This window comes from Pseudoalteromonas luteoviolacea (genome assembly GCF_000814765.1).
Taxonomy (GTDB): Bacteria; Pseudomonadota; Gammaproteobacteria; order Enterobacterales; family Alteromonadaceae; genus Pseudoalteromonas; species Pseudoalteromonas luteoviolacea_H.
The window spans coordinates 829185-1290557 of record NZ_JWIC01000007.1 but is presented as its reverse complement, the minus strand read 5'-3'; the positions used below and the strand labels follow the sequence as shown (position 1 = coordinate 1290557).

General features: G+C 41.3%; 361 protein-coding genes, 4 pseudogenes and 1 riboswitch (2 of these 366 running past the window's edge). Of the genes and pseudogenes, 154 read left to right on the top strand and 211 right to left on the bottom strand.

What is annotated here, in order from left to right:
* On the bottom strand, nucleotides 1–378 hold the 5' portion of the coding sequence (locus JF50_RS19695; RefSeq protein ID WP_039610280.1) for a DUF4440 domain-containing protein. The gene continues 21 nt to the left of window position 1, outside the view; the window shows 378 of its 399 coding nt (coding positions 1–378); the start codon lies at nucleotides 376–378; its stop codon lies beyond the left edge, outside the window.
* Between the two features lie 138 nt (nucleotides 379–516).
* On the opposite strand from JF50_RS19695, the gene JF50_RS19690 reads away from it, so the two are divergent.
* Nucleotides 517–1590: a ketoacyl-ACP synthase III gene (locus JF50_RS19690; RefSeq protein WP_039610279.1), complete on the top strand. Its 1074-nt coding sequence runs from the start codon at nucleotides 517–519 to the stop codon at nucleotides 1588–1590.
* A 274-nt stretch (nucleotides 1591–1864) separates the two neighbouring features.
* Nucleotides 1865–3340 carry an aminoacyl-histidine dipeptidase gene (locus JF50_RS19685; RefSeq protein ID WP_039610967.1) on the top strand — a complete coding sequence of 492 codons (1476 nt, stop codon included), beginning with the start codon at nucleotides 1865–1867 and terminating at the stop codon, nucleotides 3338–3340.
* Between the two features lie 45 nt (nucleotides 3341–3385).
* Here the strand turns inward: JF50_RS19685 and JF50_RS19680 are convergent, their stop codons facing one another.
* Complete coding sequence (locus JF50_RS19680; protein WP_039610278.1) at nucleotides 3386–4750, bottom strand: leucyl aminopeptidase family protein; 1365 nt, start codon at nucleotides 4748–4750, stop codon at nucleotides 3386–3388.
* 170 nt (nucleotides 4751–4920) lie between these two features.
* Nucleotides 4921–5286, bottom strand: a complete 366-nt coding sequence (locus tag JF50_RS19675; RefSeq protein ID WP_039610277.1) for a hypothetical protein — start codon at nucleotides 5284–5286, stop codon at nucleotides 4921–4923.
* A gap of 438 nt (nucleotides 5287–5724) precedes the next feature.
* On the opposite strand from JF50_RS19675, the gene JF50_RS19670 reads away from it, so the two are divergent.
* Together JF50_RS19670 and JF50_RS19665 are read left to right on the top strand one after the other, a co-directional pair.
* Nucleotides 5725–8346: a TonB-dependent receptor plug domain-containing protein gene (locus tag JF50_RS19670; protein WP_039610276.1), complete on the top strand. Its 2622-nt coding sequence runs from the start codon at nucleotides 5725–5727 to the stop codon at nucleotides 8344–8346.
* A gap of 89 nt (nucleotides 8347–8435) precedes the next feature.
* Nucleotides 8436–9875, top strand: coding sequence for a tetratricopeptide repeat-containing sulfotransferase family protein (locus JF50_RS19665; protein ID WP_039610275.1), 1440 nt, complete (start codon nucleotides 8436–8438; stop codon nucleotides 9873–9875).
* 15 nt (nucleotides 9876–9890) lie between these two features.
* Here JF50_RS19665 and JF50_RS19660 read toward each other — a convergent pair whose 3' ends face one another.
* A complete protein-coding gene (locus JF50_RS19660) occupies nucleotides 9891–10796 on the bottom strand; it encodes an alpha/beta fold hydrolase (protein ID WP_039610274.1) in 906 nt (301 codons plus the stop codon).
* 121 nt (nucleotides 10797–10917) lie between these two features.
* Between JF50_RS19660 and rlmF the strand changes: the two genes are divergently transcribed.
* Nucleotides 10918–11784: a 23S rRNA (adenine(1618)-N(6))-methyltransferase RlmF gene (gene rlmF, locus JF50_RS19655; RefSeq protein ID WP_039610942.1), complete on the top strand. Its 867-nt coding sequence runs from the start codon at nucleotides 10918–10920 to the stop codon at nucleotides 11782–11784.
* A 25-nt stretch (nucleotides 11785–11809) separates the two neighbouring features.
* Here rlmF and JF50_RS19650 read toward each other — a convergent pair whose 3' ends face one another.
* From JF50_RS19650 to JF50_RS19625, 6 genes are all read right to left on the bottom strand, one after another.
* Nucleotides 11810–14236, bottom strand: a complete 2427-nt coding sequence (locus JF50_RS19650; protein WP_039610941.1) for a PAS domain S-box protein — start codon at nucleotides 14234–14236, stop codon at nucleotides 11810–11812.
* 107 nt (nucleotides 14237–14343) lie between these two features.
* Nucleotides 14344–15684 carry an ATP-binding protein gene (locus tag JF50_RS19645; RefSeq protein WP_052262340.1) on the bottom strand — a complete coding sequence of 447 codons (1341 nt, stop codon included), beginning with the start codon at nucleotides 15682–15684 and terminating at the stop codon, nucleotides 14344–14346.
* Nucleotides 15685–15736: 52 nt separating this feature from the next.
* Nucleotides 15737–16318 (bottom strand): thymidine kinase, encoded by a 582-nt coding sequence (locus JF50_RS19640; RefSeq protein WP_039610273.1) that lies wholly within the window; start codon nucleotides 16316–16318, stop codon nucleotides 15737–15739.
* Between the two features lie 63 nt (nucleotides 16319–16381).
* On the bottom strand, nucleotides 16382–17176 hold the full coding sequence (locus JF50_RS19635; RefSeq protein WP_160290489.1) for a substrate-binding periplasmic protein: 795 nt from the start codon (nucleotides 17174–17176) through the stop codon (nucleotides 16382–16384).
* Nucleotides 17177–17352: 176 nt separating this feature from the next.
* Nucleotides 17353–17961, bottom strand: a complete 609-nt coding sequence (locus JF50_RS19630; RefSeq protein WP_039610272.1) for a superoxide dismutase — start codon at nucleotides 17959–17961, stop codon at nucleotides 17353–17355.
* Nucleotides 17962–17979: 18 nt separating this feature from the next.
* A complete protein-coding gene (locus tag JF50_RS19625) occupies nucleotides 17980–18486 on the bottom strand; it encodes a hypothetical protein (protein ID WP_052262338.1) in 507 nt (168 codons plus the stop codon).
* Between the two features lie 297 nt (nucleotides 18487–18783).
* Between JF50_RS19625 and bfr (JF50_RS19620) the strand changes: the two genes are divergently transcribed.
* Both bfr (JF50_RS19620) and bfr (JF50_RS19615) read left to right on the top strand, forming a co-directional pair.
* Nucleotides 18784–19254 (top strand): bacterioferritin, encoded by a 471-nt coding sequence (gene bfr / locus JF50_RS19620; RefSeq protein ID WP_039610271.1) that lies wholly within the window; start codon nucleotides 18784–18786, stop codon nucleotides 19252–19254.
* A gap of 12 nt (nucleotides 19255–19266) precedes the next feature.
* Nucleotides 19267–19731 carry a bacterioferritin gene (gene bfr / locus JF50_RS19615; RefSeq protein WP_039610940.1) on the top strand — a complete coding sequence of 155 codons (465 nt, stop codon included), beginning with the start codon at nucleotides 19267–19269 and terminating at the stop codon, nucleotides 19729–19731.
* A gap of 55 nt (nucleotides 19732–19786) precedes the next feature.
* Here the strand turns inward: bfr (JF50_RS19615) and JF50_RS19610 are convergent, their stop codons facing one another.
* From JF50_RS19610 to JF50_RS19580, 7 genes are all read right to left on the bottom strand, one after another.
* The gene (locus tag JF50_RS19610) at nucleotides 19787–19981 is read right to left on the bottom strand and encodes a (2Fe-2S)-binding protein (protein ID WP_023397915.1); all 195 of its coding nucleotides are present in this window, start codon (nucleotides 19979–19981) and stop codon (nucleotides 19787–19789) included.
* Between the two features lie 505 nt (nucleotides 19982–20486).
* Complete coding sequence (locus tag JF50_RS19605) at nucleotides 20487–23264, bottom strand: response regulator (protein WP_235423450.1); 2778 nt, start codon at nucleotides 23262–23264, stop codon at nucleotides 20487–20489.
* 58 nt (nucleotides 23265–23322) lie between these two features.
* Complete coding sequence (locus JF50_RS19600; RefSeq protein WP_039610270.1) at nucleotides 23323–24213, bottom strand: cation diffusion facilitator family transporter; 891 nt, start codon at nucleotides 24211–24213, stop codon at nucleotides 23323–23325.
* Between the two features lie 147 nt (nucleotides 24214–24360).
* A complete protein-coding gene (locus JF50_RS19595) occupies nucleotides 24361–24774 on the bottom strand; it encodes a hypothetical protein (RefSeq protein WP_152614599.1) in 414 nt (137 codons plus the stop codon).
* 8 nt (nucleotides 24775–24782) lie between these two features.
* A complete protein-coding gene (locus tag JF50_RS19590) occupies nucleotides 24783–25532 on the bottom strand; it encodes a hypothetical protein (protein ID WP_039610938.1) in 750 nt (249 codons plus the stop codon).
* Between the two features lie 54 nt (nucleotides 25533–25586).
* Nucleotides 25587–26576: a WD40 repeat domain-containing protein gene (locus JF50_RS19585; protein WP_039610937.1), complete on the bottom strand. Its 990-nt coding sequence runs from the start codon at nucleotides 26574–26576 to the stop codon at nucleotides 25587–25589.
* A gap of 147 nt (nucleotides 26577–26723) precedes the next feature.
* Nucleotides 26724–27722: a WD40 repeat domain-containing protein gene (locus JF50_RS19580; RefSeq protein WP_039610268.1), complete on the bottom strand. Its 999-nt coding sequence runs from the start codon at nucleotides 27720–27722 to the stop codon at nucleotides 26724–26726.
* 268 nt (nucleotides 27723–27990) lie between these two features.
* Between JF50_RS19580 and JF50_RS19575 the strand changes: the two genes are divergently transcribed.
* Nucleotides 27991–28227 (top strand): hypothetical protein, encoded by a 237-nt coding sequence (locus JF50_RS19575; protein WP_152614556.1) that lies wholly within the window; start codon nucleotides 27991–27993, stop codon nucleotides 28225–28227.
* A gap of 290 nt (nucleotides 28228–28517) precedes the next feature.
* The gene (locus JF50_RS19570; protein ID WP_039610266.1) at nucleotides 28518–29882 is read left to right on the top strand and encodes a hypothetical protein; all 1365 of its coding nucleotides are present in this window, start codon (nucleotides 28518–28520) and stop codon (nucleotides 29880–29882) included.
* 262 nt (nucleotides 29883–30144) lie between these two features.
* On the opposite strand, the gene JF50_RS19565 is transcribed toward JF50_RS19570, so the two are convergent.
* The 3 genes from JF50_RS19565 to JF50_RS19555 form a co-directional block, all read right to left on the bottom strand.
* Complete coding sequence (locus JF50_RS19565; protein ID WP_039610936.1) at nucleotides 30145–31635, bottom strand: trehalase family glycosidase; 1491 nt, start codon at nucleotides 31633–31635, stop codon at nucleotides 30145–30147.
* A 14-nt stretch (nucleotides 31636–31649) separates the two neighbouring features.
* Complete coding sequence (locus tag JF50_RS19560) at nucleotides 31650–32891, bottom strand: MFS transporter (protein ID WP_039610265.1); 1242 nt, start codon at nucleotides 32889–32891, stop codon at nucleotides 31650–31652.
* A gap of 148 nt (nucleotides 32892–33039) precedes the next feature.
* Nucleotides 33040–34047: a LacI family DNA-binding transcriptional regulator gene (locus JF50_RS19555; protein ID WP_039610264.1), complete on the bottom strand. Its 1008-nt coding sequence runs from the start codon at nucleotides 34045–34047 to the stop codon at nucleotides 33040–33042.
* A 478-nt stretch (nucleotides 34048–34525) separates the two neighbouring features.
* Here JF50_RS19555 and JF50_RS19550 point away from each other — a divergent pair, with 478 nt between their 5' ends.
* Together JF50_RS19550 and JF50_RS19545 are read left to right on the top strand one after the other, a co-directional pair.
* Nucleotides 34526–36745: a TonB-dependent receptor gene (locus JF50_RS19550; protein ID WP_052262533.1), complete on the top strand. Its 2220-nt coding sequence runs from the start codon at nucleotides 34526–34528 to the stop codon at nucleotides 36743–36745.
* A 257-nt stretch (nucleotides 36746–37002) separates the two neighbouring features.
* Nucleotides 37003–37194, top strand: coding sequence for a hypothetical protein (locus tag JF50_RS19545; RefSeq protein WP_039610262.1), 192 nt, complete (start codon nucleotides 37003–37005; stop codon nucleotides 37192–37194).
* A gap of 46 nt (nucleotides 37195–37240) precedes the next feature.
* On the opposite strand, the gene JF50_RS19540 is transcribed toward JF50_RS19545, so the two are convergent.
* The 8 genes from JF50_RS19540 to JF50_RS19505 all read right to left on the bottom strand — a co-directional run bounded on the left by JF50_RS19540 (nucleotide 37241) and on the right by JF50_RS19505 (nucleotide 46469).
* Entirely contained in the window at nucleotides 37241–38935 is a 1695-nt protein-coding gene (locus JF50_RS19540; protein WP_039610261.1) for a hemolysin D, read from the bottom strand.
* 145 nt (nucleotides 38936–39080) lie between these two features.
* Nucleotides 39081–39773 (bottom strand): aspartate/glutamate racemase family protein, encoded by a 693-nt coding sequence (locus tag JF50_RS19535; protein WP_039610260.1) that lies wholly within the window; start codon nucleotides 39771–39773, stop codon nucleotides 39081–39083.
* Nucleotides 39774–39973: 200 nt separating this feature from the next.
* On the bottom strand, nucleotides 39974–40567 hold the full coding sequence (locus tag JF50_RS19530) for a hypothetical protein (RefSeq protein ID WP_039610259.1): 594 nt from the start codon (nucleotides 40565–40567) through the stop codon (nucleotides 39974–39976).
* Nucleotides 40568–40780: 213 nt separating this feature from the next.
* Nucleotides 40781–41392, bottom strand: a complete 612-nt coding sequence (locus JF50_RS19525) for an outer membrane beta-barrel protein (RefSeq protein WP_039610258.1) — start codon at nucleotides 41390–41392, stop codon at nucleotides 40781–40783.
* Nucleotides 41393–41877: 485 nt separating this feature from the next.
* Nucleotides 41878–42897, bottom strand: a complete 1020-nt coding sequence (gene ltaE, locus JF50_RS19520) for a low-specificity L-threonine aldolase (RefSeq protein ID WP_039610257.1) — start codon at nucleotides 42895–42897, stop codon at nucleotides 41878–41880.
* 118 nt (nucleotides 42898–43015) lie between these two features.
* Nucleotides 43016–43507, bottom strand: a complete 492-nt coding sequence (locus JF50_RS26375; protein WP_080760257.1) for a cupin domain-containing protein — start codon at nucleotides 43505–43507, stop codon at nucleotides 43016–43018.
* 40 nt (nucleotides 43508–43547) lie between these two features.
* Nucleotides 43548–44057, bottom strand: coding sequence for a DUF2938 domain-containing protein (locus tag JF50_RS19510; protein WP_200890417.1), 510 nt, complete (start codon nucleotides 44055–44057; stop codon nucleotides 43548–43550).
* 162 nt (nucleotides 44058–44219) lie between these two features.
* Nucleotides 44220–46469 (bottom strand): response regulator, encoded by a 2250-nt coding sequence (locus tag JF50_RS19505; RefSeq protein ID WP_052262336.1) that lies wholly within the window; start codon nucleotides 46467–46469, stop codon nucleotides 44220–44222.
* Between the two features lie 305 nt (nucleotides 46470–46774).
* Here JF50_RS19505 and JF50_RS19500 point away from each other — a divergent pair, with 305 nt between their 5' ends.
* From JF50_RS19500 to JF50_RS19490, 3 genes are all read left to right on the top strand, one after another.
* Entirely contained in the window at nucleotides 46775–47209 is a 435-nt protein-coding gene (locus JF50_RS19500) for a hypothetical protein (RefSeq protein WP_039610256.1), read from the top strand.
* Between the two features lie 99 nt (nucleotides 47210–47308).
* The gene (locus JF50_RS26370; RefSeq protein WP_052262335.1) at nucleotides 47309–47767 is read left to right on the top strand and encodes a BLUF domain-containing protein; all 459 of its coding nucleotides are present in this window, start codon (nucleotides 47309–47311) and stop codon (nucleotides 47765–47767) included.
* Nucleotides 47768–47930: 163 nt separating this feature from the next.
* Nucleotides 47931–49349 carry an EAL domain-containing protein gene (locus JF50_RS19490; RefSeq protein WP_039610255.1) on the top strand — a complete coding sequence of 473 codons (1419 nt, stop codon included), beginning with the start codon at nucleotides 47931–47933 and terminating at the stop codon, nucleotides 49347–49349.
* Between the two features lie 71 nt (nucleotides 49350–49420).
* Here the strand turns inward: JF50_RS19490 and JF50_RS19485 are convergent, their stop codons facing one another.
* Together JF50_RS19485 and JF50_RS19480 are read right to left on the bottom strand one after the other, a co-directional pair.
* A complete protein-coding gene (locus JF50_RS19485; RefSeq protein WP_039610935.1) occupies nucleotides 49421–50536 on the bottom strand; it encodes a hypothetical protein in 1116 nt (371 codons plus the stop codon).
* Nucleotides 50537–50986: 450 nt separating this feature from the next.
* A complete protein-coding gene (locus tag JF50_RS19480) occupies nucleotides 50987–53785 on the bottom strand; it encodes an SEL1-like repeat protein (RefSeq protein WP_039610252.1) in 2799 nt (932 codons plus the stop codon).
* Nucleotides 53786–53983: 198 nt separating this feature from the next.
* On the opposite strand from JF50_RS19480, the gene dgt reads away from it, so the two are divergent.
* A complete protein-coding gene (gene dgt / locus JF50_RS19475; RefSeq protein WP_039610956.1) occupies nucleotides 53984–55429 on the top strand; it encodes a dGTPase in 1446 nt (481 codons plus the stop codon).
* Nucleotides 55430–55521: 92 nt separating this feature from the next.
* Here the strand turns inward: dgt and JF50_RS19470 are convergent, their stop codons facing one another.
* Nucleotides 55522–56418, bottom strand: a complete 897-nt coding sequence (locus JF50_RS19470; RefSeq protein ID WP_039610251.1) for a LysR substrate-binding domain-containing protein — start codon at nucleotides 56416–56418, stop codon at nucleotides 55522–55524.
* A gap of 110 nt (nucleotides 56419–56528) precedes the next feature.
* On the opposite strand from JF50_RS19470, the gene JF50_RS19465 reads away from it, so the two are divergent.
* Both JF50_RS19465 and JF50_RS19460 read left to right on the top strand, forming a co-directional pair.
* The gene (locus tag JF50_RS19465; protein WP_039610934.1) at nucleotides 56529–56834 is read left to right on the top strand and encodes a hypothetical protein; all 306 of its coding nucleotides are present in this window, start codon (nucleotides 56529–56531) and stop codon (nucleotides 56832–56834) included.
* Between the two features lie 347 nt (nucleotides 56835–57181).
* Nucleotides 57182–59050, top strand: coding sequence for an amidohydrolase (locus JF50_RS19460; protein ID WP_039610933.1), 1869 nt, complete (start codon nucleotides 57182–57184; stop codon nucleotides 59048–59050).
* Nucleotides 59051–59093: 43 nt separating this feature from the next.
* Here the strand turns inward: JF50_RS19460 and JF50_RS19455 are convergent, their stop codons facing one another.
* Nucleotides 59094–59462, bottom strand: a complete 369-nt coding sequence (locus JF50_RS19455) for a hypothetical protein (RefSeq protein ID WP_039610249.1) — start codon at nucleotides 59460–59462, stop codon at nucleotides 59094–59096.
* A 344-nt stretch (nucleotides 59463–59806) separates the two neighbouring features.
* On the opposite strand from JF50_RS19455, the gene JF50_RS19450 reads away from it, so the two are divergent.
* Entirely contained in the window at nucleotides 59807–60088 is a 282-nt protein-coding gene (locus tag JF50_RS19450; protein WP_039610248.1) for a GIY-YIG nuclease family protein, read from the top strand.
* 290 nt (nucleotides 60089–60378) lie between these two features.
* Here JF50_RS19450 and JF50_RS19440 read toward each other — a convergent pair.
* Both JF50_RS19440 and JF50_RS27700 read right to left on the bottom strand, forming a co-directional pair.
* A pseudogene (locus JF50_RS19440) lies at nucleotides 60379–61191 on the bottom strand (IS110 family transposase); the annotation flags it as partial.
* A gap of 18 nt (nucleotides 61192–61209) precedes the next feature.
* Nucleotides 61210–61392, bottom strand: coding sequence for a hypothetical protein (locus JF50_RS27700; protein ID WP_235423476.1), 183 nt, complete (start codon nucleotides 61390–61392; stop codon nucleotides 61210–61212).
* Nucleotides 61393–61595: 203 nt separating this feature from the next.
* Between JF50_RS27700 and JF50_RS27250 the strand changes: the two genes are divergently transcribed.
* Entirely contained in the window at nucleotides 61596–61772 is a 177-nt protein-coding gene (locus JF50_RS27250; protein ID WP_160290488.1) for a helix-turn-helix domain-containing protein, read from the top strand.
* The gene (locus JF50_RS19435; RefSeq protein WP_039610931.1) at nucleotides 61753–63798 is read left to right on the top strand and encodes a DNA phosphorothioation-associated putative methyltransferase; all 2046 of its coding nucleotides are present in this window, start codon (nucleotides 61753–61755) and stop codon (nucleotides 63796–63798) included. The genes JF50_RS27250 and JF50_RS19435 overlap by 20 nt, the downstream gene beginning before the upstream one ends.
* Before the next feature lie 462 nt (nucleotides 63799–64260).
* On the opposite strand, the gene JF50_RS19425 is transcribed toward JF50_RS19435, so the two are convergent.
* Together JF50_RS19425 and dndA are read right to left on the bottom strand one after the other, a co-directional pair.
* Entirely contained in the window at nucleotides 64261–65043 is a 783-nt protein-coding gene (locus JF50_RS19425) for a restriction endonuclease (RefSeq protein WP_039610247.1), read from the bottom strand.
* Entirely contained in the window at nucleotides 65040–66167 is a 1128-nt protein-coding gene (gene dndA / locus JF50_RS19420) for a cysteine desulfurase DndA (RefSeq protein ID WP_039610246.1), read from the bottom strand. Before dndA ends, JF50_RS19425 begins: the two co-directional genes overlap by 4 nt.
* 134 nt (nucleotides 66168–66301) lie before the next feature.
* Here dndA and dndB point away from each other — a divergent pair, with 134 nt between their 5' ends.
* Genes dndB through dndE form a run of 4 tightly spaced genes read left to right on the top strand, consistent with a single transcriptional unit; the run spans nucleotide 66302 to nucleotide 71337 of the window.
* Complete coding sequence (gene dndB, locus JF50_RS19415) at nucleotides 66302–67390, top strand: DNA sulfur modification protein DndB (protein ID WP_039610245.1); 1089 nt, start codon at nucleotides 66302–66304, stop codon at nucleotides 67388–67390.
* On the top strand, nucleotides 67383–69038 hold the full coding sequence (gene dndC / locus JF50_RS19410) for a DNA phosphorothioation system sulfurtransferase DndC (protein WP_039610244.1): 1656 nt from the start codon (nucleotides 67383–67385) through the stop codon (nucleotides 69036–69038). Before dndB ends, dndC begins: the two co-directional genes overlap by 8 nt.
* Nucleotides 69038–71002, top strand: coding sequence for a DNA sulfur modification protein DndD (gene dndD / locus JF50_RS19405; protein ID WP_039610243.1), 1965 nt, complete (start codon nucleotides 69038–69040; stop codon nucleotides 71000–71002). Before dndC ends, dndD begins: the two co-directional genes overlap by 1 nt.
* The gene (gene dndE / locus JF50_RS19400) at nucleotides 71002–71337 is read left to right on the top strand and encodes a DNA sulfur modification protein DndE (RefSeq protein ID WP_039610242.1); all 336 of its coding nucleotides are present in this window, start codon (nucleotides 71002–71004) and stop codon (nucleotides 71335–71337) included. The genes dndD and dndE overlap by 1 nt, the downstream gene beginning before the upstream one ends.
* A 74-nt stretch (nucleotides 71338–71411) precedes the next feature.
* Here the strand turns inward: dndE and JF50_RS26365 are convergent, their stop codons facing one another.
* From JF50_RS26365 to JF50_RS19370, 8 genes are all read right to left on the bottom strand, one after another.
* Nucleotides 71412–72671: a potassium channel family protein gene (locus tag JF50_RS26365; protein WP_052262332.1), complete on the bottom strand. Its 1260-nt coding sequence runs from the start codon at nucleotides 72669–72671 to the stop codon at nucleotides 71412–71414.
* Complete coding sequence (locus tag JF50_RS19390; RefSeq protein WP_052262513.1) at nucleotides 72672–73748, bottom strand: ParB/RepB/Spo0J family partition protein; 1077 nt, start codon at nucleotides 73746–73748, stop codon at nucleotides 72672–72674.
* A 215-nt stretch (nucleotides 73749–73963) separates the two neighbouring features.
* Nucleotides 73964–75955 carry a helicase HerA domain-containing protein gene (locus JF50_RS27940; RefSeq protein ID WP_419177520.1) on the bottom strand — a complete coding sequence of 664 codons (1992 nt, stop codon included), beginning with the start codon at nucleotides 75953–75955 and terminating at the stop codon, nucleotides 73964–73966.
* On the bottom strand, nucleotides 75870–78440 hold the full coding sequence (dptH, locus tag JF50_RS27935; protein ID WP_419177519.1) for a DNA phosphorothioation-dependent restriction protein DptH: 2571 nt from the start codon (nucleotides 78438–78440) through the stop codon (nucleotides 75870–75872). Before dptH ends, JF50_RS27940 begins: the two co-directional genes overlap by 86 nt.
* Nucleotides 78441–78696: 256 nt before the next feature.
* Entirely contained in the window at nucleotides 78697–78861 is a 165-nt protein-coding gene (locus JF50_RS27930) for a hypothetical protein (RefSeq protein WP_419177518.1), read from the bottom strand.
* Nucleotides 78842–80185 carry a DNA phosphorothioation-dependent restriction protein DptG gene (gene dptG, locus JF50_RS19380; protein WP_039610929.1) on the bottom strand — a complete coding sequence of 448 codons (1344 nt, stop codon included), beginning with the start codon at nucleotides 80183–80185 and terminating at the stop codon, nucleotides 78842–78844. The genes JF50_RS27930 and dptG overlap by 20 nt, the downstream gene beginning before the upstream one ends.
* Before the next feature lies 1 nt (nucleotide 80186).
* Complete coding sequence (gene dptF, locus JF50_RS19375) at nucleotides 80187–81779, bottom strand: DNA phosphorothioation-dependent restriction protein DptF (protein ID WP_039610928.1); 1593 nt, start codon at nucleotides 81777–81779, stop codon at nucleotides 80187–80189.
* 928 nt (nucleotides 81780–82707) lie between these two features.
* Nucleotides 82708–84210, bottom strand: a complete 1503-nt coding sequence (locus JF50_RS19370) for a calcium-binding protein (protein ID WP_039610241.1) — start codon at nucleotides 84208–84210, stop codon at nucleotides 82708–82710.
* Between the two features lie 418 nt (nucleotides 84211–84628).
* On the opposite strand from JF50_RS19370, the gene JF50_RS19365 reads away from it, so the two are divergent.
* Complete coding sequence (locus JF50_RS19365) at nucleotides 84629–85573, top strand: sensor histidine kinase (protein ID WP_052262330.1); 945 nt, start codon at nucleotides 84629–84631, stop codon at nucleotides 85571–85573.
* Nucleotides 85573–86130 carry a heme NO-binding domain-containing protein gene (locus JF50_RS19360; RefSeq protein WP_039610240.1) on the top strand — a complete coding sequence of 186 codons (558 nt, stop codon included), beginning with the start codon at nucleotides 85573–85575 and terminating at the stop codon, nucleotides 86128–86130. The genes JF50_RS19365 and JF50_RS19360 overlap by 1 nt, the downstream gene beginning before the upstream one ends.
* A gap of 13 nt (nucleotides 86131–86143) precedes the next feature.
* On the opposite strand, the gene JF50_RS26985 is transcribed toward JF50_RS19360, so the two are convergent.
* Both JF50_RS26985 and JF50_RS19350 read right to left on the bottom strand, forming a co-directional pair.
* Nucleotides 86144–86539, bottom strand: a complete 396-nt coding sequence (locus JF50_RS26985; protein WP_152614598.1) for a hypothetical protein — start codon at nucleotides 86537–86539, stop codon at nucleotides 86144–86146.
* 1385 nt (nucleotides 86540–87924) lie between these two features.
* Nucleotides 87925–88488: a hypothetical protein gene (locus JF50_RS19350; RefSeq protein WP_039610237.1), complete on the bottom strand. Its 564-nt coding sequence runs from the start codon at nucleotides 88486–88488 to the stop codon at nucleotides 87925–87927.
* 241 nt (nucleotides 88489–88729) lie between these two features.
* Between JF50_RS19350 and JF50_RS19345 the strand changes: the two genes are divergently transcribed.
* Nucleotides 88730–89128 (top strand): helix-turn-helix domain-containing protein, encoded by a 399-nt coding sequence (locus JF50_RS19345; RefSeq protein ID WP_039610236.1) that lies wholly within the window; start codon nucleotides 88730–88732, stop codon nucleotides 89126–89128.
* 638 nt (nucleotides 89129–89766) lie between these two features.
* On the opposite strand, the gene JF50_RS19340 is transcribed toward JF50_RS19345, so the two are convergent.
* From JF50_RS19340 to JF50_RS19300, 10 genes are all read right to left on the bottom strand, one after another.
* Nucleotides 89767–92862 carry an efflux RND transporter permease subunit gene (locus JF50_RS19340; RefSeq protein ID WP_039610927.1) on the bottom strand — a complete coding sequence of 1032 codons (3096 nt, stop codon included), beginning with the start codon at nucleotides 92860–92862 and terminating at the stop codon, nucleotides 89767–89769.
* The gene (locus JF50_RS19335; protein ID WP_039610926.1) at nucleotides 92859–93926 is read right to left on the bottom strand and encodes an efflux RND transporter periplasmic adaptor subunit; all 1068 of its coding nucleotides are present in this window, start codon (nucleotides 93924–93926) and stop codon (nucleotides 92859–92861) included. Before JF50_RS19335 ends, JF50_RS19340 begins: the two co-directional genes overlap by 4 nt.
* Nucleotides 93927–94160: 234 nt before the next feature.
* Nucleotides 94161–95015, bottom strand: coding sequence for a formyltransferase family protein (locus tag JF50_RS19330; protein WP_039610235.1), 855 nt, complete (start codon nucleotides 95013–95015; stop codon nucleotides 94161–94163).
* Entirely contained in the window at nucleotides 95015–96130 is a 1116-nt protein-coding gene (locus tag JF50_RS19325) for an acyl-CoA dehydrogenase family protein (RefSeq protein WP_052262328.1), read from the bottom strand. The genes JF50_RS19330 and JF50_RS19325 overlap by 1 nt, the downstream gene beginning before the upstream one ends.
* A complete protein-coding gene (locus tag JF50_RS19320; protein ID WP_052262327.1) occupies nucleotides 96127–96573 on the bottom strand; it encodes a type II toxin-antitoxin system RatA family toxin in 447 nt (148 codons plus the stop codon). Before JF50_RS19320 ends, JF50_RS19325 begins: the two co-directional genes overlap by 4 nt.
* A 9-nt stretch (nucleotides 96574–96582) precedes the next feature.
* A complete protein-coding gene (locus JF50_RS27450; RefSeq protein ID WP_039610234.1) occupies nucleotides 96583–97806 on the bottom strand; it encodes an aspartate aminotransferase family protein in 1224 nt (407 codons plus the stop codon).
* Between the two features lies 1 nt (nucleotide 97807).
* Nucleotides 97808–98821, bottom strand: coding sequence for an SDR family oxidoreductase (locus tag JF50_RS19310; RefSeq protein ID WP_039610233.1), 1014 nt, complete (start codon nucleotides 98819–98821; stop codon nucleotides 97808–97810).
* A 303-nt stretch (nucleotides 98822–99124) separates the two neighbouring features.
* Nucleotides 99125–100159, bottom strand: a complete 1035-nt coding sequence (locus JF50_RS27695; protein ID WP_235423475.1) for a hypothetical protein — start codon at nucleotides 100157–100159, stop codon at nucleotides 99125–99127.
* 173 nt (nucleotides 100160–100332) lie between these two features.
* Entirely contained in the window at nucleotides 100333–101010 is a 678-nt protein-coding gene (locus JF50_RS27690) for a hypothetical protein (RefSeq protein WP_235423474.1), read from the bottom strand.
* Nucleotides 101011–101084: 74 nt separating this feature from the next.
* The gene (locus tag JF50_RS19300; protein WP_039610925.1) at nucleotides 101085–102131 is read right to left on the bottom strand and encodes a tetratricopeptide repeat protein; all 1047 of its coding nucleotides are present in this window, start codon (nucleotides 102129–102131) and stop codon (nucleotides 101085–101087) included.
* 668 nt (nucleotides 102132–102799) lie between these two features.
* On the opposite strand from JF50_RS19300, the gene nudB reads away from it, so the two are divergent.
* Complete coding sequence (gene nudB / locus JF50_RS19295; RefSeq protein WP_052262510.1) at nucleotides 102800–103228, top strand: dihydroneopterin triphosphate diphosphatase; 429 nt, start codon at nucleotides 102800–102802, stop codon at nucleotides 103226–103228.
* Nucleotides 103229–103258: 30 nt separating this feature from the next.
* On the opposite strand, the gene JF50_RS19290 is transcribed toward nudB, so the two are convergent.
* Nucleotides 103259–103879, bottom strand: a complete 621-nt coding sequence (locus JF50_RS19290; protein WP_039610227.1) for a class I SAM-dependent methyltransferase — start codon at nucleotides 103877–103879, stop codon at nucleotides 103259–103261.
* A gap of 149 nt (nucleotides 103880–104028) precedes the next feature.
* Here JF50_RS19290 and JF50_RS19285 point away from each other — a divergent pair, with 149 nt between their 5' ends.
* Nucleotides 104029–104982, top strand: a complete 954-nt coding sequence (locus JF50_RS19285) for a slipin family protein (protein WP_039610226.1) — start codon at nucleotides 104029–104031, stop codon at nucleotides 104980–104982.
* 3 nt (nucleotides 104983–104985) lie between these two features.
* Nucleotides 104986–105441, top strand: coding sequence for an NfeD family protein (locus JF50_RS19280; protein WP_039610225.1), 456 nt, complete (start codon nucleotides 104986–104988; stop codon nucleotides 105439–105441).
* Nucleotides 105442–105672: 231 nt separating this feature from the next.
* Here JF50_RS19280 and JF50_RS19275 read toward each other — a convergent pair whose 3' ends face one another.
* The gene (locus JF50_RS19275) at nucleotides 105673–106008 is read right to left on the bottom strand and encodes a helix-turn-helix transcriptional regulator (RefSeq protein WP_080760252.1); all 336 of its coding nucleotides are present in this window, start codon (nucleotides 106006–106008) and stop codon (nucleotides 105673–105675) included.
* Nucleotides 106009–106173: 165 nt separating this feature from the next.
* Between JF50_RS19275 and JF50_RS19270 the strand changes: the two genes are divergently transcribed.
* From JF50_RS19270 to JF50_RS27245, 3 genes are all read left to right on the top strand, one after another.
* On the top strand, nucleotides 106174–106494 hold the full coding sequence (locus tag JF50_RS19270) for a helix-turn-helix domain-containing protein (RefSeq protein ID WP_039610224.1): 321 nt from the start codon (nucleotides 106174–106176) through the stop codon (nucleotides 106492–106494).
* Nucleotides 106495–106621: 127 nt separating this feature from the next.
* Nucleotides 106622–107227, top strand: coding sequence for a hypothetical protein (locus tag JF50_RS19265; protein WP_039610223.1), 606 nt, complete (start codon nucleotides 106622–106624; stop codon nucleotides 107225–107227).
* A 145-nt stretch (nucleotides 107228–107372) separates the two neighbouring features.
* Nucleotides 107373–107513, top strand: coding sequence for a hypothetical protein (locus JF50_RS27245; RefSeq protein ID WP_160290486.1), 141 nt, complete (start codon nucleotides 107373–107375; stop codon nucleotides 107511–107513).
* A gap of 39 nt (nucleotides 107514–107552) precedes the next feature.
* On the opposite strand, the gene JF50_RS19260 is transcribed toward JF50_RS27245, so the two are convergent.
* The 4 genes from JF50_RS19260 to JF50_RS19245 form a co-directional block, all read right to left on the bottom strand.
* Nucleotides 107553–108473 (bottom strand): SDR family NAD(P)-dependent oxidoreductase, encoded by a 921-nt coding sequence (locus JF50_RS19260; RefSeq protein ID WP_235423443.1) that lies wholly within the window; start codon nucleotides 108471–108473, stop codon nucleotides 107553–107555.
* 118 nt (nucleotides 108474–108591) lie between these two features.
* Complete coding sequence (locus JF50_RS19255; RefSeq protein WP_039610221.1) at nucleotides 108592–109446, bottom strand: AraC family transcriptional regulator; 855 nt, start codon at nucleotides 109444–109446, stop codon at nucleotides 108592–108594.
* 21 nt (nucleotides 109447–109467) lie between these two features.
* A complete protein-coding gene (locus tag JF50_RS19250; RefSeq protein WP_039610220.1) occupies nucleotides 109468–109965 on the bottom strand; it encodes an SRPBCC family protein in 498 nt (165 codons plus the stop codon).
* A 159-nt stretch (nucleotides 109966–110124) separates the two neighbouring features.
* On the bottom strand, nucleotides 110125–111231 hold the full coding sequence (locus JF50_RS19245; RefSeq protein WP_052262508.1) for an SGNH/GDSL hydrolase family protein: 1107 nt from the start codon (nucleotides 111229–111231) through the stop codon (nucleotides 110125–110127).
* Nucleotides 111232–111472: 241 nt separating this feature from the next.
* On the opposite strand from JF50_RS19245, the gene JF50_RS27860 reads away from it, so the two are divergent.
* The 4 genes from JF50_RS27860 to JF50_RS19230 all read left to right on the top strand — a co-directional run bounded on the left by JF50_RS27860 (nucleotide 111473) and on the right by JF50_RS19230 (nucleotide 115646).
* Nucleotides 111473–111685, top strand: coding sequence for a response regulator (locus tag JF50_RS27860; RefSeq protein ID WP_327077606.1), 213 nt, complete (start codon nucleotides 111473–111475; stop codon nucleotides 111683–111685).
* A 14-nt stretch (nucleotides 111686–111699) separates the two neighbouring features.
* Nucleotides 111700–112167: a response regulator transcription factor gene (locus tag JF50_RS19240; protein ID WP_327077605.1), complete on the top strand. Its 468-nt coding sequence runs from the start codon at nucleotides 111700–111702 to the stop codon at nucleotides 112165–112167.
* Nucleotides 112154–113491 (top strand): sensor histidine kinase, encoded by a 1338-nt coding sequence (locus tag JF50_RS19235; RefSeq protein WP_039610218.1) that lies wholly within the window; start codon nucleotides 112154–112156, stop codon nucleotides 113489–113491. Before JF50_RS19240 ends, JF50_RS19235 begins: the two co-directional genes overlap by 14 nt.
* A gap of 139 nt (nucleotides 113492–113630) precedes the next feature.
* Nucleotides 113631–115646 (top strand): TonB-dependent receptor domain-containing protein, encoded by a 2016-nt coding sequence (locus JF50_RS19230; RefSeq protein ID WP_039610217.1) that lies wholly within the window; start codon nucleotides 113631–113633, stop codon nucleotides 115644–115646.
* Between the two features lie 70 nt (nucleotides 115647–115716).
* Here the strand turns inward: JF50_RS19230 and JF50_RS19225 are convergent.
* Nucleotides 115717–117656: pseudogene (locus JF50_RS19225) on the bottom strand (RecQ family ATP-dependent DNA helicase).
* 288 nt (nucleotides 117657–117944) lie between these two features.
* Between JF50_RS19225 and JF50_RS19220 the strand changes: the two are divergent.
* The 5 genes from JF50_RS19220 to JF50_RS19200 all read left to right on the top strand — a co-directional run bounded on the left by JF50_RS19220 (nucleotide 117945) and on the right by JF50_RS19200 (nucleotide 126208).
* Nucleotides 117945–118370: a GNAT family N-acetyltransferase gene (locus tag JF50_RS19220; protein ID WP_039610215.1), complete on the top strand. Its 426-nt coding sequence runs from the start codon at nucleotides 117945–117947 to the stop codon at nucleotides 118368–118370.
* Nucleotides 118371–118472: 102 nt separating this feature from the next.
* Entirely contained in the window at nucleotides 118473–119108 is a 636-nt protein-coding gene (locus tag JF50_RS26360) for a hypothetical protein (RefSeq protein WP_052262326.1), read from the top strand.
* Between the two features lie 480 nt (nucleotides 119109–119588).
* On the top strand, nucleotides 119589–120566 hold the full coding sequence (locus JF50_RS19210; RefSeq protein ID WP_039610214.1) for a GGDEF domain-containing protein: 978 nt from the start codon (nucleotides 119589–119591) through the stop codon (nucleotides 120564–120566).
* Nucleotides 120567–121162: 596 nt separating this feature from the next.
* Nucleotides 121163–124396: a two-component regulator propeller domain-containing protein gene (locus JF50_RS19205; protein ID WP_152614552.1), complete on the top strand. Its 3234-nt coding sequence runs from the start codon at nucleotides 121163–121165 to the stop codon at nucleotides 124394–124396.
* Nucleotides 124397–124546: 150 nt separating this feature from the next.
* On the top strand, nucleotides 124547–126208 hold the full coding sequence (locus JF50_RS19200; protein WP_235423473.1) for a tannase/feruloyl esterase family alpha/beta hydrolase: 1662 nt from the start codon (nucleotides 124547–124549) through the stop codon (nucleotides 126206–126208).
* A 104-nt stretch (nucleotides 126209–126312) separates the two neighbouring features.
* Here the strand turns inward: JF50_RS19200 and JF50_RS19195 are convergent, their stop codons facing one another.
* From JF50_RS19195 to JF50_RS19175, 4 genes are all read right to left on the bottom strand, one after another.
* On the bottom strand, nucleotides 126313–126705 hold the full coding sequence (locus tag JF50_RS19195) for a hypothetical protein (protein WP_039610212.1): 393 nt from the start codon (nucleotides 126703–126705) through the stop codon (nucleotides 126313–126315).
* Nucleotides 126706–127025: 320 nt separating this feature from the next.
* Nucleotides 127026–127430 carry a DUF4177 domain-containing protein gene (locus JF50_RS27445; protein ID WP_039610211.1) on the bottom strand — a complete coding sequence of 135 codons (405 nt, stop codon included), beginning with the start codon at nucleotides 127428–127430 and terminating at the stop codon, nucleotides 127026–127028.
* A 334-nt stretch (nucleotides 127431–127764) separates the two neighbouring features.
* A complete protein-coding gene (locus tag JF50_RS19180) occupies nucleotides 127765–128142 on the bottom strand; it encodes a DoxX-like family protein (RefSeq protein WP_039610209.1) in 378 nt (125 codons plus the stop codon).
* Nucleotides 128143–128724: 582 nt separating this feature from the next.
* Nucleotides 128725–130797: a S9 family peptidase gene (locus JF50_RS19175; protein WP_052262506.1), complete on the bottom strand. Its 2073-nt coding sequence runs from the start codon at nucleotides 130795–130797 to the stop codon at nucleotides 128725–128727.
* A gap of 139 nt (nucleotides 130798–130936) precedes the next feature.
* On the opposite strand from JF50_RS19175, the gene JF50_RS19170 reads away from it, so the two are divergent.
* Together JF50_RS19170 and JF50_RS19165 are read left to right on the top strand one after the other, a co-directional pair.
* Nucleotides 130937–131452 carry a DUF2975 domain-containing protein gene (locus JF50_RS19170; protein ID WP_039610208.1) on the top strand — a complete coding sequence of 172 codons (516 nt, stop codon included), beginning with the start codon at nucleotides 130937–130939 and terminating at the stop codon, nucleotides 131450–131452.
* Nucleotides 131453–131454: 2 nt separating this feature from the next.
* On the top strand, nucleotides 131455–131664 hold the full coding sequence (locus tag JF50_RS19165) for a helix-turn-helix domain-containing protein (protein ID WP_039610207.1): 210 nt from the start codon (nucleotides 131455–131457) through the stop codon (nucleotides 131662–131664).
* A gap of 200 nt (nucleotides 131665–131864) precedes the next feature.
* Here the strand turns inward: JF50_RS19165 and JF50_RS19160 are convergent, their stop codons facing one another.
* The 8 genes from JF50_RS19160 to JF50_RS19135 form a co-directional block, all read right to left on the bottom strand.
* The gene (locus JF50_RS19160; protein WP_235423472.1) at nucleotides 131865–132665 is read right to left on the bottom strand and encodes an alpha/beta hydrolase; all 801 of its coding nucleotides are present in this window, start codon (nucleotides 132663–132665) and stop codon (nucleotides 131865–131867) included.
* Between the two features lie 538 nt (nucleotides 132666–133203).
* Complete coding sequence (locus JF50_RS26350) at nucleotides 133204–135096, bottom strand: acyltransferase family protein (protein ID WP_152614551.1); 1893 nt, start codon at nucleotides 135094–135096, stop codon at nucleotides 133204–133206.
* A 634-nt stretch (nucleotides 135097–135730) separates the two neighbouring features.
* Nucleotides 135731–136006: a hypothetical protein gene (locus JF50_RS26345; RefSeq protein WP_052262322.1), complete on the bottom strand. Its 276-nt coding sequence runs from the start codon at nucleotides 136004–136006 to the stop codon at nucleotides 135731–135733.
* A 222-nt stretch (nucleotides 136007–136228) separates the two neighbouring features.
* On the bottom strand, nucleotides 136229–136642 hold the full coding sequence (locus JF50_RS27440) for an alpha/beta fold hydrolase (RefSeq protein WP_200890427.1): 414 nt from the start codon (nucleotides 136640–136642) through the stop codon (nucleotides 136229–136231).
* The gene (locus tag JF50_RS27925; protein ID WP_419177517.1) at nucleotides 136548–136787 is read right to left on the bottom strand and encodes an alpha/beta fold hydrolase; all 240 of its coding nucleotides are present in this window, start codon (nucleotides 136785–136787) and stop codon (nucleotides 136548–136550) included. Before JF50_RS27925 ends, JF50_RS27440 begins: the two co-directional genes overlap by 95 nt.
* Nucleotides 136768–137004: an alpha/beta fold hydrolase gene (locus tag JF50_RS27435; protein WP_200890426.1), complete on the bottom strand. Its 237-nt coding sequence runs from the start codon at nucleotides 137002–137004 to the stop codon at nucleotides 136768–136770. Before JF50_RS27435 ends, JF50_RS27925 begins: the two co-directional genes overlap by 20 nt.
* A 383-nt stretch (nucleotides 137005–137387) precedes the next feature.
* A complete protein-coding gene (locus JF50_RS19140; protein ID WP_039610923.1) occupies nucleotides 137388–138230 on the bottom strand; it encodes a hypothetical protein in 843 nt (280 codons plus the stop codon).
* A gap of 345 nt (nucleotides 138231–138575) precedes the next feature.
* Nucleotides 138576–139532 (bottom strand): nucleoside hydrolase, encoded by a 957-nt coding sequence (locus JF50_RS19135; RefSeq protein WP_039610922.1) that lies wholly within the window; start codon nucleotides 139530–139532, stop codon nucleotides 138576–138578.
* A 570-nt stretch (nucleotides 139533–140102) separates the two neighbouring features.
* A riboswitch (cyclic di-GMP riboswitch) is annotated at nucleotides 140103–140185 on the top strand.
* A gap of 231 nt (nucleotides 140186–140416) precedes the next feature.
* Here JF50_RS19135 and JF50_RS19130 point away from each other — a divergent pair.
* The 3 genes from JF50_RS19130 to JF50_RS19120 are packed head-to-tail and all read left to right on the top strand — an operon-like array spanning nucleotide 140417 to nucleotide 146652.
* Nucleotides 140417–142213: a cellulose binding domain-containing protein gene (locus tag JF50_RS19130; protein ID WP_039610921.1), complete on the top strand. Its 1797-nt coding sequence runs from the start codon at nucleotides 140417–140419 to the stop codon at nucleotides 142211–142213.
* Nucleotides 142214–142225: 12 nt separating this feature from the next.
* The gene (locus JF50_RS19125; RefSeq protein ID WP_039610920.1) at nucleotides 142226–145396 is read left to right on the top strand and encodes a DUF1592 domain-containing protein; all 3171 of its coding nucleotides are present in this window, start codon (nucleotides 142226–142228) and stop codon (nucleotides 145394–145396) included.
* A gap of 29 nt (nucleotides 145397–145425) precedes the next feature.
* The gene (locus tag JF50_RS19120; RefSeq protein WP_052262505.1) at nucleotides 145426–146652 is read left to right on the top strand and encodes a DUF1552 domain-containing protein; all 1227 of its coding nucleotides are present in this window, start codon (nucleotides 145426–145428) and stop codon (nucleotides 146650–146652) included.
* A gap of 75 nt (nucleotides 146653–146727) precedes the next feature.
* Here the strand turns inward: JF50_RS19120 and JF50_RS19115 are convergent, their stop codons facing one another.
* From JF50_RS19115 to JF50_RS19020, 17 genes are all read right to left on the bottom strand, one after another.
* On the bottom strand, nucleotides 146728–147243 hold the full coding sequence (locus JF50_RS19115; protein WP_052262503.1) for a demethoxyubiquinone hydroxylase family protein: 516 nt from the start codon (nucleotides 147241–147243) through the stop codon (nucleotides 146728–146730).
* A gap of 1301 nt (nucleotides 147244–148544) precedes the next feature.
* Nucleotides 148545–149288: a methyltransferase domain-containing protein gene (locus tag JF50_RS26340; protein WP_052262499.1), complete on the bottom strand. Its 744-nt coding sequence runs from the start codon at nucleotides 149286–149288 to the stop codon at nucleotides 148545–148547.
* Nucleotides 149289–151076: 1788 nt separating this feature from the next.
* The gene (locus JF50_RS26335) at nucleotides 151077–151574 is read right to left on the bottom strand and encodes a lipocalin-like domain-containing protein (RefSeq protein ID WP_052262496.1); all 498 of its coding nucleotides are present in this window, start codon (nucleotides 151572–151574) and stop codon (nucleotides 151077–151079) included.
* 767 nt (nucleotides 151575–152341) lie between these two features.
* Nucleotides 152342–152920: a pyridoxine/pyridoxamine 5'-phosphate oxidase gene (locus tag JF50_RS19085; protein WP_039610917.1), complete on the bottom strand. Its 579-nt coding sequence runs from the start codon at nucleotides 152918–152920 to the stop codon at nucleotides 152342–152344.
* 60 nt (nucleotides 152921–152980) lie between these two features.
* Entirely contained in the window at nucleotides 152981–153298 is a 318-nt protein-coding gene (locus JF50_RS19080; RefSeq protein WP_235423471.1) for a GNAT family N-acetyltransferase, read from the bottom strand.
* Nucleotides 153299–153751: 453 nt separating this feature from the next.
* Nucleotides 153752–154135 carry a hypothetical protein gene (locus tag JF50_RS19075; RefSeq protein ID WP_039610916.1) on the bottom strand — a complete coding sequence of 128 codons (384 nt, stop codon included), beginning with the start codon at nucleotides 154133–154135 and terminating at the stop codon, nucleotides 153752–153754.
* A 462-nt stretch (nucleotides 154136–154597) separates the two neighbouring features.
* Nucleotides 154598–155041 (bottom strand): hypothetical protein, encoded by a 444-nt coding sequence (locus JF50_RS19070; RefSeq protein ID WP_039610915.1) that lies wholly within the window; start codon nucleotides 155039–155041, stop codon nucleotides 154598–154600.
* A gap of 114 nt (nucleotides 155042–155155) precedes the next feature.
* The gene (locus tag JF50_RS19065) at nucleotides 155156–155530 is read right to left on the bottom strand and encodes a hypothetical protein (protein WP_039610914.1); all 375 of its coding nucleotides are present in this window, start codon (nucleotides 155528–155530) and stop codon (nucleotides 155156–155158) included.
* Nucleotides 155531–155590: 60 nt separating this feature from the next.
* Nucleotides 155591–156319 (bottom strand): hypothetical protein, encoded by a 729-nt coding sequence (locus JF50_RS19060; RefSeq protein WP_152614597.1) that lies wholly within the window; start codon nucleotides 156317–156319, stop codon nucleotides 155591–155593.
* 792 nt (nucleotides 156320–157111) lie between these two features.
* Complete coding sequence (locus JF50_RS19055; RefSeq protein ID WP_039610912.1) at nucleotides 157112–157621, bottom strand: hypothetical protein; 510 nt, start codon at nucleotides 157619–157621, stop codon at nucleotides 157112–157114.
* Between the two features lie 350 nt (nucleotides 157622–157971).
* On the bottom strand, nucleotides 157972–158553 hold the full coding sequence (locus JF50_RS26330; protein WP_052262494.1) for a hypothetical protein: 582 nt from the start codon (nucleotides 158551–158553) through the stop codon (nucleotides 157972–157974).
* Nucleotides 158554–158688: 135 nt separating this feature from the next.
* On the bottom strand, nucleotides 158689–159063 hold the full coding sequence (locus tag JF50_RS19045) for a hypothetical protein (protein WP_039610911.1): 375 nt from the start codon (nucleotides 159061–159063) through the stop codon (nucleotides 158689–158691).
* Nucleotides 159064–159424: 361 nt separating this feature from the next.
* Nucleotides 159425–159745: a DUF7677 family protein gene (locus JF50_RS19040; RefSeq protein ID WP_039610910.1), complete on the bottom strand. Its 321-nt coding sequence runs from the start codon at nucleotides 159743–159745 to the stop codon at nucleotides 159425–159427.
* Between the two features lie 129 nt (nucleotides 159746–159874).
* A complete protein-coding gene (locus JF50_RS19035) occupies nucleotides 159875–160279 on the bottom strand; it encodes a hypothetical protein (protein ID WP_039610909.1) in 405 nt (134 codons plus the stop codon).
* A 374-nt stretch (nucleotides 160280–160653) separates the two neighbouring features.
* Nucleotides 160654–161004: a hypothetical protein gene (locus tag JF50_RS19030; RefSeq protein WP_039610908.1), complete on the bottom strand. Its 351-nt coding sequence runs from the start codon at nucleotides 161002–161004 to the stop codon at nucleotides 160654–160656.
* A 232-nt stretch (nucleotides 161005–161236) separates the two neighbouring features.
* Complete coding sequence (locus JF50_RS19025) at nucleotides 161237–161875, bottom strand: DJ-1/PfpI family protein (protein ID WP_039610907.1); 639 nt, start codon at nucleotides 161873–161875, stop codon at nucleotides 161237–161239.
* 72 nt (nucleotides 161876–161947) lie between these two features.
* A complete protein-coding gene (locus tag JF50_RS19020; RefSeq protein WP_039610906.1) occupies nucleotides 161948–162526 on the bottom strand; it encodes a hypothetical protein in 579 nt (192 codons plus the stop codon).
* A gap of 647 nt (nucleotides 162527–163173) precedes the next feature.
* On the opposite strand from JF50_RS19020, the gene JF50_RS19015 reads away from it, so the two are divergent.
* The 5 genes from JF50_RS19015 (at nucleotide 163174) to JF50_RS18995 (ending at nucleotide 170022) form a co-directional block, all read left to right on the top strand.
* On the top strand, nucleotides 163174–165756 hold the full coding sequence (locus tag JF50_RS19015; RefSeq protein WP_039610905.1) for a M1 family metallopeptidase: 2583 nt from the start codon (nucleotides 163174–163176) through the stop codon (nucleotides 165754–165756).
* 316 nt (nucleotides 165757–166072) lie between these two features.
* Complete coding sequence (locus JF50_RS19010) at nucleotides 166073–166975, top strand: formylglycine-generating enzyme family protein (protein ID WP_080760301.1); 903 nt, start codon at nucleotides 166073–166075, stop codon at nucleotides 166973–166975.
* 112 nt (nucleotides 166976–167087) lie between these two features.
* Entirely contained in the window at nucleotides 167088–167990 is a 903-nt protein-coding gene (locus JF50_RS19005; RefSeq protein WP_039610904.1) for a formylglycine-generating enzyme family protein, read from the top strand.
* 183 nt (nucleotides 167991–168173) lie between these two features.
* On the top strand, nucleotides 168174–169001 hold the full coding sequence (locus tag JF50_RS19000; RefSeq protein ID WP_080760300.1) for a formylglycine-generating enzyme family protein: 828 nt from the start codon (nucleotides 168174–168176) through the stop codon (nucleotides 168999–169001).
* 112 nt (nucleotides 169002–169113) lie between these two features.
* Entirely contained in the window at nucleotides 169114–170022 is a 909-nt protein-coding gene (locus JF50_RS18995) for a formylglycine-generating enzyme family protein (protein ID WP_080760299.1), read from the top strand.
* 24 nt (nucleotides 170023–170046) lie between these two features.
* Here JF50_RS18995 and JF50_RS18990 read toward each other — a convergent pair whose 3' ends face one another.
* Both JF50_RS18990 and JF50_RS18985 read right to left on the bottom strand, forming a co-directional pair.
* Nucleotides 170047–172854 carry a hypothetical protein gene (locus JF50_RS18990; protein ID WP_052262491.1) on the bottom strand — a complete coding sequence of 936 codons (2808 nt, stop codon included), beginning with the start codon at nucleotides 172852–172854 and terminating at the stop codon, nucleotides 170047–170049.
* Between the two features lie 218 nt (nucleotides 172855–173072).
* Entirely contained in the window at nucleotides 173073–173708 is a 636-nt protein-coding gene (locus JF50_RS18985) for an ABC transporter substrate-binding protein (protein WP_039610903.1), read from the bottom strand.
* Between the two features lie 387 nt (nucleotides 173709–174095).
* Between JF50_RS18985 and JF50_RS18980 the strand changes: the two genes are divergently transcribed.
* Entirely contained in the window at nucleotides 174096–174470 is a 375-nt protein-coding gene (locus tag JF50_RS18980; RefSeq protein WP_327077604.1) for an acyloxyacyl hydrolase, read from the top strand.
* 36 nt (nucleotides 174471–174506) lie between these two features.
* Here JF50_RS18980 and JF50_RS18975 read toward each other — a convergent pair whose 3' ends face one another.
* From JF50_RS18975 to JF50_RS18960, 4 genes are read right to left on the bottom strand one after another with little or no spacing between them, the layout of a single operon-like run.
* Nucleotides 174507–175514, bottom strand: a complete 1008-nt coding sequence (locus JF50_RS18975) for a zinc-binding dehydrogenase (RefSeq protein ID WP_039610902.1) — start codon at nucleotides 175512–175514, stop codon at nucleotides 174507–174509.
* Between the two features lie 38 nt (nucleotides 175515–175552).
* Nucleotides 175553–176971, bottom strand: a complete 1419-nt coding sequence (locus JF50_RS18970; RefSeq protein ID WP_039610901.1) for a TolC family protein — start codon at nucleotides 176969–176971, stop codon at nucleotides 175553–175555.
* Nucleotides 176972–176973: 2 nt separating this feature from the next.
* On the bottom strand, nucleotides 176974–180102 hold the full coding sequence (locus JF50_RS18965; protein WP_039610900.1) for an efflux RND transporter permease subunit: 3129 nt from the start codon (nucleotides 180100–180102) through the stop codon (nucleotides 176974–176976).
* A gap of 9 nt (nucleotides 180103–180111) precedes the next feature.
* The gene (locus JF50_RS18960) at nucleotides 180112–181281 is read right to left on the bottom strand and encodes an efflux RND transporter periplasmic adaptor subunit (RefSeq protein WP_039610899.1); all 1170 of its coding nucleotides are present in this window, start codon (nucleotides 181279–181281) and stop codon (nucleotides 180112–180114) included.
* A 124-nt stretch (nucleotides 181282–181405) separates the two neighbouring features.
* Between JF50_RS18960 and JF50_RS18955 the strand changes: the two genes are divergently transcribed.
* The gene (locus JF50_RS18955; protein WP_039611097.1) at nucleotides 181406–182353 is read left to right on the top strand and encodes a LysR family transcriptional regulator; all 948 of its coding nucleotides are present in this window, start codon (nucleotides 181406–181408) and stop codon (nucleotides 182351–182353) included.
* Nucleotides 182354–182419: 66 nt separating this feature from the next.
* On the opposite strand, the gene JF50_RS18950 is transcribed toward JF50_RS18955, so the two are convergent.
* Nucleotides 182420–184480, bottom strand: a complete 2061-nt coding sequence (locus tag JF50_RS18950) for a winged helix-turn-helix domain-containing protein (protein WP_039610898.1) — start codon at nucleotides 184478–184480, stop codon at nucleotides 182420–182422.
* A gap of 172 nt (nucleotides 184481–184652) precedes the next feature.
* On the opposite strand from JF50_RS18950, the gene JF50_RS18945 reads away from it, so the two are divergent.
* Nucleotides 184653–185912 (top strand): alpha/beta hydrolase-fold protein, encoded by a 1260-nt coding sequence (locus tag JF50_RS18945; RefSeq protein ID WP_039610897.1) that lies wholly within the window; start codon nucleotides 184653–184655, stop codon nucleotides 185910–185912.
* A gap of 77 nt (nucleotides 185913–185989) precedes the next feature.
* On the opposite strand, the gene JF50_RS27240 is transcribed toward JF50_RS18945, so the two are convergent.
* Nucleotides 185990–186163, bottom strand: coding sequence for a hypothetical protein (locus tag JF50_RS27240; protein WP_155401385.1), 174 nt, complete (start codon nucleotides 186161–186163; stop codon nucleotides 185990–185992).
* A gap of 176 nt (nucleotides 186164–186339) precedes the next feature.
* Between JF50_RS27240 and JF50_RS18940 the strand changes: the two genes are divergently transcribed.
* Nucleotides 186340–187530: a DUF418 domain-containing protein gene (locus tag JF50_RS18940; RefSeq protein WP_039610896.1), complete on the top strand. Its 1191-nt coding sequence runs from the start codon at nucleotides 186340–186342 to the stop codon at nucleotides 187528–187530.
* Between the two features lie 51 nt (nucleotides 187531–187581).
* Here the strand turns inward: JF50_RS18940 and JF50_RS18935 are convergent, their stop codons facing one another.
* From JF50_RS18935 to JF50_RS18920, 4 genes are all read right to left on the bottom strand, one after another.
* Nucleotides 187582–190353: an Ig-like domain-containing protein gene (locus tag JF50_RS18935; RefSeq protein WP_039610895.1), complete on the bottom strand. Its 2772-nt coding sequence runs from the start codon at nucleotides 190351–190353 to the stop codon at nucleotides 187582–187584.
* Nucleotides 190354–190459: 106 nt separating this feature from the next.
* Entirely contained in the window at nucleotides 190460–193102 is a 2643-nt protein-coding gene (locus tag JF50_RS18930) for a glycosyl hydrolase family 18 protein (RefSeq protein ID WP_039610894.1), read from the bottom strand.
* A 24-nt stretch (nucleotides 193103–193126) separates the two neighbouring features.
* A complete protein-coding gene (locus tag JF50_RS18925; RefSeq protein WP_039610893.1) occupies nucleotides 193127–194737 on the bottom strand; it encodes a lytic polysaccharide monooxygenase in 1611 nt (536 codons plus the stop codon).
* A 66-nt stretch (nucleotides 194738–194803) separates the two neighbouring features.
* Nucleotides 194804–197974 carry a glycosyl hydrolase family 18 protein gene (locus tag JF50_RS18920; RefSeq protein ID WP_039610892.1) on the bottom strand — a complete coding sequence of 1057 codons (3171 nt, stop codon included), beginning with the start codon at nucleotides 197972–197974 and terminating at the stop codon, nucleotides 194804–194806.
* Nucleotides 197975–198635: 661 nt separating this feature from the next.
* Here JF50_RS18920 and JF50_RS18915 point away from each other — a divergent pair.
* Complete coding sequence (locus JF50_RS18915; protein WP_039610891.1) at nucleotides 198636–199103, top strand: DM13 domain-containing protein; 468 nt, start codon at nucleotides 198636–198638, stop codon at nucleotides 199101–199103.
* A gap of 56 nt (nucleotides 199104–199159) precedes the next feature.
* Here JF50_RS18915 and JF50_RS18910 read toward each other — a convergent pair whose 3' ends face one another.
* The 4 genes from JF50_RS18910 to ahpC form a co-directional block, all read right to left on the bottom strand.
* Nucleotides 199160–200260: a hypothetical protein gene (locus tag JF50_RS18910; protein ID WP_039610890.1), complete on the bottom strand. Its 1101-nt coding sequence runs from the start codon at nucleotides 200258–200260 to the stop codon at nucleotides 199160–199162.
* 9 nt (nucleotides 200261–200269) lie between these two features.
* Entirely contained in the window at nucleotides 200270–202114 is a 1845-nt protein-coding gene (locus tag JF50_RS18905) for a motility associated factor glycosyltransferase family protein (protein WP_039610889.1), read from the bottom strand.
* 253 nt (nucleotides 202115–202367) lie between these two features.
* Entirely contained in the window at nucleotides 202368–203936 is a 1569-nt protein-coding gene (gene ahpF / locus JF50_RS18900; RefSeq protein ID WP_039610888.1) for an alkyl hydroperoxide reductase subunit F, read from the bottom strand.
* A 107-nt stretch (nucleotides 203937–204043) separates the two neighbouring features.
* The gene (gene ahpC, locus JF50_RS18895) at nucleotides 204044–204613 is read right to left on the bottom strand and encodes an alkyl hydroperoxide reductase subunit C (RefSeq protein ID WP_039610887.1); all 570 of its coding nucleotides are present in this window, start codon (nucleotides 204611–204613) and stop codon (nucleotides 204044–204046) included.
* Between the two features lie 241 nt (nucleotides 204614–204854).
* On the opposite strand from ahpC, the gene JF50_RS18890 reads away from it, so the two are divergent.
* The 5 genes from JF50_RS18890 to JF50_RS18870 all read left to right on the top strand — a co-directional run bounded on the left by JF50_RS18890 (nucleotide 204855) and on the right by JF50_RS18870 (nucleotide 209618).
* Entirely contained in the window at nucleotides 204855–205277 is a 423-nt protein-coding gene (locus JF50_RS18890; RefSeq protein ID WP_039610886.1) for a DUF3429 domain-containing protein, read from the top strand.
* Between the two features lie 292 nt (nucleotides 205278–205569).
* Nucleotides 205570–206412 (top strand): GGDEF domain-containing protein, encoded by an 843-nt coding sequence (locus JF50_RS18885; RefSeq protein WP_052262489.1) that lies wholly within the window; start codon nucleotides 205570–205572, stop codon nucleotides 206410–206412.
* A 236-nt stretch (nucleotides 206413–206648) separates the two neighbouring features.
* Complete coding sequence (locus tag JF50_RS18880) at nucleotides 206649–207734, top strand: methyl-accepting chemotaxis protein (RefSeq protein ID WP_039610885.1); 1086 nt, start codon at nucleotides 206649–206651, stop codon at nucleotides 207732–207734.
* A gap of 101 nt (nucleotides 207735–207835) precedes the next feature.
* Complete coding sequence (locus tag JF50_RS18875; protein ID WP_039610884.1) at nucleotides 207836–208621, top strand: Rossmann-like fold-containing protein; 786 nt, start codon at nucleotides 207836–207838, stop codon at nucleotides 208619–208621.
* A gap of 145 nt (nucleotides 208622–208766) precedes the next feature.
* Nucleotides 208767–209618, top strand: a complete 852-nt coding sequence (locus JF50_RS18870; RefSeq protein ID WP_039610883.1) for an EamA family transporter — start codon at nucleotides 208767–208769, stop codon at nucleotides 209616–209618.
* A 30-nt stretch (nucleotides 209619–209648) separates the two neighbouring features.
* Here JF50_RS18870 and JF50_RS18865 read toward each other — a convergent pair whose 3' ends face one another.
* On the bottom strand, nucleotides 209649–212123 hold the full coding sequence (locus tag JF50_RS18865; protein WP_160290498.1) for a S9 family peptidase: 2475 nt from the start codon (nucleotides 212121–212123) through the stop codon (nucleotides 209649–209651).
* 213 nt (nucleotides 212124–212336) lie between these two features.
* Between JF50_RS18865 and JF50_RS18860 the strand changes: the two genes are divergently transcribed.
* The 5 genes from JF50_RS18860 to JF50_RS18840 all read left to right on the top strand — a co-directional run bounded on the left by JF50_RS18860 (nucleotide 212337) and on the right by JF50_RS18840 (nucleotide 220899).
* Nucleotides 212337–213350, top strand: coding sequence for a LacI family DNA-binding transcriptional regulator (locus tag JF50_RS18860; RefSeq protein WP_039610882.1), 1014 nt, complete (start codon nucleotides 212337–212339; stop codon nucleotides 213348–213350).
* Complete coding sequence (locus tag JF50_RS18855) at nucleotides 213351–214586, top strand: glycosyltransferase family 4 protein (protein WP_039610881.1); 1236 nt, start codon at nucleotides 213351–213353, stop codon at nucleotides 214584–214586.
* Nucleotides 214587–214867: 281 nt separating this feature from the next.
* The gene (locus JF50_RS18850; protein ID WP_039611094.1) at nucleotides 214868–216094 is read left to right on the top strand and encodes a threonine/serine ThrE exporter family protein; all 1227 of its coding nucleotides are present in this window, start codon (nucleotides 214868–214870) and stop codon (nucleotides 216092–216094) included.
* Between the two features lie 579 nt (nucleotides 216095–216673).
* Nucleotides 216674–219241: a TonB-dependent receptor gene (locus JF50_RS18845; protein WP_039610880.1), complete on the top strand. Its 2568-nt coding sequence runs from the start codon at nucleotides 216674–216676 to the stop codon at nucleotides 219239–219241.
* A gap of 308 nt (nucleotides 219242–219549) precedes the next feature.
* Nucleotides 219550–220899 (top strand): TonB family protein, encoded by a 1350-nt coding sequence (locus tag JF50_RS18840; protein ID WP_039610879.1) that lies wholly within the window; start codon nucleotides 219550–219552, stop codon nucleotides 220897–220899.
* 554 nt (nucleotides 220900–221453) lie between these two features.
* Here the strand turns inward: JF50_RS18840 and JF50_RS18835 are convergent.
* Nucleotides 221454–222044 (bottom strand): hypothetical protein, encoded by a 591-nt coding sequence (locus JF50_RS18835; RefSeq protein ID WP_039610878.1) that lies wholly within the window; start codon nucleotides 222042–222044, stop codon nucleotides 221454–221456.
* A gap of 80 nt (nucleotides 222045–222124) precedes the next feature.
* Entirely contained in the window at nucleotides 222125–224188 is a 2064-nt protein-coding gene (locus JF50_RS18830) for a winged helix-turn-helix domain-containing protein (RefSeq protein WP_039610877.1), read from the bottom strand.
* A 205-nt stretch (nucleotides 224189–224393) separates the two neighbouring features.
* On the opposite strand from JF50_RS18830, the gene JF50_RS18825 reads away from it, so the two are divergent.
* Both JF50_RS18825 and JF50_RS18820 read left to right on the top strand, forming a co-directional pair.
* On the top strand, nucleotides 224394–227030 hold the full coding sequence (locus JF50_RS18825; protein WP_152614596.1) for a TonB-dependent receptor: 2637 nt from the start codon (nucleotides 224394–224396) through the stop codon (nucleotides 227028–227030).
* Between the two features lie 358 nt (nucleotides 227031–227388).
* Entirely contained in the window at nucleotides 227389–229455 is a 2067-nt protein-coding gene (locus JF50_RS18820; protein WP_080760296.1) for a S9 family peptidase, read from the top strand.
* 264 nt (nucleotides 229456–229719) lie between these two features.
* On the opposite strand, the gene JF50_RS26325 is transcribed toward JF50_RS18820, so the two are convergent.
* A complete protein-coding gene (locus tag JF50_RS26325; RefSeq protein ID WP_052262485.1) occupies nucleotides 229720–230979 on the bottom strand; it encodes an adenylate/guanylate cyclase domain-containing protein in 1260 nt (419 codons plus the stop codon).
* Nucleotides 230980–231164: 185 nt separating this feature from the next.
* Between JF50_RS26325 and JF50_RS26320 the strand changes: the two genes are divergently transcribed.
* Nucleotides 231165–233042, top strand: a complete 1878-nt coding sequence (locus JF50_RS26320; protein WP_052262482.1) for a winged helix-turn-helix domain-containing protein — start codon at nucleotides 231165–231167, stop codon at nucleotides 233040–233042.
* Nucleotides 233043–233046: 4 nt separating this feature from the next.
* Here the strand turns inward: JF50_RS26320 and JF50_RS26315 are convergent, their stop codons facing one another.
* Together JF50_RS26315 and JF50_RS18800 are read right to left on the bottom strand one after the other, a co-directional pair.
* The gene (locus JF50_RS26315; protein ID WP_052262480.1) at nucleotides 233047–234711 is read right to left on the bottom strand and encodes a formylglycine-generating enzyme family protein; all 1665 of its coding nucleotides are present in this window, start codon (nucleotides 234709–234711) and stop codon (nucleotides 233047–233049) included.
* A gap of 247 nt (nucleotides 234712–234958) precedes the next feature.
* Nucleotides 234959–237535, bottom strand: coding sequence for a serine hydrolase (locus tag JF50_RS18800; RefSeq protein ID WP_039610875.1), 2577 nt, complete (start codon nucleotides 237533–237535; stop codon nucleotides 234959–234961).
* Nucleotides 237536–237810: 275 nt separating this feature from the next.
* Between JF50_RS18800 and JF50_RS18795 the strand changes: the two genes are divergently transcribed.
* The gene (locus JF50_RS18795; RefSeq protein ID WP_052262478.1) at nucleotides 237811–238332 is read left to right on the top strand and encodes a YdcF family protein; all 522 of its coding nucleotides are present in this window, start codon (nucleotides 237811–237813) and stop codon (nucleotides 238330–238332) included.
* A gap of 182 nt (nucleotides 238333–238514) precedes the next feature.
* Nucleotides 238515–239024, top strand: a complete 510-nt coding sequence (locus tag JF50_RS18790) for a hypothetical protein (RefSeq protein ID WP_152614595.1) — start codon at nucleotides 238515–238517, stop codon at nucleotides 239022–239024.
* A 426-nt stretch (nucleotides 239025–239450) separates the two neighbouring features.
* Here JF50_RS18790 and JF50_RS18785 read toward each other — a convergent pair whose 3' ends face one another.
* Nucleotides 239451–240896: a serine hydrolase domain-containing protein gene (locus JF50_RS18785; RefSeq protein WP_039610873.1), complete on the bottom strand. Its 1446-nt coding sequence runs from the start codon at nucleotides 240894–240896 to the stop codon at nucleotides 239451–239453.
* A gap of 267 nt (nucleotides 240897–241163) precedes the next feature.
* On the opposite strand from JF50_RS18785, the gene JF50_RS18780 reads away from it, so the two are divergent.
* On the top strand, nucleotides 241164–243206 hold the full coding sequence (locus JF50_RS18780; RefSeq protein ID WP_039610872.1) for a DUF1800 domain-containing protein: 2043 nt from the start codon (nucleotides 241164–241166) through the stop codon (nucleotides 243204–243206).
* An 11-nt stretch (nucleotides 243207–243217) separates the two neighbouring features.
* Nucleotides 243218–244570: a DUF1501 domain-containing protein gene (locus JF50_RS18775; protein WP_039610871.1), complete on the top strand. Its 1353-nt coding sequence runs from the start codon at nucleotides 243218–243220 to the stop codon at nucleotides 244568–244570.
* A gap of 94 nt (nucleotides 244571–244664) precedes the next feature.
* On the opposite strand, the gene JF50_RS18770 is transcribed toward JF50_RS18775, so the two are convergent.
* The 3 genes from JF50_RS18770 to JF50_RS18760 form a co-directional block, all read right to left on the bottom strand.
* A complete protein-coding gene (locus JF50_RS18770) occupies nucleotides 244665–245570 on the bottom strand; it encodes a histone deacetylase (protein ID WP_039610870.1) in 906 nt (301 codons plus the stop codon).
* A 171-nt stretch (nucleotides 245571–245741) separates the two neighbouring features.
* Complete coding sequence (locus JF50_RS18765) at nucleotides 245742–246203, bottom strand: hypothetical protein (protein ID WP_152614594.1); 462 nt, start codon at nucleotides 246201–246203, stop codon at nucleotides 245742–245744.
* Nucleotides 246204–246432: 229 nt separating this feature from the next.
* On the bottom strand, nucleotides 246433–247035 hold the full coding sequence (locus JF50_RS18760) for a LysE family translocator (RefSeq protein ID WP_039610868.1): 603 nt from the start codon (nucleotides 247033–247035) through the stop codon (nucleotides 246433–246435).
* A gap of 99 nt (nucleotides 247036–247134) precedes the next feature.
* On the opposite strand from JF50_RS18760, the gene JF50_RS18755 reads away from it, so the two are divergent.
* Nucleotides 247135–248016, top strand: coding sequence for a LysR family transcriptional regulator (locus JF50_RS18755; protein ID WP_052262477.1), 882 nt, complete (start codon nucleotides 247135–247137; stop codon nucleotides 248014–248016).
* Here JF50_RS18755 and JF50_RS18750 read toward each other — a convergent pair.
* On the bottom strand, nucleotides 248013–249533 hold the full coding sequence (locus tag JF50_RS18750) for an aldehyde dehydrogenase family protein (protein WP_039610866.1): 1521 nt from the start codon (nucleotides 249531–249533) through the stop codon (nucleotides 248013–248015). The two genes, JF50_RS18755 and JF50_RS18750, sit on opposite strands and share 4 nt — an antisense overlap.
* A gap of 153 nt (nucleotides 249534–249686) precedes the next feature.
* Between JF50_RS18750 and JF50_RS18745 the strand changes: the two genes are divergently transcribed.
* Nucleotides 249687–250598, top strand: a complete 912-nt coding sequence (locus tag JF50_RS18745; protein ID WP_039610865.1) for a helix-turn-helix domain-containing protein — start codon at nucleotides 249687–249689, stop codon at nucleotides 250596–250598.
* Here JF50_RS18745 and JF50_RS18740 read toward each other — a convergent pair.
* Complete coding sequence (locus JF50_RS18740; RefSeq protein WP_039610864.1) at nucleotides 250595–251050, bottom strand: flavodoxin family protein; 456 nt, start codon at nucleotides 251048–251050, stop codon at nucleotides 250595–250597. The genes JF50_RS18745 and JF50_RS18740 overlap by 4 nt on opposite strands.
* A gap of 83 nt (nucleotides 251051–251133) precedes the next feature.
* Here JF50_RS18740 and soxR point away from each other — a divergent pair, with 83 nt between their 5' ends.
* Both soxR and JF50_RS18730 read left to right on the top strand, forming a co-directional pair.
* On the top strand, nucleotides 251134–251634 hold the full coding sequence (gene soxR / locus JF50_RS18735) for a redox-sensitive transcriptional activator SoxR (RefSeq protein WP_039610863.1): 501 nt from the start codon (nucleotides 251134–251136) through the stop codon (nucleotides 251632–251634).
* Between the two features lie 15 nt (nucleotides 251635–251649).
* Entirely contained in the window at nucleotides 251650–253431 is a 1782-nt protein-coding gene (locus JF50_RS18730) for a DUF885 domain-containing protein (protein ID WP_039610862.1), read from the top strand.
* Between the two features lie 161 nt (nucleotides 253432–253592).
* Here the strand turns inward: JF50_RS18730 and JF50_RS18725 are convergent, their stop codons facing one another.
* The 3 genes from JF50_RS18725 to JF50_RS18715 all read right to left on the bottom strand — a co-directional run bounded on the left by JF50_RS18725 (nucleotide 253593) and on the right by JF50_RS18715 (nucleotide 257520).
* Nucleotides 253593–255014 carry a S41 family peptidase gene (locus JF50_RS18725; protein ID WP_039610861.1) on the bottom strand — a complete coding sequence of 474 codons (1422 nt, stop codon included), beginning with the start codon at nucleotides 255012–255014 and terminating at the stop codon, nucleotides 253593–253595.
* A gap of 248 nt (nucleotides 255015–255262) precedes the next feature.
* Nucleotides 255263–255700 (bottom strand): hypothetical protein, encoded by a 438-nt coding sequence (locus JF50_RS18720; protein ID WP_039610860.1) that lies wholly within the window; start codon nucleotides 255698–255700, stop codon nucleotides 255263–255265.
* An 11-nt stretch (nucleotides 255701–255711) separates the two neighbouring features.
* Nucleotides 255712–257520 carry a S8 family serine peptidase gene (locus JF50_RS18715; protein WP_039610859.1) on the bottom strand — a complete coding sequence of 603 codons (1809 nt, stop codon included), beginning with the start codon at nucleotides 257518–257520 and terminating at the stop codon, nucleotides 255712–255714.
* A gap of 295 nt (nucleotides 257521–257815) precedes the next feature.
* Between JF50_RS18715 and JF50_RS18710 the strand changes: the two genes are divergently transcribed.
* Nucleotides 257816–259285, top strand: coding sequence for an alpha/beta hydrolase (locus JF50_RS18710; RefSeq protein ID WP_039610858.1), 1470 nt, complete (start codon nucleotides 257816–257818; stop codon nucleotides 259283–259285).
* Between the two features lie 110 nt (nucleotides 259286–259395).
* Here JF50_RS18710 and JF50_RS18705 read toward each other — a convergent pair whose 3' ends face one another.
* On the bottom strand, nucleotides 259396–259812 hold the full coding sequence (locus JF50_RS18705; RefSeq protein WP_039610857.1) for an MAPEG family protein: 417 nt from the start codon (nucleotides 259810–259812) through the stop codon (nucleotides 259396–259398).
* A gap of 95 nt (nucleotides 259813–259907) precedes the next feature.
* Between JF50_RS18705 and JF50_RS18700 the strand changes: the two genes are divergently transcribed.
* Complete coding sequence (locus tag JF50_RS18700; RefSeq protein ID WP_039610856.1) at nucleotides 259908–260879, top strand: GlxA family transcriptional regulator; 972 nt, start codon at nucleotides 259908–259910, stop codon at nucleotides 260877–260879.
* Between the two features lie 93 nt (nucleotides 260880–260972).
* Nucleotides 260973–262142, top strand: coding sequence for a DUF1624 domain-containing protein (locus JF50_RS18695; protein ID WP_052262476.1), 1170 nt, complete (start codon nucleotides 260973–260975; stop codon nucleotides 262140–262142).
* Nucleotide 262143: 1 nt separating this feature from the next.
* Here JF50_RS18695 and JF50_RS18690 read toward each other — a convergent pair whose 3' ends face one another.
* Both JF50_RS18690 and JF50_RS18685 read right to left on the bottom strand, forming a co-directional pair.
* Nucleotides 262144–262611, bottom strand: a complete 468-nt coding sequence (locus JF50_RS18690; RefSeq protein ID WP_152614593.1) for a hypothetical protein — start codon at nucleotides 262609–262611, stop codon at nucleotides 262144–262146.
* Between the two features lie 41 nt (nucleotides 262612–262652).
* On the bottom strand, nucleotides 262653–263453 hold the full coding sequence (locus JF50_RS18685) for a PhzF family phenazine biosynthesis protein (RefSeq protein WP_039610854.1): 801 nt from the start codon (nucleotides 263451–263453) through the stop codon (nucleotides 262653–262655).
* A 179-nt stretch (nucleotides 263454–263632) separates the two neighbouring features.
* Between JF50_RS18685 and JF50_RS18680 the strand changes: the two genes are divergently transcribed.
* The 5 genes from JF50_RS18680 to JF50_RS18660 all read left to right on the top strand — a co-directional run bounded on the left by JF50_RS18680 (nucleotide 263633) and on the right by JF50_RS18660 (nucleotide 267934).
* Nucleotides 263633–265723 carry a T6SS phospholipase effector Tle1-like catalytic domain-containing protein gene (locus tag JF50_RS18680; RefSeq protein ID WP_052262474.1) on the top strand — a complete coding sequence of 697 codons (2091 nt, stop codon included), beginning with the start codon at nucleotides 263633–263635 and terminating at the stop codon, nucleotides 265721–265723.
* The gene (locus JF50_RS18675) at nucleotides 265708–266232 is read left to right on the top strand and encodes a hypothetical protein (protein ID WP_039610853.1); all 525 of its coding nucleotides are present in this window, start codon (nucleotides 265708–265710) and stop codon (nucleotides 266230–266232) included. The genes JF50_RS18680 and JF50_RS18675 overlap by 16 nt, the downstream gene beginning before the upstream one ends.
* Before the next feature lie 104 nt (nucleotides 266233–266336).
* Entirely contained in the window at nucleotides 266337–266588 is a 252-nt protein-coding gene (locus JF50_RS26310) for a hypothetical protein (RefSeq protein WP_052262472.1), read from the top strand.
* 266 nt (nucleotides 266589–266854) lie between these two features.
* The gene (locus JF50_RS18665; RefSeq protein WP_152614592.1) at nucleotides 266855–267334 is read left to right on the top strand and encodes a DUF2931 domain-containing protein; all 480 of its coding nucleotides are present in this window, start codon (nucleotides 266855–266857) and stop codon (nucleotides 267332–267334) included.
* 288 nt (nucleotides 267335–267622) lie between these two features.
* Entirely contained in the window at nucleotides 267623–267934 is a 312-nt protein-coding gene (locus JF50_RS18660) for a hypothetical protein (protein WP_039610851.1), read from the top strand.
* 123 nt (nucleotides 267935–268057) lie between these two features.
* Here JF50_RS18660 and JF50_RS18655 read toward each other — a convergent pair whose 3' ends face one another.
* From JF50_RS18655 to JF50_RS26290, 7 genes are all read right to left on the bottom strand, one after another.
* A complete protein-coding gene (locus tag JF50_RS18655; RefSeq protein WP_023398163.1) occupies nucleotides 268058–268267 on the bottom strand; it encodes a cold-shock protein in 210 nt (69 codons plus the stop codon).
* 252 nt (nucleotides 268268–268519) lie between these two features.
* On the bottom strand, nucleotides 268520–268765 hold the full coding sequence (locus JF50_RS26300; RefSeq protein WP_052262469.1) for a GNAT family N-acetyltransferase: 246 nt from the start codon (nucleotides 268763–268765) through the stop codon (nucleotides 268520–268522).
* The gene (locus tag JF50_RS26295) at nucleotides 268759–268941 is read right to left on the bottom strand and encodes a hypothetical protein (RefSeq protein ID WP_052262467.1); all 183 of its coding nucleotides are present in this window, start codon (nucleotides 268939–268941) and stop codon (nucleotides 268759–268761) included. Before JF50_RS26295 ends, JF50_RS26300 begins: the two co-directional genes overlap by 7 nt.
* 51 nt (nucleotides 268942–268992) lie before the next feature.
* A complete protein-coding gene (locus JF50_RS18645) occupies nucleotides 268993–269655 on the bottom strand; it encodes a C39 family peptidase (RefSeq protein WP_039610850.1) in 663 nt (220 codons plus the stop codon).
* Between the two features lie 276 nt (nucleotides 269656–269931).
* The gene (locus tag JF50_RS18640) at nucleotides 269932–271560 is read right to left on the bottom strand and encodes a methyl-accepting chemotaxis protein (protein ID WP_039610849.1); all 1629 of its coding nucleotides are present in this window, start codon (nucleotides 271558–271560) and stop codon (nucleotides 269932–269934) included.
* A 552-nt stretch (nucleotides 271561–272112) separates the two neighbouring features.
* On the bottom strand, nucleotides 272113–272466 hold the full coding sequence (locus JF50_RS18635; RefSeq protein WP_039610848.1) for a DUF5329 family protein: 354 nt from the start codon (nucleotides 272464–272466) through the stop codon (nucleotides 272113–272115).
* A gap of 158 nt (nucleotides 272467–272624) precedes the next feature.
* Complete coding sequence (locus JF50_RS26290) at nucleotides 272625–273833, bottom strand: hypothetical protein (protein ID WP_052262466.1); 1209 nt, start codon at nucleotides 273831–273833, stop codon at nucleotides 272625–272627.
* Between the two features lie 529 nt (nucleotides 273834–274362).
* Between JF50_RS26290 and JF50_RS18625 the strand changes: the two genes are divergently transcribed.
* Nucleotides 274363–276060, top strand: a complete 1698-nt coding sequence (locus JF50_RS18625; protein ID WP_039610847.1) for a serine hydrolase domain-containing protein — start codon at nucleotides 274363–274365, stop codon at nucleotides 276058–276060.
* Between the two features lie 61 nt (nucleotides 276061–276121).
* Here JF50_RS18625 and JF50_RS18620 read toward each other — a convergent pair whose 3' ends face one another.
* Both JF50_RS18620 and JF50_RS18615 read right to left on the bottom strand, forming a co-directional pair.
* Nucleotides 276122–278653: an ABC transporter permease gene (locus JF50_RS18620; RefSeq protein ID WP_039610846.1), complete on the bottom strand. Its 2532-nt coding sequence runs from the start codon at nucleotides 278651–278653 to the stop codon at nucleotides 276122–276124.
* Nucleotides 278650–279300 carry an ABC transporter ATP-binding protein gene (locus JF50_RS18615; protein ID WP_039610845.1) on the bottom strand — a complete coding sequence of 217 codons (651 nt, stop codon included), beginning with the start codon at nucleotides 279298–279300 and terminating at the stop codon, nucleotides 278650–278652. The genes JF50_RS18620 and JF50_RS18615 overlap by 4 nt, the downstream gene beginning before the upstream one ends.
* 346 nt (nucleotides 279301–279646) lie before the next feature.
* On the opposite strand from JF50_RS18615, the gene JF50_RS18610 reads away from it, so the two are divergent.
* Nucleotides 279647–280012: a DUF805 domain-containing protein gene (locus JF50_RS18610; protein ID WP_039610844.1), complete on the top strand. Its 366-nt coding sequence runs from the start codon at nucleotides 279647–279649 to the stop codon at nucleotides 280010–280012.
* A gap of 512 nt (nucleotides 280013–280524) precedes the next feature.
* Here the strand turns inward: JF50_RS18610 and JF50_RS18605 are convergent.
* Nucleotides 280525–280890, bottom strand: coding sequence for an outer membrane protein assembly factor BamE (locus tag JF50_RS18605; RefSeq protein ID WP_039610843.1), 366 nt, complete (start codon nucleotides 280888–280890; stop codon nucleotides 280525–280527).
* Nucleotides 280891–281358: 468 nt separating this feature from the next.
* Here JF50_RS18605 and JF50_RS18600 point away from each other — a divergent pair, with 468 nt between their 5' ends.
* The 3 genes from JF50_RS18600 (at nucleotide 281359) to JF50_RS18590 (ending at nucleotide 285130) form a co-directional block, all read left to right on the top strand.
* Nucleotides 281359–282321 carry a hypothetical protein gene (locus JF50_RS18600; protein WP_052262464.1) on the top strand — a complete coding sequence of 321 codons (963 nt, stop codon included), beginning with the start codon at nucleotides 281359–281361 and terminating at the stop codon, nucleotides 282319–282321.
* Between the two features lie 128 nt (nucleotides 282322–282449).
* Nucleotides 282450–283838 (top strand): ATP-dependent RNA helicase DbpA, encoded by a 1389-nt coding sequence (gene dbpA, locus JF50_RS18595; RefSeq protein WP_039611085.1) that lies wholly within the window; start codon nucleotides 282450–282452, stop codon nucleotides 283836–283838.
* Between the two features lie 248 nt (nucleotides 283839–284086).
* Nucleotides 284087–285130, top strand: coding sequence for a helix-turn-helix domain-containing protein (locus JF50_RS18590; protein WP_039610842.1), 1044 nt, complete (start codon nucleotides 284087–284089; stop codon nucleotides 285128–285130).
* A gap of 5 nt (nucleotides 285131–285135) precedes the next feature.
* On the opposite strand, the gene JF50_RS18585 is transcribed toward JF50_RS18590, so the two are convergent.
* Complete coding sequence (locus JF50_RS18585) at nucleotides 285136–286032, bottom strand: response regulator (RefSeq protein ID WP_039610841.1); 897 nt, start codon at nucleotides 286030–286032, stop codon at nucleotides 285136–285138.
* 220 nt (nucleotides 286033–286252) lie between these two features.
* Between JF50_RS18585 and JF50_RS18580 the strand changes: the two genes are divergently transcribed.
* On the top strand, nucleotides 286253–286921 hold the full coding sequence (locus JF50_RS18580) for a chromosome partitioning protein ParA (RefSeq protein ID WP_235423470.1): 669 nt from the start codon (nucleotides 286253–286255) through the stop codon (nucleotides 286919–286921).
* A 49-nt stretch (nucleotides 286922–286970) separates the two neighbouring features.
* Here the strand turns inward: JF50_RS18580 and JF50_RS18575 are convergent, their stop codons facing one another.
* The 4 genes from JF50_RS18575 to JF50_RS18560 all read right to left on the bottom strand — a co-directional run bounded on the left by JF50_RS18575 (nucleotide 286971) and on the right by JF50_RS18560 (nucleotide 293786).
* The gene (locus tag JF50_RS18575) at nucleotides 286971–290093 is read right to left on the bottom strand and encodes an efflux RND transporter permease subunit (protein WP_039610839.1); all 3123 of its coding nucleotides are present in this window, start codon (nucleotides 290091–290093) and stop codon (nucleotides 286971–286973) included.
* Nucleotides 290094–290098: 5 nt separating this feature from the next.
* Complete coding sequence (locus JF50_RS18570) at nucleotides 290099–291178, bottom strand: efflux RND transporter periplasmic adaptor subunit (RefSeq protein WP_039610838.1); 1080 nt, start codon at nucleotides 291176–291178, stop codon at nucleotides 290099–290101.
* A 198-nt stretch (nucleotides 291179–291376) separates the two neighbouring features.
* On the bottom strand, nucleotides 291377–292582 hold the full coding sequence (locus JF50_RS18565; RefSeq protein ID WP_152614591.1) for an alkaline phosphatase family protein: 1206 nt from the start codon (nucleotides 292580–292582) through the stop codon (nucleotides 291377–291379).
* 163 nt (nucleotides 292583–292745) lie between these two features.
* Nucleotides 292746–293786 carry a S66 family peptidase gene (locus JF50_RS18560; RefSeq protein ID WP_039610836.1) on the bottom strand — a complete coding sequence of 347 codons (1041 nt, stop codon included), beginning with the start codon at nucleotides 293784–293786 and terminating at the stop codon, nucleotides 292746–292748.
* A 303-nt stretch (nucleotides 293787–294089) separates the two neighbouring features.
* Between JF50_RS18560 and JF50_RS18555 the strand changes: the two genes are divergently transcribed.
* Complete coding sequence (locus JF50_RS18555) at nucleotides 294090–297536, top strand: PKD domain-containing protein (RefSeq protein ID WP_039610835.1); 3447 nt, start codon at nucleotides 294090–294092, stop codon at nucleotides 297534–297536.
* Nucleotides 297537–297643: 107 nt separating this feature from the next.
* Entirely contained in the window at nucleotides 297644–298273 is a 630-nt protein-coding gene (locus JF50_RS18550) for a hypothetical protein (protein ID WP_039610834.1), read from the top strand.
* 42 nt (nucleotides 298274–298315) lie between these two features.
* On the opposite strand, the gene JF50_RS18545 is transcribed toward JF50_RS18550, so the two are convergent.
* Nucleotides 298316–298942 carry a LysE family translocator gene (locus JF50_RS18545; RefSeq protein ID WP_039610833.1) on the bottom strand — a complete coding sequence of 209 codons (627 nt, stop codon included), beginning with the start codon at nucleotides 298940–298942 and terminating at the stop codon, nucleotides 298316–298318.
* Nucleotides 298943–299207: 265 nt separating this feature from the next.
* Here JF50_RS18545 and JF50_RS18540 point away from each other — a divergent pair, with 265 nt between their 5' ends.
* The 10 genes from JF50_RS18540 to JF50_RS18495 all read left to right on the top strand — a co-directional run bounded on the left by JF50_RS18540 (nucleotide 299208) and on the right by JF50_RS18495 (nucleotide 310578).
* The gene (locus JF50_RS18540; protein WP_039610832.1) at nucleotides 299208–299741 is read left to right on the top strand and encodes a hypothetical protein; all 534 of its coding nucleotides are present in this window, start codon (nucleotides 299208–299210) and stop codon (nucleotides 299739–299741) included.
* Nucleotides 299742–299788: 47 nt separating this feature from the next.
* Complete coding sequence (locus JF50_RS18535; protein ID WP_039610831.1) at nucleotides 299789–300082, top strand: energy transducer TonB; 294 nt, start codon at nucleotides 299789–299791, stop codon at nucleotides 300080–300082.
* Between the two features lie 355 nt (nucleotides 300083–300437).
* Nucleotides 300438–301427, top strand: a complete 990-nt coding sequence (locus JF50_RS18530) for a hypothetical protein (protein ID WP_152614590.1) — start codon at nucleotides 300438–300440, stop codon at nucleotides 301425–301427.
* Nucleotides 301428–301635: 208 nt separating this feature from the next.
* Nucleotides 301636–301953, top strand: coding sequence for an antibiotic biosynthesis monooxygenase family protein (locus JF50_RS18525; RefSeq protein WP_039610829.1), 318 nt, complete (start codon nucleotides 301636–301638; stop codon nucleotides 301951–301953).
* Between the two features lie 19 nt (nucleotides 301954–301972).
* Nucleotides 301973–302665 carry a helix-turn-helix transcriptional regulator gene (locus JF50_RS18520; protein WP_039610828.1) on the top strand — a complete coding sequence of 231 codons (693 nt, stop codon included), beginning with the start codon at nucleotides 301973–301975 and terminating at the stop codon, nucleotides 302663–302665.
* 278 nt (nucleotides 302666–302943) lie between these two features.
* On the top strand, nucleotides 302944–305415 hold the full coding sequence (locus JF50_RS18515) for a TonB-dependent receptor (RefSeq protein WP_039610827.1): 2472 nt from the start codon (nucleotides 302944–302946) through the stop codon (nucleotides 305413–305415).
* A 214-nt stretch (nucleotides 305416–305629) separates the two neighbouring features.
* On the top strand, nucleotides 305630–306259 hold the full coding sequence (locus JF50_RS18510; RefSeq protein ID WP_039610826.1) for a hypothetical protein: 630 nt from the start codon (nucleotides 305630–305632) through the stop codon (nucleotides 306257–306259).
* 45 nt (nucleotides 306260–306304) lie between these two features.
* On the top strand, nucleotides 306305–306886 hold the full coding sequence (locus JF50_RS18505) for a hypothetical protein (RefSeq protein ID WP_039610825.1): 582 nt from the start codon (nucleotides 306305–306307) through the stop codon (nucleotides 306884–306886).
* Nucleotides 306887–307171: 285 nt separating this feature from the next.
* Entirely contained in the window at nucleotides 307172–309388 is a 2217-nt protein-coding gene (locus tag JF50_RS18500; RefSeq protein WP_235423469.1) for a DUF6351 family protein, read from the top strand.
* Between the two features lie 428 nt (nucleotides 309389–309816).
* Nucleotides 309817–310578 carry a hypothetical protein gene (locus tag JF50_RS18495; protein ID WP_039610824.1) on the top strand — a complete coding sequence of 254 codons (762 nt, stop codon included), beginning with the start codon at nucleotides 309817–309819 and terminating at the stop codon, nucleotides 310576–310578.
* A 451-nt stretch (nucleotides 310579–311029) separates the two neighbouring features.
* Here the strand turns inward: JF50_RS18495 and JF50_RS27685 are convergent, their stop codons facing one another.
* The 13 genes from JF50_RS27685 to JF50_RS18425 form a co-directional block, all read right to left on the bottom strand.
* Entirely contained in the window at nucleotides 311030–315721 is a 4692-nt protein-coding gene (locus JF50_RS27685) for a hypothetical protein (protein ID WP_052262460.1), read from the bottom strand.
* A 22-nt stretch (nucleotides 315722–315743) separates the two neighbouring features.
* Nucleotides 315744–316055: a hypothetical protein gene (locus tag JF50_RS18480; protein WP_039610823.1), complete on the bottom strand. Its 312-nt coding sequence runs from the start codon at nucleotides 316053–316055 to the stop codon at nucleotides 315744–315746.
* 81 nt (nucleotides 316056–316136) lie between these two features.
* The gene (locus JF50_RS18475; RefSeq protein WP_039610822.1) at nucleotides 316137–317801 is read right to left on the bottom strand and encodes an O-antigen ligase family protein; all 1665 of its coding nucleotides are present in this window, start codon (nucleotides 317799–317801) and stop codon (nucleotides 316137–316139) included.
* 547 nt (nucleotides 317802–318348) lie between these two features.
* On the bottom strand, nucleotides 318349–335148 hold the full coding sequence (locus JF50_RS18470) for a tandem-95 repeat protein (protein WP_039610821.1): 16800 nt from the start codon (nucleotides 335146–335148) through the stop codon (nucleotides 318349–318351).
* Entirely contained in the window at nucleotides 335145–336332 is a 1188-nt protein-coding gene (locus JF50_RS18465; RefSeq protein ID WP_052262458.1) for a TIGR03032 family protein, read from the bottom strand. Before JF50_RS18465 ends, JF50_RS18470 begins: the two co-directional genes overlap by 4 nt.
* 53 nt (nucleotides 336333–336385) lie before the next feature.
* Nucleotides 336386–337519 (bottom strand): S8 family peptidase, encoded by a 1134-nt coding sequence (locus tag JF50_RS18460; RefSeq protein WP_039610820.1) that lies wholly within the window; start codon nucleotides 337517–337519, stop codon nucleotides 336386–336388.
* 14 nt (nucleotides 337520–337533) lie between these two features.
* A complete protein-coding gene (locus tag JF50_RS18455; RefSeq protein WP_039610819.1) occupies nucleotides 337534–338082 on the bottom strand; it encodes a phage tail protein in 549 nt (182 codons plus the stop codon).
* A gap of 11 nt (nucleotides 338083–338093) precedes the next feature.
* On the bottom strand, nucleotides 338094–338621 hold the full coding sequence (locus JF50_RS18450) for a phage tail protein (RefSeq protein ID WP_039610818.1): 528 nt from the start codon (nucleotides 338619–338621) through the stop codon (nucleotides 338094–338096).
* Between the two features lie 15 nt (nucleotides 338622–338636).
* Nucleotides 338637–339185: a phage tail protein gene (locus tag JF50_RS18445; RefSeq protein WP_039610817.1), complete on the bottom strand. Its 549-nt coding sequence runs from the start codon at nucleotides 339183–339185 to the stop codon at nucleotides 338637–338639.
* Nucleotides 339186–339225: 40 nt separating this feature from the next.
* Nucleotides 339226–339519 (bottom strand): DUF6916 family protein, encoded by a 294-nt coding sequence (locus JF50_RS18440; RefSeq protein WP_039610816.1) that lies wholly within the window; start codon nucleotides 339517–339519, stop codon nucleotides 339226–339228.
* A 58-nt stretch (nucleotides 339520–339577) separates the two neighbouring features.
* Nucleotides 339578–340090: a GNAT family N-acetyltransferase gene (locus tag JF50_RS18435; RefSeq protein ID WP_200890424.1), complete on the bottom strand. Its 513-nt coding sequence runs from the start codon at nucleotides 340088–340090 to the stop codon at nucleotides 339578–339580.
* A 42-nt stretch (nucleotides 340091–340132) separates the two neighbouring features.
* The gene (locus tag JF50_RS18430; protein WP_039610815.1) at nucleotides 340133–340747 is read right to left on the bottom strand and encodes an aspartyl/asparaginyl beta-hydroxylase domain-containing protein; all 615 of its coding nucleotides are present in this window, start codon (nucleotides 340745–340747) and stop codon (nucleotides 340133–340135) included.
* Nucleotides 340748–340751: 4 nt separating this feature from the next.
* Nucleotides 340752–341459 (bottom strand): hypothetical protein, encoded by a 708-nt coding sequence (locus tag JF50_RS18425; protein ID WP_039610814.1) that lies wholly within the window; start codon nucleotides 341457–341459, stop codon nucleotides 340752–340754.
* Nucleotides 341460–341956: 497 nt separating this feature from the next.
* Between JF50_RS18425 and JF50_RS18420 the strand changes: the two genes are divergently transcribed.
* From JF50_RS18420 to JF50_RS18395, 6 genes are all read left to right on the top strand, one after another.
* A complete protein-coding gene (locus JF50_RS18420; protein WP_080760292.1) occupies nucleotides 341957–345871 on the top strand; it encodes a TOMM system kinase/cyclase fusion protein in 3915 nt (1304 codons plus the stop codon).
* Nucleotides 345872–345899: 28 nt separating this feature from the next.
* Nucleotides 345900–347312 carry a hypothetical protein gene (locus tag JF50_RS18415; protein WP_039610813.1) on the top strand — a complete coding sequence of 471 codons (1413 nt, stop codon included), beginning with the start codon at nucleotides 345900–345902 and terminating at the stop codon, nucleotides 347310–347312.
* 9 nt (nucleotides 347313–347321) lie between these two features.
* Complete coding sequence (locus JF50_RS18410; RefSeq protein WP_039610812.1) at nucleotides 347322–348041, top strand: hypothetical protein; 720 nt, start codon at nucleotides 347322–347324, stop codon at nucleotides 348039–348041.
* A gap of 454 nt (nucleotides 348042–348495) precedes the next feature.
* Nucleotides 348496–348816 (top strand): hypothetical protein, encoded by a 321-nt coding sequence (locus tag JF50_RS18405; protein ID WP_039610811.1) that lies wholly within the window; start codon nucleotides 348496–348498, stop codon nucleotides 348814–348816.
* Between the two features lie 29 nt (nucleotides 348817–348845).
* Nucleotides 348846–349808: a hypothetical protein gene (locus JF50_RS18400; protein ID WP_152614589.1), complete on the top strand. Its 963-nt coding sequence runs from the start codon at nucleotides 348846–348848 to the stop codon at nucleotides 349806–349808.
* Complete coding sequence (locus tag JF50_RS18395; RefSeq protein ID WP_039610809.1) at nucleotides 349805–351382, top strand: hypothetical protein; 1578 nt, start codon at nucleotides 349805–349807, stop codon at nucleotides 351380–351382. Before JF50_RS18400 ends, JF50_RS18395 begins: the two co-directional genes overlap by 4 nt.
* Before the next feature lie 540 nt (nucleotides 351383–351922).
* On the opposite strand, the gene JF50_RS18385 is transcribed toward JF50_RS18395, so the two are convergent.
* Both JF50_RS18385 and JF50_RS18380 read right to left on the bottom strand, forming a co-directional pair.
* Nucleotides 351923–352267 carry a hypothetical protein gene (locus tag JF50_RS18385; protein ID WP_039610807.1) on the bottom strand — a complete coding sequence of 115 codons (345 nt, stop codon included), beginning with the start codon at nucleotides 352265–352267 and terminating at the stop codon, nucleotides 351923–351925.
* On the bottom strand, nucleotides 352268–353014 hold the full coding sequence (locus JF50_RS18380; protein ID WP_039610806.1) for a hypothetical protein: 747 nt from the start codon (nucleotides 353012–353014) through the stop codon (nucleotides 352268–352270). It lies immediately after the preceding gene.
* A 536-nt stretch (nucleotides 353015–353550) separates the two neighbouring features.
* Here JF50_RS18380 and JF50_RS18375 point away from each other — a divergent pair.
* Both JF50_RS18375 and JF50_RS18370 read left to right on the top strand, forming a co-directional pair.
* A complete protein-coding gene (locus JF50_RS18375) occupies nucleotides 353551–356631 on the top strand; it encodes a hypothetical protein (RefSeq protein WP_152614588.1) in 3081 nt (1026 codons plus the stop codon).
* Between the two features lie 170 nt (nucleotides 356632–356801).
* Nucleotides 356802–357407 carry an outer membrane beta-barrel protein gene (locus tag JF50_RS18370; RefSeq protein ID WP_039610804.1) on the top strand — a complete coding sequence of 202 codons (606 nt, stop codon included), beginning with the start codon at nucleotides 356802–356804 and terminating at the stop codon, nucleotides 357405–357407.
* On the opposite strand, the gene JF50_RS18365 is transcribed toward JF50_RS18370, so the two are convergent.
* On the bottom strand, nucleotides 357390–358286 hold the full coding sequence (locus JF50_RS18365) for a LysR family transcriptional regulator (protein WP_039610803.1): 897 nt from the start codon (nucleotides 358284–358286) through the stop codon (nucleotides 357390–357392). The genes JF50_RS18370 and JF50_RS18365 overlap by 18 nt on opposite strands.
* Nucleotides 358287–358390: 104 nt before the next feature.
* On the opposite strand from JF50_RS18365, the gene JF50_RS18360 reads away from it, so the two are divergent.
* From JF50_RS18360 to JF50_RS18350, 3 genes are all read left to right on the top strand, one after another.
* Nucleotides 358391–359611 carry an MFS transporter gene (locus JF50_RS18360; RefSeq protein ID WP_080760305.1) on the top strand — a complete coding sequence of 407 codons (1221 nt, stop codon included), beginning with the start codon at nucleotides 358391–358393 and terminating at the stop codon, nucleotides 359609–359611.
* Nucleotides 359529–360104, top strand: coding sequence for a GNAT family N-acetyltransferase (locus tag JF50_RS26280; protein ID WP_080760291.1), 576 nt, complete (start codon nucleotides 359529–359531; stop codon nucleotides 360102–360104). The genes JF50_RS18360 and JF50_RS26280 overlap by 83 nt, the downstream gene beginning before the upstream one ends.
* 144 nt (nucleotides 360105–360248) lie before the next feature.
* On the top strand, nucleotides 360249–362201 hold the full coding sequence (locus JF50_RS18350; protein WP_039610802.1) for a methyl-accepting chemotaxis protein: 1953 nt from the start codon (nucleotides 360249–360251) through the stop codon (nucleotides 362199–362201).
* 16 nt (nucleotides 362202–362217) lie between these two features.
* Here JF50_RS18350 and JF50_RS18345 read toward each other — a convergent pair whose 3' ends face one another.
* From JF50_RS18345 to JF50_RS18330, 4 genes are all read right to left on the bottom strand, one after another.
* Nucleotides 362218–363285, bottom strand: a complete 1068-nt coding sequence (locus tag JF50_RS18345; RefSeq protein ID WP_039610801.1) for a hypothetical protein — start codon at nucleotides 363283–363285, stop codon at nucleotides 362218–362220.
* A gap of 5 nt (nucleotides 363286–363290) precedes the next feature.
* Nucleotides 363291–364358 (bottom strand): hypothetical protein, encoded by a 1068-nt coding sequence (locus JF50_RS18340; protein WP_052262454.1) that lies wholly within the window; start codon nucleotides 364356–364358, stop codon nucleotides 363291–363293.
* A 300-nt stretch (nucleotides 364359–364658) separates the two neighbouring features.
* Nucleotides 364659–365702 (bottom strand): GGDEF domain-containing protein, encoded by a 1044-nt coding sequence (locus JF50_RS18335; RefSeq protein WP_039610799.1) that lies wholly within the window; start codon nucleotides 365700–365702, stop codon nucleotides 364659–364661.
* A gap of 250 nt (nucleotides 365703–365952) precedes the next feature.
* Nucleotides 365953–366723, bottom strand: coding sequence for a helix-turn-helix domain-containing protein (locus JF50_RS18330; RefSeq protein WP_039610798.1), 771 nt, complete (start codon nucleotides 366721–366723; stop codon nucleotides 365953–365955).
* Between the two features lie 115 nt (nucleotides 366724–366838).
* On the opposite strand from JF50_RS18330, the gene JF50_RS18325 reads away from it, so the two are divergent.
* From JF50_RS18325 to yiaA, 3 genes are read left to right on the top strand one after another with little or no spacing between them, the layout of a single operon-like run.
* Nucleotides 366839–367177 carry a hypothetical protein gene (locus JF50_RS18325; RefSeq protein ID WP_052262452.1) on the top strand — a complete coding sequence of 113 codons (339 nt, stop codon included), beginning with the start codon at nucleotides 366839–366841 and terminating at the stop codon, nucleotides 367175–367177.
* A 10-nt stretch (nucleotides 367178–367187) separates the two neighbouring features.
* Nucleotides 367188–367997 (top strand): DUF2145 domain-containing protein, encoded by an 810-nt coding sequence (locus JF50_RS18320; RefSeq protein WP_052262450.1) that lies wholly within the window; start codon nucleotides 367188–367190, stop codon nucleotides 367995–367997.
* Nucleotides 367998–367999: 2 nt separating this feature from the next.
* Nucleotides 368000–368440, top strand: a complete 441-nt coding sequence (gene yiaA, locus JF50_RS18315; protein WP_039610797.1) for an inner membrane protein YiaA — start codon at nucleotides 368000–368002, stop codon at nucleotides 368438–368440.
* Nucleotides 368441–368461: 21 nt separating this feature from the next.
* On the opposite strand, the gene JF50_RS26275 is transcribed toward yiaA, so the two are convergent.
* Both JF50_RS26275 and JF50_RS18305 read right to left on the bottom strand, forming a co-directional pair.
* Nucleotides 368462–368899, bottom strand: coding sequence for a GNAT family N-acetyltransferase (locus tag JF50_RS26275; protein ID WP_052262445.1), 438 nt, complete (start codon nucleotides 368897–368899; stop codon nucleotides 368462–368464).
* 282 nt (nucleotides 368900–369181) lie between these two features.
* Nucleotides 369182–370168, bottom strand: coding sequence for a helix-turn-helix domain-containing protein (locus tag JF50_RS18305; protein ID WP_039610796.1), 987 nt, complete (start codon nucleotides 370166–370168; stop codon nucleotides 369182–369184).
* Nucleotides 370169–370281: 113 nt separating this feature from the next.
* Between JF50_RS18305 and JF50_RS18300 the strand changes: the two genes are divergently transcribed.
* Entirely contained in the window at nucleotides 370282–371478 is a 1197-nt protein-coding gene (locus tag JF50_RS18300) for a serine hydrolase domain-containing protein (protein WP_160290497.1), read from the top strand.
* Nucleotides 371479–371581: 103 nt separating this feature from the next.
* Nucleotides 371582–372298 carry an SIMPL domain-containing protein gene (locus tag JF50_RS18295; protein ID WP_039610794.1) on the top strand — a complete coding sequence of 239 codons (717 nt, stop codon included), beginning with the start codon at nucleotides 371582–371584 and terminating at the stop codon, nucleotides 372296–372298.
* Nucleotides 372299–372314: 16 nt separating this feature from the next.
* On the opposite strand, the gene JF50_RS18290 is transcribed toward JF50_RS18295, so the two are convergent.
* Nucleotides 372315–373265 carry a LysR family transcriptional regulator gene (locus JF50_RS18290; RefSeq protein WP_039610793.1) on the bottom strand — a complete coding sequence of 317 codons (951 nt, stop codon included), beginning with the start codon at nucleotides 373263–373265 and terminating at the stop codon, nucleotides 372315–372317.
* Nucleotides 373266–373413: 148 nt separating this feature from the next.
* On the opposite strand from JF50_RS18290, the gene JF50_RS18285 reads away from it, so the two are divergent.
* Together JF50_RS18285 and JF50_RS18280 are read left to right on the top strand one after the other, a co-directional pair.
* A complete protein-coding gene (locus tag JF50_RS18285; RefSeq protein ID WP_039610792.1) occupies nucleotides 373414–374610 on the top strand; it encodes an MFS transporter in 1197 nt (398 codons plus the stop codon).
* 18 nt (nucleotides 374611–374628) lie between these two features.
* Nucleotides 374629–375162, top strand: coding sequence for a hypothetical protein (locus JF50_RS18280; RefSeq protein WP_039610791.1), 534 nt, complete (start codon nucleotides 374629–374631; stop codon nucleotides 375160–375162).
* Nucleotides 375163–375233: 71 nt separating this feature from the next.
* Here JF50_RS18280 and JF50_RS18275 read toward each other — a convergent pair whose 3' ends face one another.
* Nucleotides 375234–375713 carry a nuclear transport factor 2 family protein gene (locus JF50_RS18275; RefSeq protein ID WP_039610790.1) on the bottom strand — a complete coding sequence of 160 codons (480 nt, stop codon included), beginning with the start codon at nucleotides 375711–375713 and terminating at the stop codon, nucleotides 375234–375236.
* 133 nt (nucleotides 375714–375846) lie between these two features.
* Here JF50_RS18275 and JF50_RS18270 point away from each other — a divergent pair, with 133 nt between their 5' ends.
* Complete coding sequence (locus JF50_RS18270; protein WP_080760288.1) at nucleotides 375847–376245, top strand: winged helix-turn-helix transcriptional regulator; 399 nt, start codon at nucleotides 375847–375849, stop codon at nucleotides 376243–376245.
* Between the two features lie 21 nt (nucleotides 376246–376266).
* On the opposite strand, the gene JF50_RS18265 is transcribed toward JF50_RS18270, so the two are convergent.
* From JF50_RS18265 to JF50_RS18255, 3 genes are all read right to left on the bottom strand, one after another.
* Nucleotides 376267–377328, bottom strand: a complete 1062-nt coding sequence (locus tag JF50_RS18265; protein ID WP_080760287.1) for a Kelch repeat-containing protein — start codon at nucleotides 377326–377328, stop codon at nucleotides 376267–376269.
* A 111-nt stretch (nucleotides 377329–377439) separates the two neighbouring features.
* Nucleotides 377440–377892, bottom strand: a complete 453-nt coding sequence (locus JF50_RS18260; protein WP_039610789.1) for a hypothetical protein — start codon at nucleotides 377890–377892, stop codon at nucleotides 377440–377442.
* A 21-nt stretch (nucleotides 377893–377913) separates the two neighbouring features.
* Nucleotides 377914–378300: a thiol-disulfide oxidoreductase DCC family protein gene (locus JF50_RS18255; RefSeq protein WP_039610788.1), complete on the bottom strand. Its 387-nt coding sequence runs from the start codon at nucleotides 378298–378300 to the stop codon at nucleotides 377914–377916.
* A gap of 601 nt (nucleotides 378301–378901) precedes the next feature.
* Here JF50_RS18255 and arsH point away from each other — a divergent pair.
* Nucleotides 378902–379642 carry an arsenical resistance protein ArsH gene (arsH, locus tag JF50_RS18250; RefSeq protein ID WP_080760286.1) on the top strand — a complete coding sequence of 247 codons (741 nt, stop codon included), beginning with the start codon at nucleotides 378902–378904 and terminating at the stop codon, nucleotides 379640–379642.
* Nucleotides 379643–379688: 46 nt separating this feature from the next.
* Nucleotides 379689–380249, top strand: coding sequence for an RNA polymerase sigma factor SigZ (gene sigZ, locus JF50_RS18245; RefSeq protein WP_039610787.1), 561 nt, complete (start codon nucleotides 379689–379691; stop codon nucleotides 380247–380249).
* Between the two features lie 89 nt (nucleotides 380250–380338).
* Here sigZ and JF50_RS18240 read toward each other — a convergent pair whose 3' ends face one another.
* From JF50_RS18240 to JF50_RS18230, 3 genes are all read right to left on the bottom strand, one after another.
* Nucleotides 380339–381607, bottom strand: a complete 1269-nt coding sequence (locus JF50_RS18240) for an N-acetylmuramoyl-L-alanine amidase (protein WP_327077603.1) — start codon at nucleotides 381605–381607, stop codon at nucleotides 380339–380341.
* A gap of 385 nt (nucleotides 381608–381992) precedes the next feature.
* Nucleotides 381993–382415, bottom strand: a complete 423-nt coding sequence (locus tag JF50_RS26270; protein ID WP_052262441.1) for an energy transducer TonB — start codon at nucleotides 382413–382415, stop codon at nucleotides 381993–381995.
* A 37-nt stretch (nucleotides 382416–382452) separates the two neighbouring features.
* Nucleotides 382453–383166, bottom strand: coding sequence for a class I SAM-dependent methyltransferase (locus tag JF50_RS18230; protein WP_039610785.1), 714 nt, complete (start codon nucleotides 383164–383166; stop codon nucleotides 382453–382455).
* Nucleotides 383167–383383: 217 nt separating this feature from the next.
* On the opposite strand from JF50_RS18230, the gene JF50_RS18225 reads away from it, so the two are divergent.
* From JF50_RS18225 to JF50_RS18195, 7 genes are all read left to right on the top strand, one after another.
* Complete coding sequence (locus JF50_RS18225; RefSeq protein WP_039610784.1) at nucleotides 383384–384661, top strand: dicarboxylate/amino acid:cation symporter; 1278 nt, start codon at nucleotides 383384–383386, stop codon at nucleotides 384659–384661.
* A gap of 180 nt (nucleotides 384662–384841) precedes the next feature.
* Nucleotides 384842–385330 (top strand): MarR family winged helix-turn-helix transcriptional regulator, encoded by a 489-nt coding sequence (locus JF50_RS18220; protein WP_039610783.1) that lies wholly within the window; start codon nucleotides 384842–384844, stop codon nucleotides 385328–385330.
* A gap of 32 nt (nucleotides 385331–385362) precedes the next feature.
* Nucleotides 385363–386331: an MBL fold metallo-hydrolase gene (locus JF50_RS18215; protein WP_039610782.1), complete on the top strand. Its 969-nt coding sequence runs from the start codon at nucleotides 385363–385365 to the stop codon at nucleotides 386329–386331.
* Nucleotides 386332–386721: 390 nt separating this feature from the next.
* The gene (locus JF50_RS18210; protein ID WP_039610781.1) at nucleotides 386722–388059 is read left to right on the top strand and encodes an ATP-binding protein; all 1338 of its coding nucleotides are present in this window, start codon (nucleotides 386722–386724) and stop codon (nucleotides 388057–388059) included.
* A complete protein-coding gene (locus tag JF50_RS26265) occupies nucleotides 388049–388528 on the top strand; it encodes a hypothetical protein (RefSeq protein WP_052262438.1) in 480 nt (159 codons plus the stop codon). Before JF50_RS18210 ends, JF50_RS26265 begins: the two co-directional genes overlap by 11 nt.
* Nucleotides 388528–389466: a tetratricopeptide repeat protein gene (locus JF50_RS18200; protein ID WP_039610780.1), complete on the top strand. Its 939-nt coding sequence runs from the start codon at nucleotides 388528–388530 to the stop codon at nucleotides 389464–389466. Before JF50_RS26265 ends, JF50_RS18200 begins: the two co-directional genes overlap by 1 nt.
* Nucleotides 389467–389541: 75 nt before the next feature.
* Nucleotides 389542–389916: a hypothetical protein gene (locus JF50_RS18195; protein ID WP_039610779.1), complete on the top strand. Its 375-nt coding sequence runs from the start codon at nucleotides 389542–389544 to the stop codon at nucleotides 389914–389916.
* Between the two features lie 244 nt (nucleotides 389917–390160).
* On the opposite strand, the gene JF50_RS18190 is transcribed toward JF50_RS18195, so the two are convergent.
* The 11 genes from JF50_RS18190 to JF50_RS26260 all read right to left on the bottom strand — a co-directional run bounded on the left by JF50_RS18190 (nucleotide 390161) and on the right by JF50_RS26260 (nucleotide 404835).
* Nucleotides 390161–390382: a hypothetical protein gene (locus JF50_RS18190; RefSeq protein WP_039610778.1), complete on the bottom strand. Its 222-nt coding sequence runs from the start codon at nucleotides 390380–390382 to the stop codon at nucleotides 390161–390163.
* A gap of 105 nt (nucleotides 390383–390487) precedes the next feature.
* Entirely contained in the window at nucleotides 390488–396616 is a 6129-nt protein-coding gene (locus JF50_RS18185; protein WP_080760285.1) for a DNA repair ATPase, read from the bottom strand.
* An 87-nt stretch (nucleotides 396617–396703) separates the two neighbouring features.
* The gene (locus JF50_RS18180) at nucleotides 396704–398803 is read right to left on the bottom strand and encodes an SPFH domain-containing protein (RefSeq protein WP_039610777.1); all 2100 of its coding nucleotides are present in this window, start codon (nucleotides 398801–398803) and stop codon (nucleotides 396704–396706) included.
* Nucleotides 398804–398945: 142 nt separating this feature from the next.
* On the bottom strand, nucleotides 398946–399554 hold the full coding sequence (locus tag JF50_RS18175) for an OB-fold-containig protein (protein ID WP_039610776.1): 609 nt from the start codon (nucleotides 399552–399554) through the stop codon (nucleotides 398946–398948).
* Between the two features lie 60 nt (nucleotides 399555–399614).
* Nucleotides 399615–399935 (bottom strand): hypothetical protein, encoded by a 321-nt coding sequence (locus tag JF50_RS18170; RefSeq protein WP_039610775.1) that lies wholly within the window; start codon nucleotides 399933–399935, stop codon nucleotides 399615–399617.
* Nucleotides 399936–399940: 5 nt separating this feature from the next.
* Entirely contained in the window at nucleotides 399941–400633 is a 693-nt protein-coding gene (locus JF50_RS18165) for a PspA/IM30 family protein (RefSeq protein WP_039610774.1), read from the bottom strand.
* Between the two features lie 15 nt (nucleotides 400634–400648).
* Complete coding sequence (locus JF50_RS18160; protein WP_039610773.1) at nucleotides 400649–401059, bottom strand: YjfI family protein; 411 nt, start codon at nucleotides 401057–401059, stop codon at nucleotides 400649–400651.
* 360 nt (nucleotides 401060–401419) lie between these two features.
* Complete coding sequence (locus JF50_RS18155; RefSeq protein WP_039610772.1) at nucleotides 401420–402004, bottom strand: GNAT family N-acetyltransferase; 585 nt, start codon at nucleotides 402002–402004, stop codon at nucleotides 401420–401422.
* Between the two features lie 85 nt (nucleotides 402005–402089).
* Nucleotides 402090–402836: a hypothetical protein gene (locus JF50_RS18150; RefSeq protein ID WP_039610771.1), complete on the bottom strand. Its 747-nt coding sequence runs from the start codon at nucleotides 402834–402836 to the stop codon at nucleotides 402090–402092.
* 275 nt (nucleotides 402837–403111) lie between these two features.
* Nucleotides 403112–403351: a hypothetical protein gene (locus JF50_RS18145; RefSeq protein WP_039610770.1), complete on the bottom strand. Its 240-nt coding sequence runs from the start codon at nucleotides 403349–403351 to the stop codon at nucleotides 403112–403114.
* 170 nt (nucleotides 403352–403521) lie between these two features.
* Nucleotides 403522–404835, bottom strand: coding sequence for a M43 family zinc metalloprotease (locus tag JF50_RS26260; protein WP_052262437.1), 1314 nt, complete (start codon nucleotides 404833–404835; stop codon nucleotides 403522–403524).
* A gap of 398 nt (nucleotides 404836–405233) precedes the next feature.
* Here JF50_RS26260 and JF50_RS18135 point away from each other — a divergent pair, with 398 nt between their 5' ends.
* A complete protein-coding gene (locus tag JF50_RS18135; protein ID WP_039610769.1) occupies nucleotides 405234–405545 on the top strand; it encodes a hypothetical protein in 312 nt (103 codons plus the stop codon).
* Nucleotides 405546–405781: 236 nt separating this feature from the next.
* A complete protein-coding gene (locus tag JF50_RS18130) occupies nucleotides 405782–406204 on the top strand; it encodes a hypothetical protein (RefSeq protein ID WP_039610768.1) in 423 nt (140 codons plus the stop codon).
* Between the two features lie 71 nt (nucleotides 406205–406275).
* On the opposite strand, the gene JF50_RS18125 is transcribed toward JF50_RS18130, so the two are convergent.
* Nucleotides 406276–406722 (bottom strand): DUF1353 domain-containing protein, encoded by a 447-nt coding sequence (locus tag JF50_RS18125; RefSeq protein WP_039610767.1) that lies wholly within the window; start codon nucleotides 406720–406722, stop codon nucleotides 406276–406278.
* A 494-nt stretch (nucleotides 406723–407216) separates the two neighbouring features.
* Here JF50_RS18125 and JF50_RS18120 point away from each other — a divergent pair, with 494 nt between their 5' ends.
* The 3 genes from JF50_RS18120 (at nucleotide 407217) to JF50_RS18110 (ending at nucleotide 411417) form a co-directional block, all read left to right on the top strand.
* Nucleotides 407217–407774 carry a hypothetical protein gene (locus tag JF50_RS18120; protein ID WP_039610766.1) on the top strand — a complete coding sequence of 186 codons (558 nt, stop codon included), beginning with the start codon at nucleotides 407217–407219 and terminating at the stop codon, nucleotides 407772–407774.
* Between the two features lie 152 nt (nucleotides 407775–407926).
* Entirely contained in the window at nucleotides 407927–409582 is a 1656-nt protein-coding gene (locus JF50_RS18115; RefSeq protein WP_039610765.1) for an alpha/beta hydrolase, read from the top strand.
* A gap of 419 nt (nucleotides 409583–410001) precedes the next feature.
* Complete coding sequence (locus tag JF50_RS18110) at nucleotides 410002–411417, top strand: PQQ-dependent sugar dehydrogenase (RefSeq protein ID WP_052262553.1); 1416 nt, start codon at nucleotides 410002–410004, stop codon at nucleotides 411415–411417.
* Nucleotides 411418–411520: 103 nt separating this feature from the next.
* Here JF50_RS18110 and JF50_RS18105 read toward each other — a convergent pair whose 3' ends face one another.
* The 3 genes from JF50_RS18105 to JF50_RS18095 form a co-directional block, all read right to left on the bottom strand.
* A complete protein-coding gene (locus JF50_RS18105; RefSeq protein ID WP_039610763.1) occupies nucleotides 411521–413356 on the bottom strand; it encodes a methyl-accepting chemotaxis protein in 1836 nt (611 codons plus the stop codon).
* Between the two features lie 136 nt (nucleotides 413357–413492).
* Nucleotides 413493–413972 (bottom strand): MaoC/PaaZ C-terminal domain-containing protein, encoded by a 480-nt coding sequence (locus JF50_RS18100; RefSeq protein ID WP_052262435.1) that lies wholly within the window; start codon nucleotides 413970–413972, stop codon nucleotides 413493–413495.
* Between the two features lie 3 nt (nucleotides 413973–413975).
* The gene (locus JF50_RS18095; protein WP_052262432.1) at nucleotides 413976–414749 is read right to left on the bottom strand and encodes an enoyl-ACP reductase FabI; all 774 of its coding nucleotides are present in this window, start codon (nucleotides 414747–414749) and stop codon (nucleotides 413976–413978) included.
* A gap of 492 nt (nucleotides 414750–415241) precedes the next feature.
* On the opposite strand from JF50_RS18095, the gene JF50_RS18090 reads away from it, so the two are divergent.
* The gene (locus JF50_RS18090) at nucleotides 415242–415940 is read left to right on the top strand and encodes a hypothetical protein (protein ID WP_039610762.1); all 699 of its coding nucleotides are present in this window, start codon (nucleotides 415242–415244) and stop codon (nucleotides 415938–415940) included.
* A 46-nt stretch (nucleotides 415941–415986) separates the two neighbouring features.
* On the opposite strand, the gene JF50_RS18085 is transcribed toward JF50_RS18090, so the two are convergent.
* Entirely contained in the window at nucleotides 415987–416823 is an 837-nt protein-coding gene (locus JF50_RS18085; protein WP_063369508.1) for a mechanosensitive ion channel family protein, read from the bottom strand.
* Between the two features lie 370 nt (nucleotides 416824–417193).
* Between JF50_RS18085 and JF50_RS18080 the strand changes: the two genes are divergently transcribed.
* Nucleotides 417194–419248, top strand: a complete 2055-nt coding sequence (locus tag JF50_RS18080) for a c-type cytochrome (RefSeq protein WP_039610761.1) — start codon at nucleotides 417194–417196, stop codon at nucleotides 419246–419248.
* Between the two features lie 40 nt (nucleotides 419249–419288).
* Here the strand turns inward: JF50_RS18080 and JF50_RS18075 are convergent, their stop codons facing one another.
* The gene (locus JF50_RS18075) at nucleotides 419289–420092 is read right to left on the bottom strand and encodes a helix-turn-helix domain-containing protein (RefSeq protein WP_039610760.1); all 804 of its coding nucleotides are present in this window, start codon (nucleotides 420090–420092) and stop codon (nucleotides 419289–419291) included.
* 146 nt (nucleotides 420093–420238) lie between these two features.
* Here JF50_RS18075 and JF50_RS18070 point away from each other — a divergent pair, with 146 nt between their 5' ends.
* Both JF50_RS18070 and JF50_RS18065 read left to right on the top strand, forming a co-directional pair.
* On the top strand, nucleotides 420239–420997 hold the full coding sequence (locus JF50_RS18070) for an HAD family hydrolase (RefSeq protein ID WP_039610759.1): 759 nt from the start codon (nucleotides 420239–420241) through the stop codon (nucleotides 420995–420997).
* Between the two features lie 241 nt (nucleotides 420998–421238).
* Nucleotides 421239–421697 (top strand): hypothetical protein, encoded by a 459-nt coding sequence (locus tag JF50_RS18065; protein WP_039610758.1) that lies wholly within the window; start codon nucleotides 421239–421241, stop codon nucleotides 421695–421697.
* Nucleotides 421698–421732: 35 nt separating this feature from the next.
* On the opposite strand, the gene JF50_RS18060 is transcribed toward JF50_RS18065, so the two are convergent.
* The 14 genes and pseudogenes from JF50_RS18060 to JF50_RS27230 all read right to left on the bottom strand — a co-directional run bounded on the left by JF50_RS18060 (nucleotide 421733) and on the right by JF50_RS27230 (nucleotide 431911).
* Entirely contained in the window at nucleotides 421733–422596 is an 864-nt protein-coding gene (locus JF50_RS18060) for a trypsin-like serine protease (RefSeq protein ID WP_052262429.1), read from the bottom strand.
* 119 nt (nucleotides 422597–422715) lie between these two features.
* A pseudogene (locus JF50_RS18055) lies at nucleotides 422716–423668 on the bottom strand (IS3 family transposase); the annotation flags it as partial.
* 893 nt (nucleotides 423669–424561) lie between these two features.
* Nucleotides 424562–424975: a hypothetical protein gene (locus tag JF50_RS18045; RefSeq protein WP_039610756.1), complete on the bottom strand. Its 414-nt coding sequence runs from the start codon at nucleotides 424973–424975 to the stop codon at nucleotides 424562–424564.
* Nucleotides 424976–425272: 297 nt separating this feature from the next.
* Complete coding sequence (locus JF50_RS18040; protein ID WP_039610755.1) at nucleotides 425273–425734, bottom strand: hypothetical protein; 462 nt, start codon at nucleotides 425732–425734, stop codon at nucleotides 425273–425275.
* Entirely contained in the window at nucleotides 425731–426021 is a 291-nt protein-coding gene (locus JF50_RS27235) for a hypothetical protein (protein WP_160290496.1), read from the bottom strand. Before JF50_RS27235 ends, JF50_RS18040 begins: the two co-directional genes overlap by 4 nt.
* Before the next feature lie 180 nt (nucleotides 426022–426201).
* Nucleotides 426202–426675 (bottom strand): hypothetical protein, encoded by a 474-nt coding sequence (locus tag JF50_RS18030; protein WP_039610753.1) that lies wholly within the window; start codon nucleotides 426673–426675, stop codon nucleotides 426202–426204.
* A 212-nt stretch (nucleotides 426676–426887) separates the two neighbouring features.
* Nucleotides 426888–427403 (bottom strand): hypothetical protein, encoded by a 516-nt coding sequence (locus JF50_RS18025; RefSeq protein ID WP_039610752.1) that lies wholly within the window; start codon nucleotides 427401–427403, stop codon nucleotides 426888–426890.
* A gap of 94 nt (nucleotides 427404–427497) precedes the next feature.
* Complete coding sequence (locus JF50_RS18020; protein WP_039610751.1) at nucleotides 427498–427770, bottom strand: hypothetical protein; 273 nt, start codon at nucleotides 427768–427770, stop codon at nucleotides 427498–427500.
* 273 nt (nucleotides 427771–428043) lie between these two features.
* Complete coding sequence (locus JF50_RS18015) at nucleotides 428044–428259, bottom strand: hypothetical protein (protein WP_039610750.1); 216 nt, start codon at nucleotides 428257–428259, stop codon at nucleotides 428044–428046.
* Nucleotides 428260–428479: 220 nt separating this feature from the next.
* Entirely contained in the window at nucleotides 428480–428887 is a 408-nt protein-coding gene (locus JF50_RS18010; RefSeq protein ID WP_039610749.1) for a hypothetical protein, read from the bottom strand.
* A complete protein-coding gene (locus tag JF50_RS18005) occupies nucleotides 428884–429243 on the bottom strand; it encodes a hypothetical protein (RefSeq protein WP_052262427.1) in 360 nt (119 codons plus the stop codon). The genes JF50_RS18010 and JF50_RS18005 overlap by 4 nt, the downstream gene beginning before the upstream one ends.
* An 82-nt stretch (nucleotides 429244–429325) precedes the next feature.
* A complete protein-coding gene (locus tag JF50_RS18000; protein WP_052262425.1) occupies nucleotides 429326–430648 on the bottom strand; it encodes an RHS repeat domain-containing protein in 1323 nt (440 codons plus the stop codon).
* 52 nt (nucleotides 430649–430700) lie between these two features.
* Nucleotides 430701–431495 (bottom strand): siderophore-interacting protein, encoded by a 795-nt coding sequence (locus tag JF50_RS17995; protein WP_039610748.1) that lies wholly within the window; start codon nucleotides 431493–431495, stop codon nucleotides 430701–430703.
* 272 nt (nucleotides 431496–431767) lie between these two features.
* Nucleotides 431768–431911, bottom strand: a complete 144-nt coding sequence (locus JF50_RS27230; RefSeq protein ID WP_160290495.1) for a hypothetical protein — start codon at nucleotides 431909–431911, stop codon at nucleotides 431768–431770.
* Between the two features lie 224 nt (nucleotides 431912–432135).
* Between JF50_RS27230 and JF50_RS17990 the strand changes: the two genes are divergently transcribed.
* The 4 genes from JF50_RS17990 to JF50_RS17975 all read left to right on the top strand — a co-directional run bounded on the left by JF50_RS17990 (nucleotide 432136) and on the right by JF50_RS17975 (nucleotide 437944).
* Nucleotides 432136–432861: a TetR/AcrR family transcriptional regulator gene (locus JF50_RS17990; RefSeq protein ID WP_039610747.1), complete on the top strand. Its 726-nt coding sequence runs from the start codon at nucleotides 432136–432138 to the stop codon at nucleotides 432859–432861.
* A gap of 18 nt (nucleotides 432862–432879) precedes the next feature.
* The gene (locus JF50_RS17985; protein WP_039610746.1) at nucleotides 432880–433992 is read left to right on the top strand and encodes an efflux RND transporter periplasmic adaptor subunit; all 1113 of its coding nucleotides are present in this window, start codon (nucleotides 432880–432882) and stop codon (nucleotides 433990–433992) included.
* Nucleotides 433992–437090 (top strand): efflux RND transporter permease subunit, encoded by a 3099-nt coding sequence (locus JF50_RS17980; RefSeq protein WP_039610745.1) that lies wholly within the window; start codon nucleotides 433992–433994, stop codon nucleotides 437088–437090. The genes JF50_RS17985 and JF50_RS17980 overlap by 1 nt, the downstream gene beginning before the upstream one ends.
* A gap of 152 nt (nucleotides 437091–437242) precedes the next feature.
* Nucleotides 437243–437944, top strand: coding sequence for a hypothetical protein (locus JF50_RS17975; RefSeq protein WP_039610744.1), 702 nt, complete (start codon nucleotides 437243–437245; stop codon nucleotides 437942–437944).
* A gap of 137 nt (nucleotides 437945–438081) precedes the next feature.
* Here JF50_RS17975 and JF50_RS17970 read toward each other — a convergent pair whose 3' ends face one another.
* Nucleotides 438082–440571, bottom strand: a complete 2490-nt coding sequence (locus JF50_RS17970) for a TonB-dependent receptor (protein WP_039610743.1) — start codon at nucleotides 440569–440571, stop codon at nucleotides 438082–438084.
* A gap of 391 nt (nucleotides 440572–440962) precedes the next feature.
* On the opposite strand from JF50_RS17970, the gene JF50_RS17965 reads away from it, so the two are divergent.
* Nucleotides 440963–443113, top strand: a complete 2151-nt coding sequence (locus JF50_RS17965) for a M3 family metallopeptidase (RefSeq protein ID WP_039610742.1) — start codon at nucleotides 440963–440965, stop codon at nucleotides 443111–443113.
* A gap of 122 nt (nucleotides 443114–443235) precedes the next feature.
* On the opposite strand, the pseudogene JF50_RS27920 reads toward JF50_RS17965, so the two are convergent.
* Nucleotides 443236–443403 (bottom strand): annotated as a pseudogene (locus JF50_RS27920) (tyrosine-type recombinase/integrase); the annotation flags it as partial.
* 963 nt (nucleotides 443404–444366) lie between these two features.
* Here JF50_RS27920 and JF50_RS27915 point away from each other — a divergent pair.
* The 6 genes from JF50_RS27915 to JF50_RS17925 all read left to right on the top strand — a co-directional run bounded on the left by JF50_RS27915 (nucleotide 444367) and on the right by JF50_RS17925 (nucleotide 448422).
* Complete coding sequence (locus JF50_RS27915) at nucleotides 444367–444612, top strand: toll/interleukin-1 receptor domain-containing protein (protein ID WP_080760283.1); 246 nt, start codon at nucleotides 444367–444369, stop codon at nucleotides 444610–444612.
* Nucleotides 444603–444911: a toll/interleukin-1 receptor domain-containing protein gene (locus tag JF50_RS27910; RefSeq protein ID WP_080760282.1), complete on the top strand. Its 309-nt coding sequence runs from the start codon at nucleotides 444603–444605 to the stop codon at nucleotides 444909–444911. Before JF50_RS27915 ends, JF50_RS27910 begins: the two co-directional genes overlap by 10 nt.
* A gap of 256 nt (nucleotides 444912–445167) precedes the next feature.
* Entirely contained in the window at nucleotides 445168–445512 is a 345-nt protein-coding gene (locus tag JF50_RS17940) for a hypothetical protein (RefSeq protein WP_039610737.1), read from the top strand.
* 353 nt (nucleotides 445513–445865) lie between these two features.
* Complete coding sequence (locus JF50_RS17935) at nucleotides 445866–446858, top strand: transposase (protein WP_200890423.1); 993 nt, start codon at nucleotides 445866–445868, stop codon at nucleotides 446856–446858.
* Between the two features lie 483 nt (nucleotides 446859–447341).
* Nucleotides 447342–447914, top strand: a complete 573-nt coding sequence (locus JF50_RS17930) for a hypothetical protein (protein WP_039610736.1) — start codon at nucleotides 447342–447344, stop codon at nucleotides 447912–447914.
* 283 nt (nucleotides 447915–448197) lie between these two features.
* Nucleotides 448198–448422, top strand: a complete 225-nt coding sequence (locus JF50_RS17925; protein ID WP_039610735.1) for an SH3 domain-containing protein — start codon at nucleotides 448198–448200, stop codon at nucleotides 448420–448422.
* Nucleotides 448423–448984: 562 nt separating this feature from the next.
* Here JF50_RS17925 and JF50_RS17920 read toward each other — a convergent pair.
* From JF50_RS17920 to JF50_RS17900, 5 genes are all read right to left on the bottom strand, one after another.
* Nucleotides 448985–449806, bottom strand: a complete 822-nt coding sequence (locus JF50_RS17920; RefSeq protein ID WP_080760281.1) for a substrate-binding periplasmic protein — start codon at nucleotides 449804–449806, stop codon at nucleotides 448985–448987.
* A 6-nt stretch (nucleotides 449807–449812) separates the two neighbouring features.
* Nucleotides 449813–452419, bottom strand: a complete 2607-nt coding sequence (locus JF50_RS17915; protein WP_052262422.1) for a TonB-dependent receptor plug domain-containing protein — start codon at nucleotides 452417–452419, stop codon at nucleotides 449813–449815.
* Nucleotides 452420–452597: 178 nt separating this feature from the next.
* The gene (locus JF50_RS17910; protein WP_039610734.1) at nucleotides 452598–454790 is read right to left on the bottom strand and encodes an immune inhibitor A domain-containing protein; all 2193 of its coding nucleotides are present in this window, start codon (nucleotides 454788–454790) and stop codon (nucleotides 452598–452600) included.
* Nucleotides 454791–455362: 572 nt separating this feature from the next.
* A complete protein-coding gene (locus JF50_RS17905; RefSeq protein WP_039610733.1) occupies nucleotides 455363–456847 on the bottom strand; it encodes a flavin monoamine oxidase family protein in 1485 nt (494 codons plus the stop codon).
* Nucleotides 456848–457067: 220 nt separating this feature from the next.
* On the bottom strand, nucleotides 457068–457955 hold the full coding sequence (locus tag JF50_RS17900) for a hypothetical protein (protein ID WP_039610732.1): 888 nt from the start codon (nucleotides 457953–457955) through the stop codon (nucleotides 457068–457070).
* 340 nt (nucleotides 457956–458295) lie between these two features.
* Between JF50_RS17900 and JF50_RS17895 the strand changes: the two genes are divergently transcribed.
* The gene (locus tag JF50_RS17895; RefSeq protein ID WP_039610731.1) at nucleotides 458296–459186 is read left to right on the top strand and encodes a hypothetical protein; all 891 of its coding nucleotides are present in this window, start codon (nucleotides 458296–458298) and stop codon (nucleotides 459184–459186) included.
* A 140-nt stretch (nucleotides 459187–459326) separates the two neighbouring features.
* Here the strand turns inward: JF50_RS17895 and JF50_RS17890 are convergent, their stop codons facing one another.
* Nucleotides 459327–460244 carry a formylglycine-generating enzyme family protein gene (locus JF50_RS17890; RefSeq protein ID WP_039610730.1) on the bottom strand — a complete coding sequence of 306 codons (918 nt, stop codon included), beginning with the start codon at nucleotides 460242–460244 and terminating at the stop codon, nucleotides 459327–459329.
* A 624-nt stretch (nucleotides 460245–460868) separates the two neighbouring features.
* Here JF50_RS17890 and JF50_RS17885 point away from each other — a divergent pair.
* On the top strand, nucleotides 460869–461373 hold the beginning of the coding sequence (locus JF50_RS17885) for an ExeM/NucH family extracellular endonuclease (protein ID WP_039610729.1). 7484 nt of this gene lie beyond the right edge of the window; 505 of the gene's 7989 nt are visible here — the first part of the coding sequence; it begins with the start codon at nucleotides 460869–460871; its stop codon lies off the right edge, out of view.

The window sequence follows — 461373 nt, the reverse complement described above, 5'->3', positions numbered from 1 at the left end:
CTCTGGGCTGGGAGTACCTTGATGAAAGAGTAACTGCCACCCTGCTCCGTTGTTACGCCATAAAGACATTCTGAGAGAAAACTGTAAGTTAGAATAAGCATTACGTCGATAGGCCGCATGATAAGTAAGCTGTGCTATCGTCTCACTTAACATTTGTCCCCTAAAGTCTTGATTATAAAACTGCGGTACTTTTTCGCTTGGCAACCGCGACAGTACATGCCGTTTATCAAACAATAACCCATTGGCAGAAATTTCGTAAAAATCATCATCCAATAACAAAGATAAGCGCTCTTTAGATTCTCTCACATGTGGTTCAAGTAAGCGTCGCTCTAAGGATATGAGTTCATCAAGTAGTTCTTGAGTGATTTTCTGAGTCATAAACAGCTGATATCTGACCTGTTTCTCATACAATTCTAGTCAAATGTACCAATTCAACAAGGTATTCTTTGTGTACAAATCAATAGTTTGTTATAAATATGCAATTAACCGAGTGGTCGGATTTGATTAAGAGACACTATGATATATGCAAAAATTACAGGTTGGGGTAAAGCATTACCACCAGCTTCTATCAGCAATGATGAAATGAGCACCATTGTTGATACCACTGACGAATGGATAACAACGCGTACTGGGATCCGTGCTCGTCGCGTTAGTCACGTAAGCACAGCTGAATTGGCCACCATCGCCAGTAAACAGGCCCTAGCCTGCGCAGATGTGAGTGGTGAGGATATTGATTTAGTGTTGCTTGCTACCTGCACACCTTCAACTATGGTTGCCAATACAGCCTCTCTGGTACAAAAAAACATTGGCGCTACCGGTGCTGCAGCCTGCGATACCAATGCCGCTTGCTCTGGGTTTCTTTATGCTTTACAAAATGCAACTGCACAGATCCAGTCTGGTATGATCAAAAAAGCAGTCGTTGTCGCTGCGGAGCGCATGACTTGGTATATCAACTGGGCTAAAAGAGACAGTGCAGTGTTGTTTGGTGATGGCGCTGGTGCAGTTGTACTGGAAGCGAGCTCAGAACCAAGCGGTTTACTGGGTACAAAAACAGGGTGTGATACTGAAGATAGAGATATTTTACACATAGCCAACTACGGAACAGACTTAAATAAATATGAGGCAGTTGGCCCATCTGACCTATTGTTTGAAGGACGTGAAATCTTCAAGCGCGCAGTAACCGGTATGAGCTTGGCGTGCGATGACGTTATGGATAAAGCGAAGCTCAACCTTGATGACATTGACGCCCTTATTCCTCATCAGGCTAATCTTCGTATTATCCAAGCAATACAGAAAAAGTTAGATATCGAAGACGAAAAAGTGATTGTCAACATCGACAAGTATGGCAACACATCAGCTGCAACAATTGCAATCGCGCTATGTGAAGCTGTCGAACAGGGGATGATCAAGCCACATGCTAACATTATGTCTGCCGCTTTTGGAGCCGGGCTAACTTGGGCTGCAAGTTATATAAAGTGGGGCGAACGCATTACACCTCTCGCGACTTCAGATTATACATTTACGCCTTGTGAACAATCAGGACTTGAACTCGTTCAAGATGCCGTCACCGCTTGTAAAAATAACTCCTAATCACTGTGAGCAGTAGCGTCAGCTACTGCTCGAAATACTCCATCATACCTGATAGTATTAGCGCTTCAGCACTCGAAAGACCACTACGTCTTTAAACACTCTGCTTTGTTACATTGACTACTTTAAATAATGCTTAATTCCTTATTTTGACGCTGTATAATCGTCTTACATTTAGAATTACTTTTGATTATTTCAATTAGAGTAGTAAATAGACAACTGGTGTTTGCTACACAATCAAAATTACTGACAACAAGCTAGTTATTAGGGGAATATGGTGTTTAAACCTCATTCAGAGATTAGCCAACTCGAACCACAAATCGTTTGGCAATTTTTCGACCAAATTTGTTCCATCCCACATCCATCTAAACATGAAGAAGCACTTGCTCAATTTATTGTTAACTGGGCGAATTCAAGAGATTTAGCCACGCGTCGTGATAAAACCGGTAATGTCTTTATCAAAAAGCCTGCAACCGAAGGCATGGAAAATAGAAAGCCTGTCGTTTTGCAAGCACACATTGATATGGTGCCTCAAAAAAATGATGATACAGCGCATAACTTCGAAACCGATCCAATTAGACCATTTATAGACGGTGACTGGGTAACCGCAGACGGAACTACGCTAGGCGCAGACAACGGTATTGGTATGGCTTCTTGTCTTGCGGTACTTGCTTCAGATGACGTTGCACATGGACCACTGGAGGTCATTTTAACAATTGACGAAGAAGCGGGTATGACTGGCGCATTTGGTTTAGAAGCGGGCTGGCTAGAGGGTGAGATTTTACTCAACACCGACTCTGAACAAGAAGGCGAGATCTACATGGGCTGTGCAGGCGGCATTGATGCTGGCCTAACACTTGATATCGAGAGACAAGAAAAATCAGCCCAGCAGACTTATTTAGAAATTTCTTTGAAAGGCCTAAAAGGAGGTCACTCTGGCGTAGATATTCATACCGGACGTGCCAACGCAAATAAGCTGTTAGCTCGCACATTGAAACATCACCTTACAGATATTGAGTTCCAAATTGTTGAATTCAAAGGTGGCTCTTTAAGAAACGCAATCCCACGTGAAGCCTACACAACCATTGCCATTCAAGACGCAGACATCAATAAAGTCTCTACCTATATTGAGCAAGTACAATCTCTCATGCGCCAAGAGTTGTCAGCTATTGAGACGGGCCTCACTTTCAATGTTAGTCAAACAGAGAGTGCGCTAAATCCACTGACATTAACCAGCACTCAGCAACTGTTATCCCTATTAAATGCATGCCCTAATGGCGTCGTTCGAATGAGTGATGATATTCAAGGCGTCGTAGAAACCTCATTAAACTTGGGTGTGATTACAACACAAGCAGACAGCATAGAAATATTATGCCTGATCCGCTCTTTGATTGACTCAGGTAGAAAAGATGTTGAAGGTACTTTGTCTTCATTGGCAGAGCTTGCCGGTGCAAAAGTTGAGTTTTCTGGTGCTTACCCTGGTTGGAAACCTGAGCCTGAATCAGAACTAATTCATATCTTCAGAGACATGTACGAAGGCATTTATGGTAAAAAGCCAGATATCATGGTGATACATGCAGGGCTTGAATGTGGTTTATTTAAAGAACCATATCCTGAGATGGACATGATATCGTTCGGCCCGACCATTAAGTTTCCTCATTCTCCTGATGAGAAAGTACATATTGAATCTGTCGGCTTGTACTGGCAACAAATGAAAGCATTACTTTCAAACATACCAGTTAAAACGGCTTAAATAATAAAAAAACGGCTCATATGAGCCGTTTTTTATGTATATTAATTAGGAGAAGCGTTTTTGTAAGTATGCAAATGTAGCTCTAAGGCCCAAGCCTTCACCACCCACAGGTCTCCCTGGCAAATGGCGAACATTCCACGCCATCACATCAAAGTGTAGCCACGGCGTATTTTCAGGCTCAACAAACTCTTTTAGGTACAGCGCAGCTGTAATAGAGCCTCCGAATGGCGTCGAACCACAGTTTGAAATATCTGCTATATCGCTTTTGAAAAGACCTTTATATTGATCAAACAGAGGCAGTTGCCATACTGGATCATTATGCTCCAAGCCTTCAGCAATGATGTCATTGGCGATTTTCTGATCTGTACTATAAAAACCAGGTAACTCAGTACCTAAAGCAATACGACATGCCCCTGTTAAAGTAGCAAAGTCAATCAATAGATCAGGGTTTTCAGTTTGCGCTTCAGCCAATGCATCACATAATACCAAGCGCCCTTCTGCATCCGTATTATCGATCTCTACGGTGATCCCTTTACGAGTCACAATGACGTCACCAGGTCTAAACGCGTTTTTCGAAACGGCATTTTCAACCGCAGGCACTAATACACGTAATCTAACAGGTAGGTTTGCCGACATGATCATATGTGCAAGACCAAGTACATGAGCAGCGCCACCCATGTCTTTTTTCATATTGCGCATGCCTGCAGCAGGTTTCAGGTCTAATCCGCCCGAATCAAAACACACACCTTTACCAACTAAAGTTAATTTTGGCGCGTTTTCATCACCCCAAGTTAAATCCAACAAACGAGGCTTGTTATCACTGGCGCGGCCAACCATATGAATAGTTGGGTAGTTGTGCTCAAGTAACTCATCTCCAATCAACTGTTTAAATTCAGCACCAAATTGCTCAGTTAATTCAATGAACGTTTCCGCTAAATGTTGAGGCATCATGTCAGCCGCTGGCGTATTTACCAAATCGCGAACCAAGTATATGCCAGTTGTAATATCAGAAACTTTTTTACAAAGTTGCTCATTGGAAATGGCTAATTTAGCTTGAATAGGTGCCGCTTTTTTATAAGCGTTATATTTATATGCACCAAGAATATAACCCGTTGCAGCTCTTTCAATTAGATCTTCACTGCCAACAAATTGATATAGACCTTTTGGAAGTTGCTTAGCAAGGTCTCCAGCGAGCCATTGATCATCAAGCGACTCAACAACACAGACAACACTTGATAACTCACCGCTAGTCAAATCAGGTATCAGCAATACATTCTGACCTTCTTGGCGAGTCGCCAATACAAAGCTTTTTGACGGTTCTGCGTGGTCTGATAGCCAACGATCAAGGTTTGCTTCTGTGGTAAGATGAATTGGTGTTCCTTCTTGGGAATGAACGAGTAAAGTACTCATACGTGCCTCTTATTCTAAGTTGTATTGCCTCAAGGATAACAATAACTGACACACAATTCACCGTTATAAGGGTAAGTTTTTTCTATATTTTCGTAAACACAATATCAATTAAACGTAATAGAAAAAGCGCCACAAAACACGAAACCTCTTAATAAGCTTTTAAATGGCTATTACTTCTTTTTGTCTGCTTTTTTAATTGCAAAAGAGCTAGGTAACACTTCTACACCAAACTTATTCCCTAGCGCGATGATTAAAGGGATGGTGATTGGCGCAAATGGTAAAATGGCGAACACGCCTAGGCCTAATCCTTTTAAAACATCTACGAACTGCTTATTAGCAACTTTGAGTTCTGATCTCGTTGCGTTCCCTAACGTGTATCTTTTATAGATATCAAGCATCTCTTCCGTTTCTTGCTTTTCTTGCGCTAGGGCTCCTTTCAAAGCAATCAGGGTACGTTTGATCCTTAACCTTTGTCTTTTTCTACTTATTCGTGCCACCCGTATAGGTGCTTTATGCACGACCTTTATCAATCGCATTGACAACCAAAATCAGCTTATTTTCTGACATTCTAGCAAACTTCTATATAAAAATCGTGCGGATATTTGGTCCAAACCAAAGTGGCATTTAAACCTCGATCGCACTCACACAAATTAATAAATGTCACAGTGTTAAATAAATGGTTAATACAATCCCAAAATTATCAATAAAACCAATTTAAAATAGCGTTCCTTTGCAATTAACAACCCATCCCAGTACCTTTTATATTAACAAAAAACAGTTAAAACCATCACAAAAAGTCTAAAAAAACGTTTTATTTAAAAATAAATACAATTAAATCAAACAAAAGATTGAACTTAACAAATTGACTGCTACATTTATACACGTGTTAATTGGTTGATTAAAACTATGTGAAAACACAATATTGCATATTGCAATTTAGTATACAAAAAATTTAGAAAAACTGGGGAAACAGGATGAAACTACAGAGATGCAAGCTAAGAAAGGCTATTCAGTATGCTATTTCTACGACTGCAGCAACAACCGCGCTTTTAGCATTTGGTGTTCAAGCGGATGCCAGAGAAGAAGGCGCCAATAAAGATATAGAGAAGATCGCCGTCGTTGGTTCGAGGGCAGCACCAAGGTCAATTGGGGAATCACCGGTACCGATTGATATTATTGGTGGTGATGAATTAAGTAAGGCTGGTGGCGATGACATGCTTGAGCTTCTTAAAGGATCAGTACCTTCGCTCAATGTCCATGCAAACCCGATCAGTGATGCTGCAAGTCTTGTGAGACCTGCTAACTTACGCGGCTTGCCTGCTGATTCGACATTAATTCTACTTAACGGAAAACGTCGTCACCGCTCTTCTGTTATTGCATTTTTAGGTGGTGGTATCAATGATGGTGCACAAGGACCAGATATTTCTGTTATCCCAAGTGTCGCCCTTAAGCAGGTCGAAGTGCTTCGTGACGGTGCTGCTGCACAATATGGCTCTGATGCAATAGCAGGTGTTTTGAACTTTGTACTTAAAGATGCTTCAGAAGGCGGCAGTTTTTCTGTTAAACAGGGCGAGTATTATGAAGGGGATGGTGATACAACAACATTTGAAGGTAACATTGGCCTACCATTCACTGATCAAGGCTTTGTAAATTTAAGTTTTCAATATAAAGAGGCAGACCCAACAAGCCGAAGTGTTCAAAGACCTGATGCACAAGCATATATAGATGCCAGCGTAGAAGGAGTGAGAGATCCAGCACAGATTTGGGGTGCACCAGAGATAAAAGACGATATTACGCTGTTTGGTAATGTTGGACTTGAATTAAGTAATAGTTCTGAATTTTATATGTTTGGTAACTATTCCGAGCGTGATGTAAAAGGTGGGTTCTATTATCGTAATCCACAAACCCGTCCGCAAGTCTACTCTGGTGATGGCGGTAATACTCTGCTTGTTGCTGATTTAGATGGCGTTGGCACAGGTATCGAGTGCCCAACTGTAAACCTCATAGGTGCGGATGAAAAACGCATACAAAATGTTTCAAACATCGTCGCATACCAGCAAATTGCAGCTGACACAGAACTAGGCAGAAATTGCTTTGCATTCAATGAGATTCTGCCAGGTGGCTTCACTCCTAACTTTGGCGGTAACATCACGGATACATCACTGACCATCGGCACAAAAGGTGAGTTTACTGAAGGCTTTATGGAAGGCGGCTTCTATGATGTCAGTGGCTCTGTCGGACGAAATGAATCTCGTTACTTCATCACCAATACGGTGAATGCTTCACTAGGTGCGGAAACACCGATGGAGTTTAGCCCAGGTAAATATATTCAGTTAGAGAAAAACTTTAATTTGGATGTATCAAAAGGCTTCGACTTTGATCTGGCTTATGAAGTAAATGTCGCAGCTGGCCTTGAATGGCATGAAGAAACCTTTGAAGTTATTGCCGGAGATGAAGCATCTTTCATTGCAGGTCCTCTTACACAACAAAACTTCGGTATTGGTTCTAATGGTTTCCCAGGCTTCCAGCCTTCTGCCGCTGGCGAATTTACTCGACGTAACTATGCCGCATATGTAGATGTTGAAACCCCATTCACAGATGACTTTTTAATGGGGTGGGCGCTAAGATATGAGGACTATGACTCGTTCGGTTCGACGACTAACTTCAAAATTGTGGGTCAATATCAGTTAACTGATGATTTATCAGTGCGTGGCTCTGTTAGCACAGGTTTCCGTGCGCCGACAGTGGGTCAGGCAAATGTTAGTAACGTTCAAACAAACCTAAGCAGCGGCGTTCTCGTTGACTCAGCCCTTCTTCCACCAACAAACCCAGTTTCGGAAATTCTAGGTGGTACTGAGCTACAACCTGAAGAGTCTGAAAGTTACACATTGGGTTTTGTATATCAAACGGGCGATTTGTTCTTAACCATCGATTACTACAACATCCAAGTTGAAGACAGACTCAGTCAATCAAATAAAATTGACTTAACACCTGCACAAAAAGAAGCATTAAAAGCTGACGGCGTGCCAAATGTTGACAGTATAGCTCAGGTATCTTTCTTTACTAATGACTTTGATACCACAACACAAGGTGTGGACGTTGTGGCTAACTATTCAATGGACTTGATAGGTGGCTTCGCGACCTTTAGCATGGCGTATAACTGGAATGAAACTGAAGTTGATAAGTTCTCGACGATTACGGGGGATTTCAAGGTAGAACGCTTAGAAAAAGACTTGCCACAGCATCGCGCTACATACACGTGGACGCAACAGTGGGAAGATTTCTCTGGCTTTATTCGCTACAACTACTTTGGTGAATACCAAGGTGTTCACGTTGACTATGATGCTACAGCAATCATGGCCGATCCCAGCTTCACTTTTGATGCCGAGCTAACGTATTACGCGACAGAGAATATCAGCTTAACGGTAGGTGCAAATAACATCTTTGACCAAGATGCAGAGAAAGTCATTGACTTTCTTGAAGAGGGCAACAATGAACTTACGCCTTCAAACACATGGGGGGGTATCTACTATGAAACCTCTCCATTTGGTATTAATGGTGGTTTCTACTATGTCAAAGCAACTTATACGTTCTAAACTTTATCTGTAACCCAGAAGCAAAAGAGGAATTAGCGATGGCTATTTCCTCTTTTTATTTTTATCATTAAAATAAACTGCTTAAGAACATGTTACTTTTAGACCGTGCAACTGAATTACTATTAGAAAATAGGCTTAGAGAAGCTGAATTTATGTTTAAGCAAGTGCTTAAACAAAACCCAAAAAATGGCAAAGCCCTATTCGGACTTGGCCGAATATGCATGCGCTTAGAGCAATATGATAATGCCATCTATTATCTCAAAAGAGCGTGCGAACACCTGCCTAAAATGCTTGATCCCCTCTATGCATTAGCCGATGCTTTTATCGCAGTAGGGTCTCCTGTCGATGCAAAAACCGTGCTTGAATACGCGCTTAGCGTTGCACGACATAATGCACAAATCCATTACCACCTTGGGCAATTCTATTTAGACCATGGGTTTATAGATAATGCCTATCAAGTGTTTAAAAAAGGGCTAGACTGTCCTGTCTCTGGTGTTTCGGTGTTCATGATTTTTGAACTCATGCAACTTGCGCGCCCGGACGAAATTCCAGTTTTAATGGAGCGCCTTAAAGAGTTTGAGAATAAATTCGAGCATCCCACATTTCATATTGTTGCATACCATGCCTATGCAACAGCCCATCAAGCACTTGGCGAGAACAAAGAAGCATTCGAGTATTATAAAAAAGCCAACGAATTGCAGCTCACTCAATGTACATTTAGAACCGCTGATATGTTGCCTTTTTTCAGCCGTTTACTGGATACCTGCGATGATGATTTCTTCTCAAAACCAATTGATAAGGTCAAGTCAACCTTTACTCCCGTGTTCATTGTTGGCTTGCCAAGAACCGGCTCTACTCTATTAGAGCAGATCCTTACTCAACACTCTCAGGTTGGAACCATTGGCGAGAGCATTGTGCTGAGTGACAAAATCGTCCCTTACCTTGAAATGCGTACGGAGCGTAATTTCCCTGAATGTATCTATGACCCCTCAACATCAATGTTAGACTACTGTCGCAGCGTCTATGTTGATGAAATAAAAAAACATCGCGTGCAAGAAGAAGCCGTGATCAATAAATTACCCTCTAACTTTCAAAATGTTGGCTTAATATACAAATTATTTCCTAATGCCCGAGTAATACATTTAACGCGTGAATTTAAAGCCAATGCATGGTCTGTCTATAGTAACCATTTCGCTGAGAATGAACCTTATTTCTGCTCGCTTACTGAATTTGAACTCTATGCAGACATTGAACAACAGGTGATGTCTCATTTTGCAACCCGAATAAAAAGAAATATATATGAGGTAAGCTACGAAAAGTTAATTGAAGAACCTGAGCGCACCATTCAAAAAATTCTTAATTTTATCTATTTAAAATATGAACCAGAGTGTATGGAGTTTTATAAAAGCCGAGCAAAGGTATCGACGTTAAGTAAAACTCAAGTCAGGCAGCCTATTCACACTCGTTCTTTGAGTCGATGGCAAATTTTTGAAGCTCAAATTGAAAAAGAATTAGACAAACCAACGTAACAACAAAGGCTTATCTCACCCCTTATAATAGTCAAACCAATATAGTACATCTTGAAACTGGTCGTTGATGGCATTGGGGTGAGTTAACATATCAATATGACCGTAATTATGTTTATGGCCATATTTTTTACCATAAATTTTGAGTTCTTGGATCCCGATACCTGACTCCTTCATAAACATTGTAATGTCGATCGGCTGAGCCAACGCTTTGTCACTCACGCCTGCAATATGCAGCGTTGGCGGCAATGTGATGTTCTCTAAAGCAGCGCCATAATCAAAAGCATCGTCACTATCAACCCAAGGGCTTATCTGAGCCCATTGCGCACTTTGCCTATGTGATTTAGCAGTCTCACTATCAGATCCCCACCGCAGTTTTTTGGCAGGTAAAAAACCATACTTTTTGGTATAATAGTAAGCCAACCAATACCATAGTATATTGGCTTTTAATAACTTCTCTGGATGGTTGTTATATAAACTTCGTTTAGAACCAAAGTAGGCACACGCACGCACATGCTCAATTTCACTTGGAAAGCGGGCAAACACACTATTCATAATCACCCCACCCCAAGAGTGCGCAACCCAATATTCAGGCCTTCTACCTAATCGTGAAGAAATAAAATCTAATGCTGTTGGTATATCCTCTAAGATGGACTCTGTTTGTCCATAATCATGATTTTTGTCTATAGCAGGCTCGCTATCACCTCGTCCCCGTAAATCCAAAACAAAACATCTATACCCCTGCTTTGCTAAATAAGGCGCAAAACCTTTATTGGAGTGAGTGTAGAAAATTTTACCATTTTCAATTGCACCATGAAGACATAAAACAATAGGTCCTTGTTTATCTGGGTTATGAATATATCTAAGGTGTAATGACGCATTGCCCTGTGATAAAGGTACTTGTATTGATTCTTGTTTTATCATGATATATCCATACTTTTTACTCATCGTACCAGTAGATATATTTAAAAGTAAACCCATTAGTGGAGACATTGAAAATAAGGTATAATTTCAGGCAGTAATTTTGTGATATACATTTTCAATCATGCACCCTAGAAACAAACATGCCAACGGCTATGATCTGTCAGACTTATCAGAGGCCACCCCGGAATTGACTCAGTTCATAATCGACAAACCAAATCATCAAAGTACCATTGACTTCTCTGATGCTCGTGCAGTGCTATTACTTAATAAAGCTTTGTTGTTTAGGCATTACGGGATTAAATTTTGGGATCTGCCGCAACAGTTTTTATGTCCACCTATTCCTGGAAGGGCAGACTATATCCATGCTCTAGCCGACTTGCTTGCAGAGGACAATGACGGCATCATACCTACAGGAAAAAAAATAAAGTGCTTGGATATCGGAACAGGCGCCAATCTCATTTACCCAATACTTGGCAGTGCAGAGTATAAATGGCAGTTTATTGGCAGTGATATAAACCCTATTGCGGTGAAAGTGGCTGACAATATAGCAAAAGCAAACAAGCTTCCAGTAAAAATAAAGCAACAAACCGATAGCAATGCGATATTTAAAGGTATCATCACAAAAGACAGCTATTTCGATATCACAATGTGTAACCCCCCATTTCATGCTAGTGAAAAAGAAGCGCAGCAGGGTACACAGAGAAAGTGGAAAAATTTAGGTATCAGCAAAACAGCCAAACAACTCAATTTTGGCGGTCATGCACCAGAGCTTTGGTGTGAAGGCGGCGAGCTATCATTCATAACGAGTATGATAAAAGAGAGCGCGCAGTTTGGTAAACAAGTAGGCTGGTTCACGAGTTTAGTGTCTAAAAAAGATAATTTACCTGCGCTAACAAAGTGTTTAAAACAACACAATGTCAAACGTCATAAAGTCATAAAAATGCTTCAGGGTAACAAACAAAGCCGCTTTATCGCATGGCAGTTTTAATTAACTGCCCCACTTTTCATCTCCCTTATAATCTCGAGCAAAATTTGTTTAAAACACCAAACAACGCTCGCATATCAATTGGCTTGCCGATGTGGGAAACAAACCCTTGAGACAAATACCGTCGGACATCACTCGACATGACGTTAGCGGTAAGGGCGATTACGGGTAAGTTAGGTTGGTGTGCATTTATTACTTGCTGTGCTTCAATGCCATCCATTTCAGGCATATGAATGTCCATTAAAACCAAGTCGAATTGGCGAGAGCGACAAGCATCAACCGCCAAGATGCCATTTTCAACCACCATTAATTCTGCTTGTGTATCTTTTAACATCATTTCAACAAGCATCTGATTTATTTTGTTATCTTCTGCAATGAGTATTTTTTTACCCGCTAAGTCTGGGGGAGATAATGATTTCTTAGGGGGTGTTCTCGACGCTTGAGTATTTTTATCAATTGGTAAGATAACGCGGATATGTGTGCCTTTTCCTTGCTCGCTGCTGAGTTCAATACTGCCTTGCATAAGCTTAACTAAACTCGCTGTAATGGACATACCAAGCCCTGTACCGCCATACTTTCTGGTTGTTGACGTATCCGCTTGCGCAAAGCGATCAAAGATACAATTTTGAGCCTCCGCGTTCATGCCAATACCAGTATCACAAACCTCAACAATCACAGCTGCTTTTTCATTCAGTACCGTTTCAGCTAAGTGTATGTTTACAGATCCACTCTCCGTAAACTTTACGGCATTTGAAGCAAGGTTCAGTAATATCTGTTTGACTCTAACCAAATCCCCAAGCCACTGGTCCTTAAATTGCTTATCAATAATGATGGCAAACTCGAGCCCTTTATTACTGATCAATGCATCTAAATCGTATTTTACAGAATCCAATATATCCGCAAATGAAATGGGCGCATTCTCAAGCTCAAGTTTATTGGATTCTATTTTTGAGTAATCCAAAATATCATTGATAATTGTAAGCAAACTTTGAGCTGAAAAAGCGGCGTTAGCCAGCGTCTTTCTGTTATCTGAGTCCAACTCTGCACTTTGCAATAACTGAAGCCCACCTAAAATAGCATTCATAGGTGTTCGGATTTCATGACTCATGTTTGCCAAAAAATCGCTTTTAGCTTTCACTGAATTTTCTGCAGCTAGCTTAGCTGCAGCAAGTTTCTCAATAACGGCAACCTTGTCTGTTACATCATAATTTACACCAATGACTTTAATTGGCACACCCAATTTATCTTTAATGATTTCGGCACTGGCTTTCATAGTCCTTATATCACCATTTGGGTGCACAACTCTAAACTCCGGATCATAAACGCCTTCACCTTGTACAGCTGAAGCCAGTTTAGAACGTACAAATTCGAGATCATCAGGGTGTACACTATTTTCCCAAGCTTCATACACACCAGAAAACTGCCCTGCCGTTACACCATATAGCTTAAACATCCAATCATCCCAAATAAGCTCATTGGAAATTAAATCCCATTCCCAAACGCCAATCTCAGCTGAGTCATTCGCAAGCTGCATCCTAATAGCAAAAGAATCGGCTTCATCTTTCGCTTTCTGAATTTGTGCTTCGACTTCCTTTTGGCGCGTAGTGTCTTGAACCACAGACCAGATAAAATCTATTTCATCGCTATCTGTAATTTTGATACCTGATAATAAGACTGGAAATACCTTGCCAGATTTATGAATATACTCCTTTGCATAAGGTCCATATCGCCCTCTCATTTTCAAGTCTTCAAGCTGTTTATACTCCTGCTGTTCATATTTTTTCGGCGTCAATTGCCAATAGTCCATTTGATTCAGCTCTTCGACAGAATACCCCGTAATGTTACCGAACTCCTGATTGACATAATCAAAGCTACCATCTTGCATAAAATTAATGGCAATGCCGACGGGTGCCAAATTAACAAAGTGCTCAAATTTTTCTTTCTCTCTCTGATATGCCTTCTGATAGTGCTTAATATCCGAATGCGCTTCATCAAGTTTTTGTTGGGCTTGCACTATTTCTGTGATGTCTCTTCCGATTGCGAGAATAAGTTCCTCACCGTGAAATTGCACGGATGTTAAAGATACTAAACAAGGAAAAGTCGAACCATCGGGGCGGCAATGGGTCCATTGGAATAGCTGAGCTCCCTCCTGCTGCGTTTTCTCAATATATTGCTTCGCTAACTGTTCAGATGATTGACCACATGGCTGATGCTTTGGTGAGATGTCAGCAGGAGTCAGTTGCAAAAACGCTTCCTTACTATTGATCCCATGCATTTCAATCGCCGCAGTATTGCACTCAACGAATGTCCCAGACTGAAGATCAACAATAGAAAGCGCATCACCGGACACATCGAATAGCTTTTTGTATTTATCTCGTTCAAAGGTAACTTGCTCAAGCTCAGATCGTAATCTTTTCAGTTCATTCTCTAAATTTGCACATCTTGTCCGAGACATAGCAGCTCCATATGCGCTTCAGTCTAAAATTATTTCACCAATTGGAATAAATATAGGAGTAAACCCTGATTATTTGAATTAAGCAGGTTGTGCTTATTCCCCAGCACTTAGTCAAAAGACGAATCAACTTCAGCGGCAGGAAGTTGAATTTCAAACTGGCTGCCAATACCAAGCTTTGACGCCACAATAATATCCCCTCCTTGGTTTTTAGCCATCATTAAGGCAATCGTCAGCCCCAAGCCAACATTGGAGCCAACAGGCTTAGTGGTGTAAAAAGGGTCAAATATTCGTGTTAGTTTATCTGGCTCGATCCCGCAGCCTGTGTCTTCGAACACAATACGTACAATCCCTGCATTTTTGCTGGCTGTTATTTTGACATCACTTATCTCCGATCCCGACTCTTTTGCGTTGAGGTATAAAGCTTCAAAAACTTTCAGCAGCTGCTCTCTACAACACATAACCTGAACACTTTTATCATGAGTGCTTTCATATATCTTTTGGTCGGTTATCTCACTACAAAACGTCGTGAGTATCTCATTTAAATCATATTCCCTAGGCTGTTCATCAGATACACCATTAAACACCGACAGCGCCGCAACTATGCGTTCAATTCTATTTAAATCAATTGCATTGTCTTCGAGCAATTCACCTATATCAGTAAAGTCACTGACTAGCTGATTTTCTCCAAAGCCCTCAACTTTTTCGAATAAAGAATCAATATAATCCTTTAAAACCGCAAAGTTACATTTCAATGCTCCCAGTGGGTTATTGATCTCGTGAGCCATACCTGCGGCTAAATAGCCTACAGACGCCATTTTTTCAGATTGTACTAATGTTGCCTGCTGTCTAATAATCTTGTCTTTCGCTTCTCTAAGAGAACGGTTAGACGCAACCAGTTCAGCCGTTCGCTTCTCTACCTTTTCTTCTAGAGTTTCATTTAGCTCTTTTAATTCACGCGCTAATTCTGATTGCTTTTTGATATCACGAAAAGCCCGCAAGGCGCTTGTCATCGTGATATATAAACGGGACTTTGTCAGATCTACTTTATTTTTGTAGTCATTAATATCATATTTGAGCATCACTTCGTGTTCTGGAATCGTACTGGGTTGCCCTGTTCTCAAAATAATGCGCACATCATGATTATTAAGCTCTTGCCTAATTTGGCGAACACATTCAAGGCCCGCGTTGTCTGTTTCCATAATTACATCGAGTAGAACAACACATATTTCAGGATCAGATTGCATATGCTTCATTGCTTCAGCTTTAGAGTATGCATGTAAAAATGACAGCTCTCTGCCTTCGTAGGTAAATTTTGATAAAGCCATGATCGTCACATCATGTATTTCAGGCTCATCGTCGACGACGAGTACTTTCCATGGAGGAAGCTGAGATGTCTGAGTTGTTTGCGCAGACTCGCTTGCAAGAAAAGAAAAAGTTGAGTTAGGCATGGCTACCAATTGTCTGTATTGATAGCCTTAAGCATGGCAAAAAAAGTTAAAATTACAACCTATTAAGTTCTGTTTTATAATGCTTTCTACAAACCGAGACGTAGCGATCATTACCGCCAATTTCGACCTGATCGCCGTCAGCAATAGCATTACCCTGCTCATCTAAACGCAATACGTGGTTCGCCTTTCGACCACAGTGACATACTGTTTTTAGTTCTATTAGCTTATCTGCCCAAGCCAATAAATATTGAGCCCCTTCAAATAACTCACCTCTAAAATCTGTTCTCAACCCATAACACAGTACCGGGATACCTAAAGAGTCAACAACATCGGTTAATTCAGAAACTTGCTCTTTAGATAAAAACTGGCTTTCGTCCACCAAGATACAATCTAATTTTTGCATTTGGTGTTCATTATTTACAAGCTCAAATACATTCGTCGTCGGCTCAAATGTACTTGCATCAGCTTCTAGACCAATTCGAGATGCAACTTTGCCAACACCTGAACGATTGTCTATGGCAGCCGTTAGAATAAAAGGCGTCATGCCTCGCTCACGGTAATTAAATGCCGATTGCAATAAAGTCGTAGATTTACCCGCATTCATTGCTGAGTAATAGAAATAAAGTTGTGCCATAGGTGTAAAATGAAAGTTTCGAGTGTGCGTAAGTCTACAGAAACTTACCTATTCTGACCATAATCAATATCTTGGAATTTTATGATTAACCGGGTTGTTGACATAATCTAAATAGTACTCATGCAATGGCATTACTCCTAACTCTTGCCAAAGTGTCTGGGCAACATCAGGACTTTGCAGTAAAAACGCCTTCGACAAAGCCAAATATCCATAACTAATATCAATAGGAGGGAATACAGGTTCAAGTGCGTCGCTATATGGAAAGCCAGACACTTGCTCGTTATAAACTTGGCATAACCCTAACGCCCCATCAACTAATCCTTTCAACACAAGCTGATAAGCATCATCTTGTGAATCAGTTTGAATGACACGATACAAATCCTGATGCAAAGCGTGTAAGACAGCATACCCACGAGGTACAGCCAAACTGATCGGATAGTTATTATTCGCCACGTCTTGAGCAAGGCCTTGCTGCCCGACCAAACACGTTCCCAACATGCTTATAGCGAGACTTTCGTCAACGTCACCTTGGGCATTTATCGGAAAATTGAGAAAGGATGCTCTTTCAGAGCGATACGAAGCGACGACAGCATCTACTTTATTTTTTTGGATATCATGTAGGCACCTTCGCCAAGGTTTGCGCACAAAGTTAAAACGCACATTTTGAACTTTGCTCTCAAGCCCTCGTAAAATCTCTATCGTGGCACCTGGTCGATGACTCGGTACTTCAAACCCACTACCAAGAAAAAAGGGAGGGATATTTTTGTCTTCGTAGCACAAAGTGATAAAGGTTGTAGCATATGATGATGAAGACCACAATAATACAATTAAAAGCGCTAACAGACGCATATAGCTCACAGCTCATTTTAAGGTTTAAGCATTGCAGTTGCATGCCTGATGCTACTAATACTATAGCTTACCCTGTTCTGTATGTCGTTTAATAAAATGATTTCTTGATGTCTTTAGGTATCTGGAGAGGCAAATAAAAAGTGCCTTGTATGTAGCTTATACCAGGCACTGAAAAATCGCTTGCGTTATTTAGCGTCTAAGTAACGCTTCTCAACTTCAACCCAGTTAATGACATTATAAAATGCAGCAATGTATTCCGGACGGCGGTTTTGATATTTAAGATAATAAGCATGCTCCCAAACATCTAGACCTAAAATTGGAGTCTGGTTGCTCATAAGTGGACTATCTTGATTTAAAGAGCTTGTTACTTTTAACTCGCCGTCAGCATCAACAACTAACCAAGCCCAACCACTACCAAAACGACTGACAGCCGCAGCAGTAAACTGCTCTTTGAATACATCAAAACTGCCAAACGTATCTGAAATTGCTTTAGAAAGTACCCCTTCATGCAAGTCACCACCATCTGGCGACATAATGGTCCAGAATAAACTGTGGTTATGATGACCACCAACATGGTCTCTCACTGCACCTTTTAGGTTTTCAGGCAGAGATTCAATGTTAACAAGCAAGTCTTCAACACCACGCTCAGCGAACTCAGTGCCTTCTAAAGCTGCATTGGCTTTATTAACATAAGTCTGATGGTGCAGTGTATGGTGGATTTCCATTGTTCTTGTATCAATATGTGGCTCTAGAGCGTCATATGCGTACGGTAGTTGTGGCAATGTAAAAGCCATGATTTTTCCTCATTTACTTTAATGGACGATATGTGGACGGTTAAAACCACCTTCCATTGCTATGTTAACTTGTTCAATTAACTCAGGAAGGTGAGGATGACAGGACGCAAAATTGATTAACTCCTGCCGCGTTTTATGTAAGTGATGACAAGCAATTTCAACGATTTCTATAGACGCGTTTTCTACTAAGTTGAGGATCACCGTATGAACTTCGATCAGCTGTTGGCAAGCTCGCTCAGGCTTAGACAATGCTAAAAAGCAATCAGCTAAATTATGAGCTGCGACCACCAGTGCAGGACAGCAATGTTCAATTGCAGTTAATTGCTCATCGCTTGCCTCGCTTTTTAAAAAGCGCTCAAGTAAATGACCAGCCAGATTTAAAGCACTTTGATATTTATCTCTGGCCGAATCAAATTGACCGTGCTGGAATGCATCGTTACCAGTTTTAATAGCGTATTGCCACGGGGCAAGGGCGTACTCCAATGGAGTATCAACTGAAGTTTCTGGTTGCTCAATTAGGGCCATTACGCTCCCCTTAGGTTGCTTTACACCAGACAACTATAAACAAAACCAACACCTTAATGCAAATTGTTTTTATTTGCATTATTACCATAATTTACGAGTGGTTATTTTATCTAATACCATCCATATCAAACCCAAACATAGATACTGCTTAAATAACAACCTCAGTTAAAAGCATAAAAGACAACGATAATGAGAATAAGAATCAATTGTTAAACCTATGATTTTAAAGGGTTTTTATTGACAAATAAGTTCTCATATATAGAATACCCCCTAAAGTCAGAGTTTGAGGAACATCCTATGAAGGGTAAACAAAAAATCATCGATGCATTTAATGCACTACTGGCAAATGAACTTGCTGCAATTGACCAGTATTTCATCCACTCTCGTATGTACGAAGACATGGGTCTTGATAAATTATATGAGCGCTTGAATCATGAGATGGAAGAAGAAACAACGCATGCAGATTGGCTAATTAAACGCATTCTATTCCTAGAGGGCGTACCAAATATGACCAAGCGTCGCGACTTATTAATTGGTCAAGACGTCAAATCGATGATGGAAAACGACCTAACACTTGAACTTGAAGTAGTCGCATGCGTTAAAGATGCAATCAAAGCATGTGAAGAAGAGCAAGATTACCAATCACGCGCTGTACTAGAAAAGCTACTTTTTGACACAGAAGAAGACCACGTATATTGGTTAGAGCAACAAATTGGTCTAATTGATAAGATCGGTATTCAAAACTACCTACAATCGCAACTTGCATAGGAAGGCTAATACATGAAAGGTAATAGAGAAGTTATTATCGCACTCAATAAAGTTCTAGCAAACGAACTTGTAGGTATCAATCAGTATTTTTTACATGCTCGCATGTTTAAAGACTTCGGCTTTATGAAGCTGGATAAAGCAGACTATAAAGTGTCGATCCAAAAAATGAAAAATGCGGACAGACTTATCGAGCGTATTTTATTTTTGGAAGGCCTACCTAACCTACAAGACCTAGGTCGTTTAAACATTGGTGAGAACGTACCTGAAATGATTGCTGCCAACCATGCTTTTGAAGAAGTCTCTTTAAAAGATTTGCAAGCTGCTATCGCTTTGTGTGAAGAAAAGCAAGACTATATCAGCCGTGAAGCTTTAGACAACATCCAAAGCGAGCAAGAAGAGCAAATAGACTGGCTTGAAACTCAGCAACAGTTACTAAAAACAATGGGGAAAGAAAACTACTTACAATCACAAATGTAAGTTACTCCCATTAAAAAAGGCGCTTAATTCAGCGCCTTTTTCGTTATTCAATTCTTTATGCAACTTGTTCAGTCACATCAACAATATCAATCAGCTTTTCATTCAATATCTTTTTAGTACAGTTACAACATTTACCGCATTGGGTGCCAACACCTAGCTCTTTGCTAAGATCTCTCATAGAACGAGCACCGTCATCTATCGTCTGCGCTATTTTTTTGTCTGTTATTCCGTGGCAGATACAAATATACATGAATGAAAACCAATCTCAATTACATCAACTGAGGCTAAGTTTAATCTAAACAAAAATAGTTATCAACTCACTTACGCATAAAAATGAGAATAGTTACTAATAGCATTGATCAATAAAGAGTTTTATTTCACTTTTTATAATGGTTCAAGCCTTCAGCTGTAAAATGACAGTGCAAATTTCAATCAACCTATGGCGCCTAGCCTAATTTTTATCTATTTACTGGGTTCAAATCCACATGTTTATTTAATTCTGAAAAAGATCAAGACTGTTTCATGTGCATCGAAGTAATGTGTTGGACAGATTGAAAGCGAAATGATGATACTATTTCACTGACTTGTATGAGCGACATAAAATATACATGCCTGCTACTTATCACTGACACGCCCTCATTATTACAGCCTTTGATTTCCTTCCCAAAAACAGAAATTTCAAGCTTTGAAACAAATAATGAATTAACCAAATGTAAAAAACAGAACTCTGAAAACGATAAAAATTAAGAGTCTAGCTATTTCTGCAAGTGTTGTACTTGCCACTTAATCAAACATTGATAGAGCTCCGATGACTCAATAGGCTTCGCAACAAAGTCATCCATGCCGACTTGCAGGCACTTTGCCCTATCTTCACTGAACGCGTTAGCAGTGATCGCGATAATATATGGCGTGCCGTATTCATCAGGCTGAGAGCGTATGGCGCGTGTGCACTCAAACCCATCCATATTCGGCATTTGACAGTCCATAAGTACCACATCATATTTTTGAACGCTTAGAGCATCTAGCGCCTCTATGCCGTCCTGCGCCTTGACGATTTCCCCTCCCGTTTTTGCCAGCATTTGCATTGCAACTATCTGGTTTATTGGATTATCTTCAACCAATAATAAGCGCACACCGTCTAAGTTTGGAATACCAACGCTGTCTTGAACAGACCGTTCTATTCGCCCGCCTCGTTTTGCAGGGATCACGACTGAAAACTCACTGCCCTGATGCTCTTGAGAGGTAAACGTCAGCTCTCCTTCCATCAGTGAGACCAAGCGCTTGCAAATTGTCAAACCAAGTCCTGTGCCACCATATTTGCGTGTTGTAGACAAATCCGCTTGTGTAAATTCGTCAAACAAATCTTTTTGCGCTGCCTCTGAAATGCCCACACCAGTATCTTTGATGCTGCAAGTAAGCCGCTCATTGTGATAGCTCACTTCAAAACGAATAAAGCCCTCTTCAGTAAACTTACCTGCATTACTCAATAGATTATTAATCACCTGTCCGACACGTAAGTCATCAATGATAAGTACTTCAGGGACGGTGTCTGATAGTACATAGGTAAACTCGACATTTGACTTTTTGATTGACTGTTCAAATGATGTAGAGATATCCCTGACAAACTTCTTAATATCAGTGTCTTGTTGAGATAGATGCAAAGCCCCGGCTTCAATTTTCGAGTAATCCAAAATGTCATTTAGAATGAGTAACAGTTTATGGGCTGACTGATAAATAATATCTAACTGCTCTTTTGCTTTAACGTCTTGCTCAGACTGGATCAGCGCTTCGGACATTCCAATAATGCCATTGAGCGGTGTCCTTATCTCATGGCTCATATTAGCCAAAAATTGACTTTTTGCGGAGCTTGCGCGATTGGCACTTTCAAGTGCAGTGATCAATTCCTCGGTTTTTTGCCGCACTTCCAACTCGAGCGTTTTATTAAAATCTTGTAGCTTACGATTAAGCTGTGCATTTTCTTCATTCGCTGTATTTAACTTAGTGAAACTCATCGAGAGTTTAAACGCCAACTGTGAAAACTGCTGCTGTAAAATAATCACCTCTAAGCAACTGCCATCTGTCGTATTATTGACGTCAGACAGTTTTTTGCTGGGGTCAAAGGAGTTTATACTATGACTTAAATCCACAATGGGTTTAGTGAAAACACGCGTCATTCTATTCACCAAAAAGCTGCTGATAGCAATGATAAACAAAGCCAAAATAAATGACTGGATCCACGCTGAAGCGACCGCCAAGTTAACGTGTTTTCGCTCTATTAAGCTAATTACACGCCACTGAAATATGTCTGATTGCATACTTTGCTTATAGTACACATCTCGATTGTTACTGATATAGATTTGATCGGTTGTCTCTGTGAGTTCATCTAATTGCTTATCTGCAATGTTATCTAAAATATTGAAATCAGATTTTAAAGAGCTATAAACGATGTTATTTTCATGATCAACAATCAGTAAGTGCCCTTTTTGCGCCAGCACCCTAGGAATAAATTGTTCAAAAGACTCAAAGTAGAGTGAGCTCTCGACAATGCCTTGGAACTCCCCTTCTTCGTATAGCGGAGCAGATACCGCCACCACTGGATCATTACCAAACCCTCTACCTTGAAATATTCCAGACACGTAACCGTTAGGATAGTAAGGTGCTTGAAGAAAGTATTCACGATCAGCCACCGAAGGCACTTCACCCACTAAACTCACTTTCAAGGCTTTAGGATAAAAGTGTGTGACCATCGCGCTGTGATCAGCCACAATCGCTGTTCGAAAGTTAGGGTAAGTCTCTACCAGCCGTCTAATTACCTGCTGTTTTTCAACGCCTGATTGAATATCCTGCGCAGCCACCATAATGGCTCTACGATAGCTTTCGAGGTAATCATCTATTTGTTTTAATGCACTGCCAGATGCGTCTTGCAGTTGAGCGGTGACTTCGTACTCAATTCGCTTGTAATGGCTATTTGTAAGCACTATCGTCGTGATCAGTACCACCAATATAATCAATTGACTGATCATGTAGTTGAGAATTTGATACAAAGCTTTTGCTTGCCAAACACGTTTGAACAAAAAAAGTGATATCAAGTCGACAATTGCAAGGTAAACCGCCGCATTAATCAGGTACTTGGCAAGTGCGGTGAAAATAACCAGTAAAGTCAATCCAAGCACAAACTTACCGACAATAAATAAAATGGGCACACCAAAGAGCACCCAGTAACCAAGCCCTCTAATAAACAGCGGTTTGTTGGCACGAATACAAAAGATTTGCAGCCACGCTATTTCGAATAAAAATACAAGAGAAGCCCAGCAATGCCCCCATCGGTATAACAGGAACAGTGCGCCAATGCCCACCGCAATGATTGCATAACGCCAGCCTAAAGCAAGTAAGCACAAAATGACAAACAGCTGCCCAAACAAAAACTCGGAGCTATCTAAAAACCAGATAGGCAGTAGGTTTGCGATCCCGCCAACCACTCCTAAAAAAAGTGCAATAATTACCTTGGGTAACTTAACGAATTGATTCAGCAATACCAGCTCCTCTTTATATTCTATTAAAAAATAAAGGAAAGCTGGTTATTTGCCAAGTTTAATGGTGGGGACAATCGTGACTTTCTATTTGAAGCACACACTTTTCTACTGAAAATAGCTGTTTTAAGCGGGCTTCAACTTGATAACGACATGCATCATCATGCATTTCAATAGTACAATGGTGCTTTAATACAATATGCGCACCGACAATTAATTCATCGTCTGTGTTAGATACCGTCACATTGTGCACGCTTTCAACATGCTCTGTATCCACAATCGCCTGCTCAAGCTTATTCACATTAGGTAACGCGCTATCTTTGCTTAGTAGCCCGGTCAAGCAAGATTTAATCACTTTAAAACCCGTGAATAACACAAAACTCGAAATTAACATACTTGAAAGAACGTCAATAATATTCCAGCCAGTTAAATGAATGAGAATACCTGCGATAAAGGTAGAAATTGTGGATAATAAATCAAAGAAGGAATGTAAAAATACGGCATACACATTGATGCTGTCTTTACGGCCTTTGTATAACACCCAAGCAGCTACCCCATGAAATAAAAATCCAACACCAGCAATGGTAGACATTACAAATGTATTCACTTCATGAATGTGACCTTGAGAGTGCAATTCAATGCGCTCCGTCGCTTCTAATAGAATAATAACAGCGATAGAGACATATAATACGCCGTTAATGAGTCCACCAGTGTATTCTGCTTTTTTGTAGCCTTCGTTAAAGTTTTTTGCCAGTTTTACAGCAATGCTTGATGCTATCAATGCGATAAGCAAAGAACTGTTATGTACAAATAAGTGCCCGGCGTCAGCCAGCACGGCTAAGGAATTGGCAAAGTATGCACCAATAACCTGGATAACCATAAACGTGCAAGTTAATGCAAGCGCAATAAGTAGGCGCTTCCGAGAAGCCTCATGAGTTGTAAGATCGGTCATTCGAAACTTGAGAAACCTTTGTAACTATAAATTAGAGGGTGCCTTATGATAAAGGACGATAATTGTAACTCTATTTCATTTCAGACGCATCAAAAATCACAATATTTAGCAAATAAATAGACTATTTTTTTCATCTAAAAGCATGATCTAACTTGCTGTTTGTCGTGATTGGTTCAGCCCATGGCTTGCAGCGTACAAACCTTGCTCGAAGTAACGCAGTTGTTCGTGACTGAATATGCATTGTGTGTAACGCATGACTTCAATGGGGACCTGCGAATTATCAAAACAATTTGCGGGCCGTCCAGGATAAAAGCGCACACCATTATTAAATGTCACAATGTCCCTTACGCCGCAGCTCGCACCAATGCAATCGGCAAGTTTACTTGCACGTATTTTTGATGCATTCAATGGATTTAAGAAAAACTGTGAACTCCCCTCTTTGCTTGCGTGCCACATTTCACCACTTATATTGGCCTCAATGTCCCCTTCATGATGTATGCACACACATGTAAAAATGCCAAACGGTGACAGTACCACCCCATCAATATCTAATTCTTGCAAGAGCGGGCTCATACTACGTGGAACAATAATATACTTTTTTTATCTAGTTTGCTGCTAAGCGCATCGTAAGTACGTCTAAAACCTCTTTTTTTGGTTTTATATGACGCACAGGAGGTATGATTAAAAGCGCGTTTTCCAAGCTCAATTAAAACATAACCGCATAAAACAATGCTTAGCCAAAACCCAAATCGTGCAAAGTGCTCAGGTTCTTGATTAATATCTAAGGAGGGAGAATGACGAGTTTTATATTGAGCTGGATCGATTGTATTCACAGAAGCAACTGATTCAGACATAACAGGCGTCGTCGTAACAATCCGAGTTCGCCTATTATGTTCATTTTGTCGATTCTTTTTGGCCAACTGGGCTTCAAAAGCTTGCCTTTGTTTGGCAACTTGCTCCGCGCATTTAACCGCACTTTGAAAGTTCTGCTCACCGTGATGACATATAATGGGCTTTTGAAAAAAGGCCTGCCATTGTTGGTATACCTTGGGGTCTTTAAACTGACTGATTCCATATACTGGCTGACGTGCATGTATTTCAGCAGATGTGCGCTCAATGTCTGAAGGCGATTGGCAATAATGCGCTACCCGCTCTAGCAATCGTGTGATACGAGCTTGCTCTGAGCCTGTCAAATTGCTGTTGTTTTGCAGAAACACCAGCTCCGAGGCATACCTATCACACTGATTTACATCAAGCTGTGTTGACATTGACGCCACACAACCAGAATAAATTAGTAAAAACAAAATCCATCTGTTCATTTTACCGTACCTAAATTACATAAATTTAAACGTCAACCCAGTGGGAGATTTAAGTCACTTTCTGTTGGCCAACATATTTAATGCCCACTCTTCCAACAATCCATCGCTACTTAAAGTCACCAGCTTTTCTTTAGTCGGTGCATACATATCAACAATCGTCGCACCTGAACTCACCGTATTAATCTGCCATGTACCTAACTCATTACCACTTTGCGTATCCCATATTGTCAGCTGAGATTTAGATGAAGAGGTTGCCAATAGACGGCTTTTCTCAATAAATAACGCCTTGCGAAATACCTTAAAACGCGCCATGTACTTAAGTTCACTTTTATCTGCTCCATCAATGAGCGATGCAATAACCTGATTGTCTAACGCATCCGATACAAAAAACTCAGAGAAGTCTTTTCGCACCGCTAAGCTCGTAACTCGGTGGTTAAACTCTTTGGTAAAGACTGGCTCTGGTGAACCAAATTGCCAAAGTGCTAATTTTCCGTCTTGCGCAGCAGTTAAAAACAACTCCCCTTTATCATCCCATTCAACATGCATGACTGGTCGGCTATGGGGGGCAAACTGATTATTCACCTGAGTATGCAGATGAGCCATATTAACCGTGCCATCTGACATGGCCACGATTATTTTATCCATAAAAGGTGACAAAGAGACCGAGGTGATATGCGCATACCCACTTACCCCTGTAAAGCTCACTTTAGTCACTAGCTTTTCTGTTGACAAAGACCAAAATTGAAGCTGATTATCACCGACAACAATCAACATGTTATTATCTTTTGACAACACAACATCCCGAGATAATTCAGGCATTTTATCCTTCGGAACCGAAAACAACTCGGTCATCGATTTGCTATCCCAGACTGTTAGAGTATTTGTGCTATCTATAGTAACTAACTTACTGCCATCTTGTGAAAAATGGCCGATAAGCACGCCCTTATCTCCAAGTTGACTGATGGTGCCTTTACTCAATAAGATTTCATCCTCACAACCTGTTAAAAACAGCATTAAAAGAAATGGGATTAGTCTAAACAACATGGCTCTAGCTCTCTAAGTTAAAGGGCAATAAATAATCTGTGCAAATAGTATAGCCTTTTACTTTTTTGTACAGTGTATTGTCTGCTCTCTTTGATACAGCCCAGTGAGCAGCAAGATTTGTAGGCAAAATAAGCAAAGTCTACGCCACTACCTAGTCAAATTTTTTAAGATATTGATATCCCAATATTCAATAATCCCATCGCTATTCAATGTGACCAGTTTACGCTCTCTATTGATGTGCATATCAACGATCAATGCCGTAGAAGTTGCCGCTTGAATGCCATAAGCGTCAATTTCTTGCCCCGTATTTACATCCCACAATGTCCACCAAGACTTACTAGACCCAGTTGCTAAGTATTGACCATCAGGACTAAATGCAGCAGCGCGAAACCACCTGAATCGCTCGCGATAAGCAAGCTTAATTAACGCCCGCTCTGATGAGAAAGGCCTGAGGATTATTTGCTCATTGAGCGCATCAGATGCAAAAAGTAGATTTTGCGATAAATTATAGGCGACACTCGTCACACGTTTTGACAGTCGGTGCTCGAATGTTGGCTGCAATGTGCTCGCATTTAAAATATTCACTACACCATCATGTCCTGCACTGAGTATGAGTTGTCGCTGCGTACCTAATTCGAGAAAGCTCACTCTGGCATCATGATACTTAATTCGCTTAGTCAGTTTATTTTCAAAGTCAATCACACTGATGGTGCCATCAGTCATCCCCACTAACAGCTGCATTGGGTTTGCGTAAATGGCTATCTTTGACGTTTTAGCAAATTCTGACTCTCCTGAAACATCGAATTGGCCTAACCTCACCTTGTCGACGAGATCCCAGACCACCACATACGTTGTGAAGCTTGCGGCTAACAGCCGATTGTCTTGTGATATTGCAATATCTGTTACCTTGGTCTCGTTCAATTTAAACTGAGCCAAAACACCACTGCCATCGGTCTTTGCAATGTTCAATGTGCCTTGAGCCACGAAAGCAACTAGGTCGGCATGTGATGAAAACACACCAAGATCTATTGGCACTTCACTGACTTGATGGAAAGCCTGCTTTGGATTTTCACTCACGCCATCACACCCAAGCAACAGAGTCACCAGAACAGCGGTTGATAAGATATGGATGATACTTTTATACATAGGCGTTCTCCCAATACTGCTCATTCCTTGTTTCGCCTCAAAACAGCTATATTCTAAACTTTAAGTTTTAGTCTCTTACCTATATTATCGGACATAAATCTTATTTATTTAGAAAATATAAACGACAGGGCAATCTAAAAGTACTATAATTAAAAAGTCGTAGCGAGGAGTTCACTCGGCAGAGCATGATTGCACGTTATTGCCGTGGAGCTAACGAACCGAGGTAATTATGTGTAGCGCACCCAGAGCGAGAGTGTCAAAGGGTAAAGTGGTCGATTATCAAGACGCGATGAACCAAAACTTAAGCCCAAAAAAACGCTCCGAATTTGCCAAAAAAGCCAATGCTGCCTATGAAAAACGCCACCCTAATGAGGAGTATAAAATGGCCTACAAAAATGAAAAGAAAAACCAAAAAACAAAATCGCTAGTACACAAAATAGAAATAATTCTGGTTCTTATCGTTTTTATCGCCATTGCCGTTAGAGTCATATTTTTATCAGAATAAGTGTGATCAGGCTCTCCGCCTTCACCTCTTCTTTCACGCGTTCCTTGCAAACACATCACATCGATAACTTATAAATCGACTCACTTTTAAGTAGTCAAAGTTAATTGCCTTAATCGACATACTCATAGATCCACTTTTAGGGACTAATTTTCAAATTAGTGCCAATTGCGCCTTGCACAACAGCAACGTTATAGTATAACATAATCTCAAATTGTTATTTTATAACATTATAAAAGCAGGCGTATTTACCCATTTCCTGCAACTTAAATACTCTAATAATTGAAAGAAATATGAAACACACACACAAATTACTCTCCGTTGCAGTTGCAACAGCATTGCTAGCAGCTTGTGGTGACACAGAAACAACTATTATTGAACATGCTCCAGTCGTAGAACCTGTTGAGCAAGACAAAGGCCATGACGACCACGCGCATGATGGACATGACCATGATCACGACTCAGTTGGTGAGGCTGGTCGTTTATTGGTAACTTCTCCAGAGTCAAACTCTGTACATGTTCTAGATATTGAGCACAAAGAAGTCGCAGGTGAACTTGCTTCTAGTAACTATGCAAGCAGAGTATATGCAACTGAAAACAGCCGCTACGCTATTTTAGTTCAATCCGAGCAAGGTCGTGTCGAATTTGTAGACGGTGGTATTTGGCAAGAGGATCATGGCGACCACATGCATCCTTATGAAGAAGCACCTACATTAAGCGATGTTGCTTTTGACCATGTAAAACCTGCGCACGTTACTAACGGCGAGCACAGCACTGCGATTTTCTTCGATGGCAGTGGCGATGATGCTGTTAATGCAGAAGTCGTTGTTTTCTCTGAAGCTTATCTTGGCGGTGATAAAGACAAAGTCGCTGAAATTCACTACGAAACAAACATGCACGGCGCAGCTCAGTCTCGCGGCGAGTACACATTCAGTACAATTCGCGATCCACAAACTGAGTCTACACTGCCTACACAAATTGGTGTTTATCACAAACATGACGGCCACTTTGACCAAGAAAAAGTATTCGATGTCACTTGTCCAGCGCTGCATGGTAGTGCGCAAAACCACGAGCATGTGTCTTTTGCCTGTGGTGACGGTGTTGTCGTTATCGCTGAAGAAAATGGAGAGTTTGTCGCTTCTAAAATTGCAAACCCAGAAAGCTTTGTTGAAAACCAGCGCATCGGTTACTTAATTGGACATGAAAGTAGCCACCAATTTATTGGTGTTGCAGGTACTGAGCTTGTCGTTGTTGATGCTGAACATGGCGAAATCGAAAAGATTGAATGGTCAGTCACAGAAAGCCACAGATTTGCTGGTGGTAACTTCAATTATGACGGCTCTCATGCAGCTGTATTAGACACAGCCGGTGTCTTAACAATTTTCGAACAACACGCCGAAGGTGATGAGCATCATTGGGAAATTGCACACTCAGTTAAAGTACATGAGCATGAGTTGTCAGCAATCCCTGAAGGTACTGTATTTAGCATTGCATTCTCTGGCGCTGAAAACATTGCTTACGTAACGGATTCAACTGCACAGCATGTCATTGGCTATGACCTTGAAACAGCTGAAGTAAAAGTTGAAATTGAGCTAGATTTTACACCAGAACGTTTAGTTTGGTTAGGTATTGAAAAAGGAGGCGAACACGCACACTAATACTCCCGAGTATAACGTGTATGTCTCTTGATTGTGAGCCAAAGCGCCTTTTTTAAGGCGCTTTTTTCTTTTCAATCCCTAATCAGACTCAGAGTTTAACCTGCCTTAATTTTTCCTCAAAAAGATTAAAAGTGCTACTACATTGCAGCCATTCTAGTAAGTGTTGTGAAATGGTAGAGGGGTCAAGGGAGTGCATAGCACTTGATAAAACAACCCTCAGAGGAAAGCACATAAAACGGCCAACCTCTAAGAGTAGATAAAACTACTTATCTGGGAACAACTTGTACAACCGACAAGCGACGCCGTTTGTCCAACCAAAGCCTTGTTGTACGATATATTCGCCCCCTTGTGCTTTTTTGTTCAACTCGATGACATTGTATTTTTCTAACAGGCATTGGTTGATGGCAAAATTCGACTCAAGTGTATGAAGCCACCTTGTGCCAATCAGCTTTGCTTCCTGTTCAAAACCATAATTTAAAAGCCCTTTAACACCAAACCACTGTAATGGTGCCCAACCATTTGGACTGTCCCATTGCTGAAGAGTCTCAGTGAGCGTCGTGACAAGTCCACCTACTTTGCAAAACTCAGACATAATTTTCTTCGACATACGCAACGCATGGCCATCATCTTTTACCAAGTTGAAAAATAATGCCGTGGCGCCAGCCATCGTCTGCACTTCTCGCTGACACTTGTTAGCGATATCATAATCAACATACCAGCTTGCCTGCTCATCCCACATATACTGTTCTATTAGATCAGCGCGCGATTTTGATCTTTTATCCAATTTTTTATATTCAGCATGATAGCTTAAAGCAAGATAGCATCGAGCTAATTGTAACTCTAAAAAATATATCAAAGCATTTAAGTCGATCGGCACCATTTCTGTTGTAGCAATGGTTTTTAAATCACTTGGATCTCTCAACCAGCGACTACTAAAGTCCCAACCAGACTCACAAGCCGCACGTATATTTCGATAAAATGAAAGTTTCTGCTGTGCCGTTAGGTGTTTTGCGTCTTCCAAATCCTCTCGGTAAGATTCAGGCCTAGGCAACGCTTCATTATCCCAATAACGATTCAGCAAACCACCACAAGGCATCATCACAACACGAGCGTGCGTGTTATTTTTTGCAGAAAGCTCCCCTTGCCCTTTCATCCAAAAATCATATTCGCGGCGTAATGCAGTCGTTACTTTTTTCAGCCACTGTTTGTCAGAACTTTTTTTATCCCATAGCAAATCGACCATTAAAGCCGTCACCGGAGGCTGAGAGCGCGTCGCATAATAGCTACGATTTCCATTTGGTACGTGACCTAATGAGCCTATCAAACTGCAAAAGTTATCGAGCATATGCTCAACAAGCGCTTCTCGGCCAGAGTCCATCAAACCAAGCGCTGTAAAATAGCTATCCCAATAATAGATTTCATTAAACCGACCACCTGGAACAACATACGGCTTGGGCAAGCTTAGTAAAGAGCTCGTATTTTGATCGCAAACCTGCCTTGTTAGCCTGCCCCAAAGCTGCTCGATATAGTCTTGTACAGAGCTAACATCATCTAATGCATCCAGCTCAGGTGCCTGTGCAAACTCAAAATGAACGTCTACAAACTCAGCCAAATCTTTAGGCTGCAACTCCTCATAAAAGTCACAAACGGCTTGCCATGATTGCTTTGGGATCGCATCAGCAAACGTTTTGCTATCATTGAAAATCCCCGACAATTGAACGTCCTTAAATAAGCGGCTGTGCTCAAACTTCATTCTTCTTCCTCGACTTAAACTGCTGACGAGCACGCTACTTGTTGAGCACGCTTTTTAAATAAAAATAAGGTAATCGTGATGATAGCCATTGGAATTAATGACATATAGAAGGCATGTTGACCGCTCATATACTCAAATACAAAGCCTGTAATTAATGAACCAGTCGTACCACCGAGTGCTGAAAAGACCACAATTAAGCCTGTCATCGCAGCATGGCGATGCTTCTCAAGACTACTCAGCATAATTGAGTTAATCACTGGATAAATTGGTGCCATCAATAGTCCAAGTAATGGCATTAAATACGCGGCTACAGGCGCATCAAATACACTTGTGATTTGGTTTTGTGGCAAGTCTTTGGTCATAGGTAAAGTCAATAAAACCAGAATAGCCATACCTAAAAGGCATAGGTTCAAAAATAAGTACCAATCTACTTTTTTCAAAATTTGACCTGCTGCCAAACGGCCAATGGCCAAACTGGCCGCAAAAATACTGCTCAGCTGCACACTGACATCAACGGGTAGGTTGAGTACTTGATTATTAAAGGTAGGTAGCCAAGTGCCGACACCTTGCTCAATCAACACATATAAAAATGCACTGATCACAAACACCAACACCAGAGGCTGGTAAGTTAATCGCAACATGTCTAAGAAGTCATTTTTAGCACTGCCAGATTCAAGTGCTTGCTCTGCCGGCTTTTCGATTTTGGCAAACCAAACCAAACACATTGTGGCAATAGATAGTGCACTAAGCAGGTAATATACGTTCAACCAATTATGTGAGGTAATATCTTCACTCAAAAAGGCGGCAAATACCCAGTACCCACTGAGCACCCCCACCATGAATACACCTTCAATGGTATTTAATAAACTAGAATGAGATTTTGTTGAGTCAGTGACTTGACCGATTAGGGCATAAACGGAGACTTTAACAATCGCAAATGCACAGCCAACAGCAGCAAATAACGCTTTAAGCGCCCAAAAGCTACCTGCGATTGGCGTGATCATGCACATCACAGTAACCAGAGATAAGCCACCTAATAATGCCAGCTTGTAGCCTACCCGAGGAATAAATGAAGCGACTAAAAAAGACACAATCGCTATCGGTAAATCTTTAAACCCTTCTAGCGATGCGGCTTGCGCTTTGGAAACGCCAAAAGTATTGATAGCTTGCAAAATCACAGTGCCAACGCTATTGAGCAAGATTGCAAATAAAAAGTAACAGGCTCCCATAGCCAAAATAGTTCGCATATTGTGCATTGAAAGACTCGTAAATACTGTAAGTTTAATTCAGTCTAGCGCTCATGCGCGAACAATGCAATCGTTTGCATTTTAAAATTTAATAATAGCTGTTAATCATTTTAAGCCGCTTTTATCTTGATTTTCACACTTAATTGGCACCAACACGCTAACTTGATTGGCGTTCAACGAGTTTAATAGCCAACTGGCTGGATACCACCTGCTCACCGTCAAGTTGCGCCAATAGCTTGTTTACCAAAAGCTCGCCTGCTTGTTTAGTATCCTGCCTAATTGTGGTCAAAGAGGGAAAGCTAACATCTGCCATCGCGATATCATCAAAACCGACAATATGTACGTCGTTTGGAATGCTGACATATCGTTCTTTTAGTGCTTTCATCGCGCCTAAAGCGACCATATCACTACAGGCAAAAATACCATCAAAATCAAGCCCATCACTACGTAACTTAAGGTTTATCGCGTCGTAAGCCGCTTGACTGGTGATATCAATTTTCAATAATTGGCACTCCTCTTCAATGCCTTTGCTTGCTATCGCTGCACAAAAGCCGCTGTACCGTTCACCAATTTCAGCATGCTCAGGTTCTCCCAAAAACAAAGGTGCTTTACAGCCTCTCGAAATCAAATGATCTGCCGCTAGTTTACCTCCGAGGTAATTATCACTGCCTACTATCACATAATCCGCCTCCGTTTTGGGGTCACCCCACACCACCAAAGGCATACCGGCTTTGGATGCGCTTTCTATCAGCGCCTGCTGTTTGCCTTGACCTACAACAATGACACCGTCAGCACGACGTCCATCTATAAAGTAACCATGCCAATCATCGCCCGCCATAAACGAGTTTGATAACAGTAACTCATAGCCTTGTCGGTTCACTGCAAGGTTGATATCACTCACCACTTTAAGTAAAAATGGATCATCAATCGATTGCTCCGTTTCCGAATCAAGGTTTATTAAAACCGCGATAACCTTTGTTTTTTGTAACCGTAACCGACTTGCAGCGGCGTTTAAGCTAAAATTATGTTCTTTAGCTAACTGCTGGATCCGCTCACGCGTTTCTTGTTTAATTAATGGATTGTCATTGAGCGCCCGCGACGCCGTCGAGGTTGACACTCCAGCCAACTTAGCCAGATCAGCCAGTTTTAATTTTTTTTGGTGCATAGCTTATTCACTACTTCATAAAGCACTTTGCAATGCTTGAGCATGACTCAATGGGCTTTAATACCCTGTAACCTTCATGCTTCTAGATTAAACTAACCGAGAAGTTTCATCTACAGTGAACAACTCTTCTCCTCAGATATTTTCATTTAAGACACACTTTTTATTAACCTATTGTTTTTATTATCTCCGCCTTAACGCCACAGGTTATAAAAAAGCATGGACATGCAGCATTAGGTAAACTGTAAGTAAAAAAATATCGCAGCCCTATTGCAAACGTTTGCATAAAGATCTATTTTAAAATAACGCCCAGTAGAAACCAATTAAAAATATACTGAATGAATCATTAATTTCGTTTAGGTATGCGGCGAAAAGCGATGCCAACGCGTAAGTTGGCCATTATGACAACACATATGACACAACCAAGGGAGCAGCTCCTGTGAACCTAGGCAAGAAGTATTCTGCACTTGCAGCAGCGGTTATGGCCGCAATTACATATTCAAATGTAGCCAACGCTGAGCAACAAAATAAAGCCAAAGACAAGGTAGAAACCATTGTTATTTCTGGTACCCCTGGCGGTATGGGGATCCGTAAAGTGGATGCCGCATACGCCGTTACCAACGTGGATGAATCTTTAATTGAGCGACTTGCGCCAAAAAGTACAGCTGACTTATTCAAAGCCATACCAGGGGTTTGGGTAGAAAGCTCGGGTGGCGAATCAGGAGCCAATATTAATGTACGCGGGTTCACATCAAGTGGTGATGCACCTTTTTTAACTGTCAGTCTGGATGGTTCGCCGGTTTACCCTGCTCCAACGCTATCATTTTTAGAAAATTCGTCTATTTTCCGTATCGATGAAACCATTTCAATGATGGAAGGACTTAGGGGCGGCCCAAACCCTGTATTGTCAAATGGACAACCGGGGTTAACAACCAACTTCCGACTTAAACGTGGTCAAGCAGATACGGAAGGCACCTTTAAATACACCACCTCAGACTATGGCTTACAACGTATCGATGGTGTGATAAGTGGAGAAGTGAGCGAAGACCTATATTATATGGTAGGCGGCTATATCAAACGCTCATCGGGGATCCGTGACGCAGGTTTTACCTCTGAAAAAGGTCATCAATTCACCATAAAACTAACCAAAGAATTAGAGAATGGTGAAATCAACGTTTACACTCGCCAAACTGACGACACCGGCGCATGGTATCTACCTACGCCACTGAATGAGGCGGGTATCGATGCAAAATACACTCAACTAGGTACACTGAACCGCCAAGCGACTATTTCTGCTGGTAATGGTAAAGTGGACATTGATTTAGCTGAAGGTCGAGGCTGGGACGGACATGTCTCTGGTGGTAGCATCTCATTGGAGCTTGGTAATGACTGGCACTTTATCGACCGCTTTAGTTTAACTCAAGGTAAAGCAAATACTTATGGTCTTGTGCCTGCAGGCAATGCCATGAACTTATCCGAAGTTGCTGATAACGGCGTAAGCGCAACAGGCGTGGCAACGGGTAAAGAGTATGGTGCCGACACACGTGTTCAGGACTATGGCCGTTGGGTGGTACTTAAAGATATCGAAGCCTTCACCAACGACTTAGCGCTCAGCAAAGATTTTGGCGAAATTAACAGCGCCTTTGGTATTTACACCGCAACTACCTCAGCGAAAGATTGGTGGAGCCTAGGCAACACCGCCTACCATGTCTTAGAGCAAGGCGGCGAAATGCTGACAGGCATCGCCTGTAATGACTCGCTTGAAGGCTGTGGATTTAACTACGACATCAACAGTAACGGTGATGCCACAACACTTGCTTTTTATACCACACATAGCTACGCCGCTACTGACAATTTAACGATTGACTTAGGCCTTCGTAATGAGCGCCACCAGGTTGACTACACCGTTGATGAAGGCCTTGATGGCGTGATCACAAAATCGGTTGACTACAGCGCGCGCAAAACCTCATGGACAATCGGCACTGATTACAAACTAGATGAGCAAAGTGGTGTGTTTGTCCGTTTCAATAAAGGCTTTAAGATGCCTTATTTTGACGATTTCAGAGATAACTTTGATGACTATTCTGCTGGTGATGAACTGATCAAAGAAGTTGCACAAAGTGAAGTCGGCTACAAGTTTATGGGTGAAAACATGGACTTCTTTGCAACACTTTTTGCAAATGAAGTAAAGGGTGAGTCATTCTCTATTCGTCCAGATTTACCTGCACAGCGTTTTACCACTGAGGCACATGGTATTGAAATAGATTTTAATTACAATCATGACTCAGGTTTCAGTGTCAATCTAAATGGTACCTTGCAAAACAGCGAAGTAGCACAAAGTCCAGACGCAACACTTACGGGTAACAAGTCACAACGTATCCCTGATTGGCAATTACGTATCACACCAAGTTATGAATTTGAACTTGGTGACATGTTCGCGACAGTTTACGGCACGATTTCTGCTGTTGACTCACGTTATAGCGATATTCAAAACACACCCAGTGCCGTTTTAGATGGCTATGAAAAAATCGATATCGGATTAACCCTTGAACCAATGGAACAAGTACAGGTACAAGTCGCTATTGATAACCTGACTGACGAGCAAGGTTTAACTGAGGGGGACCCACGTAACCCTGCAGCAGCGAACGGACGCTATATTTTGCCGCGTAGTGTTAAGTTAAGTGTTGCTTATAGCTTCTAATCCCAAATTTCGCCCATCATTCGGTGGGCATACCTAAAACTAACGACCAAAGCCCAATGAGGATCACCTTTATATTGGGCTTTTTTCTTACATTAACTACACTTTAAAATACTTAATGCGCTTTTTTACATAATGTAATCATTCAGCTTGTAACAAAGTGACAAATAGTACTCTTTGCAAATTTTAATGATTTTCACTTGTTAGCAATACAATAAAGCTGCTCAATACTATGCTTCGCAAGTGCTGGAGTGAACTTTATGAATATTGAAGAAATTCAAAAAGGTGAATGGTTAGAATATCAAGACCATCCAGTCGAAGTTTTAATTGTAGATAGACGTAACCACGTCGTGACCGTGTGGGATGAACGCAGTCAAAGGAAGATAGATTTACATGCTGATTTACTCAAAGAAGATCCACAGTGCCACTGTGACTCATTTCTCTATTACTGAATAAATGCCCAAAGCGTAACTCCAGCTTTGGGCTCATCCTAACTAATTATTGTTGAACCAATAACCATTGCGCATTTTCATGACTTGCATCACCTTTACGAGATAAATGCACTTGCCCAGACTCAATATCAGCCCAAACATATTGCTGCCAAAAATTATTTTTCAAATTTACACGCGTGCCGTACGGCTCAATATGAAAAGATGCCTTATTGGGCGACGTCCAAAGTTTAGTATCACCTGTGAAGTTGTTTTTATAGCTTAAAAACAGTTCAGCGTTATTCCTTGTTCTAAAATAAGAATCACCGCCCTCACCTTTGACCAAAATAAAATCGATTGGCGTTGCATGTTCAACGTATAGAAGCGCATTTTTTTGCTCGCCACTTTGTGAACCAATGGCTTTACCGTTACTCGCATTATGGAGATGCACAACATCACCCGTGTCTGCTTTAAGCTGGTTTGGTTGCCAATCTGACGGTGGTGTTTTCCATGTCAGTGATTTCCACTTCCAATTGTATGGCATGTTAATTAAGGGGTCGTTGACATCATTGTAACCAGCTTCGGCTTCAATATTATATAAGCAGTGTCTACGCTCTTCCTCTAATTGTGCAACTCGATCAAGTTGACTTGTCGTGCCCACTTTAAGTTCAGTCATACAATTGATTAAAGACTTACCCTTCCCTTGCTCACCCGGGGCCAAAACATATGTATGGTCACGCTTTGCTTCATCTTCATACCAATTGAGCATGGCCTGCTCTTCAAATGACAACCAGTTATCCACCAGCTGCTGTGCTTCTTGCTGAGCTTTTGTTCTTCGCTCTTCTTGCGGTAGTGACATAGTGCGAATAAACGCCGCCCATAAATCTTTACTGGCTTCCAAAGACACCAAAGCAACGGGCTTTATATTACTGGGCTTATAAGCTTGCCAGCCACTTTGGCCTCTTGACTCAGGCTTCCATATCACGTCACCACTTTGGTAATTAATCGCTTCTTTGGTGTCATGGGTATGTTGCTCTGCGCCTTCTGAGCAAAGGTATGCCTTAACTTGCCAAATTTTTTCATAATTATCGACTGCTAGACGCACCGTGTGCTCAGGGCTAAATGAATCCTGGAATAAATGAACTGCTCGACCAAATAAAAAGTAGTTGTGGTCAACTTCAACAGCTTTGGCATAGCCGCCCCCATCCCAGACTTTAATCTTTTTAGACTCAGCAGTTGCGGCATTTACAAAGTGATTAATGAACCGAATTTGCGCACGTTTTGCTGCGTTGACACCACCAATACCACCTATATCGTCATAGCGACGCATAAAATGATCTTGCTGTAAATCTGCGGGCTCTTGCGCAACGGCATTAAAACAGTTTGGCCCTGTTGGATCTGCACTGGCATTTGTCACATTAAATCCGGCAATATCAACCCATCGTTCGCCAACAATTGCAGCAAAAATGGCATCATACCCTGACCAGTAAGTCCCATCATCATTGGTGTTAGATAAGATCCTTTCAACTTCGTGCTGAGCGACATTTAGCTCAATAGATTTCGCTAAGCCATTATTCCAATTTAACCTTGGATCTTGGCTATCGCTGACTCGTGTATCTTGCCCCATCAGCTCTAATGCAGAGGTGCGTGTTAGCCACTCATGCCCAATTGGCATCACGCCAGCCCCGCCCAATTGAGTGAATGACATAGCTGAAGAACTCGTGACCATTGCAGCCACTGCACATGAAAGATATTTTAATTTCATAATTACTCCTTTTAAAACGAGTAAATTTTTACACAAAATTAAAATAAAAGCTCTAATTTTTGAATTGTTTATGATTGAATATACAAAAGAACATATAAAACATTCTAAAAACCATCAAAGTAAAAATATAAAACAATGAAATTCATCATGTTAAAGAGGCTGACACCGCACTACCCGCATGCAATATAGCCGTATCAAACAGCGGGATATCTGTGTCATTTTCGTTAACAAGTAATGCAATCTCTGTACATCCCAAAATAACTGCTTCAGCCCCCTGTGCCTGCAGTTTTGCAATGATTTCTACATACGCTTGCTTAGATTCAGGCTGTATAATTCCAACACACAGTTCATTATAAATCACATCATGAATTACGTTTTGGTCTTCTTCATCAGGCACAATCACTTCAATATCAAATTTGTTTTTAAGTCTGTCTTTATAAAATGACTCTGACATCGTAAATTGTGTACCAAGTAGTCCAACTTTTCGTTTGCCATCTCGTTTTAATTGCTCTCCAGTTGGATCTGCGATATGAATGAGAGGAATGCCTACGCCGGCTTGTACCTCTTCAAAAATCAAATGCATGGTATTTGTACAAATGAGTATGAAGTCAGCGCCAGCGCGTTCAATGTCCTGGGCATCTTGGGTGAGCATGTTAGCCATTGTGCTCCATTCATTTGCCTGCTGAAGCTCAGCGATGGGCGCAAAGTCGACACTTTTCATCACTATTTTAGCCGAATGCAGCCCACCCAAAGCATCTTTAACACCCTGATTTATATACTTATAATAATTAGAAGTTGATTCCCAACTCATGCCACCAAGCAAACCAATTGTTTTCATTTTTTATTCCTTTTGAAATGTATGTTTTAAGCGACGTTGCAACCATGAGTAAAACAGTATTACTATAAACATACACTTGATAAAATACACCGCAATCGATAATAAAAAATATAAGTCGATCTTTAGCATTTACTCATTATTTTGTTTTCCATACTAAGCCTCGACCCCATAAAACAGATTCAAGTAGTTACTTTATTTGGCTAAAATGCGTAGCGGTACGTTATACCTAGTTGATCAATCCCCTGACTATCAAAATAACTCAGCACAATGCTTGAGTCGCCCATGTGAGCTTGCACGCCCAATTCAGCCCACGCACCCTCATTATTTTTTGCCCCTTTAGGCTCAAAGTACTCATAGCCTAGCCGAGCATACCCCGAAACATATTCATTAAAGCGGTGTTCGTATTCGGTAAAAAAGCGATAAAAATCCCCTTCCAGTGTGTAATGTTTCAAATGCCAGTCCATTTCACCAAGTCCTGCACCAAATGAGAATCGGCCATCACTTGTTTCATATAGAATATAACCGAGCTCAAAATAATTTTCGTCTATGTCTATATCTAGTTGTCTTGGGCCACTTTCTATCGTATCTCCTTGACGTTTTACCGAGAAACTGGTGTAGAGCCCATTCTCAAATTCATAGCCAAAACCCAGCTTAATACCATCTGGCTCTACTTTTGATTTATCTCCAAAATCACTTTGTACATATCCAAACTCAATGAATGTTTTGCTCAAATCAGCCGCTTGTACGTTTAACCCTGAAACCGATAACATCATCATACATAACATTTTTTTCATTACTTTATTCCTTCATTTAACGCTTGGGAAAATGGTATAGAAGATACAGAAAAGGGTCTGTATCAAAGTGTCTCAATCGTTATCAAGCTATATAATTAAGCTGCTAGGTCAAAATTTATGACTCAATCATGAGTACCCAATTAATGGAGAAGGAATAAAGAAATGGGCTGATATGATGTGTACCAACCCAGAGGAGAAATCTAAGATAAATCGTTAGAATGAATAGCGGTATACAAAAGCAACTTGCTCAATGCGCTTGCCTTCTGAGAATTCCCAAGAAAAACTCGATGCGCCCCAATGTGCGCGAATACCCACTTCGGTCCAAAGTCCATTTTCACTGCTCGCTTCCTTGCCATCTAAAGATTCATATCCAAGCTTGGCAAACGCCGAAAAATACTGATTAAATCGATAGTCATACCCCGTATATAAACGATACAGGTCAGCATCACTACTGCTATCTTCAATTTCAAGCTCAAGCTCTCCGGCAAATGCCCCAACAGAAAGTCGCCCGTTCTCGGTTTCATGAGCTACATAGCCTAGCTCCAACACATTTTCGTTGAGGTCAATGTCTCGGTCAAAAAACGCGATTAGAAACGTATCTTTATGCCTTTTAGTATGTATACCAGCATATATGCCATTCTCGAATTCATAGCTTAAGCTAACTTGATGACCAACCAAGTCTAGATCTGTTTTATTATCAAAATACATGTCATCTTTAAAATCTGATTTTGAATAGCCTAGTTCAATATAAGTGTTACTCAGATCCGCAGCTTGGGCATTAATACTACATGCTGCGACTGCAGCCATTAATAATTGTTTTTTCATGTAAAGTGACTCCTTAAAGTATTGGTATTCATGCTAAACCTCTTTATTGAGAAAAACCGTTTCAAACTGTCTAAAGGCACATCAAAAATAAGCCAATTATTAAAAAAAATCGGACCATTCATTTACATTCATTTACAAATACCACTTCAAAAAGCTAACTAAGAAGACGAAGAAAACAAATTATAAGTATAAAAATCATCAACTTAAAACCGTACGATCACGTTAACTTAAAATTCCAATACAGTCTCAATGACCATTACGTAAATATAAAAAACAGTCTTCAGCGATTGATGTCACTATTTACTTTTACTAATTTAGAATTCAATTTTTAGTTTGCATACACGCCCAAAAACACATGCTAATATTTACCAGAAAGGTAATATTGCCGTTTATCGGTTGAGTAATTCATCGAGAATAGCGAGTGCAGGGCTTATATTGTTAGATACATAAGCCCTAAAGATGAAGCTTTGATAGCAAGTGACAGGTTAATCAATTTTAAAATATGATTTAGCTGTCTCTATAAACACATCAATTTTGTCTTTATTTATGCCTAAATGCGTAACTAAACGCATCCCTTGATACCCTGGTCTTAAGTTGATGCCTTTGCTAAACATGACCTCAGCAAACGCTTGCATATCGATACTCTCATCGACATTTAAAAACACTAAGTTTGTTTGAACATCATATGATGAACTATCAAACCCGGGAAGTTCATTAAGGCGCTGTGCCAAGTAGCGCGCATTATCATGGTCTTCAGCCAACCTATCAACGTTATTTTTCAGTGCATATATGCCTGCAGCAGCTAAAATACCAGCTTGTCGCATACCACCACCGAGCATTTTTCTGAGTCGCCGTGCTTTTTCTATAAACTCACGATCGCCCATTAACAACGATCCAACGGGTGCACCTAACCCTTTCGATAAACATACTGTCATTGAATCAAAATATTGGCTGATCTCTTTTACATCCACTCCTAGTGCAATCGCTGCGTTATACACCCGCGCACCATCAAGGTGTTGCTTAAGCGCATACTTTTTAGTAAATGCCCTCGCTTCTTTTAAGTAATCTAAACCTAAGACCTTACCACCTATGGTGTTTTCTAGACTTAACATTTTAGTTCTCGCAAAATGAAAGTCATTGGGCTTGATAGCAGCTGCGACTTTATCTAAACAAATACGTCCATCAGGCAGGTTCTCAATCGGTTGGGGCTGCACAGAACCAAGCACAGCAGCCCCACCAGCTTCATACTTATAGTTATGTGCATTTTGGCCACAAATATATTCATCTCCCCTCTCACAATGTGCAAGGATCGCTAGTAAGTTAGCCTGCGTACCCGAACTAACAAATAGAGACGCCTCAAATCCATGTTTTACCGAGCTATATTGCTCTAGTTCATTCACTGTGGGGTCATCACCATACACGTCATCACCCACCATCGCATTACTCATTAAACGCCTCATATCTTTACAAGGCAATGTCACCGTATCCGAGCGAAAATCAATCATAAAGCTTCCCTATTAAGTCCGTTATACTTGCACTATCGACTGTAGAATATATCATTTTAAACCTACTATGAAACCACACAAATCAATGTACTAGCCTTACTACACAGGAGCGAATCAACTAAGGTAACGGACGGCTATCTTCAACAATGCCAAACGCTTTATTTAACCTTGGACATGTGAAGCTCTGCTCAGTGGCTTCAAAATTAAAATCTTCAGCAGAATTCAAAACCTCCCCTTCCATCTGTATCATTTTTTCAATACCCGGAGGCGTATATAAAATCAATACCTTAACTCGCTCATCGGTCTCATTTCGAAATCCTCGCAGTGTATCTGGCGGGCAAAAAACAAATGTGCCAGGGGTTGCATCATACCGATCAGAGCCATCAAATATAGTCAGCGTGCCACTCAATACCAAAAAGGACTCCTGTTCATTGGCATGAGTATGAAATGGCCCACCTTGTCCAGGCTCAATAATTGACTCAATTAGAGAAAACTGACCATCCGTCTGTTCACCATTGATAACTTCACGGTATAAGTTGCCAGCCGATTTTACGTAACACCCGCTATTTGGGCCATTTACTAGTATCTTATTCTCTGCTTTATCCATCATTCATTCCTTTACCTTAAATACATTAGGGAAAAATTAAAAATTACGTATAAAATATCGAGATACATAACAGTGTTAGATACAAGCCAACACCAAAAGAAGTATGCGCCCCAAGACTCTTTAACCTCGCTATATTGGCTCTTGGCACTTTGCTTGCTGCGATGCCCATACCAAAACATGGCTGCATCACAAAAAAAGGAAAACATACCGTTAATGTGCCAAAGAATATCGCGAGCCATGGGTTTAATAATGAGCTACTGACCATGTGCGTGAGAAATATGAAAGAAAGTGCAAACAATACACCTATCAGATAATGGGCAATCCAGCCGACCACTCCCTCAAGGTTTTTAGGCTTAGCACTCATGATATTGCGATGGAATATCTCGCCTTGCAAGCAGTGTAATACCCAGCGACCAACTAAACCGTAATTTAATGATTGAACACCAAAAATACGCTTTAAGCATTCACTCCATATATCCATAAACACGGTAGCCCCAAGGCCTGCAATGATAGATAGTCCTATCATTTGAAGCATCCCCTCTTCCAAATACATACAAATCTCCTCATCCTCAATATTGTTAATAAGACATTTAGAAGGAAGAAGACTATGCCACTTAAAGTCGACTTTAAGTCAAGAGGAAAAATAGAAAATGGATGACCCAATCATTTTTAAAGAAAGGAGCAATTAGAAAAAACAGACTGTTAAATAAGAAAACTAATATACTTTAGTCGGAGTCAAAAATCGCAACAGAGCGCGAGTCAAGTGTTCTAACAAAATTGGCTTTGTGATGTAGTCATTCATGCCCGCTTCAATACAAGCTTCTCTGTCTCCTTTCATTGCATTTGCCGTTAATGCCAATATTGGAATGTTTAAAAAGGTCTGCCCACCTTCACCGCGGCGAATACGTCGAGTTGCTTCAAATCCATCCATACAAGGCATTTGACAGTCCATTAATACCAGTTGATATTGGTGTTTAGCTGCTAATAGTTTATCCAATGCCTCCTGTCCGTTATTTGCAAGCTCTGTTTTTAGTCCTAACGAATCAAGCATTTTTTTAGCAACTAGCTGATTAACTGGATTATCCTCAACAAGTAGCACGACCTGTTGTTCAAACGCCTTTGAAGAGACATTTTCATTTATCGAAGGTGCTTGTTCAGTGCCTTTAATAGACATCATAAACCCTTCAAATTCACTTTGTGAGAATGGTTTATTAAACCGTCGGTAAAACCCACATTCACTAAAATAATGGCTACTCTCCGTATCTTTTAAAAGCGTCAAAATCACGGCTTTCGCATTAGGCTGGAGATTCATTTTTTTAAGCCACTGTTCCGACTTTTTACCGTTCATATAGCGGCTTAAAATAACCAGATCTGTTTGCGTATTTATAAAAGATTCAGCCGCTTTTAATTCACTCGCAATATTAACCGTTGATGCATGCCGACAGACTATGCCCTTGAGTGCATTCGCAGCTGAAACATTGCTTTCAATGATTAACACTGAATTGAATTGAGTACTTAGCTGTCTATGTTCAACATCCACAGGCTCCAGCATGATTTCAAAACTAAAAATACTCCCAACGCCCAACTCGCTGCGCAAAGATGCATTCCCTTCCATCAATTTACACAGGGTTTTGACAATAGCTAAACCAAGCCCTGTACCACCAAACCGCCTTGTTGTGGTTGAATCCACTTGTGAAAATGACTGAAATAATTTTTTCTGCTTTTCTAATTCAATTCCTATACCTGTATCTTTCACATGGCCAATCAACTTCACTTTTTCTTTTTCATTGTGATTTTCAGTGCTCAGGGTAACAACCACTTCTCCTTTGTGTGTAAACTTCAATGCATTGCCAATTAAATTACCAAGTACCTGCTTAAAACGGACCGGATCTCCTTTTACATAACGCGTCTTCAAATTGACTGTATCTAATACTAGCTCTAGTCCTTTCCCATGAGCGGCATGTGCATGCGTTTGTATTAGCGATGCGCTTTCAGTGATCAGGTCAAATTCTGTTTTTTCAATTTCTAGCCGGCCCGCTTCTATCTTCGAAAAATCTAGAATATCATTAATCACCACCATCAACGCGTCTGCACTGGACTTTGCTGTCATTACGTAATTATGCTGGATCTCGTTGAGGCCTTCTTTCTCAACAAGATCTAACATACCGATCACCCCATTCATAGGGGTGCGGATCTCATGGCTCATATTGGCTAAAAATTCTGATTTATGTCGAGAGGCTTCTTCCGCTCGTTTTTTCGCAATCGCTAATTCATGATTCGTATTGAGTAATGCTTGCTGCGCTTGTTTAATCGCAAAGTTATGTAACTCACCCACCATGATGGCAAAACCGAAGTTAAACACCAGTTGCGCGACCATAATGGTAATAAAAAATAACTGAATATAAATACTGGTATCTGTCATGATACTGGTTGCGCCATCATTGATTGGGGCGCTGATCCTAAAAAAACCCGCCGTGTTTAAACACCCTAAACCCAAAACAACCAGTGCACCCGAGACTTCAAAGCGATTTCTTCTATGTTCAAGCATAAAAACCACCATCCATATGGATGTGCACAAAATCGTGAACACAGCGAGCTTTAATCGATACTCGTAAGAGTCGAACCAAAACGTAAAAGCCGTTAACAACACTAAGAATCCGGCTACATATGCAACCAATATTCGCCAGGGAGGACGCTTATCTACGGCATAATACAAACCGATTAACATCATGATTAAGGACAGCTGACCACATAAATTAGACGCAATATGTTTAAAAAAATAAGGTAGCGCATTTTGGGCTGCAAAAAGGCCGAAGTTAGCTACGAGCAACCAAGGCCCTATTGCCCAAAAAGCCGTGGCTTTAATATTACGATTTGCCATCCATAGAAAGGTAAGTGCAGTTGCCGATGCAACAATGCCAACTGCACACATCAACAATATTGTTTGTGTCGATAGCGCCAGCATCAGCCCTCGCTTGAATATAGTGAAGTATCAATTCGATTACTAAAAAAGTAGGAGAGAGCAGCATCAAAGTAAAGAAATATATCTAGAAACTTCAATAAATTATTGCATCTAATCTAATTTGACTGCCCTGCGATTATTTTTCTCAGTATAGAGAATCGACCTATTGATACAATTAAATATAAAGTTACAAATCCACAAATGAAAATTTAATTTTTAAGTGGTAACTTAGCGACGTCATTAAATATATCAGCAATTAAATATTTTAATGGCATAAATTAATTAAAAATTAAAAAGGAAGTTTTAGAATGAAAATTACAAAAGTGGCCTTAATTTTAGCAGCGCTATCGGCAACATCAGCAGTATATGCAGACTCAGGTTTAGGTGTGAACATTACCGAGAAACCTCGCCCAGGTGTACCTCAAGCACGATGGACCTACATTGATATCACAGATAGCTATGGTCAACATAACAATGCAAAATTCAACTACAGCATTTCTAACTACACAATCAATTTTGATTGGGTAACGAATGACGGTGCGGTAGGTGGCTGTAGTATTTACTATGACGTAAACAAAGACAGCTCTACCGCTTGGAATGATCAAGTTGCAAAGCGTCGCTACGATACAACCAAATTAATCTTGTCAAACCTTAAGCAAGGCGATCAATTATTTGTACAGTCTGCATTTGGTCAAAACTCAGCACCTTGTGAAGTAACTGTATCTCACAAGATTGGACTATAATTCGTCCAGTAAAATTGAGGGAACATTTCCCTCAATTTTTTGCCTACCATAAATCAGCCTTGTTTTCGTGCGAACCAATATATTTGCGACTATCTTTGTATGTATCGCAATAACCTCAATCGTACTATGGAATTAATTGAGCTCATTTATATCAGCACCGTCACAACGCCACTGAGCGATGCAGAGTTAGAAACACTAAGAAGACAATGTGCTGCAGCAAATCAAATAAGCAGTATATCTGGCATGCTGCTCTACGATAGACATCACTTCATGCAAGTCATTGAGGGAGATAAATCTAAGGTAGAACAGTTGTTTGAGCATATAAAGCAAGATAAAAGGCACAAAGAAGTCGAGGCGCTAATTTGTAATCCCATTGGGAAGCGTAACTTTAGAAAATGGGCTATGGGCTTAATTGACCTAGACAAAGAGCCCTCTTACCGCAAGGTTAAAGAGACTAGACCTCATCGTCGCCTGCCGTTAAGTTATAAGCTGCTAAAGTCATTTCGTAATCATGAGTTTGAAATTGAAGAACATATCAAGCGCTCTTTTGGCGCTTAGCACCGCTTTAATGTTGCACACTTATCACTAATCATAGACATCTAGTCACGTGGTAGTGTAATGGACTGTAATATAAAAAGCCGATAAACACTGAAAAACACATAATTCGTCCATTTTTGTGTATTTAAATCTGAAATGCACATTTCTCAACTATTTATCTTTTATGGACAATTTATATTTAAGCATCGCAATCGTTATTGCTGCAATTAGTTTAATCGCACTGATAAAAACAAACCAACTGCGTAAAAAGGATTTGAAAATCTTAAATGAGCTGAAAAAAGCAAAAGAAGCGCTGAGCAAGTCTGTTTTGTATCATGGCACTAGCGACATACCTAATTACCTGTTTTTCATGCAAAAACTAATGAAAGTAGACAGGAAATTTTCTCAATTCCATGTTTCTCTCATTAAACTTGGAAAAACGCCAGTTTTTGACTCCATTGAAAGTAACCAAGACACCTTATCTCAATTGTTTAAAGAAGTCGGTAAAGCCTGTCAGCCGTTTGCACTTGCACTGCATGATTCTGATTATATGGTGATGGCATTTGTTACGCATGACACAGGATCAGACCAACAAGAAGCTGAAGCGAAGCAAAAAGAAATCCTCGAGAAATTGCCAAAGCAAGTGTGGGTAAATAACACGCAAGTACCCATTGATTACGCAATATCATCTATGAGCCTTACCGGACAATCGTCTTTATATGGCATAGACAAAGTGCAAAGAAGACTAACTTTTTCAATGAAGTATGCTTTGGAATCTCAAACAGGGACATTCTTTCATAATGAAAAGCTCTATCAGGCAGAGATGTATCGAAAGCATGTATTGCTGAAACTCATGAATAGTATCTCATTCAACCCTGATGACTTTTATCTTGTTTTCCAACCGATATTCAAATCATCTGACATTGACAACCCAAAGCGCTATGAGGCCCTGATACGTTGGAGAAATACTAAAAACCTCGGCCCCAAAGCCTTTATGCCAATGATTGAGGATAAACCGGAGCTACATAGCGAGCTCACCAAAATTGTGATCAACCAAATTTACTCCATGTTGAAGATCAAACTGGATGCACACGAAAAGCTTAAACCCATTCACATGAATATATCCGCTAAGTTACTGGAGGATGAAAGCCTACTTGCTTATTTGAAAAAAGTGATTAGGGACACGCCATCTATCGCTGCATTCATCACTTTTGAACTCACCGAAGGCAGCGATCTAACGCTAAGTGATAATGCAATTAACACGTTAAGAAAAATGTCTAACTTAGGCTTTAGTTTTGCTATTGACGATTTTGGTAAGGGTGAGAATGGCAATGAACTTCTAAATAGCCGTTATTTCAATGCTGTCAAAATTGACAAAACGTTCATTACACATGTTCAAGACAAGGCAGCACAAGCGCCGAGATTAGACTTAGTGATCAAAACTGCACAGCAGAGTAAAAAAACGGTGATAGTTGAAGGCGTTGAGAATAGGTTTCAATATGAGTACATGAAACGCTACCCGAACATCTACATTCAAGGTTACTTCGCATCTGTACCGCTGACAATGAATGAATTTTTATCACAAGAACAAGATGCAGCTTAATTCGTTTTTCTAAAAAATGTGCTTAGTCGGTTTTTCATTATGTTGGAAAAACCGGCTAACTTGAACACTCATTATCTAGACTTAAGCCAAAATAAACTACCTTCTACTGAACACCAGGCTGTTAGTCCACCTTTATTAATATACTCATTTACACAATCAGACTTTTCATCAGCACCCAGTTCAGCGCTAGAGCCACTCATAGACACGATATCAGGAAATAAGCCTTTCACTTTTTCTTTTAAAGCATTCGTTTTTGGATTGCTACCGTGCTGAGCATACTCATTGAGAAGAATCGTTGCACTATCCATTAACTTGTTTTCACTATATACATTAGATTTATACTTGTTTAAAAGTGCTGTCAAACAATGCCATTTACCTTGTTTAATGTAGCAGTTATAAAGTTGATAGCGATTTTCATAATAGTCATTAGGCGCAAGATTAAGCAGCTCTTCTAGTTCCTTCTGGGCTAAATCATAATGCTCTAAATTAAAATGTATTTGTGCTTTACGCGCCTTCAATATGAAATAGGGCTGTATCTCACTGAGATTTTCTAGTTCATTCCCATATTGTTCAATAAAATGCGTTGTAATGAGCTCCCGTTCGAGCACACTAATAAGTTCATCAATAAACTTCAGTGTGGATGCGTTGTTTTTGCTCAATATGTCATTAAGGTGACTTTCGATTTGTTTACGATCAAATCCAGACAGTGAGTTAACTTCATCGGCTTGCGATATACATTGCTCAGAAAACCGTAACTCATAGGCTGTTTTGCTTATACATGGTTCAAGACTTTGATACGCAGAGATAAGATCAGTTGTAAAGTCTTGCTCATTTGAGGGAAAGGCTCTAAACGCATTTAGATACCCTTGAAACCCCTCTAACACAGTTTGCAGTGTCTTTAATTGAGTATCTTGTTCGACAGTTAAATCTGCCTGTTTGATAAAAGAAAGTGAGCAAAGCATACCAGAGCAATAATTTGGTAAAGGCATGCCACTTAGCAAAGCATTCTTAAGGTGAGGCTGAGTGAGGATACATTCTTCTGGTAACGAAAAGTCTCCTTGTATGATTTTATCCATACAAAGATTATAAAATGCCATTATAGCTTTTAATTCTAATTCGTCTTCCGGTACTTTTTCTGCAAAGAGGTGCGGGATCCAAACACTTGGCAAAACTGTTTGTGGCGTCAAACCTAACCCTGTTATATACCCTTCAATGAAAAATGGATCAGGCTGTTCTTCCGATAAAAAAGACAGCTCATCTATAACTTTCTTAATGCTTCGTAATCCTTAAAAGCCACTTAACTTTATGTTTATATTAATATCATACATGAGTAACCGCATTATTTATACATAAAAATAACGTACTGTTTCCACGACTTATCAAGTATAGAATATAAACTCATATAAAAGTGCAATAAAAAGGACTATCTTTACTTAAGCAAGAACTCCCATATCGAGTACTGGCCTTGTATAAAGCTGAGAGCCATTAACAAAGATAGTTGTTATATTTAATATTATTACTTTGTGAGATTATTCTTTTTTACCTACTTTATGATTAAACGAAGGAACCTGCAAAAAATAACAGTAAGATATACATTTTCTTTTTCGCCAGTACACAAACAAAATGATATAACCTCATTAAGGCTCTATATCAAACTGTTTAATGATAGATTCCGCTTTTTCATGACCGCCTGAAGCCGCAGCTCTGAGTAACTTTTTTGCTTCTGATGTGTATACATCGCTATTTTGCTTCTTCAGTAGTAAGGCTAACTTATACATGCCTTCAGGCTCCTCTTCCCTCGCAGCTAACTGCAACCACTTAAGCGCTTGACGGACTGACTCTTCACTCGTCTCTAGTCTTGTATAATAATCACCAAGTAAGATGTAACTTTGTACAAACTGTCTATCAGCTGCCCGCAGTAACCACGTTAAGCCATCTTTATCTTTGTCCAATGCTAATTTTAAAGCCCCTAGATTATGCATTGCGTCAGGTAACCCCAAATTTGCAGAGCGTTCGAAAAAGCTAAGTGCCAGTTTAGTATTCACAGCCACATGCAAACCATCACGGTATATCACGCCCAATGAGTTAAGTGCGATGCCATCATTTTGTTCGGCCGCCTCAATAAAATACTGTCGAGCCTTAATAAAGTCATTGTCAACATTTATACCATGATAAAAGTGTTCACCAATAAAAGATGCAACATTAAAGTCTTTAGCTTTAGCCAACTGAGAGATGGCCTCTAACGCTTTGCCTTCATTTTTTTCAACGCCTTTTCCAGACCAGTAAAATTCAGCCACTTTGTTTAAAGCATCAACTTTGCCTAGCGTGACCGCAGTGCGGTACCAATCCAGTGCCAACTGCATATTTTTAGGGTGTAACACACCAGACTCATACCAATTGGCAATTTTGTATGCAGCTGCGGAATTGCCTGACTTGACCGCATCTGTGAGCAATAGCAACGCATCTTCAATCGCATTGCCTGGGATTTTATTGGTTTGGATCAGTTCGGCTTGTTTTACGATACAAAGTTGACACCCGTCAACTGCGCCTTGGCCAAGCAATTTAAATGCAAGAAGCGCATCGCCCGATTGTTCTATCACGCAATTACTGTAGCGTATAACCGCATGCACAGCGCCTTGCTCATGTGCCCGTGAAAACAATGTGCATGCCTTGTGTAACGATTCACTCGTACGTTCGGCCAAATACACATCACCAAGATTGATCATTGCAATGATATGATTTTGTTCGACCGCTTGCTGATATAACGCCACCGCTCTCGCCTTATCCTTTTTTACGCTCACGCCGTTGAGATAGAATGTGGCCAGATTATTCTTGCCCAGCGCCGAGCCGGCCTCAGCGGCTTGAATGTATAAAGAAGTGGCTTTTTCTAGATCTTGCTCAACCAACTCACCTTGTTCGTATAAAAAGCCCAAATGCGCAAATGCACTACCAGCTCCCAACACACCTGCTTGTAAGTAATATGATTTTGAAACATCGAAATTCACCAGCTCGCCAAAGTCTCCGTTTTGGTAAGTTCTACCAAGCTCCTCTATGGCAGAGACATCATTACGACTTGCAAACGACTTTAACAACTCAACAATTGGCAGATCCTGTTCTCGATTTACACGCATCCCTCTGACTAAATTAATTAAGCAATTCTGCTGTCCTAATTTTGCCCCTTCGAAATAATAAGACTTTGCCAGCGCCCAACTCTCAGCCAATGCTACATCGGCAGCATGACAATAACTAGGCGCATGCCCCGCCTTGGCCGACTGCAAGTAATACTCAAGCGCTAGTTGGTTATTTTGCGCTTTCCCATCACCATACAGATATGCATTAGCTAAATTAAATGCGGAAAATTGGTTTCCCAAATTCGCAGCTTGCTCAAATAGAGTCAGTGCTTTATCGCGGTCTTTTTCTATCCCAGTACCCGAATTATACATAGATCCCAGATTATGTATCGATTGTGCATCTTGATTTTGTGCGCCTTGCTTGTATAGCAAAATGGCTTGATCATAGTTTTGCACGACGCCATTGCCTACTTCATACAGACGACCTAAGTTCCCATAGCTTAATGTACTGCCATACTCAATCGCTTGCTCAAAATACGTCTTTGCTAATGCATAATTAACGGCAACACCATCTCCATTGTTGTACATCATCCCTAAATTATTTAACGCATCACTAGAGCCATGCTCGGCGGCAATTGTGTACCAATTTAGTGCTTGAGCGGTATCAGGTAAATGCCTGTGATATAAATACCCAAGTTCAAAAGCACACTCTTGGTAACCACGGGCATAACTCACTTGAAAGTAATCCTTAGCTTTCTCTAAATCACCTAACTTTTTTGACTCCCGGTAAACAACGCCTAAGCCGCACAGTGCTTTTATATCTCCTTGGTAAGCGGCATTGGCAAAAAGTTGCTGTGCAGTTTCGTACCCCTTCTCTTCTCTCCAGTGTCTGATAAAAATGTAACCAAGCTCAGTCGCAGCCGATGGCTCACCCAACTCAATTGCACGCGCATACAGAGTCATTGATTTTTTTAGATCAGCTTTCACACCATTGCCACCGAAGCGATACCATTTTGCTAAAAATAAAATTGCTGGTGTATAGTCTCGCTCAGTCGCTTTAGTCGCCCACTCTAGTGCACTGCCTTGTACATAGTCTTGACCATGACCTTTTAAGAGGTTTTTTGCGATCTGTAATTGGGCTGGTCCATATTCATACTCAGCTAACTCATTGAGTATTTCAAACTCATAATCAAAGTCCTGTAACCGATATGCCTCTTGCGACAGCAAGAAGTAGCTTTGCGCTACTAAAGCGTCGTTGGACACATCATTTGGTTTATGAAAAAGCAAGTGAGGTTCGACGGTGTTTTGGCTGACCTTACAGCCAAATAAAAAAGTGATAAGAACAGCTAATACTAAGAATTTCATACAAAAATCTAATCATGATGATGCTAAGGCCAAGACTGCCAGCATGGGTAAACACTTGCAAGTCGTCACAATTAATATTAGTCAAGGTTAATCTATTTGGCATCTAACTACGCTTTCTTATCTACAAAAGGTCATAAGTTTGCATCGTTAAACAATCTGTTTACAATGAAGTTCTCTCAGTGGGTAGCGAGTAACAAAATGGATTTTAATAAAAGAATAAATGCGATGCGTGCTTATAAGGAGCAGCAAGACCTCTCTATCAGCATAGAAAGCGATAGAGGACGTATCATTAATTGTGCAGCACTAAGACGTCTGCAGCAAAAAACTCAGGTCTTTCCGCTTGAACGAAACGCTGCTGTGCGATCCCGCCTCACTCACTCCCTTGAAGTACAGCAAAACGGCCGATTTATTGCTCAGTCTATCGTTAAAGTATTAAACACAAATAAAGAGATACAATGCAGTTTAACAACAGAAGTCGCTAATGCCTTAGTAAGCTTGGTTGAGATGGCTTGCCTAATGCATGACATAGGTAACCCAGCCTTTGGTCACTTTGGCGAAGCCGCAATCAATGATTGGTTTGAGCGATATTTTACCGCCCACTCAACGTACGACTACGTAAAAACCCCGACTAATCAACAGTCAGCATTGATCCTAGATATTTGCAGCTTTGAGGGTAACGCCCAAGCTATTCGTATTGTAACCACTTTGGCTAATTTGAATTTAACTTACGCTCAAATTGCTGCTATTTTGAAATACACGCGCTGTGGTACTACAGCTAAGCCAAGTGGCAATTCAAACAACTACTTAAATAAAAAGGTGGGATATTATTTTAGTGAACAATCCATTGTAAAACAGCTGTGCGACAAATTAGAAATGCCTTTAGGTCATAGACATTTAGCAGCGTATATCATGGAAGCAGCTGACGACATCGCCTATTGCTTAGCAGATATCGAAGACGCTGTAGTTAAAAATTTTCTCAGTGTTGAGCAAGTGATTATACTTTTACAACAAGAGTATCGTCGTCAACTAAGAGACATGCAATTGAGCTGCCATGAAGACCTGATAGATCAAGCGTGCAGCAAAGCCCTAAACAGAGCGAATCAAAACCCAGCCAATTTAAGTACTGAGTTTTTCATATATTTACGAGTCGAGCTCATTCACCCGTTAGTAAAACATGCGACAAAGCGTTTTATTGACAATATAGAAGAAATCTTTGAGGGCAGCTTTAATCAAGCATTATTAGAAGATAACAGCCATCAACATGCGATTACTCGCTCATTGAAGCAAGTCGCTTTAAAGCATGTTTTTTGTCACCCTGAAGTAGAAGAGTTAGAGCTACAAGGTTATAAAATCACCTCGGGGATTTTAAATGAATACCGCCGCTTACTGGATGTCTCTGAAGCTGCTTTTAAACGTATTATTGAACACAGTCATGATTACCCCGTTGAAGTCAGGCTGCTTAAGCGCATACCCGGTCAGTATATTTCTGTTTACCAAAAAGCCATTGCAAAGCTGCACTTAGAACAACAAACACAACCTATTTATGAGTTTTATTACCGCTGCAGACTGCTTCAAGATTATGTCAGTGGCATGACTGATCAGCTTGCCTATGACACATATCGCACGTTATTGGTTGCAGATTAAATAAACGAACATTTTGGGCTAAGACCTCATCACACTTGGGTTGCGGGCCAAGCCCGCAACGACGTAGGTACGATAGTGCTACTTGTTTAAACCTAGCTTTTATTGAGTGTCATACCGTTCAACTCAGAAACAATCCACTCTCTAAAAGCTTGAACTTTTGGCCAAACAAAATGGCTTTCAGGCGCAACTAAGTGGTAACTATATTCACACAACCAAGCAAACTCAGGGTGTATTTCCAACTGACCCAGCTCAACAGACTGCGCAACCATACGTTTACGCAATAAAGAAAACCCCTGCCCCGCAACGGTCGCTTGCTGCACGAGCGCCGCATTGTCAATTTTAAGGTTGCTTAAAGTGTGGCCCTTTAGACCAAGCTGGGTACTTAAATTCTGCCAAGCAACTTCATTGTCACGCCCTTCATCATAAATGAAGTTAAGTTGAGTCAATTGGGGTCGTAAAGGCTTACGCGGATTGATTACTCCAGGTCGATACGCAATAACCAGCTCATCTTGGGCTATTAATTCACTTTTTAGCCCTGGGTAGTCACCCAAACCAAACCGGATCCCAATGTCTATGTCTTCCCGATTAAAGTCAGCAAGCTGCTCAGTCGGATCGATACGAAGTTGATAGCTAGGCAGCGCATTATTAAAACTTGTCAATCTTGGTAATAACCAACAGGTTGCAAACGAAGGTAATACCGATAAGTTAATTGTATTGGGGTTAGGATCTGATTTTAGAGCAGATAAGCCGCTTTCAATTTGCCCAAACGCGGTATGAAGATAAGGTAGCAACGCTTGTCCCTGCTGCGTTAATGACACTTTTCTGGTTTGCCGCTCAAACAGAGTACAACCTAACTGCTGCTCTAATATTCGGATTTGCTGGCTCACCGCAGCCTGAGTGACAAACAACGCTTCTGCGGCTTGTTTAAAACTGCCTAACTGCGCTGCTGTTTTAAAGTACCAGAGCCCTTTTAATGGTGGTGTTTTCATCACTTTATACTTAAGAAAATCTTAACTATGGATCATAAATTCTCGTTTGTCAGTTTTATGAATGCGCTCGATACTTAATGAGAATATCAGAGACAAAGGGAGTCTTTATCGTGAAATACGCAATTATCCTAGCATTTCCGCTGGTGACATTTACGTCGGCAGCCACTCAGTTAAATACAGAAAAGATATTTACTGACGCAGGTTACCCCTATAAAAACTTAATTATGAAAGCTGAAAAAGTGGAGTTACTTTATTCTCAAGAGCAAAATAAAACCACCTGTCGTATTAAGGTATACGACGAAGGGAACCTGCATGAAAGTAAGCAAATAGAAGTCGCATCTGATGAATTTGGCAAGCAGCCGATAAAAAGCTGCTTGAAAAGGGATCGCGCCAAGCACATCTTGAGTTTGCTTTAGACTGTCAGCCATAACACTGTGCATCAGAAGCTTTTAAGTTTCTATAAACTAAAGGCTTCTGGTTTTTTAATTAACATTCAATGGCTCAAGCCACACTATCGACTTGTGACTGACGATTATAGATTTATTCAACGTGCCTGATTATGACAGTTCCATATCTTTCAGCCTTTGTGTGTTGAACTCTCACCAGTATTAAGGCGTTTTCTCAGATAACACGACTCCCCTACCTAGCGTTAATATTTCCAGAATAATGATGTAAGACAGTGTAATACTTTTGTGCTGAGGTTTGGCTGTATGCTTTTTTGGCAATGCTAGAAAACTCACAATCAAGCAAAAGGAAGATAACAATGAGCCATCACGACTGCCACGAGTGCGCCCAATGTGCATGCCATAACCCACTTTGGACAGCATTTGAAAACCAACAAAGTTTAGACAAAATAAAAGAACAAATCAGCCAGTCACTTGTTGACAAAACTGAGCAAGATAACAAAGCCTTTAAAAAGCGAGTGATGTATTCAGGTGGGTACATCCGCCCAATGATTGGAGGCTCAACGGAACAAGTTGAAGCCATTGGCTTTGCCGAAGGTAAAGTGGTCGCTGTAGGTGATATCGACTCGGTCAGCACACACATGCATGCTCTTGGCATGCAGCCAGAAGACCATATAAAACTCCAAGGCCAGCAGACTTTGCTGCCAGGATTAATTGAACCTCATGTTCATATTGTGCCGACAGCTATGACTATGAGCTGGCCAAACTTAGGTCCCTATGACGGACAACATTTAAAACAGGATTACAGCCCAGATACGATTATTGATTCGGCCAAAAAAGCGCAAAGTCAATTAACCAATAAAGATGAATGGCTTTTGGGAACTGACGTTGACCCATCACTTATGCCATTTATTAATGATCAGCTCGATGTCATCGACATAACAAGATTGAGCGATGAGTTTCCAGACAGGCCTGTCTTTTGGTTGGCAGCATCGCTGCATACCGCCTACATCAATCAGGCTGCACTAGACATAATCTTAAATAACGTTGACGACAAGGATGATCAAGATAGGCTAAAAAGCCAAATTAAAGAACAAGGTGCGCTGCAAGAACTTGATCAAATGCAACTTGGTTTCAATGCGATACCGCTGATACAAAAAGAGCAAGTGATCCGTGATTTAAAAAAGAACATCGACTGTATATTTAAAACAGCAAATGAACGCGGTGTTACCATGATGTTTGAAGCGGGCATGCAAAAGGCTATGGAAGCAGCTCTTGAGCTTTATCAGGCACTTAACCCACAGTGGGCACGTGTCGGCTACGCCAAACTATGTACAGATGAAAGCCAAGCCAATACTTTACCTGACCATAAACCAGTCAAGGAACGTGACTTAGATATGCCATTTAAAGCCGCTGTAAAACTCGTTTCAGACGGCTCTAATCAGGGGCTGACAGGCTATCAAAGTGAACAGTACAGCTGTAACCCTAAGAATAACTACGGTATATTTAATTTTAATACACTTCCAGCAACATCCAGTGACACTCATACGCAAGGCACCTCAAAGCCTAATTTTCAAACGATGGTGAATACCGTCATCAATAAAGGCTGGCCAATGCTCATTCATGCCAATGGCAATCATGCCATTGATATTACTCTGGATGTTTACGAAAACGCCCTTCAAGGTCAATCGGGGCTAAGCTCGCGCCATCGGATAGAACACTGCTCACTGTTGAGTGACCTTAGCGCACAACGTATGCAGCAACTTGGGATCTCGCCTAGCTTTTTAATCGGCCATGTTGGCTACTGGGGTTATGCATTTGAGCAGGTTATTTTTAAACAAAAAGCTCAGTTATTAGATCGCTGCCAAACCATGCTAGGCCTTGATGCACGGATCACATTACACAGTGATTTATCCGTGAGCCCACTTGGACCGCTACGCATGATGGAACAAGCAGTAACCCGAGTTATGGAGAAATCACCTGAAAAGACTGTACTTAATGAAGCTGAGTGTATAACTAGAGCCCAAGCGCTTCGTGCTATTACCTTTGATGCTGCATGGCAATGCCATGTTGATAAATGGCTTGGCAGTTTAGATACAGGGAAATTAGCCGACTATGTGATTTTAGAGCAAGATCCCATGACTATTGAAGACCCGAGTAAAATTAGAGACATCAGCGTTGAGCAAACTTGGGTTGGCGGCAGACTAAGATACCCAAGACAAGATTGAATTTAATAAATTTACTGTAGCAAAACACTTCTCGCTGCGTGGCTCATCCTTTTGAAACACGCAGCGCCTTTCGTTTATGCCAAACTAGACACACAGCTAAGCTAAACACACCACTGATATACGTAATTATTAGTGGAGTCTGAGCCCCCACATCCTCGGCATACATAAATGCATTAGACAACACCCATGCTGCAATAGCACCAACAAGTAACCATAGCGCAGCACAGACCAATTGAAACTTAGGCGCCGATGCATAACCACTCAGCACCACACAAACTGCCGCCACTGACCCAATTGTTGGCTTTTTCCAAATACCGACCACTTCCGCGAAGATACCCGCCACAGTTGCCGAGACAATAAAAGCAGTTATCACAATAAAAATAGAAAGACCAAAACGCAGGATTAAATTCATAGCATGCTCGCACGATATTTTTGTTAGCGCCTACCTAAACATATGTTATGTCATTAAAAATATAAATTTTCGATGTTTTTATAACTATAGCCTTAAATCTAAGCGTGCGCATATGGTAAGTAATCAAACATAAATTGCGGGGCAAGCCCGCAACGACGAAGGTAAGTAAAACGCTGCTTGTTTAAACTTTCTAAACACAACTAAACATGCAGCAACTCACTAAAACCAATAACACTAACCCAAACCCCGTCACCCTGAACTCGTTTTCACGCCCACTTTTGATTCAAATAGAAAGAAATTTATACACACAAACGAGTATGCTCATCATTTTCAAGGAGTGAAATATGCAACCAAGTGTATACATACTTGCATCGAAACCATATGGAACCATTTATATTGGCGTGACAAAAGATTTAAAAGCGCGGGTATATCAGCATAAAAATAATTTAACCAAAAGCTTTACGAGCCAATACAATGTGCATCATTTGGTTTATTTTGAATGCCACGATTCAATCACCACAGCCATCGCACGCGAAAAGCAACTTAAAAACTGGAAAAGAGCATGGAAAATCCAATTGATAGAATCGTTTAACCCTAAGTGGCAAGACCTATATCACAAAATATAACCGACTGGATTTGCCTTTCTACTCATTAAAACCAACAGCACCAAATCCAATCCCGTCACCCTGAACTCGTATATGGACTCCACTTGTTTGACAACATGTTTTTTAAAATTAAAGATGCTTGCGTATATGCGGTTTCTTTTGAGAGCGCTACTCTCTAACCTTTGATTTATTCGCACCTTCTGTCCTAAACGCTTCGTTAGTGTATTATCACTTCCAGTTCAGACAGGTTTTCAGAAGGTTGGTCTTACCGTTTTAATTACATTGTTGTCGAACTCTTTTTAAAATGTTTTTTAAATCATAACTGGCTGGTAATTCGTACCTTGTTTTAACATTGCCCAAGCCGTTCTGATATTTTTATTCACCAGCGCAATACAAGCTCGCTTCACTCCTGAACGAGCAACTAACCTTAAGAGCCATTGCTGCTTCAATGTCTTGGGTTTCTCCGGCAGATTAGAAATGTATGACAATGCCCCCAAAAATAAACAGGATTTTAGCTGTTTATCTCCAGCGCCTTTATCAATTCCCAGCATCACGGTTTTTCCTCCACTGCTAAATTGTTTTGGGGTAACGCCTAAATATACTGAAGCACATCGCCCATTTTTAAAGTGCTTCGTTTGACTCAAGCTGGCAATTAGCCCCGCTGCGCCTAAAACTCCCACACCTTCAAGCGCAATAACACGTTGGCATTGTTCATTTTGAGAAACAAGCAGTTCTAGGTTTTTAGTGACTTTATTCAGAGATTGCTCTATTTGCTGGTATTGAGCTTTTAAGACACTGAGTAATGGCAATAATACCTCTGGTAAATTATTGCGCTCTGTTAAAACCTCTTTCAATGCTTTTTTGGAGCGAGGAATAGTGATGCCATATTCATAAAATAAGGCCCTAATATGATTACTGAGTTGTGTAAGTTGTTTATCCAGAAACTTACGACTCACAGTGAGCGTTTGGAGAATTTGCTGTTCTATGTTTTTTACTGGAGAAAAGGGCATATTTGGTTGTATAGCAGCAATCGCAATCCCGATAGCATCATTGGCATCTGTTTTTTGTTTGCTTATATAAGGCTTAACATGTTTCGGAGGCATCCCTCTCACTTCATGACCATAGGATTGAGCAACCCGCCCCTAATAATGAAAACTGCCACATCCCTCCATTGCCACAATGCTAGGAGGAGAGTTAGCGAGTATCTGGCGAACTTTAGATGGAGACTGTGCTTTATTAAAAATAATTTCGCCATGTTTAGAGACTTTTGCGACTTGGATAATATTTTTTGCAAGATCGAGCGCAATCACGTTACGATTATTCATATATGGACTCCTTTGTTTTGGTCGACACCACATTACACTGTATGTGAGGTGTGGTGGAGTCCATATCTCGCTTCAGGACCCCCCCTCAAACATGGATTGCGGGGCAAGCCCGCAACGACGATTGGCTGCTTTTGCCTATACCACTCGCATAAATACATAAATTGGCGTAAGTTAACCTTAAACATAATCAAAAAACGTTTTTCATGGACAAAAACCAAAACAAAGGCCATTGGCTTACCACCAAACAAGCTCAAAAACACTTAAAAGTCAGTGGTTGTGAGCTCATGCATAAACGCGAACATGGCGAACTAGTCTTCGAAAAACGAGGTCGAGCGTATTTCTATTATTTTGAGCAAGTCGATGAGTCTATCCTTTCCTGAATACAAAAAAGCAATAAAAAGCTTAAAGCTAGGCAAACACTTACCTAATGCAATCTACATTCACCGCTCTGCTTTACAACAAGCCCTCACGCCTGAATTGAATGCACTCATAAACAATGCATCAAATGTGTTTGCGGAAGGTAATACATGGAACATCGTCAAACTACTAAAAAGAGACTTTAAGCTCACTCTACTCAACTACCCAGATTTTGATACCTACGCTTACCCAGCACTCAACAAAAGTATCACCATTGATTTAACAGAACACACAGCCAAAATAACCGATTACACCCAATCAGATAACCCACCAATATTGCATCGTAAAGAAGCGTTTGTGCTACCTAATTACCCACACTTTACGGAGTTTAAAGCCATCACATTAGAAGGCGAGCAAATCGGCCTATATCAAAACACCAAAACAATCGGTTTTAAACAACAATGGACTCGATTGATACAACGTAAAGGCTACAAACTAAATCAATATGGTCGACTCGAACAAGTCGAAATAACTAAACCTGCAGCAATCACTGAGCCACAACAAACAGCTCAAATTCAGCGGCACCTAACCGCGATAAATCGCGACAGGCTCTCAGCCCCCTTTCAAAAGCTTGCAAAGTATGGATATTTAAATGGTGATTACTCAATTCACGACTATGGATGCGGTTTTTCAGATGATTACAATGAATGCATTAGCCACGGGCTAAACATAAACGCATGGGACCCAGTACACAAACCCGATGGCAAAAAAGTGCAGAGCGACATTGTAAATCTTGGCTTTGTGCTTAATGTCATTGAAGATTATGACGAACGAGAGCAAACGCTTAAACAAGCCTATTCATTATGCGATAAGTTACTTGTCGTTTCTGTAATGCTTATTAACTCAAGTATATTCGAGCAATTTAAACCTTATAAAGACGGTGTGATCACCAAACGTAACACCTTTCAAAAGTACTACAGTCAAGCACAAATCAGAGAGTTTATTGAACACACCCTCAATGTAAACACCATACCATTTGGCCAAGGGGTCATCGCCGTGTTTAAATGCCCAGCTTTGCTAGAGCAACATCACATTGAGCTGCAATTTAATAACCACGAATGGCAACATATTACAAAACGCCCTATTGCTAAAAAGCTACCCGAACGAATCAAGCAAAGCGTATTTGAAAAGCACACTGAACTGTTTGAATCCTTTTGGCAGCATTGCCTACATTATGGCCGTATACCTGCTAACGACGAGTTTGAACAAAGCGAGCAAATAAGAGCGGTGATCGGCAGCCATAACAAAGCGTTTGAACTAGTACAAAGCCAATTTGAATATGCTGAATTTGAAGCTGCTCAACACAAACGACAGCAAGACCTTTTGGTATACTTTGCCCTAAGCCTATTTGGCAAGCGCCAAACAAAAAGCCATTTACCCAATAGGCTACAACGTGACATAAAAATGCATTTTGAGAGCTTAAACCAAGCCCTTGAGCAAGCAAAAGTACTACTCTTTTCAATTTCATCGCCAGCCAACATAGCCAATGCATGCTCTCAAGTTTTTGAACAACTCAACATTGGTGAGTTTAACCATAGCCAAAGTTATACACTACCCAAACACTACCTAAACAAATTACCAGCAATCTTACGAGTGTATATTGGCTGTGCCGCACAACTTTATGGAGACATCGACGACATTGACCTAATAAAAATACATATGCGCTCAGGCAAAGTAACGCTATTAAAATATGATGATTACAGCAAAAAACTCCCGCTACTCACCGAGCGTATAAAAGTAAAACTCGCCGAGCAAGGCATAGACTACTTTTACTACGGTAACGAATACCCGCTACAACCGCTTTACAACAAACTGGACTTTATTGAGCCGGATATAAACGAATACAAAGCACAGCAACGATTTGATAAGCGACTCTCTGATATGCTCAAGGGCGTACCAAAAGCAGAATGGCCCAATTGGGATATTCTACAAAAGGTGTTTGAGTATTGGGAGGTGAAACTTAAGGGAGACAAGTTTATAAAAAACTAAAAAATTTGACCAAGGTCCATTTTCCCTGTTCTCTTTAAGTATCTCTCAGGAAAACCTAACACATTAGTAAAAATGGCATAATGAAAGCCTGAATCATAATTATATGTACAGTTAATAAATTCAGAATTCAGGACCTCAGTCCTATTCCAGTTCGACCTTTCGAATTGACAGTTTCTAAATATAACTTTTTCAAAACAACTCCCCAGTAAATCAGTCCTGAGAAATGAACAACTTACGAAATGTGAATCAGTAACTTTTAGGTCTTTAAGTTTTTTTCGTTCAAAATTGCAGTTTGTAAATCTACAATCATTAAATTCAGCTCTCATCATTCCCTGTAATAAAGTGAAATCTATATCCGCAAACTCAACACTTTGAAACTTTTTATCAGTGAGTACTGATAGATCTGACATATTAATTTTGTTATATAAATTCAAAACTCATTCCCTTTCATAATAACTATTTTTACACCAAATCTAGCTCGAAATCATAGATTGGAATGTGGCTAGTAGATACTCCAATACCACGTTCAATCATAATCTCTGCAAGCGTTTCACCATCAATTAAAACTATTGGTACACAACCACGTTTAAAGGCGCTATCTTGTGCTTCTTTAGTAAAGCTGCTTGTAGTTATAAATATGCCTTGTTGAAACTCGCCTTGTATTGCACCTCTAAACATATCAATATCAGGTCGAGAAACTTTGTTTGTTTTTTTGTAGCGCTTACATTGAGCTGCTACATGGAGCATTGAAATACCTACTTCTAATTGACCATAGACGTCAATACCACCATCGCGACCACGTTGAGTAACTTCCATACTTTCAAAACCATAACGTTCTAAAAAGCGCCTACAGAAAAATTCAAACTCTTCAGGTTCAAGTGAATAAAGATGATCAACTATACGTTGTATCGTATCTTGCTTTAATTTGTTAGCTAATTGGTGTACCAGCTCCAAACTGTTGGTCATCTTAACTTGCTCTTCTTTATTATCAGCTGAAGAAGCGCTCAATAATGAAAATTCACCAACTTCATTTTTAGTGAACAGTTTAATTTGTGACTCATTGTTCCAAGAAGTGCTATCACTATGTCGCTCCATTTGAACACGTAGCACAGAAAGCGGGTCTTTTGCTCCAAATTTATACAATGAGTGTTCCATAATTTTACTGTAAACGACCTTGTAAGTTGCAGGTTCACCAATCAGTGATAAAGCTTTTACTGCGGCTTCTGCAATTGTTACTTTACTCATATCTGTATCTGCTTAATTTTTTCTACTATTTCATTAATTGGTAAGGATTCTGTCATATATCCCCATGATATACGCACTGCACCTGTGATCCTATCTTCATCAAGCCCCATAGCTGTTAATACATGTGAAGGAGTATAACTTGAAGATGTGCATGCAGATCCATTTGAAACTGCCGCAATCCCTTTTAAGCTAACCATTAACGACTCTGAATTCACGCCTGAAACAGAAAAGTTTAAAACATAAGGAGAAGTATTCTCGCCGTTATAGTGTGCACCAACTTTATCTAATTCAACCATGAGCGATTGCTTTAGTAAACTCGCATAAGTTTGCCATTTATCAGCATTTTTAATCGCCAATTCACAAGCTAAACCAAACCCTGCAATCAAAGGTACAGGTAAAGTACCGGGTCGAAGGCCTTTCTCTTGACCGCCACCAAATTGAATTGGTTTTAATGGTGGTTTTATAAAACCGCGCTTACGCATAATTAGTGCACCAATACCTTTAGGGGCATAAACTTTATGACCGCTAGCGCTTATTAAATCGACACGGTCATTTTTTAAACACTCACTCAGCTTACCAAAGCTTTGCGCCGCATCTACATGCAAGTACGCATCATTAAACTTAAGCGCCTCACAAATATCGTTCATTGGCTGAATGCAACCTGTTTCATTATTTACATGCATAATTGAGACAAGCACAGTATCGTCTCTTAACAATGCGTTAAGCTGTTTAGGGTCAACCAAACCACTTTCGCCTACATCTAAGTAACTTACTTCAAAGCCATTATTTTCTAGATGCTCAATTGGCTCCAAAACAGCTTTATGCTCTATTCGTGTGGTAATAATATGTTTTTTATTTTCTTGCTCCGCAAAGTCTTTTATACCTAAAATTGCAATATTATTACTCTCTGTAGCACCACTAGTAAAAATGACTTCTGATTTATCAGCAGCAACAACTTCAGCAACCTGCTTTCTTGCCGTTTCTACGTGTTTCTTAGCTAGTGCGCCAAATTCATGAGTCCGGCTACCAGCATTGCCATACTCTTCAACCATCAATCTGTACACTAAATCAGCAACTTCTTTCGAGACTGGTGAAGTTGCGTTCATATCTAGATAGGCAGTCATTTTCTCTCCAAAAAAATTATAAATATTCACAGACAATTTAATCACTATACTGTAGAATTTGCGCCAACCTGTTCGTACGAACAAAAGCAATAAACTACGAACTACGCAACAAAGGCATAACACAAAAAGTAGCAATGAGCCAAATCGTATCGGGTACTTCCTTTCCTGCAATCAGGGGAACCCAAGCAAAAACAGAATATTACATCGTTATGTGCCCACTAAAAAGGTTAAATAAGATATTTACCTTTGATGAAAGCAAATTACCTGTAGATCAACGAGCACAGCGTATCATTAACGAAGAACGCATACCTGATATAGCTAACTATATTTTAGATAACAGAGATAATTACGTCTTTTCTGCGCTTACCGCATGTATTAGCGGTGCAAGTGAGTTTGTACCAATTGGTGAAAGTAAACACGAACAAAAAATTGGTACTCTTTTAATAGATGAAGACGCTGAGCTATTTATCACAGACGGGCAACACCGTAACGCCGCAATTTTAGAGGCCATAAAGGCAGATCCATCGCTTGCTGATGAATCTATTTCAGTGGTGTTCTTTAGTAATAAAACACTCGAAGAGCGCCAACGCATTTTTAAAGACTTAAATCTTTACCCGGTTAAAACAGACTCCTCACTAAGTATCACTTACGATGATAAGCCTGACGCCATACTTTCAAAAACTGTCGTGTTTAGAAGTGAACAGTTCACAAAGCTTGTTCATATGGAAAAAAGTAATCTAGGTGTACGTTCTAAAAAGCTAGTTAGTCACAGCGCAATTAATAAAGCCACCAAGTACCTACTCGGAACCATAAATCAGAAAAACTATGAGTCACTCATACCTACAGCAACTGAATTTTGGCACGAAGTGCTAAACAATATGCCTGCATGGCAGCTGGTATGTGAAGACAAAGCATCTGGTGGTGATTTACGTGACGAATCAATTCACGCACACGCTGTTACACTTCATGCTTTAGGAATGCTTGGTGCATATTTACTTAAACACGATCCGCAATGGCAAAAAACCCTCAAAGGCTTGAGTGATATTAATTGGTCGCGTAGCAATAATGCTTGGCGCGGACGCTGCGTAAACAACAATGCTATGACCAATAACCGCAAAGCTGCTGAACTTACTTGTATTAAAATTAAAGAATTTTTAAACGTAACACTTACGAATAAAGAACAAAGTGCTGAACAAGCATTCCAAGGGGCAAATAATGACTGATAGTGTAGTACAGTCACATTCTGCTTTTGCTGGCGGGCTAAAAGAAGCCATTGAGCAAAGTATCGATCATATTAAAGTGCTCTACATGAGCGATAGTATTCCATGGGTATTAGGTTACAGTGGCGGTAAAGACTCAACAGCCATTTTGCAGTTGGTTTGGTATGCCCTGCAAGAGCTCAAAAAAGAAGGCAAAGCAAACAAAAAAGTACATGTAATTAGTACCGATACGTTGGTTGAAAACCCAATTGTTGCTTTATGGGTTGAAAAATCACTCGACAGAATGAAAGAGTCAGCCGATGAGCAACAACTACCTATCGTGCCACATCGCCTAACACCAGAAATTAAAGATCGCTTTTGGGTTAACTTAATTGGTAAAGGTTACCCTGCCCCGCGTATGAAGTTTCGTTGGTGTACTGATCGTTTAAAAATATCGCCATCAAATACCTTTATTCAAAACCTTGCGAATAAAAATGGTGAAGCTATTTTAATACTCGGTACACGTAAAGCAGAAAGCACTGCCCGTGCTGCTGTAATGGAGAAATTTGAGAGCTCAACCACCAACACCCGTAAAGCGCTTGGTCTAACCGAGAATGGTTCACTAGAGCGAGTTTGGGTATATACGCCTATTTCAACATGGAGTAATGATGATGTTTGGGTTTACTTAAACAGCATTAAAAATCCATGGAACTTCCCTAATCACGATTTAATGGGCATGTACCAAGGCGCAACAGAAGGTGGCGAATGCCCGCTGGTAGTAGACAAGTCAACGCAGAGTTGTGGCGATAGCCGGTTTGGTTGTTACGTGTGTACTATGGTAACTGAAGACAAATCAATGAACGCCATGATCTCAAACGATGAAGAAAAAGAGTGGATGTACCCGCTTGTTTCACTTCGTAATGAACTTGAGATAAATGATGCAGTGCGAGAGAAAAAGCTCGAAAAGCTGCGCCGAGATCGCAACAACCGGGACTTCCGCCGCATGAATGGTACGCTTACCGTGCACGTATCTAAACATGGTGCAGACGTAGTACACGGCCCTTATATTCAAACATTCCGTGAACACATGCTGAAAAAAGTGCTTGAAGCACAAGTAGCTGTGCAGCACATGGGACCGCCTGAAGTCAAAAACTTAGAGCTACTCCCAATTGAAGAGTTAGAAGCGATTCGAAAAATTTGGCTTGAAGATAAACACGAAATTGAAGACAACTTGCCAAAAATATATGAGCAAGTAATTAAAAAGCCATATCCAGGTAAACGCCGCGCGCACCACCCTATTTTAAACAATGACACCTTAAGTAAATTACAAACTTATTGTGAGCAACATGGCGATAAAGAAGGCTTACTTTACCAGCAAATTCGCGCCACCTTGAGCGTTGCAAATAAATACCGCAACCAACTTCGCCGAGCAAAACTAGGCGATGAGCTCAATGATGTGTTAGACAAAGGTGCGTTCAACAGCATGTTTGAAGCAAAAGAATTTGCCCTAGAGCGCGAACGTCATCGTTTACACATTAAGCTCACAAACGATCAAAGCCTCACAGCAAAAGAACAAGAAGAGATTAAAGACAAGATCCACATGATCACTAAGTGTATTAAAGAACAAGGTTATAGCTCCCTACCAGAAATTGAAGTTGTGGAGGTAAAATAATGTTATTGCAGTCTCTTACCTTACATAACTTTGGTATTTACAAAGGCACACACTCGGTTGATTTAACCGTTTCAAACGACAAGCCTGTAATTCTTTTTGGCGGGCTAAATGGTGGCGGTAAAACCACGTTTTTAGATGCATTACAGCTAGTACTTTATGGTAAGCATGCAAAATGCTCTAACCGAGGTAATCTCGCCTATGGTACATACCTAGCCAGTACACTTAACCGTTACGTCTCTAAAACTGAACAAGTATCATTAGAGCTGACATTTAGCCACACCACAGACACAGAAGCACAAACATTTACTGTACGCCGCGAGTGGAAGATAGCAAAGCAAGTTGAAAACTCAAAAGACAAAGTCACAGTAAGCTGTAATGGTGAACACGACCAATACATCGGCGAGCACTGGGATGAATTTGTAAACGAGTTTATACCTATGTCATTGTCCGACTTATTCTTTTTCGACGGTGAAAAAATAGAAAACCTCGCGCACCCAGAGCGCAGTAATGAACTAATAAAAACAGGCATTGAAAACCTACTAGGGTTAGATTTACTCAGCCAATTACACCTAGATTTAAATAATATTGAGCGCAAACGCAAAGCAGAAAACCTAGATACAAGCGTAATTGAAAAGGTTGAAACCTGCGAAGCCGATATTGAAGCAAACAACGATATTATTGAAGCGCTAAGCGTTGAAATTGCTAAGCTGAAAAACCAGCAAGGCAAAATAAATGTTGATATCAACAAAGCAAGGCAAAAAGTCCGAGACTCAGGCGCACACCTCATTGAAGAACGTGACCAAATTCGTTTTGAATTGGGTGCTATTGCTCAGAAGTTAAAAGACAGCCTACAACAACGCGTTAAGCTAGATGCCGGCATAGGGCCGCTTGGCTTAATTAAACCGCTACTTAAGCAAACACACAAACAAGCTGTACTTGAAGAGCAAGCAAGCGAAGCCAGCGCGCTTAATAAAGCCATTGAAAGCTACGAGGCGACGCTACTCAAATCGCTTGAAGGGCAAACACTGCCAGAAGCAGCGCGCACTGCGCTTGAAAACTCTATGGCAAGCATGGCAACAGAGCGCCAAGCTCTTGCTAATGTTGAAAGCTATGTCGGTTTACCAAGTAACTTATTTAATGGGCTTGAAGCAAAGCTTGAGCTTGACCAACAAGAGCGTGAAGCGCTTATTAAAGAGCGCGAAATACTACTTGAGAAAAAGGCCCTGTTTGAAAAAAAAGAAGAATCAATTCCAGATTACGAAACGGTAAAACATGTACTGAGTGAATTGGCACAGTTTGAAGCTGAATTTAAAAACGCACAAACGCTAATTAAAGCCAAATCAGCTGAGCTTGAACAAGCACAAGCAAAACACGCAGTGCTAAACCAGCGTTACACCAACCTGCTTACACAACAAAGTAAAGACACTTTTGAGCAAAAACGTTCGCTACAAGTGGTTGACCATATTGGTAAGTTAAAAGAGACCATGCAAGGTTTTGCTAAAAGCTTAATAAAAGAAAATATCGAACTACTGCAAGATAAAATTACTGAAAAATTTATTGCCCTTACCCGTAAAGAGCAGCTAATCAGTGGCGTGCATATTTGCTCTACAAGCTTTTCACTTACACTACTAGCACAAACCGGTGAAGAGCTCTCTCCTAGCAGACTTTCAGCAGGTGAACGCCAGCTACTTGCGATTGCTATTTTATGGGGGCTTTCAGAAGCGTCGGGTAAAGAGCTACCAACTGTTATCGACACCCCGCTTGGGCGGCTAGACGGTAAACACCGTACCCGCTTAATTGAAGGTTACTTCCCGTTTGCAGCAAATCAAGTTTTACTGCTTTCGACAGATGAAGAAATCATGAGCGATTACTACAGCAAGCTTAAACCCGCAATTAGCCGCGAATACCACATTCGCTACAACGAACAAGCCACCACCTCGACCATTTCAGAAGGGTATTTTTAATGTTACACACAATCGACACCATCAAACTTTCTGAAAAACAAAAGCAACAGCTTATTCGCTTAAAAAGCAAAACAGGGATTGAAAATTGGAATGTACTGTGCCGCTGGGCACTCTGCATGTCTCTAGCTGAAGAGTCAGTGCCGCCATTTGAAGAAGTCCCTAGCGACAGCAATGTTGAAATGACGTGGAAGGTATTTGCTGGCGAATACGGTGATCTTTATTTAGCGGTGTTAAGAGAAGCTTATCAAAAACAAAGTGCACAACTAGAAGGTGTGCACTTTGGTGATTTTGTTAAGTTGCATTTGAGTAGAGGTGTGGTCTACTTAAGTCAATAATATGCACTGTTAGCCTGCTCAAATTAAAACAAGAAGACCAAGCTTGGCGAACTTTTTAATTTGAGCTATGAGATTCATCGCGAATACTTCTTTATCAACGTACCTAAAAACAAGCTTGTTAAAACCAGACCCAAAAGGGCTTGAAGTGCAGAAAGAAACCTACTTTCACCAGCTACAGGTGAAAAGTCACCATACCCGAGTGTTGTAAAAGTAACGACACTATAATACAAATGAGTCCAATAACCTGGAGTAGCTGCCGGTTTTCCTTCTTGTTCTGTGCAATGTAAAGTTACATCTCCATTACATATGAACTCAGCTAACCCTGATGGAGCATTAACGCCAGTTTTCATGTAAATCAGTGCAAAGCCAAATATAACTATAATACCCCAACCAAAAACACGCCTAGGAGATTCTCCATATCTAGCCAATGCCCACAAAATAAACATCCAAATGCGCTTAAAGCTTAAACTAAGCCCTTTTTGCACGTGTTTACTTTCTTGAACATATATTTCGGAAGCTTCATCACTCATACCCGCTTCTTGGTATTGAACCCTACATTTACGGTACACACTTTTTAAAATTTCTTCTACATTTGCAATCCTGTGTTCTTCCTCTCCGTTAGATTGACTGCTACTAAACAACCGGTAAGTCTTATTCCATAATTGTTTAATCAAACACTTTCTATTGAATTCATTCTCTAAAAACTGAATTGCTGCTTTATATTCTTCTGCCGCAACATCGTGTGAATATTGTGATGTAAATATCTCAGCCTTCTTACAATGGTATTTGTAAGTGTCTGCTCGATGCTGTTCACTATTAAGTTTACATGCACTCAGCACAGCATCTAAAGCTCTTAACTTATCTGTATTTGGTTGCCTGGTATGGTCTCTATAATTAAAGTTCTTAATTGCATATTCAAATGCTTTATCTAATTTGCGCTTATTTGCTTCTAAAGCAGCTTCATATAACATATTTGCATCAGAAGTATTTAAATCGTTCAATTCTTTATCTAATAGCTGGTTTGCAACAGAAAAATCATAAGATGTAGTCTTAACTGGAACATTTTGTTTTTTAACGTGAGAAGGGCTTACAATGCTCCAATAGTAATTCTTGCCAATTACGATCACAGCTGAATGGTTGTTCTTTAACCACCCCTCGAAGTTATCGATTTCTAAATTCAGCCACGTTTCAATATCGTCGTTATCTTCCTCTCCAATAAGGTCGTTGTCATTTGTATATGAACGAATGAAGTCAGATCCACTTACTCGCTTTGTGGGGCTAGTATTTATTTCACGCTTCAACTCTTCTAAGGCCGCTCCATACCAATCTTTCACCTAAAGCTCCTCCAATAAATCTTTTATTGCAGTAACTACTTTAGTTAACTCTTCAGCTTCTTCATCTGCCAAATCTACACTGTCTAATCGGTTAAGAAACCTAATAAACTCTGTGATCTTAGTAATATTTAAGTTTGATGAATTATCAATACTCGTAGTAGCTCTAATCCTCTCCTCAGCTTGTTCGTTAGTGATATCACTGAGCAATACCCCTTTTTCTATTTGACTGCTTACAGACTCATTAACAATAGTTTTACAAAAACTGCGAGCCTCTGTAGGGTTATTGATTTCAGCACTTGTCGCATCATTTAATTTAACAATATGCCGGTACAAGATTCTTCTTTTTGATTTCGATGCGAATTGTTTGCCATCTTTCCAACCGAACCACTCCCTAGCATATTTATTAGATACAAATTCTAGCAACAACGCATAATGCTTTGGCTGTATATATTCACCATATTTTGAGTCACTTGCCATTTGAAGGTATGCAAGGTAACCATTCCTTCTCCTATTGGCTTCGATTCCAGATATACCTAATAGTTTACCAACTTCGTTAGCTGGCTTTCCTAGTTTAAACAAATCATCTACTAACTTCGCGCGCTGTACGCCCGTCCACTGCTTAGGACCAGAAACGTGTCTTATTCCCATCAGAGTTTTAAACTGTTCATCTATTTTTTCAGAACTAATCGCATCAATTAATACGACGCTTAAAGATGACATTTTATCAAGTAATGAGTCTGATAAGACTATGTAAACCATCAATGTGATCTCTATAAAGACTTTTAAAGCCGCTGTTCTTCTGTTGCCTTCAATAACAACATACTTATTTTCAGAACCTTTCAATTTCCTAACAACTATTCTATCAACATCTAGAAAACCATTAACTAATATAGATTCCATTAAGTCATTTAGTTGTTCTTTGGAAAGCTTTTTTTCTAACTCATTCTGAAGACTCTCAACTTGATCATCAGAAGTTACAGGCTCAATACCTTTATAGGCTAACCTATAATTATTCGGATCGAGCATTAGCTGATCGAGGGAAACTCTAATATCCTCTAATTCAACTCCAACGTTCATTATTTTTTCCTCGTTTGATTAGAACTAAACTAGTTCCCAAAAAGCCTTATCTTTGATATTTCTAATACTTTTTTTACCATCAATATACAGACTGGTGTGTTTCTCAAGTTCGCGAATATACTTCATGAGTCTTTCTTGTTCTTGCTTATCATCCACATTAAAAATACTCTTAATATCTTGGTTTTTAATCTGTGCTACTCGGTGAACTATCCAGCTTAAGATATAGATGAATAATCGTTTTCACCGGTTTTAAAGTGGGTAATATCTTGTGTTGATAGAATGACACCTACACCATATTCACGGCCTTCTTTTAATATTTTGCGAAGGCTGGCAAAGTTTTGTGACATAAAATTATCGGCTTCATCAACTAGCACTAATTTGGTCACTTGCCTAAAATCCCCCAGAACTTCTGGCTTACCTTGTTTTTGCATTTGCGAATAAAACAAGTCTAGTGTGAGTGCAACAACAAGATTTTGGATGCTTGTATCGTAACCAGCCAGCTCAATAACCGTTACGCCATCAACTAAGTCGTACAAACTTTTAACTTTATTAGCACAAGGTTCAAATACTTCAAAAGAAACTAAACTATCTAATGCGGCATATAGCGAGTCTTGTTCGACCTTTTCTTGCTCAAGATAAAGGTCCCAAAGATCACTTAAAGTCGGTGCGGGTATATTCCACGTAGTTTTATCAGAACGATCAATTCCAACATTTTGGTAAGCTTCTAAAATCAGATTTTTAAGCTTTGTTTGCTGTTTAGGTCCTAACCCAAAAGCCTTTGTCATTGTTGTAGCAAAAGCACTAGCTGTATGCACTGGCAGCTTTGGCTTATTCCCAAACAAGCTCAAAGGGTTGTATGGTAAGCAATCTAAGTTAAATGATTTGCCGTTAGTAGCATTTAAAAACTTATCATCAACATAGTCAGATTTGTAATCGAAAATCAAAATACCAATTGGTTTACCATCTACATTATTATGCTGGTTACGATAAAGCTGAGTTACTACCGATTTTGTACACTGGGTTTTACCAGTACCCATCGTGCCGATAATACCCGAGTTAGTATTCATAAACTTAGCGGTGTTTGTGGGCTCCCAGTATACAGGTGTGTTTTGGGATAATACATGACCTACTAATACTTTTAAGTGTTCATTGCTTTGTAGTTCTTCACTGCTACTTTTATTTTCAGTTTCTCCATTTTGACTGGTATTTGGCTCCTTCAAGTCAACAGTAGCCTGTTTTTCAACCTGTTGTTTTGTGGCAGAATCAGCCACTTTATGTATCTCGCTTAATAAATTAACTGTAGTTTTTTCATTAAGAATGTACCGCTCATCTATATGGTGGAGTTTTGCTGGTGTGAGTTCAGCAAATAATGTTTGCATAGGTGTTTTGACCCAGTGGCTTAAACAAGCTGCAGGCACTTCAATTTTTAAGATATTACTTTCAAGAGTAAACTTAGCTTGGGCGAAATAAGAATCTTCTACATTTACAAACAATAACCCAGCTGGGTAATCGGTTAACTCTGCAAGTTGATAATCACCTTGTAACCAATATGCGCTGTTGTCTTCAATCACATCAAAGTAATCATTTTCATACACGTTATACAATTTGTATTTATCAATTTGCATCAGCACTTGGCGCATAAATAAGCCACGGTATAAGTGCCCTGCTAATGTTTGTTGACCAAGTAAAGATTCAAAGTAGCTTTTTAATTCTTGTGCTTGTTTAACACCTTTACTGTGGGTTTGGCGTTTACCTGTTTTTACCTCTACAGGTAATAGAATAATTTGTTGGTCTTTAAAGCCAACAAACAAGATGTCGTCAGAGATCACGCCTTTTTTAAAGCCCTGCGCCAAACGTGACAAGTCACTATCAGCCATATTTAAGCCAAGGTTGCCTGCCACACGAATTACTTCTGCAATTGAAAGAGGCACCCAAGTAATATCACTTTTAGCGAGTAAACAATTTACATATTTGTAGGCACAAATAATGCCGCGTTTTTCTTTACGCTCGTTGTCATTGGCTGTAACTAGGTTAAGTAACCATTCGCCATTAAAGGCATTGAACTCTTCAATAATACCGCCATCATCACTTTCAAGTACCTTGTTATACAAACCAGTTTGCTTAGTTACGGTGATCGCGTCGTAATTCACTGAGTTTGTGTAATTGTCTGAGTAATGAATAAGCACCATGTTCTTTTTGGTTTTCAAAAAACTCTAAGGTGACTTTCGGGTCAATAATGGTTGTCCAAATAGAGTTTTCGTAAGAGCGCTCAAGTAGCGTTTTAAACTCTTCGGTCACCACAAGCGCTTGTGAACGTGATGGGTTGTATTCTTCGTGTTGGCTGCGCGCAGGTTTAACTAGCCCACTGTATTTAGCAACAAGTTCAAGCTGCGGCGCTTCGCTAGTATCAATACCATGTAAACCAAATGCGGTGTAGTAACGGCCATTTTTGTTGGTTGCTGCTTCGCCTGGCATCAAACCATGACACGCAACACCCGTTTTTTGCTTTAACACGTCAACATCAGTTGCTTGCACACGCTCATTATTTTTGAAAAAGCTCATATGCGCATAGGCTTGTGCTTTTTCACCTTTGTCGTGCGTAAACTTGCTATAGGTTAAACGTGTACGTAGCAAATCAATAATGCTATCAGCTTGTGTTTTAGCTGATCCTTTATTGAGTTCGCACAGGTCTTTTAGCTCGTCATAACTTGCTGTGTCTGCAAATTTATCAAACCAACAGTAGCTTTCGGCTTCGTCGTACAAATTCACATGTATGTTTGTGACTTTGTCCTTTTTCAATTTGATGTAGTCAATTAACCCTAAGAACACTTCTTTATTTTGTTGATTGTTAACTGAGTTAATAATCAAGGTAGTTTTATTACCAGCTACAAACAGGTGTTTAAAGGCTGCTGTGAACTTGTTTACCTTGTCTTTTACTAAACTACGTACAAAGTCATAACTGCTTTCTTGTTGCGGAATAAGCTTTGACCAAAAAACATTTTCTTTCTCAGAATGGTTGTATGAGAAATCATTTTTCGCGTCATACACAAACGGCATTAAACCTTGCACAGTTAAGCGGTTAATTGTGACTGGCGGTAGTTTTTTAAAACTGCCAATGTTCTTCTTATCTTCCGCTAACACACTTGCTAGATTGGCGTTATAAGCTAAAACAAGTGGGTGTAAAGGTGTAATATATTCCTGCTCAGAAAATTCAGCAAAACCAATATTCACCAAGGTTTTTTGAGCCTTACTTAATGGCGCATTAAAAGGTATTTGATTAATCTCTTGTTGGTAAGCCGCTACAATTTTAGTGATGATTTGTCGTAATTCAGCTCCCCAACCAGCCAGGCTAATAAGCGTTTTAGTTTTATGTAAGTAATCAAATAAATCGCGATACGCTAAAAATAACTCGTTATATACGCCTTCTATGTCATGCAGTAGTGTTTGCCCATTAGTCTGCTTACTTAAAGTTGACTTATCAACAAGCTGTGCTTCATATTGCAGTAAGGTTAAACGCTTTGCTTTGGGCGCTATTTCTTTACCATCTATTTGAACTTTATTTTTGCTGCGATTAAATTGCCCGTAGTAATCATCTTCAAATATATGGTTGAAGCGGCCTTGATCCAGCAGCAGTGGTAATGATAAAGAGTCCGTTGATACTTCGCCTTCAACATTAAAGGTCAGTTTTGTTTCTTTACCCTCTACCGTAAAACATACTTCGTCTGACTCACTGGCAAGTTTTTTAAAATCAACCGTGGCAAACTCTTGGTTATTCAAACACTCTTCGTTTCTTTGTACGGTAGCAGCATTACCCTCTTCAGCTATTTGCAGGGAGTTATCGTCTGTTTGTAAAGTGATGTACTGCTTTTTCTTATCAGGTTCAACTAAAAAGTTATGTTTGAAACCTTCTTCGAAAAAGTCATTTTTTCGCAGTACTAAAATTTTAAACTTGTGGGTTTCTTTGGGTTTATCAGTTTTAACTTGTACTGCAATATATCTTGCTTGCCCGTTAAAGCTGCCTGTTACAATTGCACGGCTACGCACACCGCCTAAATTTTTAATTGTGACTACTGCTTTTTGCTCGTAGTTATCATGCTGCACCGAACAATAACTGTCTTTTAGTTTTTGTTTGATAAAGCTTAAATCTAACTCAAAGGCGTGTTGATCAGCTTCTAAAAATAACAGTATATGGTTTTCTCTAAGACCTGCACCGCTCTCTGTTTTGGTTTTTGTTACATACTCCAAATGCGGGGCTTTAATACTCTCAAGCTCTAATAGCTCAGTACGGTTTTTATCTTGCTCAGCTAAACATTCGCCTAGATCTAGCGTTGTTTTATATCGTTCAACATCGTCTTTTGGGAAATGTTCTTTAACGAACTTTTCGCCTAAGTCTTCCGCAGCGAGTTTATCTTCTAGCTCATTAGGGAAATGATGGGTAATAAAATCGAGCTTATCGCTTAACTTACTATTTAACTCTAGGCGTTCTCTAATCGCGTCTTTATCATCCCAAGTTCCCTTAATAAGCTGCTCATCTCGAAGTCTACCTGTTTCTTCAAAACGTAAATCCCCGTCGGCAATCGCATAATAAAGCTTTTCAAAGCCAAACATGGTGGCTTCATCTTCGAGTATTTCTTCAAAGCTAAAATCAAGTAAGCATTCTGAAATTTGTGCAAGGTCGCCTTTTTTGGTCAATTAACCCATGTAAAAGCTGCTTTATTTGTTGTGGATGCCAAACAGCACCTTGTTGCGCAACGTCTTCGGTTGAATTTTTAAGTGTATCAAGTAACGAATTATGTATAACAAGTAAAGCCGTGCCTTTAGTTTCGCCCTCAAGGGCTGAAACTTCATCACGTAAATGTGCAATGTAGTTTTCGGTAAAGTTTTCACCTTCATATAACAGGAATTAGCTCAACATCACCATACTTTAATGTAGGTAAGTTGATACCTTTTACATTAATGTGTGTTTGTGATTCTTTGGTAAACGCTTGATAAAGTTTGTACCCTTTCCCTGCATCAGGCATGTGAACTGGTATCTGAAACCTACTTTTATTTCATTCGTCGCCCATTGATTAAAATGCGCAACTAAAAACTCTTCAAACTGTTTTTCTAACATACACTGCATCCCCGCTATCACTCATTCTTTCTACATTGCCCATGCGCTCATAAAAATCTATTAAGGTTTGTTGGCTTTGTTTATCAAAAAATACGCCTCTTGCTTCGAACTCTTTTACAAGCTCGTGAAAACGTAACTTTTCATGTGTGCCTATAGCTAGGTTTGTAAGTAACACAATTAAATCTTGATTAAAGGTGAGTACTTGCCCTGCTTTACCTCTTTTTTGAATGAAAGGGTTTAATATTTGATTAACCATGCCTTTTACAGGTGTTTCGTTATATTGCGCTAATCGCCCTGTTTTTCGATCAAACTGGGCATAAGTAACTTTTAACAAAGCTCTAATAGCATCTTCAATGCTATCTTGGTTTTGCCAAATTTGTTCTTTGTTAAAACGTTTCGCAGCGACACGCTGCTGTACAAACTCATTACCGAATTGGTTAAGCTTTGCCAACGTGCTTTGTTGTTCATCGCTGTTCTGCTCATTTAACTCTGTATAAAGCTGCCAAAGCGGTCGAATATTATTATTTTTATCATTTGGCTGTAGCGCTTCATTCATAAACAAATATGGAAATAAAAAGTGTATATATTCGTGGAGTTGCTTATAACCAAATGCCTTTACTTGTGTTCGTTCTTCACTTGCTCTTTCGTTATCTAATATAAAAAAGCAAGGCTTACTTTTAGGCTCACCGTTAGTCCAGTCTTTTATATTCAGTGCCATTTGCGAAATATATAAAAAACCGTATAGTCTGATCATCGCATTAAAGTTATTAATCAAATAATTAGGGTGGTCGTTTAAGAAGGTTAAGTCTTTTTTAAAGTAACCAGTTAAAAACGGTAGGTAGGTGGGCAGTTCTTTATACTTTGATTCAGCTTTTTTACCAGTTACATAAAAGCTATCAAACTCGTTTTTAATTTCTTGCTCTAAAAAGTTTAATTCACTCTCAGGGGACTTTGTAAGGCTAAAGCCATTTAATAGACCAGCAAACATCGCTCCCATTTTTTTATCATTTTCACTAATTTCTTTATCTACAGCTTTAAAAATCAGTAGTTCGGGTGACACTTTATAAAGCTGGTCGTTCACAAAGTACATTTTCTCAAGCACTGACCATAGCTCAACTTCATCTACTTTTTCTGTTATCCGCGTTTCACATAACTCTTTAAAGCTATCTACGTTTTCTTTAACTAGCGCCTTGTCGTAAAGCAGGTGAACAAAAAGACCAAGAATTGTGTCCCAGCAAAACTTATAGTGTTTGTCTTTTGTTCTTAAAGGTAAAAATGAACCAAATCCATTTTTCTCTGGTGGTGTTAGTGTTTCTTTTAACATATTAAATGCCACTCACTTCAAATTCATCTTCATCAACTTTTTTAATACCAATGCTAGTATTGCCCTTCAAAATTTTGAGTGTGTTAACTTTATTAGCGACTTTGGAGATGTCTTCAATGAGTTCATCTAACAACACAACTGTGTTTTTGTCGTGTTTATTTGGTCGATAGCCGTCTTCTATTCGTTGTATAAGTTCGAGTAAATTAAGAGTCACAGGAATTGTGAGAGACTCACCTTGTACATTTAGACACGCTGTAAAACTGGCAGAGCTTTTGGGCGGATGGTTGATGATGTTTTTATGGTCTGCTTTCACTTCAAGCTCAGCAACTAGCTGATAACCGTTCAGTTCTTTTATTAAGTATTGCCCTTTATCTAGTTGCGGAGCATTGCGGTTGTTGTACTTTCTAATTGCAGAGCGGAGTAACTCGTTATAGAAAGGTTTTAACTGCTTTCGTTGTTTACCACTATTATCAAAATCTCTATGTAACTGATAAATTTGTACGTATTGCTCAATTAGGCTTTGACTATAATCTTGAACAAACTTTGCATGATAATTATTACTAAACTCAGCTCCTTTAAGTACATAGAAAAGCCGTAAATATGAAAACGCGTTTGATAATGGCTCAATACCAAATTGCGAAAGTGAATCACAATACTCATCAAAAGCTTGGTCTGTGAGCCCTAAGTCTTTTTCTATAACAAATGAGTCGATATTCTTAGTGCGGTTGTGTGCGGGGTCGAAATCTACCAGTTTATTTGCCAGTTCGTTATCACCACCAGCAAATAGGTTATCAAATAAATATTTTGGCCCCGTAATTAACAAGAAAGTAAAATCTAGTAAAGCACGTGCAGTTAAAAACTGGTCACGCATTAAACGAGCTTTAAAAAGAAGCTCAATTATATTGCTTTGGACTGCGGGTAAGCTTAATAACTTATAGTTGGCTTGAATACGACGACTTTCTTTATCTTTGTTTTCAAGAATATCTTTGTCTACAAGCTGGTGGATTAAGCTGTCATTCGCAGTTAAACGCTGCAAAAACTTCTGCGCAAACTCAGCTGTGTAGCCAGTTTCGTCAATGTAAAACTTTGGATAATCTTCAAAGCTAATAAAGGTTATATTACCTACTATTTTAACACCTTCATACAAATAAGATTTTATTGCCTGTTTGAAAGCAACATTTTCACCTTCTTCGGCGTAGTTACCAAGCATGCCCGTATTAATACCGACCACAAGTGGGTAGGTGCCTTCATCAAAGTCAGCAAATACTTTATCCAATGTTTGAATAGCATTTTGACTTGGTTCAAAACTGTGTGTCGCGTCTAAATGAAATTTTATACGAGCATCAAATTTCTTTTTAAACTTGGTAAGTAACTCAGATTTACCATCACCACTACTACCACAAAAAAAGAAGATTTCTTTGGACCCTGAAGCCATACTTGAAAGTTGCTTTTGGACATCAGCTTCAATCGGCATTTCAATGAAGAGCTCTTTTTTAATTCTGCGATGATGATTCATTTCACCTTCACTACGTTCTGTAGAGACAGCATAAGGTGATGCCATTGACATGACACTAAGGGCTTCTTTTAGGCGCATAAAAATCCTGTTATCACACGGTCGTTCGTCCTTAACCGCGTTACGTAAATACTTATTGCCAGAGATTTAATATAAAACTCTGATTATTGACGTATTAAACACGAATTTTTTACTCATTTGTAGTGCTTCAGCTCAAGTTTTGAGCACTTAACTTCCCTTAAATCAATTTGTTTGCGCAATACGAAGCCAATAAACAATTAAAAAACTTTTAAAGGTAGCAATAACAATTAAAAATTTACATTACATAGGATTACACCTTATATAGTTCCCTCCGAGCAGCTTAAATACAATTTATATCTGCAAGCACTCCACTTCATCATTGTAAAGCCATTCTTTTAATCAACCTCAATGATTAGCGCTTTGGGTAAGCAGAAAATGGATCCTGACGTTCATCAGGATGACGCAGTTTGGGTTCTGTTTAAATCTAAACGTTCGTCATTGTGGGCTTGCCCCGCAATCTATTCATTTAAACAATCTGAATGATTGGCCCTTTGAATGAGCAGAAAATGGTTCCTGACGCTCGTCAGGATGAAGGGGTTGAAACCTGCTTTCTATTTAAACGCCCGCCATTGTGGGCTTGCCCCGCAATCCATTCTTTTAAACAATCTCAATAGTCAGCGCTTTGAGTGAGTAGAAAATGGATCCTGACGTTCGTCAGGATGACGCAGATGAAACTCAGCTTCAATCTAAACACCCGTCATTGTGGGCTTGCCACGCAATCCATTCTTTTAAACAATCTCAATAGTCAGCGCTTTGGGTGAGCAAAAAATGGATCCTGACCTTAGTCAGGATGACGAAAGTTAATACACCACTGCACGCACTCAACTAAGATCCAGAACCCAATCCCTAATACCAAAGCCACACTCACCCACCATCAAAAAAGCCCACAAATGTGGGCTTGGGTTGATAACCTAATTACCAGATCAGGTTAGTCACATGAAATTGTATTGCCGTCTTTGTTATAGCATTGCTGGCTTTGGCCGATTTGCCATACACAGTTATAAGCCACATTGTCTTCCATACAGTGAGTATATGTACCATACATGCCATTGCCTGGATTGAACGACACTTTCCACTCGTAATATGACCAAGGCGTGGTCGCGCGGTTATCTAACCAGCGGTAAAACACCGACGATGACACTATGTCATACAAGGCATGGGGCTTTTGGTTTTCTTTATAACTACGCCAACCGTTTTTAAAACCTGAGTGCGAGTTATCCATTTCTACTACGGCATCAGCGGCATCAAAATATGGATTATCAAAGTTACTGCGCTTATCCACTTTTGACAGCAAGCCTTGATAGTCATCTACCCAAGTCGTGCCTTCGCATTTGTCCAGGAAGACCATACCTTTGTCATTGCCCTGACCACATGACCCTTGTGGAGCACTGTCGCCAGTCCAAATGTAATCGCCGTTTTTACCGCCTTCAATTTTGGCATCATATCCCGTTGAAAGCGCGATGATCACATCGTTTCCTTTACCCCCTTCTTGATCAGAAAACTCGCCGTTGGTCACGAGGATATCGTCGCCGTCATTACCCCAGGCTTTGTGCCAACGCTTGTTGTTTGAATTGCCGTCGCCATCTTCAAACAACGCATCATCGCCGTCGCCACCATGCAAGCGGTCTTCACGGCCTTCGTTACCCGCAAGGTAATCGTCGCCGTCATCACCATGTAAAGTATCGCTGCCTCTGCCGCCGCTTAGCACGTCATGGCCGTTGCCGCCATACAGCTTATCTGCGCCGTCTTTACTGTGGTCACAGTGCGGTGCATCGTAAATATCACCGCCATTGGCGTTTTCAAGCACACACCCGCCGCCAATGTAATCATTATCATTGCCGCCGTACAGTCTATCTTCGCCTTGACCGCCCATGATGAGGTCGCCGCCATTGTCACCTAAAATCGTATCGTTGTTGTACGAGCCCAATAATTTGTCATGGCCACTCCCACCGCGGATAGAGTCATTACCATAACCGCCATCCACTTCATCATCGCCATTGTCACCTAAAATGGTGTCGTTACCGCTGTTCCCAAAAATCGTATCGTTATTATTTCCACCGCGAATATAGTCATTCTGACGACCAGTAGTGATGTGATCGTTACCATCGCCGCCATACACCTTTTGAATGACATTGACATCCTTGCCGTTGTAGGTGTCATTGCCACTGTTGAGTACGGCATAAACCTCATCAATTTGGCTCAAATAAAAATTATCGCAACTGCTACTGTTACCCACTCTTCGAGTAACCTTTAAGTTGTCACCAGACACACTCAGCGTGAACTTCTCGCTGCTATTCGTGCCATTAATTTTTAGTGTATCGCCGTCAATGTAAGCGATTGCGCCATCACTTAAGCCGCCGCAGCCCGCCATCGCATAATTTGACAAACCCAATGCCAAAGCTGCGCAGAGTGTACTTTTTTTAAACATCATTTTATTTCCTCAATATGATTGATATAGAGGCATTTTTATTCCTTTACCTGCCTACTCTTGAGGAAGCTAAAAAGCAAATAAGTAAGAAAAGTGAAGGCCGCAACTCCCAGCCCTTTTTGGCGTAAACGGCATGTATTTTGGCAGCATCTGCCAGTACCAACTTGCAAAACAGCTTTGCTTTTCGCAAATTGAGACTCACGGCTTTTATATCGTGAAATTTTGCATTTTGAGAATTAATTACGCCTTTTTAGGTCTTTGCAAAATGCAAAAAACGCATTTACATTCGCCGTCAAACTGAGGCTGGCTATTCCTTACTTGCTGTTTTTTATAGGTAAAAAATACAAAGTTGATATTGAGAGCTAAATTGGAGCTATTCTTGCTTCGTTGCTTATAAATGTAACAACTAGATTGGATTTGCATGACAACACTAGAAGCAAGTAAAACCATCGCGCTGCTTGAAAAAAAGCTGCAACGTGCGCTAGCAGGTAAAGCACATGCTGAAGATTTACTCGAGTCCAGAGCTCGCAGCTTGTACAAAGCCAATGAAGAGCTTTGTGAAGCACTTGAAGCCCTTAAAAAGCAGGAGGTGCAACTAATTCAGCAAGAAAAAATGGCGTCATTAGGCCAGCTATCTGCGGGCGTTGCACATGAACTCAACACCCCTACCGGCTATGCTAAGTCTAATATTGAGACGCTAAAAATGTATCTCATCACGTTACTGGCGTATCAGGAAGATCTTGAAAAAATGGCACCAAACGAGCAAGCAATGTTAGCGCTCAAATCCAGTTACGACGTCGCCATTATTCAAGACGACATTCCCGATTTAATGGATGAGTCTTTGTGTGGCTTGAATAAGATCGCATCTATCGTTACTGAGTTGCGTAACTACACACACATCGACAACGAGGAGATGGTACCTGAAGATCTTAACCTAGTCCTTGACCAAGCCATCAATCTAGCACAGAGCAGCTTTAAACATCACGCGACCTTGAACACCCAACTAGGCAAATTACCCAAGCTTGTATGTAGCGGTAACAAGCTGTGCCAAGTGTTTTTAAACTTATTGATCAATGCTGGTCAAGCAATTGAGAAGCTAGGCAAAATTGACATCAGCAGCAGCTTTGATGAGCGCAATATTTACATCACTATCGCCGATGACGGCATGGGGATCTCAGCACAAAATCTACGCAATATATTTGACCCATTTTTTACCACTAAGCCAGTCGGAAAAGGCACAGGGTTGGGCCTCTCGATTTCTTATAAAATCATTCAGCAACACAAAGGTAAAATCGCCGTTGAAAGTACAGAGGGTAAGGGTACGCGCTTTACCATTAGTCTGCCATTCAAACCGGAGTTTGCATAATGAAAGGTCATATTTTTATGTTACTTGAAGAATTTGTCACTGAAGTTGCCGGTGAAGAAGTATTATACGACGCTTTTGAAGCCTGCTCGTTTGATACTAACACCGCATTTGTGCGGACAGAAAACTACCCTGACGAACATCTTATTGAATTGGTCGATATCGTCATCAATAAAATAGGCATTACGCTCGCACAAGCGCATTTTAGCTTTGGTAAATGGCTTTACCCAAGGCTGTCAGGGTTACTGCCTAAGCATTTCACTGATTACGCACACCCCGCGTATGTATTACAACAATTGGATGACTTACATCATATCGAACTCAAAAAGCTTTACCCAGATGCACTGCCGCCAAAATTCCAATACAACACGTTGTCCTTATTTGAAGCGCAGCTTATTTATACTTCGTCACGTAGAATGTTCGATCTGGTTGAAGGCGTATTGGCTGGTATGGCCGAATACTATGGCGTACAAATCACCGTTACTAAACAGCTAAATTGGCAAGAAAACCCAAACAGTGCAAAGTATTTAATTACTTACGCTAACGGCGTTGAACTGTGAAATGACAAAGCGCCTATTGGGCTGCACGTCTGCTCGCACGCTGTTTGAAGTCAGCGTAAAGCTGCGATGCAATAAACGAAAATATGATGATCGGATACGCTAATTGGCTAATACACGCAACCAACCTATGCCAAGGTCTAAACACTTCAATATCTAAATACCCTCTCAATACAAGTTGTATCAAGGTCGTCGTGGAGATTGGCAACAATACATACACTATCGCGCGCGAATATCGAGAAAAGCTACACCCTCTAAGAGAATGCAATGCCACAACAGAAACGATAAAAATCCCAATAGAAAACAACCTAGAAAAATAGAATAGGCGTCGTCTAACAACATAATCCAAATCTAAAGCAACAAGCGAATATTGCAATATATGATCAATTAGCTGCATAACAAATAAGGTCACAATGGTGATATGCCAAGAGACCAAATCCCTATCGGCCGGGTTATCTAGCTTATGTCTTCTATCGCAAAAAAACCATAACCACGCCGACGCGTTACGTACAATGTATATAAAAAGGCAATAAACAAAGAGGCTTGTAAGCCCTTGTACAAAACACCCGACACTATCAAAAAATCTACAATTTGATCCATCTTTAAACACTTTAAATGTAAGTAACTACTTTAAAAGTAATTTCGTTAAACACAGAAAATCTGGCTCAGTTGCATTGTTATCTTGTCAAAAATCAAAGCAACCGCCCTCTTTCATCAATAGCGTAAGTACAACTGCACGGGCCCGTTCACTCAAGCGCCCTAAAAACTCTGTCGTTTTAATGAATATACTTACATCAATTTCTTTCTATATGATTGATATATCTCTTTAACTGGGTATGACAACACAAAGACCGAGAGCACAAAACACTGAACGATGGCTAGCCAATGATATAACGGCACTAACGCTTCAATCTCTAAGTATCCACGTAAGATCAGTTGTACAAAAAAGATCGAAGCAACGGGGATAGAGATGTAAAAAACGACTCTCGTGGCAGGTGAATAAGGACACCTTCTCAATAAATGCACAGCATAAATAGAGACTATAAACACCAAAGTACAGCTGAGCTTTAAGAAATAGAAAATCTTTCTTCTCAATAAGTAATCAAGATCCGCCGCAATAATCGTGTTCGAAACCTGTTCATCTATGAGTATATGAATAAAAAGACAAAAGAATGTAATCCAAAAAGACACAAAACACTGTTCTTGCTCTGTTTTTATCTCAAATCGTTTATCATAAATTCGAACAACTCGTTGGCCTTTGGCGGTAACTACGAAATATATGAAAACCAGCACTAAACTAATTTGCAATCCCCTGAAAGCAATCGTGTTCAATAATTCTGTTTCGGTTAGTAGCGACACTAAAGTACTCTCAACTGTTCACTGGGCTGATAGAAAATGCGCACACTCAATAAAGCAAGTTTTTCGCATAATTTTGCACTTCCCTTATCAATATATATTGAATTGCAACACATATTGGTTTGACGTTATCCAATGCTCATAACGATGAAGAGCAATTTTCAGCCACGTCAAAAACATCCCTATAATGTAAAAACTTGCACAAAATACACTAACCCTTTCTATGATACAACTGCGTATTTCAACCAGATAAAAAGAATATTAAATTCCAACAGAAGGAAATATTAAATTCAATAATAACCGGAGTAATTAAGGTTATGTATATTCTGATATGTATATCGTAGCTCAAGACGAGTCAAAAAAATTACCATTTCAACTATGCTTAACAGACGAAGAGACTGAGTGTGGTGCGTTTATGAAAATGTGCGCTTATGTATGCTACTAACCTGCTTTTCGTAACATCCATAACTGACGAATTGGAAAAGCCATGAGCGCAGCCATAAGTAGTACATAATGCAACACACCATAAAATCGATATACTGGAATGAACGTATTAATGTCCAAATATCCCCTCAAAAAGAGTTCTATAAAGCTAATCGTCATCGTGGGTATGATGACATAAATACAATTTCTAGCGGTCTTTGAAAATGGGCAGTCGCGAAGAGTATGCAAGGCATAAATGCACACAATACTTATAAAGCTAAAACACATTTTCAAAAAATAAAAAAGTCTTCGCCTTACAGTTTGATCAATATCAGCATCGAGCACAGCGTCGTTCACAGGCTGATCTGTAAAGTGCAGAATAGAAATAACGCAGAAGGTGATGCTCCAAGAAACAAACTGTTTATCAAAGTCACTCTTTAGTTGATGGTTTTTATCATAAAGTCTCGCAAAACCATTACGATTCACTTCATACAGAAAATACAGCAATGTAAAGAATAATAATATTTTAAACCCTTCATGCGCAATAATATTTAATAACACAGGGTCAGTTGAATACGTCAAACATGAGCTCTCTATAATTATGCACTTCAACTTTTAACATATTAATCATATCGAAATAATTGACTTTATTGCAACACCATTGTGTATTGATTAAGCCTTATTTAGATTTAAGCTTGGTTTATTTACCTTACTGTTTATTAGCCTATGTTACGGATTAATTTTAAAACAAGCTTATGCTTAACAAGCTTGGAAAAATGTGACAAAGTAACAAAACTAACGCGCACAAGTTTAAGGGCTATACATGCTAGATATCGGCCAAGTCACTAAAAAAACGGGCATCAATGCGTCCGCATTGAGATATTACGAATCAAAAGGGCTCATAAAGCCTGCTGGCAGGCAAGGATTGAGAAGATATTATACCCATGACATCATTGATCAGCTTTCTATTATATCTCTAGGTCAATTAGCTGGCTTTTCATTAGATGAAATTGCTTCATTTTTTAACGGTAAAAGTATTGAAATTGACAGACAGATGTTAATTAAAAAATCTGAGGATATTGCAAATAAGATCATACAATTAGAAGCAGTCAAAGCAGAGTTAGTTAAAGTAGCTAACTGCCCGAACTCAAATCATTTAGATTGTTATAACTTCAATAAACTAATGAAAAATGCTTTTGACGCACCTAAACCTGAAAAATAAGCACAGGCACGATTAGTCAGTCTAAAGCTAAATAATTACCATCAGGTTTATGGTGATAGTATAGACAGCTGAAGGTGAACTCCTGTTTTGCACAAAGCATCCTAAAAATAGCATCACTTGGTCTTTAATAAGCAAATTGCAATGGATAGAAAACCCATGATGTTTACCATTTTAAACCTTTCACTCTACTGAATACTTTGACCAAAAAATGTGTTGTAGTAAGCCGTTATAGGATTTGTACAGAAACACTCAACCCCATCTACTATTATTCATAAGTCCCCACTTAAACTTATTGCGACAGTCTCATTACCTAATAATAAAACTCAATATGAACTGTCATCAACACGCTTCAATATGTAGAAGCAGAAAGAATACAAATCGTTCACTTTTCAAAAACTGACAGATTAGTATAAAACTGTGATGTTCTATTTTTTCTAGAAGGAGATACATGGAAGCGACAAATTAAAAAGTCACATCCATGTGACTCTGCTTGCTTGGAAGGTATTAAAAGCCGCAATGCTTTAATACCCTAAGCATAGCCATAAAATATGCAAACAAAATGGAGACAACGAAACACGCTAACAGAATAAAACAGTGTATGACCATCCAATAAAATGGCCATACTTAATCTAAATGCTCTAGGTTTTTAGATTTTTTAATTTAGTCATCAGCGCTGGCGTACGTTTCCTTTGCATTAACCAATAACAACTTGGCACAAAGAAAAATGATAATACGGTTGTTAGTACCGTACCGCCCGCAATCGCAATGGCAAATGGCGGCCAAAAACTCCCCCCCGCCAAAATGAGAGGTAAAAACCCACCCACTGTAGTGATGGTGGTCGATGTGATATGTCGAGCACATGTCATAACCCCAGTGACAATCTCATCTACGGTCTTGGCTTCATTCGCTCTGAGCTCAGATAAAATTACAATGGCCGCATTAATGGCGAGTCCCATTAGACCGAGCAGACCGATTATTACCGTAAAACCAAACGGATGACCTGCGATATACACACTTAAAATGCCTAACATGGCCGACTGAAACGCCGTGATAAGTATCAGCCCCGTTGTTGTAAACGAGTTAAATGTAAGAACTAATACCGTGATCAATAGCACAAAAATAACGCCAACTTTGCCTAACAAACTGCCCACAGCTTGGTCTCGCTGCTGAGACTCGCCACCAATTTCCAAGCGGTAACCTACGGGCAATGTAAATTGCTCTTTCTCTAATTGAACTTGCAAATCTTTCAGCACTTTAGCTGGTAAAACATCAGTCTGTAAAAATGCTTCAACAACATTCAGCCGCTCACCATTACGTCGGTGGATGGTGCTTTGCTCTGGCACAATACGACTGGTCGCAAAAGCCGATAACAACAATGGCTGACTGCCCATGACTTCAACGTTAGCAAGCCCATCAAGCCCGTCACGATATTGATCATCAAACCTTAAATTAACCGGTACTGTCTCTGTATCTTCTAAAACACTGGCCACCGTCACGCCTTGTGACTGCGCTTGAAGCTGAGCAGCAACACGCTGTGCCTGTGCACCTGCGTGAGTAAGTTGTGATTCATGGGCTAACAGCTCGACTTTTGCAGCGCCTGATTGCAGCGTTGTGCGCGTATGCGTTACCTCTGGATGCGCTATAACGGTTTGCTTTATGCGCTGACCTAATTCAGCCAAATTATCTAAATCTGGCCCAAATATTCGAATTTCAATCGGCGCATTAAAAGGGGGTCCCTGCTCTAGCTTTCTAACCAGAGTTTGTGCTTCTGGGAAGGCGCGATCAAGTTCGCCCTGCAAGGTTCTAATTAACGTATTTGCACGCTCGAAGTCGGTTACTTTGACCATGGCTTGTGCATAATTTCGCGCCCCCTTATCTCTTTGCATTAGGTTGTAATAAAAGATGGGGATATTTCGCCCTACCATCCAGTCCAAGCGCTCAATACCCTCGTGCTTTAAAATGTGGGCATCCATACGTTTAACAAGCGCTTTTGTGGCGTGAATACTGGCGTTGTCTGATAAACGCACTTCAATATGAAACATGTCTCGGTCTGCTGGCGGGAAAAACTGCTCTGTTAATTGCCCAGCAGAAATAAAACCAAGTACTGGCAGTACCATGACACATAGTGCAGTGACTAAAGGTCTTTTTAAAGAACGACTAAGGAGCTGCTCAAATACATTGCTCAGTCTTTTCAGTCTGATCCCTTGCGACAAAAAACCAGTCGCTGTGTGATTGTCTGATTGAACATATTTGCCCGCAAAGACAGCAATAAGCGTATGTGAAATAAGGTATGACCCGACTAATGCAAAAATAACACTCAATGCAATGCCCCCCACAAACTCACCAGAAGGCCCTGGCATGAGTACGATGGGCATAAACGCCAAAATGGTCGTTAAGGTTGAGCTCAATAACGGCAGCCAAAAATGATTGACCGCTTTTGTAACTGCTTTGAGTACCGCCATGCCTTGCTGACGGTAACGTTGAATTGCATCGGTAATAACGATGGCATTATCAACCATAATACCCAGTGCAACGACCAAGCCCGTTACTGATATCTGATGGATGGGCAAACCATAGATATTCATGCACGCAAGCGTAAACATCACGGTGAGTGGCAGCGCTAAGCCTACGATAATTGCGGCTCTTAATCCTAATGTGACAAACAACACACCCAGAATAAGCGCAAAGCCCAGTAAAATATTATCGAGTAAGCCGCCTAGCCTGTCTTCGGTATACCCTTTTTGATCAAACAAACTGAGCAATTGAATATTGTTAGGTAACGTGAGTTTAAACGCCTCTAACAACTCATCTATCTGTTCAGAGAATTTATCGATGCGTACATCGGGTAGCATTCGAATACCTAAGTAAGCACCAGGCAACCCATCAACCCATGCAATTTCTTGCTGGGGCTCGACCAACATACGCTCTACTTTAGCGATGTCACTTAGTTGGATCTGACCATAACGGTCATCACTTTGGATAGGAATTGCTTTAATGCGTGTAATCGACTTAAACTCGCCACTGAGCTCCACCTGCATTTGAATTTGGGGATTGCTGATCATCCCAGCAGAGACCTTGGCATCCGCATTTTTAACCGCGTGTGCGACTTGCTCAAACGATAGGCCTGCTAACTTCAATTTAGCCGGATCTAACGTGACTCTGACCTCTTCATTCGCTACCCCAAATAAATGGACAACCTCCACACCACTTTGATTACGCAACTGATTACGTAATTCTTTGGTATAGCGATTGACCGCTATCTGTTTGGCTTGCTGTAAAGACTGCGACTCACTCTCATCGGGTTCAATGGTCAACGCCACTATTTTTGTATACGCATACCCTCTGTCATCTTCAAGCAGCGGCGACGATGCATCTTCTGGCAATTCTATTTGCACATCTGCCAGCAAGTCACGCATTCTAGACCACACAGGCGTGCTGTCTGTGACGTCATCTTCCAGCTCAATACTCAACACACTGATCCCAGCACGAGACATGGCAATGAGGTTTTTAATTTCTGACTGTTGCTTTAATTTTTGCTCTATTTTCTCGGTAACCTGCGCTTCAACACGCGCAGCTGATGCCCCTGGTAAATAAGTGGTTACAAAAGCAAAACGATTTATGATCCGTGGGTCTTCAGTACGAGGCAAGCTGCTTAAAGCAGCAAAACCAGATACGAGAAGCAGCGCAATCAACAGAACTTGAAAACGCGCATTATTCAACAAAAATGGAATCATTGTTGCTCACCTCGGGTAGCAACAGATTGCACAATATCGACTTTTATATTGGCGGCGACCTTATGAGTGCCATTTGCCAAAATCTCAGTGCCATTCACAAAATCGCCATCAATGTAAGCATATTGACCATCGCTATGCAGCACTTCAACAGCCGTAGGTTGCAAGCGTCCTTGTTCAATTTGATATATTTGCCATGTGCCTCGAGTACCGTTCGTAAGCGCACTGATTGGGACCCAGTATCCGTTTTTCTGTTGCTTTTTGGCGATGGTCATGACCGCCATTTGACCAGAAAAAACCAGTGCATCTTCAGGTAGAGAAAATCGCAACTGTACCGTGCGAGAGACGGGGTCTAGATTGGTGCCATCAGAGCGCTTTTGAGCCTGATAAACAGTGCCACCAACCGTAATAGGCATGGTTTTTTGAATATCAGATAACAGGCCTTGAGGCACACCAATGCGTACCTCTGAGTTGCTTTGCTCAAGCACTCTCAACGCGACTTTACCAGGGCCAACCACTTCGCCAATTGACACTTCACGCGCCGCAATGACACCGTCAAATGGGGCTTTTAAGTTTGCTTTTTCTAGCCTAACGTCCATGCCTTGTAACTTCACATTTAATACTTGAAGCTCGGCTTTTAAGACCGATATTTGCGAACGATTTTGATCCAGTTGCTGCTGGGCTGAATAATTAGACTTACTTAACTTCAAAAGGCGCTCACTGTCTTGCTCAGCAAGTGTCAATTGTGCTTTTACCTTGTCTAGGTTTGCAAGTAATTCGAGCTTTTCGATGGCTAGGAGCTGGGTATCTTGTTTCGCTAGTAATTGGCCTTTTTTAACCGCATCACCTTGGTCGGCATAAAGAGACTCTAATACGCCATTAAATTCAAAGCCAATTTCTGCTTCTTGGTGTTTGACAACTTGACCAGTTACTTGACGAAATTGATAAAAACCCGTTGCTTGTTGAACGCTATAAGCTGCTACAGGCAAGCCTTTACTTTGCACATCATCTGTAGCCGACGCCCAATGTGCGTTCACCAACAACATTAAGCTCCATAAAACTCTCATAATAGATCCTTGCGAATTTCTTTACTTTTTATACTTGCCGAGTCAGCCTTGAGTTTAGTGCATTGTGTCAAAAGCATGTCAAACTCCAGTATAAAGCTTTTAAATACTAAAAGCGGGTTATAAACCCGCTCAAAAAATATGTGGCACAACCCAAATTAGAATAAATAGACTAAACCAACCTTCATTGTACCCCTGTTTGATTTTTATACTAGATGTACTGATGATATTTCATTATTAATTTATCTTAGATATTTGTTTATCCACGAGCTGTGTATCTTTGTTCCCTAATGCGCGAAGTACCCAACACCAATTAATGAGCGGCAGCGTCTCATTTAACTCGCGCAGCTGTGCTTTTTGCGGATAAGAATAATAGCTGCTCTGTTGTGCTTGAACTGATGCATTGACCTGTTGGTTTTGCAAAATTTCAAGCACTTGCGTATACAAAGCTGGAAAATGGTTACTCACTTTCCTATCAATTTCCAATAAGCACTTTGCATTACTCACCTTAATCGCACTTTGAGCAATGACAGGTCCCGCGTCAATTTCTTTATTTTCAACCCAGTGTGCTGAGATGCCATAATTTTGCTCATTATAAAGATAGCTAAACATAATTGGGAATAGCCCTCGGCATTTTGGCAAATAGGCCGGATGAAAATTCACCACACCTTGGCTAGGAACTTCTATGACTTCATCATGTAAAATTTGATCAAAATAATAAATGCTCAATAAGTCGATTTGCTTATCTTTTAGCAACTGAACGACAGAGACATCATTGATGTCTTTCACTTTGATATACGCAATACCCAGTTCGTTGCAGCGCTGTTCAATGCTCGGCAGCACATCCATACCTAAGAGTTTTAATAGCGGCCGGATAACAGATAAAAATACCATTTTTACAAATAAGTACTCTGTAAAACCATATCCTCTAAAACGCATATTTCTATAAGCTTGCGCTATAAAACCGCCATTTTTCTTTGAATAAGGATCACTGGTGATAACCAACTTGATCTCATTCTTGTGTGCCTCTAAAACCTGCAAGATAGCGGGTTGTGTCGCCAAATTTTCAATATTGCACAGCGCTACACGCATTACACCATCTCCAATTCTTGTCCATCAAAATAATTATTTAGCGGCGCATACATTGCGTGCTTAGCTGGTGGGTGGAAATTAAATGCATGGATGACCTGCGCAATCGTTGCGAAATAGCCATTGTTAATGTAATTAATACCGCCAACCAAACTCAAGGTACTTTGAGTCACCTCTGCAAGCACATCCTGCAAGTGATAACGCACACTCAACACTTGTGCCAGCGTGTCTTGAGTTTGGTTGTCCATATCTCCAGCGATGGCTTTAAGTGACAACGCGCATGCTTCCAGTTGAACATGCACATGTGCTTTATCTGCACCTTGTAACCTACCCAATTCACAAGCCCGCTCTACAAGACCACACACCATGCCCAAATATGACGCACAAGTAATGAGTTCAAACCACACAAAACCCGCCACATGAGACTGATATGCAGACTTTTCATCGACATTAACCAACATTGAGCTAGGTACGAAGACGTTTTCTAGTACCACAGCCTCACTTTGGCTTGCTTGCAAAAACGGCGCTTGCCAGAATTTTTCTACGGTAATGCCCTCACACGCTTTGTGGATCATGGCAACGGCAAAATAAGGCTCGCCATCCTTAGGTTCTACTTGAACGCTTGCTGTCAATAAATCCATGCAATGGGCTAAACTACATGGTTTCTTCACACCTGATATGACGTAGCCTTTATCCACTTCTTTAGCGATAATCGAGCTCTTTAAAATACTTTTGCCAATTTGTCCTTCACTAAATGCAGAAGAAACAAGTAAATTTGAGCGAGAGATCCCCTCTAACATCAGTGACTCAAGCCCATTTCCGACTTTTGCCATTTCTTGCAAGGTTGCAATAGAAAACTGATGCATGCCAACGGCGATTGCCAATGAAGGGGAAGCGGCACCAATGGCCATTTGCAACTGCACAGCCTGCCAAGCATTCAGGCCTCTGCCTCCATATTTTTGCTTAACTAAGGTCGAAGCGCCACCGGTATCTCGAAAGATATTGATCGCTTGGCTCTGTTCACTTTCAAGTGCATCAAAAGGCGTTTCAGTAAGATATTGCGCTAACTCTGGCAAGGTGCCGCGCAGCAAATGCTGCGCTTTTTGAAATGTGCTCATGCAACAGCCTCTTGCTGAGGGACGAATAATTCATTTAACATCTGTTCGACATTTTGCTTAATCGCAGACTCAGCGATTGGCTCTAAAATATCGGCAAGTGTCGGGATCCCCATACAAAAGCGTGCGTCAAATGTGACCGTACATTCAGTGTCTGACACAGCCTCAATCGCCCAAAATCCCTCGAAAATATCCGCATCACCTTCGATTTGCGTAAATTCAATTTTAAGCGCGTCTTTATTAAATAGGTCACGCTCACGCCAAGACATCTTGCCATCATGAAAATGGACTAACCACGTTGACTCTGACTCACGCTCATTAATTTCAGTCACATCAACCGAAATCACAGCCTGACAATGACTTTCGAACGATTTAAAATCGGCAATTTTAGTGAATGCCTGTTCTGCTGAAGCATTCACAGTTTGGGTATATTTTACGTCTCTCATGGTATTTCCTTAAATCTTGTCTATTGCGTTTTCAAACGCGGTATATAACTGTGCTAGCTGGTCATCAGTTAAAAAGGCGCACGGTGTTAAGCGCACAGTGGATGCGTTACTGAGTGAATGACTGGTTAGGATTTGTTGATTTAACAATGACAGCGTCAGCTGACCTGCTCGCGCAGGTGTGCCAACGTCAATACCGATCAACAGTCCCTCGCCACGGATGATAATTTGCTGAGATGCAGTTTCATTGTGTGCTTTGACAATCTCATTTAATTTGCAAACAATCTCTTTACCTAAATAGGCTGAGCGCTCAGCTATGTTTTGTGATGTTAAAACGTCAATGGTTGCTTCAGCGGCACTCAGTGCAATGGGTGAACCACCAAAGGTGCTCGAATGCAGCATGAAATCCTTATTTAAAGGGGCAAAAGCCGCTTCGGTTGCAACTACCGCAGCGCACGGTATCACGCCACCACTGAGCCCTTTGCCGACTAACATCACATCAGGCACAATATTATGTTTATCGATCGCCCACATGGTGCCTGTACGCGCCAGCCCTGACTGGATCTCATCACAGATAAAGAGTCCCTTTGATTGTTCGCATAATTGCTTGGCAGTATGCAAAAATTCATAGCTCAAGGCGTAAACACCGCCCTCACCTTGTACAGGCTCAGTGATGAACGCGACAGGCGCTTTGTACTTGGTAAATGCGGCTTTTAAGGCCTCAACATTATCACGCTCAACAAACTCCACATTGTCAAACAAAGGCGCAAATGGCGTACGGAATTCATCACGATGTGTCACCGATAAAGCACCTAATGACTTGCCATGATAACTGCCCGTGACCGCAATAATATGTTTACAGCCATTGGCTCTGGCAAGCTTCAAACCAAGCTCTGTCGACTCCGCGCCAGAATTAGTAAAAAAGGCATATTGAATTGCATCGGGGCATATATCTATCAGCTTTTTACTGGCAGTCGCTAAATTAGGGCTCACCAGAGTGCGCGAACTCATAGGCATGATGTCCAATTGAGACTTTACCGCAGCAACCACCTGAGGATGTTTATGACCTAAAATAAATACCCCAAAACCACCAAAATCTAAGTAGGTTTTCCCATTTTCATCGACGATTTCGGCACCGTGTGCACTGTGTTCAATGGGCAAATTCATCATGCTAGACAACCGCGCTTTTGAACGATTACTGTGGGCTTTGAGTAGTTCGAGTGTTTCCTCTCTCACGTTACTGCGCTCCTGAAAGCTCAGCAATCAAAGGGTGCTGATGATCGTAGGCAACCAAGTTTTTAGCTAACGTATGACGTACATCAAACTGATAGCATTCGCCTGCAACTTCAGCGAGTTGGGGAACATCAGATTGAAACCCTTCTGACATATCAAGATATTTTAAATAAATAGAAGTTTCTTCAAACATGCGTTTAAACCGCTTTGGTAGCGCAGGCATAAACACAGGCTTAACCAGCCTCTCAAATGTGGTCGGGCTCATCAATTTAGGGGCTTTAAAACGCACATCGTAACGTGATGTGATATCATCATCTTCGCCAAGTGTAAGCAAATCGCCTAACGTTTTAGCCAAAGTGCCCGCTGTTAACCAAAACTCTCCCGATAGTTTTTTATCCACTATCGTCAAAATACATTTAGCGACAATATCACGCGGGATCACATCAACCAGCGTGTTTGCATCTCCAGGTACGATCGGGATAACTTCCTTCGTCGCTAGTTTAAGCATATTATGCAAACCCTGCTTTTTTGGCATCAAACCAAGGGTACTGTCACCAATAATGACAGAGGGACGTACAACGGTAATGTTGTCACTTAGGCAGGCTTCTGCTTCGCGCTTACTTTGCTCATAATTATTAAAATCATGACCATTTCGACCTTTCACAAATGCGGTACTTATATGGATCAATGGCACATCTAAACGTTCAGACAATTCAATAGCATGTTTGAGCCCTGCCACATTAATGCCGGCCAGTACGTCTGGATCGGCTGTGAAGTCGGTCAATGCTGCACTGTGCACTATGCAATCAATACCTTTGAGTTGAGCAACTTGCTCATCATTTAAGCCAAAGTTGGCTTTACGGATATCACCCTGAATTTGCTGACTTACCCCTTGAGGTAACTCACTAAAAGATCGTTGATTTACTAGAATAACAATCTCATCATTTGGTGATAACAGCTCTATCATTGAGAGCCCCACGACACCGGTCGCGCCAGTCAATAAAAATCTACGAGACATAATTACTCCTTAATCATTTTGTGTGTAAAAAGCACGCTATATACTGCAAAGTCCCCTTTACAGGTAATAATGATAATGATTTTCAATTTCAGATCAAACAAATAATTCACTAAATTTTAACTTGTGAGATTCGTTTATATTGATCGCACAATGTAAATGCGGACTACCTGCTCGCTTTATTGAGGTGTATCAAGGAAATGTGCACGAAATATTGATATGAAAATTATGTAGGTAAAAGTTACAAAGTGGACCTAGTGTCAAACACCCAGTCCACGTATGATTGTGAGCTATTCTGTTAAGTCACTACTTATTAACAGTTAAAGTGTAATCCCCTGCGCCAGAGTATGAATACACAACTATGCGGTAATATCCGCTTGCAGCTGTATAGGAGATAGATTCAACCGACGTCGGCGTTTCTGAAATAGACACTTGAGTCCATCGTCCACCTTGCCAACGCTCTAACTTCAAATCAAAGTCCGCATTGTTCGGACCGGTTAAATCGAGCTTAATCGTCCCACCAGAGTATTGGAACCAACTGCCATTAGGTTGGATCTGTTGCCCTTTATCACTGAGTGTTCCTCGATATGTATCTCCTTTAGGTGGCTCGACAACGTTTGACTCAAGATTAAACGAAATCGTCTGAGCAGGCGCTGAGATACTTGAAATAGCCAACCCAGAATCCGCACCATTCCACCACAGAGAGTTAGTCCCTTTCGATGACAAACTGTTTGGATATAAGTTGCTAAACTCGCCATTAGCTACAAATAAATCTGTACCGTCACCTCTATTGCGATTATTTTCGGGGTCACGATTTCCGTCTGCATGTTCCATCTGAATATAAGGGAACCATTCATTGGAGTTACTACCGCGCGTATCAACGTGCCAAATTGCAAGGCCTTGACTTGGCTGTTCCGTGTTTTGACCTGACTGATGAATTGCCTCAATATAAAAGGCTTCATTTCGATTGCTTGGGTTAGTCCACTTGTATGAAGTGTGGCTACCTGACGTATGAGTGAGTGTCCCTGTTGGCGCATTTGCATCAATGGCAGGGTTTAGCTCAGTCACTGTATCCCAACCGGCAATGGCTCTAAAGTGCGCAACAGGTGGAGTCGGTCTAAATTTATTGGTTGTACCAATCGCACCGAACCCCATCACACCGTAACTTGCTACCGATCCGTGAGAGCTGCCGTCATAGTCATATAAATCAGGCCAATTTGTGATCAGGTGTCCCGATTCGTGAACAAATGTACCAATTGATAAACTGGCTCTCATATCTGTAATTTGATACCTGTCCGTACACACGCCATCTGCACAAAAGCGCGGGCTTAATCTCGCCATGTGAGGCCACAACCCTTTAGACCAAGCACTGTCTGAGTTGCCTGCATAGAAAATATTTAAGCCACGTATTTGACTACTACCATTTGTAGAAAGCGTGGAAAAATCAAACCCCTGTTGATACTCCAGCCAATCTAGCGCCTCTTTTATTAACTCTTGTGAACGTACAGTGGAGCTCAGACTAGAATCCGCATAGTAAGACTTATTTTTTTGGCCGTGTAATAAGCTGTCACCGTATTGGTATAATCCAGTTTATTATCTGATACTTCTAAAAAGTAACCGCGTACAGACTGTGCATTACCAAATTCAGTATAATTTCTATCATTTAGAAACCGCTCTACCTGTGACTTTGTTATACTGCCTCTCTCATCTGGAAAGTCGATGATAATGGTCAGTCCTTTGATATTACCAGCAACCTGCGTACTCATATCAGCAGTTTGAGTATGCACAAGCAAAGGGCTTTCCAAAGCAGGCAGAAGTTCATTTTGCTTTTGCACCACTAAGTTTTGAATTGCTTCGGTAGATAACCCACTGGCTTGTTCAGCATTAATCTGTGACGTGCTCAGCGCCATGTCAGACTGTTGAGAGACCAAAATACCAGATGAGACAAAATCAGTGCCTGATTTATTAACCGACGCGTAAACCATACCGCCTTTGCTTTTATCAAATATGACTAACCTACCATCACGGGTTCTTTGTTCTGCATAGTACGTATTTCCCTGCAAAAATATCGAAATGACTTCGCCATTAGGCTGAGTGAATTGGTATTCCTCATTTTGATATGGAATTGCCGCCAGTGAAAGCGTGGGGATCATAAGCGACGAGACAGCCGCCAGAGATTTTACTAACTTCATTATAGTTTCCTTTACATGTTTTCCGATTTAGGAAACTAGATTATTGACCTTTTTTTAACCAATTTCAAACTATATTAACGATTAGAAAAGTATTTTTTTGCAATTATTCTGGTCGTACAGAGCTTTTCGAGCTTAATTCTGATGCCATTTGGTTCACTCATCCCCTTGATATCTGGTGTTTTAGTTAACTGTTCATCAAGCTTGCTTTGCAACACTGCGTTTTTGAAAAGACCCGAATAGTGTGAAAGTGATGGGCCTAACTCACTCTTTAGCAATATTGGTATTGATTCAACTAACGCATTGACCCTGTCATCGTCTAAAAGCGCATGTTTGTTAACGTGATCATTGAGATAGCTTTGCCACATATAAAACAACCTAAAAGCCTGTTGTCCACTGTGCTTAACTTCCAGTGCGACTGACGATTGATACCGTTCAAAGCTTGGCCAATCACCCAAAAATATCTGTGTATTTAATAAATTAAGCCCCGTTCCCGCAGCATAACCCGCCTGCCCTACTTCAGAATGAAAGCGAAAGGCCCGAATATACATCAGTTGCGCATGACGGTATTTTTCTTGGTCAAAATAGATGTTGCCTAGGTTGTTTTTGATATTTGCGACAACCTCTCTGTCTTCGGCCAACATTAAAGACTCTTTTAATATATTTTGCGCTTTCTTTGGTTGACCACTATATCGATACACAACAGCCATATTGTTTGCGACTCTTGCAAACTCTTTCGGATCAGCGGCATACGAAATAGCACATTCATTTAATGTTTCAGCATACGCATAATCGAAGATTCGGCGATGGTAAATTGCCACAGCTGTGGCAATATCAAGCTCTGCGCCTTCCACAGTATCACGCCAGCTTTCTCCTTCAAGGATCGACACAATATGCTGTACTACGTCAGCATCATTGACTCTCACGCCAGACTCTAATCCGACCAAATATAGCTCGAGTAAACCTCTGCTAGGTTTTTTGGGTAACCGTAAACGCACAGATCGAAAAACCTGCGCAGCTTGTTGTGGGTTTTTACTATTCAGTTCTTTTAATTTATTGAGGGTCATGAACATTTCGCTCGGCGACATCACAACAACCACAGATAACCAAAATGCGATAAACATAGTGTCTGTATTTTTTCATGTTCTAGTTTAAGCATGGTATAGAACATACTGAAAACCAAGCTAGACCACAGAATTTCTGCGCTGGCTCACAGCCTGCCTTGCAAGCATCTAGTGCGCTTAAATTGGCCCCTACGACACCAAGTTAAAACACAATTATTTAACAAAATAAAATAATTAATACAAACATAAATATCCCCAATAAAATTTAACCCTTATTTTTCATTACCATACAAACACAGTTAAGTACCCAATAAATGTACCAACTGTAACAATCTTACTTTGAGTATTTTTATAGCACTGTAAATAATAGATTTTTTCAACCCATATGAAAAAACGCATAAAAATACAACAAAAAAGAACAAAAAACACAAAATGTACACATTTACAATTTTTTACCCCAAAATGGTTTACATTTTAAAAACATCCATGTAGGATGAAGTTGTTCCTTTGGAGACACCACCTTTTTAAGTGACTCCTAGAACTCCCGAGAAGTAGAGCTTACTGATAAGGATATTGGTTTATTGGGTATTTCCTTGGCAAAGATTATTGCTATTGGAGATTGGGCAGGCGTTTGCCTGCCTTTTTTTTATTGTTTTATAACCTTAACTCCCCCTTCCTGCGTATCAATTTGTTATAATAATTTGGTACACATCCTCATGGAAAATATAATGTTACGCCAACCCATTTCTGTACTCGTCGTTATATACAATCAAAATAAACAATTTTTAATTCTACAAAGAAAAGATGACCCTGATTTTTGGCAATCTGTAACTGGCGGGGTCGACCGTGGAGAGCAGCCGTTAACAACGGCTTATCGGGAACTTAAGGAAGAAACGGGTATTGATGCACACACCCTAGGACTAAACATTAAATCACACGACGTCATCAATCATTATGAGATTAGGCCACAATGGCGCTATCGCTACGAAAGTAACGCGCTCATTAATTGTGAACATGTCTTCAGCGTGTGCGTCCCCAATGATATCCAAGTTACCTTGTGTGATGAAGAGCACACTGACTATGTTTGGCTGGACCAACAACAGGCCGCAGATAAAGTATGGTCAGCGAGTAACCAAAAAGAGATACTCGCGATATAGTTTTATACTAATGCTATATATATCATGCAGCTATGTCGGCTTAAATAATAACGTTTGCCAAGTTGTATGGGCTCTGCCTTGTGCATCTGGCTCAAGATCAGTCAAAAGCTCTAGAGTGAGATCAGCACTGTCGGCCATGGCAATGAGTACTTCAGCATTGATATTACTTAGGCCACGCTGAGTTAAATGCACGCGATCTTCGCAATGACGGAGCTTTACAATTAACAAGCCTTGCGGCTTCAGTAAGTGCCTAATTGTGATCAGCGCTTGAACACAAGCGCTGTCGTCCAAATAATTAAAAACAGAACTCACCAAAATTACATCAAAAGATTCGTATCGTTTTTTTACCTCATAAAGACAAGGTAACTCATCTCGTAACCAAGTGATAGGAAGCTCCCTAGTATAAGCTTGCCCTAATCTGTTGAGCGAGCTAACAGGTTCCACAGCGACCACTTCAGCTTCTTGGTTTTGCTCGACGATAAACTTAGCGTCTCGTCCAGCCCCCGCACCAATATCCAAAAACTGTACTGTTTGCTTTCGTAAATATGGAATTAAATGGGTCAACCAATTGGCATGTAATGACTCAAAGTTGTCTGACTGATATAGCTTTGCTAGCTTTAATGCATTTTGCTCATAGTACTGCGCACTCATTTCTCTGTGCCTCGTAAAGTTAAAACTACTCTTAGTATCTATGTTAGGTAAACTGTATAACAAAAAAATGACAACAAGCCTGTCCAATTTAACTCTAGTCAACATCATGCTATTGTTATAGCAATTGCATAAAAAAGGAGTATTTTCTTATGGATCCAGTTACCACAATACTGAACTTTTTGTTCACCATCGAAGCAGTATTGCTGATTTTCGTCATTTTTATCTTAAAAGGTTCAATCAAGTTTGTACCGCAAAATCGCGCTTGGATCATTGAGCGTTTTGGTAAATACCAATCTACTAAAGAAGCTGGTTTAAACTTTATCATCCCCTTTATCGATCAAGTCGCTGCCGATAGAAGCTTAAAAGAACAAGCGACTGATGTGCCTTCTCAATCAGCGATCACCCGCGATAACATCTCGCTTGTGGTAGACGGAGTACTTTATTTCAGAGTCCTTGATCCATACAAAGCAACATACGGCGTCGATGATTATGTGTTTGCGGTAACACAATTAGCGCAAACGACCATGCGTAGTGAGCTGGGTAAAATGGAGTTGGACAAAACGTTTGAAGAACGTGACATGCTCAATACCAATATAGTAACGGCCATCAATGCGGCCTCTGAACCTTGGGGTATTCAAGTCCTGCGTTATGAAATCAAAGATATTGTGCCACCAAATTCAGTGATGGAAGCCATGGAAGCGCAAATGAAAGCAGAGCGTGTTAAGCGCGCACAAATTTTAGAGTCTGAAGGTGACCGTCAAGCCGAAATCAATGTTGCTGAGGGTAAAAAGCAAGCCCAAGTACTCGCCGCTGAAGCTGAAAAAGCCGAGCAAATTCTCAAAGCGGAAGGTGAAGCCAAAGCCATTATTGCCGTCGCAGAAGCACAAGCTGATGCACTTAAAAAAGTCGGTGAGGCCGCCAATACTGAAGAAGGTCAAAAAGCCATACAACTTGATTTAGCCACTAAGGCAATCTCTGCGAAAGAAGCCATCGCAAAAGAGTCTTCCGTTGTCTTACTTCCTGACAACGGCACTGATGCGAGCTCTCTTGTCGCTCAGGGAATGTCTATAATTAACACATTAAATAGCAAGAGAAATGGGTAAGTTATGGCGTTTATAACTGACAATCTACCCCAAGCACTGATCATCTTTGGCCTAGTTGCACTTTGCATTGAAGTCATTATCTTGGGGTTTGCAACCTTTGTACTGTTTTTCTTAGGTTTATCCCTCATCACCAGCGGTATATTTATGTACTTTGGGCTTGTTGAGCCCAGTTTATTAAATGCCGCATGGATAAATGGTGTGCTGACAGCCTTACTTGCTGGTGTGTTATGGAAACCACTCAAAGCAATGCAGTTACAACAAGATAGCAAAAAAGTAGACAGTGACTTTGCAGATATTAGTTTTACGCTGGAGCAAGACCTGAACAATGAAAGCCCCGTCTTTTATCAATATTCAGGTATTCAATGGCAATTGAAAAGTAAAACAGAAATCGAAAAAGGCGTGCAAGTGAAGGTCGTCGAAAAGTCCGTCGGCGTACTCTGGGTCGCACCTGCTGAATAATACGACTTTACAGAGTCACGCTAAACACACCGCCCACTTAATGTGGGCGTTTTTATTTCACAGCAAAACGCTCAATCGCCAGCAAGGCGTTGTATTGAAACGGTGGGTTATTTAACTTCCGGCAAATAAATAATGCTGAGCAACTTGCCAAGCCATAACACAAGTTATATACAGAACTTGTTTTTTATAATGGATTTGCACAGTGCTATTTAAACAAGATTGAATATATCTCTAACTGGCTTTAGGTAAACTCATAATCCCGGATAAATCACACTCAACATAAAAGTCACAGCCAAAAACGAGAATAAGCTCATAGGCTAAATCTAACGTCATAATCGTTTTGCCACTCTCAAAATTACTGATGGTCGCCTGATCAACACCCAGAATATTACCCAGCTGCCTTTGCGTTAATTTTTTGCTTTTTCTTAATCGGCGAATTGATTTTTGCATATTCATTTTAAACTGCGACACACGTAGCTGCCTTGCCGGCCTATTATGTATGAAGCTTCTCTTCGTCGTACAGTCAGTCGTCGTATAATTGGATTCAATAGCGTATTCAAAGGTCATGATGATTTCCTTCCAAACCTTATAAAATAATGAGTACACACAATTTAACAGAACCCGTGTTCCAGAATCTGGACAACTTAATTACAATTACCACCACCAACATTTGTTGATAAAACAAACACAAGAAGTTAACATGCATTTAATTTTTAATCTGGTGTTTAGGTTATGGATGAAATTGACCCGTTTAAATTCGGGGAAAAGCTGAGGCACTTTGTAAGGAAAGAACTCATTGCAAAACAAGGCTCTGTTTCAAAAGGTTGCAAAAAAGCGGGTGTGTCACGCAGTACAATGAATAACTACCTAAATGGGACGTCTGAGTTTCCTCAAAGCGTGTTAACTAAATTACACAATGGGTGTAAGATAGATGTGTACGGTTTTTTGGCCTCCATGGCTGGAGTTGCTGGAAAATACAATAACGCTTGTATCGAAAAAGAACCCCAATTAGAGGCCTCTGATGAAAAAAATGAAGATAAAACAAAAGATTAATAATAATCAACTTAAACAGGTATTTGCTGGATATACTTCAGCTAAAGGTTCAGGACCTAGGCAACAAAGCGTAGACATTGACTATCCGCCAGTAACGATTACCCAAAATGAATTCCAAGGAGGTTGAGTGAAACCATTTACCAAGCTATTGCTTATCTTTATCGCGGTTGGTTTTGCCATTTACAGCATGAACATGCCTATTTATGAAGGAAGTATATTTATAGTCTGTTTGGCTTTTGCTTTTTATAAAACAACCCACTTGCCAAAAATGAATATATTTATTCTATACTTGATAGTATTCACGCTAATTGAGATTATAACAATTGCAGCGCTGGATAACTTTGTATATGGAAAATATACTGGCTTTACAGAAAACACTTGGTATTTTTCTTCTTCATTAATATTAAATCTATGTATCTGTTTATACTGTAGGAGGTCAGCAGTTTATTTTTTAAGAGAAGAGCCAAAGCTATTTGATATGGCAAACAGCTTATTTTATGTGTTTATGCTTTACCTTTTTGTAGACTTATACGCATTAGGTGAAAACTTCATACGTAATTTGGATAGGCTCGGGTTCCCTGAAGAGGAAGTTCGCCATCTTTGGGAAGTCACACATATGTATTACAATCTAGAAATTTATAATTCAATATTGCTGAGTTTGGCTGGCATTTGTTTGTTCGCCAGTGTGTATGCCCACCGCTCAGAAGAAGCACTCTCAGTTGAAAAAGAGTGAAGCTCACTAAAAAACACGATTAGCATTTATTTTTATTATCTAGCTAATGAGTATGTTAATAGAGAATAGCTTCACATTAAGCCTACCAAATAATCCACTACCAAGGCGCAGTTTTTGCGCCTTAAAAAACGCATAAAGGACTGATATGCAAAACACAAAACTAAAGCAACAAAAACAGCCAATTAAAGATAAAAAGCTACTCACACAGATCTTTGCAGGCAGTAATACAAGTAAAGGCTCTGACCCTAGACAGCAACGCATTGGCGGATACTTCCCAACTAAATAATCATCTACACATCGCCCACTCATTGGGGACATTTATATTTTATTTAACACCGAAGCGCTCAATCGCCAGCAGCGCATTGTCTTGAAACTGGGGGTTATCTAAATCTGCAAACACATGATGCTGGGCACTGAGCGCGCCAGTTAGTCCTTTTTTACTGGCGTAAAATCGGCCTGACTCTAAATTTGCATCAAATATCGCCGTTAAGTACCGCGCTGCGCCTGTCTCAACTCGGTGCACTTTGCCAAGCCACAACATGACTTGCATCATGCCTTTCATGGCATACTGTTTGATAAACGGGAGTGTGTTAAACCCTTCAGTGCCTTTGGTCGCACCTGGACTCATAGTCACAAACTTAATATGAGGATGACGCCTCGCCATTGCTGACATCCACAGCGCGCCCATGTATTTGATTGGGCCATAATGTGCTGTTGCATCTTGGTTTTTTGCAAACGCAGAGCCATCACAGATACTTATAAACTCCGCAACAGATGAGGTGCTTAAGCTCGGTCTGGGCATGCCCATTTCCGGTACTCCTCTGGCAGCTTCAGAGCCTGCATAAACGGCAACTTGTGTCAGCTTGCCACACTTCAAAAGCCTCTCTGTCAGCACACTGTGACCGAGTAAGTTCACCGCGAAGATCTCTGTCACGCCAGCGCTATTAATTGCTGAAAAACGCTTTCCCCCTGTGCCACCAGCGTTCATGATGAGCGCATCAACACTTTGCGGTAAATCATGTACAGCACGCTCAACAGAAGCGATGTTACTGACGTCTATTTCGAGCACCTCAAAAATATTCCGCCCTGTGATTTGCTCAAGTGCTTGTTGCGCAGCAGCGGCTTTGTGTTTATTTCGACAGCCTAAATAAACCACTTCGACCTCTGGGCGTGCTGCAAGCTGCAAAGCCGCTTCTTTCCCTAAACCTGCGTTTGCACCTGTAATTAAAACACGCTTAATCATCATAACCCCTTTTCATTTAAGAACGTCAAAACTCAATGAGGTTAGATTAAATGAAGCGCGAAATGCACTTTTGATATTTTTTGCGGTCTTTAAAATTCAGGCATAAAAAAAGCCTGATAAATCAGGCTTTGGGTTTTATTGGAATATTCAAGTAAATCTTATTGTTTGGATCTGCATCATTGAAATTTGCTGGCAACAATTCAAAATCAGGCTTATTGGCATACTCATACTTACTTTTAGGTAACCAACTACCCCAAATGTAGCGCAGGGTTTCTTCTAGTTTTGCGATCGGTCCTATGTGGGTAAAACGCGCATAGGTTTGCGCCGCTAGCTCGCGGGTTATCAAGCCTTCAGGGACATCGTCAAAGTTTTCAACTTGTGCAGAGCAAATATAAACAAACCGAGTTACCTCTTCCGACTCTTCATAATTTTCATAAATGCCAAAAAAGTCACTGCCGACACGATTAGGAATTTTATCCCGATAGGGTCTAAACCCTGACCATAGCTTGGGTAGGCTTAGGTCTCCATCATCATACTGAGTGGCGATACCGACGATTTTCATCGCGGGTTGCTCAATGATCTCAGGCTCCATGCTCAAGTTGTTTTGTAAAAAAGCGAGATCTTCTTGGCTTACCGGCTTTTTATACAACAACCTAAATGGCTCATTTATTTTGCGATACTGGGCAGGCGTCATATCAAATAACGCCTTAAACGCACGGGTAAATGCCTCTTGTGACTCAAATTGGCACTCTATCGCCAAATCTAAAATGCCGACATCGTCTGTGAGTAATCGTTTTGCAGCAAGCGTTAAACGCCTTTTACGTAAATACTCTTTTGGTGTATCTCCAACCAAAGCTTTAAACACCCTACTGTAATGATAAGTTGAATAATGAGCGGATGTCGCAATTTCATGTACACTTATCTTGTCATATAGATGCGCTTCTATGTACTCAATACTTTTAAAAAAACGGTCCATCTCATACCTCGTTAATAATAATTACGCTTGTGCCGTATTTACTTTGAGCACATGTGACTCAGCATACGCTTTAAGGCCTTTGAGTAGTTTGCCAAACGCCACCGGAAATACCAGCCTTAACAACGGATAAAATGGATAAGCAAATAATTTAAGCGCAGGAGAAGCAACCCAAATTACCTCAGCTTGGTTTGGATTAAGTGCACGCACAGACATGGATACATGGTTTTGCTTAATTGGCACAATTTTAGGGTTGTTTACGGGCAACACATCAAATGCCAACTGCTTTTTTTGCTCATTAAAGTCGGTGATAACTTCTTTGACTTTCGCGCCATTGGGATCGGCGTTTAAATCACAAATGCGCCCTTCCATCGGTGCACCTGTTTTACTATTGCCGCGGCCCATTGCCACAGAGTTAGGAATAGGTACCATCCATAAGTGGGCTTTATCAAACTCATGGGCAATCAAATGCCAAACTTGCTCTGCGGATTTATTAATGATGATTTTTTTAGTTACTTTCATAAATACACCTGTGTGTGTTGCGTTGATAGGTGTACTTTAAAAAATAACGACTGCGTTTTTTTGATATTTCTTGCTGTATAAACTCACTTGAATAACTAAAACAAAAAACCTATCTGCTATACAACAGATAGGCTTATGTAAAATTGTTTTAAATTGTCTTTAATTTAACAAGTCATTCGAATTGATAAACGCAGACAGTTTATTCGCGATATCCGTGTGCTCTGCTTTGGTCGGATGCCAAATACACCCCTCTAATGGTGATGAGAAGGTATGTGAGTACAACTTATCAACCCCTTGCTCTTCAAGCTTGGTTTTTGCCTCTAATGTCGCAGGTATGATGAAGTCATAGGGATAAGCCGGTCTTGGCATAAATATAATGGGTGCATTCGGGTAGCGATAACGTACCGTATTGACGAACTCGACCATGGTAGAGATCCAGTCGGCTTTGACTTCTTCAATGGTTGTCCATGGTTCATGAGGCTGGGGATCTGTGCTGAAGTCGTTCGTGCCCACCTCAATCACAACCAAATCTGGATGTGTATCTTCATACGCTTTATTATCGCCAAATACCGCAGAGGCTTTGTCTAAATAAGTACGAAGATCATGGTGTGGGTCGTTACCGCTCCAATTACGAATTAAGCCCAGCCCTGAGTAAGACACTTGTGTGAAGCTGGCTTCAAGCATGGATGCGGTCAAATAAGGAAAAGCCACTCTGGCATTGCTGCTATCTACAATCTCCTGCCAAGTACACTGGCGTTTAGTGGATTCACTGCCAAAACCGGCACTAATTGAGTCTCCAACAAATAAAATATGGGGTTGCTGCTGCCAAATACCCTCTAAGCGGCCATCCGTTGAAAAGCTCAGTATTTTGGTATTGTTACCATAGTTTTCCCAGCGCTTGACGATTTCAATCTCGACCATTTTGGCTTCCTGCTGTGTAAAAACAACATGCTCTTCAAAATTGCCATTTGCATTGGTCACAATTTTTTTATGCAGCTGACCGTTCACCAACACATCAAACTGATCGCCATAACCAGCGAGTGTCACCTTCAGTGATTTGCCTACTAACTTGGTTTTAAGCTGCGTGCCTGGCCAGTTAAACTCAACCTGTCCTTTACTGTAATGCTTGCTGACTCGCCCTTCATAAACAATGGCATGGTGCGTCGCTTGATAGCTTTTTGCAAACGCGGTGCTAGACAACAGCGCACTACTGCAACTGAGAAAAGCCACTAACAGTGATAACTTAATAGATATTAACCTTAACATGTGTCATTCCTTAATTTAGTTTGTATCCGAGACCGTATTTCAACATCACATATCGATATGCAATGCACACAGTGCCCGCCAAATTAGTCACGCATTAAGTACCACCCTCAAATACAGCCCATTTCATTTGAAAAAAACTCATACAGCAAACATCTGTTCACAATTCGACCTAGTCACTATTGTATGCACAAGTGCAATAATCTTAAAATACAATCATTCTCATTTTAGAAGACACAGATCTGTGAACAACCGTATTTTAGTCGTAGAAGACGACATTACTCTCAACCAGCAAGTTTGCGCCCTACTTAATAACAGAGGCTATCAGGTCGACTGTCTTCATGATGGAGAACAAGGACTTAGTCAAGCACTCGCGGTGGATTACGACCTCATTATCCTAGATATTCGCTTGCCGAGCATGGAAGGCTATGAAATTTTGGCCCAGTTAAGAAAATAAAACACACACCAGTCTTGATTTTATCCGCCTGTGGTGCTGAGCAAGAACGCATAAAAGGCTTAAGCTTAGGAGCGGATGACTATTTATCTAAACCCTTTAACCTTGATGAACTGGTATTGCGCATTGAAGCGATTTTAAGACGTGTTCATGCGAGCCACACACAAGCGCAAACGCCCTTTGAGATTACGCTGTCTGACTTACATTTGGACAGACAAAAACAGCTCGCTGCCTATAACACAGAGCCGCTAGACATTACTGCCATTCAATTTAAATTGCTATGGCAGTTAGCACACAACCATAAAGAGACACTCAGTAAAGCGTTTTTATATCAAAGCGTGCTTGAACGTCAATTCAGCCGATATGACCGCAGTTTAGACATGCACCTCAGCCGCTTACGTAAAAAGCTCGTTGCAGTTGGGCTCAGCCCCGAGTCAATCACCACAGTGCATGGCAAAGGGTATCGTTTGCATGTTCAATCTTAGAGCTTCTTACTTTTTACGCCTATGTGCGTTAGTCATTGCAGGCTCTATTTTACTCTTTGCCGTGATTGACTACTTGGTCAACCACACTGAGTTTAGGATGAGCCAAATTAAAGTCGCGCATCAGCAAGAGCTCATCGCACTGGGCAAGCAAGCCGAGCAATTATATTTGTCAGGAGACATGGCTGCACTCAGTAAATATGTAAAAAACATAGAGCGAGACCATGATACTTGGGCGGCGGTGGTACAGCGCGAACTGACGCCACTGGCAGGCACGCAGCTTCAGCAGTACTACCTAGACGAGTTTACCCTTGGTCGGGATGTACGATGGAAAATCCACTTATACTTTGCCCGTAACCCTGTCATGGACATTCCGTTTGCAGATGACAAAACCCACTTTTTGATCCAGTTACCCAGTCATATGCGCCCGGGTAATTATTGGCAAATTGCTTATATTTTGCTGCAATTTTGTGTGCCATTTTTAGTTTTAACGGGCATTTGCTGGCTGTTATATCGCGCCATTATGAAGCCACTCAAACAACTAGAGCAAAGTACCCGCGCCTTTGCAGATGGTGACTTAGACAGCCGAATTGGTGACAAAATCTCGAGTCGCGATGCCGAATTTAAGCAAATTGCAGCCACTTTTGACAAAATGGCTAACTGTACCGCCAACACCATTCGTGCACAAAGGCAGTTCATTGCGGATTTTTCTCATGAAATACGCACCCCCATAGCCCGTATTGAAACTGCGCTGGAGTGCCATAAATCAGGATTAGATCAGCAAGATATGCTCAGTCGTGTAACCAAAAACACCCATACCATGCGAGAACTTGCCGAAAACACCTTAACACTCACTTGGCTCGAAAATGAGCGCTTCTGCCCACATACAGATACAGAAAACACCCCTTTTGATTTGGTCGACTTAATTGACTGTATTGCGGAAGAGGTGAAGTTCGAAGCCCCTCATTTACAAATTAACCTCGAATTACCCGACTCCAAAACGCTGAATAGTGATGCCAGAGTCCTTGGCCAAGTCATTGAAAATGTAATGAGAAATGCTAGCCGTTTTGCCAAGAGCAGCATTTTCGTGAAGCTCGACAACACCACCATGCAAATCATTGATGATGGACCTGGTGTGTCAGACAATGAACTGACAGATATTTTCAAACCCTTCTATCGCAGCCATGGCTATTCACATACGCAGCCAGAAAGCGATTCATTCGGTTTGGGGCTTGCGCTTTGCAAACGCCAAATGGAGCGACTCAACGGGCAAATATATGCGAAAAACAATTCAGATTCAGGACTGTGTATCGTCATAAAGCTCTAACGCTGGTTTTTTAGTCCCAATTACATGCCAATTGTCACTGTAAATGTAACAGTTGTAAAAGTGCTTTGTTTTGGGACAGAACCATGAATAATACACGCGTATTGATAACTATTTTCATTTAAGATAAAGGAACACACCAATGCAGTTTGGTTTTTCTCGCACATCTATCGCCCTTGCTGTCGCTGCAGCAACTTTCGCGTCTCCCGCTACTTTGGCAGACAATCAACAGCAAAAGATTGAAATCATCGAAGTTCATGGAAAAGTCTCTGACGCCGATATGATCATTGACCAAACTGATCTAACCCAGTTACAAGCCAACGACTTATCTGACATTTTTAGATCTTTACCACAAGTGTCTGTGGGTGGCTCAAACCCAGTCGCACAGAAAATTTACGTGCGTGGTCTTGAAGACACCATGCTGAATGTCAGTATTGATGGCGCATTACAAGCAGGCTACTTATTCCACCACCAAGGTCGTTTATCTATTGAGCCTGAGCTTTTGAAGCAAGTTGATGTTGTCGCTGGTGCGGGTGATGCAACTTCGGGGTCAGGTGCACTTGGTGGTGCACTGAGATTTAAAACCAAAAGTGCTTCGGACTTACTTGCCCCAGACGAGCAATTTGGCGCGTTATTCAAGTTAGGCTATTACGGCAATAGCGAAGGCTTTAAAGCAAGCTCAACACTATATGGCCGTGTAACTGAAGATATAGATGCACTTGTGTCACTGATCAAACGCGACACTGAAAACATGGAAGATGGTAATGGCGACGAGATCCCTTACTCACAATCAGAGCAAGAAGTCGGGTTTGCAAAAATCAGTGGTGACTTAACCAGCACTCAATCGTTTAGCTTAAGCCATGACGTGCGCCATGATGACGGCACGCGTTTACTTCGCGCACACTGGCACCCAAGTCGTAAGAACTTTGCCCTGCCGCAAGAAAGTGAGCGCACTACAAGTACATTAAACTACTTCTATGCGCCACAAGATGACCTTATTGATGTTGCTTTCTCTGCATATCAAACGAAGAACTCTATCACGCATGCTCATCCTGAAGGTGAAAATAGAGCCGGTGTTGTTGTCCAAAACACCTATTTTGCAGAGTATGACTCACAAGGGTTTGATCTAAAAAATACGGCGCTATTTGAAACGCACAAAATTGTTGCAGGCTTCGACTACCGAAGTGATGAGGCGATTTTGGAAGATATCGGTTCTAATTACGAGCTATCAGGGGTAGAAGAAGGCAAAGTACTGGGTTTATATATCCAAGATTATTTCCAAGTGACGGATCAATTCCAGATCAGCACCGGTGTCAGATACGACAAATATGAGCTAACAGACGATAACGGGTTTGACTTTGACTCAAGTGGCTTTAGTCCTAACCTGAATCTAACTTATGAGCTAACGCCTGAGTTATCAGTCAACACAGGGTATGCTAAAGCTGTTCGTGGTCAAAAAGTAAAAGAGTTATTTGTACTTGGCTACTATGACAACGATGAAAACCTACGTAAAGAAGTGGCTGAAAACATCGAAGTGGGCTTCAAATATCTTGGTGATAACCTCGTTGTCCAAGCTGATGTGTATATGTCGACCATTGATGATGCCGTGTCTACTGCGAAAAACATCGAAAGCCAACCTGCAAACTTCCTAAGCAATGTCGGCGATTTAGAAAACAGAGGCTTAAACATCAATGCGCGTTACAGCTTCGACCGTGTGTCTGTGTCTTTGGCGTTCAACAGCAGCCGCCCTGAATGGAAAACGCACGTTAACCCAGCACTGGCGGGCTCCGCGATTTCGGATCAAGATTGGTCAATCGGTACCTCTGTCGGTGACACTCTGACACTTGGTGCAGACTACTCACTCACAGACTCGATAGAGCTGGCTTGGCAAGCACGCTTAGTGAAGCGACTGGATGATTCAGGGACCTATGTTTGGGATAACACAGAGCTGCCTGAAAAAGTAGGTTACGGTGTCCATGATTTAAAAGCGACTTGGTACATCACGAACGACGAAAATGTGAAGCTAGATATCGCCATTAAGAACGTCTTTGATAAGTTCTACTACGACCACGCAACTTACGCAGCCATCGGCCCAATTGACACGGGTGTTGCAGAGCCTGGCCGTGATATTCGTGCCACCATCACATGGCAACTATAATAAAATTCTAGTCAGCTGAACAAAGAGGCCTTGTAGGCCTCTTTTTTCTTGCTAGGCGATTGCAACCAGATTAAACCAACCCAAGCTGAGAAAGCTTACTCTCAACCTGTTTATATCTCAAAGCACTACAACTACCAAAACCAGCTCTCTGCCTAAACTTATTGGCCGTCGACATCGGTGTTGTCATGCCTGTTAAAAAGCGCACCAGTACTGCGGCTGTCGCTTCAATGCCTGCTTGGTTGAGGTAGTTTTTTAACCCGTTGATGTCATCTCTTAATTGCTGATCATCTGGAAAAAGCGGCTCTTGACTAAATTGCAGTTGCGCAGAGCTTCCACGACAAACACTACAATGCCCACAGCTTTGCGGCACTTGCTGATCGTCAAAGTATCTGGCGAGGTTATTAGACAAGCAGTTTTGTAACTCAAAAAAGCGCAGCATGGCGGCTATGCGCTTTACTTCCCCAAGCTCCTTATCAGAAAAATAATCACTTAACTTGTTAGCGAGCTCAGGGGCGTTCAAAGCCGTCTCATCTACTTGGTAGACTTGCATCATGCGCTTAGATTCAAGCAAGATCATGCCTTGCTCATGTAGATAATCCAATGCTGCTACCACGCGGCCCCGTTCTAGACCTTGATTGACCAAAGCGGCCATATCAACCGTTCCCCACACTTTTTTAAAGTCGGTGTTTGACACGAGCTGCTGAATAAACGCTTGGCGATTTGCGTCGAAGGAGCTCAGCACTTTGTTTTCTGGGTGCAGCCATTTAAAACGAAAATCAGCATAGAATGCGTATTTGGCTTCCAGCACACCAAACAGTTCCAGTTGTACAAGTGCCGTTTTTAGTGCAAGCAGACGAATGTTTGTCGCCTTAGATACACTCAGCTCTTGCATTTCCCAAAGCCCTTGCGACATTGACGAGCGAATTTCATCAAGCAATGATTCAATATTGCCAAGCTCTGGCGTGTCTGCATACACAAAATTCTCAAGGGTTGACACCCCGTCTAAATTTGCCAGCGTAATACATTTTGACGGCTGCCCGTCTCGCCCAGCACGGCCAATTTCTTGGCTGTAGTTTTCAATAGACTTTGGTAAGTCATAATGAATAACAAAGCGAATGTCTGACTTGTCAATCCCCATACCAAATGCGATGGTGGCCACGATGATACGTTTTTCATTGTGCATAAATTGCTGTTGGATCTGCTGCCTTACGTCATCTTTTAATCCTGCATGGTAGGCAACCGCGTCTTGCCCTGCCGCTTGCAGCTGTTTTGCAACATCTTCTGCCGTTTGCTGCAACGTGACATAAATAATGCCGCTGTCCTGTGTCTGGCTTAAAAACGATAAAATCGTCGGCAGCTTCTCACTCTCGGTGCAGCCCTGAATACTCAAATCTAAATTGGCGCGATAAAACCCAGTTTGTACAATATGCTGCTCATCTATGGCGAATCGATGCGCCATATCTCGTTTTACTTTTTTGTTGCGGTTGCTGTTAATAGCAGGACCAAAGGAATATTCAGCTCATTGCGAATTTGCGGTAACTTCAAATAATCCGGTCTAAAGTTATGACCCCACTCTGAAATACAGTGCGCCTCATCGACCACCAGCATAGAAATGGGCACTTGCTTGATAAAGCCACGAAAGCGCTCATTTTTAAAACGCTCAACAGACACCATCAAAATTTTGATGTGACCATCTCTCACACCTTGCATCACACTTTGTGATTGCTCATAGGTTTGCGTCGAATCTAAACTTGCAGCTGGTATCCCCTTTTTATTTAAAAACTCGATTTGATCTTGCATCAAAGCAAGCAGTGGAGAAACCACTAACGTGAGATTGGGCAAATGCAAAGCAGTTAGCTGATAGCACAAGGATTTTCCCGAGCCCGTTGGAAATATCGCCAAGCTAGACTGGCCACCAATTAATTGCTCAATGGTTTGTGCTTGCCCAGCCCTAAAAGCGCTAAATCCAAAATATTGGTCTAGCGTCTGGTGTATATCTGCTTGATGCATAAAGTGTCTCGTTGTGATGTGTGAGCATAAGCGTTGGCCATCTTATTTAGCCAAACAGCAGGTCAAATGCTAATTCACGCCCATAAAAATTATGTATTTTATGATACCAGCTATTAGGGCACCTTTGCTTCACATATGACGAATTTCATTTATTTTGCACTACGTGCAAACAATGAGTGCTATCTATCGCTTTCTATTTGAACAGTACTGTTCCAATCGCCTATTATTTTGTGCGCAAAACATCCAAACACGTATTATTAAAGCCCATGTTTTTATAAGGAGTATTTAATGGCACATGTGCGCCAAGCAACCATCACTGACGCCGATAAAATTCATACACTATCGAGCTTTTTAGGCTACTCAAACACGACCTATGACGAAGCTCAGCAACGGCTGGCCTATTTACTTGAATCAACCAATGATGATGTTTGGGTATGTGAGGTAAATGGACACATTGCTGGGTGGCTTCACGGGTTTAAAGCGCACCGACTAGCCTCTGCTATGTTTTATGAAATAGGCGGTTTAGTCGTTGACCCAAAAGTCAGAAAGCAAGGTGTTGGCAGACGACTTGTTGAACAAGCTTATCAGTATGCTCAAACGCTAAATGTGGAGCTTAGAGTTAGGTGCAACTGCAAACGTGTGGAAACCCATGAATTTTACAACCGACTTGGCTTTACCCAAGCAAAACAGCAGAGTGTATTTAGCAAACGTTAGTACCCTGTTTGATCAAATAAATGCTCGTGTAATGTAGTGAAAGATACATTTTTATCAATGCACATTAAACTGTCGGTATGAAAAGCACAGGGAGCCAATGAAATGTCTTTGCCAAATCAACAACCTCACTACAGAACAATCACTAGTAGATTAAAGCCACTCGCGATATCTACCAGCTTTTTATTGCTATTTGGTTGTACTACAACCAGTTTAACGAGCGAGTCAAACGCACTGGAAACGGCAAAGAATGACTGCATTGGTACAATAGAGCAGCATACCGGGCTTAAGCTCCTACCAAATGAAAAGCTCCCACCTGGCGTGGTTATGCCGCAGCAACAAGGTGGCTTATGTAAAGGGCAGGTGTTTGTTACGACAAAAGAGATCACCATCTGGCGTGCATGGAACAGTGAGTACAGTGGTTCTAAACTTGGAAAGTGGTGGACCTTCGACAAACCTCGAGGCTCTATCTCTCAATATCGACGAGACAATGTGATCTGCCCGAGTTACTCCCCTTTAGATATGCTCGTCAGTTGTAAAGTTAAAGTCGGTACGCAAGTCGTCGTTGGCCCCGGGCAAAGTGCTAAATGCAGTGATTACTTTAGTTACCCAGCATCAAAAACAAATCAGATATACTTAGCGGATGCTGGAAATACCACATTAGTTTGCCAATCTTATGATGGCCGATTTTCATGGCGAGAAGCGCCGCAAAAAGTGGTCAAATCCGCGGAGTCTCTGTAGCTGAAACCACACATAACTCGCAGTCTTACCTTAGACGGCTGAGCTAACTTTTACCGGATAAAGCAGATGCTTAGCCTTGGTAAACTTAAGCCTCTGACTTTATCGATGATAACTGAAAAGCGCTGCGCTTTGTGAAGCTAAAGTACAGCGCTTGATCCCTACATGTCATACTAACTCCACATACAAAATTGATAACGCTATCCTTTGGTGGCAAATTTTGACTGGACAATTATCAAACAATCAAAAGGAATTAAAAATGAAAACGCTAGTAACTGTAAGTGCAGCACTTCTGATGTCATTCATGGCAGCACCTAGCTTTGATGCGCAAGCAGCAGAGCAGTACAAACAAATCATCGTATGACTGCCTTCAAAAAAGGGACACTGTTGATGATTTAAAATTGTGATTTACACTTATACCTGTAGATATTTTATTTTTTTGAAGGTATTCCTATCCTTAAGTTAAAAGAACGCTTTGGCGCCTTGACTAAAGCACAGCCAATTCTCATTAATCGATATCCAACTTATGCTGCTTACCTACTTATCGTAACGGCTGCGTTTTTGCTGTATTACCCTATTCATTACGCCATAGATCATAGTTATGGGCTAGCCATCGCGGTTGTTATTGTCATTGTTGCATTGCTTTTTACCTCAGTCAGACTATTACAAGGGCGGCTTAGTGTATTAAAGTGCCTAGTTTTAAGCGCAGTATTGGGTAGTACACTCATATACTTTTCATTCCAGTCCCCCATCATTGCTGTCATTTGGTTACCCGCTTTCTTAGTTGGCGTTTTTATGGTGTTCCCTTTCAAAATGGCCTGTTTAACAACTTCATGCTGCTGGGCTGTCATTACCTACCTGAACTTTATCAGTTTGCATATGGAAATTGCCTTGAGATCTGCCATGTCGTCAGGGCTTGTTTTGCTCCTGACAGCCGTGATTGTAAGAACCTATAACGAAGCAATTCATGCCGCAGAAAGCGTCGCAACACAAGACCCACTAACAGGTGCACTTAACCGACGCACGCTGATAGAAAATATTGAACTCGAGTCAGAGCGTGTCACCAGATATGGACAAACATGCTCTATCATCATGATTGACTTAGATAACTTTAAAACATTAAACGATAAGCTGGGGCATGGTATTGGAGATGAAATGCTCGTTAACTTCGTCAAGCTGATTAGCCAATATACACGTAAAAATGACAAGTTATTTCGACTCGGCGGTGATGAGTTTATGCTTCTGATCCCAGGCATGGATGCCGAGACAGCAAAAAGCTTTATTGCACGTATTCAAAACTTGGTGCCGTCTCAATTATCAGTCGAAAGTGTTGCGTTGGGAATGAGCTTTGGCGTCTGTGAGATTACAGCCAATGCTGCAATTGAGCAGCTGTTAGAACTGGCGGATCAAGCCCTCTATGAAAACAAAGCCCAGAGAAAATCCCAGCAAAAAGAAGAGTGAGGCAATTAATCTAGCGTTGAGTTTTCATTCGTTGAGTTGTGTTATTTAAAATAACTAACAAAGTAGAGAAACATGCCTACAGGCTCTGCCTAAGTAAAACAAGTGGTTGCTGACAAATCAAATATATGTGTCTCTTTGAACAATGCTGATGTTAGCACCCACTTACAAAAGAAAGCTTAAGAATCAATATATTAATATCAATAACCTTATCAGATCCAGTGTTCACATCGACCATTACGGGTAAAGTACTACCATGCTCATAGAACGACCTACCCATTAATTCAATTTCTAAGCATCGGCGACGCCATAGTGAACCAACTGCCTCTTACTTTTTATCAATACTTTCTAATTCCCTTATCCATCGAATGTGATAACATAATCTTGCTTTCAAAGGATTGCCATGTATCTGAATTAGCTATACTAAAATTCAAATTGTAGATTGGCCTTAACAGTAAAAATAGGCTAAAAATGTATCAGAATACATAATAAAAAAATAAACTTATCACTCATTAATGGCTATATAAAAACTCTCTTTAGGAAGTATATTTTTGTATCGACACATCATTTGCTTACTATGCGCGATAACAGCATGTTTTGTGGCTTCACACAATGCTTCACCGCATAATACTGTTTACAAATTGAGTGCAGAAAAATACCAAACGGCTACCTGGATCGATACATCAAAACTCACCTTGCCCCAAGGTAGCCCAGTGCTTAAAAAGTCTAATCAAATAGACTTAGACAAGCCTGATGCCATCAAGTGGACAGAGATAGGCCTCTTTACCAGACAACCATCTCACTTTGTTGAAACTTCATTTATTGCTTCTTTTGACGCTGTCGACAATAGCACCAGCGCCCCACGTTGGACACAAGTCAAACCCGCTCAATATGAACTGAATTCATTGTCAGATATACGACACTTTTCTACTCGACAAGGTTTACCGACTGGCGCGGTGTATAAAACTGTTCAAGACAAGGCAGGTATGTTGTGGTTGGCGACCAATGGTGAAGGGCTCTGTCAGTATATTGGTGATCATTTCAGGTGTTTCAATGATAGCCATGGTTTAAACAACAACAGAGTATGGGATATTGAAACCTCAGCGTCAGAGCAATTAATACTGGCAACTGACAACGGGCTTAATACTTTCGATGGGCAACAGTTTCATACCTTAAAAATTGATGACAAGCCTTTTTCTGGCAAAGTAGACCATGTCGCAACGATTGGTGAAACGCTCTTTTTCTCCAGCAATAACGCCTTATATCGCTTGAAAAGTAATACCCTTGAGCAAATCTCCCCTCGTACACCCTTTAAATTAATTAATGACTTAGAAGTTGACGGAGATACCCTGTGGATTGCCGCAAACTCCGGCCTATTTCAGTTATCCAAAGATAAATTAGCAGAATTTAAATTCCACAATGCGTGTTTAGGTGCCATAAATACAGTAACAAGCACACCAAGTGATGTGTATTTTGCGCTGCGTTCAGGCAATGTCTGCCATATTAATAAATCAACACTGTCTACGGCACGTTTGAGCGGAATAAACACACCCAATATCACCACGATGTATTTTGATACCGAGCAAAATACGCTCTGGCTGGGTGACGACAGCCAAGGTGTATTTAAGGTCAGTCACCACTATGCGCAAAATTTCAATAAACAAAACGGACTGAGTGACAAACACATACGCAATATTATGAAAGACACTCAGGGCAATATTTGGGTATCCACATACGGTGGTGGTGTAAATCGAATAAAAGACACAGGCTTTAAGTTACTGACGAGACGCGGCGGATTGCTCAATGAACGTGTCAGTGCATTAGCCAACATTCATGATCGGCTGTGGTTAGGTCAATATGGTACCGGCATACAAATACTCGATAATAAAACATGGCTTGAACCCGCTGCCCCCATTTACAATCGTTACATACACAGTATTGCACAAGATCAACACGGTCGAGTTTGGTTGGGCAGTCGCCAAGGGGTAACTGTTTTAGGCAAACAAAATAGTGTGCATATTTGGCGTGAACAAGGACTCTCGGCTGATATTATTCATCAAATCGTGCCCGCTCCAGACAACTGTCTATATATGGCAACACATAACGGGCTCTATCGTAGCTGTGGCAATCAATTACAGCTATTAGACGTGTCTAAGCGCAAATATATAATCGATGTTTTTATTGATAACTCTGAGCGCGTTTGGTTTGTTACAAACGGAGACGGTACATTTTATGTGGACAATGACACTGTGTATCGGTTTACTGAGTCAGGTGGGTTGCCCAGTAATTGGGCATACAGCATCGAACAAAGTGAAAACAATACTTTATTTCTCGGCACCAGAACAGGCGTTTTGGCATTAACACAAGTGAAAAATCAGTGGCTTGGACGCCATATCAGTACTCAAGAAGGGCTCAGTAGTAACATCGTGCTTGGGCTAAAGTATCACCAAGGTTATCTGTGGATAGGCACAGAGCGAGGTAATAACCGTCTTCTCACACAATCACTCTTCGATCCAGCCAGTCCGCTCAAATTAGACGCTTTTGTGTATGACAATGGTTATTTGGCGGTTGATGCCACCCTCAATACAGCAACCATGCTTGATGACACCTTCTACTGGGGCTCGGGCAGCGGTCTCACTTACTTCAAACCTGAGCACCTAGATATTACTCCGAGTCTCAACACACAATTACTTGAAATCGTATCCTTAGATAAGGACGGAAAATACAATTACCCCACGACCGATTCAAAAAATAGCCCTACTCAGTTTTCCCCAGACACGTTGCAAATTTTATTTAAGTTCACGCACAATGACTGGTCTTCACCAGAGCGAGCCTTGTACCAAACTCGCCTTCTCGGTAGCAGCGAAATCTGGAGCGAGCCGTCCACATCAAGCGAAATCACTTATAATCACTTGTCTCCTGGCGAATATGAGTTTCAGGTGAGAACCCGTTCACAAGGAAAGGTTGGAGATCCTGTTAGCTACTCCTTCCAATTGTTAGCCCCTTGGTGGCAAACAAAATGGGCGTATGCGTTAATGTTAACCCTCTTATTCATGCTTATGTATCAGGCTATGAAGTGGCGATTTAAGATTTTAGCGACGCAACAAAGAATCGAAGATCGTGCAGCGTTTTCAGAAGCATTACTAGCTCGAAAAAAGCAACTGCTTGCTGAAGTGTCTCATGAGATCCGCACTCCTTTAAGTGTATTGAAAATGTCCATAGAGGGTCTGGAATACAACTTATTAGACGACAGTGAAAAAACCTACGAGCTACTGCACAGACGTATTGGAGATATTAATCAGCTCGTTACGGACATCGAGCAACTGGCCATGACTGAACTTGAAGAGCGAGCTCTTAACTGTAAAGATATGGCGGTTAAGCCTTGGCTCACAGCATGGTGCCAAGATGCGCAAGCAAGAGTAGCACAGAGACCCAATACACAGTTTAATTTCAATATAAAAGTACCAATAACGACAAAAATTCATGCCGATATCGATCGTTTAACACAGGTGCTCTCTAATTTGCTATCAAATAGTCTTCGCTATACTGCGCCGCCTACAACAATCGAGTTAAATGCCTATTTAAAACTTGGGCAACTGGTAATATCAATTCAAGACAGTGCGCCTAGCGTATCAAATTCTGAGCTCACGACGATATTTCAACGAATGTATCAAAGTGAAAAAAATAAATCTCTCTACAAAGGGGGAACTGGGCTTGGGCTCGCTATTTGCCAAGATTTAGTTACCCGCCATGGTGGCAGTATTTCCGCTGCTCATAGTGAATTGGGTGGCGTTAATATCACCATCACATTGAGTATTTCGAGCCTGAAATAAAAACAACTCAACTCGTCATATAAGTGCCTCTGCGTACGCAAATTAACAAGTAATAAACCCGTCCCCTATTGAGTTTCTAAACCGAATACAAGACAATACCCGCAATTGATAATAATTATCAATTGCGATACCAAAAGGAGATAAATGGGTATGTCGATAAAAACTATCATGAAAGGTAAATCGATTTGGTTACTGGGCCTAACGAGTCTATGTGGCTTTTCAAATTTCACAATGGCAACACCTGCAGATCAGCAACTCAGTGCTGAAGAGCGCGCATGTATGTCACTTAGGTTTGATGACTTCTCTAAACTCGAGCGTGGAGAAGCCGCTACAAATGTAATTGAATCCAGTTTTATCAAAGGCTACACAATGAATGCCACGGAATCAGAGTGGGCATATAAACACAGTAGGCTCATGGGGGCGCCTATTCCTAAATCGCAAACAAGTTTGCCTGATCATTGCCTCGTGCGCGGCTATGTTACACCAACAATACGTTTTGAGTTACGCCTGCCCTCCCGAGCACTTTGGAATCAAAAGTATTTACTTAATGCGTGTATGGGCTTTTGCGGTGATGTTAGTCCCTACCCTCCTATGGCTGGCATTGTTAGACACTACGCCACGATGAGTCATGACGGTGGCCATACCGCATATGGATTTGATGGTAAATGGGCACGAAACAACGAACAGCTCAAAATAGACTTTGCGTATCGTGCAAACCATGTTGTCGCCGTTGCCGCCAAAGCAATTATTGAAAAGTTTTACCATTCACAGCCTCAATATTCATTTATCACTGGTTGCTCCAAAGGTGGTCACGCCGGTGTAATGGCAGCCAAACGATACCCTAATGATTTCGATGGCGTGATTGCCAGAGGGCCTACCGTCAATTATACAGACGTAAACCTTGTTAACTGTATGGATAATGCACGTGCGGTGCTCAACGACAGAAATGAACCCATTTTATCTTCGAGTGAGATCCCAATGATAGCCGGCGCGGTGATGGCAGCATGTGATCATAAAGATGGCGTGATAGACGGTGTAATCAACGACCCCAGACTCTGTGATTTTGACCCACAAACTCTGGCTTGCGATCCTGGGCAAGTCACCAACTGTTTATCTAGCCAACAGGTCAATGCTGTAAAGGCCCTTTACGCCCCATCTAAAAACGCCCAAGGAGAAGTAATTTATGGTGGATTACCCTATGGTTCAGAGCCTGAGTGGGTTGGCTGGGTCACACCACTGCTCGAACAGTTGAAGCCTTTCGCCTATTACGCTGCTACCGAGTACCTCAAATATATCGCGTACCCAGAAGCGCTTGATGTGGACTACGATTGGCGGGACTTTTCTTACCAAGATGAAAAGCAGAACTTACAGGAAGTGAGCCAGTTAATTGATGCAGACGACCCCGATTTGCGCGAGTTCAAAAAAAGTGGGGGTAAAATGATCGTGTTACATGGCTGGGCTGATGCAGCGATCCCCGCCTATGCAACAATTGATTGGTATGAAAATGTCGATGCTTTTATGCAGAGCCATGATCACGAAGTCAGAGACTTTGCGCGACTCTTTTTATTACCTGGTGTTATCCACTGTGGTATAGATGGACCAGGCAATGCCACTTTCGATGCCATCAGCGCTTTGGAAGCTTGGATAATTGGTGGTGTTGCTCCAGATAGCCTGCTTACGCAAAAGGAAAATACACAGGGTGCTGTGATCAGGGCGCAACCAGTCTATCCTTACCCACTGCAAGCGATTTATGATGGTAAAGGCGACCCAACAAAAGCTTCGAGTTATAGACCTGGCTTTCTAGCACCTTAATTAAACTAGGAGCAATGATGCATCTGTATCCTTGCTCCTGTCTTTACCTACTTTTATATAGGCTGGGACACACGGTAGTATGCGATTCTAATTCAATGTGTTGATTAAATGCTTTGCTCAGTATTATCGGTATTGGGCTTAGCTCGAAGTAGTTTAATAAATATAATCAACATGATTGCCGCAAATAAGTTAAACCCAATATGTGTATGTTCATGAGTCAGTGCAAAGGAAAATGAAATAGGGCTTTCAAATGACCAGGCAAAACCCGAAGTTTCGATACGTATGACTTGTACCAAGAAATAAAGCAAACCAATCCATAACGCCCAACGCTGGTTTTTAAGCGTATATATCCCGGACACAATAGGCAAAATCGACACAGCCAGTAAAAAAGCTAATAGCAAATTCAGTTCCATAGACGTAAAAATCAAGTACCCAGTCAAACCCAATCCAACTACCCCTGATGTAACCAATGCCCAACCCGCTATTTTTTGAATCATACTACCTCTCAAGATTGATTTTCTGTCGTTAATACTATTCGCTCTGTTTGTTTTGTTTAGACCAATAAACCTAAAACAAGTCACCTGTTGAGCGTATCGCGCTCATACTATTAGTAATTAAACAATATTGCACGCTCTTTGTACTTGGTGCGGTAAGAACCCGGTATGCTCTCATTGGGTGCTGATGCAAGCCTGAGTCTCCTTGAGCGCTATAATCTTTATTGCAATAAAGGTCTTACGGTATGCTGTTTGACTTTCTAATGTCATTGAAATAATTTAATCAAACTCACTTTAACTACACATACCGTTTTTTGAGGTGGTTATTCAACTAACTCGCGCTCTAAAATTGCAATCATTTTTTCAGACTGCCCCATATTGGATGAAGCTGGTAAAACCATTTGCTTTAAACGCCACCCATCCTTGCCTTCTGCATTTAATGCCTCGTCAATGTCTGGTGTGCCCTGTTTAAAAATCCCAAATTTAAACGGCAGTTCTAACGTTTTATATTCATATTTTGTCATTGTCTTTGGCTCCTCGTGGTCCAACTCGCTAATACTCAGATCTAATGCCGATGCAATCGCTTTTTTTGACTGTAACGACGCAGTGCCTTCTGATTCTATTCTTTGCACCGTTCTTAGATTAAGCCCAGATGCAATTGCTAACTCATCTTGAGACCACGCTTTATCTTGTCTTGCACTGAGCACTAATTCAGCATTTATTTTCATATTTGTTGTGACCGTTCATTCTTTGAGATTTTATTATGTGGAAAGCGCTCGTATGCTGTTACGCAAGTTTGCCGATTGTTTTACGTCACTTATACGACAGCACTATATGCACCCGTGTACATTAAACTCTAACTACATGAAAAGTATACTTATAATTATTAACTTTCATATTGTTGGCAATCAGAAATTTGGCTGGGAAAACGCCAGTTTTCTAGCACAACACACGTTTAAGTCACTTGTGCTATGAGCAAACGACTTTGCTCTACACTGCCAAACTCTCAATAAATTAGATAAAACACGCTATTTTGACAACGGGCCGAAAGTCAAAAGTCGGCTAGGACTTTTTATGTTCGGCGCTTTCTTTGAGTAAGATATAGCTCAAAGCAATCAGTGGTATATTGGTCGTAACCGGGTTAAATGCTTCAATTAACAACTGAGGCTGTAATACATACACAGCTATGAGTAAACCTATTAAACCAAGTATATTTAACACATTGATGAGTTTATGCTTATAAAGAAAGAAAAACATCAAACCAAATAATACCTCTGCTACTCCAGCAGCACGGGTAATCATAATTGATACTTCTTCTGAAAAGCCTGCACTAGAAACCATTAGGCGCTCCAATGGTGCAACATGAACTAACTTTGGAAAAATACCATGGTACAGCCAAGCGAAACAGATAACATATCGAGCAATTTGAGTTGTGGACAAAACGAAACCTCTAGTAAAAACGAATTAGAATATGAATGCAGTGAAACTTTTAATTAGCTGATATATAAAATAAGAATGACTTTTTAATCATCATTAAAAACCTTTGTAATAAAAGTCGACAGTTCAACACAATTGCCCCATATAACCCTGATGCCCAAACCGCCTTTTACCCTAAGTTTAATTCATTAAATAACCAAACTGTAATGAACTTAAATTCTATCAGTTTAGATTTTTTCCCAAGCCTTTCGATTGCTAACCAAATCGACTAGTTAGAAGCAAGGTCACTATATAGGCCAATATCACTCCGGCTTTATTACCAACCTATTAGTTAAAAAGCACATAGTTACAAGAGTGATTGTTAGCTTTTTCAATTAAAGACCTTGCAATAGCAATTAATAGAACATGCTATATGTACTTATTATCACGCACTTTATGTTCTGTTGCTGTCGTCGAGTATAGTATTAGCTCGACGGGCTAACAGTGAGCACAAAGTACGCTTCCTTTATTTTGCTCTCTGCGGGCTCAATTTTGAATAAAAAAAGCGCACTATCCAGTGCGCATTACACAGTGAGAGATAAGTCATTACAACTTACTTACGTCTACCTTTAATGAAGTTAAGTGTTCTCTCACCTTTGGGTTAACCTTAGATGATTGCATGCCTCCTAAGTGCTTCGCAAAAAAGGCCTCCATCGCAATAATTGACGCTAACTTATTATCTTGTGACCTAAAACCATGTCCTTCATCTTTCGCTAGGATATACTCAACAGCTCTGTCAGTTTCAAATAGCTTTTTAGCAATCGTATCTGATTGATATTGTGGGATCCTCGGGTCATTTGCACCTTGAATTAACATGATTGGCGCCTTTATTTTGTCAACAAAATTAATGGGAGATCGTGACTCCATATCCGCTCTGTCCGCCTCAATTAAAGGGTCTCCAACACCCGCAAAAACAGTGCCCATATAAGGCCTAAAATGCGCAGGGAAAGACTCAACCATCGCCGTAAGGCTAGAAGGCCCAACATATGAAATCACTGCACTGTATATATCGGGTGTAAAAGTCGCGCCAGCTAAAGCGGCATACCCACCGTAAGAAGCGCCCATGATCCCTACACGCTGTTTATCCGCAATACCCATTTCAACAAGGTAATTAACGCCATCGGTTAAGTCTTGCTGCATAGCGCCAGTCCCCCAATTTTTATTACCTAGTTCGATAAACTGTTTACCAAACCCTGTCGAGCTTCTAAAGTTTGGTTGCAAAACAGCATAACCACGGTTTGCAAAAAAGTGAGCGACAGGCACAAAATAATTACTTGAATACCCCCATTCGTCTCTAGCCCATGGGCCTCCGTGTGGCAGGATAATCGTAGGCAAATTTTGCTTTATTTGTTTTGGTAAAGTTAGATATGCTTGGATTTGAACACCATCTGCGGCCGTGTAAGTTATCGAACTTCTATCCCCCAATAAATCGGGGTTAAAACTTGGTGCTTGGTTCAACAAATCAGTCAATGTGCCCGAGTTGCTGTTATACACAAACTTTTCGTCAGGCCTATCAGCATATGATACTTTGAGATACCACTGCCCTTTATCATGCTCAATCTTTTCGACTAACAAATCATAGTCGCCACTAAGCTGTGCTTCTATTTTTCGCATTGTTGTGGCTGTGCTATTGCTCAAAGCATAATTGCGCAAGCGACCACCATAATACGAAACAATCATCGGCTTACCCACTTTATCAAATATAACTTGATATAAATCAGATTGATTTTCGGGATCTTTATGTGCGGTTTTTAGTTTGTGAGTCGTTAAGTCTAGCTCCAATAACTCCTCTTTATCCCGGCCCTGAATACTGCCAGAAATAAAGGCCTTATTACTGTCACTGTCGTAACTGATCACACTGACATTTTCGCCCACTTCAGATTGAAACACTTCTTGCCAACCATCACCAAAACGTTTGTATACTGTGACAGAGTTGTCGGAGTTTAATTTAGCGGCAACCGCAGCATAGCCATCATCATCCAATTGGGCAGTAAAAAATGAAATATCATTATCTTGCATCAAGGTGATTGCTTGTGTGTTGATATCAATATGGAACAGATCCAATTGGCTGCTACTGTGATTAGCCAAAACCGCTATTTTATTAGAGTCATTCTTTACCTGCTCGACAAACATGTAATCAACATCATCTCTGTGAGTTAACCGATTAATAACAGGTGCTAACTTCGCTTGCTTTGGAGAAAAACGTAAAGTAAAAATTTGGTCGTTCTCATTTCCCTCAAAATCTTTGTTAAACAGTATTTCATTACTATTTGCCGACCAGACAAACCCGTCGACCCCGTCAGCAAAATCAGTGAGTGCAACTGCATTCTCTAATTGATCGCCCTGACGTAATACAAAAATATTTTGACCGCCGTTATTCATTTGCATAAAGGCTATCCACTTTCCATCGTTTGATAGAGATACCTTATTGATCTGATCTTGGCTGAATAAACTTTCGAGCTCTACCAACTCTGTGACTTGCTGAGCTTGTATCGCCTTGGTGCTGTCCAGCGTATTGGTAAATTGGCACCCTGTTAATAAAATACTTGAGCCGATAGCGGCACTGATAACGACCGATTTAAATGCAGATAGGTTCTTATTCATTATTTGGTTCTCCATTTGATTCTCCTTGGTAACTTGGAAACATCATTACATGAAATAAAATTATTGTAAAACGATAAATTTTTATTTTTTTTCAGAAATAAATTTATGTGTGATATAGTTCATCACAAGAAGCAGGGCTGAATACGGATTACTCATGTCGCAAACAATAGAAACAATTCAAAGAAAGAGCGGTACGATCCGCCTAGTGGTCATCGCCATAACCGCATTGGTTATTGTGTTTAATCTTTACCAACTTGTGTTCAACAACCAAATTAATTATTTTGATAACGCACTGTTCAATATCTTATGGACGTCTGATCAGGTAAACCAGTGGGTGTTACTTTTAGCCAGCGCACCAATACTGCTGTTTGTCGTCGCTGCCATTTATTGGGTTTGTAAGCTGTTGTCATTATTTGAAAAAGGGATGTTTTTCTCTCATCAGTGCTTTCGCTGTTTCATCAACTTTATCTTCCTTAAGATTGCATCAACTGTTTACTACATCGCACTGACATTAGGTGTGGGGTTTTGGCATAAGGCTATTTTTGGTGATGCTGAAGTGGTCTTAACCATCGACTTTGATGAGCTGATCACACTGGGTTTGCTGGCAATTGTTGCCTACTTGCTAAAAGCAGCAAAAGAGATCGAAGATGAAAATAAGGAGTTTATTTAGTCATGGAGATCATCGTTAACCTTGACGTTGTTATGGCTATGCGAAAAGTCTCATCAAAGGAGCTCGCAAAAGCCATCGGTATCACAGAAGCCAACTTATCCCTGCTTAAAAGAGGTAAAGTAAAGGGGGTTCGTTTCGAAACTCTAGCGCAAATTTGTAATTACTTGGATTGTCAGCCAGGAGATATTTTGGCTTTTAAAAATGACGTGTAACCTAGCTCGTTAAAAATGTTCATGGGTTAAAATTCGGCCAAAGCTATCTGATAGTTTAGCCGAAATAAAAATCAATATAATCAAAGTGATATTAGAGTATTGGCATGCTCATTGTATGCACTCATTGAGCATCAGCAGTCAACCACGTATTACATTCGGAAACCCCCCAACATCGCAGCACCTGCTATCATACACGCACTCTACATGCCTTGCTGTTGTTGATATTGATAAAGCCCTGTCAGCGCATTAAACAGCCCCGCCGCCATTGTAAAGTCATGGGAGTCGTCATTAAACTCGTTTAGCCTGAGCTCTAAATCAAGATTGCGATTCCTCAAAATTGCTTGTGATAGAGAATTATAAACTTCACGCATTTCTCCACCTTCACTCCCAATATTCATGTATAAGTAATTTTTAATAGGCTGCTTAGAAGTCACATACATTTTCGTCGCCTTAGATGTTTCCCGGGCTCCCCACCAAACTGCAGGGCTAAAGGCTAAATGACTTTGAAAAAGCTTTGGTCTGGAATGAAAGCTATGAACAACTAATAAGCCAGCAATTGAGTGACCTGCTACAACGTTAAAATTGTTAGTTCGATAAGTCTTATTGACCTGTGGAATGAGCTCCTTTTCAATAAAATCTAAAAATTTATCACCGCCCCCACCCGCTCCCACAGGCCCTCGCGGATCTTTATTAACAGTTGGCGCGAAATCTCTAAGACGATCGCGACTCGTAATACCGACAACAATGTGCTCATTCGCTCCGTTAGACTGGTACAACCTAGTTAGCATGCCGTCAACTAGCTCACCATTGAGTTCACCATCAAGTAGGTACAATACTGGGTATGTCTTTGTTGTGTCGGCTGCATAAGATGCAGGTAATGCAATAGTGATATGTGGAGGCTCAGCTAAATTTTGGGGTTTAGGAAGTTGTAAGACTTTAAAATTAGATGCATCAACAATGGTTGAAACAAGGAATAGAAATGCATAGACAAGAGTTTTCAAAATACAAAATCCCTTTTGAAGTGTTCGTTGATAGCAATTTTTAACTACCTATGAATATATCACTCAAAGAGCGAGTTCACCAAAATGATAATTAAAAAATATAGGTAGATTTTATAACATTCGAATATATTAAAAACAAGCTCTAAAACGACTCAAAGATTTTTATTTTAGTATGTGTTACTTTTAACTTTACATTAAATTGGCAGGTTCACGCATCATTGAAATATACACTTCAGAATAATGACTTTTAATTTCTACATAATTTATTAAATTATTTTTACAAGTCCTCATCAAAAATATAGACCTTTTAAAACTCATTATAAAACATTAAAAGCCTTTAAAATTTACCAAATTATTAATATCGCGCTCTTTTATAATCAGTATTACAGTTACATAGCCTAAACATTGCAAAAGTGACACTAGTCGTAAGCTACTTTTACTCAAAGCAATAAAATGAAAATATTACATGAGTAACCCTCTGACCCGAAAAGTTCAAGTCAGCGGCGCAAAAACGCCAACTGACTTTTCTATCTTATTTTTATAAAAGACTCTTCGTGATATGACTACTGACGTAGTCCGTTGCGGCATTAGATAGATGTTGAGAGTCACTATAGAATGACCACTCGCCATTATGTAAAGTACATGCTTCTTGGCAGAAAATGTCAGACGGCTCGATGACTAGCACATCTTTATTTTGATTATATCTCTCAAAGAAAGAGCTAGCTTGATTTAGCTGACTAATATTAGTGACCTCAAGTCGATTTAAGTGATTAATAAAAGTTTCTTTACTACTTGTAATGGAGGGCTGTAATGATAAAGTACCATTCACTTGAGGGTGCGCACCAAAAATTATAACCTTATCGGCAATCTTCAAGAAATGCTCAACAGTGTTATCTAGCAGTCCCGACCACTTTGAATAACCGTTAGCGCCGTCGTCGAAATTTAACACCGACGAGCCATAACTGCTCCATGCTTGTGATAATACAACATACTTATACTTTTTCTCTACATTGTACAAATCAACACGTAGATCATTGCATGATATATCTGAGAATTTATCTATAAAATCGGCGCCTTTGAGTAGTACACACCCACCTCTAGTAACCGTGTCCACATCATCATCCGCAAGATTAAGCGCCAACTTCATTGGTAATATGTAGTGTTGCAAAACTGAATCGCCAACAAATAATACGCTTGATTCTTTAGAATCTGAGACCTTAAATCCACGCTCAAAGTTTTCATGGAATGTTTGTGAATGTGCAGCACTGATCTCTAGGGCAAACGGGTTTAGATACTTGAATCTAGCTTCAAACCCATTGGTTTTCGCAATAAATAGGCCTACGACAGCAAACATAGGGATTAGTGCAGCCATTGAAGCAATTTTGATAGTAGACGCTTTAGACTCAGTTGAGTGAACCATCCTTCTACAAGGCTTCTCTACATATTTGTATGTCAACCAAGCTGCAACTGTTGAAATAAGCGTAACAACTGAAAACATTTCTAGTGAAGACAATTGTAAATTGAAAAAGTAAATAAATGATATTAAAGGTTGATGATACAAATACAATGGATATGAAATTAACCCTACAAAAACCATCCACTTGTGAGATAAGAGTTTAGTAACCAAGCCATTGTTAGGAAAAGATATAATCAACGCCGTACCAATACAGGGCCATAGAGCATTAACACCTGGAAATTTAGAGGTTTCATCAAGAATCAACATTGGAACGGCGATCAAAAAGAGGCCTGTATAACTTAAAACTTGCTTTACATTCTCACTGAAATTAAACCCTTTATTTTTTAATATCAACAATGCTGTGATAACACCAACTAACAATTCAAATGCTCTGTAATGCAGAAGGAAGTAGCCTTTGGTTTGACCTTCAGCAACAGAGTTAATCGATAGGCCTAAGGAAATAAAAAATAAAATACTAGCGACGGGTATGATTAGTTTCTTTGCAAACTTATAAGTAAGCAACAAAATAACAGGCCAAATTATGTAAAATTGCTCTTCAACACCTAGAGACCACATATGAATTAATGGCTGATAAGCTTCATCTTTAGCAAAATAGTTCACTCCTTGAGCAAAGAGGATATTTGCGCCACCAAAAGATGAAAAGAAAATTTCTTTTCCTAAATTATCAAATGTCTTATTGTTGTAGTTTATAAACCCAAATACAAGCACAACAAATAGTGTTATAAATAACGCGGGTAACAACCTTGCAGCTCGTCTTTTATAAAATCGACCAAAGCTAAAATCGTTATTTTTCATTTCGTTGTATATTAATGTTGTAATCAAGTATCCACTTATTACAAAAAACACATCAACACCAACGTAGCCTCCAGAGAGTGCTGTGATTCCCGAATGGAAAGCAACAACTGACATTACTGCTATAGCTCTTAAACCGTCTATATCACTTCTATATTTCAAAATTATTATCCCGATTTTCTACCATAAAACCTAACGCCTTAATAATCGTCACATAAATACTATTCTAATCACTGCATAGAGTTGGTTAGAACCTAAAATATTTAAATCTGTTATATATGTGGAATCACTAACCGACAAAGTTAGATCAAGCTTCAAACGACTACTTTGGCATGCGACATCCAATTTGCCCATGCACTTTAACTGATTAACGATTACCTGCAAACACCTTAGTTTAAGTTTTACAATTAACTAAAGACTAGGCCAATCCAAAGTGACTCGCCCTCCAAACCAATACTAATTTTTTACCACAAAAATAATAAACAATAAAATAGGATTAGATCCTTATACATTCACCAGCAATAGACCTCCTAATTGTCTTGTCATTTTTACTGATAACTCGGCATACCTTGGCTTCAATCATCACTTCTGTCTGTTGGCGATTAAAGCTACGGCTTTTTAACGTGTCACCCACAAGTTGCTTAAAACGATAAACACCCGTTTCAGCCAGTGAGCGTTATGGTAACCAGACTTTCTTTCCATTATTTTAACCCAAATTGATGCATTAATACTATGGCGCTGTTTCTCGGATGCCCGTTCTACCAATATTGGGCGTTTTCCCCTGGCGGGATTCAAGCTACAGTACCTTAGCTGCAATTTCAACATAGCAATCTCGTGAATCATAAGCACCATCACTGGTCAATCTGTCCGCATTTGGGCACAGTGATCGCAGTAGATCACCTAACACTTCACCATCAGATACATTTAGCAACGATAATTCTGTACCGACAATGTTATGACTACTTACGCCAAGTTCCGAGAATAGCCATATTGCCACGTTGTATAAATGCGCGATTAGAGGGAAGCAGGCCCATTTTTGATTTCCTTTGCCATGATGGTTTTTTGATTGCATTATTTTTTCAATCTGTGTGACTCTATTGCTTTAAGTAATCCATTAACTATGATTAGGAAAAACGCTGACGATAAGTAGCTAAAAATGCTAAATCAATGATCTTTGTAATAAATGTTCCCCCCCACCTTACTCATCATATTAAAGTGGACACCTAACGGGTAACCAATCAAAAATTATATTCACTTTTGTAACTAGTACTCTCAATTTTAAAGTGAAATATAGCTAGAGATCACATCGTCTTTTTAACATGAACTGTTGCAGTATTTTACCCACAACTTCAGGTGATTCTTGATGAGAAGCATGCTCTGTAAATGGGATATTAGCAAAATCAGCATCCTTTAACTTGTTTTGTAAAGTAGCGGCCTCATCTAACGAGAATAAGAAATCATGATCTCCTCGCATGATAAGAGTGGGACATTGAATTTGCTCTACCGCACTATTTGGGTACCCAGACTCACTTGTATCTAGCCAAACCGCTTTGACTGTATCAACCAATTTATGAAAGTGTGGTTGTGGATTAGATAATTGATAATTGGCGACATCATCTGCAAACTTCTCCAACCAAAACTCTACAGTTAAGCCTTTTAGCACCTCTATTGATGGGATCCCCTGGCTCCAAACGCCACTGTGACCCAAGCGTTATCAGACGACTTACTTTTTCTGGATATTGAACGGCAATTCGATAGGCAACAATGCCGCCATCGCTAAACCCAAACAGTGAAAATTGAGATATTTTTAGGAAAGATAATATGGTTAAAACATCATTTTGGATATAGCTCATAACTCAGTTTGACACTACCCAGTGTTGATTTACCATGTCCTCGCAAATCAATGTAAATTAGACAGTATTCATCAGCGAGATATGTATGTATCGGCGTCAGGTCTTTCATCGAACCTAGTCCACCATGAAGTAACACAAGAGGTTTACCTCTTAGGTTACCTGACACTTGATAATAAATAGAGGCATCGTCAATTTCGATATAACCACAGGTGTTCATTAATTCTCCCTACATCTTTGGCTGAATGAATTTTAAAATTCCTTTTGACTTTCACAGAGGTTCAGTAATGAATAAATCGAAAATACTATAACGTATTTATGCTTAACAAGAGAACCAACTTTGTATAAATGAACAGTTAAAGTTGAGAGAGATCAAATTCACACTTAACAGTTTAAAATGTCCCAAACTCCACGTCATACCCTATCATAAATAGATACACATACAGGGGAAAGTAAAATGACATTAGCGCTTAAACACTGTAAATTTAACGTATTTCCAACAGAAATATATAAAACACATTAAAAAAGCCACTAATACAGAGACTAAACTTTGCAGAGGTGGCTTTCATTAAAAATAACAGGTTAAATTAAAACCACATTATCTTAATCTATATTAACCTTTTTAATGTTAATAGATACATCACCTTTACTAGTAGTATCATCACCAATTAAAAACAGTTCGATCTCACCTTGAGTTTCGATATATCCAGGAGAAAAACCATTAACAGATTTAATTTCTTTTTCACCCTGATCATTTATATAACTCATACCTACAGAGCGATACTTATCACCTTTATCATTATAAGTCATATTATTTTCAATAATACTTACTGAGTAGGTTATATTAGGCTCAACGGCATGAGTCAATACTTCACCAGCATGTGTTCCCAAAGCATTTAATTGGGCATTCAAAGTCACCAAATCACCTTTGATTTTTGAAATACCACTTACTTGAACACGTACATCACTGATGGTTACACTTGAGTCGGTCGTAAATGGCGTAAACGCGATTTTACCTTCTCTAATGAAGCTTTTGGCAAAGCCCTCACTTTCGTTGAAACACTTAGAAAAAGTAGGTCTGGCCAAGCTGCCTGAGCTCGTGCTTGTGCGGTTATCACCTCTGAATGTATCGCTGTATACAAAGTATTTATACAATGATACACCTGCCAAACCTGGCGTAGAACCAGCACCTGAATAGTCTGTATCTATTTCAAAACATACAGATTCAACTGTATCAAAGTGCTTAGAAATATCTACATATGCTTTAGAAAAATCAGATAAATAACCAAGATTTTTATTCGCATCATCCAGGCCATTTTTATCAGTTTCAGAATAGCTTAATGGGAAAGGTGATTTAACAACAGGCGTTAAATTATATGTAGAAATTGAAGCTTGAGCTGAAACAGAAAAAATGAATGCAGAAGTGAAAAGTGCTTTATTAAGCATGTGTCGTCCTTTTTAATATATAAACGCATAGCCCCTCTATGCTGGAGCCGAATTATATATATATATAAACTCATGTCAAACAAAAGATCAAAAATAACAGAAGCATAAATAAGAAATAAAAGTGGTTAAATAACCAAGAAGAAATAAAAAGAAAAGAAAATTAAAAACCCTTAATCAATAAAAAATTAACAATTTAGATTAACTCATCGTCATTAACAATATTTAAAATTAATGCGCACATAATAAAAAACTGAGCCACTCTTATTTCTATGCTTTTCGTCTTTTTTGATCAATTTTAGAAAGTAACAGATAATGTGCGCACTTTATCTGGCGTAATGAAAAACCTTAATTATCACACATAGTATCGAAGTAACGTTGATTGAATGCTAGAGGTTCAACATTAATTGCAATGGTTTGTTTTGGTCTAGTCGCCCACTCATCAATAGGAAAAACTCTATCTGAACTTTTAAACAACGTATGACCTTTCGCAGGCCCTTCGGTTATAACCCTTATATGTCCTTGCTTAGTTGTAAAAATTTCTGGTGCAACCAAGTACATCATTGCTGAGGAATCATGAACATAAAATCCATCTAAACCTAGATCATCACTATAGAATTTCGCGTAAAAGCGCGTAATGTCATAAATAAATTGTCCATACTTTGCACTGCTAGTTCGCATTTTCTCTAAATACGCATTCGACATAAAGGTTTGCTGCGTAACATCTAACCCAACAATAGTGACAGGCCAATCTGCATTAATAACAATATCAGCAGCCAGAGGATCACCATACACATTCGCTTCTGCAAATGGTGTCAGATTTCCAGTGTGGCCGTTGTGCCCAAAAGCACCTCCCATTATGATGACTTCTTTCACTAATTGACCAATTTCAGGCGCTTTTTTAATTGCCATGGCCAAGTTTGTCAGCCTACCTACCGCAACTAATGTAATTTCACCTGGTTGCTGCTTAATTGTTTCGATAAGGTAATCATGTGCAATAAGAGGAGATATCTGCGTGTTTATCACTTTAGGTATTTCGATGTTGCCTAACCCATTCTCACCATGTACGAGGGTAGCAGGTTCTGTTTTCACTTGATCTAGCGGAATGTTGACCCCTTTAGCGACCTCAGCAGATATATCAAACTGTTGTTTTAGATAAAGTGCATTATGCGTTGTGTTTTCTATACTTGCATTGCCAAAAGTAGTGGTGATGCCTACCACTTCAATATCTTTACACGCATGAGCGAATAGCAGTGCCATCGCGTCATCAATACCCGGATCTGTATCAAATATTATTTTTTTCATTTTCACTTCCTGCATTTTTGGAACGATACAAATTAAACATAATACATGACGAGTATGCATTTAACTAATATTTGATCACTTTTAAAACACTAAGTGGTACGACTGATTCCTCTATTGCAACTTAAGCATCGGTAAATTTGAGGCAATAGGCGCCCCTGAAAAAATATATAGCTACCTCAGCTAAACTTTGAAACCAATCCATGCTCGATGAGTTGACCTTGGGATTGAATATTATGTGAAAGTAAGGCAATTTAAGGAGATTTAACGTTAATTATCTAAAAGCATGCACAATGCTGACTATGGATAATAAGTAGCTTTGTTTCCCTCTGATAACAATACTGAATGAATGTATCTATCCGCTTTATTCGCATGCACAATCGCCCCTCATTTCAAATTGTGCACTCACATTGTCATTTTATAGCAAGGCACTAATTTATATGAATTTATTAGATAAAAACTGAGTATTTTGTATGACTTTACAGAGCATCTTAAGTTGAAATGTGCAAATATTGTGAAAGTTGCAGTTGGAGCTTTGCGGTTCTGGCGGTTTTAAGCTAAGTTCCCTAAACAGGCTTAAAATAGCAAACCTTTTGAAAGAAAGGGACGCAAAGCTTCCGGTCTAAGGTGGAAACTAAGATAGCGGGGTTGCTGAATGCCAATGCTTAAAATGGTGACAATGTGCATACTGTTGTTTTGTATGCGCATTGCTTAGCCTATCGGTATTCACGTCTTTGACATGTCATGTCATACCTCCAACCTTTGGTCTTTCCTCATACCCGACTTTTGCATCAGCTATTGCAGCCTGTGAGTTCTGGTCGAATGCCTGTTCAATGAAGAACAGCAGGGAAATAACATGTCAATTGGCAATGTTTCGGGGAATTTTCATGAGACAACATAGATACAACGACAAGCAGCACCGATTTTTAAAAATCGGCCTCTGTTTAATGGTTTTGGGGCACCCAATACACAGCTTGGCCGCACAATGCGAGTTCAATGTAAAAAATGAATGGCAAAGCGGCTATACCGCTGAGGTCACCGTGTATAACAATACTGACTCGATTATAAACGGTTGGGAAGTAGGGCTTGAGTTCAGCCAAGGCGAGTCAATCAACAATGCATGGCGCGCCCAATTGAGTGGCAATAGTCCATATCAATTTAGCAACCTCAATTGGAATAGCACGATTCATCCAGGTTCATCCAAAGCCTTTGGTTTTAATGTCAAAAAGAGCAATGGGCAAGCCGTTATGACACCAAGATTATTTGGTATTTGTGAAGCGGGCTCACAAGATAATGATATTAAGGTTGTGACATCAGCGTCTAACAACCAAGGCACAGTACCCGCAACGATCAACTTTACTAGCGAGGCGACTAATTTACCGTCTGATAATGTAAGCTATCAGTGGGATTTTGGTGATGGAAAAATCTCCAATGAAATAAACCCGCAGCATACCTTTGAGCAAGCTGGCGCTTACTCTGTTTTATTGACTATCAATGATGGCACAAACGATTACCTTGCAGCCCCTATACAAGTCACCATTAGTGAAGCTCAGCCTGAATCTGCACAGTGTACATTTGAAGTCGAGCAAGAGTGGATTTCAGGATTTCGTGGCAAAGTCACCATTACCAATACTGAAGATGTCGCCATCTCCGACTGGAAAGTACTCATGGCATTTGCCGACAACACCAAGTTGACGGGCGTATGGCATGCTAGGCACAGTGGCAACAACCCTTATGAAATCATCAATGAAAATTACAATCGCACCATTAACCCAGGCCAGAGTTTAGATTTTGGTTTCAATGCACAAAAAGCGCAGGAAAATGACGCCCCAACAACACCTTCCCTTGGTGGTTTATGTTCGTTAGACGGTGGCATTAATCACGCGCCATCTGCGATTGCATCAGCTTCTATCACATCAGGTGACTACCCACTAACGATAAGTTTTAAAGGCGATGAATCTTCTGATTTAGACGGTGATGCACTCACATTTAGCTGGGACTTTGGCAACGGACAGACTTCGAGCGAGCCAAACCCTACTTATATTTATGAAGAAGAAGGCACATTTAGCGTCACGTTAACGGTCAACGACGGCGTAATAAGTACAGTCAGCGACCCAGTCACTATTCAAGTTTCAGAACCTGAGGCGCCGCCCATCAGCACGCCATTTGTATTAGACCCTCAAAGCGCTCATCTTTACTTTGTATCGACCAAAAAACAGCACCTTGTTGAATCACACACATTTAACAATATCAGTGGCAGTATTACACCTGAAGGGGTAGCAAGATTGGCCATTGACTTGAGCAGTGTAAATACCGCTAACGACACCCGTGATGGCAGAATGAAAGAATTTTTATTCGATACCGAGTCATTCCCAACCGCCGAAGCCCTACTCTCAATTGACTATACCGCGTTAGTAGCACTTCCCATTGGAAGCACAGAAAAGCAATCTATCTCAGCCACACTCAACCTCACAGGCGTTATTAAAGAAGTGAACGCTGAGGTTGTTATTCGACGTCTTGCAAACAATAAAATTATGGTACAAAGCCTAACGCCAATTGTGCTAGACGCCACAGACTTTGGTCTAGAGTCTGGTATTGAAACACTCAGAACATTGGCAAACTTATCGGTGATCAGTTATGCCGTGCCTGTGAGCTTTAACCTTGTTTTTGAAGCGCAGCAATAGGAGGGAAAGAAGATGAAACGCAATACTTTAACACGCTTTTTTACCTTGACTGATACTTGGTCTTATACGCCTAAAATCGCTAAATTCGCTGCCTGTTTAAGCCTACTGACCAGTGCCTCTTTTGTTCAAGCTGCACAGTGTTCCTTCACTATTCCAGACAATTGGAACAATGGATTTAAAACAGAAATTGTCATTGATAATCAGTCAGAACAGGACCTTAATAACTGGTCCATCGAGCTTACATGGGATCAAGGTATTTCACTGCAAAACAGCTGGAATGGTGATTTCGACTGCCATGATTCAGGCTGTACCATTTCGTCACAAAGCCATACTATACAAGCCAATCAGTCATTTGGTTTAGGCTTTGTCGCCAATAAAAATGGCTTAACTGGTGATGTCACCATGACCTTAAGTGGTGATATTTGCACGAATTCAGAGCCCACTACACCACCGGATGATGTAACTGAAACGGGTTTATGGCAACTCGATAGCACAACATCTTCACTGAGTTATGTTTCAGTAAAAAAAGATCACGTTGCAGAGTTAAATCAATTTGTAACACAAAATAGTGATTCGCCCGCTCTGTCTGGCAGTATCGATAACGATGGTAACGTTAAACTGGCAGTCGATCTAAGTTCCGTTTCGACTGGTGTGGATATCAGAAACAGTCGAATTTTGGACTTACTGTTTGAAACGGACTTACTGCCGGTTGCTTACTTCAGCGCCCAAATTGACAATGCACTATTAAGTGACATGGAGATTGGCCAACCTATTATTCAGAATGTTTCTGGTGAAATGAGCTTACACGGCATTAATCAGCAGATGAGTCTTGATGTGTTGGTGGTCAAACTTTCCACCGGCAAAGTCAACGTCAGTACGCTTTCGCCCATCATCATTGACAGTAAAAGCTTTGAAATGGACTACGGCATAGAAGCTTTGCGTATTGTTGCCAACCTCTCAAGTATTGGTGAATCTGTACCTGTCTATTTCAACCTGACTTATTTGACTGCCGAGCAAAACAGTTTTGAGCCAGTTGCTATGGCAGAAAAACCCGCAGCTCCCACAGAGCTCAGTGCAAGTGTGCTGTCCATCGATGCCAAAGCACAATTGAATTGGCGTGATAACAGCAATAACGAAACCAATTATCTGGTGCGCTTTAAAAGCTTGGATGGGCGTTGGCAAACGGCTGCTGAGCTGGCATCAAACTCAAGCTTTTATGAATCTGGGTTACCTGAGTCAGGCGAGTTCGATTACAAGGTCATTGCACTCAACAATTCAGTGCCTTCAGAGTCAAGTAATATTGAGCGCATCATTGTCACCCAAACCGATCCCATTGCCCGAGGTAGGCAGCTATATCAAACGGGTTGTGCAGGTTGTCACGGTTCAGAAGCAGGCGGCTTAGGGTCATTCCCAGCACTTGATACTGAACGAGATATACAAACCATGATTGATACCATTGTCGCCACCATGCCCTATGGCACACCAAGTGCGTGTGATGAGCAATGTGCAACAGACATCGCGGCGTATCTGCAAACACTTTGGCCTGCACCTTTGACTTGTGATATCGGCGTTGCGCCTGTGGCATATGGGGCAAGACAGTTGAAGATTTTAACTCAAACAGAGTACCAAAATACGGTCGAAGACTTACTAGGTGTGAATTTTAAAGTCTCTGATGGCCTATCTCCCGATTCTCAAATTGGTTTTTTCATCAACAATACCCATGCCAGCGTGCAGCCTTCTAACTACAGCAACTACCTGTTAGTGGCCGAAGAGCTTTCACAGTGGGCCGCTGAGAACAACTTTTCACCTGCGTTAAACTGTGATGCTGTAAACGAAGATTGCGCAAATCGCTTAGTTGATGAACTGGCGCCACAAATATTCCGCCGTCCATTAACACAAGATGAGTCACAAAATTATAGATTGATAGCCACTGGCTTTTTTAACAATGGAGATGTTGAAGCAGGTATGAAGCTCGCTTTAGAGGGGCTATTGTCTTCACCTCAGTTTATATATCGTCATGAATTAGGTGAAGCCAATCCTGATAACTCAGAGTTGGACGCGGATGCCTTCGAGTTGACTTCGTGGGAAATGGCCACTTTCTTATCTTATACATTTACCGGCTCAACACCCGATCAACAGCTTTGGCAAGCAGCCGCTCGTGATGAACTACGTGATGAAGCCAATATCGTAGCGCATGCAAACCGCCTTGCTGAGAGCTCAAAGTCTGTACTTGGTGACTTTGTGGGCAGTTGGCTTGGCACAGGTAATTTAGAAGTGGCCACCAAAGATCAAACCGTCTACCCAGGTTTTGCACAATTAGTCCCAGCCATGAAGGCAGAGATGAACGAAACGTTCTCATATATCATGACTCAACCTGATGAGCGCTTCAGCTCGTTATATACTGCAAACTTCACCTTCGTCAATCAATTACTTGCTGAGCACTACAACATTGCAGGAGTCACTGGCGAAGAGTTGCAAAAGGTCGATACTACTGACCGTGGTGGTATATTAGCCAATGGTGCATTTATGGCACGTTGGGCTGAGGTTGCTGAGTCCCACCCTATTTTGCGCTCTGTACGTGTGCGCCGTCGTATGTTGTGCCAAGACCAACCCGATCCGCCAGCAGGCACCTTTGAAGCCAGAGAACAAAGGCTGGCTGAACTGTCTGATATGCTGCAAGACCCTGCGACTACAAACAAACTTAAGTATCACAGCTTAACTGAAGGCCAACCTTGCTCTGCTTGTCACGAAAAGTATATCAATCCGATGGGATTCGGCATGGAGGATTTTGACGCTGTGGGCAAAATCAGAAGTGCGGACAACAATGGTAATACCATAGATGCATCCGGTACCCTCTTCGCCCCTGAAAAATACACAGAAGTCAGTGAATCTATCCAATTTAATGGTGCTAAACAATTAGGTACCGTGATCGCAGATCTATCCTCCGCTCAAAGCTGCTTACCACAGCAAATGTTCCGCTACGTAATGGGTGTTGGCCATGATTCACTCGATCCAACCAACGAAGAAGATAGACGCCTATCTGAAACAGAAAAAGTCGGTTACATGTGCGAAATAGACACATTGACAGATGCCATGATGCAAAACAGCCCAAGAGCCATGTTAGAGAAGTTTGGTTCCTTGAAATCTGTGCGTTATCGCAAAGCTTGGTCCAGAAATGAATAGTGCGGGTCACAATACAGAAGGTTAATAAAATGAAAGATGAACATTTAAATAACATAATGATGTCACGCCGTAGGCTATTGAAAGTGTTTATGGCCTCTGGGATTTCTACAGCCCTGATCCGCACTTCACCATTAGTATCTGGTCTGTTATATGCGAGAGATGCAGATGCGCAAAGCGCTGGGCTACCAAATAAAACGGTATCGATATACATACCAGGCGGGTCCATATCTTCACTTTGGAACCCAACAGGTAGCGGTGAAAGTATGCAACTGGGCGTGATGTCCGCAGGCTATGAACCCGTCAAAACCGAATGTAACTTCATGGTCAATATGTCACATTCCAACGCGGGTCATGGCCGTATGCCAATTTTACTAGCGCAAAATTGGGGCAGTGACAGCTATGATGTGACCATGGGTAATGCGCTTGGTCCTAACTTGCCGTTTCGCTATCTCAACTTAGGTGTGCATAGTAATGGTCAAGGACAGTTAACCAAAGACAATCGCAATCACTTGCCGTTCCAAGAAAACCCATTCACCGTATTCAAAATGGTGTTTGGCAGTGCACAAGGCAGCAACAGTAAAACGCCTATCATGAATGCGCATATGTCAGCAGCCAATGCAATCAAAAATAGGCTCGCGGGTTACGAAGTGCAAAGAATGAATGACCACCTTGATGCGATTTCAGATACGCAGCGCAGACTAGATGACCTTTACGGTGGCGTGTCTTGCGGCATAGCACCGGACAATACCGAGTTTCCTTTAACCTTTGATACCTTCAGTCAACAAGCACGTTTGCAAGCAGATATTGCCGTAGCGGCTCTGCAGTGTAACCTGACCAGCTCTGTTTCATTGGCACTTGGTAATCACCAAGCGGAATTCCGTATTCCAGAATTGAATTTCCAAGGACACTACCACAATGCAATTCATGGCGGCAGCAACGGCCAACCAAACTACCCGTACTACACCGAAATGCGCAGCCACTTAGGTAGTTTAAGTGCGTATTTGATCCAAAAGCTAAAAGCGGCAGGCATACTGGATAGTACCGTCGTACTAGAGACATCAGACATGGGACACGCAGATAAACATTCTGCCAACCCATGTTCGTACATTATTGCAGGTGGCGGCGCGCGTATAAACCGTGGTGTAGTCAGTAGTATGGGTTCAGGTTATAACCAACATGATGTACTACATACAGCTGCTAAAGCGTGTGGCGTCGATCTTGGATTTGGTAAGGAGATCCCTGGGATCATTGTTTAAGAAAAAAGTACTTTTTAAGCCCCTTTTATTAGGGGCTTATCATTACTTTACGAGCGCAGGCATTGCAAAATCGACCTACAACTTGGTAGATAACCAAATCGCAAATCTCGTGGAATATTTGACAACCGATTGAATTGGACGATATATCATGGCGTTGGAGCCGTTCAATAAACCCAAATGTTGATGCTGCTCCTCATCTGCTTTGATACTTACCACAGCCTTGTACGCACTTGAATCATGCTGTTCAAGAAAATCTAACTGCCAGTCTAAATGATGCAAAACCGTTGTCTCTACAGCTTCTGTACATACCCAAATCGCCTTGCGTCCTAAAAGTGCAGTTATGAAACCTAAAACATAGCCTCCTAAGGACCAAAGCCATAGTGCATAACAGTGCCTAACTTGATTGGACACGAGCCATGAGTTAAAGGTATCGAAGTGCTCCTTTTCATGCGCAAGCATTTCATCAAGCTGAGCAACGATATCTTTATAAAAATAACGTGCGATAAACCTTTGTGATTTATAAATACTAATGGCGCCACGCTCACCAGCATGATCAACCCGTATAATTCTTTCGACTTCTTTTTTTGGCATATCACATATCTCTATAAACCTTTACAGTTCACGGTCCTAATAAGTTGCTTGTTAGACAACACTGTAAACGAGATAAGACTCTACAGATATATAAAACTCAACGCTTTACAAGGTCATTCTTTTACTTGCGCACAAATATTTATACCTAATCAAACAATGCAAAAACGCCACAACTTCATCCGCTAGTTGAAGAGTAAAGAAAAAGGCAACCTTAAATCACTACCTAATTGAATCCAAGCACAGTCGATACAAGCACAAATGCCCAGAAAACATGGCCTACAATCAAGACTCTCAAGCCATCAGGATCTATGTTTTTCGAAAATTGTCGACAAATAATATACCCTGCACCACATATTAAAAACTCCAGCAGCACTTTAACTAGAGCACGAAATATTAGCCGAACGACAATTATTATTAATTCACCAGCGGCTTCTAAGGCCATATGTACAAATCACTCCCTCAGCTCAAAAAACAAATGATATTTCTAAATTTTTGCTTAGCTTGACATTGAAATTACGTCAGTATGCCAAGAACTAATTACTTTAGAGTCCTCTTCGGTGTGTATCTTTGACTGCCCACCTGTTTGAAAAAAGTTGAAACAACATGCCTAAACGTTTCAGCGGTATTTTAGTAAAATATACCTATCAGGCCTACTTACTGTGCAATTAGTTTATATTGCACTTTTGGGCAAAAATTTTTGATATCCCGCGTATAAACCAACCCTAGTTCGTCCTCGTCTATATAGAGATCTTGCAATATACCTTACGCAATAAGTCCTATAATTATGTCGTCGGTTTTATCTGTATAAATCCATAATTTAACATAATTTAACATAATTACTAATATTGAAGAGCCAATCATTATAGGTACCTAAACTGTATCTGATCCTCTGATTACTTAGAAGGACCCAAGTCACAATAGCTGAATACACTGCACTACCTGCAAACTCATTTTTTGCTCTCATAAAGATGAGCAAAAGAGATCATATCTTTTTTCGATACACTTACGAGCGTCTACTTTTTAACCCTCACTTTTCCTTCGACATAACACCTCAAGATTGAGCGTCGAATAACATGAGATGTTTTTAGCCAGTGTCATTTTTACCGTACAAGCTAGGTGTCATTTAATGCATACTTTATTGCCTTGTCAGCGATATACCATAATACCCATTTAAAGCGTGTCACAACACTTCCTCTAAACATACAGCCCAACTCAAATTACACAATAAAAGCAGGTTAAATTTTCAAAAACCAGCCATTATTGCGTCCTTGATTTAATATATTTGCCAAAGACTACTGGGGTTACATTTTGCGCTTTTTGAATCGATAAGCAAACCGGTCTTGTAAACCTTCAAAGTCGCCCCACGGTTTTGTATGGTCATCTTGCTTGTTTCTTAACACTGCCGTTTCTCCATCAAACACAAAACCTGCTTTCTCCATTTCAGCTTTAACAAAGTTCTCACCTATCCGATGCAGATCACCTATATTGGCTAAACCTGAGTTCGGCTTAGCCGCATTGTCTAATATAATTAAACTACCCCCTGGTTTTAACGCAGTTCTTAAACTAGTTAATAACTCATCGCTCATTTCATTATTCAGATACATATCATGCAAAACAAAGAAAATAATGACCGCGTCCAATGAATTTGATTGAATTTTATGCTCAGCGAGGACCTTGCCATGTTCATTTAATGAATGTTCTCTCAATGAGATAACATTTGGCAGTCTGTTATTCTCTAGTCGCTCTTTTTTATATATAAAGTGTGCATACACTTTACCAGAGTTACCAACTAGCAATGATAATAGTTCAGTGGTATACCCACCTCCAGCCCCCAGCTCTAGCACTTTATCACCAGGCTTAATTTGAGTAAAAGGAAGGATGTCTAATGGTTTTCTCTTATCATCATAAACGAAGTCACTTTTTAACCGTTTAGGGTTATTCACCACTGAACCGTAAATATCATCAGCATACCCATTAAAAGGTAGTGACATGCTTAATATAAAAAATGAAAACAAATGAGAGAGTTTCAGCTTACTAAATTGCATTTATTATTCCTTATTTTTGATTTGGTAAGACAGTTCTTAGCACTGATGCTATTGGCAGATATAACTTGAAAGGCTCGAAAATGGCCACCGACTTTTTCTACCATAACTTTGTTATATGTAAACTTTACCTTTAATGCAATATTTACTTTAACGGAAAACTCAACATTCCATATGAAACCTCAAACGCAACGCCTGATAGATATCTATGAGAGCACTATGACTATTATCAGCTTAGTTTTAAACACCAACATGTAACTTCCACACTCAGCCATTTAAATACTCATAACCCAGTAACAATATCGTTAGCCAAGCTTAGTAGGAGAAGAAAACACTTTTTTTTCCATTACTTTTAACTTAGGTTATTCGGTTTACGATAACATGCAGTCAACCAGAAAACCGTGACTAAAATAACACCTAAGGCTGCATAAGTTATTATTGACTCTATCATTAACCTACCAGTAGCGTCAGTGAAGTTAGGAATAAATATACATATAATTGATGGCATTAGGCTAACAATTAAATAGTACCTCAGCCTAGTTAGTCTGATTCGGCTTAACAAAAGGTGTATTGGTAGCACGTAGAATACCATTGCAAATGTACTTACTATGCCACCAAGTACAGATACAAAAAGTAGATGTTCTAAAAGTAAATTAGAGTCAGCCAAGAGCCAAAAATATACAAAAGACAATCCCCACCCTGTAAGAATGGCATTTCTTAAACCTTTAAGTAGTGTGTTCAAAACGGTAAACCTGATGTCTCAATAAGCAGCTTGAAATATTGGGCTAAAATGAAAGGGCACGATTCAAGCCAGCTTCAATAATAAAAAAGCCCGACGCTAGCTGGTTGATGTTTTTCAGTAGAATTGAGCGGAGTGAATTTCAGCAAGCATACCTCCTGTTTCTTATTTGGTTTCAAAGAGCTATTTAGTTAAAAAATATCGATATCACAAAAACAAAAACAAGAAAGAATCGTATTCGACGAAACCACTTAAACTTAACCCACTCATGCTCTTCAATAAGGCTAGTATAACGATTTCCTTTTGAAACTGCTTCACGAATTTCATTTAGACCTATATTTGTTATACCACTTTCCTTATTGGCCTCAGCCAGTCTTGCAGCCAAACTCATATAAAAATATGTCTCGACAAACCCCATTATCAAAAAACATATAATAACACCAATTGTTAAAAGCATACTTAGAAAGCCCTAATATCTTATCAACAGGTGACAAATGCTTGGCTAGATCGAGTAACGCACTAACCGAGCCAAATTTCAGCCTTTTGGCACTTAACTACCCTCTTATACTCTGTTTTCTGTAAAACCTCATATTCGCAACCCAATTATGTCGCATTGAAAACACTTAAATTGAACTTTCTTTAATAAGCACTGATTTAGCCCCTTTAAGATATTCATGGGCCGATGCAATCGCCAAAACCCTTTGCAAAGAAAAAACCGATATGATTGCAAGCGTCTTCATTAGGTTGCTTGAATTAGCCTCTGTTTTGAGCCTCACTGTCAATTTGGGACCTAAAGCTAATCCCGATCGTTCTACTCTATTATCGATACGGTCACTTTTCTGGATTACTTGGTTCTAGCTTACGACCTTTCACTGGAAGAAAGTTGAAAAAATCATAACAAAAACTCAAAAGTCACAATATACATAACCTCATCAGACCGCCACATCGAGATGGTGCCTAACGTTACCAGCACGTGCTTTTTTTTCGCCCCCTCGAAATGAATCTGTTATGCGCCTCGCATCATGATGATTTATTTACTTCGCTTTTAGTGCTTATTTAATACGTTTGAAAGTTGCACGTAAGTACCCATCTTGCTCCCCTAAACCGAGCTCAATGAGCGGGTAGTTTCCTTCTTGAATCATAGTGTCACCCATGATTGTTATTTTGAATGGAATGGATACTCCCTCATAATTTGGAAAGCTAGAGTATTCAATATGCTCAGTCAAAATGTTATTTTCGTAGCTGTATCGCCCTAGCGAACCACCAAAATTGTCAAACGCTATCGCTTTTTGTTCTTTCGTGAGTGAATACGAACTAAACCTAGGTCGATTAGTACCAATACTTGAAAACGCAAAATGGCTATCAGTAAATATTTTTTTCATTTCGCGGTTTGTACCATCAAAGGTGGTGTATTTTTGTTCGCCTATAGTGAGTGTTTCTAGTTCTAATTGCCACTCACCTTCAAGCGTATCGGTTTGTGTGCTGTTGTTTGAAGTTTGACACCCGCCAAGCATCCCTAGCGACAGTAATAATGTAAATAAAATTCTCATTGCTTATATATCCATATGGTATTTTAAATTGAGGTACACTCAGTGTGTAATTGTCTAAAGACATAATGACTCACACTCGATGTAAGCCTTGCATTTTCGAGGATGAGCTAAAAACCATAACTTAATTCGTTAAATAACTAAAAAAAGGCTTGTATCAATAAACATAACACACTTTCTATTGGCTAAGTTACTTATAAAGAACTATTCCAGATGGCTTATATTGAAAAATCTTCTCGTACACCGCCACTTTTTTGGGTCGTATTTCCTGAGCAAAAACTGCCTTTTAACAGCTTAATAGGCAACGTAAGCCTAACCGGAATAAAAATGTACAGGCAGATACACCAGCAAGATATTGTTCGTGCCTTAATTTCGGCATTTGTCAGCTATGTCGCTGACACATCCCCACCAAACAAGCACTTTATTATTTTTAATATCAATATAAGTCCTTGAGACTCTGTCTCACTATGAAAGAATTTAAATAAGGCGACTCTCTTTGTTTGAGAGTTTGGCAAAGTCACTACAATAGCAATCAGCGTATGGGCCCGTCTTTTGCTACCCTCTTTTCCCGTAAACCGATTTCCTGCTAACGCATACTGATTTTTGTTTTCTTTGAGCCACTCTTTTGGTTCTCTGGGTCGTGTAATTTTACAAATCCAGAAATACGAAAATAACGACAGCAATTTTTAATACGCGCTTCCTAGTTAGCTAACGCCGCTATATATGCGGCTAAGTAGTAATCGTTAATTTAACAGTTTTGTACTGCATTTCTATGGCTGAAGGAGCTGCTTTTCCCAACAACCATCGGTGCGCGTATATAACTCCCGCAAATGAAGTCTGCTTTCTCGAAACGTAAGAAACTCAATCGAAATGGGCTTAACGATATACCCACCCCAATTTTGGGGCCTCGGAATAGGGGCACCATCAAACTGCATAGAAGCTTTCTTCAAACGTGTTGCTAACAAGCTCTCTGATTCTAACAATGCGCTTTGGTCAAAAGCGGTCGTAGTTAATTGAGCGCTTCTAGTTCTTGCTTCCCAGAAAGCATCCGCTTGTGCTTCAGAAATTTCTTCTGCATGACCAATGACACGGACCTGATAGCCCACATGATCCCACCAGATAGTCACGGCTGATTTGGCGTTATGCAAAATTTGTTTACCTTTTGCTGAGTCTAAATACGAGCAAAAGACAAACCCTTCATCACTGACTGATTTTAGATCAACGAACCTGCCTGATGGAAAACCACTTTTGTCTATGGTTGAAACGCACACTGCATTTTTTTGATTTAATGGACTACCAACCTGCGATTCTTGCCACCAAACTTTAAATTTATCGATAGGACAACCCATCAACCTCACTCTCCTTATGTATTACGCCGGACATGGTCAGAGTTTGATTACTCCGTCTTGTTAGCAAGGCCCATTTATTCGAATCATTTCATTAGCATACACTGGCTCGCCATTATAATCAGTAAGAAACTCATCAGACACTGCAAAGCCATATGCCCTGTAAAGAGCCTTTGCAGGTTCATTTGTCTTTGCGACAAAAAGAGAGGCCTTACCGTTTATCTTTAACAAAAGAAATTCAAGTATTTGCTTTCCAATGCCTTTCCCTCTTGCATCAGGACATACAAATAGCGCTCTAATCTCTGACCCAAATATTGCGCCATAGCCACGTACCTCTCCATCATCAAAAACATATATTTTTGATTCTTTTATCGCAGACAACCTCTTTTCATCATTTTCTAGAGGTAAGAGCTTAAAACCCTTTTTTCAAAACGAAGTTCGTCTAGCTTAGATCTTGAATAAATCTGAAAAATTCTTTGGTAATCTTTCTCGCTGAATTCGCGAATACTCATGTGGTACTCCTCACCGTTAACGAGACAAGTTATATTTTTCATCATGTGAAGCTTAATAGTCAAAGGCCAACAACTTTCTTTAATCAAAATCGGGGACTTCCCCATTTGTAAGATCTCGATTCTTCTATAGAACGTTGTCGCCCACACATTTTTTAGAATTATCTAAAGGTGCTCAAAACCTAGGTCGCTGTAATTAACCTAAGGTTTTTAAACTAAATGCATAATCTAGGTTGTCATGCTCCCGCTTTAAGAGGTGCATAGCTAAAATTAAAAACAAAGACGTTTAAACCAAAGACTTGTTATCTATGCCGAAAATGAACTGTTATACGCCCCTTTTACAATACATTACTGCTTTGTGCGCCGCTTTACTCACGGTTAGCATTCTGATAGAAATGAACATCGATGGCATATATAAAAACAGCGCAGCGCCTGCAAAACCATTTTTAGCTTCTGGCGCAAAGGTCATAATCACCATTGACGTGTTGACTAGAAAAAATGACAAAACTATCCGTTTAATAAAACCATCCGCTTTAACAAAGAACTTATAGTATTGAATGAAGAGGTAACTACCCGACAAAAATATCAAGCTGAATACAAAAGCCTTGTCGTAATAGCCATGAACTGAGGTATAGAAGATAAGCCCCGGTATCATTACCGGAGATAAACTCGCAAAGGCTAACTTTTGCCTGAGTATTTTATTTGTCATTGAACCTCCTAGCTGTCATCATTCATCGCACCGGTAAAATTTGACCAGTGACTACGTGTGTAAGATCATAATTGCCAATAATAGATGTGTGGCTTAGAGATTCCCAAAAGAAAAGCTATTCCAACAGGCTTTTTCCTTTTATAGCCGAGTAACCGATCCTTTAATTCTCTCGTCTACGAGGTTTAGTCATATAATTTCGCCCACCACTTTGGCGTTTGATGAAACCAGTATGACGATTGTGGGCCAGTGTATTATCTCTTAATTTGACCGTTTTAATTACGACCTAATTTCTTACTTCTAATCGACATAATCCCCCCTATAACGCTTAATTAGCTATAAGACGTCTTCCTCAAACTATCCAAAAATTTATTTTCACAACACTCAATTATGAACCTAACTCTCTATTTATAGGTAAAACAGGTCAAAAAGACAAGCTTATCTGATTACACCTATATTGCCACTTTAGTATGTGTAAATAATATACACAGATAACAATACCAACAAAAATAATGCCGCCAGAAAAGATTTTATTGGCCTTAAATTGTTTTCAATTTCTATCGGCTCATTTTCATACTGTATTAATATTTGATGGTACATACTGATTTGCATAAAAACAAAAAGAATAACAATGGTTAAAAACTGAAGGTAAACAGAGGATATTTGACCGCCAAAGTCACTAGGGTCAAACATTCGAGTGACACAAGCCAAAAAAGCTGCTGAGATACAGTTTATCGAATTCGAATAACGCTCAAAGTATTTCGCTATTTTATACTCTTTATATGGTACCGATGCCACATCAAGTTTACGCATACATGCAATACAACGATAATTAAACGCAGCAGCTTTGTCTTCTTTATATACCGAAAACTCACTACAAATTGAGTTTGTACATTTATAGTGCTTCAAATTCCCCCCCGAACACATGATACGGTCTTCCAGACTTCTTCACCAAACATATATTGAATGCCCTTCGAGCTGAGTAGTATAGCTCTCAGCCCCCCTGATTCAGCAACTCATTTTTTATATATGCAAAAACATCGCACAGACGAAAACAAAGCCGCTAAACACAGCATAAGCCATGAATTTACCTATACTGGTTTGATGCTTTTTTTCCAATACCGTTAAGTCTAAATTTTTATAACGTTTATATATCGTTAATGCAGCTAAAAAATATAAAAGCAATGCTACTACCTCGTAGTACTTTGGACTAAAAAGTAGGTTATTTATTTCGATAAATAGAGTGCCCAAAAAAACTTCACCAAGTATTAAAACTGATAAAAAATTAATGAGCACAAAAAAAGACAACGATATTACAGCAGAAAAAACGGCATTAGATCGTGTTTCGCCTTTGTCAATTTCCCGGAGTGCCAGAGATAAAAATAGTGATTTCAACATTGATACGCCTAATGCCCACATTGAAAGCTACATTAAAAATAGCTCAATAACATGCGCTTATTACTTGGTGGTTGCGACCCAACCTTGCAAGTGAGTAGTTACCATTGATTTAATTTTATCAAGCCGAATATAATCGTCTTCTGATACAGAGATCTTTGTGTACATGCCCATTATATCTATAAAAAACGAACAGCTTGTTTCTACGCCATCTGGATTTTGATAACAACTACCAACCCACAGCCCTTCATAACTTCCCATAGCTTTAAAACCTGTTGTTGGCTTAACTGTTACCAGATCCCAAAAACCTGTGAGTTTTTTCCCTTCATATTCTCGAAATACACGATACAGACCAAGCTCCTCTCTGTACTCTACGAAGCCATTCTCAAAGTCTCCAGATAGTGATAATGGTTCAAACCTTTTATCCCAGCCCCAGAGCTTAGCTATCTTTTGCTCTGAACCGTCAGATAAAGAAATATGTATATTCCGAAAGTAGCGATTATCTTTACCACCTTTGAGCTTAAACTCTGGTATATACGCTTTTGCGTGCTCCCCAGTAAACCAAATGAAAATGTCAGGGCCCTCCGTATCAAAACCTTTTAATTGTGGCTGACTTGGCAAAGTGCCTGGCACGACAAAACGATGGGGAATTTTAAAGCTATGATTCTTTGTTTTGTATGTAATCAAATCATCTGGTTTAGGGGCATTGTAAGCTGACAGCGCAAATAATACTGAGACTACCGCAACGACCAAAGCAAAAAAACCTAACAACCACCTAATCAACTTTCTCACTTTAACTAAATACCCTCAGTCCAAATCATCGTCAAAAGTGATTATCTCAAATATTGCGGATCAAGCGCAAAGAAATTTGTTTTTTTGGCTGGCGATATAAGCCTGAACCTTTTTACCCATGGCAAACCTACTTAATATTTCAGGCACATTATTTTTATCATTACTCCCCCTAAAACTCAATTCATAACGAAAAATGGATGTACATGACTTCGCTAAGGTCATAGTTGTATGAGGTGTAAAAGCAGTCAGTTGGACTATGTTTTAAGGGACTTTTAGCATCTCGATTATTGTCCGGAATTAGTTGACCACAACATTTGCAGCGGCAAATAAACAGTTGCAATGAAGTCTCAAACTTTTCTGTTTATGGGCAAAATTAAGGTAATAAGAATATATAATAAGAGCACTCACGCCAAGGATTTTGCAGCCTATTGAGCAGCTTGTTACACGACTTTTCCACATTGATGTACAACGTGTTATTACGCTCTTTTTCACCCCCTACTTTTGAAATTGCTTTTGATACAAGTTCATCTGTAACTACTGTAAACTATCAATCAAAAGCCCCCCAGTATTCAAGTAAATCGCCCCTTGTTACCCAACATCATCATATAACGTCCCCACAACGGGCTAATCATGATTGGCTTTAACTGGTGAGGCATAAACTAACTCAAATTTGATTGTCCCATTTGTTAGGCAAGTTTATGTCATTTAGCTTAAAAAGCGCACCTAACAGTCATGGATTAACCGGCTAACATGAACGACGAAACATCCTTTGAATCAATTGCCATACCACTATTATTTAAGGTGCTTTTCGAAGCACAGATAAAAGTCTTTCTGTTTTTGGTATGAAGGGGATTTTATGTCTATCGGTTCTCGTATTTTTTGGAAAACCTTTAAGACTTCAACTTCAAACTTTTTTAGTTCACTTGACTTAACGTCATACATTCCAATATTTGAACATTTTTCAAAAGCAATCTCTCTCTTGGGGTTGCCAACATTGGGTAGATTTAGCTCGTGCATCCACCTGGCGAGATATTCGTTATTTGACTCGAAGCATTCCACATACTTTTCAATCCCACACAATTCCTTAGCAACTTCAAGCTTAAAATATGTTAACGCTATACACGTGTTAGGCATAGATGAATTTGGGGGCTCACACGCCCTAGTAAATTTTTTGCAGTCAGCTCCCATTTGATCACACGCATAATCAGCATATTTCTTGTTTGATATATCGACAGGCTCAATTTCAGAACCACCAAAACAGCAAGTTGAAATGATAAGAGGTATTACTGATAAATATTTCATAAAGTCACTTAACGCCACGCAAGGCTACACACAATACCTAGCGAGACTGTGTGAGGGAAAGTACAAACCAAGCTTTTTACGCCCACTTTTGAGCGCCTTGTTAACACGGTATACTTCCTAACACTGTAGACCCTTTAAGTGTTTTTATACTTGAAAACTTAGCAATAACACAAAGGTCGTCTATCAAAATTGATATGTTGTCACTTTAGCCCTACGTAAACTCTAACCTCACAATGCGATTATAACTTGATGGTTCAATAAACCAGCAATCATCAATTGATGATAGGCTCAACTTACTTAGCGAGGGGAACTAAGCCAAGCTTTATCAACCCCGTCTCTTTGTTATCATATTATGCTTTATTTTTTTCTTGATACGCTTTGAACTTGATGAGTTCATTTTCAGAGTTAAACAAATAAGTTAAGACTACGCCCTTGGATCGGTAATAAAAATAAATGTACCGCCCATCTGGATTTTGGTTAATATTATCTGGTTCCCCTAAACATCCTTTTATAAACAAGTTAGTTTGCCCTTTTTTAAAGTCACTAACCGATTGGGGGCAGTCATCCATAGCTGAACGTTTATCCATTTGTTTTATTTCAAAACTTGCTGACCCTAAACCAACCTCTTTAAATGTGAGTAGATATTGGGATGTGTTCTTCGATTTTTTTATAACCCACATTTCCCGCCAAGACCGTGCGCCAGCTTTTCCTGTTGGTTGTTGAATAACAAATTTTAAAAGCTCTGAGTCATTGATGGTAGTGCCAACTATTTTTTCTAAGCCAACTTTTGCGTCTAAAATTAATTGTGTATTTGCAAGAGTACCTTCTTTTGCTACTCCCGGCTTAATGTTAGAAACAGGTGCGAGCCCCTCAGGAGATTTGCACCCTGTCAATATAATGAAGCTCAATGAAAACGCGATAACATATTTCAATTTAAATCCTTAGTAATGAAAAAATATTGATACAACGTAACGCATTCTCAGCTGTCATACAATGGTAAGCTAAAGTAGCGGCGAAGGAGCGCAGGCATGCTGTTTTATGTTTTCAAGTTAATGCGTTTGTTAACGCTATACGTATAGTAGATAAGATGCACACTGGTGAATAAGCCCAACCCAGCCAATAATAAATGCAGCATCTTCAAGTAAGCCAACCCGCTTAAACTCTTCAGCATTGCCCAGAAAAAGCTCTCCGAATGACTTTGAATAGGTAATTAAGGCAAGCCATGCACCACCATAGAGAGCAGAAAATACACTCTCCGGGTTAGCGCCTTCCAGAACCATAAGTGCAAATAAATAGAGAAAGGAGAAAAACAACGCCAAGTATTTTCCTAACCTCCATTTCTGAAAATGGTCTCTAAACGATAACTCATACTCACGACTAGAGTAAAATTCAGCAATTATCATTGGCGCCAAAAATGCAATTAATAGGATAAAAATGTCCATCGGCTCTCACGTAAAACTAATACTTCGCTTAACCCGCGAAAAAAACAGACTAAAGTGGACGATGAATGAGCCCATGCCAGCTGTTTTGTAACATTTAGCGAAATCGACAAATACATTACTGTTACAAAAAGTGCTTCTTAACACAAATAAAAACCATGACTGCATTAATCAAATTAAAAGTCCAGGTCAATAAAAGCAGTCAAATGCCAAGGTTAGAACAATAAACGATAAAAGCCTACAAAGCACAATTTTACTCAAAACTAAATTTATACATCACACCGTAGAAGTTGACTAATAATACAGAGCAAAGCGAAACTGATCCAACTGGTGTATATCCGCTTTTTAGTGCTTTGTTACAACCCTATATTGTGCCTTTTAATTGAGGGGGTCTATGTAGTTCAATTTCCCAGTCTTCATAAGGTGGAGAGACTTCAAATGTAGATATACAATAAGATTTTATATAGTCTGTGGCTCTTTTTTGCGCATATGTGAAATTTACCACATTGCCTTGCGGATCCATTTCAAGCACATTTGCAAAAATTGCAAATGCCATCTCTATAGCACTCGGATCTTCGCCATAAAGATTCAAATAATCAACATCTTTCAGCATGTAGTGTGTACCGCTTGCCATAAAGTATGCAAACGTCCTTAATGCGCCTCTAAAATCATTACTTACTTTCATTACTCGCTACTTTCTCAAACATTATAACGCTTCGCTCATCTGGCACAAAATAGCAGGCTAAAACTCATGGTATGGGAGCGCATGCCCACTGTTTTGTGTCCATAATTTAATGACCTTGATAGAATTAAATCACAGCAATGCAAACCCCATGGGGGCAAGGGGCTTATTAAATTTATATAAATTAACGTAAATAATAACTGGCTTTTTTTGACCTTCGTATGTCAGTTGATAACGGTCTAATAAGCCACCGCCGAATGGCATTGATTTATCTTCAAATTCGCAACAGCTACCAAGTCTTGTTACTTTAACTTTTTCACCGTTTGGGCCCATTAGCCCTTCAAAATATTCTATGTGTGCACCCGCACTTTTAGTACCACGTAAAAAGCCGCCTAATTCTATAGGCTTGCTCTCTGTATAACCATATTCGGGATCATTTGATGTTAAAAGAAAACTATCCTCTGAAAGCGCTACTTTAGATGTGCTGCTACATCCAACAATGAATAAGGCGAGAACGATTACTAAAACTTGCTTCATTGCAAATACTCACTTTTTATGTCTATCGCCTTTGTTAAAAGGCAAAATTTGGTTGGTAAAAACGTTAAGCGCAGCGACGTCAGTCGACCGAAGTTCGCTCGCCTCTAGATAGCTTGTTATATTTTTATACAAATAGCCTATTCAGACCAAATAAAGCTATAAAACACTCAATAATACAGAAACAACTAATATGATAAAAGCTTTACAACTAATTATATCTTTTACTAGACGAGCTATGCTCATCAAAAAAACGCACGTAAATCAGAATTTTTTTACTAATTTTATGCACACGCTTTACGTTTAACTCTTTCAACACCCTATAAATACTTTATCGAAATTTCGAACAAATTCTCAGCTTTTATATAGTTATTAACTTATTTAAATGGCAATCGAAATACTAGACTTAACTCCTGAGACTTAGAGTCACATGCGATACGACGTGATTCATTAAAAGTCAATTTATACTGTATTTTTAGAATCATTTCTTTGACGACTTGTAGAGGTATATCTTCAGGGTATACTTCTACAATTTTTATTTTGCTAACTTTAGAATGCCCTATGTCCGCTTGGAAAGTGACATACCCATTTCTATCTGACGAAGCGTAATATTTATCAAAAATTGGTTTTGCTTGTTTGACAACATAGACATTCACATCGTCACTACATGGCCTACAAGCCAAAGAATCAGGGCTAAAAAATATCAAAAGTACGAATGTTATTCTCAACTTTCACCTTCAACATCATGCTCTAATATGAAGCGAAAAAACATGGCTAAACTTTGCAAAAATCAACTTCAAGCTTGCTTATATTGATGTACCTATAAATTCAGCCGGAAGAAAAGCACCTAGGTAAAAACTAAATTAGAGGCAGTAAATTAAAGTGTTCGGTAACACAACGCTGAAGCCTCCACATGGTAGTTTAAATACTCTATCCATCGAAAAGTATAAATGCCACACATTAAAAATGACTCTTAGCCGCTATGGTATGTGAATTCTCCAATTCTGCTGATTGAATAGTTGTATCAATGAGCGCTTCAAAAATTTCCAACTGCCCAGCCGGAATCAATTGATTTTGTATGGCCCTTCGTTTGCGTGAGTCAAACAATCGCTCTGCCAACCAGCCAATTAAATACATCAGTGAAAGACAACCGCCCGCAGTAGCTATGTTACCTTGTACAACCAAGGGTAGGTCCTGAACATCTCCTCCCAAACTTTGCAGAGCACGCTTGGCATCTGGGTTCGTCGTTAACGGCTTACCTTTAAGCAGGCCAAGTTCATGAAGGATGAATGAACCCGCACAAATCGACCCAATTAGCTGATTATTCGGGTCAAGGTTTAACGCTGACATAAATTCACAATCTTTCATGGCGGCGGGTATACCGCGTTTACCGCTGGTAATAAGGACTACATCTTGACTCGTAACCTCAGACACATGTCCGTCAGTCTTAACTTTTATACCGAGATGAGAATAATGCTCAGGCTGGGTTCCCAGAATACTAACCGTCCAACTATCAGATGTTCGCCCAAGCAAGTCATACATAAGAAAAAAATCTACATCGGTAAAATCATCAAACAAAACAACGCCAACTTTATACATCAAACTCAATTCCTTTCGCTGACCTACAACACTCTCTAAACCTGCTCGTACAGCAAGGCGCTTTCCCTTGCATTACGTTGTTCGTTTAGCAGACATTGCTCTTCTATTTAATTCGCTAACCAAGGCACTTACAGAAGACTTCATTTGTGGTTCAAACAACAACTCAGACTCAGTCGCATCGTTATTTCTTATTTGAACCCGTATTAATCCCCGGTTTGTCATAACATGTTTCACCTTGACGATATCTTTTAACTCTACCCTTTGTTGTTTATTATTTTTTATGAATAGCAAAGCGTCACCGTCATCATAAACCGCATCGGATATGTTCCAATAAGCCAACTTAAAAAAAGCAAACCCAAAAACCACCACAAAAACAGGTGTAATTATTAACTGCACAGTCTCATCGAACAGGAGTGATGAAAAAAAAATAGCTGGAGGCAATGCAAAGAACATACTAAAAATGCGAAAAATAGCTTTATGATATATTGCAGAAAGTTGCTTATTTTGGGTAGCTGACTCTGACTTTTCTTTCTCTAAAATTAACCTATCGATTTTCTTTGCAATTTTGGGGTACTGCTCTCGGTCTACAGCCTTGGCAGACAAATACAGGTCATCAAGAGAATATGTTGTAAAATCAATTTTTCGAGTCATATGCCCACACTTTGATTTATATGTACCACCGCTCTCAAGCGAAAACTTTTATATTAAAAGCAGATACTTACACTAAAAAAACTTTACATAATTAGTCTAAAATTAGCAATTAACGTAAGCTTATACTGAGTAAAATTAACAGCAGGAGCAAGCGCTCCCTCACGTCAAACACCATCATTGTGTCTAAACCCACCTCAAAATGCAAAAGCCCATTCTTTATCACAAGTCACTTTCCATCTCACTCATACCCACTATGAAAGCGCATAAATTAATCACACCTGGGGGAGTAATTAATTATTTACTCTAATAAATAAATGAGAGCAGATTAACAAAACAAAGTAGACGAAAAGTAAAATGGATAGACACTTTTTTGGGGCATTAACCCAGCTCAGTCGATGACAGACTATTGGTGCAAATCAAAGTGCACACGAGTACACATACTTCGAAAAACCCTGTTACATAATAACTGAATTTCCACCTGCACTTCCTGCTATTCCCAAAGCCAAACATAGTCAATATAAAACAATAACTTAAAAATAATTCCAGTTTAAAATATAACTCTACTTTAAATCTTAACGAAAGAATTGACTTTTAACTTTGTCCCGCTTGTGTAGATAATTGGGCATAACAACAAAAAAGGACAATTAATGTTTAAACCCACTCTCTTATCTACGGCTATTTTTCTTTCTTTTACTGCTTCAGCCAATATGAGCGACGACTACCGCTTAGCCAAGGTTGCCAAGCCAATACAACAACATGTTAGTTTGGATGTAGACCCTGCTAAAGAGCGTTTTTCTGGACAGACCGTCATTGATATTCAAGTCTTAGAAGACACGAAATTTATTGAATTAAATGGGCTCGATTACGCAATTGAATTTGCCAAACTACTCGGTGATAAGCAGTGCGACCTCAAAGAAACGATGTTAAAGACGGGTAAAGTGAAGCTCGCTTGTGAGACACTTATCCCAAAAGGGGAATACACCCTAAAAATTGCGTTCGATGCGCCTTATAATCGTCAAAGCGTTGGCCTTTATAAATCAATAGATAGAGGCGTACCATACCTCTTTACACAATTTCAAATGAGTGACGCAAGGCGCGCCTTCCCTGTGTTTGATGAGCCAGAATTCAAAATTCCTTTTCAGCTCACCATTACCGCGCCATCATCGCAAAAAGTTTATGCGAATACCCCCGTTATTAAGACCCGTTCAAGGGATGGGAAAACAACGCACTACTTTGACAAAACGCCCCCTCTGTCATCTTATCTAGTCGCACTGGCTGTGGGGCCTTTTGAAGAAGTGCCCGTTGAAAAAATGTCAGTGCCGGGCAATATTGTGACGCCGCATGGAAAAATAGGTATAGCTCACTCTGCTGTTAAAGAAACACCCAAAATCCTTCAAGCACTAGAGCAATACTTTGATATTCCTTATGCTTACAAAAAGCTAGATCAAGTCGCTCTACCAGAGTTTCCTTATGGTGCGATGGAAAATGCAGGATTAATTACCTACCGCGAAGAAATTCTACTTATTGATCCCCTTACTCAACCTCGTAGTGAGTTCGATACACACCTATACGTCATTGCGCATGAACTCGCGCATCAATGGTACGGTAACTTAGTAACCTTGAAGTGGTGGAATGACATGTGGCTAAACGAAGCATTCGCCACTTGGATTGGTGGAAAAATGGTCACCAAATTATACCCTGAGCTAGAACGAGATTTATTGTTGCCACAACACAGCGCCATGTTGAGAGATGCCTTGGTCACTACAAAACCGATTCGTAAGCCCATAAACAGTTCAGATGATATTATGGATGGACTCGGCCTTGCTTACTCTAAAGGCAGTGCTGTGCTAACCATGGTGGAAGAATGGATAGGCCATAAAGTATTCCAGCAGGGTATGCGAAATTACATCAAAAAATATGCCTATAAAAATGCAGAAGCAAAAGATTTATGGTCTGAACTTGAGGCAGTTTCTAAAAAAGATGTACCGGGGGTTTTAGATTCTTTTGTCTCACAATCTTCCTTTCCCTTAATCGATTTTACTCAGTCAGGTAAAACACTCACTTTGAGTCAGACTCGGTTTTTACCTAAAGGTCAACAAGCCAAAGCGCAACTTTGGAAAGTGCCCGTCTCTATCAAGTACGGAGATAACAAAGGGAATGTTGCCACTAAAAGGATACTGTTAACTCAGCAAACTCAATCAGTTACTCTCGATTTTGAGCCTACCTGGGTTTACCCTAATGACAACGCCATTGGCTACTACTTATGGTCCATGCCAGAAGCACAATATCAAGCGGTGCTGGCACAGGCAGATAAAGCTTTAAACACACGTGAAAAGCTCTCTTTGATAGAAACAGCCAAGCAACTGATGGATGCAGAGAAAGTGAATGCCTACACCCTGCTCGCGTCTCTAAACACATTCACTAATGATCCCCATCCAAAAGTTGCTGCCAATGCATTAAAAGGGATCGTCAGTAATATGCGTACCTTTGAGACAGAGAAAAATCAATCTCAGTGGCAAGCTTTAGTTTCTCAAAAAGTATCTGATGTCATCGAACGATATGGCTTCGAAAGACAAACTGGAGAAGCTGACACCGTTTCCGAGTTAAGAGCGATAGTATTCAAACTGGCTGCTTTTGAAGTACAAGACCCAAACATCATCGCTGAAGCACAAAAGCAAACAACGCAGTTCTTTAAAGACCCCAGTAAAGTAGACCCTTATCTAACCAACACGTACCTTGAAATAGCGGCTTACTTTGGCGATCAGGCACTACTCAACCAATTTAAATCAACCATTGAACAGACAGCCGTGCCCAGTGTCCGTGTTAAATTATTATCTGCTCTTGGTTACTTTAATCAAAAGGATCTTCAGTCCCAAGTACAAAGCTACTTGTTAACTGATAAATTAACAGTATCAGATACGCCTTCAGTACTGCTAGGGTTAAGTTATCGACCAGAACGAAAAGCAAAAATGAACCAGTGGATTTTTGAAAACTTTGAGCAAATTACACAACGAGTTCCGCCATATGTGGTTGCTTATCTCCCTTATATTTCAACGCCAAAATGCCAAATGAAAGGTTTTAACGATATTAAGTCATTCTATGAATCGAAAGTAGAGGCATTCCCAGGGATTGGCAAAAGCTTACCCACAGCAGAGCTGAGATTAAACTCTTGCGTATCTTTACAAAAAAGAGAACTCGCCTCTGCTGAGCGGTTCTTAAAACAACTATAAACATCATGTTGAGTAATAGGGAACTTACCCTATTACTCAATTCTGCTGATACAGCATGTTACTTTGTGGGGGAGTTACAACAGCGTCAGACTCGAGAAACAAATCTCTTTTGGGTTAAGCCTTATAACTTGGCCAAAGATAAAAACACTGAACAGATGGAAAAATCACGATATTGAGCATTTAAAATTACCTCCCTATACACCCCCCCAATAAAACCTCACGCCTGAACCTCATACTTTATAACGATTCACTTTCTCCTTTACCCTGCCCCTGATATGCTAGCGCATAAATTAATCATACTAAGGATAAGTAATTAATGATTAAAAAAATCTTCGACAAAACCGCTTCTAATTTACAACCTTATCGGACTAAACAACTCATACTCGTACCTTTCGCAAGCATATTGCTGAGTGGCTGTGAAGACCTTGGCCAGCGCATCGACAAAATCACGGGGGAGCAAGACAAACAAGTTCAAGCCTTGATTGCGCGTACCAAAGCACAAATGATTTTTGTTGAAGGCGGCAGCTTCATGATGGGAGATGGCGGCGCGCCCGATGGATTGCCATGGACCCGATTTACTGATAACAAGCCTGCTCACAAGGTCACATTAACCAGCTACTCTATGGGTGCTTATGAAGTCAGTTATGGGGACTTTGATTTATACACTGCGGTACATAATCTCCCAAAAACAGTCTGGGACGAATGGGACAAAAACGAAATTTGGCGAGGGCCCGAATATCCAGCGGGCGTGAGCTGGTATGGCGCAAAAAACTACTGTCTGTGGTTAGCTAAGCTTACAAATTTACCCTTTGATTTACCCACTGAAGCACAGTGGGAATTTGCCGCACGTAATCGAGGTGAAAACCTATTTTTTGCAACGGATAATGGAGAGATTAATGAAGGTCGAAATTACGAATTGAATACCGACGACCCTGAGCCTTCAGGTACTTACCCTGCTAGCCCGCTTGGCTTTTATGATTTAAGCGGAAACCTCAATGAATGGGTAAATGATTGGTGGGAAGAGGATTATTACCAAAACTCTCCTGAACATAACCCCAGAGGACCAAGCACAGGCGAGAAAAAAGTCATGCGTGGTGGGATGTTTTTAGAATCCCCCGGAGCAAGTAATGTATATATTCGACAAGAGTCTGATGAGCTCGATATTGCATATCGCGCAACTGGGTTTAGATGTGCCTTGAATCAATCGCAACCTCTTTAATTTAAAAACAAGTAAGCTTTTAAACCTAATACTTTATAACGATTCACTTTCTCCTTTACCCTGTCCCTGATATGCTAGCGCACAAATTAATCATACTAAGGATAGGTAATTAATGATTAAAAAAGTCTTCGACAAAACCGCTTCAGATTTACTGCCCTATCGGACTAAACAACTCATACTCGTTCCTCTGGCGAGCATATTGCTCAGTGGCTGTGATGAGATTGCTCAGCGCATAGACAAAATCACGGGAGAGCAAGACAAACAAGTTCAAGCTTTGATTGCGCGCACCAAAGCACAAATGATTTTTGTTGAGGGCGGCAGCTTCATGATGGGAGATGGCGGTGGGCCCGACGATTTGCCTTGGACCATCGCGACTGATAACAAACCTGCACACAAGGTCACATTAACCAGCTACTCGATGGGTGCTTATGAAGTCAGTTATGGGGACTTTGATTTATACACTGCGGTACATAACCTCCCTAAAACAGTCTGGGAAGAATGGGAGCGGGATGAATTTTGGCGAGGGCCCGAATATCCAGCGGGCGTGAGCTGGTATGGCGCAAAGAACTACTGTCTGTGGTTAGCTAAGCTTACAAATTTACCCTTTGATTTACCGACTGAAGCACAGTGGGAGTTTGCCGCTCGCAACCGAGGCGAAAACCTGTTTTTTGCAACGGATAATGGAGAGATTAATGAAGGTCGAAATTACGAATTGAATACCGACGACCCTGAGCCTTCAGGTACTTACCCTGCTAGCCCGCTTGGCTTTTATGATTTAAGCGGAAACCTAAATGAATGGGTAAATGATTGGTGGGAAGAGGATTATTACCAAAACTCTCCTGAACATAACCCCAAAGGACCAAGCACAGGCGAGAAAAAAGTCATGCGTGGTGGGATGTTTTTAGAATCCCCCGGAGCAAGTAATGTATATATTCGACAAGAGTCTGATGAGCTCGATATTGCATATCGCGCAACTGGGTTTAGATGTGCCTTACATCAATCACAACCTCTTTAATTTAAAAACGACTAAACCTTTAAACCTCATACTTTATAACGATTCACTTTCTCCTATACCCTGTCCCTGATATGCTAGCGCATAAATTAATCATACTAAGGATAAGTAATTAATGATTAAAAAAGTCTTCGACAAAACCGCTTTTAATTTACAGCCCTATCGTACTTCGTTCCTCTGGCCAGCATGTTACTGGGTGGCTGTGAAGACCTTGGACAGCGCATCGACAAAATCACGGGAGAACAAGACAAACAAGTTCAAGCCTTGATTGCGCGCACCAAAGCCCAAATGATTTTTGTTGAAGGCGGCAGCTTCATGATGGGAGATGGCGGCGCACCCGATGGATTGCCATGGACCCGATTTACTGATAACAAGCCTGCTCACAAGGTCACATTAAGTAGTTACTCTATGGGTGCTTATGAAGTCAATTATGGGGACTTTGATTTATACACGGCGGTGAATGATTTACCTAAAACCATGTGGGATAAAAAGTGGAAACGAGAGGCTATTTGGCGCGCGCCAGAATATCCAGCTGGGGTAAACTGGTATGGCGCAAAGAACTACTGCCTTTGGTTAGCTAAGCTTACAAATTTACCATTTGATTTACCCACTGAAGCACAGTGGGAATTTGCTGCACGTAATCGAGGCGAGAACTTGTTTTTTGCCACCAATAACGGGCTGTTAGAGCTCGGTGTAAATTTTGCACCTTCAATCAGCTCAAAAAGCTCTGCCATTAGCGGTACATACCCACCCAACCCACTTGGCTTTTATGACTTAAGTGGCAATATGATTGAGTGGGTTAACGATTGGTGGGCTGAAGATTATTACCAACACTCTCCCGAACATAACCCCAAAGGGCCAAGCATTGGTAATCAAAAAATCATGCGAGGCGGAACATTTATGGAGTCCCCCCGCGGAAATAATGTCTATTCAAGACAAAAAGCTGCGGAGCTTAATTTAAGTTACAGAGATCTTGGTTTTAGGTGCGCCCTAAATCAATCGCAACCTCTTTAACTTAAAAACGATTAAACCTTTAAACCTCATACTTTATAACGATTCACTTTCTCCTTTACCCTGTCCCTGATATGCTAGCGCATAAATTAATCATACTAAGGATAAGTAATTAATGATTAAAAACGGCTTTGAAAAAACCGCTTCAGGTTTACTGCCCTATCGGACTAAACAACTCATACTCGTTCCTCTGGCCAGCATGTTACTGGGTGGCTGTGAAGACCTTGGCCAGCGCATCGACAAAATCACGGGAGAACAAGACAAACAAGTTCAAGCCTTGATTGCGCGCACCAAAGCCCAAATGATTTTTGTTGAAGGCGGCAGCTTCATGATGGGAGATGGCGGTGGACCCGACGATTTGCCTTGGACCATCGCGACTGATAACAAGCCCGCTCACAAGGTCACATTAACCAGCTACTCGATGGGCGCATACGAAGTCAGTTATGGGGACTTTGATTTATACACTGCGGTGCATAATCTACCAAAAGCAGTATGGGACGAATGGGATAGAAAAGAAATCTGGCGAGGCCCCGAATACCCGGCAGGCGTGAGCTGGTATGGCGCAAAGAACTACTGCTTGTGGTTGGCTAAGCTTACAAATTTACCCTTTGATTTACCCACTGAAGCACAGTGGGAGTTTGCTGCACGTAACCGAGGGGAGAATATGCCTTTTGCCACTGATACAGGATTACTAGACCTTGGTGTTAACTTTTCACCTTCGGTTAGCGATGAAAGCTCTACAATCAGCGGGACGTACCCACCGAACCCGCTAGGCTTCTATGATTTAAGTGGCAATATGATCGAGTGGGTTAATGACTGGTGGGCAGAGGACTACTATCAAAACTCTCCCGAACACAATCCAAAAGGGCCTAGCACTGGCAGTCAAAAAGTTATGCGGGGCGGCATGTTTATTGAATCACCAAATGGGAGTAATGTATACACACGTCAAGAGACTGAAAAGCTAGATATTGCCTATCGCGTCACAGGGTTTAGGTGTGCTCTGAATAAATCACTACCGCTTTGAATAATCAGCACACCTTTCAAATGATTATGCTGTCGCGCTAAATGGCTCTATATGCAACATGGCGGTCTCAACGGAGCCAGCTTTTGCACTGAGTGGCAGCTGGCGCTGCCATGCATCAAACTGATTCTGTTGGGAGAAATCTAAAATACTATTCAGTTGGTCTAGCCCCTCTTGCTTCGAACAATTTGTCCCCCCTTCCCCCATATGCTGCAGTACCTCGTCTAGTTCATGCCTGCACAATATATGCTTTAATATAACCAAGATGGCATTTTCTCTCTGTTCGTTAAACCCAGTCCAACTATACGAGTCCGTGTCCAAGTAGTTAGTAAAGTTGGTACTTGCCAAAGCACTCAACAATCCGCCTTTTGCCTCAGGGGCTGTATATTTTAGCAATTCAGGTTGAGAAATTATTTGATCAGCGAGCCTTTTACTCTGAAGGTTTTGAGTGATTTTTTTACGTAAGACCATATCAATGTCTTTACCCGAACCATACATAAACTCTATTGTATTTTTTCCAGTATAAATCTGCAGCATAACCGCCTTGTACAACACCTTAAACGCCAAGGGCTGTATAAAGGTCAAATAATCATAATCTTCATTTTTCAGCTGGTGATATACAAATTGTACTAATGTTAGCAGCTCATCCACGCCTACTTCACAGACAAGCTCTCCACCTGCGCCAACGCCCCATACGAGACTTGCTTTTGCTTTAATCTTAAACTTGCCATCTTCATAGCCAATATAAAAGCCCCATTGGGCGCCTGCGCCTAAAGAGCCTTGCGCTTTGCCACCTATCTTTGCAAGATCACAAAATGCTGGACGCTTTTTCTTTTCTGGATTGTCCCACTGTAAGGCGCCTGCCAATTCACACCCGCCGGATACACCAACAAAAGCTTCTGCACCGCCTTTGACTGGCTCAAACATGCGGTCAGCTTTACGCATTTGCTTTTTCTCCTGCTCACTTAAACCGTTCACCATCATTTTTCCTTGCTTGAGCGAGCAGCCCAAATTCACTGATGCTTGTAATTTTGCCCCAGCATAGCCAAACACGGATACGGTTGCACCTAGCCTCATCGCCCCCAAATTAATTTCGCGCTCTTGGGTGGAGTTTTTGAGCGGCATCATAAATGTCATTTCATATCCGCGCTTACTGGGTAAATAGCCACTGAGCTCCGCTTTTGCCTCCCCCACGGCAAAGTCTGATTTAAAATCGCCTTGCAAAGCAAAAACGCCATCTTTGGGATTAAATGCTGCGGCAATACTGGCACCATGTGTATAGCGCATCAACCTTGCTTCTGCGCTCGCATCAAAGTAATCGCTTTTTTCAAACCCTTTTATACTGAGGTTTTTGTTTAACTCTTTAGCCCAATCGCCCCACACTGCGGTGTAGTCATCGAGTAGCTTGTGATCAAACTTAAAACTGGTCTTTAACTTACTTAAGTCATTCTTTAGGGCTTGAGCGAGTTTACTTTTATCAAGCTCTCCTTTGTCATTGCTAAAACGTCGGCCATCGCGAATATCGGTTTTAATTTTATATTTGCGAGTGTGGTTCGCGACTTTATCACTGCGTACATAGGTATATTTATTACCTTTATAACCTATCACTTCTGTGATGCTATTTGCGCTTGGCCCGCTCACTAAAGGCTTTAATGCACTATTGAGCTCATCTTTGGCTTTAACCAAACTTTCGCTTGGTCCTTGACCAACAACATCTTGACTCTGCCCAGCGATACACTGCTTTAAGTTTTCAATTAAGGGGTTCAGCTCGGCTCTTTGCGCATCTAAAATATCCGCCAGTGACTGGGTGACGGCAACAAAACTATGATCCGCGGGGATATAAATAATATCTACAATTTGTTGCTGCTCATTTGACTCAACAACCGAAAATTGAATGCGATGACTTGCGCCATCCGCATTGGCGGTAAGCTGGTACTTTCCTTCAATAAGCGGCAAAGCAAGCGTGTACTCATACCCCGTATCAGGCTGATACTCACCATCAATGCGTTCTAACTCTGCGTGCATAGTTCCGGATGTTGGCCCTTGCCAACTAACTTCAACAGAATGACTGTTATAAAACTGACCTTTAACAAGTACATCATAGCCAGTATGTACTTTTATGGTGTCACCGGGTTTAGGTGGTTTTTTAGCGGTAATTTGTGGGTAGTTAAAGCCATATACTCGGCCAGTGTCGAGTGTCCCTGTGTACAGGTCCACCACACTTTCAACGGTTTCACCGGGTCGCATCACATGGTGCGCAAAACGCTTTTTAGTTTGCGCACTTTGCTTTAAAACCAAGGTTTGCGCGTCTTTTGGCTGACTTATGATCACCGAGGGGGCAATGGTATCTGCATTTTTCGGCTGATTTTCAATGTGCTCTTTTGGCAGTGCGCCAGCAGCGACCGCCGCTGCATCTGATTTAAACATCGCGCTTGTCGGCTTGGCCGGCGCACATGTTACAGCTTGGGTTGATACGCTCACGGGCGGTTTTTTAATAAACGCATACGTATCCGCTGATTGACTTTGTAACGCGGTACTAATTCGCTGTGTGCTGTTTTTGTTAACACAATACAACTGTTTATCTGCGTGCAAATCATATCCGGTATGCCAGTATCTTGCTGAACTTACCGGTACACGTATGTAGTTTGAATAGTGTGGCTTAAGCCCAGTTAAAATATCACTGGGTACACCCCGCATGGGTAATTCACAATAAGGGTTTGGCGGCAAAGGTTCGGCGCACAATACTGGGTTGTCTTGCGCTGGTAAAAAGGGGGAGGAATGTTGTTTGTCTTGTTCGATTTGCCCCAAAAAGTGCTGTTGTTTTAACAACGTCATGAAAATGCTTCCTTGTAAATTTGCTGCCAAAAAACCTGTATGGCTTGGCAGTGTAAAGTACAAAAAAACCTTTTCATAGAGAGGCAACGAGGGCAAAAACACCTACAATTTGCCCCTTTGCAATAATTGTTTAAACCCACGCTACCCTACTACTTAATTCGTAAGGCCTACACACCTTGTTGCGCAGGTTTGTTAACCTTTAAGGTGCAACAATCTTTTTAAATATTATTTGCTTGCGCTTGTCTTAGCTCATTATTTAACTGCTCAAAACCAATTTCACTGATTTTTAATACCAAGCTTTGACGCTTAACACTTAACTGCGAAACATGGCGAGAGATCACATCATATACGCGCCACTGACCTTGTGTATCTTGTTTAAACTTAAAGATCAGTTGCGAGTGTTCGCGATTGGGCTTATTTATATCAATGGCCGCCTCTGCAAACTTTTGGCCTTGATTAGTTTGTAAAGACTGCAATGACACATCAGCGCCTTTATAATCCACCAGCACTTGGGCATACATATTTACCAATTGTGACTCAATCAGCCTTGTAAACTCAGCCGTTTGTTGTCTATCTAAACCGCGAACATGCTTACCTAGTAATTTTAAAGAAGAAAACTCCAAATCTAAATGCGGCGCAAGCTGTGCATTAACGACTCGCATGGCAAACGCATCTCGCTCGTTGGCAGGCAACAGAGCCAGTTGCTCAGTGGCTTGTTTAAACTGTAAGCTCAAATCTTTTGCTAATACATCTAGCTGACTCGCAGGTTGATTATCATCCTGACTGTGTGCAGGTAAGCTTAAACTGATTACCAATACTGCCATCAAGGCAAGTGACGAAAACCAAGTGCGCATTGTGTTGCTCTCTTTTGTTGTTAAGGTGCGATTAAGGTAAGTGTACACCTCCTTTATAGTTAAATAAGTCAACAAAACAGCAATTAATTGATGCCAATAATGCACAAATTAAAAATTAATCGAAAAACCAAACACTTACATTAATGATGCCAAATCGACACCAATAAATTGCTTTTTAGTTTCTATTTAGACATAAAAATAACGCGCACAATGATGCAAATTCTCTATTGAAGCACGTGTTATGAAACACTTATCAGGCCTACTTTTATCTTTGGTTGTGTCGGGCTCAGCCTTGGCTAGCTCGCCTCATGGTTACGGAATACATTATATTCATGGAGAAGGTGATGTACGGGGCGTAAAGCTTGCTTATCAGTACCATACAAAATCATGGCTGCCCGCAATTGGCATCATGTTGATATGTATTTTGAGTCAAGCGTCAACTTTTGGCGTTTCGGTGACAGCGGCAAGTACGATCAAAACTTTGTCTTAGCCGTATCTCCGGTGATCAGATACCCGGTCATGACACTCTATAACAGACCTTTGTCTATCGAGTTTGGTATTGGCTTGGCACTACTTGAAGATACTGAGTTTGCAGGAAAAAACGTGAGTACCCATTACCAATTTGAAGATCGGTTAGGGCTCGTTTACAAATTGGGAGAGGCCAATATCGCGATGCGATATATTCATTATTCTAATGCCGGCTTTAAAAGCCCAAACCCGGGATTGGACTTTTTATCTCTTTCTTATTCATCCAAGTTTTAAAGATAAAAAAAGCCACAACCTAGGTTGTGGCTTTTTTTATGCGTGTTCGATTTTAATCACTGGCCGCTTTTGACACGACGCGGTGAGCAAGCAAGATAAAGTATCTTTCACGGCCTGCGCACTAAACTCAATGAGCTCTATGTCAGGCACTTTGATCTGACCTGATTTCACATCGGCTAGGAGCTTTTGCCCCATAAAGCATAAGTGCTGTTGTGCACAGAGGTTATTTGCTAACCAAGCACCACCAATTGACACGACACCAATGTTTGGCGACTTCTCAAACAACAGCTCTTGAGGAATTTCACTAAACCCGTTCAAACAGGCTATGCGGCCACAAAAACGTAAATGTTCTAAGTCTGTCACAAACGAGTCACCGCCAGAGGTGTTTAAAATGCAGTCGAACCCCTCAGGACCAATCTCACGCTTAATTTGGTCGCACACGTTTTCTGACTCACAATCAAAAGCAAAATCAGCCCCTAACTTACGCAGTCGTTTATGATGCTCTTTTTGTGCAAAAGCAAAGACTTGTGCGCCCTTTTGCTTTGCGTATTGTATAGCGAAATGCGATACGGCACCCTGTGCGCTATTGATGGCGAGAGAGTCGCCCTCTTGCAACTTTAACTTCTCAATGGCGAGTAACGCAGCCATGCCAGCATTCGGTAAGATCACCGCCACTTCAGGGCTAATATCGGCTGGCAACTCAGAGACTGCGTGATTAGGTACCACGGCAAACTCTTTTAACATGCCTTTTTGTGCCAAGTTAGCATTAAACAACACTCGGGTGCCCGCTTTTGGAAATACCCCTTTACCAGCTTGAATCACTGTACCAACGGCATCCAACCCTAAAATATGCGGATATTCCCATTGGCTAAACCCATCTCTTGCCATTTTTGCATCTAAGTGATTGAGCGCGACATATTCAATGGCCACGAGCAATTCATTGCTTGTAGGCTCAGGCATGGCGTGTTCACTCATGACTAAGTCAAAGTCAAGTCCGTGCGAACGTAATTCAAGGGCTTTCATCTTAGTGTGTTCAATAGACATAGTATGTTGTATCTCCAAAAGTGGCGCTGTTGCACGTATTAAATACTTGCAACCAGAGCCTTAGACCATTGTCCGTTTAGTTCACCATATACACTTACCGACGAGCTAAGTAGCATATTTCTCATGGCCATTTGCGATTGTTGCGCTATTAAAACATCTTGACGCGCATCCAACAACTCAAGATAACCCAATTGCCCTTCTTTATATCCTGCGGTTGCTTGCTGATAAGCACTTTCGGCTGCAATCACTTGCTCATGTGCATAATTTAGTTGCTCTTTAGCTTGTGACAAGACACGTAATGAATACTCTGCCTGTGCCAAAACATGGGTTAAGGTTTGGCGGTAGTCATAGTAGCTCGCTTCGCTCAGCGCCGCTTGTCTATCTATCTGTGCCAACAACTGAGGGTAACTAAACAAGGACCAGCTCAACGTGGGGGCTACCTGCCAGCTAGATTGGGTATCATTAAAATTAACCCCAGTTGGGTTGAGCACCCCAGCAAATGCCGAAAAACTAATGTCTGGATATAGCGCTCGCTCTGCACTTTGCGACAGGTAGCTTTGCTGTTTAAGCTTGGCAATTGCACTTTGTACATCACCACGTTGCAGCAATGCATCCGATGCCGAGTTTACGTTAATGGCAATCGCTAACGCTTCATAACGCGCTTGCTCTAATGCATGCAGACCTAGTTTATCAGTCGACTTGTTGCTCAACACGGCCAATGTCTGCTCTACTCGAGCCAGCTCTGTGGCAATGTGCGGTAAGCGTTGCTTGTGCTCAAAATATTGCGACTTGGTTCGGTTAAGCTCCAGCTCTGTTGCCACGCCTTCTTTGACACGGATCTCAATGATGGCTATCGACTCTTCAAGTGCTGTAAGTTGCGCTTGAGTCAAGGTCTGAGTTTGCTTGAGCGCCTGCCATTGCAGGTAACTCTGGATGGTCGTTGTGACTAGCTCTCCTGCCAGAGCTTGATACTGGCCTTGCTGAGCCTCTGCTGCGGATGTAGCTGCATCCGCCAACTTGGCAATACGACCCGATAAATCCACATCCCATGTTAATGCACCGCCACTATTTAGTGATTCATTAATTGGGCCTTGCATGCCATTAGTAAGTACTGTGGTACCGCGCTGCTCGGCAAGATTAATATTACCTTGTGGTAGGCGAGCGCGCTGAGCTTCACTTAACCCCGCCATTGCAGCGCGCAAACGCGCTGCAGAGGCTTTGAGGTTTTGGTTGGCAGACATCACATCCACCACCAGCTGATTTAAATGCGTGTCCTCAAGTTGCTGCCACCAATTGGCTTCATCCGAACGCGCTACTGTGTTGAGTACCGCTGTGCCGTCGACTTGTGAGTTAAATGCCTGCTGACTTGCAGCCACATCTTGCTCGTAGGAGGTGCTTGTACATCCTACTATTGCAGCAACAGCCAAACTTAAAATAGACAGTTTAATAATGCGCATGTTTACTGCTCCTTTGGCGTTACTAGACGATAAAATACAGGTGTAAATAGTAAGCCAAACACGGTTACCCCTATCATGCCGAAAAATACTGCGTTACCCATGGCTTGACGCATTTCTGCACCCGCGCCTGATGCCAATACCAGCGGGATAACACCTGCGGTAAACGCGATTGAGGTCATCAAAATTGGGCGTAATCTTAGTCGGCATGCTTCAATTATGGCCTCTAAATGTGTCGCGCCTTGTACGTGCTTGTCTCTGGCAAACTCTACCATCAAGATGGCGTTTTTCGATGCCAGTGCCACTAATACAATCAAGGCAATTTGCGTAAAGATATTGTTGTCACCACCTAGCATATACACACCAGCAAGTGCCGAGAATATCGTCATAGGTACGATTAAAATAATCGCCAGTGGTAAACGCAAACTCTCGTACTGCGCCGCAAGTACCATGAAGACTAAAACCACAACCAATGGGAATACATACACCATGGTATTACCTGCCAAAATCTGCTGGTACGTGACTTCAGTCCACTCGTACGCCATGCCTTCCGGCAGAGTGTTTGCCAATACTTTTTCAATGGCTTGCTGTGCTTGATCTGAGCTGTAACCCGGCGCTGGGCTGCCGTTTAGCTCTGCTGTCACATAACCGTTATAGTGCATCACACGATCAGGGCCTGTGGTTGCCTCAACGGTAACAACTGAACCTAATGGCACCATGTTGCCCGCGGCATTACGCACTTTGAGGTTATTAATTTGTTCTTTTTTCGCTCTAAACTCAGCATCTGCTTGCGCTTTCACTTGGTAAGTACGGCCAAATAAGTTGAAGTCATTGACATAAACAGAGCCTAAATATACTTGTAAAGCATCAAATACTTCCTGCAATGGAATACCTTGAATAAGTGCCTGCTCGCGGTCGATATTAATGTCCATTTGCGGCACTTGTACTCTAAAGCTGGAGTAAAGGCCGGTCAGCGCTGGATCTTGCTGCGCCGCACCTATGGTCGATTGTAGCGCTGCAAACAATGCTTCAAACCCTTGGTTGCCTCTGTCTTGAATTTGCAGTTTAAAACCACCCGTTGTGCCCAAGCCTAAAATTGGCGGCGGTGGGAATACCGCAACAAATGCCTCATCAATGGCTGCAAAGCGCATATTCAGCTGCATCGCAATTGCCTGCGCTGACAAGCTTGGGTCATTTCTGTCTGCAAAGTCATCCAGTGGCGTAAACACAATGCCGCTGTTAGTGCTATTGGTAAACCCGTTTACAGATAAACCTGGGAATGCAACCGTGTGTGCAACACCCGGCACTTGTAGAGCAATTTCTTGCATCTGTTTAATGACTTCTTCAGTGCGGTCTAAGCTTGCTGCATCTGGTAATTGCGCAACGGCGACCAGGTATTGCTTGTCCTGCTGCGGAATAAAGCCGCCCGGTACAGACTGGAACAAACCAATGGTTGAGCCAACAAGTGTAAGATAAACCACACCGACAACTACACTCATACGGATTAGCTTTTTAACGATCGCTTCGTAGCCTTTTGCACCTTTATCAAATAAGCGATTGAATGGCTCAAATAACCATGCGCCAAATAGCTTATCAAGCAGGCGTGTTAACCTGTCTTTTGGTGCATCGTGCGATTTTAACAAAATAGCGGATAGCGCAGGTGACAGCGTCAGTGAGTTAAATGCTGAGATCAGCGTCGAAATCGTGATTGTAAGCGCAAATTGCTTGTAGAATTGACCCGATAAGCCCGTAATAAATGCCGTTGGAATGAATACCGCACACAGTACAAATGCAATCGCGACAATTGGGCCAGTCACTTCCGTCATGGCAATTTTAGTGGCTTCGTATGGACTGTGGCCATCTGCAATATTACGCTCTACGTTTTCCACAACCACGATGGCATCATCCACAACAATACCGATTGCGAGTACTAGACCAAATAAAGATAAGGTATTTATTGAGACACCTAACATTTGCATCACAGCAAACGTACCAATCAGCGATACCGGCACCGCAATCAATGGAATAATAGAGGCGCGCCATGTTTGCAAGAACACCACAACCACTACAACTACCAATAGAATTGCTTCCATCAAGGTCATGATAACTGCGTCAATTGAACCGCGGACAAAAACAGTTGGGTCGTAAGCGATTTCATAAGTCATCCCCGCTGGGAATGTTTTCTCAAGACGTGCCATGGTTTCACGCACATCATCAGACAGTTCAATGGCGTTAGTGCCCGGACGCTGGAAAATCGGCATTGCAAGGGCTGGCTGGTTATCTAACATTGCACGCAGTGCATAGTTTTCTTGTCCAAGTTCAACTCGAGCAATGTCTTTTAAGCGAGTCAGTGCGCCATTGTCGCCTACTTTAATGATCACACTTTCAAACTCTTCAATGCTCTCTAAACGGCCTTTTACATTTAACAAAATTTGGAATTGGTTTTCTTCAGGTGTTGGCTGTGCACCCAATGAACCTGCTGCAACTTGTTGGTTTTGCGTACGCAGTGCATTGACCACATCTGACGCCGTTAAGTTACGTGCAGCCAAAGCGTCTGGGTCTAGCCAAACACGCATTGAATACTTTGCACCACCAAATAGCTGCAAATCACCCACACCCGGTAAGCGTTTAAGCTCATCTTTGATGTATAAGTCAGCGTAGTTTGCCATGTAAGCAGTGTCTTGCTCACCATTGGGTGATACCAAGTGCACAACCAATGCAAGGTTGGGTGATGACTTTTGAGCTGTAACACCTAAGCGCTGTACCTCTTGCGGCAAACGCGGTAATGCATTGTTCACACGGTTTTGCACCTGTACCTGCGCTTGATCAAGGTCAGTACCTAGCGCAAATGTGACAGTCAACGTTAAACGCCCATCACTGGTGGCTTGCGAGCCGTGATACAACATATTCTCAAGACCATTGAGCTCTTGCTCAAGTGGCGTTGCCACAGTCTCTGCAATGACTTTTGGGTTAGCACCCGGGTATGTCGCGTTAACAACAACCGTAGGCGGCACAACTTCTGGGTATTCACTGACCGGCAGTTGAAACAATGAGATAGCACCTGTGATGATAAAAATCATCGACAGCATGGCCGCAAAAATGGGCCTATTGATAAAAAAGTGGGAAAATTTCATAACGCTCTCTTAGTTTGCCGCACTGAGTAATAAAGAAGAGTCAGACTGCTTTAAAACAAACTGAGTATTTTCAAAGGCTAAACTGACAGAATTCGGGGTAATTGGCATACCTGGACCGACACGCGCAGGACCATTAACAGCAATGCGATCGCCCTCTTCTAAGCCCGATTTAATGGCACGAAACGCACCGTAGCGCTCGCCAAGCTCAACCAATCTGTACTGCAAGACATTGTTTTCATCGATGGTCAGGACAAAACGGTTTTTAAGATCTGTACCAATTGCACGCTCAGGCACAATGGCCATTTGCTGTGCATTTTGCGCACCGATTGAAACGCGAGCAAATGCGCCCGGCTTTAAGTGATGCTGCTGTGCATCAAATACTGCACGCACTCGCAATGTGCCAGTGTTGGGATTAATTTCGTTATCGATAAAATCAAGTTTACCTGCTACTTGCTTGGTCTCGCCCAAGCGCTGAAGCTGTACTGTGATCTGATCTTGTACAGATACACCAGCAAATTGGCGGCTCCATGTGCGCTCATCCACATCAAAATAGGCGTAAATTTCATCGTCAGAAACAATCGTCGTCAGCTCAGTTTCACCCGCTTTAACATAGTTACCTGTAGTGACGACTGCACGAGAAATAGTGCCGCTGATAGGCGCGGATACTTGGCTGAACTCTAAATCTAACTGCGCGTTTTGCAGACGTGCCTCAATGGCATTTTTGTTTGCAATCGCACTGCGAAGGGTTGCACTACGCTGTTCTGCTTCTTCTGTTGAAATAGCATTTTGTGCAACCAAACGATTTGCACGCGCGGCTTCACCTCGCGCTTGCTCTAAGCTTGCCTCAGCACTTTTTAACTGAGCGTTTAAAGTATCAATCTGAGCTTGGAAAGGTCTTGGGTCAAGGCTAAATAATAACTGACCTTTGTTGACGCGTTCACCCTCGGTGAATGCCATACGTTCTATTTGACCGGATACACGCGGTTTAAGTAAAACGCGTTCAGGCGCTTCTAAACGCGTGGTAAATGTGTGCCAAGATTGAACTTGTTCAAGCTCAACGCTTGCTACGTCAATAGTTAAAGGAGGCGGCTGTTGTCCTTGCTGTGCATTGGATTGACCACATCCACTTAAAACAAGGGCAAGGGCCACAGCACTGAGTGTAAAACCTAACTTTTTCATTTGTTGCTCCGCAGAAAATTAATATGCGGACATCGTACGCCTGTTATTAATGACGAAAAACAGTGGTTTTTTAAAAACATTAATGCCAGAATGGCACCAATGAACATTTATAGTGATGCCAAATATGGATACAACCAGTCGATTGATCATGTTATTAGAGGTCGTTGAGCAAGGCTCTTTTTCAAAAGCAGCCGAAGTCAGAAACATAGATCGCTCAGTTATATCTAAACAAATCAGTAAATTAGAAGAGGAGCTTGGTGTACGTCTACTCAACCGGACTACCCGTTCATTTTCATTAACTGCCGCTGGCGCTGAAATGGTTAAAAAAGCTGCTGAGCTGAGAGTACTGCTGCAAGACACTGTGCAAATGGCTGAGAACTATCACCAAGAGGCCCGTGGTTTATTGCGTATCACCTCATCAAGTTACATCGGTAAGTACTACCTGCTGCCGGTGATCAATGATTTCCAAAAACGTTTTCCGCAAGTCACCATAGAGTTAAGATTAGATGACCGCGTCATCGATATGGTATCCGAAGGCTTTGATCTGGCGTTTCGCGTTGGTGAACCGAGAGACTCCTCATTGATCGCACGTAAAGTGGCGCGTAACCGTATGTTGATTTTAGCCACGCCACAGTTTATCGAGACCTATGGTGAGCCAAAAGAAATGTCTGATCTGGCTGAGCTACCTGCTGCTGCATACTCAAGTAACCACATCCGTTTTGAGTCCATCAGCTACATCGATGAAAAAGGCAAACCTCAAGAGCAGCCTATTACACCCGTGTTCAAATCTAACGATGGTGAAGCATTGCTTGAAAAGGTGCTCTCGCATACTGCGTTTTGTACCGCGCCTGCCTTTTTCTTTGCCGATCATATCGATCACGCGCAGTTAGTGCCAATGCTGACACATGTCAACTTACCTGACTATAGCGCCATGTATGCCGTTTATCCGCACCGCGATTTACCGGTTAGAACACGGTTATTTTTAGATGCAGCACGGCATTATATTGGCGAGGCAGTGCCTCGTTGGGAGCATAATATCCCGGGTCTAGATAAGATGTATCTGCCGAAATAAGCTCAATTGATTTATCACAAGTTCACCTTAAAAAGGCTCACTTGTGATAAATCAATATAAATCATACTATTCAATCAATACAATTTCTTTTTTCTGAGAGATGCGCTTTACAAACAACAACTGAGTGTCATTGATATCTGAAATCGACGTAATACCGTTATCGACTTGCTTAAGCACTTGGTAAGTATGTTCTTTTAAATTATAACGCCACAACATATTGCTTTTTGTCAGCCCAAATAAACGACCATCTCGCTCAACAAAGCCGGCCTTATGCGTATGCTGATTTAATAGCGCCAAAGCCACCACCTGGCCCTGATTTAAATGCCAAAATTGACCATTTGAATCTTGATAAACCAGCTCATGAGGCTTCAATAGCACTGCATCTTGTATTGCCACTTTAAGCAAGTTCTCTATTTCCCCCTCTTCATTTCGAGTTGATAGGTGTACTATTGCCTCTTCCTCATAAGCGAACAAAGTATGAGTAGGCAGGTTCGACTGATATACCCCTACGAACCTTTGCTCAGATAACAAGCTTTTATAATTTCCAGTTAAGTCATAGAGATACAGCCCTTGGTTAGTCGCAACATATAACTTATTTTCATCAGCGTGCCACTCCACAGACAATGGATATTCCGCACCATTAAATTGTGTCAATCGCCTTGGCTCTCCTCCACTTGACAACCAAACTTGCTTTCTTCCTGAACGCTCAGAGATAAATGAGAGGTGTGCCGTGTTTTGACTCCATTTCCCTTGTGCTTCTCGCCTTGTAGAGCGAACACTGGGTTTTGACTCACCCAGCACTTGGCCATCAACATAAGGCATAGTAATTAAGTCCGAATCGTAAGTACCGTAAGTGCCCACAATCGCATTGGTGTGTGGGTGGAAATTAATGCTGTAAATATCCTGATAAAGGGGTAAGGTGATAGGCTTTACACTGCCATCAAAGTCCAGTTCAAACAAGGATTTACCACTACCATAAAGCAGCCTTTGAGAGTCAGGGTCAAAATTAGGATAAATACGTGAACTGCCATCAAATGACGCGGGAAAATCAATGATATTTTGCGCAACAAGCTCACCAGAGGGTTTTAGCAAACTCAATACTTGCCCACCTTCTTTGTTAAACCCTATCACGGCCAATAATTGATGAGTGGATGAATACCTTAATACATACAAATGTAAGTTTTTATCTTCAAAGAGCGTGGCGACTGGATGGTTATTTATATTGTGCAACGCAACACGTAACTGATTGTTTTGCAAATCAAGTGTGGCAAATGAATCTGCAGTTAACCACTGAGGGTGATACATTTTGGTCGACTTACATGCTTTTAGTACATGAGGTGTTTGCGGACTTTTCAAAGCTTCAGCAAAATTGATTGCCACCAAATCCCAGCAGTTTTTTACAGTATGATCGTATTCAATGGGCTGGTGCTCACATGCTCGGTTTTGCAAAAAGCCCAGCTTTTCTCCATCTGGTGAAAACGTGAACCCCGTGAATTTAGCACCGCTCAATGTCAGCTTCATTGATTGCTCACTTGCAAGATTTTTAGCCCACAGCTCACTCTCGCAATGCGCCAGGTGACGGTAAAATACCAAGTATTTACCATCAGGTGAAAATATCCCCGCGCCTTCTTGTACATCACTGGCAGTCAAAGAAGTCAGTTGAGTAAACTCGAGCGTCTCACTCTGCGGCTTTGCAAAATAAAACACACCCATCAAGCTGATAATAAACAATACAATTACCAAAAAAAGTACAGGCTTTGTGGCTTTCTTTGCATGTGTATGCGCCTTTATTACTGGCTTGGTTTGTTGTTCGCTCCATAAAACGGCGGCTTCTAAGCTATAGCCTTGCTTTGAGTGCGTTTTAATGATGGCCTGCGCTTTACCGTCATCGCCAAGTGCCTTTCGCAGTTCAGCAATAGCACGCTGTAGTGAATTAGGTGACACAACGACGCTTTTCCAAACCTCGTTAATCATCTCATCATGACTGACCACTTGCCCCTGTCTTTTGGCCAAGCAATATAAAACCGCAATCACTTTAGGCGGCAAGATCTGCGGTTGGTTTTTATGGGTGATTTGATTTCTCGCGGTATCAATAACTCGCTCGTTTATTATTATTTTTTGTCGCACGTATTTTAGCCTAGCTTTTCTTATCAGTGCTCACATATACCCATATGTACAACACAAATAAGTAATAATTTCATGAAGATATCAAGAAAATTTCAGGTCGATTTCATGTTTTCCTTGCTCAGTTTGTCACACTGTAGCCTCACATATCACAATAATAATTCAGGAGCGTAACATGCAATTTGTATGGTACATATTATTTTTCATCGCGACTTTTTGTACACAAGCTAGCGTAAACCCAATCACAGTAGCACCACTTATCGTTGGCAAAACGCTCAGTATTTCCTCCAAATATATAAAGGATGCGCCAAACTTTGATGTGTATTTACCCTCGGACTATCACACCACATCTGAAAAGCGTACCTACCCATTGGTTGTTACGCTAGATGGTTGGCTAGTCTCTGAGGTAACAAATGGTATTTTAAGCCACCTCGGCGACACCGCTTCCATGCCGCAAGCCATTATCGTGTCGGTTCACTCTCATAATAGGTTTGCATGGGGACCTGAATTGTATGTAAGTAACAGCGGTTGGCAGGGGGAAAAGTCAGACCGCTTAGAAGGCTTTTCACAGGGGCGCTCGCAGGACATGATTAACTACTTGCAACAAGAGCTTTTTCCATTTTTAAAAAGTCGGTACCGCATCAATGATTTCCGTATTTTCATCGGTGCATCGCCCACTGCGGCATTTGGTTTGCATACCTTAAATGCAGCACCTAATCTATTCAACGCGCATTTCCTATTTGCTGCAACCGATGTACTGGGATTGGGCTATACACCTGATACCACCATGATTGATGCAATCGCTAAAAGCTTCGAAAAGACCCCCGACAGAACCGGTTTTCTCTATGTCGCGTCAGCAAAGCGTGAAGCTGAGAGAAACCCGGTCAGATATACGCTTGCCAAACAGCTTCGAGAAGCGCTCGCCCCTTATTCAAAAACATTTAAGTTAAAAGTCGAACACATAGATGATTATGGTCACTACCCCATGATAGTGCCCGGCTTATTAAACGCCATTGGCTTTGTATTTCCGCGTAAAGACTGGGATATAGGTATTAAATTCATCGAGTTCACAAATAACGGGAATCAAACACTGACAGATATCCTCGCCCATTATCAAATGCTTAGCAAACAAGTGGGATTTGATGTCTACCCCAATTTAAACCTAAACAATAATGCAGCCTGTATTCGTGCTATTGCTCAGCGTTTACGAGCTCAAGGTCGCTATAATGAAGCTGATGCGTTATTTAATTATTGGATATCACACTCGCCAAGCTCTGCGTCAGCTGTCGCTGGACTCGCCGTCAGCAAAGAGCTGCAAGGTGAAGAAAAAGAGGCTCTGACACTCTATCGTAAAGCGTTAACGCTAACTGAGCCTGAAAATACCAGAAGAAAGGAATGGTTGACAGGTAAAATAGAATCACTGACAAAAAAGTAAATTCTGCCCCTCATATAATGAGTTTGTAACCCATGAGGACCTGTTCCATCAGGTCCTATTTACTGACATTTAAGCGCTTAATTACACTTATAGCCATTAATTGAAACAGGGCAAGAATAGTTCGGATCAGAAATTGGCCCACATCCCATCGCAGAAATACCACCTGCTATTTGGCGTGTTTTTTCTTGATTTAATGAAGCCATTGTCTGAGAAAGGTTTTTTACGCTCTTTTTGTTCATTTTTAATTTCATTGTTATTTCCTTTACGTTGATGAGCCAAGATTGGCAAAACCAGTGTGTCGCTAATTAGTACAAACAGGCACTAGACAATCGTCTAATAAACAAACAAGTTCACAAAAACGTCATATAGTCATACTCTTCTTTTATTGAGATAACATAACAATTACCAATTGATAAAGGATGCTATCATGGTCATGCCACACACACCTATGCCAAGTTATGGTCGGATACCGCTCCTAGACACTATTCGCGGGTTTGCCTTATGCGGCATCATATTTGCTAATTTAATGAGCTTTTTTGGGTTTTATTCATTAAATTATGCACAAATAAGTCAACTCCCTTTTGCTGACAGAGCCACGTTATTTGTCATTGATTGGCTGGTGGAGGGTAAATTTTATACCGTGTTCGCCATATTGTTTGGCGCAGGATTTGCGCTATTACATGAACAAAAGCAAGGCGCTGATTTTGCTTCGTATTGGCGCAAGAGAATGGGTATTTTATTGATCATCGGCCTCATCCACATGTTTTTTATCTGGCATGGCGATATTCTTGTTTTGTATAGCCTTTTAGGTATGGCATTGCCTTGGTTTATACGTTTCTCTGCATCGCGCTTGCTTTTTATCGCCCTCACCCTCCTGTTTATACCTTTACTTATTCACCTCATGGCCATAATCAGCAAAGATGCCAGCTTTTGGTCAGCTCTAAAACTGATTGCGCTAAGCTTAAAATCAAATCTCGGTTATGAACATACCAGCTTGCTGAGCATGCGCACCTCAACCGAATTTATGGACGTGTTTGTTGCAAACATTTATAGCGCTATCCCAAGACCTATGTCTTATCTTATTACGGGAAGGCCCTTTCAAGTTCTAGGACAATTTTTACTTGGGATTTATTTTGTCAAAACGTTTATGAAACAGGGTCGTCTCAACATCGTTATTTCGTGGCAGGCAATTGCTTTTTTAGCGCTTACAGGGCTTTTACTGAATTTAGTGTACGCCGCAGTCAAAGCCATGACAGGCAGCCCGTTTTCTCTTAACTTAATGGGTCTTATGCAAGGTGTGTGTTACCACCTAGGCTGCCTATTCTTGGCATTAACGTACCTTGCTTGCATCGTCAAGTTAGTCGATAAATGCCACAACAAAGTTGTACTTGGGCTTAATACATTAGGGCGTATGTCACTGACCATGTATTTAATGCAAACCACGCTCTGCGTCATGCTGTTTTATGGGTATGGCTTAGCACTGATGAATACGTTGCCATTTTATTTGATTGGTGTATTTGGTGCTGTCATTTTAGCTGCGCAAATATCTTTTGGGCTATGGTGGCTTAATCAATTTCGACAAGGCCCGGTAGAGATGATGTGGCGAAAGGCGTTGTAAATATGTAAAAAAGGGCCAGTAAGCCGGCCCTTTGGTCGATTCAAGAGGAGATTATTTACACTCGCCTAGGTGTTTCCAGACTGCCCAACGGCTAGAATATTGCGCTGGGTTTTGATTACGAGTCCACCACTTCGCTTGGTATAGCTGTCCATCAAGGCTGGCTTGCTTACCTGACGTATATACGCTGCTCGCCTGCCATGCTGGCACATCACAGCTCGGTTTACTGCCATTCACTTTAAAACGGTTAGTCGAAGATTGTGTGCTCAGGCCTTGTGCATCCGTTGCAATGGCAAAGACGCTGTAACTCCCCGCCGATGTAGCCTTAAAGTTTGCACTGTATGGTGCCACACGAGATACTGCCACTTGCTTGCCATTCACAAAGTAAGCGATTTGCTTTAAATCGTTGTCTTTGTCACTGGCCACAACTGAAAGCGCAACTTGCTCACCAACATTAAATGTACTGCCATTCGCAGGGCTTGTTAAGCGTACGCTTGGTGCCTCTGGTGTTGGCTGTGGCTCAGCATTTGTCACCGTTATGGTGCGACGAACAGCCGCTGATTGTGCATCGTCATTATCATAAGCAACCGCTGATAGTTGATAAGTACCTACTTCAAGTGGTTGATAGTTAAATGCATAAGGCGCACGCGTTAGCTCGGTAAGCGCTTGACCATTGACACTCACTGCAACTTTAGCAATCTCACCATCACTGTCATTGGCAGCAAACCTCACTGACACAGATTCACCTAATTCAATCGATACATTATTTGATGGTGAGGTGAGTGATAAGCTTGGTGCTTGATTTGGCTTATCAGCCACACCACCACACTCTAGTCCCTTTTTCCATACGCCCCAAGATCCTGAATTGCTCGCTGGGTTTTGGTCTCTGTTCCACCATTTCGCTTCGTATTCAAATCCATCATAGGCAACTTTATTACCCTGAGTATAGACTTTGCCACCTTGCCAAGGTACTGTTTGACATTGACTAGGGTCGATCAGACTAAATGACACCGGTGCAGAATCTGTTGATAGACCATCGTTATCAGTCACTTTTGCTGTTACCGTATATACCCCTGTTTTATCTGTGCTAAATTGCGTCTCAAACGGCGCTTTCAAATCGGTATTGTACAATGCCCCATTGACAAAGAACTCTACCTTCTCAACTGCACCATACTCATCTTTAGCATCAGCTTTAAACGTAACGTCACTGCCAACCAGATAGCGTCCGTTACTTTCTGGGCTGGTAATAGAGATGGTCGGCGCTTTATTCTCAGTACAAGCAAAAACGCCTACCGCTTTAAACGCTTCTCCCACAGCCTTCGTATCGTAGCCCAAGTCAGCCGCAGCATCTGTAACGCCACAAGCAAGCGATTCGAACTTACCATTGTAAACCCAAAAGTTTTTATTGGCATGAAGCATCACTTCATAAGCTTTTTTAACGCCCCAACCTTCACTATTTGCGAGCAAATAAAAAGCGCGATTGAATACACCCGAACTGTGGTGAACACCCATACCTATTTCAAACTTGCTGGCATGACCGATAGATCGGCCATCTCGCTCTGGATTTTCCATATAACGAAGCGCCGTTCTATTTTTAAATATGCTCGCGCCAATCAACCAATCGACCTCACAAGTGCCATCTGGTTTTTGGTTCATAAAGCACTCAAGTGCTTCAGAGGTCATATCTGAAAATGATTCATTCACGCCACCAGACATATTGCTATACACCAATTTAGAGTTTTGATGCGTCACACCATGACCGATTTCATGGGCAACAACCCCTAAAGACGTAAATGGATAAACGCCGTAGTTATCTAAGTCACCATCACCAAAAGTGACCTCTTTACCATTCCAAAACGCGTTCAAATAATCTTTACGATAATGGATTCGCATAACAAGGTCGCCCGATAATGCACGGCTATCGAACCAATCATTAAACATGTCTATGGTTGCTTGACCATAAAACATCGCGTCGTTGAGTGGTGAATAAGCACCATTTACATGCTTATGAGTATTTTCGTGACATGGAAATTGATACGTTTGCGTATTGGTTGTGCCATGCTCCATGTCAATCACACGTATATCTGTATGAGACATTTCACAATTTCCATTACCGAGCTCCTTTGCGTGGAACTTTGGCATATCATCACCATAATAATGCTTGCCAATTTTCTCATTACCGCCCGGGCCCATACCAATTTTCGAGTGATTAAGTGTTTCAATACGCGACAGCACTTCACCTGTATGTGCATCAATTGCAAACTCTGGGCGCATTGGTGCATGCTCAGTTTCAGCAAACAAGGTCACTAAATAAGCGAGTTTTGCCTTGCCTTGATGAGGGTAAATAACCAGCTCAACCTGCTCATCTGATGTTGCAAGCAGCTCAGCAATTTGCTCTTTTGCAAACTCAATGGCTTGCTTATCCGAAATACTTGCTTTAACCGTATCAAGCGAGATATTTGGAACCACAGAGCCACTGATTGAGGTAATTTCTCCCTCAGGTTGAAACCAAACACTTAAAAAATTTTGTTCATTATGGTGAGTGACAATTTCACCGCCGTACACCCGCACACCTTTGAAGTATTGGCTGCGGCGCATGTGGCGTCCGTCTTGCGTTTTTTGGTGGGTAATAAACTCTAAATCTTGCTGCTCGTCACTTGAGGCCGCTCTAAAAAAGCTTTGATGTTGTGACAACTGCGATTTGATATTTGCCTTCAATTGTTCATTGTTGTGCAGGCTTACAGGCTCGCTGGCCAATGCCGCGAACGTTGAAAAAACACCAACACTTGCCGCGACCAGTAGCGCTATTTTTTTTGCTTTTAACATGGATATTTACTCTGTACTTGTTGTTATAGTAAGAAGGTGCATCCATGCACCAGAATGAACTCAGTTTGAATGAGCTCGATTCGAACGAGCTCAGTTAATTAATCTGTTATAGCTTGCGCCATACTGAGCTGCTGCCCGGAGTTTGGCCACGAGTCCACCAGCGAGCTTGGTAGGTCTCACCATTGTGAACCACTTTGTCACCACCGGTATAAACTAGGTCACTGCGCCAATCGCGTACTTTGCCATCATCAGGAATGATCTCGGCCCATACACCGCCATTGCTTGGCACCGCACCACGGGTCCACCAACGTGCTTTATATTGAACGCCTTTGTACCAAACCGTGTTCCCACCGGTGTAAACCTTGTTTGCATCCCACGTTGTCTTGCCATCATCTGGCGTTGGCTCTGGATCCGTTTCCACATTCTTAATCGTCACATTAAACTGACGCGTCACGCTGTGCTCGCCATCAGATACCACAACGGTGCCTGTGAGTGTCTCAGTTTGTGTTACTTCACCCGCTTTGACCGTGACAGTGCTGCCTGTGCCCACAATGGTGTTACCCGGTAGTTGCCATGCAAAGCTCAGTGCTTTTCCTTCAGGATCGGTTGCTGAAACGCTGATAGACTTACTGGTGTTTTCATCGAGTGATATCGCTGAAATTGTCCCAACTACAGGCGCTTTGTTCTCTACAACAGGTGCTTTAACAATGACTTTTACTGTGCGATTAACCGTGTTTGCACCATCACTGACAGCCAAATTGACAGTGAACACAGAATCACTTGTGACACTTGGTGCAGTCACAATAACGCTGTTATTTTCACTTTGTAGATTTAAGGCCGCATCACCTTGCCAAGAAAAAGTAAGTGCTTTTCCTTCAGGATCGATAGCTTGAGCCGTTAAAACATGAATATCACCCGCATTTAACGTAATCTGGCTCGTCAGTGTCACAACAGGTGCTTTATTGACCGGTGTTGGGTTAGTTACTTTACCTGCAAGACCTTCGTGCATTGCATTTAGGATGTCGCCATTGTCTGCATCGATTTCCCACGCAAATAGACCCGCTAAATTATGCTCACGTACATAGCGACCTTTTGCGCGCACAGAGCGAGGGCTGTCATAGGTAACCAAGGTGCCTTTTTGGCGATTCCAGACATATGCTGCTTCAGCTTGCTCATCGTACCCTACTTCAAAACCATTAATACCTTGCTCATCATGACCAATCATGTGTGCTTTTAGTCCCTTGTAGTCGATAACGCCAGCTTCCCAAACACCTTGCGACGTCGAACCGCGTAATTTACCATTTGCTGGTGCAGTCATTGGGTTATCAGCAATTTGCGCATTTTGTGGATATACGCCTTCCCAACCACGGCCATACATTGCCGTACCTACGACTAACTTTTCACTTGGCACACCTTGGGCTAAGAGCAATTTAATGGCATTGTCTAGCGTATATGCAGGGCCTTTTCGCGCTTCGCCTTTATCATCAACACCCGTGCCATTACACTCATCTGTAGACATATGCGAGCCACAGTAAATCGCAGTCTGGTGACCTGTTACATTGTTCCAGCCACCTGCAAAGTCATATGTCATGGCAAAAATGTAATCCATGTATTGTGCAGCTTGCTGATAATCAACATCTTCAATTTTGTCGTAGCCAGTACCGATCGCTGAAGTCAGTTCAAACTCACGACCCATCTCAACTTCAAGTTCATCAAGCATCTCGCGAAGCTCTTTCATAAGAATGATATAAACTTCGCCATCTTTGTCTGAACCTAAATCAGGATTTGCACCGTCACCACCTGGGAACTCCCAGTCAATATCAATGCCGTCGTAGAATTTCCATGTCTTGAGGAATTCACGCATTGAATTCACAAAAGTGTCACGGTTTGCTTTCACATCAAAGTCAAAGAACGGATCTGAAAGTGTCCAACCGCCCACAGAAGGGAGAATTTTCAGATCAGGGTTACGCTGCTTCAATGCCATTAGCTGTGCATATGTACCACGAATTGGATCTTTAGAACTGATCCCCGGTAACGCTTTTTGCACCGCAGCCCAAGGGTCATGGATCACCACTTCGTAGTCTTTTGAACTACCACAGGCCAACTTAAGTGCTCTCAAGCTATTGCCGTTTTCGATTTCCGCCAGCGAGTCATTTGGACCACATACTGGGATAAATCCATAAAGTAAGTGGGTTAAGTTATCCGCAGGAATTTGCGTCACATCGAACTTACGGCCATAAATACCCCATTCAACAAAATAAGCACCGACAACCGTGTTTGGATCTGTGTCGAACTTTTTATTGTTTGGATTCACATTCAGTTTAAGTGGCTCTAAGTGACCACCGTCTGTATCGGCGATCACAATTGGCTTTGAAGCAGACATTGAACAGCCTGATGCATCACACAATGCGATTCTTAATTCATGACGGCCAGACTTGTGATATGGAAAACGAATTGTGCCACCGGTTGTGCCCTCAGCGAGGGTACCTTCATTCACCACTTCATTGTCAAAATACACTTTATAGCTGTTGCCGCCTTTACCTGACCATGCATTCCATTCAATTTGAATATCCACCACGTCTTTGGCTTGGATCAGTTGCTTATATGACCCACGGCCATAAATATTCACATCAACAAACGAGTAATTTTGTGGTTTCCAGTTAATGCTAGGTGTTGATGGCGCAGCCACAACAGCGGCACTTGCAAGCGCCGCACCGACAGCTGCAGCAGTAGTTAAATATTTAAACATTTTTGAATTACCTCTATGATATTTTTATAGTTTTTTCCAAACGGAATGTTGGTCTGGTTGCTGATTACGCGTCCACCAGCGAGCTTGATAACGCACACCGTTAAAAGTCACGATTTCACCACCACGATAGGCTTTGCTTGACTGCCATAATGTGTTACCTGCATCTGAATCATCACCACTTGGGACTAGCTCCCACGCATGACTCGACGTTGGTAGTTGGCCGCGCACCCACCATTTAGCACGGTAAGTTTTGCCTTGATAAACCACGGTATCACCAGCTGTGTAGATTTTGCTGGGTACCCATGTATCGCCTGTCGGCTTATCAGGTGTGCCCGGATCGGTCTCGATGTTTTTAACATTCACAATCAGTGGGACTGTTTTGCTCAGACTGCCATCTGACACGGTCACTTTGCCGTCAAAGCGCGTATCCTCTTCCACCTGTGGCGCAGTAATCGTGATGGTTGAGCCAGCACCGGTGAAGCTCAATGCACTTGGTAGTTGCCAGTCAAAATTGAGGGTTGGCTGCTCGTCATCAAATGCATGGACATGCAAGTGCTTGCTCTGCTTCTCATCAATGGTGATGGGGGCTGGCGTGTGCACTGTTGGTGCGGTATTTTTCGGCTTTGAGATCACCGATAAGTTATAGCTATATGACTTGTCCGATAAAAAGACTTGGTTGCTCGAAACCGCCTCAGGATTAAACTCAATATTACCCGAGCTGTCTTTCACACCGATGCGCACAATGTCAGCAAATTGTGTATTAAGATTTAAAGCAAACTGACTTTGCCAGTGTGTTTCATTGGCTGAAGTGACATCGAAACGCTCTTGAATAAGCTCATTACCATTACCGTTGAATACTCTGACCCATACCGTGTCTCCAGCACTTGCCTCTTGACCTTGCTTGACAAAATAATCGACTGGGAACCAAGTATCTGGCGTCGGTGTTGGCTCAGTACCGCGTACAATGGTCACATCACTACAGTTATAGAAGCCTTCACCCACCACATCATCACGCTGCCAGCGGCTATATAAAATCGCATCACCTGAAAACTTTTCTGGGATCGCCACTTCCATCTCGTAATAGCGCTTGCCATCTGGTGCCATGAAAAATGCAATATTGCCATGCTCTTGCACCAACTCTAAGTCATTCCAAGCAAGTGGTTTTTGCTTAAAATCAGTACCCGGCTTGGTTAAATAAAACTGCCAAAAACTTGGATTATGTGGTGTCGTTGCACGGTAGCGAATTTTCACTTTGCCATTGGCGTTCGGTTTTATCTCCGTAGCTTGCCACTGCGTTGAGGGAATATTCATTCCCGCTTTTTGGCTATCACCTGCGCCACACAAGGTGCCATCTGGGATATTTGCTTCAACAGCGGCTTGGTTGCGAAAATCTGCTGTATTTGCTGCAAACTCATGCTTTTGAATAAATTGCACGTGTTCTGACTTAAGATATGCAGCACGGCATGCGGCATTGGGAATTTTTGAACCATCTTTTGGCCACCAAAATCCACCTTGCTCCTGACAGATTGCTTGCCTCGCTTTGGGAAAGTCCATATAGCCATGCGCGTTCACTTTACCAATGACGCCCACACCTATGGCTACGCCCAGCGCGCATAAGGTTACTTGTTGTCTCATAGTTTTCTCATTTATTGATTGTAAGAGTGATCCGCAGATCACTCCGGTTGGGAATAAAAGTGGCCGTTACAGGCTACATACTTTCTGCCATGCGCCACCGTTGCTTGGTGTGCCATTTGTCCACCACTTGGCTTTGTAAACAGCGCCGTTGTGGATCATCATGTCGCCGCCGACAGCATGACTTGGATCACCTGCCCAGTTGGTGCGAGGCCAATTAGGGTACGTATTGATATTTTCAATTTTCACGCCCTCACACTGCTGCCCATTTGGTGGGTTTTTATCGCCGTCACCTGGGGTTGGTACGTGTTTTTTAGCAACTGGCAGTTCAGGATATTCAGAGGCAAATGCGTATTGCTTACCGTCTTTTTCAACGACAAAGTTCACAGGACCTGTGATAGGCATGTAATACATAACCTGTGCATTCACAGTCTCACCCGGTGCAAAAGACTCAAGCTGACCGCCCCACTCATTTTTGAACGTGATAGAAAAGCGATGGAATTCATTTTCAAAACCGCCGATGTTATTACCAGCAGAATTGGACGCATCATGCTCTACACGCATGCCCAATTTTTTGCGCGCATTCCAATTTGACTTGAAAATAGCGGAGGTAGATGTGGGTACATTGAATGTGATCGTTGCACCCGTCAGGTCAATCTCAGAATTATTAGTAAAGGCAAAGGTTGGACGAATTGGATAGTTTTGGTCACCCACAGGGAAGTCTTTCGCTTCAAATGCAATATCAACCGCTTCGGTGGGTACTGCAAATGCACTATCACCAACATGATTGTCATAGGCAACACCACTTTGGTTAAATGTGTTGTATGCCAGCGCTGTCATTGTTGAGCCCATAAAGTACTCGCCCTTATCAGCGTGATAATCAAAGTCACCAGCAAGCTCCCAGAACATCACGCCGCCCAGACCCTTATCAACGACATAGTCTAATTTGGTTTTCATAGACTCTGTGTCTTCCATCGATAGGAATACTTTTTTCTCGGCGTTATACAGCCATGGCGCAACAGCAACGTCATCGTAATGGCGCACATAGTCACCGCGCAAAACATCATCTGCATCCGATTCAGGGGTTAAGCCATAAACTTCTAAGTAACTTGGGTTGATCCCATGCTCAAGGTTTTTCGCATGCCAAAGTGGGTTTGAACCGGCAGCCACTTCTTGACCGTTTTCAATGTCATGCCACAGGTTATCAATACCAATTGCGCCGTTGCCGCATTTGTTCTTCTCACCAATACCTGTGCCTTTTGGACAATCGCTTTGGTTTGGCAAAGGTGCGCGACCCCATAAGCCATTTTCACCACCGCGTACGTCTTTAAAACCACGGGTGTAATATGGAATACCAATGTTGATACGCCCAGCTGGTAATGCACCGCGGAAATAGTTCACCGCCCAGTCTGTATTCAAATAACCGATACCACCGAACTCTTTAGTGCCGTAGACATTCCACACCTTAAGTTCTGTGTCTTTGCCCGTATCGTAAAGCGGCGCATTGTGACCAACATGATCGTTCCACGCACCGTGCAAGTCGTACGACATGATATTTACGAAGTCTAGATACTGTGCTGTTTGGAAGGTTTCCATGCCACGCAATAAATAGCCTGATGACGGAGACGCAATGGTCAACATATAGTGTTTATCGTCTTGCTCACCTGCTTTATCAAGCGCTTCACGTAATTCTTTCATCAGCACTTGATAAGATTTATTTAACCCCGCACGTCTTGCATTACTCACAGGAAAATCTTCTGGGTGACCGGAGTCTTTCATTGATGATGGGTATTCGTAATCAACGTCTAAGCCATCAAAACCATAGGTTCTTAAGAACTCAACCGAGCTTTTCACAAATTGAGCAATACCAGCATGGTTAACGCTGCCATCAGCATTCGTGGTCATCGTATAGAAACCACCGTTATTCACGCGTTTACCCGTTTCGTCGAAATAGCCACCAGTTTCAGCCCAGCCACCAACCGAGATCATGGTTTTCACGTGTGGATATTGCTTTTTGTATTTATTCAACAGGTTGAAATGCCCTTTGTAAGGCAAGCTAGGATCCATTTCAGCACCAGCAATACCAGGCCAAGTCATATTGGTTGCCGCATTACCGTCTGCATTCGGGTTACCAATACTGATCTCATTTTTATCATTGACGTGTGCAAACGCGTAATTAATGTGTGTAATTTTGTCCCATGGAATGTCTTTAACAAGGTAGCTTGGCTGATCGTTTTTGCCGTGGCGCCAACTTGTGAAGTAGCCAATCACACGTCTTGGATGGTCCGCGCCCATTTCTTCACGTCCTTCACTGTCATAAATATCACAGTAAGACGGCGTTACACCCGGCGTTTGGTATAAACCCGCTGGGCGACAATCGTCATGTGAGCTTTGACCATCATCTTTCGCTTTCACCGTAAAGGTTCGGCTTATTTTTTCTGATTCTAGACCGTGTTCATCTTTCGCGACTAAGACGAATGTCTGCGGACCTTTTGCAGTAGCCGTCCATGTATATTCGAACTCATTTTGTGATGTGCTCACTACTTCGATGCCATTCACAGAGAGTGATTGAGTCAAACTATCTGACTCTTTATCATTTGCAATCAAAGTGAATACTATCTGACTACCGACTTCTAGTTCACTTGGCAATTGTGCAGCTAAGCGTGCGATCGGTGCTGTATTTTGATCTTTTGGCGGCAACGCTTCAACCGTCACTTTTCGACTGACAGATTTTGCAGTAGCACCATCATCATCTAACGCAACACCGTGAAATTCATGCTTGCCCTGTTTCGCTTGCCAAGAAAAGCTATAGGGTGCCTGACTCAATACTTTTACCAGTGCGTCGTTGTGGTATACCGCAACATGCTTCACTTCACCATCACTGTCGCTCGCAGAGAAATCAATAATGACTTGCTCATTTTCAGCCACAGTAATATCCGCGATTGGTTTAAGCAATTTAATTGAAGGCGCTTGGTTAACAGGCTCTGCGCTACTGCACTCGCCTAACTTCGTCCACTCTTGCCATTGGCCAGATTTTAGTTTTGGTGAAGAACGGTTCCACCAATTTGCTTTATATGCAACGTTATCTTGTTGCACCTGATTGCCACCAACATAAATTTTACCTGCTTCCCAATTGGCTAGATTGTCACAATTTACCTCGGCAAAAGCCGACGCACTGATCAAACCCATTGTTATGGCGCTGAGCTTAAGCACCTTATTTGAGGATTTTGACACGCTCATTTGATTATTTCCTAATTTGTATGATTTTTGTTTATAAAATTACATTCGGTAACATATTTACCCAATGTAATACTGAGCAGCGGCGATTGTACCGATCCAAAAACACACCACAAGGGATTAGCAAAAATTAAAAACAACCAACCAAAGAACCAGAAAAAAGGTGGTTTTAGACAAAATTATGAGTTACGTAACATATTGATATTGATTGTTTTGTTGATAAATAAACAACAAACAATTCGCAATAAATGTTAACCAAATTAACATCAATTTTGTTTACTTTTATTTACAATACGATGAGGACAAACCAGAAGATAAACCATTTTTATTATTAAAAAAATTAAATCTAATACCTTTATCTGTACCATAAGTAACCTAATCGGTACGTTGAGATTTTATGAATAGAAATAAAAAAAGAAATAATTATAGTTAACATAAGAATATTTTAGTATTTTCAGACAATTATTAAGACACCATACTTTTACACATGAAAATTTAATTAAGACACCAAATGTCAATCATCATTTATCATTACAAAATACACTTTTTTGGGAATATTTTTTCCTTAACAATTAAGTTAACACAAATAAAACATACAACTGTTTGACTCCTAGAGTGGTCAAGCTAAGGTTAAGTTACATTCATTTACTAGAGCATATAGAAGATGCGATTTTTGTTTAAAGTTTTGTTTACTGTGTTTATTTTTTGTGCCGGGTTTGCACTGGGAGTTTACTCTTTACCCATCATGATGGCTCCGCCCGCCCCCACACAGACTGCGCTCTCTACTGTGGCTAATCAGGCAAAATTCACTGCGATGTTTAATAAAAACCTAAAAGGCTCAGACTTTTTGCATTTTGGTGAAGGCAGTGTATTTATCGGGGAGCAAAGTATCGGGTTTGAAGGCAGGCTAGCACCAGGACCTGATTACCGCCTCTATCTCTCGCCAACATTCGTAGAAGATGAAGCCGAGTTTGAGCAACATAAAAACAATATGCAATTTGTCAGTATGGTTTCGAGCTTTAACGGTTTTATTGTTGATGTGCCAAACGGCATTGACATAGAAAAGTTTACAACGGTTGTCGTGTGGTGTGAAACTTTTGGCGAATTCATCACAGCAGGTAAATATCAGTAGCCTAATGACTAAATGACAAGATTTAGGGGCTAAATTAGCCCCTATTATTAGATAATTTAGTAACTACCTAAATGAGAGTCACAGCCCTCATTCCAATATGCATCTATTCCTTTATAGTAGCCTCTCACTTGACCTGCGTAGTCCTTACCCTTTTTAGTGCTGCCATAAAATTCGAACCTGGACTCATAGATTTTTTCTAAGACTATTCTTTCCTTTTTGTTCTCATAATAATGTTGCAGCGTTAAATGAAGACGACCATAGTCATCACCACCTTTCCAAGTTGGCTTGAAAGCTCCTTTACCTGCAAAATTAATATTTTTGTACATGCTGTCGTATCGAGAATTCGATGCGATGACCATACGCTTACCCGCTTTCACACACACCTTATAGTACTCTTGGAACTGGCTATGGATATCAGGTCGATGCTCTAGGTACAAAACACCTAAATGCATTCGGTTGAAGTCGACTGGATTGAGCTCATTGGTTGGAAATGGTACGAAGTCATCAGGTCTTGCCCCTGTTGAATCATCTGCACCGAATGAGTCACCTGCGCCGTATGAATCACCAGCGCCGTATGAATCGCCTGCGCCGTATGAATCGCCTGCGCCGTATGAATCGCCTGCGCCGTATGAATCACCTGCACCGTATGAATCACCTGCACCGTATGAATCACCTGCGCCGTATGAATCACCTGCACCGTATGAATCGCCAGCGCCGTATGAATCGCCTGCGCCGTATGAATCACCTGCGCCGTATGAATCACCTGCACCGTATGAATCGCCTGCGCCGTATGAATCGCCTGCGCCGTATGAATCACCTGCGCCGTATGAATCACCTGCGCCGTATGAATCACCTGCGCCGTATGAATCACCTGCACCGTATGAATCGCCTGCACCGTATGAATCACCTGCACCGTATGAATCGCCAGCGCCGTATGAATCGCCTGCGCCGTAAGAATCGCCTGCGCCGTATGAATCACCTGCGCCGTATGAATCACCTGCGTAAAACTGGCCATTCAATTCTTGATTTTGAAATCCAGTGCCTACTTGAGCAGGCCTTTCATCCGAGCTAAAGTGCTCAACCGTTTGCGCCACAGTCTTTCCCGAGTGGACTGCGATTAAAGCAATTGGTAGAACTGCTTTTAAATTGAACTTCATTAGTTTCCCTTAATTTACGTTGCTTTGGAGTGATAACTTAGCAATGACTACGTCACACATAGAGTCGAGCTCATTGCGTACAATCCGTTCATACTCAGGCCATTTATCTTTCGATAAGTGATTAATATGACTAGAAATTGTCGCAACTGTATACTTCAAAGATCCGCTAAGTAGTAGCTTGCTAACTTTATCGTTTTGATTACTATGTAATTGAAAAATAAATTGATTAACCACTTCCAATATAGATTCTATGGAAGTAGACGTAGTGAGCTTTTGATGAAGATTTTGTACTTGTTCCATACAATTATTTATGGCTTTCCAATTTGCCGTATGTACAAATTTATACGCTTCATTATAAGTGATAACCTTATGCAAAATTTCATCTTTTGCAACAGGTTGAAATAACAGGTCTTCGAATTGTACTGCGGTAGTACCTTGAATGAACGCCCCATCACTTGCATTGAGCACATTCAATTCTGGATTGATTTTAAGTAGGCGCTCTTGTGCAATGCGTGCTTCATTAAAGACACGAGACGTGAAAACATATTCACGAAAATTGCCGGCTACTTTTAGCTCGGCATTAAAACGCGCCAATGATAGATCACTGCTCTTATCGAAATAACCCGATAACTTACTGTGGTGCTCATTCGGATCTGCGTAACCATAATCACACCCTAACAAAACCAAATTTCTTATACCCATACGCTGAAACGCAGTCGCAGCCATGTTCGTCACCGTTGGGTTACAGTGGTACAAAGGTTGTACAGGGTGATCAGTATTAGCGTAAATCTCAGCTCCCACATCATTCCCTTTTGCAAATACAATTTTATGCTTAAAGCGCTCAATGAGTTTCGGGTATACCGTACTTAATGTCACCAACACCGTGTTTTCTAATCTTGGATCACTAAGTTCAGACTCTTTTAAGTAATAAGTTTCTAATACTCGCTCCATTTCAATGTGAAAATCAGGAATGATGCCGACTTTCAGTAAGGTGCTCAGTGAAGTACCACATGACACAACAATCACTTGGTCTTTGATAGTCTGTAAATGTGCAATATTCTGGTCCAAAGAAGGGCCAGTGCCCACAATAACTGCTGACGCTTTTTGATGTGCTTTTAAAATATTGGTGTAACTTTTAACACCTTCATTTTGATTATTGATCAAGCCATGTTTAAGCCCAACTAACTCATCTTCTAAAAACCCCCACATACTCGCGAAGTTATTTCGCCATTGCTTAAATTGTTCAAAAATCTGATCAAATGTTGGCGTGCTGTAATGCCGATATACACTGATATCAACAATAAGATGACTCCCCAATTTAACCATCAATTGCCTAAAAGCCTGATTAAATGCTTCGAAGCTATCAAGGCTCAAAATGGTGAATGAACCCTGCCTTTTTTCACACTCGTGCTTTATTTGTGCTAAGTCAACATGCTTACTTGCCATCGCAAATTGCACAGCGTTTGGCTCAATAATCACAACATCCGTATATCGTATCGCATTGAGCAACTTGCTAATGTGTAGACCAGAACCAACTCCAAGTACAACAAGTGTGCCTCTTTGCGGTTTTGATGCAGGCTGGCAGCCCAGCTTTTTTGCTGCGACGTTTAGATTGTTGATACAAATTTGATGGGCATAGTCCCTTCCCTCTATTGTCGTAAAATTCATGCGTAAATGAGAGGGGTGTTTTAAAAACAAGGAGGCTTGCGCTTCGCAGCATTTTCTCACTTCTGAGCCATAAAAATCTTGCTGAAAAGCATTCACTTCTTTTTCACTCAAGTCATGGATTTGTTTGAGAAGATAAGGGGGGAGGTGTTCTTCTAAGAATAGATAATTTTTCCTGACTATATCCATATTTCAATAATATTCCTGCGTATCCAACCGCAGATCATTTCATAGCACTATTTTTTCGTCAATCAGAATTAACTACCATAAATGTAAAAATAGAGATATACGATTAATATAAATCAATTACCAATTAAATATTCGCTGTAACTTAGTAATGGTAGTCGTAAAAAAAGCCACGCAATTGCGTGGCTGGAGAAAACATTGCATGGGTATATTGCAATGAATAAAGTCAGCCGAGCTCCTCGGCTTATAAGGGAAACTATGCAGCGGCGGATGCCCCCTCTTCACGGATCAAATACTCAAACGCCCCTAAACTGGCAGTTGCTCCACTCCCCATCGCAATCACAATTTGCTTAAAAGGAGTTGTGGTCACGTCACCCGCGGCAAAAACACCTTGCATATTAGTAGACCCTTTGTTGTCTATTTCTATTTCACCAAATTTATTTAAATTTATATCACTATTACTGAGCCACTCTGAATTAGGGACCAACCCAATCTGAACAAAAATACCTGACACATTAATTAACTGTTCTTCACCCGTTATACGATCAAGGTATTTTAGGGCATTGACTTTATTTTTATCGCCAATTATTTCCGTTGTTTGTGCATCCGTGTGAATCACAATATTTGGCAAGCTTTTCGCTTTATCAATTAAAACTTGATCCGCTTTTAATTCGCTTGCAAACTCCAATACAGTGACATGCTCAACAATGTTCGCTAAATCAATAGCCGCTTCAATACCTGAGTTGCCACCACCGATAACAGCGACTGGTTTACCTTTAAATAAAGGCCCATCACAGTGTGGACAATACGCCACGCCACGACCTTTATATTCTTGTTCACCGGGCACATTTACATTGCGCCATCTAGCGCCAGTTGAAATCACAACTGACTTTGCTTGCAGTTTTGCGCCATTTTCTAATTCAATATCCAAGTATTCGTTGCGCTCGATGTTTGCGACTCGATTACTGTCCATCACATCGACCTCGTATTGCTTGACGTGCTGCTCCAACTGGGCCACGAGTTTCGGACCCTCAGTCTCTTTTACTGAAATAAAATTCTCTATACTCATAGTATCCGCGACTTGACCACCAAAACGCTCCGCGACAACACCGGTATTTAACCCCTTTCTCGCTGCATACACTGCAGCCGACGCACCCGCGGGGCCGCCACCGACAACTAACACGTCAAACGGTGCTTTTTTATTGAGTTTGTCCTTCGCCTTTTGGGCTGAGTTGCTGTCTAGCTTTTTCAATATATCCGCCAAACCAATCGCGCCTTGGCTAAATAGATCCCCGTTGAGGTACACGCTCGGTACGGCCATGATGTTGCGCTCTTCTACTTCTTGTTGAAATAACGCGCCATCTATCATTGTTGCGGTAATATTGGCATTACTTGCGGCCAAAACGTTTAGCGCCTGCACAACTTGAGGGCAAGTTTGACAACTTAAAGATACATATACTTCAAAGTTTAATGGCTTATCGATTGCTTTAACGACTGCGAGCTCATCACCTGCCAATTTAGTATCATGACCACCACTATGTAAAAGCGCTAAGATCAAACTCGTAAACTCGTGCCCCATAGGCACACCGGCAAAGTTTATCTCTGTATTCGTCTGTTGCGATCTGACTTGCAATGATGGTCTTCTTGCATTGATATCGTAATTTTCTGCAACCGATATATGAGGGCTTAACAAAGCAAGGTCTTGAGCGAGCGAGTTCAACTCATTGGACTTACTGCTGCTATCGAGCGCGACTCTTAACTCTACCGGTGATTTAATATTTTTAAAGTGCTCAGTGAGCTGCTGTTTAATTTGCGCATCTAACATTTTTATAATTCCTCATTGAAACGCAAAGCTCTTGCTTGCTTGATAAAAGATATACAAATTCAAGTCATACCTACCAGCACACGCTGGCAGGTATTAACTAGGCACGATTAGATTTTGCCTACTAGGTCTAAAGATGGTGCGAGTGTCTCTTCACCTGGTTGCCAAGATGCTGGGCATACTTCACCATCATGTGTTGCGATATATTGTGCAGCTTGTACTTTACGTAGTAGCTCGTTTGCACTTCGACCAATACCTAAATCGTGAGTTTCAACCACTTTGATTTCACCTTCTGGGTTAATAACAAAGGTTCCACGCAGTGCTAGACCTTCCTCTTCAATCATCACACCGAAGTTACGTGTGATTTTGCCTGTTGGGTCACCAATCATTGGGAATTCAATTTTTTTGATTGTGTCTGAAGCATCGTGCCATGCTTTGTGAGTAAAGTGTGTATCAGTAGAAACTGAGTAAACTTCAACACCCATCTCTTGAAGCTGTGCATAATGATCAGCTAAGTCACCTAGCTCTGTCGGGCAGACAAACGTAAAATCAGCTGGGTAGAAGAAAACGATACTCCATTTACCTAATAAATCTTGTTCTGAAACTTCTACAAAGTCACCCTTGTGGTAAGCAGTTGCGTTGAAAGGTAAAAGTTTTGTGTTAATCAATGAAGTGCTCATGGCTATCCTCTTTATCAGTGTGTATTTAGTGTTGGCGATAGTCCTCGCCTTGCTTGATTACAAAGATAATGGCTTAGAGGTTTTAAATAAAATTGATTAAAACTATTATTGCTATCGATTAATCCGATTAAATAAACTCAATGACATTGTAAACCTTAGGTATAATCAACTCGTAACAATGTGAAGCGGTTTATCCGCTCCGTTAATTTTATCTATAAACTAATACTAACTAAGAGTCTTTATGCACCCGTACTTCAATCACATCCAGTTAGGCTACTTTGGCTTTGTGCCTTTTTTACTTTGTATCGCATCAACATTGATGTTAGGCAGCTCAGAAACACTGGTAAAAACATTCACTTTTTATAGCATGGGTATTTTGGCATTTATGGCGGGTACACTGTGGCGAGCGGGCGAGCAAGCTAAAGTGCACGCGATATTAGCTGTGCTGGTTGTTATTCCTTTTCCTTTTTTAGCTTTGGTCTCTTTAACCGGGCAGTTAACCTACCTTGCTGCAAGCTACTGGTTAGTATTGTGGTTTGAAAAGAGTATGCCCAAATGGCAAGAAACACATAAAGATTACAGACAAATGCGCTTTGTTCTGACCTCCGTTGTGTTCGTTTCACATCTGTTTATGATCTCTCAAGCCATTGAATTAACTAGATAGAATAATCACTTTAAACGATTAATAAGCCGACACAATAAGTATTCCTTTACTGCAACGTAAAAGCACTGTCCGTTTCGCAGAAGATCAATTAACATATTCGAATAGTGTTTAGGTGTCGGCAAGCTTATTCCCTTATTTTAGTTAGCATAATTTATAACTTCGAACGTTTTTTATTGAATAATTTACAACCAACTGATTCAAATATCTGAATCAATGCGGTAAATTAGTTCTCAATCAAGCAGAGCGATAATAAAACTGCTATAAGTTAAAGGGGAGCGTTGGGAGTGCAAATATGATTCAAAAGCTGCTTTACGGGTTCATTGGGATATTCGTGGTCTCATTTTACCTGTGGATGAAGGAACAGCCTGGAGATCTGTTAGACTCTATTGAAGAACTTTTTTGGTTCGCCATCGCGTCGGTGATGATTGTGTATTCTGCTCCACACCTCAAAAACAACATTTTGATATGTGCATGGTCGATATACTGCGTCGGATTACTTCTTGACTTACTTGACGACTTTATTGCCGTAGATATTTTCCCTGTGATTGCATTAGATACGTCTTTAAAACAGTTTGGCTTTTTACTGATCTGCTACTCCCTTTACACCATGATCGTCAGACAAAGAGAATCAATATCTTTACTTAACAATGAAATCCAACAACGCAAACGGCTAGAAGAGAAGTTAAAATTTGATGCAACCCATGACGAATTGACCCAAATAGGTAACCGCAGAGCATGCTTCACCCAATTTCCCTCACTCTGCAAAAAGTATACAACCCTCTTTTATTTTGACTTAGATGACTTCAAATGTGCCAATGATAAATTTGGCCATAGTTGTGGTGATTTAATTTTGAAAAAAGTCGCCCAGTCACTGAGCGAGTTATTTGGAGAAGAAAACTGCTTTAGAATTGGTGGTGATGAATTTGTTGCTTTTGGCACCTTTGATACGGAAAATGACGAACAATTGCGAAAGAAATTGCTTGAAGAAGTATTCGAATATGGCGTTGGGATCAGTATTGGGTTTACGCCAACAGATACAGATGTGGCGCCTGATAAGCTTTTACACTTGGCTGATGCGTCTATGTACAGTAATAAGAGTTTAAAGTCTGTACGATCAAAGCCGAGAGTGAGCTAGCTACTGAAAATACCCTGCTTTTTCATTAAAAACTTTTCCAATATAAAACCCTTTGAATTATCATTGAAAAAGGTACCTTCTATAAAATTATTTATGGCAAGCTTTAATCGTGCTTAGTCGTCACTAATACAAACGCAAAAACGACGCTAGATTTTGGCCAAGTTGAAACCATAAACACAGTAAAAAGTACTCACAATCAATAATCAGCGCACTCATATTACAAAGGGGATTGACTAGTGCTCAACAATCTATTTTCAAGCTCAGAACTGAAATCCGAACTCTTACAGGTCAAAACAGAATTAGCGCAGCAACGACAAGAAAATGAGCGTTTAGCTGCTGACAATAATAGACTTCAGTCACAGCTTATTGAGGCGCAGCAACAATTAAATGACAATACGGACAATCAATTACTTCAATGCGCTTTGTCTGGTATGAGCCAAATTGAAGGGATCAGAGAAACCGTGCTGCAAAGCTTTCAGAATATCGAGCAAGACAGTGCTGCAATTTCTCAAGTCAATCAATCTTTTGAAACCTCAGAACAGTCTTTATCAAACATTTTATCCGGGATGGGTCAGCTATCAGAGAATATGTCTAGCATGACTGATAACATATCTGGACTGTCACATATGGCCGACAACATACATACATTTGTCGCGACTATCTCTAAGATTTCGGATCAAACTAACCTGCTTGCACTCAATGCTGCGATTGAAGCTGCGCGAGCGGGCGAAGCTGGTAGAGGGTTTAGCGTGGTTGCGGATGAGGTAAGAGCCTTGGCTAACAACACCAGTGCTTCCGCCAATGAGGTATCTGAATTAGTGACTAAAATCATTGATACAACACAGTTGACAGTGAAAGATGTCTCGGTCATTCAAGAATCGAACAAGACTCTATCAAATAGTATAGAGCACCTAAATGACGAATATGGGCATATCGTAGCCAGTTGCGGTTCGATGAAAACAACCATTTCAAACGCAACTAAACAAACTTTTATTCAAACGGTTAAACTTGACCATGTGGTTTGGAAGAGCGAAGTATATGCCGTCATCATGGGCAGCAGTAAAAAAACAGTATCGGACTTTGCAGATCATACATCTTGCCGACTAGGTAAATGGTTTTCAGGGGATGGAGCGAAACTATATTCTGATAACTCGGCCTACAGACGCCTAGAAAGCCCCCATAAAGACGTTCATAAATCGGGCGTCGAAGCGATTAGAAGGTTTCAGACAGGCGATAAACAAGGCGCAGTTCAACAGCTCAATAAAATGGAGCAAGCCAGTGTTGAAGTGATGCACCTGCTTGATGAACTTAGAAACGCATGACCCAAATCTAACAGATTGTCAGCAAAAGTTGCCGACATCTAGCGACTTTGGTATCTAAATTTTGATATAATTCTACACTTTTAATCAGTCAGTATTTATTCATGCAGTTAGATCCAAAGTGGCGTATTTTAACAGTGGGAGATGGCGATTTAAGCTTCTCCTACTCAATAAAAAAGTATTTGAACCCGACACTCATTGTTGCGAGTATTTATGACAGTGAGACTGTGCTAAGAGAAAAATACCAAAATCATGCACTTGATAAGCTGCGAGATCTAAATACCCAAGTTATAACTGAGTTTGATGCCACAGATCCAGCCTCATGGGGTCAATTAAATGAGCAAAAATTTGATGTGGTCATTTTCCAGTTTCCACTTATACCTGCATTCTCTTCCCATGATGAGTTTAAACAAAATAATTTGAGCATTAACACGCTTAATAGACGTCTGCTACGTCACTTTTTAAATTACTCTCAATCCATCGCATTAGACACCGCGGGGCCAATGCTCAGCGTCATAACTTCGAAAGACGTAAAACCTTATTGCGAATGGAACCTAGAGGAAACTTTACATCAAGGCCTTAATCTTGAGTATTTGGGTCAAATGCCATTCGATATCGGGCGCTTTCCTGAATATAAGATCCGTAATGTTGACAGAGACAAGCACGTCAAGGACACACGCGGGATCAGTTACTTTTGGTCTCCCAAATCTATTGCAAGCATACCGTTATTAAAACCTCATTATCTTATGCCTTCACATTGCCCTATGTGCCGCGTTGGCCCATTCTTAACTGAGCAGGACAAACAAGCCCACTTAAACTCAAAAAAGCACAAGCAAATGTCAAAACATGAACATGCATGGCAGACATACTTAGCTCAAAACAAAACATAAAAAAAACAAAAAAGGTAAAAAATACACATAAAATACACATAAAGAGTCAATTTAAGGCTTTATATAGAATAATGTATACAAAAGTATTGAGAGATTAAATGTAACGCTTTAGACTAGCGCCCTTTTTGTAATTACAGGCTCAATTATGCAACTTTTAGGCAAACGCTTTTTATATGCAATTGCATGTTTACTACTGGCCATGGTAACTATCCAATCAGGGGCATCAATTGCAAAGCAATTGTTCCCCCATGTTGGGCCTGAAGGCACCACAGCCTATCGCCTAGGTTTTTCAGCCCTGATACTGTGCCTTATCTTTAAACCATGGCGAAAATTACCAACAAACTGGCGACCAGTTATTCTCTATGGTTTATCTCTAGGTGTCATGAATTTAACTTTTTATTTTGCCATTGCTCGTATTCCCCTAGGGATCGGCGTTGCGTTGGAGTTTACCGGTCCACTCGCGGTTGCGCTTTTTGCGTCGAAAAGAAAACGGGATTACCTCTGGGTATTGCTGGCCATTGTCGGGATTTTCTTATTGCTGCCTGATATGAATGAAGTAGACGGATTAGACCCAGTTGGCGTAATACTCGCCTTAACGGCAGGCGCTTGTTGGGCTGGATACATTGTGTTTGGAAAAAAAACCGGCAGTCAAGGCTCTGGTGGTATGGCTGTTGCTCTGGGAATGAGCGTAGCCGCCATCACGATTGTCCCATACGGAGTAATATCACAGGGCAGCGCATTACTAGACTGGTCTCTTATACCGCTAGGCATTGCTATCGCCTTGCTTTCGAGTGCTTTACCTTACACTTTAGAAATGATTGCACTGAAAAATATGCCCGCACAAGGGTTCAGTATTATGATGAGCCTTGAACCTGCTATCGCAGCGCTCGCTGGGCTACTTATACTGGGAGAACTACTCACATTTTGGCAGTGGGCAGCCATACTATTGGTCATTACTGCATCTGTAGGTAGCTCTATCACCACCAAAGAAGCCTAGTTTAAAGGCCCACAAAAGGGGCCTTTCTATCTATCCCCAAGGAGAGGGATATTCGGGCTGTGTCTCTTCAGCGACTGGCTCAAAGCGCAAGTGCTCAGGCACCAACTCGTCAGTCTCAATCTCTGGCAACGGGTCAAAATGCAACTTTAACCAATGTTGTTGCTCATAAAGCATATGAAGTAAATCTTGCTTATTGCTAAAAGAATGATCACTATGAGGAAGTAAAACTAATCTTGCGGTTTTTCCCAAGTCATTCAGAGCACTAAACATACGTTCAGACTGAATAGGAAAACGACCTTCCATGCGGTCTTGATAGCCATGCACTAACAGTACTGAACTACGAATATTATGCGCTGAAAACAATGGAGAGTTGAGCAAATATTTTGATTTGTCCATCCACATACTATGCTCATCACCACCAAATAAAAATGGCGCAAGTGTTAGGTTATACAGTCCACTACGTGCGATACCGGTCACAAACAATTCTGTTTGAGTCAGCAACTTCAGTACATTAGTGGCAGCGAGCCCCTGCCCACCGATTGCAATTTTATCTTTATCCGCAATGCCTTGCGATACCAAAGTGTCTACAATCACCTTGGCAGCATCTCGCAGGTACTTATCAAATTGCTCACCTTGGTGAAGATCACTTAGCACAGGCATATTTTTAACATTGAGCACAGCATACCCTTCATGTACAAAAGGCACGCCATTCATCGCATTTAATTCTGGAAATAAATACGGGGATTTTTCACGCTGGCTGCTCGTTTTCACTGCGTCATGATTCAACCAAATCACAACAGGAATACGGCCTAAACTCGGGTCAAAGCGGTTGGGTAGATAAAAGTCCCCTTGTATTTTTTTTCCACCACCGACGACAAATTGCATTTCCTCTTTTCGGATCCCCTGCATACTGGGATACGGATGCGGGTATTTTGTAAGTTGCTCAACCACATCAAATGTTAGGTTTCTTGAAAAATAATTTGTTGGATTGTCTTTAGACTCTTTACGGGTAACGAATTGCATTCCATCATTCGACAAGAGGGCTATCACTTGCTCAAAATAAGGAGCACTAGATTGCCATATCAAGGTAAGCAGATTGCCTCGCGTATCGAAACGAGCTAAAAATGGTACATCTACACCCTCGTTGTGTTTATTGCCCTTAATAAAGAGGTATCTGCCCCCTGCCACTTTTGCGACAGGTACACCCAAGTCATTCTTTGTCATCACCAATTCGCGACGCTCATTGGCCACCATATCGTCAAATAAATTCAACTTGATTTGCACGCGCTCTGGCGTCAGTGGAGAAAAGGCACGGTATTCTTTTTTTCCATTCCCTAAGTCGATCACTATCAAGGCAAGTTGATTGTCGCCCCAAATTATCTCTGACACACGGCCATCAACCTCAGCATACAATCTGGGTTCACGTCTAAATGGTGCAGAAATACTGTATAAACTGTCACTTTCAGAGGCTATGTCAGATTGAGCCCATACCAAAGTCGCTCCTTTATCAGCACGCCACTGGAAACGGCTTTTCACCGTAGGGTCCGAAATTGCCTGCGCAAGTAGAGCTTGCTCTGACAGCGTCTGTTGCGGCCGATAGACCTCATACAAGGGTGCCCCTCTCATCCCCCAAATCTGCCACACACTGTAATTTTGTTGCTCAAAGTCTTGCTCTGTCATTTGCGACAGATTTTGTACATCCATCATAGCTACAAGTAAATTTGTTGCGTCCGGGGAGGATTTAAATTCACTGAAGTAAGCAGGCTGACCAATTGGTACTTCTTTTCCTTTGAGCGGCACTTTATATAACTGGCCGAGCGCCAGCTCCATAAACTGAGTATGCTTTTTTGTACTGAATACGTTGTCTTGTTCAGGCGCAGGTTGCGCCATTGAGTTCACCACTAAGGGCCCGTTCGATTCTGTAGCTGGCTGCTTTGGACTAGACTGGACTTTCAAAGAATTTACTCGCACATTAGCAATTAACCCTGAGCCATCTGCCAGCCACTCATAAGGTTTTGCCACTACAAACCCGTTCAATGGAAAGTTTGATAAGCCCACAGGCTTTCTCTGCTTTATATCATACACCCACAAATGCGCGCTTGTTTTAGTTTCAAGAACAAACGAGAGATAACGGCCATTTGCACTCCATGCGGGGTATACAATCTGGCCTTGAGGTATATTTGTGACGCGAATTAAAGCACCTGTATCAATGTGCTTAAAAGACAGCCCTGAATATCTTGGCGCATCGCTGTGTAAGCTCGTTATAGGATTATACTGCACACCCAGCAACGTGTTTACTGGTGTGTTGTGCCCAGTGTGTTCAGCAAGCTCAAGGAGTGCCATCCAGCTCCCTTTTGCATTTACAAGCGCTTCGGGAACACTATGTTGTTGTATTAATTCTGCAATTTCAGGCGATGGTTGCTTATAACTAGATGCATCTGCATAAACAACATTACTTAATATACATGCACTTACAAATAGCATTAATGCCCGGATAATTATCACGTCTGTAGTCCTAATCAAATAGCCACAACGGGACATCATATCTTTATTTTCAGACCAATGCAGTATTTTAGAGACATTTTGCAGTCAAAAAGCTGTTTTTTAGACTATTGTTTTATACAGTAACGCGACTTTTGAATTGTAAGTTGCAGAGTTTAAGTTGATAGGTTTAAACTATGCAACCGTCATCAGCACAACGTATGCGATCAGGCACTTATGAACAACGACAAAAAACCAGAAAAAATAACAATTTTTGATGTTGCCAAAGAAGCGCAAGTTTCCAAATCTACAGTTTCACTCGTATTAACTCACTCGGATAAGGTAAGCGATAAAAGTAAAGAAAAAGTCCTTAAGGCGATTGAGAAGCTTGGGTATGTCTACAACCGAGATGCAGCAGCCCTTCGCAGTAAAAAGTCAAATTTAGTCGCGGTCGTTATCAACGACTTAACAAACCCATATTCAGCTCAGCTTGCTGTCGGTCTTGAAAAGCACATTTACGCGCTGGGCATGGTGCCAATGCTAGTTAATACCGGTGAAGACTTTAAACGTCAGCAACAAGTGGTAAACACATTGAAAGAGTACAATGTGTCTGCGTTTGTGATGGTCCCAGCACCAGGTACAACTAAAGAATGGGTCAACCAACTTGTATCATCAGGTTTTCCTGTCATCAATATCATGCGTGAAATACAATTTGCAGATGCGCCCTGTATTTTGCCGGATAACCAAAAAGGGACGCATTTAGCGACAGAACACCTTCTTAATAAAGGCCTGACCTCTTTAGCTTTTTTAGGCGGCACTGAGGAAATATCCGATTATCATGAACGTTTAAGCGGTTTTCGCTCTGCCTTATCTGCACACGCTACACCAGTCAAATCATATGAAATTATGGCACCCACTAACCGTCAGGGTGGCAGAGATGCATTTCATGAGATCTATCGTACGAAGCCTGATATTCAAGCTGTGGTGTGTTTTAGTGATGTCATAGCATATGGGGTGATGGAAGCTATGCGAGAGCATAATTTAACCCCCGGAAAAGATGTAAAAGTCATCGGCTTTGATGATCTTGCAGACTCTCGTTTAATGCGCCCTGCACTATCATCAGTTCGTATTGATGCCAATGATATAGGTAAACGAACTTGCCAAGCCCTGAGTGAAATCCTCAACCAATCCCAACCTCCAGTGAGAACACTGGTAGATATTTCTTTACAAATTCGAGAATCTTCATCATAAATGAATAAAGTTTTAGTTATTGGCTATGTATGGCCTGAGCCAAATTCATCGGCTGCTGGCATGCATATGCTTTCCTTGCTGCAGTTATTTACATCACAAGGCTGGCAAGTAGAGTTTGCAAGCCCTGCGCAACAGACTGAACACATGATACACCTGCCTGACTATGGCATTTCAAGCAAACAAATTGCGCTCAATTGCAGCAGCTTTGACAGTTATATTGAAGCGCTGAGCCCAGATATTGTTATGTTTGACCGTTTTATGATGGAAGAGCAATTTGGCTGGCGAGTTGATAAGTTTGCACCGCATGCTTTGAAGATCCTAGATACAGAGGATTTACAGAGCCTCAGAGGAGCAAGGCATGCAGCCTTAAAAGCCAACGTTGACTTTAATACGGATCAGTTATTAGATAGCGAATTAGCAAAAAGAGAAATTGCCGCTATTTTACGATGTGACTTATCTCTTATTATCTCTGATTATGAACTAGAGCTGTTACAATCAACTTTCAACATACGCACTGACCTACTGCTCCACTTGCCATTCTTAGTTGACTTAAAATCACTGCCTTCTATGTTACCTACATTTGATGAACGTGCACATTTTATGACCATTGGTAACTTTCGTCATGCACCCAACTGGGACTCTGTATTGCACTTGCAAAAGCTCTGGCCTGCAATCAAAAAGCAGCTCCCTGAAGCGCAGTTACATATCTATGGCTCTTACCCCCCGAAAAAGGCTACGGCTCTCAACAACCCCAAAACAGGTTTTTTAGTTAAGGGTTGGGCTGAAGATGCCATAGAGGTGATGAAAGCAAGTCGAATATGTTTATCGCCTATTAGGTTTGGCGCTGGTATCAAAGGTAAATTATTAGAAGCGATGCTCACTCAAACCCCTTGCGTTACAACTGAGATCGGGGCTGAAGGTATGCATGGAACGCTTCCGTGGCACGGAAAAATTACAACTAGCGATGAAGAGTTTGTTGCAGCAGCCGTCGCACTTTATAAAGATCAAGCCGCATTCAAGCAAGCACAACAAAATGGCCTAAATATTTTGCATGACAGATACAACAAAGATACTTTAAGTACCCGTTTATTAAACAAAATATCCAATATTCAAAACAATTTAGCGGCTCATCGAACACAAAACTTTTATGGGCAAATGCTTAAACACCACACTTTACGTAGTACCCAGTATATGTCTCAGTGGATTGAAGAAAAAAACGCAAACAAAATGCGTTGAAAATAAGACAAAACTGGTTAGAATGCGCGGCGTAACTTATTATTAGTTTTATAGAAATGAATACTGAATTGGTTTCTTATCGTGCTTAAGCGCTAATTACGCCGCAAACTATGTGTATACTGGTTTTTGAAGGTTTTTTTAATCTCAGCGCATGCAGTTGAGACTTCAAAATTACAACATAATTGAGCTGTACTATAAGTTACTGTAATTTGGGATTTAAGTGAACAACACTTAAATGTATGGGCTCGCCCTCAACCTCTCAACTATTAGGTATTGCACAGTTGAACTCAGCTACGTTTACCCAAAAGCGCAAGTTTATTGTAAAGCTTGGCAAAATGCTTCATCAATACGGCACCCCTGCTTTTCGTTTAGAAGCCCATTTGATGGAAGTTGCCACACACCTTGGTTTAAAATCTTCTTTTGTTATGTCACCAACGTCAGTGACGTTTGTTATTTGGACAGACGGGCACGAAGAGGAATATACCCACGTTGCAAGGGTTGAGCCTGGAGACCACGACCTAGGTTCACTTGCTAATACCGATGATGTCGTAAATAAAATGCTCGCCGGTGAATTAACAATCGCAGAAGCGGACGAAAACCTCGATCAAATTCAAAATGCTGATTCCCCATACACAAGATGGCAAATGGCTTTAGCTTTTGCGGTGTCAGGTGGTGCTTTTGCTATGCTCATGGGTACAAGCTGGAGTGATGTGATATGGTCCGGCATCATCTCGATCTTGGTTTACTTATTCATCTTATGGTCAGAGCACTCCAAACGTGTCACTCACATGCTTGAACCTATGGTGGCCATTGCCTCTGCATTTGCAGCGTGCGCCGTGTCAGCTTATTTAGACCCACAGCTCAACATCCGTCTAGTCGTTTTATCTGCGATCATCGTATTTATACCGGGACTGGCATTGGCATTAGGGTTCGCAGAACTCTCAGCGCGCCATTTGGTATCAGGTACAGCCAGAGTTATGGATGCTTTTATGCTGTTGTTCAAGCTTTATTTTGGCGCGTTTTTAGGTATTAGCATTGGTTTTTATGTATTTGGGCAAGTCGACTTTGTACAACCAGATCCACTGCCAAAATGGACTGCTTGGCTTGCAGTATTTTTACTTTGTATCAGCCTTGTTGTAATTTTCAAAACCAAACTGAAGCATGTCCCTTGGTGTATAACATCAGGGTTTATTGCCTATGCCGTTTCTGTCAGCGCCGCAATTTATTTTGACTATGCGCTAGGGACGTTTGCAGGAGCATTTGCCGTTGGTATTTTCAGTAACATATTTAATCGCGTCGAAAATGCGCCAGCGTCTATCGTAACCATGAAGGGGCTGATTGTCCTTGTACCAGGTTCCAAAACCTATATTGGCTTAAACTCTTTGATTGAAGGGCAAAGCTTTGTTATGGCAGATCACATTGGGCAACAAACTTTTTTAATTTTTATGTCTCTTGTTGCAGGACTCATTTTCGCAAACGTCACGCTACCACCCAAAAAGAGTTTATGATCTATTGTTAAGCCCCCTAAATCATGGGGGGCTTTTCACGTAGTCAGCCTTAGCCCAACTTCACTATTCACAATAGCAGCCCTGCTTGCAAAACATATACTCTACTAAATCCCACCTTAGATGACAGATAACTAATAACAATAGCGCAGCTAACACCGCGAACACCTCCCCCCCACAAAGTACACGACTGGACTAAATGTACGCCAAGCAAAACACTATATTTCGATCAAGCATATAACTCTTCATAATCATTGATGGTCTTATTAACCCCTTAGAAAAAGTGCTCGTTACTTCAAAATATAAGGAAAGTTTAAATTTCAAGTATCACAAGTTGTGAATGTAAACAAAATTAATAACATTATTCTTCAGGTAAATTTACCCATTAGAATTAAAAATGCATAAAAATATATTTTTATGCATAATTTACAATTACTTATAAAAACATATGGAAATAAAAGTAAAATTCATAACTTTTAATCTACATTCAAGATTTAACAACTAGACATGATGTTAAATCCTTAGTGCACAAAATTACATTTAAGTGATTACGTTCATTTTTCATCCAAGGGGATTGGTATCATGTTTAACAATAAGAATAAGTTGTCGCTCGCTGTGAGTTCAGCATTAATGAGTTCAACTTTATATTTTTCACCATACGCATTTGCACAAAATGACAGCGCTGTTTCGAATCAAAAAGAAGTCGAAGTGATTCAAGTTCGTGGTATTCGCGGCAGCGTGGTGAAATCTTTAAATACAAAACGATATGCAGACTCAATTGTTGATGCCGTTACTGCCGAAGACATTGGTAAATTCCCAGATCAAAATGTGGCTGAATCACTTCAACGCATTACTGGTGTATCGTTAACACGTAATTTCGGTGAAGGTGAAAGAGTCAGTATCCGAGGCACCAGTGAAAGTCAAAACCGTACATTATTAAATGGCCAAGCGGTTGGTTCAACGGATTGGTGGACAAACTCTGCCGCAAGCCGAGGATTCAACTACACAATGCTTCCATCAGAAATCGTATCAGGTCTTGAAGTTTATAAATCACCAGAAGCCGATATTGATGAGGGCTCAATTGGCGGCACCATCATTGTAAGAACTAGAAAGCCGCTAGATCTAGAAGCCAATAAAATCGCAGGTTCACTGTTAGCCCAACATAGCGAAGTTTCAGGTAAAACTGACCCTCAAGCTTCTATTATGTATAACTTTAAGAACGACGATGAAACATTCGGCGCACTGGTCTCTGTGATCAGACAAGAAAGAAACCTTCGTCGTGACGGCATTGAAGCATGGAGCTGGACTGATAGAGATATCACGATGGCGGATGGAACCGTTCATGAAGATGTTTACAGCCCAGGCGGCGGTGGCTCAGCGATGTTTTCTCAAGAACGTGTCAGAACAGGGATCACACTGGCATTACAATATCGCCCTAGTGATGCGACAGATATTTCATTTAACCTATTAGATTCAACACTCAATGCTGATAACGAAAACCAAAACTTCCTTTGGTTGCCTGAACGTGGCGATTCTCAATACACAGACATCACGATCATAGACCAGAGTAAAGTGGGTAAAATGGTTGTTGGTGGCACCATGGGGTTATCACCTAACAGTACGAACATTCTAAATGAAACCAAGGTTAGAAATTCGAAACTTAAAACAAAAGCGTACGACTTGAAAGTTGAGCATGAAGGAGAACTTTGGCAATCTAGTTATCAGCTAGGCTATACCGAGGGGTCAGGTGGCTCACAAGCTGATCGCTCTGTCGGCTGGGTTGGCAACTATGTGCACTCTTTTGATACATCCCACATTGAAGATGTTAGAACGTCTTATGGTGCCGACCCTAAAGACGGCACAAAGTGGAACCTCGGCTTTTTGCGTTACGACAATAATGACGCCAAAGATGAAGAAAGCTATTTCCAAGCTGACTTCAAACGCCCCATTGATGTCGCCGTATTCAGTGAAATCAAAATGGGGGTTAAATACAGAGACCACAGCCGGTTCAATACCAAAAACACCACCACTGCACGCACAGATCTCAATTGGAGCCTTGCTGATTACTCGCTCGCTATGCCAAGCGACTACCTGTCTGGTTTAGGATCGTCTGGTACGCTTCGCGCATATGCCATCACCGACTCAGATAAGGTACGACAGGACGGTGATGCACTAGCATGGAATTACACGGTCTTAAAAGCCAGTACATTTGATATTCAAGAAAAAATATTAGCAGGTTATGTTAAAACCACCATAGATGCAGATGGCATGCGTGGTAACTTAGGTGTGAGGCTAGTACAAACCAAACAGGAGTCTTCTGCATTTGCTGGTGCAACGGGTGCTGAAGTCTGGACTACACAAGACAAAGACTACTTCGATATTTTACCAAGTATCAACCTTGCGATTGATTTGAGCGATGACTTACTGATGCGCTTCAGTGCTGCCCGAGTTATGTCACGCCCAGACTATGCAAGTATGACTGCTTCAACTTCCTATAACGTTGAAACTCAAACAGGTACGGGCGGTAACCCAGATATAGACCCGTTCCGTGCAACACAATTCGACACTGGTATTGAGTGGTACTTTAATGAAGCAGGCATATTTTCAGCCGTATTCTTCTATAAAGATATCCAATCTTTCTTAGACAGTACGCCAGCACTTGAAATACACGAAAATACACCAATCCGGATAAGCCGCCCTTCTAATGGCCGTGCTGGTCAAATTCAAGGTTTAGAGTTTGGCTACCAGCAAGAGTTATTTGAAGGCTTCGGTGTCTCTGCAAACTACACTTATGTTGATGGTGAAGCCAAAGACAAAGATGGCAACGATGTTACTATCCCTGGAAACTCTGAGCACACCGTCAATTTAAGTGCATACTACGAAAATGAGACACTCAGCGGTCGTATTTCTTACAACCACCGCTCAGGTTACGACTCAGGTAATGATTGGCCTGGTTACATTGATGCTTATGGTCAGATCGATGCCAATCTGACATACAACATTAATGAAAACATCTCTGTTGTGCTGGAAGCCATCAATTTGACTGATGAACATACATTTAGTTATCAGGAAGAGGGCGTCGAACAAGCGCTAACAGGTGTGTATGCCGACGGTAGACGCTTTGTAGCCGGAGTTCGTTTTAATTTTTAATATAAAGCCCCGCCTCAACATGCCAAACAAGTATTTTGTTCTTAAAGCATGTTGAGGTCTACATAAAGTTCGTTGTAATCAACGCGACACCGGCAAAGGAAAGCCACTCCTGCCCAGGAGATTTGAGCTGAAGACTATTTGCATAGGCCTTCAGCTTTTCTTTTGAAACACCTTAAACTTTGAGATATGGTAATTGTTTGTAAAAGCTGTAGAATCGGTAATTTAGGTACACAGATTAATATAGTCAACACGTAACATAATGCCTCATTCAGGCTAGATAATTATCATAAGGTGCCAATTTAGTTAGCATGAACCAATTTAGGCCAATTAAACTACTCGTATTTATTCTGGCGCTGTTATCACCTAGCAGCTACGCCGATCTCTATACGGCGACTAAGTACTACCAAGAGCAAAATTACGCTAAGGCCTATCATGAATTTTATCAACTTGCTCAGCTTGGCAATGGAGATGCGATTTATAACTTGGCCGTTATGTCATTACATGGCCAAGGTACTGAAAAAAACCTCTCTCTTGCTCACGCATGGTTCGCGTTAGCCGGGGAATATGGCATAGCCGAAGCACTGAAAACAGCCCATTTGATCGCATCGCAATATCCAGATCAACAAGTGTTGGCACAAGTGCTACAAGAAACAAAAAACCGCTATGGTTATCAATATATTAGCGAAAAGTTTCAGCCAGACCTAACACAGCCTTTGTCTTCAACCGTAAGCCTCTCTCGGGTATTTGACAAACAACCCGAGTACCCAGAACAGGCAGCAAGGCAAGGCCTTGAAGGATGGGTCTGGTTAGAGTTTGACATCGACCACTCAGGCGTCGTGAAAAACCTAGTCGTCATTGATGATTACCCAAAGAATATCTTCACATCTGCACTCATAAACGCTGTCAGTGTATGGCGCTACGACTCAGGGAACCCTAAAAAAAATCATTCTCTTATTTATCACTTCACAACATATAAAGGGAAAGAATATAAAAGAACGCTGGCTTTTCAACAACAAGATTATCATAAGGAAATTAGACGACATATCGACGCAGCAGAGCAAGGTAACGCTCAAGTTCAGTACTATATTGCAAATTGGCTAAGTTCCAATGATTATAACGCAAGTCGATTACTGAAATACCACTGGCGAGACGATAGCGCTTACCTAACCATGTTACTGGCATCTGCAAAAAATAACCTTCCTATTGCACAATACAAGCTTGCAATGGAATTACTCACCAGTACAGAAGATAAAACACAGTTCAATGTTGCATTGAACTGGCTAAAGCGAAGTGCGGCTTCTTTTGCGCCCGCACAATACAAGCTAGCAACATTACACAGCCAACAAAACAGCAAAATTTTTGCACCAAATGAAGCAACAAAGTGGTTTAAGCGCTCAGCCGACAATGACATAAGGGCGGCCAAAGCACTGAGTTTGCATTTATACGATCACCCTAATGACGAAGAGTCACTAATTGATTGGTTAAACAAAGCTCTCAGCCAAGATAAAAACGACCCTGAATTACTCCTATTACAAGCAAAGTTATTACGCAGTAGCAACACCAAGGAATCAATTAAAATAGCCCAGCTAGCACTCAAACAAGCGCAAAAGAGGGGCTGGGACACTGCACAAATTCAAAAGTTTATGGTGTCTCTGTAGCGGCACTAAGTTATATCCTGTAAGAATGTATTAAGCCTTCAGTCACAACGGTTCACAATACTGGGAATTCGCAAGTAAGCCCATGAATTATCCATCAACTGACTTTACAACGCACTCAATATACCAACCTATGTATCAACAAATTTCCTCAGGTCTTCTCATCCTTCAACCAATATTGAAGTGATACATTCGGAGGGGTAAATATTGAATAAAATTTCAATGCATTTTCAAAAACTATGTGCCTCTAGAGTGAGTGACAAAGAGGCGAAAGGCTGTGTAATCATTAAAAGCATTGTTGTATTTGTGGACAATAACAACACATTATCACCACATTTATCTGGTGGCTTTTAAAACGCTTTAAACGCTTATTAAGTGAAGCTAACCTGCAAAGTGTACACACTGGCAATAATATCGATGAAAAAGCAATGGCTTTACTTAACTTACTTATTAATATCAATATTTTGGGGCAATTGATTCTGGATTATGAGCAGCTTTGATGCTCTACTCCACCATCACTACAGCGCCTCAAGACATATGCCTATCAGCTATTGTAATTATCGTATTTGTGCAGGAGTATGTATCACCTGAACATCGCACGCTTCACATAAAATAATATTTTCTGGTAAGTTTTCTGGCAAGTGTTCAGCCATATGCCATGGCGTATTTATATCTGGGTAAGACATTCGCCACATTTTTAGGTCTGCTGCATATCGATTACTTATAGACGCTTGAATGTTTGCTTGTGGTGAATTCGCGGCACTTTCAGAAGTAAAGTGAAACTTACCAAGGTAAGTCGGTGCACTCGAGTCACTGTTAAACACCTTTCTCGTTTCCCCATCACTATATTTCGAAATATACTGTTGACTGACCCTCCAACCAGTAACACGATAAACCCCTTTTGGTACAGTCATCGCAAAAATGCCATGTTCATTGACATTTGAACCGAATGTTATAAATCCACTTTCTCCCGTATGAATATTTTTAAAATGTAATTGATAGTCTGCATAATCTCCTTCATAAGACATACTCCCCCAAATGATACCACCTTGATCCTCTCTTAGTTTATGCGCCTCAATCGTTGATTTAGCACAGCCGCCTAGCATTACGCATAACAATAATATGTGTACATTTTTTATTTTTTTCATATTATACCGCCTTTTTTAATACACCCCTCTACATTGCGCCTTTGAATTTCTAATTGCAATAAGTAATTCTGGCTTAAAGTCTAATCAAGTGTAAACTCATGAAGTACGATATCTTTTTCTAAATTTTCTACTCGATTCATTATAATGTATGAACCATCGTAGTTTGTGCTCAGACTCAAAGCCGCATTTACATTATATAAATGCAGGCCTATATCAGAAACAAAGTGATTATGTTGCCCCTTTATTTGATAGTTATACAAAGATAATTGATGCCCTTGCCTCACAACATAATAGATTCCGCCATCATAGATAGCAGGCTTATAAAGTTGTAAAGAATGTGATAATTGCTGCAATGGCACCTCGCCGCCAAGTGCATTAAATAAATAGCCTTCCACATCAGATAAATACGCTCTAAAGCTGTCGTTTTTATTCATCAAAGGTATATACTCTTGGCTTGAGCCCGGTAATAAATAGTTGCTTGAATTTGCAATATCATGCCGCCAAAACTGTAAACGCCCATCTTCTACCGTTTTAAAATGAAGAGACTTCCCATCATTTGACCAGTATATATTCTCTAAAGTTGAGTTTTCTTTTATAACTGAGCGAGGTGTTTTAGAAAAAGTATTAATAATAAATAATGTATTAGATTCACTTAACACAGCTAAGTATTCACCATTAGGGGAAAATAAAAGCAGCTTGGGCTTGTCATTTTTAGGCAGCTTAGTTAATAAACTGGGGCTTGATTTATATCTATGCTTTAGCCAAATTTCTACTTCTTCAATTTGCAGCGCTGCATGCGCCGCTTCAGAGACATAGGCCGTTTGCATGCCATCAAGAGAAATACTCGCGTGTGTATCTATTCTGGCGTTGGATGAAATCGCAGTAAACTGTTTAGACAAGGTAGAATATTCATATAAATTTACTTCAGCTTTGCCTTCAGTGTGTGCAATGAGCCCTTTATTTCTGTCTATAGAAATTTCAGATATTTCACCATAAGGTTGATATAAAGTGGCTGAATTTTGACCCAAAAAGTGCAATTCAAGATCGCTACCTACAGAAAAAAAGCTGTTATTTGAAAATCCAAAATAAGGCTTCCCTTGCACGTCAATTTCTTCCGAAGACTCAAGGTCGCCCTGATTATTAATTTTAGCTTTATACCAGACACCTTCTGACAAATAGATAATTTCACCTTCAAAGAGGTCATATTCTGAAGCCTCTACAACTACCTTTCTTTCAGACAGTTCTAAGCCATTATCTTTCAGTTTATTTATATTATATTTAACCAACACTTTTTTGCCTGAGTCCACTTCATTTACAAAAAGCGTATTTAAATGATCCCAAATAATCGTTTGAGGATTATGAGCGCTATTACATTCCAATAAAGCCATATCTCGATTCAATCGCCATAACTCAATCGCATTGTGTACTGACACAGCACGTATTTCACAACTAAATGGGCTGTATCGATAATATACAAGCCAATTCCCATCTTCAGACCAGCTAGGTGCTTGCTCGCTATACCTTGACGATTTAATTGTATGAGACGTATTTGTTTGCAAATCATGTACAACCAGATCATATTGGCTCTCGCCAGTTACAATTTGGCTATACGCTAAATAGCGTCCATTAGGTGAAAAGTTAAGATACACTTCAGCACCAGGTGAAGACGTTAATCGAGAAACATACTTAATTTTATGCTCATGCTTAAATAGGTTAACGTCAAAAAATACAATGCACGCGATTAAAAAACCAACTAAAACCCCACAAAAAAGCCAATTAAAAGGTACATTTTGTTGGGGGGTTTTCCCCCGCTCCAAAAACGTAGGTGCATCTGCAACAACAGCTATACACTGATATCCGACTCGAGGCACTGTTTTAATAAATTTAGGTTCTTTAGATGTATCGCTCAGCGTTTTTCTAATTTGCGCCACTAGCTGGCTTACCGAATTATCACTGACAATCAAATTAGGCCAAAGCTGATTGATTATTTCATCTCGACTGACGGGCTCTGGCGCATTTTCTATCAACAACTTAATTAAGGAGAGCTGTTTATGCTCTAGAGGTAGCCAACTTCCCTCTACTTTGACACTCATCTTTTGGGTATCTATCAAAACATCATTTAACAGAAAACGTTCAAACTGCATTTACTGATCCAATCCAAAAAGCGCGTCATAGTTACATGGCCGAATACATAACAAGCTATTCCATTATGATCATACTATGTTATGATGGGGACAAAAATATTTTACCTTAAAGCAACTTTACAGCACTTTGTGTTGCACTTAAACAGAAATATAAAAGCAAAGTTTCCCGAACGTTAATTAAGAATAGGAGTAGGAAACAATGGTCATGAAACGCATATGTTATTTGTTTCTTCTCTTTACGCTTTTATATACCTCGACTACTTACGCGCAAAATAGTGGGCAAAGAGCCTCAAAAGAATCGCCGGATAACGACCAAAACGAGTTATTACACATAGAAATTCGCGCCTTCCATGACAGCGTTGTCAAGTCACTTAATGTAAAACGATATAGCCAACAAACATCAGACAGTATTAGTGCACAAGAAATCGGTAAATTCCCTGACAAGAATGTGGCCGAAGCATTACAAAGGATCACCGGGATATCATTATCACGAGTTCAAGGAGAAGGCGAACGAATAGGCGTGAGAGGCACCACCCCGGAGCAAAACCGCACCTATCTCAACGGACAATACCTGGCTTCTGCTGATTGGTGGATCTCTTCTTTGCCCAGTCGCGGATTCAATTTCACACTGTTACCAGCAGACATTGTTTCAAGTTTAGAGGTGTATAAAACCCCCAAAGCCAATCAAGATGAAGGGTCGCTCGGTGGTGCGATCAATATCAAAACACTGGATCCTTTCTTTTCAGACCCAGGCGTGTTGGCTATTACAGCTCAAACGCAATACAACGACCTTTCGCAAAAATATGACCCGCAACTTTCCGCTGTGTACAGTTGGATAAATGCAGACCAAAACTTCGCTACGCTATTTACGATTAATCATCACAGTAGAAGTTTACGCCGAGATGGACTCGAATCTTGGGGGTGGCACGAAAGAAGCTATTTCATCAATGACTCCGGACAATTAACGTCTGCAAATAATGCCCAGACAACGGCTGATTTACAAAACATATGGTCTCCTGGGGGAGGTGGTTCAGCTGTTTTCCAACAAGACCGAGCCCTAACCAGCTTTACCACCAGTACAAGCTACCATATTAATGAGAATTGGACTTTAAAAGGCCATTTACTTCATTCTCAACTCAATGCGGACAACACGAATCAAAACTTCTTGTGGCAACCTGGCAAAGCTCTGGACGCTGGCAGCCAAATCAACGACTATCAGATAAAAGACAATACGCTCGTATACGGCTCCCTCACTCCAGCTCAAACACAGCCATTTAATACCAGTATGGAAGCAATTTGGCGCAAAGCCGAAATACAAACTCAGAGTATTCACCTCGACCTCAATTACAGTGGCCCGTGGTGGCGAGCACAATACCAGATAGGCTACACCCGAGGCAGCGGTGGCACCAGCGAAGATAACACCGCGCAATTTGCCACGAATACGCAGTACAGCTTCGATACACGAGACGCTAAAAATATCCAAACAGACTATCAAACTTCACCTTTGAATGGTCGACAGTGGTTCCTAAGTGAAGCGCGTAACGACAGTCAAGATGGCAATGATACAGGCTATTTTTTGCAAAAAGATTTTTCTCGAGATCTATCGTTTAAGCACTTAAATACCATTCGTTTTGGCGGTAAATATAAACGCCACAAGCGAGATTTTCAAAGACTTAGATCTCAAAACGGCGGCCTTCAAGGACTGGCAGGTAGGCTGAATACCACCTTATCAGATTACCCTGCTCAGTTTGTCAGTGGTTATCTAGATAAGGTTGGAAATGACAATACATTGAAGGCGTATAGTTTTGCGGATATCAATGCATTATCACGTGATTTTGCAACGCTCAATTTTGAACAAGAAGAAGAAAAGACGAGTCGTTTCACAATCGAAGAAGAAACTTTAGCAGGCTATGCAATGATTGAGCTGGCTGGAGATGAATACCAGGCTAACTTGGGTGTGAGAATAGTATCAACGTGGCAAAAAGCAGGCGCTTATGAACGAATAGCCACTTTACCTGCAGATGTACCTAGTTATAACTGGCAAGCAACATCAAAAAATTACACCGATATTTTACCGAGCCTAAACATTCAATTTGACTTAAGTGATCAACTTATTTCGCGTTTTGCTGTTGCACGCGTCATGTCCCGCGCGCAATTTCACCACTTAATGCCTTCAACTAATTACAATGTCACCCAAGCACAAGGCCAAGGCGGTAATCCAAACCTAAACCCTTATCGGGCCACACAATATGATTTTGGCTTAGAATGGTACTTTACAGATTCGGCATTGGCTTCTATCGCTATTTTTAATAAAGATGTTGAGTCTTTTATTGAATTTAATAGAAACATAGAGTCACATGAAGGTATTTTAATGTCGATAGACAGACCTATAAACGGTGCTGGCGGTGTGATCAGAGGCGTCGAATTGAGCTATCAACAAGCCATTGCCTATGGATTTGGAGTCATCGCAAACTATACCTTCGTTGATGGTGATAGAACCTCTCAGTTAACAGGTAAAACCGACTGGGTGCCAGGCACATCAAGACACAGTGCCAATCTCACTGCCTACTATGAAAATAGCGTGCTTAGCCTGCGCCTTGCGTATAACTACCGCACGCAATTTGCCACTGGAATTGGCGAAACAAAAATGGACGATTATGGGCAACTTGACGGCAGTGTCACACTGTCGTTCAGTGATAATTTGGATCTCGTCTTTGAATTTTTAAACCTTAACGATGAACAGATTTACACATACGATAGAAATGAGTACGCACCTACTGCAATTTACCAAAATGGAAGACGTTTTTACTTAGGCGCTAGATATCGCTTTTCAACTCACTGATCAGCCTAGCTCACCATGCCAGAGCTGCTTCAATCGTTTAGTCTTAAGTTACGTCAAACACAACAAGCCTATTTACGATACAAAAAGCCGCAGCTCATTAATCTCCTCTCTAAGATATAAGGCACATAAAATATACCCAACGATGACCTTTGTCCCTATTTATATGCCTGTGATTTAAAAAAACAGCATATTTATCTACTCAAGTATTATACTTATTTATGCAAACTTTGTAGTTTACCGCATACATGTGACAGTTAGTCGCAAACGCTGGTTTTCTTTAGAGCCAATCGTAAAATAGCGTGATTTTTTAGCTCGACGTTTCTCGTCTCTCACAATTCTCTTTTTCAAGGCTAGTAAAATGAAATTGATTAAATCCACAATTGCACTGGCAGTTAGCTTGGTGAGTACAAGCGCCATCGCAAGCCCTCAGTCAAATACAATCACCCTAGAAGACATTCCTAAGATCCAAAAAGTTGTTAGCGCCCAAGTGAGCCCTGACGGCGAGTCAGTTGCTTTTACACGTTCTGTTCCAAGAGAGCTATACATAGATGAAAACGGTAAAAACTTTAATGAACTGCACCTTGTGGATGACGAGGGGGTTGAACGCCCATTCATTACTGGTCAGGTAAATATTCACAGCATCGCTTGGTCGGCAGATGGTCAATTTATTTATTTCCTAACGAAGAAAAAGACAGATAAATTTACGTCGCTTTATCGTATTGCCGTTAACGGCGGTGAAGCACAAAAAGTCTTCGCTTTAAAAGGTACTTCTATTTCTAAGTATCGACTAAGCCCAAATGGCAAGCAAGTCGCTATCTTAGCTATGCCACCGAAAGATAGCTCAGAAAAAGAACTCAAAAAGCTCGGGTTTATGGCGGAAGTCTATGAATTAGGTCTAAAAAACAAGCAGCTTCATATTGTGAACCTGCAGCCAAGTGAGAAAGCACTTACTCCAGGCATCGTTACTGTGCAAGGGTATGTCAGTGACATTAATTGGTCAGATGATGCGAGTAAACTGCTTGTCAAAACTCAGCCTACCGCGTTGATTGACGACCAGTATATGAAGTCGCAGTGGCACATTATGGATGCCAAAACACAGCTGATAACCACCTCCTTCGAAACAGAAGGTAAGCTTGGCGAAGCTGAGTTTTCTCATGATGGTAAATACATTGCAATTTTAGGTGCTGAAGACAAGCACGACCCTGCTAAAGGCAGACTATTCTTAGCCAATGCCACAACTGGGGAAATCGAAGAGTGGATCCCAAACTTTATGGGACATATCGGTGACTTTGAGTGGTCTAACCGTAAAAATATGCTTAACTTTGTTGGTCATGTTGGCGCGGAAAGCTTTGTTGGTCAAATAAAAGCGGGCTCAAACAAATACAAAAAAATGGTAAAAGACGGCAAGCTCATCGCTGGTAAGCTGTCAGTGTCAGACTCAGATAAAACCATTGCGCTCACTGCGAATACAGCGAAGCACCCAAATGAAGTCTATATGTTACGTTCAAAGCGCACGACTCGTTTGTCAAACTCAAACACTTGGCTTGATAACAAACGTTTCGCAAAACAAGAAGCTCTGACATTTAAAGCCCGAGATGGCGTTGAGATCGGCGGTGTGCTTATCTACCCACTTGATTATGAAGAAGGCAAACGTTACCCATTGATCATGTCTGTTCATGGCGGTCCTGAGTCTCATGATAAAAATGGCTGGTTAACAAACTACTCAGATCCAGGTCAAATGGGTGCCGCTCGTGGCTATGCGGTATTTTACCCCAATTACCGAGGCTCTACAGGTAAAGGCGTTGATTACTCAAAACTAGGTCAAGGTGACTACGCAGGTAAGGAATTTGACGACCTGGTAGACATGAAAGAATACCTAGTGGATGATTTAGGGTTGGTTGACAGCAAAAAAGTAGGGATTACAGGCGGTTCCTATGGCGGTTATGCATCGGCATGGGGCGCAACAAAGTTAACTGAGCACTTCGCAGCAAGCGTTATGTTTGTTGGCGTTACCAACCAGTTATCAAAGTTTGGGACGACTGATATCTCAAATGAGATGTTTTTAGTACACGCGCGCTCTTATCCATGGCAAAAATGGCAATGGTACCTCGAGCGCAGCCCTATTTACTGGGCTGGCCAATCAAAAACACCACTGTTGATTATGCATGGTAAAGATGACCCACGAGTACACCCAGCACAATCTATGGAATTGTACAGATACATGAAAGTGCAAGGTAAAGATGTACGCTTAATTTACTACCCAGGTGAAGGACACGGCAACCGTAAAGTTGCGGCGCAATATGACTATAGTATTCGTCTGATGCGTTGGATGGATAACTATCTCATCCACGGTAATAAAAACATGCCTGATTACAAAATAGACCATGCGACAAAGCTAAAAGCAGCTAAAGAAGCAAATAAATAAGCCTTTTCCATGTCAAAAGAGTAAAGCGAAGGAACTCCGTTTTACTCTTTTATTTTGATCACTCAAAAATATGCTTACCGTAAATCCATCACTCTTTGAATATCTTATGATCCCTTCCATGCGCTTCAAAGCACGAGGTTGTTGACAACCCGCTCAATAAGAACAACAAATAAGGCAAGCTTATTTTTGAGTTGTACCTATACTATATCTAAAACATGCAATTTAAAACCAAAAAATTTTCATGTAACACATCTTTTTAACAATTTAAATTTGCGGGTCGAAAAATACTTCTATCGGCTCTACTCTGCCTTTCAAGCTGACTTCAGCCGCTTTTTCCAAATCCTGTTTTTTTGATTGCTCAACACTGACCTTACTGATCAATAGTGCTTTATTTAATTCTTTTGTTTTACTCTCAATTCTGGCAGCAACATTGACGGTGTCACCTATAACGGTATAGTCCATACAACTGACACTCCCGACGTTACCAGCAATTGCGTCACCACTGTGTATCCCTATGCCAATTTCTATGCGCGGTAATCCCTCTTTAATGAACTCCTCATTTAATGCAGTCAGTGCTTCTAGCATTTCTTTTGCCGCATTAATTGCATTACTGGCGCTATTTCCCTCACCCTGAGGGGTGCCAAATACGGCCATAATCGCATCCCCGATAAACTTATCTATCATGCCGTCATATTTAAAAACAATCGTACTCATAGCCGAAAAATATCGGTTCAATAAGCCTGTGATAACTTCGGGTTCATGAGACTCACACATGCTGGTAAAACGCCGAATGTCAGCCATCAGCACAGTTACATTTCGCCGTTCACCGCCGGGCTCGATATCAACTTTGCCAGTTTCTACTGCACTTACCAGCTTTTTTGGTAAGTATCGAAGTAATCTCTCTCTATGTCTAAGCCTGGTATAAGTATTTGTAATATAACTAGAAATTGACCAAGACAGTAAACCTGAAAATAAAATTATGATCTGCTCATGCATCTCAATCGCTCTGGCGGTCCCACTGTGCTCAAGAATTACTGTCCCAGTTGCCAAACAACACAAAGTGGAATAGTAAATAATCAACTTACCTTGCCTGAATGCACTCATTACATTAAACAGTATCAGCGCGCTGATAAGCATTAATTCAAACTCAGTATTGTGCATATCATGCAAAAAGTGGCCGATCTCGGATAAAAATTCCATTTCGAGTGTAATCGCTAAGATAATCAGGTAATCAAAAAGGATCGAAACATATTTAAGCCATGGTTTGTAGCCATCACTTTTTGCCCACTTAGACACACAGAAACACCAGATAGCGGTCATTATCATAGTGCCTAAATCAACAACAATTAATGTCCAATCTAATCCTCGATTTAACAGCCCTATCAGCAGTTCTAATAAAAAGAGCGCCATCAACCCGACAAACCGGATCTGATTGATGTGATACTCCATTTCCATCTCTCTTTGCTGATAGCAATCGGTGAGCAACACATCGAAAGACCCGTCGATATCCTTTAACCATTTCATAAGCACTTGCCATCATTTATTGAATTATCTGTGACCCGCACATTGGGCACTCACTTTGTTAAGTGTAGCTTGGCTTTTTTTTGTTACCTGTGTAATGAAAAACTTACCTCTTGTTTAAGTCATTCACAAACCTTGGTGACTAGGCTACTATTGCTGTCATGACAATGGAGTGACTATCTACAATCATGCTGTATTTTCTAGACTTCGAATTTGACACTCAACAAAAACGATTATTCAAACATCAAAGTGAAATCCCATTGACGCCTACCCAAGGGAAGTTGCTCACTTTATTAATTGAGTCACGCGCACACGTTTTAAGTAAAGAAGAGATATTAGATCACGTGTGGCAAGGTCGGATTGTCTCGGAGCAAGTCGTTTTTCAAAACATCAGTCAACTTAGAGCATTGATTTCAGATGCCGCCATAAAAACTTTTCCAAAGCGCGGTTACCAATGGCAACTCGAGATCACAACACAACTGACGCCCTCCGGGACGGCTTCTCCATATCGTTCACCGACACGAGTAAATGCACGCCATATTTTCTTCTCTTTTGTCGTAGCCGCATGCTTTTTCGTGGGAATAGCTGGAGGTTATTGGTTATGGCCAAATCACAATGTCGGTGCAAACTCGCCTGTGCAAAAAGCGCAGCACGAAGTCTTACTCATTCCTTTCTCAGCAAGGTTTGAAGGGCATTTAATAACGCAAACCCGTCAATTGAATAACGCACTTTTAGTCAATTATGATGCGTCAGATAAGTCTCATAACTCTGCCCAAGCTATTTTTAACTCCCCTTACACTGAATACAAGAAACTCATCCCCAAGTCGGATAAACTGCTACTCAGTGGGTTTATTTATACTAAGAAAGTGTCAAACAAAACAAAATTCTTGCTAGAATACCGCCTACAGAATCAACTCAGACATTGGCAAGGGTATATTTATGCCGACTCAATCGAAGAACTTGAAGACCTTGTCGCATCCCGGGTTGATCAGATACAGAAATCTGATTATTTCCAAGTTCAAATTGATACATTTACGACCACTGAACTGGAAAAGTTAAACAGCCAAACGCCCGAAGATTTAGACATCTTAAAGCACCTTATCGAGCGCTTACTGGCAGAATATAACCACAACGTCGCCAGTGCCCATATTGAGCAAATGATAATTCTCAGCGAATCGCAAAATCATCCAATTTATAAGGCATATGCTCAATGGCTTAAAGGGCAGCTCTTGATGACATTAAATCAGTATGACCAAGCCAAACAGCATCTAACTCGGGCCAGTGAATTAATGAATGAAGCAGATTTCAACGCGCTGAATAGCGAAATCAGCAAATCACTTGCCGACATCGCCGCTTATGATCGCGATTTCTCACAAATACAAAAACATTTGTATAAGGCTGCAAGCCAAGCTCGATTAGCTAATCGCCCCGTGCAAGAAATAAGAGCTTATACACTTTTGTCAATTAAAGCGTTTAAACTGAGATTAGAAAAAGAAAAATATGATTACTTATATCAAGCAAAAACCTTATTAGCCGACCACCAGCTAGATAGTTCGCATTATATGCTGATATTTTATCACTTTGCGCTTTTTTCAAAAAACATAGAGGAAAAACAATCTTATTATTTAAAAGTGCTAGAACAAACGCTCACACCAGAAAACTACTGGGTTTACTTTTCTGTCAGTGAACAACTTGCAAACCTCTACCTAGAGCAAAACAAACCTGATTTAGCCATGGCTCTGGCAAAAAACATCGATGAGCCAGCCAGAAGAGACATGTTATTTGCACAGATTTATCACAAACTCGAGCAAACAGATGACGCTAAGCGGTATGCACAGTCGAGTTTTAACACAGCCAGAATGCAACATATAGACTGGGTTGGATTAGCAATGGCAATTAAGTTACTAGAGCTCAATTTTCAGGCTGATGACAATTCTGATACGATGATATATCGCCACTATATTCGGGATACAGCCCACCCAAGGTGGCTCAATACACGGCATGAGAAATTGGTTAAATTAGGGGTTATTTCTAACCCCTATGAACAGGATAAAAATCAATATTAAATATTTATACTTTATTAATATCGAACCAATTTACTGCGAACAGGGGCGTCTTTCCTTGTATTGTTAAGGTATGATGCCCTCTATCAAGCCGAACTTTAATATTTTTTATGGTCCGCCACCCTCTTTCACCAGATAATTCGGCTGTTTTTATCGGGCGCTCGTTCAACATCAACGTATAATTTTGCGTAGGGCCTGAATGAAAGAGGCGGATCGACATTAAGTATTCACCTGATGAATTCGCCTCAAGGATATAACTGGCCATACTGGTTCCGATAGAGCCGATAATTTTATCGCCTTCTGGCTCAAAACTTGAGTTAACAACCATCACACCAGGTGCAAAGTCAAAAGCTTCACCTTCTATTCGTGCAGGAACTTGATGTGCTTTTTTAGGGCTACTGTCAACATAGTGGCTTGGTAAGCCTTTTGCAGCGCCATTTAGTGCAACAACATAATACCTGCCGTTGTGTTTTAGCGGAGTTTCATCGATAAAAGACATGTTTTTTTTCGTTAGCTTTGCCAGTGCGACCACTTCATTACTTAAGGGGTCTTGCCTAAACACTTCATAACCCGTTACGCCAGATTTCTGAGCCGCTTGCCATGTAATGTTGATATGACCATTTGCCATAATGCTAAGGTCAATATCCATCAGTTGTTCAGGGTAATGAGGATTTTCCATTTTATGTCTCATTTTTGCTTTTTTTTGAGCTTGCTCCAGCAGCTTTACAAACCAGATTGAGCCACTGCTCGCCTCAAGTGCTTCGCCTTGGGTATCTTTTACTAGCCGAAATCCCTCAAGGGCTGCGAAAAAGTCTTCATACATCATCATTCTTCGACTTGAGCCAAACACAGGCCAATGCCAGCTGCCCCCGCGGGCAACAAATACCTCACACCCTTTTTTTATGACCGCACTGCCATCGACAGGGGCCCTTTCATAATTATCTTGATAACAATCCGCTAGTCGCTCAACCACATTGCCTTCCATATCGTGTAATCCAAAACCATTTGGCTTATACAGTCCCACCGTCGAAATCATCACTTCATTGTCATTGCATGTATTGATTGCATCTTGAGAATAAGGGGCGTTATATAATTTACCTGATAAGGAGTAGGCATGCAGATCAGCAATATTTGCATAATGACATGCTTCTTTCGCCCTGTGTTCATTGCCAAAGAAGTACTTTGACGAGGTGCCAGCCCGTGCCGCATATTCCCACTCAGCTTCAGTAGGCAATCGATACAGTTCACCAGATACCTTTGATAACCATTTAGCATAATTAATCGCATCTTTTCGAGACACACACACCACAGGATGAAACTCACTAAGGACATACATGTTGTCATCCCATGTCCCATCATGTTCACCGCTACCAAACCACTGCGGACCGATACGATGAACGCACCCTTTGCTGGATTCATAGCCAGTCGCCTCTATGAATTTTCGATATTCGGCCACGGTCACTTCATATTTGCCCATTTGAAAGGCGGGCACCGTGACTTTGCGCACCGGCTTCTCATCTGCTCTCCCCTGCTCGCTTCCCATCATGTAACTTCCTGTTGGGATACTGATCATAGGAGGCTCAATGTAAGCACTTTGCTCGCTGTGAGCTGGTAAAGGGATAGTGACTGAGATCAGTGAAACTGCACTGATAAACATTGGAAAAAAACGCATAGTAGCTCCTCAATTAAATTCATAATCACTATGAAATTGGCAGCACTTTTTGTCTTCACAGTTATCTATTAATTTAAGGAAATAGAAATTCAATAGAGGTAAGTAAATAATATATATGGATATATTTTTAATATTTTGATTTTTATCTGTTGCGTTTTAACAACCAAAGATCCATACGCTGATGGGTGACGCACACCAAAACAGCGCCGCACGTCACCTCATTTATGTTATTTCGTATATATCTTCACTAGTTATATTGCACACCATATCGATATAAATCGGCAGCCAAACTATCTAAAACAGGTTGAATAGTCTCTTTTCCGCCTATAAAATCTTCTCCATTAGCAAGCATAATCACACCCGTTTTTGTCAGTGCGTTATAAATCATCAACGCATTTGTGCCAGGATCTCCGCCATTATGACCAAAAAAGGCACCATCCCAATACCAGAATACGCCTTGCTGATATGGAATGTTAAATACGTCGCTTTGCGCCCCAAGCAGCTGCTCAACACTTGACGCACTTAATATCTGCGTATCTTGATAACGACCCTCATTAGCAATGGCAGCTAATAACTTACTCAAATCATGACTACTGATATTCAACTCACCGTCGTAGAAAGTTGCATAACCGTACTCAGGCATGGCATGAAGTACCTCTTCTGAGTCAATATTGTACTGCACTGCTTTGGGGTTATTTTCTGGTAACTCTGTATGGTGCCAATTTGTATTATTCATCCCCAGAGGCACAAAAATAGCTTCATTCATTTGCTGCGCTAAGTTTAAGTTGGCCTTTTTTTCTACAGCATGAGCCGCAAGCGCCGTCCCCATATTGGAGTATGACATCACACTACCGGGAAAACCCTGCTCACCATCCAAATACACACCGCTCCCTACGTAGCGCCCATTGTCAGCAAAATAGTCTTGTGCCAGTAACTGCTCTAAACTCGTGGTAACTGGCATATCATCTTCACAAAAAGAGAGACCAAACATGGCTGCCAACGGCTGTTTATTTTCATGCACGTAATAAGTACAAAAGAACATATCGCTGTCTTTTATCCCTGAGGTATGCGTTACTAGGTGGCGTAAAGTCATTTTGGGATCAGGGTTGAGCGGGTTATTCGGATCGAATGACAAATTCATATCAGCCACTTCGTCATCCAAACTCAGAATGGACTCTTCCACCAATTGCATTATGGCGACTCCGGTTACTGCTTTACTAATAGATGCTACGTTGTAAGGCGTATGAATTGTGGCAGGCAGTTTTTCAACTACATTTGCCAACCCTTCAGCATGTTCAAACACAATCTCATCACCTTTTATTACCGCGACAGATACACTAGGTAAGCTCGTATGTGAAATCACATCTCGTACTTTTTGCCTTAAATTGTCAGCAGTTATGCTATGTGAAGCGTGCACACCTTGTTGCTGCATCACGTATTCGATAGGCGTATCGGTCATATATTTTTGATCTACAGAAGCATAGGCAAAAGTGGCAATATCAGGCTCAATACCTACTCCTTCAACTACCTGACCCTCGTGATTTTTATAGACTTCGTGACTTAAGGTAAGCGCCCACCCGTTAGGCAATTGATGCGTTAAAGTATCGGATACACTGCCATTCGTCGCCTCACCAATTAACTGACTTTGCGGTAAGGTTTGTAACGCCATTGCAAGCACTTCTCCGCCACTGATAGTATGCTCACCAATAAGTACATAAATTGGTTTAGTGAAATTCAAATCCGCATTTGGCTCAACATTGAGGGCGATCTCTTCACCTTTAAAACTGTCATTATTTAGTTGCTTACTGCCAAATGTATAAGCTGAGTCTGTAAAGTAGCCGGCTATTTTTTGAGATACTTTATCAAAGCCACCTTGGTTGTATCTTAGATCAATAATGATTGAGTCAACGTCTTGAAGTTGCTCCAAAGTATGAACCATCACCAAATCGGTGTTATGCAAATCACGTTCAACACGGGATAGAATATTGTCCTCAGCCTCATCCAAAATCATCCCAGCGACTCTATCTATACGAATATAACCAAGCTTGGGAGAAATTGTGCCGAAACGTATCGCATCTGCACCTTGGTAACTATGTAATTCACCATCCGACATTAGATGCTTTAATACAGCAACCTCCTTAGCGTGTAACTCAGCTAAAGTGCCGCTTATATCATCGCCGCCATTAAGCAACCCCTCTCTGATCCAACTATCAATTTTACTGCCATCTGCCTGTGCCCCTTGAGGCCCCTCTAAACTCAAATGACCATCACCAAACTCAGTAAATATCGCATCCATCATACTCATAAATTCAGCTTGGGTCGTAGATTCTGTGACTTTGGGCTTGTATGTCTCATAAACGGCTGACCAATCAATACCACGTAATTCAAAAAAGCCGTAGTACTCGTTCAACGTGTGCCATACATAGTCAAAAGTCTCTGGCAACGTCATGTCGGTCGTAAGATTTTTTGCATCACATTGCAATGGAAGTGACTCCAGCTTAGACAACTGCACCTTTGATGATGCAGGGCTGATGAACGTAAGCTGATCTTTTTCATCATTAAGCGACAAATACTTTACGAGTGGTTTTGTAAACTGTGCATTTTCTTCATCTGCTTTGATACATGTTTTACTATTGAAGTTATAGGTTATTAACCCGTTTACAGATAAATCCCAAACCTCCCCAGAACCTTTTATCTCCCATAGCCCATTAAAGTCTTCAATCGTGGCTGGTTTCTCTGGCTTTATTACGACTACATCATTATCTTTATCACAGCCAGACAATAGTATGGCTGCCGTAATAATACTTAGGGTTAATCTTTTCACATCTATATCCTTAAGGTTTGTTAAATCACGCTTACAGCATATGAGACATGCATCTAAAAAAGTGTTTTTATATAAGCTAATGATGTAGAGATAAGTAAGCAGATATAAACACATTTAAACGTATTTTGAGCATTAAAAATCAAAGCTGCTTAATACGTAATTGCTCAGTATAACAAGCGATATGCCATTGCATTTTTTTAATGGTACACTGGCAAAATACTCTCTTTATTCAACATCAGGAATACGTCTCGAATAGGACTTAGGACAGGTTTAAAATGGAAAAAGTGATAATTGTATTGGGACATAAAAATGACCAGCACGGTCACTTATCTTCACTTTCAGTCGCAAGATGTCAACTTGCGCTCAAGGTACTTCATTCAGCACGAGACGCGAAATTCATTTGTACAGGCGGGTTTGGCGAAAACTTCAACCCAACGTCAACGCCACACGCCCACTTTAACAGACAGTACTTATGCGCTCACGGTGTGGACCCCGCAGCATTTTTACCTGATACGTTAAGTCGCTTTACGATTGAAGATGCGACTTTAACTTTGCCTGTACTTTCACAACTAGATTCACCAGATGTGTCTATAATCAGCTCAGAATTTCATGTACCCAGAGTCAAACTCATATTTGACACCATCATGCCAACCATTAAAAAAACCTATTTATCTGCACCAAGTCCATTATCAGCTCAGGCGCTCTCTCAATTGGAGCAACATGAGGTCTTTGCTAAGCAGAGGGATACACATACCTTAAAGGCAGCATGTGCAAAGTTTAGAACATATACAGACTGAATCGATGAAATAATTTACACGAGTAAGTCACAAACGATTGTTTCAGCAACTCCCTCTCCAACTACACAAGATCTCAATAAATTATTAATTTGAGAAAATAATTCTCCACTTTGTTATTTTCTGAAAAAAGCATCGTTCATTAAGATGACTCACACAAAAAAAGCATCAATAAGGAAGATAAAATGAAAAAAATATTCGCGTTGTGCGTTGGTCTATCGGCCATATCACTGACGGCTCAGGCAGCCCCCACTGAATGGCAAGGTTTTTTTAAGGGCCAATGTGAACTACTAGCACCAGGTAAGGGCGCATTATACTCTTTCCCAATGTCACTTGAAGTCGGCAGCCCAGTAAATAACCGCGCTGACTGGATCGTGACTTATGGTGAAGGTGTACAAGCAAGACCACGCAACTATACATTAGTGACGGTTGATACAGCAAAAGGTCATTATGAAGTTGATGAAAACAACGGCATCATCATCGACCAATACTTATTCGACAACAAATTTGTCAGCTTATTTGAGTTTGGCGACACCAAGCTAAACGCCGAATATGAACTACACAGCGATGGCTCATTAGACGTAGAAATTATTAGCTACACCGCGGATAAAATCCGCGAAGAGCAAGTCGGTCCTTACATGGTGTCTAATTATGGCGGAAAACGTATCCAGAAATGTAAGCTGTTTAAGTGGTAATTACGTACTAATCCAATGACGATTTTCGTCTATCACTTCTGCCCGCCTACTCGGGCAGAGTTGATAAAAAACCAAGTACAAGCCCGTCGCTTGGTTTTTGTAGTGCGAACTGCTTGGTAAGAATATACTAATAAAAATAAACGCCTTCTTACCAAGCAGTATCCACTTTATTGATATCCAATGCAGCACCCTTTCAACATGAGCAGCAGCTGACTTACCTTAGTACTTAAATTGTCTTTTTTAACAATCTGAACTGACGCATATTTTCACGCCTTTTTATGAACACAACAAAGGTCAAAATAGGTAAATTTCGTAAGTAGCAGTTGGAGGAGACAACCAGCATCAGCAAGCTTGGCAGTACGTAAAAAGAGTCCGCATTTTACAGGGCTAACACAATTAGCCCTGTAAAACCAAAAACCCAACGTCTTACAGTTTGCTTTTGACAAAGCGATACTGTCCATTCCAAATTAACGCCTTAACCCCACCTTGAGTATCTCGCTCAATATCCACTGTTGAGCCATCATTAATATCAATGAGTTCACTATCACTGCTGGCAATTAGCTGGCTCGTATGATCTCTTGATGCATCATATGCCAATATATATTGATCATCATACGTTAACTTAAATGAATACTGGTTATCTTTGTCATAAATATATTGCCCTGTCATTTGCTTTAATTTTTGCGTTGTTAATTCATGCTTTTGCACTCGTTTCGGTGTTGAAAGGTCCCAACCAAAATGATCGCTCATTGCGATTTCTAATTGACGAATAACAGGCCCAGCAGAGTCACCATTGGTCATGATGATCAAGGCATCTTTTTTATCAGCATAAGCTTTAAATATGTTGGTGAACCCCTTATTTTTTCCACCATGAGAAAATGCTAACCCCTGTTCATAACTTTTGAGTACGGGTCCCAGCCCCCAATCGTTGTCATGAAATGTCAGCATATCTTCAACTAACTTCGGTGTTATTGGCCCCACCGACTTTCCTGCACGCGCACTTTGAATAGCACCGATATATAATGCAAGATCACTCGGGGTGGTCCAAAGGCCTGCGGCGGCCTGTTCAGGATAGACATGCCAATTACCTTCAACTTGCTGTCCACTGCCATCAAATGCAGCACTTGCCATGGACCATAACGGCTTAGGTAGTGGCTGTGCGAAGGTACTATTTGTCATACCGAGTGGCTGTAAAATATGCGCTGATGTATAGTCTATGAAGGATTGCCCTGTCACACTCTCAATAAGTAAATCTAGAACCGTATAGCCCCCGCCAGAATAGCGGAACCCTTCTCCTGGGGCTTTATCAACGATGACTTTTCCTGTGTTGCCAAGTCCATTTAGTACATCAATATCGGTGGGAATGTTTGTGCCTCGTTGATAACCGGGAAAACCATGCTGTGTTAAACCTGCGCTATGGGTTAACAGCTGACGCACCGTCACCTTATTGGTTTTGGTAAACTTGTTACTTGGGATCTGCCAACCTTTTAGGTACTGATTAACATCGGAATCGAGTTTTATCTTTCCCTCATCGACTAACTTTAGTACTGCCAAGGCGGCAACGGGTTTACTGATAGACCCCGCTTGAAATAAAGTGTCAGCAGTGACTTTACGACCGGTGAGCTTGTCAGCTAACCCAAACCCTTGAGCCCAAACTACTTGACCATGTTTCACAGCAACCACACTTAACCCTGGCAAGTTGTGTTTTTTCATTTCACTTTCAATGGTACTGGCTATGTACTTTTCCCCCTGAACTTGAACAAGTGGCAATAGGTTAAGCTCTAGGTCGGATAATTTGGACTCGCCAGCCATACTCGATTGCGACAACAAAGACATACTCGCAAGCAAAGCCGAACAAACTGTTTTTTTCATTATTCTAATCCTTGTTTTACTCTCTCAATCATTTAACAACATATAAATGAAATTGTGTATAGGCGTTTTTTACTGACTCGCTAAATCATCTTGACACTTAACTCAGTAATTCATTTATTTTTTATATTTGTTTCTATTTTCAATCATAACGTTACAAGCAAAAACCAATACTTTTAAACCAACAATAAATACAAAACCAATAAAAAAGAATTGAAAAAATCACACTCTATGCTATAAAAAAGATGAAGGTTTAATGAGGCACTCATTATGAAAATGCGCTTACTCACTTTGCTCGCTGCGTTGATTTTATCTGCTTGTGGTGGAGGCGGAGGGTCTGCGAACAGCACAGGCACGAGTCCGGACAATCAGTCATCTTCAAGCACCACACCAAGTGAAAATAACAATAACGAGAATAGCGATACTGATACGCAATCTAACGATGAGTTAGACACTCAAGATCAATCTGCAACAAACGATCAAGGATCAGCAGAAGATATCAGCACATCACCGGTCGTTGATATTAGAGTACCCAGTGAAGTTGTCAGAAAAGGAAGCGTTATCACCATTGATAGTGTGGTCAGGGGTTCCACAGAAGGCCTAACTTATACCTGGACACAAACCAGTGGGCCAGCAGTCACCTTGAGCGGTGCTAACAGCGCAAGCTTAACCATCACACTGCCTAGCGCAAGCTCTATAAATAAAGACAGTTATACATTTTCACTCACGGTGACTGACAGTACAGGCACAAGTACATACACTGAAACAACACTAGAGTCTGTCAATGCAATGAGCGAACTACAAGCGTCCGCATTAATGCAGCAAGCAACACTGGGCGCAACTTATTCTGAGATCCAAGCAGCATCAGGCTTAAGTGAAGAAGAATGGCTCAATCAACAAATTGCCCTAGACCCAACATTGCACACCCCTTTACTAGAAAATTACCCCGATAGAGACAATCCAAATCACATTAATAGAATTGACGCGTGGTGGAAAGCAAGCCTTAATGCACCAGATCAACTCAGGCAAAGAGTCGCTTTCGCACTGAGTGAAATATTTGTCATTTCAGATGCTAATACCTCTTTGCGCGGTGAACCAGAAGGGATGGTTGCCTACTATGACATGCTACTAAAACATGCCTTTGGTAATTTCAGGACGCTGCTAGAATCTGTGACTTTATCTCCTGCGATGGGGGTATATTTAAGTCATTTAGGGAACGAAAAAGCCAATGTAGAGCGTAACATTAGACCTGATGAAAACTACGCACGAGAAGTAATGCAGCTTTTTACAATAGGTTTAAATGCGCTCAACCTCGATGGAACATTAAAACTAGACACCGATGGAAAGTCCATTGCGACCTACTCCCAAAAAGAAGTTGCAGGCTTTGCCAAGGTATTTACTGGGTGGACATTTGCTTACTCAGCAAGATGGGACAGACCCAGCCGAAATTATACGTTACCCATGCATGCTTTTTCTGCCTACCATTCAATGGAGCCAAAAGAGCTACTCAACGGAGAGGTTATCCCCGCAGAAACTGGCCCCCATGAGTCAATGCAATTAGCACTTGATAATCTATTTTCGCACAGCAATGTCGCGCCCTTTATTAGTAAACAGTTAATACAAAGATTAGTGAAATCTAATCCAACGCCAGCATATGTCGCGCGTGTAGCCACAGTGTTTAACGATAACGGACTAGGTATTAGGGGTGACCTTGGCGCGGTAGTTAAAGCGATTTTGCTTGATGAAGAAGCGAGAAAATTTTCTCAAGTTCAGTTGCACAGTGGAAAGATAAAAGAGCCCATACTCACTAAAGTACATTTATGGCGAGTATTGAATGCACGGTCTGAACTGAACCGCTATTACACTTGGAACCTATCCACGACTTATGGCCAAGGACCCTTGTTGTCACCATCCGTATTTAACTTTTTTAGACCAGATCACACACCAAATGAATTGCAAACACTCGAGCTAATTGCGCCTGAATTACAAATTGCAACTGATTCGAATATGGTCGCCACAATCAACGGTCATTATGGCGATTTGGTATGGAGAATGGCAGAGCGTAAAACAACGCTAAACCCCAATACCGTTTATATGTTTGCTCAAGACGACATTGCTATGTTGGCTAACAATGGACTACAAAGCTTACTTGATTATTATGATCTGGTTTATTTTGCAGGCACCATGACAGATATCACGCGTACAGCATTGGTTGATTTAGATAGTTATTTTGTCAATAAAGACGAAGCGCAACGTGTCGCTCAGCTACTGTATATGATTTCTTTATCCCCTGATTTTAACTATCAAAACTAGGAGCTGATTACATGTCATATCGCAATGAGCAATCTAGGCGCGCTTTTTTATCTCTCTGCCTAAAAGGAGGGTGTTCAGTAGCGGCACTCACTAGCTTACAATTACAAGCCATCAGTGGCTCATTGAGCAGCCAACCGATCAATGATTACAAAGCCTTAGTTTGTATATTTTTGCATGGTGGCAGCGACTCATTGAATATGCTGGTTCCCTTAACTGGAGAACACCGAACGCATTATGAACAAAGCAGACAAAACCTCGTCGTTACCGATGCGCAGGCTTTAAATACCCGCACAATCTATGAGGGTGGCGTTGGGCTTCATCCAAGTATGACCTCATTATCTTCCATATTTGATGCCGGAAATCTCGGTTTTGTTGGCGGTGTTGGCACACTCATCACCCCCACTACTCTCTCAGAGTATCAAAATAAGACGGTGCCCTTGCCTAATCATTTATTTTCTCACAATGATCAACAAGCAACTTGGATGCATGGCCAAGAAAAAGTGTCGCTAAACACTGGCTGGGGCGCACGGATGTTAGAAAGGCTCAATCAGCATAGTAGTTTTACTAGCAATATCTCACTGGCGGGCGCAAACCCTTGGCAAGCTGGCATTGAGACCACGCCCTATGCCCTCAACAAAAGCGGTATCATGAAAATCAATGCGCTCACAGGCTACCAACCACAAGTGGATCATGTCAAAAGCATTATGGATAGGTTGTTAAGTGCCAAAACAACTCCTTTGCAAGATGCTTATGCCAGTAGGCTGGCAAATTCAGTCAATAACGTACAAAACATGAATACCTTACTGGAACAAGCACCAATACTGACCACACAGTTTAGTGATAACAGCTTATCGGAGCAGCTAGCCGCCGTGGCTAAGTCTCTGAGCATAAGTGGTCAAACAGGCAACAAACGGCAAATATTTTTTGTTTCATTAGGTGGATTCGACACGCATGATGATCAGGCAGTCAGACAGCCTGCTTTACTTTCAACGTTAGCAACTGCATTGACTGAGTTTAATAACGCCCTAACCGAGCTATCCCTGCAAAACAGCGTAACAACCTTCACAATGTCCGACTTTGGCCGTACTCTCTCATCTAATGGAGATGGCACAGATCATGGCTGGGCCAGTAACCAACTTATAATGGGCGGTGCAGTGAATGGCCAAGACCTTCATGGTGCAATGCTCTCTCAGCAAGTAGGAAATAGCATAGATGTTGGCGGAGGTCGGCTTATTCCTCAGTACTCTAATGAGCAATACTTTGCACCAATTGCAAAGTGGTTTGGATTAAATGACACGGAAATTAGCGATATCTTTCCAAATTTAGGAAACTTTGACGCAACTACGTTGAATTTATTCAAATAATACCAAAAAGGCAAGGGGCCCATTGCCATACAACGATTAAGCAACCGAATTAAAATAGTATAAGTAATTTAAAGAGAAACTTTTTGGCTACAAGTTAAATCTTTGCAGCTTGCTCAATGACGATAGCATGACGTTTCGCCAAACGTTCATGGTCTTTGTCATATCCTCCACCGATCACGGTCGCCACTGGCACGCCTTTTTGATTGCACGCATTAAGTACAATACGGTCGCGTTTCTCAAGCCCTTGCCAGCTAATATCTAATTTACCTAACGTATCCTCTTGCCAAACATCAACGCCTGCATCATATAACACTAGATCAGGGTTTAGCTGCTCCAGTAAATCATGGATTGTTGCTTCTACAACTCGCAGGTATTCATGATCACTGACATTAGGGTCTAACCCAATATCTAAATCACTCTGTTGCTTTCTAAAAGGAAAGTTCTTTTCACAATGTATTGAGCAGGTAAATACAAAAGGGTTGTGTGTGAGCATCGCGGCAGTGCCATCTCCTTGATGCACGTCGCAATCAAAAATAAGCACATTATGAACCCGTTTTTCTTTGATTAATCGCTCTGCAGTGTATGCCAAATCATTCACCATGCAGTACCCAGAACCAAAATCATAATGAGCATGGTGCGTGCCCCCCGCCAAATGACACGCCACGCCGTTTTCAAGTGCAAGCGATGCAGTAAGATAAGTGCCCAGCGGTGCTGTAAACGTTCTTGCCATCAACTCTTTAGACCAAGGGATCCCAATACGTCTCATTGCTTTTGGGCAAAGCTCATTCTGGTATAAATCTCGAACATACTGCTCACAATGTACTAGCTCCAAGTCCGAATAGTGCCCAACAGGACCCTGATGCAAGTTTTGACCAATGAGACCTTGTTGCTCTAGATAGCTTTTTAATCTTGCAAATTTACTCACTACAAAGCGATGTTTAGGATCAAAACTGAAAGAATAATTAGGGTGGTAAACTAAAGGTAAGTTCGGGTTAAACATGGGAAAATTCTTATGTTACTAATTAAAACACACGACAAGCATGCTGTATGATACGATAAAAAATGCTGTGAGCGTTATATTAACGGCTCAGTACTAAAAATATTTTGATAGTCTCGTACAGACCTTCTTGCACCTAAAGAGGGCTATAACAAGCAAGTTGAAGCTTTGGCTTTATTGCTTTTTATGGTTAGGGATTACATATGATGGAAATAAACTCGGTGGGGGCTTAAGTTCCAAAGCATCATCAAACTTGTCGTATTCTCGTAGCTGCCAGCCATCATTACTCTTTGATAGATAATGTACAGTGCCATCATCACTGTAATAAAACCATAATCTGTCTTGCTTATCCCACACCCAATATAGGGAGAATGCGCTTCTGAACGCCATATTTTCATTTTTATATATGGTCTCCCCCACGGCGTTTTCCACCTCAATATGCCAATAATTAAACGATGCAGATACCCGGGCGATAAACTGTTCAGAACTAGAAATATTCAAAGAGCGCCTATTCTCTTCCATGTTGGGAGCCTGTGCAAAAATACTATAAGCAAGTAATAATAAGGCAGGTATCATCAAGACCAATACTTTAAAGCGCTCTATTTTAAACACTTTATAAACTAGCAAGGCACTCATATGATAGACGCAATAAGACAATGACAAAATGCAAAATATCACCAGTAAGATAAAAGATAAGCAACCATTAGCTCTAGAAATTTGATGCCAAAAAGTAGCAACAAATACGATGATAATGTTAATACTAAAAATCAAATATGGGACAACTTTAACTTTTCTCACGGCTTACCTCAAAGTCCTTGGCAACTTAGTTTGAGTCAAACAAAGTTACCACAGAATAGCTACACCGCTAAAGATTTCTGCCTCCCAGCTCATACAATACCATCACACACATACTTGCGATCACCAACGCTGCTGCCTTGTTAAGCCAACGCACATACTTGTCGTTCGAGATATGGCGAGACACTTGCTTACCAAACACTGCCCACAACAATAAAGAGACAAAACACACCAAGGAGTAAATGAATACAAACACAAACAATTTATTGGTTTGGCTAGGCTCAATAAACAAACTATTGCCCGCGATAGCAGCCAACCACGCTTTGGGATTCAGCCACATCAACATCAAGCCTGCCCACCATCCTGAGCGCATCGCAGTCGTTTGGCCTACACTCGGTTCAAATTTAAACAATTGCAAAGCAAGATACATCATAAAACCACAGCCGATCACTGTAGAACCATATACTAACCACTTATGTTGCTGCACTACCAAACCAAGCCCCAACCCTGTTGCTAAAAGCAACAGACTAAACCCAATTGTTGCGCCTAAAATAAATGGCAATGTGGCATGGATACCACGATTCATCCCACCTGAAAAAATAATCAAAGTCACCGGACCCGGTGTAATAGACATAGAAAATGCATATAAGCCCATTGCCAATATCATCAACATTGCTCACTCCATCGCTGTATAAAATTTGAGTGTATACCCCTGTTTAAAATTTGATTAGATGGTATAAATGAATATCACTGTTCTAAAAACTTACTCAATATGATTGACGAACTCAAAAGCATCGCCATTTTTTCAACCGTTGTGGAACAAGGATCTTTTCGTGGTGCGGCGCGCGCACTTAACTTGTCGCCCTCAGTGATCAGTTATCACATTACTTTGCTCGAAACAAAGCTCGATACCGCCTTACTATACCGCTCAACCAGAAAGCTCTCGTTAACAGAGCAAGGACAGCAGTTATTCAAAATGAGTACAAACATGTTAAAAACCGTTGAGCAAGGCCTCTCCGATATCAGTGCCCAGCAAGAGGCGTTATCTGGCAGGATCACCGTCAGTTTGCCGACTGTACTTATACGCTCTCACTATACCCGCGTATTAGCAGATTTTTGCCAGCAACATTCGAGGTTAGAGGTCAACTTTCACTTTAGTGATGTATATGAGAACTTAATAGAGAAAGGGATCGATATTGCAATTCGCCTTGGCGACCTACCAAATAGCGAATTAAAAAGTAAAAAACTAGGTAATATAAAGCGAAAGCTCACCTGCTCACCTGCTTTTTTGACAAATAACCCACTCCCAAAAACACCAGAAGATCTTGAAAACTTGCCATGGATAAAGCTTTCCAGCTTACCCAATAAGCGTACAATCACACACCCAGAGTTGGGTAAACAAGACATTCATTTTGACTATCAAGTCACAGCGAATTCGGTTGAAGGCATGACACAATTATGTATGGAAGGGCTAGGTATTGCGACTCCTGCTGATTTTCTAGTTGAGCAAGCCCTTAGAGAGAAGAAATTAATTGAGTTACTGCCCAATTGGCAAGTAACCCCTATACCGGCCTATGCTATTTGGCCTAATAACATAACAAAAAAGAGCGCAACCATGGCCATGGTTGCGCATCTTGCTAAGGCTATAACTTAGAAGAATCCAAGCGGACTTTCGCTATAGCTGACTAGAAGGTTCTTAGTTTGCTGGTAATGATCCAGCGCTTTTTTATGTGTTTCACGACCGATGCCTGAGCGCTTGTAACCGCCAAAAGCGGCATGGGCCGGATACATGTGATAGCAATTAGTCCACACCCGACCCGCTTCTATTTTTCTACCAAAGTGATAAGCACGGTTCATATTACGGGTCCACACACCCGCTCCTAGGCCAAATTCACTGCTATTAGCCATTGCGAGTACTTCCGCTTCATCTTTGAAAGTACACAAGGAGATCACAGGGCCAAATATCTCTTCTTGAAATACTCGCATACTATTGTGACCTTTTAACAACGTCGGCTGAATATAATAGCCTTTATGATATTCCGTACTGAGTTTTTCTGGTTCACCACCGAGTAGTACCTCAGCACCTTCTTGTTTACCTATTTCGATGTAGCTTAAAATTTTGTCAAATTGTGCTTGAGACGCCTGTGCGCCTACCATGGTGTCTGTATCCAAAGGATTGCCACGTTTTATCTGCTGCGTGCGCGCTATCACTTTTGCAATGAACTCATCATAGATTTCTTCTTGCACAAACAATCGAGACGGGCATGTACATACTTCACCTTGATTGAAGTAAGCCAACACAGCACCTTCGACACATTTACTCAAAAATTCATCATCTTTTTCCATCACATCACTGAAGTAAATATTGGGAGACTTGCCGCCAAGCTCTACTGTTGATGGAATGATATTATCCGCCGCACATTTCAAAATATGTGACCCCACTGGCGTTGAGCCGGTAAAGGCAATTTTGGCAATGCGGTCGCTGGTCGCCAGTGCTTCTCCGGCTTCTTTACCAAAGCCATTTACCACGTTAACCACACCCGCAGGGAGCAGATCTTCTATCAACTCCATCAATAATAAAATAGATACAGGTGTCTGTTCAGCAGGCTTTAACACCACGCAATTGCCCGCAGCAAGTGCCGGCGCAAGTTTCCAAGCAGCCATGAGCAATGGGAAATTCCATGGAATGATTTGTCCAACAACCCCTAACGGTTCGTGGAAATGATACGCCACAGTATGCTCGTCAATTTCCCCAATGCTGCCTTCTTGCGCGCGGATACACCCTGCAAAATAACGGAAGTGGTCGGCTGCCAAAGGCACATCTGCCGCTAAAGTTTCACGCACAGCTTTACCGTTGTCCCACGTTTCGGCCACGGCGAGGTATTCAAGATTGGCTTCTATACGGTCGGCGATTTTAAGCAAGATATTACTGCGCTCTGTCACTGACGTTGTGCCCCAAGACTCTTTGGCACTGTGTGCCGCATCTAGGGCTAATTCAATGTCTTTTTGCCCAGATCTGGCGACCTGACAAAAAACAGCCCCATTGACTGGGCTGATATTATCAAAGTACTGCCCCTCGACAGGTTGGGCCCATTTTCCGCCAATATAGTTATCATAAACGGGTTTAAAATTAACGATCGCATCTGATGTATTTGGGTTTGCATAAATCATAAATGCCTCTTCAACTTAGTTGTAATGTGACTGCGGCACTCTCTCAATGAGGAGGCCACTTGTTGTTATTCTGTTGACATTAATTTAAAGAGAGATTAAAAACTTAACTCTGCGTATAAAATGTTTGCGTTTGAGTCCAAATAAGGAATAAAAATGCTAGAACAACTGCATAAAAAAAGACAAAAAGTCAATTCACTGGTTGAGAATCGCGTTCATTTTGCAGGCGATGACGTCGAGCTAAGTATTTATGATACCTATGAACATGCAGAGCATATTCGATTGTTTTCTAACAATGTGCTGTTTTGTGGCATGCTCTCGGGAAAAAAGGTCATGCATGTAGAAAGCTGCGACTATCATCATGCGTTTTTACCCAATGAAAGCTTCGTACTAGCGCCTGAACAAACTGTACATATCGACTTTCCCACTGCCTGCATTAATCAGCCGACGACCTGTTTAGCCATTGATATTAGTAAAGATAAAATAACCTCTGTCGCAGAGCAACTAAACCAGCTTGAGAAGTGTTCTGAGCCCCAGTTTAATTACTTGCCAGAGCTTGTTCATAACGAGCACAACACGCAAACACAGCAATTGCTCATGCGCTTAATGCATTTATTTTGTGAAAATACGCCACAAAGAGATTTTTATATCGACCTTGCGCTAAATGAACTAGTTGCTCGTTTACTGCAGCAGCAAAGCCGCGACCTATTATTTAAACAAGTCGCGAAGTATGAGTTAGCAACAGGGATCCATGCTGCCGTTGAATATATGCAAAGAAATCTGAATGAACAGCTAGACGTCGATGAATTATGCAAAATAGCCTGCATGAGCCGCAGTAAATTCTTTGACCAGTTCAAAAAGCGCATTGGTACGACCCCGCAAAATTGGTTAAATGGCCAACGAATGATGTCAGCACGCAAGCGCTTGGAGCGCGGTGAAAGCGTAACCAGCATTGCTTTCACCTTAGGGTTTAATCACCCAAGTCAATTAAGTCGAGGGTTTAAGAAAACCTTTAAGCAGACACCAAAACAATATCAAACTCAATTTCTTCAAACGAAAACAGATTAACCCTCATAGGGGTATTGCTTGTGGTATTGGCCTTTGAGTGTCATGCCTAAGTATTCAAATGTTTTTTGCAGCACCTCAGTAAAAGGCTGCGGCGCCGTTTCGTGAATAGACGTGGATAAAATTGAAAACTGTTTGCTTCTAAGCTCGCGTAACTCAGGTTTGAGCAGCTCATCATCCATGAACTCTGTGATCCTATCAATAAATGCTTTCATTCTCGGTGTTACCGCGTACCAGTAGACGGGCGAGGCAAAAATCACATGGTCAAACTGTAAAATTCGCCTAAATAGACTGCGAAAGTCATCATCTTTATTTTTGTGGTCATAACTATAATCGTGGATCACATAGTCATCCAAAAATAGTGTTTGCGCATCAAACTCCGTGGCTAACTCTTCAACCGCATTGCCAGTATTGCCCAATTTTTTAGCGCTAGAATAAACAATGATTGTGTTCAAAATGATTCTCCTTTTGTAAATTTGTTGATAGGCTAAAACCTCAACTTAACCTTAGGTAAAGCGTTATTTTAAAAAGGGGCAAAATGACAACATCAACAACCCGAGACGAGCCGCGCTTCAGTGTAGGGCAAGTAGCAAAACGCGCAGATGTGGCAGTCTCAGCGCTGCATTTTTATGAAACTAAAGGCTTGATAAAAAGCTGGCGCAACGCAGGTAACCAAAGAAGATATAAAAGTGATGTGCTGCGGCGTATTGCGGTAATAAAAGCTGCGCAAAAAATGGGCATTTCACTGTTAGAAATCCAAGAGACCTTGTCTAAACTGCCAGATAACCGCACACCAACTAAAGAAGACTGGGCCAGCATGTCACGATTTTGGCAAAGCAAACTTGATGAAAAAATAGCGTATATGACACGCGTTCGCGACATGGTGGACGGATGCATAGGCTGTGGCTGCTTATCTATGAAGTCTTGCCCTATATACAATCCGGATGACATCGTGGCGAAAGAGTGTAACGGTGCGGTGATCTTGGATCAGCCAGAACGAGCACACGCTGCGAAAAATTGTTATGATAAAGAAAATTAAAATAGGAACAAGCGAATGAAAAAAACAGCGCTCACAATGGCTGTTGCAGCGGCTCTGGCTCTAGTTGGCTGCACAACAACAAGTACTCCTTCACAGTCAACAACTCCGGTTGTTGCACAAGCGTCTCAAAATCAAGCATTTACTGATTTTTCAGCACAGCTTATCGAAGACATGTGGCGCCAGTACCCAGAACATTCTTTGTATGTTGGGTACGGCAAGTATGATCATATTATGACCATCCCTAATGCGGAATCACGCGCAAGTAGTGTTGCTTTCTCAAAAGCGAAATTAAGTGAACTGCGTGGTTTTGATCTAAATAATTTAAGTGACAATCAAAAGTCTGATTATTATCTAATTGAAAATAGTCTTGAGAAAAGAATTTGGGAAGTTGAAAAGTTTAAAGATTGGCAATGGAACCCGTCTAATTACAACATCTCCTATGGGTTCGCGACCATTTTAAATAGCCGCTTTAAGTCAGACGCAGAAAAATACAAAACAGTGTTAGAGCGCTTGAAGTATGTTCCAGATTTTTATAAAGCGGCAGAAAACAACATAGATACGCCTACGCTTGAGTACACTCAACTCGCTATCGCGCAAAACCAAGGCGCATTTGCGGTATTAAAAGATGAGCTATTAGATAAAGTCGACGCGTCTAATGCACTTACTGCCGATGAAAAAGCACTATTTAAGACTCGTTTTGTCAACGCCAAAACTGCGATTAATGGTTACATCGACTTTCTAACTCAATTAGAAAAAGAGTTAACTGCCAATGGTAACGCACGCAGCTTCAGAATTGGTGAAGAGCTGTATGAGGAGAAGTTTGCCTTTGATATTCAATCTGGTTACACAGCTAAAACCATGTACGAGAAAGCGCTTGCTGACAAAGCACGCGTAACACAAGAGATGGTAAAGCTGACTCACCAATTGTGGCCAAAATATTTCCCAAATAAAGCACGCCCTTCAGATGATGCACAAGCCATTGCTGAGCTTATCAAGCATTTATCCGTCAATCATGTGCCAAAAGAGCAGTTTGTTGATGAGATTAAGCGCCAGATCCCGCTACTTGAAAAGTTTGTTATGGAAAAGGACTTAATCTCACTTGATCCTGAAAAGCCGTTAGTTGTACGTGAAACACCCGAGTTCATGCGTGGCTTCGCAATGGCATCTATTTCAGCACCAGGTCCATACGACGCAAAAGAAAACACCTATTACAATGTAGAGCCACTTGAGCTGAGAACAGAAGAACAAGCAAGCTCTATTTTACGCGAGTATAACCACTGGATCTTGCAAATTCTCAACATCCACGAAGCAGTACCAGGTCACTATACTCAGCTTGTTTATGCCAATAAGTCACCATCACTCATTAAAACTATTTTAAGAAATGGTGCCATGATTGAAGGCTGGGCTGTGTATACAGAACGCATGATGCTTGAAGAAGGCTATGGTAATCATGAGCCTGAGATGTGGTTAATGTATTACAAGTGGAACTTACGCGTTATTTGTAACACGATTTTAGACTATGCGATTCAGGTTAAAGGGATCAGCCGTGATGAAGGTCTGGACCTGCTGATGAATGGTGCTTTCCAAGAACGTGCTGAAGCAGAAGGAAAGTGGCGCAGAGCGACTCTGAGTCAAGTTCAGTTAACGAGTTACTACAGTGGCTATCGTGAAATTTACGATTTACGTGAAAAGCAAAAAGAAAAACTTGGTAAAGACTTTGACTTAAAAGCGTTCCATGAAAAGTTTTTAAGCTATGGCAGCGCTCCGGTTAAGTACATCAGCCAACTAATGCAGTAACCGTCACGCATAAAAAAGCCCCAATACGGGGCTTTAGTTAAGTGAATAAGTATTAATTTGCTCTGTCAGATTAGAATAATAGAATTCAATCAAATCTTACCGTCTCATATGTGCCAAAAGTAGACGATAGTGCATTTACAATACTCTCATCAGCCAAAGCTTTATTTAAGCATTTTCATTGCTTCAATGAGCGCACTGTCTTTTTCAGCCTTTAAATCGGCTGCATTTAAATATTCAAAGCTCTTCTCTATTGGGTAACCGCGATATTCATAACTTTCGCCTTTATGGTCAAAATAACGTTCATTGGATAACGTAAATGACCAGCCATTTGGCAGCTGCTTAGGCAGTGAATCACTAAAACCGCCATTAGATGGCTCTCCAATGATGCTAACTTGTTCTCTGGCAGCAAGACCAAGTAAGAATGATTCAGCAGCACTCATGGTTACGCCACTGGTAAGCACGACAATAGGCCCTAGGTAACGGTCAAATGCAGCGGGATGAACAATAATATTTTCGGGTTTACTAAACCCATTTTCAGTTCGGTACGATTTACTGCCAACTAGCAATGGTTTATCAATAAAATAGGATAACAATCGTTGTGAAACAATATCATATCCTCCACTATTCCAGCGTAAATCAATTACTAGACCTTTGGCATTCGTGAGCATAGGCATAATATGCTGTATCGCTTTGTCTACTTCTTTTATATCCGCTTGAATCGTCTTTTCAGCAGTATAGTCACTCATATCATCAATACTTAAGTAGTTGATTTCATGGGGAAGTGAAGCCCATAGTAAGCTGCGGTTTAATTTCTGTGGCGGGTGCTTTTTGTCAAAATAGCTTGAAATGATGCTGTTGCGTTTTTTATTAAGAGCTTGAAAAAATTCACGAAAGGATGAAAACTCAGTCTGTTGTGAAAACCTTTCTTCAATCATCCTACTTCTGAACTTTTCCCATTTAATGTTGTTCATAGCAAAGAAGCTGTCATCATCTGATTCCACATATGCATGAGCGTCACCTAATTCATCTATAAGTTCTGTAATGACCTCAGCCAATGCCGATTCGCTCATACTATCTGAAATTCTATCTCGCCAAGTTTTATAGTTGGTATGCCAGTTCCAATTAAGCTCTTCGTTAAAAGCAAAGTGTTCTGCAAAAGTAAACCACAAGATATCAAACACTTCTGGGGCTGAGAACTTTATATTTTGAGTATCAGTATTAAGTAGTAGGCTTTGCTTACATAATGTAGGTAAACGGCTCAACTTCTTTAGTTTTACAGGGTGTGCTGTAAACCAATCTAATTCAGCTGCGTCACCCTCTACAGTCAAGTTACGACTTGGATATTCACCTGTTTCGACTTTATTTAGTATGCAATGGTGTTTTGTAATATCGTAAAAACGTATATCTTCGCCGATGACTTCTAATATGTATCCATAGCCTTGAGTTTGCCAGACTGAATGATTGGGTGCGGCACTCTTGGTTTGACTCGTTAAAAGCTCAATATCTGAATAGAAAGCAGAAACATTTGCAGATAATGAAGATAAACTTATCAGCAAGAAAATTGAAGTTATTGTTTTGTCCATAAAGCTATGGTATTTCCCTAACTAGTATTTTTTCTATGAAAATCAAACAATAAATTAAAATAGCATAAATACAAAGCCCCATTTGGGAGTTATTACATGTGAGGCTTTTATTTGGAAAATTTGGATGTTTAGAACAAGAAATTGAATGGTAATGCCAAGGTCTGTTTTTCTCTCATAGCTGTCTCGCAGATACAAGCTACTACAGTTAAAGCATAAAAATAAAGCCACTTAAGTGGCTTTATTCATTCTTATTCTGCTTCTAATCCTTCAAGATTAAAACCAATCTGAGTATTAACCACACCATTTAAGCGCGCTACTTGCGCTTTAAAAGTATGCAAAGCGACGTTTGCATCCGCTTGAAAAATAGCACGATTACCACGAACATAAATCAGGTTTAGCTGATTTGCTTGCGCAAACTCTTGCGCATCGATTAAAGACTCAAGCTCAACAACCAGCTCACCTGTTAATACGATCGTCTCATCAGTTTTGATATCGACAAGTGCTGCACCTGTCACCAATTCTTTATCACTCTTTGCAGCAACAAGTACGTAGTCTTTGCCGTTGACGTTCACAGTCACACCAGAGTCGCTGGTGACTGGCGTCGCTTCATAAACAGTTTGGGCGCTCGCTTGTACTGCATATAAACTGCCAACCACAGCGAGTAAAGGGATTAATTTAGATTTCATTTTACGACTCCTTATTTACGTCCAAAAAAGCGAATATCCCAAGATTTAAGCACACCGTTTTCTGTATTGTTGCGGTGCACCATATTCACGTTCGGCTCACCAGACGTTCGTGGGTCAAAAATATAAGCTTCATCTTCTGACGCAGTATCAATTACACGTAATGTCCATTCACCCTTCGCCTGCTCTCCATAGAAGTGGTGAGATAGCATTTGGGTATTTTGCATGCCACTTTTACCCAAAATAGTGCCCGTTCTTGGTGTCATAACGACACTACGAGTGCCTGAAGGAGAAATAAGCTCAATGGCCAAGTCACGTGTGCTTGTGTGATCAATATTCACTCGAATTTGAACCGCATCCACAGTGAGCGTTTGTTCATTATTAAATGTGCTTTGTGCACCACTTAAGTGACCATCAGGAATTTCTGCATCAGCTGTTACTAACACTCGGTCAGTCTTAACAAACTCACCTAGGTTTTTGTCGTAGAAACGCGCTAGGTTAACAGCAGCGTCGACGTCAACAGCGCCAAACCCAAAGAAGTTATGGAACTGATAACCCGCCGCATTCGTCTGCCACTTATCAATTGCTTGGTAGCTTACCTGCTTACCTTCTGAGTCTTTGAATGACAATGCAACACCTGGGTGATCTGCATCGATACGACGTGAAGTTGTCGCAAGGATATTTCTTACATCCAACCATGAAAGCGCAGGGTTTGCTGACATAATGACAGCAATTGCACCAGCAACGTTTGGCGCTGCCGCAGAAGTACCATTCGATCTGGCACTGTAATCACAGTTTGGATCAAGTGGATGGCCGCCGTGTAAGTCATTGCGAAGCCAAAGCGGGTTATAACCTGCACTACAGCCTGACACATCCGTTGTGATGATAGCTGGTGAAGTTGTACCATACTGACCACCAGGTGCTGAAACAAATACACTCGAGCCAACAGTAGAGTATGATGAAAGCTCACCGTCTGCATTGTATGCTGAAGCAACCAGATTCCAGAAACTGGTATCCATGCGCTCAAGGTTTACATTTTGCAGTGGTAAACCATGGTTCTTGTTGTCAAACCACAGATAACCACGGCCTAACTCACTATGTGTAAACGTTTGTCTTTCATAGCCATTACCTGCTGATTTAACAAAAATTGCACCACGTCCACCATGGGTCGTACGTGTGATTTCTTCTTGAGCATCTTCATATGTTTTCAGCCATGGTGATTCTTCATAGTCAAAACTTCTGGGTGAAGATAAAGTACGGCCGTAGCTCTGGTTAAATACACGAGGGAAATCAAAGGATTGTCTCGCAAATCCATCTGAGTACATACCATGAGATTGAAGCCAATTCGCCGTAGTTTGGTTACCTGATACAAGATAGTTAAAACCAACCAAACCCGCTCTTGGTGCTACACCACGACCACCAATGCCATTAAAAGCGCTTGATGCTATGATCCCTGCTACCGCAGTACCGTGTCTGTCCGTTGGGCTACCTGGCGCTAAATCAGGACTATTGGTTGTAAAGTTCCAAGAACCAGGACGAGCATTATCGATTAAGTCTGGATGCTGTACTTCTACACCACCATCAATAACAGCAGCTGTCACACCTGCGCCCATGATGCCCATGGCATGTGCCAAAGACACATTCATATCTTCACCAGCTTTACCACCTCTGTCTGAAAAAGCGGCTTGACCTGTGTTTTTAAGGTGCCATTGCTGATCGACTAGTGGATCACCTGGCATCAGCGGATACTCAATATTTGCAAATGCGTTTGCAGACAATGATGCTGCAACAACCAATGCTAGTTTTGTTATTTTTATATTCATAAATCGCTACTTACTTTTTATTTTAACGTATGTACCCAAAAACTCGTATTTTATATAAACATAAAAAACACCAAAAAATAACACCTAAAAAACAAAAAAGTTACCAAAGTGTCATTTTGATGACTGTCATTCTTGAGAATTTATAGTTTTTTATTCAGTAATTTGCACTTATTTCATTCACCTTGGCAAGCACCAAGCCGTTACAAACAATTACAAAAAATAAAATAGTAAAAAACGTCTAAATATCCGAATTAAAGACACGTCACTACCATCAGTACACCAACAAGGACCTTTTATGAAACATCTACCAAACCTGCTTAGTTGTCTCGCATTATCGATGTCAGCTGTTGCAAGTGCATCAATATTTCCAGATCCACAGGCGCTGCTTGCACACTATCTGCAAGGAAAACCAACTGAAGGAAACCCAGCTTTAGCTGCATCAATGGGATATTTTGCTCACCATGACGCCGCACTTAAGGACATGCTAAACAGTGGCTCTGCTGAGATAGAAAGCATTGTGACAGGTGCCAGCTATTGCTTTGCTGCCGTTGCGAGTAAACCATCTCCAAGCTTGTTACCAACACTGTATAGTCAAGACGGTCAATGCAATGCGATAGACACTGCTTTAGCAAAAAGGAACTGGTATTACACAGATCCTCAATGTAAAACAGCCATTGAATACAAAAATGAGTCTGACACCGAGTTTTGCTTAAGAGAGTTTGATTACAAGGCACAGCGATACGGTAACAGCGAAGACTTAAATTTCGTTCAAGATGCGTGGATGCCAGGTTACACGGCAACTTTGCCTATTACCACTAAGCCACAAAGCTTTGCCGAGATCCCTTTAGTGCAGCGCACCACCTATAAAACCACGTTTAACGAGCGCGGTGCATGTCATTTAGAAATGCGTGTTTACAAAAATGCCAATAACCACAATGCCATACCTATTATGATGATCCACGGAGGAGGCTGGTTAGAAAGGCTCGGCACAGCACGTACTGCTGAGGCTCAACTTGCACAGTTCACTGATGCTGGGTTTGTGGTCTATATGCCATATTACCGTTTGGTGGAAGACAGAGAAGCCGGTCCTGCTTGTAATCAGGTCAATATTGAAGACAGCAAACAAGATATTCGCGATGCATTTTTGTGGGTGCAGGCAAACAATGCTAACTATACCAACAGCGATAAATCAGTGCGAATTACAGGACAATCAGCTGGCGGACACATGGCTGTATGGTTATCTCAGCAATTCCCGAATAAAGTCGATAAAATCGCCCCTATGTTCCCTGTTGCTGATTTTGCACATCAGTTAAAAGAAGTACAAGACGGTACTTATGTACATGGGTACATTGAACGCATGATCGCCATTTTATCAGGTAAAGCCCACTGGCAAGATTTAACGGGTAATGAGCCTGTTGTGCTAAACAATAGCTTACTAGAAGCCATCGAACACGCACCTGCCCAAGCCCCAGAGATGTTTATCAGCCACGGTATGGCAGACACCATTGTTTCGCCAAGTCAGTCATTGAGACTGTGTAATGCCCTGTCAGGCAGTATTGCAACGGGTCCTGCACAAGCAAATAGTCTTGTCTTTAACAAGCAATATGCTCAAGTTCAATGTCGCGACGGCAGCGAATTACATTTACTAGAAAAAGCCGAGCATCACTTTGATGGCTGTGGCTTAGGTTTGTGTGATGTCGGTGGACAAGACGGTTTAGTTGCAGCGCAAGCCTTGATGACCAATATGATTGAGTGGTTAAAGTAATCAAAGCCATTAAAGCACTCTCGCTGAGCCACAACAGTTAATTTGTGGCAAATTATGATACCAACCAAAGCAAGGCTATGCCTTGCTTTTTTAGTCTTTAAGTTGTGTATCTACTGAGCTAAAGTCATGGTTGTAAACCACGCAGTCCAGCCTCCAAATAAACTAACGCTCGATAAGGCAAATGCCATAGTACGCCTTTTAATATTGGTTGAGCGAATATGCTCATAGCAGTGCCAATAACGCGCAACAACGAACACACAAGCGAGTGCATACCAGCCAATTCCAGACACGGATTCAATATGTAAAAGGGCTAACAGACAGATAAACAAGACCGGCTGCTGATACTGGTTATCATAGCTATTGCCATATAGCCGAGTGCGTTCAGCCATCTGATCTTTAAGCACAAAATTGACCGCTTGCAGTGATAATTCACCACGCCGAACTGCCTTTATGCGTAAGCAAGCCGTTGCAAGCCATAGCCACAAGAATAAAAGTACCAATGCGAAAATAGGGTATTGGATCCACATATAAATTTCCTTACTCAATGAATATGCAACCACTTTACAGTAGCGTCACACCCCACTACAGTGTCACTATTGACAATTTTTAAGGTGAAAGTGACATGAAAGTTGCAATTTTATGCCAACAAGGTGTGATGGCAAGTGCGTTAACAGGGATCATCGATGTGTTAAATGTCGCCAATCAAGTCATGAGAACAGCATTCTACCAATGGCAAATTGTCTCTTTGAAAGAGGAGATGGTTATCAGTAGTCAAGGTGCAGCGTTTAAGGTCGACTGCCAACTTAAAGACCTACAACCAATTGATGTACTGATCATCATTGGGAGTCAATATCAAGGAGACAAGCACCTGTGGCAAACGTGCCAAAAGTTAAACCGCTATGCTCCGCTACTGAGTGAAAAACTAAAAATAAGTACGTCTCCTACTCTGGTTGCAGGATGTTGCGGCGTTGCTTATGCCGCAGCGCTTGGCCTTTTGGACAAGCAACGCATTACCGCCAGTTGGTGGCTTGAAGCATTTTTTAATCGTTACTTTCCACAATTAGAGTTAGACACCTCACCGATTTACCTTTGTAATCAAAAGCTCTACACCGCAGGAGCTGCACATAGCTATATGTATGTGATGCTGGCTTTAATTAAACAGCAAATCGGCACTGATGTTGCCGAGCAAGTAGTGAGTTGGTTAGCGATACCTGAACCACAACTATCGCAAACAGCGTTCATCACCAGTAGTGCGCTAGATGCTCACCAAGACGCTACGGTGCATACCGTGCAGACTCATATCAAAGCACAGTTGCGTCAACCATTTACACTAAAGTCGCTCGCCAGTTTAGCCTGTGTTTCCGAGCGTACTCTCATCAGACGCTTTAAGTCGTCAGTCGGCATGACACCATTTGACTATATCCGTTTACTTAGACTGGAAAAAACCAAAGAATTACTGATTTACTCAAATCAGCGGTTTGCTGACATTGCACTATCCGTTGGGTATCAGGATCATCAAGCATTAGCAAAACAATTTAAGCGACATTTTGGTAAATCAGTCGCTGCTTTTCGAGAGCAACTCGTTCATCTATAACTAAAGTTGTATTCTTTTTTATGCGCTAACTGGCCAGTATCTTATTTTACAACTAAATTTTAGATTTAACATTAATTTTACAAAGATATGTGCGTGGTCAAAACAAAACGGCTTTATTCTCTTGATATACTGAGAGGCTTCATTATTGTGCTCATGGCGCTGGATCATACTCGGCGCTACTGGGCAGAAACACCCTTTTCACCCACTGATCTCGATCAGACGACACTGGCATGGTTTTTAACCCGTTGGGTGACCCACTTTTGCGCTCCTTTATTTATATTTTTAACTGGCATAGGCGCTTACTTGTATGCTGATAAAGTGCGCTCAACTGCAAAAGTGCGCAACTACCTGCTCAGTCGGGGGCTTTGGTTGATTTTCTTAGAGCTGACTGTGATTAACTTTAGTTGGCAGTTTGGTTATGACGTGGTGTTTTTACAAGTCATTTGGGCCATTGGATGGTCAATGATTATTTTGGCTGCACTGATTTATTTACCTATGAAATGGGTTTGTTTTTTGTCAATTGTGGTGATCAGCGCGCACAATGCCTTACCGGATCAGTCCATATTAAACTGGTTTGGACCAAACTTTGCTTGGGTATGGCATATTTTACATAGTCCGACCACATTTGCTTTAACACAGAAGCTTGACGTGTTTGCCCTTTACCCTTTGATCCCTTGGTTTGCAGTTATGTCTTTAGGTTACTGCTGCGGATACTTGTTTCAGCTCAGTCCGCAATATAGATATAAGGTCTTTGCGTTATTTGGCACTCTAGCCGTGGTACTGTTTGTGTTGCTCAAATTAGGCAATATTTATGGGGAACCGAATTTGTTTACACCTGAATCGTCGTTCGCAGCCTCTGTCATGTCTTTACTGAATAACAGCAAGTACCCACCGTCCCTCGTTTATCTGTTAATGACTTTAGGCCCAGGTTTGCTGATTTTGGCCTGCTTAGAGTATTTACAAAATCGTGGATTTAAACTGACTTTGTTAGATGGGTTTAAGATCTTAGGTGGGGTTCCACTATTTTATTACCTACTGCACATTCCAGCGATAAACCTCAGCGCACAAGCTTATAGCTGGCTAGTCTATGGGCAAACAATACACTTTTTCAGCACCCCAGAGGAGTGGCCAAGTCGCTATGAACCCAGTTTAATACTTGCTTATATCGCATGGCTTGGGATCACCTTGGCTTTATACGTGCCTTGCAAACATTACTTGGCCATTAAGCGAACCCATCACAGTCCGCTGCTCAAATACCTATAACCTAGTTCAGTGCCGACTTATTGGGTGCCTGCGCACATGTCGGCACCCACTTGATGGCAAAGCACGTTATAACCCCGCAAATAAGCCAAATAATGGTAGCGACAAAAGAATACACCGTTACCATATCAACATAAACTAGGCTAAAGCCAATGCCAACTATCCCCCGTAAGGTACATAACACGCCAATGACCCACAGTGCTATGTAAGTCAGAGGTAAGCGCTTGATGATCCCTGCGCCTGCAAGTGCATATGCACCACATACAGCAAACAAAAACGAGATGCCCACCGTGGCAATTGGCGCAAGCAAGGTGCCATTTTTAGCAGACTCCACCAGCTCTTTTGGCGCTAATTGCGCCCGATAGCAGGCCTCTCCGAGCCAGATACAAGACATATGTGCAACCACGGTAACAGCCGCCATCACCGAAACAAAAACTAAACCCCATATCGCAAACTTTTGCTTTTTATCCATTGACTACTCCCTAATAAAGCACGTTTAACTGACCCGTTAGGCTAAACCCAAATATGGCCTTGTAAGTACATTACAGCTTCGCCGGTTATAATGACTCGCTCAGTACTAAAATCAACCTCACACGCTAACTGTCCACCCCTTTTTGAGGCTTGGTAGGCCTTGAGTACTTGCTTATCAAAACGTTTTGACCAAAACGGCGCAAGACCAGTATGAATTGAGCCGGTAACCGGATCTTCCTCGCCCCCATTCGCGGGCCAAAAATACCGAGAAACAAAATCATATTCAGCACCCGGCGCACTCACCACCACATCCAAAGGCGCCAATTGCTTTAATTGTGCCGCGTCATAAGCCACTTGATGCACATCGACTTCATTGTCATAAATCGCAAAATACGCTTGGCGATTTTTAAGTACTTGACTTGGTGAGATTGATAAGCCCTTTAGCAGCGCATTGGGCACGTTTGATATAGGCTCAGGCATTTGCATCGGAAAGTTCATAACTAACTTCGACTCAGCCGTTTGCGTTACAGTTAAGCTACCTACCGTTTGCGTGGTAAATTCGACACGCTCAGAGACGCCAAGTTTGTTAAACAAAACAAATGCGCTGGCAAGAGTAGCATGACCACAAAACGGGATTTCAGTCAACGGAGAGAACCAACGGATCTGATAACTGTTTGACGTACTTTTAACTAAGAAGGCAGTTTCTGAGAGGTTGTTTTCAGCAGCAATGCGCTGCATGAGCTCATCACTTATCCAAGCATTTAGTGGCACGACTGCGGCAGAATTACCTTTAAATTGCGTATTTGTGAATGCATCAACCACAAAGATGGGTAATTGGGTCATGATGGTTATCTCCTTGATAATACTTAAACCATGACTGTACCTGAATCCACAGTATAAGAATACACCTGTGAATGAAACGCCCCATCCAAAACCAGAAATTAACAAATATTGTAAAATATTTACAGCCGTCCCCAACCGGTGATAGCATAATACTAAATCATTAGCTAACAAGGACTGTTATGTATGCGCAACCTCGCGTTGATACGCAATCACAAATCGAAGATCTGATCACAAAACTAGAAGCCGTTGACAAGCCTAAAGGCGATAAGGTGACTGAGCGCTATTCAGCCACCAAACTACCCGGAGATATTCGTCAAGCGCTCAAGCCCCATGCCAGCAGTTGGGTTGTGATCAAAACCCCAGAAACATGGCGTGAACTGAGAAGCACGCATGATACTCAACTGGTTTTAAAAGAAAAAAAAGGCCATGTATTCATTGCCCATGCCAAGCACGCCACCACCAAAGATGAACTCATTGTACTGAAAAAAGCCACCGCAATGCCCAGAGCACAAGCACTGCAAGGCAGCGCGGGGGCACTCAGTTATCATGACACGTCGGCTACACCAGATACACAAGCCCATGTGCCCGTCGATTACACTCAGTCACCTGATTTAAACGATCAACGCCTTATCGTGACGATTGAAGGAAAAACCCCCGTCAGTATAGTGATGCGCGGTGGTCCAACCGTTTTGTCTCGAAGCAATAATGGCCTTGCACAAGATCAACTGCTGTTTCCACGCCTTGAAGATGATACACATTACAGTCTCAGCGCCAAAATACTCGGCGTCCCTGAACAAGTATTGATCCCCAATATGGCATTCAAGGACTTTAAAAGCCTAGATAAATTAAAAGCCCTCAATATTGGTAAGCACGGTGGTGTGCAGCTACTTGACCACCAAGTCACCAGCGAAGGCCATGTCAAACTTAGCCTTCTCAGTGAACCACCCAGCTTTGGGCTCTTTTTTGATGGCACCGGCAACAACCGCACCAATGACAATAAAGTGATTGGTGATGATAAAGAGCCAACCAATGTCACCAAGTTATATGAGTTGTATCCGTACGATGAAAGTTTTGTTCAACGAGCTTATGTTGAAGGAATAGGAACAAGAGATAATAAAAGCGATAACACCATGGACTTGGCCTTAGCGCTTAGCTTTGATGACAAGGTAAAGCGAGGCTTAGATGAAGTAAAAAAGTACACCAATACAATGCTTCCCAAATTGGTTCAACTTGTACATATTGACGTATTTGGCTTTAGCCGCGGAGCCACCGCTGCGCGCTGCTTTGTCAATCAAGTTCATGAGATCACCCGCGATAACCCAAATTATTGGGGCGGTATTACCCCCATGATACGGTTTTTAGGGCCTTTTGATACCGTGTCTTCCATAGGAGGGGATGGAGACGACCACCACAACGAGTATTATGCCAAGCAAAAGCTGGACTATCCGGTAAATTTAGATATTAACGAGCACTCTGCCGGCTTTGTCTACCATCCCGTTGCCTATGATGAGCGCCGCGACAGCTTTCCCTTGCATAGCTTAAAAACACCAGATGGCAATACCGCCAGCAATATACAAGAGATTACGCTGCCCGGTGCCCATGCGGATGTCGGCGGAGGCTACAGCCACCATAGCACCACCATAAAGTACCCACGACAATATATAGAAGGGCACACATCACACCCACATCATGATGCCCGCCTCGCCGCAAAAAAAGCGGAGCTTGAGCAAAAATATCACTGGCCAGGCATAGACATTACTTTTGTAAAAATGGGCACGGGATTAAACAAAAATAAACGTCTTAAAAAACGCCCTGAGAATACCGTGGTCACCACGTACAAGCCCCGTTGGTACCGTCAAGTCAATAACCAACTGCCCCACTATGCACTGCACGCCATGTATGAACAGGCTGTTAAATATGGTGTGCCCTTTAATGACATAAGCCGACTCGCAAAGATATACCAACCGGATGGAAAGCGTACCTATCAATATGAATTACCCGCTGAGTTAAAATCGACGGTCGAGTCTGCTATGCGTGGCGGAATCAACAGCCAAGATTGGCAGTGGCTATATCAATATTATATTCACCACAGCCATAAGTATGCCGGCTTTGTCGACACCATTGCTTATTCGGTGGAAGATGATGCGGAATTTGTCGCCGACAATGGAATTCGGGAAATCTTTTATAACACCCCAAGCAACAGCGTATCCAGTCAGGGGCGTTGGCAGGTCTACAACATAGGAGTCAATCCACAATGGCGAAAAGAATAGTTATCTCAATTGGTATCTTGTTATTAATCATGGGCTGTAGTTCAAGTTATCAAGTCGAGGAAATGAGTGTTGGAATTGGCGCTGAACGTAGCGCTGACTTAATGGTTGGTACCGTATTATTTGATGACCAATGGACTGTACCTGCGGGGTCTATTGGCTGCTGCTGGGGAGATGGCGGAGCCAGATCTTTTGTTTATGATGTACCATTTCCAAGCAAAGTCATTGTTGCATGGTATGACATGGATACAGACCTCTTTCGGGTAGGCGAAGCAAAAATTGATAATAAAACAGGATATGAGTTTATAAAAAAAATGAAACCTGTAATTGTTCGTTCAACAGGAGAGTATTCTGATTATGAGCTGCCATATTTAATTGTAGGTATGAAAAGAAATGGATTAATCAAAGTGTGGATATCAAATTCCCCTGCCGATGCTATAGGTAGAGAAAGTCTCGAAATAGGCTCAGGCATGGCACAAATTAAGGAACTTCCACCTGCAGACGAACGTTAACGATAAACACCAAGGAAGGAGCCCATATTGGCGGCAAGAATAATTATCTCAATTGGTATCTTGTTTTAATCATGGGTTGTAGTTCAAGTTATCAAGTCGAGGAAATGAGCATAGGGATTGGAGCAGAAAAAGGCCCAATACTCATGGTTGGAGAAGTAACACTGGATGAATCTTGGAGTGTACCAGCTGGTGCAATAGGTTGCTGCTGGGGAGATGGCGGAGCCAGAGCTTTTGTTTATGATGTACCATTTCCAAGCAAAGTCATTGTTGCATGGTATGACATGGATACCGAACTATTCAGGGTAGGCGAAGCAAAAATAGATAACAAAGCTGGATACGAGTTTATACAAAAATGAAGCCTGTAATTGTTCGTTCAACAGGAGAGTATTCTAATTATGAGCTGCCATACCTCATCATTGGTATAAAACGCGATGGCTTAATCAAAGTCTGGATATCAAATTCCCCTGCCGATGCTATAGGTAGAGAAAGTCTCGAAATAGGCTCCGGTATGGCACAAATTAAGGAACTTCCACCTGAAGACCAGCGTTAACGATAAACACCAAGGAAGAAGCCTACATTGGCTGCAAGAATAATTATCTTGATTAGTGCTTTGAGTTTACTCATGGGTTGCAGTTCACGTTATCAAGTCAAAGAAATGATTGTTGGAATCGCCGCAGAGGATAAATCTGACTTAATGGTCGGCACCGTACTATTTGATGACGCTTGGTCTGTACCTGCAGGCTCTGTAGGATGTTGCTGGAAAGATGCTGGTGTCCTGTCATTTGTAGATGGAGTCAACTTCCCAAGTAAAGTTGTTGTTGCATGGTATGACATGGATACCGATCTCTTTCGGGTCGGTGAAGCACAAATAGATAACAAAACAGGATATGAGTTTATACAAAAAATGAAGCCTGTAATTGTTCGTTCTACAGGAGAATACTTTGATGACAGCACCCCCTACCTCATTGTCGGAATAAAGCGAAACGGCTTAATTAAAGTATGGATATCAAACTCATCATCGGAAGCTATTGGCCGGCAAATTCTAGAAATAGGCTCAGGCATGGCACAAATTAAGGAACTTCCACCTGAAGACGAACGTTAGAGATAAAAAGTAAACTCCAAGGAAGGGGCATAGAATGGCTGAAAGAATAATTATCTCAATTGGTATCTTGTTATTAATCATGGGCTGTAGTTCAAGTTATCAAGTCGAGGAAATGAGCATAGGGATTGGAGCAGAAAAGGCCCAATACTCATGGTTGGAGAAGTAACACTGGATGAATCTTGGAGTGTACCAGCTGGTGCAATAGGTTGATGCTGGGGAGATGGCGGAGCCAGAGCTTTTGTTTATGATGTACCATTTCCAAGCAAAGTCATTGTTGCATGGTATGACATGGATACCGACCTATTCAGGGTAGGCGAAGCAAAAATAGATAACAAAGCTGGATACGAGTTTATACAAAAAATGAAGCCTGTGATTGTTCGTTCTACGGGTGAATACTTTGATTACAGGATCCCCTACCTCATTGTCGGAATAAAGCGAACTGGCTTAATTAAAGTATGGATATCAAATTCTTCTGCTAACGCGATTGGCAGGCAAATTCTAGAAATAGGCTCTGGTATGGCACAAATTAAGGCACTTCCACCTGAAAACGAGCGTTATATAATGGGCCAACATATGCAAATGGAGTGGCTAAGAAGCTAACAGTAAAAATGATTTAAATTGAAGGTGGTAGAACTAAGACAAAGTAAAAAGAGGAAAGTAAAAAATTAGAAGAGAGTATGAAATAGCAAGGTGCAGCTTGATGCCGCACCTAGACATAACTGATTAAAGTACAGTTACGTTTTCAGCCTGAGGACCTTTAGCGCCCTGAGTTACTGTAAAGCTTACTTTTTGACCTTCAGTCAAAGTACGGAAACCTTCAGACTGGATAGCTCTGAAGTGAACAAAAACGTCGTCGTTACCGTTTTCTTGTGCAATGAAGCCAAAACCTTTTGACTCGTTAAACCATTTTACAGTGCCTGTTACTTGAGACATAAATTACCTATTTATATAAAAATTAAAAAAAATGTGTACAGTATCGGAAGTAAAGTGAGTGGCTAAAATTAGGTTTTATGACAAAAACAGAAACTTAAGCAAACAACAACAAATAAATCAAATATCTTCATACGCTGCGTAGGATACACTGAAATTCTGTTTTGTCGAGCTTTTTTACAAAAACAGTTTAAAAAACACCCAGCTTTTTATTCTTTCTTATTCATCACTTAAGTAAGGGCTTAAAAAACCCCATCATGCGGTCTGCCTATCTTGCCAACTCATAATATATTGCGCTTGCCCTGCAAGCGGATCTTCGTCTTGTGCAATAATTTCAAAACCTTGCTGCTGATAAAATGCCACGCTCGCAACATTGCGCTGATATACAGAAAGCGCCAAGGTATTGCATCGAGACTTTGCATCAGTGATTAGCTGCTTACCTACCCCTTGGCCTTGTTTTTCTGGTAAAACAAAAATTGCCGCAAGGGTGTTTTTTACCAAGCATAAAAACCGATGATTTCTTGATTATCCAAATACACATAATGATCTGAGCTGGGCAAATACCCTTGTCGCAGAGTATCGAGGCTACCGCGCCAAAAGCGCTCTGGCACAAAATGAAGACTTGTTAAGACACAACAAGCCACGCAAATGTCAGATGTAAGACCTTTTCTAACCATACATCTCCTCATTGCAGCACATTTTCTCAATCACTCACGCTGTCTATATGCTCAAAGCTCAATATTAATTTTTTTACGCTCAGTATTAAATGCCACGGCATAATATCGCAACCTAGGGTGTTCCACATTCCATAAATTTAAAAACTCTTCATACGTTTGCACTACACGTCGAGCGCCCTTAGCATCATTTAAATATACAAGCCGTTTAGCTTCGTCATAACCAACAACAACGCGGTAATGACTTTGGGATTTTGGTAGCTCCCAATATTGAAAAACGATAACAGGAATACCACTGGCAATATAAGCCTTGATATGGTTGAACAATTGCGCACGCTTTTCATCAATATCGTCAGCATTATCACGCACTTTGTCTAGTGTAATGCTGCGTGTTTTGCCAAAGCGCTGCAAAAAACCTTGTAAATAAGTCACCTTAGTGCCTGGATAATCTGCCCAATTACGTGGGTAATTGTTTAATACACCTGAGCGAACAAAAATTGGCATGTCTTCGTACTGGTTTAAAAGAGACTCCGCAATATCATATTGTGAATAGCCTTTTATTCCCCAATACTTAAAAATCATTTCAATGGTTGCAGGGCCGCAAAGCTTTTTCCCTTGCTCAACCAAGGGCACGTTTAATACGATTTTTTGAGAGTTTTTTGCATTTATAACAAAAGAAAAGCTAATTAAAAATAATACAAATACCCACCTAACCACACTGCACCCTTGATTTAATTGAAATATTCAATAAAATTAATAAAAATCGAATAATACAAAAAGAAAAATAATCCATTTTATTAAAATAAAATAACCATTAAGAAGCACTCACTATAAAGCTAAATATTGTTACTAAACATCTATTAAACGCCATCAATATTAAAAATTTGAGTACATAATAAAAAAGCGAACCATACTATGGCCCGCTTTTAAAATACTAGTCTATTAACTTAAAAAGTTTAAATTAACCCATTTTAGGTAATCAAACTGTGTAGTTTATAGCTTAAACTGCTCAACACTTGCTTTTAGCCCATGGGCAAGCTCACTGATCTCATGACAAGCTTGTGACGTTTGATTCGCGCCCTCAGTCATTTCAACCGCGGCAACATTGATATTTTCAATATTGCGATTAAGTTCTTCAGATACGACAGACTGTTCATTACATGCCGCTGCTATTTGCGTACTCATTGCAGCAATGCTGTCTATCTCTTGCTCAATTTGAATAATGGTATCGCTGACAGTCTCTGTTTGCTGCACGCAAATATCGATGCCCTTTTGGCACGTTCTTGTCGCTTCACCAGTCTCTTTTGATTTAGATTGCAAGTCACTAACAATCTCGACAATTTGAGTGGTCGAGTCTTGCGTTCGCTGCGCAAGAGAGCGCACTTCATCGGCAACAACAGCAAAGCCGCGCCCTTGTGCACCTGCTCGTGCAGCTTCAATTGCCGCGTTCAATGCTAATAGATTCGTTTGCTCAGCAATTTCACGAATAACATCCACCACGACATTGATATTTTGTGAGTTCTTTTCAAGGTTATATGCAAGATCTCCTGCATGTGACACTGTATCTGCCACACTCGAAATCTGAACAATATTGCTCTTCAGCGCGGCACTTCCCTCTCGAGACTTTACATTCGCTTGGTTTGCAGACTCAGCGCCCATTTCTGTGCTTTTTGCAACTTCTGACACAGCTGCTTGCATTTGCGTCATGGCAGATGCTACTGACTGTAATTCATTTTGTTGCTGTTGCATACCTGTGGCATTTTGCGCCGAGATCATATTGACCTCTTCAACTGCTGTCGTCAGCTGGATAGCGCTGTCATTTATCTTAACAACAAGACCATTGAGCTGCGCACGCATTTTATCCAAAGAGATAAGCAAGACACCCAATTCGTTATTCCCAACGCTTCGGGTATCAATTCTTGAACTCAAATCACCATTAGCAATGCTACCTGCAAGATCTTTTGCTTTTTCCAATGGTTTTCTAATTGCACCACTTAACACAAAACAAATAAGTGCAATCATCACAGCAGATATAAATATACAAACAACTATCACTGTGATCACTGTTTTTACTGCACGCACTGCTGAAGTCTCAGCCATACCCACATTATCACTGTTAATTTTGTTCAGCTTGCTCAGTTCATCCATCGCTTCTGAGTAGAAGTTATAGCTGTTTAAAACAATTGAGTTAGCTTCACTAACTTGGCCACTTCTTACTAGTCTATCAAAGCTTGATGTTGCCGATGCATACTTGCGCCAAGCACGTTCAAAAGCTTGAAACTGTATACGCTCTTGGTCTGAAACACTTAAACTACTGTATGCTTGGATCTTATTATCTAAGCCAGATTTCAAACCACCTAAATCAACTATCCATTCATTGATATCTGGGTGATCTGAATTCGTAACTATCAAAAACTCATCTTTTCGAATGGTTGCCATCTCAATTTGCAGATCTTTTACTATCTCAACCGATGGAATGCTAGTTTGTACAATCAGTTCAAGGTCATCATTAATCCCCTTTAAACCATTGTAGGTCATCAGGCTTACCCCGAAAAAAACCATAAAAATCGACGCAAAGCTCAACCCAATTTGCTTTGAAATAGACAAGTCTTTAAGTGCCATATGCTGTTTATAAATCCCTAAGTTAATGATTACCGTAAAGCACAAAAACCAGTAGAAAGCGTTAAGATTTTGCTCTTTACTGGTTGTGAGATATTTGAATAAATATGAGTGTTAACCTCCAGGTGTATGTACCAGAGGAAACGTATGAGACTTAGCTTATAGGTCCGCAAAGTAATACAGTTCTTTGCTGACGAATTGAAGTGCCCTTTTATTAAAATACTTATGTATACAAGTGCTTAATTGAGGGCTCATTATAATTTAAGCAAAGCAAAGTTGGAATAATTTAATTATTAACATTTATATATTTATGTTATTAAATTACTATAAAACATAAAAAACTGATCATAAAAGGATCAGAAAGATTAACTTAGAAAAGCAATTTTTAGCTTCCCATATATAACTTGTTGCATGATAAATAGTTGTAATAGGTACAGTTACAAAGCCATTGCACCTATTTCAAAAAATAAAAAAATGGAAAATAATAATAAAAAAGAATTATAAATTAAGTGAGAATAACCCTTCACTGTATAAGTTATCGTTTTTTGCTCTGTACTATTTTTTTTGCTTTCTAAACGCCTTGAGCTCCAAGAGTAACCACTCACTACTCTTGGTTGGTTTACTATTACGACAATGAATAAGATAAGGCTTACCAGACAAGCTACTTTTGGAAGCCGTTAATCTTATAAAATCTTCCGCCGACTCGATATCATCTTGATAGTAATGATACTTTTTACTAATGTGCTGCTTGGCATCATATGCCGAATGTAGTGAGCCATTGCGCTCGTATTGGCAATGAGACATTTCAATGAAGGTCAATAAATGCTGTATTTCAGCCGCTGTTGAGGCAATACTTTTCAGCGAGTAAGTCGCGTTCAACAATATAAACATTACCAAATAAAACTTCATTACTTTCCTAAATATTCACATACTTAATTAAAATAAATATTATAGCACTTTGCATAAATATGAACACTTAGACGGTATAAACAGGTAAATGGTTGCATCGAGTTTAAAATAAAAAGCGCAGCCAATTGGCCGCGCTTGGTTGAAGCTGAAAACTTAATTTATTGAACGCTTACTGCACCTGTTTTTGTGTTATAGATAATACGACCCGCTTCACCTGACGCATAGCCGTAATGGCATATGCCTTTGCTTGCTTTAACCACTTTATACTCGCCATCGGCAGTAGAGAAATACCATTTTGTGCTACCATCAGCTTTTTTCCGGCCTTTCCCATTGCGGTTTAATACATACTGATGGTCTAGCATGTTATTCCACATCCGCGCACAGCGGTTGGCGTTGGGGTTTTTAGTGAATTTGTTGTGCTTATTGAGCTTATCTTTTGACTCGACTGGAAAGCCCTCCGCATTAAAGTTAAAGGTACCATCTTTGAATCCAGTCAAGTTTGCGACTTTGTCCTCTATAGCCTCACCTCGCCAATACTGATTGGCTTTATTAACTTCTTGCTGTAACGCATTTGCAATAACGGGCAAGGTGTTTCCACACCCCTGTACATAAGTTAAATCAGCAATATGGTCCGGCCCATCCATCAAGTAGGCGGCCTGCGCAGTTTGTGTATCTAGCGTGTATATTTTAGCTGTCTCGCCGCTGTTTCTCGCAGAGACGTAAATCACACCGTTTTCGTCCACAGCAAGACCCGAAGCCCAGTTTAGATTGTGCTCACCTATTTCAGTCAGCGACATAGACGCTTCGTCTAGAACATATAACGCCTTGCCATTGAGAACATATATCAAATTACCATCTGCCGAATAAGCAATATCGCCATGATCGAAGTCATCATAGCTTGCATCGTCTGACTTCATTTTTCCAAGCACTGTTTTTTCGCCTGTTGTCAGATCAAATTGATACATGTAGGTTTGGCTTGTAGCCAGAAGAAAATCACCGGAGGGGGAAACTGCTGAGCGCTTTATGGGATAGCTTATCGTGTTGGCCACTTCGCGTTGCTGCATGGTTTGCATATCAAATTCGTACAATTTCGAAGCATTTGTTTCGCTGTCTAAACGTTGCATTGCATACAGCTTTGCACCAGACCCAGCTAAGTTACTTGAAGCGAAAGATGCGCCGGGTACCTCTCGGCTCGTTTTAGTACTCGTATCGATATGAAAAATCGCGCTCTGCCCATCTGCTGCGAACCTGTCAATTGCAAAAAGTCCTTCTAAACAGGCGTTATCGTCAGCTAATACAGAGAAACTGGCTGTAAGTGCAAGTGCTGCTGCACCCAACTTAGTTGCTTTGTTCTGTGTTCTTGTCATGAATACACCATTGTTTAAGTAAGTTAGACGTACTCATGCAATAATTACACCGTAAAAATAATATTTTTCACACCTCTTTGATAGCTATGGGTATTTTATTTCAACCTCATTATTAATTGGCTTATGTCACTGAAAAATAAAATGAACGACCCTGTTAGTGACAAAATTATGTCAGAACAGCAAGCAACCTAAAAACGTGTAAACCCCCTCAGTCAAAAAGCACTAAAGCATTGAATAGAATAATTATATATTTCACACATCTCATTTTTAGCGCATTGCTCACTGATTCTCGGCGTGATTAACCATTTTTTCATTTTGCAAATTGCAATTCGCAAAATAAAAAGATTCCTAAAATGCAAAAAACAAAGCCAAATACTTTCCTACTCATTCTTTTGTCAACTCAGGTAGTGCATCAAGGTTGAGATAATTGCATTAATTTTAATCGTACCTTTATCGTCTACTGATCGAGTGACACGCCTTTTTAATAACAAATGTCACCACGACCCAAAATCAATAAGTAAGGATTACCATGAAAAAAATCACATTGCTTGCAAGCTTAATCGCAGGATTATCACTGAGCAGTTATACGTTTGCTTTGGACCAATCTGATATACAAACGATCTCTCAACACATCGAACAGCGCTTAACTGAAGGGGAAACGACCGGTATATCTATCGCAGTGGTGAAAGACAATACGCCAATCATATTAAAAGGCTTTGGACTTGCGAATGTAGACACACAGCAACTTGTGACCCCAGATACCCAGTTTCGAATTGCCTCTATCACAAAGACCTTTGTCACATTGGCTGTTTTGAAGCTAGTTAACGAAGGAAAGCTCTCTCTTGATGACAGTGTCTACAAATACCTATCTGACTTTAAACCAAAAATTCTTCCCAATAACAATGGCCAATTAACTGTTCGAGACCTTTTAACCCATCAAAGTGGTATCCCAACGGGTTGGTACCGTGGTGATGAGCCAACTACGACACCTATTGAAGACCTTAATTCACTGACAACGTTACTCAGCAACGACTACCTAGTTTGGAACAGAGGAACAATTTCTGCGTACAATAACAATGCATTTGGATTAGCAGGTTTATTGGTCTCCAGAGTAAGCGGGAAAAACTGGCAGGATTACTTGCAATCGGAGTTCTTCACGCCGCTCGCAATGCATAATACCTTGAGTCATTTACCAAACGGCCCACTGCCAGAGCACATGGCACAAAGCTATGATGGTAATACGCAAGAGCCTAAGTTTGCCTCTTTGCTCACACCTGCTGGCGGTATCATCTCGACAGGCAATGATATGGCTCGCTACATGCAAGCAATATTGGATAGTTGGAACTATGACAGCCACGCGATATTACCATCTCAGCTCATTAAACAAGTTCGTAATTTGCAAAATGGTCATATCCAGTTGGATGGTGACCACGAAATGGGATTAGGCTTCTTCATTGACCATTTTAATGGTCACATTGCAATTAGTCATGATGGTAGTTATCAAGGCTACGAAAGCATGATGTATATCGTGCCCGAACTGAACTTTGGCGTATTTGTCACAACGAATAACAGAGACGGCGACGATACGGTTTTCGATATCGCCGACATGGTGACAAACATGGTCACTCAGTCCGTAAAAGGACCATTTTTAGACAATAAAAACACTCAAACATCTTCTTCTCAGCCACCCCAATCGAAAACGCTAGAAGCTGGTTTTTATGCTGGTAGACGCAACATATTCATTGAGAAAACGCCTAACGGGGAGTTCGTCATGTTCACTCCAGGGCAAGCAATTAAACAGCTCAAACAAGTTGATTCAGACAGCTACCAAATTATCGGTGAAGAAGGCGATGTAAGGATCAAGCTGACTCAGGCTATTGATGGGTTTCGCTTTACTTACAACGGTAAAGACTCAGCCAATGTTTTTAGCAAACTCGTAACAACAAAACTAACTCCTGAGCTAGAAAAGTTATTGGGCTATTACCAAGTTGAAACTACCAACCCTGAGATAGGTGATATTGAGTTAAGATATTCACCAGAGTTTCAAGCGCTGCTAGCCGTGTCTGTCAAACATGGATTTGTACGCGCTTTGAAAGTAGTTGACGAAAACCTGCTTCAAGTTCAAGGGTATGGGCGCGGGATTGGCACCGTGTTTGATTTTCAAGAACCAGACAAACTAAAAGCACTGGGTTACCAATTTAAAAAAATAACGGCACAGATGCAGTAATTGCTAACATCTAAATAAAAGGACCCCGTGGTCCTTTTATTATCTTATCTCAGAACAATTTTTATCCACGCTGTTCAAGCAAGGTCACCACATTTTGCTTGAGTTGCTTGCGGCTTAAGAAAATCCCACCCAACGCTATGACCGCAACGATAGTGATGGCCTCAACTAAAAGCATGAAATTGTTTGGTCTGTATGGCATACCAAAACCTTCTTGGTAAATCTGCCCAATGAATAAATAAATCGACGCCAATGCGCACGCTACTGGTATCATTGTCAAAATGGTCCATTCGACTATTAACATATTTCGACTTTGCTTTTCTGACAGCCCAAAGCTCAATAGCAAGCCATTTTTGAGTTTATCTCGCTGCAAATGTGTTTGAATTGAAGCAATGACTAATAAGTTACTCATCAAAGCGATAAATATTCCGTACGCTAAAGTCAAATAAATGAACGTTTGAACAGAACTTCGCACTCGGGCAATTAACTCCTCGACACGTAGCATGCGAATATCTGGGTGTGCCTGCCAGATCTCCCCGAGTTTTGCTAACCCTTGCTCAGGCAAATCGACGCTTCCCATAAAATAAGTTGACTCACTTGCCACAGGGACACTCGATTGATGAACTACAAACCAAAATGTGATCATGTCTGAGCCAGAACGATAATGGTGTACTGTAGCAATGTAGAATTCTTGACTCGTATTGCCTACCTGCATCGTGAGCACATCCCCTAGTTCGAGGTTCAGCTCATCGAATACCTCTTGCTCCATTGAAATGGCAGGCATGTCACTCTCCACTTTTTGCTGCCATTGGCCTGCTATCACATTTATATTGTCGGGTTGCGCCGCTTGCCAATGGAGATTGATATTTCTCTCAAGGCGAGACTTGGAGTCGCTCGATGGGGCATCTATATCAGTCAATAAAACACCATTAACATGCGTGACTCTGGCGCTTTGAAAGGCCTTAAATTGCTTCACATCTCCACTATGCTGTGATGTAAACTCGGTCAATGCCTTTTTTTGAGCGAAAGTCGCTTGTGTGACAAAAACATTTCCTTGATCTGCAAACAGCGCCCTATCAAGCACCTCACTCACATCTTGTCCTACTCGCAAGCATAGGAGCAGCAGTGTCGCACTTAACCCCAAAGCCAGTATTTGTACTGTCTTGACGCGCATACGTTGCTTCATCAGTAACAAAACAAAAGCCAAAATACCACTTTTACCGGCCAGCGTTTTATTGGCAATGCTCAACCCACCCCATGCAAGTATCAACAATAAGAATAAACACACACCAAGACCGGACAGTAAAAGCCCAGTTAACACCCAATTATCCGTATTAAAAACAACAACAATCGATAGTGACAGTAGTGGGCATAAACCACTAATAATAAATGCTATGGCGCCATCTTCTCTCTTTTCCAGTAAATCTCTTACATTGCTGCGGATCAATCGGATCCAGCTCGGTATAGTCAACAAGCTATACAAAAGTACGCTCATCAAAAGAGCTTGCCCTACGCCTGTCATATCCCACATCAACTCAAACGTCGCAAAAAAACGTTGTTGGATAACCTGCTCCAGAATCATCGAAATACCGATAGCAATAAAAACAGCAGGAACAAAGCTAATAAACAGGATACTCGCCATTAACACAAACACCAGTATCGGAACTTGTTCACGTTTAACGCCATTTGCTAACATCACAGCCAGCGCCATTTGCAAAGGTTCTACATGGCTCCTTTGACTGAGCCAAAGACACAAACATGTGAGTAACACAATCACAAAGCTAATTAGACCCATAAAGTTTTGTACACGCTTCCAAGCATGTGCCATTGGGTAATTATCGAGTAATTTACTGATCACTTTTAGGTCTGCACTGTTTATTTGCAGCTGATTTAACTCACCCTGCTTGAAGCCATGGCGGTGATTAAGTAACACTTGATATTCGGTAGGTGACAAAGACAGATTAGCTAAGCTTTCTTGTGCAATCATCGCGCGCCTATCGCTGCTGTAGCCTTGAATGATCCTGTCGGGCTCATTCAACAGAAAAGCACTGACCAAAAATAACTCGCGACCTAAATATATTTCATTACCGACTTTTACATTAAGTGCCCGTGCTAAGTGCGGTTCAAGCCAAATTTCGCCCACATTTGGACCAGTTGACACTTTCGAAGGTGAAAGTAATTCATTGTTAGATATAGTGACTTGACCGTTAAGTGGATAATTTTGATCGACGGCTTTTAACTTCGTATGGCTATACGCTTCGCCGTGATTTAATGTTACTTCATAGCTGTTAATATAACTTTGTGAGCTTGCGTGCTGGCGTATCCATTGCGACTCCCGATTGTGCCAAGCACGCGTCGCGGTTAATTGCGTATCTGCACCGAGCATTGTTTGTAGGTTATGATTTAGATATGTGTCAACGCCCTGTCCAAGTAGACTGGTTAAGCTTAAATACAAAAATAATAACGCCAAACTTAATAATGTGATCAGGTGTTTACCTTGTTTCACTTGTATCAATAACAGTTTCACAAGCACCTTACTTGTCGCACCAAGCTGGCACTGTTTTTCAGTTTTATGTGGTGTGCCTGAGTCAATCATAATTTCAACGCTCCATTTTCTAAATCAAATGTCCTGTCTAATTTGGCGGCTAAGTTCAAATCATGCGTTACAACAATCATGGTGGTACCAGCCGCTTTAGCGCCTCGACGCATAAGCTCAAACACGTGATCAGCGGTCTTATGATCGAGATTTCCTGTTGGCTCATCCGCAAATAAAATTTGTGGTTCATTGCATAACGCACGTGCTATAGCAACACGCTGCTGCTCTCCACCACTTAACTTTGTGACAGGCTGCTTAGCTTGCACTGCTAAATCAACCAATTTGAGTTTCTCAAATGCACGTTGCTCTGCATCTTTCTCTCCCCGTAGCAACAGCGGTAACGCCACATTTTGCAAGGCATTTAGTTCAGGTAATAAGTGAAAATGTTGAAAAACAAAGCCTGATACACAATGAATGTTCTCAAGTGTTAGATTTTGTTTTTTATAACTGATCTGGCCTGTTTGTATGGCTTCCAGGCCGGCAAGCAATGAAAGTAAAGTTGATTTTCCTGAGCCGGATGCACCGACAATAGCAACATGCTCCCCGGCCTCAATTGACATTGAAACATCCTTTAAAAGATGTAATGCATCACCATTGACCAGATTAATCGTGTGCTCCAAATTGAAGACATCCAATTTAACACCCATGCTCACTCCTTAATACATTTAAGCTAATTTATGGCTTTAGTGTCGAATAAGTGACGTGAAACGCATGTGAAAAAGTCAAACTGTGAAACAAACAGAAGTAGTTTCGCGACCTTATGCCCCAGCATCTGCAACAACCTTGATGATTTAATACCTCTGCGATGAGCTTTCACACAATGCCCTAATTTTTCTAAACGAACTCTTGTGGCAACGATTCGATTGATTTACTTTTAAGCATAGGGACAACACAAAGTGCTTGCTCATATTTACAACAATATGCACAGAGGCTGACCAAGCAACGCCTCTTTTCCCAAAATAGGAAATAATAATTAAATTTAAGGAACCTACAATGGAATGGTATATATCGGTCTTAAAAAGTTACGCAGTATTCGAAGGAAGAGCGAGAAGAAAAGAGTTTTGGATGTTCTCTTTATTCAACGTTATTTTTTCAATCGGATTAAGCTTATGCGATTACGTATTAGGCACGTCATTGCTAGGTTTTGTCTATGCAGTCGTCGTTTTTATACCTAGCCTCGCAGTCTGTGTCCGACGTTTACATGACACTAATCGCTCTGGATGGTGGGTATTCATTGCAATAATCCCTGTAATTGGCAGCATTGCACTGATCATATTTGCTTCTTTGGAAGGCGATGTGAGCGAAAATAACTATGGCCCAAATCCAAAATACTTTAACGAAGGGGAAGCCCCCGTCTAACAATGTAAAATGCGCCATTTACTTCATCTGTTCATGGCGCCATGCGCTAATTAATTTTAGGTACTTGACCTCACACCGGTTAGAACCAGCCCGTTGCTGTAGGCTGCGCAATACACATTGGTTACTTTGAATTTAGCCGTTAGCAACGGTCTACCATATGTCATCGAGTGCTGTTAAAAAGCCATCACATTTATAAGGTATGAGCTTAATAACCCTCGTCATAGGAACTCCCTGCACAACAATTAATACTTCCTGCTTTTTAACATCAGTACAGTCTGCTAAAAATAGACACCAATTAGAGTAGAAAAAATGCGAGATAAGATAAACGTTCAGATATGGTAATAGTGACATTACCCTTAAACTCAGAGTTTATTGTTACGGCTATAAAACTCAAACCCACCACTAAACCAAACAAGAAAAATAAATGGTTAACATGAGTATACGTCGAGTTTCAAAAACCAAAATCGTCGTTTGAACAGCAAATCAAACGACGAGAATAGTCAATTAAAAACTTAAAAGTGCGATGATCCACTCTCTATTTCTCTGAATGACATACCGCTCATAATACCGTCTTTGCCAAAGCGGATAGTGACGTGTTTACTCGTTCCTTTGGAACCACCAGCGTATGCACCAGCAATTGGTACGTAATTTAGACCACTACTTTTATTTTCATGGAAATAATATTGCCATGCAGTTTCACCATCTACCAAGTCATCCATACCACTTGGATCTCCAATGGCCTTTCTTACATCTGCTTGAGTTGTTTCACCTTTTTTAAACGACTTAACGACATCCATATCAAAGTCTTTGCCACTTTGAGTACTGCTACAAGCGGCTAAAATAAATGTGGTAAAAAATATGATGAGTAAGTTTTTCATTTATCTTCCTTTTTAAAATTCGTCCTATACTCGTAAGTCGGTTATAAACTATAAGACTTAAGAGCAGGCGCATTATCTGCGCATTTAATGATCACTTCAATACTTTTTACTTACAAAAAAAGCTTATAAACTGAATTTTTCTCAAGATAAATTAACACTGAAAACTTGAAAACATCTGTATAAAATAATTAATACCCAAAAACTCAACAATGAATTATCTGGCTTATCCTTAACTATAAAATCTAACTATCGATTAAATAGAGCTAATTAATATATAATACAAATGTTTAACCAAGCATTTTACTAAAATACAAACCAATGATAAAATAACAACAAAATTTTAAAGCCACCCCCTTAAAAAACACTTTCCCAGTATAATACTTAGAATATTAATTTTATCGTTTTGACAGGATGAGATAATGAAGCATTCAATAAAATCAAAGCTCCCCCCTCACTTTTCTCGCTTGCATGTCTACACTATGGTTCTTTTATTACAACACTGAAAGCGCTTGGAATAATTATGGAAATGCTAAATGGGAGTGGTTATTTCTTATTGATGTATTTATAGTACTGCCCATAATTTGTTTTATATGTATAAAAAACAGAAAACAGGCATTACTCAAACTGCTTGTATTAACCACCTTAGCGATTTTTATTGGTAGCTATATTATTCCTGAGCAACATAAAGTACTTTGGCCGTACTTTGAACAAGGCCGCTATTTTGTTGTCTCTTTCATCATCCTTTTTGAAATCATAGCCTTATTGACTGTGTGTTTGGCAATAAGCGTTGCACTCCAACAAAAGTTAGACCCTGACCATGCTATTGAGAGAGCTATAACACGTTATGTTGGCAAGAGTGCTGTTGCAACACTACTGTGCTTTGAAACTCGTATGTGGACATTTGCCCTGTTTGCTAAACAGATTAAAGCAACTCATTTTCATGGCAATACTCACTTTAGCTATCATGAAAAAGACGGGGCTAAAAGCAATCTATTAGGCTTCATTATTTTAATCGCTTTCGAAATACCTATTGTGCATTTGTTGCTTCACTTTATTTGGTCACCAATGGCCGCCAATATCGTTACGCTTCTTACTGTTTTTAGCTTAATCTTTTTTATAGCGGAATATAGGGCTATAGATAGGAGACCAATTTCTCTTTGCGATGGCGTTTTACACATTCGATATGGCCTTTACCAACCAATTCATATCCCGGTTAACAATATCGCTCGGCTAAAAGACAACGCAGAATTTATTAAGCGCGAAAAACATATAAAGCGTTTAAACTACTCTGGCGTACCAAACGTAGTCATTGAACTCAAAAAGCCAATTGGTAATACACAAACAATTTATATAGGCCTCGACAACCCTAGGCATTTTATCAGCTCAATTGAGTCGAAATTAAAACAGAAAAAAGACAATCATTCACTCTAAATGGCCCTTTAAAAGCCCAGTAAACAGTGAGTATCATGACAATAGAGCACGATGACGATTGTAATGATACTCACACTCCGTAGCTCGTGTTATAATTGTGCTTTATTTCTCAATAGATGATACTCGTTTTGTCTCAGCCGTCATTCTCTAGTTTGTCACTTTCAAGTACTTTAATAGATAACCTTAACTCGCTTGGCTACACTGCCATGACAGAGATTCAAGCTCAAACACTGCCAAAAATCCTCGCAGGTAAAGACTTGATTGGTCAAGGAAAAACAGGCTCGGGTAAAACCGCTGCCTTTTCTCTGGGTTTACTTCACAACCTCAATGTTAAGCGTTTCCGTGTACAAGCATTAGTTGTGTGTCCAACGAGAGAGCTGGCTGACCAAGTGGCTGTTGAAATTCGTAAGCTAGCCAGAGCTATTCACAATATCAAAGTGCTGGCACTATGTGGTGGCGCACCTATGGGTCCACAAATTGGCTCTCTCGAACATGGTGCGCATATTATCGTTGGCACACCTGGGCGAATTGAAGAGCACTTACGTAAAGGTAGGCTGTGTCTAGATGAGGTCAATACATTTGTATTAGATGAAGCAGATAGAATGCTAGAAATGGGCTTTGAAGATGCGATTCAATGTATCCTAGATCACTGTCCTAACAATAGACAAAACCTTTTATTCAGTGCAACTTACCCACCTCGTATTGAGCAGCTAGCAAAACATATCATGCACAATGCCGAAAAGGTCACAGTTGAAACAACACACGACCATAGCTCCATTGAGCAGTTTTTCTACGAAGTGCCGGACAATGACGCAAGACTTGTGGCAGCGCAAAAGCTATTACTCAAGTTTCAACCAACGTCAGCTGTGGTTTTTTGTAATACAAAAGCTGAGTGCCAAACGGTCTGTGATAACCTTAAACAGCTTGGCTTTGATAGTGCAGCCTTACACGGCGACTTAGACCAAAAAGACAGAGACCGTACCCTTGTGCGCTTTGCCAATAAAAGCTTAACTATATTAGTCGCAACAGATGTCGCGGCGCGAGGCATTGACGTTGACCATGTAGATATGGTTTTGAACTATCATATAGCCCATGACCCTGAAGTGCATGTTCACCGTGTTGGTCGTACTGGACGAGCAGGTAATACAGGCACGGCCTGTTCAATTATGAGCTACAAAGAATCCCATAAAGTAAACGCCTTAGAAGACTACTTGGCCCAGACAATAGAGCCAACGCCACTGCCAAATGACGATGTTTTTGGCAATCAAATTGCCAGAGCGCCTATGGTCACCTTGCAAATAGATGGTGGCAAGAAATCAAAATTACGCCCTGGTGATATTCTTGGTGCACTGACCTCTGATAAGTCAATCCAAGGTACTCAAATTGGTAAGATTAAAGTGACAGCCATTACCTCTTATGTTGCGATTGAGCGTAAGCTTGCCAATAAAGCATTGAAGATTATTTCCGAAGGTAAAATGAAAGGTCGTCACTTTAGAGCCAGAAAAGTAAATCAGTAAATTACGCTTCGGCTTGAAAATAGTGATGTGGCAGATAGAGGTCTCCACATCACATACCTTTAAATATTATATATTTAGTTTAAAAATTTAACTGAACAAGCTTTATTTCAATAAAGTAAAATGCCTACGATAGTTTTATTTGAACAAATAAAATATCAAAATCAACCCCTACTCTTATGCAACTTTTGCAATTGAAAAGCGTGTATCGCTAGCCATAAAATAGTATGTATTATGTGGTAGGGAGTCTCATGGTTTTTGATTCAGCTTATTTTTGGTTTGTGTTAAGTATTGTTGGTGCAATAAATACACTTTTTTTAAGCCTATATTTTTTTACTTTTCGTGGCGCTAATCTAGTTAATAAGCTGCTGGCTGCTTTTCTTTTTCTGACCTTCATACGGATCTGTAAATCAAGTAGTTTTTTCTTATACCCAGAGTGGACTAAGACCTACTTACAATTAGCACTCACAGCTAATTTCCTGTCCGGACCGCTACATTATTCTTATATAAAACAGTCATTTAAAATAAAAACAGCAAAAAATATCAACTGGAAAGCACACTTACTTCCACCAATAGGGCTTGCCGTGATAGTCGGCGTAACTTGGCCTTACACTAGCTTCCCAGCACTGTGGAATATCCATATCTCTACGGTTATTGTTTATAGCTGGTTTGCCTATTTATTAGCTTCACTTATTTCAGTCTATCCAGTCTTAATCAACAAGAGTTTCGATTTATCAAAAGACCAAAATGTCTTAAATGCTATTATCGTGTTATGCACATCAATTGCACTTTTCTTAGCCTATATTTTCACCTCATATGCCTCTTACTTAATCGTGGTACTTTGTTTTATCGCGCCGATTTACTTCAATATCATTATTATTCAATCCATTCTTAAGAATAAAAAGCCTGAAAAATATGCCAGCAAGAAAATTTCTCAAGTCACCGCAACACCCATTCTCACTAAACTGGATAAGTTAATGATAGAAGACGAACTCTTTAAATGCCCTAACCTGTCTTTATCTCTAGTCGCTGAAAAATTGAATGTCTCAGTACCTCAGCTATCTCAAATATTAAATGATAACCTAGGGATTTCATTCACATCCTATATAAATCATCATAGAGTAGAGTTGGCGAAAACCCTATTGCATGAAAATAAAAAAATGAGTTTGAAGCAAGTTTCTGAATTATGTGGCTACAACAACCAGTCCACTTTTTATATCGCTTTTAAGAAGTTTGCAGATACCACGCCTGCAAAATATAGAAAGAGTAAACAGCAAGAAACAGCGAAGGAGTGAGTGTGTCATACCCCCACAATCAACATTTTACCTTGTGCCATCCCCTCTCTTTCGCAACTTAAGTCGATGCGGCTGTCTAAGGGGTATTTATACATGAGCTCTAGTTTTGGATGATGAGTGTAAACACACTTGCAGCTTCTGACAAACAAGCTCATTTTGCTCTGGTTGTCTAAAAATGCGTATGCAGTTTTACCTAGCGCCTCTTTACAAGCAGTCATGATATGCGAATTTATTTGATTCATGTGTATGGCTCTTTGCGCCTCATCTTCTGGGATCACTTCTACGCTGCTTGCTAACACACAAGTGGCGTAAACATCCAATACACAGATCACGCGAACCTTTTGACTCCCCCTCTCTGCATACACCACCATGACACAAGGTAATTTACTTTCATCTAAAGATTGAGCGCGAATGGGTTTTAGTGTCAGCGATTCACTGATGTTCTTTTGCATTAAGCGCTCCAAAAAATCTGTTTTGGGGAGTGCGAGCCCTTCTTTTATTGGTACCTCTTGCTCCAACATAAACTCTTTGGCTTCTAAATCCTTAACAAGCGGCATCATGATTTTTCTTAGCTCGCTGTCAGCGAAAGGTTTAGATAAGAAGAAAGCACAACCCATAGACTTGGCGTAATTGATTTGTTCTTCTTCATCCACCGTGGATATCATACCAATTAGGATCTCAGGGTACGCTGTGCCAACCACTTGAAGTAGTTCAATGCCCGTTTTATCTGGCATATGCCAATCCGTCAATATAATCTGAGGTTGCCACAATTCAATGCGCTCAAGTGCATCATCAACACTATTTGAACAAGAAATAAATAACTTGCGATACGTAAACTGTTGAAGTGCACGCCTGATAATTTCACATGTTGCATGGCTATCATCCACTATCAGTACTTTCACTTTCACCTCAATATTAAATTTTCATATTCAGTATAGGCAGAATTTTGCAGTAAAACTAAACTTATCCTATTGATAATCAATGATGCGATGAAAAGCCAACATGCTGCCGATAGAAGTTTACCAATATATTGCCTTAAATTTCGGCCTGCTTATTTTAGCGGCATGGTTTTATATTCTGTTATTGATATTAAGAGAGTTTAGAAAATTCGCAGGCGTGTTCATGAGTAATCAAGCAAACAACCCTGAGTCAAATGAGGTGATGGCTTTGTGTAAAGACTCAGTAGATCGGGCAACACAATTTAACAACCAACATGAGCAAACCATCACTGAACTCCTTCATGTACAAGCAAATCTTGAAAACCAGCTCGCCCAGATCCGTGCCTCAACCGCAGACCATATCACTAAAGAAGAGCAAGCCTCTATTAACGAGCTCAATAAAAAACTCTCCCGCTCACAAAAACTCATTAAACGACTCAAAGGGGATTTGGATATCAGTGGTAAAAAACTCAAATATGCAAAAACGAAATTAGAAGATCAGTTTCAATCGGTAGGTAGTCTCAAACAAGAAAACACCGATTTACAAAAAGAAATCGAGCAATTAAAAACACAAATGAAGTCTGTACAAGTCAGTGAACAGTCACCAAACGAGCAAGAAATCCAAGCCTTAGTGCAACAATATGAACGACAAATCGCAGAGCAAAACCAACTTATTGATCAACTCTCAGTGGATTTACCCGAACCCACAGGGGGGGCAGATACCAAAGCACTCGAAACGGAATTACAACAAGCCAAGCAAAAAATTAAGCACCTAACCAAAGAAAACCAATTTATTGAAAGTCGCTACCTTGAAGCAGTCAAGCAATCTGAGTCCAATAATGGCAACACTTAGCAGGGCTGATCAGCCATTAAAAAAGGAGCCGAAGCTCCTTTTTGTACTACTATCTGGCCCGCTTGTTACTCAGTACACTGACCAACAGAGCTGGTAAGAAAGTTAAGCTAAGTAACATTGAGAATACGATGCCACACAGTACAATAATACCTACACCGCGATATAACTCAGTGCCATCACCAGGAATAAAGACCAGTGGCGCAAGACCAAATAATGTGGTCGCTGTCGACATCAAAATTGGCTTTAATCGCGTTGCTACGGCTTGTTTGACCGCGGTGACAACTTCCATCCCTTGATCAACAATCAACTTGCGGGTTTGATCAACAATTAAGATTGGGTTATTTACCACCGTACCCAATAAAATCAAGAAGCCCAACATGGTGATCATATCAAAAGGTTGATGGAAAGGGGTCATGCCGAAATTAGCTAATAGCGCATTAACGCCATTCACAGAAATTAACCCTAACAAGCCGCCAGCCATACCAAGCGGTACTGTAGCCAGAATAAACAACGGATAACGCCAGTGTGTGAAGATAGCCACCAGCAGCAAATAGCTCAGTACAAGCGCAACGATAAAGTTGCTCGACAAAGATGCTTGAGTTGCTTCTAGCTGATCCGCCGCACCACTGATAGACAACTTGGTCCCTTGGGCGATTTTACCTTGCTGCCATAAAGTTGGCAGTAACTCAGTACGGACGAGTTCTTCAGCGGTTTCAAGTGCCACATCTCTTGGTGGAATAATATAAACAGTCACGGTTCTTTTGCCATCTACTCGACGCAAACTATCACTGTTTTTACTCTCTACTAAATCCGCTAAGGCGCTCAATGGCAATACATCACCTGACGGTGTGACAATAGGCGACGTCGCTAGCTGTTCAATGGTCTGTTTTTCTTTTTGATGACTAAAGATAAACATATCTATTTTGTCATCATTCAGAATAAACTCATCAACATAAGCGCCATCACTGAGCGATGAAATTGTATAGCCAAACTCATTTGAACTAATACCAAGCTCAGCCAGTCTTTGCCATTTGGGTTTAATCTCAATCAGAGGCTGATCTAAGCTCAGCGCCCGCGGATCTGAGTTAATTTGAGGATTATCAAACGTGATTTGTGCCTGATCGTAAACCGCTTCAGCTGCACGATATAAATCGGTTAAATTACTCCCCGCGATATCGACTGCAACCGCTCTGGTACCACCATCATTACTGGAGATAATTGAGCCCCTTGCCGAGAACGCACGCATATTGTCATAGCTTCTAAACTTAGCGGTAATCGCATCCATCATCGCTTGAATATTATCAGGGTCGGTCGGTGCACTTAAAAACCAAATACGGCCGATTGACACAGACATCGAGTAGTATGCCAATGGTGGCATATCCGTCTCGCCGTTATCAAATGCGTCACTCGGCGCGTTGATATGACCGTTAAAATACACTCTCAGCTCATCACCAATCTCTTTCATTTCAGATAGGTTGTAGCTAGGCGGCGCAATCATCATAGAAAACGCTTTTGGCTCTTCACCTTCCGGCAAATATTCAGCTGCTGGCATCAAAGCATAAGCCGCCCCTAAAATGACAACGACGAAGCCTACGGTAATACCGGTCGCGCGCGCTTTGGATGCAACACAAAAAGACACCAAAGCCAGCCAACGCTTTGACAAGGTAACCGTTTTCATTTCTTCTTTGCGATTAGGTAAGTTAGCCAGTGTCGTCGGAACAATGAAAATAGCCACCAACATTGAAGCGATAATCGCGGAAGACACCGCGATGGCAATATCCGAGTAAAGCTGCCCAGCTTCTTGCTCAACAAATAAAATCGGTGCAAACACCAAGACAGTCGTCGCCGTGGACGCCAATACCGCAGGCCAAACTTCCTTCACCCCTTTAATGGCAGCATGTAACTTACTGGTACCGCGTTTATTCGCTTGTACAATGGCTTCAAGTACGACAATGGTGTTATCTACCGTCATACCAATAGCAAATGCCACACCGGCTAATGAAATTACGTTAATAGTGCGTTCAAACAGCGTTAAACCTAAAAATGCTGCCACGGTACAGATGGGAATACCAATCACTCCGACAAGTGTAGCCCGCCCTGAACGCAGGAATAAAAACATCACCAAGGTCGCAAGTAAAGCGCCCAAAGCGAGGTTAGTCCACACATTTTTAAGTGAGCTTTCAACGTACTGAACATCGTCACTCATCAAGATAAGCTCTAGACCATTTTGTGCCAACAGCTCCTGATTAATTTGCTCAATCACAGGTAACATCTGCTGTTTGATATCAATCACATTTGAGCCGCTTTCACGACGTACAGATAACCTAAGCGTACGCTCACCGTCAGAATAGGAAATGCCACGAAGTTCAAAGTGATCGAGTGAAATAACCGCCACATCTTTAAGTTTAGTGGTGATCCCACCTTGCTCTGAGATGATTAAATCTTCGAGTTCATTGAGCTGCTCAAAACGACCCACCATACGCAATAAATATCGGCTCGGGCCGCTTTCAATGTCGCCCGCCGAAGCATCGCGGTTACGCGCTCGAATTGCACTTCTTAAATCAGTCACACTCAAGCCTCGCTGTGCTAATCGGCTCGGATCAACATTGATTTGAATTTGTCTGGCAGCACCGCCACCAACACCCACTTCTGAGACGCCTTGAACACTCTCCATTCGCGGTCTAACAAAATCTTCAGCAAAGTCACGCAACATATCTACGTCAAGATCAAGTGGATTCCCTTTCTGAGGTTTAAGTACAAAATGCATGAATGCATTAGAAGAGAACGAACTAGAGTAAAGCCTAGGTTGATCTACGTTTTCAGGATAACCAGGCACCTGGCTCAAGGCATTATTGACTCTAATTAGCGCATCGTTAACGTCAACACCAAATGGAAATTCTAGTTGTATTCTCGCCGACCCCATTTGCGAATATGACACCATGCGCTTTAAGTTAGACAGACTACGTAAATACCGCTCCTGCTCTACGAGGATTTCTTTTTCAACATCCTGAGGGGTCGCTCCAGGCCAGCCAGTCTGAACGGTAATGGTTCGAACTTCTAGATCAGGGATCATCTGTACGGGAATTTTAAGCGCAGTTACCAAACCCAAAATACATATGATTAAAGAGATGACGGCAACCAACGTGCCACGCTTTACGGCGCTTTCAATCATATCGACTAACCCTTATTCACAGAAATTTCACTGCCATTTTTAAGCAACTGCACAGCTGTTGTAATAATGGGTGAGGTTAATACACGACTGTTTCCAGATACTGCGGAAATCAGCACTTGCTCACCACGCTGCTCTAATAGTCTTACCGTGTGTCTTTGCGCTTTGCCCTGATTATCAACAAATACACTCAGTGCACCATCTGGATGATATTTAAGTGCCGACTTTGGCACCCAAACAGCCTGAGTGCCGGTACTTGGTAATTCAAATTCAGCTTGCGCAGACATGCCTGCGACAAATCCAGCGTGCTGTGGCACTGCTATATGTACCACAAAGCTGCGAGTTCCCGCATTGATCACTGGGACAACCGCCTGAACTTGACCTTCAACTAGCTTACTTTGATCATGATCTGGGATAATATTGAGCGATTGGATTTGATCGTTTGAAAAAGCGCTGATGTACTCTTGGGGCACAGCAACATTGAGCCTTAAATCTTCTGCAGAAACCAAGGTGAAAGTATGTGTCTGAGTGGTTACCCATTCACCTAAATCCACATTACGCTGCATCACTACGCCCTCAAATGGCGCGAACAGCGTCTGCCTTCTCAATGTCTCTTTGTTAACTGCCAAGTTTGCTTTCGTTTTTGCAAGCTCAGCTTTGGCGGCAGCCACACTCGCACGTCGCTCAGCCAACAAGGTTGGCGCAACAAACTGCTTTTTAGACAGCGATTCTACTTCTTCTAGCTGTCGTTTTGCCTCCAAGAGCGCAACCTCTGCAGCCGAGACAGACGCTTCACTTTGTTCCAACTCGAGCTTTGCTAAAGTTGGGTCAAGTCGCAGTAACGCCTGACCACGCTTAACTACATCACCGACTTCCACCATTAATTCATTCACTACGCCTGCTTCTAGGCTAGCAAGGGTTGCATTTTGGGATGCCTCAACAGTACCACTCAACGCTAATTTATTTTTATATTGAAGATCCTTGGCTTGAAAAACCGCGACTTCTACTGGTGCGCTCCAAATTGGTGTTGACCATGCCGCAAATACGGACATAGCAACAACGGATACAAACGCAGGCATACAACGCATTTTTACACCTCAAATGATAATTGTTTTTAAACAAGATACACTGAATGAGTTTGCCTCACGCATAAATTGCGACAAACTCACTAATCTAACGGACGATAATCTAATTATGGTGTTAGGGTGTAATACTCATGTTACGAAAACCCGCTTTTCACATATAAAATATCGACGTGTTATATACGTTGACGTATAGGAAAACGTTTATTTCAGTGCCGACCTTAACGTTTTTCCATCCCCATCCACCTTGGACATCAATTTCAACCCTAGAATGTTAGCAATGGTGGGATAAATATCTAAGTTGTTGACTTCAGGAAGTTTAACCCCTTGTTTAAACGCAGGTCCAATGGCAACAAAGGTTGCGGCTAAATCTTTTGAGTAAGGATATCCGTGCGCGCCAACGTAATCTATTTTCTCATGCGTGCCAAACGCATACGGTGGAAAAGCTTCAATAATGATGTCTGCCGTTGTGTCATCAATCTTAACGCCTCTTGACGCCAAAACCGTATCATCTAGCACTTCAAAACGCCCCTTACTTTGCTCACTCAACAATAACTTCAAGCCTGCAACATCTACCTCAGAATTTGGTTTTTTATATAAATGTGTGCGAGTGCCGCCATTTTTGACATGAAAAAGCTCCAAATTAAAGCCAAGTTTATCTAAAATAATGGTTTTTTCGGGGTCAACAGACACCATGCCATGATCTGAAACAAGTACTAGATTCACGTCATGATCCACTTCAGATTTAAGTCTACTCCACAACTGACCAATTAACTTATCTACCTCTTGCACAGCTTGATAAGTCTCTATTGCATCTGGACCAAAATCATGTCCCATATCATCAACCAGTGAAAAGTAACCAGCCACAAATCTTGGCCTTTGTGACTTTTCAAGCTTTAGCCAATCAATAATTTGATCTATCCGCTTTTGATAACTGCCTTTTTTGGCGTAACGCATATAATAACTGGGTGTCCGACCATTGAAACGCGCTTCAGATTCCGGCCAAAAATAGGTTGCGGCTTTCACCCCCTGCATCTCGGCCAAATTCCAAAGCGGTACGCCACTTAACCAAGTGCTGTCTTTGCCACCTTGACCCATTTTATAGCACTCTTGACGGCGCTTATTACAAAAATAGTTATCAATAACGCCATGATTTGACGGCAATAGACCGGTGACGATTGAAATATGATTGGGAAATGTTTTCGTCGGATAAACGGGACGCATATGGCTCGCTCGTGCGCCGCTTTTTGCTATCATTGCAATATTTTTTGCATCATGCTTTTCAATATAGTCCCAACGAAAGCCATCGAGAGAAAATAATACAACACTTTGCTCGCCTTCTTGCGCTAAAGTATTAAAGGAAAAAAGTGTAAATAAAATAACTGCCAGTATTTTCTTTGAATCGGTCATCCAAAACCTCAAAAATAAAAAATTTTTGTTATTTTATCTGTTTAAAATGACAAATTAAAAAGGCATGAGGTAAATAGCACACATTTGAGATATATAACCAATATGCGCATTAAGACTAAAAAATAACTAATATATTTTTATCTTCACCCTTTAAATATGATGATTAAATGAGCTTTTGAGTTATCTCGCCCATACCATTTATGAACTTAACATTCGCCATTGCACCGTTAATCAGGGTCAAATTAGGTGCTTGATGGCTAATATCAACATCATATAATACAGGTATATCAAGATCTCCTAGCGATAGGTTTAACGCCATGAGATCATCAAAGCCTTCGCCCCGCTTGCCCTGTGCTGCAATATTGCGGCCGATTAAAATACCAGCGGCATGTTTGAATGCACCTTTGAGCTTTAAACTTTGCAATGCGCGAAAATACTGTGTTGGGGTTAGTTCGCCATTTTCGAAGTAATAAATCGTTGGTTCAAACTCATTTATCAGTCTGTCATAGGGAGCAAAATAGTCTGTGCCATATAACACCATATGTGTATCTAAACACCCGCCCACTAAACGTCCTGAAAATTCAAGAGCAGAGGCGTTAATACAATTTGTATTGAGTGCTTTCCAATAACTCGGCTCTGTTAAATTAAATACCGCGTTAGGATGTTTACTATAATCCGCATGCTGCGACTCATAATGTGTTGCGGCGCTTTGCTTAAACTCTGAACCTGCTGGGGTTGCCAAATAGGTAAATACCTTAGAAGTTAAGCTATCCTGTTGATTCAGCCCCAACTGCATCAAGTTTGTACAGTGACAAGTTGCCCAGCCAAGCTTAGAGCTAATTGCACTCAACACCGTACTAATATCTGAAAACCCCATGAACCATTTGGGTTTAACTGTTTCCAAACGTTGCCAATCAAGCAGCGGCAACACGTCCATCGCCACTTCCCCGCCCCATGGCGCCATAATCACATCAATACGGTCATCACACAGAAATGCCATAAGCTCTTTCGCACGGGCATGAACAGGCGCACTTACATGCAGGTGATTATCCCTCAAACATTGCCCCTCAATAACGTCGAATCCACGCTGAGCCAATCCATCAAGCACAAAATCTAGTCTAGCGTGATATATGCTTGGCACACCGGAGGAAAAGGCAGTTACCGCGATACAACTGCCAGGTTTTATTGGAGAAGGATACAACATCGAACATTCCTGTTTTAATCTTAATGGTTATATTTATTTTCAATACAAAACATTGAATTTTAAACTAATCTAGTCAGTTCACTCTGTCAATTATCAATCGCGCATTTTTGCCATAGTCACTGCGCAGATAAAACGAGCTCTAACACAATCTATCTGCCTTAATTTCCCTATCAAGCATTACTTTTTCACATACACAGAGTAATTAAGCTGTACGAATTTCATCCTTTTACTATGCTTACTGAACCCAATAAATATTCTCAAAACCTGCACAGTTTGTATCGTGTGTTGCGGAGGAACAAGAACATGTTTTATTCACGTAAACGGATGCACCTTCTATACGCTTGGGTGCTAGGTATTTCACTGGTTGGGTGCGGCGGTGGCGGCTCAGACAGTGGCTCACCTTCAACGCCGTCCAACCCAAGTACACCTCAAAATAGCGCACCAACTGTTACTGTCAGCGGTGAAAACTCAATTCAAGAGAAGCAGCAAATTTCGCTAACAGCACAGGCTTCCGATAGCGACGGCACGGTAAACGCGTTTGCTTGGGAAATCGTTTCAGGCCCTTCAGCTGCGCTCTCTAACGCAGCAACCAATACGGTGACATTTACAGCACCTGATGTCACAGAAGACACCGCAATGACTCTGCGTGTCACGGTGACTGATGATGACGGAGCCACCGCAAATGCAAACTTCAACCTAAACATAACCAGAATTGTAAAATCAGTGACCATTACTGGCCTAGTAACAGACGAACCAATTCCAAATGCCGCACTCACTATATTTATTGGCGATCAAAGTTTTGAGTTATCTGCTGATGAAACTGGCACCTATAATTACACACTAGATATTGATGACTCCATGGTCGACGATTTAGTCAGGATCAGAGCAAAAGGGGGCAGTTCGCAATCTGAAGTGGAGTTTTACTCTCAACTGCCCAGTTTTTCATCAATAGAAACCCAAGCCGGCGAAGATGGTATTCTAAATAAAGACGACAATTTTGGTGTTAACATCACCAATGTAACCACTTCTGAGTATGCCTTGATCACCCGAGAGGTAGGTACGCCACAAAGCGAAACATCACTTAACAACGCCCTTGTAGGTATTGATGCCGATGAAAAATTAACACTCGCGGCTTTAATAAAAATCGTCGTTGATGGTGAGGGAGATAATGCATTTAGCTTACCTGAAGGGGTGAACTCAACATTTGAGTTGGTATCAACCCCTACAGCAGTGACCGAGCTCACCGATACCATTAATGACAAAAACCCGACCCTAATCGACAGCACAAAAAATAATATAAAAGAAGACGATGATTTGGTTGATAACAGTCAATCCAACATCATTGGGGATTACTTAATTGGGTCAACAAAAGTCTTCTCTCAACTCTTTTACGAGGCTTCTTTTAATCAGGATAATACCGGAACTTTTGCCGATTACTCCAGCGGTGGCATGACTTGGTCACAAAACGAAGAAGGCTTAGTCTCCTTGGTTTTTGAATCAGGTATTATGAGCAAAACCTATAGATGTAAAGGTGCGAGTGATCAAGAGTATGATTGCCAATATCGATACAAAAGTGGTTCATTTTCTATCTATGATGAAAACCCCATTGCCAAAGCCATCAGTATTACATTCATCGGTGATGAGTTCACGATGGACAGTACTGGTAATGAAATGATCGTAAATAGTGACGTAAGTCGTAACCATGATCTCTCTATGATTGGTAAAACGCAAACCATTACCCCATTGCAAAGCCAGTTGAGCGGAGATTGGTATATTAATGCGCTTTACTACTCTGTTTCAGGTAGTTTTGCAAGTAAGGTAACATTTAATCAAGATGGTACAGGCAGTGCGCAAATGCCTGACGACACGTCTCGTTCACTCACTTGGTCAATAACAGATAACATCTTAAATCTCACGCTTGATAAAACAGACCTAATGGTAGCAAAGACGTTTAAATACTGGCTCATAAGAAGTCTTGATTCAGGTTATCAATTCTGGGCAACCACAGACAAAACCGATACCGAGCATTACAGAAGGCGTTCGGGATTAATGGTCCCTGAGCAAGCGGTTACATTGACAAATAATGATGTCATAGGTCGGTTTAGAGCGTATCAAGGTGTCGCCGAGCCTCAAAACTTCTTTGTGGACAATTATATTAACGGTACATCCTACAGATTCATGTATAAAACGATGAGTACGTGGGCGCAATCAGGCAGAACGCTTAGTATGCAATCACTAGGTTATGGCCCAACTTTTCCTCGCCCCTTGGTACACCAATGCCCTGAAGGCGCAAGTGCTGATATGTGTGTAGTCAACTGGACACAAAAACTTGAGGTAATTGCACAAAATGGTGACACTTGGTATGTAAGAGAAAGTTACCCAACTGATAACTCATATACAACCAGTGGCTCTTATGTTCAACAGTACAAAAAATCAGCGTCTACCGTTGATAAATTTGAATATTATTGGTTGCCAAATAGAACGCTTTATTTTGTCGAGAACCAACAAGTTTTAGATAACTTCTTCTCTGAAAGCCAAAATGATGATGGCTCAACGTCACGCAAAGTAAAATTAGGAACTGGGGATATTGCTGATTATTCGATTTCAGAAGGTAAATTACTGATTGACCAAATGGGGTCTGTCGGTGTGACAGAGATCCAAGAATTTGATAGAGATTACTTCAAAGTCTGTGGTTACTTTGAAGGCACAAACTGTGAACTTGGCGAAGTCAGAAACCTCTTCGTTGATCCCAATATCGCTTCAAGAAGCATGTATACACCGCCTGCTCCAATGCAATATGCTATTGATGGTGCTTGGTATCAACCCAATTCACCAGAATTTGTCATCGTCATTAGAGATGGCACTTGGGTGCATATGGAGCTCAAAACTGACAATGACCCGCAAGGTTTTGCCGGTTTGGAAATTGGCTCTCTGAGCTGGGATGAATCAACCGGCACCTTGCTAGTGAACAAGGTCGTAGACACCAATGGCGTATACGGATTTGATGAAAACTTAGCGCATAAGGCAACCGTGAATGGGAATACCATGACACTAGAGGTTGAGGGCGAGTCTCCAATCACCTTTGAGCGCTTGTTAGACGAAAACGACCCAAGAGTAGGCGGCTTTGTAGAATACCCTCTTACAACCAGTCGAGTCTGGGTGTCAGTATTTTTGCCTGGCAATAAGTTTTTCGAAGCTGAGTACGACCCGGCCAACTCTGACGGCCCAGGCATTAATTATGGCGCCTACAGCTATAATGAAGAAACAGGATTAGCAACGCTGACTTTTGAAGTGAATCAGCTAAATACTGACGATATTTCCTTCTTTATGTATCAAGCGGGCCCTGATGTGATTCACTGGAAAGACATGGATGAGGTTGGTGCAGTCGTTCGTACCAAATCAAATAGTGAACAACCCTATTTTGATAGCCATAAAATTGAATATGAGCGCTTTGCTCTAATTAATGGTGACGACACCTACTACATTGATTTTAAAGTGGATGGAACCGCAGACTTTGTCAGTAATGGACAAACTCGCTCATTCACATGGAAAGTCGTACTTGGACAACTCCATCTAACAGCAGTCACTCCAAGTGCAGGGCTACAAGTAGAGGCCTACGTTATTACACCGACTAGCATGCTTGATGATGGTTGGAACGTCGATGTCATTAAACTAGAACATCCTCTTGATTCTACTGACAATGACAGTCCAGATAATCACTCTAGATTCAGCGGCAGCATGCGTCGTTAAATAAACGAACCCAAGTGAAAGCGCGGCCATATAAGTCGCGCTTTTTTATGCAGCACAGGTACGTATTTTGCTTAGTTTTATGTAATTACAATGGATGGTTGCTTGCTATGATGAAACTAACACCTGAAGAGCTCAAATTACTCCATGAAGTAGAGACAAACCACTTTGATGAGTACGACAGCTTTGCGCAGCAAAAGCACAGCCTAGAACAGCTAAAAAAGCGTATATACCAATTATGGTTAGTGGAACCCCTCGCGCTTTATTTAGCGCACAATCAATACTTCGCGAACAAATCTTATATCGACCGTATTTTGTTGGGAGAAGAGACATATCGCGATGATATAAACGCGCATAAAATCACAACGCTTTTGACGCTTATCAATAAGCTCCCAGATATTATGGATACGAGTAAAGGCCCAAGAAGCTGGCGTTTTTATCCATCGCCCTCAATTACATTTTCTCTGACCTATCCAAAAATTATTTGTTCGGTACAAAGTCTATCGTTGTCAGGAGCCTGTGTTGCCTCATTTCCTTTGAGTGGATCCGCGCATGTGAAATACTTTACTAATAAACATGCATACCTTGAGCTTTCTGACAACTTACATATCCATGTCTATGTAGAGCGCGCTATAGCACGTAATCAAGACTATATTGCGCTACAGTTTAATCATCACACAAGAGAAAATCCGATGTTAAAGCTGCTCATACTCAGTCATTATCTCAAATCTAAAATATGAAAATCTTCAGCGGCATTTTTATGCCGCTGATAATGAGCAATACTATATCGTTTGATATAAAACACGCACAGCCAGCAGGATGAATGCAATGCCCAACACTTTAGAAATAAAGCCCTGCTTTGACTGTAAGTTAAAGCGTTGTTTTGCAGTAGAGGCGGCAATAGACACACCAATAAACCACACAGCATCTATGATAAACACGGTAAAACACATTAAAAACGCGAGTGTAAAAGTCATTGCCTCAGGGTCAATAAACTGAGAGAACAATGCGACAAAAAAGATGGCTGTTTTTGGGTTTACAAATGCAACTGTAAACCCCTCTTTTGCGGCAATAATCCAATCGGCGCTAGCACTGGGAGATTCGGCTGAGTCGCCCCCATCTGCCGGTTTACTTGTCAATATTTTATAGCCCAAATAGGCTAAGTAAGCAGCGCCAATATACAAAAGAAACGTATACACCGCCGGGAATTGCGCAATTAAGCTGGCTAGCCCTAATATTGATAGCGCAGCATAGCTGCCTACGCCTAATGCATGCGCAACACTTGCAGAAATGCCAGCGCTAGGGCCGCTATTAATACTATGACGCAGTACCACTGCTAAACTCGGGCCAGGCGACATCGCACCTAATGTACAGATCAAGGCCAAACTTAGCCACGCTGATAAATCCATCATTACCTCCAGAAAACTTCAGGCGGCGAGTTTACCTAAGTTACCGACTCAATGTGAATAAAAAATTGCACTACAGTCAGTTTTTCATCGAATACAGTGATGGCTTAATGATCACCGTATTCATAACGCAATGAAAAAAGGATATTTACATCAACGTATCTGGGTGCTTCAATAAGCCTTACTTTTGTGTTTAAAAAATAGCAAAGTGGTTGAAAGTGCCCAATTAGCAGCCATTAGAACAATAACTAACCAGGCAATTTTAACAATGAAAATTATAAAAATGACGTTACTTTTGACTGTCATAGCTATCGCCATTACGGCTTACAATTACCAAAAAGTCATCTCCGTGGTGTTACTACCTCAATACATTGTATGGGCTCATGGTATCGAAAAGGAAGGTGTGAAAGCGGGCGAGCCTTTAAATAATAGAGAGCTTACCCTAGCCGCCCAAATAGGCATACGCCACCCTGAAAAAGTCAGAATTGTGTATGTTGATGAAGTCCCTTTCCCGCGTGAAAATTTCGCACTAAAAACCTTAGGTGAAGCGCTCGGCTTTATCGGAGACGGCATCATTAACAACGCACAAGTGTTTGGCTATTCAATTTATGTTAGGAAAGGGTTTGACCTGAATCGCCCAAAACTTGCGCATGAATTAGTGCATGTTTTACAAATTGAGCGCTCTAATCTAGATACCATTGTGACACAACACTTCTCTGATTTAGCAAAATATGGTTACAATGACTCGCCACTTGAAGTTGAAGCCTTTAAAGCCAATAAAAAATATAGTGAAGACTGGTAAACGACTAACAGTTATCAAATATTAATAATAATAAAACGAATACTTTTATGAAAAAAATTCTCACATTAATACCGCTTCTATTCTTAACAGCATGCTCAACTACCCCTACAAAAGACGAGCTCATGTCAGGAGATGCCTATGTACAACTCTCTTTTGATGTCAATGAACAAGGACACACAGAAAATATCATTGTTATCGACTCCAGTCATAATGGTTTTTTTGACAAAAAGGCCATTGAAGCGATCAAAAAATGGCAGTATAAGCCAAAAATGATCAATGGTAAGCCGGTAAAAAAAATAGGTGAAAAAGCACAACTGGACTTCAAAATCACGGACAAATAACCTCGTTAAATCAATGGGCTAATTATCTTGAAGGTTAGCTCATCTACAAATTAAGAAAGCCACTTATTAAAATTAATTAACCACCATTAAATAGCCAATCGCATTCAATGACGCAATAAAAACACCTGTAATTTCTTTAAAGGTGTTATTTACCTAAAATATAGCCGTTATTTATTAATGATCATGGTGGATAAAGCTATTCTCATCTGATTTTATGTTACACATATCGAGTAAAAGAAAATCATTTAATTTCCTTGCAAAGGCTTGCCGCTTCAGCAAGCCTTTTACAATTAAACTATTAAGTATAGTAAAAACGCTATATGATACCGTAACTTTTCTAGATAAAGTTTACATTGTGAACAAGCGCCATACACAGCCTATTGCAGAAAATAAACGAATTATATTATTGAGCTTATTGCTTTTCTTCGCCCTTTTACTAACCGCATATCATTTTTATAATAAATCGAATACGCAGGCTGAACACATTCAATACAACGCCCGTTTCAGTAGCGACGACTTATGCTCGAAAAACCAAGGCGAAGCAGCGCTTAGCCCCATGCAAAATCAACAACTTCCAATTGAGTTAACCCACACAGTCGTTCAGAGTCATCCACGACTGTTAGTTAAGAGTAAGCCCACCTGGCGACTAGAGGGCAATTTCAAAACGCATTTTGAAAAACTGCTCGAAAAGTCGAAAAGCGGCAATTTAGAATCAAAGTATATTATTGCCCAAAACCTCAAGTACTGTTTATTCTCACCCAAGAATGATGACCAATTGAATACTAAGTTAGAGCAGCTAACACAATTTAGTGATGCAAGTATATCCATAGATACAGCTTTAAATCAGTTTAGCTACTGCAAAGGTTTAAGCGATGATGAAACAAAAGCCTATTACGCTTATCTTGAAGATGCTGCGAGAAATGGATTTGTGCCAGCACAAGAAACTTTTGCCAATATACATGCTGAGTTTTTTATGAAATCACAAAATATAACGACGGAAAATAGAGCTCTGTATATTGCGACACGAGATAAATTTAAAAAGCAAAGATTGGAATTTTTACAACACGCAAGTCAGCATGGCAGTGAAAAAGCCATAATGGCATTGTCAAACCTATACTACACACAACAACAAAGTGATGAACATAGCTTTGCCAAGTCTTATGCCTTAAATAAACTCATCATGGAAATAACGGACAATGACGATATATACAACCGTTACAGTTTTTATGAACAAAAGCAGTACCTAAACATGTCTGAAGAAGAGATAGAGTATGCTGATGCGATGGTTGAACAATGGCTTCAAATTATTAAGACAAACGGTACACTTTATCCGAGCAATAAATGATCGCCTTGCTATCAAGTCACTACAATAAAGTCCACGAACCTAAGCTTTACAAATTGAGACTATGACTTGGCGTGATAATATACGGTGAGATATGCCGCAGTTAGCTTTTATAAAATGAGCCGGTATCACGTAAAATGCCACGCTACTGACGTTCCCTGACACTGCCCTTTGCTCTAATTGTGAGACCAACAATAAGGAGCAAGCTATTATGAATCAAAATGTCATTAAAATCGTTTCATTCACATTGAACAAAGGCGTATCGCTAGAGCAACTAATGGAAAAGAGTACTGCATCTGGAGAGTTTGTGGCCAAACAACCTGGCTTTATCTATCGCTCATTAGCACAGCAAGCCAATACAGATACATTCGTTGATATTAGTTATTGGCAAACCATGGAAGACTGTCAACACATGCAACTGGCGTTTGAAGAAACAGCTGTATGTCAGGCATATTGTGCGTTAGTTGATTCGGAGTCAGTTGGGATCAGCCATCACTCGGTGCTATCACAAAGTGACTGTACTGCTTAAATTATTAGTGGAGTAAATCGTGCACAAATCAGAACGATTGTTTCAACTCGTCAATCACTTAAAAGGTCGCAAAGTAGCAGTGACCGCTAAACAGCTAGCCGAGCGATTGGCAGTGTCTGAGCGCACGATTTACCGAGATATTCAAAATCTACAAACTTCTGGCGTCCCCGTAGAGGGCGAGGCTGGTATTGGGTATTTAATCCGAGACTATGATTTACCGCCGATGATGTTTTCTCCTCAAGAGCTTCAAGCTTTGCTTATCGGCAGCCAAATGATAAAGGCGTGGACTGACCCACAATTATCACAACACGCTCAATCTGCCATTGCTAAAATTGATGCCGTTTTACCCCCTCACCTCAAGCAGCTTAACGATAACCTACCTTTTCTTGCAGTAGGCTACGCTCATGGTGAGAAAGATCAAAATCATAGCCAGATAATCCGCTTAGCAATAGAGAGTAGAAATCGACTTTGTTTATATTACGAAGATGCCCATGAAGTGCAAAGTACACGAGATATCGAACCGCTCGGGTTGGTCTATTGGGGAGGAAAATGGACCATTATTGCCTTCTGTTTACTGCGCAATGCATATCGTGAGTTTAGACTGGATAGAATAAAAGCCGTGGAGAAAAAAGAAGAAACCTTTTTGTTCGAGCAGACAAAAAGCATGGCGCACTACATTGAGATTGTTCGCTCAGCGCAATGTAAACAATAAGTTGTGCAATTTTCATTCTTATAAGACCAGTAACCAACAACGCAATCACTGCAACAAATCAAACATCCTCCTCCCAAATAAAAAACGATAAAAACACAAATAAAAACAATTAAAAAACCCATAAAACACATATAAAAAACAAATAAACAAACTTGCTACATTGATTAACTTTGGCAACTTTTATTAAACGCAAATGAGAGTTGTTATCATTTGCCATCACTGTTAGTATGCGCCCCCTCTGCGAATAAACAATCATATTGCGAAGTATGGAGTGTAATATGCAATTCTCTCGTTCACTAAATTCAAAAAGTGTTCTTGCAACTGCGATTAAAGTTGCTTTACTAGGCGGCGTTGTCGCAACAGCTCAGGCTGCAGAACAAGCCCAAGATGACATCGAGCGCATCAGCGTTTATAACAAGCACAATGCTCTGATTTTAGAATCAGGTACAGCCACCAAATCAAACATGGCCCTGATGCAAACTCCGGCTGCAGTCGTGGTTGTTGATAAAGAATTACTAGATTCTCAATCTGCAATTACACTACAAGACGCTATCAGAAATGTGAGTGGCTTTACACAAGCCGGTAACAACTATGGTATTGGCGATAACCTTGCGATCCGAGGTTTAGGTGTCAACTATACATACGACGGTATGTACGGCGGTGCGAGCTTGGGTAACAGTTATAATCCGACTCGCTCTATGACAAATATTGAAAGCATGGAAGTGTTAAAAGGCCCAGCAACAGGTCTATATGGTATTGGCGCAGCGGGTGGTGTAGTTAACTTAATTGAGAAAAAGCCTCAGTTTGAAGAAGCTTATGCGCTGAGTGCAAAAGTAGGTAGCTGGAATACCTATGGACTCATGCTAGATGCAACCAACGCAATCACTGATGACTTAGCATATCGCGTGGTACTGAATCATGAGCGCAGCGATGGCTACCGTGACCTGCAACAAGACCGCGATGAAGTATATGCGAGCCTGAAGTTTGAAGCATCTAAAGATCATTCACTGTTGTTCTCAGCGGCGTATGTTGATGATGCCATGCAAGTTGACTCCGTAGGCGATCCGGTACGAATCGTTAACTGGGACAGTATTAATGGTGATCCAAGAAAGCTTACAGGCGCAGATGTACCAAATGACCCGAAGTTTATCACTAACGAAACAGGCGACATTGAGTACTTAGGTGTTCAATTAACCGAAGCGCAACGTGAACAACTTGCTGCCTCTATTAATACAACAGACGGTCTACGACCGATTGATTTAGGTGACTCAAGCCTCATTTCTCCGTTATCTACGCCTAACGACGGCCAAGAATTGCGCTTTAAACTTCGCCATGATTGGCACTTGGGTGAAGAGTCGACGTTAACTCAGCAAGTTCTGTGGCGCGAATATGATTCAGATTTGGTACGTCAAACAGGTGCTTACAACTATGTTTACTGGAACCGCTCAGACCGCGCGCATGGTTCAATCATCAACGCGAACCCGCGCGCTCCGTTAGTCACTGACGATGGTGAGCTACACCCTTATGCAGCGCGTCGCCAAGAATACCGACGTGCTATTTCTAATGAACAAACATGGCAATACTTTGCGGACTTGCAGCTTGGATGGAGCTATGGTGATATCAGCGGTGAACACCTTATCAGTGCAAACTACGAACAACGCGATATGTCATTTAAGCAATGGTCTGCCTATGATGCTGATGGTAATAAGTCTAGCAATGCAATCCCATATATTTTAGACATTCGTAATCCAAACTGGGGCGCGGGTGATTTTATGGATTACGACCCAAGTGTAAGAAGTAACTACAATAAATCACTTACTGCATACGGTATTAGCGCTCAAGAAGTCTTGTATCTAACAGACGCACTAACTGCGCGAGCTGGCGTTGCTTACACCACAATTAAGCAAGAATATCAGCACCTAGGTACTGATAGAGTCAAAGGGATGAGGCCTGAATATGATACTGATGATTCTGGCCTGACCTATTCACTTGGTATTAACTATCAAATCATCCCTGAAGTTTCGGCATTTGTGAACGTTGGTAAAGGCCGCACAGCTTTCGGTATTTTATCTACAATCACAAATGGCGTGGAAACACCGAATCAACCTGACTCAGAATCAGAGACTCTAGATATTGGTATCCGCTTTACTGCATTTGACGAAGATCTACTTGGTTCAATTGTTATATTTGACACTAAACGTACTAACTTACGTTATAGCAACCCTGAGTATGATGAGCAAAAAGGCGCTGAGTTTAACGCAGGTATTCCTGAGTTCAAATACGACAACAATGAAACGACTAAAGGTGTCGAATTTGACTTGAACCTAGCACTTGCCGAAGCATGGAAGCTAAACGTGAATGCAACATATCAAGAAGCATTATCCATTCATCACCAGGAATCAGATCCAGACAAAAGAGAAGCAGCCAAAAAAGGGATCCCTGAAAAAATGGCTGGCACTTGGTTAACACACACTGTTAATCAAGTATTTGGTGGTGATCTGGAACTCAGTTTAGGCATGCAATATGTGGGTGAACGTACCGTAAACCACCCTTCATTTGGTTTGCCAACGGCGAAAATCGATGGCTACACCCGTTGGGATATGTCAGCAGCTTACTACTTTGACAATTATCACCTCCAGCTAAATATTGAGAACTTAACTGACGGCACACACTACAGTAAAGCGCTATTCTTAGGCGGTTTACCTGCTAACGAACGCAACGCTGAGCTCACGTTCAACTACCAGTTCTAAATATTTTAAATATTTAATCGGCGGCAAATTCACTTGCCGCCTTTTTTATATCACAGCGTTTGTCATTCGCTTTATCTATAAAGCCTATCAGACTATACCGTTCTTTGAACTGCATAATAAAAGCATATTACTTCTTTATATCCGCATAAACTGGCCTATAACTTGCTAAAAAATTAAGGTTTTTATCACTGTTGCCGCTTATAAGGATATATCAATGAGTATCATCTCTGTCATCAATCAAAATCGAGCATTTCAAAGCCAACACAATGCAATGAATAAAAGCATTGAAAAACACGCTGAGTTTGCGTCACTGTTGAACAAAACAATCAATAGCAAACCTGAAGTCACCGACCCCGATCTCGTTATGCCTGTGTCTCTTAATCGAAATTATGACGAAATATCAGATCAAGCCCGCGAGTATTATCAACTCGCACTCGAGATAGCTAAAGAGCGAGTCGACCCCGAACTCGAAGATGAACGTTTGAGAGAAATTCAGCTTTACAAAGAAACCACTATTGAAATTATGGACATGCCCATCGAGGTTGAAATTGAACAGCATGAAATCAATGAAGCACTCTTGTTTGGAAGCCTCGGCATTGATTTTTTAAAGTATAAAGAAATGGGCGTACGTATTGATATGCTCAACTTAATGGAACAAGACATCAACAGCTCTCAAACTCTGCTGAGCAGTGATAAAGAAAAGCTCAAAAGCGTACTGAACGATAGGCGACAGGTATTGGAGCGGCAACGAGAAGAAATGCTTGCAGGCACCTATTTAGAACAGAATACAGATCACAAAGACGCAATTCAAAAGCGTTTTGATGCCATTGACTTTAAGCCGTGATCATATCAACACCATACTTTAAATAATCACTAAATAAGGATATCCATGAGTAGTATTTCAACTTTAAAACACATGCCTTTCGTTGAAGCTCAACAATATTCGATGCGTAACACGTTAACGCAGCACGCCAGTTTTGCCTCAACCTTGCAAGATGTATTAACAGAAAAGCCTAATCAAAGTAACTCAGATCAGTTGATGGCACTGTCACTGAATGTCAATTTTGATGACATTAGTGAACAAACAAGGAGATACTATTATGAACAAGTCTTACCTAGTGCCAGAGAACGGGTAGATAAGAGCCAAAGTGCAAAAAACCAAAAAATCCAACTCTTTGAAGAAGCCGTTATCGAGATAAGAGATATTGCAATAAAAGTTGACATCGAGATTGATGAGGTCAACGAAGCATTGCTGTTTAGCAGCCTCGGAATTGATTTTTTAAAGTACAAAGAAGCTGGCGTTCGCGCCGATATGCTTAGCTTACTAGAAAAAGACGTGTACCAATCTGAGGCGTTAACACTCTCTGAAAAACAAACACTCGTAGACACTATTTCGCTTGAGAGGGACAAACTGACACGATTGCAAGAAAGTATATTGGCAGGTACTTATTCGCCCGAAGAACATACGTAAAACTTATCTAATAAAGATACCATGATACTTGAAGGCAAAGTGACATTTTATAAATACAAATTTAAGTATTTAAGATTTTTTAACAGCCGCATTAATAATGTTAACTTTAGTTTTTTTGATCACGCTATCTATACTATTAAAATCAATTACCCATGGAAAATTAATCTTTAATATCATGTTTTATATATTAATATTTTTCAGTTCACCTTAAATAACAAACATATAACAACGTAACAGTAAGACCAATTCTAAACTTAAAGTAACGGCAGAGTCATAGAGGTGTTTATGTTAAAAAAGCTCATGTTGGCCTTATTATTACTAGTTAGTGCTGGTTTCGCATTTTGGTTTTATCAAGATTACACCAACGAAGATCGTTACTTTGCCGTTCAAAACAAAGCGCAGCCAAAAGATAACTATTTACTTGATTTTAATACTCACATTTCTCAGATCATAAGACCTCCAGAGCACTTTTCTTTCCCAATATCAATCGGAGAGATAGGTCCCACAGAAAGCCTGTACTCAGGCCCAAATCAATACCCTTTTTATTGTATGACACGAGACTCTTTGCTTGGCCAACCTGAAGTAGACAACCATAAAATGCTCGGGATCCCTGTTTATAAAAATAAAAAAATAATCGGTTATAGCAAAGACTGTTCAATAAAAACGCGTATAAACTATTACACATTGGAAAATGAAGGCGACACATTTAAAGCCCGCAAAGTAACCGACTTAGACAAAGCAAAGAAGACAACTCAACCCCTATTTAGAGTAGAGCAAGGGTCTATTAATCGTTTTATCTACACCATAGTTATGCCGATAACAAAGACCGAGATAGGCAACCGTTTAGCAAAGAGCAAATGGAACAATCGCTTGATCTATCAATTTAATGGCGGCTCTGGAATTGGATTTAGACAAGGTCGGCAAAAAGCCGCTCGGGTCATGACTCGTCAAGCGCAGCAATTGCTTGATGGCTATGCTGTCATTAGCTCTAGTGGTAACAAAACGAGCTACACATACAACATGCTGTTGGCTGAAGACACCGCGCGCAGAGTAAAACTGCAATTTACCAGTTTATACGGCTCACCTCTTTACACTGTCGGTGTTGGGGGGTCAGGAGGCGGGCTTGCCCAATACTTGATAGCTCAAAATAGTGAGGGGATTTTAGATGGGCTTATCCCCCTATACAGCTATCCTGACATGATCACACAAACAACCTATGCACTAGACTGTGACTTGCTCAACAATTATTTTACGTTTAGAGCAGACAACAAAAAATCATGGCGTGATTGGGAACGACGTCGTCTCATCGAAGGTATGAATGCCATCAATGGTTTTCCACAAAAAGGCGGGTTCTTGCAGCCCATTAATCAGTTAATGTCAGGATTTGTACCTAGTTTCCCTAAAGGCAGCAGCGAATGCATTAATGGTTACTTTGGTTTGTCCGCATTCATTAATAATCCAAGACAAGGCTTTATCAGAGAGCACTTTACCAGCCATGTTGTAACAGAAACTAACTGGAGCTATTGGCAGGATATGTCACATATCTTCGGCACTGACCAATTTGGGTATGGACTGAGTACTTGGGACAATGTAGGCGTACAATATGGGCTGAATGCTCTAAAAGCCAAAGAAATCTCAATAGATGAATTCCTGCACCTCAACGCGAATATCGGATCTTGGAAGCCCCAACATCAAATGCAACAAGAAGAAATAGTGCTCCCTCTCGGTCATAAAGTGCCTATTTGGTTAACCCTATGGGGTAATCATAATATCACAACACCTATCGATAAGATCGCGCCAAGGCATGTTGGCTCCATTAAAGCAATGAACAAAGCGTACTTATCTGGGCAAGTATTCATAGGTGATATAGATATTCCTGTCATTGATGCAAGACACTATTTAGAAAATGAGCTCGATATGCACCATATGTCCGCGTCTTTCTACAGCCGACTTCGTATAGAAAATCGCAAAGGGAATAGTAACAACCACATCATTTGGGTTGCGCACAAAAACTTTAACCCAACTGAACACGCATTTGCAATGATGGACCGGTGGCTAACGAAGCTAGCTTCTGTAAAGCATAGAGATGTTGCTGCTGCCAAACCTGAGGGGTTAAATGATACCTGCTTTAGCCCGGATGGAGCTATTTTCGCTCAAGGTGAAGGCGTATTTGATGGTAAATGGAACGACAAAAGTAAAGGGGCGTGCCAAAATCGATTTCCCATGTTCAGTACTAGCAGAATTGAAGCGGGCGGCGATTGGGATGGCGCTATGTTCAAATGCCCGCTTATGCCTGTTTCACAAGCGGTTGAGCAAGGGTTATATGGCAACGTGCAAATATCTGATCACATTACGAGCCTAGAGCAAATTTTTCCACATGGTGTTTGTGATTACGGCGGAACGGATGTTGGCCAGCCTAAGCAGCCTCACTTTCAAAATGCGCACTTTAACAATACACAAAAAGACGATAAATCACTCACTGTAAATGTGTCACATAATTAATGATGGATGGAGCCACTGAAAACGAGTTCAAAAAACAAACTTATTTACTTATATAAAGTTTATTAGCAAGACAAATGGATTAAAATCACTTGTTAAGGCGTCGTCAAATTCAATCTCTAAATGCCTTTATAAAAGCATCTATAAGTTTTTGGTGATATTAAACCTATTTTTTCCTGTAAATATTGATAAATTAACTTTTTTCATTGCCATAGATTAAAATCCATTTTATATTCATATTGTTCCAATAAAGTGAACTAGATTTTTACCTGAACATGGATGTTCAACTTAATCATTTTACCCTGAAATCAGTTATCTGCACCCAGTCAAAATCAAGAACTGTTTTAAATTGTGTAAAAGTGTTAATTGTTATTTTAGTTTAACTAAAACAGCTTTACTATTAGGTACACACTTTAACCACGGGTACACTCATGAATCTTAAAACTTTTTCGGCAATTCCTTTATCTCTTTCTCTATTAGCAGGCTGCTCTAGTGAAACCACCGAGTCAGCAAATGTTAAAACAGAGGCAATTTGGGCTGATATTTATGTTACGTCACAGGGAGAAGATAGCCGTGTTATTGCTGAGCTCAACGTCAGTTCAAGAAACGGGAATAACATAAAACTTTCAGATAAGGATAAATTACACGCAACCGCCGCAGGCATCACCAAAAATTTAGAAATTGATGATGGTTTTTTAGATATAGACTATCGAGCCACCTTTAACGTAGCCGAAAAAGACACTAGATTCGTTGTCACGCTGACCAGAGCCGAAAGCAACGATACGCTACAGACCGAACTCGTATTACCAGCACCATTTACTATTATTACACCGCAAAAGAATCAATCTTATTACAAGCAAGAGACGGTCGAAATCAACTGGACACCTGACGATGCAACCGATACCCGATTAGATGCTTTGCTGACTATCCGATGTAAAAATAAAGATGGCAATGAAGAAAGCATTGCCAAGTCGTATACTGATCTAACAGATGACGGTAACCTCAGTGTAGACTTGTCATCACTTGACGGTTTCGACTCTGAAACATTGAATGACAAAAAGTCATGTGAAGCTGACATTTACATGGAACGGATCAGATACAGCTCACTAAATGATAAATATGCAGAAGGTAGCCGCGCAAGGGCCATTCAAGAACGCTACTCTGATAAGTTTGAAGTCAGACTATTTCAATAGAATGCTCAGATAAAAGCCTGCAACTTTTCTGAAAGCATCGCTCAAACAAGATAAATCTTCTGGACGATAAAATTGTGCTGTCAGCCATTGTGAAGTAGCGCTTATGGCCAATTTTAAGTCCTGTCACACTTTTACTTCACACAAATTCGGTCGAACGATGTGTACTTTCTAAGAACCTCATCAATCATAGCACCACGTTAAACAGCACAAGATATATTACTTTACAGGCAAAATAATACTTGAGTGGCGCGCATTGCGTTAATTAATAAGCCATCAAGCGAAGGGAAGACTTTTCAACATTACCGATTAGATAAAGTTTAAAAATGGCGCTGTATAATAAATTGGAACATTGGCTGTACGGTATGCGAAAAAAGTAAATACTGTGGAGCTATTGAAGAAATGAGCAATAAAAAAGCCTATTCGCTGAATAGGCTTTTCTTTTTAAACTACTTTATTGTTGAACACAATATAGTCTTGCATAAGCACTACAAGTGGCTGTTCCATTATCTAACCAAGAGCTTGAAACAGACTCTGCGTTACCTATTGTAGCACCATCGCGAGCATAATAATCCCAACTACTATTAGTTGTGAAGTCACGACAAGCTTCCCAATTGTGTCTCCACCCTTGAGACAAGAGGTTAGTCCAAACAGCCCCCGTCACTGCATTACCATTTTCATCGTAGTTAAATGCGATTGAGCGACTACCAGTTAAGATATCTTCTGATTTACCTACAACTAAGCTGCCGTCTGTTCGATAGTAATTATAGCCTGAGGTCAACAGCGTCGTTACCGATGATCTTGAAGCTGAGCCTAAGATGGCTTTATAAGTTCCTTTAGGCACTACATTACTGCTATCAGCTGCTGCCTGACATCTCTGATCAGCACCCGTTCCCCCTCCTAAATTAGCGGTGTAACGCTGACTTGTTGTAAACACCATTCTATTTTCGGTGCTCGGGGTACCTTGAACTAAAAGCATCCAATGACTAGTATCAAAAACCGGATTGATTCGCGATCCTCCTTCAACATCCTTCAGTGCGATATAAAGATGACCATCTAAATATCTAGCCACTTCTCCGGCTTGATAGGCAAGAGCTGCACTCCACGCTAATTTAGCAGGGTTGAGCTTCATTGAATGTTGTACTGCATTGTCCACATAAGTTGTGCTGGCTTTTTCTGCCAAAGAGGCATCTACAGATGTCTTATCGGCTTTGAGCGCCAATGCCGTATTCATATCCGCTTGGCTTGCTTTGTTATTCAAAGCAGCATCAACGGTCGTTTTATCAGCTTTAGTTGCAAGGGCAGTGTCTACCGCAGCTTGATTAGCCTTCCCAGCTAATGCTGCGCTCATCGCTGTTTGATCCGCTTTGCCCGCAAGTGCTGTATCAATCGCAACTTTGTCTGCTTTATCTGCTAATGCAGCATTCATTGCTGTCTTATCAGCTTTACTCGCAAGCGCAGTGTCTACGACGGCTTTGTCTGCCTTACCTGCTAACGCATCATTCATGGTTGCTTGATCTGCTTTGCTGGCAAGGGCTGTATCAACCGCAGCTTGGTCCGCTTTACCCGCAAGTGCTGTATCAACCGCAGTTTGGTCCGCTTTACCCGCAAGGGCTGTATCAACCGCAGTTTGGTCCGCTTTACCCGCAAGGGCTGTATCAACCGCAGTTTGGTCCGCTTTGCTAGCAAGGGCTGTATCAACCGCAGTTTGGTCCGCTTTGCTAGCAAGTGCTGTATCAACCGCAGCTTGGTTCGCTTTACTGGCAAGTGCTGTATCAACCGCAGCTTGGTTCGCTTTACTGGCAAGTGCTGTATCAACCGCAGCTTGGTCCGCTTTGCCCGCAAGTGCTGTATTTACAGCCGTTTGATCTGCTTTGCTGGCAAGGGCTGTATCAACTGCAGCTTGGTCCGCTTTGCCCGCAAGTGCTGTATTCACAGCCGTTTGATCTGCTTTGCTAGCAAGGGCTGTATCAACCACAGCTTGATCCGCTTTGCCAGCGAGGGCTTTATCAACCGCTGTTTGGTCCGCTTTGCCCGCAAGTGCTGTATTCATTGCACTTTGATCTGCTTTGCTCGCAAGGGCTGTATCAACCGCTGTTTGGTCAGCTTTAACAGCCAGCTTAGAGTCAAGTAAAGTCACGTCGGCTTTTAAGCTAAGTGCAGAGTCAAATGCTACTTTATCTACTTTCGTGTCAAGCATACCTGTAATAGTAATCGTATCTGCTTTAGACTCTAGTCCAGCGGTAAACTCTGCTTTAGTAACGTATACAGTCATATCAGGTAAATCAGCTTTCAATGCAAATTGTGATTCATCATAACTTGCGCCTTTAGCTAATAACTGCCACGGCTGCTGTAAATTACCCTGTGGATCTGTAGGGGGCACAGCTACTGTGCTTTGTGTTGCAATATAAGCACTCCCCATATAAGTGATCACATCACCCGCATTGAATTCAGTAACTAAGTTATAGCCTTCAGCAATAAACGTAATACCAGTGTCGCCTTTGGACGCAAATAACGCCCATTGTGCAGCCGCTTCTTTTGGTGAAAGATTTGCTTGTTCACTTGCAGGGATCGTCACTTTTGCGATGTATGCACTGCCTTCAAAGGTAACAACATCGTCTATCGCATAAGCAGATACAGAAGACCAAGCACCGACTACTTGTAAGCCTTTATCTCCCTTCTCACCTTTTTGACCAGGATCGCCTTTTTCCCCAGGTTCACCTTTCTCACCATCTTTACCATCTTTGCCGTCTATGCCGTCGACACCATCGGTGCCGTCAACACCATTGATACCGTTGATACCATCAGCACCATCAGCACCATCAGCACCATTTAAACCGTCTTTACCATCTTTACCATCTTTACCGTCTAATCCATCTTTACCGGCCAAGCCAGAACCAACGCCATTAAACAATAATAGCCAGCTATCATTAGTGTTTGATGGAGGTAGATTTGGCTCATCACCTTCTACTACTGCAGTGACGACTTTTCGGGCAATATAAGCATTGTTTTCATGAACAATAACGTCATCGATTTCGTAAGCATCGGTTGCGTTCCAATTGCCTTTGATAGATAAGCCACGATCACCTTTGTCGCCTTTCTCACCCTTTTCACCTTGGATACCCTGGATACCTTGAATACCTTGCTCGCCTTGTAGACCTTGCTCGCCTTTTTCACCTGGAATGCCTTGAATACCTTGAGCACCAGTATCACCTTTTTCACCTTTAAGGCCTTGATCACCCTTTTCACCCTGAATACCTTGGATACCCTGAGCACCGGTGTCACCTTTTTCACCCTTTTCACCTTGAAGGCCTTGGTCACCCTTTTCACCCTGGATACCTTGGATACCCTGAGCACCGGTGTCACCTTTCTCACCTTTCTCACCTTGAAGGCCTTGGTCACCCTTTTCACCCTGAATACCTTGGATACCCTGAGCACCGGTGTCACCTTTCTCACCTTTCTCACCTTGAAGGCCTTGGTCACCCTTTTCACCCTGAATACCTTGAGCACCTGGTAAACCTTTTTCGCCTTGCACACCTTGAAGGCCTTGCTCACCTTTTTCGCCTGGCTCACCTTTTTCGCCAGGTAGACCCTGAATACCTTGCTGACCCGGCGCGCCATCGCGACCATCTAGGCCATCTTTACCGGCTAAACCAGAACCCACACCGTTGAATAACAGTAACCAGCTATCGTTAGTATTTGATGGAGGTAAGTTAGGTTCGTTCCCTTCAGCAACCGCTGCGACTGCAACTCTGGCGATATAAGCATTGTTTGCATGTACAATCACATCGTCGACTTCATATGCTTCCGTCGCGCTCCAATTGCCTTTCATAATAAGGCCACGGTCACCCTTATCACCTTTGTCACCTTTTTCACCTTGGATACCCTGAATGCCTTGGATACCCTGTTCACCGGTGTCGCCTTTATCACCTTTTAGGCCCTGAACACCTTGGATACCTTGGACACCTTGGATACCTTGGTCACCTTTATCGCCTTTATCACCTTTTAAGCCTTGAAGTCCCTGATCACCTTTCTCACCTTGGATACCCTGTGCTCCGGCATCACCTTTGTCACCCTTGTCGCCTTTCTCACCTTGAAGACCTTGGTCGCCTTTTTCACCTTGGATACCCTGTGCTCCGGCATCACCTTTGTCACCCTTGTCGCCTTTCTCACCTTGAAGACCTTGGTCGCCTTTTTCACCTTGAATACCCTGTGATCCGGCATCACCTTTATCGCCTTTGTCACCCTTTTCACCGACTTGACCAACTTCGCCTTGTTCGCCACGAGCAACTAATAGGCTCCAAACATTAGATGCCACAACCGGGTTCGCGTTTATTTCACCCTCTGGTGCACTTATTTCTGCAATTGCAATATAAAGACTGCCGTTAAACGACACAACATCATCGATGACATAGGCAGCAACTTCACTCCAAGCACCTTTAACCTGAAGGCCTTTATCACCTTTTTCACCCTGTGCACCTGTTTCACCTTGTGGGCCAACTTCACCTTGTGCACCAGTTTCACCTTTTTCACCGCGCTCACCTTGCGCGCCGGTATCACCCTTTTCGCCTTGAATACCGGGCACACCTTGCGCACCCGTATCACCTTTTTCACCCTTTTCACCTTGAGCTCCAGGTAATCCATCAGCACCATCTTGGCCGTCTGCACCATCCGCGCCTCGAAGGCCAGTACTATCACCTAACCAACGACCGTTTTCATCAATAACGACATTGCCACCAATTGAAACTTGCGTTGCATCAACATCACCTTCAACTCTACTTGCAACATCCGCATGATAAGCACTCGGTGCCGTGTCAATGCTAAGGCGAGGCGACATTTCAGTATCGTCACCAACGGTTATGCCAAGTTCTAAGTCTTTATTTTTAAATATTGACGCATCAATATCATTGTTTTCACCTAACCTAATGGTGTAAGCACCATCAACGACCTCAACTTCTCTCGTAGACTCCCAAACGACAAGGTCTTGCGAGTACAATTTAAATGTCATTGATACAGTGCCGTTCACAGCTTCTTGTGTATTTGAGTTAGTCAACGTACCTTGATGGTTTAGTTGAGCAGCTATAGCCGGAGCAGAGATAACGCTCACAGTAGCAAGTGCTGCTGCGATAGCATTTTTAATAAACATATATTCCCTTTAAAGATTTTAATTAATTTGTTGCAGCGTTAGAGAGGCTAAAATTCTCTGAGCTAGATTTTTTATTCACGACCGACACAGTTGCAGCTAAATCATGGGCACCAGAGGTCGCTTTCTGGACTCGGCCCCCCCCTACTTTAGACTTTTCCATTTTGTGCTCAGCGACTTTTTTCCCTGGCTCAGGTTTGGGTTCTGGCTTGGGTTCTGGTTTCGTGATAGGAGGCTTGCCTAAGTCATTGGAAGCTTGATCATCACTGCCACCACAACCGGTGAGACTGACACAAGCAAGCAGTGTCAAAGTAAAGCAATGTAGTTTTATTTTCATCGTTTTCCTTTATTAAAATAACGTTCATCAATGAACTGTCTGTATTCAAAATTGTATTGGGTAAATAATTACAGTCGGGTTTTATTTTCCCTCCGTATCTATCACCGAAGCTCTATAGTTACTTGGGTAAATATCTAAGGCTCGCTGCTTATATTTCTTCGCCTTTTCGGTTAAACCTAATTGCAACGATAGCTCAGCTGCTCTTATTAAAAGATACACATGATAAGGGTATAAATTGATTGCATGCTCTAAGCTTTTTAAAGCCGCGTCCTTATTACGTTCTTTATATAAATAAAGATCAGAAAGTCGCACAGCAGCAAAATAATCTTGAGGGTTTATCTTTAATGCTTTTTCAACAAGACTAGTTTCTCCCAAACGAGCACCTTTTGCAGTCAGATACCCTGAAGCTGTTTTTACCACCGATAGATAAGTCAGGCTCAATGCTACTGGTAATAAAATTAATATCGACCTTCTCTTTCCAATCGAAGTAAATTGTGTATTAGGCTTCTCTTTTGAAAAAACGACAGAGAATAAAATAACCGAAAAAAACAAGCTAACTGGGGTTAAATAGACTGAACTAAACATGGCATGAAATGACAATGAGAACACTGCCATAAAGATCCATGCGTCTATAAAATTACCATTAAGTAAATTCCTTAATGCTCTAAATAGAACCCAACCATAAAGAAGTGCAAATAAACTTCCCCCGATTAAGCCCAGTTCACTATAAAATTTAAGAATTATATTGTATGGCGAAAGCAATACTTGATATCTAGATACATAGGGTGATGATTCTGAAGTCCCAGCTTTCGCATACTTTTGATGAACAAACTCAAAGTTATTAACCCCAACGCCAAAGGGGTTGTCTTTCACCATATCTAATGTATTTAAAAATATATTATCTCGACCAGTATCCATATTCTGAATAGATTGAACTTGCTCTTCTAGCTTTCCAGTTCCAGAATTCTTCCAATAACTGAAAGTTCCAACAGCCAACACAAACACGAATGAAATCGAAAGATATTTAAAAGCAAATTTCTTTGTTTTAATTAAAACAAGCAGCAAGACTAATATTTCGGCACTTAACAACCCCAAAATAGTGCCTCGAGTGTTTGACTCAACTAGCAAGTTCATAAGCAACATTAAGCTAGCCAAACCCAATACTAGGTGAGCAATGGACTTTCGCTTAATATATATAGATAGAACGAGTATGGGGATCCAAATATTTAAAACTTGTCCGAGATAGTTAACAAAGCCAATCGGCGAAAAATTTGTATTACCGTATGGTATGCCTAGCCAATAACGTTCGTAGGCAAGTACTACACAGAATACAACAGAGCTGTAAAAAACACTTTCTGTGAGTATGTCAATTAGGCGTTCTTTTTTTATTAAAGATGCTAATGTAAATATCGATATTACAGCCGCCAAGAATCTAATAATAAACTGTATGCCTTCGAATCGGTTAGGCACCCACATTAGACTAAAGAGCATGTATAGAGACAATAACCCTACTAGTAAACTAACAATATTGACACTAATTCTAGGTGAGAAGTAAACTGATAAAGATATAAGAAAGATACAAAAGAGATCAAAAACAACCCATTTAGGATAGTTGTACTGGTAATAAAATGATTCAATATGTACAACCGAAATTGCACATGAGAATAAAATAAGAACAACTTTTAATAACGCTACCTTTGAAACCTTTATGGTTTCAAAGTAACTATCATCCGCTAACAGACGCATTAATTCCCTTTAAATAAAAACTCAAATAAAAATCACGAGATTTATACACTTTAACTAAATTAAAATCAATCAAAAAACGACATCAAAAAAAACATATTAAATTTTTCATTATTAAATATAATTTAGTTACAAATTATTTTCAGTGCAATAAAAATGCACAGCTAAAGTTATAAAGCCAGAACCAAAAACTTGATAACAGCTGCAAAAGGCAGTAAATGAAAAGTTAATTAAAATGAACGGGGTTGCAAAATATACAATTAAATTAAAACTACCCCAAGTTACCTTACCCACCTAGCAAGATAAAATTATGACAATACATCTGTTATGATTAATTTAAGTTATTAGTTATTTAGTTCTCGATTGAGGTGAACTATAAATTTTAAATTCAAAAGAAGGAAAGAGAGATAAGGAGTGCTTGATATTTGTACTGTCCGATATTATAAGTCTGCACTTTTAAAATGAGCGACCTAAAACGTTCTAAGCATGGTGAAACTATTCAAGAAAATGAGAGCACAATACAATTTATCGTGCCCTCACTTACAACGTGTTAGAACTCAACCCCTATAAACAACGAAAACTCATTAATATTATTTTCACTGATATCAAAATAACGGTATTGTGCCCCCACTTCTATGCGCTCACTCAATTTGTAGCCAAGCTCCGCGCCCATAAAGGCATTCGTTTCTGCAGCCTCATATGTTTGTAGAAAGCGAGTATCTCGTGTGCTGGTAATCTTATATTCCCAATCAAATGCACCTATGAACACTTGACCACTGAGCTTTTGCCATTTAAACAAGTCATAATTTACCTGTACTGTAAACCCCTCTGGTAATACTGGCGCAATGCGAGAAACAGCCAAATGCGCTTCATTCGGCGATAAGCTTTCTCCAACAAAATTTACCCTTCCTTGCCCCAAGTCGACATAGCCAACACCAACATGCCAGTTTGGAAGTAATTCGTAAAAACTACTTACAGACCAAGACCCACTAGTATTATCAATATCTTCAATTTGAAGGCCGGAACTATTATCTAATCTCTCCCCTGCACGGGCTTCACCAATAGTCCCTTTTAAAACCCAATTGTCTGCATAAGCAGATGAGGGCAAAAAGCAACTCAACGAGATCATGGCAAAACTCGGTAAAATAGATTTACGTCTACGAATTAACAGCGCTGAAAGTATCACAATAAGGCCGCCTCCTAAGCTACCTGATGATTTATTTTCGACAGCAATCGTTTTGTAAGCGGTCACCGTCACTTGTACAACTCCTTTTGATATCGCCCCTTTACTGTCCACCACGGTATATGTAACGATATCAACGCCTTCAAACCCTAGTTTCGGCGTGTAAGTAATTGTGCCGTCTGAATTTAAAGCCACGGCACCTTGTTCTGCTACCGCCTCAATGACAGAGAGTGCATCTCCATCCGCATCAAAGTCATTTTCGAGCACATTTAATGTAATAGAAGCTTTATCAGTAGTAGAAGCTTGGTCTAACGTTGTTGTAGGTGCAGCATTTACAGTTAAGTTAACGGCTACTGTACTACTTGCTGTACCGCCTTGCCCATCTGTGATGCTGTACTGGATCGTAGCTAAACCAACAAAAGTTTCAGGTGGTGTGTAGAGTAATTTGTTCTCTTCAATAACCACAGTACCGAAATCAACTGACGCACTGGTAATAGTCAATGTATCTCCATCAGCATCGGTATCATTGGCAAGAACATCTATCTGAATAGATTGGCCAGATCCAACTATTTTTTCATCGGCGCTCGCCACTGGTAACGTATTACCATTATTTATGACGGCAACACCACCAGGATCTATAATGCTGCCGTTCGCTATGCCATCATCATCGTTAGGTCCACCATCCACGATTTGAAGTTTTACACACCAGTCTCCCTCAGTGAGACCTTCCACCCAAACATCACTGCCAGGAGGGGCACAATAGCCAGGTTCACCAAGCGATGAATAAATTTTGTTTTGCTCATCTATAACAAAGTCAACCCACTGCTCGCCTTTCAACTTGCGATATACTGCATTTAAAGGTATTGGGTTTCGCTGTGGAATAACAATACTATAACTATCACCAGCTTGAGGTAGCCCAAACGCAATAAAGTCAAATAGCCCCCCTATATTTGTCGCAGTGTCATCTTGTTGTAGCTCTTCTGGTAAAAGTTGAACACCACCAGTGCTATTTTGCGCAATCGTAACGCCTTTTCTAATACAGACGCCGGGCTCACCTTCGATCAAAAACTGTGATGACTCGAGTACTTGCTCTTGCATTACATTACAATCAGTGATCGCATCTTGATAATCAGGTATACCGTCATTATCAGAGTCACTGTGCCCCTCTTCATTGTCTGGAATGAGGTCGCCATCCGTATCTTGCGCGGTTAAAACAGCAAGCTCAGGGACTACTTCTAGATAAATCTGAGCAGTACTAGATAAGTTAGGTTCTCCATCATCAGTCGCTGTGATAGAAATGCCATAAATACCCGTCGTCAATGATTGCGGCGAGAATGCAAACTCACTATCTACTGTGCTAATGTTTTGCAACTCAGCATCTAATGCGCTCCATTGTAACTGCACAGTATCACCAATATTGGGGTCGCTAATTTGTGCAGTAATCGTCACCAATTGTTCATTTGCCGTAACCGTAGTACGCAATTCATTATTTTGTGAAGCATTCAAAACAATATCAGGTGCGACATTTTGCTCTACAATGGTGATCTGCGTAGTAAACTTAGCACCTCGATTCAATGACTCATCCAGAGTTACAATGATCGTTTCATTTCCTTCACTCAATCCATCTTCGAAAACACTAAATGGGATCTCTCCCTCAATGCCAGCACGTATGGTAATCGTACCACTCGAGAGTGTATGATCTGCACTATTCGCGGTCCCTGATATCGTATACGGAATTTGCACAGGGTATTGCGCCGCTTCACCATTCAAAAACACACCTAATGTAAAGTTTTGCCCTTCAGATAATTGCATATCTTTTGATAAAGAAATCAATGGATTGACAAATACATTTTGAGTTGCAAAGGTGCTTAGTCCATTACTATCTTGGGCTTGCCACGTTGCTAAGTGACGCCCTGGAGGGAATAACACATTGTTGTCCACCAGTGATACGCCAATAACATTGCCATTACTGTCTGAAGCCGTTGCATTACCAAGCTCAACTTTGGTAAATAGAGCCGTTGCATTGACATTAATATCAGCAGGCACATTAATGGTCGGCGGCGTACCTTGCGCATCATTTCTAACCACTGTCAGCTCAGCAACAGCCCTGCTGATTTCGCCAGCCTCATCTTTGATCACATAATCGATGATCACTACACCATTAAACGTATCTTCTGGTGTGTAGACCAGTTCATTACCTTCAACGGTTACACTGCCCACCGACGCCTGAGCACTTAAAAGTGTCAGTAAATCCCCTGTATCCACATCGCTGTCATTGCTCAGTACTGCTAAGCGGTATGTGCCCGTTGCTTCATCAAAGGTTTCTTCAGAATAGCTATCATCTTGTGCATCTGGCGCATCGTTGACATTATCTATGGTCATTGTCACAGTGGCGACATTGGACTCTAGGCCTGAAGTGTCTTTGACTGTGTAAGTAAAGGTATCATTACCCACTTCATTGGTATTGGCGGTGTATACAATTCGCCCTAAACCATCGATACTGACTTGCCCTTTTGCAGGAGAGCTCACAATTGTCACACTTGATGGGTCTATTTCATTGTTACCATCCACGTCTGTATCATTGCCCAGCACATTCACCGCAAACGCCCCTTCCTCTTCAAGGGCAGCAATATCGTTAATGGCCACTGGCGCATCATTTACAGCTTCAATCGTCAGATTGACTGTGGCTGGTAAAGAGCTTAACCCCTCACTATCATTCAGGGTATAGGTGAAGCTGAACTGACCATTTTGGTCTTGTGTCGGAGTAATTTGCAATTGACCATCCGTTAAAATAGCCACAGTTGCGAAATCAAACACCCCATTATTTTGTAAGGTAATATTCGCGCCGTTAAAGCCTTCGTCTTCCACGTCGGTGTCATTTGATAAAACATTCAGCGTGATTGGTGTATCTTCTTGCGTTGTCACACTATCATCTGCTGCGATTGGCGCATCATTGATTTCACCGATATTAATTGACACAGTGGCCAACTCTGAAACAGCTCCGTTGCTATCTGCAATTGTATAAGTGAAGCTATCGGTACCTTCATCGTCTTCAAACGGCGTATACTCAATTGAGCCCGTATCACCATTAGCAACTGCATTGCCTTTTTTTGGTGCCGTGACGACTGAAATATCGCCTGTTGGGATACCATCTTCAATATCCGTAGCAAAGGCCCTGACGTTGATGCTGGTCTGCTCAGCATCTTCGTCAATGTTTACCGAGATATCTTCAACTTGGGGCACATCATTTATCGCCGAGATGGTGATAGACACTGTGGCTTTGTCTGAATTATTGGCATCTTGGTCTGATACGATATAGGTAAATAAATCAGTGCCATTTACATCTTGATTAGGTGTATAAGTCGCTACTCCGTTTTCAATTAATACAGAGCCAATAGCGGGTTGATCAACGACTACAGCAGAAGAGGCCACAATATCCCCTTCAGGATCCGTGTCATTGCTTAATAGATTTACCGTCACCGGCGTATCTTCATTAGTTTGCGCGCTGTCATCCAAAGCAACAGGAGAGTCGGACACTGGCGTGATTGCAATGGTCGCAGTCACAACCGCAGATTGAGCACCAAAGCTGTCTTGTAATCGATAGGTAAAGCTATCGCTCTGCGTTTCACTGTCGTTATGCGCGTAGGCGAAGCTGCCATCTGCATTCACACTCAAAGTGCCAAACGTTGGCTGAGTTAAATCAACAATCGTCAATACATCATTGCTATCTAAATCATCGTCAAGAGCAAAGTTACCACTCAGTAAGCCTTCAACACTGCTTACATTTAGTGTTGCTCCCTCGATAGTACTGTAGCTTGGTGCGATTGCTGTTGGGGCATCATTGGTATTATTAACAACAATATCAAATGACGCTAATGATGCACTTACCTGACCATCGCTGACAGAAACAATAATGTTGGTGTCAGTACCAACATTGGCGTCAAGCGGTGTGCCTGTCATTTCCCCTGTGGCAGTATTAAACTGAATCCAATCTGGTGCATTTTGAATGCTAAAGGTTAAGGTATCTCCGTCAATATCCGTTGCGCTTGGCGTAAAGCTATACGCACTGTCTTCATCGATAGAAGTTGAAGGAGCGCCGCTTATCGTTGGTGCGTCATTGGTATTAACAACGGTAATGTTAAACGCAGTGAGTGCGGCTGTTTCTATACCATCTGAAACACTGATCACAATGCCTGTGTATACGCCAACATTTGCATTGACAGGCGTGCCTGATATTGCTCCCGTTGTGCCGTCGAAGGACATCCAACTCGGCAAGTTTTCAATGGCGAATGTTAAGTTGTCGCCATCTTTATCTTCAGCAGTAGGCACAAAACTGTATGCACTGTCTTCATTAACTTGGTTACTTGGATTGCCTGAAATCGTTGGCGCATCATTGATATTATTGACAGTGATATTCACCGTTGCTAATTCTGAGTCTACCTGACCATCGTTCACTTTAAAGGTAAAGCTATCCGCTCCAAAGTAATCTAAGTTACCTGTATAGCTCAACACATTGCCATTGAGTGAGTAGCTACCATTGCTTGGTTCACCAACAAGCAGGTAAGTGAGATTATCGTTATCTATGTCTTCTGCACTTAGAGTAATATTTACCTGCGTCTCTTCATCTACGCTAACAGCTTGCCCTGTAACCGTAGGTTGGTCATTCACCGCGTTGACTGTCAAAGATACAGATGCAGCTGCAGAGTCATCAGTACCATCATTTGCTACGAACGTGAAAGTGTCTACCCCGTTGAAATTTGATGTCGGTGTATATAACCAAGTTGTATCTGATTGCTGCACCAATGTACCGTTAGAAACACCAGTGACAACACGGTAGCTCAGCGTATCATTTTCCTGATCAGTCGCACTGAGCGTAACAAGTAAACTACCATCTTCATCAAAATTGAGGTTTTGAGCCTGCGCAATCGGCGCATCGTTCACAGGGGTCACCGTCATTGTTACTGTGGCTTTATTAGACGTTGCACCCGCTGCATCTTGAACCGTATACGTAAAAGTATCATCGCCAAAGTAATGCTCGTTCGGGGTATACACAATCCCGCCTTGCGCATTGACAACCGCCTGACCAAATTGAGGCTGGTCAACCACAGTTACACTTGCAAGATTAAAGCTGTCACTTTCATCTACGTCCGTATCATTACCCAAGACGTTCACTTCAAATGAGCCCTCTTCTTGCAAACCCGCAGTGTTATCAACGGCCACTGGCGCGTCATTCACTGGGGTTAGAGTGACAGTTACTTGGGCGGGATCAGAGGTTAACCCTTCGCTGTCAGTCAGGGTATAGTTAAACGTGAAGGTGCCATTTTGGTTTGCAACAGGCGCAATATTAAGCTGTCCGTCGGCTTGGATAGTCACCATGGCTTTTTCATAGCTACCAGCGCCATTACCTTGATCCTCAAGTGTAATATTCGCCCCGTTGAAACCTTGATCTTCTACATCACTGTCGTTTGATAAAATCGACAACAGAGTGCTCACATCTTCATCGGTTGTGACACTGTCAGCAGCGGCCACGGGTTTATCGTTTACCGCGCCAATATTGACGGTAATTGTCATCGGTGCTGATACAGCCCCAGCGCTATCTGCTACCGTGTAAGCAAAGCTATCTGAGCCTGTTTGATTTGCAGCAGGTTGATAAACAAACGTACCCTGCTGTTGGTCGATAACAACACTACCTTTACTTGGCTGAGTCGATATTGCCAAGTCTCCTGTTGGTATACCATCCTCTATATCCGTGGTCTGCGCACGAACTTGCAGCGGATCTGAATGAGTATCCTCAGATGTATTAATCACCAATTCTTTCGCTACAGGGAGGTCATTATCCGCGGTAATAGTCACCGTCACCGTCGCCGTATTAGAGGTGTTTTGCTGCGCATCTTTGACTGTATAAGTGAATGTATCTACACCATTTTCATTGGCATTTGGTGTATAGGTCGCAACCCCATTTAATAGGCTCACACTCCCTTTGCTCGGTGCCGTAACAACCGTTGCAGAGGAGGCCACCATATCTTGCTCAGGATCGCTGTCGTTAGCCAATAAATTGATGTTACCTGCATTATCTTCAACCACGGTCAACACATCATTCACCGCTGTTGGCGCATCCGCAACTGGCGTGACATTAATCGTCACCGTATAGGTATCAGATGTCGCGTTTGATGCATCTTTAACCCGATAGGTAAATTGATCAGTATGGTTTTCGCTACCATCATGCTGATAGGTAAAGCTACCATCTGTATTCAGTGTCAACTGACCAAATGAAGGGGCTGCGACCTGTTCTACAGTGAGCGTATCTCCGTTATCAGTATCATCATCTGTTGCAGTGCTGAGTAAACCTGCTTGCGCAGTCACACTCAGCGTGCCCGCTTCTTGAGTCGCAAAATTAAACGCAGTGCCACTTGGCGCATCATTGACATTGGTCACTTCAATATTAAAGCTCGCCAATGACGCCGAATCAGTGCCATCATTCACCGAAATTACAATCCCATTATACTCGCCAACATCAGCATCCCTTGGCGTGCCCGAAAGCCCCCCCGTCGTCGTGCTAAACGTCAACCAACTAGGTAAGTTAGTGATGCTGTAGGTGTGTGTATCTTGCTCATCTGGATCAACCAAAGTGGGTGTAAAGCTATATGCTTGGTCTTGCGCAATCGACGTTGTAGGCTGACCAGATAGAGTCGGCGCCACGTTATACTTTTTAGTCACTGTATCTGAAATCGGATCTGCGCTGTTTCCAGCTACATCTGTTACAGTCACCGATACCGTCAAAGTACCTTCAGCTAAATTACTTACATCAATCGCGGATACTTGAGCAGTAGCAGCTGTAATATTGCCATTACCAGTCACCGAAGCGTTATTTGTATCTGTGATGCTGTATGTAAATGTACCTGAGCTCTCCAAACCAGTTAAACTAAAACTCAGAGCAGACTCATTATCTCTATTGATAAGTGCTTGATCTATATTGACGGCTTGCCCTGTCGGCGCACTGGTATCGACACTCAAAGTGATTTGTTGCGCCGCTGTATTTGGGTTGCCTGCACTGTCGGTAAACTTATCAGCAAGAATATCAAGCGTGGCATTCGCTTCTGAATTTTCACTCGGCGTGAACACCACGCTATATTGCGTGCCTGAAGTGGCAATGAAGTTGCTTAAAGTCCCGCCTGAAACGCTCACATCATCTATTGTGAAATTATCACTCGATTCACTCAACACAATAGTAACCGTCGCAGTTTCACCAACCTTAAGTGCCGTGTCTGATGCACTGAATGTTGTCACTGATGGGCTGGATGTATCTAGCTCACTGGTTGCGGTAACCGCTGATGCAGCGTTCCCTGCCGTATCTGTCAGTGTCACAGACAGCGTGAGTGTGCCGTCATTCAGTGCACTTAAATCTATATTAGAAATGGTTTGGCTTGCAGAGGTTACCGTGCCATTGCCCGTTGCTGACGTGCCGCCATTACTACTTGAAATAGTATAGCTGTAGGTTGCGCCTACTTCGGCACTGCTAAAGCTAAACGAGGCAGCGGTTTTCTCGGTGTTGGAATATAACGTATCGCCCAGTGACACACTGTGACCTGTTGGGGCCTTGGTATCCACCGTTATGGGCAGCTGCGTCGCTGCGGTGTTGTTATTGCCTGCTGCATCGCTAAAGGTGTCTGCTGCAATGTCTAACGTGGCGTTCGTTTCTGAGTCCGCCGTTGGTGTAAAGAGCACGCTATATTGTGTGCTTGAAGTCGCACTGAAATTACTCAGTGAGCCACCTAATACGGTAATATCTGACGAAGTGAAAGTCGTGCTGGCTTCACTCAATACAATAGAAATCGTCGCCGTTTCACCGGCTTTAAGGTTGGTGTCTGAGGCACTGAAAGTGGTTACCGTCGGCTTGGTTTTATCAAGACTTGCGGTATCAGTTACAGCAGTGGCTGCGTTGCCCGCCGCATCAGAGACAGTCACTGACAGCGTGAGTGTGCCATCATTTAATCCGCTGATATCCGCAATGTTCACCGTTTGTGAGGCGCTGGTGATATTGCCGTTGCCTGTCACTTCCGTGCCGCCATTGCTGCTATTTAATGTGTAGGTATAGCTCGCGCCCACTTCAGCACTGCTAAAACTAAAGCTCGCACTGCCCGTTTCTGTGCTGTTATAACTGGTGTCATTGAGTGCCACACTGTGACCACTTGGCGCGCTGGTATCTAGCTCACTGGCTGCGGTGACCGCTGTGGCCGCGTTCCCTGCGGTATCTGTCAGTGTCACAGACAGAGTAAGTGTGCCGTCATTCAGTGCACTTAAATCTATATTAGAAATGGTTTGGCTTGCAGAAGTCACCGTGCCATTGCCCGTTGCTGACGTGCCGCCATTACTACTTGAAATAGTATAGCTGTAGGTTGCGCCTACTTCGGCACTGCTAAAGCTAAACGAGGCAGCGGTTTTCTCGGTATTGGAATATAACGTATCGCCCAGTGACACACTGTGACCTGTTGGGGCCTTGGTATCCACCGTTATGGGCAGCTGCGTCGCTGCGGTGTTGTTATTGCCTGCTGCATCGCTAAAGGTGTCTGCTGCAATGTCTAACGTGGCGTTCGTTTCTGAGTCCGCCGTTGGTGTAAAGAGCACGCTATATTGTGTGCTTGAAGTCGCACTGAAATTACTCAGTGAGCCACCTAATACGGTAATATCTGACGAAGTGAAAGTCGTGCTGGCTTCACTCAATACAATAGAAATCGTCGCCGTTTCACCGGCTTTAAGGTTGGTGTCTGAGGCACTGAAAGTGGTTACCGTCGGCTTGGTTTTATCAAGACTTGCGGTATCAGTTACAGCAGTGGCTGCGTTGCCCGCCGCATCAGAGACAGTCACTGACAGCGTGAGTGTGCCATCATTTAATCCGCTGATATCCGCAATGTTCACCGTTTGTGAGGCGCTGGTGATATTGCCGTTGCCTGTCACTTCCGTGCCGCCATTGCTGCTATTTAATGTGTAGGTATAGCTCGCGCCCACTTCAGCACTGCTAAAACTAAAGCTCGCACTGCCCGTTTCTGTGCTGTTATAACTGGTGTCATTGAGTGCCACACTGTGACCACTTGGCGCGCTGGTATCTAGTGTACTCGTCGCCGTCACCGCTGACGCTGCGTTCCCTGCGGTATCTGTCAGTGTCACAGACAGAGTGAGTGTGCCGTCATTCAGTGCACTTAAATCTATATTAGAAATGGTTTGGCTTGCAGAAGTCACCGTGCCATTGCCCGTTGCTGACGTGCCGCCATTACTACTTGAAATAGTATAGCTGTAGGTTGCGCCTACTTCGGCACTGCTAAAGCTAAACGAGGCAGCGGTTTTCTCGGTGTTGGAATATAACGTATCGCCCAGTGACACACTGTGACCTGTTGGGGCCTTGGTATCCACCGTTATGGGCAGCTGCGTCGCTGCGGTGTTGTTATTGCCTGCTGCATCGCTAAAGGTGTCTGCTGCAATGTCTAACGTGGCGTTCGTTTCTGAGTCCGCCGTTGGTGTAAAGAGCACGCTATATTGTGTGCTTGAAGTCGCACTGAAATTACTCAGTGAGCCACCTAATACGGTAATATCTGACGAAGTGAAAGTCGTGCTGGCTTCACTCAATACAATAGAAATCGTCGCCGTTTCACCGGCTTTAAGGTTGGTGTCTGAGGCACTGAAAGTGGTTACCGTCGGCTTGGTTTTATCAAGACTTGCGGTATCAGTTACAGCAGTGGCTGCGTTGCCCGCCGCATCAGAGACAGTCACTGACAGCGTGAGTGTGCCATCATTTAATCCGCTGATATCCGCAATGTTCACCGTTTGTGAGGCGCTGGTGATATTGCCGTTGCCTGTCACTTCCGTGCCGCCATTGCTGCTATTTAATGTGTAGGTATAGCTCGCGCCCACTTCAGCACTGCTAAAACTAAAGCTCACACTGCCCGTTTCTGTGCTGTTATAACTGGTGTCATTGAGTGCCACACTGTGACCACTTGGCGCGCTGGTATCTAGCTCACTGGCTGCGGTGACCGCTGTGGCCGCGTTCCCTGCGGTATCTGTCAGTGTCACAGACAGAGTAAGTGTGCCGTCATTCAGTGCACTTAAATCTATATTAGAAATGGTTTGGCTTGCAGAAGTCACCGTGCCATTGCCCGTTGCTGACGTGCCGCCATTACTACTTGAAATAGTATAGCTGTAGGTTGCGCCTACTTCGGCACTGCTAAAGCTAAACGAGGCAGCGGTTTTCTCGGTATTGGAATATAACGTATCGCCCAGTGACACACTGTGACCTGTTGGGGCCTTGGTATCCACCGTTATGGGCAGCTGCGTCGCTGCGGTGTTGTTATTGCCTGCTGCATCGCTAAAGGTGTCTGCTGCAATGTCTAACGTGGCGTTCGTTTCTGAGTCCGCCGTTGGTGTAAAGAGCACGCTATATTGTGTGCTTGAAGTCGCACTGAAATTACTCAGTGAGCCACCTAATACGGTAATATCTGACGAAGTGAAAGTCGTGCTGGCTTCACTCAATACAATAGAAATCGTCGCCGTTTCACCGGCTTTAAGGTTGGTGTCTGAGGCACTGAAAGTGGTTACCGTCGGCTTGGTTTTATCAAGACTTGCGGTATCAGTTACAGCAGTGGCTGCGTTGCCCGCCGCATCAGAGACAGTCACTGACAGCGTGAGTGTGCCATCATTTAATCCGCTGATATCCGCAATGTTCACCGTTTGTGAGGCGCTGGTGATATTGCCGTTGCCTGTCACTTCCGTGCCGCCATTGCTGCTATTTAATGTGTAGGTATAGCTCGCGCCCACTTCAGCACTGCTAAAACTAAAGCTCGCACTGCCCGTTTCTGTGCTGTTATAACTGGTGTCATTGAGTGCCACACTGTGACCACTTGGCGCGCTGGTATCTAGCTCACTGGCTGCGGTGACCGCTGTGGCCGCGTTCCCTGCGGTATCTGTCAGTGTCACAGACAGAGTAAGTGTGCCGTCATTCAGTGCACTTAAATCTATATTAGAAATGGTTTGGCTTGCAGAAGTCACCGTGCCATTGCCCGTTGCTGACGTGCCGCCATTGCTGCTTGAAATAGTATAGCTGTAGGTTGCGCCTACTTCGGCACTGCTAAAGCTAAACGAGGCAGCAGTTTTCTCGGTATTGGAATATAACGTATCACCAAAGGCTACACTTTGCCCACTGGGTGCTTGCGTGTCCAAGGTGAGCGATAAATTACTCGCTGAATTCGCCGTATTACCTGCATTATCAACAGACTGCGCTGAAATAGTATGACTGCCCGCTTGTAACGTAGACGATGTGATGCTCCAAGTACCACCCGAGACAGTAGTACTACCGATATTACCGTCCAAATTGGATGACAAGTTGATGGTGTCACCTGTGGTGCCTGTGCCCGTAATCGTTGGCGTTGTGTCGTTTGTAATATTGTCTGTGCTGGAAGTACCTGAATCACTACTGGCAGAAAGGTCTGGCGTGCTCGGTGCATTAGGTGCGGTTGTATCTATGGTCACACTCAGAGCGCTAGAGGCGCTACTTTCATTATTGCTAGCATCCGTTGCCTTCGCTGTAATCGCATGGGTCGTTGCTGATAATGTACTAGTGGTTATCTGCCAATTACCGCCGGTTGCAGTGCCACTACCAATCACTGTGCTACCTGACTGATCGCTGTACAACCTTACCGTACTGCCAGACTCAGCTGTACCACTGAATGTTGGCGTAGTATCTGATGTGACATTATCGGTATTTGAACCACCGGTGTCCGACCCCGCATCAAGGTCTGGCGTAGAGGGGGCGTTTGGCGCGACATTATCTACAACGGTAATAGTGAATGATTCTTGGAAAGTGGTTGTGCCATCATTTGTCTGAACACAGACAATATAATCTCCTGCACTTAATGCCGACTGAGTTTGCAAATTCGAACTGCTAATTTGGAAACTGCTGTTTCCGGCATTACTCGTACAAGTACCACTGGCACTGCTGCCACTATTCACTAGGCTATATGCATGCACATTGGCGCTATCGAGATCCGTGGTCGACAGCGTGCCCACATTCACACTTGTCCCCGTTGCCGATTGATTGATACTCGTTGCAGATAATGCGATATCTGTTGGCGCATCGTTTTGTGCTGTAATATTCACAACCGCCTGGTTTGTGCCTGTACTATTCGCCGTGCCATCGTTAAATGTGTAGTCAAGCGTTACGCTTGAAGGCGGATCATCCGATGTATTGCTATAGGAAATAGATTGGATCACGCCATCCACAATGGCCGATGTTGCGCTAGCATTAAATGTCAGAACAAGCGTCCCAGCCGAGTTTGTCGTCACAGTACCAACACTGGTGCCATTGTAAGTAAAGGTATTCCCCTGTGTTAACGTGCCAAGCAAACTTAAGTTTGCAAACACATCTTGTGCATTGGCGCCGCCATTTCGCGTGATGGTTAAAGACGCACCATTGTAATTACCCGCTCCCCCATTTAAAGCATCCAATTCTGTATCAGCTACAGTCGCATCACTATCAATGGCTACCGCCGAACCATTTTCTGTAAACGTAGACAATCCGTTTAGTGAGCTAAACACAGGCACATCATTGGCTGCAATAAAGGTGATCACAGTGTTCGCGCCGCTATCGGCGACTGTAAAATCTAAACTTGCGCCCGGTGAATTCGAGAGCGTCAATGCAATCTCAGTAGCTGCAAAATCTGTCGCATCGGTATCCACTTGTAAGGTACTATTACCGTTAAATCTGACGTTGCTCGTGGTTAATCCAGTGACACCCGTCACCGTGATCATATCCCCCACAGCAAGGTCCGCGATGGTATCACCATTTAAATCGCTGGCACTACCGACAAAGTTATCATTACCACCATTACCCGTTATTGAATCTGTACCCGAGCCAGGTCTTATCGTATCGGCGCTGTCACCCCCTGTTAAAGTGTCATTACCTGTTAAATCGGTTGCGGAAATCACCAAGCTATCGCCTACTAATGCAGATGCGTTGATGGTAACCCCAGCATTAATGGCTGAACCCGATGAATTACTGACGGTGACGGTCCCGCCATTTGAAGAAAAGTTATCTGAAATAGTCACTAAAGTGACACTGTTAGAGCCTAGCGAAATATTTTCAATACTTGAGACACTGGTCGAACTGAAGTCGAATGTGCCACCACTGACCAAATTCAATGTTTCAGTACCCGCAGCGCCATTTATTGCTGTTGAAAAGTCACTGACATTTTGAGCGTCAATCGTTACTGTTGCACCACTTGCCAATGACAGTGTGCCCACATTACTAATAGTTGCACCGGTTGTATTTGCACCATCACTGGCAGACACGATGTCAGCAGCAGTCGCTTGACCTGTTAACGAACCTGAAAAGCTTTGCCCTGCAATATTAAAAGTAATTGCATCAGTCACCGATGTTGCCGTAACACTTGTTGTTGCGCCCACATTGATTGTGCGCGTATTACTAGAGTCATCCCCTACTGTGTAATTTTCTATGCCTGAGCGCGTTGTTATATCGCCATCACCTGAGATCACGATGGTTTCTGTACCACCAGCGGTGACTGAGCCACTAAAGCTCTCATTTTGCGCCGCGGTCATCGTCACTGACGCACCAGTAGCTAGAGCAAGATTGGTAATATTCGAAATGGTCGCGCCGCTAATGTCTGCGCCATTGGATAAGCTTAATGTATCAGCGGACGTATTCTCCCCTGTAAGCGTACCTGTAAACGTTAATGTCCCAACGTCAAAAGTCACTGCATCAGTGGCACTGGTCGCGGTTACAGAGTGACCAGCCGCGGCTACCGTTATCGTACGAGTATTTGTACTGTCATCGCCAATAGTATAATTTTCGATGCCAGCAACCGTTGACACATTCCCATCACCAGACACTGAAATTGTCTCTGTGCCAGCAGCCGTGACTGTGCCTGAAAACTGAGAAAGTTGTGCTGCACTAAACGTCGCCGATGCGCCGCTTGATAAAGTGAGATTTTCAAAGCCAGAAACTGTTGCGCCTGCTATGCTGCCGCCATTTCCGACACTAAGCGTATCTGTACCAATACCGCCCGCTAATGTGCCTGTCGCGGTCAGAGTCCCCACATTAACAGTATCGTTGTTGCCACTCCCAGTTAAGTTTTGCCCAGCGCTGCCCAGTGTAAATGTATTGCCAACAGATAGAACGTATGACTCTATTGCAGCATTACCTGTTAACCCATCTGTGGCTGCTGAAATGGTAATCGTATCTGTACCGGTTGCCGTCATGGAGCTAAAACTATCATGCTGTGCTTCGGTCATGGTCACCGAAGCACCCGAGTTTAATTCCAGTATTTCCGTATTTGAGACAGTTGCACCCGCGATATTCGCGCCATTTGATAGACGCAGTGTATCGCCTGTCCCGCCACTAGCATCAAGCGTGCCTGTTGGTGTAAGCGCTGCGACATTAATGACATCATTTGAGCTACTACCCGAGACATTTTGCGACGCACCGCCCAAAGTGAAGGTCATGGCAGCACCTAACACATAGGTTTCAATGTCCGCATCCCCGGTCACTGCCGCATCACCATTGGCGCTTGAGACAGTAAACTGATTCGTACCCACACCATTTATGGTGGTAAATGACTCATGCTGAGTCTCACTTAAGGTCAAGCTACCGTTATTTGCCGCCTCTAATGTTTCAAAGTTTGTCAGTGACGTCAGTCCACTGATATCTACACTATCAGAGACATTCAAGGTATCCGTGCCACCGCCGCCATCCGCGGTTGACCCTGCCGCATGGGCCGTTTGTGCTATGGTTAAAGATTCATTTTCACTGGTGAATAAAATCGCGGGGTTTAGGTTAGCACCCGTTGTGGTATTAAACGATGCACCCGACGAGGTGGTCGAAGTGACATTCGCGACACTCACCGTTGAGGTGCGTGACACACTATTATCAGTACCATCATTGACGACAACCGTTACCGTTCTCGCCGTTGTATTAGGCGTAGACGACGTATTGTTATAGGTTATGGCATCTAAAAACGTCTGCACTTGAGCGAGTGTTGCCGTCGCCCCTGTAATCGAAATGGTATCTTGCAGGGTGATATCTGAGCTGCCCGATACCCCATTTAAAGCATTTTGCGCAGAGCCTGTGATATTCAGCCCTTCAGAGGCCCCGTCTTGGTCGTTCGTTAAAGATACCGTAATTGTTTTAATGGTATCTGACTCTGCATCTGTGACACTGGCACTGTTAGTAATGCCAACGGCCCCGCCCCCCTCACTGAAAGAAGACGACCTATTATTACCACCGGCAGCGGTATCTAAATCTACCACAGGTGCAGTATTGGCTGCGGTGACTGTTGCACCGACTTTAAAAGTATAAGTGCCTTCATTGGGATCATTACTGGTTATAGTAACGGTAGCATTTGGTGAGCCAACCGTGGTCGGGTCTAGCTGAACAACAAATGTCGTGCTGGTTACCCCATTTAAAGAACTAGCGCCAGGTTGGCTAGATATTGAAAAGTCACTGGAAGCTGAAATGCTCACTAATGGAGAGCCACTCAAATTAAGCGTAGACGCTGCGATTACATTTTCTATGGTAAACGTACGAGTAAAATTGCTGCCACCCGTTTGGTGAGAACCAAAATCAGTATGGTTACTCGCACTTAATGTCGTCGTGCCAGATGTAATTGATTGACCATTACCTTTTAAGTTGATGTCCGGGTCTGGCGCTGCTGCGGTACAATCATTGGTATCAGGGAACCATACACCAGGCCCAGGCGCGGCTTCACAACTGGCTTGGCTACCATACGCGGTAGTACAACCAAAAGAGGCTTGGCAAGAAGCAGCAAGCTCTTTGGCAATATTCACTTCACCATTAACTTGAGTCGCTCCCATCCCTTGGCTATCAAGTAAGCCTTGCGCTGCCAAAAAAGACAGCGTGGCTGATGCAGCATCATCTTGGTTGCTGGACTGTGCCATTTTATGCTCAGCAATACCAAATACCTCATCCTGTTTATTGCTTTGCTTATTGTTGAAATAAATGCTGTCTGTCACCTGAATGGAGCTGAGCGACGGCACGTCGTGATTTGGCAAAAAGTAACTATCCGCAATATGTGAAGAAGAATTTGCAGCAACCAGTGATGGGATCATCACCCCTAATATCGAGGTCGTCATATCAAGTTTTTTCATTTCAATTCCTCCTTCGTAAACTCATATAAATGCGCAGAAATAGCGTCATCACCGCTGATCATTTCAGGAAACGTAGAGTTGGGAATAATGCAAAGATCGTAAAGTTGGCTGACATCGCCTTTAAACTGCAATTTGGATAGGATCTCACCGTTGTGCTTATTGATAATCCATATGCCACAGACAGTATCTTTTTGGGTATGCGCTTTGGTTAAAGGTATATCATTAACCACGGTAGACGAACGCACATGACTGGTCGCAACCAACATCAAATCACCATAAAATGTCAGGCCACGAGTAAAGCCAGGTAATGTGCATAAAACTGATTTTTCACAAGTTTTCGGGTCGTAACACAGTATTTCACCTTCGCCTGAGTTACATAAGTAAACTTTCCCATCATGGCATCTTGGTGAATGTGGCATGGATAGCCCACTGATGAGTATTTCATTTTTTTCTACATCCATTAACGTCCCATTTAGCTCGGTTCGCCATGAATCTTGATAATCTTGAGTATTAAACGTTGTGACATATTTAGGTTGCCCATCTAACATGGCCATACCATTTAAATGACAACGGTCTTGCGGTTTTAACTCGCTGATAAAGTGCGGCTTCCATCGGGGTGTAAAGCCGGACTCTGAAGAAAGGGTCGCAAGGCATGAAAAGCTAGAGTTAACAACCCATAATCCATCATCGCCCCAAGCAATATCGTGAGTATTGAGCGTCCCCGTTGTTAACGAAGAGCGCTCAGTAAATAAGACATCACATTGTTTTATTGCACTGATCTGCTCAGTTCTAAGCGCTTTAAATGCATCGGTATCGCGTTGCTCGTCTCTTAATTTACTTGCCAAAGAGTCAATGTTGTCCACTTCCCCGCTGAGTACACTTTTTCGAGCCATACCGCTTGCTTTAAAGTTCACAATTCGATTCACGGTACTGACTAAAAGTCTATCTTCACTGACACAGACGCCCATTGGCCTGACAAACTTTTTTACACTGCAATTCAGTGCCGTTCCTCGGCTTCTAAGTAACATCACAGCATGTGATTGATAGCTAGAAACAACCAGTGAAACCCCTAATGCTTGCAAAATCTTAGGGAAGTTCTCACTATATTCACTCGCAAAGTCAATGTTGACGAGATCAGTCTCATCACCCGTACTTCCGTAACCCTGTTCACGATACCCTTGCATGCCTTTACTCCTTAGTTAACAGCGCGCAGTCTCTGTTTAAAAATCAAACGAGCTTAATAATTGTTATTGAGTTTAATTTCATTGTTTGTCAGGCCACACCCCAACAGGTGCGACACTTCTCCGGTAACCCAAGCTGCAGCCGAAGACGTCCCATGTATAGTGAAATTTGAACCTTGTTCTTTTTTGGAAAATACGCCTGGCGCATACACATCTACACACCTGCCATAATTTGAAAACGGTGCAATTGTTCCATCAACAGACAATGCACCAACTGTTGTTACGCCTTTTATCAACGACAGCTTATTGCTCACACAAGCATCCTGTGCATGGTTGCCTGCCGATACAATAATGTAAGAGATACCGCCCTCCGTTAAGCCATCACGGATCACATTAGCCAGTAGTTCTGAAACAAAAGGCAGTGTCCAACTACTATTAATGACGTCTACCTGCATTTTTTGAGACACACTGAATGCCAAAATCATGGCCGAATTTAAGGTGCTTGCTTGTTGAATAGTCACTAGTTCTGCTGCGGGGACACCCTGCTCAATTATGTGAGACTGTAAGTTGCTCGCTATGACATTGGCAACCATGCTGCCATGACCGCGTGTGACCTCTGTTTTGGATAATAGTTGTTGGCGGTCTGCATCATATTCCAGCAATACATTAAACGTTGAAAGCGCAGGCTCAGATAAACTCATACCATGATCAATAATTGCTATGCGCTTTGGGCGATAAGACGAAATACATTGAGGGCTGTGAAGCAGCGCAACCTTTTGCGCTTTCAATATATTTTTACGTGTGTGTTCCGTCTGTACATACTGGTGAACAATGGCAAAGTCAGGCTGTACATTTACCACTGAGTTCAATTGCTTAAGCTGTTTATAAACAGATAAAAAATGTGTCTTTTCAGGTGATACTAGAACAGTTGTGCTGTGTGTATTCTCTGCCAGTATTTGGCTTGCAGCAATCGGCTCAACGTTATGTGCTTTGCGTTTATCAATTTGGGCAATTAGTTTGTAATTGAGATAAAAATCTAACCCAATATTGCTGCTATAAATATTTGTTTGGGCTGATGGGTATAACTTAATTTCTTGTAGATTATTTTTAAAAGTAATAAAGGGTCTATTGGGGGTGTCAGCGACAACCCCAAATGCGAATAGAATTAAAAAACAGCCTAAAACTTTCACTACTAACGGCCCACTTAACTCCTAGGAGGAAATATACCATCTATACAAATACAAAATTGTATTGCTAGATATGGTTGCCTGTTTTCATGTGCTTGGTTCTGCCCGTTACTTAAGACTGCCTGTGGGTTAAGGTAAATGTTTGACCCCCCCAAATCATCAGATGAATAAACGCGAGCAACGCCACCCGTTGTAGCCCTAGCTGCGGAGAGCAAACCGGTACCATTTGATCTATCAACCAAACCATCTTTAATCGTTTTACCTGCGTATAACTCGTGAGTATGCGAAGGTAACTGGCTCTCCATAAGTACTACATCTGGTAAACCAACACGATCTCCTAAATCTCCTGGTGATAATCCTGGCCCTGTCCCAAACATGGTTGGGCTTCTACCTTGTAGATCCGGCATTTGCATGTTGGTTTGACCATTGCCGCCGTAGGTAGTACCTATCACTGCGAACAATGCCTGATTTTGTGATATCTCAATAAACTGCCCGTCACAGAACGTGTAACTCACAGGAGCGAAAGTGTAAGGCAACATATCAACCTGACCAATAAATGGATCCATTATAATACTCCTTAGTTACGAGACGGATATAAGCCGTTCATGCAAATAATAAAACCGAGATACAGCATCGGCATTCTGTTTTCGTGCGGTTCATCACCACCAGTTGTGCCTATAGCTCGGCTGCTAAAAGGGTTCGTTTCTAACCCTCCGGTTGAGTCAGGTAAAAAGTGTAATTCACTGCCAATATAAGACTGCCCTTCAACTGGCGCTTGTAACTCTGACGTCGCACTGGTGACTTGCACTGTATGGCTGTGCACTGGCAATTGATCCGTTGACAATACAACTTGTTCGACACCAAATCGCTGCCCTAAAACTCGATTTGTCAGGCCAGGTCCTTGACCGTCGCCTACAGGGATCCGTCCACGCATGTCAGGCAATCCATAGGTACTTCGGCCATCACCACCGTAATTAGTACCCAATAGACTAAACAAAGATTGATTATCAGTTATCGCTTGTAGCTGGCCTGCACAGTATGACCAGTGGTACGGAGAATACACGCCTGCAAACATGCGAATTTCACCCAAATATGCATCACTCATATTATGCTCCTTTGCTTAGTTTCTAGGCGGGTATGCACCATTAAGTGCAATAATAAAACCAATTACCGTTGTCGGCTGCATATTCGTGTGCGGCGCATTCGCCCCTACAGTGCCCATGCTTTGAGACGATAAGGTATCTAATCCACCAGAATTGTTTGCATAAAACTGCTTAACCCCAGTTGGAAACTGTGTATTGGCTGTCGATATCGTATATCGAGCCGTAGGATTTGAATTGCTAAAGGGCAAAAAGCTATCACCTTCTAGCGAATCGACTTGAAAATCGTGATTGTGACCTGTTTGTGCATTAGTCAGAGTAACGTCTTCAAAACCGCTTCTCTGTCCTTGCTGGACGATGCCATACTTGCCTTGATAGACAGGTGCGCGTCCGCGCATGTCTGGCAACCCAAAATTGGTACGAGCATCACCGCCGAATGTATCGCCGAGCAATGAGAATAGCGCTGGGTTGTCGTTGACAGCAATCAATGCGCCATTACACGCAGCCCAGTGTACAGGTGGAAAGTTAAAGGCAATCATCTGCATCATGCCTAAATACGGATTAACCATAAAAACCACTCCTTACTTTTGACTTGGGTTTCCCCACTTCTTAATTGCGTTTGCGAGAAATAACAATCTGATATTTATCAATATCGTGAATACTCATAAACATTGGATATTCACCAAACGCGTTGTGTTTAAACAAGTAATTATCTTGAGGTAGTTGGTTTTTAGGATCGCCTAGCAATGAGATACTAAAAGAAGAAAACTCTTCAGTGTCGATTCGACCTTGCTCAACTTTACTGATTGCTAACTTACCTACTTGTTGTTCATCTTGTAACGAAAATACATCGATCTCTTGACCAACCAACGAGTTCATCAGCTCTTGTGTGACTTTTTCCATTTATTGCTACTCTTTATGCATTGATTAACAGAGGCATTGCCTTCAAGGCAAAACCAAATTAAACGCCGACGATGCGCTTCATCGCAGGGGGATACCAAATCATCAATTCATAGGGAGACTGAACCTCAGATACTTGAAACCCGAGCTCTAAATACAAACGTTTAACGCTCACATTGTGACTCAAAACAGATAAGGTAAGTGGCACAGCTGATTGTGCAGCACAGTGTTGAAAAGACTGAATAATGGCCCGTCCAAAACCATGACCTCTCGCAGCAATTAAAAAACCGATATCAATCAAGCGAATTTCGTTGTGACCAAAATCAAGCGTGGCCTTGCCAATGGGTTCACCGTGTTTTTCAATAATGAAGTACATTGCATTGGGGTACTGAGCGCCATACCCTTGAGTTTGCGCTTTTAGCTGCATCTCAACGATGGACTCAATAAAGTCTTGCTCACCATCAATACACTGCAAATCCTGTCTTACTTCTCTGTGCAGCTTTTCGATAAATGGCTTATCACTTGCTGTTGAGGGACGAATATGAAGCCCCTCCGGTATGGTAAATTGCACCATAATCCTTATCCTCTTATGTGCATTTATTGAGTATATGCAGCTTTAAAATTTTTGCTCGGAACATTCAATGATATTTTTCAACCAATCATTTACCGTGCAGTCGATCACTAAATTTATCCTTGCTTTGAAGCCTCTGTTCAAAACGCTGTGCTCTAAATCTGCATTGACATACCAGGCTTCCCCATTGCGCATAGGCACTTTTTGCCCACCAACAACAAACTCAATTTCCTCAGAGCCTGTAATGGGAATATGGATCCGTGCCTCACCGTACTCCAAAGATAAGTGATGATCTTTATGCGGATAGATATGACTGCCCGCCCCCAAACGCATTAGTCTCACTGACTTCAAAGGACATTTGAACTGACTCAGAAACTCTTGAATTGCAGGTAGGTTGTCCATGATGGGTAAAGGCGAAAATTGTCCGTCACATTCTTCTATTGAAAAGCACTGTAAAATCGGATGAGCATCCAAATGCACTTGATCAGCATAAAGCGCAAGCACATCCCATTTGCCAGCAAAGCAAGCTGTGTTTACGTGCCTACACCAGTGTGAATTATTTACTGAAATAACGTCATCAAGTAACGCTGAAATACGGCATGGTAAATCGAGCTTTGCACCTGTTATCACCATTGTTGGTTGTGCACAACTGATAGTCATAAAACTACCCTAAAGGTCGTCCAGAAATATCAAATTTATAGACCGTATCAGCAAACTTGCCACCGAGAACCGTGATAGAGTGATAACCATCTATGGTAGATAAACGGGTTTTTGTATATAAATTCCTAGGCCCATAGCTTTTCACATATACGCCTTGGCTGTCATATAATTTGATATTATTTGAGTCAGAATTTAAAACATGGACATATCCGGATTCATCACAAGTAATCGATTTAACCCCATTTAACTGATGTTCTAGTTCAGTACCAAATTCGCCAAAAGAGCCTAGAATCTCACCCTTAAAGTTTAAAGCATAAATAGAATAGCTCGTTTCTCCTGTGACAAATAAACGCTGACGCTTTTCATCAATTGCAAAATCTTTAACATGCATATTCAATGGCACAAAGCCTACTTTTTTCCCCTTATCGTCATATATCTCTATTTGGTTAGTTGACTCAAACAAAATATATACTTTGTTACCATAGCGTCTAGCTACTCTCGGTTTGAGGCTTATTTCAACGATAGTTTGTTGTGGGTTTTCAATTAAAAGCGCAGGGGAATTTATGTTACTAGACAGGAGGTCAGAGTCATTTAATCTGTGTGTATATGAAGTTGTAAGCTTGCTTTGATTCGCCAAAATAGGCAACGAAATCCCTGCACCGCCCAGTGCACTCATTATTAATGTTGATTTAACGAAACCCCGGCGCTTCATAAACTATTCCTTCTGTAAGCAATTGAATTCATTATTACAGCAAAGGAAACAATAAAATATTACACCTTATTACATCAACAAGTAAAAAACTACTAAAAGGAAAGGATAAGCCAACACTTAATGATTAGGCTGAATTTTGAATGCCTTGATTATGTAATATTCTGCTCGCACAGACGGTTAAGTTAAAGAATAACTATTTCTATTTAACTATGTTTAAGCATTAGAATACCAAAATCAAAAAGCAGGAAAACACAACAGTCATAAGGTAAAACCATTGATAAACCGATATTCGAGACAAAGTATGGGGTAATTAATCCTTATATTTGGAATAATAAAAATAAAACAAGCGTTTCTTACTAGGTAAAAAATCGTATGTATTATATATGTGAAATTAATTATAACTTGTAATCGTCAACCACTAAAAAACGATGTACTATCTACATTCGATTGCATCAAATGTTTCTTGGCAACAATAATTAACTCGTAGAATAAGCATAATGTCATTAACTCATTTTTCTGATCCATATATAGAGAATAACTTTAATTCTTCCCAATATGAGCTTCTTCATAAGATTGGTGAGGGTGGTTTTGGTAAAGTATATAAAGCACGTAATAAAAACACAGAGCAAACTGTTGCTATCAAGTTTCTAGCACTGGAGCCACATTTAGAAGAATCTAAAAAGAAACGATATGTTGAGCGATTCAAACGAGAAACCGCATTAAGTGGGCAATTAGAGCACCCGCATATCGTTCGATTATTAGACAAAGGGCAAGTTAATGAGCACCTGTTATATGGTGTTTTTGAGTACATCGAAGGCCAGTCATTGCGTGAATACCTTATGCAAGAAGGGGCCCTGGACGCAGTGGAAGCCACGGACATTATGCTGCAGGTGCTCGATGCACTGATCCACGCCCATAAAAAAGGCATCATTCACCGAGATATTAAGCCCGCAAATATTATGCTTAGCCAAGCGGGGGCGAAAACACATGCAAAAATCCTTGATTTTGGTATCGGTACTCTCACGCAAGACAGCCGCCACCAAGACTTCGCAACCATAACGCTCACGCAAGAAACGATCGGTACTCCGTCCTATAGTGCCCCGGAGCAATTGAGAGGTGAGCCTGCGTCAGAAAAAACTGACTTATACGTATGGGGCTTAGTATTACTTGAATGCTTAACAGGTATGCCCGCAGTCACAGGGTCAAGTATTGCCTCAATATATCACAAGCAACTCAGTGATGTGCATATCCCGATCCCCAGCGCCCTGCTCGGTCACCCGCTTTCAGGACTGCTGCGTCGAGTATTGCAAAAAAATGCTGCCGAGCGAGTCATTTCAGGTAAAGAAGCATTTTCTGAATTAAATACCATGAATGTTTCAAACCTCGTAGGTATTTTAGCTGACGTGCAAGCTCAACACGGGTTTGATGACAATACAGTTGTCCTTCGTAATGACGACCCAAACAACATTGCAGTTCAAGATTATACGACCCTCACTGAACGTAAACAAATCACCGTACTGGCACTACGTTTAAGTGCCAAGAGGCTCACAGAGAGTGCCAAAGACTTTGACATCATAGATACGCTTTTTAAATCGCAACGCAATCACTGTATTGATATTGCGACCCGATTTGGCGCTTATCACGTCGGCAACTTAGCCGATACCATGTTATTTTATTTTGGCTATCCCGTTGCCAGTGACAATGACACGCGTTTGAGCGCTCGCACGGCTTTAGATGTCATCAGTGAACTCTCTAAACGCAATGCTTTAATGCAAGAAGCCCACAGTATTCAACTCAATGCCCATATTGGGATCCACTCAGGTATTTTTGTCACGTATGCCAACTCAGTACCTGAGGGCAACATCGCCAATACCGCCATGGAGCTGGCAAGACTCGCTGGCGAACGCCAAATTCTGTGCTCTGCTGAGTCCCGTGCAATTTTAGAGCCCTATAGTGACTTTGATTACTTTGACAATATTCAAATCGGATTGTCATTTGAACAGTTATCCATCTATAACCTCAAAGGCGAAAAACGTGTTGAAGCATTTGGCTTCATGCGCGGCACTAAAAGTCACCATAAACTCATCGGTAGGCAGACTGAATTAGATAAAACACTTTCTGTGATAAACGGCGAAAATAGCACCCGCATTGCACATATTTATGGTGAAGCGGGGATCGGAAAATCAAGACTGTTACAAGAGGTCAGAGACAACGCCAGTCAATATCAGCACTTAGTGGCTCAATGTCTACCAGAGCATCAGAACAGCGCCTTATACCCTATTTTGAATCTGGTAAAGTACCTGTTTAATACTGACAATCAGTCGGTACAGAACATTACAAAAATTTTAGTAGATGCCTTGACTGAATATGGTCTTGCTCAAGCAGAAATTGATGCGACAGTGCCTGTTTTAATGGTTTGGCTGGCAATAGAGTTGCCCGAGGACATGCAGCCATCTTCGCACTCTCCCGATGAGCAAAAGACCATGCTGTTTGCAGGCTTAAGCGCGTTATTATTGACACGTAAATCGAGTATCAGTGAATTTAAACTTTATATTGTTGAAGATATTCACTGGGCAGATGCAATCACTATCGATTTTTTACGTTACTTCGCGGCGCAGCTGCAAGATGGTAGCGTGATGATAAGTACGTCCAGACAACCTTGCCCAAGTAGCTTACATGATCTGACTTTACTAGAGGTGGAACTTAATAAGCTCACTGCCAAAGCCACTACGGACTTTATAGAGCAACTATTTGATAGCCAAAACGTATCTGACAATGTGTGTTCTGTGTTAGTTAAACGTACTGATGGCATCCCGCTATTCATCGAAGAACTCGTCGGTATGCTTAAAGAAAAGCACCTTATACACGAAAGAGATGGCGCAATCACATTTATTAGTCCTGACCGTTTAGAGCAGGTACCGAGCAGTTTAAGAGAATCATTACAGCAAAAACTAGATAACTTAGTCCATGCCAAAGAAACAGCTCAATTGGCAGCCACCATAGGACGCGAGTTTGAGTATGAACTGCTAGTTCAAGCATCACCTTTGAGTGAAGATCAAATACAAAATGATCTAAATGAATTGCTTGAAAGAGCGCTGATAGTTCAACAAAGGCGTGTAGACAGTGACAGCTATGTATTTAAACATGCTTTAGTCAGAGACGCGGCGTATGACAGTGCTTCGGCTTCAACGAGAAGAAACATGCACTTTACGATTGCGAGCAGTATGCATAAATGTGCTAAACATGCGCTCGAGGATGTTGCATTTCACTATGAAAAAGCAGAAGAGTATCAGCAAGCATACGCACTTAATACACAAGCAGGTAAAGCAAAAAATAAAGTTGGACTGAACTTATTATCTATTCCTTTGTTTGAACGTGCCATCGAGCAAGTCCAACTCGTAGCGCCTTGTGAGCAAACATTTCTAGATGAAATAGATTTGCAGTTTACACTCTCTATGTCTTTGGCTGCTACGGTTGGCTATGCCCATGACTCAGTCAGACCACATATTGAACGGGCACTTTCACTATGTAACAACCTTAACGACCCACAGCCTACCCTTGATGTTTTATGGGGCATTGGTATCACACAAGTTGTTTGCGCGGATCATAGAGAAGGCATAAAAACTGCCGACACCCTTTATCAAGGGGCACTGAAAAGCAATAACGTAAAATACATTGTGTCTTCTTTGTTTATCAAAGGCACCATACTCTGGGCAATGGGGCGCTTTAATCAATCTCAAGAAGTTTATGCAAAGTCATTATCTTTATATGACTACGAGAAGCATCATCAGTTATTTACTGATTACCCTTTTGAAGTCGGTATCTCTTCGCATATTTTACAAGCGTCAAACTGCTTATTGCTTGATGACTATGAAACAAGTGAGCAGCTGGTAGAGAAAGCAAATACCTTGGCGTCACGACATAACGTGCCCGCTTGCACAGTGCATGTCCTAGCACGCTCTGCCTATCATTATGTTGTAATTAAAGACTTAGAAAAGGTGCAATACTACGCTCAAAGGTGTCTAGAAATATCCAAGGAATGCAACTTCACGCTGTGGCACGCTTATGCAGAAATACTACTGAACTGGGTGCGAATGAAATCTGAACAGTCATTCTCCATCTCGGATATGCACGCTCACCTTCAAACATACATCAATACAGGCTCAATTGGTCACCTATCTTGGCTCAAGTCGTTATATGCAGAAGCCTTGTTAGAAAGTGCCGAGCAAGAAGCAGCACTGGCCAATATAAATGATGCGATCACGTTAGCCTTTAAACAAAAAGATTACTTTTATTTACCTGACAGCTTTGTGATCAAAGACAAGATACTCACTGCGCTTGGCAAACCGTCGAACTATGCCAAAAAAGCAACTAAGTTGAGACAGCAACAGCAAGTTTTTGGCAAGAAATAGTCCATCAAAAATCAAGGGGCACCAACAAATGAAAATTATACCGTTTATTACGGTTACGCTTCTGGGGATGTGTAGCACACATCTCGTCGCGTTTAACACATCGAATAGCACAGCAGAAGCATCGTCAGATATGCTACCAACAACGGCATGTGAAGAGCGGTCGCTCAGTGAGTACGCATTGAAACCTTGTTACCCAGCAACCATAGAAAATACGCCAACAGATACTTCTGCATCACGTTTTGCATATCAGCAATTTTATGCCGTCAACTGGCCGTCTCAGCAAGGCAAAGTAGGTATACCGGATCTAGATGCTGATTACACAACCAGCTCAGACCATTTGCCTGTTTGGCAAACGTGGCCACGCTTGCAGGATCTACATTTAAGCCAGTTAAAAAACATATCCTTAGATTGGAGCAGTTTAAATTACTTCGTACCACAACAATGTCAAAGCCTCGTTGAAAAAGATAAAAATGGTGACTCTGCACTATCAAAGTTCGTCAGCAGCAACCCGAATATCCCAGTAAACTCAAAAGTAGAAGTGCTGTTCGATATAACCGACGCCCATGGGGATGTGTTATTCGATAAAAGTAACAATCCGGTCTTTTATCAAATATACCTGAATGAACAATCTTGGCAGTTTTTGTCACAACCTGAGCCAGCAAAGCCCTATAACTTTGTGATGGGCAATTACGATAATACTCAGAGGGGCGCAATGTTCCTTAAAGCATCTTGGATGCTATTGGACAAATCTCAAGTCAACGACTTTCACACCAGCGTTGCATTAGTGGTAGACCCCAATTCAAAAGCCTGCTCTTTAGAAGTTGTTGGTTTGGCTGGTTTACATATAGTGAACAAATCAATCCCTAGTCAGTACAAAGAGTTAAATGGGCAACGCATCAATAACTGGTCTTGGTCAACCTACGAGCACACTAAAAATGCGCCAACTAAAGCGCAATTAGTACAATCAGATACTCAAAACGAATGGAACTTATTCAATATTGATTTGACTGATAAAAACACCTTTAGTGCACTTGAAAAGTCTTGTAAAAACAACAATGAATGGGATTTCTCAAAAGCAAACTGTGAGATAAACAGCCCATCAGCTGATAATACGACCTCTCAAATAGTCAATACCTTGGTGCTACCAAGAGAAATTGCCAGCCAGCAGCAAGTTTACAACAGCCAAGCTCAAAAACGCCTAAAAAAATATAACTCAAACTTTATCAACTACGAGCTGGTAGCTAGTCAGTGGCTCAAAGACAAAGTCATGTCACCGACCAACTTATCGAATACCACCATGGAATCATTCTTCCAAGAAGAAAACTGCTCAGCTTGCCACAGCGATGCAGCTGATCAAGATTTTATGTTTTTAAATGACAGTAAACTGAAATCACTACCTGACTGGATCCAACTGTCAGGTGACGCAAAACTATTTAATTAGGATACCAAAATGACTCAAGAAGCTTTAACTGAAGAAAGAATGTCTGCGCTACTGGCTGTCAAGGACCGTTTTAGTTGTCTAGAAATGCAAAAAAATATGATCGTCAGAACTGACCTTCGTATCGCAACATCAAACTTATATCCGCAGCTAAGCGCAAAACCGGCTCTAAAGCTACTACTAGCCAATATTTATTATATTCCTAGCAGTAATGTGGCATTAACTGACGATAACACCGTCACCAATTTTTTTGAATCGAATGGTGTACCTATCGACAGTGAAACCAGTGTTGTTATGAGTAAAGAGTTTGCAAACTATATTGTTGAGGGCAGCGCACAGCAAGATTCAAACGATGTGATCTCACTTGTACTTGCAAATGTAGGCTACCGCTGTGCATTCTCAGATCTATCTGATTTAGAAGCCAATGAAAACTTTGACTCGCTTGATGCTGATGCACCAGTACTTGCAGACGTAGAAGAACAGGCACGCATCGGCATTTTGGTTTGGCAGATTGCCATGAACAATGCACTGCGCACAGAAATTATCAACCTAATTGCTGAAGGTAACGAGGCAGCGCTGACAGATAAACTGGTCTCTATCAAGCTTGATAACGACTATGGTTTTGTTGCACAAAGTACAGCAGAGACCATTGCCAACGGACTAGTTGTCAAAAAAGACATCAAATACGTTGCAAGCTACATTGGCAAAAACATGTACAAGGCAACTTGGTAATCTGTATTTAATACAAGAAGATTAAATACACCATCTGGGTAGCAATATTTTGGCTTTAAAATAAGCCTGTATTGCTGCCTATTCAAAATCACTTCGTTCCGAAATCAGGCCTTACTATGAGTGTCGCACTTATTATCTGAAATCAGGCATAAGCTTGTTCGCTTTTTATCAATTGAGTTAATTTTTACATAATAGTCAATACATATTAAGACAACTATCACATCATTTAAAATAATAATGGTCTGTCCATTAAGGGATTGTATTATTAGTCTGTATATTTTTCCTCTAAACTTAACGCTAAATTCCTATCTATTAAAACTTTCTACCCTCAGACACTTAAATCAGTTCAATCTTGCTAGCTTTTGATAGGTAAGCACCTAATAAATATAAAATATTTAATGCTAGTACATGGTATTATAAAAAAGAATGTACATTATTTGCTAGGAGCAACAACATGGATAAAAGAAGATTCTTAAAGGTATCAGCAGCATCTTTGGTAGCCACTACGGCTTTGCCTATTATGGCGAGTACTGATCGCGCAAAAATGCCTACTGGCTTACTTTCATTTACCTACCACGTTACTTACAACGAAGAGTTTAAAGCACTCGCGCAAGCAGACTTAGATAACGTAATGAAAATGTTTGAACTAACACCGGCACAACAACAAGTTGTCCTATCGGCAGCGAGAGAATCAAACTTGACAGACAAACTTTGGGAAGACTTTTCTGCAGAGTTAAGACCTGAAATTGATCAAGACTTAAGTTCTGTTTGGTAATAGGAGGGGGAAATATCTCCCCAATCACAATGCGCTTATCTTCATCTCAATTACACGAACGCCTAAGCAGTACACATAGCTCTTTAACCAATAGACGCTCTACAGCAATTGTCGACGAGCTATTGTCTACAGCACCACAAAATACCAAAGGAATATGCTACGAATTCCGTCCCATGGAAAACTATCGCCCATGTGATGTATTACTAGCCTATGAATGCACAAATTACAGTTTGAGTGAAATAGAGTCATTTTTAGAGCTCATACCAAACAGTATTAGCCAAGGAAAAATTCTTAATTTTATATCTGAGCGAAAAAGTAATCCCTTATTCCAAAATTTGAACTTAGTTTGGTTTAGCTTTGATTGGAATTCAGACCATTTTCCAAGTATCCCTACGTTTTATATCAGCACACAACACTACAAATATGATAACGATGACTTATTACACCAAGTGAGTTTAGAGCTCGTTAATAACATGGCCGAAAGTCATGTGACTCAGGCACAAAGTGTATTGGATGCTTTGAAAAGTTGTAGATTAAACCATATAGGTTTTACCTATGCTAGAGAGGCAATTAAGACTAAATTTGTTCTATCGGTGCACGTAAATGAAATTAACTCACTACTTGACACGCTCAATTGGCAAGGCGACTACACAAAGCTAAGCGCAATCTTACATATAGCTAAATCACTATCAGAAGACATTCAAATAAGTTTATCCTTTGATACCGTGCTTTCAAAAAAGATAGAAATAGAACTCCCTTGGGTTGCCAATGCTCAACAAAATTATTTAAAGAGTGAATTTATTCAGCAAGTTGCTGAAGTATGTGACACTCCAGATGGGTATCAGAACTTAACTGAGATAACCTCTTGGCTTCACCATACAAACTTAGATTGCGCCTTTTATACTAAATTTTCTCTTTTTGAGGACAGTTCGGTGAACTTTAAAGCCTATTTGCACTGCGCTCCAATTCAAATCAATAGGTTTGTATCATGATGAAGTACCTACAGGTTATATTATTAACCTGCTTTACAGCATCAGTGCATGCAAAATATATTGAATATGATGACGCTGCTTATTACCCTTCATGGCTAATAAGCGAAGAGTGTAATATATTCAATGAATACCATTACCCTAAAAACATCACCAAGTTATCAAATTACCCATTAGACGCTTACAATAAAAATGTCTGTACACATTTAAAGCCGTTGGCAGACAGTGACCCACATAAAACACAAAAAATTGACTATCTCACACATCGGTATAATCTTTTTTCATGGCTAAAGTTCATCGCTTTAAACAGGGAAATAAACGAAACTTACGAAGTCACGCAGAATAACCTTAAAACCTGTCAAAAAGAAGATTGCCCGACACCAGTGTGGTTGCATTGGCGTGATAGCGAGAGTGTGTTTTTACAAAATGGAGAGAAACCGCAGGCTTGGGACTTTACCAAAAATTTTGATATGTTAGTCCCATTGTCAAAAGTTGAGCAGGTATCTCCTCGCAATGGCAACAATGAAAAAGCAATTTTAATAGATCAGGCTAATAACCCAATATATTACCAATCAATTATCAGCCCCTATTTATTTCATTTTATTGTTAACAAAAACCTTTACAACCTTGATGGGCAAATCGATTTTGCACAGGGTAAAAAGTGGGCTTGCCACAACAACAACATCGACTGTTTGAATACCAATACAATCGGTTATTTGAGGTGTGGTACAGGTCAGTTCAAAAACTGTAATAAACAACAAGATTTAACACAGTATACACCATTGAAGTCTCCTGGTTTAGCTGTTGAAATTAAAGTCGCATGGAAAATCCTAACATCAGACGATGACAAATCGCGTTATATCCACACTCAATTACCGGTAGCAAAAATGCCTATTGGGTATAAGAGAAATGTTGAAACCACTGAGCTACTCAATGTGGGTGTAGTGGGTTTTCATATCAACCAAAAAACGGCAAGCTCAGGTAATTGGGTTTACTCTACATTCTCACATAAAGATAACGTATGGGGACAAACACCGTCGTTTTATAATAGGTACTGTCCGACTTGCCCCATTAATACTGCAACAAGTGGCGCAACAAAAACCCAAGTTGTCCGCTTGGAAAAAATAGATCCAATTACAGAGGCCGTTAACCAGTTTGTACAACACCAATTGGCACAAGAAAACTCGGTCTTACAAAACTATAAGCTCATTGGCACCCAATTTACCACAGACAGCAGCGAACCATTGACGGATAAAAACCAAAATTATCAGCAAACCTCTCGTGCGAAGCTAACCAACTTTGCTGGAGGCTCGCCACACCCTCTGTTTTTAACAAATGAAACCATAGAGACGTTTTTACAGCAGGGTAACACCTTCAACACTTCGACCAAAAAGCTCACCTACAAGAGCTCTTCTTGCATGAACTGTCATGCCAACGCGGGGATTGCAATTGAATGCAACCAAAAAACTGGAAAACCTAAGTTTGCGAAATATACTGGGGACTTTATGTTTATTTTTAGCGAAGCTAAATGGCAAAACAAAGATAAATATTGTGAGCCTGACACCCAAACGGATTAGTTCCTTTTATGAAAAAATATACAACCTAGACAACCGCTCTCAATTTCAGATATGAAGTGCACCGCCACACATATATCAATACAGGCAAAATCACTCATCTACCTTGGCTTCATTCGCTTTACGCAAAGGTATTGTTGACACGTGCAGAACATAAATGTGTACTGGCCAATATGAATGACGCGATCATATTAGCCTCTAGACAAAAAGGTGACTTTAACCTATCTGGCAGCTTTGTAATAAAAAACATCAAATACTTTTCTAGCTACATTGGTAAAAACATTTAAAGAGCAACTTAGGAAGCATGTAATACAATTAGGTTGAACACACCACATAGGTGGCAATATTTCGACTTTAAAATAAGTTGTACTGATGCCTACTCCAAGTTACGCCGTATCTGCAACCAGCTTTATATTCATTTTTAAAAAGCGCACTGGTTCATAATCTAAGTATATAAATAAACTTGTAGGGCTATTGTTCATAGCCCTGCTTAACACCACCTTGCATAACGGTGCATTTAATAAAGCAATTTTTCTCAACCAATTACGGTGTCACTATCGTGATAAACTTTACCCTTTCAATACCAGCAGCTAATCGGCAATCATGTGCTGAGGTAACTTCCAACGTCAGTGCACTATTAACCGCACTAAGCAGCATCAAGTATGTACCTTGATTAGAGTTTGCAGTCACATCCACTGACCACAATTGTTTATGATCTTCGCTGACACAGCTAGCAACTGAGTCTTTCAATGTAGAAAGCTGAAAATACGCGATACCCGATTTTACCTCAATATCTGTTATTACCCCTTTCGCCTTCACACTCGTTGAGGCAAATAGACTAAGTATTACCATGCTACCAAATACAGTTTGTTGATAAATTGTCTTCATTTATTCATCTCGAATGATACAGCGCTTGCTACCACAAATTGGGTGAACAGCAGGTGTCAACTCATATAAATCTTGTAAAAACGAGCTGTTGATACACCCTTCCATCGATGCATGAGACTTCACTTGACGCCCTTTATAGCTGTCTATATTCGCCGCCAATACAGCTTCATCTTGATAGAATGGAAAAGATACATACTTGTGTTTAAAATTTACATAACCAGCACCTAGGCAGTTTTCTTCTAGAAAAAACACTCTTCCAGAGCCGATCCCCCACCTATCGTACTTAAAAAAATCTTGTCCCTCTGACAGCGGAGCAATATACAAGTACTTATCATCACTGGCAAAGCCTTCTATGCGCCCAACCTTAGTTATACCATCTCCTTTATAAAGTATACTCACCCCCTTATAGCTATCAGAGAGTGCCGGCTTTACCGCCACCGATACGCCCTTTGCTCGTTCTACATCAACAATTGCAAGGCAGTCATTAGCACTTTCAACACTAATCGGTAACTCCCCTGCCAATGCGGTGATCAACATAGAGTACATCGCCCGGCCTTGCTCATTATCTAACGAAAAACTATATTCATTTCGCGTCGATGCATGAACACAACTAGGAAGGGTATGCGTTTTCTCTTCATCTATGGCAAAACGTACATTATTATCACTCACATTAAGCTGAATAATATGCGCAGCTGAAAACACATGTATACTGAACAAAGAGAGCAACAAAAATAAAATAAATCGCATTATTTTCATCCTTATTTAAATTTTAAATATTAAACACATCACAATGATGTCATAATAACAAAAAATAATACAGCAACACTCACCAACTCTTCAAAGTCAGCATAAAAAGAAAAAATATGATTTATAAGCTCTTACTATTCTCACTATTAATAACAACATCATTTAATATTCTTGCAAGCCTAAAAAACTCGTCTGCCATTTCATATTATCTAACTAATAATATAGCTGAATCAAAAATTCTTACTGACGAGATAATCTACAATGGTGAATTAGACATTCGGTGGCATGACACAAATACCAATAGTAAGCATGTCCTGACAATTAGAAACAGCAATACCCTTCAATCTCAAACTCTCTATTCAGGGAGTAATCTGTATTTCAAACAAAATTTGGAACTGCCCTCAGGGAGATATACTATTAGTTTAATGTGTGATGAACCTCTCAATTGCGCTAATAATGATGTCTTTAAGAAGGAGATTTTAGTTGTTAACACCCCCAATTACCTACATGCAAGTTACGATTATGACGCACAAATCATGCACATTAGCTGGGAAAGCCTATCTAACGATAGCAAATACTTACTAGAACAAAGCGATGATGGAGGCACTACTTGGCTTCCAATTGTGCCTCACAATACGTTTGTTAATACACCTAATCATTTAAAAGCGCACTATAACGGTATTAATGCGCAAATAAGTAACCAATACGAGGGAAATACAACACCTTTACTTCATGATAATGATGCCTACTTTTATATACCCAACGATATAAACAAGCAGTTTATATACCGCATTAAAGAGTGTTTTAAAAATCAATGTGGGAAATATAAATCATCACCCCCTATAAAGGTAAACATTAACACCCTCAAGCCATTGATTGCACAATCAGGCTTTGAAAATGGCTATAAAATTTTCAGTATGGATGAAAAGTTTGGTGACGTCACAGTCAAATCGCTCACACCTATAAATAGTGAAGAACCGAATTATTTAAACTTAAATATAAAAGACTGGGGTTTTGCTCATTATAACCATATTTATGGCTGGCATGGTATGTTTGGTGACCCTGGGGGTGAATATCTCAGCGGAATCTCAATAACAGGTAAATTACGAGTGAGTCACTTATCTCCCAATAGTAAAGTCAGTATTACTCCAATTGCCTATTACAATAGTAATCATCGAGTTAAAGGCAGCGAATTAATTATTTCAAATGCTGATGATAAGGTGATTAATTTTAGAGAATCACTTTGGCTAGATAACACAAAACGGACGCGATATATTTCATTCGAAATACGACTATTAGGTGAGCATGCTGAAATTCAGCTGGATGATATTCAGCTTTATGAGGGGGCCGCATTAGCTCAAGCCCAGACATCATTTTCGGTGTCCCCTGTTAATTTAGGTCAAAATATCGAAATGGGTTGGACTCCCTTTGGTGATGAACACCATCAGTACCACGTAGAGTACAGCCCTTATGGTCAAAACACGTGGCAAACATTTTACTATGGCGGTATGAATACACGACAGGTGTATGATATTTCATTCTTACCCGAAAATAGATACCAGTTTAGACTGCACTGTGAAGGTTTCGTTGGCTGTCCGGAAAATGGATATTTTTACGACACAGCCTCAACTCTTTATCAGTTAAACTCGATTGACCCTCAGAAAATACAGGCAAGTTATGACGCAGCATCACGAACAATTCAGCTCAAATGGCCCTCGATACCTGGTGCTTTTGGCTACACCATTTTCCAGACCATAAATGGACAGAGCACCACGCGGCTAACCCCTCCAGGATATGTTTGGGCCAAACGTTGGCGTGACGAAGTCGTATTTGCTAAAAATGACACTGTACTGCCAGTAAGTCAAAGTGGTACTTATACCTTTGCCATCACTCCGTATAGTTACTTTCAGCAACTTGGCAGTATGGCGGTCAAATCAATTAACGTACATGTACCAACAACGCCAAACATTGTCTCTCCAAGTGTAGGAGGAGTCGGAAACCTCTCTATCTCCAGTGATACAAAAACACATGGCCGCACATCTCTGCAGTGGAGCAAACCCAGCATACAAGGCATGCCCATAAATACTCAGCTGACGTACAAGTTGTATTTGACGCTGCCCAATACCACTGAACCATTAAAGCCAATCTTAATTTCTGAGCAAGAGCATGATAACCATCATGTACTGAACAGATACCTACTGGAAGAGCCCGGGCTTTATCACCTAGAAGTGAAAGCCTGTACGCTCAATTCTACCTGTGGGCCAAGCAGTCATGTGTCATTTCATGTTGAGCAAGGTCCACCTCCGGCTCCTGAGCGCATGGAAGTTTCTCCCGTATTTGCATGGGGTGGTGAAGACGCAGATCAACCGGTTGTTTTGAAAGGAAGCACATTAACGCTATCTTGGGCGATGACCCCCTCTTTTTCTCAAGAGACTACGTTTAATATCTCTTTGTTGGCAAATGTTGAGGGAGCGCCATCAACCAGCTTTGTCCCACTAAAAACCAATCACCCTCACACACAATTAGATTATACTTTTGCACATTCAGGTGTTTATCTTTTTGCTATTCGCACCTGCACTAACCAAGGTGGATGCGCAACGTATGAGTCAAAAACCCTCGCAGTGCATGTTGTTGATAATGACTTCTTAACATTGCAACCCCCTGTTAAATTCGAATACTCAGTTGAAACAGGAAAATATTGGGGCCTTGGAGACACCGCTACGTTATACTGGCAAATGCCATCTCATTACGCTAAATCATTAATTGACTCATTGAGCTATAACTTGTACACCCTTGATGCACAAAATCAAGTTGTGCCTCTTGAGAATGCGCCTCGCAATCTACAAAAGCAACAATGGCAATATACATTCAATGATTTAAGTACACACACGTTATTTATTGAAGCATGCACAATCAGTGGTGATTGTAGTGCAAAAACTAAACTCGTCATTGATTACATTCAGCCAGATTGCGCTACAATTCCCACGCTATCAACAACAAACTCTAAAGCAGAATTCAGCTGGTGTAAGCTCACGGATCCCTCTCTGGCATATTTGGAAATAATGACTGCATACTGTGGCCAGGAGTGTGCTTCGAGTTCTGTGCCGCTCGTTTGGTTCCCTTACCACGTATCCCCACCAGCTGCACAACAATCAATGACAATTAGCGATCAAGAAGCCGGGAGTGTTGCTGTGAAAGCAAGGGGTTGTACATTTAACAATCAGTGCTACCCATGGAGTAATACATTAGAGCTCGACTTAAATGTTTTCGAAAAACCAATTCTAAAGCAAGTCGGACATACTCTTAGCTGGCAGAGCATCGTCTTGGCAACACATTATGAAATAGCAAAATCGACTTGCCCAACCGCTAATGAGTGCAGTGCTCACAGTAGTCTAAATTGGCAAGTAATTGAAAACCTAGGAAAGCAAACGTCTTTCTCTGATACCCCAAGCAGCCCACATCTCACTCTGTATAAAGTGAGAGCTTGTTACGATGGGAATGCTTGCTCTGACTGGAGCTACCATAAAAAAACTAAGCCAAAACACGTTATATTTATTCATACAGACTTGCTTGGCAGCCCTGTTGCAGAGTCGATTATGGAACAAACTAATGAGTAAATTAAAGGCATAGTGCGACTATCATGTAATTTAATTTCCACTGAGTTGAAACTATCAATGTTTTTGCTAGTTTCAACTTTGTCTTAAAAAACTCGTTTATTTTTATTTTTCTCCCTTTAATCTAAAAATCTATGCCAAAATAGCCCTAACAAAGCATAAAAGGATTATGTATGAACAAAGTATTTGGCCTCGTGACCACGGTTTGCTTATTAAGCTCAACGCAATTTGTACAAGCTCAGGAGCAAGACTACTCTGTGTCTGCATTCGGTGGATACTCAACTAACCACGATTTGACAACGAGTAAAGAATATAAGATTGATTTAGAGGACAACAGTCATTTTGGTGTGTCTGTCGACAAATTGATAAACAACACACGGTATGGACTTTTCTATAGCTTTAATGAAACCGAATTGGCAGAGAATGACATCGCGAAAGTAGACATGGAGTACCTACTATTTCAAAGTGCTATTGAGATTCCTATTAATGACGACATCTCCAGTTATGTAGGTGCTCAAATAGGTGTTAACCGTATAACACCTAACTTTGCAGAAGCCGATGACTTTTTTGCTTCTGGTTTATTCACTGGGTTAGATTATCACATTGGCGCAGGATTCCACGCATTCACCGAATTACGTTGGATGGCCACCATCGTGAAAAACTCGTCATCTGTTGTATGCGATGATGACCCTCAAACGACTGACAACTGTATCTGGCATTTTGATGGTGACGTACTAAACCAATTCCAGCTAAGCGCAGGGTTAAACTATCGCTTTTAACCCGCTTAGGCTGCGTTTTAGTTCATCAATGAAAAGCTTGGTTTTATATGGCGTGAAGCGCGTATTGGGATAATAAGCCCAAAGCTGCTTCACTTCAGACTTTAAATTCGGCAATACAGGAATTAACACTCCCTGCTTGAGTTCTCTGGCAACATACTGAGGTGAAATAAAAATCAACCCCATACCTTGAATAGCGGCTTTCATCAAGGCATCCAAATGGTCAGAAACAAAATTATAATGGCTAAAGTCAAATAAGGTGCCATCCTCTAAGATGATCCCCCCTTTCTTTTGATAATAATTACTCAATAGCATTTTATGAGAGGCGAGATCTTCAATAGAGTTAATTTGCGCACATTGAGACAGGTAACTCGGCGCGCCAAATAACGTCATTTGATAGTCGGCAAGGCGAATGCCTTTGTGTGCCATTGAGTCAAACTCTTCATAGTAACTCGTGATCACAAGATCATGTTCGAGATCTGGCGGTGCGCCTGGCGTCAATATATTTAAATGAATGGTTAAATCTTTATACTTGTGTAAAAACGACTCAATGATTGGCATCAACAAACTACTGCCAATCGCTTGAGTGGCGGCTATTTTTAAAGTGCCCTGAGGCTCAAGCTCACTCCCTTGCGCTTGTTCAAGCATGTCATCAAACTGACCAACCCAATTTCTTGCGTAAGATAAAAAACGTACTCCATTTTCATTTAAGCTCACTCTTCGGGTTGTACGCACGAATAACGTTTGGCCTAATTGCTTTTCTAGCCAGTCAATGCGCTTACTCATCGCAGACGCTGATACCCCAATGACATCTGCCGCTTTAGTAAAACTGCCCATGTCAGACAGCACAACAAAACTTCGCACAGCACTCAGCCAATCCATATTAATTCCTATAAAGAAAAAGTCTTTTAATTATTACCTTATTTTTAGGACATTAAAAGCAGGATATAGTGCACATGATTGTCTTACCCGGAAGAACTCTTATTGTGAATCGATATATCGCATTGGCCGCTTTTTTATTATCTTGCTCTCAGCTTGCCAGCCAGATATTTATGCCTGTTTTACCGGATATCACTCAATACTTATCCCTGACAGAGGGTGCCAGCCAAGCGATTATTATTAGCTTTTTCCTGTCATTGGGCGCTGCACAATTAGTCGCAGGACCGCTATGTGATAAGTTTGGTAGCAGACCTATTTTTATCGGTGGGCAAATTATATTGATCATCGGTACATTGCTCTGTGCGTTAGCCCCAGATGCTGAAGTATTTTTAATCGGCCGTATACTGCAAGGCATAGGCAGTGCATCACCAGTATTAGTTAGCCGCGCGATCCTCTATGCAACTTTCAATGGCAATAAACTCAATAGCTCGATGGGCAACTTAGCGATTTCAGCCAGCGTGGTTGCCCTCATTACGCCATTGTTTGCCGGTACGCTGGCTGAAATGTTTTCATGGCAAGGCATGTCTTATGCACTGATTGCATACTATGGCTTCGTGATGATGTTTGGGCTGGTCGTATTCCCATCGCAACGATCGACCAATATGTCATTGCGCCCTTCAGCGCTCGTTAAACAGTATCAAGATATTTTGACGAGTCGCTATTTTGTTTCGATGGCAATCATAAAGTGGGCACCAACATTCCTATATTTAACGATTCAGCTCTATTTTCCTTTTTTGTTACGCAATCAATTTAGCTTTACCACCGAGCAAATCGGTCAAGCAATGACTGTTTGCATGGGGGGGTTACTGATTGGCTCTTCCCTCGCAAAGTTGATGCAAAAACACGTTAGCCATCTCAAAGTGGTCGCTTATCTTTGGCCAGCACTGCCATTGAGTGCGCTGACTTTCTTATTGCTTCACGATTCTGTATATGCCGTGATATTGGCCTACTGCGCGATATTGTTTATTTTTGGTGGATACTTCCCAAGCTATATGTATTACGTTGGCCATTTTCACAAATCGCGTTCCAGCACAGCTAATGCGCTCGTTGGCGCAACGGAGTTATTGATATTTTCTGTCGTCGCTTGGCTTGCAAATCAATTTTTGATCAGTGGACCTGATTCAATATCGCTCATAATTTTACTCACTTCTATCATTATACTATTCGCAGTGAAGAACCTGTCTCATGTCCATAAAAACAATGACCATATTCAAGGAAAACAGAATGCAATTCGAGACCCAAAGACTCATAATCAGGCCACTAAATAAGCGAGATTTAAACGCGGTTTACCATTCCCGTAAAGACGTAGAAACCTCAAAATTTATAGGCCGGCCCGCCACGTTGGCCGATGTAAAAAAACGCATTGAAGAGGCCGAACAGCCCTGGAGAAAAGTTGAGGGTCAAAAAATGTTAATGGCCATAGAACATAAAGTGTCTGGAGAATTTATTGGTGAGATGCTCTTCAAATTTACCCATGTAGATCATCAAATCGGAGAAATTGGCTATCGACTCAGCCCAAACCAGCATAAAAAGGGATATGCTTTTGAGGCCACTCATGCTTTTGTCTCTCATCTTTTTAAGCATTTTGACTTAAATAAAATAACGGCGATATGTGCCACTGACAATAAACCATCTTGGCAGTTGATGGAGAAGCTGGGGATGCAAAAAGAAGGGCACTTACGTGAGCATATGCCGCTCGATTCAGGTTATTGTGACAGTTATCTGTATTCAATATTGAAAAGAGAGCATGTAACAACTTAGCCCCTAATGCAAATACTGTTTGTTCCGCGGCTCTATTATTTTCATAACAAAGACAATCAACTCCTGAATTTATTAATTTAGCTGACTAACGAAGATTAAATTCAACAACTATACTCATTCAAAGCATTGATGTAGGAGTGAGTTATGAGAATGCGCCAAAAACTCATCGTAAGCTTTGTACTTACTGTGATTATACCGATACTAGCAATATCAATTATGAGTATTACGCGCACCAAACAAGAGTCCCTAACTCGTTTTACCGCTTCATCTGACAGTGAAATACGGCAAGTTGAAAATACCTTTGTATTGTTTTTCGAACAAATGAAAAACAATGCGCGTTTTTTAGCTCAGAGCCAATCAGTAACAAACGTCGGTGACGATACAACCACCTATTTTGGCGCAGAAAAAATGATGACGCCGGAATCTTCTGGCAAGAACGAAGCCGCGATTTTTGAGCTTTTTAAAAGTTTTGGCGTGACACACCCTGAGTTACTGTTTGTTTATTTAGGCACAGCACAAGGTGGCTTTATACAATATCCCGCAGAGCCACTCGGCGGCTACGACCCACGTAAACGACCTTGGTATCAAGAAGTCACTCAATCCTCTGATGACGTCATCATCACGGATCCTTATCAGGGCGTCACAGGCCAAGCTATGGTGTCCATTGCCACGGCAATCAAACGTAATAGCACGTTAGTCGGCGTGCAATCTCTTGACGTCACACTCGCTACCTTGACCGACATAGTCAGCAGCATTCAATTAGGAGAAACAGGTTATTTGATGCTGTTAGATGGCAATGGCACCATTTTAGCCGACCCCAAAAACCCAGATAGCAACTTTAAAAATATCGCAGAGTTAACTTCTGAAAAATTCCAAGCGATTAAAAGTGGCCCTAAAGATGCGCTCATCGAAATCAATGATAATAACTCAAAATTAATGGCAAAACTGTATCACTCGCAAACCTTAAATTGGACCTTTATTGCTTTAATGAATGAGGAAGAGATTTTAGCTTCCGCCTATACAATGTCGTATAACATCAGTGTTATTGCTGTCATCATGCTGGTGCTATTTATCGTGATTGCCATTGTACTGGCCAATAAAATTGTCTATCCCATCGAAATGGTATCCGAGGGCTTAAAAGAAATCGCGCAGGGAGAAGGCAACTTGTCAAAACGGTTACAGATCATTGGTAACGATGAGATCAGTGAACTGGCTTCTTGGTTTAATCAATTTTTAAACTCTATCAATGCATTAGTTATCGATATTAAAAGCAATGCCAGCAATTTGAACGAGCAAGCTCAGCAATCCCATGGCAGCATTGATGAAATTCGCGGTCAATGTCATCACCAAGCAAGCACATCACAACAAACCGCAGAACACACCCATGCCATGGAAAATATGGCGATGACGGTCAACGACAATTGCACCCAAGCATTGAGCGAAATATCAAATACCGACTCACATGCACAACAAGGTAATACGCTTATCCAAAGTACTGTACAACAAGTGGCCACACTGAACGACTCACTGGATAGTTCTGCAAAAGCCATGAGCGAACTCGAAGCTCAAAGTAATAACATTACCAATATACTTGAGGTGATCAGAACCATCGCGGAACAAACAAATTTGCTGGCACTCAATGCGGCTATCGAAGCTGCCCGAGCAGGTGAACAAGGTCGAGGCTTTGCTGTTGTGGCTGACGAAGTACGGACACTCGCGCAGCGCTCGCATGATGCAACTAAAGACATCGAAAAAGTACTCACAAAACTCACCGACCAAACTCGCTCAGTATCTAAGCACATGACGTTAAGCGTCGAGGAGTCTAAATCAGCCATTGAACAATCAGAACAAGCGCATCAAGCATTTGAAGAAATTGCCGATTCGATTTCACGGGTAAAGCCCATTATCGCAAATATTTCCGAGCAAGCAGAGCAGCAAGGTGCCTATGCAAGTGACAGTCGCACACAAATTGAAGGCGTGAACCAATCAATCAAGCACGTTAGTCAATCTGCCGACACCTTATATGATGGTGCAAAACAATTAGTGATATTTGCCAACAATCTCAATGAACTTGTTGGCAGATTTAACACTGACTAGCTGGTATTGATGAGCTCTAGCGGGCACTTTGTTGCTCAGCCATACCTTGCAAAAACTCTAAACTTGCACGCTCTTTCGCATTTGGCGAGTAAGGGTCCCTGGATAGCTCCGAAAGGTCTATATCTACGAGAGGGAGCTCAGAGAACGCGCTTTCTCCAAATCGAGTTCGTTCCCCTGGGATTGAAGACATGCGTTCAACGATGAAGGTCATCAGTCTTAAATCTGAACTCGAGGTAGGTAGCACCGTTTGGTGGGCTTTTAGTGTTATTTCTTGTTGGCCGAAAGACAACTTTGACTTAGCGACTAAATGCGCCAAAGGCTGCGCCCCATCATATAGGTTTGCTCTCACCCGATATATCCCAGCATCTTCAACGTCCAAAGCTAAAGTGATTTGTAAATCACTGCCATTGACCTCGGCACGCTTTAAGCCGGTGAGTTTTGCACTGGGCTGTTCATACTTAGCTTGTGCCACAATGGTAATAGGGTCGCCTGCGACATCTGCCTCAACTTTTATCTGCAGGTCGCCATAAAACTCTTTTCTACCTGACACTTCGGCATACGCGCTGGAATCTGCCACACGCAAAGATCTTTCGAGTATCACCTTGCTATCATCTACCAAACTAATCACAACTTTTGCTCGCGATATCTGCTCGCCTGATAAAGTGAGTTGGATCGGCTCTGGATGAATGAAGCGGTACTTATTCAATGCTAATGAAATGGTGCCGCTCATATCTGAAGTCGGTACAGTCACAGGCACAAACCGATTGGGCTCTAACCGGTCAGTATCATTGCGAGTTAAAGGCTGAGAATAAGGTGCATAACGTAAAGTTTCACGGTAATTATTGGCGATGACTTTGGCTGCTTTTTGCGTGCTAGTGAGCTGAAATGGTGACATATCCACTGCACGTGGGGCTGGTTTTGATTGAGGTTCACTAGCAACTTCAGTATCTTTTTGTTCAATAACCTGCGGAGTCTCTTTTTCTGTTGCTACCACAGGTTGTTGTTGGGGTTCACTGGGCGACAATAATCGCCAAATAATAAGTGCCGTTAAGGCACTTATTATGATTATAACCACTTTTTTCATCGCAGTTACTCAGGCATAGCAGCATATAAAAGTGCTGACATACTGGTATTGTCTGATTGTCTTACGTATCTATATTTTTTCTTCCAAATCCAAAAGCCTTTCTCTTCTTCATAAGTAGAGAATGCAACACGCTTATTTGGCGCAAGTTGAGCTGACGCATTGGCGGTTGTTACTTTACCTTTTGACTGGTTAACGATGACTGAAAAGTGATCATAATTATCACTCATCAGCATAGGATAGTGATATGGCCAGAAGTTTCTTACACCATCTTGGCTTGTTAGTTTTCCATCCATGCCAACACTGACACTACAACTATCGAACGCACCTGCTTGGTTTGCGCCACATGCTGAGTGTGCTGCCACCACGCTATCGTCGATACCAGGTAAAAATAGTTTAGTTGCGTTGATGAACAGATCACCATCAGCTACAAATCTTAATCTCGGTGTGCGCTCGCTCGGAAAGCTTGCCAATTGACGCGCATTATTCACTTTTAAGTCGTGCAATACACCCAGAGTTTGACCCACTGAGCGACCTAGCCATGCTCTCACAGCCGCTTCTACCACCGGGTTTGCTAGACCATTTGCTGCATTCACAGCCAAATCAGCCAGCTCACTACCGCCTCCAGCACCTGCTACATCAAAGGTCGCAACAATGTTAAGCGGCTCAAGCCCTGCATTTTCTAACCAGTTTGCTTGATTATCAATGATATAACGCGTGACCAAATCACCCGTAGAGTGCGTCAAAAAAATACAACCTGGCTGACATACTCCCTGCTCTGACATTGTACGCAATTTTGGCCATAGATAATCGCTTGCGATTTTACCTTCTATACGCTCATAAGATGGCCAATCTATGCGCTCATCCGCCAGTGCTCCCCAATAATCAGCCCAATAAGCCTGACCATCACTATCTATTTTCCTTGGATCAATTTCAGATAGTTGCTGTGATTGAAATCCATGAACTAAAACGGTTTTATATGTTTTAGCGCTGACATTGGCACTCACACCCATCAACGTTAACACAAAACTACTAACCAACATTTTCTTGATTAATTTCACTGACGTACACTCCATTTTTATTATATTAATGACGTAAACACACCAACGACTTCGTGTTTAGCTACAAAATAATTGCAAGTAAAAACTCAAAAATCAAATTTGTGACGCAAATTTGTTTCAATTATTTAACTTTAAAGATCAAAAAAGGGACTATTTGTCGATCTTTAAGCCACAAATAATAGGGTCTAAAATTGAAACAAACGTGATATTTAAGTTAAAAATGGATTAAATTGTCGATTTGTAAACTTATATAGACGCAGGCTCGCAGCCTGTCGATTTGAAGCACTTGATTGGTTTGGGAGGAAAGGAAGTAACTTATCCAGCTACTTCAACGCGGTTTCGTCCATGTGATTTAGCAAGATATAGGGCTTTATCAGCACACTCCACTAAGCTGTGCCAAGTCATTGTTTTACCATATAGTGCAATGCCAAAACTGGCACTGATGTGCTTTAAAACTTCGCCAGTTTCTTTGTCTTTAATGGACAGTTTTGCAATGTCTTCACGGATGCGATTGGAAAAGCCAACGGCTTCACTGATGCTCGAAAAAGAGATCAAAATACAAAATTCTTCACCACCATAACGATACGCTTGACCTTGTGCATTGCTGTGAAGCTGAAGCTTTTGTGCAACTTTACGTAGAACATCATCACCACGCTGGTGGCCAAACTCGTCATTAAACTGCTTAAAGTGATCTATATCAACGAAAATAAGTACTTTTTGAAGTGTGCTTGGCTCGTCACAAAATTTAATAATATCGTCATCAAACTTGCCGCGATTAAGAAGACCCGTGAGCTTATCAGTACTTGCTTTGGTTTGTGCGTCGGTCAACGTTTCTTGAAGCTGTTTAATCTCACTGTATGCAACTTCTAACTTCTTTTGAAAGCACAGCGCGTTATGTTGCATAACAATAGACTCTTGCGTCAATTTCGACACATAATTGAGTACATCATTATATATCTCAGGGCCTGATCCTAGGTCTTGTTTCTTCAGTTGATGCAAGCCTACGTGGCATTCAGATAGTACAGCTGAAAACTCTTCAGAGCAGTTGAGCGTATTATTGATCTCTTGTTCAACACTAGAGAGTGTGCCTTTGACCAGATCAGACATTTCGTGAAAAAGCGCTAAATCTTGCTCGCTGAGAAACTCATCAAAGAGTGACTTAGCACTGTCCGGTGGACAGGTACCATGTTCAACCAAAATCTCGTCTAGTTTCCGGTTGAGATCAGGTTCTTTACCCAAGACATAACAGTACCAAATCGCATAATTCATAGGCGATAATGGGATCTGGTATTTAACCATAAAAGGGACTGCTTGCTTTAAACAACTTGCAGACTGCGCAAAAGAGCTATTTTGTTCCATGTAAGACCCGTCAAACCACGGCTAAGGCGGTATAATTATTAATTTTTGTTCTGCTTTGAGAGCCAAGAAATACAATACTAAATAATTAGAAAAAATTAATCAATCATGAATTTAACACTCTAATAACAACGGACTTATGTACAAAAAATGCATACGAATTAAGTATAAATAATCACGCACGAATAATTTATGTAGCCAAACCATTAAGCAGTACCTTTACAAGGTATTTGGTAATTGCATTTTAATCAACTCAATCTCGCCCATCAGTTTCTTTTTTGGGGTCAGCATCATCTCTTAGCATACTTTTAAATTGCCCTAATTGCCAAGGCCGCATTGCAAGTAATAAACCTACTCCCCTACGCTTACTTAAAGGTAATTTAATATCTTGCTCATTAAGCTGCGCAATTTCTTTGGTTAGTTGCTGCAAGCGACGCTTTATCGTCGCTATCGTTGCATCACTATAACTACCTCTTAAATAGAAACGATAGCTATCTTCTTGATTAAATTCCCCCTGTAAAAATTTACCTAACACCTGCTGCTCGATATATGACTCCAACGGCCCCCCAGGGATCCAGCTAAAATCCTGTGCAATGAGTAATTTATATCGATTATTGGGTAACAACTGAATCATTTTCAATCTATCCAGCTGTGCAAAGAGCCGCACACATTCAAGCGCTTCAATCTGATACCTCGCAACAATGTCTTCAAACTCCCAGCCGTCTCTCACACAAACCGCCACTAAAAAAAGCTTTGGATTATCCATAAGCTCTTGCTCTTGTTGGACGCTTAATTGGCTTATCTGTGATTGCTGTGACTGAGTCAATGAAAACAGGTCACACAAAGTTATCTCTAACAGTTCACACATACTCTCAAGTTTTTGTAACGAAAATAAGTCATTAGAGAACATTCGCTTTATTGTTGCCTCACTTTGTTCAAGGTGTTCAGCGACATCCCTGTAAGTGAGCTTTTTTTGCTTAAGTAGTGTCTTAATTGTGTTGGAAACCAGTGGGATCTGACTCATGGTATTAAAATATGATACTAAAAGTATCTAATATTAATACATGGTATTAATTAATGTACAACTCCGTCCAGTTTGTTAGTTTAAGAAGCAACACAACGAAATATGGAGTTTTCACATGATTATTCAACATCTCAAACACGCTGCTTTACTGAGTGCTGCACTCTTTATCACACTGCCCAGTTTTGCATCTGACAACGCGTCAAATGCCAGCGCACACAGCAGTCATGCAATCAAATATAGTGCACTGGCAGCAACAGACAGTCTGGCAACCAGCGCGACAATTTCTACTGCGGTTGTAGCCGTACCCGTTGTGATATCTGGTGCGGTCTTACTTAGCAGCGGCGCTGCGAGTATAGCAATTGCAGACAAGGCATTTGAATCAAAAAAGGCACAACCGCTCCCTATCAGTGATGATGTCATTATTGCAGGTCCACCTCCCTCTAGTACACTATAAGGAGAAAGACATGGGTATATTAAAGCACGTCGCTTATTTGATGCTTGCCATGCAAAGCATGCATGTTACCGCTGGCAGTGAGCAATCAATGGAGCACCACTATGCACCAAAAGACATAGCGCAGTTTGCTAAAAAAGTAGAGCGATATAGCGCAGCACATCATGCCCATGTGTTTATCATTGCAAGAGTCGGGCAACCGAGTAATAAACTCCCTAAAGGTGTCGAGTTTACGCATATAGCTTTAGCCGTGTATTCGCAGATAACAATGCAAAATGGCGAGACGAAACTAGGGTATGCAATACATAACCTTTATCAAAAAGCAGATAACTCCGAAGTGAGTGAATTGCTCATTGATTATCCAACTGACTTTTTCTGGTCTGTACAAGACCTCAAAGCTGGGATTGCGATACCCACAGTGAACGTTCAAAAAAAGCTACTGGAAGCAATCAATAATGGTGTGGCGAAGCAGGTTCATAACCCTAAATACTCACTGATTGCTAACCCTTACAATAATAAAAGACAAAACTGTACAGAGCATACGCTCAATGTCATTAATGCCGCGCTTTACAAAACAACAGACATGAAACAGATAAAAGCAAATACGAAAGCCTATTTTCAGGCACAGCCTTTATCAATTAGTCGATTTAAATTGTTTTTCGGCTCGGTATTTAAAGATGACATTTATAGAAAAGACCACAGTGGTGATGTGCGCATAGCAACCTTTACCAGCATTCGTAATTACCTCAAACAATATGGTTTGCTAGCACATTCGGCGGTACTAACGCCTAATACACCCATCAACACCTTAAAGGAAAAATAACGATGGAAAAACAGACTTCAACACAACTGTCTAACAAGGCATTTAACTTGGCATCTATGCTGGTTTTAGTAATTGGCGTAGCAACCTACTGCATTGGTTTATTTAATGCCTCTATGCAACTGAATGAAAAAGGGTATTATTTAGTGATCCTGTTATATGGACTGTTTTCAGCCATTTCATTGCAAAAAAGCATTCGTGATAAACAAGAAAATTTAAGCACATCTGCGATTTATCATCTGTTGAGTTTAGTGTCGACAGGCAGTGCTATCGTATTTCTACTCATTGGTTTATATAACGCGGATTTGCTTCTAAGTGAAAAAGGGTTTTATGGTATTGCCTATATTATGAGCTTGTATGCAGCAGTTGCGGTCCAAAAGAATCTCAGAGACCAAGCATATCACGCTGATTCAGAGCACAATACAGAGCACTTACAAGATGCATAACAAGCGTAAAATAAAAGCAAGTTAAACATCGGCTGTTAATTTGCAGGACATAATCAATTTATCATTGTGGGTCTCGATAACCTCAAAGTTATACTTTTGATATAAGGCTATGAGGTGAGGCTCACATTTTAAGTTTAAAGATGACCAACCAAGCTCTATTGCACGCCCCTTGGCAAAATTAACCAACACGTCTGCCAAGCCTTTACCACGAAAGCCATCATCCACATAAACACCATCTAACCAACAACGCCCATTAATGAATTTAATCTCCGCAGCGCCTGCAAGCTGCTCATTACAGTGCACAGCAAACCCAACCCGCTGCTCAGTGCTGGAAAGCTTTGCAATGACATCTGACACGCTGCCATTTGGTCGCTGACTATCCCATTGCTTATAGTACCACTTTGCAACTTGTTGCAGCTCTTTGGAGTCTGCGAGTAATAACGTTACTCTCGTACACATTGTTTAATCTTAACTCAATATGGTTGATAGGGTGTGTTTATATAAGATTTGATATCAGCAACGCAACAGCAAGCTGGCCAATTATGAATATACTAATTGAATTGTATAAAAGACTAACGCGCACCGAAGTGCGCGTTATCATGACATGGTGAAGGGGCGACTCCAAGGATGTGTTACACATCAGAAACCCTTCACCTGTATAAACGCAGCAGCCATTTATTTGGATCAAAAAAATTTAATAAAATTTCTAAGCGCTCAAATAGCATACAAACTAAAGCCATATTATGTATTTTTTGAGCTTATCCATGTTTTGTAAGCCTTGGGTGTGCGACCAAACTTTAGCTTAAAGTTTTTCGCAAAATGCCCTGCGTGATTATAGCCAACCTCTTGAGCAACCTGCATAACAGGTAAATCTGTCCGCGCCAATAAACTAGCGGCACGATTAAGGCGAAGCTCTGTCAAATACGCAAATGGCGCGCTGCCAAACACCGTTTTAAATTGCTGTTTCAGCTTATAGTCATTCACACCCACGATTTTAGCCAACTCAACAATACTCGGAGGAGACTGCATATTGGTCTCCAAATATTTTGTAGCTTGATACAGCGCTTTTAAGTCAGTTGCTTTAATGGTAGCCAAACTATTGTGATAGGTTTGGTTGTACTCCAGCAATTCAGTCATCAGCTCCATCATTTTGGCTTGCACTAATAGTTTCATGCTTTTAGCAGGTAATTGGCAATCATAAACTTGATTTAGCATATTTTTTATTGCCGCATTTATTGGTAAACAAATGAAGTGTTTTTCGATTAAAGATGATACAAAGTTCGCTGATTGATATTGTGCTATCAACGATGACATCAGCCCGTGACTCATAGTGAAGCTCATCACTTTATTTTTACCAGCACTATATTCAAATGTACAAGCTGATGGTTCAATAAAAAATAAACACAGATGATCTTTTGGGATCATTACAGTACCTGTGGCTGGGGTTGTAATGCTCACTCGACCTTCTAAAACAAAAAATGCGCCACAGAGTTGAGTGCTATCCGCTGTGAATTTTGTCTGTTGGTTAAAGTTCAGTTCATTGATTTGCAACGCACTATCGTCATTATAATTCAATCCAAAACTCGCTCCTTTGCCAAGCTTCTCAGGCACAGCGATACAATAATCCGAATCTTGCGACCACCTAATCCCACTCTCTAATACTTTCTGTGATTGCAATGTCCATTCGCTTATTGAAAACGCGCTATTCTCTACTTGTTCAGTGTGCACTATTCAAAACTCCATTCAGTGACAAAATAACTCCTTATCGCGCTCTGCTTGCTCTGCGATATAGGCAAAATTGTGCGCTCAATACAGCACATACTTTCAATCACAAGCCATACATGATGAACAATTTTACTTCAGTTAATAACCATGACGATAGCCAGACACCACAAATTAAAGGTACGGTTTTAAATCGATTTAAGCCGCTCAAGGATGCTTTTGTCCATAACTTTACGCGACACCACGAAACTGGCGCTGCGATCTGTGTTTATCACAACGAACAATTAGTGGTTAACTTATATGGCAACAACAAACACGCCTCACCATGGCAAGCAAATCACAGAGTCAGTGTAATGTCTTGCTCAAAAGCCATGCTGGCTATCTGCATCCACAAATTAGCTGCCAATCGGCAAATCGAGTTAGATGCCCCAATTTGTCGTTATTGGCCCGAGTTTGCAAAACACAATAAAGCGCATATCACCATTGCCTCTGTGCTCAATCACAGCGCGGGACTGCCTTGCCACTCCACAGGAAAACCTCATGATATTTTTGATTGGCAAACATCAATTAGTAATCTTGAATCAGCCAAGCCTATCTTTCTCGCAGGGCAAAAGCTCGTATATCATGCCCTTACTTACGGTCATATTTTAGGTGAGGTATTGCGCCGCGTTGATGGCCGCATGCCAAGTACATATTTTGAACAAGAAATAGCACAGCCGCTTGAAATTGATTGCGCATTAAAAAGGCAAGAAAACTATCCGCATCGGGATATAAAACCAAGCTCAGCATTTTCTCGTTTTGGGCTAAAAATAATGTCCCGCTATCTGCCGTATATTCCTTATTGGAAATACCAGTATTTTAGACCGTGTAGTGAACACTATCACCCCAACTCATCGGCTTGGCACACCAGTGAAATCCCTGCGGTGTCTGGCTATGCTTCAGCCTTGGGATTAGCAAAAATGTATGCGTTCTTAGCCAATGGTGGGACTTTAACAGGCAAAACACTTCTGCCACCATCACAGGTTAAAACAATGACGCAATTGAGTTTTGCAGGGCAAGAGCTGGCAACCCAAAAACAATGGCGAATGGGCAAAGGTATGATGCTTAACTCCCCAAACTTTTGCCCAATGGGCCCCAATCTAGAGACGTTTGGTCATATGGGTATGGGCGGCTCTATTGGATTTGCCGATCCCAAATCACAACTTGCTTTTGCCTATGTGACTGAGTCTTTTCATACCCCAAATAAATACGACAAAAGCTTCTGCGGTAAACGACAACAAAACTTAATAAAAGGATTATATAAATCCTTGTTATAAGGGCTTATGAGTTAAGAGAGATGGCTAAAAAGTAGATTAATATCATTACCTTTGCTTTTAAACCATGCTAACTTGATATCAAAATTATAATAATGGAACTAATATGAAAGCCATTTATTTTGCACTTACCTCCCTTTGCGCCATGTCCGTGTATGCTCATTCGCCACTGCCCGACAATAGACATGTCAGTATACAAGGCAGTGCAACAGTTGAAACAAAGCCAGATCTGGCTGATATCTCTTTTGAAGTTGAGGTCATGAAAAATACGGCGTTATCGGCAAAACAAGAACTGGATAAACGGGTCAACGCCTTATTAGATGGATTGAGTACATTTGATATTAAAGATGAACATGTCTCGGCGTCTAGTTTATTGACCGAACCTAATATTATTTATGATGATGAGGACAACCCAGTAGAGTCAGGTTATATCGCCACTCGCTCTATCACTGTCACGCTAACAGACATAAACAAACTTAATGATTTTCTCAACTTCGCCTTGAGTGTTAAGATCGACACAATAGACGACATCAAATTCAGATCCTCAAAATCATCTCAATACCAACAAGAAGCGACCATGCGAGCTGTTCGCAACGCAAAGAAAAAAGCAAACATGTATGCTAAAGCTTTTGGCGCAAAACTCGGCCAAATTTATAGTATTGACCCCAACGCTCACGGCTCTAGATATCAATACGGTATTGAGCGCATTGAGGTGACTGGCTCGCAGATTGACAGTGCCTATTTATCTACGGGTCGATACTTACAAGCAACTATTACATTTTCTGCGTCAGTGAATGCCGTGTTTGATTTAGAAATAGAATAAACAGCGTAGATGTTCGTCATCGTACATAAGCAACTTGTTCAGCCCAAGTCTGATAAGCGCTTTCATTTTGCTTTTCGAGTGCATCAGCTAAAAATGAAAGAAAGACCCGTACTTTAGCAGGTAGATAGGTGCGTTTGGGATAAATTGCAAATACTCCATTCTCTATTTGTGGTGGCCTAAAGTGCGGGTACACAGACACCAGTTTACCTGACTCTAGGCCCGCTTTTGCCAAAAAATGCGGTAATTGCGCAAACCCTAACCCATCCTCACACATAGCAACCATCATTTCACCATCATCCGTAATATGGCTCGGTTCAAGGTCATACAGCGTATAGTCACCGTATTCATCAGGCAAATAGACTGGCTGAAATTGCTGCGTTTCCTTTATGCGAAATCCAATCCAATGGTGTGCTTTAAAGTCATCTCTTAGCACAGGTGTGCCATTTTTGGCTAAATAGTCTGGTGAGGCACAGACAAAAAAGTCCATGGGGCTGAGCCTTTTCGCAACTAGCCGACTGTCTTTGACAAAACCTGTTCGAATGGCTATGTCCACCCCTTCATCAATAATATCTGTATGTAAATCGTTGATTTGTAGTTCAAGTTGAATATCAGGGTAACGCGCACAAAACGCAGCTAATATTGGCCGTAAATACAAATGTCCATAACATACTGCCGAGTTTATTTTTAACGCCCCACTTGGTGAGTCATTTAAGTGTTTAAGTTCTCCTTCACACGCAGAGAGCTCTTGCAACAATTTACGAGCTGTAGAGAGATACTGCTTTCCAGCATCAGTTACACTCAATTGCCTCGTTGAACGCTGGATCAACGTGACTTGAAGCTGAGCTTCCAAACGGCTAATTGCTTTACTCACTGCGGATGGATCCGTATTACACGATGCAGAAGCCGCAGCAAAACTCCCCGCTTCACAGGTCGCTACAAATAACTCCAATGCTCTTAGCTTATCCATCTGACACTTTCCTTATTTTTTACCCTAATATACCAGCTTGATCCGTGAATTATATTCATGGCTGATAAGTATTTTCTGCTATTTTTCCATATATGACGCCTTCGTACACTGAATCAACCATTTTAAAGTACGCATTGGAGGCCACATTTTGCGACATATCGAAAACAATACGCCCAAACGGCACCCGATATGGCTGTATTTTGCAGTTGCATTTATTGCCATGTCAGGGCTCTCTTACATCAATTTTTTACCAGGATTAATGAATGCCCTAGTGGTTAGTTTAAAGTATACAGAAAGCCAAGCGGGTCAGCTGGTTGCACTCAATGGCTATGGTGCCTTATTCGGCACGGCATTGGCTATATTGAGTGTTAAATATTGGCAATGGAAACCCACAATTATCTGTGCAATGTCTGTATTACTGCTTTTAGAGTTGACCACGCCCGCCATTATTAGCTTTGACACCTTAATTGTACTGAGATTTGTCACAGGATTTGCTGGCGGTCTGGCTGTTGGCATGTCATTTTCTGTACTAGCAAAAATGCACAATACAAATCGGGCTTTTGGATTTTTATTATTTATCCAATTTATTGTTGGCGCATTAGTGATGTACACACTGCCACAGCTTGAATTTAACTTTGGTGCATATGCTGTATTTTATGTCATGGCGACAATTGCTCTCTGCGGTATATTAATGGCAATAAGTATTCCCGTTGGATACTTCCCAACTTACACAGAGTCACGGAAGAGCCATACAAGAGTTAACTCACTTGGCATTTCAATGACGATCATGCTAGTCATCTTTATCTATTTAACCGCAGCCAGCGCACTTTATGCTTATGTCGGTTTAATTGGCATAAATGCGAGCTTAAATGAAACACAAGTGAGTAGTTATATTGCTTTTACAGGGTTATTAGGTCTGTTGGGCGCGATGATCCCCATGATACAATCGCCATGTATTAAAAGACGGCCACTGAGCATAATCAGCATTTCATTATGTCTCATTGCAGTACTTTTGTTACTTCAGCCAACCATCTCCATAACGGCCTATGTTGTCGCACTGGCTCTATTCTTCTTTTCTTGGCCTGCGGTGCAATCCTTTTTGTTTGCAGCGATTGCTGACATCAGCCCCAGTGGGCGCTTATCGACAATAAGTTCACTTGTGTCTTCTATCGCGATGGCATCAGGGCCCATGCTAGCCGCTTTTTTAATAAAACCAAGTGACTATAGCCTGATGCTCACGGTTTGTGCGTCGCTATTTGCGCTTTGTGCTGTCATTTTATATATGCCGCTCAAAACAGCGCCTCCCACAAAGGCGCAATCGACCCCCCCTTACCACACAAGCTAAGTAATAAAAGGAAGTATCATGATCAGGTTTTTGCTTAATAAACAGATACAAGATATGAAATCAAGATACGATTATGATGTGCAATATATGGAAGATATTTTGCAATCTAATTTGGCCGCTTTTATCAAATATTGGGGGTTCACCAACATGTCATCCCATAACATGCAGGTACCTATTGCCCCGTTATTTGCAGCACGCATACGCACACTCGTCAATGAAGACTGCGGGCCTTGCATACAGCTTGCTGTTAATATGGCATTGGAAGCTGGATTAGACGCGGCGCTTATTGAACAGATTATAAAAAACCAGCAAGATAAAGTGCCTAAAGAGGTAGCGCTTACCATGCGTTTTACCGAGTTGGTACTGGCCCATGACCCAGATGCTGATGACCTCAAAACACAAATTGTTTCACTTTGGGGTCAACCTGGGCTAATCACATTAAGCTTTAGCATCAGCACCTACCGCGTATTTCCAACCCTCAAATATGCGCTCGGCTATGGCAAAACCTGCCATCAAATTGAGATAAATAAGGCGCAACATAAACCGAGTTAACTATAAAATTCGTCTGTTCTTGCCCACTTTAGCCAATAAAAGTGGGCTTAATAACCGCGTTTGAACCAAGATTAAAATACCCCATTCGCATTGTTAATTTTACCGCCCATAAACAAGTTATACAGTCGCATAGACAAATCTAATGGCTGTATCGCATCCCAATGCTCTACCAACCTACCCTCTCTCACAGTCCACGTATCTATGATGTTCATGCCTTTTGTATCATCACCACGATGCTTTGCTTTTAATGTCGCATGAGAATGAATGATCACTTGATCACCATCCACAAACATACGTTTGACATCATAACTAAACTCAGGTGCTAATTTCACAAAGTCTTTCAGTGTTTTTACCACACCACCGATACCATCCTCCATGGTGCGGTTATGTTGCTTGTATTGATCTGCGCCAAAACGCGCGATGACTTCGTCAAAGTTATGATCGTTCATCAGTATCTGCACAAACTCGGCCACAGCTTGGGCATTACCAAGTTCCTCTGCTTGCCAGTGAGATTGAGTTAGCGCTTGTAAATTGATCTGTGGAGTACTCATTGTTTGCCCTTAAAACTTGATTTAACCAAGGCTTTAATCGCCTCGAATTTAACTTTTAAAATGCAAGTTAAATTATTTGATTGCAAAATGCAAGTGATTTATCATGGGGGCATAACAAACAAAGAGAAGCATTATGACCAAACGCTCTGACTGCCCTATCTCTAATGTGCTTGATCATGTTGGAGATAAATGGAGTTTACTGATCATCAGAGATCTGATGTTTTTTGGTAAACATTCTTACTCTGAATTACAAAATTCAGAGGAGAAAATGGCCACCAATATTCTTTCAAGCAGATTGGAAAAACTAGAAACACATGGACTTATTAATAAGCAGCCAGATAAAAAGGACAAGCGAAAAAAAGTTTATCAACTGACTGCGTCAGGCATTGATTTGCTGCCTATTCTTTTAGAAATGATTTTATGGAGTGCTAAGCACGCCCCTGAGCTAACTATACCAACCCAGTTAGTGGAGCGTGCCCAAAGCGACAAAGCAGGCTTAATCAATGAGCTCATTGCCAATATTAATCGATAATATACAGCCTTATGTCGCTTTTTATTGCAAAGATAAACGTTCGACGATGGCAGTAGTCCCTGTCGCCCCTGCCTGTGTTGCACCACCAAGCAGGTAAATATGATTGTTTAAGCTTACCACACCAAGCCCATGGCGTGTTGACGTCATAGGTACCGATTCTGTACGCCACTGGTCAGTCATCAGGTTGTATCGCCAAACACCATCGAAAGTACGTGTGCTCATCTCACGCTTACCACGGCTATTAGTGACATAGGTATATTCTTCACCACCGAATGCATAGATATGACCATTAATGACAGCACTGGCAAGCCCAGCACTTGCTTGTGGCATGGGCGCAAGATTGTGCCACCGGTCGTGCTCAGGGTCATATCGCCACAAAGTATCTAAATTCTTAAAATCCTTCGCATTAATGCGACCACCCATTACATACCACTGATTATTAACCACCACGGATGTTGCTGAATTACTGGCGATTGGTAAGGGTGCAGCTTGCTGCCATGTATCGCCCTTTAACACCCAATGCGCATTGGTATCACTCAACTGACCATCGTTCAAAGTTCGACCACCAGCAACATGCACTTGACCATTTATCACGCCGTACACTGACTCACCCATGGGTATCGGCAATTCGGGACCGATTTGCCATGTATTATGTATATTGTCTAGTTTAAAGACTGTGCGCTTTACTTGCCACGCATCACGCTTTGTTGCGTCAAATCCGCCAATAGCAAATAACACATCGTCATTCGCTATCAGCCCTAAATGGTGACGAGGTGCAGGCAGTGATGCGCCGAACTCCCACGTTTTCTTATTTACATCATACACATAAGTATTTTTAGAGGCCGATAGGTGTGCCAGTACAGCTAAATTTGGAGCCGTTTTCTCAAATGCCCCCGCCACATATACTTTGCCATCAAATACAGCTGGATACACCTCCTGTAAAGGTGCTGGTAAAGTTGCCATCAATCGCCACTTGATGCTGTTAGGAGCTGTAATGGTTCTCTCAATTGAACTTAACGTGCATGCCTGTAGTACGATGACGCAAATAGAAACGATAAGAATCGTATAAGCTGTGTTGTTCATAAATCTATTTAGTCGAAGCTTTGTTCACTGAAGTAAAACATAGTTGACTTGTTATGACTGTGATTTTTTTCTTAAATCCCAGTTTATCTATATAAATTAGTAATATAGAACCTAGACACTCTCTTGCAAGTAAGCAATAATTTGCTGTCTTTGAGCAGATGAAAAAGCATAATAGCCAAAGTGAATTATATTTTTTGACTTACCAATAACGCTGACTTGCTTACCTAACAAGCCGTATGTGATTTTAAAGTACTGAATATCTGAGCGACGTATTGTGCGAATTTCTTCCAACCTGATCAGCTCAAGATGAGACTCATTGAGCTTCACGCCAAGCTCAATTGCTTTATTCTCACCCGTATTTAACATCGCTAACCACATAGGATAAATGATAGCAGCTAGTATGATAATAAAGAGCGCCACATACACTTGCGCTGGGTTGATTGACAAATCAAACACGAAATACGCCGTGCTTATGATAGAAACCTGAATCATGCAAAACCAGGTAATCTTATATATTCTGTCAATCACGTTTTGCAGACGCGACTGCACAAGCAGTTCGTCCATACGACTCCCTGTTAAACTAGTTCACCGGCGGCACACACCACTTTCACAACGTGATTTGCCCGTCAATAAGTAAGAGATCCGATATCGATTTTTGGCAAACATAAAATACAATTTATCTGCCACAGGTTTAATCACAGGCCAGCGCAAAGGCGCATATAGCCAACCCATACCAACCAGCTGCCAAGCTCGATACGTCACATCCAAGCCCAACAATAAAAGACCTTTATCATCCAATGCATGCAGGACCAAATTGGCTTGAGTCGGATCTATATTTGGGTAATTTACAAAGTCATCACTGTGAATGTCCACTGTTTTGATATGACCTGATTTGTCACGCTTTATCAATGCAGACATTTCCTTTACGCACAGAGGGCAGGTACCATCGTAAAAAATCGTTAGTTTGTTCATATTTTTCACTCTTGTTTACTACCCGATACGTACTTACACAACTATCAGATCATCATGCTCATTTTAATTAAAAGCTAATTTAGGTAAGGCTAGCTTAGGTCATATTACAATATATTATCTTAAATTTTGTCTTAACATACACAGTTTTTGCATCAAAAAGAGCCACTATTTTATGGCTCTATTACTTATAGCTTAGCGTGATGATGTTGGCTTATATGTGATTACTCTTTGCCACCAAAAACATCTGGTGAGTCCCCTCATTGATACAACGAAAATATGCACTGTTAATAGAAGCATCGCTATACGCTTCTTCATTCCACAAGAAGGCACCGTTTTTATAACATTCAAACATAAGTGGCTGCTTGTGCAGTTGAAATAGTAGGCAGTGACGTAGCCACAGTCGCAGCAAATGCTGTTAGTGTCGTTTTAATCACTATTTACCTTTTATGTCAATGACATAAAAGGTAAAAACCACACAAATAGAACAATAAAACAAAAAGAAATAAAATGTAAAATGTTATTTTTTGTTGGGCATTAAAACTATTTTCGTCTTTTTTAGAACTCTCCCGTCTTATAAGTGTTAATCATTTTGGAGATGTATATGCACTATCTAAAAGCCCATTCATTCGATTTACTATATCCAACCAACGTACTCAATACACAAAAGCCAAAAGTATTGATTTTATATGGCTCACTCAGACCTAACTCTATCAGTAAAAAAGCAGCCATCGAAGCGGGAAACATACTGACTTATATGGGTGCTAAAGTGAAATATTTTGACCCTCAAGACTTGCCTTTATTTGACCATGGAGCAAACTCAGAACATCCTAAAGTCAAAGAACTTCGAGACTTAGTTACTTGGTCAGAAGCGCAAGTTTGGAGCTCTCCAGAGTTACACGGTAACATGTCCGCGGTGCTCAAAAACCAAATAGATTGGATCCCACTGTCCATTGGCGCTGTAAGGCCGACGCAAGGTAAAGTACTCGCCGTAATGCAAATAAGCGGAGGCTCTCAAAGTTTTAATGCCGTTAACAATATGCGTATTTTGGGCCGCTGGATGCGTATGCTCACCATTCCTAACCAATCATCAGTGGCAAAAGCGTATAACGAATTTAATGACGATGGCACCATGAAACCTAGCAGTTACAGAGATAGAATGGTCGATGTGATGGAAGAACTGATGCGATTTACTTATTTGACGCGAGACCATAAAAGCTTTCTAGTAGATAGATATAGCGAGCGTAAAGCACCCGTTAAGCAGCAAGCGAAATTAAGCTCTGCAATGGCGGATATCGTCGAATCAAAAACACCAAGTGAAAACAAGCAGGTTTCATGCTGCTAAAATATATGAGCAATAGTGGCCACTATTGCTCTTTTGAGAATTAAATATGACCATAGATGAAATCTGGCAAGAATATAGAAGTAGTTTAAAAGCCTTTTTACATAGCAAAGTCTCTAACCCAGATGATGTACAAGACTTACTGCAAGATGTTCTACTTAAAACACACATCGCCATGCATACTATAAATGAAAAAAGCAGTATCAAAGCATGGCTCTTTCAAGTTGCACACCATACTGTGATCGATTATTACCGCAAAAATGGACAAGAAAAACATATTCAAACTCTTCAGTTATGGTACGAACCTGATGAGAGAAACATCAAAATGGAGCTTGCACAGTGTATCCGACCATTTATTCAAGCGCTGCCAGAGAAAAGCGCATCTTTGCTGGAAGAAGTTGAACTGGAGGGTAAAACTCAAAAACAACTTGCTCAAGAGTTATCTATCAGCTACTCAACGGTTAAATCTCAAGTGCAAAAAGCGAGAACTGAGCTGAATGACGTATTTCACGCCTGTTGTGAATATGAATTGGATACACATGGTAACCTTATTGAATATCACCCTAAAGCGGACTTTAATACACGCAACTTAAAGTCTGCAAATAAATAAGGGGCATATAAATATGTACCAGAATTTAATTCACTTTTTGAATTTTTGAATCAGCGCATGCTTATAAAATGCGCTAAATTACAGACTTATCACTTTGGGATCGTCAACTTCTGTCCAACATGGATAATGTTAGATTTCAGTCCATTTTCTTTTTTAAGAGCCGATAAAGAAACATTATACCGCTGTGCGATCAGCGATAACGATTCTCCATTTGCTACCTTGTGCACTGGCACGTTTTTACTCGCTAATAAGGAGCCTTTAGGTGGGTATTGATTAAAATAATTTAAAATTGCATTAGTTATAGCCACCGCCAACTTTTTTTGATGGGTTGGGTTATTTAAGTTTTTTTCATCTTTAGGGTTGGAAATAAAACCCGTTTCAATCAGGACCGACGGAATATCTTGCGCCGTCAATACAGCCAAGCTCAACCCTACCGGCTTCTTCTTATGTAACTTAGTGACTTTTTTTAATTCTTTTAAAGCTTTTGTGGCGAAAACATAGCTGCTTTGCGTCGTAAACTCTTTGGTCATATCAGCAAGGATCACTGCCAAATTATCATCTTGTGTATTTTTGATTATTTCACCTGCGCCCCCGAGCAACTGCGATTCCTTTTCACGATTAGCAATGACCTTTGTAAACTCAGAATTCGCTCTTCGTGCAGATTGTACCAATACAGAGGCGCCATTCGGTTGAGAAGAAGTAAAAGCATCTGCATGGATTGAAATCAATAAATCCGCTTTGTGCTTTCTTGCCATTCGAGGTTTTCTTTCATGTCTGACAAAATAATCACCGGTTCTGATCAACACTGCCTTCATACCTGAATGCGCATTAAGTTGAGCAGATAACTTTTTAGCTATCGCTAATGTTACATGTTTTTCATAGCTTCCGTTATACCCGATGGAGCCTGGGTCATCACCGCCGTGCCCAGCGACAATTGCTACGACAACATCTCTATTTTCCTCATCTGTCTTGCTTTTTACCGTTTGTTTCGCTGTGACGGTATCGTGTAACTCAACCACTAATCTATGACCATATTGACCGGTTGGAGCCAAAGGGAAAACAACTAACTTATAGGTACTTTCTAACTCCAGAACAATACGTTTTGATGCGTTATTTTTAGGTGTACTTGCACGCACTTTTTTGACCCGGAGATCGCGTTGAGTCAAGTTTTTAAAGTTAATTTCAGAGCTACTATTATTAAAATCAATCACTAGTCGATTGGGAGAACGTAGACTAAAAAATGAGTAATCTGGCTTGTCTTTTAAATCAAAAACCACCCGAGTGCTTGAAGGGGCAGACCAGAGCCGTACCGACTCTATCCCGTTTTGAGCATATACTTGTGTACTATTGATGGTCACTAAAACTAAAACGATCGCTATAACTGAACTTGCTAACCATTTTTTTGGATTCTAAACTGATTTTCAAAGCGTGCCCTTTATAGCAAACATACTGCATTAATATAGATTATATTAGTAAAATAAATAATGTAAGTGAACTTTAATTCGGTGAAGTGCACAAATCATCATGCTTAGGGCTGAATTTTATCAGAAGCGCTTCTTTAAATGCTAAAATAGATACGCCCCTTTCTTAATCATCACTGTGTAAATTTCAACATCTCAGGCAAGTTACTCAGTACTTAGGCTCAGGATAAAGGTTATTTCAAGTGATCTAATTAGACACTAAAATAAAAAATGCAAAGCTTGAAAAAGCCTTGCATAAACTCAGGTCAACTTCATTTAATGATTATAATGGATCACAATTTTCAACTGGTTTAGAAAGGTCTGTGGAGAATCCTAATTCCAATGTCGTTCTGGCTGGTTGGGCGAATTTATTGCTCTCAACGGGCTGCCATTTAAACTGTCTGAGTGCTTTTTTAGCTGCGGAAATGAATCTAGTTCCAGGAATTGACTTAATTGTCTCAATATCTGTTGCTTTTCCTTCACTAGAAATCACGAACTCAAACTCTACACAACCACTTACCCCTTTTATTGCGGCACTAAATGGATAAACGGGCGCTACTTTCCTAGTATTATACCAATATAGCTCGACATCCTTTTTAGAAGAAGTTAAATCAAGAATAGGCTTTTCTTTCGTGCCATCAATCCCCTGCTGTGATGCACAACCTGTTAAAAATGCCGTTATCAGCGCGATTGTAATTACCTTCATATGATTTCCTTATACTTAAGTGAATATTTTTTAAAAGCTATTTTTTAAATAAATAAAAGCCATAGCCTAATGTATCTCTTCCCGACTCAAGGTAAGTATCAATCCATGAGTCTAACTGCTGAGCCTTTGATTTCAGTGCCTCGTTATTTGGGGATTCTTCTAACAATGTTTGTGTGTGCATCACACGACCCCACTCAAAGTTATCCCAGTCCTCATCACTGCTCGTCGTCGCATATAAAGCTGTGAAACCGACTTTTCGCGCTTCCTTTATATTATCGTGATGCGAGTGATATATATCCTCTGTGACACCAAGTATATCTAAATACCCTTTCTTCGGCGGCTGCTTCCAATAGCACTCCCCCAGTAGAAGCTTGCCATTGGGTTTTAATAAGTGATACGTCTCAGATAATGCACAAAATAACGCATTAGAGCCTTCTCCATACGCATGAGTAGCGCCATTGCAAATTATTAAATCAAAGTGATTTAAAGGCAGTTCTAGCGCTTTAATCTCTTTATTAATAAACTCAAAGCGACTTGACTCAAAGTGTGTCAATGCATAATTATATGCTTGTTCAATAAGCACATTATCAACATCCACTCCTACCACATGGACATCATAGGCTGCCAAAACCCGATGTAAAAACTTACCATTTCCACACCCAACCTCTAACACATTTGATGCTGGGGGTAACTGCAACCTTGCAATTAAACCCTGTGCTTTCGCTTTCCCTAAAGGACTATTATATTCCATTGATTAATTACCCCATACAGATACAGCGAAAAGGTAACACAAATATCTATAAAATGTAAAATCAAGGTGTATTTATAGAATGAAACGACTAATACGCTGACGTACTAACCATACTGTTATGCAATCGGCATAGATACGCATCGCCATTGATGGGAATCAAATTATTGCGCTACAGGGGTAGGTAAAATCGATTTACGCGGTGAGATCGGAGAGTTAAATGGCTCAATCTATCCAACAAAAATTAAATAAAATAGCACTTTGGCAGAAAATCATTTTCGCTTTAATTTTCGGCTTAATGATTGGATTAATACTCTCTCCTAAAGGGTTAGGTGCTCTAAACGAGCAAAACGCACAACAGGTTGCTTTATGGGTTGCTTTGCCTGGGAAATTGTTTTTAGCCTTGATCCAAATGGTCGTCATTCCACTGGTCATGTCATCTATTATTTTAGGTATTGCGGGAAATCAAGACACTGAGTTTTTAAAAAAGGTTGGTCTGCGGATCTTTCCTTATTTTGTAATAACAACCATCATCTCTGTCAGTATCGGTGTAGCAATTGCGGCAGTCATCACACCAGGTTACTTTGTCGATGGTAAGTTATTAAAAGACCTCGGAGTAAATGCCGTTGCAATATCTACCGAGATTAGCGCCTCAAGTATCCCAGAAAGAGTCGCCGCCATGATCCCTGCAAACTTCACTCAGTCTGCGCTCGACAAAGACATGTTTGCGGTTGTCTTATATTCTGGGTTTATTGGCGTCGCCATGACTTCTTTAGTTAGAAAGCAAAAAGGTTTGCTGCTCGATATTACAGAGTCGGTACAAACACTCTCTCTCAAAGTCGTTAATTGGGCAATGAAATTGGCGCCTTTGGCAGTATTTGGCTTACTGTGTGATATCACAATACGAATTGGTGTTGAAGCATTGATTGGCGTTTCCGCATATGTCATGACCGTTTTGTTGGGGTTAGTGGTGCTGCTGTGTGTTTATTTACTGCTGGTTTTTATGATTGGAAAAATTCCACCATGGCAATTCTTAAGCACAATTAAAGATGCTCAACTTCTTGCATTTTCGACATCAAGCTCAGCTGCTGTGATGCCACTATCGATGAAAATTGCAAAACACAAGTTACACGTAAAAAAACCGATTGCACAATTTATCATCCCACTTGGCGCGACCATCAATATGGATGGAACGGCACTATACCAAGTCATTGCGGCCCTATTTTTAGCGCAAGTGTTTGGTATAGAATTGTCACACAGTCAAATCATACTGTTAATGCTGACTACGGTTGGTGCATCAATTGGCTCTCCAAGTACACCGGGGGTAGGCATTGTAATACTCGCTTCAGTATTGACCAGCTTTGGTATTCCCCCCTCTGGTATTGCACTGATCTTAGGTGTAGACAGAATTTTAGATATGTGTCGAACAACGTTGAATGTCACAGGGGATCTCACTGCATGCCTATTAATGAATCGATGGCTAAATAAAGCCGTGTAGAACACATCTACACTTATTGATTAGAATTGGCAGTCATTGCTTGTTTTCACCCAACAACGCCACAAGCATCATCGCCTCAACTCAAATGTTAATCACTTACACTATTTTATTTATACAAGTACTTGTATAAATACGCACGCATGCTAATGTACAAGTACCTGTATAATTTTAAGATGTATCATGAGTTCATATTTAGAGAGCTTAGACCAAGCATTTTTGGCGCACTTTTGTCGACGTTTATCAGACTTAATCAGCGAGCAAGGCACAACCGCTATTCAAAGTTATGGCATCACCATACCCAGCACTGCGATATCAAGCATGTATTTCCTAGAGAAAAACAGCGGCGTAACTGTCGCTGAATTAGCCGAAGCGCTTTGTGTTACCCATCAGATGGCGACACAAAGAATACATACTCTGGTCAAGCTTGATTTAGTTTGTCGAAAACCTAACCCAAAAGACAAGCGCGCAAAAACGCTGCATTTAACCGAACTTGGTCAGCAAGAAGTGATGCAATTAAAGCCTTTGACGTCAAAAATGACTGAAGTATTCACTGAGCTCACTAAACAAATCGAATGTGACTTATTACAAAAAGTGCGAGAAGCTGAAAAAGCACTCATCGAGACGCCGCTTATGCAACGCCTAGCAGCATTGGATAAATCACAGCATTAAAACAAACATCAAATTATATAAAGGGTGGCGATATGAAAGCGTATATTTCTTTATTACTTTTACTCTTAAGTGGCTGTTCAATTCACACAGAGCGCACCCTAAACACGTACTCTACGAACAACGAAACATCATTGCCAAACACCGTGCTCACTAAACTCAAATGGCACCACGGAGCTCAAAATTGTGACGCATCACAAGAGGCTGCCCATGATATTTATCAGCATGATGCAAGCACTTATATTATTAGACAAAGCAAGTGCTTAACATATGAAGCGCCTTTTATTTATGTATTGGTTGGCCAGCAAGCTATCTTAGTTTTAGACACAGGCGCTTTGGGAAAAGGCACTTCGTATAATTTGTATCAAACACTCGAAAAGTTGTTAGGTAAAAAGCAACTCTCAGACAAAGAACTGCTCGTTATACACTCGCATGGACACAGTGATCACCACCAAGGTGACTGGGTTTTCGACGGCCAACCGAATACAACACTTATCCGGCCTTCAAAGACTGCTTTACAAGCCTACTTTAAATTTAAAAGCTGGCCTGATGAACAGGCGCTCATCGACCTTGGCGGTAGAGCCTTAACAATTCTGCCCACACCAGGCCACCAAGAGGAAAGTTTGAGTATCTATGATCCGCATAATAAATGGCTATTAACAGGCGACACACTTTACCCCGGATACATCTATATTAAAGACTGGGACGCTTACAAATACAGTATCAATAAGCTGAGTCAATTCGCAAAAGATAACGCTGTGAGCGCAATATTAGGCGCCCATATAGAAATGAAAAATGTACCAAAACAGTATTACCCAATTGGTTCAACGTATCAGCCTCATGAGTCACACTTAGATTTAGACGTGATACAGCTTCATATGCTCAATGATGCGTTGCATACAAACCAAGCTCCAACCGAGTTGGTATTTGACCGATTCATTATCAAGCCGATGAGCTTATTTCAAAAAACCATAAGTAATCTGGCTAGGTGGTTTAAAGACTAGGTATTCATCAATTAAAGTAAACGATACAAATCAACATAGCTTAAAAAGTCAGGTCGTACGGGCTTGCCAGCCAGCGTTGTATTGGCATCACCCATAGATAGTGAGTTTTAGATAACTGCCCATACACCTGTATGACAATGTAAAATCATAATCCCTTTATAGCTATGCGGTTTCAATGTATTTACCTGCTCTAATATCCGTAAATTTGCAGCAGCAACCGACTTTTCTTTTCACCTGAAATTCGTTAGACTTTGTTCCGGTACAGGGAATAATCAACCAAATTGGACGGCTTAAAGCAAACACTGTATTACCCATACTCGTTTCATACGTTATCACACACAAGTAATAGATTTCCCATCTTTCACATCCATAACTAAGAAGAAATAATCAATGGACAAAAATCTGCTACACAGCCTTGAGACAGCGCTATCCCAAAGCCCTGAAAACTTGCATTTAAGGTTTACAATTGTTCAAGCATATTTTGAAAACAACGAACCTGAGTGCGCATATGAACTACTTAAGGATATTGAGCTAGGCACACTAGATCAAATTCAGCAGCCCATAGCTGCGAAAGTATTCTTAGCAATGGAGCAACCCGAAACCGCACTACAGACACTTACACTCACGACGCCAGATATCAATATAATCCGATCACAGGCATATAATGCTTTAAACGACTTGGTAAATGCGAAGGCATTTTATGAACAAGCGATTAGTGACAACCCAGCATTAGAAGATCTTGAATATGCAAAAATATTGCGTTCAGACATCATTCCGTCACCCGCTGACAAAAAAATGAAATTACGTGTTATTTCAAATGACGATACTGATACGATTGAAGTAACACGTGTCATTCACCCACCAAAAGACACCATTACATTTGATGACGTCGGCGGATTAGACCAAGTTAAAAAACAGATACGCAAGAAAATCATTACGCCATTTCAAAAACCTTCTCTGTTTAGCAAGTTCAGGAAGAAAGTAGGTGGCGGTATTCTCTTATATGGTCCCCCAGGTTGCGGTAAAACTTTACTCGCTCGAGCAACAGCCGGAGAGTGCAATGCAACGTTTTATAACGTGGTCATTTCAGACATATTAGACATGTATATTGGGGAGTCTGAGCGCAAACTTCATGCTATTTTTGAGCAAGCCCGAGCAAACACGCCAGCAGTCATTTTCTTCGATGAAATAGAAGCCTTAGCAGCCAAGCGTCAGCACACTAGAGAAGCAACGTCATCAAAATTAGTAAGTCAATTTTTATCTGAGTTAGATGGTTTCGCGCAAGATAACCAAGGCGTATTGGTACTTGGGGCAACCAATGTCCCGTGGGCAATTGACCCTGCATTTCGGCGTCCAGGTCGATTTGATCGCGTTGTGTTTATTGCACCACCGGATCAAGCAGCGCGCGTCGAGATAATAAAAGGGCTATTGAAAGATAGGCCAGGCGGCGAGTCAATCAACGTAGAAAAAATTGCCAATCAAACAAGCGGCTTTTCTGGTGCAGATTTAATGAATTTAATCGAGTCAGCAGTCGATGAAGCTATTGATGACTCTATTGCAAATGGGGTAGAAGTCCCTCTGAATCAAAAGCATGTGAATGACGCAATGAATATTAGCAAACCAACCACATTAGAGTGGCTCACTATGGCCAGAAATTATGCTAAATATGCAAATGATGCTGGGCAATATGACGAAGTAATGGCTTTTTTGAAAAAGTATGGAAAATAGCACGATGCATGGATATCAAATAATCGATGAACCTAAGAGCAACAAGCTCTCTCATACAACCGTAGATCCAATGTGGCCTTTACTTGGCTTTATGCTCGGTGGTCCTTTGTTTAGCTGGGCATGGTCAACGCTCAACAGCTTCGCATTAAATAGCCCCTCTCGTAATAAAGAGCTAGTTATCATTGGCTGCGCTTTTATCTCTTTCTTTGCTTTGTACACAGGCGTAAGCGTATTGCAAAGTAACGGTACGATTAACGGCATCAATCCGCAGTATATTAACCTGTTCATCATCAGTATAGAGCTTATCTTTTGTTACAAGATTTTTTTAATGCAAAAAGAAAGTTTTGATATCTATGAGTATTTTGATGGCAAAGTTGCAACGCCAGTGTTCGGCTTATTCTTGGCCCTATTTTTTGGTAAGAAACTTGAAATATTTGCCATAACTCATCTACTAACGGGTACACAATAATGGATTACAACGACAACTCAATAGACAACTTAATTGAACAAGCCTCACAACGATACCGTTATGGTGACTATAACGGTGGTATAGAAGCACTCAAAGTCGCTTTGTCCATCGCACCTAACAATGGGGTTCTACATAGCTATTTGTCGTTTGGCTTAATAAAGCAAAAGCGGATTTATGCCGCAGAATATGAGGCAAAATTAGGGTTAGAGCTCGACCCAAACTCAGCTTATGCCCACTATGTATTGGGCTGCTTGTTGCACGTTAAAAAAGATTATCAAGCTGCATTAACTCACCTTGAGCAAGCCACTGCCCTCGACCCAGAAAATCCGAGTTTTTTAGAAGCGCTCAGTGCTGTGCTGTTAGATAAAGGACGTCTTGAGGAAGCAAAGTCTACGCTAACGCGCGCGCTAGAGATTGCCCCTGATGACCCAGATGTTTTGGCGAAATTTGGGGACTTGTGGCTTCACTTAAACGACTTGAATCAAGCACAAGTCTATTATAATGAAGCGCTGATGATCGAACCTCAACACAGCGGCTCATTGATAGGTAAAGGACATTGTTTATTGCGTCAAGGTGAGATCACAGAATCCAAAGAACACGCAATATGGGCTTTGCAACAAGATCCAAATGACCATGATGCCCTGACATTATTAACAAATATAAAAGCTCGACAAAATGCCGCGATGGGCGTTTGGTGGCGATTAAATACTTGGCTTGTCAGCGGGAGTAATACCAGAACAATATTATTACTCATCACCGCCTATATTGTCTTTCGCGTGTTCGCCATCGGGCTAGACGATGCTGGATTTGAAACCATAGGTTCAGTAGTATCAATGCTTTGGTTAGGCATTGTTGCTTACATGTGGGTAGGCCCTGTCTGGTTTAATAAAAAACTGAAAGCGGAATTAGAAACCGTCACACTCGATAAAACTTTCTGATAGACAGTTTTACGTCATTATTTTTAATCAAAAAGGTCTGTCGTGAGATTCAAGCTTTATTATGGAGTATCGGTTTTGAATATCTTACTCATTGTTTTGGCTGCAATATATGGAATACTGACCAAGTCTCACTTAGTCAGTTTTATTGATTTGGATATGGCTCGACATATGCTCATAGCCAGTGCCGTTGTAGCGCCCATGTTGTGGTTAGGGTTGGCGTATTCAACGCGATGCCCGCACTGTAATGGCAAAGCGCTGCCATTTATCGATCAGATATCTAAAAAATCACAGCTAAGCGAACCAATACCTAAATTATTGAGGCCTTTTTCTTTTATGGTTGAGGCCGAGTTTTTTGCAAACTATTGCTATTGTATTGAATGCAATGAAAAAATCATTTTCAAAAAAGGGCCACACCTCTCTAATAGTGAACAATCTAACGTAGATAGCTAAAATCTGCATTAGACTATGCTCTAATCGATGATTCGCTGATAGGCCGATACAAGTAGTGTCGGCTTTTCAGTCCACCACAAAACCCTATACATCTCAGCGCCACCTGCATGATTGTCCTAAACATACTCACATTACTTACCCATGCAAAAAGGTCAATTTAAAAAGGTGTAATCCTGTCGCTATCTGGGACTTAAATTTAAATTAGAGATTAATGACAACACACTTGATTGAATATAACTGGTGACTACCTAAAAAACATATCAAAAGGCATTCGTGGTAAACGCCCAGCGATCGAGATATAAGAAAAACCAAGCGCAACACCAAAACTACTAATGCAATGAAACCAATTAAGCAATTCTGTAGACTCTGTGCCAATTAGCCCCAAGAGTTGGAAAAACGAATCCCCCCAAAACAGCAGTGCAGCAAACCCTGCAAGTAGTCTAAAGAAAGGACGTATAGTTGACATGCAGGTCATGCTCCACAGTACATTTATCGGTGAATAATATGTTTTCAAATCCAGAGGTAGAAAAAGCCGGTGGCATACGCTATCGGCTTTTCCATTGTTCATATGCTACAGCATATAAGGGTTATCGCTATTTTGATTTGAGTTTTGACTCGGCGCAGGCAGTCGCTCAATACGTGCGAGACGCTCTAGAATCACATCCACTTTGCGACCAAGCTCCGGATCTAGGGTGCTTGATTGCTCAGCCTGTTGCATCAACGAAGGTAAAACCGTGTTGACCAACTCACTCAGCGCAAGTGCCACTTCCTCACTCGGTTTAGACTGCTGTGAGCTGATAACTTGCTCTCGTAGTTGGACAACTAACTGCTCTAACACTGAGCTTTGAGCTTGTGTTTGTGAAGTCAGTTCATCTTGGTGTTGTTGCAGGCTCCCTGACACACTTGAAAGTTGCTTTGCCGTTTGATGCTGGCTTGACTCAAGCGCTTCTTTGAATTTGAGCCCTAACGCATCTTGGCTATGCATTAACTCTCGACTAAGCCCAGATAAAGCGGTCGTCAAATTTGACTGCTCAGCAATCGCCTTTAACGCATCATTTTGTTGCGCTAACAGCTCGGACTGACGTGTGTGGTGTGCAACTGGGTTTTGTGCTTCCAACACCTTAGCCATATGGTCCAACTTGTTGGAAACCCCCTCGACTAACGCTTGCTGATGTTCAATTGATTGCTCTACATACGACTGCTTAAGCGTGTTTTGTGTACTTAACTCACCGCATACCTTCACCAATTCATCAGCTAACTTTGTTAGCTCTGCGCCTTGTTTTGCCATTGCTTCACTGTGTTTTGAAGCACTATGCTCTGCACTGCTAATCTGGCTGTCATGTTGGTGCTCAATTGCGTTGGTAAGCAGTTGTAACCGCTCAGACAGTGCCTCTGTTAAAGCATGCTGTGAAGCAAGTCTATTATCCGCTCTTTGCTCATCAAGCTGTGCTTGCTCTGAATAACGTTCTGACTGGGTACTTAAAGCATCAGTGAGCTGTGCCAAAGCATCATTCACCTTACTCACCAGTGTCTCAGTCGCATTCATACCTTGATGCACTATATGATCACTGTGCGCTTGGCTTTGTTGATGCTGTTCGGCCAAAAGCCCCGTTAGCTGCTCAAAGGATGCTGTCAGTGGTGACTGCTGCGCATTGCGTTCAATCACATTAGCCACCGACTGTATGCTATGGTTGGCGTCTTGTGCACTGATCGCGTGATTAAGCGATTCAAACAGAGCTGAGTAATTATGACTTAACTGCTCTTTGTCCAGCTTTGTTGCAATGCTGTTGAGTGACTCATTAAGCTCACCTAGTTGCTCAACTGCAAGTAATACAGGACTACCTGCATCATTGGCTCGGTTAAGCAGCGCATAATCATCTAAGATCTGTTGCCAGCGCGCTCTTGCCTGATCGTCCAACGTCCCCCGTAGCTCAGCGAGTTTAAGGAGGTTTTCCTCACTGCCTTTACTGAGCGTTTGCGCCTCACCACGGTAATGGTCTTGAATGAGGTTCTCTAATTCCTCATCATTCATTGCCGCCACTACTTTTTCAGCCATCTTATTCATGTTTCGATAACTGCCTTGTAGCTTAAACGGCGGCTCAATTCGATAATCATCGTCTTGCGCAGCAGAGGCAATATACTGGGCATTCACTTTTAAAACCGTATTTCTTATCTGGATCAGCTTTTGTAGTACAGATACTATTTCGTTTGCTTGCGCCTGCGAATAGTTATGCTCCAACTCATTCAAAGAGATATCTTCACCTTGCGCAATACGCACTAATTTATACAAATCCTGCATGTTTCGATTGGCAAGTGGCGCAAGTACCGCATTTGAGGTGAGTGCATTTTCGATGAAGCTCATCGCAAACTCTTGCTCACACCCCGATAAGGTATCACCTAAGTTGTAAATATCGGCACGGTTGGCCAACATATCTGGAATTTTAAAGCTCTCACCAGATTCTGTGTAAGGGTTGCCCGCCATCACAACAGCAAACTTTTTACCTCGTAGGTCATAAGTTTTACTGCGACCGTTCCATACCCCATCGATACGCCTAGAGCCATCACAGAGTGAAATGAACTTTTGTAAAAATTCCGGATTGGTATGCTGAATATCATCCAAATAGAGCATGACGTTATTGCCCATTTCAAAGCTCTGATTGATTTTTTCAATCTCTTTTGCGGCCGTTGCATTGATCGCTTGGCCTGGGTCAAGTGAAACCTGATCATGACCAATTGAAGGACAATTCACTTTGACAAAGGTTAAGCCAAGTCGATTCGCAACATATTCAATCAGCGTCGTTTTACCGTAACCCGGTGGAGAAATAAGCAATAACATCCCCATTAAATCAGTACGTTTATTATTACCTGACGCACCAATTTGCTTCGCGAGGTTATCACCAATAATTGGAAAGTAAACTTTATCAATCAACTGGTTACGAACAAAAGAGCTCAACGGTCTGGGCTTGAATTCATCGAGCTGCAAGCGCTCCTTTTGCTCAGCTAAAATATCAGACTTAATTTCATGATAGTGACTAAAACCACGAACATGTTCAGCCAAATATAGCTCTGTACGCGCAAAAAACTCTGAGTATTCAAGCGTTAATGTTTGCTCATTAATACGAATATGTTGACCTAACAGTCCATTAACTTGATTAGAAGTGGTCACATCTTGCGCGGTAAACTTAGCCGTTTTTAAATGCTGTAATAGCACCATATTGGCCGCTTCAATCAATTGATCGGGACTGACCTCTGTCTCATGCTGTTGCCCATAGGCATTAAGCCAGCTGGTTGCCATAATGGCTTGATCTTGCAAATGCTCCAGTGCCTGCAGCGTATCTTGTAGTGAGCCTGCAAACCCTTTACTTCTAGCGATGCTGTTAAATTGCTCCGCTAATTTTTTGACCGTATGAGAGGTCGAAAAAGTAAGCTCTTTTTTACTCTGCGCCAATTCTTTAATTAAATATTCAGCACTTAACTGACCGGATAAGGCAGACGTATAACCCAGATAACGGTTTAACTCGGTTTGTGCAAACTGAGTGATCACCTCACCAAGTTCAGTGGCTAGCTGCACTTTAAATCGCGCATCACCTAGCAAGCTCTCCATCAACTCAGCCTGCTTAGATTGCTCACGCCACTTGATTAATTGTTTGTCATCACATTGGTTTGCATATAACTGTGCGACAACTCGCGCTGAAGTAGGGTATATCAATAATCCTAACGCCTGCTTTTGTGCCAGCAAGTTTTGTAATATCAGGGTTGCATCATGGTCATGAATGCCTTTTTCATAACCCTCTTGGTATCTAGGCTCAGCAAATTTTTGCACTAATGTGAGCAGTGTTTCCTCACCTATCGCCGCATTTAACTCATCAAGCGTCAGTGCGTGAGTCGGGTCTGTAGCCGCAGTCAGTACTTGCGCGGCTAAAAACTCCCCACGATATATGTCGTTATTTTCAGAGACTAAATTCTGCTGCCAGTAAGGACGATAAGCCAACAAGGTCTCTCGAATGCTTTTATCCCCAATCGGCTCAAAATACTCAGTACCAGTCAGATGAAACATTAAGTCTTCGTCACGAGGTAATAAAGTCAGATCAAGTTGCTGCTTGTTAACACCAAAATTATGCTTACCAATTTTGACTGAGTTGCCACCATCGCTGTATATATCCTGCTTATCACGCAGTGAGCGGACACCCTGATCTTTGGCGGCTTTTAACTTGGCTTGAATATCATCTGCTTTGATCTCATCACCGAGCTCTTTAAGCTCTTGCGTCAAACTACGTAATTTGCTGATCATCGGATCAGAAGCAAAGTAGCTGTTGATTTCATCAATATCAGTGAAGTTTTGTGAGCGTCTAGTCACCCCTTGCAAAATACGCTCAGCGGCATTGGCCAAATTCAGCGCTCGACGCTGCCTCTCATCTATCAGCTGCTGTTTATGTGCTTCAAAACTTTCATAAACATCATCGCGCTTGGCCATGATCTCAGCAAGATACTCGTCGTACTCACTGAATTGGGATTCCAGCTCTTCTAATTGAATGAGCAAACGAGAGAGCTGCTCATCACATTGCTCAGGCGTACGTGCATTGTTCAAACTACTGGTAATACTTTGACTGAACAGCTTAAAGCGCGCTGCAAATTCCGCTTTTGCCTCAACGCTGCCAAGACTTTTTCGACGAATTTCAATACTGGCTTTTGCACGATTAACTAAGCCATAAACGCCACTGACATCTTCGAGGATCTGGGTTCTAACACGACTATCATCGATTTCTAAATCAAGCATAGTGTGATTGAGTAAATCAAGCTCATCACCCAGCGCATCTAACTCACTTAACAGCCCATTTAGCTCGGTGACACTCTCGCTTTTCTCACTCAAACCGGTCAGTTCATCCAGTTTGTCATGATAAGGCGCTAAAGCCGCTTCCTTTTGTAAAAATTGCGCGGTTGCTTTACTCAAATCTAAAGTGAGCGCATCAAGACGTGTTTGCAGCGCTTGTAATGCTGCTACGTCTATATATTTCACCTCTTCCAAGCTAATAATTTTGCCTTTAAGCAATTTAAGCGCTTCAAGGCCTGTGACAAATTCAGTTGCGAGCTTAAAACTATCAGGGCGAATATCCTTGGTAATCGCTTTATATTCTTGCTCAATATCTGCCAACGCTTTTTTGGCGGTTTCTTGTATTTGGCTGACCTTTTCAAACTCATCCAAAACCTGCTCAGAGGTTTCAAATATCTCATGCAATTGGGTATTGAGCGGAGCAAAGTCTGGCTCTGTCAGCCAATGGTATCTATCTAAGATACTACGTGTTAAAGAGATCAAACTTTCATAGTGAGAAACATTAGGGTTTTGCTCACTGATGGCCTTGCAGACACTATATAGATCTGAAATACCACGGACCAAATCTGGATTACCAATTTTACCCAACATACTGCTTGGTGTCGGGGCATTGGCAGCAAATTCAACAGAGCAAAATGGACTGTCCCAGATCTGAATCGGGTGAACACGCTCTGCCTCTTCTTTTTCGGCTTTGAAGGTGATGGTTAAACCATCTTCATAAACACCATAACCATGACAGTAGATTGGGTTTTGAAGGCTTTTCTCGATCAGGTTATAAGCAAATAATGCGTAGCGCCCTTCGCTCGGCTCATAAAAAACATATAATACATCTTCGCCATTGGGCGATTTAATTTGCTTATGAAATTCTAAGTTTTCAATGTGATCTTCAAACGAACGCGTCTGCCCTGATTGTAAATAGTAGCCCCCCGGGAAAATAATACCGTGGTCATCAGGGAGTTGTACGCACGCATCGGAAATGGCATCTTGGCGGATGACATTTTCGGTCACACAGTTAAAAATATAATAGCGCCAAACCTTTTCTCGATAAGGTAGCACTTTAAGTAAGATGATTTCGCCAAGCTTCGCATACTCCACATCACAGTCAGCGAGAGATTGGTTTTTATCTTCGACTGGCTCCGCATAGATCCCTTCGCCACTTTCAGTGTTATTCTCGATTTTAATGGTTAGATCACCGCCAACCGTCTCAACAAATACGGTATCAAGAATATTAATATGCCCATGACGACCTTCTACATGGTTACTTCTATCCGTTTTTATCCACTCAAAATCATAATCTTGGCCGTTACTTAAATCACGTTCACCACGATTATCTATGTAATCTAGGGTATTATCTGCCGCAATCTCCCAGCGAAAAACACGTACATCAGTGAGCTTATCACCGATTTGAAATAACGCGTAAAGCTTGCCATTTTGCTGAAATAAATGCTGTAAGCGGGTTTCTTTGTAATAGGTATATAACTCGTCAAAATCTCTCAAAAATCGATTGTCTGTGAGAAACTTTGTTTCACTTGGATACGCTTCTACCTCATAGTGTTCATCTTGTTGAACCAATTTTTGAACACTGAACACATCGCTTACTTGGGTATTCTTTTTCAATCCTAAAAATACGTTGTAAGCAAAGATGAGTTTATCACCAATGAGCACGATATCTCGTGGTATACAATTGTGCTCGGTTCTTACTCTCGCACGCCCTTTCACTTTGATTTCGGTGCTGCCAAAGGTATCAATACGGTTTTGGTTGAGTAAATCAATGTCTGTGCGCAATTGAGCACCCGAATTACTCAAACGACGTTTGATTAAATCATAAGAGCCCTGTTCTAGTGCGGCATTATTTGCAGAGTCCGTCATAGTCTACTGTCCTGTTGTACAAGGAGGGTAATTAGAAAGGTAAGAGCATGCTAGAACGCATGCTCTGTTAGTCATTTAAAGCGACGTTTAGCTCTGCTCGTTTGACTCAACTTGCTTTGAGCTACCGTTTAACGTACTACCAAGTAACGCCAAAAGCTGCTGTTTCTCAGCATCGCTACTATTTCCTAACTGACTAAAAAACTTACTCATTGCGACATTTTTCATCGTTTCTGATGACGCATTCGCACCACTTAAAACACCTTTTAGGTCATCCATGATGTTTCTTTCCCCATTTAAATGATCTTTAAATAAGGTTTGAACTGTATCACTCTCACCCACTAAGCCATCAATTGACTTACCGAGTGTGATAGCCTTCATAAACTGGTTAAAGAACTGACCATCACCACCCATGATGTTGATATCTGCGCTACCCAATGTTTTACTAAGTACTTCAGATTGATGCGCTGCAATGTCTTTTTCAGCCTCTAATTTAGCAAGCATTAACTCTTTTTGCTGGTTAAGCTGCAACGTAAAGCTTTCATAGTCTCTCGCCGACTGGTCCATCGCATTTAACGCTTGTAGCTTCTCTTCAAGGCCTTTTGCTTCTGCTGACATACGACGTTCAAGTGTCTGCGCTTCCGCTTCACCTTGTTTCTCAATTGCCTCAGCCATTGCTGACTGAACTTCAGCATCTGCAAAACCGATGTCACGTTTACCTTGTGCTTCTGCCGCCAGTTTTTGTTGCAATACTTGTGCTTCCGTTTCACCTTGCAGCGCGTTTGCTTCTGCTTTTGCTTTGGTCACTTCGGCTTCAGCTAAACCAGCTGCCGCTTTTTCTGCACGCTCAGCTTCCGCCAACACTTTTTTCGACTCAGCCGTTTGATTTGCAATACGCAGCTCAGCTTCAGCCATTTTTTCAAGCTCTCTCGCCTTGAACTCGGACGCTTGCTCTTGCGCTTTGGCCGCTTCAATATCTTTGACAAGTGCTTCTTCTGCCTCTGCTTTGGCTTTAATCACAATCGCTTCTTTCTCTCGCTCTGCGGCTGCCAATGTTTGCACATCTTTAATACGCTCTTGTTCTTCTGCAACCGTTTTCTCAACCGCTACTCTGTCACGTAATACCTCTGCAATTTCTTTACGTTCCACTTCCAGCGCTTTTTCTTTATTAATGCGCATAATTTCCGTTTCTTTCTCACGCTCAATCACTTCAATTTCACGAGAGCGCGCCACTTTTTCTTCTTCAATGGCCAGTACACGAAGACGGTTTTGCTCAGCAATGTCGATTTCACGCTGCTTGTTTTGTTCGGCAATTTCAATTGCCTCATCCGCTTTTAAGCGCGCATCTTCCGACTTCAAACGCTCTTCTTGCTTCACACGCTCAGCCTCAGCAGTCTCTCTTGCGCGTACCGTCTCAATCTCTCGCTGCTGCTTTGCTTTCGCATCTTCTTTTTGACGCTCAATCTCCAATGACTTCTCTAACGCCGCTTGGTTTTGGATCTCTATTTGCGCTTGCTCATCACACTTCAGCTGATTGGTTTGAACGTTTTGCTCTGCTGTTTTTTCAGTAATACGACGGATCCCTTCGGCATCCAAAATGTTGTTCTCATCTAGTTTATGAATAGACGTCTGCTCTAGATAATCAATCGCAACGTCTTCTAGTGTATAACCAGATAAATCCTGACCAATGACTTCTTTAATTGCATCTCTAAACTGATTGCGGTGTGTAAACAGTTCCTCAAAATTCATTTGCTTACCAACTGTTTTCAACGCCTCTGAAAACTTAGCTTCGAATAACTCTTGCAATGTCTCAGGCTGAGAAGCGCGGGCACAGCCAACTTGCTTCGCTACACGCAAGATATCCTGTTTATTTTCATTGACGCGAATATAAAAAGTAATTGCAATATCGGCGCGAATATTGTCTTTACAAATAAGACCACTATTTTCTCGACGCTCAAGCACCATGCGCTTAGTTGAGATGTCCATTACTTCCATTTTATGAATAACAGGATAAACAATCCCTCCTGTTGTCGTGACATCGGGTTCGTTTTTCATTTTATTGATAATGAGCGCATGCCCTTGATCCACTTTTCGATAAAACTTCCCCACGATTAAAATAATCGAAAAAATAACGGCGATAACTACGCCCACGATTGTTAAAATTGGTCCTAGATTATCTAAAAATTCCATGTGTGTTCCTAAATTTTATAATTATTCCAAACCACGGCTATGTTTGTTTTCACGTAGAGCTGCCATGGTATATTTTCCCCAATTACCATGCTGGAAATATGAGAAGTTGATTAAATTTTTTTAATGACTTTATTCGTGATGATTACCAAGGTTTTTCAACAACCAAGTAACTGTTTCTATTTGTATCGTGTTCAATGAGTAGCGCAACATCTCCAAGTGCGAACACCCCCTCCTCATCTGACCTCACCTCTATCAGTTGCTCAGTGCCTTGAAACTGAACTTTTGCTTGACCAAATTGGTCAGTGACCTTACTCGTCGCAATCACACATTCAAGACCAATGAAGTCATTTTTAGATGCCGTCTCTTTACTGTCAAAAAAGCGTCTTAAAGGTTTAACCAATAAAGCGGTTAACGGAATAGACGCGACCAAACAAGCAAGCATCATCGCGCCGCCAAGCAGGTAAAACATCACGCCATCACCTAATGCATAAGCAAATAGCTGATGTGCATAGAAGCTTGCAACCCAACTGATAAGCACCACTAAACTAATTGAAATAGTGAGCGGTACACCACCAAATCCCATTTGAAAAAAGGAGTCGCCTCCGCCTTCAACGTCAAGCTCAACGTCACCTTCAAGCATATCGATATCAGCAAAACCTAACAGCGCAATTAGCCAAAAAACAATGACAATAAGCAATAATGTGGTAAACACCACGGTGGGAAAAGTAAAAATAGTATTGAGAAAGTCCATAATCTATTGTGTTCCTATGAGTTAAGGGCTATTCAAACCACGTGTACTCTTTAAAATGCGCTACTTGCTATCTTTCACATGTTGGATAAGCAAATCAGCAACCTTTTGCTTTACCATACGTTTATCACCATCAGGAATGTCAAAACGCTGTGCCAGCAGCCCTATTTCCTCATCGCTTAGATTAAAACTAAGCCTTTGGCGCGTTTTTTTTGATTTGATTTCCAACCCAAGGATCCGACGGATCATGTCTGATGGCGTGAGCTCCTCATCAATTGCATTTTTCTTAATAAACTTTTGCACTTCAGAGCTTAAGTCAAAAGCAAGTTGCGTGGCTCTCACCGCCTTTTCTTGCTTTTGCCAAGTTTTTTTATTTTCACTCATCCGTGTTACTTATTCTGTTTTGCTCGGATCCGAGCCAGTACGTCAGCGCCCTTTGCAGCTTCTTCACCAATTCCAGCAGCGCGCATTTTATCATTCAGTGATTTATCATTGCTTTCATCAGCTAGTTGCTGTGCCGCATCGAGTTGATCTTGCCTGTCCATTTGTCGCTGTTTGATGCGCTCCAATGACTGCTTCGCCGATGTCATTGCAGAGTCACCTGAAGCCATTGTATCGTTTACTGCCATGGTTGCTTTTTGTACGCTTTCTGTGGTTTTAACCATGCTCAGTTGGCGTTGATTTTCAACAATGGTTTTTTCCGCTTGCTTAATTTGTTCTTTAAGTTTGCTCACATTCGCCGAAAATGTATTCAGCACTTGTTGCTGCTCTGATTTTTCTTGTTCAAATTCAGCTATTTTTCCTGCAATTTCAAGTGCTAAGGTTTCTTCATCTTTGTCTAGTGCTTGTGCAGCATAGGTCTCGTGCTTACCTATCTCTTCATCAAGACTTTTAATAGCACGTGAAGTTTGAATCTCTTTTGCCATCACTTCTGTCAAGCTTCGTTTTGCCTCGTTTAAAGCAGCTTGAGCATCTCTGATCTCTTGCTCAAAAATACGAATTGCGTTGGCATCAACAATGCCTTCGCCTACTTCGTTTACACCACCCTTAACCGCAGTAAATAACTTTTTTAAAATACTCATGCTTAATACTCCTTATTATTCGGTCAAATAATCACTAATTGCATCTAATGCATCTATCGAATTGGCAGATAAAGTAACGATTTCATGGCCAAGCTGCTCAAGTGTTGAATTTGTAGAAAGCGCACCAAAAATTGCGTATTTGTTATCAATTTTTGCAAATGCACTTAACGGCATAGGTACATTTAGGCGCAGTAGCGTATCGTTTAATTCAGCTTGCTTTTGTGCAGTTATTTCTTGTTCTGAGAACAAATAACAGATACACAGAATTTGCTCTTCTGTTCGAGTAACAAAAATTGGAAGTTCGTCATTTCCATCAACAATAACTTGTAGAACGTCTTGTCCAACATTGTTGATAAAAAAGGATTCAAAACTGGCACCTTCAGTTTCATACTGAGAAAGTTTGAGAGAAAGCTCATTTAATTCCATATAACAGATTCCTTATATCTAATTGGCTTTTTCCGTAAGTAAAAGCCGAACTGTTTTTATGAGTTAACAACTTTAGATTTGCACGTCATGACATAATATGTCAATAGCATTTTTGAAAAAAACGCAAGTTTACTTGTCTACACTGTAAAAGAGGTGCCCAGAGTAAAAACCACATGGCGCTATTTATAACAGCTATTTTAAACGAGGTAAAATTAAGATATTCATATAAATAACAATGCTTTATAAAAATAATTTTACGGTTATAAAAAAGCTCTGTGGTTTAAAAGTTGGTGAGTATTAACAGAGAGGTATAAATCTTTATGGAGCAACGAACAAGCCGCCTCGTCACTCCTAAAAATATTAATTGCTTCGTAATCTGGCAATTAAATTGTTTTTCACCGCAGGCCATTCATGAGACAAAATAGAATAGACAGCAGTGTCCCTGATTGAACCATCAGGCATAACTTGATGGCTTCGTAACACACCATCTAACTTTGCACCTAGTTTTTCTATTGCGGATCGAGAAGTTTGATTGAAGAAGTGTGTTTTAAACTCTAATGAGAACGCGCCTTTGGTGTCAAAAAGATGAGACATAAGTAAGTATTTGCTTTCAGTATTAACGCCTGTTCTTTTTACGGCATCAGAATACCAAGTATAGCCAATTGATGCTCGACGATGCTTTTCTTTTACGTCATAAAAACGGGTTGTCCCGACCACCTTTCCATCGTGTTTAGTTTTCACAACATAAGCCATTTCCCCGTGTTCCATTGCTGCTATCGCTTTATGAACATACGCTTGCATATCCTCTGGCGCTGGCACTGCTGCATACCAAAGTTGCCAACTTTGGCCGTCATTTACAGCTTCTTTTAACTCATCACAATGGCTAGCTAACAATGGTTCCAAAACAACGAGCTCACCGACAAGTGCCTCACTTGTTAACCACATATTTAAACTCCTTTCATTAAACACTATATTCAATTATAAAGGATATAAAAATGAGAAACAGCACCTTAAAAAGGAACGAACTGAATTAATCTATGCGGATAACCTTTCTGATAATATGCTTATGTTGCTTGGGTGTACAAGATTGATAATCAAATTCATGATAAGCAAGATCATTATGATTATCTAATTCATAACATGTGTACTGCATGCCAGTATTTAGATAAGACGTTTCATTGTGCACCGCTTCCCAAGCATCAGCCAGCAGCGCTGCAAAATCGCCCTCGGGCTGTTCTCCCACTATCTTTTTCATTTCTAACGACGAAAATCTACAACCAGCTTGTCCTTGCTCACTTTTAACTAACCTTGCTCTGTTCTCAGTTTGCTCAACCAACTGATTATCATGGATATCACGCTTGACCTCTTCCAACTCATTTAAAGCGATGATAGAAATATCTCGAATGATGTGAGTTTGTATTAATTGGAAAACATCTTGTGAAGTGTAATTACCGAGAGAAACAACACGGTTTATAATTTCTAATAAACGCTTGTCTGGCAGACTTTCCTGAGATACATACATGCCATAGTCAGGATCATTAAACACAATAAACTCAAAAATCCCCTCCGTTACTTCAGGTGAGAACGCAATTTGCTTTTCAGGATAGACAAAGGTCGCCAAAAAACTCTCAAACCCTTGCATAAATGTGACTGTCAGATTGCCGGATTCTGTAGACTCAATACCAATAATATAGCCGCACTCCATGGAAGTGGCACAATCATTTTGAGAGGTGGCTACCTGACTCTTAAAATAAATACGATATTGACCATTATGCATTACAACCAACTTCCCTCTCTACCCCGGCTTTTTGTATCCACCTATAATGCGACGCATCACTTTATGTTCGCCAATAAAGCAACAACGTATTGAATTAATCACAGTGATATCAAATTCAGCGCAGGCGAAATTTATGCTTCTTGTTTAGATATTAATCTAAAGCCAAATACCTATAATGTAAACATTAAATTTACATGATAGGTAAGAATTCATTTGAATTGGCAATATGGAGGAGGTATGGCGCGATCGTTTAATCACTCAATACAGACGATGTATTAATTTAATAAGGCAAATCGCATATTAAACACACCATCAGCCACCTCTTCTATTTCGATAGATGCTGAATGACGGTACAAGTTTAGCTGCGTCAATAGTTTTGTTCGATCTTCATCCGATGCACTACTTTCGTCCAAAAGTAATGTCGCATTAATATAGTGCTTGTTTGACCCAGCATATTTACACGATTGAGAATCACGCTCTTCATACTTAATTTGTTCAATAAATTTCTGATCCATAGCACATCTTTATTCTGAGTTATTCAACACTCATAACTATATAAAAGTCCTTATAACCCAACTATTACAAACTATTACACGAGTAGCAAGTCAAATCTGCGCAACTCCCTTTACCGAAGTAAAAAGCAGGCCACTAAAACACGAGACCGAACTTGCTAAGCGAAAAGAGATCACTGAGTATTTAAATACAGTGGCTGTAAAGGCCCTGAAGTAACCCACTCAACCATCACTTGGCGTTGGCTTATTGAAAACATCCGTTGACCGTTATCATCCACTTCAGAATTCATAAAACTCATGGACAAATCACTATTTTTGCAGCTCGTTAAAGGCTTACCATCACAAGTCAAATGACTATGTGTATTCTTATCGGTTGGCATACCGTGCGTGTGTCCAATTAAACCCAATAAGTGCCCTAATTCGTGTGTCAATGTTTTACCCTCATCAAACCTCGGCTCTCTTGGCTGAATAACCCCAAATGCCGTGTGCGCTACCACCACACCTATTACCCTATCTTCCACCAAACCAGGTATATTTGCCCTGCCCACCAACCCAAGCGTCCCTTTGAAATCTCGCCCATAGCCAACCCAAACATTGAGATATTGATCGGTTGGCCACACGTCGATTCCACCTTTTTCTGACTTAGCATAGGCATGTTCAGCACTAATAACACTTAGGTTCGCAAATTTACGGTTTATGCCTGAATGGGGATTACCGTTTGGATCATGAGACGCCAAGTAAAGCTGGATCCCGGTATCTGCTATATATGGCTTAAATTGCTCATCGATTGATTCGAGCTCATTATAATTCATCCCCCGAAAGTGCTTATTTGTCGCCTCAATTTGCGACATAATTTGCTCATCACTGATCTCCACATATTCATTTTCTAACACGTGTACAACAACAGGTAACCGGATCCGTTCAATGCCCTCTGAAGGTAGCGGAAAGTGACTTTTAAAAGCAACTGTCACAGTACAATCAGCAACTACAGCGCCAGTTGTATACTTTAAATCAACCAGGTGACCACCACATCCTGTTGTAGACTCAATATAATGATCACTATTTGGATGAACAGTAAAGTCGATCTTTTCTCCATGAACGACCTGATAACTTGGTTGCGCGACCCATCCCCCTGTTAATGTCTGTACTTTGACAGTATATTGAAGCGGCGTGAATGTCGCTTCGATGGTGCAATTCTTATCTATATCCTCGACGCTAAAATTATAGCCGTCTAACTGACCTCCACATCCAGAGATACTGGCCAGCTCATATCCTTGCTCTAACTCAACCTTAAATACTTTTGACCCATCGCCACTGGTTCTAAAAGAAAGGGGAGTAATTGCACCGCCATCATTAAATGATGTCGAGACTAAATAGCGCTCAGGTGTTGGAATAGATGAGCCAGGGGTGTCAGATGAACCACTCCCCCCACATGCTGATAAAAGAAAAGATGATAGGATGAAAAATATAGCTTTGATATTGCACATTAAACTTATCCTTAAATTAAAAATGCCGCTCATGAACAACAATAACCAAGTTTATAGGAACAACCAAATTAAAATTTGTTATTTGTTGTAACGCACGCGATTACTTATCACGTATTAAAAGTTTTTTATCAAACCAACGTTGTTGAATCATCACACTTACCATTCAAATTAATTCCCCAGCCTAAAATAGAAAAAATAATTATTACACCAAGATCATTAACTTATTAAATTAAAATTTCATTAATACCTCAATATTGTCATATATATTCATTAGGCCCATATTGCTTACATCTGCGCAAAAATCAAAGGAATAAAAACACTTGCCATTTATTATTTTGAGAATAAAATACCCAACAGTAGAGTTATAGCTCTACATGGTTAATTATTAAGGATGAACAATGAAAAAATTAATTACCTGTCTTTTAGCACTTTGCGCTTTAAATGCATCTGCAACCCCTGAACAATTAAACGCACAATTGCTATCCAATAAAATAAAAATCGTCGCTTTTGGCAAAAGTGGTTGGGATGCTCGCTGGAGAGAACCAACATGTAGCGTGACAAAATCAGATAAAGACGAAAATGGCAGACCATATCTAACCAGTCATTACGATATGTGTACATGCCAAAATAGTATCCAAGCTAAATATTTAGTAGAAGATACACAAGATAACCCTAAAGATGAGCTTGTTATTTGTTACATTAATAATTAAGTTTACTGACACTAGGCCAGATAAGCGTCTGGCCTTATTTGAACATACCCAAGTCACTCTAGATCAACAAAAAATTAAAAAAACAAGATAAATAGTCACGGCAACTTTAAGAATTTAATATTCCTACAAGTTAATAATCCAAAGCAATAAAATTACCATAGGCTCAGTTAAAATGTTACACTGTAACAGTAATAACCATGAAGATAGCATAAACTTCATAAACTATAGGTATTTAAATGTCACCACTTCACTTAGAAACTTACATCAAATATAGTAAATTTGTCGCTGTTGCAGCCATTATTATCAGTATTGCCGCATGGGCTGTTGAGCTCGCTGGCGTCGTATATGTTTGCCCATACTGCAGGACGCAACGTACAGTAATTGGATTACTGGGTATTCTTTTGCTACTTCCGAGCGCATCACATTGGATTTCTAAATACATAGCACTGGTTATCGGTTTCTTTGGGGCAGTCGTCGCGGCTAACCAGCACTTCATGGGATGGAAGTCCATATCAGCTGGTAAATTTAAGTTTCACGAACATATTGCAATGGATCCATTTTTATTATCAGGCTTAGCCATGACAGGGATCATTGGCCTAGTTTTCTTAAACATAAAACAAACCAAAGCCAATCTAGAAAGTGATTTGCAATCCAAGTAAAGGAATGCACACAGTTAGCACCGACGATTCGTCTATGTCGGTGCTGAGCTCAGTACAGCAAGATAAAAGCGCTATAATCCATAAACACTTGGGTTTCTTCCGTCTTTCAATATCAACCCTTCTAGCTCTTCTTTATACGCAATATCAGCAGCATCATTATGCCAATACCACCTGCCAAATAGTTCCACCGCATACTTCATAATGGTGGCAGTCGAATGCCGCACGCCAGACTGACGCAACATGATGTAAAACAGGTGATCTGCGACCGCCCTATCTAGCTCATGTGTATGATATAGCCAATCATGCACAAGTGCAGCTTGCATATACCTTGGGTTGAACGGTGTACCAACGAGGTAATATGCAACCTTAGGAATACTCGCACCATCATATTGGAAAAACTTAGGTACCCAATGCACTTTGCAATCATGTTCATATGCAAAGTCTTCGACCAATTCATAGGCATTATTTAATTTATTTGAATGTGAAATACGTGCAGGCTTTAAATTCAGTACGTCCATAACTACGGCCAATAAAGTAAGTTCTGAGCTATTAATGCACGTTTAAGTGTCAGTTTTATGAGATGACCATCAATTTGATTTGAAGTGTATTGAACGTGTTAGAAAAACGATGGCAACTCCAAATTGGAGTTGCCATACTGGGCAAGTAATACCATCCCTTGTTGTTATTATTTGATGGGATACCACACCTTCTCTGTGCAAAAGACAGTATGGTCAGTAGGGGTTTTAATTGTTGTTATGGAGCCCCTAATATGGCTGCAACTTGCGCCTCAACGAGGACCTATATTAGGGATACACAGTGTGTTATGTCAACGTTAAAACAACATTAAATTTAATAAAACAAGATTTTATTAATTTTTTTATTTATACACCAAATTTTGTCACTTTTAGAACTGCCTTTACGGCTGCGGCTCATGTATAACCGGACATTCCCTGTCCTCCGCTTTCAACTTAAAAGCGTTACAATCTTAAAAAAGTGGAGAAATTACAGATATATGAGTGACATTCGAAGTTCAATATACCGTTGTGTACACCCCGTTGTTAGCACATCGGACAGTGCAACACGGTGGCAGGATAAAACTGCATTTTTGCAATATCGCGAGCTAATTAAGCCCGATGACAAATATTGGTTAGTTAAGCTAGACCCATGCAGCCATGACAAGGCGTTTCTACACAGCTTACAAGTTTATCCAAATATTTCTTTTGCAGACAGAACACCCAATGTAACTACAGTCTTGACGCTAGAGCTAGAGATGCAAGACCCAAGCTGGGAATTTGCGGATATCATATTTGTGCCGCATTCTTTGGTAAACCTAGAGACAACTAACGCAGAGCAATCAACAGAACCTCGCATTTTGGCCAATGTAAATTTGGCAAATAAGCGCAAAGCTATCATTCAATATCATATTGAAGCTGATCACCCATTAACGGATTTATCTTTGCGCTCTGCTATTTTCGAGTTCTTTATCCGTGGTAAAAATCTGCACACAGGTCATTACCACACCACTGATGGGCCAAACACCTTTGCATTGGATTTTCTAAATCACAACTAAGGGCTCAGCGCCCTATAAATGAGTGACACAGCGACCTACCTGAGTAAAAATAAAACACCCCGCCGTTATTTTTACAAAAAATATACATTTATATATAGGACGAGTTTATCAAATCGTACTCGTCCTATTTCAAAATACAAAAAAGGATTCTCATGTATAAGGTCAAAACTGCATTACTCGGTTTGTCGTTATTTGGATGTGCCACTCAAGCATATGCTGACGCAAATAGCTCTGAGTTTAATCGCTACATTAATTTTAATTGGGGTGAGTGCCCTTCGACGTTTAAAACACCAGACAATAGAAATTTATGCTCATTCGCAAAAGTCCCCGTTAACTGGGATAAACCAAATGACCAACTCATCGATATATTGGTTTCAAAATACCCAGCAAAAAACCCACAACCTAAAGGCCAAATATGGTTTTTACAAGGTGGTCCTGGTTATTCCGCCAGCTTTTACGCAACGCACTACGACACGACTCTCGCCCAGTACAAGCAAGATTATGATCTGTATATTCTTGAGCATAGAGGTGTTGGTTGGTCAACACATTTAGCTTGCCCAAATCAATTTGAAGGCGACTACGCAGCGTATCAACAAGCATGTTATGACGCACTGCATCAAACATGGCAAGACAACCTATTTCACTTTAATACAACAGGCGCAGCCAAAGATTTAGCCTACTCAATAGATAAGAGTAAAACAACGAATTGGCTTCCGACCTATGTGTATGGGGCCTCCTATGGCACGCTTTGGGCGCAAAGGTTCACACAAATTGCGCCCCAAGGCGCACAAGCACTCATCCTCGACTCCATTGTGCCATCCAAAGGATTCAGCCTTGATCTGTGGGACGAGAACTTCAATTTTATCTTTGATGAATTAGCGCAATACTGCAACCAAGACCCGCTATGCCAAAGTAAGCTTGGCAATGACTCAGCCAAAGCCATTAAAGAACTGTTAAACAAGGTCTACTCACAATCACATTGTAGCGCCACAAAGTTTAATCAAGGCACTTTGCAAACACTATCTACTCTACTATTAATGCGTTCTGTTGAGGGCGTACTGATGCCAACGTATTATCGGCTAGCTCGTTGTAATGAGGATGATGTGATTGCATTGAATAACTTGCACCAATTTCTATTTGAAGGCGTCGGTCGTGAACTACTTGAAATCAAAGCAAAACATCCACTTAACTATTCTCAAGTCCTATCGAGCCTGATTGTACATAACGAGATCAGCCACGAGCAACGATCACTTACAGAACGCATTGAATTCTGTAAAGATGCAGTGTCCTGTATCCCTTCCGACTTGCTGTACGCACGTTATATTCAAAAAGGGGTTTGGGGCAATAAATATAACAGCCAATTTGTATATCAAGACGTCCATCATTACATGCCTACTTTGGTTTTGAACGGAGACTTAGATCCCCAAACACCACATAGCTATGCATATGATTTTATGCGTACATTTACCAATGTTAATCAACGCTATGTCGAGTTTCCTCAAACAGCTCATGCGGTTATTTTCGAATCACCCGCAGATACTAACACTGGCAACAACTGTGGGGTCGATGTGATGCAGAGTTTTTTAAACAATATATGGCAACAGCCCAATACAGACTGTATTGCACAGCTCAATGGACTCAGTTTCAACTTATCTGCATTTGAAAGTAAGGTGTTATTTGGTGCTGATGATGCTTATGAAGGTCGTGCACAAGCAATAACTCTAGCGTCATTGAAACAATTGAAGCTCGAAAACCCGGCGTTATTCAAAGCCTATAGTGATACCTTCATGCGCCTAGCTGATTTTTAAGATAGTACATTCAGCTTAAGATAAAACTCAAACAAGGCGTCTGTTAGGCGCCTTTATCATCACTCGCGGCCTTATTGCCCATATGTTTGCGTTACTGACAACAAGTGGTCATGTGTACGACCCCAAGAGTATGTTTGTTCGAGTCACCCCCATCAGCGACCTAGACGTGTTTGATTCGTTTACATGGTTACCTTTAAGCACATCAAAATGTTTAGGCGCTTATTTCCAGTGACCGTCTCCTCTTTAGTCCTTTGCACAAAAAGAGGATAAAATAATCTTATATTCTCAGTAAAGGGGGAGCATAACGTTACTTTGCGTTACAAAATTCCGGCCCTCTCATCGTATAAACCGTTCTATATTTTTCCTTAGCATTTATACTCTGGGTGATGTGAGTAAAATATGTGCGTATAACAATGAAAATGATGAACTATTTAGCGAGTATCTTCGTCGCAGCTAATGCGATGACTACTGCCGTATCAGCAAATGAAAAAGTAGAGCAGGTCTTTAAAAACAATTGCGCCTCATGCCATGGTGCGCAGTTGCAAGGAGCAATGGCAAGCTCATTATTAGACAACCAATGGATAAGTGATGGCTCAGACGACGCACTAACCAAAGCAATAACACATGGCATTCTTGACCGTGGTATGCCAGCATTTGGGCACGCACTAACTGAAGAAACCATCCGTACTTTAATCGTTTATATAAGAGAGACAAGTTACAACGTCGACACAGCAAAAATACAAACACCAACCTTAAGTAAGCAATTTAAGACAAACCTTCATAACGTCAATACCCGAGAAGTCCTTTCAACGAGCGGTATAATTTGGGCGATGGATTTTCTGCCTGATGGGAGCTTGTTATACACGCTTAGAGAAGGAGAGCTGTGGCTCCAATCCCCTGAAGGAAAACGTATAAAAATTGCCGATACACCAGAAGTTTGGCATCGCGGACAGGGCGGTTTACTGGACGTTTTACCAGATCCTGACTATGAAAAAAATGGCTGGATTTATTTGTCATACAGCAAAAAAACGGGCCAAAATGCCTCAGGCAAAGACATTGGTATCACAGCAGTGGTGAGAGGCAGAATCAAAGAGGGTAAGTGGACAGAACAGCAAACATTGTTTGAAGCACCAAAACATACCCACAAAAATAGGGGGTGGCACTTTGGTTCTCGGTTTGCGATTGACGGACCCTATCTTTTCTTTACCAATGGCGATGAGGGCCATCAAGATGATGCGCAAAGTTTAAAAACGCAAAATGGTAAAGTGCATCGCATTTACAAAGATGGACGCATTCCCAAGGATAACCCCTTCTACACTCAAAAAGACAGTATCAAGACTATCTGGACTTATGGAAACCGTAATCCACAAGGTCTTGTGATCCATCCTCAGACACGTCAAGTTTGGTCCACAGAGCATGGACCACGGGGCGGCGATGAACTAAACCTCATTACCAAAGGGGTGAATTATGGTTGGCCAAAAGTAACATATGGTATGAATTACGATGGCTCTCCAATCACGCAGCATACTGATTTACCCGGAATGCAGCTCCCTGTACACCAATGGACCCCTTCTATTGCTGTTGCGGGTATGAATTTCTATACCGGTAAGCAATTTAAAAATTGGCAAGGCGATTTATTCGTCGGTAGCTTGGCGAAAAAACAACTACATCGTCTTAGAATTAAAAATAACCGTGTGATTGAAGACGAAATCATATTAAAAGGACTGGGGCGGATCAGAGACGTCGTAACTGCGCCCTCAGGGGAGTTATTTATCACCATCAACGACCGTAAAAGTAACCAAAGCAAGGTCGTTGCGCTCAGTGCGGTTAAATAACTCACCAATGCAGTGGTATCGTTGGTACCGCTGCATCACCCAACTGATAAAGTAAAGGCTAGCTCAAGGTGCGTTCGAATATATTTTAGGCATGGCGCTAATACTAATCGTGTCTTGAAGACAATTTAAAAAAGGACGCAGAGGCACGTAATCTGTTAGACAGTGCAACCACACTTTTCACTGAGTTTGATAAATCATTACTCGCTTCAGTAGAGCGTTTAGAGGCAGTATCAACAGCCTCGACAGTTTGATTTATTTGATTCAGACCCACTTCCTGTTGCTTTGAAATCTCCATTATATTTTGTACTAGATTTGACGTTTTATTGGTCGCTGGGATAATCGTTTCTAACTGAACCCCTGCATTTTCGGCCAAGTTAACACTGTCTGACGCGCTGGTGCCTATACGCTCTGATGCATTTTGACAACGTTCAGCGAGCTTGCGCACTTCACTCGCCACAACCGCGAATCCCTTGCCATGTTCACCAGCACGAGAGGCTTCAATGGTTGCATTTAACGCTAATAAATTAGTTTGATAGGCAATTTCATCGATGATTTTGACTTGTTCTGCTATCGTCTTCATCGCTTCTATGGTTGTTTTCACTTTTTGTCCACCGTCATTGGCTTCTTTCGCTGTATTGATGGCCACTTGCTCGGTTGCCAACGCATACTCACTATTAGATTTTATCGAGTCACTGATAGTTATCACCGCATGTTTTGTATCGGCAACACTGCGCTCTTGAGACGCGGCGGTCGCTTCCATCTCTTTTGCAGTACGAATAACTAATGAAGAAAACTGTTCAAGCGCGGCTGCACTTTGTTTTACCTCATAAATAACTGCTTTAAACTGTTCCGCCATATCTGTTAAAGCCTTCATTAATTTGGCCGTTTCGCTATGACCTGTTACTTTTTTCTTCAGATGAAGGTGACCTTTAGCTAAGGCATTTGCGATTGAAACAGCTTCATTAATAGGCGCTGTGATTGAACGTGAAATCAGCAGTGCAAGTGCAATGGCAATCACTAAACTCAACACACTCACAGATATCACAAACTGTTGTGATACCTTATTATCTTTTTGTAGTACTGGACCCATCAAGTCTTGCTTATCTTTGATAAATAACTTCAGTGACTCAATTTTATTTGCCGCTTGTTGACCAATAACATCTAGTTTTTCCCGCTTCAATCTATTTCGAGAATTTATCACGCTCACTAACTCTGTAAACTGGTTCATATACCTGGGAGCTAATCGACGAACATTGGTAAAATGGCGTCTTCTGGTATCATCTTGCAGTTGGTCATCTAACGCTTTTATATTGACGATAAATGCCCCATATTCTTGATTGACCTTTTCTACATCTTCACTGTCATTACTGTCTAAAAACTTAATCACATGGAGTCTGACCAATAACAGGTTTCGCAGTGCCAATGAAGCATAAAAGGCCGCCTCCATGTCGTTATCTTGGCGTGCGCTGAGCAAAATGCTCGACAAGTCTTGCTCCATGAGGGGACCCATTTTATTGAGCTGTTCATGTACAATCGCATTGCGCTGGGCTATTTTTTCTTCAACTTTTTGAAAGGTATTTGCATATTGGTTGGCGAGTTTTTCAACGTCAATGAAAGTCTGTATCTGTTCGTTGCTGATTGCGTCTTGGTGGGCTTTTTCTAGCAACTCATTGAGGGTTGCCATTCTTGTTCGCTCTTCTTGTAATGCGATATGGCTACCCGTATTGATATAATGTAGCGCAGCTATTCTTAAGGTCAGTAAATTGGCTTGTATGCGCCCTGCATTATTGGTATTTCTGGCCAGTGAACGATAATCACTGAATCCGTCAGCCGCGGTATTAAGCGCTTGAATTGAAACTAAAGTCGCACAACTAAACAAAAGTAATAATACACAAAACCCTACACCTAATCGACTCGATATTTTTAGCTGCGCAAACATATCAACCTTCTGGTACTATCCATACCCTCGATACACGATTCTAAAAATATAATACAACTGCTAAGTATTGCTGCCTTTTGTTGTTAAAAACTCATCAAATATCATTTCAAGCTTTTATACTAGAGAAGGATATTGCCTAACATAGACCATCTACCAACCTAACTTCTGGCGTTTCTACATCAATAACGAGCCTTTCGGTTGGTGCCAATATGGTTGCGATACCAAACACCACTTCTTCATTTTTTTGGTTCGTACATTGGCAATCAATCGTTAAAAAGCCATGGCTGTAATCTTTATCAACCACAGTGACTTTGGTGGTGATCACATCACCCACTTTTACTGGAGCAACGAATTTGAGATCTTGAGAAAGATATACCGAACCGGGGCCTGGCAGCTTTGTGCCTATAACTGCTGATATTTGCGCCGCACTCCACATACCATGCGCAACAATACCGTGAAATGGAGTCTGATCAGCATAATCTTGGTTTAAATGAACTGGGTTACAGTCTCCAGTTAATGCCGCGAAACCTGCAATATCGCTCATTTTAACGTGGCGAGTAAGCGCTGCGCTTTGGCCTATTTCAATATCTTCAAAGACTGTATTTTTTAATTTCATCGTTTAACCCATCACATGATAGCCATTATCAACATATATCGTGCTCCCCGTCACAGCTTGCGACAGATCACTCACTAAATACATTGCTGTTTTTGCCACATCCTCGCTGGATAAATCCCTTTGTAAGGGTGAACCTGCATGGCTTTTTTCAATTAATTGCTCAAAGTTTTTGAGCCCTGATGCAGCCCTGGTTTTAATAGGACCAGCTGAAATCGCGTTTACCCTGCACCCTTTATCACCCAGTTCCATTGCTAAATATCGAACACTTGAGTCTAGCGCAGATTTAATAGGCCCCATCACGTTATAATTTTGAATCGCTCTTTGTGAGCCCAAATAAGACATTGTCACAACGCTTGCCTGCGCATTCAGTATGTTTTCAAATTTACTGACTAAGCGCACCAAAGAGAAGCACGACACCTCAATTGCCTCTTGAAAGCCCGCCTGGCTGCAATCGATTAAACGGCCATGCAAATCGGCCATCGGCGCAAATGCGATTGAATGGACAATGAAATCAATTGGGCCCAAATGAGACTCCGCGATCGCCAATAAACGACTGATTGAGGACTCATCAGACAGATCACAACACACCAATGACACACCTTCTAAGGTACTTTGCAGCGGCAAAACAAATCTCGCCGCAGACTCATTTGCATATGTTGCGATGACTTTCGCCCCCGAATCATTGAATAGTTTGGCACATGCATAGGCCAAACTATGCTCATTCGCAATTCCGACAACAACCCCTTGTTTACCGGATAAGTCCATCATACTGTGCATTGCTTAATATCCTTATTCACTAAACACTCAGTCCACATCTGCATCATAAAAGTCAGACTTTTCATAAATAAGACAACGTGCAAAATAAGTTGATTAAATTGATTATTTAAAACTGCCAGGATTTAGGACCCGTTGTAACACCTATTGAGTTGAATAAACGGGCGATAACCATCTCATTAAATGTTAATTAAAGACATTGCTACGCGCTATAAAAACTAAATTTGTGCATACAAATCAACCACATCAATCCCAACAAACACAACAATCACTCTTCTACAAATAGAGAATAACGCAATAAAAACACCAAAAAAGAACTAAAAAATAAACGTAAACTTACTTACTAGCATAGTTATTCGGCAAACCTATCAAAAACCAGCCAAACATTGTCCCAAATAGAAAAACAAACATTAACCTCGACTTTATTCTTTACATTAAGGAAACAATAGGTATGATGCCCCACTGAATTTAGTACCTAAATCAAGTAAGGAAATCATGAAACTTATCCCTCTTGCGCTTTCTGCCGCGTTTTTATCTACAACTGTCCATGCAAATGATCACTTTAACTTTGATTACATCGGCGCAGGCCATGCAAAGTTTAAAATGGAAGTGCTAGATACAGATGTAAGCCTAAAAGGCTATGCTATTGAAGGCAGCAACCAAGTTAATGAAAACTGGGTCATTTCTGCTCAATATCTAAAAACATCTGATGAGCACAGCTTCAATACAGTTAATGAAGCTGCAAACACGGTTGCACTGCATACTTTTGATCAAGACGTTAATGCGACTCAGTGGAATGTCAATGCTGCATACCTTGTTGACCTAGAAGAAAATGCGCTGCTAGAGTTCAAAAGCTCTATCGGCAGAATTGATTACAACGAAAAAATGCTCAGCTATGAGCGTGTTGTAGATACTCACGCTGATCACACGTATGGCGACTTACTTCAGTATTCAGCTGAAGCACACACCAGTGTGTTTGGTTTTGACGCCAACTATCATATTAATCTACACGGTAACTTTACTGCGATTGTAGGGCTTGGCTACCAACACTTAAAAGATGCTCAAGAAAAAAATGAGTTGGCTATTAAGTTCGAATTACAATATGAAATCACTGACAGTTTGTCACTGAGCGCTCGCTATCAAAATGCGGATGTTTACGAAAATCACTTCGTAACGCTAAGATATAACTTCTAATGCTGATGTTGGTGGGGCCTATCACCCCACCCTTTTTTAAAATCGATTATTCAGCTTTCTTATCGATAATATGAACATCTCTTTGTGGGTAAGGAATAGAAACATTTGCACCGTCCAGCGCAGGCTTGATAGCGCGATTTGTTGCAAAATAAACATCCCAATAAACATCTGTTTTACACCAAACCCAAACAGCTAAATCAATCGAGTTATCACCGTAACCAACCACGCCAACAAACGGGGCTGGATCCTGTAAGATACGCTCATCATTTTTAGCCATCTCTAATAAAGCGCGCTCTGCATCATCAACACTGTTGTTATAGCTAATGCCCACAGACAGATCGACGCGCCGAATAGGTTCGTGCGTGACGTTATTAATTTGCTCACCAGCCAATGGGCCATTTGGTAATATAATTCTGCGGTTGTCTAACGTGGTTAAAAAAGTACAAAAAACATCAATGGCTTCAACAACCCCCTCCTCGCCTTGTGCAACAATATAGTCTCCCACTTTAAACGGCTTAAAGATAAGGATCAAAACCCCCCCAGCAAAATTAGAAAGGCTGCCCTGTAGCGCAAGCCCGACTGCAAGACCTGCTGCACCTAGAATGGCAATAAAGGATGTCGTTTTAACACCCAACATTGAAATAACCGATATAAACAAACAAGCTTTGAGTAAAACGGTCGCTACACTGCTCAACCACTTTCGTAACGAGATGTTGAAATCTCGCTTTTCAAGCAAGTAGTCAATCGCTTTGCCAACGAGTGAAATCAGCCATAAACCGACAATCAGAGTAATAATGGCAAGCGCTAACTTTGGCGCAAAGTTAATCACGTGCTCAACCACTAAGTCCATCACCTTTTGTGGATCAATCGAAGATGTGTCCATAAAAAACCTCATTAATTAAACCTTAAGGATTAAGTCTAGTTAAAAAAATGAATATCAATATGAATATTTATTAAATTTAAGTAGAAAAAGCATGAGCATTCTCTGAACAACAGCCATACACCCAATTAAGTTGACGCGCGCTGACACGCTAACTAGATAAAAGTCGTCACTTCAATACGATTTGTTTAGCTCATTTAAAAAAATTTATGGTGATGAGAGCACAATAAATACAAGTTTGAAGGCCCCTCTGAGCAGTTCAGTTTTGTCACACATATCAATCATACCCGTCTAGGTGTAATCGACTGTAATTTTTCATGTTACAGACATGTGCAAAAATATTAACAATACTTAATTACCGTCTGAGAATATTATGTCCAATAATTATCCAATTGTACTTGGCTGGTTACGAAGAAAGTGGCCTTGGATTGTATCTATACTGATCGTGGTTGCTGCTACGGCACTGGTGTTCCGTACTACATCAGCTCTGAATGAGCTAAAATTTGCATTAACTCCGCCTCAGCTGCCTGAATATCAACATTTAGACACTCAGTTTATTAACCAGACTGGGTGGTCAGACACACAATACCATAACCAGCAATGGCCCTATCATGCTTCTCAAGGCACAGCAACTCTACCCATACCATATGAATGGTTAATAGCATTAGAGGCACCTAAAGACACGCCTTGGTTCATTTTATTTGGACAAGAAAAAGCCTTCCTCAGCGAGTATATTTATCGTTTAGGTTTTATCAACTTAAATCAAGATCAAGAAAAAGAAACAACCGAGGTACAATTACCTTTAGGCCTAGCAAAAACCACCAGTATTCCCATGCCTGGCCTTAACCGAAAAGCGACTGCGGTTGGGTTTACCTGCACAGCATGCCATACAGGGCAATTTACCTACCAGAATACTCGCTATGTCGTCGATGGGGGGCCTGCGATGACCGACTTGGGCTTATTAACCAAGTCTTTAGGCGCTGCCATTGGGCAAACGGTGCTCTCGAGTAAACTTGCGCCTTTTGATGGCCGCTTCGAGCGCTTTGCTCTAAAAGTATTGGGCAGTAATTATAACGTTGTCACCAAAGCTCAACTCAAAAACGCACTCACTACGACCGTCGCAAAGCTTGCCAAAGGCCAAGATACCATCAATGTCACTGAAGGATTTACACGACTCGATGCACTCAACCGGATAGGCAACAAAGTATTTGCTGACAATATGGACAGACCAGAAAACTATAACCCCATCGAAGCGCCTGTGAATTACCCGCACATATGGACCACCTCTTGGTTTGACTGGGTTCAATATGACGGCTCAATAATGCAGCCACTTATTCGCAATGCAGGCGAAGCACTTGGTGTTGCGGCTTATGTCGATATGCAAATTCCAACTAGTCCATTACAACAACCAGCAACCTTTGCAAGCTCTATCCCAATCAAATCACTGTATAACATTGAACAATGGTTAGCAGGTGAATACCCACTTCGAGACTATAAGCCTGGGGAACTTGGAAACATCAATGGTCTAAGCGCTCCTAAATGGCCTGACAGCTTACCTAAAATTGACGAAAAATTAGCAGCCACTGGTAAAAAACTGTATGTACAAAACTGTCAAAGTTGTCACCTACCGCCTATGGATAGCCCTCAATTTTGGCAGAAACATTGGGAAAAGATCAGTTATGAAGAACAGGGTGAAGTGAAACAGACTGATTGGAAATATATCAAGCTCCAACTGATCGACTTAGCATCCATAGGCACAGATCCAGCACAAGCACAAGTTCTCCCTAATCGTACTGTCAACACCAAAGAGCTGGGCCTTGATACAGATGTATGTGTGTACGTTGACAAAGAGCAGAAAACCAAAACAATGAAAGAAAACCTGCAATTTGTCACGGTACAAGACAACGCGACAAACAACTTTGCACTTGCACTGGGCGCGGTAGTAGAGGAAACAAACCAACAATGGTTTAGACAAAACTACACTTCCGATGTGTGGCAACAAAAGCTTGAAGGCGGTAGACCAAATTGTCTGAAGCACAGCTTCGCGTATAAAGCGCGTCCGTTAAATGGCATTTGGGCCACAGCACCATATTTACATAATGGATCTGTACCAAGCTTATACAGCCTGCTATCTGAGCCCCATGAGAGACCTACCTTTGTGGAGCTGGGTCGACTTGAATTTGACCCAATCAACGTTGGTGTATCACAGGGAAAGTATGTAAATGCACTTAACCGGCGTTCAAATTTACGACCTGCGAATCAAACCGATGATTACCAAAATGGATACTTTATTTTAGATACTCGCCAAGCTGGGAATCTCAATACTGGCCACGCGTTTACAAACGATCGTTCCGTACAAGGGAAAATAGGTAGAAAACTAAATCATGAGGAAAAAATGGCCTTGATAGAATATTTAAAAACCCTTTAAAGGCCTACAAGTGCATATTCTGTGGGATATGCACTCAATCTCATTTTTTCACACTCATAGCTCGCTTTCGCCAAGCAAACTGTTTGCGAAAGCGACTTGGCGTCATATTTTCATGTTTCTTATAAAACTGATTGAAATACGCACTACTGTTAAACCCACACTGCTGTGCGACCACACCGATAGGCAACGCCGTCGTCGCAAGTAAGTGCCTAGCTCGCTTCAACCGCAATTGCTCACAATATTGTGAATAGCTCATGCCCAAGTCGTCTTTAAACACTCTTTTCAATGTAGAGGTGCTTAAGTTGGCCTGTACTGCCAAATCTGAAAGGCGAGGAAAACAGGTTAAATCCTTGTTTAAAGCTTCTAAAATCGTTGCCACTCTCGCCCTGTGTCTGCTTGATACATTAATGGGCATCTCTTTTTCTATTTGCGCTGTCATCAAAAAAGACAAAACCTCGCTGAGCAAAGTCAGTTTTTTAAGCGCAGGAGCATCCGCCATTTCTAGCAGTAAATCCTTAACTTTTAATGCACTTTCTAGAGAAAATACACAGCCATATTCGAGTCCATTCAACCATGTTTGGAGCGCTTCAAACTCATTAATATTCACTGCAAACAAATCTTTCGGCCAGAGCACGACCACAACATCACCAACCAGTGCTTGTTGATCTTGATTATCCCATGTATGAGGCTCACCAGGCAGGATCAGAGCGAGATCAACCGCTTCAAAGACGTGAACATCATCTGCAATAAACCGCTTACCTGTAGCCCCTAGAGTGAGGATCAGTTCATAGCAATCATGCTGATGCCATTCGAATAATAACGGACTTTGTTTGATATGCTTCACACTCACAGACTCATTAACACTGAAACGGATCGGAGCTGGTTTTATTTTATTTATGACCTTAAACCTAAAAAAATTGAGCTTATAGATAAAATTTAAGTGTGCATTTTTGGCAAAGTAAACGCAACTTAAATAATGGATGTAAAGTAATGAATGTTGTATTCGACCTAGATGGTACGTTAATTTTTCAAGGCCAACCTATGCAAAAAGCAGTGACAGCAGCAATCCAAGCGATCGAACATCAAGGCGCAACGATTTACTTCGCTACAGCGCGACCTCTGAGGGATACGCTCCCAGTCCTTGCTGAACACTTTTGGGAACACGACATTATTGGGTGTAATGGAGCAATGATCAGTAAAAACAAAGAAGTGACTCATGCTTTGCACTTTAATAAGGCGCAAATTATTCAGGTGCTAGAATGGCTAGACAGGGAAAAAATAGCCTACCTTTATGATGGCGTTGAAGAGTATGCTATTTCAGACACTCCCCATCACTTTCATCAAGAAGTCAAAAAACTGGGCCGTAAGCCAGGTTGTAACCACGCTCTCAGGCAACAGCCAATTGTAAAACTGCTCGTGCTCGAAGAGCATCGGCATGAAGAAGTCAAAGCATATCTTAAAACCGTATTGGATGATTTCGATGTTTACCATCATAACGGCTATCATAGCTTTGATGTTGTACCTAAGAATAGTAATAAGCTCAACGCGCTATTACGAATGGGCTTAGACATGAGCGAGACAATCTGTATGGGGAACGACCAAAATGACATCGCGATGCTAGAAGCGGCTAAAGCGGCCTACGTTGTCGGTGATTTAATCACCCTAAAGCGAGCAAGTACACGAGTCAGCCAAGATACGTTGCTATCGCAGCTCAATGACATTGCCACATTAGTGAAGCAGTCTATTTAACTCGTAATGGCTAGAGAGTGGTATTAAGCACTCTCAACTAAAGACACAGTGGGTATGACTATACAGAGATGGCTCACTAATTGATTTATAAAGTGCTACTTATGACGTTTCTTATAGCCCACTTGCTTTATTAAAAATGAAAACTGTACCCAAAGACACAAGCAGACATTCAATAATGTTCAAAAAGTAAACTTATCTAGCAATACACACGTATCACCAAGAAACCTAGATAGGAGGTTGTATGAGCCACTATGTCATTAAAGGTCACGACTACGAAGCGTTTCGTGATACACAAGACGAGCTAGAGTCCTTGCATGTTGATAACGAAGATGTGAGTGCAATTTGCGACGACAAGCCCCACCCTTTACATGATTGCTTAACAAACCATGTAGTACACCTTATGAAATCGGAATTAATGGTACTGATCACTATCATGGTAGCAGCATATTGTGCTGTCTCATGGGTGCTGATCCCACCGGCAGCTGCGATAATAGGCACGATTATCTTAGGGATGTTCAGTCTTTGGGTGAGCGGTATGATTGGCACCGATTTAATCAGATATTACATGATGTGTAAGGATTCAACACATGGCGAACATCACCCACTGGTTTTGCATGTTGAAATTGATGACAGTCAGCAAGAGACCTTGAAAAAAGTGATGCAAAAGCATCCTCAAATGAACCTGGAAAAACTTCAGTAAAGTCTGTGGCCTACATTCGTAGGCCACCCCACTGACTAACCTTGTACGTTTGCCGATAGTTCGTCTTCAGTGAACACAATGTCTTTACAGATGGATGGTAAATCTGTAGGTTTTAATCCGCCGGGCAAGTGCTTCAACTTTTCCACACTAATGCCTGAGTTTATGGATAGTGTTGGCTGTGCGATGACGCTCGTTATCCAAGGTAAAAAGTATGACACTCTTGAATACACCTCTAAGCTCTCATATTTTTCAGAAGGTCCCCCCCCATAACGAGAGCTCAAGCCAACAACATAGTAACTATTTCCTTGTTTGAAATATGCAGGACCACCGCTGTCACCACCACCAGAGATCCCCTCCAAAGGTAATGCCTTGTTCCCTTTATCAAATTTAAATTTCAAAATGGGTCCTACGGCTTGTTCAACTCGGTTTTGGGCTTTTCTCAATACTCCTTTGTTTTCATAGTTATCAACAGTGATCCCAGTTATACCGTTGCCTGTTCCACCAATGCCGATAAACCAGATTAACTTCCCCGTTTCATCCTGTTCTTTATATAACTTTGCAGGTTGTATATGTTTAACGGGTTCAACGAGCTCAACCAACGCGATATCGTGGCTAACACCAGGGGTATGCTGAGGGTGCACATGTAAACGCTTAACAGTCGCACTCCCTTGGGTGGTTTTTACTTTGGTGCCTGGCTGCAAACAAAATGTGGTGTGCGCCGCGGTAATAATCCAATTAGGCTTAATGAACGAGCCATGTGCACCATCGATATAAAATGTTGCCAGTGCAGGAAAGTCTGCTGGCGCAGCTAGATAGTGTTTGTCTTCAACATCATGGCGAGTAATGATGGCATTTGCATTATAAGCAACAAGCATCAGCAAGAATAAAATATACTGCATACAGTCCCTTTATTATTTTTATAATATAGCTCAACGTATCCTTCGTCATGGTTAAAAAGAATACACATCCTGAGACGTTACCGTATCAAGTGAATAGCCTATATCGCAACCTGTTATGGTCAACTAATTCCGGACAATGATTTAAGTTGTTCTTCCATTACAGCTGGTGCTGTCATATCGTTGTGACTGTGTGGTCTTTTCCAGTTGTAGTAACTCATCAAATAAAAGCTTATATCTTGTTCTGATTCTTTAATTGATTTATAGCCCGTACTCGATATCCACTATGTTTTCAGACTTCTAAATAAACGTTCCATTGGAGAATTATCCCAACAGTTACCTCTGCGACTCATACTTTGTGCTATTTGATAGCGCCATAACCTCTGCCTATATTTGATTGAACTGTACTGACAGCCTTGGTCCCAGTGAATCATGACCCCTCTGGGTCGGCCTCTTTGTTCATAGGCCCTATCTAACGCTTTGACAGCCAACGCTGCATCTGGCTTATCTGACATTGCCCAGCCAACCACTCTTCTGGCATATAAATCAATCACTACAGCTAAATATACCCACTTCTGACCTGTCCAAATATAAGTAATATCTCCGCACCATGCTTGATTTGGTTTGTGAGCACCGAACTCACGATTTAGTCGGTTGGGTATGTCTGGACGCTCATTCACTGCTCTTTTATATGCGTGAGGCCCTGGCTGTTTCGATACAAGTAGCATATCACGCATGATCCGCCTGATTTTGAAAAGGCCAACATCAATATCATACTCGGCCAGCATTGCCGAGAGTGTTCGGCTTCCTGCGGAGCCACGGCTTAATTTAAAGCACTCTTGGAGCTTAGCTCGAAGGAACACCTCGTTAGTATCAATGACATTGCGACGGCACTTGTAGTCATAAAAACTTGAACGAGCGACATCGAAGACATTACAGACCAATTCAACCGGATCTTGCTCACTTAACTGGTCTATTAGCGAATACTGTTTGTTTCTTCTGACATTAAGAGAGCTGTAGCCTTTTTTAGTATCGATTTCTCTCGTTCTAAGCGATTGATACGGGCTTCAAGTTTAAACTCTTTACTAAATGTTCGACGTTTTCTGGCCATTTGACACCTCTAGTTAAGTGGTATTCATACCACCTAAAGTTGTGTCCGGGTTTATTGAACAACAACACATCCTCCTGTTTCACTGAAACACCACCTTTCGTTTCAATCTCCGGGCGCTCATTGCCTCTACTCCCTATAACAACTTATTTTACATCGAGACAGAACTAGCCTTAACATGCTCGAACTTATTATCTAATATATCTCTAATGTCGCTCGAACACTCAACGTACATTGAGCTACTATCATGCAGGCCAAACAACAGAGTTTTTCCATTAGATAGCTCGAATTCAACATCTAACCAATAAAGAAGTTCTTCATTACATTCCACAAGGTCTAAAATCTCTTGATAAGAAACTGTCACTTTGTCGTCTGGATGAAATAGTAAGTCATCCCATAATGATACCTTTTCGCCATATCCTTCAGCTCTATGAACTAAAATCTTTAGCACCTTGCAATCTATAAAACGAATAATGAGTCTCAATAAGTCCCCTAAAGGGAAACCTGTTTTGGAACTATCGTTGTCGAATATCCAATACCTAGTCATTTGTTAATGCCCCCGCCTCTTCTTTTAAATCCACCCATAGGTGTTTTTTAGGTATTAAGTCCCCATTATCTCACTCATGGCTCTAAACTATATTTTAATTTAGGGCCAAAAGCTTAGTATGGATGTGACCGGTCTTATACGCCTGTCAATATCACGCACTTAACTGATTGTCGTATTTACTAACGGTGCGGTTTGAAGCGCTTGATACGATGTCAGATAATTATTCGCATCGTAGCTAAATTGGAATAAACTTGTGCCTGTCCATTTTATTTTAGCTCAAAAAAGAACTGACTTAATTTAAAAAAACACTCAATTATATATACAAGTCTTCTTCTGTATAAATTGAGCAGTCACTTGATAAATAATCTTCTAGAAATCGATAATATAGCTTTTTACTTCTAATACAGTGACCTGATTTTTCACAGAGTTTAAGCTCTATCTCATTGTGCCTGAATAATATTTTTGGAAAGATATCCATCAATGTAAAAATACATATTTCTTCAACTTCGTCAAACCTCAATTCTATTACTTTTGCATCGTTTTCAGGTAAACAAATTGCTAACTTAAGTGTTGGCTTTGAATCAGCCGCCACTATGCCCGATGGCAAAATATAACTCGCAGAGTACAGGTGAGATTCCTTTATAAACGCATCTTCCCAGTTGATGCTTATTATTAAAGCGTCAACTTCCGAACTTGCACTAAGTTCTACATAATTAGAGTTATTCATGTATTTTTGTGTGTTCCTTAGAACTTTGCCCTTTTGGTCTTGGATAAATAGAGTAGGAGCAACAAATAAACTAACGTAATATATCGTAAACCACTACAATCGCTGTCGACCTCACCGATATAACAACGTAAACTCGCCATAGCGAAATAAAAATAGTATTGGAAAACTATAACAAAGTGGCCAAAAATAATTGACCACTACACAGGTTAGATTTCAGCATCACGTAACGTATTGATGCATTTTATGATATCTCAGCTTTTCCGACCCTCCATGGTCTGGGTGGGCGTCAAATGCTTCTTATACTTTTATTAAAAACTCGCAAATGTCCTTTCTCGCGCAAACCAAACGGTCTTGACTATCAAACCCAAAGGCATATTCCAAAGCGACTACATCATCGGCATTAAAAAGAGGGTTCCCAAACTCTACAAATGAAAATTCAATATCGCTTTCACACTGAGGTATCTCTTTATAACTATATGTATTTTCAGAAAATAAGTCCTTTTCCCCAATTAATACAGACTCACCCGCATTTACACGCACGATAAGATCCCTATTACATCTATTCCATACTTCATACTGAACAGAGAGCGAATAGCCAAACTTATCTTTCAAGTGACCAACAACGAGTGTGTTAAAGGCGGTCTCTGTTAGCTCGTCCCATTCATCACTATCTTTATACAAACCAATATCAGATAAACTATTGGATATAGAAATTAAAAGTTTTTGAAAATTTAAAATTATATTTGAAACATCAATCATAGCTTTTCTAAAATCTTAAGATCATCGGCCGAAGGCGCTCCAACCTTTTTGAAAGATTCCCTTATTGAACCATCTGGCAATACATTTGTTACTCTCTCTTTAACTCTTTGTGGAGTAATTTCCCTTATAATCTTTCCCTTATCATCTGTAATAAATACTCTGCTACCACCACCCTTTCTGCGTACATCAGATTGTAACTCCCCCATAAACTGAAACAATTCATAAGTAGAATTTCTATCAATATAAGAAGGAAGTTTTACGATGCGAAAAAGTAAGCTGTTAATCACCCAGAAAAAGCTTCAACTTCTTTCATTTTTTGCAAATTTCTTCAAAAAGAAGATTATAAAAAACCAATACAACAAACCACTTTTTAACCTAAAAAAACAGCTAGATTATTAGTCTTTCTAATAAAAATCCGCTTTATTAATGATTTTAGGGCAAAAAAAAGCCCCTAATGGGGCTTTAAATTAAGACTTATACCAGGCTAAAAAGCCTTCTGGTTCATTATCCCAGTTGAGAGCTGCATCTATCTTATCTAGTAAGGCCGACTTATTCATCTGATATACATTATCAATTTGGTCGCCGTTCAATTCGAAAATAACAACCCACTCACTCAGTAAAGGCAGTAACTTTTCAAGCATTTCCTTTAGCATAAGTGGTGATTCATCAAGGTATGGTTCATTGACGCTCTTTTCCCAAATTTCAAGCGCATTACTTTCTAATGACAAGTAGACCCAGTTCGAAACATTCATCTCTGAAGGTAAATAGTTCAGCATATGTTCTGGCATTGATTGCTTTTTGAACTTAACGTCTTCTTTCCATGCATATCGAGGAGGCTCTTGGCTGAAGCTTTCATCCCCCCAGAAAGCAAGCACCTCTTGAAAAGGGAAGTCACCTCCAAAACAAGTTTTAGGAATTAGTAAATCAAAACATACTTGCATTTTAAGCTTTCCCCTTATTGCTCCTTAAACGGTAAACCATTTCCACCTTCTCGAATCCATCCTTTACCATCGCTCCCGACTCTCGCACCAAGTACAGTATGCGCTATTCCTTCAGCCTCTTTTAATGGCAGTGGTATACCTTAGTCTTTCACTCGCTGCTTAGCTATTGGTGTATAAGGTATGTGATGGTCTGCTTTCTTTGTAATATAAAATTATTCAACAGGAAACTGAAAGATCCCTTTTAGATCAATGCTATTGACAGTACAATTTTTTTGTAAATACTCTATGGAATCAACGTTTTCAATGTTAACTTTTAGATGTTCAGAAATGTTAGTCAGAGTTTCTAAATTATCTTCAGACAATAGGTCCGAAGAATATAAATCTACCACGATATCATCGATAAAAATCGAAACACTACTTACCTTACCTTGAACTACGTACAGATACCCTTGTAATTTGTGCCCATCCAACATCAACTCACAAGAAACATTTAGAAATTCTCTTTTCGAGTAGTCAATATCTTTCGAAGTAGAATAATAAACCCGCTCATCAGTCGAATTTAACCGTTCAAAAAGGTTAGTTTGGATCCATTCATCTGACACACCAACATCATCTAATTCTGATGGTTCGTCATATTCACACCAAACTGGAGTTAATTCGAAATGTCTTCGGGACAATATCCCAAAACGAAAAAAAAACGTACCACATTTTAAAGTATCATTAGTCATAGATGCCCTATTTTTTCTTATTTTGTAGACGTTGCTTTATTTTACGCACCTGCTCTTTTAAAGCAGAAACTGTATTCACATCAACTCCAGCTTCCTAAAATGCTCTAAGTCTTCGATTATTTACCGAGTACGTCATACCTTTAATTTTTACAACTTCGATATGTGAAATCTTGTCAGCCAAACTAGGATCTGCTTTCATTTTTTCCGCAAGATCTCCAACGGTACCATTTCGAGGATCAATAAATGTTTTACTCAGATTGGCTGGGTGACTCAATTCAATGTCGTTTGAGCTTCTCGTTGTAACCTTACTCTTCTTCCACATTTTATAGGCTGTAGCCGCGGCAGAGCCGTTGATTAAGTTTGCCAAGAAGTGCTCTGTTGAGTCATCGTTCGGTCATGAAACGGAACTGACGGCCTCCTTTTACCATGTAATCCGGCACATGACCTTTAGATCAATAGATAAAGAGAACACTTAAGTTACCGTCAATGTCTTATTCGGTAATGGGGTTAAGTTGACCAGCAAACAAATAAATGACGGTTTTCTGCCCACCAACCCACTTTGCACAAATAACGAACAAATATTGGTTTTATTAATGGGCTTGTGGGAATTGAAAAAGCCCCGAAGGGCTTTGGTTGAACTTTACTTTGACAGCTCTATAGCTTCGTTTAGAACATTAATAGCAGCATCAAGTTGATTTTCAAGATTTAGAGTATAAATAGCTAACTCTAAATCGTTATCGAGCTTTTTGCTGATGCTTTCTCTATTATCAAGCTCTTCACTCGATAACAATAGAGTTGAAAGTTTTCTTTGTATATCTACTAAAGGTAGATTATTTTTAACCGTATTTTCTTTCAACTCAACTAATTTACTTGTTAATTATTTCAATTTTAATCCTCTTACTTTGTAATAATTGTCCGGAATTAGTTGACCACAACATACAGCGCCTTGCGGTGTCTAAGTAAAAAAACAACGGCCGTTTACACAGAATAATTTACAGTCTCCTAAGGTGGCTTAACTTAGTGGCATTCGGCTCTGCCCCCTTATACCAGCTATACCAGTTTGTTCACAACAGAACTTACAAACCCTCATAGCCCTCTATATCAACCTGAAAATTATTTTTCAAATTGGCTTTCAAATCCTCAATATAGCCACTCATTGAGGATTTGATTTCAGATAAAGGGATGCTGTCCATTGGTGATTTTTGCCAAACAGAAGAGAAAGAACAAATATCATTTGATTTAACACTAAAAGCTAATATTGGCTCTTCTTCAAAATCCATCGACGCATAATAAAAATCTGTATTAGTATTTTCACTTAACCATTTCTTGCAAAAAATAGCCAGCTCAACCAACAAAATACCATCAGCCTCAAACAAAACATCACCACTATTAGAGACAACTGATAGATAGCCTTCAATATCAGTTGCCACACGGTAAGGCTCGTTACCTTTCGGTAATTCTTCTACTTGATAACTAAATTTCATCGTGAATGCACCGGAAATGAATTAATGACTTTACCATCTTGCCCCACTATCGTTCTAAGGCTGGTTTGACCTTTAACACCTACCTGACGACCCATATCAGTTACAACTCTAAAAGTGCCAGGAATATTGGGGTTTGGTAAGAACTGAGCATTTGGCGACCTTAGCGCCTCTTGAACTAGCCCCCGAACTTCACCAACATCAGAAGTATTAAAACGAGCTTTAGACTGTGAACCTCCACCAAGTAGATGCTTATTCTTAGGAACGAAATCACCAATATTGTCAGCAGCTTTGAATGCCGCATTAGAAGATTTACCTAAAAGGCTTCCCCCCTTTGCAACCTTACTCTTCTTCCACACTTTATAGGTTGTAGCCGCAGCAGCTCCGCCAAATACTAAGCCACCAGCACCAGCAACTGCAACCGCTTTGTAATCAATACACTCAAACGATTTGCCTTCTATGACCCAACTGCCACAGCATTTCTTTGCCGGCGGCTCTAAACCCGCTGATTAAGTTTGCCAAAAAGTGCCCTGTTGGGTCAATAAAGTTGACCGGATCGCTTGATACATAAGCATATAAGTTGGTATCGCCACCACCAAAACCGATTGGATCTTTAGCAGTCCATCGCGCGGTATGAGCGTCGTAGTCTCTAGCACCAAAACGCACAAGTTGTGTGTCCGCATCGTAAAGGCCGCCCGTAAAGCCAAATGGCTGGAACCCTGGATTTGTATCTTGAGTGACTTGGCCAAAGGTGTCGTAACTAAGTTGCTGTGCGATTTCGCCGCTGGCGGCATCAACAATGAGTCTTGGAGAGCCAAGTTGATCGGTTATGAAACGGTACTGACGGCCTCCTTTGACCATGTAATCCGGCACATGACCTTTAGAACCATAGATAAAGAGAGCACTTAACTTACCGTCGCTGTCTAATTCGGCAACGGGATTGAGCTGGCCAGCGTACAAATAACTGACGGCTTTCTGCCCATCAACCCACTTTGCAACTCGGCGATTTTGTGGATCAACATGGTACGCAATCTGTTTACTGATCGCGCCGTCATTGTATACCTCAACACCAAGCAGGTTGCCAAAAATATCATAGCTAAAACGCTGCTCTTGCTGCGCGCACACTTTGCTCGCTAAGTGCCCATTTGTGGTATAGCTAAACGTACAATTACCGTATGTCAGTAAACGATCTTGCGCGTCATAGGTCGCAGCGACTCGCACCGTTGATGTACCTTGTGTAATTTCTTCAACAAGGCGATTGCCATTACTGTCATACTGATACTTCGCAACCTTTTCACCATCATCTACCTCTGACAAGCGACCAAGATCGTCGTACACATAGTCTTGCAACTCGATGTTACCAGTCAGGTATTCCGTTTTTCTAACGATACGACCATTGTCATCATGGGCATACTCAGAGCGATAGAGAGCTTGTTGATTGAACTCAAAATCATCTCCTGTTAACTCACCATATTGGTTATAGCTAATCTCATGAGTGATATTCTCAATAGAGGTACCTGTGATGATCCCCATACGATCAGCCGCACGCACCAATGACAGGTTTCCAATCCGAGTAACTAAACCATCCAGATCATAGTCATAATCAGCACAGTGACTTTGATTGACACAAAACTGATAATATAAGGCACCGTCGTCATGACAAGTTGTTGTAAATTTTAATACTCTGGTAAGTCTTAATTTATCGACAGTGCTATTAGAGCAAGTTAAATAATCACAGCCGGGTCCATTCCTACCATCGCCCATAACAAAATCAGCAATGACAATGATGAACCCTCAGAAGTCAAGTGTATTGAGGTCAATTTGGAAGGTTTAAGTCAGCGAGCTTTTCGGCTTTATGTTCTTCTTCGGTACAATCTAATTTCCAGTAGCTACTGACATACATCTGCTCCTTTTCGAGCCCTTTTTCCTTTTTAAACCAACGGCGAAGCACCTTCATGGTGTCAAACTCACATGCACACCATACAAAGACATCACCTTGCTGCCAGTCAATGTCTTTAACAGTGTCGAGCAAAGGGCTATTTTTACCCGGTGTGGTATTCACTCGCCAGATAACCTCAATGCCACTGGGCTTATTTAAATCTTGAATATCTTCTGAGCTGGTCACTTCAATTACTGCACGCCCATGAGCACACGCAGGCAAGCTTTCTAAATAACAACTGATGGCTGGCAGTGCGGTCATATCTCCTACTAATAAAAACCAATCAGCACGGTGATCAACCCCTATTGTTTTACCCGGCCCGCCAACAATGATTTCATCACCAAGTTGAGCGGTTTTAGCCCAGTCAGAGGCGGGGGCTATTGCGCCTTCTTTTTCATGCAGTGCAAAGTCAATCGTCAATTGCTGAGCCTGCTTATCAAATGCGCGTACTGTATAGGTTCGCATCATAATATTATTGTTTGCCAACTGCGCGAAAGCTTCATCTTCGCGCAATACTCTGCCCTGTTTAGTAAAAAGTAACTTTACATATCCAGCTTCAAACCCTTCTGGAAAACTGGCTAAATCCTTACCAGTTAAAACAATACGTTTCATATTTGGTGTTAAAAATTCGCTTTTTAATACCTGTGCTTTTCGATAATTACCAACAGCCATAGCTAAACTCTTTTGTTCTTTGTTATTAATACGATTGGCAGTTTGAAATATTTAATCAAAGCACGCATAAAGTCACTCAAAGCACCAGACATCACAGGCAATAACCTATGGATTATATGGTAGAGAAAAGAGGAGGATAAAAAGCCATTAAGCCTAAAAAGCATACTTAGCAAAGTGACTGGCTCAAAAGTATGCTTTGGAAAAACCTCATCTAGCTAGGCTATTTAATAACCGTTTAAAAAGGCGATTTTATACAGCACTAAAAGCATCAATTAACGCTTCATTTCTGTATCTATTGTCGTAGTGCACATCCGTCGCATTGGCGGCTTATTACCACCAGCAACCATATCGGCTTGCTTAGGATTTAAGTGCAGATGTTCACTTAGCTGTTTGAGGTTTTTTTTCTTCAAGTTCATTTTGCATATCTCCTTTATTTCATAAAAACCATCTTCAAACTAAACGTTCTCGAAAAGATCATCAAGTGCGCAGCTTATCATTCTGATTTTTTATTCCCTGAAAAACAGTTAGATATAAATCTTTATGAAAGCCTAGATTGACAAAGAAGATTATAAGCATAGAATAACCACATTCGAACATCATTCGAATAAAAATCAAAACGGCTAATTCTAGAGGTACTTGTATGGCTCCTGCGCCAAAATATGACCAACAAACTCAGCAAAAGATGATCCTGTCAGCCGCAGAGCAATGTATCAATGAATCATCAATTACTGACTTCACCATGGCAAAAATTGCGCGTATTGCCGGGCTTTCTATGGGGTCTGTCTATAAATTCGTACAAAGTAAAGAAGACATCGTATTGGCCCTTGCCAATGAGTCTTTCATTCACCTCTCAAATATATTTAACCAAGTACTGGCCCTCAAACTCACTGCCCCTGAAAAAATCATCGCCATTAGCTTAATATCACCTCAAAAGCTTCAGTTATTCGAGTTTGATTACGCACTTCAAACGTACGCCACCAATGAAGCTGTCATCAAAAAAGGTTCTAATTACTGGACCGGTAAAATTATTGAAGCCCAGTCTCGCTGTGAGTCTTCTTTTAAAGTGGCACTCGCCGAAGGTATTAATGCAGGAGAGCTTGAAGCTGTGCCAAACTTGTCTGAAGTCATAGAAGAGATCATCATCAGTGGCTGGGCGCTGACCGTCGGCTACGAGCAAGTACAGCGTGTACAACAAACAAAACAAATAATAGAAGGAACTGATTCTTTGCTGGCCTCACTACCACTTAATCACCCAATAATCAGAAGCTCTGTGCGTCTACTTAATAGCTACCCGTGGAAGCAGCCACTTACTGACGCTTCGCTTAATCACATTGAACAACAGTTGATAGCGCTCAATCTGCGTTAATCACAAATAGGAGTAATTATGAACATTAAACGTTGGCTCACCGCTATTTTTATTGTCCTTGTTGTGATTGCCAGTCTTGGCTTCATTAAATTTAGCCAAATACAAGCGATGATTGCGTTCGGTGAATCCTTTCCTGAACCATCTGCCTCAGTGAAAAGCACCTATGCGCAAGCGGTTGAGCATACCACTCATATTAAAGTCGTTGGTCAACTACAAGCGCGTCAAAACATGACAATCAGCAATGAGTACCCGGGACAGATCACCTTTGTTGGATTTAACCCCGGAGACACTGTTAATGCAGGGGATGTATTAATTAAACTTGACACCAGTATCGATGAAGCCAATCTAAAAGCGGCAAAAGCACGCGTTAAACTGGCTAAATCAACCTATGCTCGTGTGGTCAAATTACTTGAACAAAAACGAATTAGCCCTGACGAGGTTGATCAAGCAGAAGCGAATGTCAGCATTGGCGAAGCCGAAGTACAAAACCTAGAAGCTTTAATCGCTAAAAAAACCATCACTGCACCTTTTGCAGGTCACACTGGGTTTGATCAATACCAAGTGGGCCAGTTTCTCGACGTAAATAGTCAAATTACCACTATGGTAGGCAAAGATGACGCTATTTGGGTCGATTTCCATGTGCCACAAACCTTGTCTCAGCCAAGTATTGGCAGTGAAGTCAGCATCTCATTTTCAAATAATAACCAAAATGTTCAAAGCGACTATCAAGCACAGATCATCGCAAAGAAGCCGAGCATTGATTTGAACTCACGCCAGCAAAGCTATCGTGCTTTGTTACCTAATACAGACAAGTTGTTTAATCACAACCAAATGGCCATGGTGAAAATCCCTTCTACAACAGTAAACGCCGTGATGGTCCCCACCAATGCCATTACACGTAGCCACTTTGGTGAGTTTGTATACAAGTTAGAAAAAGACGATGAGCAAAACTGGCGTGCAACCCCCATTAAAGTGACGTTAGGTGACAAAGTTCAAGACAATCAAATTGTATTGTCAGGGCTCACTGGCGGTGAATTTATTGCCAGCGAAGGGGCATTTAAACTCAGAGAAAACTTATTGGTTTTTACTGAGCAAACGGCGTCAACGCAAAGTGAAAACGGAGTGCAGTAATGAGCTCATTACACGAAAACAAACCGTCAATAATGGATATTTTTGTCAACCGCCCGGTGTTGGCAATTGTATTATCCTTATTAATTATTTTAGCGGGTGTGAATGCCGCGCGGCAGATCTCCGTTCAGCAGTATCCAAAAATTGAAAGTGCCTCGCTCGTCATCAATACCGTCTATACAGGTGCAGCAGCCGATGTTGTCAAAGGCTATGTTACCGAGCCCATAGAACGTGTGGCTTCGACTGTGCCCGGCGTAGACTACGTTGACTCTGTCACCACATCAGGGCTCAGCAAAGTAACCGCTTGGCTTGATTTGAATCACAGCACAACCGATGCCCTTGCAGAGCTAACAACACGCCTTAATCAAATTAAATTTGAGCTGCCAACTGGCGCGGAAGACCCAGCCATTCAAATCGTCCGAGCGGATAGCCCCTACGCGGTATTTTATCTAGACGTTGAATCGCAAGGCTTGCCGAGAAATGAAGTCAGTGATTACCTGGTCAGAAATGTCGTGCCGTCTATGTCTGATATTCCAGGCGTGCAAAAAGTCACCCTAGAAGGCGGTAGAAACCCAGCGATGCGCGTTTGGTTAGACACCGATAAACTGGCCATTTATAACCTCAGCGCCAGCGATGTGTTTGCTGCACTGCAAGCTAACAATACCATTGCAACTATTGGTTACACCGAAAATAATCGTCAGCGCATCGACTTAATGGCCAACACCAGTTTAAAAAACGTTGCTGACTTTGAGCAGTTGGTTGTCAAAGAAACAGACACTGCACAGTTAAAACTGGGCGACATTGCCGATATTGAAATTGGCGAAGCCCCCGGCATGGTGACGGCACGTTTAGACTATCACGATACGGTATTCTTAGCGGTTTGGGCGCTACCTGGCGCCAATGAGATAAATATCGGTGATGCGCTCTACGCAAAGCTGGACGAAATCAATCAGATTTTACCTGATGGCATGAAAATCTCGATTGGTTACGACGGCACACTCTACATGCGGGATTCAATCAAAGAGATTTTTACCACCCTTGCGGAGACAGTACTTCTGGTCGGTATCGTTGTCGTCGCCATGATGGGCTCATTCAGAACCGCCATGGTGCCGCTTATCACCATTCCAATTTCTATTTTAGGTGCGATTGCAGTGATCTCAGTCATGGGATTCTCGTTAAATCTACTCACCATTTTGGCCATCGTGCTTTCGGTTGGTTTGGTCGTCGATGATGCCATTGTGGTCGTTGAAAATGTTGCTCGCCACATGCGAGAAGGCAAGCCCAGATTGCAAGCGGCACTGATCAGCTCAAGACAACTACTTGTGCCCGTCATTGCGATGACCTTAACACTTGCAGCCGTTTATGCACCGATTGGCTTTTTAACGGGCTTAACGGGTTTCTTATTCCGTGAATTTGCCTTTACTTTGGCCATTGCAGTTTTAATTTCAGGGTTAGTCGCCGTAACACTTTCGCCCATCATGAGTGCCTATGTTAGCCCAGAAGGCGGCAAAGAAGGCAAGTTGACTCAAGCAGTGAATGGCTACTTTGATAGACTCCAAGCATTCTATTTCAAGAGCTTAGACACCTTGTTCCAGTGGCGTACACAAATATTTTTTGTCGCCATTGTGTTCTCACTCCTGTCTGTGCCGTTTTACTTGTTATCGCAAAAAGAGCTAGCGCCGATTGAAGATCAGAGCAGTGTACAAGTGGTGATAGAAGCGCCGCCTGAGTCTTCACAGGTCTACACCGCTGAGAAAATGAATGAGACAGCACGTGTGATGAACGCGACCGAAGGCGGTCAATTTACTTGGCAAATTGTCACAGCAGCTGCGGGTTTTGGTGGCGTAGAACTTGCCCCATATGAAGAGCGCGAAAACTCAGTGCATGACTTATTGTTTGATTTATACGGTCGTCTTGGAAGCGTCACAGGTTTAAGCTTATTCCCTATCCTACCGGCCTCTTTACCAACCGCAGGCCAGTTTGATGTCGAAGTGGTACTGAGATCCAGTGATGATGCGCAGACGATGAAGCAATACGCAGACCAAATCATTGCCAAGGCCAACGCCAGCGGCCAATTTATGTTTGTGAATACCGACCTTAAAATTGACTTACCACAGGCAGAACTAGAAATAGACCGCTTACTGGTCGCCGATCTGGGTCTGGATCTCGCGGATGTAAATAACCAGCTGAGTGTGTTGATGTCCAACAACTTTGTGAACTACTTCAACAAAGATGGTAAAGCTTACCGCGTGATCCCAATTGTGGGTGATGATGAGCGTTACAATCCTGAAAATATTCTGGATATGCAAGTAAGAAATGATCAAGGCACGCTCATTCCAGTCTCTGCGTTTGCCACTTTGCGCACCTTCACCAGTCCTCGAGTTTTGGGCTCATTTAACCAACAAGACTCATTTAGGATCTTAGCGGGCGTGCTCCCACACATCACCAAGGAGCAGGGCTTAAGCAGTATTGAAGACATTGCCAAAGAAATCTTGCCTGCACATTACTCAATTGATTATGCGGGCGAATCGAGGCAGCTTCGTAAAGAGGGTAATACCATGGTTGGGGTACTCTTGGTCGCCATGATTGTGGTGTATTTCTTATTGGCGATTCAATTTAATAGCTTTAGAGATCCCCTTGTGGTGCTACTTGGGTGCGCACCTTTGGCATTATCTGGCGCACTGATGTTGCCGTTTTTATCGCTTACCACGGTGAATATTTACAGCCAAATCGGCCTGATTACCTTAATTGGCCTTATCGCTAAAAATGGGATTTTAATTGTGGAATTTGCCAACCATTTACAGCTTGAAGGTAAAAACAAATTTGAAGCTGTCAAAGGCGCTGCGGCAACCCGCCTTCGTCCAATCTTGATGACAACAGGCGCAACCGTGCTGGGTCACTTCCCGCTAGTCCTTGTAACAGGTGCGGGTGCAGAAGCAAGAAACAGCATTGGTATTATTCTGGTTGCAGGTATGCTGATCGGGACGTTCTTCACGCTGATTGTATTGCCACTGCTTTATGAAAAGCTGGCTACCGACCACCGAGGAGAAGTTGAGTCTGAAAAAGCACTGAACGAAACACAATTTGCCACTGAAATTTAAAACCAACAGGTGCTCAGCTCATCGCTGAGCACCTAAACCTACCCACGCAGCCTAGCAGCTCTCCCAAACTTCCTCGGTAACAATAAATAACAATTAACGTACCTATTTTGGTCCATACTTCGTCGCGTAATATTAATATGAAAGGATTTACTATGCGCTATTTACGCTCAGCGGGATTATTTGTTTTGGTGACAACCTTATTTGGCTGCGGCTCAGACTCAAGTGGGCCGACAATTCCTCAACCACCAAGCGAGTCCCAAACCGAAAAAATCGTTACAGGTGTAGAACTGCATTTATTTAATCGCGAACTAAACTCCACACTTTCAAAAGAAGACATTAAACGCGACGAGTCTTATCAAGAAAATACGCCGATTAAATACAATCATTTAATTTTTGGATTAGACACAGTCACAGAAATAGTGACTCTCAAGGCATCTTTATTTAATTTAATGCCGCCCTCACTGATCAGTAAAGCCTATGCGCTGTCACCAGTACCAGAGACAACCAAAGAAAATATACAGTCCATCGTGATCACTTCTCCTTATGATTTTAATGAATCGGTCCCAGCAGGCAGCAACTTAAACCAATTCTTTTCCGTGTCTTTTGCCAGCATTCCAAATCAATACTATGTCTACAAAGACGATAAACGCATCTATACCGCATTAAATGAGTACATTGAAACAGCCGATGACGAGCCTTTAAAATCTCTTGGCTTTAGTACAGATTTAATTTTGAATACAGCACCAGATGCAGACTATCCGATGAGCTTTTACATTGAAATGACACTCGACGATGGCCGAGTATTTTCGCTTGAAAGTCCTGATATTCAGTTTTTAAAAAGCAGTGAAGAATAAACCCACTGTCAGCTTTGGGCGCAATCGAAAGGTGCTTTAGGTAAGTGTCATTATTCAGATACACTCATTCAGACGTACTCATTATTTAAACAATGAAAAAAGGGGCCTAAGCCCCTTTGACTACAGTGACAAAAAAATTAGAAATAGCCTCTAAAACCAAACGCAAAACTTCTGCCCGGCATAGGTGCTTTATCCTTTAAGAAAGAGGTGTGCACGCGTGCTTCTGTATCCGTTAGGTTGTGTCCTTTTAGATACATTACCCAGTCTTGTCCTAGTGCAGCAAAATCATAATTAATGCTGGCATCAACTAGGGTATAACCCGGTGTTACCGTCTCATGAGCTGCGATGTGAGACTGCTTTTGATAGCGCACAACATCAAGATTTACGGTGAATTCATCAAGGTTGTAGGTCAATTTAGTACCAAAGCGTACCGGTGAAACCATTGGCAAATTACCGCCTTGATCTAAGCGTGCTCGGACTAAATCTGCAAATAAAGTTGCGTGCAATGCATCTGTTGCTTGCCATGCAAACTCAGCCTCAAAACCGTGTGTGATCACATCATCTGTTTTAAAGACATAGACAGGTAAACCATGATCTTCATGTTCACCATGCTCCTCATGTTCACCATGGTCGTGCTCATCACCATGTGCTCCATGATCATGGTGGTGATCATGACCATCATCGGCCATCAAACCCGTGTTAACTTGATAATAGTAATTATCGATTTGGTTGTAGAACGCGTTCAGTACAAAACCGAAATCCCCTTCCAGCTTTCGCCAAGTTAAGTCGATATTGTGCGCGCGCTCTAAATCAATATCCTCTGGGTTTAATTCAAATGACAAACTATCTGCTTTTTGTCTAAACAAAGCACCCACTTCATAAGTACCAGTGCCGATGTGTGGACCAAATGAGAACAACTCTGATGCAGCAGGTGCACGCTCTGATCGCGATACTGAAATACCGACGTTATAGCCCGGTTGGTAATCCCACACCGCACCTGCTGATAGGCTCACAGGGGTAAATTCATGATCGACCGCAAAGACACGATCGGCGACTAAATTACCGTGATCATTTTCGTGCCCGTGGTCATGGTCGTGGTCGTGGTCGTGGTCGTGGTCGTGGTCGTGGTCGTGGTCGTGGTCGTGGTCGTGGTCGTGGTCGTGGTCGTGGTCGTCATCACCTTGCAAGTCACCGCTTGATAACACAACATTTGGCGCATCAATAGTGACGCGCTCAACACGTGCGCCCAACTGTACTAATACATCAGAAAAATGACGCTCTTCCATTAAGGCAATGGCAAAGGTTTCGCTTACCGATGGCGGTGTGAATGCCTCGGCACCTTGCGCTGAAAAGTCACTACGCTTGTAGTGCACACTGACGCCACCGCGCCAGCCAGAGATGGGTTGATGCATCACATCTAATCGCGCTTCATGGCTTTCGTTGGCAAAAATAGTCCCCACTTCTCCATGCTCTATTTCTGCGTGCTCATAATCTGTGTAAGCCGCTCTAAAGTTTGCTTCGTTTAGCCATGCGTGATCAAAGCTATATTTACCGATAAGCTGCCATCTGTCTTGATCTAAATCTGCATAAACCGTTGGTGCTTCATCGTCATGGCTGTGCCCTGGAATGCCATATTCACGGGTCATTTTACCGTAAGAAACACCCACATAACCTTGCTCAAATAGATAAGATGTACCTACAGTGCCGCCTGATGACTCTTCAGCACTGTTCTCAACGGTATAATCACCAGATTGATTTTTTTCTGAGCCGACTTCAGCAGGCACAGGGATCTCATAGTCCTCTGAATCTCTGACATAGCCATCCACATGAAATGCAAACTGCTCGACACCCGTGTTTAAGTTAAAACTGGCTAACTTTTGCTCATCGCCCGTCGCATGCTCAACTAATACTTCACCAAATGTGTCACTGCGCGTGGGTACGCGCTCATCCACCACATTGACTACACCACCAATTGCACCACTGCCATAAAATAGCGTTGCCGGTCCGCGAAGAACTTCGACTTGCTGAGCTGTTGAGGTTTCTGATGCTACAGAGTGATCAGGGCCAACACGAGAGGCATCGCTGACATCGAGACTGTTTTGCGTGATTAATACACGTGGGCCACTTAAGCCTCGAATAACCGGAGTACTGGCCACCTTGGCATGAAAACTGGTGTGTACGCCTACTTGTTTTGAAAGCGTGTCGCCAAGTGTTGCAGCTTGTTGCTCACGAAGCTTGTCGCCAGACAACACGCTCACTGGCATAGAAGACTCCATCATCGACGCATGAAATGGAGACGCTTTGACATCGAGTACTTCAATCGCTGACGCATTTAAAGTCACTAAAACATTACTTGTGCCTGTGCTTGACGCCGCTACCACCTTGTTTTGATGTGCAAAACCAGATGCCGTGATATGTAGTTCAACATCACCACTTGAGTTTGTCTGCAAAACAAACTTACCGTTACTGTCTGACTGGGCTGTTCGCTGTGAACCCATGACCGATACGGTCGCATTGGCAACTGCATTACCATCTTGATCTTGAACCTGACCTTGGATGTTTTGCGCATAAGCGTGGACTGATAACGGCGCGATTAAGCCTAGCATCAGTGGTGAAAGTTTAAACATAATCATCTCATCTTAATAATTGTTATAATATAACATCGCACAACTTAGTGATTTGCAAGTTTTTTTATCCTGTTTTTTGTAGACATCATCGAAGATTCATATTCACTTTACCCACAGTAGTAACGCGTACTTGCGCAGCCAGAATCGATATAAACCAATAAAATCATGACCTTAATAATTTGTTGCAATAATTGAGAGAAATATAATTGCATTTATTTTGTTACAATATAACATATCATGCAATTCAATGATTCAGGTACATTGCGCAAAGAACGCACAGAACATCATGCTTAAAGCGGCTCCCAACCAACTTTTCGCATGAATGTTTTTTTAAAAAAAGCCTCAACCATTGCATTAAATATTCAGTACACACTTATCTCGGAAGTACACTATGATAAAGAAAACAATCGCATTGGCCGTCAGCTCGGTGATCTTACTCGGCGCATGCAATAGCCAAAACGCAACTCAGCCAATGACAAACACACAAGCAACTGCGCAAAAGACAGCACAAAACCCGCTGATGAGCCCAAGCACATTGCAGTATCAAGCACCGGATTTTACGGTCATTAAAGATGAGCACATCGCCCCTGCATTTGAACTTGGCTTTGAACAGCAGCTTCAAGAAGTTGATGACATCATTGCGCAAAATACAGTGACATTTGAAAATACCATTGTTGCCCTTGAAAAAAGCGGTGCACAGCTAAGCCGTGCAAGTGCGTACTTTTCAAACGTCAGTGGCACTGACTCAAACCCAACCCGTCGAGCATTAGCGCAGAAATTTTCACCACTCATGGCCCAGCATTTCGACAATATTTACCTAAACGATAAGCTATTTGCGCGGGTGCAAGAGATCCATGATAAACGCACCACTTTAAACCTAGACGCCGAGTCAGTAAGACTGATTGAGGTGTACTACAAGCGCTTTGTAAGAGCGGGCGCTAAGCTAAGCGAATCACAAAAAACGCAGATCAGAGCACTCAACAAAGAGCACTCACAACTGACGACGCAATTTAGCCAAAACCTACTGCAAGAAACACAAAATATTGCAGTTGTTGTAGAAGACAAAGCGCAGCTTAAAGGCTTAACCGATGCGCAAATTGACGTCATGGCAACCGCTGCTGAAAAAGCGGGCCACAAGGGTAAATACCTTATTAGCATTACTAATACCACACGCCAGCCAATCCTTGCACAGCTAGAAAACCGCGATTTAAGAGAGCGCGTATGGCTTGCTTCTGCCAACCGTGCACAAACGGGTAAAACCAATAACACTGAGATAGTCAGTCGCCTTGCGCAGATTCGTGCAACACGGGCTCAAATCCTCGGCTTTGATAGCTGGGCCGATTATGGTTTGTCTGATCAAATGGCGCAGAATCCACAAGCTGTATTTGACATGTTCTCTGGCATGACTGAGCAGTTAATGAAAAACGCGACGCAAGAGACTCAAGCAATTCAAGACAAAATAGCGCAAAACGGTGAAAGCTTTAAAGTGCAACCTTGGGATTGGGCATTTTATGCTGAGCAAGTACGCCAAGATAAGTTTGCGTTAAATGAAAGCAGTGTTAGACCGTATTTTGAGTTTAACCGTGTATTGAAAGACGGCGTATTCTTCACCATGAAAGAGCTATATGGTATCGAGTTTAAATTGCGCCCTGATTTACCTGTCTATCACCCAGAGGTTAAAGCGTATGAAGTCTTTGACCACGATGGCAAGAGCCTAGCAATTTTCTATGCAGACTACTTCGCCCGTCAGGGTAAAAGTGGCGGTGCTTGGATGAATTCATTTGTTGAACAGTCGCACTTACTTGAGCAAAAACCTGTGGTCGTGAATGTGATGAATATCGCCAAAGCACCTGAAGGACAGCCTACCTTGCTAAGTTATGGCGAAGTCACAACCATCTTCCATGAGCTTGGGCATGGCATTCACGGTATGCTTTCAGATGTGAACTACCCTTCTTTGTCAGGCACGTCGGTTTCAAGAGACTTTGTTGAGTTTCCATCTACCTTTGAAGAAGATTGGGCCATTCACCCAAAAGTCATTGCTAATTACGCTAAGCACTACAAAACCAATGAAGCAATTCCACCAGCACTGCTTGATAAGTTAGTGCGCTCACGTAGCTTTAACCAAGGCTTTGATACCCTAGAGTATGTTGCAGCGGCACTGGTAGATATGGAATGGCATTCACTCAAACCGGAGGAAAAAGTAACCGACTTAGAAGCGTTTGAGCAAAAGGTATTGAAGAAGCACGGCTTGTATGTACCACATATTCAACCACGCTATAAATCTGCCTATTTCTCACACTCAATGGGCGGCGGTTACTCGGCAGGTTACTACGCCTACATGTGGAGTGAAATCCTAGCGGCAGATGCATTCGCTTACGTGCAATCACAAGGTGGCTTAAACAGAAAAATCGGCGACCACTACCGCAAAAATATTCTAGAAGTGGGTAACTCACGCCCATTAATGGAGTCTTACAAAGCATTTAGAGGTCAAGCACCGACGACCGATGCACTGTTAAAGCGTCGCGGTTTGAGTAGCAATTAAGCTCATTGCACGCTCAACATATCGGTATACAAGTGGCCTCTAATGAGGCCACTTTTTTGTGGGTAGCAGGTTTGTGTTAGAAGCGAACGTTATTACGGAACTCGTTTATGCTCCAAAACAAGCTAGAAAATTTTTCTCAAAGGGCTAACAACACCGTTTGCGCCTTGCTGTAAAACATGAGTGTATATTTGCGTTGTCTTCACATCGGAATGACTAAGTTGAGATGGCACGGTTCTGATATCTGCACCACTTTGTTGTAAATGAGTAGCAAATGAATGTCTAAAAGTGAAGCGTCTGAAATCAGTGACAACGATTGGTGGGCAAATGGGTTTAAGATGGCATATGTAAGCTCTAGATTGGAATGAGTTAGCTGAATTAGGTTTAATAGAGAAGATTAATAAACAAATATTGGACTCAGACAATGGGGCTTGGGAATATGGCCCTAATGTTGAGTTACATCAATTTGATGAGAAAGTGATAGAAAAAGGGGCTAGCGCCCCTTTTAGTTACATACTGAACAGTGTAATTATTGCGACTGCAAGATTACATAAGCCATTTAAGGTTTGTTCAGAGATTTCGATTGAAAAATGAATTTTCAAATAAAATACTCCATCAAAATGCATGAAAATCTTGCTGTACAAAAATCTTTGTTATACGCTATCTTTGCTAAATCAAGCGAAAGAAGTTTGCACAGCAAGCCCTTTTTTCGTAGCGGCATCATGTTGGCGCATGATGCCGTGACTTCATACCTTCTAGAACCCATCTTTGATAACCTGTAAATATCTAGGTTAAAACGCTGTTCACTAAAAGTACTAAATATAAAGCCATATCTCTACAAAGCAATACGATAAAGGCGTTGAAAAATATTTGCAAGAGAACAAATTTGCTCAAATTGTGGATAACTATTGGATAGTGCTACATAGTAAGTGTGTACTAACCTTTGATGATTGTTAACAATTGAACAGGGCTAATTGCAACATTAAATCCAGCCTCGTTAAATTTTTTATTTTATTTAAAAAAGTGCCTAATAAATACCCAAAAATGAGTTCGCATACGAGTAAAATACCACATATAGTGCTAGCTAATATACCTAGATACCACATGTAGTTATAGATAAAATGTACTTTCTGTATTGGTATCATTGGACTGATCTCGGCTAGTTCTTCAACACACCCGCTGCTAGTCTAGAAACATTGATTGCTTAAAATGATGAGTCTTTGTTGTAGCGAACCAAATAGGACAGGCACAAATTTATTTACTTAAAAGTAAATGAAGGAATAGAAAATTCGGATATTGGGCTATTTGTTTTGACTGACAACTTTTTTGATAGTGGAAGCGGTTGGCCATTATCTGAATTCTCTACATTTTTTATGGAGATGATGAAATCAAATAAAAAAGTTTTAATGATAAATGCAGGTGTATCGCCTGATAAGATGCACGCAATGATGAAGTCATATAAAAGCGAACCAAATAGGACAGGCACAAATTTATTTACTTAAAAGTAAATGAAGGAATAGAAAATTCGGATATTGGGCTATTTGTTTTGACTGACAACTTTTTTGATAGTGGAAGCGGTTGGCCATTATCTGAATTCTCTACATTTTTTATGGAGATGATGAAATCAAATAAAAAAGTTTTAATGATAAATGCAGGTGTATCGCCTGATAAGATGCACGCAATGATGAAGTCATATAAATACTTAACATGGAATAATAGCTCAGCGTTACCAGAAATTGTCAATGCTGTGAAAAGAGCTCTAAGTCACTACACACGGAAATTTTACTCGCTGTGCTCCTAAAATTCCGGTGAGTGAGGTAGAGGAAACCAAATGGTAAAAGAAATCAGATGGGACAGGCACAAATTATTTTTTGTTGATATTTTGGTGTATATAATATTTATGTAATTTTTGTAGTTTAGAGAAATATTGCATCTAAAATTTGACTATACATTATAGCCTAAAATTTTTAGCGTTTGAATTATCAAGTTTAGTATTGTATTCTTTATGATTATTCCACTCTTTTTACATATTAATATAATAATTAAAATAGGATATTATGAAGAAAATTTTATTGCTAAGTGTATTGTTTAGTTCTTCTGCTATTGCAAATGTACATTATGCGACAGGAAAGATCGCAGATATTGTTGTCGGGGATGATATTGCTGGCAAAGCTGTAATCTATATAGAGAACTTTTCTGAAGCCAATACATGCCCTAAATTTACGGCTAAAAACTTAGTCATCGCATCATTACCAGAAAGTAAATATTCTGACTCACTATTTAGCGCCGCATTAATGGCATATGCGTCAAACAAGGAAGTGAAAATAAGGGTCGATGAGACTAAAAGAGATGCCAATGGGTGGTGTGAAATAACCCAACTTCGCGTTAATAAGAATTTTTAATTTATCGAGTTTTTTATATTGACTCATTAATTTAAATGTTCTTTTTTTTCACCAAAACCGTGCAGTTTTACACAAAGAATAGCTCTAATCTTGGTTCCCACTAGGCCGTTAAAGTGCCAGATATATAGTTAATACCATGTAAATCATGAAGTTGCTGTTCCATTTCTTGGCTTGCCTTCAATATATTTTATTGAACCAAATGGAGTAAACTAAATAGGACAGACACAAAACTAAATAAACTAAAAGACAACCAAATGGGAAGACAACCAAATGGGACAGACACAAATTCTTTGCATAAATTACGTTGCTTGACTACTGTTTAAATATCCAGTTAAAAGTTGAGTTAAATAGATATGACAAGAGCAAGGAAAGCACTGATAGATTTGTCGTCGACGTCTTATTACCACTTGATAGCACGGTGTGTACGCCGTGCTTTTTTGTGCGGAGACGATAAGTACACAGGCAAAAACTTTGACCATAGACGGACATGGTTAATCGAGAGAGTAAAACTGCTAAGTCGTATATTTGCCATTGATATAGCAGCATATGCCGTCATGAGTAATCACTATCATTTGGTAGTCAAAGTGAATAGGCAACAAGCACTTAGTTGGTCAGATAATGAGGTAATATCTAGATGGTATAAGTTGTACAAGGGGAGTCCTATAATAGATAAGCAGCGAAACGGTAACACTCTGAGTGAGGCAGAGCAACTGCTTGTATCGGAACTGATTGAAAAGTGGCGAGCTCGGTTATACGACATCAGCTGGTTTATGAAAAACCTCAATGAATACATAGCAAAAGAAGCAAACAAGGAAGATAACTGCACGGGTAAATACTGGGAAGGGCGATATAAATCTCAAGCCTTACTTGACGAAACAGCGCTGCTCAGTTGTATGGCTTACGTGGACTTAAACCCAATTCGAGCCAACAAGGCAAATAATCTGGAGGATAGTGATTTCACCTCGATTCAAGAGCGCATCCAACACTTTAAAAACACCAAATCAAACGCAAAGAAATCAAATCTAAATGAAGCCAAGAGCCAAGTAAAACAACCTAAATCACTAAAACCGTTTGGTGCGAGGGAGCATGCAAACACAATACCTTTCTCATTAATTGACTACCTTGAGCTAGTTGACTGGACGGGCCGGCATGTTCACTCCAATAAGAGAGGATACATACCAAAAAGCATGCCCAATATTCTAGTGTCACTGAAAATTAAAGAAGTGACATGGTTGGATAGGATACAAAATTTTGGAAGACACTACGGTAACTTCGCAGGTTCGCAAACTGTGTTAAGAACACATGCCGCTAAAAATGATGTGAATTGGTATAAGGGAGTTGGTTAGTAAAAAGTAGTTTTAGCTTTGCTTTTCACACTAGACTCTTCTTGTTCAATAAAATGAAAATATTCCTGAGTTATATTTATTTCAACCATAAGGCTAATTTTAATCACGTTGCTCAGAAAATCTTAGGCTGGAAATACATTTCTTCAATTCGATTTAGCTTTAAAAAGAAAAGTGTCTGTCCTAACTTTACTTTAGCGTGTCATCGGCGTTAAATGACATTTGGGAATCCACCGTGAAATTTAAATGGTCAGTGTTATTTTCTTAAATGCCCCTCTAAACAATGATATTATAAATGCACAACGTATTTCCCTAGTTTTCAAAAATGGAAGCATTGTGGTAAATAATAATTATAACGATGACAAGCAGTAGCTATTACAAATGCCACTGGTAATAAAATATTCTCGTGTACATTTAAATGTACCGTTTAACAAAAAACTATAGTGAACAAACGTTTTAAAATTTACATATAAAAGAATAGAAAAAATGAAACTTAAAATATTAACAGCAACATCTTTTATCACGTTACTTTCTGCATGCACAACAACTGGTTATGTAGTGGAACCTGGCAAAGCGACTGCATCACTCAGAGTTATTTCGACCGAAAGCGCAAACACTGCTGTCTGGATCGATAATACCGAAGGGTGTATTAATCACAATTTCATTAAAGGAGGAGAAATAGCAGTTCTTGGTGCAAAAGCAAACCTCTTGGCTGATCGACAAGCAGGTCGAAAAATTGGCATACCGTTATACCGCTCTGAGGTTCACGAAAAGCAGCAAACAGAATTAAAAGTTGAAGCGGGTGTACCCATTTCCTTTTATTTCGCTGGAGTTTGGGTTGACGGAACAAATACGCGTATTGACGGTTATGCATACTGCGTAAAAAAAATAGGATTTACTCCTCTAGCAGGAGCCAATTACGAAGCTGAGTATTATGTAGATACTATTAATGGCAGAGAACAATGCACAATTAAGCTTTATGATATCGTCAATGATAACGGAACGTTTGTTAAAAAAGAAAATGATAACTACGTATTTACGACTAAGCCTTGTAATTAAAGACCCAAATAGTTATTGATAATTGGCCTTTAGGCTACTAACAACACTGTAGAGAAAGAGCGCAAAAAGCTTAGTTTGCGCTCCTTAGTCGCTAATTATAAAGCCAAATAGGACAGGTACAGACTTATTGCGAAGAAAAGTGTCTGTCCTATTTGTTTTCGTTCTTTGTTTCTTTCTTTTGTTTTTCTATTTGCTTTTTGTACCTATGATAGTCATATTTAGAATCCTTGTTTCAGCTTTGATAATATTTACTACAGGTTGTGCTGCTGAAAGAGTCGCTGTTGTGAAAGAAGACATATCTGTTTTTGATACAGAGTCGAAGGCCGCGTATCACGATGCAATTAATCGCCCAGCCCCTAAACCAATAGCTAAATTATATAAAGACTCTACGGTTACTGTCATTTACGATACTTATGGCAAAGACTATTGGGCGTGTCGGGTTGAGCTACCGAATAAAATCAAAGGTTGGGTGCTATGCACTTATTTAACTTTTACCCAATCAAATTAGGTACATAGCAAGTTAATCAAACATTGGACTTAAAACAGTAGGCTTGCGCTCCTTCGTCGCTCATTTTAGTCTAATATTTTCCGCCCTTTATTAAGGTGTTATGTTTACTTCAAACTCAGGTTTTAAATGGAAACAATAATGCATCAATCTTTGCTGACAGCAACGAACGCAGTTCAAAACACATAGGACAGGCACAAACTTATTGCTCCCATGTTCAGGAAAACGAGCAGCGAGCACATTTTCTTTTTCCTGAACAGTTGTATTTATAAAACCAAATGGGAAGTCATAAATTCTTTGTAAGAAGAGTATTGGACAGGTACAGACTTATCGCGAAGAAAAGTGTCTGTCCTATTTGTTTCGCTAGCTCCGATTAATAGCTACACTCTGCTTTTGACATGATACGTCACAGTAGATTGGCACAAAGCACACATTCGCCCTAACTAGAAATTATCTAAATGTGAGTTAGGGCCATCATCTATTCCTCCCTCATAACAGACACTTAAATGATTTCATAAACCCACTCCGCAAAACCATAAATCAAATACAAGAATGACTCTCTGCATCAGCAGTCATTCCCTGTGCAATCCAATGCCTGTTGCAATACAGCTTGATAAGTGCCATCTGCTTTCATTTTCAACAAGGTGTCATCAAAGCGTTTTTTCAGCTTTTCTCCTCGTCTGGTTTTTGGAAATGCGAAATAACTTGGTATGGCGTATGCGTATTCTGTATGACGTTTAATTTCATTTTGAATATCAAGTCGGCGTAATATATCCGCCCCACCCAACTGATTGCTGATCACAATATCAACACGGCCAGCCAGTAAAAGTTTAAAGCTTTGCATCCCTGAGTTTGCTTCCACGATTTTATGGATCTGTCCTTGTTTGATTGCTTGGTCAATTTCAAAGCCATAACTGACATTTCTGACCAAGCCTACACTTAACTCACTCAACTCATCAATTGTGCCAGTCAGGTTTAACTTACTATCTCGTTTACTAAAAATAGACACCGATTGATTGATCAAGACTTGCTCAGAGAACAGCATGGTTTTTTTTCGTGCTTTAGAGCTGTAAATTGTGAAAATGCCATCAGCATGGCCCGATTGGATCTCTCTAATTGCCCTACCCCATGGCATAAATCTAACTGCAATGGGCTTATCCATACGCTCGAATATCTCATTGACCATGGCAATGCCAACGCCTTTTGGCTGATTGCCTTCTAAATATTGGTAAGGAGGATATTCTAACGTCACAAACTGTAATACGCGTGCTGCAAGTGCTTGATGGCTGAACAGCAGTAATAAGCTCGCAGCAAGACAGACTGACAAGTTGCCACATTGATATTTTACTTTGAAAAAGTGCCCAGCCATTACACGCCAACTCATCATCACAGCTTAAAACTCAACCTTTAATTTGATATACGCTCTGCGCCCTCTCGGGTCGCCAGTTCTGGGATCGTAACTGCCCGCAATATCCACAAAAGGCGGGGCTTTATCCGTTACGTTTACAACCCCCACTGTGATATTTGTATTTACACCGGCTTTTATTAACTCACCCATGTCGACTTCATATTGAACATCGAGGGTATTAAACGAGCTTATTTTCTCTAAGGTGACATCATTTTCATAACTGGCGACATGGCGGAAAAACACGTTGGCACTGTGCGCTTCAAACAGCCAATTTATGCCAAAACTGCCTTTAAGTCTGGGAGTCGGATTACCAACCGTATTGCGATTAAGTTTACCAAGTCCATCGCTAACCACACCGGCGTTATCGGTCAAATCATACTCCAAGATATAAGACCCCCAAAGCTGGGGCGTGAGTCGACCAAAACGTGTATCCCACTGATACATAGCATTAAAGTCTATCCCTGATGTATCAATGGCTTCCGCATTTATGAAGCGGGTATTAACAATTGAAATTGTCCCAGCTGATGTGCGAATTACCCGCTCAGGATCGTCTGCAAAGGCATTTACAACGGCCTGATGGCTTTCCCGCGTCAGCACCTCTTTAAACGAAAAACGCCAATAATCTATATCCATGTCAAACTGGTTTACGTTCAAAGTCCCCCCGATATTCAGTGCCGTAGAAGTTTCTGGCACTAAGTCAGGGTCTCCAACGGTTCTATTCCCACCAAATGTCGTTGAGCCATCTCTAGGGTCTGTAATATTGGCAAAATTCGTTTGTACTCCTTTTAACTGATGCACAGAAGGAGCGCGGAATGACGTACTATATGACCCTCTCACAGATAGGTTTGAAGCAGCATGCCAAAGCATCGACACCTTGGGATCAGTGGTGTCCCCACCTAAGTCGCCATAATCTTCATAGCGCAGTGCAAGGCCAAGTTCTAGCTGTTCAAAAATAGGTAATCTCAATTCTGTAAATACCGCTTTGACATCGCGATCGCCTTCAACATTTTGATTACCAATTAAAAATGCGAATCTGTCTTGTTGGGTCAAGGCATCATACACAGAACGAATAGACTCTTTTCGATATTGCATGCCAAACGCCATTGCCGCAAAACCTGCGTCCATTTCAAACAATTCATCAAATGCAATGATCCCCTCGACAACTTGCATCTCAGACTCTACATTGCCGATATAATCGCCAATGATATAGTCACGGAGTTGCTCATTGGCACTTGCTTGCGGATCAAATGGGTTAAAATACAAGCACTCCCCAGCGCCTGCTACAGCACCAAGGCCTTGCCGACAGTGAATGCCGCCAAACCCAAGCAATGCAGACTGGAAGTTATCCGCTATCACGTCTTTAGGATTTAAAAACGCTTCATTTTTGGCATTCACGTAGGATACTTGCCAAAATTTATCTGTATCTATGGCCCCGTCAATCCCAAATGCAACACGGGTAGTTTGATGCGAATAAAAGTTGATTTCCGTGGGCTTGCCCACACCAAACGGTCGTCCTCGGAAGAAAATGTCTTCGTTATAGATATTATTCGAATGGCTTGCTAACACGCTGGGGGCATTTAATACCGGAAAACTCGGGGAGACTTCTCTTGATACGTCGTTATCTGCAAACCCAGCTTCAAACCACAGTTTTGTATCATCATTCCATACCCATTGTGTATGTATGTATAACTGTAGCCTGTCTTCATTAGGCACCGCTGTAATTTGGGGGGCAAAATCAAACAAACAAAACGAATTACCATTGCTACCCTGCGACACACTCCCACCATTTTGCACACAATTGGGATCCGCAACGGTGAGGCCATCAGGGTTGTCATCACTGGCAAGCGACGGGACCACAAAGCTCCCAGGGTTGCCAAAGCTACTAAACGCAGGTTGCACCCAATCGACCTCTGAGAGCACCAAACTGCTACGCTCTAAATAACTCGCAGCAACCAAAACATGCCCTGAATTACCCGTGTCACTGCCAAATACAAAATCCACTTTTGTCTCATCTTGGCTGCCATCACTCATCCGTTTGCGATATTCATACTGCATTTCACTGCCGTTTAAATCATCTCGACTAATGAAGTTCACAACCCCCGCAACCGCATCTGAGCCATAAATCGCCGATGCTCCGTCTTTGAGGATCTCAACGCGTTGAATTGCCAAGGTCGGAATAAGTGATGCCGTATCAACAAAACTGGCCCCTTGATCGGTCACAACCGCAGACACTACTTGCCGTCGTCCATTCAATAGCACCAAGGTCGATGAGACACCAAGCCCTCTTAAGTTGATATTTGAGGTCCCGACGGTAAAGTTTTGCGTTAAATTATCAGAATTATTCTGCGCGCCGGCATTAAATGGTAAGGTTTCAATAAGATCTCTGACATCATTCGCACCAATTGTCGAGAGTGCTTTTGCGTCAATACTTGCAATAGGGATAGGGCTATCAGATTGAATTGAACGTTTTAACCTTGTCCCAGTCACCGATATTTTTTCGATGTCTTGCGCGCCGAGACCTATAGCTGGTAAATACAACAACGACCCTGTGAACAACCAGCCAATAAGCCTTGCCGACTTACAATAAGACATTCCCCCTCCATTTCACACCACGTTAGTGGTATCGCAACTAAATGAATACTCTAGATAAGCATAGAAGGTTTTTGGCTATATTCTGGAAAATAATGCTGGGCACTTAAACAAGTATATTATGCTGTGACACAAAAAAGCCCAGCAATTGCTGGGCTTGAATACGATTAATTATAAATGCTTACCACATTTTAGAAATCTTGATATCCGCTGTTGCGCCATCTTCCGATTGACCAACAACTTCAAACATTAAACCAAGCTTAGGTAGTTTAGTGCCTGTCGCTGGGCGAATGTAGTTTGTATAGTCATCCCAATCAGCAAAACGTGGGTTCGCATTGGTGAACTGGTCTCTCCATACTGTTTCTAGGTAACCACCGTTTGCAAGATCAGTGCGAGTTGTTTTACCTTCATCACCTAACTGCGGTAACGTGTTAAATGGTGCATCTTTGATCTGTCTGCGGCTGTTTAGAGGTGTAACACTTCTATCCGTTACCCACTGACCTGTCGCGCTGTATTCAGTCACATATTCTAAAATTGGGTTTCTGTCCGCATCTACAATGCCAAGGAAACCATGACCTGGGTGTGCAGCAGATAGATTATCTACACTTGGTACGTCAAAGAATTCAATGATATAAGATGGGTCAACAAACCATACTAGTAGACCTTCTTCCATACCAGCATCTTTTAAGCTTGCATCGAAGCCGACATGCTGACGCCACTCTAATAGGTAGTATGGCGTGTATTGGATAGTACCATCAGATAATGATGCACTGTGTGCAAAAGTCACTTTTTCAGGGTTATTAGACGTGATCTTGTTGACCACAGTACCATTATCAGCAATAGAGATATTGTCTACAGCTACGTATGTTGCGTCACCACCAATTGCATAGTTTTCAATTGTGAAAGTCACATCGTCGAACTGCGCTAAAGGAGAAATATCATAGTTAACTGTCGTCCATTTTGCACTGGTACCACGTACTTTTCTGCCATCCGATGCCATTTCCAATTCAGCGGCATTCGAAGGGGCTAATGAGCCATAAATGCCCGCACTCGGTACACTCACCATGACTCTTAAGCCATATGCGCCATTTAGAGAAGTTGTTGAGTTAAGGTCAAAACTTAACGTCGCAGCTTCAGTGTCTTTCAATGGCTGTGGGAATGAAATCGAGCTATAACTAGTTAAATCAAATGCGTTAGCATTAAGTGGCTCATAAATTCTTTTTGTTTGCTCAGGTAAATTCACTTTAACTAAGTCATTATTCAAGCCCTTAACACCTGCTTGAGAAAACTTTACAGTGACGCCTTGGCCTGTTAACTCTGCAGCATTGATCTCTTGTGATTGGATCCAGTTACCGCCAAACTTATTTTGTAAAAATAGCTTTGCGTATGGGCTATAACCTGTTGGTTTAGTACCACCAATCGCACCACCCCAGCTACCAGATGCCATTGAAGAGTATGAAGACACTTTTGCACCCACACCACCATGTTTATCTTCAGAATAAGCAATATCATACTCATCAGGTAAACCTAAATCATGGCCTAATTCGTGCGCTAATAGACCAATAGTTGCGTCAATAGGCTGAATAACATAGCTGCCAATACGCGCTGTTTTACCAACGGTTTCATTGACCACATCTGCATTTACAACGTGTCTGTGTGACCAAATATAATTATTGAATGGGCTGTTTGGATCTGAGCGAAGTGCACGAGGTTCTGACTCTTCACCTAGTGTAGAGTGAACAATACTTAAATGATCAATTTGACCATCATTATCTAAGTCATAATCACTTAAATTAAAGTTTTCATCTGCTAATACGTTATATACAGCTTCTTTAATAAGTGCATGCGTATCAGCTTTATAATAAGGATGTGCAAATTCAGTTTTATACCAACCAAAAACACCACCTTCTACATCGAAAGAGCCACCACTTTGGTCAAGAAAGTATTCACGCATACTTGGCAATCTGTCACCACGAGGACCTACATAACCATTTTTAGAGAAAATCATCTCTTCATAATGTTCAGGTGTATAATCATCATAATAATGCTTATTTGGCGCATCTTCTGGTTTTAAAGAGTTGTGTGGAACATCTGCAAATTCCATTAAAATGGTCAATACTTTACGAGTTGTGACCTCGCCATGCCACTCACGTGTTTGTGACGTCGTATCGCCATTTTGAACGACTAAAGGCGCACTAAAATCAGCTGTTAAATTTTTATGTAAATCAGCATCTTTCTTTAACTTTTCAACTTGAACCGGATCAATAGTTACGTTTTCAGTAGAGGTTTGTGTGTGGTGAGCATGCGCTTGAGCATAACCACTTAATGCACAAATCACAGCTGCTGTAAGTGAGTTCAGCATATATTTTTTCATTATTATTTTCCAAATTATTGAGTCATTAGTGAGCCTGAGCAATGACTATTTACTTGCTCAAAACAATTAAACCCATTTTTTTTCAAAAAACAACAACAAAAACAAAATATTTAAATAAATATTCCATATAAACTTAAAAAATTTGAAATTCTGATACATTATAACAATAAATTTGTGCTTATTATAAACATAACCACCAAAACCATGAAAAAACTTTATATTTTAACAATTAAAATTTAATGAAATATAAAATTCCTGACCAATATTTATTGAGCTTTAGCGCTTCAATTTCCAAGTTTTATAAACTTCAATATTAGCCACTGTGTTATGCGATGCAGATCGAACAGAGTTAATATAATCATCCCACTATTAAAATTGAGAGGAAGACAGGTAAGAAAAAACGTGCTGATAATGACTGAAAAACAACTAAATAGATTAAAGATAATCAATAAAGTCGGTTTTATGAGTAAGCGTATCGAAAAGCTCAGTGCAGGGTAAGTCATTGTTCAGGGCACACATCACTGATATTGCCCAAATAAAAAAGTGCCTGTTGTCAGGCACTTTCTCATAGCTTAAAGGTTTAACTCTTTGATTTGTTGAGATACGCGGATCCCACTGCGTACTGCACCTTCCATGTAACCTAGATAAAGCGTATCGGTGTGCTCTCCCGCGAAATACACTCGGCCGACAGGCTGCTGGAATAACTTCCAATATTTGCTTATTTGACCTGGACCGTAAGCAATAAAGCCACCTTTTGTCCACTCTTCAGCAACCCAGTTCTGTACTTTTGTATCCACCAGATACTGCTTAGAGCCTGGATACATAACTTCGATTTCATCCAGCCTAGCATCGACGATCTGTTGATCTGTCCACTCTTTTTGTATTTGGCTGTAATCTCCAGAGGTATACGTTACGAGAATACCACCGGTTCCTTCTTGGCGCTCAGTGGTTTCCCATGTCCACCCAGTTGGAAGGCCACTCGCTACGACTGTATCTCCCCCTAAATTCTGGTCTAACCAAAAACGTTTGTTATATTGCAGCAATACTTTTGAGTGAGAACCATAGTTCATATTTCTTGCTGCATCACTCATTTCTTGGGGCAATAAAGGTGTAAACGTAATTTTGTTTAATACCGGTAATGGCACCGTCACGACAACAACATCAGCCTCGTAACTTGCGCCTGTTGTTGTTTCAATCGTTACGCGATCATTTTGCTCGCTAATACTGACAACTGGCTGACTCAAGTGGATATCACCGTCGATATTATCTGCAAAGGCTTGCGCCATCGCTCTACCACCTTTTAAGAAACGGTAACCTTCTACGTCATCATCGGATACCTGCTCATATACTTTGGCATACTGCGCTAAATGTAATAGAGACAGATCGCTTGGCTCATCAAATTCGCCTCTGACAAATTGCTCCGCAAGCAACTCAGCTTCTGGATGTAGTTGCAACCCATCAATCCAGCTTTGCACAGTCGTGAGGTCGTATTCCTTCGCTTTGTCTAAAAGCGCAGGCTCATCAGGATCAGGGACCGCATCTGCAAGTAAACTTAATTCATCATAAAAACGATTGTAATCAGCAACAATTTGCGCATCAAAATTGTTTTCAAAATCTGTGTAACTTACTAATTTACCGTCGACATAGTAAGCACCAGTCTCTATTTCGCCCCAGTAACCCGTGTCTGCAAGCTCAACATTAAACAGGCTGGCATATCGATGAATTTCTTGATGCACTGTTGGCCCATCAATAAACTCACCGCCTATTTCACCATGCTGTTGACCCATATCGTATGTACCTATACGACCACCAATTCTATCCTTTGCTTCGAGGATCGTCACCGAGTAACCTATACTCTCCAGCTCATAAGCAGCTGTCAGTCCAGACAAGCCGGCCCCCACTACCACAGCCTGATTTACTTTAGGCTCTGCTGCAGGTTTTGCCTGTTGAACTACGACCTCATTGGTATCATTGCTGCCACATGCTGATAATACTGTAGAAAATACCACAGTACTGACAATGATACGCAAAGAGTCCTTTCTCTCTGAAAACTTCATAAACACCTCTTAAACCTAAAAATCACAAAACATAAATAACAAATTTATTTAGATATATTTCAATCTATTAGCCCTTAAAATTTACCATTTTAAAAACGGGAGCACGCTATCATGACCCCAATATATTAACAAGGACAAAATGATGTTAACGTACAAACAGGTGAAAATATGCCCTTCATCTTAGAGAAACTAAAAATATTGGTTCGGTGCGATATGGAACCTACAGGGGACAAAATACTAGGATTTCTTGCTCAGCACCCACAGGCTGAAATGCACAATCTGAGGCCATTTTGACAGCGATACGCCTTTTTTCAATTAAGGCAAACGCAGCGCTTGGTAAAGGACTATGACGTTCATTCAACCTTTGCGGATCGTATTGCAGCGCAAGCAAACGAGAAAAGTTTGAACCCGGCGCGAGATGTCGCTCCGTGCCTTGATAAAGCACGAGGTCATCCACAACACATAATAAGGTATACAAGCCCTGATCTTTTTCTGGTGCGACTAAGTACTGGGTTAATTCATCAACGGACACGCCGCTGCGTAAGGCGTGATACACCTCCTGAAAGCTATCAATATAAGAGACAAACTGAAGCTGTTCGGCAAGCGCTTGTAGCCTAGTGTGCCTTTGCAAATCAGACTCCTCTGGGTGCACTTTATTTTCTATCGCGCGCCAAGGTGCCAAAGACTCCTTCAGCTTTTTCAATTCTTGTGCCTGGTTTTTGACCTCGTCTTCTTGTTGACGTTTTAACTGTTCAGCAAGTTGCTGCTGATGTTGCAATTGAGCCTCTTTGACATGTACCTCAGCACGTTTTTTATTTCCGCTTTCAAACGCATGGATTTTTATATTCATTTCCTCCTGTGCTTGCGCAAAAGATAACTGTTCACCATATCGATTCACAATATGCGCACTGGCATCAATATAATCAGGATTTAAAGTGACTAATTCAGCTCGTAGACTTTGATATTGGTCGTATAACACCTGCTCTTGTGACAAGGTTGCCTCGCTGCCACATTGTGGGTCGCCAAGCCAATCTGCTTCGCGCATGTTGCTCACAGTGACATACATAGCATCCATTAAATCAATGAGCTTGTTCTGAGTATTTTCCATCGTTCTTTTCGAGTTTTTATTTATTTAGCTGATTAGAACTTAAAATAATCATCGCTGCAATAAACGAACAGGTCCAATATAAATAAATTTATATTGGTAGGGTTAAAGATAAAAAAACCAAAGGACCCCATAAGACAAAGTTAAAATTTAAAACAAAAATCCAACCAATTGAAAAGTAACACAACAATAAATAGCATGGTAGGATATACATTGATATCTCAGCCAATATCATTGCATTTAAAATTAGCAAAAACAAAAACTTAAAATCACCATCCAATATATAAAAATTAAAGTTCAATAAATTACCAAGGGGCTGAAACGCCCCGTTTAAGGTTTATTAATGACACATATAAAATACTACCCAAGACATTATGATGATATGGAGATTTATAAAAAGCTCTTCATCATGATTGCAGAGGAAGACCAGGAAAGTATCAAAAATCAACTGGAAAAGTTACCTACCCTTGGACCAATCACAACGATATGGGAGCTATCTAAGATTGCAGAGTCAATTGCTTTACAAAACTATCTGCATTTCTGCTTTTTCTCCCAACCTGAACAACTGAAAGAAGTGATAGCCCATTGGCGAACAGTGTGTGATGTATACAGACATATGATAATTGCGGAAAAGCTACCTGTAGGAGAAAGAAAAGCCTTTCGTATTTTTGACACAGAGCTCGATTTATTTGAGGTACCAGAAGACGAGAAGCTTACTCCTGCAACATTATGCTTAATGCTAGAAATGGCCATCATTATGCGCGATAAAACATGTATAGAAATATTGCTCGACTCTATCCCTGATGAAGCTATGGAAATAAATGGAACCGATAACACGATACTCGGGCTTACGGCACACGCAAATTTCATTCACTCAGCCGTATATGGCAATAGTGAGCCTGTGACACTACTAGAAAAGTGTAATGCACTCAGCAAGCACATTTCAACAGACTATTGGTATGAATTAGGTATGTGGCAAGCACTCGATGAACTCAGAACCACACAAGACCTAGAAGCCTTTGAAGCCGCTGTGGTCGCGCAATTTACTCGACACAGTAACATGCAACGACGTGACACCGAGCTCAACACCCATATGCTGCCAAAGCAGCTCATTGCTCCAGTTTGTGTCGCTCATGATAAATATGGTTATGTGCCACAACACCAAAATGATTACTTGCCCGAGTGGTTGTTAACAGGCAAGTTTGAACACGCTATGCCCAGTTGCGATAAATAATCTATGTTGCAAAGTAGCAAAGGGGGTGACATCAAGGGTGACTCACAACGTGATGAGAAAGCACGCAGAACATACGGGCCTTCATCATGATGTACCTTGCCAGTACGGCTTTTTGCTGACAAGGACACATAAGATGTTATTTACTGCCTTGCTTTATGATCTGCTAATCGAAAGACAAGGCGGCCACTACAACCACTGTCGGCGGCACCGCATTGGATGCGAGATGTAGCTCGGTTAAACGACCAACCATAATCGTGCCAGCCCCCACGCAGTATGCCATCCAAACCATCATCTTCCATCCCTAAGATCAAAGGGTATGCTTGCAGTGGCGCAGGGTAGTCTGGTACATCATCCAACACCCACTCCGCTTGGTTACCTATCATGCCCAATAATCCAAACGCATTAGCTGGCCCCTGCTCTGCTTCGGTGAATGTTCTATACCCATCCATAGCGTCTTTGTGTCGCTCTTGTAGCGCATAATCCGGGTTTGGTTCATTTCCCCAATAAAACAAAGTATTACTTCCTGCTCTACATGCGTATTCCCATTCAATATTAGAAGGTAATGACAAATCAAGCCTCATTGCCCAGCTTTGCACAGCGTGCCTTTTCACGGCATCAATTGGGTGGTCGTCGCCGAACTGACGATGTAATCGCATGCCTTTATGCGCTATCCATACCGACTCGGTGATCGCAAAGCGGGAAATCAACATGGGGGGCACAGTCACTGATTGTCTGACGTTTTCACCGTTTTCATCCAACTCATTCGTGGGGAAGAACTCAGGCAAGTCCATCGAATAGTGATTACTCACATACTCATATTGTTGTTCATCTAAACCTGCTTGAAAATGAGTGCAACCGGGTAATAAGTGAAAGGGCATACCTGTTGCTAGGTGCTTAAATACGCCGATGCGATGTTGTAACGCTGCACAAGAAAAAGTTTCAACTGAGATGAATTCAAAGTGCTTATCCAATGCATTGCTCTGTATAAAGTCTTTAATTGCTTGATGTTGTTCTGTGTCTGAAGCTTGTCCCCAGAGATGTAGATCTTCTAAAATCATAATATTATTAGCTTTATTGTTCTTTAATGTTAGAGATAGTTCCTTTATTCTACCCTAATAATGATGTTAAAAGCATAACTAAATAACACTGCACTTCTCTTTCCATACATGTAAGCTTCGACTTTATTCCATATGCATGGTCACCAACCTCATTATTGCAATTATCGGTTTTTTATCCATTTTCCTTTCAAAAAAACCATGCAACCTGTTCAAAAAGAACCCAAAACGTAAACAATTGTAAAAATTAGAACGTTCTTTATTGTATACAAAAAGCATCAAATAATTAAAAAATGTTAATAAAGTGATTTTATAGAAAGTGAGATACCCCCGCAGATACACGCCACCCGAAAGTAACAAAAAATCCACACATGACAGAAACCTCTATAAATCATGATATTATGCAAGGACATATGTCCCCATTAAAATACTTGAGCTGTAGAGCGTGTTAATAACTAGAGGTGGGGAATTGTTGCAATTAGATGTCCTATATTTAAAGCATTTTTAATAAAAAGTTCATAATAGAGTATTATATTCGCCTCCCATTTTTTAATGGGAATATTTGAACCCTTAAAAATAATCTAACTCGCAAATGATAAAACAGAGTGATAAACACACGGGAAAAATATGAACTCTAACAATAAGCATCGTGGAAAACTGCGATACTTGGGCCGCTGCATCGCGATGGGGCTGTGTTCAAGTGTCGTCATGGGACACGCAAATGCAAACGTTATCTTCACAGAGTATGTGGAAGGTAGCGGTAGTAACAAAGCGCTTGAAATTACTAATTTTGGCAACAATAGCATTGATCTTAGCACCGTTAGTATTGCGTTAACTACAAATGGTAAAAAGCTGGATGAAGTCACGCCGCTTACCCTATCTGGTACACTCGCAGGGGGCAGTAGTTATGTCCTGTACAACAGCAGCGCGAGTGACAAACTCAAAACACTTGGTGATATTGCCAGTACCGCCACTAATTTCAATGGTGACGATGCGTTAACCTTGATGGTTAATGGTGTTATTGTAGACAGTATTGGACAAGTCGGTACTGATCCCGGCAAATATTGGGGCTCTGGCGATAACAGTACAGCAAATAGAACACTGCGTCGAAAAGTAGGTATCGAAAACGGTG

Coding starts and splice junctions, on each gene's coding strand:
- bfr (WP_039610940.1), top strand. CDS start 19,267: ATGAAAGGTAATAGAGAAGTTATTATCGCACTCAATAAAGTTCTAGCA.
- JF50_RS19330 (WP_039610235.1), bottom strand. CDS start 95,015: ATGCGTGTAGCGCTGTGCAATATTGAAAATTTGGCGACACAACCCGCT.
- JF50_RS17900 (WP_039610732.1), bottom strand. CDS start 457,955: ATGGAAAATACTCAGAACAAGCTCATTGATTTAATGGATGCTATGTAT.
- JF50_RS18830 (WP_039610877.1), bottom strand. CDS start 224,188: ATGCAGTTTGAACGTTTTCTGTTAAATGATGTTTTGATAGATACCCAA.
- JF50_RS17965 (WP_039610742.1), top strand. CDS start 440,963: ATGATAAAGAAAACAATCGCATTGGCCGTCAGCTCGGTGATCTTACTC.
- JF50_RS19540 (WP_039610261.1), bottom strand. CDS start 38,935: ATGAAATTAAAATATCTTTCATGTGCAGTGGCTGCAATGGTCACGAGT.
- JF50_RS18955 (WP_039611097.1), top strand. CDS start 181,406: ATGGATACAACCAGTCGATTGATCATGTTATTAGAGGTCGTTGAGCAA.
- JF50_RS19010 (WP_080760301.1), top strand. CDS start 166,073: ATGATTAAAAAAATCTTCGACAAAACCGCTTCTAATTTACAACCTTAT.
- JF50_RS18445 (WP_039610817.1), bottom strand. CDS start 339,185: ATGGTTAATCCGTATTTAGGCATGATGCAGATGATTGCCTTTAACTTT.
- JF50_RS19580 (WP_039610268.1), bottom strand. CDS start 27,722: ATGTATAAAAGTATCATCCATATCTTATCAACCGCTGTTCTGGTGACT.
- JF50_RS18270 (WP_080760288.1), top strand. CDS start 375,847: ATGACCAAACGCTCTGACTGCCCTATCTCTAATGTGCTTGATCATGTT.
- JF50_RS18610 (WP_039610844.1), top strand. CDS start 279,647: ATGGAATGGTATATATCGGTCTTAAAAAGTTACGCAGTATTCGAAGGA.
- JF50_RS18330 (WP_039610798.1), bottom strand. CDS start 366,723: ATGAGTCAGATCCCACTGGTTTCCAACACAATTAAGACACTACTTAAG.
- JF50_RS18450 (WP_039610818.1), bottom strand. CDS start 338,621: ATGAGTGATGCATATTTGGGTGAAATTCGCATGTTTGCAGGCGTGTAT.
- JF50_RS18710 (WP_039610858.1), top strand. CDS start 257,816: ATGAAACATCTACCAAACCTGCTTAGTTGTCTCGCATTATCGATGTCA.
- JF50_RS19340 (WP_039610927.1), bottom strand. CDS start 92,862: ATGATTCCATTTTTGTTGAATAATGCGCGTTTTCAAGTTCTGTTGATT.
- JF50_RS18835 (WP_039610878.1), bottom strand. CDS start 222,044: ATGAAAAAAATAAAAAATGTACACATATTATTGTTATGCGTAATGCTA.
- dptG (WP_039610929.1), bottom strand. CDS start 80,185: ATGTTAAAAGAAACACTAACACCACCAGAGAAAAATGGATTTGGTTCA.
- JF50_RS18365 (WP_039610803.1), bottom strand. CDS start 358,286: ATGGATTGGCTGAGTGCTGTGCGAAGTTTTGTTGTGCTGTCTGACATG.
- JF50_RS19065 (WP_039610914.1), bottom strand. CDS start 155,530: ATGTTGAAATCACTATTTTTATCTCTGGCACTCCGGGAAATTGACAAA.
- JF50_RS18085 (WP_063369508.1), bottom strand. CDS start 416,823: ATGGACACATCTTCGATTGATCCACAAAAGGTGATGGACTTAGTGGTT.
- JF50_RS19325 (WP_052262328.1), bottom strand. CDS start 96,130: ATGAGCACATTTCAAAAAGCGCAGCATTTGCTGCGCGGCACCTTGCCA.
- JF50_RS18715 (WP_039610859.1), bottom strand. CDS start 257,520: ATGAATATAAAAATAACAAAACTAGCATTGGTTGTTGCAGCATCATTG.
- JF50_RS18760 (WP_039610868.1), bottom strand. CDS start 247,035: ATGTTGATGATATTGGCAATGGGCTTATATGCATTTTCTATGTCTATT.
- JF50_RS27230 (WP_160290495.1), bottom strand. CDS start 431,911: ATGAACTTGAAGAAAAAAAACCTCAAACAGCTAAGTGAACATCTGCAC.
- JF50_RS17990 (WP_039610747.1), top strand. CDS start 432,136: ATGGCTCCTGCGCCAAAATATGACCAACAAACTCAGCAAAAGATGATC.
- JF50_RS18465 (WP_052262458.1), bottom strand. CDS start 336,332: ATGCAAGGGTATCGTGAACAGGGTTACGGAAGTACGGGTGATGAGACT.
- JF50_RS19650 (WP_039610941.1), bottom strand. CDS start 14,236: ATGTCTCGGACAAGATGTGCAAATTTAGAGAATGAACTGAAAAGATTA.
- JF50_RS19035 (WP_039610909.1), bottom strand. CDS start 160,279: ATGAAGCAAGTTTTAGTAATCGTTCTCGCCTTATTCATTGTTGGATGT.
- JF50_RS19675 (WP_039610277.1), bottom strand. CDS start 5,286: ATGCGATTGATAAAGGTCGTGCATAAAGCACCTATACGGGTGGCACGA.
- rlmF (WP_039610942.1), top strand. CDS start 10,918: ATGCACCCTAGAAACAAACATGCCAACGGCTATGATCTGTCAGACTTA.
- JF50_RS18335 (WP_039610799.1), bottom strand. CDS start 365,702: ATGGAACAAAATAGCTCTTTTGCGCAGTCTGCAAGTTGTTTAAAGCAA.
- JF50_RS18025 (WP_039610752.1), bottom strand. CDS start 427,403: ATGACTAATGATACTTTAAAATGTGGTACGTTTTTTTTTCGTTTTGGG.
- JF50_RS18910 (WP_039610890.1), bottom strand. CDS start 200,260: ATGAAGTTCAATTTAAAAGCAGTTCTACCAATTGCTTTAATCGCAGTC.
- JF50_RS19140 (WP_039610923.1), bottom strand. CDS start 138,230: ATGCTTAATAAAGCACTTTTCACTTCTGCATTCATTTTTTCTGTTTCA.
- JF50_RS18870 (WP_039610883.1), top strand. CDS start 208,767: ATGCAACTTTTAGGCAAACGCTTTTTATATGCAATTGCATGTTTACTA.
- JF50_RS18255 (WP_039610788.1), bottom strand. CDS start 378,300: ATGAACAAACTAACGATTTTTTACGATGGTACCTGCCCTCTGTGCGTA.
- JF50_RS26310 (WP_052262472.1), top strand. CDS start 266,337: ATGAGCATAGGGATTGGAGCAGAAAAAGGCCCAATACTCATGGTTGGA.
- JF50_RS18825 (WP_152614596.1), top strand. CDS start 224,394: ATGAAACGCATATGTTATTTGTTTCTTCTCTTTACGCTTTTATATACC.
- JF50_RS19025 (WP_039610907.1), bottom strand. CDS start 161,875: ATGTATAAAGTTGGCGTTGTTTTGTTTGATGATTTTACCGATGTAGAT.
- JF50_RS18940 (WP_039610896.1), top strand. CDS start 186,340: ATGGTCATGCCACACACACCTATGCCAAGTTATGGTCGGATACCGCTC.
- JF50_RS19270 (WP_039610224.1), top strand. CDS start 106,174: ATGGATGAAATTGACCCGTTTAAATTCGGGGAAAAGCTGAGGCACTTT.
- JF50_RS19560 (WP_039610265.1), bottom strand. CDS start 32,891: ATGCACAATATGCGAACTATTTTGGCTATGGGAGCCTGTTACTTTTTA.
- dndB (WP_039610245.1), top strand. CDS start 66,302: ATGAGCCAAATCGTATCGGGTACTTCCTTTCCTGCAATCAGGGGAACC.
- JF50_RS18535 (WP_039610831.1), top strand. CDS start 299,789: ATGAAAAAAATTCTCACATTAATACCGCTTCTATTCTTAACAGCATGC.
- JF50_RS18725 (WP_039610861.1), bottom strand. CDS start 255,014: ATGGACAAAACAATAACTTCAATTTTCTTGCTGATAAGTTTATCTTCA.
- JF50_RS18180 (WP_039610777.1), bottom strand. CDS start 398,803: ATGGAATTTTTAGATAATCTAGGACCAATTTTAACAATCGTGGGCGTA.
- soxR (WP_039610863.1), top strand. CDS start 251,134: ATGACAACATCAACAACCCGAGACGAGCCGCGCTTCAGTGTAGGGCAA.
- JF50_RS18890 (WP_039610886.1), top strand. CDS start 204,855: ATGCACCCGTACTTCAATCACATCCAGTTAGGCTACTTTGGCTTTGTG.
- JF50_RS18400 (WP_152614589.1), top strand. CDS start 348,846: ATGCGCTTATCTTCATCTCAATTACACGAACGCCTAAGCAGTACACAT.
- JF50_RS18540 (WP_039610832.1), top strand. CDS start 299,208: ATGAAAATTATAAAAATGACGTTACTTTTGACTGTCATAGCTATCGCC.
- JF50_RS26325 (WP_052262485.1), bottom strand. CDS start 230,979: ATGAAATGGTTAAAGGATATCGACGGGTCTTTCGATGTGTTGCTCACC.
- JF50_RS19200 (WP_235423473.1), top strand. CDS start 124,547: ATGTCGATAAAAACTATCATGAAAGGTAAATCGATTTGGTTACTGGGC.
- JF50_RS18625 (WP_039610847.1), top strand. CDS start 274,363: ATGAAAAAAATCACATTGCTTGCAAGCTTAATCGCAGGATTATCACTG.
- JF50_RS19640 (WP_039610273.1), bottom strand. CDS start 16,318: ATGGCACAACTTTATTTCTATTACTCAGCAATGAATGCGGGTAAATCT.
- JF50_RS18470 (WP_039610821.1), bottom strand. CDS start 335,148: ATGAAAAAACTTGATATGACGACCTCGATATTAGGGGTGATGATCCCA.
- JF50_RS18110 (WP_052262553.1), top strand. CDS start 410,002: ATGATGAACTATTTAGCGAGTATCTTCGTCGCAGCTAATGCGATGACT.
- JF50_RS18095 (WP_052262432.1), bottom strand. CDS start 414,749: ATGCACAGTATGATGGACTTATCCGGTAAACAAGGGGTTGTTGTCGGA.
- JF50_RS18845 (WP_039610880.1), top strand. CDS start 216,674: ATGTTTAACAATAAGAATAAGTTGTCGCTCGCTGTGAGTTCAGCATTA.
- JF50_RS19120 (WP_052262505.1), top strand. CDS start 145,426: ATGAAAGATGAACATTTAAATAACATAATGATGTCACGCCGTAGGCTA.
- JF50_RS18225 (WP_039610784.1), top strand. CDS start 383,384: ATGGCTCAATCTATCCAACAAAAATTAAATAAAATAGCACTTTGGCAG.
- JF50_RS18010 (WP_039610749.1), bottom strand. CDS start 428,887: ATGAAATTTAGTTATCAAGTAGAAGAATTACCGAAAGGTAACGAGCCT.
- JF50_RS19435 (WP_039610931.1), top strand. CDS start 61,753: ATGAGTCTATCCTTTCCTGAATACAAAAAAGCAATAAAAAGCTTAAAG.
- JF50_RS26265 (WP_052262438.1), top strand. CDS start 388,049: ATGGAAAATAGCACGATGCATGGATATCAAATAATCGATGAACCTAAG.
- JF50_RS18415 (WP_039610813.1), top strand. CDS start 345,900: ATGAAAATTATACCGTTTATTACGGTTACGCTTCTGGGGATGTGTAGC.
- JF50_RS26290 (WP_052262466.1), bottom strand. CDS start 273,833: ATGACAAGAACACAGAACAAAGCAACTAAGTTGGGTGCAGCAGCACTT.
- JF50_RS19535 (WP_039610260.1), bottom strand. CDS start 39,773: ATGAAAACAATTGGTTTGCTTGGTGGCATGAGTTGGGAATCAACTTCT.
- JF50_RS18795 (WP_052262478.1), top strand. CDS start 237,811: ATGGAAAAAGTGATAATTGTATTGGGACATAAAAATGACCAGCACGGT.
- JF50_RS18780 (WP_039610872.1), top strand. CDS start 241,164: ATGAAAATGCGCTTACTCACTTTGCTCGCTGCGTTGATTTTATCTGCT.
- JF50_RS19570 (WP_039610266.1), top strand. CDS start 28,518: ATGAAACACACACACAAATTACTCTCCGTTGCAGTTGCAACAGCATTG.
- JF50_RS18745 (WP_039610865.1), top strand. CDS start 249,687: ATGCTAGAACAACTGCATAAAAAAAGACAAAAAGTCAATTCACTGGTT.
- JF50_RS17920 (WP_080760281.1), bottom strand. CDS start 449,806: ATGATGAGTTGGCGTGTAATGGCTGGGCACTTTTTCAAAGTAAAATAT.
- JF50_RS17935 (WP_200890423.1), top strand. CDS start 445,866: ATGACAAGAGCAAGGAAAGCACTGATAGATTTGTCGTCGACGTCTTAT.
- JF50_RS18430 (WP_039610815.1), bottom strand. CDS start 340,747: ATGACTATCAGTTGTGCACAACCAACAATGGTGATAACAGGTGCAAAG.
- JF50_RS17995 (WP_039610748.1), bottom strand. CDS start 431,495: ATGGCTGTTGGTAATTATCGAAAAGCACAGGTATTAAAAAGCGAATTT.
- JF50_RS27240 (WP_155401385.1), bottom strand. CDS start 186,163: ATGAAATTAAAAATGAACAAAAAGAGCGTAAAAAACCTTTCTCAGACA.
- JF50_RS19175 (WP_052262506.1), bottom strand. CDS start 130,797: ATGGAGAACCAAATAATGAATAAGAACCTATCTGCATTTAAATCGGTC.
- JF50_RS18505 (WP_039610825.1), top strand. CDS start 306,305: ATGAGTAGTATTTCAACTTTAAAACACATGCCTTTCGTTGAAGCTCAA.
- JF50_RS18395 (WP_039610809.1), top strand. CDS start 349,805: ATGATGAAGTACCTACAGGTTATATTATTAACCTGCTTTACAGCATCA.
- JF50_RS18790 (WP_152614595.1), top strand. CDS start 238,515: ATGAAAAAAATATTCGCGTTGTGCGTTGGTCTATCGGCCATATCACTG.
- JF50_RS18785 (WP_039610873.1), bottom strand. CDS start 240,896: ATGAAAAAAACAGTTTGTTCGGCTTTGCTTGCGAGTATGTCTTTGTTG.
- JF50_RS18280 (WP_039610791.1), top strand. CDS start 374,629: ATGATCAGGTTTTTGCTTAATAAACAGATACAAGATATGAAATCAAGA.
- JF50_RS18145 (WP_039610770.1), bottom strand. CDS start 403,351: ATGGATCAGAAATTTATTGAACAAATTAAGTATGAAGAGCGTGATTCT.
- JF50_RS17940 (WP_039610737.1), top strand. CDS start 445,168: ATGAAGAAAATTTTATTGCTAAGTGTATTGTTTAGTTCTTCTGCTATT.
- JF50_RS18945 (WP_039610897.1), top strand. CDS start 184,653: ATGCAATTTGTATGGTACATATTATTTTTCATCGCGACTTTTTGTACA.
- JF50_RS18185 (WP_080760285.1), bottom strand. CDS start 396,616: ATGACGGACTCTGCAAATAATGCCGCACTAGAACAGGGCTCTTATGAT.
- JF50_RS18990 (WP_052262491.1), bottom strand. CDS start 172,854: ATGACGTTGTTAAAACAACAGCACTTTTTGGGGCAAATCGAACAAGAC.
- JF50_RS18130 (WP_039610768.1), top strand. CDS start 405,782: ATGTCACCACTTCACTTAGAAACTTACATCAAATATAGTAAATTTGTC.
- JF50_RS18265 (WP_080760287.1), bottom strand. CDS start 377,328: ATGAACAACACAGCTTATACGATTCTTATCGTTTCTATTTGCGTCATC.
- JF50_RS18960 (WP_039610899.1), bottom strand. CDS start 181,281: ATGAAAAAGTTAGGTTTTACACTCAGTGCTGTGGCCCTTGCCCTTGTT.
- JF50_RS18070 (WP_039610759.1), top strand. CDS start 420,239: ATGAATGTTGTATTCGACCTAGATGGTACGTTAATTTTTCAAGGCCAA.
- JF50_RS18570 (WP_039610838.1), bottom strand. CDS start 291,178: ATGCGTTGTATGCCTGCGTTTGTATCCGTTGTTGCTATGTCCGTATTT.
- JF50_RS18985 (WP_039610903.1), bottom strand. CDS start 173,708: ATGCGCACTTGGTTTTCGTCACTTGCCTTGATGGCAGTATTGGTAATC.
- JF50_RS18620 (WP_039610846.1), bottom strand. CDS start 278,653: ATGATTGACTCAGGCACACCACATAAAACTGAAAAACAGTGCCAGCTT.
- JF50_RS18200 (WP_039610780.1), top strand. CDS start 388,528: ATGGATTACAACGACAACTCAATAGACAACTTAATTGAACAAGCCTCA.
- JF50_RS19055 (WP_039610912.1), bottom strand. CDS start 157,621: ATGAAATATTTATCAGTAATACCTCTTATCATTTCAACTTGCTGTTTT.
- JF50_RS26280 (WP_080760291.1), top strand. CDS start 359,529: ATGTCCATAAAAACAATGACCATATTCAAGGAAAACAGAATGCAATTC.
- JF50_RS18980 (WP_327077604.1), top strand. CDS start 174,096: ATGGCTGCCCGCAATTGGCATCATGTTGATATGTATTTTGAGTCAAGC.
- JF50_RS27690 (WP_235423474.1), bottom strand. CDS start 101,010: ATGAAGTTAGTAAAATCTCTGGCGGCTGTCTCGTCGCTTATGATCCCC.
- JF50_RS19525 (WP_039610258.1), bottom strand. CDS start 41,392: ATGAAAAAACAATTATTAATGGCTGCAGTCGCAGCATGTAGTATTAAT.
- JF50_RS19425 (WP_039610247.1), bottom strand. CDS start 65,043: ATGAGTAAAGTAACAATTGCAGAAGCCGCAGTAAAAGCTTTATCACTG.
- yiaA (WP_039610797.1), top strand. CDS start 368,000: ATGGAAAAACAGACTTCAACACAACTGTCTAACAAGGCATTTAACTTG.
- JF50_RS17970 (WP_039610743.1), bottom strand. CDS start 440,571: ATGTTTAAACTTTCACCACTGATGCTAGGCTTAATCGCGCCGTTATCA.
- dndA (WP_039610246.1), bottom strand. CDS start 66,167: ATGACTGCCTATCTAGATATGAACGCAACTTCACCAGTCTCGAAAGAA.
- JF50_RS27245 (WP_160290486.1), top strand. CDS start 107,373: ATGCAAAACACAAAACTAAAGCAACAAAAACAGCCAATTAAAGATAAA.
- JF50_RS18210 (WP_039610781.1), top strand. CDS start 386,722: ATGGACAAAAATCTGCTACACAGCCTTGAGACAGCGCTATCCCAAAGC.
- JF50_RS19545 (WP_039610262.1), top strand. CDS start 37,003: ATGAATATTGAAGAAATTCAAAAAGGTGAATGGTTAGAATATCAAGAC.
- JF50_RS18915 (WP_039610891.1), top strand. CDS start 198,636: ATGCGATTTTTGTTTAAAGTTTTGTTTACTGTGTTTATTTTTTGTGCC.
- JF50_RS26370 (WP_052262335.1), top strand. CDS start 47,309: ATGTATCGCAATAACCTCAATCGTACTATGGAATTAATTGAGCTCATT.
- JF50_RS18370 (WP_039610804.1), top strand. CDS start 356,802: ATGAACAAAGTATTTGGCCTCGTGACCACGGTTTGCTTATTAAGCTCA.
- JF50_RS18775 (WP_039610871.1), top strand. CDS start 243,218: ATGTCATATCGCAATGAGCAATCTAGGCGCGCTTTTTTATCTCTCTGC.
- JF50_RS19680 (WP_039610278.1), bottom strand. CDS start 4,750: ATGAGTACTTTACTCGTTCATTCCCAAGAAGGAACACCAATTCATCTT.
- JF50_RS18295 (WP_039610794.1), top strand. CDS start 371,582: ATGAAAGCCATTTATTTTGCACTTACCTCCCTTTGCGCCATGTCCGTG.
- JF50_RS18100 (WP_052262435.1), bottom strand. CDS start 413,972: ATGAAATTAAAAAATACAGTCTTTGAAGATATTGAAATAGGCCAAAGC.
- JF50_RS18700 (WP_039610856.1), top strand. CDS start 259,908: ATGAAAGTTGCAATTTTATGCCAACAAGGTGTGATGGCAAGTGCGTTA.
- JF50_RS17980 (WP_039610745.1), top strand. CDS start 433,992: ATGAGCTCATTACACGAAAACAAACCGTCAATAATGGATATTTTTGTC.
- JF50_RS18080 (WP_039610761.1), top strand. CDS start 417,194: ATGTCCAATAATTATCCAATTGTACTTGGCTGGTTACGAAGAAAGTGG.
- JF50_RS18150 (WP_039610771.1), bottom strand. CDS start 402,836: ATGCATAATGGTCAATATCGTATTTATTTTAAGAGTCAGGTAGCCACC.
- JF50_RS18665 (WP_152614592.1), top strand. CDS start 266,855: ATGGGTTGCAGTTCACGTTATCAAGTCAAAGAAATGATTGTTGGAATC.
- JF50_RS18425 (WP_039610814.1), bottom strand. CDS start 341,459: ATGAAGCGCCGGGGTTTCGTTAAATCAACATTAATAATGAGTGCACTG.
- JF50_RS18600 (WP_052262464.1), top strand. CDS start 281,359: ATGTCTACACTATGGTTCTTTTATTACAACACTGAAAGCGCTTGGAAT.
- JF50_RS18720 (WP_039610860.1), bottom strand. CDS start 255,700: ATGAAATCTAAATTAATCCCTTTACTCGCTGTGGTTGGCAGTTTATAT.
- JF50_RS18855 (WP_039610881.1), top strand. CDS start 213,351: ATGAATAAAGTTTTAGTTATTGGCTATGTATGGCCTGAGCCAAATTCA.
- JF50_RS19645 (WP_052262340.1), bottom strand. CDS start 15,684: ATGCCTAACTCAACTTTTTCTTTTCTTGCAAGCGAGTCTGCGCAAACA.
- JF50_RS19085 (WP_039610917.1), bottom strand. CDS start 152,920: ATGGGTTGTCCTATCGATAAATTTAAAGTTTGGTGGCAAGAATCGCAG.
- JF50_RS18000 (WP_052262425.1), bottom strand. CDS start 430,648: ATGGGCGATGGTAGGAATGGACCCGGCTGTGATTATTTAACTTGCTCT.
- JF50_RS18660 (WP_039610851.1), top strand. CDS start 267,623: ATGGATACCGACCTATTCAGGGTAGGCGAAGCAAAAATAGATAACAAA.
- JF50_RS18545 (WP_039610833.1), bottom strand. CDS start 298,942: ATGGATTTATCAGCGTGGCTAAGTTTGGCCTTGATCTGTACATTAGGT.
- JF50_RS19255 (WP_039610221.1), bottom strand. CDS start 109,446: ATGGACCGTTTTTTTAAAAGTATTGAGTACATAGAAGCGCATCTATAT.
- JF50_RS18380 (WP_039610806.1), bottom strand. CDS start 353,014: ATGCGATTTATTTTATTTTTGTTGCTCTCTTTGTTCAGTATACATGTG.
- JF50_RS19195 (WP_039610212.1), bottom strand. CDS start 126,705: ATGATTCAAAAAATAGCGGGTTGGGCATTGGTTACATCAGGGGTAGTT.
- JF50_RS26315 (WP_052262480.1), bottom strand. CDS start 234,711: ATGCGTTTTTTTCCAATGTTTATCAGTGCAGTTTCACTGATCTCAGTC.
- JF50_RS18730 (WP_039610862.1), top strand. CDS start 251,650: ATGAAAAAAACAGCGCTCACAATGGCTGTTGCAGCGGCTCTGGCTCTA.
- JF50_RS19165 (WP_039610207.1), top strand. CDS start 131,455: ATGGAGATCATCGTTAACCTTGACGTTGTTATGGCTATGCGAAAAGTC.
- JF50_RS19130 (WP_039610921.1), top strand. CDS start 140,417: ATGAGACAACATAGATACAACGACAAGCAGCACCGATTTTTAAAAATC.
- JF50_RS19285 (WP_039610226.1), top strand. CDS start 104,029: ATGGATCCAGTTACCACAATACTGAACTTTTTGTTCACCATCGAAGCA.
- JF50_RS27695 (WP_235423475.1), bottom strand. CDS start 100,159: ATGGCGAGATTAAGCCCGCGCTTTTGTGCAGATGGCGTGTGTACGGAC.
- JF50_RS18495 (WP_039610824.1), top strand. CDS start 309,817: ATGAATCTTAAAACTTTTTCGGCAATTCCTTTATCTCTTTCTCTATTA.
- JF50_RS18045 (WP_039610756.1), bottom strand. CDS start 424,975: ATGAATAACTCTAATTATGTAGAACTTAGTGCAAGTTCGGAAGTTGAC.
- JF50_RS18500 (WP_235423469.1), top strand. CDS start 307,172: ATGTTAAAAAAGCTCATGTTGGCCTTATTATTACTAGTTAGTGCTGGT.
- JF50_RS19000 (WP_080760300.1), top strand. CDS start 168,174: ATGTTACTGGGTGGCTGTGAAGACCTTGGACAGCGCATCGACAAAATC.
- JF50_RS18290 (WP_039610793.1), bottom strand. CDS start 373,265: ATGGATAAGCTAAGAGCATTGGAGTTATTTGTAGCGACCTGTGAAGCG.
- JF50_RS17915 (WP_052262422.1), bottom strand. CDS start 452,419: ATGTCTTATTGTAAGTCGGCAAGGCTTATTGGCTGGTTGTTCACAGGG.
- JF50_RS19450 (WP_039610248.1), top strand. CDS start 59,807: ATGCAACCAAGTGTATACATACTTGCATCGAAACCATATGGAACCATT.
- JF50_RS19040 (WP_039610910.1), bottom strand. CDS start 159,745: ATGAAAGTAAGTAATGATTTTAGAGGCGCATTAAGGACGTTTGCATAC.
- JF50_RS17890 (WP_039610730.1), bottom strand. CDS start 460,244: ATGATTTTAGAAGATCTACATCTCTGGGGACAAGCTTCAGACACAGAA.
- JF50_RS18565 (WP_152614591.1), bottom strand. CDS start 292,582: ATGACCGATTCAAAGAAAATACTGGCAGTTATTTTATTTACACTTTTT.
- JF50_RS19670 (WP_039610276.1), top strand. CDS start 5,725: ATGAAACTACAGAGATGCAAGCTAAGAAAGGCTATTCAGTATGCTATT.
- JF50_RS18995 (WP_080760299.1), top strand. CDS start 169,114: ATGATTAAAAACGGCTTTGAAAAAACCGCTTCAGGTTTACTGCCCTAT.
- JF50_RS19470 (WP_039610251.1), bottom strand. CDS start 56,418: ATGAAAACACCACCATTAAAAGGGCTCTGGTACTTTAAAACAGCAGCG.
- JF50_RS18405 (WP_039610811.1), top strand. CDS start 348,496: ATGGATAAAAGAAGATTCTTAAAGGTATCAGCAGCATCTTTGGTAGCC.
- JF50_RS19300 (WP_039610925.1), bottom strand. CDS start 102,131: ATGTTTATCGCATTTTGGTTATCTGTGGTTGTTGTGATGTCGCCGAGC.
- JF50_RS18920 (WP_039610892.1), bottom strand. CDS start 197,974: ATGAGCGTGTCAAAATCCTCAAATAAGGTGCTTAAGCTCAGCGCCATA.
- JF50_RS19550 (WP_052262533.1), top strand. CDS start 34,526: ATGGCCGCAATTACATATTCAAATGTAGCCAACGCTGAGCAACAAAAT.
- JF50_RS19320 (WP_052262327.1), bottom strand. CDS start 96,573: ATGAGAGACGTAAAATATACCCAAACTGTGAATGCTTCAGCAGAACAG.
- JF50_RS18475 (WP_039610822.1), bottom strand. CDS start 317,801: ATGCGTCTGTTAGCGGATGATAGTTACTTTGAAACCATAAAGGTTTCA.
- JF50_RS17905 (WP_039610733.1), bottom strand. CDS start 456,847: ATGAAGTTTTCAGAGAGAAAGGACTCTTTGCGTATCATTGTCAGTACT.
- JF50_RS18605 (WP_039610843.1), bottom strand. CDS start 280,890: ATGAAAAACTTACTCATCATATTTTTTACCACATTTATTTTAGCCGCT.
- sigZ (WP_039610787.1), top strand. CDS start 379,689: ATGACCATAGATGAAATCTGGCAAGAATATAGAAGTAGTTTAAAAGCC.
- JF50_RS18615 (WP_039610845.1), bottom strand. CDS start 279,300: ATGGGTGTTAAATTGGATGTCTTCAATTTGGAGCACACGATTAATCTG.
- JF50_RS18345 (WP_039610801.1), bottom strand. CDS start 363,285: ATGAAAAAAGTGGTTATAATCATAATAAGTGCCTTAACGGCACTTATT.
- JF50_RS18820 (WP_080760296.1), top strand. CDS start 227,389: ATGAAATTGATTAAATCCACAATTGCACTGGCAGTTAGCTTGGTGAGT.
- JF50_RS19510 (WP_200890417.1), bottom strand. CDS start 44,057: ATGTATTTGGAAGAGGGGATGCTTCAAATGATAGGACTATCTATCATT.
- JF50_RS18165 (WP_039610774.1), bottom strand. CDS start 400,633: ATGAGTATTTTAAAAAAGTTATTTACTGCGGTTAAGGGTGGTGTAAAC.
- JF50_RS19075 (WP_039610916.1), bottom strand. CDS start 154,135: ATGACAAATAAAATACTCAGGCAAAAGTTAGCCTTTGCGAGTTTATCT.
- JF50_RS19125 (WP_039610920.1), top strand. CDS start 142,226: ATGAAACGCAATACTTTAACACGCTTTTTTACCTTGACTGATACTTGG.
- JF50_RS18410 (WP_039610812.1), top strand. CDS start 347,322: ATGACTCAAGAAGCTTTAACTGAAGAAAGAATGTCTGCGCTACTGGCT.
- JF50_RS19600 (WP_039610270.1), bottom strand. CDS start 24,213: ATGACCGATCTTACAACTCATGAGGCTTCTCGGAAGCGCCTACTTATT.
- JF50_RS26260 (WP_052262437.1), bottom strand. CDS start 404,835: ATGTGCAATATCAAAGCTATATTTTTCATCCTATCATCTTTTCTTTTA.
- JF50_RS18635 (WP_039610848.1), bottom strand. CDS start 272,466: ATGAAGTTTTATTTGGTAATGTTTATATTGTTGAACGCGACTTACTCG.
- JF50_RS18320 (WP_052262450.1), top strand. CDS start 367,188: ATGGGTATATTAAAGCACGTCGCTTATTTGATGCTTGCCATGCAAAGC.
- JF50_RS18925 (WP_039610893.1), bottom strand. CDS start 194,737: ATGAGACAACAAGTAACCTTATGCGCGCTGGGCGTAGCCATAGGTGTG.
- JF50_RS18675 (WP_039610853.1), top strand. CDS start 265,708: ATGGCGAAAAGAATAGTTATCTCAATTGGTATCTTGTTATTAATCATG.
- JF50_RS17985 (WP_039610746.1), top strand. CDS start 432,880: ATGAACATTAAACGTTGGCTCACCGCTATTTTTATTGTCCTTGTTGTG.
- ahpF (WP_039610888.1), bottom strand. CDS start 203,936: ATGTTAGATGCGCAAATTAAACAGCAGCTCACTGAGCACTTTAAAAAT.
- JF50_RS18350 (WP_039610802.1), top strand. CDS start 360,249: ATGAGAATGCGCCAAAAACTCATCGTAAGCTTTGTACTTACTGTGATT.
- arsH (WP_080760286.1), top strand. CDS start 378,902: ATGCACTATCTAAAAGCCCATTCATTCGATTTACTATATCCAACCAAC.
- JF50_RS18135 (WP_039610769.1), top strand. CDS start 405,234: ATGAAAAAATTAATTACCTGTCTTTTAGCACTTTGCGCTTTAAATGCA.
- JF50_RS18065 (WP_039610758.1), top strand. CDS start 421,239: ATGAGCCACTATGTCATTAAAGGTCACGACTACGAAGCGTTTCGTGAT.
- JF50_RS18560 (WP_039610836.1), bottom strand. CDS start 293,786: ATGTTGTATCCTTCTCCAATAAAACCTGGCAGTTGTATCGCGGTAACT.
- JF50_RS18325 (WP_052262452.1), top strand. CDS start 366,839: ATGATTATTCAACATCTCAAACACGCTGCTTTACTGAGTGCTGCACTC.
- JF50_RS18655 (WP_023398163.1), bottom strand. CDS start 268,267: ATGTCTCAAGTAACAGGCACTGTAAAATGGTTTAACGAGTCAAAAGGT.
- JF50_RS18090 (WP_039610762.1), top strand. CDS start 415,242: ATGAAACTTATCCCTCTTGCGCTTTCTGCCGCGTTTTTATCTACAACT.
- JF50_RS19230 (WP_039610217.1), top strand. CDS start 113,631: ATGCAGTTTGGTTTTTCTCGCACATCTATCGCCCTTGCTGTCGCTGCA.
- JF50_RS18690 (WP_152614593.1), bottom strand. CDS start 262,611: ATGGATAAAAAGCAAAAGTTTGCGATATGGGGTTTAGTTTTTGTTTCG.
- JF50_RS18510 (WP_039610826.1), top strand. CDS start 305,630: ATGAGTATCATCTCTGTCATCAATCAAAATCGAGCATTTCAAAGCCAA.
- JF50_RS18440 (WP_039610816.1), bottom strand. CDS start 339,519: ATGGAAAAAGTCACACAAGAGCTGATGAACTCGTTGGTTGGTCAAGAG.
- JF50_RS19490 (WP_039610255.1), top strand. CDS start 47,931: ATGGACAATTTATATTTAAGCATCGCAATCGTTATTGCTGCAATTAGT.
- JF50_RS18420 (WP_080760292.1), top strand. CDS start 341,957: ATGTCATTAACTCATTTTTCTGATCCATATATAGAGAATAACTTTAAT.
- JF50_RS18840 (WP_039610879.1), top strand. CDS start 219,550: ATGAACCAATTTAGGCCAATTAAACTACTCGTATTTATTCTGGCGCTG.
- JF50_RS18525 (WP_039610829.1), top strand. CDS start 301,636: ATGAATCAAAATGTCATTAAAATCGTTTCATTCACATTGAACAAAGGC.
- JF50_RS19365 (WP_052262330.1), top strand. CDS start 84,629: ATGACAACACTAGAAGCAAGTAAAACCATCGCGCTGCTTGAAAAAAAG.
- JF50_RS18160 (WP_039610773.1), bottom strand. CDS start 401,059: ATGGAATTAAATGAGCTTTCTCTCAAACTTTCTCAGTATGAAACTGAA.
- JF50_RS19290 (WP_039610227.1), bottom strand. CDS start 103,879: ATGAGTGCGCAGTACTATGAGCAAAATGCATTAAAGCTAGCAAAGCTA.
- JF50_RS18120 (WP_039610766.1), top strand. CDS start 407,217: ATGAGTGACATTCGAAGTTCAATATACCGTTGTGTACACCCCGTTGTT.
- JF50_RS19115 (WP_052262503.1), bottom strand. CDS start 147,243: ATGCCAAAAAAAGAAGTCGAAAGAATTATACGGGTTGATCATGCTGGT.
- JF50_RS17975 (WP_039610744.1), top strand. CDS start 437,243: ATGCGCTATTTACGCTCAGCGGGATTATTTGTTTTGGTGACAACCTTA.
- JF50_RS27930 (WP_419177518.1), bottom strand. CDS start 78,861: ATGTTAGAAAAACAGTTTGAAGAGTTTTTAGTTGCGCATTTTAATCAA.
- JF50_RS26275 (WP_052262445.1), bottom strand. CDS start 368,899: ATGTGTACGAGAGTAACGTTATTACTCGCAGACTCCAAAGAGCTGCAA.
- JF50_RS18480 (WP_039610823.1), bottom strand. CDS start 316,055: ATGAAAATAAAACTACATTGCTTTACTTTGACACTGCTTGCTTGTGTC.
- JF50_RS18435 (WP_200890424.1), bottom strand. CDS start 340,090: ATGGTGCAATTTACCATACCGGAGGGGCTTCATATTCGTCCCTCAACA.
- JF50_RS19585 (WP_039610937.1), bottom strand. CDS start 26,576: ATGTTGTTTAGACTAATCCCATTTCTTTTAATGCTGTTTTTAACAGGT.
- JF50_RS18170 (WP_039610775.1), bottom strand. CDS start 399,935: ATGAGTGAAAATAAAAAAACTTGGCAAAAGCAAGAAAAGGCGGTGAGA.
- JF50_RS18680 (WP_052262474.1), top strand. CDS start 263,633: ATGTATGCGCAACCTCGCGTTGATACGCAATCACAAATCGAAGATCTG.
- JF50_RS18750 (WP_039610866.1), bottom strand. CDS start 249,533: ATGATTTATGCAAACCCAAATACATCAGATGCGATCGTTAATTTTAAA.
- JF50_RS26295 (WP_052262467.1), bottom strand. CDS start 268,941: ATGGTTAGAAAAGGTCTTACATCTGACATTTGCGTGGCTTGTTGTGTC.
- JF50_RS19280 (WP_039610225.1), top strand. CDS start 104,986: ATGGCGTTTATAACTGACAATCTACCCCAAGCACTGATCATCTTTGGC.
- JF50_RS18385 (WP_039610807.1), bottom strand. CDS start 352,267: ATGAAGACAATTTATCAACAAACTGTATTTGGTAGCATGGTAATACTT.
- nudB (WP_052262510.1), top strand. CDS start 102,800: ATGTTACGCCAACCCATTTCTGTACTCGTCGTTATATACAATCAAAAT.
- JF50_RS18455 (WP_039610819.1), bottom strand. CDS start 338,082: ATGGATCCATTTATTGGTCAGGTTGATATGTTGCCTTACACTTTCGCT.
- JF50_RS19020 (WP_039610906.1), bottom strand. CDS start 162,526: ATGACTCGAAAAATTGATTTTACAACATATTCTCTTGATGACCTGTAT.
- JF50_RS18965 (WP_039610900.1), bottom strand. CDS start 180,102: ATGAAATTTTCCCACTTTTTTATCAATAGGCCCATTTTTGCGGCCATG.
- JF50_RS18590 (WP_039610842.1), top strand. CDS start 284,087: ATGGTTTTTGATTCAGCTTATTTTTGGTTTGTGTTAAGTATTGTTGGT.
- JF50_RS19250 (WP_039610220.1), bottom strand. CDS start 109,965: ATGAAAGTAACTAAAAAAATCATCATTAATAAATCCGCAGAGCAAGTT.
- JF50_RS19555 (WP_039610264.1), bottom strand. CDS start 34,047: ATGCACCAAAAAAAATTAAAACTGGCTGATCTGGCTAAGTTGGCTGGA.
- JF50_RS27445 (WP_039610211.1), bottom strand. CDS start 127,430: ATGAAAATAAATGCTGAATTAGTGCTCAGTGCAAGACAAGATAAAGCG.
- JF50_RS17930 (WP_039610736.1), top strand. CDS start 447,342: ATGAAACTTAAAATATTAACAGCAACATCTTTTATCACGTTACTTTCT.
- JF50_RS26375 (WP_080760257.1), bottom strand. CDS start 43,507: ATGATGGATAAAGCAGAGAATAAGATACTAGTAAATGGCCCAAATAGC.
- JF50_RS18220 (WP_039610783.1), top strand. CDS start 384,842: ATGAGTTCATATTTAGAGAGCTTAGACCAAGCATTTTTGGCGCACTTT.
- JF50_RS18770 (WP_039610870.1), bottom strand. CDS start 245,570: ATGTTTAACCCGAACTTACCTTTAGTTTACCACCCTAATTATTCTTTC.
- JF50_RS26320 (WP_052262482.1), top strand. CDS start 231,165: ATGCTGTATTTTCTAGACTTCGAATTTGACACTCAACAAAAACGATTA.
- JF50_RS19460 (WP_039610933.1), top strand. CDS start 57,182: ATGAGCCATCACGACTGCCACGAGTGCGCCCAATGTGCATGCCATAAC.
- JF50_RS18640 (WP_039610849.1), bottom strand. CDS start 271,560: ATGGCACTTAAAGACTTGTCTATTTCAAAGCAAATTGGGTTGAGCTTT.
- JF50_RS18175 (WP_039610776.1), bottom strand. CDS start 399,554: ATGGACTTTCTCAATACTATTTTTACTTTTCCCACCGTGGTGTTTACC.
- JF50_RS18515 (WP_039610827.1), top strand. CDS start 302,944: ATGCAATTCTCTCGTTCACTAAATTCAAAAAGTGTTCTTGCAACTGCG.
- JF50_RS19530 (WP_039610259.1), bottom strand. CDS start 40,567: ATGAAAAAAATGTTATGTATGATGATGTTATCGGTTTCAGGGTTAAAC.
- JF50_RS18040 (WP_039610755.1), bottom strand. CDS start 425,734: ATGATTGATGTTTCAAATATAATTTTAAATTTTCAAAAACTTTTAATT.
- JF50_RS27685 (WP_052262460.1), bottom strand. CDS start 315,721: ATGTTTATTAAAAATGCTATCGCAGCAGCACTTGCTACTGTGAGCGTT.
- JF50_RS18115 (WP_039610765.1), top strand. CDS start 407,927: ATGTATAAGGTCAAAACTGCATTACTCGGTTTGTCGTTATTTGGATGT.
- JF50_RS17910 (WP_039610734.1), bottom strand. CDS start 454,790: ATGAAAAAATATATGCTGAACTCACTTACAGCAGCTGTGATTTGTGCA.
- JF50_RS19360 (WP_039610240.1), top strand. CDS start 85,573: ATGAAAGGTCATATTTTTATGTTACTTGAAGAATTTGTCACTGAAGTT.
- JF50_RS18860 (WP_039610882.1), top strand. CDS start 212,337: ATGAACAACGACAAAAAACCAGAAAAAATAACAATTTTTGATGTTGCC.
- JF50_RS18935 (WP_039610895.1), bottom strand. CDS start 190,353: ATGTTAAAAGCAAAAAAAATAGCGCTACTGGTCGCGGCAAGTGTTGGT.
- JF50_RS19045 (WP_039610911.1), bottom strand. CDS start 159,063: ATGGACATTTTTATCCTATTAATTGCATTTTTGGCGCCAATGATAATT.
- JF50_RS18970 (WP_039610901.1), bottom strand. CDS start 176,971: ATGCGCATTATTAAACTGTCTATTTTAAGTTTGGCTGTTGCTGCAATA.
- JF50_RS19015 (WP_039610905.1), top strand. CDS start 163,174: ATGTTTAAACCCACTCTCTTATCTACGGCTATTTTTCTTTCTTTTACT.
- JF50_RS18580 (WP_235423470.1), top strand. CDS start 286,253: ATGAGTAATCAAGCAAACAACCCTGAGTCAAATGAGGTGATGGCTTTG.
- JF50_RS18275 (WP_039610790.1), bottom strand. CDS start 375,713: ATGAGTACTCCACAGATCAATTTACAAGCGCTAACTCAATCTCACTGG.
- dndD (WP_039610243.1), top strand. CDS start 69,038: ATGTTATTGCAGTCTCTTACCTTACATAACTTTGGTATTTACAAAGGC.
- JF50_RS18375 (WP_152614588.1), top strand. CDS start 353,551: ATGCACATTAGCTGGGAAAGCCTATCTAACGATAGCAAATACTTACTA.
- JF50_RS19610 (WP_023397915.1), bottom strand. CDS start 19,981: ATGTATATTTGTATCTGCCACGGAATAACAGACAAAAAAATAGCGCAG.
- JF50_RS18030 (WP_039610753.1), bottom strand. CDS start 426,675: ATGCAAGTATGTTTTGATTTACTAATTCCTAAAACTTGTTTTGGAGGT.
- JF50_RS18190 (WP_039610778.1), bottom strand. CDS start 390,382: ATGTCAACTATACGTCCTTTCTTTAGACTACTTGCAGGGTTTGCTGCA.
- JF50_RS18875 (WP_039610884.1), top strand. CDS start 207,836: ATGCAGTTAGATCCAAAGTGGCGTATTTTAACAGTGGGAGATGGCGAT.
- JF50_RS19660 (WP_039610274.1), bottom strand. CDS start 10,796: ATGATAAAACAAGAATCAATACAAGTACCTTTATCACAGGGCAATGCG.
- JF50_RS19625 (WP_052262338.1), bottom strand. CDS start 18,486: ATGGCCCTAATTGAGCAACCAGAAACTTCAGTTGATACTCCATTGGAG.
- JF50_RS18215 (WP_039610782.1), top strand. CDS start 385,363: ATGAAAGCGTATATTTCTTTATTACTTTTACTCTTAAGTGGCTGTTCA.
- JF50_RS19455 (WP_039610249.1), bottom strand. CDS start 59,462: ATGAATTTAATCCTGCGTTTTGGTCTTTCTATTTTTATTGTGATAACT.
- JF50_RS19310 (WP_039610233.1), bottom strand. CDS start 98,821: ATGTCTCGTAGATTTTTATTGACTGGCGCGACCGGTGTCGTGGGGCTC.
- JF50_RS18555 (WP_039610835.1), top strand. CDS start 294,090: ATGTTTTATTCACGTAAACGGATGCACCTTCTATACGCTTGGGTGCTA.
- dndC (WP_039610244.1), top strand. CDS start 67,383: ATGACTGATAGTGTAGTACAGTCACATTCTGCTTTTGCTGGCGGGCTA.
- JF50_RS19565 (WP_039610936.1), bottom strand. CDS start 31,635: ATGAAGTTTGAGCACAGCCGCTTATTTAAGGACGTTCAATTGTCGGGG.
- JF50_RS26340 (WP_052262499.1), bottom strand. CDS start 149,288: ATGCAATTTAGTAAGCTGAAACTCTCTCATTTGTTTTCATTTTTTATA.
- bfr (WP_039610271.1), top strand. CDS start 18,784: ATGAAGGGTAAACAAAAAATCATCGATGCATTTAATGCACTACTGGCA.
- JF50_RS19690 (WP_039610279.1), top strand. CDS start 517: ATGATATATGCAAAAATTACAGGTTGGGGTAAAGCATTACCACCAGCT.
- JF50_RS18885 (WP_052262489.1), top strand. CDS start 205,570: ATGATTCAAAAGCTGCTTTACGGGTTCATTGGGATATTCGTGGTCTCA.
- JF50_RS19345 (WP_039610236.1), top strand. CDS start 88,730: ATGCTAGATATCGGCCAAGTCACTAAAAAAACGGGCATCAATGCGTCC.
- JF50_RS18260 (WP_039610789.1), bottom strand. CDS start 377,892: ATGGACGAACTGCTTGTGCAGTCGCGTCTGCAAAACGTGATTGACAGA.
- JF50_RS18975 (WP_039610902.1), bottom strand. CDS start 175,514: ATGTCTATTGAACACACTAAGATGAAAGCCCTTGAATTACGTTCGCAC.
- dgt (WP_039610956.1), top strand. CDS start 53,984: ATGGATTTTAATAAAAGAATAAATGCGATGCGTGCTTATAAGGAGCAG.
- JF50_RS18755 (WP_052262477.1), top strand. CDS start 247,135: ATGATTGACGAACTCAAAAGCATCGCCATTTTTTCAACCGTTGTGGAA.
- JF50_RS17895 (WP_039610731.1), top strand. CDS start 458,296: ATGACACATATAAAATACTACCCAAGACATTATGATGATATGGAGATT.
- JF50_RS27435 (WP_200890426.1), bottom strand. CDS start 137,004: ATGAACACCTGTGGTTATATCGAAATTGACGATGCCTCTATTTATTAT.
- JF50_RS19220 (WP_039610215.1), top strand. CDS start 117,945: ATGGCACATGTGCGCCAAGCAACCATCACTGACGCCGATAAAATTCAT.
- JF50_RS18905 (WP_039610889.1), bottom strand. CDS start 202,114: ATGGATATAGTCAGGAAAAATTATCTATTCTTAGAAGAACACCTCCCC.
- JF50_RS18685 (WP_039610854.1), bottom strand. CDS start 263,453: ATGACCCAATTACCCATCTTTGTGGTTGATGCATTCACAAATACGCAA.
- JF50_RS19370 (WP_039610241.1), bottom strand. CDS start 84,210: ATGATGTTTAAAAAAAGTACACTCTGCGCAGCTTTGGCATTGGGTTTG.
- dndE (WP_039610242.1), top strand. CDS start 71,002: ATGTTACACACAATCGACACCATCAAACTTTCTGAAAAACAAAAGCAA.
- JF50_RS19630 (WP_039610272.1), bottom strand. CDS start 17,961: ATGGCTTTTACATTGCCACAACTACCGTACGCATATGACGCTCTAGAG.
- JF50_RS19275 (WP_080760252.1), bottom strand. CDS start 106,008: ATGACCTTTGAATACGCTATTGAATCCAATTATACGACGACTGACTGT.
- JF50_RS18230 (WP_039610785.1), bottom strand. CDS start 383,166: ATGGAATATAATAGTCCTTTAGGGAAAGCGAAAGCACAGGGTTTAATT.
- JF50_RS19005 (WP_039610904.1), top strand. CDS start 167,088: ATGATTAAAAAAGTCTTCGACAAAACCGCTTCAGATTTACTGCCCTAT.
- JF50_RS19170 (WP_039610208.1), top strand. CDS start 130,937: ATGTCGCAAACAATAGAAACAATTCAAAGAAAGAGCGGTACGATCCGC.
- JF50_RS19665 (WP_039610275.1), top strand. CDS start 8,436: ATGTTACTTTTAGACCGTGCAACTGAATTACTATTAGAAAATAGGCTT.
- JF50_RS27700 (WP_235423476.1), bottom strand. CDS start 61,392: ATGAATAATCGTAACGTGATTGCGCTCGATCTTGCAAAAAATATTATC.
- JF50_RS26360 (WP_052262326.1), top strand. CDS start 118,473: ATGTCTTTGCCAAATCAACAACCTCACTACAGAACAATCACTAGTAGA.
- JF50_RS18125 (WP_039610767.1), bottom strand. CDS start 406,722: ATGGACGTACTGAATTTAAAGCCTGCACGTATTTCACATTCAAATAAA.
- JF50_RS19500 (WP_039610256.1), top strand. CDS start 46,775: ATGAAAATTACAAAAGTGGCCTTAATTTTAGCAGCGCTATCGGCAACA.
- JF50_RS18765 (WP_152614594.1), bottom strand. CDS start 246,203: ATGAGTGCCTTGCTAGTTTATAAAGTGTTTAAAATAGAGCGCTTTAAA.
- JF50_RS18105 (WP_039610763.1), bottom strand. CDS start 413,356: ATGTTTGCGCAGCTAAAAATATCGAGTCGATTAGGTGTAGGGTTTTGT.
- JF50_RS18340 (WP_052262454.1), bottom strand. CDS start 364,358: ATGGAGTGTACGTCAGTGAAATTAATCAAGAAAATGTTGGTTAGTAGT.
- JF50_RS18155 (WP_039610772.1), bottom strand. CDS start 402,004: ATGTGGTTAACAAGTGAGGCACTTGTCGGTGAGCTCGTTGTTTTGGAA.
- JF50_RS19590 (WP_039610938.1), bottom strand. CDS start 25,532: ATGAACAGATGGATTTTGTTTTTACTAATTTATTCTGGTTGTGTGGCG.
- JF50_RS27925 (WP_419177517.1), bottom strand. CDS start 136,787: ATGAGCTATATCCAAAATGATGTTTTAACCATATTATCTTTCCTAAAA.
- JF50_RS18060 (WP_052262429.1), bottom strand. CDS start 422,596: ATGCAGTATATTTTATTCTTGCTGATGCTTGTTGCTTATAATGCAAAT.
- JF50_RS19390 (WP_052262513.1), bottom strand. CDS start 73,748: ATGAACGTTGGAGTTGAATTAGAGGATATTAGAGTTTCCCTCGATCAG.
- JF50_RS18930 (WP_039610894.1), bottom strand. CDS start 193,102: ATGTTTAAATATTTAACTACTGCTGCAGCTGTCGGTGCGGCGCTTGCA.
- JF50_RS18300 (WP_160290497.1), top strand. CDS start 370,282: ATGATGAACAATTTTACTTCAGTTAATAACCATGACGATAGCCAGACA.
- JF50_RS19335 (WP_039610926.1), bottom strand. CDS start 93,926: ATGAGAGTTTTATGGAGCTTAATGTTGTTGGTGAACGCACATTGGGCG.
- JF50_RS19135 (WP_039610922.1), bottom strand. CDS start 139,532: ATGAAAAAAATAATATTTGATACAGATCCGGGTATTGATGACGCGATG.
- JF50_RS19245 (WP_052262508.1), bottom strand. CDS start 111,231: ATGTTAAGGTTAATATCTATTAAGTTATCACTGTTAGTGGCTTTTCTC.
- JF50_RS19480 (WP_039610252.1), bottom strand. CDS start 53,785: ATGAAATTCTTAGTATTAGCTGTTCTTATCACTTTTTTATTTGGCTGT.
- JF50_RS18550 (WP_039610834.1), top strand. CDS start 297,644: ATGATGAAACTAACACCTGAAGAGCTCAAATTACTCCATGAAGTAGAG.
- JF50_RS26335 (WP_052262496.1), bottom strand. CDS start 151,574: ATGAGAATTTTATTTACATTATTACTGTCGCTAGGGATGCTTGGCGGG.
- JF50_RS19235 (WP_039610218.1), top strand. CDS start 112,154: ATGTTCAATCTTAGAGCTTCTTACTTTTTACGCCTATGTGCGTTAGTC.
- JF50_RS19505 (WP_052262336.1), bottom strand. CDS start 46,469: ATGCTGGCGCTATCGACACAAACAATATTGTTGATGTGTGCAGTTGGC.
- JF50_RS18705 (WP_039610857.1), bottom strand. CDS start 259,812: ATGTGGATCCAATACCCTATTTTCGCATTGGTACTTTTATTCTTGTGG.
- ahpC (WP_039610887.1), bottom strand. CDS start 204,613: ATGAGCACTTCATTGATTAACACAAAACTTTTACCTTTCAACGCAACT.
- JF50_RS18575 (WP_039610839.1), bottom strand. CDS start 290,093: ATGATTGAAAGCGCCGTAAAGCGTGGCACGTTGGTTGCCGTCATCTCT.
- JF50_RS26270 (WP_052262441.1), bottom strand. CDS start 382,415: ATGAAGGTAATTACAATCGCGCTGATAACGGCATTTTTAACAGGTTGT.
- JF50_RS27250 (WP_160290488.1), top strand. CDS start 61,596: ATGGACAAAAACCAAAACAAAGGCCATTGGCTTACCACCAAACAAGCT.
- ltaE (WP_039610257.1), bottom strand. CDS start 42,897: ATGATTGATTTTCGCTCGGATACGGTGACATTGCCTTGTAAAGATATG.
- JF50_RS19260 (WP_235423443.1), bottom strand. CDS start 108,473: ATGATGATTAAGCGTGTTTTAATTACAGGTGCAAACGCAGGTTTAGGG.
- dptF (WP_039610928.1), bottom strand. CDS start 81,779: ATGCGCCTAAAAGAAGCCCTTAGTGTCATGTCAATGGCATCACCTTAT.
- JF50_RS26345 (WP_052262322.1), bottom strand. CDS start 136,006: ATGCAATCAAAAAACCATCATGGCAAAGGAAATCAAAAATGGGCCTGC.